This window comes from Nanhaiella sioensis, assembly GCF_046557775.1.
Taxonomy (GTDB): Bacteria; Bacillota; Bacilli; order Bacillales; family SM2101; genus Nanhaiella; species Nanhaiella sioensis.
The window spans coordinates 4,371,515-4,832,887 of sequence record NZ_JBKAEG010000001.1 but is presented as its reverse complement, the minus strand read 5'-3'; the positions used below and the strand labels follow the sequence as shown (position 1 = coordinate 4,832,887).

417 protein-coding genes, 1 other RNA gene, 8 pseudogenes and 2 riboswitches (2 of these 428 only partly in view) are annotated in these 461,373 nt (G+C 33.9%); of the genes and pseudogenes, 149 read left to right on the top strand and 277 right to left on the bottom strand.

Features of this window, described 5'->3' with window-relative positions:
- Window positions 1-388: the 3' portion of an NAD-dependent epimerase/dehydratase family protein gene (locus V1503_RS22795; protein WP_410629271.1), read on the top strand. It extends 536 nt beyond the left edge of the window; the window shows 388 of its 924 coding nt (coding positions 537-924); its start codon lies beyond the left edge, outside the window; the stop codon is at window positions 386-388.
- Window positions 389-954: 566 nt separating this feature from the next.
- Here V1503_RS22795 and V1503_RS22790 read toward each other — a convergent pair.
- On the bottom strand, window positions 955-1,374 hold the full coding sequence (locus V1503_RS22790; protein ID WP_214481798.1) for a hypothetical protein: 420 nt from the start codon (window positions 1,372-1,374) through the stop codon (window positions 955-957).
- A gap of 312 nt (window positions 1,375-1,686) precedes the next feature.
- Here V1503_RS22790 and V1503_RS22785 point away from each other — a divergent pair, with 312 nt between their 5' ends.
- Together V1503_RS22785 and V1503_RS22780 are read left to right on the top strand one after the other, a co-directional pair.
- On the top strand, window positions 1,687-2,118 hold the full coding sequence (locus V1503_RS22785) for a GNAT family N-acetyltransferase (RefSeq protein WP_410629270.1): 432 nt from the start codon (window positions 1,687-1,689) through the stop codon (window positions 2,116-2,118).
- A gap of 90 nt (window positions 2,119-2,208) precedes the next feature.
- A protein-coding gene (locus V1503_RS22780; protein WP_410624147.1) for an IS3 family transposase occupies window positions 2,209-3,329 on the top strand; the annotation gives its coding sequence in 2 pieces (ribosomal slippage) (window positions 2,209-2,458 and window positions 2,458-3,329; 1,122 coding nt in all).
- A 229-nt stretch (window positions 3,330-3,558) separates the two neighbouring features.
- On the opposite strand, the gene V1503_RS22775 is transcribed toward V1503_RS22780, so the two are convergent.
- Window positions 3,559-4,074, bottom strand: a complete 516-nt coding sequence (locus V1503_RS22775) for a hypothetical protein (protein WP_410629269.1) — start codon at window positions 4,072-4,074, stop codon at window positions 3,559-3,561.
- A gap of 390 nt (window positions 4,075-4,464) precedes the next feature.
- Between V1503_RS22775 and V1503_RS22770 the strand changes: the two genes are divergently transcribed.
- Window positions 4,465-5,532 carry a GerAB/ArcD/ProY family transporter gene (locus V1503_RS22770; RefSeq protein ID WP_320257163.1) on the top strand — a complete coding sequence of 356 codons (1,068 nt, stop codon included), beginning with the start codon at window positions 4,465-4,467 and terminating at the stop codon, window positions 5,530-5,532.
- 656 nt (window positions 5,533-6,188) lie between these two features.
- Here the strand turns inward: V1503_RS22770 and V1503_RS22765 are convergent.
- The 3 genes from V1503_RS22765 to V1503_RS22755 all read right to left on the bottom strand — a co-directional run bounded on the left by V1503_RS22765 (window position 6,189) and on the right by V1503_RS22755 (window position 9,623).
- The gene (locus V1503_RS22765) at window positions 6,189-6,911 is read right to left on the bottom strand and encodes a CAP domain-containing protein (protein WP_410629268.1); all 723 of its coding nucleotides are present in this window, start codon (window positions 6,909-6,911) and stop codon (window positions 6,189-6,191) included.
- A 465-nt stretch (window positions 6,912-7,376) separates the two neighbouring features.
- Window positions 7,377-8,450, bottom strand: coding sequence for a nitric oxide synthase oxygenase (locus V1503_RS22760; RefSeq protein WP_410629500.1), 1,074 nt, complete (start codon window positions 8,448-8,450; stop codon window positions 7,377-7,379).
- 393 nt (window positions 8,451-8,843) lie between these two features.
- Complete coding sequence (locus V1503_RS22755) at window positions 8,844-9,623, bottom strand: CAP domain-containing protein (protein WP_410629267.1); 780 nt, start codon at window positions 9,621-9,623, stop codon at window positions 8,844-8,846.
- A gap of 1,016 nt (window positions 9,624-10,639) precedes the next feature.
- Here V1503_RS22755 and V1503_RS22750 point away from each other — a divergent pair.
- The gene (locus V1503_RS22750; protein WP_410629499.1) at window positions 10,640-11,515 is read left to right on the top strand and encodes a M15 family metallopeptidase; all 876 of its coding nucleotides are present in this window, start codon (window positions 10,640-10,642) and stop codon (window positions 11,513-11,515) included.
- A 1,012-nt stretch (window positions 11,516-12,527) separates the two neighbouring features.
- Window positions 12,528-13,274, top strand: coding sequence for a YdcF family protein (locus V1503_RS22745; RefSeq protein ID WP_410629266.1), 747 nt, complete (start codon window positions 12,528-12,530; stop codon window positions 13,272-13,274).
- Window positions 13,275-13,442: 168 nt separating this feature from the next.
- Here the strand turns inward: V1503_RS22745 and V1503_RS22740 are convergent, their stop codons facing one another.
- The 3 genes from V1503_RS22740 to V1503_RS22730 all read right to left on the bottom strand — a co-directional run bounded on the left by V1503_RS22740 (window position 13,443) and on the right by V1503_RS22730 (window position 17,596).
- A complete protein-coding gene (locus tag V1503_RS22740; RefSeq protein ID WP_410629265.1) occupies window positions 13,443-14,222 on the bottom strand; it encodes a CAP domain-containing protein in 780 nt (259 codons plus the stop codon).
- Between the two features lie 822 nt (window positions 14,223-15,044).
- The gene (locus V1503_RS22735; protein ID WP_214481789.1) at window positions 15,045-15,824 is read right to left on the bottom strand and encodes a CAP domain-containing protein; all 780 of its coding nucleotides are present in this window, start codon (window positions 15,822-15,824) and stop codon (window positions 15,045-15,047) included.
- Between the two features lie 992 nt (window positions 15,825-16,816).
- Entirely contained in the window at window positions 16,817-17,596 is a 780-nt protein-coding gene (locus tag V1503_RS22730; RefSeq protein WP_410629264.1) for a CAP domain-containing protein, read from the bottom strand.
- A 408-nt stretch (window positions 17,597-18,004) separates the two neighbouring features.
- Here V1503_RS22730 and V1503_RS22725 point away from each other — a divergent pair, with 408 nt between their 5' ends.
- Together V1503_RS22725 and V1503_RS22720 are read left to right on the top strand one after the other, a co-directional pair.
- Window positions 18,005-18,226, top strand: a complete 222-nt coding sequence (locus V1503_RS22725) for a hypothetical protein (protein WP_410629263.1) — start codon at window positions 18,005-18,007, stop codon at window positions 18,224-18,226.
- 97 nt (window positions 18,227-18,323) lie between these two features.
- Window positions 18,324-19,550, top strand: coding sequence for an NADH:flavin oxidoreductase/NADH oxidase family protein (locus tag V1503_RS22720; RefSeq protein ID WP_410629262.1), 1,227 nt, complete (start codon window positions 18,324-18,326; stop codon window positions 19,548-19,550).
- 218 nt (window positions 19,551-19,768) lie between these two features.
- Here V1503_RS22720 and brfA read toward each other — a convergent pair whose 3' ends face one another.
- Complete coding sequence (brfA, locus tag V1503_RS22715; protein ID WP_320258469.1) at window positions 19,769-19,981, bottom strand: ribosome rescue factor BrfA; 213 nt, start codon at window positions 19,979-19,981, stop codon at window positions 19,769-19,771.
- A gap of 1,089 nt (window positions 19,982-21,070) precedes the next feature.
- Here brfA and V1503_RS22710 point away from each other — a divergent pair.
- From V1503_RS22710 to V1503_RS22700, 3 genes are read left to right on the top strand one after another with little or no spacing between them, the layout of a single operon-like run.
- A complete protein-coding gene (locus V1503_RS22710) occupies window positions 21,071-21,394 on the top strand; it encodes a PadR family transcriptional regulator (RefSeq protein WP_214481784.1) in 324 nt (107 codons plus the stop codon).
- Window positions 21,387-21,947, top strand: coding sequence for an HAAS signaling domain-containing protein (locus tag V1503_RS22705; RefSeq protein ID WP_214481783.1), 561 nt, complete (start codon window positions 21,387-21,389; stop codon window positions 21,945-21,947). The genes V1503_RS22710 and V1503_RS22705 overlap by 8 nt, the downstream gene beginning before the upstream one ends.
- Window positions 21,944-22,834, top strand: coding sequence for a DUF4097 family beta strand repeat-containing protein (locus tag V1503_RS22700; RefSeq protein ID WP_410629261.1), 891 nt, complete (start codon window positions 21,944-21,946; stop codon window positions 22,832-22,834). The genes V1503_RS22705 and V1503_RS22700 overlap by 4 nt, the downstream gene beginning before the upstream one ends.
- 214 nt (window positions 22,835-23,048) lie before the next feature.
- Here the strand turns inward: V1503_RS22700 and V1503_RS22695 are convergent, their stop codons facing one another.
- From V1503_RS22695 to V1503_RS22685, 3 genes are all read right to left on the bottom strand, one after another.
- Window positions 23,049-24,104 (bottom strand): iron-containing alcohol dehydrogenase family protein, encoded by a 1,056-nt coding sequence (locus V1503_RS22695; RefSeq protein WP_214481781.1) that lies wholly within the window; start codon window positions 24,102-24,104, stop codon window positions 23,049-23,051.
- Window positions 24,104-24,754 carry an MtnX-like HAD-IB family phosphatase gene (locus V1503_RS22690; RefSeq protein ID WP_410629260.1) on the bottom strand — a complete coding sequence of 217 codons (651 nt, stop codon included), beginning with the start codon at window positions 24,752-24,754 and terminating at the stop codon, window positions 24,104-24,106. Before V1503_RS22690 ends, V1503_RS22695 begins: the two co-directional genes overlap by 1 nt.
- 184 nt (window positions 24,755-24,938) lie before the next feature.
- Window positions 24,939-26,738, bottom strand: a complete 1,800-nt coding sequence (locus V1503_RS22685) for a dihydroorotate dehydrogenase (protein ID WP_410629259.1) — start codon at window positions 26,736-26,738, stop codon at window positions 24,939-24,941.
- 750 nt (window positions 26,739-27,488) lie between these two features.
- Between V1503_RS22685 and V1503_RS22680 the strand changes: the two genes are divergently transcribed.
- The 4 genes from V1503_RS22680 (at window position 27,489) to V1503_RS22665 (ending at window position 30,427) form a co-directional block, all read left to right on the top strand.
- Window positions 27,489-28,079 (top strand): acyl-CoA-like ligand-binding transcription factor, encoded by a 591-nt coding sequence (locus V1503_RS22680; protein ID WP_410629258.1) that lies wholly within the window; start codon window positions 27,489-27,491, stop codon window positions 28,077-28,079.
- A gap of 76 nt (window positions 28,080-28,155) precedes the next feature.
- Window positions 28,156-29,010, top strand: a complete 855-nt coding sequence (locus V1503_RS22675) for an ABC transporter ATP-binding protein (protein ID WP_410629257.1) — start codon at window positions 28,156-28,158, stop codon at window positions 29,008-29,010.
- Window positions 29,007-29,711 carry a fluoroquinolone export ABC transporter permease subunit gene (locus V1503_RS22670; RefSeq protein ID WP_410629256.1) on the top strand — a complete coding sequence of 235 codons (705 nt, stop codon included), beginning with the start codon at window positions 29,007-29,009 and terminating at the stop codon, window positions 29,709-29,711. Before V1503_RS22675 ends, V1503_RS22670 begins: the two co-directional genes overlap by 4 nt.
- On the top strand, window positions 29,711-30,427 hold the full coding sequence (locus tag V1503_RS22665; protein ID WP_410629255.1) for an Rv2686c family ABC transporter permease subunit: 717 nt from the start codon (window positions 29,711-29,713) through the stop codon (window positions 30,425-30,427). The genes V1503_RS22670 and V1503_RS22665 overlap by 1 nt, the downstream gene beginning before the upstream one ends.
- A 210-nt stretch (window positions 30,428-30,637) precedes the next feature.
- Here V1503_RS22665 and V1503_RS22660 read toward each other — a convergent pair whose 3' ends face one another.
- Together V1503_RS22660 and V1503_RS22655 are read right to left on the bottom strand one after the other, a co-directional pair.
- Window positions 30,638-31,717 carry a GerAB/ArcD/ProY family transporter gene (locus tag V1503_RS22660; protein ID WP_410629254.1) on the bottom strand — a complete coding sequence of 360 codons (1,080 nt, stop codon included), beginning with the start codon at window positions 31,715-31,717 and terminating at the stop codon, window positions 30,638-30,640.
- Window positions 31,718-32,104: 387 nt separating this feature from the next.
- A complete protein-coding gene (locus V1503_RS22655) occupies window positions 32,105-33,193 on the bottom strand; it encodes a tyrosine-type recombinase/integrase (protein ID WP_410629253.1) in 1,089 nt (362 codons plus the stop codon).
- A gap of 363 nt (window positions 33,194-33,556) precedes the next feature.
- Between V1503_RS22655 and hmpA the strand changes: the two genes are divergently transcribed.
- The 11 genes from hmpA to V1503_RS22600 all read left to right on the top strand — a co-directional run bounded on the left by hmpA (window position 33,557) and on the right by V1503_RS22600 (window position 47,677).
- The gene (gene hmpA, locus V1503_RS22650; RefSeq protein WP_410629252.1) at window positions 33,557-34,777 is read left to right on the top strand and encodes an NO-inducible flavohemoprotein; all 1,221 of its coding nucleotides are present in this window, start codon (window positions 33,557-33,559) and stop codon (window positions 34,775-34,777) included.
- A 598-nt stretch (window positions 34,778-35,375) separates the two neighbouring features.
- Window positions 35,376-36,059: a response regulator transcription factor gene (locus V1503_RS22645; protein ID WP_410629251.1), complete on the top strand. Its 684-nt coding sequence runs from the start codon at window positions 35,376-35,378 to the stop codon at window positions 36,057-36,059.
- Window position 36,060: 1 nt separating this feature from the next.
- Entirely contained in the window at window positions 36,061-37,062 is a 1,002-nt protein-coding gene (locus V1503_RS22640) for a sensor histidine kinase (RefSeq protein ID WP_410629498.1), read from the top strand.
- A gap of 94 nt (window positions 37,063-37,156) precedes the next feature.
- Window positions 37,157-37,840 (top strand): ABC transporter ATP-binding protein, encoded by a 684-nt coding sequence (locus V1503_RS22635; RefSeq protein WP_410629250.1) that lies wholly within the window; start codon window positions 37,157-37,159, stop codon window positions 37,838-37,840.
- The gene (locus V1503_RS22630) at window positions 37,837-40,443 is read left to right on the top strand and encodes an FtsX-like permease family protein (RefSeq protein WP_410629249.1); all 2,607 of its coding nucleotides are present in this window, start codon (window positions 37,837-37,839) and stop codon (window positions 40,441-40,443) included. The genes V1503_RS22635 and V1503_RS22630 overlap by 4 nt, the downstream gene beginning before the upstream one ends.
- A gap of 751 nt (window positions 40,444-41,194) precedes the next feature.
- Complete coding sequence (locus V1503_RS22625) at window positions 41,195-42,949, top strand: peptide ABC transporter substrate-binding protein (RefSeq protein WP_410629248.1); 1,755 nt, start codon at window positions 41,195-41,197, stop codon at window positions 42,947-42,949.
- Between the two features lie 157 nt (window positions 42,950-43,106).
- Window positions 43,107-44,033, top strand: coding sequence for an ABC transporter permease (locus V1503_RS22620; protein WP_214481766.1), 927 nt, complete (start codon window positions 43,107-43,109; stop codon window positions 44,031-44,033).
- Between the two features lies 1 nt (window position 44,034).
- A complete protein-coding gene (locus V1503_RS22615; RefSeq protein ID WP_410629247.1) occupies window positions 44,035-44,970 on the top strand; it encodes an ABC transporter permease in 936 nt (311 codons plus the stop codon).
- A 91-nt stretch (window positions 44,971-45,061) separates the two neighbouring features.
- Window positions 45,062-46,078 (top strand): ABC transporter ATP-binding protein, encoded by a 1,017-nt coding sequence (locus V1503_RS22610; protein ID WP_410629246.1) that lies wholly within the window; start codon window positions 45,062-45,064, stop codon window positions 46,076-46,078.
- Window positions 46,078-47,046 carry an ABC transporter ATP-binding protein gene (locus V1503_RS22605; protein ID WP_410629245.1) on the top strand — a complete coding sequence of 323 codons (969 nt, stop codon included), beginning with the start codon at window positions 46,078-46,080 and terminating at the stop codon, window positions 47,044-47,046. The genes V1503_RS22610 and V1503_RS22605 overlap by 1 nt, the downstream gene beginning before the upstream one ends.
- Window positions 47,047-47,266: 220 nt before the next feature.
- Window positions 47,267-47,677, top strand: a complete 411-nt coding sequence (locus V1503_RS22600) for a hypothetical protein (protein ID WP_410629244.1) — start codon at window positions 47,267-47,269, stop codon at window positions 47,675-47,677.
- A gap of 397 nt (window positions 47,678-48,074) precedes the next feature.
- Here the strand turns inward: V1503_RS22600 and V1503_RS22595 are convergent, their stop codons facing one another.
- Together V1503_RS22595 and V1503_RS22590 are read right to left on the bottom strand one after the other, a co-directional pair.
- A complete protein-coding gene (locus tag V1503_RS22595; protein ID WP_214481761.1) occupies window positions 48,075-49,451 on the bottom strand; it encodes an MATE family efflux transporter in 1,377 nt (458 codons plus the stop codon).
- Between the two features lie 14 nt (window positions 49,452-49,465).
- Window positions 49,466-49,735, bottom strand: coding sequence for a metal-sensing transcriptional repressor (locus tag V1503_RS22590; protein WP_410629243.1), 270 nt, complete (start codon window positions 49,733-49,735; stop codon window positions 49,466-49,468).
- 261 nt (window positions 49,736-49,996) lie between these two features.
- On the opposite strand from V1503_RS22590, the gene V1503_RS22585 reads away from it, so the two are divergent.
- The 3 genes from V1503_RS22585 to V1503_RS22575 are packed head-to-tail and all read left to right on the top strand — an operon-like array spanning window position 49,997 to window position 51,931.
- Window positions 49,997-50,362, top strand: coding sequence for a GntR family transcriptional regulator (locus V1503_RS22585; protein WP_214481759.1), 366 nt, complete (start codon window positions 49,997-49,999; stop codon window positions 50,360-50,362).
- A complete protein-coding gene (locus V1503_RS22580) occupies window positions 50,362-51,237 on the top strand; it encodes an ATP-binding cassette domain-containing protein (protein ID WP_410629242.1) in 876 nt (291 codons plus the stop codon). Before V1503_RS22585 ends, V1503_RS22580 begins: the two co-directional genes overlap by 1 nt.
- Complete coding sequence (locus V1503_RS22575) at window positions 51,230-51,931, top strand: hypothetical protein (protein ID WP_410629241.1); 702 nt, start codon at window positions 51,230-51,232, stop codon at window positions 51,929-51,931. The genes V1503_RS22580 and V1503_RS22575 overlap by 8 nt, the downstream gene beginning before the upstream one ends.
- A gap of 612 nt (window positions 51,932-52,543) precedes the next feature.
- On the opposite strand, the gene V1503_RS22570 is transcribed toward V1503_RS22575, so the two are convergent.
- From V1503_RS22570 to V1503_RS22560, 3 genes are read right to left on the bottom strand one after another with little or no spacing between them, the layout of a single operon-like run.
- Window positions 52,544-53,242 (bottom strand): hypothetical protein, encoded by a 699-nt coding sequence (locus V1503_RS22570; protein ID WP_410629240.1) that lies wholly within the window; start codon window positions 53,240-53,242, stop codon window positions 52,544-52,546.
- Complete coding sequence (locus V1503_RS22565; protein ID WP_320258497.1) at window positions 53,239-54,114, bottom strand: ABC transporter ATP-binding protein; 876 nt, start codon at window positions 54,112-54,114, stop codon at window positions 53,239-53,241. Before V1503_RS22565 ends, V1503_RS22570 begins: the two co-directional genes overlap by 4 nt.
- Window positions 54,111-54,497 carry a GntR family transcriptional regulator gene (locus V1503_RS22560; RefSeq protein ID WP_214481754.1) on the bottom strand — a complete coding sequence of 129 codons (387 nt, stop codon included), beginning with the start codon at window positions 54,495-54,497 and terminating at the stop codon, window positions 54,111-54,113. The genes V1503_RS22565 and V1503_RS22560 overlap by 4 nt, the downstream gene beginning before the upstream one ends.
- Before the next feature lie 504 nt (window positions 54,498-55,001).
- Here V1503_RS22560 and V1503_RS22555 point away from each other — a divergent pair.
- Window positions 55,002-56,009, top strand: a complete 1,008-nt coding sequence (locus V1503_RS22555) for a phosphotransferase enzyme family protein (RefSeq protein WP_410629239.1) — start codon at window positions 55,002-55,004, stop codon at window positions 56,007-56,009.
- A gap of 437 nt (window positions 56,010-56,446) precedes the next feature.
- Here V1503_RS22555 and V1503_RS22550 read toward each other — a convergent pair whose 3' ends face one another.
- Entirely contained in the window at window positions 56,447-57,640 is a 1,194-nt protein-coding gene (locus tag V1503_RS22550) for an alanyl-tRNA editing protein (protein ID WP_410629238.1), read from the bottom strand.
- 104 nt (window positions 57,641-57,744) lie between these two features.
- Here V1503_RS22550 and V1503_RS22545 point away from each other — a divergent pair, with 104 nt between their 5' ends.
- Together V1503_RS22545 and V1503_RS22540 are read left to right on the top strand one after the other, a co-directional pair.
- Window positions 57,745-60,318 carry an AAA domain-containing protein gene (locus V1503_RS22545; RefSeq protein ID WP_410629237.1) on the top strand — a complete coding sequence of 858 codons (2,574 nt, stop codon included), beginning with the start codon at window positions 57,745-57,747 and terminating at the stop codon, window positions 60,316-60,318.
- A gap of 307 nt (window positions 60,319-60,625) precedes the next feature.
- On the top strand, window positions 60,626-61,711 hold the full coding sequence (locus V1503_RS22540) for an AI-2E family transporter (RefSeq protein ID WP_214481750.1): 1,086 nt from the start codon (window positions 60,626-60,628) through the stop codon (window positions 61,709-61,711).
- 122 nt (window positions 61,712-61,833) lie between these two features.
- On the opposite strand, the gene V1503_RS22535 is transcribed toward V1503_RS22540, so the two are convergent.
- Together V1503_RS22535 and V1503_RS22530 are read right to left on the bottom strand one after the other, a co-directional pair.
- Window positions 61,834-62,439: a biotin transporter BioY gene (locus tag V1503_RS22535; RefSeq protein ID WP_410629236.1), complete on the bottom strand. Its 606-nt coding sequence runs from the start codon at window positions 62,437-62,439 to the stop codon at window positions 61,834-61,836.
- 503 nt (window positions 62,440-62,942) lie between these two features.
- Window positions 62,943-64,310: an MATE family efflux transporter gene (locus V1503_RS22530; RefSeq protein ID WP_410629235.1), complete on the bottom strand. Its 1,368-nt coding sequence runs from the start codon at window positions 64,308-64,310 to the stop codon at window positions 62,943-62,945.
- 125 nt (window positions 64,311-64,435) lie between these two features.
- Here V1503_RS22530 and V1503_RS22525 point away from each other — a divergent pair, with 125 nt between their 5' ends.
- The 9 genes from V1503_RS22525 to cydS all read left to right on the top strand — a co-directional run bounded on the left by V1503_RS22525 (window position 64,436) and on the right by cydS (window position 72,544).
- On the top strand, window positions 64,436-65,311 hold the full coding sequence (locus tag V1503_RS22525; protein WP_410629234.1) for an AraC family transcriptional regulator: 876 nt from the start codon (window positions 64,436-64,438) through the stop codon (window positions 65,309-65,311).
- A 113-nt stretch (window positions 65,312-65,424) separates the two neighbouring features.
- Window positions 65,425-65,949 (top strand): P-loop nucleotide/nucleoside kinase family protein, encoded by a 525-nt coding sequence (locus V1503_RS22520; protein WP_410629233.1) that lies wholly within the window; start codon window positions 65,425-65,427, stop codon window positions 65,947-65,949.
- A gap of 121 nt (window positions 65,950-66,070) precedes the next feature.
- Window positions 66,071-67,210, top strand: coding sequence for a sensor histidine kinase (locus V1503_RS22515; RefSeq protein WP_410629232.1), 1,140 nt, complete (start codon window positions 66,071-66,073; stop codon window positions 67,208-67,210).
- Window positions 67,207-67,806: a response regulator transcription factor gene (locus tag V1503_RS22510; RefSeq protein ID WP_320258504.1), complete on the top strand. Its 600-nt coding sequence runs from the start codon at window positions 67,207-67,209 to the stop codon at window positions 67,804-67,806. Before V1503_RS22515 ends, V1503_RS22510 begins: the two co-directional genes overlap by 4 nt.
- 412 nt (window positions 67,807-68,218) lie before the next feature.
- Window positions 68,219-69,211 (top strand): arsenic resistance protein, encoded by a 993-nt coding sequence (locus V1503_RS22505; RefSeq protein WP_410629231.1) that lies wholly within the window; start codon window positions 68,219-68,221, stop codon window positions 69,209-69,211.
- 25 nt (window positions 69,212-69,236) lie between these two features.
- A complete protein-coding gene (locus V1503_RS22500) occupies window positions 69,237-69,677 on the top strand; it encodes an OsmC family protein (protein WP_410629230.1) in 441 nt (146 codons plus the stop codon).
- Window positions 69,678-70,061: 384 nt separating this feature from the next.
- A complete protein-coding gene (locus tag V1503_RS22495; protein WP_214481742.1) occupies window positions 70,062-71,408 on the top strand; it encodes a cytochrome ubiquinol oxidase subunit I in 1,347 nt (448 codons plus the stop codon).
- Entirely contained in the window at window positions 71,405-72,430 is a 1,026-nt protein-coding gene (locus V1503_RS22490) for a cytochrome d ubiquinol oxidase subunit II (protein WP_214481741.1), read from the top strand. Before V1503_RS22495 ends, V1503_RS22490 begins: the two co-directional genes overlap by 4 nt.
- 12 nt (window positions 72,431-72,442) lie before the next feature.
- Window positions 72,443-72,544 carry a cytochrome bd oxidase small subunit CydS family protein gene (cydS, locus tag V1503_RS22485; RefSeq protein ID WP_410629229.1) on the top strand — a complete coding sequence of 34 codons (102 nt, stop codon included), beginning with the start codon at window positions 72,443-72,445 and terminating at the stop codon, window positions 72,542-72,544.
- Window positions 72,545-72,629: 85 nt separating this feature from the next.
- Here the strand turns inward: cydS and V1503_RS22480 are convergent, their stop codons facing one another.
- Window positions 72,630-74,012 (bottom strand): hypothetical protein, encoded by a 1,383-nt coding sequence (locus V1503_RS22480; RefSeq protein WP_410629228.1) that lies wholly within the window; start codon window positions 74,010-74,012, stop codon window positions 72,630-72,632.
- Window positions 74,013-74,345: 333 nt separating this feature from the next.
- Between V1503_RS22480 and V1503_RS22475 the strand changes: the two genes are divergently transcribed.
- The 8 genes from V1503_RS22475 (at window position 74,346) to V1503_RS22440 (ending at window position 81,414) form a co-directional block, all read left to right on the top strand.
- A complete protein-coding gene (locus V1503_RS22475) occupies window positions 74,346-74,435 on the top strand; it encodes a putative holin-like toxin (protein ID WP_352223147.1) in 90 nt (29 codons plus the stop codon).
- Window positions 74,436-75,058: 623 nt separating this feature from the next.
- On the top strand, window positions 75,059-76,006 hold the full coding sequence (locus tag V1503_RS22470) for a helix-turn-helix transcriptional regulator (protein ID WP_410629227.1): 948 nt from the start codon (window positions 75,059-75,061) through the stop codon (window positions 76,004-76,006).
- An 80-nt stretch (window positions 76,007-76,086) separates the two neighbouring features.
- The gene (locus tag V1503_RS22465; protein WP_214481738.1) at window positions 76,087-76,926 is read left to right on the top strand and encodes a DUF2785 domain-containing protein; all 840 of its coding nucleotides are present in this window, start codon (window positions 76,087-76,089) and stop codon (window positions 76,924-76,926) included.
- 284 nt (window positions 76,927-77,210) lie between these two features.
- Window positions 77,211-77,993, top strand: a complete 783-nt coding sequence (locus tag V1503_RS22460; RefSeq protein WP_410629226.1) for a serine hydrolase — start codon at window positions 77,211-77,213, stop codon at window positions 77,991-77,993.
- Window positions 77,994-78,354: 361 nt separating this feature from the next.
- Window positions 78,355-78,681 carry a metalloregulator ArsR/SmtB family transcription factor gene (locus tag V1503_RS22455; protein WP_250886578.1) on the top strand — a complete coding sequence of 109 codons (327 nt, stop codon included), beginning with the start codon at window positions 78,355-78,357 and terminating at the stop codon, window positions 78,679-78,681.
- Window positions 78,674-79,396, top strand: a complete 723-nt coding sequence (locus V1503_RS22450) for an SRPBCC domain-containing protein (RefSeq protein ID WP_410629225.1) — start codon at window positions 78,674-78,676, stop codon at window positions 79,394-79,396. Before V1503_RS22455 ends, V1503_RS22450 begins: the two co-directional genes overlap by 8 nt.
- A gap of 494 nt (window positions 79,397-79,890) precedes the next feature.
- Window positions 79,891-80,592, top strand: a complete 702-nt coding sequence (locus V1503_RS22445) for an SAM-dependent methyltransferase (RefSeq protein ID WP_410629224.1) — start codon at window positions 79,891-79,893, stop codon at window positions 80,590-80,592.
- Window positions 80,593-81,117: 525 nt separating this feature from the next.
- A complete protein-coding gene (locus V1503_RS22440; RefSeq protein WP_214481733.1) occupies window positions 81,118-81,414 on the top strand; it encodes a putative quinol monooxygenase in 297 nt (98 codons plus the stop codon).
- Window positions 81,415-81,657: 243 nt separating this feature from the next.
- Here V1503_RS22440 and V1503_RS22435 read toward each other — a convergent pair whose 3' ends face one another.
- The 11 genes from V1503_RS22435 to V1503_RS22385 all read right to left on the bottom strand — a co-directional run bounded on the left by V1503_RS22435 (window position 81,658) and on the right by V1503_RS22385 (window position 98,587).
- Window positions 81,658-82,785, bottom strand: a complete 1,128-nt coding sequence (locus tag V1503_RS22435; RefSeq protein WP_410629223.1) for an ABC transporter permease — start codon at window positions 82,783-82,785, stop codon at window positions 81,658-81,660.
- Window positions 82,782-83,663, bottom strand: coding sequence for an ABC transporter ATP-binding protein (locus V1503_RS22430; protein ID WP_496113375.1), 882 nt, complete (start codon window positions 83,661-83,663; stop codon window positions 82,782-82,784). The genes V1503_RS22435 and V1503_RS22430 overlap by 4 nt, the downstream gene beginning before the upstream one ends.
- Before the next feature lie 1,217 nt (window positions 83,664-84,880).
- Window positions 84,881-85,600: a hypothetical protein gene (locus tag V1503_RS22425; protein ID WP_410629221.1), complete on the bottom strand. Its 720-nt coding sequence runs from the start codon at window positions 85,598-85,600 to the stop codon at window positions 84,881-84,883.
- A gap of 189 nt (window positions 85,601-85,789) precedes the next feature.
- Window positions 85,790-86,422, bottom strand: a complete 633-nt coding sequence (locus V1503_RS22420) for a YdeJ family lipoprotein (RefSeq protein ID WP_410629220.1) — start codon at window positions 86,420-86,422, stop codon at window positions 85,790-85,792.
- Between the two features lie 860 nt (window positions 86,423-87,282).
- The gene (locus V1503_RS22415; protein WP_410629219.1) at window positions 87,283-89,007 is read right to left on the bottom strand and encodes an S-layer homology domain-containing protein; all 1,725 of its coding nucleotides are present in this window, start codon (window positions 89,005-89,007) and stop codon (window positions 87,283-87,285) included.
- 355 nt (window positions 89,008-89,362) lie between these two features.
- Complete coding sequence (locus V1503_RS22410) at window positions 89,363-89,665, bottom strand: hypothetical protein (protein WP_410629218.1); 303 nt, start codon at window positions 89,663-89,665, stop codon at window positions 89,363-89,365.
- 222 nt (window positions 89,666-89,887) lie between these two features.
- Window positions 89,888-92,338, bottom strand: coding sequence for a carbohydrate binding domain-containing protein (locus tag V1503_RS22405; RefSeq protein WP_410629217.1), 2,451 nt, complete (start codon window positions 92,336-92,338; stop codon window positions 89,888-89,890).
- An 820-nt stretch (window positions 92,339-93,158) separates the two neighbouring features.
- Window positions 93,159-94,259: a hypothetical protein gene (locus tag V1503_RS22400; protein ID WP_410629216.1), complete on the bottom strand. Its 1,101-nt coding sequence runs from the start codon at window positions 94,257-94,259 to the stop codon at window positions 93,159-93,161.
- A 15-nt stretch (window positions 94,260-94,274) separates the two neighbouring features.
- The gene (locus V1503_RS22395) at window positions 94,275-95,702 is read right to left on the bottom strand and encodes an MBOAT family O-acyltransferase (protein WP_410629215.1); all 1,428 of its coding nucleotides are present in this window, start codon (window positions 95,700-95,702) and stop codon (window positions 94,275-94,277) included.
- 628 nt (window positions 95,703-96,330) lie between these two features.
- On the bottom strand, window positions 96,331-97,362 hold the full coding sequence (locus V1503_RS22390; protein WP_410629214.1) for an ankyrin repeat domain-containing protein: 1,032 nt from the start codon (window positions 97,360-97,362) through the stop codon (window positions 96,331-96,333).
- Between the two features lie 568 nt (window positions 97,363-97,930).
- Window positions 97,931-98,587, bottom strand: coding sequence for a hypothetical protein (locus tag V1503_RS22385; protein WP_410629213.1), 657 nt, complete (start codon window positions 98,585-98,587; stop codon window positions 97,931-97,933).
- 296 nt (window positions 98,588-98,883) lie between these two features.
- On the opposite strand from V1503_RS22385, the gene V1503_RS22380 reads away from it, so the two are divergent.
- The 3 genes from V1503_RS22380 to V1503_RS22370 all read left to right on the top strand — a co-directional run bounded on the left by V1503_RS22380 (window position 98,884) and on the right by V1503_RS22370 (window position 103,727).
- Window positions 98,884-99,219, top strand: a complete 336-nt coding sequence (locus V1503_RS22380; RefSeq protein ID WP_214481718.1) for a hypothetical protein — start codon at window positions 98,884-98,886, stop codon at window positions 99,217-99,219.
- Between the two features lie 297 nt (window positions 99,220-99,516).
- Window positions 99,517-101,385 (top strand): ABC transporter permease subunit, encoded by a 1,869-nt coding sequence (locus V1503_RS22375; protein WP_410629212.1) that lies wholly within the window; start codon window positions 99,517-99,519, stop codon window positions 101,383-101,385.
- Between the two features lie 479 nt (window positions 101,386-101,864).
- Window positions 101,865-103,727 (top strand): ABC transporter permease subunit, encoded by a 1,863-nt coding sequence (locus tag V1503_RS22370; RefSeq protein WP_410629211.1) that lies wholly within the window; start codon window positions 101,865-101,867, stop codon window positions 103,725-103,727.
- A 173-nt stretch (window positions 103,728-103,900) separates the two neighbouring features.
- On the opposite strand, the gene V1503_RS22365 is transcribed toward V1503_RS22370, so the two are convergent.
- Window positions 103,901-104,350 carry a hypothetical protein gene (locus V1503_RS22365; RefSeq protein ID WP_214481715.1) on the bottom strand — a complete coding sequence of 150 codons (450 nt, stop codon included), beginning with the start codon at window positions 104,348-104,350 and terminating at the stop codon, window positions 103,901-103,903.
- Between the two features lie 1,246 nt (window positions 104,351-105,596).
- On the opposite strand from V1503_RS22365, the gene V1503_RS22360 reads away from it, so the two are divergent.
- Window positions 105,597-106,559, top strand: coding sequence for a helix-turn-helix transcriptional regulator (locus tag V1503_RS22360; protein WP_410629210.1), 963 nt, complete (start codon window positions 105,597-105,599; stop codon window positions 106,557-106,559).
- Between the two features lie 74 nt (window positions 106,560-106,633).
- Window positions 106,634-107,266 carry a type 1 glutamine amidotransferase family protein gene (locus V1503_RS22355; protein ID WP_410629209.1) on the top strand — a complete coding sequence of 211 codons (633 nt, stop codon included), beginning with the start codon at window positions 106,634-106,636 and terminating at the stop codon, window positions 107,264-107,266.
- 533 nt (window positions 107,267-107,799) lie between these two features.
- On the opposite strand, the gene V1503_RS22350 is transcribed toward V1503_RS22355, so the two are convergent.
- A complete protein-coding gene (locus tag V1503_RS22350) occupies window positions 107,800-108,384 on the bottom strand; it encodes a hypothetical protein (protein WP_410629208.1) in 585 nt (194 codons plus the stop codon).
- Between the two features lie 251 nt (window positions 108,385-108,635).
- Between V1503_RS22350 and V1503_RS22345 the strand changes: the two genes are divergently transcribed.
- Together V1503_RS22345 and V1503_RS22340 are read left to right on the top strand one after the other, a co-directional pair.
- Window positions 108,636-108,971: a hypothetical protein gene (locus V1503_RS22345; protein WP_214481900.1), complete on the top strand. Its 336-nt coding sequence runs from the start codon at window positions 108,636-108,638 to the stop codon at window positions 108,969-108,971.
- A 222-nt stretch (window positions 108,972-109,193) separates the two neighbouring features.
- Window positions 109,194-109,580 carry a DUF350 domain-containing protein gene (locus V1503_RS22340; protein WP_214481710.1) on the top strand — a complete coding sequence of 129 codons (387 nt, stop codon included), beginning with the start codon at window positions 109,194-109,196 and terminating at the stop codon, window positions 109,578-109,580.
- Window positions 109,581-109,740: 160 nt separating this feature from the next.
- On the opposite strand, the gene V1503_RS22335 is transcribed toward V1503_RS22340, so the two are convergent.
- The 5 genes and pseudogenes from V1503_RS22335 to V1503_RS22315 form a co-directional block, all read right to left on the bottom strand.
- Entirely contained in the window at window positions 109,741-110,373 is a 633-nt protein-coding gene (locus tag V1503_RS22335; protein WP_410629207.1) for a hypothetical protein, read from the bottom strand.
- Window positions 110,374-110,428: 55 nt separating this feature from the next.
- Window positions 110,429-110,953 carry a GNAT family N-acetyltransferase gene (locus V1503_RS22330; protein WP_410629206.1) on the bottom strand — a complete coding sequence of 175 codons (525 nt, stop codon included), beginning with the start codon at window positions 110,951-110,953 and terminating at the stop codon, window positions 110,429-110,431.
- 61 nt (window positions 110,954-111,014) lie between these two features.
- Window positions 111,015-111,296: a hypothetical protein gene (locus tag V1503_RS22325; RefSeq protein WP_410629205.1), complete on the bottom strand. Its 282-nt coding sequence runs from the start codon at window positions 111,294-111,296 to the stop codon at window positions 111,015-111,017.
- A 42-nt stretch (window positions 111,297-111,338) separates the two neighbouring features.
- Window positions 111,339-111,524: a hypothetical protein gene (locus V1503_RS22320; protein ID WP_410629204.1), complete on the bottom strand. Its 186-nt coding sequence runs from the start codon at window positions 111,522-111,524 to the stop codon at window positions 111,339-111,341.
- Between the two features lie 456 nt (window positions 111,525-111,980).
- A pseudogene (locus tag V1503_RS22315) lies at window positions 111,981-112,148 on the bottom strand (SDR family NAD(P)-dependent oxidoreductase); the annotation flags it as partial.
- Window positions 112,149-112,358: 210 nt separating this feature from the next.
- Here V1503_RS22315 and V1503_RS22310 point away from each other — a divergent pair.
- The 5 genes and pseudogenes from V1503_RS22310 (at window position 112,359) to V1503_RS22290 (ending at window position 117,164) form a co-directional block, all read left to right on the top strand.
- Window positions 112,359-112,788 (top strand): annotated as a pseudogene (locus V1503_RS22310) (DUF6892 domain-containing protein).
- 844 nt (window positions 112,789-113,632) lie between these two features.
- Window positions 113,633-114,601, top strand: coding sequence for an alpha/beta hydrolase fold domain-containing protein (locus tag V1503_RS22305; RefSeq protein ID WP_410629203.1), 969 nt, complete (start codon window positions 113,633-113,635; stop codon window positions 114,599-114,601).
- 463 nt (window positions 114,602-115,064) lie between these two features.
- On the top strand, window positions 115,065-116,120 hold the full coding sequence (locus V1503_RS22300) for a cytochrome D1 domain-containing protein (protein ID WP_410629202.1): 1,056 nt from the start codon (window positions 115,065-115,067) through the stop codon (window positions 116,118-116,120).
- 580 nt (window positions 116,121-116,700) lie between these two features.
- A pseudogene (locus V1503_RS22295) lies at window positions 116,701-116,805 on the top strand (hypothetical protein); the annotation flags it as partial.
- 86 nt (window positions 116,806-116,891) lie between these two features.
- On the top strand, window positions 116,892-117,164 hold the full coding sequence (locus tag V1503_RS22290) for a hypothetical protein (RefSeq protein WP_410629201.1): 273 nt from the start codon (window positions 116,892-116,894) through the stop codon (window positions 117,162-117,164).
- A 245-nt stretch (window positions 117,165-117,409) separates the two neighbouring features.
- On the opposite strand, the gene V1503_RS22285 is transcribed toward V1503_RS22290, so the two are convergent.
- The 11 genes from V1503_RS22285 to V1503_RS22235 all read right to left on the bottom strand — a co-directional run bounded on the left by V1503_RS22285 (window position 117,410) and on the right by V1503_RS22235 (window position 129,072).
- Window positions 117,410-117,928 carry a DUF4275 family protein gene (locus tag V1503_RS22285; RefSeq protein WP_410629200.1) on the bottom strand — a complete coding sequence of 173 codons (519 nt, stop codon included), beginning with the start codon at window positions 117,926-117,928 and terminating at the stop codon, window positions 117,410-117,412.
- Between the two features lie 213 nt (window positions 117,929-118,141).
- On the bottom strand, window positions 118,142-118,831 hold the full coding sequence (locus V1503_RS22280; protein WP_410629199.1) for a DNA alkylation repair protein: 690 nt from the start codon (window positions 118,829-118,831) through the stop codon (window positions 118,142-118,144).
- A 688-nt stretch (window positions 118,832-119,519) separates the two neighbouring features.
- Window positions 119,520-120,404: an RNA polymerase sigma factor SigJ gene (gene sigJ / locus V1503_RS22275; RefSeq protein ID WP_410629198.1), complete on the bottom strand. Its 885-nt coding sequence runs from the start codon at window positions 120,402-120,404 to the stop codon at window positions 119,520-119,522.
- 12 nt (window positions 120,405-120,416) lie between these two features.
- Complete coding sequence (locus V1503_RS22270; protein WP_410629197.1) at window positions 120,417-121,607, bottom strand: NAD(P)/FAD-dependent oxidoreductase; 1,191 nt, start codon at window positions 121,605-121,607, stop codon at window positions 120,417-120,419.
- A gap of 85 nt (window positions 121,608-121,692) precedes the next feature.
- On the bottom strand, window positions 121,693-123,075 hold the full coding sequence (locus tag V1503_RS22265) for a sensor histidine kinase (RefSeq protein WP_410629196.1): 1,383 nt from the start codon (window positions 123,073-123,075) through the stop codon (window positions 121,693-121,695).
- Window positions 123,072-123,749, bottom strand: a complete 678-nt coding sequence (locus tag V1503_RS22260; RefSeq protein ID WP_410629195.1) for a response regulator transcription factor — start codon at window positions 123,747-123,749, stop codon at window positions 123,072-123,074. Before V1503_RS22260 ends, V1503_RS22265 begins: the two co-directional genes overlap by 4 nt.
- A gap of 64 nt (window positions 123,750-123,813) precedes the next feature.
- Window positions 123,814-124,803, bottom strand: coding sequence for a UDP-glucose 4-epimerase GalE (gene galE, locus V1503_RS22255; protein WP_410629194.1), 990 nt, complete (start codon window positions 124,801-124,803; stop codon window positions 123,814-123,816).
- Complete coding sequence (gene galU / locus V1503_RS22250; protein WP_410629193.1) at window positions 124,800-125,693, bottom strand: UTP--glucose-1-phosphate uridylyltransferase GalU; 894 nt, start codon at window positions 125,691-125,693, stop codon at window positions 124,800-124,802. Before galU ends, galE begins: the two co-directional genes overlap by 4 nt.
- Window positions 125,690-126,124 (bottom strand): GtrA family protein, encoded by a 435-nt coding sequence (locus tag V1503_RS22245; RefSeq protein WP_320258552.1) that lies wholly within the window; start codon window positions 126,122-126,124, stop codon window positions 125,690-125,692. The genes galU and V1503_RS22245 overlap by 4 nt, the downstream gene beginning before the upstream one ends.
- Entirely contained in the window at window positions 126,087-127,064 is a 978-nt protein-coding gene (locus V1503_RS22240; protein ID WP_410629192.1) for a glycosyltransferase family 2 protein, read from the bottom strand. The genes V1503_RS22245 and V1503_RS22240 overlap by 38 nt, the downstream gene beginning before the upstream one ends.
- 4 nt (window positions 127,065-127,068) lie before the next feature.
- On the bottom strand, window positions 127,069-129,072 hold the full coding sequence (locus tag V1503_RS22235; RefSeq protein ID WP_410629191.1) for a glycosyltransferase family 39 protein: 2,004 nt from the start codon (window positions 129,070-129,072) through the stop codon (window positions 127,069-127,071).
- Window positions 129,073-129,600: 528 nt separating this feature from the next.
- On the opposite strand from V1503_RS22235, the gene V1503_RS22230 reads away from it, so the two are divergent.
- A complete protein-coding gene (locus tag V1503_RS22230) occupies window positions 129,601-129,972 on the top strand; it encodes a PadR family transcriptional regulator (RefSeq protein ID WP_320258554.1) in 372 nt (123 codons plus the stop codon).
- A gap of 283 nt (window positions 129,973-130,255) precedes the next feature.
- Here V1503_RS22230 and V1503_RS22225 read toward each other — a convergent pair whose 3' ends face one another.
- Both V1503_RS22225 and V1503_RS22220 read right to left on the bottom strand, forming a co-directional pair.
- Window positions 130,256-130,720 (bottom strand): hypothetical protein, encoded by a 465-nt coding sequence (locus V1503_RS22225; RefSeq protein WP_410629190.1) that lies wholly within the window; start codon window positions 130,718-130,720, stop codon window positions 130,256-130,258.
- 553 nt (window positions 130,721-131,273) lie between these two features.
- Window positions 131,274-132,407 (bottom strand): histidine kinase N-terminal domain-containing protein, encoded by a 1,134-nt coding sequence (locus tag V1503_RS22220; RefSeq protein WP_410629189.1) that lies wholly within the window; start codon window positions 132,405-132,407, stop codon window positions 131,274-131,276.
- Window positions 132,408-132,934: 527 nt separating this feature from the next.
- Here V1503_RS22220 and V1503_RS22215 point away from each other — a divergent pair.
- Together V1503_RS22215 and V1503_RS22210 are read left to right on the top strand one after the other, a co-directional pair.
- Window positions 132,935-133,231 carry an alpha-helical endospore appendage domain-containing protein gene (locus V1503_RS22215; protein ID WP_410629188.1) on the top strand — a complete coding sequence of 99 codons (297 nt, stop codon included), beginning with the start codon at window positions 132,935-132,937 and terminating at the stop codon, window positions 133,229-133,231.
- A 199-nt stretch (window positions 133,232-133,430) separates the two neighbouring features.
- Window positions 133,431-133,724: an alpha-helical endospore appendage domain-containing protein gene (locus V1503_RS22210; RefSeq protein WP_410629187.1), complete on the top strand. Its 294-nt coding sequence runs from the start codon at window positions 133,431-133,433 to the stop codon at window positions 133,722-133,724.
- Window positions 133,725-134,213: 489 nt separating this feature from the next.
- Here the strand turns inward: V1503_RS22210 and V1503_RS22205 are convergent, their stop codons facing one another.
- The gene (locus V1503_RS22205; protein WP_410629186.1) at window positions 134,214-135,569 is read right to left on the bottom strand and encodes a TrkH family potassium uptake protein; all 1,356 of its coding nucleotides are present in this window, start codon (window positions 135,567-135,569) and stop codon (window positions 134,214-134,216) included.
- A 591-nt stretch (window positions 135,570-136,160) separates the two neighbouring features.
- On the opposite strand from V1503_RS22205, the gene V1503_RS22200 reads away from it, so the two are divergent.
- Window positions 136,161-137,318, top strand: a complete 1,158-nt coding sequence (locus tag V1503_RS22200; RefSeq protein WP_410629185.1) for an amidohydrolase — start codon at window positions 136,161-136,163, stop codon at window positions 137,316-137,318.
- A 428-nt stretch (window positions 137,319-137,746) separates the two neighbouring features.
- Here V1503_RS22200 and V1503_RS22195 read toward each other — a convergent pair whose 3' ends face one another.
- From V1503_RS22195 to V1503_RS22165, 7 genes are all read right to left on the bottom strand, one after another.
- On the bottom strand, window positions 137,747-138,727 hold the full coding sequence (locus V1503_RS22195) for a sodium:calcium antiporter (protein ID WP_410629184.1): 981 nt from the start codon (window positions 138,725-138,727) through the stop codon (window positions 137,747-137,749).
- Between the two features lie 117 nt (window positions 138,728-138,844).
- Window positions 138,845-139,600 carry an exodeoxyribonuclease III gene (locus V1503_RS22190; protein WP_410629183.1) on the bottom strand — a complete coding sequence of 252 codons (756 nt, stop codon included), beginning with the start codon at window positions 139,598-139,600 and terminating at the stop codon, window positions 138,845-138,847.
- 148 nt (window positions 139,601-139,748) lie between these two features.
- Complete coding sequence (locus tag V1503_RS22185; RefSeq protein WP_410629182.1) at window positions 139,749-141,146, bottom strand: DEAD/DEAH box helicase; 1,398 nt, start codon at window positions 141,144-141,146, stop codon at window positions 139,749-139,751.
- Between the two features lie 133 nt (window positions 141,147-141,279).
- Window positions 141,280-141,561: a DUF6509 family protein gene (locus V1503_RS22180; RefSeq protein WP_320258564.1), complete on the bottom strand. Its 282-nt coding sequence runs from the start codon at window positions 141,559-141,561 to the stop codon at window positions 141,280-141,282.
- A gap of 295 nt (window positions 141,562-141,856) precedes the next feature.
- Window positions 141,857-142,633, bottom strand: a complete 777-nt coding sequence (locus V1503_RS22175; RefSeq protein WP_410629181.1) for a divergent polysaccharide deacetylase family protein — start codon at window positions 142,631-142,633, stop codon at window positions 141,857-141,859.
- 222 nt (window positions 142,634-142,855) lie between these two features.
- Window positions 142,856-143,725 (bottom strand): cation diffusion facilitator family transporter, encoded by an 870-nt coding sequence (locus V1503_RS22170; RefSeq protein WP_410629180.1) that lies wholly within the window; start codon window positions 143,723-143,725, stop codon window positions 142,856-142,858.
- Window positions 143,726-143,848: 123 nt separating this feature from the next.
- Entirely contained in the window at window positions 143,849-145,228 is a 1,380-nt protein-coding gene (locus V1503_RS22165; protein ID WP_410629179.1) for an MFS transporter, read from the bottom strand.
- Window positions 145,229-145,926: 698 nt separating this feature from the next.
- On the opposite strand from V1503_RS22165, the gene V1503_RS22160 reads away from it, so the two are divergent.
- Window positions 145,927-146,403 (top strand): GNAT family N-acetyltransferase, encoded by a 477-nt coding sequence (locus tag V1503_RS22160; protein ID WP_410629178.1) that lies wholly within the window; start codon window positions 145,927-145,929, stop codon window positions 146,401-146,403.
- A 341-nt stretch (window positions 146,404-146,744) separates the two neighbouring features.
- Here the strand turns inward: V1503_RS22160 and V1503_RS22155 are convergent, their stop codons facing one another.
- The 8 genes from V1503_RS22155 to V1503_RS22120 all read right to left on the bottom strand — a co-directional run bounded on the left by V1503_RS22155 (window position 146,745) and on the right by V1503_RS22120 (window position 158,196).
- Entirely contained in the window at window positions 146,745-150,299 is a 3,555-nt protein-coding gene (locus V1503_RS22155) for a PKD domain-containing protein (RefSeq protein ID WP_410629177.1), read from the bottom strand.
- A gap of 773 nt (window positions 150,300-151,072) precedes the next feature.
- Window positions 151,073-153,316, bottom strand: coding sequence for an immune inhibitor A domain-containing protein (locus V1503_RS22150; RefSeq protein WP_410629176.1), 2,244 nt, complete (start codon window positions 153,314-153,316; stop codon window positions 151,073-151,075).
- Window positions 153,317-154,315: 999 nt separating this feature from the next.
- Complete coding sequence (locus tag V1503_RS22145) at window positions 154,316-154,720, bottom strand: MaoC/PaaZ C-terminal domain-containing protein (protein WP_410629175.1); 405 nt, start codon at window positions 154,718-154,720, stop codon at window positions 154,316-154,318.
- Window positions 154,717-155,166: a MaoC family dehydratase N-terminal domain-containing protein gene (locus V1503_RS22140; RefSeq protein WP_410629174.1), complete on the bottom strand. Its 450-nt coding sequence runs from the start codon at window positions 155,164-155,166 to the stop codon at window positions 154,717-154,719. The genes V1503_RS22145 and V1503_RS22140 overlap by 4 nt, the downstream gene beginning before the upstream one ends.
- Window positions 155,167-155,190: 24 nt before the next feature.
- Window positions 155,191-155,955: a beta-ketoacyl-ACP reductase gene (locus tag V1503_RS22135; protein ID WP_410629173.1), complete on the bottom strand. Its 765-nt coding sequence runs from the start codon at window positions 155,953-155,955 to the stop codon at window positions 155,191-155,193.
- A 29-nt stretch (window positions 155,956-155,984) separates the two neighbouring features.
- Window positions 155,985-157,160 carry an acyl-CoA dehydrogenase family protein gene (locus V1503_RS22130; protein WP_214484146.1) on the bottom strand — a complete coding sequence of 392 codons (1,176 nt, stop codon included), beginning with the start codon at window positions 157,158-157,160 and terminating at the stop codon, window positions 155,985-155,987.
- A gap of 529 nt (window positions 157,161-157,689) precedes the next feature.
- Window positions 157,690-157,971 carry a hypothetical protein gene (locus V1503_RS22125; RefSeq protein WP_410629172.1) on the bottom strand — a complete coding sequence of 94 codons (282 nt, stop codon included), beginning with the start codon at window positions 157,969-157,971 and terminating at the stop codon, window positions 157,690-157,692.
- Between the two features lie 114 nt (window positions 157,972-158,085).
- Window positions 158,086-158,196: an FbpB family small basic protein gene (locus tag V1503_RS22120; RefSeq protein ID WP_214484153.1), complete on the bottom strand. Its 111-nt coding sequence runs from the start codon at window positions 158,194-158,196 to the stop codon at window positions 158,086-158,088.
- A 576-nt stretch (window positions 158,197-158,772) separates the two neighbouring features.
- Here V1503_RS22120 and V1503_RS22115 point away from each other — a divergent pair.
- Window positions 158,773-159,423 carry a VOC family protein gene (locus V1503_RS22115; protein WP_410629171.1) on the top strand — a complete coding sequence of 217 codons (651 nt, stop codon included), beginning with the start codon at window positions 158,773-158,775 and terminating at the stop codon, window positions 159,421-159,423.
- A gap of 356 nt (window positions 159,424-159,779) precedes the next feature.
- On the opposite strand, the gene V1503_RS22110 is transcribed toward V1503_RS22115, so the two are convergent.
- The 3 genes from V1503_RS22110 to V1503_RS22100 form a co-directional block, all read right to left on the bottom strand.
- Window positions 159,780-159,869 (bottom strand): putative holin-like toxin, encoded by a 90-nt coding sequence (locus tag V1503_RS22110; RefSeq protein WP_250886792.1) that lies wholly within the window; start codon window positions 159,867-159,869, stop codon window positions 159,780-159,782.
- A gap of 332 nt (window positions 159,870-160,201) precedes the next feature.
- Window positions 160,202-160,366, bottom strand: a complete 165-nt coding sequence (locus V1503_RS22105; protein WP_410629170.1) for a hypothetical protein — start codon at window positions 160,364-160,366, stop codon at window positions 160,202-160,204.
- Between the two features lie 1,539 nt (window positions 160,367-161,905).
- Entirely contained in the window at window positions 161,906-162,490 is a 585-nt protein-coding gene (locus tag V1503_RS22100) for a hypothetical protein (RefSeq protein WP_410629169.1), read from the bottom strand.
- 210 nt (window positions 162,491-162,700) lie between these two features.
- Between V1503_RS22100 and V1503_RS22095 the strand changes: the two genes are divergently transcribed.
- Window positions 162,701-162,973 (top strand): hypothetical protein, encoded by a 273-nt coding sequence (locus tag V1503_RS22095; protein ID WP_410629168.1) that lies wholly within the window; start codon window positions 162,701-162,703, stop codon window positions 162,971-162,973.
- A 197-nt stretch (window positions 162,974-163,170) separates the two neighbouring features.
- Here the strand turns inward: V1503_RS22095 and V1503_RS22090 are convergent, their stop codons facing one another.
- On the bottom strand, window positions 163,171-163,257 hold the full coding sequence (locus V1503_RS22090; protein ID WP_410629497.1) for a putative holin-like toxin: 87 nt from the start codon (window positions 163,255-163,257) through the stop codon (window positions 163,171-163,173).
- Window positions 163,258-163,697: 440 nt separating this feature from the next.
- On the opposite strand from V1503_RS22090, the gene V1503_RS22085 reads away from it, so the two are divergent.
- Entirely contained in the window at window positions 163,698-164,600 is a 903-nt protein-coding gene (locus V1503_RS22085; RefSeq protein WP_410629167.1) for a glycerophosphodiester phosphodiesterase, read from the top strand.
- Window positions 164,601-164,637: 37 nt separating this feature from the next.
- Here the strand turns inward: V1503_RS22085 and V1503_RS22080 are convergent, their stop codons facing one another.
- Together V1503_RS22080 and V1503_RS22075 are read right to left on the bottom strand one after the other, a co-directional pair.
- Entirely contained in the window at window positions 164,638-165,408 is a 771-nt protein-coding gene (locus tag V1503_RS22080) for a sporulation protein (protein ID WP_214484845.1), read from the bottom strand.
- Between the two features lie 98 nt (window positions 165,409-165,506).
- On the bottom strand, window positions 165,507-165,680 hold the full coding sequence (locus tag V1503_RS22075; protein WP_214484846.1) for a YozD family protein: 174 nt from the start codon (window positions 165,678-165,680) through the stop codon (window positions 165,507-165,509).
- Between the two features lie 443 nt (window positions 165,681-166,123).
- Between V1503_RS22075 and V1503_RS22070 the strand changes: the two genes are divergently transcribed.
- Entirely contained in the window at window positions 166,124-166,303 is a 180-nt protein-coding gene (locus tag V1503_RS22070) for a hypothetical protein (protein WP_410629166.1), read from the top strand.
- A gap of 5 nt (window positions 166,304-166,308) precedes the next feature.
- On the opposite strand, the gene yodN is transcribed toward V1503_RS22070, so the two are convergent.
- The gene (gene yodN, locus V1503_RS22065; RefSeq protein ID WP_214484848.1) at window positions 166,309-166,983 is read right to left on the bottom strand and encodes a germination protein YodN; all 675 of its coding nucleotides are present in this window, start codon (window positions 166,981-166,983) and stop codon (window positions 166,309-166,311) included.
- A 113-nt stretch (window positions 166,984-167,096) separates the two neighbouring features.
- Complete coding sequence (locus tag V1503_RS22060) at window positions 167,097-167,318, bottom strand: YozE family protein (protein WP_214484849.1); 222 nt, start codon at window positions 167,316-167,318, stop codon at window positions 167,097-167,099.
- A 555-nt stretch (window positions 167,319-167,873) separates the two neighbouring features.
- Here V1503_RS22060 and V1503_RS22055 point away from each other — a divergent pair.
- Complete coding sequence (locus V1503_RS22055) at window positions 167,874-168,503, top strand: YdbC family protein (protein WP_410629165.1); 630 nt, start codon at window positions 167,874-167,876, stop codon at window positions 168,501-168,503.
- 217 nt (window positions 168,504-168,720) lie between these two features.
- Here V1503_RS22055 and V1503_RS22050 read toward each other — a convergent pair whose 3' ends face one another.
- The 4 genes from V1503_RS22050 to V1503_RS22035 all read right to left on the bottom strand — a co-directional run bounded on the left by V1503_RS22050 (window position 168,721) and on the right by V1503_RS22035 (window position 170,658).
- Window positions 168,721-169,266 carry a hypothetical protein gene (locus tag V1503_RS22050; RefSeq protein WP_410629164.1) on the bottom strand — a complete coding sequence of 182 codons (546 nt, stop codon included), beginning with the start codon at window positions 169,264-169,266 and terminating at the stop codon, window positions 168,721-168,723.
- A 352-nt stretch (window positions 169,267-169,618) separates the two neighbouring features.
- Window positions 169,619-169,936, bottom strand: a complete 318-nt coding sequence (locus V1503_RS22045; protein ID WP_410629163.1) for a DUF6980 family protein — start codon at window positions 169,934-169,936, stop codon at window positions 169,619-169,621.
- A gap of 61 nt (window positions 169,937-169,997) precedes the next feature.
- Complete coding sequence (locus V1503_RS22040; RefSeq protein WP_410629162.1) at window positions 169,998-170,240, bottom strand: hypothetical protein; 243 nt, start codon at window positions 170,238-170,240, stop codon at window positions 169,998-170,000.
- A 190-nt stretch (window positions 170,241-170,430) separates the two neighbouring features.
- Window positions 170,431-170,658 (bottom strand): hypothetical protein, encoded by a 228-nt coding sequence (locus V1503_RS22035; RefSeq protein WP_410629161.1) that lies wholly within the window; start codon window positions 170,656-170,658, stop codon window positions 170,431-170,433.
- Between the two features lie 246 nt (window positions 170,659-170,904).
- On the opposite strand from V1503_RS22035, the gene V1503_RS22030 reads away from it, so the two are divergent.
- The gene (locus V1503_RS22030; RefSeq protein WP_410629160.1) at window positions 170,905-171,210 is read left to right on the top strand and encodes a hypothetical protein; all 306 of its coding nucleotides are present in this window, start codon (window positions 170,905-170,907) and stop codon (window positions 171,208-171,210) included.
- Window positions 171,211-171,526: 316 nt separating this feature from the next.
- Here the strand turns inward: V1503_RS22030 and V1503_RS22025 are convergent, their stop codons facing one another.
- The 4 genes from V1503_RS22025 to ablB form a co-directional block, all read right to left on the bottom strand.
- Complete coding sequence (locus V1503_RS22025; protein WP_410629496.1) at window positions 171,527-171,799, bottom strand: YokU family protein; 273 nt, start codon at window positions 171,797-171,799, stop codon at window positions 171,527-171,529.
- A gap of 17 nt (window positions 171,800-171,816) precedes the next feature.
- On the bottom strand, window positions 171,817-173,229 hold the full coding sequence (gene kamA / locus V1503_RS22020; protein ID WP_410629159.1) for a lysine 2,3-aminomutase: 1,413 nt from the start codon (window positions 173,227-173,229) through the stop codon (window positions 171,817-171,819).
- A gap of 225 nt (window positions 173,230-173,454) precedes the next feature.
- A complete protein-coding gene (locus tag V1503_RS22015; RefSeq protein ID WP_352223931.1) occupies window positions 173,455-174,852 on the bottom strand; it encodes a sigma-54 interaction domain-containing protein in 1,398 nt (465 codons plus the stop codon).
- A 78-nt stretch (window positions 174,853-174,930) separates the two neighbouring features.
- On the bottom strand, window positions 174,931-175,791 hold the full coding sequence (gene ablB / locus V1503_RS22010; RefSeq protein ID WP_410629158.1) for a putative beta-lysine N-acetyltransferase: 861 nt from the start codon (window positions 175,789-175,791) through the stop codon (window positions 174,931-174,933).
- Between the two features lie 269 nt (window positions 175,792-176,060).
- Between ablB and V1503_RS22005 the strand changes: the two genes are divergently transcribed.
- Together V1503_RS22005 and V1503_RS22000 are read left to right on the top strand one after the other, a co-directional pair.
- A complete protein-coding gene (locus V1503_RS22005; protein ID WP_410629157.1) occupies window positions 176,061-176,342 on the top strand; it encodes an alpha/beta-type small acid-soluble spore protein in 282 nt (93 codons plus the stop codon).
- Window positions 176,343-176,354: 12 nt separating this feature from the next.
- Window positions 176,355-176,618, top strand: coding sequence for a DNA alkylation repair protein (locus V1503_RS22000; RefSeq protein WP_214484268.1), 264 nt, complete (start codon window positions 176,355-176,357; stop codon window positions 176,616-176,618).
- A 326-nt stretch (window positions 176,619-176,944) separates the two neighbouring features.
- Here the strand turns inward: V1503_RS22000 and V1503_RS21995 are convergent, their stop codons facing one another.
- The 10 genes from V1503_RS21995 to msrA all read right to left on the bottom strand — a co-directional run bounded on the left by V1503_RS21995 (window position 176,945) and on the right by msrA (window position 187,989).
- Window positions 176,945-177,544: a DUF6944 family repetitive protein gene (locus V1503_RS21995; protein WP_214484267.1), complete on the bottom strand. Its 600-nt coding sequence runs from the start codon at window positions 177,542-177,544 to the stop codon at window positions 176,945-176,947.
- Window positions 177,545-177,745: 201 nt separating this feature from the next.
- Entirely contained in the window at window positions 177,746-179,170 is a 1,425-nt protein-coding gene (locus V1503_RS21990; protein ID WP_410629156.1) for an aldehyde dehydrogenase family protein, read from the bottom strand.
- A gap of 27 nt (window positions 179,171-179,197) precedes the next feature.
- A complete protein-coding gene (locus V1503_RS21985) occupies window positions 179,198-180,478 on the bottom strand; it encodes a peptidase (RefSeq protein ID WP_410629155.1) in 1,281 nt (426 codons plus the stop codon).
- 25 nt (window positions 180,479-180,503) lie between these two features.
- Window positions 180,504-181,166 carry a 3-oxoacid CoA-transferase subunit B gene (locus tag V1503_RS21980; RefSeq protein ID WP_214484264.1) on the bottom strand — a complete coding sequence of 221 codons (663 nt, stop codon included), beginning with the start codon at window positions 181,164-181,166 and terminating at the stop codon, window positions 180,504-180,506.
- Complete coding sequence (locus V1503_RS21975; protein WP_410629154.1) at window positions 181,151-181,852, bottom strand: CoA transferase subunit A; 702 nt, start codon at window positions 181,850-181,852, stop codon at window positions 181,151-181,153. The genes V1503_RS21980 and V1503_RS21975 overlap by 16 nt, the downstream gene beginning before the upstream one ends.
- 29 nt (window positions 181,853-181,881) lie before the next feature.
- Window positions 181,882-183,228 carry an aspartate aminotransferase family protein gene (locus tag V1503_RS21970; RefSeq protein WP_214484262.1) on the bottom strand — a complete coding sequence of 449 codons (1,347 nt, stop codon included), beginning with the start codon at window positions 183,226-183,228 and terminating at the stop codon, window positions 181,882-181,884.
- 739 nt (window positions 183,229-183,967) lie between these two features.
- The gene (locus V1503_RS21965; RefSeq protein WP_410629153.1) at window positions 183,968-184,873 is read right to left on the bottom strand and encodes an NAD(P)/FAD-dependent oxidoreductase; all 906 of its coding nucleotides are present in this window, start codon (window positions 184,871-184,873) and stop codon (window positions 183,968-183,970) included.
- Window positions 184,874-185,024: 151 nt separating this feature from the next.
- Window positions 185,025-185,162 carry a hypothetical protein gene (locus V1503_RS21960; protein WP_214484260.1) on the bottom strand — a complete coding sequence of 46 codons (138 nt, stop codon included), beginning with the start codon at window positions 185,160-185,162 and terminating at the stop codon, window positions 185,025-185,027.
- 595 nt (window positions 185,163-185,757) lie between these two features.
- Complete coding sequence (gene uvsE, locus V1503_RS21955; RefSeq protein ID WP_410629152.1) at window positions 185,758-186,723, bottom strand: UV DNA damage repair endonuclease UvsE; 966 nt, start codon at window positions 186,721-186,723, stop codon at window positions 185,758-185,760.
- A 309-nt stretch (window positions 186,724-187,032) separates the two neighbouring features.
- Window positions 187,033-187,989 carry a peptide-methionine (S)-S-oxide reductase MsrA gene (gene msrA / locus V1503_RS21950; protein WP_410629151.1) on the bottom strand — a complete coding sequence of 319 codons (957 nt, stop codon included), beginning with the start codon at window positions 187,987-187,989 and terminating at the stop codon, window positions 187,033-187,035.
- A 352-nt stretch (window positions 187,990-188,341) separates the two neighbouring features.
- On the opposite strand from msrA, the gene V1503_RS21945 reads away from it, so the two are divergent.
- A complete protein-coding gene (locus V1503_RS21945) occupies window positions 188,342-188,677 on the top strand; it encodes a hypothetical protein (RefSeq protein WP_410629150.1) in 336 nt (111 codons plus the stop codon).
- A gap of 539 nt (window positions 188,678-189,216) precedes the next feature.
- Here V1503_RS21945 and V1503_RS21940 read toward each other — a convergent pair.
- The 13 genes from V1503_RS21940 to V1503_RS21880 all read right to left on the bottom strand — a co-directional run bounded on the left by V1503_RS21940 (window position 189,217) and on the right by V1503_RS21880 (window position 206,516).
- Window positions 189,217-189,405 carry a hypothetical protein gene (locus tag V1503_RS21940; protein WP_214484256.1) on the bottom strand — a complete coding sequence of 63 codons (189 nt, stop codon included), beginning with the start codon at window positions 189,403-189,405 and terminating at the stop codon, window positions 189,217-189,219.
- 299 nt (window positions 189,406-189,704) lie between these two features.
- Window positions 189,705-190,292, bottom strand: a complete 588-nt coding sequence (locus V1503_RS21935) for a YpmS family protein (protein WP_320258596.1) — start codon at window positions 190,290-190,292, stop codon at window positions 189,705-189,707.
- A gap of 28 nt (window positions 190,293-190,320) precedes the next feature.
- On the bottom strand, window positions 190,321-191,109 hold the full coding sequence (locus tag V1503_RS21930) for an SGNH/GDSL hydrolase family protein (RefSeq protein WP_320258597.1): 789 nt from the start codon (window positions 191,107-191,109) through the stop codon (window positions 190,321-190,323).
- Window positions 191,110-191,379: 270 nt separating this feature from the next.
- Complete coding sequence (locus V1503_RS21925) at window positions 191,380-191,973, bottom strand: SCO family protein (RefSeq protein ID WP_410629149.1); 594 nt, start codon at window positions 191,971-191,973, stop codon at window positions 191,380-191,382.
- A gap of 170 nt (window positions 191,974-192,143) precedes the next feature.
- A complete protein-coding gene (locus V1503_RS21920; protein ID WP_410629148.1) occupies window positions 192,144-194,987 on the bottom strand; it encodes a VWA domain-containing protein in 2,844 nt (947 codons plus the stop codon).
- Complete coding sequence (locus V1503_RS21915) at window positions 194,971-196,782, bottom strand: vWA domain-containing protein (RefSeq protein WP_410629147.1); 1,812 nt, start codon at window positions 196,780-196,782, stop codon at window positions 194,971-194,973. The genes V1503_RS21920 and V1503_RS21915 overlap by 17 nt, the downstream gene beginning before the upstream one ends.
- Before the next feature lie 9 nt (window positions 196,783-196,791).
- Window positions 196,792-197,667: a DUF58 domain-containing protein gene (locus tag V1503_RS21910; protein WP_410629146.1), complete on the bottom strand. Its 876-nt coding sequence runs from the start codon at window positions 197,665-197,667 to the stop codon at window positions 196,792-196,794.
- Entirely contained in the window at window positions 197,664-198,671 is a 1,008-nt protein-coding gene (locus V1503_RS21905; protein WP_320258601.1) for an AAA family ATPase, read from the bottom strand. The genes V1503_RS21910 and V1503_RS21905 overlap by 4 nt, the downstream gene beginning before the upstream one ends.
- 4 nt (window positions 198,672-198,675) lie before the next feature.
- Window positions 198,676-200,208 carry a DUF8809 domain-containing protein gene (locus V1503_RS21900; protein ID WP_410629145.1) on the bottom strand — a complete coding sequence of 511 codons (1,533 nt, stop codon included), beginning with the start codon at window positions 200,206-200,208 and terminating at the stop codon, window positions 198,676-198,678.
- 4 nt (window positions 200,209-200,212) lie between these two features.
- Entirely contained in the window at window positions 200,213-201,064 is an 852-nt protein-coding gene (locus V1503_RS21895) for an ABC transporter permease (RefSeq protein WP_410629144.1), read from the bottom strand.
- Between the two features lie 2 nt (window positions 201,065-201,066).
- Window positions 201,067-201,999, bottom strand: coding sequence for an ABC transporter ATP-binding protein (locus V1503_RS21890; RefSeq protein ID WP_410629143.1), 933 nt, complete (start codon window positions 201,997-201,999; stop codon window positions 201,067-201,069).
- Window positions 201,996-204,407 (bottom strand): DUF8725 domain-containing protein, encoded by a 2,412-nt coding sequence (locus tag V1503_RS21885; RefSeq protein WP_410629142.1) that lies wholly within the window; start codon window positions 204,405-204,407, stop codon window positions 201,996-201,998. Before V1503_RS21885 ends, V1503_RS21890 begins: the two co-directional genes overlap by 4 nt.
- 492 nt (window positions 204,408-204,899) lie before the next feature.
- Window positions 204,900-206,516 carry an ATP-binding protein gene (locus V1503_RS21880; protein WP_410629141.1) on the bottom strand — a complete coding sequence of 539 codons (1,617 nt, stop codon included), beginning with the start codon at window positions 206,514-206,516 and terminating at the stop codon, window positions 204,900-204,902.
- 257 nt (window positions 206,517-206,773) lie between these two features.
- Between V1503_RS21880 and V1503_RS21875 the strand changes: the two genes are divergently transcribed.
- Complete coding sequence (locus V1503_RS21875) at window positions 206,774-207,244, top strand: hypothetical protein (protein ID WP_410629140.1); 471 nt, start codon at window positions 206,774-206,776, stop codon at window positions 207,242-207,244.
- Window positions 207,245-207,796: 552 nt separating this feature from the next.
- Here V1503_RS21875 and V1503_RS21870 read toward each other — a convergent pair.
- The 23 genes and pseudogenes from V1503_RS21870 to V1503_RS21760 form a co-directional block, all read right to left on the bottom strand.
- Window positions 207,797-208,639, bottom strand: a complete 843-nt coding sequence (locus V1503_RS21870) for a DegV family protein (RefSeq protein WP_410629139.1) — start codon at window positions 208,637-208,639, stop codon at window positions 207,797-207,799.
- Between the two features lie 209 nt (window positions 208,640-208,848).
- Window positions 208,849-210,736 (bottom strand): annotated as a pseudogene (locus tag V1503_RS21865) (LTA synthase family protein).
- A 414-nt stretch (window positions 210,737-211,150) separates the two neighbouring features.
- Entirely contained in the window at window positions 211,151-211,816 is a 666-nt protein-coding gene (locus tag V1503_RS21860) for a response regulator transcription factor (protein WP_410629138.1), read from the bottom strand.
- A 17-nt stretch (window positions 211,817-211,833) separates the two neighbouring features.
- Entirely contained in the window at window positions 211,834-213,135 is a 1,302-nt protein-coding gene (locus tag V1503_RS21855) for an ATP-binding protein (RefSeq protein ID WP_410629137.1), read from the bottom strand.
- A 355-nt stretch (window positions 213,136-213,490) separates the two neighbouring features.
- Window positions 213,491-214,528 (bottom strand): F510_1955 family glycosylhydrolase, encoded by a 1,038-nt coding sequence (locus V1503_RS21850; protein ID WP_410629136.1) that lies wholly within the window; start codon window positions 214,526-214,528, stop codon window positions 213,491-213,493.
- 482 nt (window positions 214,529-215,010) lie between these two features.
- Complete coding sequence (gene copZ / locus V1503_RS21845) at window positions 215,011-215,217, bottom strand: copper chaperone CopZ (protein ID WP_214484237.1); 207 nt, start codon at window positions 215,215-215,217, stop codon at window positions 215,011-215,013.
- A gap of 60 nt (window positions 215,218-215,277) precedes the next feature.
- Entirely contained in the window at window positions 215,278-217,701 is a 2,424-nt protein-coding gene (locus tag V1503_RS21840; protein ID WP_410629135.1) for a heavy metal translocating P-type ATPase, read from the bottom strand.
- A gap of 17 nt (window positions 217,702-217,718) precedes the next feature.
- Window positions 217,719-218,039: a metal-sensing transcriptional repressor gene (locus tag V1503_RS21835; protein ID WP_284730432.1), complete on the bottom strand. Its 321-nt coding sequence runs from the start codon at window positions 218,037-218,039 to the stop codon at window positions 217,719-217,721.
- Window positions 218,040-218,096: 57 nt separating this feature from the next.
- On the bottom strand, window positions 218,097-218,738 hold the full coding sequence (locus V1503_RS21830) for a nitrite reductase (RefSeq protein WP_320259477.1): 642 nt from the start codon (window positions 218,736-218,738) through the stop codon (window positions 218,097-218,099).
- A gap of 251 nt (window positions 218,739-218,989) precedes the next feature.
- Window positions 218,990-219,754 carry a twin-arginine translocase subunit TatC gene (gene tatC / locus V1503_RS21825; RefSeq protein ID WP_410629134.1) on the bottom strand — a complete coding sequence of 255 codons (765 nt, stop codon included), beginning with the start codon at window positions 219,752-219,754 and terminating at the stop codon, window positions 218,990-218,992.
- A gap of 324 nt (window positions 219,755-220,078) precedes the next feature.
- Window positions 220,079-220,273: a twin-arginine translocase TatA/TatE family subunit gene (locus V1503_RS21820; RefSeq protein WP_214481192.1), complete on the bottom strand. Its 195-nt coding sequence runs from the start codon at window positions 220,271-220,273 to the stop codon at window positions 220,079-220,081.
- 153 nt (window positions 220,274-220,426) lie between these two features.
- Entirely contained in the window at window positions 220,427-221,698 is a 1,272-nt protein-coding gene (ilvA, locus tag V1503_RS21815; RefSeq protein WP_410629133.1) for a threonine ammonia-lyase IlvA, read from the bottom strand.
- Window positions 221,699-221,919: 221 nt separating this feature from the next.
- A complete protein-coding gene (locus V1503_RS21810) occupies window positions 221,920-222,435 on the bottom strand; it encodes a dihydrofolate reductase (protein WP_410629132.1) in 516 nt (171 codons plus the stop codon).
- 9 nt (window positions 222,436-222,444) lie between these two features.
- Window positions 222,445-223,152 carry an anthrax toxin lethal factor-related metalloendopeptidase gene (locus V1503_RS21805; RefSeq protein ID WP_352223060.1) on the bottom strand — a complete coding sequence of 236 codons (708 nt, stop codon included), beginning with the start codon at window positions 223,150-223,152 and terminating at the stop codon, window positions 222,445-222,447.
- 178 nt (window positions 223,153-223,330) lie between these two features.
- Window positions 223,331-224,566 carry a dicarboxylate/amino acid:cation symporter gene (locus tag V1503_RS21800; protein ID WP_320259473.1) on the bottom strand — a complete coding sequence of 412 codons (1,236 nt, stop codon included), beginning with the start codon at window positions 224,564-224,566 and terminating at the stop codon, window positions 223,331-223,333.
- 376 nt (window positions 224,567-224,942) lie between these two features.
- Window positions 224,943-225,545 (bottom strand): YpjP family protein, encoded by a 603-nt coding sequence (locus tag V1503_RS21795; RefSeq protein WP_410629131.1) that lies wholly within the window; start codon window positions 225,543-225,545, stop codon window positions 224,943-224,945.
- Between the two features lie 444 nt (window positions 225,546-225,989).
- Window positions 225,990-226,124, bottom strand: a complete 135-nt coding sequence (locus V1503_RS21790) for a YuzL family protein (protein WP_214481198.1) — start codon at window positions 226,122-226,124, stop codon at window positions 225,990-225,992.
- Between the two features lie 199 nt (window positions 226,125-226,323).
- Complete coding sequence (locus V1503_RS21785) at window positions 226,324-227,103, bottom strand: class I SAM-dependent methyltransferase (RefSeq protein WP_410629130.1); 780 nt, start codon at window positions 227,101-227,103, stop codon at window positions 226,324-226,326.
- Window positions 227,104-227,226: 123 nt separating this feature from the next.
- Entirely contained in the window at window positions 227,227-227,661 is a 435-nt protein-coding gene (locus tag V1503_RS21780) for a BrxA/BrxB family bacilliredoxin (RefSeq protein WP_410629129.1), read from the bottom strand.
- A 74-nt stretch (window positions 227,662-227,735) separates the two neighbouring features.
- Complete coding sequence (gene ilvD / locus V1503_RS21775) at window positions 227,736-229,415, bottom strand: dihydroxy-acid dehydratase (RefSeq protein ID WP_410629128.1); 1,680 nt, start codon at window positions 229,413-229,415, stop codon at window positions 227,736-227,738.
- Window positions 229,416-229,818: 403 nt separating this feature from the next.
- The gene (locus V1503_RS21770; RefSeq protein ID WP_214481202.1) at window positions 229,819-230,688 is read right to left on the bottom strand and encodes a LysR family transcriptional regulator; all 870 of its coding nucleotides are present in this window, start codon (window positions 230,686-230,688) and stop codon (window positions 229,819-229,821) included.
- A 63-nt stretch (window positions 230,689-230,751) separates the two neighbouring features.
- The gene (gene cuyB, locus V1503_RS21765) at window positions 230,752-231,462 is read right to left on the bottom strand and encodes a cysteate racemase (protein ID WP_410629127.1); all 711 of its coding nucleotides are present in this window, start codon (window positions 231,460-231,462) and stop codon (window positions 230,752-230,754) included.
- A gap of 179 nt (window positions 231,463-231,641) precedes the next feature.
- Window positions 231,642-232,775 (bottom strand): conserved virulence factor C family protein, encoded by a 1,134-nt coding sequence (locus V1503_RS21760; protein ID WP_410629126.1) that lies wholly within the window; start codon window positions 232,773-232,775, stop codon window positions 231,642-231,644.
- 246 nt (window positions 232,776-233,021) lie between these two features.
- On the opposite strand from V1503_RS21760, the gene V1503_RS21755 reads away from it, so the two are divergent.
- On the top strand, window positions 233,022-233,996 hold the full coding sequence (locus V1503_RS21755) for a C40 family peptidase (RefSeq protein ID WP_410629125.1): 975 nt from the start codon (window positions 233,022-233,024) through the stop codon (window positions 233,994-233,996).
- A gap of 482 nt (window positions 233,997-234,478) precedes the next feature.
- On the opposite strand, the gene V1503_RS21750 is transcribed toward V1503_RS21755, so the two are convergent.
- The 6 genes from V1503_RS21750 to V1503_RS21725 form a co-directional block, all read right to left on the bottom strand.
- Window positions 234,479-236,362 (bottom strand): ABC-F family ATP-binding cassette domain-containing protein, encoded by a 1,884-nt coding sequence (locus V1503_RS21750; protein WP_410629124.1) that lies wholly within the window; start codon window positions 236,360-236,362, stop codon window positions 234,479-234,481.
- Window positions 236,359-237,003 (bottom strand): HD domain-containing protein, encoded by a 645-nt coding sequence (locus V1503_RS21745; RefSeq protein WP_410629123.1) that lies wholly within the window; start codon window positions 237,001-237,003, stop codon window positions 236,359-236,361. The genes V1503_RS21750 and V1503_RS21745 overlap by 4 nt, the downstream gene beginning before the upstream one ends.
- A gap of 1,262 nt (window positions 237,004-238,265) precedes the next feature.
- Entirely contained in the window at window positions 238,266-239,108 is an 843-nt protein-coding gene (locus tag V1503_RS21740) for a DegV family protein (protein ID WP_214481207.1), read from the bottom strand.
- Between the two features lie 561 nt (window positions 239,109-239,669).
- Entirely contained in the window at window positions 239,670-240,149 is a 480-nt protein-coding gene (locus tag V1503_RS21735) for a glutathione peroxidase (RefSeq protein WP_214481208.1), read from the bottom strand.
- Between the two features lie 78 nt (window positions 240,150-240,227).
- Complete coding sequence (locus V1503_RS21730; protein WP_410629122.1) at window positions 240,228-240,773, bottom strand: hypothetical protein; 546 nt, start codon at window positions 240,771-240,773, stop codon at window positions 240,228-240,230.
- Entirely contained in the window at window positions 240,754-242,442 is a 1,689-nt protein-coding gene (locus V1503_RS21725) for a formate--tetrahydrofolate ligase (protein ID WP_410629121.1), read from the bottom strand. The genes V1503_RS21730 and V1503_RS21725 overlap by 20 nt, the downstream gene beginning before the upstream one ends.
- Window positions 242,443-242,906: 464 nt before the next feature.
- Here V1503_RS21725 and metA point away from each other — a divergent pair, with 464 nt between their 5' ends.
- The 3 genes from metA to V1503_RS21710 all read left to right on the top strand — a co-directional run bounded on the left by metA (window position 242,907) and on the right by V1503_RS21710 (window position 244,955).
- Complete coding sequence (metA, locus tag V1503_RS21720; RefSeq protein WP_214481211.1) at window positions 242,907-243,815, top strand: homoserine O-acetyltransferase MetA; 909 nt, start codon at window positions 242,907-242,909, stop codon at window positions 243,813-243,815.
- 29 nt (window positions 243,816-243,844) lie between these two features.
- A complete protein-coding gene (locus tag V1503_RS21715) occupies window positions 243,845-244,540 on the top strand; it encodes an endonuclease (RefSeq protein WP_214481212.1) in 696 nt (231 codons plus the stop codon).
- Between the two features lie 286 nt (window positions 244,541-244,826).
- Window positions 244,827-244,955, top strand: coding sequence for a hypothetical protein (locus V1503_RS21710; RefSeq protein ID WP_284730433.1), 129 nt, complete (start codon window positions 244,827-244,829; stop codon window positions 244,953-244,955).
- Window positions 244,956-245,042: 87 nt separating this feature from the next.
- On the opposite strand, the gene V1503_RS21705 is transcribed toward V1503_RS21710, so the two are convergent.
- Window positions 245,043-245,828, bottom strand: a complete 786-nt coding sequence (locus V1503_RS21705) for a nucleotidyltransferase domain-containing protein (protein ID WP_410629120.1) — start codon at window positions 245,826-245,828, stop codon at window positions 245,043-245,045.
- A 393-nt stretch (window positions 245,829-246,221) separates the two neighbouring features.
- A complete protein-coding gene (locus V1503_RS21700) occupies window positions 246,222-246,521 on the bottom strand; it encodes a DUF4870 domain-containing protein (protein WP_214481409.1) in 300 nt (99 codons plus the stop codon).
- Window positions 246,522-246,960: 439 nt separating this feature from the next.
- Here V1503_RS21700 and yjcZ point away from each other — a divergent pair, with 439 nt between their 5' ends.
- Window positions 246,961-247,071 carry a sporulation protein YjcZ gene (yjcZ, locus tag V1503_RS21695; protein WP_214481214.1) on the top strand — a complete coding sequence of 37 codons (111 nt, stop codon included), beginning with the start codon at window positions 246,961-246,963 and terminating at the stop codon, window positions 247,069-247,071.
- A gap of 145 nt (window positions 247,072-247,216) precedes the next feature.
- Here the strand turns inward: yjcZ and V1503_RS21690 are convergent, their stop codons facing one another.
- Window positions 247,217-247,906, bottom strand: coding sequence for a class I SAM-dependent methyltransferase (locus V1503_RS21690; protein WP_214481215.1), 690 nt, complete (start codon window positions 247,904-247,906; stop codon window positions 247,217-247,219).
- A 172-nt stretch (window positions 247,907-248,078) separates the two neighbouring features.
- Between V1503_RS21690 and V1503_RS21685 the strand changes: the two genes are divergently transcribed.
- Window positions 248,079-248,210, top strand: a complete 132-nt coding sequence (locus V1503_RS21685; protein WP_284730440.1) for a hypothetical protein — start codon at window positions 248,079-248,081, stop codon at window positions 248,208-248,210.
- Between the two features lie 446 nt (window positions 248,211-248,656).
- Window positions 248,657-250,825, top strand: coding sequence for a DNA topoisomerase III (locus V1503_RS21680; RefSeq protein ID WP_410629119.1), 2,169 nt, complete (start codon window positions 248,657-248,659; stop codon window positions 250,823-250,825).
- Between the two features lie 44 nt (window positions 250,826-250,869).
- On the opposite strand, the gene V1503_RS21675 is transcribed toward V1503_RS21680, so the two are convergent.
- Complete coding sequence (locus tag V1503_RS21675) at window positions 250,870-251,847, bottom strand: HD-GYP domain-containing protein (protein ID WP_410629118.1); 978 nt, start codon at window positions 251,845-251,847, stop codon at window positions 250,870-250,872.
- 319 nt (window positions 251,848-252,166) lie between these two features.
- Here V1503_RS21675 and cspD point away from each other — a divergent pair, with 319 nt between their 5' ends.
- A complete protein-coding gene (cspD, locus tag V1503_RS21670; protein ID WP_320259459.1) occupies window positions 252,167-252,367 on the top strand; it encodes a cold-shock protein CspD in 201 nt (66 codons plus the stop codon).
- 311 nt (window positions 252,368-252,678) lie between these two features.
- On the top strand, window positions 252,679-252,948 hold the full coding sequence (locus tag V1503_RS21665; protein ID WP_250886534.1) for a DUF2564 family protein: 270 nt from the start codon (window positions 252,679-252,681) through the stop codon (window positions 252,946-252,948).
- Window positions 252,949-253,173: 225 nt separating this feature from the next.
- On the opposite strand, the pseudogene V1503_RS21660 reads toward V1503_RS21665, so the two are convergent.
- Both V1503_RS21660 and V1503_RS21655 read right to left on the bottom strand, forming a co-directional pair.
- Window positions 253,174-253,371 (bottom strand): annotated as a pseudogene (locus V1503_RS21660) (zinc-finger domain-containing protein); the annotation flags it as partial.
- Between the two features lie 32 nt (window positions 253,372-253,403).
- A complete protein-coding gene (locus V1503_RS21655) occupies window positions 253,404-254,057 on the bottom strand; it encodes a ribonuclease H family protein (protein WP_214481221.1) in 654 nt (217 codons plus the stop codon).
- Between the two features lie 397 nt (window positions 254,058-254,454).
- Between V1503_RS21655 and V1503_RS21650 the strand changes: the two genes are divergently transcribed.
- A complete protein-coding gene (locus V1503_RS21650) occupies window positions 254,455-255,372 on the top strand; it encodes a DMT family transporter (RefSeq protein ID WP_320259458.1) in 918 nt (305 codons plus the stop codon).
- Between the two features lie 46 nt (window positions 255,373-255,418).
- Here V1503_RS21650 and V1503_RS21645 read toward each other — a convergent pair whose 3' ends face one another.
- A complete protein-coding gene (locus tag V1503_RS21645) occupies window positions 255,419-255,697 on the bottom strand; it encodes a DUF6123 family protein (protein ID WP_214481223.1) in 279 nt (92 codons plus the stop codon).
- A 580-nt stretch (window positions 255,698-256,277) separates the two neighbouring features.
- On the opposite strand from V1503_RS21645, the gene sspL reads away from it, so the two are divergent.
- Window positions 256,278-256,421, top strand: coding sequence for a small, acid-soluble spore protein L (gene sspL, locus V1503_RS21640; protein ID WP_410629495.1), 144 nt, complete (start codon window positions 256,278-256,280; stop codon window positions 256,419-256,421).
- Window positions 256,422-256,546: 125 nt separating this feature from the next.
- On the opposite strand, the gene ypzF is transcribed toward sspL, so the two are convergent.
- The 4 genes from ypzF to V1503_RS21620 form a co-directional block, all read right to left on the bottom strand.
- A complete protein-coding gene (gene ypzF, locus V1503_RS21635; protein WP_214481225.1) occupies window positions 256,547-256,684 on the bottom strand; it encodes a protein YpzF in 138 nt (45 codons plus the stop codon).
- A gap of 83 nt (window positions 256,685-256,767) precedes the next feature.
- Window positions 256,768-257,592, bottom strand: a complete 825-nt coding sequence (locus tag V1503_RS21630; RefSeq protein ID WP_410629117.1) for a sulfurtransferase — start codon at window positions 257,590-257,592, stop codon at window positions 256,768-256,770.
- A 443-nt stretch (window positions 257,593-258,035) separates the two neighbouring features.
- Window positions 258,036-258,314, bottom strand: coding sequence for a YpbS family protein (locus V1503_RS21625; RefSeq protein ID WP_214481227.1), 279 nt, complete (start codon window positions 258,312-258,314; stop codon window positions 258,036-258,038).
- Window positions 258,315-258,325: 11 nt separating this feature from the next.
- Window positions 258,326-262,006, bottom strand: a complete 3,681-nt coding sequence (locus V1503_RS21620; protein ID WP_410629116.1) for a dynamin family protein — start codon at window positions 262,004-262,006, stop codon at window positions 258,326-258,328.
- 895 nt (window positions 262,007-262,901) lie between these two features.
- Here V1503_RS21620 and V1503_RS21615 point away from each other — a divergent pair.
- The 4 genes from V1503_RS21615 (at window position 262,902) to V1503_RS21600 (ending at window position 266,140) form a co-directional block, all read left to right on the top strand.
- Window positions 262,902-263,357, top strand: coding sequence for a chemotaxis protein CheX (locus V1503_RS21615; protein ID WP_214481229.1), 456 nt, complete (start codon window positions 262,902-262,904; stop codon window positions 263,355-263,357).
- A 498-nt stretch (window positions 263,358-263,855) separates the two neighbouring features.
- Entirely contained in the window at window positions 263,856-264,002 is a 147-nt protein-coding gene (locus V1503_RS21610) for a cytochrome c oxidase subunit 2A (protein WP_214481230.1), read from the top strand.
- 18 nt (window positions 264,003-264,020) lie between these two features.
- Window positions 264,021-264,491 (top strand): cytochrome c oxidase subunit II, encoded by a 471-nt coding sequence (locus V1503_RS21605; RefSeq protein ID WP_214481231.1) that lies wholly within the window; start codon window positions 264,021-264,023, stop codon window positions 264,489-264,491.
- Window positions 264,491-266,140 (top strand): b(o/a)3-type cytochrome-c oxidase subunit 1, encoded by a 1,650-nt coding sequence (locus V1503_RS21600; protein ID WP_320259454.1) that lies wholly within the window; start codon window positions 264,491-264,493, stop codon window positions 266,138-266,140. The genes V1503_RS21605 and V1503_RS21600 overlap by 1 nt, the downstream gene beginning before the upstream one ends.
- A gap of 139 nt (window positions 266,141-266,279) precedes the next feature.
- Here V1503_RS21600 and V1503_RS21595 read toward each other — a convergent pair whose 3' ends face one another.
- The 9 genes from V1503_RS21595 to V1503_RS21555 all read right to left on the bottom strand — a co-directional run bounded on the left by V1503_RS21595 (window position 266,280) and on the right by V1503_RS21555 (window position 277,888).
- A complete protein-coding gene (locus tag V1503_RS21595) occupies window positions 266,280-267,800 on the bottom strand; it encodes a carboxypeptidase M32 (RefSeq protein ID WP_410629115.1) in 1,521 nt (506 codons plus the stop codon).
- Between the two features lie 83 nt (window positions 267,801-267,883).
- Window positions 267,884-269,818 (bottom strand): ATP-dependent DNA helicase, encoded by a 1,935-nt coding sequence (locus V1503_RS21590; protein WP_410629114.1) that lies wholly within the window; start codon window positions 269,816-269,818, stop codon window positions 267,884-267,886.
- Window positions 269,819-269,974: 156 nt separating this feature from the next.
- The gene (locus V1503_RS21585) at window positions 269,975-271,114 is read right to left on the bottom strand and encodes a THUMP domain-containing class I SAM-dependent RNA methyltransferase (protein ID WP_410629113.1); all 1,140 of its coding nucleotides are present in this window, start codon (window positions 271,112-271,114) and stop codon (window positions 269,975-269,977) included.
- A gap of 378 nt (window positions 271,115-271,492) precedes the next feature.
- Window positions 271,493-271,882: RNase P RNA component class B (gene rnpB / locus V1503_RS21580), an RNA gene on the bottom strand.
- A 68-nt stretch (window positions 271,883-271,950) separates the two neighbouring features.
- Window positions 271,951-272,244, bottom strand: a complete 294-nt coding sequence (gene gpsB / locus V1503_RS21575; RefSeq protein ID WP_214481411.1) for a cell division regulator GpsB — start codon at window positions 272,242-272,244, stop codon at window positions 271,951-271,953.
- Window positions 272,245-272,393: 149 nt separating this feature from the next.
- Entirely contained in the window at window positions 272,394-272,963 is a 570-nt protein-coding gene (locus V1503_RS21570; protein WP_410629494.1) for an SLOG family protein, read from the bottom strand.
- Between the two features lie 326 nt (window positions 272,964-273,289).
- Entirely contained in the window at window positions 273,290-273,499 is a 210-nt protein-coding gene (locus V1503_RS21565) for a CotD family spore coat protein (RefSeq protein WP_214481236.1), read from the bottom strand.
- A 610-nt stretch (window positions 273,500-274,109) separates the two neighbouring features.
- Window positions 274,110-275,345: a ribonuclease H-like domain-containing protein gene (locus V1503_RS21560; protein WP_410629112.1), complete on the bottom strand. Its 1,236-nt coding sequence runs from the start codon at window positions 275,343-275,345 to the stop codon at window positions 274,110-274,112.
- Window positions 275,346-275,641: 296 nt separating this feature from the next.
- The gene (locus V1503_RS21555; RefSeq protein ID WP_410629111.1) at window positions 275,642-277,888 is read right to left on the bottom strand and encodes a DEAD/DEAH box helicase; all 2,247 of its coding nucleotides are present in this window, start codon (window positions 277,886-277,888) and stop codon (window positions 275,642-275,644) included.
- Window positions 277,889-278,027: 139 nt separating this feature from the next.
- Here V1503_RS21555 and V1503_RS21550 point away from each other — a divergent pair, with 139 nt between their 5' ends.
- Window positions 278,028-278,720 (top strand): Crp/Fnr family transcriptional regulator, encoded by a 693-nt coding sequence (locus tag V1503_RS21550; protein ID WP_214481237.1) that lies wholly within the window; start codon window positions 278,028-278,030, stop codon window positions 278,718-278,720.
- 267 nt (window positions 278,721-278,987) lie between these two features.
- Here V1503_RS21550 and hcp read toward each other — a convergent pair whose 3' ends face one another.
- Complete coding sequence (gene hcp / locus V1503_RS21545) at window positions 278,988-280,283, bottom strand: hydroxylamine reductase (RefSeq protein ID WP_410629110.1); 1,296 nt, start codon at window positions 280,281-280,283, stop codon at window positions 278,988-278,990.
- A 222-nt stretch (window positions 280,284-280,505) separates the two neighbouring features.
- Between hcp and V1503_RS21540 the strand changes: the two genes are divergently transcribed.
- The gene (locus tag V1503_RS21540) at window positions 280,506-280,973 is read left to right on the top strand and encodes an Hsp20/alpha crystallin family protein (protein ID WP_410629109.1); all 468 of its coding nucleotides are present in this window, start codon (window positions 280,506-280,508) and stop codon (window positions 280,971-280,973) included.
- 177 nt (window positions 280,974-281,150) lie between these two features.
- Here the strand turns inward: V1503_RS21540 and V1503_RS21535 are convergent, their stop codons facing one another.
- Complete coding sequence (locus V1503_RS21535) at window positions 281,151-281,300, bottom strand: hypothetical protein (protein ID WP_214481240.1); 150 nt, start codon at window positions 281,298-281,300, stop codon at window positions 281,151-281,153.
- 281 nt (window positions 281,301-281,581) lie between these two features.
- Here V1503_RS21535 and V1503_RS21530 point away from each other — a divergent pair, with 281 nt between their 5' ends.
- The 3 genes from V1503_RS21530 to V1503_RS21520 are packed head-to-tail and all read left to right on the top strand — an operon-like array spanning window position 281,582 to window position 282,312.
- Window positions 281,582-281,764, top strand: a complete 183-nt coding sequence (locus tag V1503_RS21530) for a hypothetical protein (protein ID WP_214481432.1) — start codon at window positions 281,582-281,584, stop codon at window positions 281,762-281,764.
- 17 nt (window positions 281,765-281,781) lie between these two features.
- On the top strand, window positions 281,782-282,033 hold the full coding sequence (locus tag V1503_RS21525) for a sigma-G-dependent sporulation-specific acid-soluble spore protein CsgA (protein WP_214481241.1): 252 nt from the start codon (window positions 281,782-281,784) through the stop codon (window positions 282,031-282,033).
- Between the two features lie 36 nt (window positions 282,034-282,069).
- Complete coding sequence (locus tag V1503_RS21520) at window positions 282,070-282,312, top strand: Acb2/Tad1 domain-containing protein (RefSeq protein WP_320210077.1); 243 nt, start codon at window positions 282,070-282,072, stop codon at window positions 282,310-282,312.
- A 146-nt stretch (window positions 282,313-282,458) separates the two neighbouring features.
- On the opposite strand, the gene V1503_RS21515 is transcribed toward V1503_RS21520, so the two are convergent.
- The 4 genes from V1503_RS21515 to V1503_RS21500 form a co-directional block, all read right to left on the bottom strand.
- Window positions 282,459-282,890, bottom strand: a complete 432-nt coding sequence (locus V1503_RS21515; protein WP_410629108.1) for a YppG family protein — start codon at window positions 282,888-282,890, stop codon at window positions 282,459-282,461.
- Window positions 282,891-283,279: 389 nt separating this feature from the next.
- Complete coding sequence (locus V1503_RS21510) at window positions 283,280-284,080, bottom strand: FxLYD domain-containing protein (RefSeq protein WP_410629107.1); 801 nt, start codon at window positions 284,078-284,080, stop codon at window positions 283,280-283,282.
- A 338-nt stretch (window positions 284,081-284,418) separates the two neighbouring features.
- Window positions 284,419-285,522: a response regulator gene (locus V1503_RS21505; protein WP_410629106.1), complete on the bottom strand. Its 1,104-nt coding sequence runs from the start codon at window positions 285,520-285,522 to the stop codon at window positions 284,419-284,421.
- Complete coding sequence (locus tag V1503_RS21500; RefSeq protein WP_410629105.1) at window positions 285,522-288,689, bottom strand: hybrid sensor histidine kinase/response regulator; 3,168 nt, start codon at window positions 288,687-288,689, stop codon at window positions 285,522-285,524. The genes V1503_RS21505 and V1503_RS21500 overlap by 1 nt, the downstream gene beginning before the upstream one ends.
- A 435-nt stretch (window positions 288,690-289,124) precedes the next feature.
- Between V1503_RS21500 and V1503_RS21495 the strand changes: the two genes are divergently transcribed.
- A complete protein-coding gene (locus V1503_RS21495) occupies window positions 289,125-289,322 on the top strand; it encodes a YppF family protein (RefSeq protein ID WP_214481247.1) in 198 nt (65 codons plus the stop codon).
- A gap of 175 nt (window positions 289,323-289,497) precedes the next feature.
- Here V1503_RS21495 and V1503_RS21490 read toward each other — a convergent pair whose 3' ends face one another.
- Both V1503_RS21490 and V1503_RS21485 read right to left on the bottom strand, forming a co-directional pair.
- On the bottom strand, window positions 289,498-289,869 hold the full coding sequence (locus V1503_RS21490) for a hypothetical protein (protein ID WP_410629104.1): 372 nt from the start codon (window positions 289,867-289,869) through the stop codon (window positions 289,498-289,500).
- Window positions 289,870-289,908: 39 nt separating this feature from the next.
- On the bottom strand, window positions 289,909-290,037 hold the full coding sequence (locus tag V1503_RS21485) for a hypothetical protein (protein ID WP_410629103.1): 129 nt from the start codon (window positions 290,035-290,037) through the stop codon (window positions 289,909-289,911).
- 257 nt (window positions 290,038-290,294) lie between these two features.
- Here V1503_RS21485 and V1503_RS21480 point away from each other — a divergent pair, with 257 nt between their 5' ends.
- Window positions 290,295-290,462, top strand: a complete 168-nt coding sequence (locus tag V1503_RS21480) for a hypothetical protein (RefSeq protein ID WP_410629102.1) — start codon at window positions 290,295-290,297, stop codon at window positions 290,460-290,462.
- Between the two features lie 106 nt (window positions 290,463-290,568).
- Here the strand turns inward: V1503_RS21480 and thiC are convergent, their stop codons facing one another.
- The 3 genes from thiC to V1503_RS21465 form a co-directional block, all read right to left on the bottom strand.
- Window positions 290,569-292,335, bottom strand: a complete 1,767-nt coding sequence (gene thiC / locus V1503_RS21475; protein WP_410629101.1) for a phosphomethylpyrimidine synthase ThiC — start codon at window positions 292,333-292,335, stop codon at window positions 290,569-290,571.
- Between the two features lie 176 nt (window positions 292,336-292,511).
- A riboswitch (TPP riboswitch) is annotated at window positions 292,512-292,626 on the bottom strand.
- 74 nt (window positions 292,627-292,700) lie between these two features.
- Entirely contained in the window at window positions 292,701-293,069 is a 369-nt protein-coding gene (locus V1503_RS21470; RefSeq protein WP_410629100.1) for a DUF1798 family protein, read from the bottom strand.
- A gap of 106 nt (window positions 293,070-293,175) precedes the next feature.
- Window positions 293,176-293,385: a hypothetical protein gene (locus tag V1503_RS21465; RefSeq protein WP_214481252.1), complete on the bottom strand. Its 210-nt coding sequence runs from the start codon at window positions 293,383-293,385 to the stop codon at window positions 293,176-293,178.
- Window positions 293,386-294,053: 668 nt separating this feature from the next.
- Here V1503_RS21465 and recU point away from each other — a divergent pair.
- Window positions 294,054-294,653 (top strand): Holliday junction resolvase RecU, encoded by a 600-nt coding sequence (gene recU / locus V1503_RS21460; protein WP_410629099.1) that lies wholly within the window; start codon window positions 294,054-294,056, stop codon window positions 294,651-294,653.
- Window positions 294,654-294,693: 40 nt separating this feature from the next.
- Window positions 294,694-297,237 carry a transglycosylase domain-containing protein gene (locus V1503_RS21455; RefSeq protein WP_410629098.1) on the top strand — a complete coding sequence of 848 codons (2,544 nt, stop codon included), beginning with the start codon at window positions 294,694-294,696 and terminating at the stop codon, window positions 297,235-297,237.
- A 283-nt stretch (window positions 297,238-297,520) separates the two neighbouring features.
- Here V1503_RS21455 and V1503_RS21450 read toward each other — a convergent pair whose 3' ends face one another.
- The 19 genes from V1503_RS21450 to V1503_RS21360 form a co-directional block, all read right to left on the bottom strand.
- Entirely contained in the window at window positions 297,521-298,033 is a 513-nt protein-coding gene (locus tag V1503_RS21450; RefSeq protein WP_410629097.1) for a YpoC family protein, read from the bottom strand.
- A gap of 2 nt (window positions 298,034-298,035) precedes the next feature.
- Window positions 298,036-298,707: an endonuclease III gene (nth, locus tag V1503_RS21445; protein WP_214481256.1), complete on the bottom strand. Its 672-nt coding sequence runs from the start codon at window positions 298,705-298,707 to the stop codon at window positions 298,036-298,038.
- 287 nt (window positions 298,708-298,994) lie between these two features.
- On the bottom strand, window positions 298,995-299,690 hold the full coding sequence (locus V1503_RS21440; RefSeq protein WP_410629493.1) for a DnaD domain-containing protein: 696 nt from the start codon (window positions 299,688-299,690) through the stop codon (window positions 298,995-298,997).
- 399 nt (window positions 299,691-300,089) lie between these two features.
- On the bottom strand, window positions 300,090-301,382 hold the full coding sequence (gene asnS / locus V1503_RS21435; RefSeq protein ID WP_214481257.1) for an asparagine--tRNA ligase: 1,293 nt from the start codon (window positions 301,380-301,382) through the stop codon (window positions 300,090-300,092).
- 470 nt (window positions 301,383-301,852) lie between these two features.
- Entirely contained in the window at window positions 301,853-303,040 is a 1,188-nt protein-coding gene (locus tag V1503_RS21430; protein ID WP_410629096.1) for a pyridoxal phosphate-dependent aminotransferase, read from the bottom strand.
- A 20-nt stretch (window positions 303,041-303,060) separates the two neighbouring features.
- On the bottom strand, window positions 303,061-303,540 hold the full coding sequence (locus V1503_RS21425; RefSeq protein ID WP_410629095.1) for a cell wall elongation regulator TseB-like domain-containing protein: 480 nt from the start codon (window positions 303,538-303,540) through the stop codon (window positions 303,061-303,063).
- A gap of 19 nt (window positions 303,541-303,559) precedes the next feature.
- Window positions 303,560-303,730 carry a YpmA family protein gene (locus tag V1503_RS21420; RefSeq protein ID WP_214481260.1) on the bottom strand — a complete coding sequence of 57 codons (171 nt, stop codon included), beginning with the start codon at window positions 303,728-303,730 and terminating at the stop codon, window positions 303,560-303,562.
- 655 nt (window positions 303,731-304,385) lie between these two features.
- Window positions 304,386-305,228, bottom strand: a complete 843-nt coding sequence (locus V1503_RS21415; RefSeq protein WP_410629094.1) for a ComEC/Rec2 family competence protein — start codon at window positions 305,226-305,228, stop codon at window positions 304,386-304,388.
- 30 nt (window positions 305,229-305,258) lie between these two features.
- Window positions 305,259-308,057, bottom strand: coding sequence for an ATP-dependent DNA helicase DinG (gene dinG / locus V1503_RS21410; RefSeq protein ID WP_410629093.1), 2,799 nt, complete (start codon window positions 308,055-308,057; stop codon window positions 305,259-305,261).
- Between the two features lie 91 nt (window positions 308,058-308,148).
- The gene (gene panD, locus V1503_RS21405; protein ID WP_214481263.1) at window positions 308,149-308,532 is read right to left on the bottom strand and encodes an aspartate 1-decarboxylase; all 384 of its coding nucleotides are present in this window, start codon (window positions 308,530-308,532) and stop codon (window positions 308,149-308,151) included.
- 2 nt (window positions 308,533-308,534) lie between these two features.
- Window positions 308,535-309,392, bottom strand: coding sequence for a pantoate--beta-alanine ligase (panC, locus tag V1503_RS21400; protein WP_410629092.1), 858 nt, complete (start codon window positions 309,390-309,392; stop codon window positions 308,535-308,537).
- Window positions 309,389-310,228 carry a 3-methyl-2-oxobutanoate hydroxymethyltransferase gene (panB, locus tag V1503_RS21395; protein WP_320258630.1) on the bottom strand — a complete coding sequence of 280 codons (840 nt, stop codon included), beginning with the start codon at window positions 310,226-310,228 and terminating at the stop codon, window positions 309,389-309,391. The genes panC and panB overlap by 4 nt, the downstream gene beginning before the upstream one ends.
- A gap of 404 nt (window positions 310,229-310,632) precedes the next feature.
- On the bottom strand, window positions 310,633-311,625 hold the full coding sequence (locus tag V1503_RS21390) for a biotin--[acetyl-CoA-carboxylase] ligase (protein ID WP_410629091.1): 993 nt from the start codon (window positions 311,623-311,625) through the stop codon (window positions 310,633-310,635).
- Entirely contained in the window at window positions 311,583-312,797 is a 1,215-nt protein-coding gene (locus tag V1503_RS21385; protein ID WP_410629090.1) for a CCA tRNA nucleotidyltransferase, read from the bottom strand. Before V1503_RS21385 ends, V1503_RS21390 begins: the two co-directional genes overlap by 43 nt.
- A gap of 486 nt (window positions 312,798-313,283) precedes the next feature.
- Window positions 313,284-314,435, bottom strand: coding sequence for an N-acetyl-alpha-D-glucosaminyl L-malate synthase BshA (gene bshA / locus V1503_RS21380; RefSeq protein ID WP_320258632.1), 1,152 nt, complete (start codon window positions 314,433-314,435; stop codon window positions 313,284-313,286).
- Complete coding sequence (gene bshB1 / locus V1503_RS21375; protein WP_410629089.1) at window positions 314,432-315,139, bottom strand: bacillithiol biosynthesis deacetylase BshB1; 708 nt, start codon at window positions 315,137-315,139, stop codon at window positions 314,432-314,434. The genes bshA and bshB1 overlap by 4 nt, the downstream gene beginning before the upstream one ends.
- Entirely contained in the window at window positions 315,136-315,552 is a 417-nt protein-coding gene (gene mgsA / locus V1503_RS21370; protein ID WP_214481270.1) for a methylglyoxal synthase, read from the bottom strand. Before mgsA ends, bshB1 begins: the two co-directional genes overlap by 4 nt.
- 12 nt (window positions 315,553-315,564) lie before the next feature.
- Window positions 315,565-316,368: a 4-hydroxy-tetrahydrodipicolinate reductase gene (dapB, locus tag V1503_RS21365; RefSeq protein WP_320258634.1), complete on the bottom strand. Its 804-nt coding sequence runs from the start codon at window positions 316,366-316,368 to the stop codon at window positions 315,565-315,567.
- Window positions 316,369-316,373: 5 nt separating this feature from the next.
- Entirely contained in the window at window positions 316,374-316,706 is a 333-nt protein-coding gene (locus V1503_RS21360) for a nucleotide pyrophosphohydrolase (protein WP_214481271.1), read from the bottom strand.
- Between the two features lie 505 nt (window positions 316,707-317,211).
- On the opposite strand from V1503_RS21360, the gene V1503_RS21355 reads away from it, so the two are divergent.
- Complete coding sequence (locus tag V1503_RS21355; protein WP_214481272.1) at window positions 317,212-318,084, top strand: YitT family protein; 873 nt, start codon at window positions 317,212-317,214, stop codon at window positions 318,082-318,084.
- Window positions 318,085-318,231: 147 nt separating this feature from the next.
- On the opposite strand, the gene V1503_RS21350 is transcribed toward V1503_RS21355, so the two are convergent.
- From V1503_RS21350 to V1503_RS21315, 8 genes are all read right to left on the bottom strand, one after another.
- Window positions 318,232-318,909, bottom strand: coding sequence for a zinc metallopeptidase (locus tag V1503_RS21350; RefSeq protein WP_214481273.1), 678 nt, complete (start codon window positions 318,907-318,909; stop codon window positions 318,232-318,234).
- A gap of 67 nt (window positions 318,910-318,976) precedes the next feature.
- Window positions 318,977-319,768: a sporulation protein YpjB gene (gene ypjB / locus V1503_RS21345; protein WP_214481274.1), complete on the bottom strand. Its 792-nt coding sequence runs from the start codon at window positions 319,766-319,768 to the stop codon at window positions 318,977-318,979.
- Between the two features lie 484 nt (window positions 319,769-320,252).
- Window positions 320,253-320,846 (bottom strand): lipoprotein heptaprenylglyceryl N-acetyltransferase LhaT, encoded by a 594-nt coding sequence (gene lhaT, locus V1503_RS21340; RefSeq protein WP_410629088.1) that lies wholly within the window; start codon window positions 320,844-320,846, stop codon window positions 320,253-320,255.
- A 48-nt stretch (window positions 320,847-320,894) separates the two neighbouring features.
- Window positions 320,895-321,800, bottom strand: coding sequence for a chemotaxis protein (locus V1503_RS21335; protein ID WP_410629087.1), 906 nt, complete (start codon window positions 321,798-321,800; stop codon window positions 320,895-320,897).
- Window positions 321,801-322,429: 629 nt separating this feature from the next.
- Window positions 322,430-323,005: a hypothetical protein gene (locus tag V1503_RS21330; RefSeq protein WP_410629086.1), complete on the bottom strand. Its 576-nt coding sequence runs from the start codon at window positions 323,003-323,005 to the stop codon at window positions 322,430-322,432.
- 182 nt (window positions 323,006-323,187) lie between these two features.
- On the bottom strand, window positions 323,188-323,556 hold the full coding sequence (locus V1503_RS21325) for a YybH family protein (protein WP_410629085.1): 369 nt from the start codon (window positions 323,554-323,556) through the stop codon (window positions 323,188-323,190).
- 228 nt (window positions 323,557-323,784) lie between these two features.
- Complete coding sequence (locus V1503_RS21320; RefSeq protein WP_410629492.1) at window positions 323,785-324,777, bottom strand: NAD(P)-dependent alcohol dehydrogenase; 993 nt, start codon at window positions 324,775-324,777, stop codon at window positions 323,785-323,787.
- A 421-nt stretch (window positions 324,778-325,198) separates the two neighbouring features.
- On the bottom strand, window positions 325,199-325,873 hold the full coding sequence (locus V1503_RS21315; protein ID WP_410629084.1) for a DUF4386 domain-containing protein: 675 nt from the start codon (window positions 325,871-325,873) through the stop codon (window positions 325,199-325,201).
- A gap of 665 nt (window positions 325,874-326,538) precedes the next feature.
- Between V1503_RS21315 and V1503_RS21310 the strand changes: the two genes are divergently transcribed.
- A complete protein-coding gene (locus V1503_RS21310; RefSeq protein ID WP_214481280.1) occupies window positions 326,539-326,742 on the top strand; it encodes a protein YkzT in 204 nt (67 codons plus the stop codon).
- Window positions 326,743-326,961: 219 nt separating this feature from the next.
- On the opposite strand, the gene V1503_RS21305 is transcribed toward V1503_RS21310, so the two are convergent.
- Window positions 326,962-327,459, bottom strand: coding sequence for a DinB family protein (locus V1503_RS21305; RefSeq protein WP_410629083.1), 498 nt, complete (start codon window positions 327,457-327,459; stop codon window positions 326,962-326,964).
- A 383-nt stretch (window positions 327,460-327,842) separates the two neighbouring features.
- Here V1503_RS21305 and V1503_RS21300 point away from each other — a divergent pair, with 383 nt between their 5' ends.
- Window positions 327,843-327,992 carry a YjcZ family sporulation protein gene (locus V1503_RS21300; protein WP_214481282.1) on the top strand — a complete coding sequence of 50 codons (150 nt, stop codon included), beginning with the start codon at window positions 327,843-327,845 and terminating at the stop codon, window positions 327,990-327,992.
- A 100-nt stretch (window positions 327,993-328,092) separates the two neighbouring features.
- Here V1503_RS21300 and ald read toward each other — a convergent pair whose 3' ends face one another.
- The 3 genes from ald to V1503_RS21285 form a co-directional block, all read right to left on the bottom strand.
- The gene (gene ald / locus V1503_RS21295; protein WP_410629082.1) at window positions 328,093-329,223 is read right to left on the bottom strand and encodes an alanine dehydrogenase; all 1,131 of its coding nucleotides are present in this window, start codon (window positions 329,221-329,223) and stop codon (window positions 328,093-328,095) included.
- Window positions 329,224-329,439: 216 nt separating this feature from the next.
- The gene (locus V1503_RS21290; RefSeq protein WP_410629081.1) at window positions 329,440-330,798 is read right to left on the bottom strand and encodes an aspartate aminotransferase family protein; all 1,359 of its coding nucleotides are present in this window, start codon (window positions 330,796-330,798) and stop codon (window positions 329,440-329,442) included.
- Between the two features lie 59 nt (window positions 330,799-330,857).
- Window positions 330,858-331,094: a hypothetical protein gene (locus V1503_RS21285; RefSeq protein ID WP_214481285.1), complete on the bottom strand. Its 237-nt coding sequence runs from the start codon at window positions 331,092-331,094 to the stop codon at window positions 330,858-330,860.
- A 306-nt stretch (window positions 331,095-331,400) separates the two neighbouring features.
- On the opposite strand from V1503_RS21285, the gene V1503_RS21280 reads away from it, so the two are divergent.
- The gene (locus tag V1503_RS21280; protein WP_214481286.1) at window positions 331,401-332,549 is read left to right on the top strand and encodes an aminotransferase A; all 1,149 of its coding nucleotides are present in this window, start codon (window positions 331,401-331,403) and stop codon (window positions 332,547-332,549) included.
- 446 nt (window positions 332,550-332,995) lie between these two features.
- Here V1503_RS21280 and V1503_RS21275 read toward each other — a convergent pair whose 3' ends face one another.
- From V1503_RS21275 to V1503_RS21250, 6 genes are all read right to left on the bottom strand, one after another.
- A complete protein-coding gene (locus V1503_RS21275; RefSeq protein ID WP_410629080.1) occupies window positions 332,996-333,901 on the bottom strand; it encodes a hypothetical protein in 906 nt (301 codons plus the stop codon).
- Between the two features lie 463 nt (window positions 333,902-334,364).
- Window positions 334,365-334,763: an acyl-CoA thioesterase gene (locus V1503_RS21270; RefSeq protein WP_410629079.1), complete on the bottom strand. Its 399-nt coding sequence runs from the start codon at window positions 334,761-334,763 to the stop codon at window positions 334,365-334,367.
- 166 nt (window positions 334,764-334,929) lie between these two features.
- Window positions 334,930-335,712 (bottom strand): GH25 family lysozyme, encoded by a 783-nt coding sequence (locus V1503_RS21265; protein WP_320258645.1) that lies wholly within the window; start codon window positions 335,710-335,712, stop codon window positions 334,930-334,932.
- Window positions 335,713-336,202: 490 nt separating this feature from the next.
- On the bottom strand, window positions 336,203-337,201 hold the full coding sequence (locus V1503_RS21260; protein ID WP_320258646.1) for a proline racemase family protein: 999 nt from the start codon (window positions 337,199-337,201) through the stop codon (window positions 336,203-336,205).
- Window positions 337,202-337,405: 204 nt separating this feature from the next.
- Window positions 337,406-338,431, bottom strand: coding sequence for a proline racemase family protein (locus V1503_RS21255; protein WP_214481291.1), 1,026 nt, complete (start codon window positions 338,429-338,431; stop codon window positions 337,406-337,408).
- Window positions 338,431-339,615, bottom strand: coding sequence for an NAD(P)/FAD-dependent oxidoreductase (locus V1503_RS21250; RefSeq protein WP_320258647.1), 1,185 nt, complete (start codon window positions 339,613-339,615; stop codon window positions 338,431-338,433). The genes V1503_RS21255 and V1503_RS21250 overlap by 1 nt, the downstream gene beginning before the upstream one ends.
- Window positions 339,616-339,844: 229 nt before the next feature.
- Between V1503_RS21250 and V1503_RS21245 the strand changes: the two genes are divergently transcribed.
- From V1503_RS21245 to V1503_RS21230, 4 genes are all read left to right on the top strand, one after another.
- Entirely contained in the window at window positions 339,845-341,575 is a 1,731-nt protein-coding gene (locus V1503_RS21245; protein WP_410629078.1) for a sigma-54 interaction domain-containing protein, read from the top strand.
- Window positions 341,576-341,656: 81 nt separating this feature from the next.
- On the top strand, window positions 341,657-341,929 hold the full coding sequence (locus tag V1503_RS21240; protein WP_410629491.1) for a (2Fe-2S)-binding protein: 273 nt from the start codon (window positions 341,657-341,659) through the stop codon (window positions 341,927-341,929).
- The gene (locus tag V1503_RS21235) at window positions 341,926-342,261 is read left to right on the top strand and encodes a (2Fe-2S)-binding protein (RefSeq protein WP_410629077.1); all 336 of its coding nucleotides are present in this window, start codon (window positions 341,926-341,928) and stop codon (window positions 342,259-342,261) included. Before V1503_RS21240 ends, V1503_RS21235 begins: the two co-directional genes overlap by 4 nt.
- A complete protein-coding gene (locus V1503_RS21230; protein WP_410629076.1) occupies window positions 342,258-343,496 on the top strand; it encodes an NAD(P)/FAD-dependent oxidoreductase in 1,239 nt (412 codons plus the stop codon). Before V1503_RS21235 ends, V1503_RS21230 begins: the two co-directional genes overlap by 4 nt.
- A gap of 319 nt (window positions 343,497-343,815) precedes the next feature.
- On the opposite strand, the gene V1503_RS21225 is transcribed toward V1503_RS21230, so the two are convergent.
- From V1503_RS21225 to V1503_RS21150, 16 genes are all read right to left on the bottom strand, one after another.
- Window positions 343,816-344,778, bottom strand: a complete 963-nt coding sequence (locus V1503_RS21225) for an NAD(P)-dependent alcohol dehydrogenase (protein ID WP_410629075.1) — start codon at window positions 344,776-344,778, stop codon at window positions 343,816-343,818.
- 286 nt (window positions 344,779-345,064) lie between these two features.
- Window positions 345,065-346,501 (bottom strand): aldehyde dehydrogenase family protein, encoded by a 1,437-nt coding sequence (locus tag V1503_RS21220; RefSeq protein WP_214481298.1) that lies wholly within the window; start codon window positions 346,499-346,501, stop codon window positions 345,065-345,067.
- Between the two features lie 371 nt (window positions 346,502-346,872).
- Window positions 346,873-347,754, bottom strand: a complete 882-nt coding sequence (locus V1503_RS21215) for a dihydrodipicolinate synthase family protein (protein ID WP_410629074.1) — start codon at window positions 347,752-347,754, stop codon at window positions 346,873-346,875.
- A gap of 514 nt (window positions 347,755-348,268) precedes the next feature.
- Window positions 348,269-348,439: an NUDIX hydrolase gene (locus V1503_RS21210; protein WP_410629073.1), complete on the bottom strand. Its 171-nt coding sequence runs from the start codon at window positions 348,437-348,439 to the stop codon at window positions 348,269-348,271.
- A 74-nt stretch (window positions 348,440-348,513) separates the two neighbouring features.
- A complete protein-coding gene (locus tag V1503_RS21205) occupies window positions 348,514-348,606 on the bottom strand; it encodes an NUDIX hydrolase (protein WP_410629490.1) in 93 nt (30 codons plus the stop codon).
- A 447-nt stretch (window positions 348,607-349,053) separates the two neighbouring features.
- Window positions 349,054-349,230 carry a hypothetical protein gene (locus tag V1503_RS21200; protein WP_214481301.1) on the bottom strand — a complete coding sequence of 59 codons (177 nt, stop codon included), beginning with the start codon at window positions 349,228-349,230 and terminating at the stop codon, window positions 349,054-349,056.
- 140 nt (window positions 349,231-349,370) lie between these two features.
- Window positions 349,371-350,243, bottom strand: a complete 873-nt coding sequence (locus V1503_RS21195; RefSeq protein ID WP_410629072.1) for an NAD(P)-dependent oxidoreductase — start codon at window positions 350,241-350,243, stop codon at window positions 349,371-349,373.
- Between the two features lie 629 nt (window positions 350,244-350,872).
- Window positions 350,873-352,369, bottom strand: coding sequence for a histidine ammonia-lyase (hutH, locus tag V1503_RS21190; protein ID WP_410629489.1), 1,497 nt, complete (start codon window positions 352,367-352,369; stop codon window positions 350,873-350,875).
- Window positions 352,370-352,593: 224 nt separating this feature from the next.
- Complete coding sequence (gene hutP, locus V1503_RS21185) at window positions 352,594-353,037, bottom strand: histidine utilization transcription antiterminator HutP (protein WP_320258655.1); 444 nt, start codon at window positions 353,035-353,037, stop codon at window positions 352,594-352,596.
- A 98-nt stretch (window positions 353,038-353,135) separates the two neighbouring features.
- Window positions 353,136-353,378: a DUF2164 domain-containing protein gene (locus V1503_RS21180; protein ID WP_410629488.1), complete on the bottom strand. Its 243-nt coding sequence runs from the start codon at window positions 353,376-353,378 to the stop codon at window positions 353,136-353,138.
- 95 nt (window positions 353,379-353,473) lie between these two features.
- A complete protein-coding gene (locus tag V1503_RS21175) occupies window positions 353,474-353,683 on the bottom strand; it encodes a hypothetical protein (RefSeq protein ID WP_214481304.1) in 210 nt (69 codons plus the stop codon).
- A gap of 591 nt (window positions 353,684-354,274) precedes the next feature.
- Complete coding sequence (gene ptsP, locus V1503_RS21170; RefSeq protein ID WP_410629487.1) at window positions 354,275-355,993, bottom strand: phosphoenolpyruvate--protein phosphotransferase; 1,719 nt, start codon at window positions 355,991-355,993, stop codon at window positions 354,275-354,277.
- A 2-nt stretch (window positions 355,994-355,995) separates the two neighbouring features.
- Entirely contained in the window at window positions 355,996-356,262 is a 267-nt protein-coding gene (locus V1503_RS21165) for a phosphocarrier protein HPr (protein WP_214481305.1), read from the bottom strand.
- Window positions 356,263-356,418: 156 nt separating this feature from the next.
- Window positions 356,419-358,491 (bottom strand): glucose-specific PTS transporter subunit IIBC, encoded by a 2,073-nt coding sequence (gene ptsG / locus V1503_RS21160; protein WP_410629071.1) that lies wholly within the window; start codon window positions 358,489-358,491, stop codon window positions 356,419-356,421.
- A 192-nt stretch (window positions 358,492-358,683) separates the two neighbouring features.
- Window positions 358,684-359,529 (bottom strand): glucose PTS transporter transcription antiterminator GlcT, encoded by an 846-nt coding sequence (glcT, locus tag V1503_RS21155; RefSeq protein ID WP_410629070.1) that lies wholly within the window; start codon window positions 359,527-359,529, stop codon window positions 358,684-358,686.
- Window positions 359,530-359,997: 468 nt separating this feature from the next.
- The gene (locus V1503_RS21150; RefSeq protein WP_410629069.1) at window positions 359,998-360,234 is read right to left on the bottom strand and encodes a hypothetical protein; all 237 of its coding nucleotides are present in this window, start codon (window positions 360,232-360,234) and stop codon (window positions 359,998-360,000) included.
- 192 nt (window positions 360,235-360,426) lie between these two features.
- Between V1503_RS21150 and V1503_RS21145 the strand changes: the two genes are divergently transcribed.
- The 3 genes from V1503_RS21145 (at window position 360,427) to V1503_RS21135 (ending at window position 363,001) form a co-directional block, all read left to right on the top strand.
- Window positions 360,427-361,233 carry an HAD family hydrolase gene (locus V1503_RS21145; protein ID WP_410629068.1) on the top strand — a complete coding sequence of 269 codons (807 nt, stop codon included), beginning with the start codon at window positions 360,427-360,429 and terminating at the stop codon, window positions 361,231-361,233.
- 291 nt (window positions 361,234-361,524) lie between these two features.
- Window positions 361,525-362,052 carry a MerR family transcriptional regulator gene (locus tag V1503_RS21140; RefSeq protein WP_410629067.1) on the top strand — a complete coding sequence of 176 codons (528 nt, stop codon included), beginning with the start codon at window positions 361,525-361,527 and terminating at the stop codon, window positions 362,050-362,052.
- 439 nt (window positions 362,053-362,491) lie between these two features.
- Window positions 362,492-363,001, top strand: coding sequence for a DNA topology modulation protein (locus V1503_RS21135; RefSeq protein ID WP_410629066.1), 510 nt, complete (start codon window positions 362,492-362,494; stop codon window positions 362,999-363,001).
- 239 nt (window positions 363,002-363,240) lie between these two features.
- Here the strand turns inward: V1503_RS21135 and V1503_RS21130 are convergent, their stop codons facing one another.
- Window positions 363,241-363,858, bottom strand: coding sequence for a C40 family peptidase (locus V1503_RS21130; protein ID WP_410629065.1), 618 nt, complete (start codon window positions 363,856-363,858; stop codon window positions 363,241-363,243).
- Window positions 363,859-364,315: 457 nt separating this feature from the next.
- Here V1503_RS21130 and V1503_RS21125 point away from each other — a divergent pair, with 457 nt between their 5' ends.
- Complete coding sequence (locus V1503_RS21125) at window positions 364,316-364,450, top strand: hypothetical protein (RefSeq protein ID WP_320210013.1); 135 nt, start codon at window positions 364,316-364,318, stop codon at window positions 364,448-364,450.
- 83 nt (window positions 364,451-364,533) lie between these two features.
- On the opposite strand, the gene V1503_RS21120 is transcribed toward V1503_RS21125, so the two are convergent.
- A complete protein-coding gene (locus V1503_RS21120) occupies window positions 364,534-365,982 on the bottom strand; it encodes a PAS domain S-box protein (RefSeq protein WP_410629064.1) in 1,449 nt (482 codons plus the stop codon).
- A 215-nt stretch (window positions 365,983-366,197) separates the two neighbouring features.
- On the opposite strand from V1503_RS21120, the gene dat reads away from it, so the two are divergent.
- From dat to V1503_RS21105, 3 genes are all read left to right on the top strand, one after another.
- Window positions 366,198-367,028 carry a D-amino-acid transaminase gene (gene dat / locus V1503_RS21115; RefSeq protein ID WP_410629063.1) on the top strand — a complete coding sequence of 277 codons (831 nt, stop codon included), beginning with the start codon at window positions 366,198-366,200 and terminating at the stop codon, window positions 367,026-367,028.
- Window positions 367,029-367,238: 210 nt separating this feature from the next.
- Window positions 367,239-367,340 carry a YjcZ family sporulation protein gene (locus tag V1503_RS21110; RefSeq protein ID WP_320210010.1) on the top strand — a complete coding sequence of 34 codons (102 nt, stop codon included), beginning with the start codon at window positions 367,239-367,241 and terminating at the stop codon, window positions 367,338-367,340.
- Window positions 367,341-367,558: 218 nt separating this feature from the next.
- Entirely contained in the window at window positions 367,559-367,693 is a 135-nt protein-coding gene (locus V1503_RS21105) for a YjcZ family sporulation protein (RefSeq protein ID WP_214481315.1), read from the top strand.
- Between the two features lie 1,134 nt (window positions 367,694-368,827).
- Here the strand turns inward: V1503_RS21105 and V1503_RS21100 are convergent.
- The 4 genes from V1503_RS21100 to V1503_RS21085 all read right to left on the bottom strand — a co-directional run bounded on the left by V1503_RS21100 (window position 368,828) and on the right by V1503_RS21085 (window position 373,231).
- Window positions 368,828-370,702 (bottom strand): glycoside hydrolase family 30 beta sandwich domain-containing protein, encoded by a 1,875-nt coding sequence (locus V1503_RS21100; protein ID WP_410629062.1) that lies wholly within the window; start codon window positions 370,700-370,702, stop codon window positions 368,828-368,830.
- A 428-nt stretch (window positions 370,703-371,130) separates the two neighbouring features.
- On the bottom strand, window positions 371,131-371,592 hold the full coding sequence (locus tag V1503_RS21095) for an NUDIX hydrolase (RefSeq protein ID WP_410629061.1): 462 nt from the start codon (window positions 371,590-371,592) through the stop codon (window positions 371,131-371,133).
- Window positions 371,593-371,673: 81 nt separating this feature from the next.
- Window positions 371,674-372,375, bottom strand: a complete 702-nt coding sequence (locus V1503_RS21090; protein WP_410629060.1) for a hypothetical protein — start codon at window positions 372,373-372,375, stop codon at window positions 371,674-371,676.
- 10 nt (window positions 372,376-372,385) lie between these two features.
- Window positions 372,386-373,231, bottom strand: a complete 846-nt coding sequence (locus tag V1503_RS21085; RefSeq protein WP_410629059.1) for an ABC transporter ATP-binding protein — start codon at window positions 373,229-373,231, stop codon at window positions 372,386-372,388.
- Window positions 373,232-373,643: 412 nt separating this feature from the next.
- Here V1503_RS21085 and adh point away from each other — a divergent pair, with 412 nt between their 5' ends.
- Window positions 373,644-375,164 (top strand): aldehyde dehydrogenase, encoded by a 1,521-nt coding sequence (gene adh / locus V1503_RS21080; RefSeq protein WP_320258670.1) that lies wholly within the window; start codon window positions 373,644-373,646, stop codon window positions 375,162-375,164.
- Window positions 375,164-375,511 carry a DUF779 domain-containing protein gene (locus tag V1503_RS21075; RefSeq protein ID WP_214481322.1) on the top strand — a complete coding sequence of 116 codons (348 nt, stop codon included), beginning with the start codon at window positions 375,164-375,166 and terminating at the stop codon, window positions 375,509-375,511. Before adh ends, V1503_RS21075 begins: the two co-directional genes overlap by 1 nt.
- Window positions 375,512-375,660: 149 nt before the next feature.
- Here the strand turns inward: V1503_RS21075 and V1503_RS25115 are convergent.
- Window positions 375,661-375,756 (bottom strand): annotated as a pseudogene (locus V1503_RS25115) (hypothetical protein); the annotation flags it as partial.
- 633 nt (window positions 375,757-376,389) lie between these two features.
- On the opposite strand from V1503_RS25115, the gene V1503_RS21070 reads away from it, so the two are divergent.
- From V1503_RS21070 to V1503_RS21045, 6 genes are all read left to right on the top strand, one after another.
- Window positions 376,390-376,962 (top strand): sigma-70 family RNA polymerase sigma factor, encoded by a 573-nt coding sequence (locus V1503_RS21070; protein WP_410629058.1) that lies wholly within the window; start codon window positions 376,390-376,392, stop codon window positions 376,960-376,962.
- Window positions 376,952-377,926, top strand: a complete 975-nt coding sequence (locus V1503_RS21065) for a hypothetical protein (protein WP_410629057.1) — start codon at window positions 376,952-376,954, stop codon at window positions 377,924-377,926. Before V1503_RS21070 ends, V1503_RS21065 begins: the two co-directional genes overlap by 11 nt.
- Before the next feature lie 231 nt (window positions 377,927-378,157).
- A complete protein-coding gene (locus V1503_RS21060; RefSeq protein WP_410629056.1) occupies window positions 378,158-378,367 on the top strand; it encodes a hypothetical protein in 210 nt (69 codons plus the stop codon).
- A 589-nt stretch (window positions 378,368-378,956) separates the two neighbouring features.
- Window positions 378,957-380,180 carry a metal ABC transporter solute-binding protein, Zn/Mn family gene (locus V1503_RS21055; protein ID WP_410629055.1) on the top strand — a complete coding sequence of 408 codons (1,224 nt, stop codon included), beginning with the start codon at window positions 378,957-378,959 and terminating at the stop codon, window positions 380,178-380,180.
- A 175-nt stretch (window positions 380,181-380,355) separates the two neighbouring features.
- The gene (locus V1503_RS21050; protein WP_410629054.1) at window positions 380,356-381,360 is read left to right on the top strand and encodes a permease; all 1,005 of its coding nucleotides are present in this window, start codon (window positions 380,356-380,358) and stop codon (window positions 381,358-381,360) included.
- Window positions 381,361-381,372: 12 nt separating this feature from the next.
- Window positions 381,373-382,338, top strand: coding sequence for a TIGR03943 family putative permease subunit (locus tag V1503_RS21045; protein WP_410629053.1), 966 nt, complete (start codon window positions 381,373-381,375; stop codon window positions 382,336-382,338).
- Window positions 382,339-382,428: 90 nt separating this feature from the next.
- Here V1503_RS21045 and V1503_RS21040 read toward each other — a convergent pair whose 3' ends face one another.
- Window positions 382,429-383,067 carry a histidine phosphatase family protein gene (locus tag V1503_RS21040; RefSeq protein ID WP_410629052.1) on the bottom strand — a complete coding sequence of 213 codons (639 nt, stop codon included), beginning with the start codon at window positions 383,065-383,067 and terminating at the stop codon, window positions 382,429-382,431.
- 459 nt (window positions 383,068-383,526) lie between these two features.
- On the opposite strand from V1503_RS21040, the gene V1503_RS21035 reads away from it, so the two are divergent.
- Window positions 383,527-384,615, top strand: a complete 1,089-nt coding sequence (locus V1503_RS21035; RefSeq protein ID WP_410629051.1) for a type III polyketide synthase — start codon at window positions 383,527-383,529, stop codon at window positions 384,613-384,615.
- Window positions 384,616-384,634: 19 nt separating this feature from the next.
- Window positions 384,635-385,189, top strand: coding sequence for an isoprenylcysteine carboxyl methyltransferase family protein (locus V1503_RS21030; protein WP_320258676.1), 555 nt, complete (start codon window positions 384,635-384,637; stop codon window positions 385,187-385,189).
- 47 nt (window positions 385,190-385,236) lie between these two features.
- Here the strand turns inward: V1503_RS21030 and V1503_RS21025 are convergent, their stop codons facing one another.
- The 9 genes from V1503_RS21025 to V1503_RS20980 form a co-directional block, all read right to left on the bottom strand.
- Window positions 385,237-385,770 (bottom strand): chromate transporter, encoded by a 534-nt coding sequence (locus V1503_RS21025; protein WP_410629050.1) that lies wholly within the window; start codon window positions 385,768-385,770, stop codon window positions 385,237-385,239.
- The gene (locus V1503_RS21020; protein WP_410629486.1) at window positions 385,767-386,318 is read right to left on the bottom strand and encodes a chromate transporter; all 552 of its coding nucleotides are present in this window, start codon (window positions 386,316-386,318) and stop codon (window positions 385,767-385,769) included. The genes V1503_RS21025 and V1503_RS21020 overlap by 4 nt, the downstream gene beginning before the upstream one ends.
- 70 nt (window positions 386,319-386,388) lie before the next feature.
- Window positions 386,389-387,999 (bottom strand): gamma-glutamyltransferase, encoded by a 1,611-nt coding sequence (gene ggt, locus V1503_RS21015; protein ID WP_410629049.1) that lies wholly within the window; start codon window positions 387,997-387,999, stop codon window positions 386,389-386,391.
- Window positions 388,000-388,287: 288 nt separating this feature from the next.
- Window positions 388,288-388,611 carry a hypothetical protein gene (locus V1503_RS21010; RefSeq protein WP_410629048.1) on the bottom strand — a complete coding sequence of 108 codons (324 nt, stop codon included), beginning with the start codon at window positions 388,609-388,611 and terminating at the stop codon, window positions 388,288-388,290.
- Between the two features lie 401 nt (window positions 388,612-389,012).
- Window positions 389,013-389,177, bottom strand: coding sequence for a YvrJ family protein (locus V1503_RS21005; RefSeq protein ID WP_320258678.1), 165 nt, complete (start codon window positions 389,175-389,177; stop codon window positions 389,013-389,015).
- Between the two features lie 149 nt (window positions 389,178-389,326).
- Window positions 389,327-389,545: a DUF2922 domain-containing protein gene (locus tag V1503_RS21000; protein ID WP_214481336.1), complete on the bottom strand. Its 219-nt coding sequence runs from the start codon at window positions 389,543-389,545 to the stop codon at window positions 389,327-389,329.
- Window positions 389,546-389,625: 80 nt separating this feature from the next.
- The gene (locus V1503_RS20995) at window positions 389,626-389,844 is read right to left on the bottom strand and encodes a DUF1659 domain-containing protein (RefSeq protein WP_410629047.1); all 219 of its coding nucleotides are present in this window, start codon (window positions 389,842-389,844) and stop codon (window positions 389,626-389,628) included.
- A gap of 111 nt (window positions 389,845-389,955) precedes the next feature.
- Window positions 389,956-391,653 carry a methyl-accepting chemotaxis protein gene (locus tag V1503_RS25215; protein WP_496113374.1) on the bottom strand — a complete coding sequence of 566 codons (1,698 nt, stop codon included), beginning with the start codon at window positions 391,651-391,653 and terminating at the stop codon, window positions 389,956-389,958.
- A gap of 491 nt (window positions 391,654-392,144) precedes the next feature.
- Complete coding sequence (locus V1503_RS20980) at window positions 392,145-393,494, bottom strand: aspartate kinase (RefSeq protein WP_214481338.1); 1,350 nt, start codon at window positions 393,492-393,494, stop codon at window positions 392,145-392,147.
- Between the two features lie 575 nt (window positions 393,495-394,069).
- Here V1503_RS20980 and V1503_RS20975 point away from each other — a divergent pair.
- Together V1503_RS20975 and V1503_RS20970 are read left to right on the top strand one after the other, a co-directional pair.
- Window positions 394,070-394,486, top strand: a complete 417-nt coding sequence (locus V1503_RS20975; protein ID WP_410629046.1) for a Fur-regulated basic protein FbpA — start codon at window positions 394,070-394,072, stop codon at window positions 394,484-394,486.
- Window positions 394,483-394,641, top strand: coding sequence for a hypothetical protein (locus V1503_RS20970; RefSeq protein ID WP_214481340.1), 159 nt, complete (start codon window positions 394,483-394,485; stop codon window positions 394,639-394,641). The genes V1503_RS20975 and V1503_RS20970 overlap by 4 nt, the downstream gene beginning before the upstream one ends.
- A gap of 299 nt (window positions 394,642-394,940) precedes the next feature.
- On the opposite strand, the gene V1503_RS20965 is transcribed toward V1503_RS20970, so the two are convergent.
- Window positions 394,941-395,825, bottom strand: coding sequence for a hypothetical protein (locus tag V1503_RS20965; protein ID WP_410629045.1), 885 nt, complete (start codon window positions 395,823-395,825; stop codon window positions 394,941-394,943).
- Between the two features lie 378 nt (window positions 395,826-396,203).
- Between V1503_RS20965 and V1503_RS20960 the strand changes: the two genes are divergently transcribed.
- Window positions 396,204-396,521, top strand: a complete 318-nt coding sequence (locus V1503_RS20960; protein WP_214481342.1) for a YbjQ family protein — start codon at window positions 396,204-396,206, stop codon at window positions 396,519-396,521.
- A gap of 312 nt (window positions 396,522-396,833) precedes the next feature.
- Here the strand turns inward: V1503_RS20960 and cysK are convergent, their stop codons facing one another.
- From cysK to V1503_RS20930, 6 genes are all read right to left on the bottom strand, one after another.
- Window positions 396,834-397,763, bottom strand: coding sequence for a cysteine synthase A (gene cysK, locus V1503_RS20955; protein ID WP_410629044.1), 930 nt, complete (start codon window positions 397,761-397,763; stop codon window positions 396,834-396,836).
- Window positions 397,764-397,806: 43 nt separating this feature from the next.
- Complete coding sequence (locus tag V1503_RS20950; RefSeq protein WP_410629043.1) at window positions 397,807-399,270, bottom strand: amidase family protein; 1,464 nt, start codon at window positions 399,268-399,270, stop codon at window positions 397,807-397,809.
- Between the two features lie 210 nt (window positions 399,271-399,480).
- Window positions 399,481-400,119: a response regulator transcription factor gene (locus V1503_RS20945; RefSeq protein ID WP_214481345.1), complete on the bottom strand. Its 639-nt coding sequence runs from the start codon at window positions 400,117-400,119 to the stop codon at window positions 399,481-399,483.
- Window positions 400,103-401,164: a HAMP domain-containing sensor histidine kinase gene (locus V1503_RS20940; protein ID WP_214481346.1), complete on the bottom strand. Its 1,062-nt coding sequence runs from the start codon at window positions 401,162-401,164 to the stop codon at window positions 400,103-400,105. Before V1503_RS20940 ends, V1503_RS20945 begins: the two co-directional genes overlap by 17 nt.
- A 12-nt stretch (window positions 401,165-401,176) precedes the next feature.
- On the bottom strand, window positions 401,177-401,989 hold the full coding sequence (gene liaF, locus V1503_RS20935; protein ID WP_214481347.1) for a cell wall-active antibiotics response protein LiaF: 813 nt from the start codon (window positions 401,987-401,989) through the stop codon (window positions 401,177-401,179).
- Window positions 401,990-402,740: 751 nt separating this feature from the next.
- Complete coding sequence (locus tag V1503_RS20930; RefSeq protein WP_410629042.1) at window positions 402,741-403,136, bottom strand: VOC family protein; 396 nt, start codon at window positions 403,134-403,136, stop codon at window positions 402,741-402,743.
- 572 nt (window positions 403,137-403,708) lie between these two features.
- Here V1503_RS20930 and V1503_RS20925 point away from each other — a divergent pair.
- Both V1503_RS20925 and fdhF read left to right on the top strand, forming a co-directional pair.
- Window positions 403,709-403,810, top strand: coding sequence for a YjcZ family sporulation protein (locus V1503_RS20925; RefSeq protein ID WP_214481350.1), 102 nt, complete (start codon window positions 403,709-403,711; stop codon window positions 403,808-403,810).
- A 639-nt stretch (window positions 403,811-404,449) separates the two neighbouring features.
- Window positions 404,450-406,510, top strand: a complete 2,061-nt coding sequence (gene fdhF, locus V1503_RS20920) for a formate dehydrogenase subunit alpha (protein WP_410629041.1) — start codon at window positions 404,450-404,452, stop codon at window positions 406,508-406,510.
- A gap of 246 nt (window positions 406,511-406,756) precedes the next feature.
- Here the strand turns inward: fdhF and V1503_RS20915 are convergent, their stop codons facing one another.
- Window positions 406,757-408,262 (bottom strand): vWA domain-containing protein, encoded by a 1,506-nt coding sequence (locus V1503_RS20915; protein ID WP_410629040.1) that lies wholly within the window; start codon window positions 408,260-408,262, stop codon window positions 406,757-406,759.
- Between the two features lie 166 nt (window positions 408,263-408,428).
- Here V1503_RS20915 and V1503_RS20910 point away from each other — a divergent pair, with 166 nt between their 5' ends.
- On the top strand, window positions 408,429-408,827 hold the full coding sequence (locus V1503_RS20910) for a DUF2500 domain-containing protein (RefSeq protein WP_410629039.1): 399 nt from the start codon (window positions 408,429-408,431) through the stop codon (window positions 408,825-408,827).
- Window positions 408,828-409,005: 178 nt separating this feature from the next.
- Here V1503_RS20910 and V1503_RS20905 read toward each other — a convergent pair whose 3' ends face one another.
- Complete coding sequence (locus V1503_RS20905; RefSeq protein WP_214481354.1) at window positions 409,006-409,209, bottom strand: cold shock domain-containing protein; 204 nt, start codon at window positions 409,207-409,209, stop codon at window positions 409,006-409,008.
- A gap of 551 nt (window positions 409,210-409,760) precedes the next feature.
- Here V1503_RS20905 and V1503_RS20900 point away from each other — a divergent pair.
- Entirely contained in the window at window positions 409,761-410,351 is a 591-nt protein-coding gene (locus V1503_RS20900; RefSeq protein ID WP_320258691.1) for a GNAT family N-acetyltransferase, read from the top strand.
- A 74-nt stretch (window positions 410,352-410,425) separates the two neighbouring features.
- Here V1503_RS20900 and V1503_RS20895 read toward each other — a convergent pair whose 3' ends face one another.
- Window positions 410,426-411,220, bottom strand: a complete 795-nt coding sequence (locus tag V1503_RS20895) for a C39 family peptidase (protein WP_410629038.1) — start codon at window positions 411,218-411,220, stop codon at window positions 410,426-410,428.
- 501 nt (window positions 411,221-411,721) lie between these two features.
- Here V1503_RS20895 and V1503_RS20890 point away from each other — a divergent pair.
- Both V1503_RS20890 and V1503_RS20885 read left to right on the top strand, forming a co-directional pair.
- A complete protein-coding gene (locus V1503_RS20890; protein WP_410629037.1) occupies window positions 411,722-411,943 on the top strand; it encodes a hypothetical protein in 222 nt (73 codons plus the stop codon).
- A 211-nt stretch (window positions 411,944-412,154) separates the two neighbouring features.
- Window positions 412,155-412,724, top strand: a complete 570-nt coding sequence (locus tag V1503_RS20885; protein WP_410629036.1) for a hypothetical protein — start codon at window positions 412,155-412,157, stop codon at window positions 412,722-412,724.
- An 834-nt stretch (window positions 412,725-413,558) separates the two neighbouring features.
- Here the strand turns inward: V1503_RS20885 and V1503_RS20880 are convergent.
- The 3 genes from V1503_RS20880 to V1503_RS20870 all read right to left on the bottom strand — a co-directional run bounded on the left by V1503_RS20880 (window position 413,559) and on the right by V1503_RS20870 (window position 417,883).
- Window positions 413,559-413,798 (bottom strand): hypothetical protein, encoded by a 240-nt coding sequence (locus V1503_RS20880; RefSeq protein WP_410629035.1) that lies wholly within the window; start codon window positions 413,796-413,798, stop codon window positions 413,559-413,561.
- A 755-nt stretch (window positions 413,799-414,553) separates the two neighbouring features.
- Window positions 414,554-415,600, bottom strand: coding sequence for a ribonucleotide-diphosphate reductase subunit beta (locus tag V1503_RS20875; protein ID WP_410629034.1), 1,047 nt, complete (start codon window positions 415,598-415,600; stop codon window positions 414,554-414,556).
- Between the two features lie 12 nt (window positions 415,601-415,612).
- Window positions 415,613-417,883, bottom strand: coding sequence for a ribonucleoside-diphosphate reductase subunit alpha (locus V1503_RS20870; protein WP_410629033.1), 2,271 nt, complete (start codon window positions 417,881-417,883; stop codon window positions 415,613-415,615).
- Between the two features lie 282 nt (window positions 417,884-418,165).
- Window positions 418,166-418,384, bottom strand: a riboswitch (cobalamin riboswitch).
- 334 nt (window positions 418,385-418,718) lie between these two features.
- Here V1503_RS20870 and V1503_RS20865 point away from each other — a divergent pair.
- Entirely contained in the window at window positions 418,719-419,414 is a 696-nt protein-coding gene (locus V1503_RS20865) for an LbetaH domain-containing protein (RefSeq protein WP_410629032.1), read from the top strand.
- Between the two features lie 68 nt (window positions 419,415-419,482).
- Here V1503_RS20865 and V1503_RS20860 read toward each other — a convergent pair whose 3' ends face one another.
- Both V1503_RS20860 and V1503_RS20855 read right to left on the bottom strand, forming a co-directional pair.
- Complete coding sequence (locus tag V1503_RS20860) at window positions 419,483-420,469, bottom strand: CgeB family protein (RefSeq protein ID WP_410629031.1); 987 nt, start codon at window positions 420,467-420,469, stop codon at window positions 419,483-419,485.
- Window positions 420,470-420,654: 185 nt separating this feature from the next.
- The gene (locus V1503_RS20855) at window positions 420,655-421,119 is read right to left on the bottom strand and encodes a hypothetical protein (protein ID WP_410629030.1); all 465 of its coding nucleotides are present in this window, start codon (window positions 421,117-421,119) and stop codon (window positions 420,655-420,657) included.
- Between the two features lie 252 nt (window positions 421,120-421,371).
- On the opposite strand from V1503_RS20855, the gene V1503_RS20850 reads away from it, so the two are divergent.
- The gene (locus V1503_RS20850) at window positions 421,372-422,439 is read left to right on the top strand and encodes a tetratricopeptide repeat-containing glycosyltransferase (RefSeq protein ID WP_410629029.1); all 1,068 of its coding nucleotides are present in this window, start codon (window positions 421,372-421,374) and stop codon (window positions 422,437-422,439) included.
- A gap of 89 nt (window positions 422,440-422,528) precedes the next feature.
- Here the strand turns inward: V1503_RS20850 and V1503_RS20845 are convergent, their stop codons facing one another.
- Both V1503_RS20845 and V1503_RS20840 read right to left on the bottom strand, forming a co-directional pair.
- Window positions 422,529-422,975, bottom strand: coding sequence for a DUF1330 domain-containing protein (locus V1503_RS20845; protein ID WP_410629028.1), 447 nt, complete (start codon window positions 422,973-422,975; stop codon window positions 422,529-422,531).
- A gap of 379 nt (window positions 422,976-423,354) precedes the next feature.
- A complete protein-coding gene (locus tag V1503_RS20840) occupies window positions 423,355-426,198 on the bottom strand; it encodes a fibronectin type III domain-containing protein (RefSeq protein WP_410629027.1) in 2,844 nt (947 codons plus the stop codon).
- A gap of 708 nt (window positions 426,199-426,906) precedes the next feature.
- Here V1503_RS20840 and V1503_RS20835 point away from each other — a divergent pair.
- Window positions 426,907-427,299: a hypothetical protein gene (locus tag V1503_RS20835; protein WP_410629026.1), complete on the top strand. Its 393-nt coding sequence runs from the start codon at window positions 426,907-426,909 to the stop codon at window positions 427,297-427,299.
- 859 nt (window positions 427,300-428,158) lie between these two features.
- Here the strand turns inward: V1503_RS20835 and V1503_RS20830 are convergent.
- The 4 genes from V1503_RS20830 to V1503_RS20815 form a co-directional block, all read right to left on the bottom strand.
- Complete coding sequence (locus V1503_RS20830) at window positions 428,159-428,857, bottom strand: Ltp family lipoprotein (RefSeq protein ID WP_410629025.1); 699 nt, start codon at window positions 428,855-428,857, stop codon at window positions 428,159-428,161.
- Between the two features lie 309 nt (window positions 428,858-429,166).
- Window positions 429,167-429,796: a hypothetical protein gene (locus V1503_RS20825; RefSeq protein ID WP_410629024.1), complete on the bottom strand. Its 630-nt coding sequence runs from the start codon at window positions 429,794-429,796 to the stop codon at window positions 429,167-429,169.
- Between the two features lie 39 nt (window positions 429,797-429,835).
- The gene (locus V1503_RS20820; RefSeq protein WP_410629023.1) at window positions 429,836-432,946 is read right to left on the bottom strand and encodes an SbcC/MukB-like Walker B domain-containing protein; all 3,111 of its coding nucleotides are present in this window, start codon (window positions 432,944-432,946) and stop codon (window positions 429,836-429,838) included.
- Window positions 432,943-434,103, bottom strand: a complete 1,161-nt coding sequence (locus V1503_RS20815; RefSeq protein WP_410629022.1) for an exonuclease SbcCD subunit D — start codon at window positions 434,101-434,103, stop codon at window positions 432,943-432,945. Before V1503_RS20815 ends, V1503_RS20820 begins: the two co-directional genes overlap by 4 nt.
- A gap of 263 nt (window positions 434,104-434,366) precedes the next feature.
- Between V1503_RS20815 and V1503_RS20810 the strand changes: the two genes are divergently transcribed.
- Window positions 434,367-434,495, top strand: a complete 129-nt coding sequence (locus V1503_RS20810; protein ID WP_410629484.1) for a putative holin-like toxin — start codon at window positions 434,367-434,369, stop codon at window positions 434,493-434,495.
- Between the two features lie 700 nt (window positions 434,496-435,195).
- Here V1503_RS20810 and V1503_RS20805 read toward each other — a convergent pair.
- The gene (locus V1503_RS20805; protein ID WP_410629021.1) at window positions 435,196-436,425 is read right to left on the bottom strand and encodes an MFS transporter; all 1,230 of its coding nucleotides are present in this window, start codon (window positions 436,423-436,425) and stop codon (window positions 435,196-435,198) included.
- A gap of 119 nt (window positions 436,426-436,544) precedes the next feature.
- Window positions 436,545-436,928: a hypothetical protein gene (locus tag V1503_RS20800; protein ID WP_410629020.1), complete on the bottom strand. Its 384-nt coding sequence runs from the start codon at window positions 436,926-436,928 to the stop codon at window positions 436,545-436,547.
- Between the two features lie 384 nt (window positions 436,929-437,312).
- On the opposite strand from V1503_RS20800, the gene V1503_RS20795 reads away from it, so the two are divergent.
- From V1503_RS20795 to V1503_RS20780, 4 genes are read left to right on the top strand one after another with little or no spacing between them, the layout of a single operon-like run.
- On the top strand, window positions 437,313-437,876 hold the full coding sequence (locus V1503_RS20795) for an RNA polymerase sigma factor (protein ID WP_320258707.1): 564 nt from the start codon (window positions 437,313-437,315) through the stop codon (window positions 437,874-437,876).
- Entirely contained in the window at window positions 437,860-438,648 is a 789-nt protein-coding gene (locus V1503_RS20790; RefSeq protein ID WP_410629019.1) for a hypothetical protein, read from the top strand. Before V1503_RS20795 ends, V1503_RS20790 begins: the two co-directional genes overlap by 17 nt.
- Window positions 438,632-439,504, top strand: coding sequence for an ABC transporter ATP-binding protein (locus V1503_RS20785; protein WP_410629018.1), 873 nt, complete (start codon window positions 438,632-438,634; stop codon window positions 439,502-439,504). Before V1503_RS20790 ends, V1503_RS20785 begins: the two co-directional genes overlap by 17 nt.
- The gene (locus V1503_RS20780) at window positions 439,501-440,643 is read left to right on the top strand and encodes an ABC transporter permease (RefSeq protein ID WP_410629017.1); all 1,143 of its coding nucleotides are present in this window, start codon (window positions 439,501-439,503) and stop codon (window positions 440,641-440,643) included. Before V1503_RS20785 ends, V1503_RS20780 begins: the two co-directional genes overlap by 4 nt.
- A 165-nt stretch (window positions 440,644-440,808) precedes the next feature.
- Here the strand turns inward: V1503_RS20780 and V1503_RS20775 are convergent, their stop codons facing one another.
- The 4 genes from V1503_RS20775 to fadR all read right to left on the bottom strand — a co-directional run bounded on the left by V1503_RS20775 (window position 440,809) and on the right by fadR (window position 446,653).
- Window positions 440,809-442,371: an FGGY-family carbohydrate kinase gene (locus V1503_RS20775; RefSeq protein WP_410629016.1), complete on the bottom strand. Its 1,563-nt coding sequence runs from the start codon at window positions 442,369-442,371 to the stop codon at window positions 440,809-440,811.
- 272 nt (window positions 442,372-442,643) lie between these two features.
- Window positions 442,644-444,224 (bottom strand): glycerol-3-phosphate dehydrogenase/oxidase, encoded by a 1,581-nt coding sequence (locus V1503_RS20770; RefSeq protein ID WP_410629015.1) that lies wholly within the window; start codon window positions 444,222-444,224, stop codon window positions 442,644-442,646.
- Between the two features lie 14 nt (window positions 444,225-444,238).
- Window positions 444,239-445,828: an FAD-binding oxidoreductase gene (locus V1503_RS20765; RefSeq protein WP_410629014.1), complete on the bottom strand. Its 1,590-nt coding sequence runs from the start codon at window positions 445,826-445,828 to the stop codon at window positions 444,239-444,241.
- Between the two features lie 129 nt (window positions 445,829-445,957).
- Window positions 445,958-446,653, bottom strand: coding sequence for a fatty acid metabolism transcriptional regulator FadR (fadR, locus tag V1503_RS20760; protein ID WP_410629013.1), 696 nt, complete (start codon window positions 446,651-446,653; stop codon window positions 445,958-445,960).
- 238 nt (window positions 446,654-446,891) lie between these two features.
- Between fadR and V1503_RS20755 the strand changes: the two genes are divergently transcribed.
- The gene (locus V1503_RS20755; protein WP_410629012.1) at window positions 446,892-447,353 is read left to right on the top strand and encodes a site-2 protease family protein; all 462 of its coding nucleotides are present in this window, start codon (window positions 446,892-446,894) and stop codon (window positions 447,351-447,353) included.
- Between the two features lie 13 nt (window positions 447,354-447,366).
- Here the strand turns inward: V1503_RS20755 and V1503_RS20750 are convergent, their stop codons facing one another.
- A complete protein-coding gene (locus tag V1503_RS20750) occupies window positions 447,367-448,392 on the bottom strand; it encodes a hypothetical protein (protein WP_410629011.1) in 1,026 nt (341 codons plus the stop codon).
- 251 nt (window positions 448,393-448,643) lie between these two features.
- Between V1503_RS20750 and V1503_RS20745 the strand changes: the two genes are divergently transcribed.
- From V1503_RS20745 to V1503_RS20735, 3 genes are all read left to right on the top strand, one after another.
- Complete coding sequence (locus V1503_RS20745; RefSeq protein WP_410629010.1) at window positions 448,644-449,369, top strand: MOSC domain-containing protein; 726 nt, start codon at window positions 448,644-448,646, stop codon at window positions 449,367-449,369.
- Window positions 449,370-449,575: 206 nt separating this feature from the next.
- Window positions 449,576-450,535 (top strand): RNA polymerase sigma factor, encoded by a 960-nt coding sequence (locus tag V1503_RS20740; RefSeq protein WP_410629009.1) that lies wholly within the window; start codon window positions 449,576-449,578, stop codon window positions 450,533-450,535.
- 384 nt (window positions 450,536-450,919) lie between these two features.
- On the top strand, window positions 450,920-451,294 hold the full coding sequence (locus V1503_RS20735) for a VOC family protein (RefSeq protein WP_410629008.1): 375 nt from the start codon (window positions 450,920-450,922) through the stop codon (window positions 451,292-451,294).
- Window positions 451,295-451,889: 595 nt separating this feature from the next.
- On the opposite strand, the gene V1503_RS20730 is transcribed toward V1503_RS20735, so the two are convergent.
- Window positions 451,890-452,084 carry a hypothetical protein gene (locus tag V1503_RS20730; RefSeq protein WP_410629007.1) on the bottom strand — a complete coding sequence of 65 codons (195 nt, stop codon included), beginning with the start codon at window positions 452,082-452,084 and terminating at the stop codon, window positions 451,890-451,892.
- A gap of 719 nt (window positions 452,085-452,803) precedes the next feature.
- On the opposite strand from V1503_RS20730, the pseudogene V1503_RS20725 reads away from it, so the two are divergent.
- Window positions 452,804-452,902: pseudogene (locus V1503_RS20725) on the top strand (3-oxoacyl-[acyl-carrier-protein] synthase III C-terminal domain-containing protein); the annotation flags it as partial.
- A 97-nt stretch (window positions 452,903-452,999) separates the two neighbouring features.
- Here V1503_RS20725 and V1503_RS20720 read toward each other — a convergent pair.
- The 9 genes and pseudogenes from V1503_RS20720 to V1503_RS20680 all read right to left on the bottom strand — a co-directional run.
- Window positions 453,000-453,128, bottom strand: a pseudogene (locus V1503_RS20720) (ketoacyl-ACP synthase III); the annotation flags it as partial.
- 362 nt (window positions 453,129-453,490) lie between these two features.
- Window positions 453,491-454,009, bottom strand: coding sequence for a GNAT family N-acetyltransferase (locus V1503_RS20715; RefSeq protein ID WP_410629006.1), 519 nt, complete (start codon window positions 454,007-454,009; stop codon window positions 453,491-453,493).
- Between the two features lie 359 nt (window positions 454,010-454,368).
- Window positions 454,369-454,674 carry a hypothetical protein gene (locus V1503_RS20710; protein WP_410629005.1) on the bottom strand — a complete coding sequence of 102 codons (306 nt, stop codon included), beginning with the start codon at window positions 454,672-454,674 and terminating at the stop codon, window positions 454,369-454,371.
- Window positions 454,675-454,691: 17 nt separating this feature from the next.
- Complete coding sequence (locus V1503_RS20705) at window positions 454,692-455,300, bottom strand: zinc dependent phospholipase C family protein (protein WP_410629004.1); 609 nt, start codon at window positions 455,298-455,300, stop codon at window positions 454,692-454,694.
- Between the two features lie 202 nt (window positions 455,301-455,502).
- Entirely contained in the window at window positions 455,503-456,573 is a 1,071-nt protein-coding gene (locus tag V1503_RS20700) for a serine hydrolase domain-containing protein (RefSeq protein ID WP_410629003.1), read from the bottom strand.
- Window positions 456,574-456,750: 177 nt separating this feature from the next.
- A complete protein-coding gene (locus V1503_RS20695; RefSeq protein WP_410629002.1) occupies window positions 456,751-457,302 on the bottom strand; it encodes a cysteine hydrolase family protein in 552 nt (183 codons plus the stop codon).
- 232 nt (window positions 457,303-457,534) lie between these two features.
- The gene (locus V1503_RS20690; protein ID WP_410629001.1) at window positions 457,535-457,978 is read right to left on the bottom strand and encodes a MarR family winged helix-turn-helix transcriptional regulator; all 444 of its coding nucleotides are present in this window, start codon (window positions 457,976-457,978) and stop codon (window positions 457,535-457,537) included.
- Window positions 457,979-458,203: 225 nt separating this feature from the next.
- On the bottom strand, window positions 458,204-458,755 hold the full coding sequence (locus V1503_RS20685) for a flavodoxin family protein (protein ID WP_410629000.1): 552 nt from the start codon (window positions 458,753-458,755) through the stop codon (window positions 458,204-458,206).
- A 447-nt stretch (window positions 458,756-459,202) separates the two neighbouring features.
- Window positions 459,203-460,195 carry an ABC transporter substrate-binding protein gene (locus V1503_RS20680; protein WP_410628999.1) on the bottom strand — a complete coding sequence of 331 codons (993 nt, stop codon included), beginning with the start codon at window positions 460,193-460,195 and terminating at the stop codon, window positions 459,203-459,205.
- A gap of 165 nt (window positions 460,196-460,360) precedes the next feature.
- Between V1503_RS20680 and V1503_RS20675 the strand changes: the two genes are divergently transcribed.
- Window positions 460,361-461,362, top strand: coding sequence for a FecCD family ABC transporter permease (locus V1503_RS20675; protein WP_410628998.1), 1,002 nt, complete (start codon window positions 460,361-460,363; stop codon window positions 461,360-461,362).
- A protein-coding gene (locus tag V1503_RS20670; protein WP_410628997.1) for a FecCD family ABC transporter permease crosses the window boundary here: on the top strand, window positions 461,359-461,373 show its start. Its footprint extends 1,044 nt past the window's final position; only the first 15 of its 1,059 coding nucleotides appear in the window; its start codon is at window positions 461,359-461,361; the stop codon falls past the right edge of the window. The genes V1503_RS20675 and V1503_RS20670 overlap by 4 nt, the downstream gene beginning before the upstream one ends.

Below are 461,373 nucleotides of genomic sequence, written 5' to 3'. Positions count from 1 at the left end.
TGAAGCTGGCGTTATTTCTATCTTCTTAAACAAAGTCCTTGAAAATGAGCGGATTGAAGTTTTTGGTAATGGTGATCAAACGAGAGACTTTATTCATGTTAAAGATGTCGCAAACGCAAGTTATCTTGCACTATGCGGTGGTGATAATCAAATAATGAATATTAGTACAGGGAGTCAAACGTCAATTAACGAGCTAATAGATTTGTTGTCAAAGGCTATGAATAGAGTAATTAAACCAGTGTATGTGACAGCAAGAGAAGGTGATATTAATAAGAGCTATTTAAGTAATAGTAAAGCACAAAAAATGTTAAATTGGTACCCAAATTTCCAACTGGAACAAGGAATTAATAATACTTTAAAATACATTAATAATAAGATAGGAGAATAATAGAATTGTAAAATAGATAAACAAAGGGAAAGTCAAAAAGATAACACCTAATGGATACGTATCCAGATTAGTGATTTGAAGTTACTTTATTTGGTACTAACATTGTTATAAATATTAATTGTTAGAAAAGTAAACTCTTCGTATTTTGTCTTTTAAACCGCGTTTTATATAATCGATCTTCAAATTTATTGTTTTTCTGATTATGCTTATGCATTTTATCACAGTAAAACACTCTTTTCGTAGGCTTAATGGTATTTTATTTAAAAATGGACAAAATGAAGAGTTCTATAAACTTAATAACTGTAAAAATAGAAAAGTACTATCTTGGAACGTATAGCAACAATCAATGATAAAACAGCCTAGTAAAACTGTTGCATTGATTTAAATCTGATTTATCATTAAAATTAACAATATAGATTATGAAAACATCCTTTTTATTTGTAGAGAGTTATTAGCACTTATATATCATTATTCACTTTGAGTTACAAAACAAATTTGCATACAGGGAAAGAACGATGATCATAACAGAATGTATACTTTGGAAGTTATAATATGTAGGTGGCGTTTTAATTAGCGTTAACTGGGGTTAATAATTTTATGTAGATTTTTAATACTTCAATTAGTTCTTCATTTTCATCTATTATTTGGAATGTAGAGTATTTAAATGTACCTTTTAACAACGTATCATTTCTTCTGATTTCAATATCTTGATTGTTTTTTAATAATGTAAGAAAACCAGCAGTATCCCTTCTTAAATAGCTGATAATTAGATCTCCTGAATCGATATCGACAATTTGTATTTCGATATGATCATTATCATCATTTTCTAATACTACAATATTACTATCACAATATCCCTCATTCGTTTGGGGAATAATGGAGTGTAACTTATAACCAGCTTGCTCCTCTTCATATAAAATTGACTCTAATTCAACAAGGTTTTCCCGTTCTAATTGACCAGAGATTTGATAAACTTTGTAATCCATATACATACCTCCTACATTATCATTGAATGTACAATTCAACAAACAAAGAAAAGTTCCTGTTAAATTTTAAAAAAATTCTATTTTAACTGACCCCTTACCTTTAAACCCATTGGTTAGACCAATCAATCATTGCTTCCCCATATCATACCAACACATATTTAAATCTACTAAATATCCTAAGACACGTTTAAATTAGGTAATCTTACATGCCAATGTGTTACCAAATTTTGATTGTATATGTGAACATTGAATTACAAATAAAACCATATCGTTTACAATAAACATAATTAAATCTAAAAGGTGTGAACGAAAATGGGAATTATATTAGCAACAGAAAAGGATGTAGAATGGATTAATAACCAGTATAAGTTAGCAGGATTTGTTCCAAGTGATTTGAAAAACGAAATAGTTGTAATAGTAACTTACAATGGAAAAAAAGCAGGTGTAGGACGCTTAGTTCAAATTGATAAGGATAACCTGGAAATGGGAGGTATTTATATTCTTCCAGCTTACAGAGGGCATAAATTAGCACAAAAGCTAGTATCTTTTTTAGTTCAACAAGCAAGAAAAGCAGATGCTCCTAATGTTTATTGTATACCTTTTGAAAACCTTGGAAACTTTTATAAAAAATATGGATTTAAAAAAGTTGACCTTCAAGAAGATGAAATTCATGAAACGATTATTGCTAAATATAACTGGTGCTTACAGGAATACGATAAAAATGTGTTGTTGTTTAGATTATAACAGAATAAGTGGATCGGCTACACTTAGTTAGACAGAAATTTTAAGGTCAAGTAGAATGAACTTACTATATGAATGATGAGGAGAATCTACATGACAAAAAGATCACGCCGTACGTTTACCGAAGAATTCAAGCAACAAATAGTACAGCTTTATGAAAATGGAAAGCCACGGAAAGAAATTATCCGAGAATACGACTTAACACCTTCCTCTCTTGATAAATGGATTAATCAATTTAAAAATTCCGGGTCATTCAAAGAGAAGGACAACCTAACTCCTGAACAAAAGGAACTGCAAGAATTACGTAAGCGAAACAAGCAATTAGAAATGGAAAATGATATTTTAAAGCAAGCCGCGCTGATACTAGGACAAAAGTAAATGTGATTAAGCAAAACAAACACAAATACTCGATATCAGCAATGTGCCAAGTCCTACAACTCCCAAGAAGCACTTTTTATTATGAAGCAAAACAGCGAACTCATGAGGATGATATCACGTCACATATTGTTCGAATCTTTCATGAGAGTCGACAGAATTACGGGACACGCAAAATTAAACATGAACTTATAAAGCTTGGGAAAGCTGTTTCTAGAAGGCGCATTGGTAGAGTCATGAAAGAACAAGGACTGGTTTCTAAATATACTGTCGCACAGTTTAAACCCCATTCAGAAAAGCCAAATGAGGACCACTATTCCAATGAACTAAACCGTAAATTCACGCGGAACGAAGCGTTATCCGTTGTCGTAAGCGATTTAACATATGTAAGGGTTGATAAAAAATGGCATTACATATGTGTATTTGTTGATCTCTTTAACCGAGAAATTATTGGATATAGTACGGGATCCAATAAGGATGCGTTGCTTGTTTATCGTGCCTTCGCTTCAATAAAGGAAGACCTTCATCATATCCAATTGTTTCATACTGATAGAGGAAACGAATTCAAAAATAAGTTAATTGATGAAGCTTTAAAAACGTTCTCTATTAAACGCTCCTTAAGCATGAAGGGATGCCCCTATGATAATGCCGTTGCAGAAGCTACATTTAAAATTATTAAGACAGAATTTGTCAAAGGGAGGCAGTATGAAAGTTTAGAAGAATTAACACGAGAATTCCATGACTACGTACATTGGTTTAACCATATTCGTATTCATAGCACACTGGGTTATGCAAGTCCTATTGAGTACAAAAATAAACACCTTAAGAAAATCGTCTAGTTAGGTGTTGACAGTCCAAAGGTCAATACGTTTATGCAAATAAGTAAGAGATATTGCATAAGAGGAGTATACTAATGAAGCTTCTGTAATTAATCGCATTTCTAAATATAGAATTTTACAAGAGGTTTATTTAGTACACCATTAAGGGAATAGCTTGAGTAGGGGCTATATTTTTGTGTATACACGATTATATGTAATAAAAAATCAAGAGAAGAGAGAAAAAAAAATATTACAATGACATGATGTTATGAAAATAGCCCTGTCGCTTGAATAGAGTAGGGCGATTTATGTGATTATTTACTTGTATGAAAAGTAGTACGTTAATGCATCTGCAATTATTGTTAAGAGTGACGAGTGATTCTCCTGTTCCATTATCTAAGATTGATAGACGATACATGTGACAACCGAGAGGTGGGTGATCACAGACTGTATTGTTTGGAGTTAATGTGTATAATTGTTGATCTCTTTCGTCTACAAGATTGTAACTACATAAAGTTGTAGTAGTATGACCTGTAATTCGCTCTACAACATAATTTACATTAACTACTTCACCACTCCCGACATAAGCTTGTATGTCTACCATTGTGTCCACTTTTGCAATCATATCTATATCTGTGACATGAACCATATCTGTAGTTAAAACGATAGGCATAAAGGGAGTTCCAGTCTCTAACAATGTGAAAGGAGTATTCTCACACTTACAGAATATTTTGTTGTCTTTCCCTTGGCAATGACTATTTGTCATTACATCACTCCTTTCTGCATTAAAAAAATATCTGCTAACTAGTTAATGAGTGATTACTTAGATGTGAAACTGATAATTGTCTAGGGATCGAAATTTTATTATTAGGCTAATGATGATTATTGAGGTTACTTATAGCAATGAGTTCATTATTATTGTCTAGAATTAATTAATAAAAGCTCCATTTTATAATTAATTGTTGAACGGAGTGGTTTGGGACAATGTAATGTATACCATTTAATATGGGAAGAAGGAAAGTTTGTGTGTAAAGCATATTAATAATATTCTTCTATTACGTAAAAGTCATTGTATTTTTATAATAATAAAATACTGGAATTAGTAAAAAATATTAATATTACTATTATTGGATTACCTTACTAATAGGAGAAGCATATGCAAGAAAAACTACAACCTCATCAAATATTTGCTCTTATTTATATGTGTCAAATCAGTGTAGGTATATTTAGTTTACCCCGCATAACAGCTGAAGCATTTGGAACAAATGGGTGGCTTGGAATTGGATTAGTGTCCGTATTTTTTGTTGTACATATACTTCTTATCGGCTTAGTCTTTAGTTTTGGAAAGGGACGTACAATTTTTAATATTATGGATGTACTACCGAAGTTCCTTTTATGTCCACTTTATATTTGTGTTGCATTGCTTTATGGTGCCCTTGGAATATTGATCGCCAAAAATTTCCAATTAATACTCAGTATGCTTTATTACCCGAACATGTCTATTTTATTTGTTGTCTTAATGGCTATATTAACATATTGGCTTGTTCGTAGAGGAATTTATCATATCGCTAAAGCAACAGTTGTATTTTTTTCAACGATATTAATCGCGCTCCTATTAGGGTTTCATATACCAGAATTTTCGTTCACAAGATTAACTCCATTTTTGTTTGAAGGGGAAAAGGAAGTATTAATGAAAGGGAACCAAGTAGGCTTACACTTTCTAGGTGTTGAGATTGCTTTACTTTTTATACCTTATATTTCGAAACTGAGTACTGCTGTGAGACCTATATTATTTGCTCATCTCTTACTCACATTTATTTATCTAGCTACTTGTTTTATATCGTTTGGATTTTTTAGTTTTGAGCAATTAGTAAATGATGTTTACCCTGTTATAACACTGCTTGAATATGTTGAATTTCCAATTGTCGAAAGAGTTGAAGGTTTTGTTGTTAACTTATTCATGTTTGAAGTCCTAGTTACCATTGTCTTATTTTTTTGGGGAGCAGACCAATTTTTACAGCAAGCTTTACCAAAAATTTCACCACGCTTATCAATACTATGTTTATTATTCATTTCTTCTTTAATCACAGCGTTTATAAATACAAGGAGTGAATTAGAGCTATGGATATACTGGCTCCGATCAGGTGAACTATTAATAGCAATGCTGTTACCCATTTTTTTGTTAATTCTTCTAGGAGTACACCATTTATATAGAAACAAGTGAATGTAGGAGTACGAGTATTTATTAGTTGTTTTCGTAATAATTATTGCTTTTCGTGAATGATATAAGCACGTACAACTAACATCAGTTGCATCTTTTCTTCTCTTGAGCTTTTGTAAAAATCATCAAAAATCCATTGTTAATAAAAATTACAACATAGTTTACAAAAAGAGCCATTAGTTATTACCAAGAAAAAACAGCTCTCATGTAGAGCTGTTTAGTAAAAAGTGTAATGGCTGTGTCTTGATTTTTAAAAAAGAGTGACTAATATTCAATGATCATAATTTAAGTCCAAAAAAATAGTCCTCTTCACCCTGTGAGAGAAAGGACTAAAATGAAAAAGAGAAAAATTGTTTCACCACTTAGTAAGTATTATGAACTATAAATATGTCAGCAGTGTGCTGAAAGTGTGACAATTTTGTGACATTTTACTGACGAATAAACATCCTATAAATTAACATGTTATCCATTTATTTTATTTATATAAGTACGATATTTTTAAAACTTTTTTCAATCTAATTCGTTTAATTAATTGAGTAGGAAATATGATAAACATTATTTACAATGTTGCAGATAAAAAAAGTTAGTATTTCTATAAATTCTAGCTATAGAAATACTAACCGTAATTACACTACGTAATAATTAAATTGAATGGCTATTTATTTACCGATAAACATTTGAGTCCAGTAATTTCCTTGCTCAACATATCCTACACCAATGTGAGTAAAACTTGAGTTAAGGATGTTTTTACGATGACCATCACTGTTCATCCAAGCATTTACAACTTCCTGTGGTGTTTTTTGACCGTATGCAATGTTTTCTCCAGCTGACTTATAAGTTATACCGAATTTCTTCATCATATCAAACGGAGAACCATATGTTGGACTATTATGATCAAAATATTTGTTAGACTGCATATCAGCAGACTTAGTACGAGCAACTTTACTTAGACTCTCGTCTATTTTTAATGCAGGAAGTCCGCTTTTAGCACGTTCTGCATTTGTTAATTCAACTACTTGAAGCTCAAATTGACTTAATGCTGAAGATTCCTGTTGTGGTTGTTCTTCCTGTGGCTTTTCAGGCTGTGTTGGTGCACTTGTCGGTGGTTGAACAACTGGAGCTTCTTCTATAGGTGTATTATTCGATTGTTCTTCAGTAGATGGTTGAGTTGGGATGTCAAGCTTAATATTGTACTGTTCGCTCAATTGTTGTAATAATTGTTGAATCATTTCATTTATTGTTTCTTGTGGGATCTGTGAATGTACTTCATACTTTATAATTGGTTTTATTGTGGTTTGATTACTTTCTGCTGAACTCATCCCTGGTGAAGCAAATAATAGAGTCATAGCAGTTGCGGTAGATAGTAATATTCCTTTTTTCATAGTGTTTATTCCTCCTCGGTGTTTAAGAAAATTGTATCTAGTTTTATTTCTCTCTTACATCAACTATATCATGCAATTTTTGTAATAATTAAGGGAGAACATGCCAGTGACATATATAAGGAAGTTCTAATCGTTTTAATTTGATGAAAACGATGATTACTTAAGTGAATATAAGACATTTCCAAATAAATACATCAAGATTTATCTTGCTATTAAAATCCATCAAAGATAAATATTACATTTAATTGACGGTTGACATATTTTCTATTACTAACTTTTAAGACAATTTCATTACAAATTGTTAACAAGCACTGTTATATGTTTGTAATATTATAAATAGGATTAAGGTAAAATTTAACAAAGAGGTTAGGTGAGGGGGTGCTGAACTTCTTGTTGAACATTAAAAAATCGTAACTCTATATACATGTTCGATGTACTGTTAATGAGTTACGATTAAAATACTAATTATAAATTAAGATTTTCCTGTTTAAAGAAGTTAGGCGTTATAAGTGCATTATTATATTCTTTGTGAAAAATGTGAGTTGTTGCAGGGGATACAGGTGGGATTAGCCATGTCCAATCCCCAGTAACTTGTCTCCCGCAAGCTCGTTCTTTTTGTTCAAACATCTTAAATTGTTGACTTGCAGTATGATGATCAACAATACTAACGCCATCACGTTTATAAGAGTGTAACACAGCTGTATTTAATTCAATAAGTGCTCTGTCCTTCCAAAGATTAGCTTGCTTTGTCGTATCAAGTTCCATTAAAGATGCTAACTTGGGAAGTAAATTATATCTGAGTTCATCTGCGAGGTTTCTTGCTCCAATTTCTGTTCCCATGTACCACCCGTTAAATGGAGCAGCTGTGTATTGTATACCTCCAATTTCTAATTTCATATCAGCGATAATTGGAACAGCATACCATTTAATATTTAAATCTTTAAACCAAGGATATTCTGGATGTTCTAAATGTACTTCAATGACTTTTTCTTTAGGGATATGAAAAAACTTAGGTATGTTATTATTTATTTGTATGACAAGCGGTAATAAATCAAAGTGTGTACCTTCACCTTTCCACCCGAGCTGTTGGCATTGTTTAGTGAAGGGGATGGAGCTTGGGTCTCCGATTACACCATAGTCCGTTTCATAGCCAGCGTAACGAATTAATTGATGGTTCCAGATCCTTATTTGCTCGTCTTTCTTCATTGGGTTAAAAATGGTTATGGTGGATCTAATATTGCCGTTGTTTGAAGCATAATCAATATGTTTAAACAATGCATCACTTATATCTTCTTCAGTTGTGAGGTGACGAAAATCAAAAACTTTTAGGCTGTCCCAAAAGAGTCTGCCAATACATCGATTACTATTGCGCCAGGCTACCTTAGCCCCATATTCTAACTCATCAAACGTGTGCGAGTAGGTGCCATGTTCAGTAATTTCTTCTTTTATGCACGTTATTCGATCATTCACTTCTCGTTCTGTTTTTTTTAATTCCATGTAACATTCTTTAATAAATTTCTGTGCTTCTTGAAGTAACAAGTTGTTCAATGAATAGTCCTCCAGTTTTTTTACTTCACCGAAAGTGTAATAGAAATTAAGTTAAACTTCAAGCTATACATGCATATTAGCTGAAAATGAGTTGGGGATGAGAATGTTAAGAGTATTTTCCGGTTAAGGTGAAAGTTTGAAGAATGCTATTGTAGGGGTTTACTTAAAGTTATTTTTCGCATTGATTATTGTTATTCTTTCCAAAATTTAATTGCGGATTGTATTAAATCTTGCAACATCTTGTACTCTATAATTTTAACAATTATAAATACCTTGTTTGCCATCTAAAATAAATAAATAGGAACAAAGTGTATCATAAGAATAAAAAAGCCACCAATCTTCAAACTGTTCATTTGATTGGTGACTTTAAAGTTATGATTCTAGTTATTTACTAATAAACATTTGAGTCCAATAGTTACCCTGTTCAACATAACCAACACCAATATGAGTGAAGCTAGAGTTTAAAATGTTTTTACGATGACCTTCACTATTCATCCAAGCATTTACAACTTCTTGAGGCGTTTTTTGACCGTAAGCAATATTTTCTCCAGCTGATTTATATGTGATACCGAACTTTTTCATCATATCAAAAGGTGAACCATAAGTTGGACTATTATGGTCAAAATATTTATTAGACTGCATGTCAGCAGATTTAGTACGTGCTACTTTACTTAATTCCTCATCAATTTTTAACGCCGATAATCCATTTTTTGCACGCTCAGCATTCGTTAAATCTACAACTTCTTGTTCAAACTTGCTTAAAGCGCTTGACTGTTCAGTAGTTGGCTCTTTAACTTCAGTTTGTGGAGTAGGTTTAGAAGTATTTTGCTCAACTGGTTTTGGTTTAGCTATTTCTTGTTCAGGAACAGTAACATTTCCATTATTTAAAAGTTTTTTAGCTTCAGTTAAATCAATATTATATTTCTCAGCAATTTGATTGAGCATATCTTGTATATTTACATTGCCCTCTGTCATTTGCGTCATTATTTTTTGTAAGTTTGGAGTCACTTGACCTTCATTAAATGTGATTTCTTGTGGGGTTGGACAATCTATTTTAAAATTAGAAGTATTAGTATTTGGGTTACTAGCTGCAGAACTCATTCCAGGTGAAGAGATTAATAACGTTACAGCTGCTGCAGTTGATAATAAGAATGTTTTTTTCATATTGTTATTCCTCCTCGTTGTTTATCTTACATATCCACTATAACATCTCTTTTTTGTCATATTTATGGTTGAAATACCCAATATAAAAGAAAGAATAGTTAAATAACTGATAAAACATTGAGAAATCAAGGCTGAGCGACAGAGATAAAGGTTTACGTGCATATGGTGTAATACCATATATAAACATTAAAGATAAATATTACATTGATATAAGTATTGACAACTTTTTAGATAGCACTATTTACTACAATTTTATTACAGCTTATTACATAATTTTGATGATTTATAACACATTTGTAAAAAATGATGAGAAGGGATACATTGAATTCTTCTGAATTTTAGTAGATATGGATATAATATCTATATCGTGCTCTTTTTAAATGCGATTTAAGATTCTCCATAAACATATTTAGCCAAGTGGGGCAAATGTGGCGAAGAAAAGTTTGTACTATATACTATAAAGTCAAAATAATAAAAAAATCTGTCAGTAAATTTTTTTTCGATTTACACGACATAAATAAGCTAACAATGTCGGAAAAATAATGCGCAGCAAATAGTTGTGCATTTTTTATTGGCTAAATTACATAACGCTTCATTTAAAGTCTCTTTTTATGACAATGAAAGCAACAATAAAATGAATTTGATTAAAGAAACGCATCACATCAATCAATTAGTTTAATTTGTCAAAAATCGAAGAGCATACAGTTGTTATAAGAATGAAAAGGTATAAATATCTGTTTCTCTTTCGTAACAAATTTGCATAGAAAAGAGGTGTCTAAAAAGTATAAATGCAGACTTTAAGACACCTCTTTTCTATGGCATATAATAGTTTTGGCTAACTATATTAAAAGAATCTTAAGAAGTTCTTCATAGTTATATGAGCTAATAGTTAATAACTATCCAGTATATTAGTAGTAACTTAGAAATTACATTTGCTGAATGATTGACCCATTGAACAATACTTATCACAAAGGAGGAAACAGAAGTTGCTTGAGTGGGGATAATTTTTAGTTTTAATAATATGTCTAAGTGTAGCAGCTGTAAATGTATTCCTTGACCCTATTTTTGAAGATAATCAAAGAAATCAACCAATAAATGAAAATAATAATGTAGTCGTCAAAGTAGACGATATCAATACACATAAAAATTTAGTAGAACAACCTTTAAATAAATCACTCATTTATCAGGGAGATTTAGTCCTAATCAAGTCTCAATACCCTGTTCGTGAAGAAAGTGTAAGATCAGATATTGTAAAATTATCCAAGTATAAAGAATTAAAGCAGGGATATAGATTACGTAATACTAAAATTGAATTATCTAGAGATGTAGCACAAAGGTTTTCGCAAATGGTATATTTCGCTAAAAGAGATGGTGTTCGGAATTTCACAATTAATAGTGGTTTTAGAGGGTTTGATGAGCAAAATAGACTTTATAAAGAAATGGGACCAACGATTGCAATGCCCCCAGGCTATAGTGAACATAATGCCGGCTTATCACTTGATGTAGGTTCAACTAAAACGAAAATGATTCATGCAGCTGAAGGAAAATGGATTGAAAAAAATGCTTGGCGGTTTGGTTTTATTTTACGCTATCCAAAGGATAAGACCGAAATTACAGGTATACAATACGAACCGTGGCATATTCGGTATGTTGGTTTACCGCACAGCGCCATTATGTATGAAAATAATCTTGTTTTAGAAGAATATTTAGATTATTTAAAAGAAGAGAAGTTTGTTTCTGTCAGTGTGAACGGACTTAGTTATACTGTTTATTATTACCATATGACACAAATGAGCTCGGTAAAGTTACCACAAAACAAACGTTATGAGCTTTCAGGCAATAATATAGATGGAATAATCGTGATGATATACGAACAAGAAATGGTAGTATAATTTATCACAAATATTTTTTTACAGTTGTTTGCTAACTTTGTACTTTACACAATTCAAATAGAAAATAGGATCACTAAACTATCAATTAAGGAGAGTTGAATGATGAAAAAATTAACAGTAGTATTCACTATCATTATCATTATCATCGCAGCAACGAGTAGTAAACACGTATACAATAAGTTCTTTTCGTAACTTTGTTGCTTTGTTACTAAAAACAGACAATATGTTAAGTGTAAAGGGGAGGGGGAATAATTTTTAAAATAGCAGAAACAGCGTATACGAGACTTATACTTTTTACAACGGAAAGCAACAATCAATGTGAAAAAGAGACTTAAGAAAGCGTCTTAAGGTAAGATAAACGATAAGTGCAATTTAACAATAAAATGTGCTAAAAAGCAATTCCTTCATGTAAAAGGCAATTGCTTTTTGTTTTGTAATTCATTTAAATTTGTGTGAGAGTCAATATGGAATAATGTGGATTATAATTGAGATTTATACTATATTATTATTAAGTAGACTGAAGTGATAGCTGCTGAACATTGAAACTGACGTATTTTGGATGTACAGTGGCTATTCTTGTATGGATAGTTTTTTTACGATAAAAATCAACACGAATACAGCTAGATATCGTGCAGCTTTTTAGCTAAACGATGACTGTTGTGTAAATTCATGTCTTCATCTTCCAAATTAAGAACAATAGCACAAAAGTTAACGAGAGGCTCTATTCGTAAACATCTGTGATATTGAGACTTATTTAGTACAGTAATTAATGATTTTTTGCAATTGACTACATTTTATATGAGAATAGATGCCACGAATGCTTGGTTTATACGTATTTAGTTCTTTGTATGAAAAACAACAATCAATGTTAAAACAGCCTTTAATATAGCAGAGTCGTATTTGTTGACATACAAATCGCTGAATCAATGTCGAGCTAAAGATTTGAATAGTAGAAATGTTCTTTTATTTATTCAGTATTGTTTATGACATTTATGAAAATATAGGGGGTTTTATGAAAATTCTATTAAGAATTATATCTATAGCTTGTTTTCTTTATGCCTTGTCAATGATTTATATTAAAGGTCATATTGATATTGTAACGATTTTTTTATCCATTTTTGCATTAATTTTATTATTGAGCACATTTTATTATAAACAAGTGTTGCTTTATATCTCAAAAAGAAAAAAGCTTAGCTTTTTACTTTATTTATTTTTAGGGCTGTTTGTATTAATGAGCATATGGTTCGAAATTCTTATGTATAAAGCACAAAATGATTCGATTCCTGCTGATATTGATTTTATTATAGTTCTTGGTTCGGGTTTAAAAGATGGTAAACCATCTGCAACTTTACAAAATAGATTAAATATGGCTTTCGATTTTATGAAAGAGCATCCCGACATACAGGTAATTACTACTGGAGGAACTGGTATCGGTGAAGTAAAATCTGAAGGTGAAGCTATGGAAGAATATCTAATATCCTTAGGTGTTAATGAATCATTGATTATTCCCGAAACAGTCGCAACGAGTACATTTGAAAACTTACTTTACTCTAAAGGATTAATAACTGACTTTAATAATAATAATCGCGTAGCTATAGTAACTAGTGACTTTCATTTGCTTCGTGCTAAAATGCTAGCAAACCGTCTAGACTATGATGCATACGGAGTTTCTGCTAAAACCCCATTGTATGAGACAGTCTACTCGCATATTAGAGAGTATGCAGCACTCGTCAATTCGTTTTTCTTTAATAAACAATAAAGCTCCTACGTTGAATATTGATACAAACTCGTTTTTTTAACGAAATGGTGGCTTTCTAACTCAAGTAACTACAGTCAATGTAGAAACTACTCCAATAAAAAAAATGAGCTACTCTATTTTGTCATAGAATAGCTCATTTTTTAATAGTTTGTTAGCTTAGTTGTATCATTATTTACCAATAAACATTTGAGTCCAATAGTTACCCTGTTCAACATAACCAACACCAATATGAGTGAAGCTAGAGTTTAAAATGTTTTTACGATGACCTTCACTATTCATCCAAGCATTTACAACTTCTTGAGGTGTTTTTTGACCGTAAGCAATATTTTCTCCAGCTGATTTATATGTGATACCGAACTTTTTCATCATATCAAACGGCGAACCATAAGTTGGACTATTGTGGTCAAAATATTTGTTTGACTGCATATCAGCAGATTTAGTACGTGCTACTTTACTTAATTCCTCATCAATTTTTAACGCGGATAATCCATTTTTTGCACGCTCAGCATTCGTTAAATCTACAACTTCTTGTTCAAACTTGCTTAAAGCGCTTGACTGTTCAGTAGTCGGCTCTTTAACTTCAGTTTGTGGAGCAGGTTTAGAAGTATTTTGCTCAACTGGTTTTGGTTTAGCTACTTCTTGTTCAGGTACAGCTACGTTGCCGTTATTTAAAAGTTTTTTTGCTTCAGTTAAATCAATATTATATTTCTCAGCAATTTGATTGAGCATATCTTGTATATTTACATTGCCCTCTGTCATTTGCGTTATTACTTTTTGTAAGTTTGGAGTCAATTGACCTTCATTAAATTGGATTTCTTGTGGAGTTGGACAATCTATTTTAAAATTAGAAGTATTAGTATTTGGATTACTAGCTGCAGAACTCATACCTGGTGAAGAGATTAATAACGTTACAGCCGCTGCAGTTGATAATAAGAATGTTTTTTTCATATTGTTATTCCTCCTCGTTGTTTATCTTACATATCCACTATAACAGCTGTTTTTTGTCATATTTCTGGTTGAAATACCCAATATAAAAGAAAGAATAGTTAAAAAACTAATAAAACATTGAGAGATCAAGGCTGAGCTATAAATATAAAGGCATACGTGTATATATTGGAATACCATATATAAACATTAAAGAGAAATATTACATTGATATAAGTATTGACAACTTTTTAGATTGCAGATTTTATTTCAAACATATTACATTAAGTAACATGATGTTAAAATACGTGTAATTATCATATAGGAAAAATTGATAAAATAATTTATTTTTTCGGAGAAAATATTTATGTATAACCATATTTGAAAATACCTGTTTCAAAATGCCAAGATTGTTATTAAATAAAATTTGATACAAATGCAATTTGACTTTAAAAAGTCTTCAGGTAAATTTTTAGGTACTTTTAATAGACAGTTTTCACATTGATTGTTGTTTTGCATATTAAGAAATAAACCGTACACAACTAAAGTTTGAGGCAACATTACTTCTTTACAACGATGACAAACAATTTAAAACTGCTTTGATGGTATTAAATTGGTAACAATAACAACATAGTTTACGAAAAGAGCCAATCAATGAGAATTAAAACATGCTGATCATGAATCCCTACAGACTTAATATTTGGAACAAAGGTAGCAAACAGAAGCTTAAGATGTATAAAATTTATGTATGTACCATTTTAAAATGTAGAATTAGAAAATTAATACGAAAAAAAGTTAGCTATTCTATATTTCTAAGAATAGCTAACTTTGAGATTAATAGTTTTATTATTTACCAATAAACATTTGAGTCCAATAGTTACCTTGTTCAACATAACCAACACCAATATGAGTGAAGCTAGAGTTTAAAATGTTTTTACGATGACCTTCACTATTCATCCAAGCATTTACAACTTCTTGAGGTGTTTTTTGGCCGTAAGCAATATTTTCTCCAGCCGATTTATATGTGATACCGAACTTTTTCATCATATCAAACGGTGAACCATAAGTTGGACTATTGTGGTCAAAATATTTGTTTGACTGCATATCAGCAGATTTAGTACGTGCTACTTTACTTAATTCCTCATCAATTTTTAATGCTGATAACCCATTTTTTGCACGCTCAGCATTCGTTAAATCTACGACTTCTTGTTCAAACTTGCTTAAAGCGCTTGACTGTTCAGTAGTCGGCTCTTTAACTTCAGTTTGTGGAGCAGGTTTAGAAGTATTTTGCTCAACTGGTTTTGGTTTAGCTACTTCTTGTTCAGGCACAGCTACGTTACCGTTATTTAAAAGTTCTGTTGCTTCAGTTAAATCAATATTATATTTCTCAGCAATTTGGTTAAGCATTTCTTGTACATTTACATTGCCCGCTGTCATTTGAGTAATTACTTTTTGTAAGTTTGGAGTCAATTGACCTTCATTAAATTGGATTTCTTGTGGAGTTGGACAATCTATTTTAAAATTAGAAGTATTAGTATTTGGATTACTAGCTGCAGAACTCATACCAGGTGAAGAGATTAATAATGTTACAGCTGCTGCAGTTGATAATAAGAAAGTTTTTTTCATATTGTTATTCCTCCTCGTTGTTTATCTTACATATCCACTATAACAGCCGTTTTTTGTAATAATACTGGAATAAATCACCTTAGTTATTTAAGCACTTAGCCAAAAGGCAGGATGAAAAGGTGAGACATACTGATAGATCAAGGTAAACAGGGAATATATAGTTTATAATTCATAATGGTAATTGTACCAAAATTAGTTAAGACAGAAAAATATTACATTGATATATATATTGACAACTTTTTAAATTGCAAATTATATTTCAAGCAAATTACATTTAGTAACTAAGTATTAAAATACTTGTAAAGAATATATAGTTAAAATTGCTATAATAATTTGTAGTGTTGAATTACTGTGATCATCCATCTTTGAAATTATATTTTTTGCATGATTTGAGCTAAGTAATAGGTTAGAAAAACATACTAGTTCATTAAAAAAATCTTCAGACATATTTTAACGTTCATATTAAGAGGCTGATTTCGCATTGATTGTTGTTTTTCGTATTAAGAAATAAACTTTACACAACTAAAGTTCGTAGCATCTTTTCTTCTGAACAACGATGCCTAACAATATAAAATCACTTTTTTGGACTAAATTGTTAACAATAGCAACAAAGTTTACGAAAAGAGCCTTACAATAAGAATTAAAAAATACTGACATGAATAAAGGTAAGAGAGACATTGGTATATCATTGCAGAAAAATATCGAAGAATAGCTAAATTTATAACAAGTTGAATGAAGTTAAAAAGGGGCTATTTTCACATTGTTCGATATTCTAGTGAGAAGATATTAAATCAGGAAAAAACTAGTATTCGTAGCATCTTTTCGCAAACCTAATCATTGGAACAAAGGTATTGAACTGACAAAATGAAAAATGGATTCGAAAATAATTATGTAGAGACCATTTTTAAATGTAGAATTAAAAAGATTAATACGAAAAAAAGTTAGCTATTCTACATTTCTAAGAATAGCTAACTTTGAGATTAATAGTTTTATTATTTACCAATAAACATTTGAGTCCAATAGTTACCTTGTTCAACATAACCAACACCAATATGAGTGAAGCTAGAATTTAAAATGTTTTTGCGATGGCCTTCACTATTCATCCAAGCATTTACAACTTCTTGAGGTGTTTTTTGGCCGTAAGCAATATTTTCTCCAGCCGATTTATATGTGATACCGAACTTTTTCATCATATCAAACGGTGAACCATAAGTTGGACTATTGTGGTCAAAATATTTGTTTGACTGCATATCAGCAGATTTAGTACGTGCTACTTTACTTAATTCCTCATCAATTTTTAACGCCGATAATCCATTTTTTGCACGCTCAGCATTCGTTAAATCTACGACTTCTTGTTCAAACTTGCTTAAAGCGCTTGACTGTTCAGTAGCTGGCTCTTTAACTTCAGTTTGTGGAGCAGGTTTAGAAGTATTTTGCTCAACTGGTTTTGGTTTAGATATTTCTTGTTCTGGAACAGTTACATTTCCATTATTTAAAAGTTTTTTTGCTTCAGTTAAATCAATATTATATTTCTCAGCAATTTGATTGAGCATATCTTGTATATTTACATTGCCCTCTGTCATTTGTGTCATTACTTTTTGCAAGTTTGGAGTCAATTGACCTTCATTAAATTGGATTTCTTGTGGAGTTGGACAATCTATTTTAAAATTAGAAGTATTAGTATTTGGGTTACTAGCTGCAGAACTCATACCAGGTGAAGAGATTAATAATGTTACAGCCGCTGCAGTTGATAATAAGAATGATTTTTTCATAATGTCATTCCTCCTTGGTGTTTTGCTTACAACTCCACTATAACAGCTGTTTTTTGTCATATTTCTGGTTAAAATACCCAGTTATAAAGACAGAATTTTAAAAAAACATATATAACATTGAGAGAACAAGGCTGACCCACAGGAATAAAGCTTTATGTACATATTTTACGATACCATATATATACATCATAGAGAAATATTACATTGATAGACCTATTGACAACTTTTTTGATTGCACTTTTTGTTACATCTATATTACGATTAGATACAGAGCAGTAAAAAACTTGTTACTTCGTAAACTTCCTGTCGTTTAGCTTGTGATAATGTATGGTTAACTTTTATTTGGACGTGACAAACTTCCTTTACATAATATATTAGCATGTAAGAAAAAGGAGGTTTGCACGATATATGCAGTATCAGCAAATGGGCACTACTCAAGCTCAGAATATCGCTAGTTATCAGCAACTATTTATGCAACATGCTGCACTAGCAGAGCACTACACTCGTCAGATGATGGCTTTTGCAAGTAATTCTAGTTCTTACTATAGATATGCTGAGCTAGTTTATTTTCATAAATCAAGAGCGATTAGATACAAAGGATTATTCTCTGCGACACCGTTTATACAATAAAAATCATCAGGTGGAAACATTATCCACCTGATTATAACGGTTTATAAGTCATCTTATATTATTTACATAACATATTGAAACCAAAGGAGTGAAATTTGTGGATTCAGTTCTTTTCAAAGAATTTACATTAAACAATGGAATTAAAATAAAAAACCGATTTTTCAAAGGTGCTATGAGTGAGGCTCTCGCAAATAAGCATCATCAACCTACTGAAGCAATTTATCATTTATATGAAACGTGGGCGCGAGGTGGCACGGGAATAGTTGTGACTGGTAATGTCATGGTGGATAGAAAAGCATTAGGTGAAACGAGAAATGTCGTTGTTGAAGATGAAAGTATCTTACCTTTTTTAGAAAAATGGGCAGAAAAAGGAACAATAAATGATACACACTTATGGATGCAATTGAATCATCCAGGCAAGCAAGCTCCAAAAGGTGTCGTAAAAGAAACAGTTGCTCCATCAGCGATTCCGTTGCATGAAAGTTTAAGTAGGTTCTTTCCTCACCCTAGGGAAATTACAAGCTCGGAGATTAATGATTTAATTCGTAGGTTTGGTAACAGTGCTAAGCTAGCAAAAAAAACAGGGTTTACTGGTGTGCAAATTCACGGAGCACACGGATACCTTATTAGTCAATTTCTATCTCCAAGACATAACCAACGTAATGATGAATGGGGAGGAGATATAGATGGTAGAATGAAATTTTTAATAGAAATATATAGAGAAATAAGAAATCAAACTGGATCGTTTCCGATAAGTGTGAAGATGAATTCTGCTGACTTTATGAAAGCAGGTTTTACTGAGGAAGAAGCGATGTATGTCGCTAAACAGTTAGAAATAGAAGGAGTAGACTTGTTAGAAATTTCAGGAGGTTCATATGAAAATCCTCAAATGACAGGAAGAAATGTGAAGGAGAGTACAAAGGTTAGAGAGGCGTATTTTCTTGATTTTGCTGAAAAGCTTAGAAAAACAGTACATATGCCATTATGTGTTACAGGAGGATTCCGGTCAACGATAGGAATGGAAAATGCAATTCAATCTAATGCGACGGATTTTATAGGAATTGCTCGTCCACTAGCAGTTTATCCAGACCTTCCACGTTTAATTGCAAACAAAAGTCTTCAAGAAGTCGTCTTACCTCAAAAGAAAATCGGGGTGAAAGGCATTGATAATAAGGTGCCATTTGAAATAATATGGTATTCACAACAAATGAAGAGATTAGGGCAAGGGAAAAAGATAAAACATAATCATCCTGTTTGGCTTTCACTACTTCAGGCAGTGTTGAAAAATGGCAAGGAAGCTATTCAACAACAAAGAATAAAATAACACCTTTTTTAACTCTGTTGTTCATGTTCTTAAATTTAATCTTTCTATAAAAACTCTTTTCGTATACTTTATTGCTTTTTTTTACTTGCAATTTGTATAGTTTTTAAGAAGAAAAGATGTTCAAGTATGTTAGCTCTTTCGTGTTTAGCTGTTATTACGAAATTAACACTTAGAAGAGACATATATATAAATAGCATGTATAACTTGTATGTTTTAATTTATTCATTTGAAACAAGCAAATAAAAAGAACCATCTCTATTTTTATCTGGAGATTGGTTCTTATGCTTGTGCTTATAAACTAAGTCTTTTTTCGTTTTCGTTTTCCGTGTTCTCATATCAGCAAAAACAAAGGGGCTCCTGTTTTCTTCGGGGTTCCTTTTTCCTTCTCTTATTGCTTTCAGCCGAATCTTTTTTGCTTTAGATTGTGCCAAAATAATCACTCCTTAAGAATATTTGTTCTTAATTATAGTGTAAAATAGAGAAGAGCTCAACACTTTACTCTAACTAAATGTAAGTTTTTTATCTTAGAGAATAGTTTTTTCATTATATCATCCTCTTTTCGTTTACTGTGTTGCTATTGTTTTAAAATATTAGTTAAGCGGGGAATCAACGAAAGACCTATTAAAGAATAAATTAACGGAAAAGTCATTTCAAATTTTTTGAAAACCTAAGCATAATGGTATTAACAAAAGTTTGGGAGTAAAAATAATGAATTTATAGCATATTTATATGGGGACTTAAAAGCCACAAGCTATATGAACTATAATGGTTAATAAGTCTATAACATTAATCTTACAGGAGGGTTGAAGGTGGTTCATTTTACACCTTAACACAACATGAAAATACTAAGAGGTTTTGGGATATTTATCTTTTTTATCTTCGTAATTCTTTACATAATCATTCGTTTGGGTATGGAAAGCAGTACCTTATTTCAAATTATGACGGATATATTACTGTCTGTAGCTGTGTTATTAACTGTTATGTCCATGTTTCTTAAGACAAGAAATAAATGAACTCGTTATTGAAATTTCGCTCATTAAATGTAGACTATTGTAAATTTAGAATTAATAGCTTATCTAAGGAATGAAGATTCATAAGTGACCAAATGTAATAAGTACTAAATGTGGAAGACAGTATAGTGTTGTAATACTTACCGTCTTCTTATTTTTTTCCTTATTTTAAATTATACTGTTCGTTATTTTTCGTACTTAGGATATTTTACGTATATTTCGAGTCTTGTGGAAATTTATTGCTCATTTATAATAGGATTTCAATAGCAACAAAATTTAAATAGGATTAATGATCATTATGAAGGTAGAAATAAATTGATAAAGATTCTATGTTGTTTTATTGCATATTTTCTATGCACAGTTTGTATATATGAAATATGGGCGGTAAAACTTTGTTTAGTACCTTGCATTATTCAATACTGTATATTATCATTAAGTTGTGGTAAATATTAGTTTTATAGGTAGTAACTAGAAAAAACTTAAAGGAAAGAAAAATAGGAGGTGCATATAGTGAATGTACAATTTAAAAAAGGTGTCTTAGAATTATGCGTCTTACTTTTAATATCAAAAAAAGATCAATATGGGTATGAACTAGCTCAAAATATATCGAATAAAATTCAAATGGCAGAAGGAACTTTATACCCTTTACTTAGAAGGCTAACGAAGGACGAATATGTATCAACTTATTTAGCTGAATCGACGGAAGGACCACCGAGAAAGTATTATTCATTAACAACTAAAGGAAGCGACTATATGACCATTCTAGTTGATGAATGGCAGCAATTTTCTAAGGCTGTTAATTTATTTATAGAGGAGGGATTAAATCATGAGTAAACAAGAATTTTTAACTAAGCTTGAGCAATTGTTAAAGCGTGTTCCTGAGCATGAACGAAAAGAAATGTTATATGACTATATAGAGCATTTTGAAGTAGGGCTAGATAATGGAAAGAGTGAAGAGGAATTGATAAGTGAACTGGGTGACCCAGAACAGATTGCGCGTGATCTTTTGACAGTCTACCGTGTTGAGCTAGCTGAAAAAGACAAGTCAGTTTCAAATATGATGAACGCAATTTTTGCTACAACGAGCCTTAGTTTTATTAATATTGTATTTGTATTGGGTCCTGTATTAGGTTTAATAGGTGTATATATTGCGTTATGTGGAGTTGCAATTGCGTTTACACTTTCGCCAGTAGTACTTATACTGTCGCTACTAATTAATGGCCCAGCAGGGAGTTTAGCTGTTAACTTTTTTGTGGCAATCACATTATGTAGCTTAGGTTTATTAATGGGGATAGGTATGATAAAGCTCGGAAAGTATCTATATAATATTATTCTCCGTTACATTAAATTTAACATTCATATTATTAAAGGAGGTCAGACAGTATGAAAAAACTGTTACTTGGGTTGCTAGTCGTTTTTCTTATAGGAGTTGTTGGATCCGTTGTTTCAATTAATGCAACAGGAGGATTATCAATTAATACGGTAACTTTACATGATAAAAAAGTAGTTCAGAATGAAGAGATAAAAAAAATTGACATAGACTTTGCGTCAACTGATATAGAAGTTTTACCTTCTGACGATGACCGCTTTACTATTGAGGTAAATGGTAAAGTAAGTGAAAAGCTGAAAGATAAATTTCAATTAGAAGTAGAAGAAACAGGTGATTTGCTGAAGGTACAGTTTAAAAAACCAGATACTTATTTTCATATTGGTATATCTATAGTAGATACAACTGTATCAGTGTTTTTGCCTACAAAGTTATATGAATCAGTAACATTACACACAGCGTCAGCTGATATTGAAGCTGAACAAATAAAAGCTACTCAATTTAATATATCAGCAGCATCTGGTGATATTGAAACGAAAGGCATAGAGGCTGATCGGATTTTTGTAACAACTGCATCAGGAGATATTACAGTAGATGATCAGCAAGCTGTTCATTCATCATTTAAGGCATCATCTGGTGATATGATTTTAACAAATGTAATAGGTGATTTAAAAGCAAATAATGCTTCTGGGGATATTTCCATATTTAATGAGGAATCTTCTGGAAACATTACCGCAGATGCTGCGAGTGGTGATGTAGATATCGAATTTGTAAAACCCCCGTCATCTCTATACATTAATTTTAGAAGTAGTTCAGGTGATGGAGTCGTTGAACTAGATGGTGTGAACTATGACGAAAAATCTGATGGCCGGATAATCGGCACGATTGGATCCGGGGATCATGAATTAATTGTTGATATATCATCTGGTGATTTCACACTTCGATAATAATCACGACTGATAAATAATCCGAATTGACCGATAAACCCGAGTAATTGACCCAAAAATGATAAAAATTGACCGATAAACTAAAAGATTTGACCCGTAAATCCAGGAAATTGACCGATAAACTATAGGATTTGACTCGCAAACTCATTTAGTTGATCAATATCGTAGTAGGATATGACCCTCACTGCTTTTACGCACTGAGGGTCATACCCCTTTAGCACCCAAAAATTTGTTGCAACATAGGGTCATCCTCTAGAAATTTCAATGCTTGCTGCCGATACTCATCATCATGCAAATATGTATACCGATTCGGTTTAATTGTTGGAGCGATTTCAATGGCCTGTCGGTATTCATCCTTATGTAATTGTAACGTTTTTATATATTCAAAAAAGCCAGTTCTAGTAAATACTTTCATCATTCGTTCTGCACGATGACATTGTACATTAGCCATAATATATGTAGCGAGGCCAACTTGAATCCCATGCATTTGTGGTGAAGTGGATATTTTATCAAGTGCATGAGATATAAGATGTTCTGAGCCACTAATAGGAGAACTATTGCCACTTATCGCTGTTGCAATTCCACCCATAGTCAATGAGCTTATTAATTCCTTTAAAAAAATAGGGCTACTTATTTCATTCATCGGAGTTCGTATAAAGCTGTTTACAGCTTTTTTACTAAGCATTGATGCAAAAGCGCTAACAGAACTCACCCCATGGTTTTCTTCAAATTCCCAATCATACAATGCAGTGATATTTGACATTAAGTCACCGATACCTGCTAAAATGAATCGCTTAGGTACTTGTTCTATAATTTGCAAGTCAGCAATAATACCATAAGGGACTTTTGCGGGTACCGTTGTTTTCTTGCCATTAACCTCGATAGAACAATTACTGCTTGCAAATCCATCATTGGACGCTGAGGTAGGTATACTTATAAATGGTACTCTTCTAGAAAAAGCAATATATTTTCCATAATCAATGATTGTTCCACCGCCCATTGCCAAAACGACTTCATAACGTTCCATCTCAAAGGCAGTTTTGATAAGTGCTTGGATATCTAAATTACTTGATAACAGTTTCATATCTAACTTCAACGTTGTTATCGATTGTTGAATCGTATCTTTATAAGTATGGTAAGTAAAATCATCAAAAAGAATAACCGCATTCGTAAAACCATGTTTCTGTAAAATTTGTTCTAGATGTAGCGAAGCTCCTTGCCGTATTTCTAAAATAGCAGGGATGGGTATAGAAGTCACAGGATTGATCATTAAGATATCATTCCTTTGTTCACCAAATACTGCTCAATTTCTGTAAATGCTTCTACAGCAACATATGGTAATTTTTTTTCACTTAATAAATTCTGTAGGCCATTCTTTGCAAAAGTGATATCTGCGTGTGCAGCAGGATGAGAATCCGGTTCACTATCTCCAGCGAAAAACACAAGGTCATATTGTTCTTTTAACTCTTGAATTACTTTTGCTTTATCAATTCCGTACCGTTCAGAGTAATGTCTATGTTCTGGGTCAATATTTAAATGCACATTTCTTTCTTGATAAAATCCTTTATTAGAAAGCACTTCTACGTCAGTTACATGATATTTCTGTAAAATATGTTTTATGTAGTAGTCAGTTCCTGCACTTAAAATATAAAAATCACCACCGTTTTGTTGAACATGTTCGATGAATGTAGGTACGTATTCATCAATCGGAATAGCAAGAATATCATCAATGATTTGTTGTTCTTCTTGATGGATGGATGTAAATACTGTTGATAAGAAATCAATGTCCTTTATATCTCCAGCCTTCCATTGCTTACGTAGCTCTTCACCTTGTTTAAAATATTTTTCGATGACGATATAATAAAAGTCTTTTTTCGAAATTGTACCATCGAAATCGGAAACAAATGCCCATTTTTTCATGACTATTACCCCCATTTTTTCATGTCTTTTTTGTTGTTTTCGAATGAATAAATTAATGGCTTCGCTATAGTATTCTCTATGATTTGCTATGATATATCATCATAACATAATTCGTGCTTGGATAATGAAGCGTTTAAATTTCACAGAAAAAAATATAGTAAACTACTAATATTATTGTAGTTTACTATCTGAGTTCATCTGTTTGTTTTTGAAAAAATCGATAGCTCCATATTAGACCAGTAAAGAATAACATTAATGCTATATACGCTGGTAACAGGTGTATAAAGGTCGTATAACCGATCGCTATATGTATTGAAATCCCAGTTATAAAAGCTGGGATACCTCCAATGAACAAAGTCCACCATACCCATTTGTTACCTTGTTGAAATCCCCATAAAGATACCGTTAACACTAATAAGCCGACACTAAATAAGGCACTGCCAAAACCAGCACGATCGTGGGCAATTACAGGAATTAATCGCTCATTGAACAACTGTATAAGTTCAGGAGGCATGCAAATATACAATAAATCTGTTGGTACAAATACCGATGTAACACCAATATAAGAAATAATTATGCCCCCAAGAACAAATGCAAATCCTAACATTACAAAAGCAAGTTGGCCAAATAAACTTTGCTTCCATATTTTATGGTTTTTTGTATTCGTAGAAGTAGGGGTATTAATAATTCCTTTCGTTTTTAAAAATCCTAACACGTAAAAGGGTAATAATAGTAGCCAAAACAGTAGATGAAGCCAATCAAAATAACCATACCCTATAAATAAAAAAATGCCGAGAAATCCGGTTATAGCTGCTAGATCAATCGCTTGTTTTGCCCATCGAAGCCCCTTCTTAACACCGTATGAAGCTAAATTCATATAAACAATGCCACCTGAAATCATCGTTCCAGCAAGCGTCATTCGGTCGTGAGACATAAATAACAGAATGCGTTCATTAAAAATCCAAATCGATTCCTTGTTCATTCGTAAGAACTGTTCATCATATGGCAACAGAACAGACGTCAAGCTAATAAAGAGAGCAATTATTCCACCAAACAAAATAAATAAACCGAACAACCAATAATATTTCCAACCTAGTTGGGGTATTGTTTTTTCTTGTCTAGTTGTTAATACCGCTTCATTTATCCGCTTCGTTAAGCCTGGACCTGCGAAAACATAACCACTAGAAAGCATGATTAAATCTGCACCAGCTTCTAAAAGCAATAAGGCGTCATTAGGCTCTTTAACCCCCCCAACCGTAATTATAGGTTTTATGAACTCACTTTTTTTCAAGTATCTTATTTTTTTTATTAGATCGTCTGTATTATTTGTAGTTAACCAATCCTCATCTAATACAATACCATCGAAAGTCTCAAAGAAGTCGAGCGTGTGATCGTTGAGAGATTGAATAGGTGTTGCGACGTAAATAGGTTTAGTCGTAGAGAAAATGTTCCCTTTTTTCGCCATGTCTGCTTGAATGATAAAAACATCAGCTAACTCTTCTAATTCTAGCATCATCGTGTTAAGTTCTTGTTCATTCCCAACTAAACTCATTAAGAGTTTCTGTTGTAGCTTTAGTTTATGTAATTTCCGTTTAGTTTCATCTAGACCAATGGATTGGAAGTCATTTGAAAACTTAATATACTCTTCCTGAAAGTTAACTTCTGGTGTAGTTCCTTTCTTTGAGTCTATCGTGATCGGCCCGATCTCAATAAAGCTAAATCCTAAGTTGGAAAAGGCCTTTGTCCCAGAAAGTAATGGGTCTATTTTTCCCGATAAACCAACAGTGTGTTTGAAGTGAATATTGTTAACTTCTATCGTAAGTAAGGGTGAGGATTCTTCCCTACCCAAAAAGTTAATAATATGATGACCACCTGGGAGAGAAGCAACCATGTTCATACTTCTATGAATAAACTCACGAGAGGTGGTCGGCGACAGGTGTTTAATTACTGGTTTAAATATTTGATGGTAGGACCAATCTGGCATCGCTTACACCCCCAATTTGTGTTCCTCATTTAATTTTACCATCTCAATAGGTGAAAATGTTCCATCGAATAGAATTAACGTAAAAAGAAATATGAGTGTTTATTATAAAAACATTATGTAAACAACAAACGTTTAATCAATTATTTAATGAACAAAGATCAATCACTCTCTCTAGTTGAGTATATGTTTATTTCTTAATATGAGAACAGCCTTCCTAACAAAGAACAATCTACGTGTTTTTTAAAATCAAAAATTTTTAAAGTAGAAAAATATTACGAACGTAAGTGTATGTGTGATTATAACTAAGAACGAATCACAATAATTTATACGGAAAGATTAGACGGTACTTTTCTTATCATTTTTAAGTCTGTACCAACGATAACTAACATATAAAACCACTTAGTTGGTATTAATTTAGCTACAATTGCAATAAAAGATTACGAAAAGACTCTGCGAAATACTACATACTAGGTGCAAGTTGAGGGTAAGAACGTATGTTTTTAATAATGATCCTTGAGTATTGATTAGTGTATTTAGACATTAGACAAATACATTTAGCACTTGAAACATAAAAGTTTGCAGTCAAATAAAACCATTCAATTGAATGAAGCGGGCTACCTAGCTAATAAGGTTCATAAGGAAAATGATAAAAAAATATGTCTCATAAAAATTGACAGTGACTGTCAATTAGCATAGACTATCAATATAATTCCACAATTAAAGTCCGACTTCAAACTAGGAGGCGATTCGATGACTGAGCATAAAAAGGCAAGTCTCAGAGATAGAAAGAAGGCAAAAACGAGAGCCGTTATCCAACATCATGCTTTAGCCTTGTTTGAACAGCAAGGCTATGCCAATACGACTGTTGAACAAATAGCAGAGGCATCAGAAATATCGCCAAGTACGTTTTTTCGCTATTTCCCAACGAAGGAATCTGTCGTACTTGACGATGATTATGATCCAATTTTAATTAAAGCATTTCAAGCGCAGTCGAAGGAACTTACACCAATCCAAGCTTTTCGAGGAGCAGTAAATGAGGGGATGTCTTACATTCCAGAGGAAGGGAAAGAAGCACTTCAAGAGAGAATGAAGCTAATTATGTCTGTACCTGAACTCCGTGCAGCAACATTAATTCATGCTAGCGGGACTGCAAAGTTAATTGCAAAGCTGATATCCGAGAGGCTTGGTTGTGATGAGAATGATTTAGCTGTCACTACACTTGCTGGATCTATAATAGGTGCACTTTTTTCAGTGGCATATTATTGTATTCAACATCCTAACGTTAATGTTGTTGACGCTATTGACCAAGCTTTAGCGCAATTGGAATCAGGTTTTAAGTAAAAGCGGTAATGGTTTCAGGGTAAGCATCCATACATTCTATGCTCTTAAATCAAATGCTAACTATGGGGTGATTTTGTTGATTGAAGTTGCTAAGCTTAGATATCAATATCCAGGAGTTACTGAAAAAACGATTAGGGGCCTTGATTTCAGTGTGAATAAAGGAGAAATATTTGGCTTTTTAGGCCCATCCGGTGCAGGAAAAAGTACAACACAAAAGATTTTGATAGGACTGTTAAAAAATTACGAGGGTAGCGTGAAAGTTAATTCAAATGAGTTGCATTCTCTAAACTCAACTTACTATGAACAAATAGGTGTTGCATTTGAATTTCCTAATTTCTATCAAAAGTTTACTGCATTAGAAAATTTGAGATTTTTTAACAAAATGTATGCAGAAAAAACGAGTGACCCAGAAAAACTATTAAAGCTCGTTGGCCTTGAGGAATACGCTAATGTGAAAGTGAGTAAATTTTCAAAAGGTATGAAAATGAGATTGAATTTTTGTCGTGCCTTACTTAATCATCCAAACATTCTATTTTTAGATGAACCTACATCTGGGCTTGATCCAGTAAATGCAAAAAAAATAAAAGACCTCATTCTAGCAGAAAAGGAGAGAGGTACGACAATTATTATAACAACTCATAATATGCTGACTGCAGAACATTTATGTGATCGTGTGGCTTTCATTGTAGACGGTACAATTGCGGCAATCGATTCTCCAAAAAATTTAAAGTTATCAAAAGGAAGAAAAATCGTTAAATTAGAATATCGGAACAATCAATCTTGTTATGCTGACGAATTTCCGTTAATGAATCTAGGAGAGAATGAAGATTTTCAGCAAATTATTAGAAATTATGAACTTTTAACTATTCATACACAAGAAGCGACACTTGAAGATATTTTTATTGAAATGACAGGAAGGAGATTGGCATGAGACTTGTACATGCGGTTGGAATGGATATTCGCTTTCAGATGCGTCAAGGGTTCTATTATGCATACGCATTAGTGTGTCTATTCTATGTGATCGTATTTCACTTGTTACCTGATGCCCATTTGGAAAAAGTCTCTATTGCTATAGTTTTTTCTGACCCTTCTGCCTTAGGCTTTTTCTTTATTGGTGGAATTGTGTTATTAGAGCGTGAGCAAGCAACCTTAGATTCGTTATTCGTTACACCACTTCGCATCCATGAGTACCTCATCTCAAAAATAATGTCACTTACTATATTAGCGCTAATGTCGAGTACTTTCACCATGCTCATTTTCCATCATGATCAATTGAATATACTCACCTTTTCTGTAGCAGTGGTGTTAACTTCAATTTTCTTTACCTTACTTGGACTAATTTTAGCTGTAAGGGTTTCTTCAGTGAACGAGTACTTATATTTATCACCTCTATACATCATTGTGTTTTTTCTTCCTTTATTAGAGTATTTCAACATTTATGATACATGGCTTATGAATTTATTACCGACAAGAGCTACACTGTTGTTACTTGATGGCAGTCTCGATACAATAACTGTTTCACAGTTCATATATGCTTGTATCATTCAAGCTGTTTGGATATTGGTCGTTTATGTATTTGCATATAAGGCTTTTTATAAATTTATTGTGTTACGTATAGGAGGGAGCAAATAATGAAACGAGTAGCTGCATTAGCTGCGCAAGACGCTAGAAATATTATTAAAGACCCGATACTTGTCATCGCAATTTGTTTTCCCTTTATTTTAGGATTGACTGCACGGTTCGTCTTACCAGTTATTCAGAGCTGGGTACTTGGCACATTTCAATTTGATCTATCAAATCATTATCCCTTTATTATTAGTTTGTTATTATTAATGACGCCTTTATGGATGGGAGTGTTAATGGGGTTTATTTTATTAGATGAAAAAGATGAAGGTGTTGATCTTTATTTTGCTGTGACTCCATTAACGAAGCCTGGGTACTTCATGTTCAGGGTTTTTAGCCCAGCTGTTCTAACATTCTTTCTGTCTTATATAGTTATTATGTTACAAGGTTTAGTACCTTGGCATGTTATTAATTTTTTCCCAATTGCAGTCATGTTGGCATTGGAAGCACCGTTACTATCACTTATTATGGTTACTGTTGCATCAAATAAAGTAGAAGGGTTAGCAATTTCGAAGGTCCTTACACTAATGTTTTTCACACCTGTCCCACCATATATTTTTCACAATAGTTGGACGATGTTGTTTGGAATTGTACCCTTTTATTGGCCAGCAATCATCTTTATGGAGGATAGTAATCGTGTAGCTTTATTATATGCTATCGGTCTTCTTGTTCATATCATATGGCTGAATATAGTGATGAAAAAGTATTTAACAAGGGTTAGCTAATAATATTGCGTTCATTAGTCGTACTAACTGATTTAAAATAAAGGTTATTGTTATAATATGTGGTACGGTAATAGCTGTATATTGATAACCAAATATATATAAATAATCTATGTTATCATATAAGTATAAAATAATAATATTATGTAAACTAAAATATGTTCTTATTGTTATTTTTTAATAGTAAACATAACTGCACAATAACATGTTAGACTATTTTTTAAGTTTTTTGCGTAATGTTGAAATACTAATTAATAATAGAAGTAATATTGGGAGTAAGAATGCGATAATGAACTCAGCTGAACGAAGAAAATAAATCCACTTTTCTAATTCAACTTGAGTATTTACTACAATAGTACATAGGAAAGAAACGAGCAATAAGCATATGATCGAAAGTCTTGGAGAAATTTTAGGAATTGCATGTTGGATTAACTGGTCGGCCCCCCAAAAAAATACAATAATCGTAATGAGTACTTCAAACAAAAATAAATGGATTACGATCCCTTCAACTCGCGCTATAAAAGGGAACTCAATATACTCAAACATCGTTAATAACGGATACGTTTCATTAGATAATTGGTCATAGCTAAAGAAACCGAATGAAATTAGACACGTTATGGAATATATGAAAGTAAGCAATAATTGGGAAAATAAAACTGGCTTAAAAGCTCCTTTTAATTTTGCGATATACGGTATTAAAAATAATGACATTTCGATACCTAAGAAGTGCAATGCAACTTGATTACCTTTTTTTAACAGTTCTTTCTCTCCCTCAAAAATAAAGGGTGTTAATCTTGTTAGTCTAAATTCCCCTAGATTATATCCCAATACGAAAACAATTAAAATTGTTATAAAAAAAACAACTGTAGCTTTTGCAATATGGTATATACCACTCCTAACGAGCCAGTAGGTGATAAGTAAAACCATAATAACAAATAATGATGGTGGCATTGTCGGATAATATTGCATACCTATTATTAATTGAAAGTTTTTAGCTATTAAGATGCTAAGTGAACTATAAATTAAAGCAATAATAATATAAAATGGCTTTACTAAGAAATTGGGCAAATGACTGTTAAAAATCTGGAAGATCGATTTACCTTTACTATAATGAAATACAAGCCCTATTAGTAAAATATTCACTACGAAAATCATTGATACTATACTTATTCCAATCCAGCCGTTCGTTCCAAAAGCTTCTGCTGTAACACGAGGTAAACTAAAAATACCTACACTAATTTGAGTCATGTAGATAAGTATTGCAACTTGATAAGGAAAAAGTTTTTCTTGCATGATTGTTCTCCTATATTTTGAAACAGGAAATATTTTATATTTATGTATAGTATTAACTTCGAAGGTAGAAGATATGTATTTTTTACTAGGATTATGAAAAAAACTAATAAAAGGACTAATATAAGTGTCATTTCTGACATATATAGTCCTTTTTATTTGTATGATTAATACTCAACATAAATTTGTGGTGATTATATTGAGTGATTGTATAACCTGTTCGCGTAGAGGATAATAAAGATTTCGTTCATCACTCACTATATTAAGCTGATATCGCATGCTTTTATGCAACTAATACACACGTAAAATGACAAGGTTAAGGTAGTTCACCTTCTATAAAACCATCTCAATAAAACTAGAGCATTGTACATCAATCATTAGGCAAATGATCTATCCATCATTAAGTAGAGCGATTGCTTTTTTCTTCGTTTCGCTTTGGATATGTGCATAAATTTGAGTAGTTGCAACAGATTCATGCCCTAATAAATTTTGAATCGTTAATACATCAACCCCTTGCTGAGCTAGCTCTGTTGCAAAACTATGTCGGAGTTTATGTGCAGTAATATGTTTGTATGTCAAAAATGGCAGGTGTTCCTTTGCTCTAATTAGATGGCGGTTGATCATCTTTTGTACTGCACTAACTGAAATTCCGAGTTTTAGTTTTTTTAATTTAAAATCATAACCGACAAAGAGTGGATCATTTGGTTTTGTGGGACGATTGTCTTCATCAAGCTTATGTAGATACAATTGTATATTGTTAAGTGTGTCGTCTGATAAGGGGACACTTCTTTGTTTACTACCTTTACCGATAACTGTAATTTCCTTCCGATGCCATGAAATATTATGTACTTGTAAGCTACATAATTCTGAAATCCGTAATCCTGTCATCATCATTAAGTGAATGATTGTAATGTCTCTATATTTAAATAACTGTTGATAAGTTTTCTCCCTGTTAGATTTATAATTATCTTCGTTATTGATAAATGTTAATAATTCACTACATTCCTGTTTTGTTAAGAATACCGGCTCAGAACGTCCTACTTTAGGTCTTTCGATCCCTTCAATTGGGTTACTTATAATTACGTCTTGTTGCTGCAAATAAGAGAAGACAGATTTTAACGCTGATAATTTTCTATTAATTGTTTTTGGATTATTTTTTTGTTCAATCGCAAGATAACGAACGTAATTTCTAACCCCTGAGGGCTCCAAAGCTATAAAATCATCCAACGTAATGTCATTCATATTAAGCTCAATACTCGCTTTTTCGATGACGTACTCGAAGAAAAACTTGAAGTCGTATATGTAGCGTTGAATTGTATTTGTTGAATAGTTTAAAGAAATTCTACTTATTAAATATGCCTGTATAAATTGAGGCATGTTAGAAAAATAGTGATAGTTTTTTTCGACATCAGTATAGTCATTGTCAATTGCTAAAGTTTGTAGTTCATCTGATTGATTAATCTTATGAAAGATTGACATAATCGTTCACCCTTAACTATGAGTCTATAATATTCGCATTAATAGTTCCGTGAAATATATGTTTCATGGAACTATTATAAAGAAAGAACTAATAGACGTCCATACTTTACGTTTAAAATACATAAATTCCATTAAAAAGGGTATATTTTAGCTGTAAGAGGTTTTATCTCGGTTTAGACGTATGATATTCTAATCTGATTTCAGTGAGCTTATATCTAAATCTGAAAGGTCGTTTTTTCTGAAGGAAAATCATTGTCACAAATTAGACAAATTATATGTGATTCAAATCACAAGCTGAGGTCTTAGTTTTTACTATAATTACATTGTAAACGATAATAACAACTTGACTAGGAGAGATAGAAGATGCTAGATCAAAAAACAATTGAAATTATTAAATCAACAGTTCCAGTACTTGAAGAACATGGTGAAGCTATTACAACTAGATTTTATGAATTAATGTTTGGAAATCATCCTGAATTATTGAATATTTTTAATCACGCTAATCAAAAGCAAGGTAGACAACAAAAAGCATTAGCTAGTGCAGTATATAATGCGGCAAAATATATTGATAATTTAGAAGCCATTATTCCTGTGGTGAAGCAAATTGGCCATAAACATCGAAGTTTAGGAATTACAGCTGAACAATATCCGATAGTAGGTAAGCACTTGTTATTAGCTATTAAAGATGTGTTAGGTGACGCCGCGACAGACGAAATCATGAATGCATGGGAAAAAGCATACGGTGTGATTGCAGATGCGTTTATTTCAGTTGAAGCCGATATGTATAATGAAGCTGAACAAAGCCATGGTGGTTGGAAAGGTTTTAGGAAGTTTATTGTAGATAAAAAGGTCAAGGAAAGTGATGTCATCACATCTTTCTATTTAAAACCAGAAGATAAACAAGCTATTTCTAGCTTTATACCAGGTCAATACATTAGTGTAAAATGTAGCATTGATGGTGAAGAATACACTCATATTCGCCAGTATAGTTTATCAGATGCTCCAAAAAAAGGGCATTATCGTATAAGTGTTAAAAGAGAAACGGGACAGGGGGATATTCCTGACGGTAAAATTTCTAATTATTTACATGATGACGTACAAGAAGGGGATATATTAAACCTTAGTGCCCCAGCTGGTGATTTCGTACTTAATACTGAAGTACAAAATGATGTTGTCTTATTAAGTGGAGGGGTAGGAATTACACCAATGGTAAGTATGCTTAATACGATCGCGGATACTCAACCTGAACGTAAAGTTACTTTTATCCATGCGGCTATTAACGGAAATGTTCATGCGATGAAAGATGAGGTAAGTGCTGTTACGTCAAAAAATGAACAAATTTCAGCATACTATAGCTACAATGCTCCAACGGTAGATGATATAAATAATAAAGCATTTGACCATGAAGGATTCATTACACTAGAGTGGTTACAACAAATAGTTCATAACACAAACGCTGATTTTTATTTCTGTGGTCCTCTTCCATTTATGAAAACAGTGTATCAGTTACTAAAAGAAATAGGTGTACCACAAGACAACATTCATTATGAATTCTTCGGCCCTGCGAGTGATTTGGAAGGATAATGATTGTGCCTAAAAGAAGATTATCATTATAATTTGAGTGGTAAGATGCATGGGTTACTCATCATGATCATAGCCATCGATATTAATAAAAACATAACAAAATTAGCCACCTCCAATGTAGGTGGTTATTTTGTTATGGAGCAAAGCAGTGAGGTAAGGTTCCATCTTTAACCAAAAAAACAACAATCAATGCTAAATAGCCTAGTTTAAAAATTAGCTCAAAGATTTTGTGGAGGTATGTAGTTTGTATAAACTACTGGTTTGGCGTACTATAAATAATCATAAGCAACCTATAGCAGTGGTGGATGTAATTCATAATTAAATCTGGCTTTTTTCGGCAAATTTGTTGAAATTCTGACCAAACTAGCATAGTAAGAAGGGGGTTAATACATTTAACATCGTTTTTTAGAGAGCGATAGTGGTATACATTCCTATTACTTGATTCGGAAAACAACAATTAATTCGTTAAAATCTAGAAGCTACAACTGCCGAGCTCGTTTACATATGATATATCTTTAAAAACTAAAATAAGTTTAGATTAAATCAAAGGTTAGAACTTAAATATGCGCAAGAAATACAAAGATAGGATGAATATGAGATGAAAATATTGATTGTGGAAGATGATAAGACGATTGCTTCAGGGCTTGAATATTCTTTGCAAGAAGAAAACTATTCTACAATTCTTTGTCATGATGTTGCATGTGCGAAAAAGGAGATCTCAGATCAATTAGACGAATTAGCGTTATGTTTATTTGATTTATCTCTGCCTGATGGCAGTGGGTATGATTTATGCCGTATTGTGAAAAAACAAGCGGATGTTCCGGTGATTTTTTTAACTGCGGTTGATGATGAAGTTAATGTTGTAATGGGTCTAGACATGGGGGCAGATGATTATATAACTAAGCCGTTTCGTATTCGTGAGCTACTTTCAAGGATCAGATCAGTTTTACGAAGATACCAAAAGCAGACACAGACAAAATCTGTCATTACAATAGAAAATGTTCAAATTAATACAAATGAAGGTAAAGTGTATAAAAATGGAGTGGAAATTACCTTGACAGCTTTAGAATATCGTCTCTTACTTATCTTCGCTAACCATATCGGTCAAGTTCTTTCAAGAAACCAGCTATTGGAACAGATTTGGGATGTAGCAGGGGATTTTGTAAACGATAACACTTTAACCGTTTATATTAAGCGACTACGTGAAAAGCTAGAGGATCATCCTCAAAAACCGACGATAATCAAAACAATTCGTGGGTTAGGGTATAGGGTTGGTGAATAGCTTGTTACGTCATAAAGAGATACAAATGTTTTTATTTATTATGTGTTTGTTTAGCCTTTGTGCAGCGATGCTTGGAGGTTTGTTGTCAATTAGTGCAATGGTACTTATTTTCATATGTTCAGCAATGTTAATTAGTATCACCCTCATTTTTACACACCGGAGATACCGAGAAATAGAAATGCTCTCTCATTATTTGCGCCGAATTAGCTCAGGTGATTACACTCTTGATGTCCGTGATAACGAAGAAGGTGAGTTAAGTATACTAAAGAACAATATTTATAAGGTCACGTCAATGCTATCGGAGCATAAATCTCTATTGCAACAAGATAAAAGCAAGCTAACTGATGCTATTTCAGATATTTCCCACCAGCTTAAAACCCCGCTCACCTCAATGATGGTAATGACAGATTTGTTAAGTGATGATGAGCTGCCGGTAGCAAAAAGAGATGAATTCACTCATAATCTACGTATTCAAATTGAGCGTATTGAATGGCTTGTTTCCTCATTATTAAAGATATCTAAAATTGATGCAGGAACGGTTCAATTCAAAAAGGATCGAATAAACGTGAAGAACCTTATCCAAAAATCAATAGATCCTGTTTTGATTCCGATGGATATTAAAGAACAAGTATTATCAATTAATGGTGAAGACACAACATCTTTTCTTGGGGACCTTAACTGGTCAGCCGAAGCTGTTATAAATATATTAAAAAACTGTGTGGAACACACGCCTGACGGTGGTGTAATTACCATTTCTTTTTCAGAAAATGCGCTGTTCACTGAACTCATCATTGCTGACAATGGAAAAGGGATTCCAAAGGAAGACATACCTTATATTTTCAAACGTTTTTATAAAGGAAAAAATGCCAATACCGATAGTATCGGTATTGGTCTAGCGATAGCTTACAGTATCATTACTAGTCAAAACGGTGATATTGAGGTTCTGAGTAAGGAAGGTGAGGGAACACGCTTTTTGATTAAGTTTTATAAACAAGTTATATAATATCAGTAGGTGACTATATTGTCATTTTAGAGTCATTGGATAGTCATTTTAGACAGTTATATTAGAAGTACGTCGACTTTTGGAGGTTATACCATTGGAAATTTTAAAAATAGATAATCTGTCTAAAATATACGGTAAAGGTGACACGGCAGTTAAAGCACTTGATGATGTTACATTTTCGATTCATAAAGGTGAATTTGTCGCAATTATTGGTCCGTCAGGATCTGGGAAGTCAACACTACTTCATATGCTGGGAGGTGTCGACAGACCTTCAAGCGGAAAAGTATTAGTCGATAACACCGATATTTATCAGCTAAACGAGACTCAATTAGCTGTTTTTCGGCGAAGGCAAATAGGCTTAATTTATCAATTTTATAATCTAATACCGATATTAACCGTTGAAGAAAATATTACGTTGCCATTATTACTCGATGGACATAAAGTAGATAACAAGCTACTTAATGAAATCGTTACGACCATAGGGCTAAATAACCGCTTAGGATATTTACCAAATCAACTTTCAGGTGGACAACAACAACGAATATCGATCGGAAGAGCATTGATTAGTAATCCGACCATTATGTTAGCGGATGAGCCGACAGGTAACCTAGATAGCAAGAACAGTAATGAAGTAATAAATTTATTAAAACTGTTTAATAAAAAATATAACCAAACATTGATCGTCATTACACATGATGAAAAAATTGCTTTGCAAGCAGATCGAATTATATCTATTGAAGATGGAAGAATTGTCAAAAACGAGGTCATTCGTCCATGAATATTATTAACAAACTAACCCTCAGGCATTTGAAGAAAAATAAAAGGCGTACAATCGTAACCGTTATTGGGATCGTTATTTCTGTTGCAATGGTGACGGCTGCAGCGACGCTTACGACCTCATTTATAAGTGCCCTGCAAGAAAATGCGATGGAACAAACTGGGGAATGGCATGTTGTCTACAATGATATTTATAAAAATCAGATTGAAAGTATTAAACAGGATGAGAATATAAAGGCAATGTCGCTTGCAAATGATGTTGGGACTGCTCTTTTAGAAGGAACACATAACAAGAGTAAGCCTTATTTATTTGTAAAAGAATATAATACGCAGGCATATAACCAATTTCCGTTTGAATTACTTGCTGGAAGATTCCCCACAGCAGATCATGAAGTCGTTATTTCTAAAAATCTCGCAACAAATACAGGTGGAAAATATGAAGTTGGTGACCGATTAACATTAGAAATAGGAGAACGATATGTAACTGGCGAGAGTGCTAGCGAACCTTTAGACCAAATGGTACCATTACAAAAGGCAGAAGGGGTTAACATTGAAACATTAATAAATACAAAAACACAAACTTATACAATTGTTGGGGAGATTGAAAGTCCATCATGGGATACAACATTATCTACACCTGGATATATGATTATTAGCTATTTGGATGAGAATTTATTTCCAGCAAACAAAACAGTTGATGCATATATTGCTCTAGATAAAGTCAGTCAATCTTTATATGATACCTCGAGTTCTTTAGCTGAAAAAAATAATATCGATGCTGATAAGATCCAATATAATACTCACTTGTTGAATTATTATGGTGTGACAGGGAAAGAAAACTTAAGAATGTCCATCTTTGCTTTAGAAATCATTATTATAGCGGTAATTGTAGTTGGATCGGTAGCCTTAATTTATAATGCCTTTACCATAAGTTTTGCTGAACGTGCTCGATATTTAGGCATGTTAAGCAGTGTAGGAGCAACAAAGATTCAAAAACGTAATTCTGTTTTGTTCGAGGCAACAATTGTCGGCTTCATTAGTATCCCAATAGGTATTATTATGGGGTTAATAGGTGTAATGATTACTCTCTCAATCATTAACACATTCATACAACAATCGTTAAATATAGATGAAAAACTATTAATACTAACCGTTACGCCAATGTCAATGTTGGTTGCAGTGGGTGTTTCACTACTTTCAATCTTTATATCATGTTATTTACCAGCTCGGAAAGCTTCAAAAGTTTCAACTATTGATGCCATACGCCAAACGCAAGATGTCAAGCTAACAGGGAAAGAAATTAAAACATCCAAAATTATACGGAACTTGTTTGGAATTCAGGCTGAAATCGCTTTAAAAAATGTAAAGAGAAATAAAAAAAGGTATCAAATAACGATCTTTTCTTTTGTGGTGAGCATTATCCTTTTTATATCGGTTTCTTTTTTTACCGATCATTTACAAAAATCAATAGAACTTTCACAAAGGAACGTTAATTATGACATTCAAGTAACAACTAGAAATGAAGATACAGCAATGTTAAAGTCTTTATCTACGCTAGATTATGTAACGAGTGCTAGTATTGTAAAAAAAATGCATCTATACTCTTGGATCGATGCTAACTTCGTACCCGAGGACGCTAAAAAACGGATAGGTCCTGCAGATAAAAAAGAAGGGGGAAAAATTCTTTATAGAGTAGATGTAAATGTACTGGATGAAGATAGCTTCGTTGAATATGCTAAGTCAATTAATGTAGACTCCGAAAAGTTGAAGAATTCGGATCAGCTTAATGTAATATTGATAGATACATTTAAACACATAGACGAAAAGACGCAACAAATAATTGAAGAAAAATCTATTTATGCACAACCTGAAATGAAAATAAGTTTAATTGACAAAGTTTTTGGAACAGGGAAACAAGCAGGGGAAACATTTATAAATTCTGTCCAAATAGCAGCCGTCACAGACCAATTTCCAATGGGGGATATTACTTTAGATTTCCTAGAATTTGAAATCATCATACCAGAAAGCTTAGTGGAACAACTGTTTCCTACTAATTATGTTCAAAACTTTTTTACGGACCTCTATTTAACATCTTCCGATCCAATGCAAACATACACTGAAATCGAAGAGCTAAATGATGCCAATTTCTCTATTTATAGTTCTCATGTAGAACGAAAACAAAACAAACAGCTGATGCTATTAATTAAAGTATTTTCCTATGGATTTACGATACTCATAACAGTGATATCAGTTGCAAATATATTTAATACGATTTCAACTAGTATTGCTTTACGTAAAAGAGAATTTGCAATGCTAAAATCAATTGGTATGACTTCTAAAGAGTTTAACAAAATGATTAATTATGAAAGTTTCTTTTACGGAATAAAGTCTTTGTTATATGGCTTACCAATAAGTATCGTAATCATCTATGCCATTCACCGGGCCATGATGAACACAATCAAACTTGAGTTTTCGATCCCTTGGGCGGATATGATAATTGTTATTATTGCTATATTTTTAATTGTAGTTGTATCTATGCTGTATTCCAGTACTAAAGTAAAAAAAGATAATATTATTGATGAATTAAAAATGGAGAATATATAGGTTATAAACGTTGTCTTGGGAAAGCACCTTCCTGAGACTACTTTTGTTATATGACTGAAAATTAATAATGAAAACATCCGTAGGTGTGTTTAATAACGGTTTCAATCTGGTGTCGGACACATTAATGAATGTCATACAAAACTAACACAATATAACATTTGATTAGTAAACCTATCAAATTCATGCTGTCCAATTTACGTAAAAATACCAACATGGTTTCAAAAAGAAGAAAAATTGCTGTAGGAACTTTTCGTAAGCTGAATTCCTTTTCAATAAAATTTAAACAGGTAGATAGTAGTTTTATCATTATAACAAGAATTCTAAAGAAGAAAAAAGCCAAGAACGCTGCTTATTTTGTTAGTGTGTATCACTAGAGCAGAAGGATCTATATGTACAACATAGAAGATAAAAACATTGAATATTTAAAATATTTTTACAATGTGTATGGATACATATACACATAACTAACAAGCTCTTATCACCGTCCATAACTAAATACAGATTATTTATCCTTCAACAAAAATCCCTGTTTTTATCACACATCTGTATATGAGCACGATATCCAATTTGTACATTGACTTCAAATACTTTGATACACATTTACCTTGGCACACATCTTGCAAAATACATATGTAAGAGCGTGGAACAATTGTAATCACTAAATGACAGCACCCACAGAAGATTGCAATAAAGGTTACCGGTAATGTTTCCGTAACTCAAGGCTCACGCAAAAATAAGAGGAGGGGAAATTATGAAAAAGAGAACAAGTTGGTTAATGGTTATGTTAACAGTTGTTTTGGCAGTCGTACTTGGTCTTGCTGGTTGCAATAGTGAAGGAGCTTCACAGACATCCGATTCATCATCTCAAAAAAGTAACGAAAGTAGTAGTGATAATAACAATAAGGAAGCTGAAAGCACGAATAGTGAACAAGTTTATAACACCATTATGAGTGAGCCTACTTCATTAAGTCCTGTCTATGGTGCCTATACTCAAGATTTACTTCTCTTAAATAACATTCAAGAGGGGTTAATGAGAAAAGGACAAGATGGTGCTACTATTGAATACGGCTTAGCAGAAAGTCATGATTTTGAAAATAATACCTATACATTCTATTTAAGAGACGCAACATGGTCAAATGGTGAGCCTATAACGGCTTATGATTTTGAATTCGGTTGGAAGACTGTGATGGATCCACGTAATGCCGCAGAATATGGGTATTTGTTTGAAATTACATTAATTACTGGAGCGGCGGATTTGGTGTATATGGAAATTCCAGAAAACGAGGCTGAAGCTGAAACAGCTATACAAACTGCGAAAGATGCTGTAGGTGTCAAAGCACTTGATGATAAAACACTAGAGATTAAAGTGGATGGAGAAAGCCCAGCGTTTCTAGAGTTACTTGCTTTTCCATCGTTAGTACCAATTCAACAACAGTATTTTGAAGAAGTTGGCGGTGTAGATGTGTATGGAACTGAAGCAAGTAATATGCTTTATGCAGGTCCTTTTGTAGTAGAAGAGTGGTCCCACGATGAAGTAGTTGTTTTAGCGAAAAATGAAAAATATTGGGATAAGGATACGGTTCAACTTGATAAAATCAACATGCCATGGATTTCAGATGATAATACAAGAATGCAAATGTATGAGCAAGGTGATATTGATGGTGTAGCTCTCCCTAGTGATTATATTGATCAATATGCAAATAGTGATGAAGCAACGTTGCGTACAAGAGCAAATACGTGGTGGTTTGTATTAAACCAAGAAGCAGAAGGTCTCCAAGGTGAGTATTTAAGAAATGCAAAATTTCGTGAAGCATTAGCAATTGGCTTTGATCGTGCAGAAATGAGTCAAGTTGCATGGGGAGGAACGCAGGTTCCTGCAGGTGGTATCATTCCTCCAGGTATGGCTGGTTCACAATCAGGTGTAGATTTCCGTTCTGAATTCACAGAAAATTCTAATTTGCTAAAATTTGATTTTGATAGAGCTAAACAACTCATTGAAGAAGCAAAAGCTGAAATTGGTGAAGACGTTCCAGAATTTGAATTAATCGTTTATCAAAGTGATGATTGGGCAAAAACAGGGCAGTACTTACAACAAAAATGGGGAGAAATCGGTGTCCCATTTACGATAAAACAAACAGACTCCAAAATAAGAAGAGCATTAATGGATAGTAGAGATTACAATTTAGTAGCAGCAGGGTGGACTGCAGATTATGATGAGCCAAGTACGTATTTAGATTTATTTGTTTCAACAGGATCGTTTAACAAAAATGGATATGTAAGTGAGAAATATGATCAAGTACTTGAGGATGTTAGAGCAACGAATGACATGAAAGAGAAATTTAACTTATACGCTGAACTGGAAAGAATTGTTGTGTCAGATTATGCATATATTCCTCTATCACATGATGGGTATTATAGTTTAGAAAGAACATATGTTGATGGTATTGTCACTCATGCTGTTGGTCCAAGATCATCTTACAAATGGGCATCGGTAACAGAAAAGTAAAAAAATTCAAACGTAACTTCTATCGTTATTGCTTTAACTCAAAAGGTATGTACTAATTTGAATTTCAAAATAATCAAGGTATATGTTTTGTACATATACCTTGATTTAACTTGACTACTCTTTTTTCAAGTCACACCAAGATAGGAGATGGATAAGTATGCTAAAGTTTTTCCTCCGGCGTTTATGTTTTATGATCTTAACTTTATGGGTAATATGTACATTATCATTTTTCTTTATGAAAGCAATTCCTGGAACGCCTTTTGAAGAAGACAAAATTCCACCAGCAGTGTTAGAAAATATGAAAGCAAAGTACGGATTAGACAAACCGATACCAGAACAGTATGCAATATATTTGTCAAATGTTGTACAACTTGATTTCGGTGTATCGTACAGAATAAAAAATAGAGAAGTAACGACTATTATTGCAGAGAAAATTGGACCTTCTGCGGCAATCGGGTTGCAAGCAGTTGCGTTAAGTATCCCATTTGGAATATTACTTGGCATTATTGCTGCGATATGGAGAAATACATTAATAGATTATTTAGCTGTCGGTATTGCCGTATTTGGATTCGCAATTCCAAGCTTTGTAGCAGCAGTACTACTCCAATATGTAGTTGCAGGGAAACTAGAATTATTACCTATTGCGCAATTTGAATCGTATAAACATACGATACTACCTTCGTTAGCAATTGCGTTAGGAGGTTTTGCATATTACACAAGGATGATGCGTTCGGAGCTACTCGAAGTATTAGGACAAGACTATATAAAAACTGCAAAATCTAAAGGGTTGTCTCAGCCTCTTGTTCTTATGAGACATGGTTTAAGAAATGCGATGATTCCACTCATCACTAGCTTACCAGTTGTAATCATTTTCAGTATGACAGGCTCATTAGTCGTTGAAGAAATCTTCGCCATCCCAGGTATTGGTAAGGAATTAGTAACTTCAGTCATAACACGAGATTATACAGTAACGATGGGTTTGACGTTATTTTATGCGATTTTATACATCATTAGTCTATTTATTGTGGACCTATTGTATTCTATTGTTGACCCAAGAATTCGTATCATAGGGGGGACTGAATAGCATGAATACAGATCCTATGATTCAAGATAATAAATTCCAGCCTTTAGACAAGAGTATCTATAAAGCTGATCATGATAAGCAGTATAAAAGTATGTCTTTTTCTCAAGATGTTTGGCGCCGTTTAAAAAAGCATAAACCAGCCATGATTTCATTGTTTTTCCTAATAGTGATTACTTTTATGGCGTTTGCTGGTCCATATATGAATGAACATGATGCAGACTACCAAAATTATGACAGTATTAAAATGGAACCCACGATGGAAAATGATTATTGGTTTGGCACAGACACATTAGGTCGAGATATGTGGACCAGGACGTGGGAAGGTGCAAAAATATCTCTACTCATTGGTGTTGTCGCAGCAACATTAGATGTTATTTTTGGCGTTGTTTATGGAGCTATTGCGGGTTACTTTGGAGGAAGAATTGATTTTATCATGATGCGTTTTATAGAAATAATCGTAAGTATACCTAACATTATATTTACAATTTTACTATTAATGGTCATTGAACGAGGAATATTAGCTATTATTATCGCAATTGCTCTTACAGGTTGGGTGGGGATGGCCCGCCTCATCCGTGGTCAAGTAATGAGCTTAAAAAGTAGAGAATACGTATTAGCAGCACGTTCTTTAGGAACAAAACCTATGAAACTCATACGTGTACATCTTATTCCTAATATGGTGGGTCCTATGATGGTAAACATGTCTTTTACGATACCAGCAGCTATTTTTGCTGAAGCTGTACTGAGTTTTATTGGTTTAGGTGTACCATTACCAGATGCGTCTTTAGGTTCTTTAGTCAATGATGGAAGAAAGTTACTTCTTTTAGAGCCACACTTGTTATTTTTCCCAGCAACGATTATTACTTTGATTATTCTTTCGTTCAGTATTTTTGGAGACGGTTTACGTGATGCAGTAGATCCAAGACTTCGAAAATAACAGAAATGTTCTATGTTAATTTATTCAATGTACTAAATATCAATAGCCTTATAATCAACTATTTTTTTCAGCTTAGGGGGGTATAGACTTAATGAAAAAGCTATTAGAAGTAAAAGACTTATACTTTTCTTTTGATACATTTGAAGGTGAAATTGAGGCAATACGAGGAGTAAGCTTTGAAGTGAAGAAGGGAGAAGTAATCGCCTTAGTAGGAGAATCAGGTTCTGGAAAAAGTGTTACGTCTCAAACCATTGTCGGGTTAAACCCAATGCCTCCAGGGCGCTATAAATCAGGTGAAATACTATTTGAAGGAAAGGATATATCCAAACTAAACGATAAAGAACTGCAAAAAGTACGTGGCGCTGAAATATCAATGATTTTCCAAGACCCGATGACTTCGTTAAACCCAACAATGAAGATTGGCAAACAAATTAGCGAGGGCCTAATAAAGCATCAAGGGTTATCAAAGGAAGCTGCTAAACAGAAAGCTATTCAAATGCTTAGTTTAGTAGGTATTCCTAACCCTGAAAAACTATTAAATAATTACGCACATCAATTTAGTGGTGGAATGAGACAACGTGTCATGATTGCCATTGCATTAGCTTGTAACCCGAAGCTGTTAATTGCAGACGAACCCACTACTGCACTTGATGTAACGATACAAGCTCAAATTATAGATTTAATGAAAGATTTACAAAAAAAGATCGATACATCCATTATTTTAATTACACATGACCTAGGAGTTGTAGCTAATATTGCACAGAGAGTTATGATTATGTATGCAGGAAAGATTGTGGAACAAGGCTTTTTAGAAGAAATATTTTATAACCCTAGGCACCCTTATACATGGGGATTGTTAAAGTCTGTCCCCCGTCTAGATTCGAGGGAACACGGAAGGTTAACATCAATTCCTGGTACACCACCACCATTGAATAACCCACCTAACGGCTGTCCATTTGCAGAGCGCTGTGATTACGCTATGAATATTTGTGCCGAAGAATATCCTTATGAAACTACTAAATCAGCAACTCATAAAGTAGCTTGTTGGCTTGAGGATCCAGCGGTTCCTCCGATACATCAGCCTATGCAGATAGGGGGACATGTATAATGGGAAACGTTAAGCCGTTACTAAAAGTGAAGAATTTACACAAAGAGTTTAAAGTTGGAGGAGGCCAGAAGCTTAAAGCAGTAAATGACGTATCTTTTACAGTAAATGAAGGTGAAACTTTTGGTTTAGTAGGAGAGTCAGGTTGTGGAAAATCAACAACAGGAAGAACAATATTGCAGTTATATGAAGCTACAAGCGGTGAAATTATATTTGATGGTGAAGACATCTCAAAAATGGACAAAAAAAGAAAAAGAGCCTTACACAGTGATATCCAAATGATCTTTCAGGATCCATATGCATCATTAAATCCAAGGTTAACAGTCACTGAGATCATTGCTGAAGGAATGGATGCACAAAAAATGTACAAAAAGAATAAAAAGGCAAAGCTTGCACGAGTATACGAGTTGTTAGAATTGGTTGGCTTAAATAAAAATCATGCAAACAGGTATCCACACGAATTTTCTGGTGGACAGCGCCAGCGTATAGGTATCGCTAGAGCACTAGCAGTTCAGCCGAGATTTATTATAGCAGATGAACCAATATCAGCGTTAGATGTATCTATCCAAGCACAGGTTGTTAATTTATTTCAAGAATTACAGGAAAAGCACAAGCTAACTTACTTATTCATCGCTCATGATTTAGCGATGGTCAAACATATATCTGATCGCATTGGTGTCATGTACCTCGGTAAACTAGTTGAAGTAGCAGAAAGTTTAGAATTGTATGAGGATCCACTTCATCCGTATACACAGGCTCTACTTTCAGCTATACCTATCCCAGATCCAGATATTGAACAAAGCAGGGAACGTATCGTTCTGCAGGGAGACGTGCCAAGTCCAATGAACCCTCCTAGTGGCTGTCATTTTCGCACAAGATGTCCTTATGTCAAAAAAGAATGCGAAGAAATAAAACCTGAGCTGGTGGAGGTCAAAAAAGGTCATTTTGTTGCTTGTCATTTATATGAATAGCATGTCAGAAATACATTATTTTGAACATCTAAATCTTTAATAATCTATTTTCAATATTTACTAATGAGCTCTTGTTGTCATTTAATAGTTATGTTATTTAATGTTGCAAAACGAGATTTTCTAGAAAATTATATGCAACTAAACACGAGCTGTATATGAAATTAATAACAACAACCTATACAGATAGATCATTACTCATTGTAAGAAAGGAAAGATATTTGTGTATTCTTACAAACATACAAAATACATCTTAAGTATTTTTATATTACTGCTATGTATCGTGTTAAGTTTCTTATTTGTCAATGATAAAGGTTTTATATTTACTCTAACAAACTACACATTTATATTTGGATTACTTATGTTAACGCTTTGCACGATTTTTTATTTATTGGAGCGTTGGTTCACTCCTGTTTTTTTGATGAGTTCGGGTAAAGATTTTCGTTCGAAAGAAAAACATGCTAACAGTTTAGTAGATTACAAGGTTGATCCTGATACGATAAAAGAGCAAGAACAGCAACAAATGCAAAAAAATATTCTTAAAAAAGAAATAGTCAACATTCAGTTAACAGTCGCAGTTACCTTACTTACTGTAGCGGTTGTGCTAAACCTTGTTTACTATATGATTCAATAAGAGATAGGTTATAATGTGGTTGGACCTTCAATGATTTTTCCATATTCTAAATTATTAGTTTCATCCTTGTTAATTTATAAAACTTACACACGTAGATAAATAAATGAGCATAACAAAAGGGAGTCTTATAGATTACATTCTAAATCTTATAACTCCCTTTTAATTTATATCTGAATGAAGTACTTTTTCCCCATGTATTGTAGTTACCATACTAAGCACAAAACATGTATACTCCAACATTTCGTGGCATCTTTTCTTCCATATAGCGATGACTTTTGAGTGAAAAACGTATATATAATCTAGTATAGGAACGATAGTAGCAAAGTTTACGAATAATGCTTTTAAAAAAAGATAATTGAACGCATGGTAAGAACAAAGTTCTTTATAATTAACAAAGTTATGCTTCCAACTTTGTTATATTATTTATCCAATTATTATTTTTATATCGTATCCACAAAAAGATTGCTCTAAATAAGTTATCTAAACCAATTGCAATCCATATGCCCGCAATTCCGAAACCAAAGTATAATCCTAGTAGATAAACACCTAGTGTTCTAATTAACCAGATCCCGATTGCAGTTGTATACATCGGAAATTTAGTATTTTCTCCGCCTTGATAAATTCCTGTTAAGATGAGAACAAATGCAAGAACTGGTTGAATAAATGCATCTATTTTCAATGCAAGTGTGATCTGTTGAATAACATTAGTATCTGTTGTGAAAAATGATGCTGCCCATTCACCAAAGAAGAAGAGTAGTAGACCAAAAATAGTCATAGCAATCGTGCCAATTAGAATCGAATAATTCCCATACCTTTGCGCTCCTGCAAAATCTTTTTCTCCAAGCTTTTGACTGACTAATGTGGTTGCTGCTGTTGCAAATCCATACCCAATCATATAAGAAAATATTTCAATATTTCCTGCAATTTGGTGGGCTGCAAATGTGTTTGTTCCAAGAGCAACAATCATCCCAAAGTAAAGCACCTGGCCGACTCTCATAACAAGTCTTTCTCCAGCAGCTGGGGCACCTAATGTAATTAATTGTAGCTGGGACTTTTTATTAATCTTCCAATTTTTTTTCTTAAATGCAAGAATGTTCGATTTTGCTAAGTAGATTGTTAAGCCAATTACACCAATAAACCTAGAAATGACAGTAGCAAAGGCAGCGCCCGCAAGTCCGAAAGAAGGGATTAAGAAAAATCCAAAAATGAGAATATAATCTAATAATATATTTAATAGGTTGATCGTAACACTTATTTTCATAGGTGTTTTAGTATCACCAGTTCCTCGCATAATGCTACTAAGTACAAACATTAGTGATATTAAAATTGAAGGGATGGCTACAATTTGAAAATATGTAACTGCAGCACTTAACACATCGTGTTCTACACCCATTAAGAGTAATAGAGATTCAGCAAAGAATATCGATATAACACCAAAGAAAATACCAAATAATGTCGCCAAAATAATGGCCTGTTGGCCAATTTGACTCGCTTTTTCCTTGTTATTTGCTCCTATATTTTTTGCTACGTAAACATTTGTTGCAACCCCTAACGACATAAATACTGCAAAATAAATAGCCAAAATAGCGTTCGTAACTCCGACAGCAGACACTTCAATTAAACCAAGCTTTGAAACAAATAACGTATCTACAAATCCAAGTATTGTTTGAAAAAAATTCTCGATTACTGCTGGTAATGCTAGAGCTAAAATTGTGATGATTAAATGTTTTGTTGTTTCCGATGAATTCTTTTGTTGTTCAATTTGATGCTCCATTAATATACCTTCCTCTAACGTATAAATTTGTCAATAGCGTCGTTTAATTTATCCATTACTTGATCATCACCTTCTTTGACAGCTTCGACTACACAACCCTCAAGGTGGTCCTTTAGTATCAGTTTGCCACAATTGTCAAGTGCTGAACGAATAGCGGCTATTTGAATAAGTAGATCACCGCAATCTCTATCTGATGCAGCCATATCTTTCACAGAACGAACATGTCCTTCAATCCTGGCTAACCGATTTACTATACTTTTGCGATGTTTATGATGGTCTGACATATGTTATCACCTCACTGATCACTATATCCCCTAGGGGGGGTTATTTGCAAGCCCAAAAATACGATTTAATCAAATATCTTCATAGCATAAACTATTTCCCATTTGCTATAAGTTTACTAAGTGAAGCGCCCATCATAGAGAAATAACTGTATAGTCCACAAAACAAGTAAAATAATTTTTTATATAGAAAGTATTGACATTTTATTCAAAAACATTTAAGTTAGTTACATAAGTAGCTAACCAATGAAGGAAGGAACCATTATGGATCAAAAATTAAACAGTGAAAAGCCCATTTTTTCTCAAATCGCTGAAAATATTGAATCAAGTATCTTAGATGGGTCTATTAAGGAAGGAGAAAAAGTGCCTTCTACAAATGAGTTTGGCAAATATTATCAAATTAACCCTGCTACAGCAGCAAAAGGAATTAATCAGCTTGTGGATCAAAAGATATTATTTAAAAAAAGAGGGATAGGTATGTTTGTCACAGATGGTGCAAAAGAAATGATTTTCGAGAAGCGGAAAAAAGATTTTTACAATGATTACATCATTCCATTAAAAGCTGAAGCAAATAAGCTTGGTTTAGCTAAGGAAGAACTTTCTATTATGATTAACAAGGAGGAAGAATGATGAAAATATATACACAAAACCTTAGTCAGAAGTATGGTTCCAAAACAGCATTACATAACCTCAACATAACGCTTGAGGAGGATAAAATTTATGGGTTATTAGGTAGAAATGGGGCAGGGAAGACGACCTTTATGCAAATACTTGCTGGTCATATATTACCAAGCAAAGGTAAAATATTCATTAATAACGAACAACCTTTCAATAATCGATACGTGTTAAAAAGTGTTTGCCTAATTAATGAAAGTAATAATTTTAAAAGAAAATTAAAGCTTAAACATGTACTACATGTTGCATCTAAATTTTATCCAACATGGTCAAAGCAAACAGCCGATCATTTACTACATGTGTTCAATTTAGACCCGAATATGAGTGCTAGATCATTGTCTAAAGGAATGGAATCTGCATTAGGTATCATCATAGGACTTTCAAGCGGAGCAAAAATTACCATTTTTGATGAACCGTATATCGGTTTAGATGCATCAGCACGATATAAGTTTTATGATCTTTTACTAGACGAGTATAAAAGGAATCCTCGAACGTTTATTTTATCAACCCATCTAATTGATGAGGCGAGTAATTTATTTGAAGAAATTTTGTTAATCCAGGAGGGGGAGTTGCTCCTACACAAAACGTCAGATGAATTACAAGAAATGAGTCTTCAAATAAGTGGGAATATACAAGCAGTTAATGAGTATTGTCATGAAAAAAATGTTATTTTTGAGAATGAGATGATTGGAAGAAAAACAGCTATGTTATTTGGTGAAAAATTAAACATCCAAGAGGCAAAATTAAAAGGCTTAGATGTAGGGCGGTGCAATATTCAGGAATTAATGGTTCACTTGACAGAAAAAGAAGGGGGACGCTTATATGCATAATGATATTCGAGCAACCTTAAATTATTTCATTTATGATTTTCGCTTCACGATAAGTATCTTTTGGGTTGTGTTGTGTTCAAGTTTAGTAGTACTTTCTATAGCTTCATTATCTCTTGACTCAATTGTGAGAATAAATACTAGTTTAGCGGTATACATTTATGCTGCTATTGCTGGATTTTCAATTACTAAAGAAATTTTTCCTAATTGTATTAAAATGGGAGCGACACGGAATAACTACATTATAGCAGCTAGTTTTTTTGCTATTCTTTTTGCCATTTTTATGTCTGCAATGAATTTACTCGTATCTTTTATTTTTCAATTAATAATTACTTCGCCGGAACTATCAAATTTAGCGATATTTTACACTTTAGATGCTACAACATTATCATTTACATGGTTCAATCACTTTTTCATTGACTTTGTCATTTGTCTTTTCATCATATCAGTCGGTTTCTTCTCTAGTGCTATATTCTACAGGTTCGGTCTTATTGGCGGGTTCGTCAACCTAGCTTTGCTAGGTATATTCATTTTAATACCTAACCTCCGTGATTTATTTATAGATTTTGTTATGAGTATAGAGGGGCGCACGATAGACTTAAATTTTGGCGCAGTTACGATAGTTGTAATCACATTTATTTTCCTAACATGGTTAGTATTAAGAAGAGCTTCTTTAGTACAAAGTGTATCAAGATAGATAGTTATGGAACGGAAGGATATTTTACGATGAATATACTCTTAGACTTTGTTCCTATTGATATCAAACTAGAACAATAATATGTATTATTATACGTTTTTCATTGTATTACTTAAGGTTAGCTGATACGAATTATGTTACCTTGTATACTTTCTTAAAAAGAAAAACAACAATTCATACGAAAACAGCCATAAATTAAGTGATAGATGAAATTTCTTACCACTTCAACAAGGTTGCATAATGGGAACACCTGGAGGAATAAGAATTTGTTTTAAAGCACTAATAATAAAACGATACGATCAATTTTAAAATGATCGTATCGTTGGTAGTTATGAAGGTTAATTTTTCAGGATCTAATTAACCGTCGTAATATGGAAATTGGTTAAAGGACTTCCTAATATAAGTAATAGTTCAATTGTACATTCTAGCTTTAGGATCACACTTTTTGATTGAGAATATGTCTATAGCTGAGTAAATAGTAGGCAATGTCGGTCTAATACACTATAAATGCGGCTAAATTGCATAGATATCTACATAATATTCTCGTGCTAATTACAATATGAGAAAAAGAGTTAAAACATATCGTACAAATTCTATGAGAAGTTTGGTCAATTAAGCGTTTCTTGCTTTCATTACAAGTGGCGCATGTTTCATCATTGGGAAAGTGCATATTAACAAACAAAATCCTATAAATCCTACAATTGTAAATGCATAAATGACATTTAATTCAAAAACCCACTCCAATAAAGAAGTAATGTTAATAATATTTATTAATATTGTAATAAGAAGGTTAAATGCGAAAAAAATGATTAAGAAATTTCGGGTTCCTAGTCTTTTCCAACTGACGGTAAGAAAGGCACTTAGTCCAAGTAATAAAAAACCAACCATCAAATCAATCCACACATATGCTAGAATATGATAATTCATTGAATAGAACATGCCTGGATGAAAGAAGGATAATTTGTGAACACCTAATTGATTCAATGTGTTCATAATAAAATATATAATATTTAAAACGCTAATAAAGCAAATAACCATAATGGAAGCGATAAAATAGTATGACTTTAAAAACTGTTTTCGAGTACTGCCTAGGCCTATTAAAACTGGGAAGGAATAAACAATTCCAATACACGCAATTGTACAAATAGCTCCATATATTGGGCCGAAAAGGGAACCAGAAAAACTGACTTCAAAAATAACCCCAATTGCTATAAAAATAACAGCTAGCCCTAATGTTATCGCTGAAAATAACAATAACCACCAACGCATATCTTCGAATAACAGTCTGTATGTTCCTTTTACAGCATTCATACATTAACCACCTTCTTAGTCGTAGTCATGTTAATTAAATAGCCTTGTAAAGTAGCTTTTTCAATCAAGAGATTTTGTTCAGAAGCAATTTTTTTCCATTCTTTAGAGTATGGAGCATCAATCATAATTTTAGTTGTAGAGCCTATTTTTGAAGATTCTATGATTTTTGCATGCTTCGACACTTTATGAATATCTTCTTCAGCACCTGATAGGAGAATACCACGTTCACGCATTTCTTCCATTTGATGATGGAACAATACTTTTCCTTCATGTACAACAACTAGCGATTCACATAAAGGCTGAATTTCCTCTATATGGTGGGTGGAGAGTAAAATTAATCGAGGATGGTCTTCATAGCTTTCTAATAATACATCATAAAACTGCTTGCGCTTCACCGCGTCTAAACCATTTGTTGGCTCATCTAGAATTGTCACGGTAGCGTTGCTTGCCAAGCCTAGTATGATTTGTGCTGCGGTTTTCATTCCTTTAGAGAATTTAGTAATTTTCTTTTTTACAGGTAATTCGAATAGATCACACAAAGATTTTGCTAGCTCATGATCCCAATTTGGATGAAAATATTGACCGTATTTTAATACATCCTGTACTGTCCAATTTTTACCGAAGGGATGATTTTCTTGAATGTAACATATATGTTGCTGTGCAGATAAGTTGTTGTATGGATTTTGATCCATAATGGTGATTTCCCCATTATCTGGTCGGTCATGTCCTGCTAACAAACTCATAAGTGTTGTTTTTCCAGCTCCATTTTTCCCCCATATACCGGAAATAATTGGTGCATCCTCCTTAAATGAAAAATGATTCAACACAGGTGTCTGATGGTATCCGTAAGTGACATTTTGTACATTAATCATGATTCACTCTCCTTATCTTTTTTCTGTTGTCCTCTTATTAAGTCAATAATCATTTCTTCATCAATGTGAATGCGGCGTGCTTCTTCAAGTAAAGGCATGATGTATTCTTCATAAAAATGTTGTTTTCTTTCTATAAGCAATTTTTCTCTCGCTCCTTTTGCAACAAACATTCCAACACCTCGTTGCTTGTATATGATTCCTTTATCAACAAGGGACTGCAAACCCTTTCGTGCGGTTGCAGGATTAATGTTATAGAATCGTGAAAGCTCATTTGTTGATGGAACTTGCTCTTCAACTTTTAACCTTCCGTCAACGATGTCATCCATTATCATCACAGCAATTTGTTGGAAAATAGGTTGAGATTCATCAAGAGTTGATTTCATTTGTGCCACCTCACTTTACGTAAAAATACAGCTTAGTTGTATAGTTAGTCACTCATGTAACTAACTATACAGGAGATTTTTCTCTCTGTAAAGATGATTCTAATTAATAGGTGAATACACACATACTCGGCATGCCACAATTTTTAGGGGTTAAACTGGTACTAAACTTTCAAACTCTATGTAGTTATTTTAACTAAGTAATAAATACTCAATCTTGCAAAGGTAATGAATTTTTTAATAATGGGGTCGCTGAAAAATGATGTAGTGCAATTTTAAAATAATTCCGCTAGCTGAACTATGTTTCCTATTACCAGATACTGTGAAAAACAGTTTATACAAAAAATAAATAAAAACTCAATGGATGATCAGCTTTTTTATGGCAAGTTTGATTACAAATGATTCTTGCTATTTCTAAATGCTTATACATCAATTAGAGTTGACATTAGGAAACAAACTAAATAGATTATTTCAATCTTTATTTATAGTAGAAGGGAAGTTACATTTATGGAACAAGAACAAAGTGGTGTAATAACAAAAGATAAAGCATTATATAAGGTAGCAGAACTTGCGACAGAGAAATATGATGTACAAGTTGATGAGTTAGTTTTTCTAAGTGAAGAAACTAACATCTTATATAAACTTAAAGATCATTTAGGTTACACATATGTCATGAAGATCTTTCAAGAGGAATCTAGTTCTTTAGAGGATAATCTTACTGAAATATTCTTTATGGACATTGTAAATAAAGCAAATTACGTCTCTGCTCCGAGAATGATCTCAGGGAAAGATGGGGAAAAATTACAAGTTATTAAATCAACATATACTTCTACAGCTAAACGTGTTGCTTTATATAATTGGTTGGAAGGTGATGATCTAGAGGGGAATGAAAGTGAGAAGCGCTTTATACAATTAGGTGAGTTAACTGCTCGTTTGCATAAAACAACTTATGGGATACAGATTCCTTCTAAAATTACTCCAAAAACATGGGATAAAGTATTTTATTATCAGGGAGAAGAAGCAATCTATAAACATGAAAAATACCAGAAGTTTTTGTCAAACGAATACCATCAAATAATGGATGGGATCATTCCTTTTTTAAATGATCAATTATCGACTTACTATAAAAATAATAATGAAGACCTTCAATTAATACATGGTGATCTAAACCCATCGAATATTAAAGTTAACGGGGAACAAATGCATTTAATAGACTTTGAGGATTCTATGTTTGGGTTGCCAATACACGACATATCCATTATGTTGTATTACTACAAGTATGAGGAGACGCAAAATTTCGATGAAGTAAAACGTTTTTATTTTCAAGGTTATAGAAAGGTGCGCGATTTACCTAATATAACTGACTACGAGCTAGAGCTATTTATGACCGCTAGAAGAGTGAACTTCTTGAATTATATATTGGAAGTTAGTAATGATCCTGTAGATTTTATTGAAACTAGTTTACCTAGAGTGAAAGAATTTGTCGAAAAATATAACATTAACTTAAAGAAGTGAGCTCGTTTAAGTTTGCTCTTTTCGTAAATTTTGTTGCTAGTTATATTAGTGCTTAATAATTGAAAAAGTAGGGAAGATGCCCCGATCACTAAATGTATACGTGCTTATATCTTAGAACGCACAGCAACAATCAATGCGAAAACAGCCTAAAGTACTAAACAAGGTGAAATATATAACCCAAAAATGCTATTTCTTTAATGTAATAGGAGGTGGTGAAGTATAAGTTCTAATAATTAATACTGTTTGAGAAAGATGGTCCTTATTGTAACTAAAATAGCATTGCTCGTATAAATTAAGCACCGTTTTAAATGATGGTACGTTAAAACACTTTCATTGAGAGGTAGCCAAAAAATAATTACCCCACTTGCTATCACCCCCAAAATCATATGATTTTGGGGGTATGTATTCGTACTCACTTTAACTTTGTGTTAAAAATACTATATCTTTTCGCTAACCTTACTATTCTTAGTATACTCTTTTACAAAAGTCAAAAATTTTGTAGCATCACTAGTTGATGAAAATGAGACTTGTGCTTGTTTGTCGTTTCCTCCGCCTTTACCTTCATACTCTTTCGCATGCTCTTTAACCATAGCCCCGATATGTAAATCAAATTTACCGTCTTGTGCTATCAAAAGTCGATTTTCGATCGTTGATAGCAATAACACAATAGCCTGCTGTTTTGCTAAAATCTGTTTTGATATGATTTGCAAGTCTTTACTACTATAATCCTTTGATATGAAGTGTATAACATGGTCATTTGCTTCGTGAATTAACTGATCCGCCACATATGAAAATAATTGACTTTTTACCTCGCTTAGATCTTTTTGTAATTGCCTTCTTTCTTGTTCCATTTTGTCTAGCTTATTTACAAAATTCTCCCTACTCGTACTTAGCTTTAAACCGATATTTGATATTACTGAATGTGCTGATCCATAATCAGCTAAAGCTTTAAAGCCACATACGAAGTATAGTCTTGTTTTGCCTCGATGCTTTTCGGTTTTAAGTAGCTTTAGCATACCTATTTGTCCTGTAGATTCCACATGTGTACCGCAACATGCTGACACATCTATGCCAGTAATTTCAACGATCCTAATATTTTCAGATACTTTCGGAAGTTTACGTAATCGTAATGAAGGTAATTCATCATTAGACACATAATAAGTTTTTATTTTCCTATTTTCAAAAATATATTTGTTCACCTGTTGCTCTACTTGGAACAATTGATCATTAGAAATGCTAGGTGTATCCAAATCAATGGATACAGTATCTGACCCAAGGTGAAAGCTTAAAGTCTCCATTTCAAACAGTTCAATACATACAGCCGATAATAAATGTTGCCCAGTATGATGTTGTGTATGATCTATACGTCGTTGTTTGTCAATTTGACAATCCGCCTCACCAATGTTTAATGGCGCTGTCACTTGATGAGCGATACTTGTACCATCTTCTTGCACATCAATAACTTCTACACCATTAATCGTTCCATGATCTGCTGGTTGTCCTCCACCTTCTGGATAAAATGCTGTTTCTTCAAGAATAACGAAGTAGTTATTATCCTTTTCATATTTATGTGTAATGACAGTTTGCCAAGTAGTCATATTTGGGTCTGAATAATAGAGGTTCGTTTTCATTATTTTACACCTTTCCCACGTTGGATTTAATTGATATAATTATGATTTTCGTATATTATACTATTTTTTGCAATTATTAAAGCGTAATTAGAAGGGAAACTGAGATGAAATTAACTATTCATGAGATTTTTGAGCAATGGCAAAAGGCACTTCAAGCAGAAATATCTACGTTAAAAGACAAAGGTGGCTCTAGTGTTCACATTCGACATGGAAAGATGATTTCTTCTCATAAAGATGAATATATTTATGTTTTTTATACAAGTTCAGATGTCTATTTGGTAGAAGGTGCAGCAGTAAGAATTAAGTACAACGAAGAAGATTATCTTGGAGAGATTATATCTGTTGAAGGTAACCAACTTATAGTCACACTATCTACTTATATTGGGAAAACAGTCAGCGATTTAGAATTGAGTACGGAACCTTGGCGTTTAATTGAAGCTTTATTAACAAGACTTGATGAAGCTTCAAATGATCAACAAAAACTTAGACAAGTGTCAAAGTTGTTAAGAGGTAATGCGGCTGATAATCATCATCAGCAACATGCTGAAACTCCTTTGAAAGAGGTTGTTAATCGAAGTTTATATAACGATACAACTTATGTTTGGGGACCACCTGGTACAGGAAAAACGTTCACGCTTTCCAGAGTTATCGTCCAAAATTATGTAAAAGGAAAAAAAATCCTCGTCTTAACACATAGCAATGCTGCACTTGATGTAGTAATGCTTGCTGTTACAAATTTCTTGTCTGAACGTGGACGTTGGAAAACAGGTGATATTATTAGATACGGTATGAGTCGAGACGAACAGGTCATTGCACACGATAGTCTACTTTCTTCAACAATAGCTGAACAGATCCATCATCAAATACGTGACCGAAAAATGGTGATTACTGAACAAAAAGATTATGTAAAAGAGAAAATAGAAGCTAAGCAACACGTTCCGATACAATCTGTTACGTCATTACAAACTGAGCTAGAAGGGTATCGTTCTGAATTAACAGAGGCTGAGAAAGAAGTTATACAGCGAGCACGAGTAATAGGGGTAACGCTAACGAAAGCGGCAGTGGATAAGCAAATTTTTGATAGAAACTATGATCTTATCGTGATTGATGAAGCAAGTATGGCGTATGTCCCACAAATAGCCTTTGCAGCTACTCTTGGTAAGAGAATTGTTGTTTGTGGTGATTTTCAACAGTTACCACCTATTGCTCTTTCAGACAATTTATACGTAAATAGATGGCTTAAGGAAGATATATTTCGGAAGACAAACATTGTGACAACTTTGGATCAACAGGGAAAACACCCGAATTTGTTTATGTTAACTAAACAGAGAAGGATGCATCCTGATATTTCCGCATTTTCTAATGTAGAAATGTATCAATCCAATGTAAGTGATCACTTAACAGTTAAAAAGAGAGCAATCATAGCTAGAAAAAAGCCTTATCCGGGTGATGCTATGATTTTCATTGACAGCTCCTATTTTCAAGCTTTTGCTATGAAGGATGAAATCTATGAATCAAGGTTTAACTTAATCACAGCCTGTCTTGCACTACACCATATATTTGTTGCCTATCGAAATGGGCATAAGTCCATAGGATACGTGACGCCATATCGTGCCCAAGCTCGAATCATATCCACTTGGCTAAACGAAAGAATGCCATTATCAAAATTAGCAGAAGGTACGACAATTACAGCTGCAACTATTCACAAATTCCAAGGCTCTGAACGAGATTTCATGATATTTGATATTGTGGATAGTAATGGTCAGCTTAATGCTGGTCAGTTGTTAACTAATAAACAATCATCACGACTAGTAAATGTAGCTGTCACAAGAGCAAAAGGCAAGTTATTAACAATTGCTGATCAACCTTTTATTAAGAGCAAGGTAGGTAAAGATAAAGCGATTAGTAAACTGTTAAATCATATGCATAAGAAAAATCACAAACAGAGTCACGACAACATTGTAGCATCATTAACAGATGAACGAGGTAGTAAACAATTAACTTGGTATCGGAATAATGAAGTGAATGATATATTATTAAAGGATATTTCAAATGCCAACAAAAGAATTATGATCTCTGTACCACAATTACACAACTATCATAATCAACTTTGGCCAGTGTTAAAAGATTTATCTAATAAATTGGTTATAACAATTATTACTGAAGAACCTGAACAAATTCCACTACAAAGCTACCATTTAGTACAAAAGAGAGTTTTACAGCCGTTTGTGATTATTGATGAAAGAATCATATGGGCTATCGCTCACACAGATATACAGGTTGCAGCAAAAATGAACGCGCCACAAACAGTTCGGTTGCTATTAAAATACTTAAATATCCCATTGGCTAAACGAAATCAAATGCAAGTTAGAGAAGCAATACTTCTACATCATCCAACGATTTCACTGAAGAAGTATATTGCAACTTGGCACTACTGTTACGTTTGCAATCACCAGCAGAGTAGTTTTATAGATGAGGAAGGAAAGATTCTACTTGAGTGTAAGCATTGCTATAGTAAACGTGTATTATCTGACAAAATTTTAGCTAAATATTTACAATATATTGATGCAAAATGTAAGCAATGTCATTCAAAATTAAATGAGGAAATGAAAATTGGACAAGCAGCCATCTATTGCTCAACATGTAAAGTCTATTACGATGCAAAACGATTGTGGTAAGCTGTAAAGAGAGCTTTAAGTAAATTTGTGACATATGGATTATGATTTTACAGCCATATTACTCCTACTTAAAATCAAATCTTATTCGCGATTTATTTCACGAATTTTAGGCAAATATGTTAAAATATATGTCATAGAATTTTATATTCCTTAAGCGGTTACCAGAGTTAAATCTGTTGAACTAAAAATTTTATATTATACATGAGACTAACAATAATATATCTGCGACAGTTTATGATTAGTTATAATGGTAAAGCTTAATAATAGGAATATGAAATAAGTGATTCTATGGAATGAGAGTGAAAAAATGAGTTTAAGTGAAAAACGCTGGTTTAGAACAATGATAGGAATCATCTTGATTCTATTAATTGCATTTCTTCTTGAGAAAACGTTATTTGTGTTTACCCCAGTTTTCGTACTAATTAAAACGATTTTTTTACCATTCGTTATATCTGGGGTCTTATTTTATTTATGTAGGCCACTTATTAAGTGGTTAGAAAAAAGAAGAATTCCAAATTGGTTAGCGATAATAATCGTTTATTTGGTAATCATTCTATTCTTTTATATCTTCTACAAATTAGTAACTCCTGTTATTAATGATCAGCTAGAAAGACTAATGAATAACTTACCATCTATGATAAATGTGATGTTTGAGGGGATCGAGTATGTACAAAAAAACATGGATTTATTCCCTGATTTTCAAGAAGCTGCCTTATCCTTCAGTGGAGACTTCGAACAAAAACTAACTGAAAATATCGGAAATATATCTAGTGGGATCATTAGCTTTGTTGGTGGATTCGTTAATACGATCTTTTATCTGTTCCTCGTTCCTTTTATATTGTTATATATGTTAAAGGATGGAGATCGTTTCCAACCGAGCGTCGCTAAATTCTTTCCTGAAAATAAGCGTGGTAATATTCTTGCAGTGTTGAAAGATATGGATAAAACCATTTCTTCTTATGTACAAGGACAAGTAATCGTCAGTGTCTCTGTTGGGTTGATGCTATTTATAGGCTATCTCATTATTGGTCTTGATTATTCGATCATCTTAGCTATTTTTGGCATGTTTACGAATGTGATACCGTTTCTAGGACCTTATCTAGCTGTTATTCCTGCATTTCTTGTTGCGCTTTTCCAAGATCCTATAATGGCAATTTATGTTGCTATTATTATGCTCATTGCACAACAAGTTGAGGGTAATGTAATATCACCACAAATAATGGGAAAGACATTGAATATACACCCGTTAACAATTATCATTTTAATACTAACTGCAGGGAATTTAGTCGGGATACTAGGTATTATTTTTGCCATCCCTACTTATGCTGTTGCAAAAGTTGTTATCTCCCATGCCGTTAAGCTTTATAAAATCAGTATACAGGAATCACGTTAATAGTCATTTGAACGACATCACTGTACATTACATGTAAATAAAGATAAAATGGGAAAACCCTTGATCTAAAGGTTTGTGTTCATGCCTTCGATCAAGGGTTTCAATTTGTTAAATTTTAAAGTTTACATTGCTTTATTATAAGTAGGTGTCGATTTAGTATTATTAACTAAATGATAAATTCTTGGTGCGATCATTGCTGCAATAATCGTAAAGACAAAATCCTTTATCGCAAAAAAGATCATTGTTTTCCATGCAGCTGAGTATCCAATTTCTGCACCAGTCCAAGTGTTTATAGAAAGATACATATAATTAGTACCAATCATATAAACGAGGATAATACCAACAAATGATGCAATCATAAATGTTGACAAAGTCGGCTGCTCTTTGCGCTCGACAATTTTACCAGCAAAATAAGCTACAAAAATATATGAAATAATAAATCCACCTGTAGGTAACATGAGAACTGGTAATCCACTTTTAAATTCGGCAAACACTGGTAAACCAGCGACACCGACAAGAGCATAAACGACCATTGATAAAGAGCCAACTCTACTTCCTAACAACAATCCTGCTAAAATAGCAAAAAATGGTTGCATTGAGAGTGGTACATTCCCAACTTTTAAGAAAGGTAGCCAAGAAATAATATTAGCCCCAATTGCCATTAATGCTACAAACACAGCTCCATATGTTACGTCAATCACCCTGAACTTCCTTGAATTCTTTCCCATGATGTATTCTCCCTTCCTCCATTAATTCTACACAATAGAATTGTTAACTTATAAAACCATAATGTTAACATATTGAAGTGTACTTGTTAAAAGGTCGTTTTGTCAATGATCTATCCTCATATCAAGGTTGAATTATAGGGCTCTTTTCGTATACTTTGTTTGATAATGTTGTCCAAATAGCACAAAAAAATGGTTTAACATGGTTAGTCGTTGGTGTACAAAAGGAAAGATGCCACGATCTCAAGTTGTATACGGATTTGCTCTTAGTACGAAAAGCATCAATTAATGCGCAAACATCCTATTATAAAAACGCTTGTTGCTATTGCAGAAGATAAAGGTGTCACATTATACATAAGTCATCGTTATCGAAAAAAAGATGCCTCGAAACCTAGTTACACACACATTTATTTTTTAGTATGAGAACCTTCTAAAACTACATTAATAAAAAAGCACCTTAGGCTAAATACTAAGGCGCTTTTATAGGATTAAAATATCAAGTTAATTTATGATGTAGAATGAGCATTGGCTTCACTTACAAAGCTTTTTTGAACCCATATTTTGGAACGCCAGCGAATTAACATAAGTATACCACGAAACCATTCATCAACAATAAATGCGATCCAAATACCAACTAAGCCCATACCCATTTGTATTCCTAACATATATGCCAAAGGTACGCTTATGCCCCACATAGATAAAATTCCCATATACACAGGAAATTTTACATCTCCAGCTGCTCTTAACGAATTAATGACAACTAAGTTAAACGCACGTCCAGGTTCAAGTATAATTGTTAACAACAGTAACTGACTACCTAATGATATAATACCTTCATTATCCGTAAATAACTGCAGCAAGCTTTTTGCTGAGAAGAAAAAGATTAAAGCCGCAGACAAGGAAATAGTAACCGCTAATCTTAAGCTCTTCAAGCATCTGTGAAAAGCTTTGTTGAGTTCATTAGCCCCTACATGGTGGCCTATCATAATTTGAGTTCCTTGACCTATTGCGAGTGCGAATAAAAAGATGAACATCATTAAGTTTTGTGTGTATACCTTAGTTGTTATCGCATCAGTACCGATCATAGCTATAAAGAATGTAATTAGCATTTGAGAGGTATTATATGATAAATGTTCACCTGCAGTCGGTACACCAATTTTAAGTAATTGACGAATCGGCTGTTTTGGGAACTTAAAGAAAATATGAAAAGGTAATGAACCATTTGTTCGCTTTAATAAAACATAAATAATGATAAGTAAACCAATAAATCTACTTAATATTGTTGAGATAGCAACTCCCTTTACACCTAATACAGGTACACCGAACGCACCAAAAATAAAAAGATAATTCCCAATTACATTTATTAGATTTACTCCCATTGTGATATACATCGTGTCTTTTGTAAAACCGTGGCTGCGTAATATAGCTCCTATCGTCATTAGAAGCCCTTCAAGAAACATAAAACCACCAACGATTTGTAAATAACTTAAGGCTTCACCCATTAGTTCATCTGGTAGCCCCATTAATAATAAAATGTCTTTCTTAAATATAAATAGGATAGCACTTAAAGAGATGCTAAAAAATAAGTTTACTGAAATTGCAACAACTGCAGTTTCATTTGCACGCTTCAGATCTTTTGAGCCGAGTTGTTGGGCGATGATAATGGCAGTACCTGTTGCAATAAAGTTAAACATGACAATGACGATTGATATTATTTGATTAGATACTCCAACTGCGGCAACTGACAGATCTGAATATTGACTAAGCATCAGCGTATCAGCGCTTCCCATTAACATTCGGAGTAACAGTTCAATAAAAATCGGCCATGTGAGGGCAAATAATGTTAAATTTTGTTGAATGTTTGATTTTTTCAATATTAATGCAGACTCCTTTTGATAGCTTTTGAAAAACTATACCTAGTGTATCTATTTTCTGTATAATAATGAATAGACTGAGCCGATATGTTTTGGAGTATTACGACTTTTTAAGGAGAACTTAAATGAGTATAATAACTATACCAGCCCCACCTTTTCCTACGTATATTAAAGGTGGGAGGGCGATATTTCATAAAGGACAAAGGCATTTTAAAAGAACATTTATCGTTTTTGATTTAATCTACGTTTGTAAAGGGGTTGTGTATATAACTGAAGATGACATTCCATACGAAATAAAAGAAGGGCAGTATATTATTTTAGTTCCAGGAATTGAACATTATGGACATCGAGGATGTACAGAGAAAAGTGAATACATATGGATGCATTTTCAAACAGAGCAGACTTATCAGTTAGAGGAGAGCCGATCCTTAAACTGGTCTCATATCATTCAGAGACAACCTACTTTTGTCACACCAGCTCATTTTCATTTACAGCTCCCAAGGCTTGGTGCTGTCCGAAGACAGAGTTATATGGAAAATGTAATGGAAAAAGTCATTTCATTAAATGAGTTGCAAAATCCCGAAGTCCATATACAACAACAGTTCTATTTTCAAGATTTTATCTTTCATCTTCAAAAAGAAACCCTTAGTATCCCTGATGCTTCTGAGAAATTAACAGAGCAAGTAGTGATCTATTTAAAAGAACGTTATAAGGAGAATTTTTTGTTAGAGGATGTAGCACGTGACCTTCATTTTCATGCTGATTATATAACAAGATGTATGCAGCGTTCACTTGGGATGACTCCTTTACAATTTCTTACCCAATATCGATTGTTTCAAGCGAAAAAGTTACTAACGACGACAGATAAAAGGGTTATGGACATTGGTAAGGAAGTTGGAATTCAGGATTACACGTACTTTTCAAAGCTCTTTAAGCAGCATGAAGGAATGAGTCCTGTCATGTATCGTAAAGAAGTGAGCCGATCAAATGATATGAACTAGCGTATATATGAGTGATAACAATAAGTAGTTGCTACTAGCACGACAGGATATGCTTGCAACTTGCTTACATAATAAGATTATAAAGAATTAGTTTTCTAGGAGGTGCAAACGTCGTGTTTTTTCTTCAAATGTCAGGATTTCCAGGCTCAGGGAAATCATCTCTTGCAAAGCTATTAGCAAAACGAACAGGTGCTATTGTAATAGATCACGACATTGTGAAAACCGCATTAATAGAATCTCTTGAATTTGCAATAGATCCAAAAATTGCAGGCAAGATTTCATACAATATTGATTGGTCATTAGCAGAATATTATTTATCTCAACAAAATAGTGTGATACTGGATAGCCCATGTTTATATAATGAAATGATAGAAAAAGGACAGCGCCTATGTACAAAGTTTGGTACAAATTACAAATACGTAGAATGTTATCTCAATGATTTTACAGAAATAAATCGCAGATTAAAGCAACGAAAACGCATGCAAAGTCAATTAAGTGAAGCTACTGAAGAGAATTTCAGTATAACTATTAATAATAGTAAAAAGCCGTCTGATACTTACGGTTTAATTGTAGATTCATCCAAACCATTACATAGCTATGTAAATGAAGTCATAGAATATATAAATAGTAAAGACTAAAGGTATAATTGAAGGAGTTATTTAGTAATATAAAGGAATTGATAGTCAAAATAGTAAAAACGAATGGAAAATCATGATAAAATAAACAAATAAGACCAACTTATTAAAGAGGTTTATAATAATGATAAAAAAGTTATGGATATTTCAAAAGAGTGAGGGCATTTCACCATACATATGGAGCGTATTTAGTATTTTACCGTTCTATTTTGTTTTTCAATCTTCTTCAAAGCTTGAAGTTGTAATAGGAATTATATTAACTGTGTTATTTCTTGTTTCTTATAGATTTGCATTCATCTCCAAAGGATGGATCATGTATTTATTAACGTTATTATTATTAGCAATAGCAGTAACAATGACCATCTTATTTCAATTTATTTATTTTGCATTTTATATTGCCTATTTTAATGGTCATATAAGAAGTCGTATCACCTTTATGACGTTTTACATTATACATTTAATCATAACAACGGGCTTAATTAACTTTAGCGTCATTCTTCAAGAACAGCTATTTCTAAAACAAATTCCTTTTATTATCATTGTGTGGATTAGCGTGATCCTTCTACCGTTCAATATTTATAATCGGAAAAAACAAGGTAGACTTGAAGAACAGCTAGAAGATGCTAATAAAAGGATTTCTGAGCTTGTTAAACAAGAGGAACGACAACGAATTGCCCGTGACTTACACGACACGTTAGGTCAAAAACTTTCTTTAATTGGCTTAAAAAGTGATTTAGCAAGAAAGCTAATTGCTAAAGATCCTGAAAAAGCCAAAAGCGAATTGAAGGATGTTCAGCAAACTGCACGCACAGCTTTAAATGAAGTAAGAAATATGGTATCACAAATGCGTGGTATAAGGTTGAAAGAGGAATTTGTACGAGTAAAAGAAATTTTAAAAGCTGCTCAACTTGAATTTATTATAGATGAGGATGTCAAATTGAACAATGTTTCATTGTTTCTAGAAAATATACTAAGCATGTGTGTCAAAGAAGCTGTAACAAATGTAGTGAAACATAGTAACGCTACTTTATGTGAGATATCTATAGAACAATCATGGAATGAAATTTCTATTACCGTTCGTGATAACGGTATTGGCATCGCCATAGATCACGATTTAGGTAAAGGAAGCGGCCTTTTAGGAATGAAAGAAAGACTTGAGTTTGTGAATGGTAGACTAGATATCGTTTCAAATGAAGGAACAGCAATCATCATGAAAGTGCCTAATAACATAGTTAAGCAGGGAAATGGGGAGGAACTGAAATGATTCGAATAGTTATTGCAGAAGACCAACGAATGATGCTGGGTGCATTAGGGTCACTTCTCAATTTAGAAGAAGATATGGAAGTGGTAGGTAAAGCTAGTAACGGTGCTGAAGCAATATCACTTGTGCAAAGACACAAGCCAGATGTTTGTATAATGGATATTGAAATGCCAGAAAAAAGCGGACTAGAAGCAGCTGAGGAACTGAAAGAAATGGCATGTAAAGTTATCATTTTAACGACCTTTGCACGAAGTGGTTATTTCCAAAGAGCATTAAAGGCAGGTGTTAAAGGGTATCTATTAAAGGACAGCCCAAGCGAGGAGTTGGCAAACTCAATTAGAAGTATCATGGCTGGAAAGCGAATTTATGCACCTGAACTTATGGACGACATGTATAATGAAGGTCATCCTCTGACTCATCGCGAAAAAGAAGTGCTAGAACTCGTTGCTGATGGTAGAGATACGAAAGAAATTGCAGATGAACTCCAAATAAAAACGAGTACAGTAAGAAATTACATTTCAACGATACTTGATAAGCTGGAAGTTAAAAATCGAATTGAAGCCATCACTCATTTTAAAGAAAAAGGATGGTTTAAGTAAATAATTGTCAAGCAAAACCAGCTAATTTTAAAATATTAGCTGGTTTTATTTGTGTAAATATGAAATTATCACATGTATTAGGCATTATGCTATTTGCTTCCTCTTAATTGCTTTATAGAGTAGATCAATTGATATAAAGCATACAAAAGCAATGAAAGGATAGTATACAACTGGATCTAATAACGACAAAACGTTAAGAGAATTTTAAGAAATTGAATACTTTTTGCATGGTGGGAAAGGGGATGTATTTCCAGTAATTTTTGTAGGATAATACATAGTTATTCTAGATATTTGAACGATACTTATTTCAGTAGTAGTATGATTTTCTTTAATAAATTGACAAATCTATATATACCCCTTATAGTATTTCGTATACCATGTGGGGTATACAGGTGATTGGAGGTGAGTTGTAATGAGAATGATATATACTTTTCCACAAAGGTTTCTACATTTAAGTATTCCATTAACATTGGTACTAGGTTTTATCATAGGCATTTCTACTGATACGAGCTTTTTAAAACCAACAATATTATATGCGACAATTATGATGATTTATACATCGTTGGTTGGTTTAAAGTTGAAAGAATTATCCTCATTTAAGGGGTCTAAAATTTTATTGTATTCTATGATGATCAACTTTTTATTCATTCCAGCAATTGCACTATTAATAGGTAAAACGTTATTAAATGAATACCCTAATATGTTTGCTGGTTTAGTGTTATTGGCACTATTACCTACGAGTGGTATGACTATTTCATGGACATCCATGCAAAAAGGGAACGTTCATGCTGCGATAAAATTAACAGTTTTCAGCTTAATACTAGGTTCGTTGTTAACACCGATATATTTATTAATAATGGTTGGCGAATTTATTAATATTAATATGTTTGAAATTTTCAGCACCATATTATTAGTTGTTTTTTTACCTATGTTACTGGGACATTTGACGTTCAAAGTAATATTAAAAAAATATACTTTGGACCAATTTCAGCAGAAAATTAAACCTAATATAACACCATTAAGTATATGGTCAATGCTTTATGTTGTATTTGTAAGTATCAGTATGAAGGCTGAAATGATTGTTAGCAAGCCACAGTTAATCATATTTGCACTTATCGTTTTAGTGTTATTTTATCTAGTAAACTATATTATTAGCACAGTAATTGCGAAGAGGCTTTTAAATCGTTCAGATGGGATTGCTTTAGTGAACGGGGTAGCACTAAGAAACCTTTCAATTGCAATAGGTTTAGCAGCGACATCTTTCGGTGCTGATGCAGCACTAATCGTTACGTTAGCTTTTATTGTTCAGCAACAAGGTCATGTTTATTATATTAAATATGCGAACAAGTATTGGTTTAATCAACAACAGCAAAGAACATTGACACAAAGAACAACAATTGGATAGTACATCTAGAGAGGAAGATAATAAAATGACAAACAAATTAAACATTATTGTAAACTCACGTTCAGAGGGTCTAACAATTACGAACAAAGCTGGTAAACACGAATTTATCATAGATGAAGGTAAACAAATGGGAGGAAGAGATTTAGGGCCAAATCCACTTCAATCAGTGTTAGGTGCGCTAGCAGCTTGCGAAAATGTTACCGCACGTGTAGTAGCACGAGAAATGAACTTTGATTTTAAAGATATGGAACTAAAAATCAGTGGAAAATTTGATCCACGCGGATTTATGGGTAGCCCACATATCCGTCCATATTTCGAAGCTGTTAAGGTAGATGTGAGAATCATAACAACTGAACCCGAAGGAAGAATCAATGAGCTTCAACATAAAGTAGAATCTCGCTGTCCTGTATACACGATGCTAAAAGCTGCGCAGGTAGAAATGATTGACTCATGGCAAAAAGCATAGATTATTTAACAATATGTATACAATAATATAACATTGCTACTAAAAGGATTTACTTCACCAAACTATATTTTTCATTTATAAGATTTTCAAGAATTGATAAATGGGAAAGAGTCGTGAGGTTTATCCTTTTTTTATTTTTTTCCACCAAAAACAATTTCCAATCCAGGTATTAATAAACGTTCATACTTCATAATTACAACACAAAAATGACGCTTAACTGTCACCGTTAAAGGCGTTTACTTTGTGATATTCTGATCTTGAAGGGGCGGTGTTATGTATAAAAAACAGGAGAAAACATTAGCTTTAATAACATTTCTAGTTGCATTTATCTTAGGTTTATCCTTTTTAGGACGTGTTTTTTCAGGGTAAGGAGGAGGCTTTTCCATGGTAAATGAAGAGGCAGTCTTTTTTAGTCGTATTTTGACGGAGTTAACACTATCTGTACATATTATTTTTGCAACAATAGGTGTTGGTGTCCCACTTATCATTATGATCGCACAGTGGGTAGGAATTAAAAAGCAAGATGAACACTACATCCTTTTAGCAAGAAGGTGGACACGTGGCTTTATTATAACAGTTGCGGTTGGTGTAGTTACAGGGACTGCAATTGGTTTACAACTCTCACTTTTATGGCCAAACTTTATGGAGCTTGCAGGTAATGTCATTGCGTTACCATTATTTATGGAAACATTCGCCTTTTTCTTTGAAGCGATATTTCTTGGCATTTATTTATACACATGGGATCGTTTTGAAAATCAGCGAAAGCATTTGTTATTGTTATTACCTGTTGCTATTGGGGCATCCTTTTCAGCTATTTTTATAACGATTGTAAATGCCTTTATGAATGCTCCACAAGGGTTTGACATTGTAGAAGGGGAACTTGTCAACATTCAGCCTTTATTAGCAATGTTTAACCCAGCAATGCCTACGAAGGTAGCACATGTGTTGACAACTGCCTATATGACTTCAGCATTTGTCTTAGCATCAATTGCTGCTTTTCGCATGCTTAAAGGATCAAAGCATGAATATCATAAAAAGGCGTTGTTTTTAACTATGAAACTTGGTCTAGTTTTTTCACTTGCTTCCGCTATAATTGGTGATTTCTCTGGGAAGTATCTAGCAGAATATCAACCTGAAAAGTTAGCGGCAGCTGAATGGCATTTTGACACAAAAAGTGAAGCTCCACTCGTTTTATACGGAGTTTTAAGTGAAGAGGAAGTGAAGTATAGCTTAAACATACCATACGCGCTCAGTATATTAGCTTTTGGTTTTCCAAGCGCTGAAGTAATTGGGCTAGATCAAATTCCTGAAGATGAAATACCACCGCTTTATATTCATTATTTATTCGATTTAATGATTACGATTGGAATTTTATTAACAATTTTATCAGGCGTTTACTTATTAGCCATTTGGAAGAAATGGAATTTTATTTTGACGAAATGGTTCCGTTGGATGGTGGTACTTGGTGGACCTTTAGCAATGATTGCTATCGAGGTAGGTTGGTGGTTTACAGAAGTTGGTCGACAGCCGTGGATACTATATCAACTTTTGCGAACAAACGATGCTGCAACTACAACTCAACATGTTGATAAAATGCTATATGCATTTTCAGGATTATATGTAGTTTTAACAATAAGTAGTATCATCGTTCTTTCACAAATGTTTAGAAAAAATACAGTTGAACAAGAATTGTCAGATCGAGCACTAGAGAAAGCAGGTGGCTCAGTATGACTCTTCAAGTAATTGGTATATCAGTATTATGGCTCTTTCTCTTTGGCTATGTAATTGTGGCTTCTATTGATTTTGGTGCTGGTTTTTTTAATGCGTATAGCACACTTACACGTAAGCAGCATATTTTAACGAAGCTCATTCAACGTTATTTGTCACCAGTTTGGGAAGTTACAAACGTTTTTCTCGTTTTTTTCTTCGTAGGCATGATTGGCTTTTTTCCAAAAACTGCATTTTATTATGGCACAACATTACTAATTCCAGTTAGTTTAGCGATTATACTTATAGCCATAAGAGGATCTTATTACGCTTTTGCAACTTATGGTAAGGGTCAAAAAAATACGTATACGATGTTGTACGGTCTGACAGGATTATTTATACCTGCTTCATTGTCTATCGTTTTAACCATTTCCGAGGGTGGCTTTGTTACAATGAAGTCATCTGGTCCAATACTAAATTATGTTGACTTGTTCACAAGCCCCTTGACGTGGAGTATTGTCATTCTTAGTTTGTCCGCTGTTCTATATATATCTGCTGTTTTTTTAACATGGTATGCTTATTATGCACAAGATCATAAAGCAACAGAATTGTTCAGAAGATATGCTCTCGTTTCTGCATTACCAACCATTGTTACAGCCTCAGGGATTATTATTGAATTGCGATCACATAACTCAATTCACTTTGAGAATTTATTAGATTTATGGTGGATATTTGGTTTGTCATTTTTCTTATTTATTGGTACTGTGATTTTACTATGGAAACGAAAAGCATTTGGATTAGCATTTGGATTGTTAGTAGGCCAATTTTTTCTAGCTTTTTTGGGGTATGGCGTATCGCATTATCCTTATTTAATGTATCCCTATCTTACAATGTACGATAGCTTTACAAATGATACGATGGCGATTGCTTTAATTATTGCGTTTGTTGCTGGACTAGGATTACTCATTCCTTCTCTCTACCTTTTGCTGAAGTTATTTCTATTTAATAAGGAGTACGTCCAAGGTAAGGGAAACAATCATGTGTAAGGAGGATGATGAATGAATAGCTTTATTATTTTCTATGCACCTATATTAATCGTTGTTACATCATTAATTTTCGCTTTTTGGGTGGCACCTAAGGATGATTTGATTAAAAAATAACCTAGAATATTTAAATGTTAAAAGCTGATCTATTCATGAATAGATTGGCTTTTAACATTCAATACTTTAAGTGGAACTATGCTGTCTAACTAGAAATGATTTTTTTAGATGTAAAAGTTATGGGTCCAATTATTGATCCTATCGAGTTAACATCAGTATTTTCTACGGTTAATATATACTTCACCTTACCTAAAGTTGGTTTCAAATCAACGTGTGTAAAGCTATCAATGCTAAAATCGTTTACTTCATTTTCCAATTCGGTTTTTGCACTAAAAATTAGATTGGTTGGGTTTACCGTATTTCTATATATCTTATATATTAATTCAGGTGAATCGTCCTGTACTTCAGAGCCAATCGTCGCATTTAATATAATCTTCTCTTCCATCATCACTTTATCTACAATTAATACTACTAGTGTCAAAAACTGTGGTGATATAGGGATATTTTTCATAATACTTGCTGAAGTATTTGGATTTAACACATACTGATGTACATCTATTAGTTTTGTTTTAGCAGGAATGCTGCAACTACTTTTTCCAATTTGATCTTTGCTAATTTGTTGGATAACAAATGTAGTTGGACCTATTACCCTGGCCATTGCATTTTGAGCAAGGCCTTCCACTGTAAGTATATATTTAACCTTCCCTAAAGGTGGATTTAAATCAACATGAGTTAAGCTATCAATATTGAAATCAATACCTGCTACTAATTCTGTTTTCGCACTAAAAATTAGATTGGCTGGGCTTACTGAATTCCGATATATTTTATAAATTATTTCAGATACATTTGCTAAAGCTTCTGTGCCAACAGTAGCCTCTAATAAAACATGATCCTTGAGCATGATGTTATCCAATGATAGTTCTGCTAACGTCAAGAAATTTGGTGATAATGGTATATCTTCAGACGAAGCTTCTATTGTATTTGGATGTAATACAAATTGATTCATATCTATTAATTTTTGAGCAACAGTTTTGTCACACATACACTTTCCTGACTGAGGTTTTCTGATTTGTTGTATAACGAAAGTGAGAGGTCCTACTACTTGAGCCATAGCATTTAAATCAACACACTCAACGGTTAGGATGTATTTTACTTTCCTTAAGGTTGGATTTCTATCTACATGACTAAATGTATCTATACTGAATTCATTACTAAAATTAGGAATACTTCCTTCTAATTCTGTTTTCGTGCTAAAGATGAGGTTTGATGGACTAATTGTGTTACGATAGATGCTATATAATAATTCTGGAGAATCACTGAGTACCTCAGACCCTACAGTGGCATTCAATAAAACAAAATCCCCTGGCATAAGATGTTCAAGTGATAGTTGTGCTAATGTCAAAAAATCTGGTGTAATGGGGATATTTTGAGCAATACTACTTGCAGTATTTGGATGTAATACAAATTGATTCATATCAACGAGGGTTTGCCCAACAGCTTGATTACATCCACATCGTGTTTTACACACATCATCAACTCCTAAACTAAGTGATAATTTATTATATGGATGTGTTTTATTTATGTATAGAGATGTATACTAAATAGGGTTTAAATAGGTTACGTATAAAACTGAAATATTTTGTTATGGGTGATTTTAGACGGTTCTTTGCACATTTTTTTTATGCTTGTACATCACTCTATACGTATTTTTGTATGATTACATATAATATGGTAGGGGTTGGATTAATTGGAGGTTGTACTAAATTAGGGGATTATTAGGTAATCGTGATATAATAGGCATACAATAACGAATTTCTAAAGGGTGGTCGGCTTCATTCCCATTGAAAGGGGGGTGAAGCATATGACGGTATTTGAAGCGTTGATGTTCGCTGTAGCGTTTGCTGCTCTCGTCATTTCAATGCTGTCTTTTAACAAAAACGACAAAAAGTAGACCACCCTTAACGCTTTATCGGAGCAGTGGGTGGTCTACTTTGACTATAAGCCGATCCTCTAGGAATCGTTTATTGTTCAATACCGTGAGTGGTGACGACACTCGCGGTCTTTTTTATTGTATGCAAGAACAGCTTGTCTATGATTAGAATATCACAATTGTTTAAAATTGTACAATAGATCATGTATCACATATAACCTTATCGCATAACATCTACATATAATAAGGCTTTTTTCGTATAGGTTCGTGGTACCACTTTTTCAAATAAGTTAGTAAAAAAGAAGCAAATAAATACCGAAAAGAGTCTTAAATTACGATGTGGAAAGGTGTGAGGATCGTGGATGCGTTAATCAAGTTATTAGCTTTTATTTGGGAAACATAATGTAACCATTATGAAGGTTCTGGTATAAAACCGGAACCTATATACTTAAATAGCATAACCAGTTCTTTTTTTATAACTACACATATATGAAACTCTGATATAATCGGATTACAATAACGATATTTGAAGGAGCTGAAGTATAATCAAAGCCTTTGCTTTGGTACTCTTTTTAAAAAAATATTGTTGCTATATCTAAGTATAAATTTTTAACATAAAACTCGTAAACTATAGGAGATTATATATGAAAAAGATGGAGCGGTTGGTTGGAATTATTTATGCATTAAAAGAACACGAACAGCTAACAGCTAAGCAAATTTCAGATCTATTTGAAGTAAGTGAAAGAACAATTTATAGGGATATAGAGGCACTTAGTCAATTAAACATACCTATCATATCCTTAGAAGGATTTGGTGGAGGTTATCAAATAGATGATAACTATTTCATACCAAGTGTTGCTTTTAACGAAAAAGAAATCTTATATTTATTAATGAGCTTGCGGTTAGGAGAAATTATTAAAGTTCCGAATATGCAAGAAGACTACGTATCATTAAAGTATAAGCTACTTAACATCCTAGATAACAATAAGAAGGAAAAATATCTTACTTTATTAGAGAAAATTACTTTTTTTATAAATGATATTTTCCCAGGTTCTTATAAGAAAGATGTAATTCAAATTATTATTGATAGCTTTCTTGATTACAAAAATATAGTTATACAGTACTACTCACCTAAAACAAATGTACTGATTGAAAGAGAAGTAACTCCATATCAACTATTCTATGATAGTGGTGGTTGGTATATTAATAGTTTTTGCCACCTAAGAAAGCAGGATAGATGCTTTAGATTAGACAGAATAAAACAAATAAGTATTTCAGAAAATACATATTCTTCAACATTACTAGATGAATTAATGCAAAACAAGAAGCAAGGGCAAGACGATAAAATAAATGTTACGTTATCAATGGATAAGAGCCTATATGAAACAGTTAAACATGATTATATGTTTCTAGATTCTGTCGTAAAAGACTGTGGAAATATAGTTACGTTACAGTTTTGGGCGTATGTTGATGATATTATAAGATTATCAATAACGAATATAGATGAAGTGACGATTATTGAGCCACCTATGCTTATAAGTCACTTATCTGAAAAATGTCAACAAATCATGAAAAAATATAAACAACACTGACAAGTTTATGTCAGTGTTGTTTTGTTATGATGAATGAGTGTTTGATTTAAAGTTACAAAATAATAAGGAGCTGGATTTACATGAATGAAGTTAAACAGCTGAAATCTTTACTACTACAAATTAAGTCCAATAACTGGAGTGTACCAGTAGATGTAAATTTAGATCAATTAACAACTGCAATGATGAAACATCTAGGATCAACAGATTCAGAATTAAGAGATGAACTAATTTATTCTCTTTTTCACCAGTTGATTAGAGAAAAAGCCTTATCAGATAATCAATTAAAAGATTTATTGAAGCTGTCATTATCTGATCAACATTTGTTTTATAACATAGGGGCAAAAGGAGATGATACGGTTTTTAATAGGGCTTTTGCTATTTTAATAGTTAGTTCAATTGTAATGTATCATAATCAAAATGGAGAAAATTTGCTGACAGAAGAAGAAATTTTTCACGTACATAAAAATGTTTTATGCTATGCAAAACTTGAAAATGATGTTCGAGGATTTGTGAAAAATAAGGGATGGGCTCATTCTACAGCACATTTAGCAGATGCACTTAATGAACTAGCAATTTGTAAAGTTATGAAAAAAATTCAGCTAACTGATATTCTAGAAGCTGTAAAAGAAAAAGTATGTATTAAAGACTACACATATATAAACGAAGAGGATGAACGTTTAATTACTGCAGTAACAAGTATTATGGAGAGAAATATCTTGAGTGATGAAGAGATTACAACTTGGATACAGCAATTTGATAATATTGAACAAATAAAAAACTCTCAGCAGCAGCATTGTCTGTTAGTTAATCGTAAAAATTTTTTGCGTAGCCTATATTTCAGGTTTAAGCAAAACGAGGTATGCCGACCGTTTACTGCAACAATTGAAACTGTTTTAAACAAAATTAGTTTTGTTTATTAATTGCCTTATTTTCTCTTTTTTTGTACTTGGAAAAAATAAGGATCCAAATCTTATTCGAGTGGTCTTTTCTTCAATAGAAATGGCTCCTTTCATAAACATGTTGCTATTCTTACAAATAAATGGACAGAATGAAGAGCTTAATGAGGTCTCAAAAATTTTAAAAGTAGTAAAGATGCTACTACCGTAAGATATAGATGTGGTTATATTTAAGTACGAAAAGCAACAAGCTATTTGAAAACAAGTAAAAAAGATAACTTGTACTATCTTTAGAGGAGAATTTATTAATGATTAATGTGAAGAATATTCTTGAAGAATATAAAGGGGAATATGGTGCTGTTGTTTATTGTACAAAAACGAATAATCTAATTTGTTCTTATCATCCAGATTTTATTATACCTTTAGCTTCAGTAGGTAAAGTTTTAGTGGGGTACGTTGTTGCAAAGTACATCGAAGAAGGGGTTTTATCGTGGAACTCTATCATCAATCATGTAAGCTTTGACTCTAAAGAAGACAGCCATATTATTTACCCCCACCTTCAAAAAAGGACTTCTTTACCGTTAAGCACTATGATTGAAGTCATGATAGCATGTCACGATAACGTCATAGCAAACCATATAGTTTCATACATCGGTGGTTGGGAGAAAGTAAACAATAAATTATGGGATGAAAACTTTAGTAGTTTTAATCTTACTAAAAATCCACAAGATACTCAAAACTACGGGTCAATAAATGACCTACTTTACATTTTAATAAAGATTTACGATGGTTATCAAACACAACCCGAAATATTTATACCACTAATCACAGGTATGGTCAGGCAGCAGGACGCTCATCGTCAAATACCTAAACAATACCTTGCCCATATGACTGGTGGTTTACATGACTTAATCTTGGATATAGGTATACTAGGTCATTTCTCGAAAAATCCTTATATATTCGTAATAGCAGGTAATAACGTACCAAATCGGTTGAAAAATAGTGAGTCCGACAATAATGTAGCAAACATTTTGTTTGATGTATATAGAGAATGGAGAAAAAGCATGGTCCATCATAACGCCAACATTTAGTGGTCTATGTTGTTACAGGGTAATAATCTAGCAATGGTTTTGGATTTTTACTCGACATCTACTAATCAGGTGGAGTGAGTCTTCACCTTATTCACCTTATAGCATAAGATTGTATAACGTGTTCACTGATAGCATTAGCATCTTGAAGGTATCCACAATGCATTTCCTCAACCATTTCCTCGGATATTTCCTCTGTAATTTTCATACCTTAAGAAATTTCAATCTGTTTATTATAAAAATTATGGTTATACAATCTGTTTACAATAATATTACTTTTCAAAGTGTATTTTCTGAAAATTTAATAATAGCACTTGAAAATGAAGAAAATTATGGTAATATTAACATATAACCAAAAGGTTATATGTCGGAGGTGAGGATAACAGATTTTTATCGTGCAATTGCAGACCCCATTAGGAGAAGCATTTTATCAATGCTATCTTATAATGAAAAAACCCAATCTCAGATAGTAAATAGGTTCAATATTTCTCAACCAGCTATTAAAAAACACTTAAAGATTTTAAAAGAAGAGGAGTTGATTTATGAAAGGCGAGAGGGAAGATACTGTTTGTACGGTTTGAAAAGGGAGATATTTCAAAAACAATATGGGATGTTGAAGCAAGAGCTAGAAGCGGTATTAGATCATAAGCTTGCGAGCTTAAAAAATTATTTAGAGGAGGATGATGATTAGAGTGACAACATATCATTCAGTGAAAAGAGAGATATTTATTAATGCTAAACCAGAAAAAGTATGGAAGGCTCTAACAAGCGGTGAGGAACGCAATAAGTGGGAAACAAAAAGTTGTAAAATCGAGTTGAAAGTCGGTGGGAAATTTTCTGCAGATTACGGATGGGGTGTAGCTCATAGCGCTACAATCGTTGAAATTGTGGAAAAAAAGCGACTCATTATGGAAGATGAAAATAATGGAAGAACAATTTGGACAGTGACCCCTCAAAATAACGGTAGCTTAGTTACACTAGAGTTCAATGGATTATGGACTGGAGACTTAGGAATGATGGAAATGGAAAATAGCTCTTTCGGTCAATACCAGTTCATGAGAAATATGAAAAGTGTTATTGAAAACAATGAGGATATTCGACATTTGTTTTGGAACAGCTGGATAGGTATGCAGCACAAAACAATAGAACGAGAAGGCTTTAAAGCGCGAGAAATCGTCAAGATTGTCCCAAACACTCCGGCTGATGAAGTACTACGAATCGGAGACCTCATTACTTCAGTAAATGATCAAACCGTAACGACATATGATGATCTAGAAAGAGTGATTACTGAAATGCCTCCACAGCAAGAAATAAAGTTAGCTATAAAACGAGATGATAAAATAAAGGATGTGTATTTGGTAACAGTACCATACGGAAGTACAAAGTCACCTACACCATCAAAGTAAATTGTTATGGTCACTGACATGAACATGTTGTCACTAACTAATCTAACCATACAACTTATTAAGCTTCTAACCTAATTTCCATAAATCAAATTTCATCCAATAGACATAATATTGTGGTTGTTAAAGATTGAAGGTTAAAATTCCACTAATAGACGGAGAAACTTCGTAGCAATTATCTGCTTTGTCCCCACTACAAATATATAAAACCTTTTCTTGCTAAGCCTAATTAGTTACAAAAAAATAAATATTAGTTAAAACTGAGGAGTTGTGCTTTGGATAAAGTGTAAACCCTCGGTTATTTTAGTTAATTGATACAGATTGAAATGCAAGAAGAAATTGTCCATTATTTAAAAACGAATAGATCTGATATAGAAGCCTGTACTACTAATAAAAAGATTTTATGCTACTTTAGAATTATACAACAATAAATAACGAGCATGATTGAATATAATGTGTTAGTATAATTCTAATTCTTGTTATATGAGGTGAGTTAGTTGAGCATAGTTGAGCAAAGTACAAAGTTGGATTTAGAAAGAATTATATTTATTGGGAGAACATTCAAAGAATACATGGATATGTTTTCATTCTCTGAAGATGATTTAAGTACTAAAAAGATACTAGATTGTCCCGCTGGTGCATGCTCTTTTGCTGCAATAGGGGAAAAGGTAGGTTTGAATATTACTGCTTGTGATATTGTCTATGACTATTCGGTTGAAGCCTTAAAAGGGAAAGGGTTGAGAGACATAGCACACGCAATGAAGCATATGGAACAAGCTAAAAGTAATTATATTTGGAATTATTTCGGTAATCTAGGTGGCTTAAGAAAGCATCGGGAAAGTGCTTTATATGACTGTACAAGCCACATGAAACAATCAAGTGATCGTTATATTTCAGCTACATTACCAACATTACCATTTGCAAATGAACAGTTTGATATAACGTTATCTGCGCATTTTTTGTTTATGTATGCAGATAGATTAGATTACGATTTCCATATAGAGACCATAAATGAACTATTGCGAGTAACAAAAGATGAAGTTCGAATCTTTCCTTTAGTAGATTTAGAAGGGACCCGATATGAACATATAGATAGGATCATCAACTACCTTACAGCGCAAGGTTATAAGGTTGATGAACTCAGTAGTAAGTATGAATTCCAAAAAAATGCTAATTCAATGCTCAAGATAATAAAATAGGAACAGGGGGTAGCGTTCAACGCTACTCTTTTCTCTATGTAAATACATATAGAAGATACACGTTTTTTGTTAATGATGTAAAAATCTCATTTATTATAAACCTTTTTTTAGTTATTATGGTTATATATTACATATATAAATATATTATTAGTAGAAATAGAAAATATAAATAAGTAAAAAGGAGCTCGTAATTAAGGATTTTGTCTCCGAAGTACACAGAGTCGTCTTGAATAGTATGTCCATATTGAATGTGAATTTAATCTGATTCATTGTAGTATTTTAATTAGCACATACACCACAAGATAAAGAACAATCGCCCTTATGGAATGTATAAAAAAATAAGAAGTGTATAAATTAATGATTGTTGTTTAACTACACTGATAATTAAATTATGTAGGGTTGTCATCTATAAATTGAACTGATTACTCACAAGAAGTTCTGTTGTAATTATTCAAAACAAATATTAATAACATAACGATATGAAGAAGTTAACCTAGGAAAAGAAAAAGGAAAGGACGATGATTTATGATTATTATTCATGCTGTGACTCATGTAAACCCTGCGAAGGAAGAAGCATTTCTTGAAGATATTCGTTCATTAATTACTGCCTCTAGAGCAGAAGGTGGGAATATATCCTATGACCTAATGAAAGATACCGAAAAGGATAGTGTGTATACAATGGTAGAAGCTTGGAAAGATTTAGAGGCTGTTAACAGCCATAACGCTAGTGAACATTTTACATATTTTACGAACAAGGCAACAGAATATCTCATTGCGCCACTGGATGTAAAGATTTACGATGCTAAACAATTAGAAATGTAACATATGGTTGTACGATATTCATCGACACCTTCTTTTACGGAAGGTGTTTTAATTTGATCATAGTGTAAATGAGCAAATGTATTATACTTATTCAAAGGAGAGATAGAGAGGTTCACTCAATCTCTTTCTAAGGTTAAAAGTTTTGGGTGGAATAAGAGCCATGATAAAAAAATAGAACCAGCTAATATGGTCAATAGTAGCTGGTTCTGAAATAAAGAATGAAGTTTTACATTGTTGAACTTGCTATGCTATTTGCTTCCTCTTGATAGTTCTGTAAATAGTAATCAATAAAATGAAACTAATAAGAAAAATCGCAGGATAATGTACTAATGGGTCTAAGACTGGAATGCCAAACATATTAATTGCATGGAACGAATTAACAAAATCAGGTGCAGTTATGAAGTTCGCAAAACTATACTTCATCACATAATCCCATAACGGAATGCTAAATGAAATTGTTGGTAAGATAAAAATCGATGCACTAATAATGAACGACATTAATGTATTTTTTGAAAGCGCAGACACTAATAAAACTAATGTCATAAAAGCAAGAGCCACTAGAAAATGAATACCGGTTTGAATGAGGAAAAACTCCAACATAGTCAAGTTATATGGTGTATGCTGTGAGATCATTTGGACAGGAGCATCCCATCCGCCATTCCCATAAACATACATGTTCATTAAAACATCAAATGTTAACCAAGACAAAATCACAAACAATACGTAAATGATGGAAGCGAGAATTTTTGCTGTGATACTCTTACGACGACCATGTGTACTACTATATATTAACTGATCCATTCCCGTATTCGTTTCATTCACAAATATGGTAGCTAAACCGATTAAGATCATTATACTTGTAAAAAATCGTGAAAAATATGCAAAGCCTATTGTTTCTTGTGGTCCTTTACTATAGGTGAATGTTTCAAAATTCAAATCTACCAACATATTATTTTCTAACAAAGCTTCCTTATATGAAAAATCACTCTCGTTTAATTTACTCATATTAATTTGAAGTTCAGATAATCTATTAGGAATTATTAAACTATTCATCGTTTCATTTTCAAATAGAGACATTATCACAAATTGTTCAGCAACTTCTTTTTCTGATAATGTACCTTCGATACTTTTCGGTGTAAGCAATTCTTGTATATTTGACGCATCTTCTAATTTCTTCTCAGTAATAGTGCCTTCCCAATTTTCCGCGGCTAACTGTAAATCACTCTTTAACTGCAGAGCCTTATATGGGGAGGTTGAAATATGAGCACTAAGACTATTCATACTAAATAGGATAAACATGAGTCCCATAGTAATGTAAATTCCTTTTTGGCGAAATAATTTATATAGCTCAAACTTTACTAGCTGCTTCATATGGCTACCTCCTGATCAAAGTAATATAAATAGAGATCCTCTAAGTTAGGAGTTGCTGTAATAGCTCTTTCGTCAGGCTTCATTTCAGAAATGACTCTAATTCCAACTTCATGTTGTTGACGAATAATATTTCCTACCTTATATTTTGCTTGAAATGCTTGTACCTCATGCTCTTTTACATTTATTGTCCATACATAGTCTTTGATTTGTTCTAGTAACTCTTCTGGCTTTTCTTTATGAATGAGCTGACCTGCTTTTAAGACAAGTATTTCTTTTGCGATGAATTCAATATCAGAAACGATATGTGTTGACAATAAAACAATTCGGTCCTTTGAAATGGATGATAGAAGGTTCCGGAATCTAATGCGTTCTTCAGGATCTAGACCCGCTGTAGGTTCATCAACGATTAATACTTTTGGATCATTTAATAGTGCTTGGGCAATGCCAACTCTTTGCTTCATCCCACCTGAAAACTTACCAACTTTTCTATTACGGTGCTCTGTCAAATTGACAACCTCTAAAAGCTCAGCAACTTTCCTTACTGCTACCTTTTTCTCAATACCTTTAAGAGCAGCAATGTACATTAAATACTTTTCAGCTGAAAAGTTTTTATATAATCCGATGTATTGAGGCAAATAACCGAGTACGTCACGATATTCTTCATCTAACACTTCAATATCTTTCCCATCTAATAAAATTCGACCCGAAGTCGGCTTTATTAATGTAACGAGCATGCGCATCAATGTCGTTTTTCCAGCACCGTTTGCTCCTAAAAATCCATAAACTCCATCAGTTAACTCAAATGAAACATTGTTTACTGCTAATTTATCTCCAAACTGTTTTGTTACTTTATCAATAGTTAAATTCAAGGAAAACACCTCTATTAATTATTATTTTTATAAACAAAATTTCTATGACACTGAGGAAGATTGGTCAAAATTCAAGCCATAGACTTACCAATTACATTGATGGGAAAAATGACTGGACCTTTTTGACGATCTATTAATCTATTCATGAAATTGTTGATCACAGTTAATTAAACGAAAAGGGCTTTAAAAAAGTTTTATAGAAAAAACATGAAATTCTTTCCATCCATATTTAAATGAGCTATGGTTTTATAACGAAGATGAATAATCGGGGTCTTAGACCATTGAAGGAATGCTGTTTATTTATATAAATAGCAACAAAGATTAAGAAAAAGAGACATAAGAACACTGGAATTAATATTAGTTCAAGATACTAAAAACATATGAAGAATAATACAGAAGGGAGGGGTTATTAAAGATTTAAATAATCAGCAAAGAAGCACTTTAGCTATTAGTAATCCGTTTTAGTAATTACTATTAATTGGAGCAAGGAAGAAAAGGAAATAATAGTTCAAATGAAATCACTTATCATACAACAAAGGAAATAAATTTCCCAGAAAGAGTATGAAAATATATAATCAATGAATATATAAGTGTTTGTTAATTTGAACCGATTGGGTTCAGTTTTAGAAGAAATGATGTGGTGTGTAGCTTGTTTATTTCGTAGAACAATAACGAAACAATACTTGAACAAATACAGAATAAACAGGATAGACCTAAAACTAGAATTATAATTCTAATTCTGACGGGATTATTAATGCTAACAATTAATTTCATTTTCTGTCTCACTATCATAAGTTTACTTAGTTTATGAGACAATTTATATCTTTTTATAATTGCTTCCTATAATATATATTATGTAAACTAGATAAAAATATAAAAAAATACCATATGATCAATCCTCCACTTCACGACAATTATTTGAATCACCTAGATAATCTTTGTACGTTATTATTTAGGTCTTTTAGCAACTTATTAACTTATTCACTATTAAAGATTAACTTTATCAATTATTATTTTGTTCTCCAATTTTCTCCGTAACCTAAGCAATAATCTAAACTGTTATTTTTTATATCTTATTTTAGTATTTCCTTTCATATCTTATCCATGACATCAACATATTACCGATACATGAGTTAAACTGGGTTCAAAAAGGAAACTTTGAAGATGTCATGAAAGAAAAATCAACCCACTTCCTAACATTTTCACACTAGGAGTGGGCTTCTGTTTTATTGAACCTTAATTTTAGAAGGATTATTTATTTTATATGGAAACTCTTTGTGTTTTTTCTTTACGATCTTCGCACTAAATTCTAATGATTGCCCTTCTTGTAACTCTAATTTCTTCAATGTCTTACTGTATCCGCACCATGCGAAACCAACTTCCAATTGCTTATCTGCTATAATCTTAACATTATCTAGTAGTAAAATTTCATCATCATTATCGCTAAAAGGATTGGGCTTGGTACCAAACCCCTTTACCGTTGCCACAAAAGTAACTTTGTCTTCTGGTAAAGCGATTTCTGATTTAGTCGCTTTTTCATTTGTTGATTTATTTTTTGGCTTTGTAGTAGATGTTAACGATTTATCTTTTTTAGGTGAGCTTTTAACTGGGACCAATGATTCTTCCGTTTCTTTTCCAAAGGTCGATTTTTGCATTTCTTTTAAATAATCAGGGTGGATACAAGAAATGTTTCCATCCTCGAATTTAATAATTAAAGTGTGGAAAGTTCCAGTTACACCGTACTCTATAAAGCCGACCACTTTGACAGAACGCTTATATCCTTTTCCTTTGTACCAGAAATCTTTCTTAGGCGTTTTGCCAAATAAGCCCCATTCCCTACCCAGTTCTTCGTAATGCTCGTCATTCTCAAATGTATTGTATTCTTCTTTAGGTGGGATGTACTGCGTTAGTCCACTTTCTTCTATTTGTGGGTAATTTACTGACATTGTTAAAACCTCTCTCATTATTTTCATTTAATACTATTATAATCGATATAAGAATTTTTTATAGTCGTAAACAGTAGAGGTATCTCAATAAGTTTTGAGGATATTTGTCTAACAGCTGCTGCATGCTATCTAGCCGTAGCTTGTAACCCCCTCTTGCTGCATATGCTCCTGATAATGTAAAACGAATATCTAATTACTCAATCTTATTTTTTTAACTAGATTTATAATTTCTTCATCATTACCTGTGTCAACGGACATTATCTTTGTGTTGTTAATAATATCTATGTAGAATTTTTCACTAGCTGGGTAAATACCATCCCAACGTAAAGGAACGTTGTAGACATTTATCGTGCCGTCCCAATTACTACTATATGTAACTGAACCATCCACTAATCGAGACCCAGATAACTGAATAACATCTTCAAGATACTTAGCGCTAGTGTCATCATCGGGGTTAAGTGGGGTTCCAACTAGAAAATGTCTAACATTTAAATCATCTATCTCTTGATTTGGGCCTAGTTGCAACCAAATTCTAGCGTATTCAATTTCTTCTTGAGAGTATTTAGATAATGGTATATTTTCCTCGCTTCCAAGAGCATTTTGTTTTTCCTTCCGTTTGTCTACGTCTAAAGAAGCTTCATTAGAATTATCCGTAGTAGATTGCTCTGTTTCTGTTGTGGACTTGGACTCAACTTCATTAATGTCTACCACAGAATTATCGGTATGTGATGTGTTGTCTGTACCACCATTACAACCGGAGAGCAATAGAATAACCAATAACAGAGCAACTCCATAATACAAAATCTGTGTTCCTTTATTCATTTAATCCTTCCTTCCCTATTCAACTTGTAAAATTTGATTCACAAGAAATACTCTTTAAGTTTGAAGAGTCACTTTTAGTAAAAAATAAAGATCACCTATCCTACACAAAAGCTTGCATAATGATGTCATTTACTCGAATATTGGTAACTTGTATCTGCAATAAGTTAAAAATACTAAAATAAAGCCCTTCTCAAAACATTACTCAATATGCTTTATTAGCTTCATTACTTCAGTCATGAAACCTACTATATAATAGGTCAGAGTCCTCCTTAGTTAAATGAATATCCAACCAAATTAGAGTTAATTTCTCCAAATAGAAATTGCCTAACTGTAACTTTTTCAACTAAATTTCCTTAGCTAGTATCTTGAAAGTTAATTTTAAAAATACTAATAGGTAAATAACACTTATTCATTATTTTACCAATCCAAAGTATTATTAACTATCAAATTATTCATTTATTTACCCATAACTTTTAATTAATGCTAAAAAACAAAAAAACACCCTTAGGATGTTTTAGTATGATTTACAAGGGCTTTTCTTAACCCTATCTATTAAATAATGAATAAGAGCAATTAAGTATGATAGCAGTAAAATAATGATTATTCTAAATGTGTTTCTCCAAACATGACTGTAAAAGTTACAAAAAGAACAAAACTAGTAAAAATTTATGCAAAGAAAATCGCAACGTATCTAGACATAAATGCTCCTTTCAAAGAATATTATGTAAACTTATACTTCGAAAACAAAAATAGTACTATAATTATCTAAATCTTTTAAATTTGAATTAGATCTCTGATATCAAAAAAAAGGATAGATGAGCATATTAAAATTTGCTCCAACTATCCCTAATTTAATTGTTCTAATTAGTAGGCAAAACAAACATTTGTACCCAATAAGTAGAGTAATTATTATGTTCAGATCCCTCAATATATCCAATTCCAATTTCAGTGAATTCAGGACGCAAAATGTTTTTACGATGACCCTCACTATTCATCCACGCTTCAACAACTTGTTCTGGAGTAGTTTGACCCGCAGCAATATTTTCTCCTGACATATTATAATTAACACCGAAGTGTAGTAACATTTCACCTGGTTCTCCATAAGTTGGAGAGATATGATCGAAATAATTCTGATCCCGCATATCTTCAGCTTTAATTTGCGCCACTTCAGTCACCTCATTAGATAATATGAGTGGATCTACTCCCTCTTCTTCACGCTCTATGTTAACTAAGCTAAACACTTCATCGACAAAAGCAGTTATTTCGTCTTCACTATCTTCATCTCCAGGGTTCTGGGGATCATCCTCTCCTGGAATAGATACATCATCTTCAACTTCGATGTCAATGGTTTGAGGTGTAATTTTACTATTATTGAAATCTTCAATATCTGATATGTTTAGTTCAAATTTTCTTGTGTTTAAACTTTCAAATAATTCTAAGGTAACTGTGTTTGTAGCATGGTCAGGCGTTACTTTAGCTGTTACATTTTGATCATCAATCGTTATTTCAGATAATGAGTTATAGCTAGATTGTGAGAATGAAACCGGCTCGGAAAAATAAAGTTCAATTTGTTTATCATTCAGTACTTTTACATCTAACAATTCAGGAGTGTTAACATCTCTGACAGTTATTACTTGTTCATATTCAATATTATTATTATCAACCGTTTTTATACCATCTAGTACAACTGTAACATCCTCACTAGCTTTTAACTCTCCTGACTCAAGAATGACGGCTATCTTATCACCATCTGTAATTGTAGTATCCATAACCCTTAATTCTTTGTTAGTCTCGTCTAAAATTTTTACAGTTGAATTAGTTAAAGAACCTTCATTTATGTCCTCATTGAACGAAATTACAATCTTTTTAAGGTTGTCTGCAATTACACTTACAACTTGTGATTCAGGTTGAGGTTCTTCTATTGGTGGATCCTCATCTTCAGTTACTAGTCCAGCCTCTTGGTTAAGTGCACGATATAAGAAAGCTGCGAAGTTCGCACGGGGAACATTTCCGTTACCATCGTAAGTGCCATCACCCTTACCGGTTGTTACGCCATTTTGAAATAAAATTGCGACATTCGCTCTGTGAGAATCATCAATATTCTCTATGTCTGTTAAAGTAACTTCAATCTCATCATTAACTTCTAAGCCGAATGCACGAACAAGAACTGAAGCCATTTGAGCACGAGTTAATGTGTCGTTTGCTCCGAATATACCGTTACTCCCCTTGAAAATTCCAGCTGCCTTTACTGCAGCAGCAGCTTTTTTAAGCTCTAGATCAGTAGAGTCTTCTACATCATTAAAAGAAGTTAAATCATCAGGAACTTCTAAGTTAAGTGCGCGTTGGAATAATTTCGAAGCTTGACCACGAGTTAATTCAACATTAGGCCCGAATGTTCCGTCTGTAAACCCGTTGATAATTCCTTCATTTGCTAGTTCAGTAATGTAGTTATTAGCCCAATGCTCAGCTGATACATCCGAAAAGCTATCAGTGCTGGCAACAACCGGGACGACTGCGGTTGCTACGAATGCAGCTGAAATAGAACCCGCTAGGAACTTATAATAAGATTTTGTTTTTATAGACATTTCAAAATAGTCCTTCCTTCAATTAGTAGTTTTAAGTAATGACTAAAGAGTTAAAAGAATACATGAAAGATAGTGGCTGAGGGTTAATATTCTCTTAAACATATTCAGAGATTATTATATATCTAACATTTTCTGTTTTGCATGAGGAGATGGTTGTAGTTCCATATTAGGGTCTTGAACCCATATTGTTCTAAATTGGAAGGAAATTTTCATGGAATAATCCGTATTATTTGAAGGTTCTTTTCGTAAGCTTAATTGCTGTTAGTCCCAATAAATAACTGTCTTTTTAATCAACATATAGAAGAAAAGATCCTGCCATATGTAGTTGATATGTGTATAATTTTTAGGATAAAAATCAGTCTATTGTAATTATTGCTGTTTTGTTTATAGCATCCTTTTGCACTATGTAATGAAGTTGTTTAAATAAACTTGACATAAATCGAAAAAAGAACTCTTTTATCAAAGCTTCGATTTTATCAATTGCTGCCCATAAAATTTTAATCCTCGTCCAAATCTCATGTGGATGATTTAAGAAAAACCTTTTTTGTAAGCTCGTTACGCAGTTTACCACATCATGAACAAACACAAACCTCAAGTTCCATGTGGATGTAATTGACTTCGTATCTGGTGTTATTGTCATTGAATATTTTTTTTGCACACATTTAAATTGCTCCATCAGTCCATCGTTTCACTCTGGTCTTAGATTGTATGTCCAATTCATTTTAAACAGCGGGATACTCTCTGGACGACCACTCGCTTTAACTTCAAAGTGAATACATCTCATTCATCTTCTATCATAATAAAAACTGCCCAAGCGTCTATTCAGACCCGTTGAGCAGTATAGTCTTTCTTTCCTTAGCATGTATTTAATATGAGCACATTACTTACTAGTGAGGCTCACATCATCTAAGAAGATTTCATGAGTCTTGTATAAAGGATCCTCACCATCCATTAGCCCTGCAAAGAATTTTAGATTAACATCATCCTTGTATGGCATCGTAAACTTAAACTCATATGATTTATTTTCTGCGGTTAAATCAATCACTTCTTCTAAGTATCTTACATAATCTTTATTGTCTACAATAACCTGAAACTTTCTTGGTAATGTACTACTTGCATCAAACTTGACGATGTATTCTTGCTCTCTTCCTAGTGTAGCCACATTCATTTGATTTAAAGATAATGTAAAGAACATATCTCCCTCATTCTGAATCATTATTTTTGCTTTACCTTCTTCAACAGTAATTTCACCTAATTCCTCAGAAAGTAAAAACGGCTCCCAAGACTCTAATGAATTTTCAAACGTTCCATTCATTACTAAATTAGTAGGAGAGAATTTCACATTATCAATGAATATATCATGGGATTTCGTTAACGATTCTTCGCCATCAATTAACCCTGCAAAGAATTTTAAATTTATATCATCATCGTTTGGTATCGTAAATGTAAACTCATATGATTTATTTTCTGTTGTTAAATCAACTACTTCATCTAAATATCTTACATAATCTTTATTATCTACAATAACCTGGAACTTTCGTGGTAATGAACTGTTAGCATCAAATGTAACTCTGTATTCTTGTCCTTTTTTTGCTTTGCCGATGTTCATTTGATTCAAGGATATCGTAAAGAACATATCTCCTTCATTTTTTACAGCAAATTTAGCTTGGCCATCTTCAACTGTAATTTCACCTAGCTCATCAGACAGTATATATGTCTCCCAAGCGTCTAACGAATCATCAAAAGATCCATTATTAATTAAAATATCTGTTGATTCATCATTTTTACTCTCAAGATCTTTTACGATACCTGTCTCTTTAAATACGACATTATCTATATATATATTATGTTCGTTACCTATTGGCTCATTAAAAAGACCCATTAAATATTTGAACGAAACGCTGTCATTTGCTGGCATAACAAATTTAAAGCTATAGGTTTCTGTTGAGTCAGTTAACTCAAACGTTTCATCAAGGTATCTTTCATATGCCCTGTTATCTACGACTACTTGAAACTGTCTAGGGATGGTGCTTCTAGCATCAAATTCAACTACATATTCTTTACCAATTTCAAGATCAAAAAATCCTTGAAAGTATTGAATACTATAGAATTGTTCTCCTTCGTTTTTAATAGCTATTTTTGTCTCACCATTCTCAGTTGCGATCTCTGCGTCACCAGCAAATCCAACATAAGTGTCCCAACCATCAGTTCCATTATCAAAATTGCCGTTCTTAAAATGATCTATTCCACTAGACTTTTCTCCTTTTATTACTCCAGGTGTTTCATAAATCGTATCTATCATTTCTTCTTCAACAGTTTCAGGATTTGTATCTTCATAAACTCTTACATAATCTATTTTCATTTCTGATGGAAATATGTTATCCTCACCTACAGCTCCACCCAAATGTCCACCTACTGCCAAATTAAGTATGAGGTATTGAGGGTTATCATATACCCATTCTATTTCACCATACTCATAATTTGATTCATCTTTATTTACAATATGATATAACGTATCATCAACATAAAATTCTAGTTCATCCTCATCCCATTCCAAAGAATAGACATGGTAGTCGTCTGTGAATTTCTTTCCCTCTGGTAAACTATAATCACTTGTAATACCTAGACCACTAGACAGTGGACCATGAAGAGTCCCTGCAATTGTTTCTGGCTCTCTTCCTATAAGCTCCATAATGTCTATTTCACCAGATGGCAACCAGCCAACTTCATTAAAGTTTTCACCTAATGTCCATATTGCAGACCAGAGTCCATCTCCTTCTGGTAGCAGTGCTCTAACTTCAATACGGCCGTGTGCTTGACTAAAAAGTCCGCTTGTCGTCAATTTTGCAGAAGTATAAAAGAATTCCTGCCCCGCCTCTTCTCGTGGGACCTCTTCCTTAACTGCTTTTATAACTAAATTACCATCTTCAATATATGAATTTTGTGCTTCATCAGTATAGTATTCCAGTTCAGAATTGCCCCAACCTGGATTTCCATAATCAGCACCATTCCCAATCTCATATGTCCACTTTGTGCGATCAATTTCCTCTCCATCAAATTCATCGCTCCATGTCAGCTCCCAGTTCTCGACTTTATCTTCATCTGCTTCAGTTTTAGTCCTTGTCAGTAAAGCCTTTCCTTCTGGATCAATATCTTCAGGAATATCGATGTTTGTTGGGTAATCGTATGTATCATTTATTTTCTCTGGGGTTACAGTCGAAGCATATGATTCCTTACTAGGTGATAAGGTAAAATAAAACACACCTACAGTAAATAAACATACAATTAATAAAATACTAAATTTACTATTTTTAGTTATTTTTCGAACCACTTTCATTCCCCCTAATGATAGATTTTTCTACAAACAGTCTTTTTCCCTCCTTCATTAATTAATAGCCTCTTCTAAATTTTACTTCTCTACCAATTTGTTTTATAGTTACGTTTTTTTGGAAACGGTTTCATTTTTTTGCATTTTTAAAATGCTATAATATTGAGCACCACCATTTCACTTATTCATTTTTTATACCATTACGCTGTCTCAAGATTAAATATTAGAAATGTGTTAAGTATTCTTCTGGAATGCAATATGAAAGAAGAGAACCTACGAATACAGACGAGTTCAAGCTAGATTTAGAATTAAAATCCATAGAAGTAAGCATATGAGGCTTAAGGCAAAGGAAAGTCAAAGTAATAAATATTAAGAAGCTAGAGTGCTTAAACGAAATATAAGCACGTTCATTTTCTCGTCTTGTTTAAAACAATCATTTAATTTTGACATAGAAAATGCTGATTTAATTGGAAACCTTTAATGGTCATATTTATTTTCAGTATTAACATCGAATTCATCTAAATGATGTGAGAACTTTGTTGCTGCAATAGTTCTCGCTTCAGAGTTAAGCAAAGTGAAGATTTACAAGGTGAGGTAATCTCAAGATTAAAAAGCCCGATTTCTCAGTATTAATATTGAGAAACGGGCTTTTTCTGTAATTCCAGAAAGGAACGAGTTACTGAATAACATGTTCATTACCATTAATTAAATCTAAAAGAGCTTATCGGCATATCAATCATTTTATTACCAATTACAAACCATACCCCATCAATCGTCATAGTTAAACAACGAATGAGTATTTTATATAATGTATTTTTCAGCGCTAGTTCTGACTATTTAACAAACCGTATTTCTCTTTTAAAAATGGATGCTCAATAAGCTGATCTAGTGAAAACTCTTCGACTAAAGCTACATACTGTTGAAGTAAGTATTCATATCTAGGCACATTACGAATTGGGATATTCTCCTCCATATAATCAACCATCCATCGATTTATATGACGATAATAATGAACGCCATCTCCCATAAAATTTCCTATCTTAAAAGTAATATACTTAATTAATTGGAAATCATATAACTGTATGTTTGGATACTTACTTAATAATTTAAAAGATTCGGCTTTAAACTTTGCTCTTTCCTCTAAATACTCAGGATTTGACTTATAATATTTAAATTGATTGTAAATTGGATAAGGAGCAAAGAAAAAAGTAAATGTAGTATCAGGGTGATCTTCCACAACCGAGATTACATTTTTTTCAAAAGAACGAAGCATCTTTTCAGCTGTATCGAATTCTGGAACTGCATCTTCCTTATCTACGTTATCAATTGCTCCTACTATTCTTTCAAAATCATCCATAGGAGCATCATTTCCAAATTTATAAAGAGTCTCAACATCTCGCTTACTTTTTATGTCATTTACGTTAGCTTGAAGGTTTTTTACCAAAACTTCTAAAGAATATGAGTTAAATAAATATCTAATATCATTTAATTTTGAATCATCATACATATATTCAGGAAAATCAGTTACCCAGTCCGGTTCTCTAGAAAATGAATAAAAATTCAATTCCCAGAACACTCGGTCGACTTTTTCTTGGTTTTGAAGGGCTAATTGTACTACCATTGATTGCTCTCTTGCTGTTGAGGCAGGCAACGACCCATTAAATGATTTTGTACCAAATTTTTCATTTACATAGCTTTCTTCAAAATTGCGTCCCATCGATGTGCCAGTAATTAAGGTTTGATAGTCCATTGTCTTTACTAGACCCGGCATCTGATAGCGTTCGTTAGCAATATATTGTGGTTCATAAAGTTCCGTTTGACGATATAAAAATAGCGGATCTATCCAATAAAACAAGGCTGAAATCAGCAATACAAATGCCGAAATAAAGACTCCAACTATGGCTAAAAAATTCTTTGCTGACATCATTCCTTCACCCCATTAAAAATTAAAATATAGAAATTCACTTACACGGTTTAAATAAAGGATAGAAATAACGGCCAAGATACTTATTATCGCAGCATTTTTTATCGTGAAGGAAAAGTTATTTAGCTTTTCTACTGAATTTTTCATCCAAACTACTATAAATAAAAAGATTAGGATTAGTATTATTAGTTTTAAATCAAAGAAATTAGGTGCTGATTGAACTGGTAGGCCCATCCCAATAACTACACTTGCAATTTTTGGTGGTAATTCCCCAAACGAAAACATTTTTACAATCATCGCATTAGCTGTTCCTACATCAGGAGAGCGAAAGTAAACCCACGCAATATGTACAAATAGGAAGGTCACAAACCATGCAAGGAGTTTAGGTAGTTTAAACCCTAACTGATTCCATATCCGATATGTAATGCTTGCTACACCATGCAATATTCCCCAAATAATAAAAGTCCACCCTGCACCGTGCCAAAGACCACTAATAAAAAATATTATAAAGAGATTGAAGTTCCTTCTAATCGGTCCAACTCTACTTCCACCTAACGGAAAGTAGATATATTTAGTAAAAAATCGACCTAAAGTAATATGCCACCTTCGCCAAAAATCTTGAATATTAAGAGACTTATACGGTGAATTAAAATTAATTGGTAGCTTCAGATTAAATATTAATGCGATCCCAATTGCCATATCACAGTATCCGCTAAAGTCAAAATATAGCTGAAACGTATATGACATAGTTACAATCCAGCTATCCACAAAAGTTAAGTTAGCTAGATTACTATAGCCATCGTTTGCCCAAATAGCAAACGTATCTGCTATTATGACCTTTTTAAATAACCCAATCACAAAAATATACAGACCTCTGGATATATTGTCGAAGTTCATTTTATAGTGAGTGGGTTCTTCCAATTGTTTAATAATTTCCGAATGATGAACAATGGGTCCGGCAATTAATTGCGGAAAAAATGACACAAAAAAAGAATAATTTAGAAAGCTATATCCCTTTGTTTCTCCTCTATAGCTATCTACCAAGTATGCAATTTGCTGAAAGGTAAAAAAGCTAATGGCCAATGGTAACGCTAACTGCAACAATGGAAAGTTAGATTGAAAAAGTGTATTTACATTAGTTAAAAAGAAATCTGAGTATTTAAAATAACCTAATAGAGAAATATTAAAGATGATTCCTAATACTAGAATGACTTTTTTTCCTTGAATTCCCTTGTTTATCAAAGTAGCGAGTAGAAAGTTAATTAAGATTGATACAATCATAATTGGTAGATATTTAACATTCCAGTAACTATAGAAGTATAGAGAAGCAAGGACAAGAAAACCTTTTGCAGCTGTTCTAAATTTTAATTTCTGCAATAAAAAGTAACAAATAAAGACAATCGGCAAATAAAGTAGAATAAAAACATATGAGTTAAAAAGCAAAAATCCCCAACCCCAGTCATTAATTTGAACATCAATTATTATATCAATATTAAATTTTTCATGGAATACAGATAAGGTAAAAAATATAAAATGGGAATTTATAACCAATTTGATTAATTTTTCCATTTTAATGTTGGTACATTTTTTATTTAGGGATTTTGCACTAGCTTTGGTAAACCATAGCGTAGAATGATTTATATAACCCTAGCAGCATGCTTCAATGAATATCTCAAAAAGGTATCAGCTCTTAGTTAATGAATAAAAAGATTTAGCATAAACGCAAAGACTGTTGAACCTCTCTACATCTTTTTCTCTATCAATCCGATTCACATCTTTGCCATTGTTTAATAAATATACATTTTCTTCTAAATAGAAATATTAGTTTTCTTATTACCTCAGATAAAAGTAGTTTATATAACTTAGAAAATTACACCAGGTATCATCACATCAATTATTTATTCACTCTTTCCTATATTTCAGCAATTCTTCTCTTCAGGGATAGTCATATTCTTGAAAATTATGTCACTTCATTTGTCAAATCGTGTAATGGAACTAATTTCAATGGGTACCAAACGTCTTTTTTATTTGTATAAAACAATCGTTTATGATTATTTCTTAGCTAGACGATTTATTTTAACAATTTAATAATGGATTGGTCTTTATTCTTCTTTGCGTAATATTTAGCGGATAACCACTTTTTATTTTTTATCTTTATATTTACTTCTGCTTGAATTAAAGCTTCCACAACCTCAACATTTCCAACTCGACAAGCCTCAATGAGAGCAGTATCTCCCTTATGGTTTTGCATATTAGGGTTAATACCATATTCTAAGAGTTTCTTTATAATTTGTAGTCGGTTGTCCCTACCAGCAATAATAAGAGCTGTGTCTCCATAATGATCTTGATGGTTAATATTAGCACCAGCTCTATGTAGCTCGCGGACAATTTTTAACTGATTATCGGTATTTGTTAAATAGACAGCTTCAAATAGTGGCGTTTTACCTCTTTTAGTTTGCTGATTAGGGTGGTTAGGATCTGCACCAGCTTCAAGTAAAGCCTTAACAATATCAAAATGACCATAACTTACAGCACCATTGAGAGGACGAGCAAGTAATAAGACATTTACGATATGAAGATAACCCGAACTAGCAGCTAAATAGAGAGAAAAGTTACCACTTTCATCATGTATACTTGAATGTTTAAGTAAGGTTTGGACCATTTCAATGTTATTACTGAAAACAGCGTCTACTAAAATTGTATAGCCTTGATCATCTAGTATATTCGGGTTCGCACCAGCTTCAAGTAATGTAAGAAATACCTTAAAATCTCCTCCTACAATCGCTACACTTAGTGCCGTATCATAACTCATGTTTTGAATATTTAAGTCTGCACCATTTTGGATTAAATATTTCACCATTTCAAGATCATGGTGATCAACCGCAAACATAAGAGATGTTGTACCAGATTGGTCGACTATATTAACATCTCCTCCTGATTCTAACAATCTCTTAACAATAGCAATATTACTTCGTTTAACAGCCTCAATTAATAACGGAGCTTCATTTATATAAAATGTATTAACATCTTCCCCTCGAGAGAGTATTACATTTAAAGCCTCAATATCCTCATTTATCACAGCTTTTACAAATGATGCTTCCACTTCTCTTTGAAATATGCCATCCCCTTTCTAGCATTCAGGTTGTTTTTTTACACTAATCCACTACTCATAGTCTTGATTTCATATGACCCTCCAAACGTCATCTATTAGGTGATTTTCGACATATATTACTAATTATCTTATATTTTTTTCAATATGCTAAAGTATTTTTAATATTCCTTCAACGTTGATTGGGAAATTAACTTGATCTTAAATCGAAAGTAGCTTATATCTTTATTTCAGATGAGCACCATAAAAGATAAACACAATAAAAAGGAGTCATTAAAACTCTCCTTTGTAAAGTTGAATCATGACTTCTTATCTTAAATACATAAATTTATTTTATCTTTTATTTATTTCATGGCCATTGAATGAATGCATATTTAAATAAAGTTTCATTTTCTACGCTAAACACCATCTCCCCTATGAGTATTTTAGGTGGACTATATGTACTTTTCTATAGTGGAATATGGTATATTACGGCAGCATGAAGATTGCTTGCGTGAGGAAATACTATTGTTTTACCATTATTGGGTAGATAAATCATGAGAGCGAAAAAAGCCTTGTAAAATCAAGAAATTCTTTCATTCATTTCTTTTAACCACTTTATTTTTCCTTTTAATAGTGTGGGACTTGGATGATAATAAAAAGGTCTTTCCTTATGTTCGATCCCGATAATTTTCTCCAAAGGTAATGAGTCATATGCTTTCTTTGCAAGGCTTTTTACTATAGGATTAATGCCCCACCCCAATATGATAGGTCCCTGGCATCTCACCAATACATCTTTTAGCTCTTCTTTGCGCTGACTTGAAAAAATGCTATGCTTTTCAAAGCCCTTACTATAAGCTTCACTTATCATTTGTTTAAACGTAGATATATTGCCTGCTCGAATATCTGAAAGATTAATTATAAGAATGTTATCCCATTGCTTTAATAGCATGAAACGCATAATTTGATATTGAGTATTGTCAATGTTAGCCGGAGTAAAGTTTTTTGGAATGCTTCCTTTGTTGTAATGAGGGATTTTATAGGTTGGATACTTGGGTGAGCATAAACCTGGGTTTACTAAAACAAACACTGCGTCATAATGTGAGTGAATTATGTTATCCTTGTGGTAGATTTGTGCATAATTTCTACATTCAAACACTTGATTACCTTTTTCTAATTTATAAAAACTTGCCTTTACACTATATAAGCTCTTTAAATGTTCTGCTTTGACAAATTCCATATACCTTCCTCCAAAATTTATGTTTAGAGCTATCTATATAGAAGTATATTCATTAATAATATTGACTATCCCCCCCTCTTTAACCTCATTAATTAGTCTCTAATTCATATCGCTAAATCTCCTCATCTGTTTATTTGTCGATCCAAGGATATGAAAACCAACACTATCTCTCTTCCTAATATTGGGTGAATTGTACAAATATTGAATAATATGAAATTTGTAATAAGAAGTTCATGTATTTATCCAACAATTGTTGGAAATCATAGAAACATCTAATCTATTTAGAGGTGTTTTTTATGAATAATCTACTTGATAAACTATGTGATGTAAAATTAATTAAAAAGAGAACTGGTGAAAGACACGATGAACTAGAAATACAATATGCTAACATTTCTGAACCTGAATACTGTAGGTATTATTTATTATTAATTAAAGATAATAAAACCGATACGGCCCATGATAGATTTTCGGTTAATAATATATGTGTATATAACTTCAAAACTAAATGCTATGAAAGTATTCAAGGGTTATATGCCCATTCATTAATGGAGCAAATAATGTACATCATATTATTCAAGTTAAAATATACAGAACAACCTATGCTTTCTAGATCATTAAAAAGAATCAATTGAATTTACATTCTTTTATTTCAAAGAACTACTAAATAAACATTTAAATGTAAAAAATAAGCGACACCACAATAAAAATTACTTATTTTTTAAGTAATATTGACTGTTAATAGAATAATAAGATGCTTTTTTATTTAATGCATCGAAAATATAGGTATGCCTTTCTTCCCAATATAAGCTTCCTCTTCTATAAAACGGTGTTAAATAATTTACATATTTTCACTAAATCATTCTCGAAAATCCATTTTTTTGATATAATACAAAACATTATATTACAATATTCTACAGAGGAGGTAAATTTTGAAACAATTGTCGCGTAATTCGTTTTATATTGTCATAATATTCTTATTTATGTGTCTAATTATATTAATTCCTAGACAGTACTATTTATCACTAGAAGGAAGTGCCATTCATTTAAACTACCCTATTGGATGGGAGGCATATAAAGAAAGTGTAAAGGATTTTATATCCAGCGTAAAAGAAAACAAAGGTTTAGGACTATCTTATACTGGGCTTGAAGTAATGGATGAAGTGAAAAGGTATATGGGGAGAAGTCTTAAACTCATTACTCCCGCATTTTTATTTGGGTTTATCGGTGGATCATTAATTGGTTTAATTATTTATTACTATAGAAATAAAAAGTTATTCAACTACATAAAATCATTTTTGGATGTATTATTTACGATACCGGATTTCTTTCTACTTCTTTGTTTGCAGCTAATCATAATAAAGTTTCCAGTATATGGACTTCCGAGGGTTGATCTATATGGGCATGATCAAGTTAGTAATATTCTCATCCCAACGATCATTTTATCCATTTATCCAGCAATTTATATGGTGAGAGTGATGTTTAACAATCTTATGCTTGAGGATAGTAAACTGTATATGGTTTATTTATCAGCAAAAGGATTGTCAAATTTCAGAAAAATTTTCATTCATGGATTATGGAATTCCTGGAAAAGTATATTAAGTGCTGCTCCAAAAATGATGATTTATATTTTAACAAGCTTACCAATTATTGAGCTTTTTACAGACTATAAAGGGGCAGGATATAGATTTCTAATTGCTTCAGATGCTTGGACTAGGGCTTATGAAATTAATACACAGATTGGTTTACTTTTAGCTTTTATGCTGACTATCTTCTTGACAATCATCATAACGAAAACACTACAATTTTTCTTAACCCCAATATTTAATGATGGAAATCAAGTTAGTTTAACTACAGTACCAAATACAACTAGTGTATATAGAAAAACCAATTTTTTTATGATAAAAGAAATGAAAGTGAATTGGCAATTAACTATCGGGTTATTAACGATTTGTTCATTGCTTCTATTTAGTATTTTAGCTAGTATTCTACCATTATTTGATATTACACGAGTTAAGCATATATGGATCGATGACAAGTTATTCATGCCACCAGTACCTCCAATGGGTGACTATCCATTTGGAACTGACGAATATGGAAGAAGCATAATAAATCTTATCATAGTCGGCGCAAAAAATACGCTGACATTGATCGTTGGCATTGTATTACTAAGATACGTTTTAGCGCTTATCATTAGTTTTACTATTAGAAATACAAATAATGCATTTCGAAGGATCTTATCATTTTGGAATGGTTTACTAAGCTATGTTCCAACAATAATTTTTGTTTTACTTATTGCAACGATTCCACGCCTAGTGCTGAGCGAATGGAGACCGTTTTGGATGATTATACTCATTGCTATTGTCGAACTAGGGGCTGTTGTACATCTTATATCTAATGAACTAGATAAGCTCTCGAATTCTGAGTACGTCAAATCAGGTGTTGCTGTAGGGAATTCGGCTCTAAAAAATTACCGTTATTATTATTTGCCTCATCTATTTCCTAAAATAATCGTTAATTTTACGTCTGATCTCGCAAAAACGACTACATTACTAGCGCAGCTAACTATTATTAGCGTTTTTATAGCTCATGAGAAAGTTCAACTTTTTACTGGAGAATGGGTGTGGGTAAGCACTTCACAATCATGGATGGCATTATTGCAAAATAGTGCTGTAGATGTTAGAATTCACCCTTGGATTCCATTTTGGACATGTTTAGCTATTACGTTACTCATTCTTAATTTTATGGTAATTGAAAAAGGTTTACTAAAGTTTTTTTGGCAAAAAGTAAATAACTGTTGACATCATAAAGAAAGATTTAATTTAAGCTTCTCTACACTTATAAATTGAAGAAATATGTATAGAGAGGCTTTCTATCATTATCTTGCTCGTGGTTCTATGAATATATTTATTGAATTCCTTTTTAGGCTGGATATAAATATCCACCTATTTAAATTAATGGTAAATTTAATCCTTTGGCATACAGTCATCAATAGAACAAATCATGTACATTATTATTCATGTTAAAATATGCAGAACATCCTAGGCCTTCTAGAAGACTAAAATGAGTAATGAACTATAAAAATATTAAAATTTAAGAACCCCCACTACTGATCGAAACTTATTTCTGGAATTCTATAGTCTGTTTACTATAACTCTGTTCTATATTTTCTTTAAAAATTTACAAATTTTTTCTAAATTATTCTCAAAAATCCATTTTTTTGATATAATACTAAACATTATATTGCAATATTCAACAAATTCTACAGAGGGGGTAAATTTTGAAACAGTTAGCGCAAAGTACACTTTATATTGTCTTAATATTCTTAATTATGAGTCTTGTCATTTTAATACCGAGGGAATCGTATAATGCGGATTTGAATGATGGAAATGGGGTTCAATTACATTACAATACTGGATTTGAAGCATATAAAAATCAAATAACTAATTTTATTACGAGTATTAAAGAAAACAAAGGTTTTGGACTATCTTATACTGGGGTCGAAATAAGTGAAGAAATAAAGAGATATATGGGAAGAAGTATTAAACTGATTGCTCCTGCATTCTTAATAGGATTCGTAGGTGGATCATTAATTGGCTTAATTATATACTATTTTAGAAAAAAGAGATTTTTTAAATACATAAGGTCATTTTTAGATTTATTGTTTACAATACCGGATTTCTTTTTACTTCTATGTTTACAACTCGTATTAATTAAGTTTCCTTTATATGGACTTCCAAGAATTGATCTTTATGGTCATGAACAAGCTAGTAATATAGTCATCCCCACCATAATTTTATCCATATATCCAGCAATCTACATGGTGAGAGTGATGTATAATAATCTGACGCTTGAGGAAAGTAAACTGTATATGGTCTATTTATCAGCAAAAGGCATGTCAAAGTTTAGGAAGATTTTCGTTCACGGATTATGGAATTCATGGAACAGTATATTGAGCGCTGCTCCAAAAATGATGATTTATATTTTAACAAGCTTACCTGTAATTGAGCTTTTCACAGATTATAAGGGAGCAGCGTACAGATTTATCTTAGCGACAAATTATTATGAATATCAAACACAAATTGCTTTTCTTATCACCTTTATGTTGATCATTTTCTTAACAATACTCATCACGAAGATATTACAAACTTTCTTAACCCCGACATTTAAAGTCGGTGATCAGCTTAGCTTTTCTACTGTTAACAATTCAAATAATCTTTTTAGAAAAATCATAACTTTTTTAAAAACAAAAATAAAAGAAAATTGGCAATTAACGATCGGATTATTATCGATAAGTTTATTACTTCTGATAAGCATTATAACTAGTATTCTACCGATATTTGACATGACCCGTGTTAAGCATTTATACATCAATGATAAGTTATTCATGCCACCTGTTGCTCCTATGGATGAGTATCCACTTGGAACTGACGAATTTGGTAGAGATCTAATTGAACTATTCATTGTTGGAGCAAAGAACACACTGACTTTAATCGTTGGTATTGTGTTGTTAAGATACGTTTTAGCCATCATCATTAGCTTTGCTGTTAGAAATACAAATAGTTTATTTAGAAGAATCATCACATTTTGGAATGATTTATTGAGCTATGTCCCAACTATAATTTTTGTTTTAATCATTTCGGTAATTCCACAGCTTGTACTTAGTGAATGGAGACCGTTTTGGATGATTTTACTCATTGCTATTGTTGAATTAGGTGCTGTTGTTCACCTAATGTCTAATGAGCTAGACAAGCTTTCGAGTTCTGAGTACGTCAAATCAGGTGTAGCCGTTGGGAATACGGCATTTAAAAATTATCGCTATTATTATTTACCTCATTTGTACCCAAAAATTGTCGTTAATTTTACGTCTGATCTCGCTAAAACGACAACTTTACTTGCTCAACTAGCGATCATTGGCGTATTTATGTCTCAAGAGAAAATACAAATGGGTTTTACAGGTCAATGGGTGTGGGTTAGCAATTCACAATCATGGATGGCATTGTTAGAAAATAGTGCCGTAGATATAAGGGTTAACCCTTGGGTTCCATTTTGGACGTGTTTAGTCATTACGTTACTTATCATTAATTTTATGGTTATTGAAAGAGGATTACAAAAGTATTTACGTAAAAAGAAAGTAACTTAACTACGTAAACATCATAAAAAATAAAAAAATAATGTATTTTAAGCCTCTCTACCCTTGTTAGTCAAAAAACTTGTGTAGAGAGGCCTTTCTTTTATTATATTTGCTCGTGTGTCTATATATATTTGTAGAATGACTTAATCTAGTAGGTATTCATTCGGGATAACATTATACGGTTATTCATATTCATGGAAATTTGTATCCTTTGGCATTATGCTACGAATTGTTTGAGCTTCACCTTTGTTTAAAGCAGAGACAACAAATTCTGTTCCCCAATGTTCTGAGTTAAAGGTTATGTTTCCATCTTTGTAAAAGAATAAAGAAAACCATTTTATCTTTCCTGTTTTATCTAGGTATTTTGTTGTCAGTAGGCTAATTAATTCCGGAGATAAGGCTGTTTTAATAATGGTCATACCATGCATGACATCCATAGTATAATCCTCATTTATTAGCAATAACTCGTCGAAAATTACTTGTTCCTCATTCCAACAATGGATTTCAATTGTATTTGAGTGTTTTAAAAAGTGCTTAATTAACGGAATCCAATAATCATAATTTAACGGTACCCCTATCCATGAGTCTTCTTTAAGATAAGTTGATACCGAAAAATACATTTTATTAGTCATATCCCCCCACCTTTCTAACCTTATGAAAATTTTATGGAATCGGTATGGAGTGCTTTGTATATTATCTAACTACTACTTCTCTTAACACATTTCTCAAAATTGTAAGTTATTGATCTACTATTTCCTAAGACGAATCTTATTACATGTAATAAGAAATTTATGTAGTAGTTTACACTATAGTTTGCATGAATTGTCTCTTTCCATTGTGCAATTTGTTGCTTGACTTCTTACATAAATGGGCGGTGTGGTTCTTTCGTAATGTAGATTCTCCTCATCATTATATAGTAAGTTCATGCTGCTTGATCAAGTAGATTTAATATTTTCAAATGACTGTCAAATATTTTTCGAATAACAAATACCCATTATAGTAGCACTGTAGAAAATATTTCATATCCTTTTAATAACGACTAAATGAAGAGGTGCTTTTATTTGGCTACATTTGTTATTGATGCAAAATCCCTTTCAGTAATAGCTACAATACCTGAAGGGAATTTCCCCCCTGCTACCTTTACAGCAACCCCCTTCTCTCTTACACATACGTTTTTGCTGTTCAGAGTAGTCAATAATTATGTCCAATCGCATGTTAAGTTAATTCGTTGTTAAAACTGATGGAGTAAAGCTTTTATTCTAGCAAGTCTCGACAAATGCTCTTTAGTTAAAATGATCATTTATTAAAGAATGATTAAGTTGACTTAGCACATAAATACAAGCACCACACTTTAACGTGCATAACATATCATGTAACCATTAATCATCACTCCACCCCCTCCTATCTATGCTTTTGAAAATGACCTAGGAGGGGGTACATATTGGTTAACATTGATTTTCTTATAATATGGTCCATTGAAAAAAAGTGATTGTTTCATATTCTTTGTTATCGTTAAGATGTCTCGTCTAAAAAAACTAAGTTGACTAATAATAGCTTGCTATTGTATGAGGTGACTGTTTAATATCATGGTATAAAACGTATATCCCATATTGTTTGACATATGTATTTTTCTTATACACTATGTAACCAAATTGAACGACAAATTAGCTGTTTTAAATAACTGTAGGTAGCATCATAGTTTCCTAAAGATGTTGAAAAAAATAATCATTTGTTAAGTAAGTTTATTAATTAAAAGAAGCTTGATAACAATTGAACATACTACATATTCTTGAGGAATGAGTAGAATAACAATTTAGAATTTGGTAAAATTCTACTAAACTACGATAAAAATTATATACATTTTAGAGGTGGCTTCAGATGCCTAAAATTGACAATTTACTAGCAATATTATGGATGCTAAGCACTGGTAAAAAAATAACTGCAAAGGAAATCTCAGAAAAATTAGAGATTAATATAAGGACTGTGTATCGATATATTGACACACTCTCTATAAGTGGTGTACCTATAATTTCTGACTCAGGTCATAACGGTGGATATACGTTAATGACTAAATTTATCAAAGCTCCTCTTTTTTTTGATAATGAGGAACAAACATCCTTATATCATGCTGCTGTTTTTGCAAAAGAAGCGGGATACTACGGAGGAGAAGCACTATCTAGGGCAGTTTCAAAACTAAGTATGTATTCCAATCAAGAGCAAGAAAGAAAAATAAACCAACGTAAAGCTAGTCTTGAAGTTATAAATAAAAAAAATTCATTCTCTGCGGTACCTCTACTGAAAGAACTTGAGCAGGCAATTGCCGATAAATACGCTGTTAACATTCAATACCATAAAAGTGGCGAAAAGCAATCGAAGTTTAGGTTGATTGATCCTTATACAATTATTTATTGGAAAACTAACTGGTATGTAATTGGATTTTGTCATCTTAGGAGTAATATCCGCAGTTTTAAAGTTGAGCGTATTGATACCATCAAGCAAACCGAATATGAGTTTAACAAACCAAAAGAGTTTTCCGCACGTGAATTTTTTTTAAAAAATATGCTTCCGACTATGGATGATAAGGAAGAGATTATTTCTCTAGTTATTAACGGAAATAAAAACACATTGAATGAAATATGCCAACATTGGTTTTTAGAACATTATTTACATGAACGGACTTCTAATCAAGCGGTATTCCTACTTGAGAAAGAAATACTAAATACATATGTACCTCATATCATTTTACCTTATGGTAAATCGATTCAAGTTCAAGAGCCAATAAGTATAAAAGAAAGGTTGATCGAAATTCTTTCGGATTTAATACAATTTTATGAAATTTAATAACTTCCCTGACGCTATCTGTCAGGGAAGTTATTTTATAATTTCTATAATATATTAGATTGGAGTGTTATTAGATGCAAACAAACAGAGTTCTTCTTTACGTATTTAATACGATGTCAGATTGGGAATATGGATATTTAATTGCAGAATTAAACTCAGGAAGATATTTCAAAAAAGGTTTAGCTCCCTTGAAAATAATAACAGTTGGAACTAATAAAGAAACGGTTACTACGATGGGTGGACTGAACATACAACCAGATATTTCACTTGATGAGTGTGATTTAAGGAGTAAAGACCTTTTAATATTACCTGGAGGAAATACATGGGGAGAAAATTTTCATCAATCTATTTTAGCGAAAATTGGAGATGCTTTAAACTTTGGTACAATTGTTGCTGCAATTTGTGGTGCAACTCAAGGGTTAGCGAATGCTGGCTACCTAAACTCTAGAAAACATACTAGCAATAACTTAGATTATATGAAAATGAGCTGTCCGAATTATAAAGGAGAACAGTTTTATAAATTGGGACCTGTAGTATGTGATGGAAATTTGGTAACAGCATCAGGTATAGCTCCACTGGAATTTGCTATGGAAGTACTGAAAACATTAGATGTATTCACGCCAGACACATTACATTCATGGTATAACCTAAATAAGTTTCATAAATCTGAATATTTCTTCCAGTTAATGAATTCAATAAATAGCTAAATCTAATAGTTATTTTTGTTAAAAATGAATAAGTGTGAATCATAATGTAGCCATAAAATAATTTAAATTACTGATTGCCAACAAGTTTTATCCTAGTTGTTCTGCTAACATAATTACAACGCTATAACCTAGATAATATCCTAATCTTTTAGACGGTTTAGAAAAAGGATTATCAAATGATCGTATTTTTAAAGAATGGTTTTCTTTAACCGGTGGCTACCACTATAAGTATGACGTTCATTAGCTAAATTCCATTGTTTAATAAATTTGTTAAGCTAGCTTCTTCAGTGTAAATGACTAATTCCTACATAAGGAGTTCTTACTAAAAAAAGAATAAGCATGCTGTTAAATGAATATAAAAATAAGGTGATCATCCAGCATGTGTTATTCTTTTTTTTTATCATTGATTAATCCAAATAGTTCACTTGATACGTTTGTTCTAATCTACAGGATAAATTGCTATAACAAAATTCAACCAAAAGATGAATCTTTTCTCACCTAATTGTCTTACAATTATATGGTTTGTGGAAAGGTTATTCACTTGACATAGAGTCTAGGGCATTTTCAACATTGCCATTTTTTATGTTTTCGGTAACTTTAAATAAATTATAGTATATATTATTGATTTCTTTATTATTTATTTTGTCCTTTAATAGACCTTTACCTAATATCCATGTTTGATGATTTTCTGCATCTGTCATTAAATATCCTTGAGTATGCCCCATATAATCACGAGAGAATGCATCATCATAAGTACCTCTATAATCATCCTCTAAAAACACCCAGAGAGGTTTGTATAATCCTACAAAGAAAACTGGCGTATGAAAGTTGCTAGCGAAGACTTCTTTATTTGTACGTAACGATGCTTCTTGAAAAACATCTTCTGTTAACACGAAAGCATCATATTGTATATTATCGTCAGCAATTTGTTCTAAAGTAGCTTGATGTAATAATACATTGTGGGATTGAACGTCTGGTAGTGTCCCGATTACTCCAACATTTAGTAAGACACCGTCGTAATAATGAAGCTGTGTATTTTTTACATTTGTATAAGTTAAAATGAATGCAAAGATAACTGTGATCGTTATTAAAACTATAGCAAATACTAATTTTTTCATTAACACTTCCTCGATTCTAAAATTATAAATATTGTCCAACTTTTTTTCTCATATACAAGACGAATCTCTTTAAAAAAAGTTGCAAAATATAAGGTTGAATTTATTTCCAATTCTTCGTTTAAAATTAAACATTTTAGAATATAATTCAATGGTTCTAATCCATAAAAATGTGAAGGTAATCCTTTTTTTTGTATATTAAATTATAATATTTGGTAGTATGAGTATATATTAAGTGAAAAGGAGGATAATTGATGAAAGTTAACAAAACAAAGAAAATGATTTCAGGCGTAAGCGCTGCTGTTGTTTCACTTTCATTAACTGGATGCGGGGAATCAACCTTACCCGAAGTACCAGATAATGAAGATTGTTTAGATTGGGAATTCGACAATGAGTTGGGTGTATGGGAATGTGATGACGACGATTCCGATTATTATGGACACTATTTTCTATATGGCAAACGTTATATTAATAAAAGTAAATTGATTAAGAGCTCAGCTTATAACTCTTACAAATCTACCTCAACGTACAAAAATGCTACTACAAAGGCCGGTTTTGGTTCCGGAGCAAAAGGAGGATTTGGGGGTTGATTCAAAGAATATCTTCCCAACAGTAAGAGGACAACAAGTGAGGGTTTTTAATCCATTTGTACTAAACCTGTGACACATACATTATGAAAAGGTTTACAACGCAAATATTAACATTTTATAAGAATCTAAGATGGTGTTCGCTAAGGATTAGACATTGGAAAATGAATCTTATTTCTTACCAATTGGTACGGAATGAGAAATACATTTAAGGAGAAATAACAAATGGTAAACTTCTTACTATATTTAGGAACTAATATTATTATGCTTATTATAGGATTATTTTTAATGGAGCTGACAACAAAAAACAAAGAGTTTCGATTAATTGCAGCTGGGAATAAAGCAGCTGCTTATGTTCTTGGTGGTAGATTAGTAGGTTTAGGGATAGTTCTATATTCTACATCTGCTAATTCACTTAACCTTATTGATTTAATGATTTGGGGCTCCATAGGAATCGTCGCACAAATTGTAGTCTTTTTCTTAGCAGAATTACTTACTCCTCAATTTAAAATTACTAAAGCAATTGATGAAGACAATCAAGCGGTAGGTCTTTTCCTATTACTTTTATCAATAGCAGTTGGTTTGATTATAGCGGGATGCTTAACATACTAAACAAAAAGGATTGCCTAGACTGAAATGGCAATCCTTTTTCAATTCATTCACTTACTCGTATTTAATCTAAAAGCCTGTTGTCATTAACAGTAAACTCGTACAAAACTACTTTTTAGGATGGGTATATATGGATACTCCTAGCTTTAAGTAGAATTAGTTATTATTTTATGATTCTTTGTATATCTCCTTTTTCATCGTAATATACTCGGTAATTGTCCACATTTCCAGTTTCGTTATTAATATAATAAATAGAATATTTTTCTACTGTACCATCTTCATACCAAGTAATAAATATTTGAGCCTCAATAACTCTACTATTTAAACCTTCCACGTCTATAGCATCAAATAATTCATCATTAAGTGGTTGATGATTTTCGTCTTTACCTATATCATACCTCCACAATTGTTCACTATTCTTGGCTCCTATCCCTTTCTGATAGTCAGTTCCTAAAAGATGTTCAACTTCATCATTCGATTGGCCTAGTTTTAATTTTTCTTTAATTATCTGAACTGATAATGATTTATTCCCGTTTGCTTGATCTTCATTTTCCATAGTTTCTTCAGCTGACACATTATCTTCATTTGATTGTTCATTTTGATCTTTACTTTCTTCTTGCATAGAATTTTCTTCATGTGCTAGTTCGCCTTTATCTATATGTGTGTCAATTTCCATATTTTCTGTTTGTAGATCATTCTTACTTGTTTTTTCCTTCGTCATTTCTACGGAGCTACAAGCAGTTAAGGTACCTAACCCTAATGTTAAAAAAAACAATAATATTTTTACAGATTTCATGAATGCCTCTCCTTTGATGTCTAATCTTATGACCGTAAATTTGCTTAAGTGTTTCCTACGTTGTTTGCTTTTGTCCCAATAATTTATAATAAAAAACCGTTCCATGTAGTTTGCCATCTGATGACTGTGCATAGGATGGTATAGTCCCAGATTCTACATAACCCAAAGATTTGTATAAAATATTTGATTGATCACCTAATCTAGTATCTAAGATTATTAAACTTCTACCTTCATTCGTTGCTCTAGACTCGATAGTTTTCATTAGTGTTGATGCAATACCACACCTACGACTACTTGGGTCAACCATTAACTTTGAAACCTCAGCTCTGTGTGTTCCATTTTGTTGCATAGCTAAATGCAACTGAACAGCTCCTCTAATTTCATTATTAATCTTTGCAACATACAAAATCACTCCATGCTTAAGCACTTTGCTCCAATACTCTATCGCTGTATCTGTGTTTATAGGTGCTAAAAACCCTACAGAAGCACCCTTATTAACAACTTCCTTTAACAAATTAGCAAGTTCTATTATGTTGTCGTCAACAGATGTAAGTTCAATTACTTCCAACGAATTATTCATAGTAATATTCTCCTTATATGTAAAATTAATAATCACCTGATTCAGCTATATTAGCTATACATTACTTCATCACGTACTCTACATCATTGGATATAGCGTTGTTATATTCATCATAAGTGGTATAAATAATCCAATATTTTACCTCTTCCGTGTAGCCATCTGTCAATTCAATAGAAGATTTAACTAATTTAGCAGTTTTGCCAAACATTTTCACATCTTTAATATTAGGATCGCTTTCTCTTATTAAAGTTACACATATAGAATCCTTTTGGCAATGTGTTGATGAGCCCTCATACAAAAAATCTTTATACCCAGTAACCCAATTTAGGTTATTATTATCCATTTTTAAAACTGCTACTTCTATAGGTCTTAAATACTTTTTACTTTAATAGATGACAAAAACATGATTAGCTTTAACATCATAATCAATGATGGTACCAAAGTTAATTTGATGTTGAAGTAATAGATCTTGAATTTGTTCTTCAAATGATAAAGTATCATCAACGTTCTCTAATTTAGAACAAGCTGACAACAGCATTACAGTACTAACAATCATATAAATATATTTCAATGTAATCACCTCTTTTCATTAAACATGTAAACAACAGAATATTATATTAGGCACAGTATCCACTAAAAATATCTCGTTTTCAGCATCACAACAATTGTTTAAATCCAAGAAATAATAATATCCTACCAATTTTGCTAACTGCTTCCTAAATAACTCATTTATACAAGCTAGACGAATGAATTCATGTAGAAGTTGCAAAATAAATATGGTAATTTTAGGACAACATGACATGAAGTAAATCGATACACAAAGGGGTGACAACGTTTGAAATGAGTACATAGATGAACTAAAAGCTACTACTCACACATATAGAAACCATCTTTTAGTCTACGGACGGAGGCTTATTAAATAAGTGATATTTATGATATGGTGAAGAGGATATATCGTGATATACCTTTTTGAACGACATTAACATAGAAGCTACATAAATTGAATAATTCAGTTTAGCTAAACTTTACTTATATTCGCCAATATGGGATAACACCTATCAGAGAGAGTATCTTTTAGAAAGGAAAAAGATTCTTTCGTTCTTACAACTGGAAAAAGTATATGTCCTTTTTCATGAAATACACGCACTAGTTCTAACCCTAAACCTCGATTACCTCCCGTTATTAGTACATTCAATAAAGTCTCCCTCCTCATATAATTTAGTAAATTACAAAAATAATATGAACTATTCGATAGAAAAATGTGCCTCCTCCTTTTTTTATTGGGAATAAAGGTATCCACCTCACCAACTCTTCCCTCTTTATTGTTCACCATAAAAAATAGAGGATTTTTAATTGTGCATGGCGAAAAAATATCATTAATAAATTTGTGGAAGGAGATGTAATTATGAATACATATAAAGACAAGGCAGGCTCGTTTAGTGATTTTAATTTTAAATTAGTGGTGATAAATAGCTTGATTGAATCAGATGAGTTTACAAGGTTTGAAGATGATTTGCAAAAGTTAGAAGAAAAATTTGTCGACAATTACGAATGGTATGAAGATAATCCTCCAATAGCAGAGCTTATGCAATATTTTAGTGAATTAGTTCTTGAAGATAGTGATCTGAATTCCATCAGAGCTAGTATTTGATGGTGGAAATGAAATTTACACCTCATATTTAAAGCCGGATTGGGATGGAGATGATGATATTTTTGATATAAAAAGTATAGAGGGTTATCAAAAGTTAGTAAATTTAAAAACAGTGCATGCAATTGGTATGGTTGATGAAGAACTATTAGCACCAATGCTAAATGATGGAATTTCAGTAGAGTAATCAATAATGGAGTTGAATAGAGGGCTTAAATTAGCCCTTTTCGTTTTGAAGCTATATTTTAACCTATACAAACTGAATGATACTTAATTCTACTCCTCCTCCTCTTTCTTCTTGGAGTTTGTTGAGAAAAGATCACTTAAGAAGTAAAAAAAATCTGACACCCATTCCCAAATATTCATATTTCATCACCTTTTCCTTATTAAATTCGTAGCCGAAACATATAAAACATAATATTACTTGTGATTTATTGTAAGTGAATTAGCCAATTTATATCTCCATAACTTTATTACAACAGGAGTGGCCTAGTATTTTAGGAACTGTTTAGTTTCCGTTGTTAGGAATCCCCACTTTAAATCAAGACCGAGATGTCTGATAAGTAGAGGATCTTTCAACATAGATTATACCAATAATTTCATTAATAGTCGTTTGTTATTTTTAATTTTTTGAAAATGGGGATTTATTTTATTCTAAGAAATACCACCTCAGACGATCATATTCATTTATTAAAAGCTTTAAGAGGTGGGATTTCTAATATAGATTAAAAACTTATGTCATTTAAGCTTGTTGCTTATCCTTTAAAATGGATTTAAAATCTCGTTCGACTCAGTTGAGCTTCTATAGCGGTAAATGGGCAGCTTGCACTTCCAGATAGGAAAATCAACACTAAAGTGTCTATGGTTTTATAAAAACTGTATGTAAAATAACCTTATTGGATGATTAATACTTGTAAGAGGTAGTGTGTTGGGAGTTATAAGAAATTTAAGAAAAATTTTAAGAAAGCAATTTAATACTCAAAATACGGAACATTTGATTTAAAATGTACAATTAAATATGGAGGTGTATTATGAAAAGAGTTAAACGAAGTGAACATTTAATTGATCCAGAAATACGAGATGTTTTAGATGCAATGGGCAGTTTGAGCTTAACACCAGACAATTATTTAGAAGTTCGAGAACAAATCAATGCGTTTTTCACTTCTAGTATGATAGAACGGTATGATGTTGAAATAGAAGAAATAAGGATTGATAATTTATTTGATGATTCTAAAGTAAGGTTAGTAATTACAAAACCGAAAAATAAAGCTGAGCACCTAAATCCATTAATTTATTCTGTACATGGCGGTGGTATGATAATTGGTAGTCCAGAAATGAATAATGAAAAACATGCATTTCTAGCACATCACTATAATTTTATCGGTGTCTCTGTAGACTATCGTTTAGCCCCTGAATTTTCTCAACCTGCTCAATTACATGATTGTTATTCAGGAATTAAATGGTGTATCGACCACGCTAAAGAATTAAATATTGACATTAATAGAATTGCTGTTGCTGGTGAAAGTGCTGGAGCTGGATTAGCTGCCGGATTAGCTTTATTTACTCGTGATTGTCAGGAGTTTAATATTCATCATTTGCAATTATCTGTACCAATGCTAGATGATCGTACAGCTATCGAAGAAGCCCATCCGTTTAATGGTGAATATTTTTTCGATAATGCTATCAATTATTTTGGGTGGAAGTCTGTTCTTAAACAAGAGCCGGGAACTGAAGGCATTTCAGAACATTATTCGCCTGCTAGGGCCAAAACATTTAAGGGCTTACCAAGCACATATTTATGTGTAGGCTCTATTGAATTATTTGCTGATGAGACATTGGATTTTGCAAAACGTTTAATGTATGACGGAGTACTTACAGAATTGCATGTTTATCCAGGTTATCATCACTTAGGGTTAACAGTGCCAAATGCGTTTCATAGTAAGAAAGATGCAGATAATAGTTTAAATGCATTACTAAGAGCTTTAAATATCCTTAAATGATTTATTTGAATTTTCATCAGAGGATGGTTATCGGTGAAAATTCCCTCCTTTTCATGAACAGAACAGGGAGGTTACATATTTTTCTTAGAAGTATATGTTGTTCATTCTCTCTTGGGATAATAAGTTAAAATCTGTCTTTTGTACAATTAAATGTAGATTTACTTTTTAACAGCACCATTTAGTAGAATTTTATGTCCAAGTTGATCATTAGTCTAATAAACTGATAGACTCATTAATGAATATGTTTCCTGTCTCCAACTAGGGAAGCCCCTAATAAAATTAAACTTTTAGTTTGATATACCTCTCATCGTTTTATCTTCTAGAACATCCCCCTGTCAACCACAGCCTATCTTGTATTTACTATAAGATTTTAGTTTTTGTTATAAACATACAATTTTTACATCAAAGATACATTTTTCTCATACACTGTAAAAAAATTATTTTTTAGATAGGGGTGGACTTTTTGGCTACTGTCGTAATTGATGTTAATACTCATTCTGCTATAACAACTTTTCCAATTGGTATAGCTATTGGTACATCACCATTAGATATCACTCCGAACGGAAAATTAGCTTATGTTGCAAATGAAGATGTTAACACTGTATCTGCTATAAATATACCAACACAGGAGGTTATAGCCACCATTCAAGCTGGTATTAATCCATGTAATGTTGTTTTTACTCCTGATGGGAAAATTGCTTATGTTACTAACGGAGGTACAGGTCCCCCATTTGGAGATACTATTTCAATTATTGATGTTAAAACACACTCAATTATTGCTACTGTTCAAGTGGGTAGCAATCCGAGTACCATCGTTTTCACACCTGATGGAAAATTAGCTTATATTACTAACCAAATGGCAAACACTGTTTCTGTTATCGACGTTAAAAACCATTCAGTCATTGCAACTGTTTCTGTTGATTCAGGCCCAGAATTAATGGCCATTTCTCCTGATGGAAAACTAGCTTATGTTGCTAATAGTGAAGATGGTACTTTGTCTGTCATTGACGTTAAATCACATTCTGTCATTGCTACTGTGACTTTTAGTCAAAACCTAAGAGATATTGCTTTTACTCCTGATGGGAAATTAGCTTATGTTACAACTAGATCTCAACAACAACCTGGAAATGTATCAGTTATTGATGTAAAAACCCACTCTGTCATTGCTACAATACAAGTTGTTGACCCAATTAGAGTCCTTTTTACCCCTGATGGAAAAATTGCTTATGCTACAAACTTCGGTGGTGTCGTATCTGTCATAGACGTAAAAACACATTCATTAATTTCTACTACCCTTGTTAATCCTAGTATCAATGCTAATGTAAATGATGTTGCTATTACTCCTGATGGGAAAATTGCTTATGTTACGATTTCAAATGAAAATTCTGTTCCCGTCATCGATGTTAAAACTCACTCTGTTATTACTACAATTCCAATTCCAATGCTAATAAGTAACATAGGTTCTGTTACCTTCTCTCCTAATGGAAAATTAGCTTACGTAGTTGAATCTACTACATAGAATTCAGTATGTAGTAGATTCAATTATGTTTATAGATTATTAACACTCACCATTAAACCGACTATCATTCACCATAGTGAAAGGTGGATATACATATGTTAATTATAGCAAAGGAATTCCTATCACTATGGGCAATTGTGGTGATGGGTATATTAATTTTTTCCTATTTTGTCAGTTAAGTAAAGGAACATATCATACGAAAATATTGTTAATTGAGTCATTTTTCATCTCTAGTTCCCTCTGTTATTTATCTATTAAATCTAATTATGAAAAGCTTGTTATAGAATAATAACTACCCCTATTTGTTATTGAGTTTTATAAAAATGATTTATCTGCCATAGCACATTAATACAGGCTTAACAAAAATTCTTGCATAATATAGAAGCACACCATAATTATCACTCTCCTCCTGTTTCCTCCTTTTACGAACAAACAGGGAGAATTTAAAGATTGTGTTATGGCGTTCCTCTTTACTCTCCTTCCGCTTCCAGAGTAGGGAGGAATTTTTATTTTAGAAATTGTGTTTATTTATTCTCATTTTTCCCGCTGATCATCATATGAAAATAATTACTTATGTAGTTCTGGGAATAACACTGTTTCAGTCATTGATGTTAAAACACTATCGGGTATAGCTAATATTTCTATTGGTGGGAATCTGAGATTCTTAACTTTTACATCTAATTAACACAATTATTTAAGTTTCTTTAAATAATTCTCATATATTTGAATATATATCATAATTAGGTAGATAACTAGTGGGAGGTATTAATTTTGGAGATCAAATTTAAAAGGCGATTGATATTTAATACCTTGTTAATAGTTTTACTATTTTGTGTCGGTGTAATCACATATCCACATCAAATCTCTCAGACAGCTTTTCTTTGGGGTATTATCGGAATTATCATTACAATAGGCTTGTTTCTTCCACATACGACAGCAAAATTCATTTTTCTTCCGACCTCAAAAAAATTTAGGTTTGTTGTACTTGTAGTTATATCATTAATATTCTTTTTTACAGTATTTTATCATACAGTTAATCTCTAAAAAACTATCTCTAAGTGCTTAGTAACCGTAATAATCATTGCATTAAGAAGCTAGGTTGTTTCGATATTATTTTCTATTATTAAGCTTCTTCTGTTTTATTAAGTCTTTTAGATTTGAAAAGGATTAAAACAACCCCAGTGACAAATGATACTAAACTTGCAACATTTGAAGTAGTAACGTATGTTGGAATGGTTGTTACTATCGTTTATCCTAGCTGTTTCTTTCAGAATTAACCTACTAAACCCCTAAGATCTATGCTTATATAATTCAAAAAAATAAGGGCCCAATCCTGCCTCTTGTTCATGGGTTTGTATATAAGTCCATGTAAAATCTTCGTTAACTATATATATATCCCTTTCACCTTTAAAATCCTCTGTCGTAATATTTTCAGCATTTTCAAGTGAGTATGAGTATGTATTTTGATAAAATACATACATTTTGTTTTTCTTTACTGTATTGAAAGCTTCAATGGCTTTTTCTTTTTCTTTACAAGGTAATACTTTATAGCTGAAAATATGCCATAGATACTGGTGTAAAAAGATTTCATTTTTTTTACTTTGACTAATGGAATTCGTAAACGTATCTTCCCATCGTTTCCTTACTTCAGCATTACCAATATAGGTAAGTCCGACCCCTTTTTTATCCATCTTATCTTTAAACTCGTATCTTGACTTGATTTCCTTTGCATAAAATGTCAATTCAAAAACCGCATCATCAGTTAATTCCTGAATAATTGCATTCAACTTTTCTCTATTCGAATTCATGATTTCACCTACAATGAAAATTTATACTACAACATGTAGTTTGATAGTTTGTAACAATTATGATTGTTTGTAAGCTATAAACATTCCCATTACTAAAATCCCCTATCAAATTTATCACACTTCTACTCGAAAAGTGTCAGGTTATTTAATGACTTTTCGCTAGAACACTAGTAAACTAACATAATCTTGTGTTGCACATCATAAGTTGTTGTATTAGTTCTTCTGCATCAAGCATTTCCTCGTATAATCATCATATTTCTCAATCGCATATCTAAAAGAAACTCTAGGCATAATCATTTGGTTATTTTTCACATAATGATAGACTTCGTCTGGTTTAATAGTTGAATATATTTTAAGCATCCATCCATAACCTTTTAAAACTAAGTCATGTTCATCATTCATCAGACGATCTACAATTGTAAACGGCTCTAGTTCATTAAACCTCATCTTCTTAATTGGATAAATTAAAATAACAGCTGCTGCACGTCTTACCCAAAAATCGGGATGTTCTGTCCATTGAACAACCTTTGGAAATAAGGTATTATATTGACTTAATAGCTCTCCAAATGCGTGGGTACAGAAATCATCACAATCTCCCCACCCTGTTACATATGTTTTTAGCCATCTTTCAAAAACAAAGAAAGTATCTTTACTATATTGTGTTTTAATCCTGAAAGCCCAATCATATGCAATAACCCCATACTCCCATTTACGTTTCTCTAACAGTTTTTCACAAAGTAGAAGTATATTTGCAATTGATTTATTATCAATTAGTTTAAATACGCTTGAGGAAATTGATCTTATTTGATAGGTCTTAACATTCGAGTTTTTCGTAACATCTTCTAATCGTTTATTAACTTCAAATAATACACTATTATTGTTAATGGCAATTTGATTTTTCATCATTTTTTTCTCCATTTTTACAAGCTTATTTTTCAAATATTGACTGTTAATACCATTAAAACTGATCCTTGTATGTGTTAACTTGAAGACTATTATTCAATAACCATTATTTAGGTTATACACCTAAAAATATTATACAAAACCATTTGTATAAAGGTATAGTTACAAAAATGTGTCGGTTATCTGTAATGGAGCGATTGACCGCAAATACCAAGATTACTTTTTTATTCCGGATATTATGTATATCATCAAAGGAACTAAGAAGATGTACTTTATAAAGCTGTATTTATACTAGGTACATCCAAATTTTCATATATGTTGGCTCTTTTCGTAAACTTTGTTGCTATTTTTATTAAAAGTGGACAGTTTGACGAGTTTTAGGAGTGCTCAATAATTGTTTAAGTAGAAAAGATGCCACGAACGCTATATGTTTACGTGCTTATATCTTTGAACGAAAAGCAACAATCAATGCGAAAACAGCCTATATGTTAAACAAGTCCAAGAGAGTCTTGCAGTCATTATGTCCCACAACACAAAATTAAACTATCAATTATGCTTAATTACTAATAACCTCTCAGTTCGTTATTATTTCTTCATATGACCTGCAAAAAAGAATGACTGTAAGTTATAAAAACTAAGTAAGCCGATAACCCCAATGCTATATTGAGATATCGGCTGAAATTTACTATTAAAGGCTCACATCATTTTGTATATGTCTAACTTTATCAGGGTTAACAATATAGTAGATTGCTTTTATTTTCCCTTCATAGACTTGAAAGGCGACCACAGCAGTGAATCCTGTTGGGTCCAATATGGTCATTCCTGTTTGCCCATTTACTGTAATTAAATGAAATTTGTAGTTTTCCTCCAAAAATCTTTTAGCAAGTGCATCAAATAATATGCTTACTTTTTCTTTACCAACGACTGGTCGTAATGCAGCTGCTTTCTTACCACCACCATCTGCATAGTAAGTGATATCATTTTGCAAATATTTTATGATGCTTGTTACTTTTCCAGTTTGGAATGCGGAGATAAATGTTAGAACTGTTTGTTCATGCTCCTCATCAGGAGTAGGAAGAAGTTCTGTATTAAGATCAGGAAGTTCTTTTTTCAGTCTACTCAATATTTTTCGGCAGTTGCTCTCTGATTTTTGAACAATATCAGCTACGGTTTTATAATCGTATTCTAGAATTTCTCGCAGTATAAAAATTGCTCTTTCTATTGGATTTAATGATTGAAACAAAAGGAGGAGAGCAATAGAAATGTCTTCTTCTACCATTACATGATTTAATGGATCTTCATTTTGAACAATGGGCTCTGGCAACCAAGTTCCGGTGTATAATTCTCTCTTCTTCCTTGAGGATTTTAGCAAATCCAAGGAACGGTTTGTCACTAACTTACAAAGAAATGCTTTCACGTTTTGATTGTTCTTTAGCTCATAATTTGTTAATTTAGAAAAAACATCTTGGACGACATCATCTGCATCACTAACACTCCCAGTCATTTTGTATGCAAGAGAAAAAAGAAGTGGCTTATAATCTATATAAAGTTGCTGAATTAACAAATTTTCCAATATCTTTCACCGTCACTTTAGTAAACTTGCAAGATTCCATGTATAATTACGGAATCTCAACCCTAATTGGCCTGTTAACGTAAAATTCATTCCCCATTTTTGAATCCAAACAAACCCTTCTTTTGGTCCTAAACTAACACAAAATAGCTTAACAGGGTAGCTTGTATGAACGATATGACTTGGCTGTTTAGTCATTTTATATTTAATAATTTTAGCCAACCTCTGTGCCTGTGGAATAGCCTCTTTACACGTCATTCCATCGTATTCATTTGTAATTGGGTCAATTATTCGAGCACAGTCTCCAATTGAATAAATGTTTTTGTACCCTTCTACTTCATAACAATCGTTAACAATTAGTTGATTTTGATCAGATAGTGGTAATTGGAGCTGTTTAATGGTTGGATTAACTTCTACACCGTTTGTAATGATACATAGGCCTATTTCATATTTTCTTCCATCTGTACAGACAAGGTATCCATTATTGAATTCCTTTACCCTTGTGTTAGAAAAAAACTTTACACCAAATTTGTTCATCTTTTTTTCTAATCTCGAACTAATATGGTCAGGTGCTTCGTGTAGAAGGCGTGCTTTCGGATCGAATAATAGTACTTCCACTCCATTTGGATCAATACCATGAACTAACGCTTGTTCTTTTAGCCACACAGCAAGCTCACATGCAGTTTCAATTCCTGTTATTCCAGCACCAACTAATGCGATCTTTAAATTGCTTTGCCTTTTATAATCAGAATTAAGATTTTTTGTTTTATTTATTAAGTCTATTAACCTATCTTTAATATCATGTGCGCTACTTTCATCTTTAAGTGTCATACCCCCGATAAAGTTCTCATTGTCCTTAACTCTGCTTCCTAACGTAATGACTAGGTAATCGTAATGAACTTCAACTACTTGATGGTCTTCCTTTTCAATTTCAACAATATTACCAGTCTTATTAATTCGTGTAACTTCTCCTTGTAACACCTCAATACCCTTGGAAATATACCGTTGAAAGGGAACTTTTAGTTGTAAGTCGTCTGCATCTTCGGTAATTGCTTTAACTAATAGTACCTTTCGAAAATGATACGAGTTTTTATCAACTAATATAACCCTCACTGCTGTTCCTAACTGATCTTTTAATTCTTTCTTCAAACTGTCTACTAAGTTTATTCCAGCGTAACCTCCGCCTAATATCACAATTGTTTTCATTTTATTCGCCTCCTTGCCCTTATAACGAATAAGGAAGTAAGTTTGTGACATAAGGGAGGGAAATTCTTATAAAAACCTAGTCTGATTAGCCATTATTAAAAAGTTTTTTATATCTCGTTTGCTTGTTTATTGATAATGTAACGACAAATGTACTTCCATTATTGAGTTCGCTCATAACCATAGTTTGTCCACCGTGCATTTCAACTATTTTTTTTACGATAGCAAGTCCTAAACCACTTCCTCTTGAAGATCTAGAATGGTCAGCCTTATAGAACCGTTCAAATAGATATTTCAGATCCTTTTCTGGTATTCCAGGTCCTGTATCAGTGATGGAGCAGGTTACTGTTGATTCATCAGTAGTTAGGTCAATGTCTATGTTCCCTAATTGAGGAGTGAACTTAATTGCATTAGTAAGAAGATTCACCCAAACTTGTTCTAATAAATCTTCATCACCTATAAGATAAGTTTCTGGTAATTGGATATTTAACAGTAGTTCTTTTGCTTCCCATTGAGGAGCTAAAGATGTGATCACACGACGAATTTGCTCATCTACACGATAACGGACTAATGTAAAAGGATGATGTTCTGAATCGAGAGACGCTAATTTTAATAAGTTTCCACCTATTTGTGACAACCTCGTACTTTCTTGTTCAATAATAGTTAAATACTCCATTTTCGCCTGTTCATCTATTTCATTATTTTTTAATGCTTTAGCAAATCCATGAATAGATGTGAGTGGTGATTGAATTTCATGAGAGACTCCTGCAACAAAATCTTGGCGCATTTGTTCTATTTTACTTAACTCTTTAGTCATTTTATTAAAATGGCTTGTTAATGAACCGATTTCATCTTTAGAAGTAACTGGAATTTGCACTTTATAATTTCCATTGCCGACCTCTTCTGTTGCTTTGATTAATTTTTTAATAGGTTGCACGAGTACTTTTGATATATATAAGAAGAACAAACTCCCTATTATTAGCACGAATGCAAGCTGAGTTAGTTGAATTTTCCGAGAAGATCTCATTTGTTTTTCAGGATTGGATAACACAAATAACGCATATTGCTTGCCATTCTCCTCAAACGGCACACCGATAATTGAATTAAAAGGTGGGTTTACCCCTTTTACATAATTAGTATGCTCTTCACCATTCAACACTTTAACTATGTCCTTTTCTTGAATGACAGCTTGTAATTTACGTTCTCCGATCTCTTGTTTTTGAAGATGCTCATCATATATGATAAATGTATATCCAGTAAAGGACATATTAGTGAAAAATGAGACAGCTTGTTGTGCATTCTCATTACCATATAATTGTATGAATTCATATGCAACGCTCTTCATGTTAGTGGCTAAATTATTTTGAATATCCCTTTTATTAAATGCCGTTACGAAGTAGAACGCTATAATCATACTTAACAAGATTGTTATGATGAAAGAACTTATCAATTTTGCATATATTGTTTTCATTGACTTTGACTCACTAATTTATACCCTAGTCCACGGATTGTTTTAATTTCAAAACCTGTGTCTTTGTTTGAAAAACGTTCTCTCAATCTTTTTATATGCACATCCACAGTCCTCTCATCTCCTTCATAATCATAGCCCCACAATTGATGAATAAGCTGTTCTCTTGTGAATATTTTTCCATCTATACTACCTAAAGTAAAGAGTAACTCAAACTCTTTAGGAGGTATGGTCATCTGTTCATTTTCAAATGTTATTTGTAATCGTTTTCTATCTAACCTTGTATGACTAATATACAATATATCACTTGTTTCTATCTGGTATCGCTTTAATAACGCTTTTACACGTGCGACCAATTCTAGTGGATCAAAGGGCTTGACTAAATAATCATCCGTTCCCTTTTTAAAGCCTTTTAACTTATCTTGTGACTCTCCTCTAGCTGTAACCATAAGAACAGGTATATCAAAAAATTCTTTAATCTCTTCTGTCAATTCCCAGCCATCCTTATTTGGCATCATAATGTCGACGATAGCTAGATTAATTTTATATTCTTCTAGTTTTTCCCAAGCATCGCTACCATTAGTAGCATGAATCACTTTAAACCCAGCTTGTTCTAGGTAAAGAGTAATTAATTGGCGAATGTGATTATCATCGTCTGCAACTAAGATTTGCAGCATTTTATTCCCCTCCTACTTTTACAATGCCTATACTGTATATTTTTATATTTGTTTAATTAAGTTTTCACTCATAACCGTTCGGATGGTTAAAGTGCCAATTCCAAGCACTGTTAATAATCGTTCTAAGGTCACTAAATGCTGGTTTCCACTCTAGTTGTTTTTGTATTGCAGTACTATCAGCTACTAATATAGGTGGATCTCCTTCTCTTCTTGCCTCATATTCGATGGGAATAATTCTATTAGAAACTTCCTTTGCTACGTCGATTACATTTGCAACTGAATATCCTTTACCCGTACCTACATTGTATATATTTGAAACTATTTTACCCTCGAACAAAGCTTTTAACGCTTTGATATGTGCATTTGCCAAGTCAATGACATGAATATAATCACGAATACACGTACCATCAAATGTTGGATAATCATTTCCAAACACAGAAATAAATTCTCTCTTTCCTAATGCGGTTTGTAGTATTAATGGTATAAGATGACTTTCCGGGTGATGATCTTCACCAATTTCTCCATCTAAAGAGGCTCCTGCCGCATTAAAATAACGTAGAACGATCCATTGTATTTTATGTTTTTTTCCTAGCCAATATAAAAATCGTTCTGTAAAGTACTTGGACTCACCATATGGATTAATCGGTTTTATTGTAGACATTTCATTTATCGGTTCATTTTCTGTTATTCCGTAAACAGCAGCTGTTGAGGAGAAAACAATTCGTTTCACACCATATTGTATAGCCTTTTCAAAAAAAGAACACGTTTTAAAAGTATTTTCACGAAAATACCCTTCAGGTTTAATTAATGATTCTGAAACTAAGCTTTTAGCAGCAAAATGTATGATTGAATCAACTTGATGTGTATAAATAATATCACGAAGTAATTCATCATCAGCGATGTCACCTATATAGAAATAAGGGCTTTTAACAGCTTCTTTATGACCAGTAGACAGATTATCTAATACAATGACTTTCATGTTCTGCCGCAGCAATTCTTGAACTGTATGACTTCCAATATATCCAGCTCCCCCAGTTACTAATACTGCTTTCATTTGATCAGCTCCTTTTTTTGATATTCGTTTTTTAGAAGCTGGTCAAAATAGGTTAGAAGCTTTGATCTTAATTCGGGTCTTTGAAGCCCAATTTCTGCTATAGCTTTTGTATATCCCAGCTGATCTCCTATATCATATCGATTCCCTTGCAGCTCAATGGCCATTAGTCCATCTTTTTTGCAAACGTGTCGTAATCCATCTGTCAGCTGTATTTCATTACCGGCTCCTCTTTCAATTGTTTCTAAAATAGGAAAAATGGAAGGATTTAAAATATACCTTCCTAATATAGCTAAATTACTAGGGGCTTGCTCTAAATCGGGTTTCTCAATTAGATCATGAATATGATAAACATCGTCTTTTTTATTACTTGGATTAATAATTCCATATTTACTCACATCTGCAAGTGGCACCTGTTGCACGCCTACGATCGGAACGCCAGTTCTTTCATATACATTCATCATTTGCTTGATCGCTGGAGGTTTAGAAATCATAATATCATCACCTAGTAAGACTGCAAATGGGTCATCCCCAATAAATTGCATTGCACAAAGCACCGCATGTCCTAAGCCCAATGGCTCTTTTTGACGAATATAATAAATATTTGCCATTGATGATATAGACTGTACTTCCTTCAATTGAGCTATTTTTCCTTTTTCTTCTAACATACGCTCCAGCTCTGTAGATTTATCAAAATGGTCTTCAATCGATTTCTTGTTTTTTCCTGTAACAAATATAATACTTTCAATACCTGCTTGAACTGCTTCCTCTACGATATATTGCACTGCAGGCTTACCAACTACTGGGAGCATTTCTTTAGGTTGAGCTTTTGTTGCTGGTAAAAATCGTGTCCCAAGCCCTGCTACTGGAATGACTGCTTTTTTTATCTTCATACACTTTCGCCTCTTTCTTCAGAATTTTTAAAAACCCAAATTTGATTGCCAATAAAGTTAATAAATACACCAAAGCCTGTCACGATCAATTTGCTTAATAATAATGGCAAGTTTAATTCGTTGTATAATAATGCAAGTAGGATTGAAGTAATGACTATAGTTATAAAGTTGACTAAGATAAATTTAACAACCTCGGTTATTTCAACTCTTCCTTGCTGCTGAAATGTCCATGACCTATTAAGCAAATAGCTATTAAGCAAACCACCTCCATAGGAGATGATTTGCGCTATTAAATAATTCATGCCCATAGCAATCAATAGTGAAAATATTGCAAAATCGATGCCTGTGTTAATCCCACCAACAATACTAAATTTCAGAAAACGTTTTCCTTTGTTATTCATGAACAACACTACTTGTGACTTTTCTTTCATGCCGTTCTACACCATAGCTGTCACTAACAATATATAGAGGACGATTCTTTGTTTCATCGTAAATACGACCAATATATTCGCCAATCACTCCTAACAAGATGAGAATAATGCCGCTGAAGAACAGTTGAATAATGATAAGTGAAGCCCAACCATCTACTGTACTATTTGTAAATAGTTTTTGGTAGATAACAAATACCATATATAGAAAGGCCGTGATGGATAAAAATCCACCTGTATAGCCTGCTAGCTTTAAAGGTTTATAGGAAAAGGTTGTAATGCCATCTAACGATAATTTAAGCATTTTTTTTAATGGATATTTTGTCTCCCCAGCCAACCGTTCATTTCGTACATATTCTACAGCTGTTTGTCGAAACCCAACCCAACTTATTAAACCTCGTACAAAACGGTTTTTTTCTTGAATCCCTTTCATCTCATTACATACTTTACGATCTATTAAACGAAAATCACCTGTATCAACAGGAATATCAATATCTGTTGAAGCCCTTAATACACGATAAAATAAAGTTGCTGTTAGTTTTTTAAAGAGCGTTTCTCCCTCGCGTTTGATCCGTTTTGCGTATACCACATCGAATCCTTGCTTCCATTTTTCTATCATTTGTAAAATTAATTCAGGTGGGTCCTGTAGGTCAGCATCAATCACTACAATGGCATCACCATTTGCATAATCCATCCCTGCTGTAATTGCGATTTGATGACCAAAATTTCTAGCAAAATTAATTAGCTTTACTGATGGATCATCTTCATAGAAATTTTTTATTATAGAAGCAGTGTTATCTTGACTACCATCATTGACGAACAATAATTCATAAACTTCGGCTGTACTTTCCATAACTTCTTTTAAACGACGGTACGTCTCATGAATAACAGATTCTTCATTGTAGACTGGGACAATAATTGAATACCTAACATGCTCATTCATCGGCTTAATCCACCTCCGTAATTTTGAATAACGTCATCGTTCCACTCATTTGGGATTCATTAGAAGTAGATTGCCATTGATCCTTAGGAATTTCCGTGCCATGTTCTTTGATCCAATCTTCTACACCCGAACCTCTACCCATGATTTCAGATGTCAATATAAAGTATTTAACCTTCCCTTCCTTGACCATGTCACTAAGCTGTTCAACCGTTAAAATTGAATCGGTTCCACTAAATCCTCCCATAGCCATTACTGCCTCACCTGTTTCGATAATGTATGGAGCTGCCGTAGTTGCTTTCGCAGTAGCAAACAAAAACTCTTCGCCTGTATTATTTTCTGTTAAATACTCGATTGTTTTCGGGTCAGCTTCACCAATCATCATTTGTGCCATACCTTGAGTATTTTTTATATCAGGTCCTGCCGCCGGAAGCATAGCCATTCCACCATAAAGCATCGGTGTCGTTGACCAATAGAAAGGTGCAATTAATAAGACTAGAAGACTAGCTATAGATGTAAGATATGAGAACTTATTATTTTTTTTCATTATAAACAATGCTAATGACAAACCTATACCTAAGAAAGCAACAACTAAAGGTAATCCAAATCCAATTTCTATTACATTTGCCATCAAAATGTATAGCTCAAATAGTGTCGTAACTAAAATAGCAATTGGTAAGAGCCATTTTTGCCAGCCATTATGATTAAGATATGATTTTACTAATTCCATCCAACCTATACCTGTAAGTGCAGCTATTGGAGGAGCAAGCATGACGAGATAGTATGAATGGAAAAAGGATGCTACACTGAAAAAGGCTGCTATAGGTATAAACCATAATAACCAAAATAATATTTGGCTATTTTCTCGTGTTATATTTCGTAAGGTTCTCATCTTCATAAGCAATCCGATACTTGCTATCAATATAAATGGAATGAACCAACTAATCTGATCTGATAGGGCTGCACTAAATAATCTTAGCAATCCAGGTTCACCAGTATCGTCCATTTGGCGAGCGCCACCCATCATTGGATTATTACCACTTTGTATACCTTCTCCACTTTCCATTTGTTCTTGCATTTCTTTCATTCTTTCTTCCATCTCTGGAGTCATCTGCCCATTTGGTGGTCCCCCACCAGGCATACCACCTCTACTTCTATTTGGTGACATTTGTTGAGGGGTACCATTTCCTTCCTCGATAGATACAGCATCAGAACCGCCTTTCTGTAAGCCAATTAAGCGAGAAATCCCGTTATAACCGAAAGCTAATTCTAAGACGGAATTTGTTTGACTGCTTCCAACATAAGGCCTATTCTCTTCTGGAGTAAATTCAACTATGACCGCCCATGATAATGAAACGACCAATAAAACAACTGTTGCACCAGATAGTACTTTCGCCTTCCTCTTCCAATCAATTTTTGTTGCTAACAAATAAAATAAATAAAAAGCAGGTAAAACCATGAATGCTTGAAGCATTTTCATATTGAACCCTATGCCAATTACAGCAAATGAACCAATGAGCCATAGAGCCTTTTCATTCTTCACAGCTTTAAATAATAACCAAGTAGCTAAAAGCAACGTAAATACTAAAAGACTATCAATATTATTCGTACGACTCACAGCTGCTGCGATAGGCGTACATGCCATGACTAAACTGGCAATTCTAGCTGCTGTGGTACCAAAAGATGGTTTTATGAGAACATACATCAATATTACCGAGCCTATTCCAGCTAGTGCTTGTGGTAATATGACACTCCAACCATCATATCCAAAAATAAATGCACTAATGGTCTGAATCCAAAACGCAACTGGAGGTTTATCCACTGTTACATAGCCTGCAGCATCAAAGGATGCGAAAAAGAAATTTTCAAAGCTTTGCATCATACTGTTCACAGCTGCAGTGTAATATGGATTGACATAATCATCTGTCCATATGTTAAAAATGTTCAGTACAGCAGCTAATAGAATAATAAGTATGAGTATATAATCTGGATTTTTTACATGCTTAAGCATCTAGTTAATCACTCCTTTAAATTATCTGACTACAATTTATCATCTGATTATGAACTGATTATGAACGAGTGTAACGAAATGGTAGAATTTACGTCTTACTTAAATTGATAGGAATGTTAATTTTTGTGGCTTTATAGGTTTCTTGCTATTAAGCACTTGGAATTTATTAGTTTGCAACGAATTTTGTAAACAAATTGGTATGTATATTTCATCCAAGGTTGAACGGTCTTCATATGTTATAGATGAAAATATGTTCTACTGTATTATTCTCTTTTAACGACTGAGAACAAGTATGCAATACACGTTGTCTCATCTTTTTTTCATATAACTCATCTAACATCGGTTTAGAATTGTAAGCCTGGAAAATTAGGTCAGCTACTACGCAGTGCTATACATCGTTTAATGAATAATACAAAAACTTGACATTCTAAGATGAAAATGATTTTTCTTGGTTACACTCTCTTAAAATATAATTCTGAGTTGCTACTAAGTAGTAATATGGTATAATTTTATAAAAGGAGGGATAATATGGATAAGTCTAGTGAGCCAAAACGATTTGCCTTAAATATGAGTGCAGCTCAATTTGTTAAATTTTATATATTGTATTTGTTGACAACGAGGTTAACGATGTATAGTGAACAATTTAAAAAAGAATTTCGCACGCTCGGTGGCCAGTGGTGCCCTGCCCCATCAACGCTTCTGAATACGCTTGCTCAAATGACTGAAGATGGCCTACTAACTAGAGAAGTTCATATTAAAGGTAAGAGACAGAGGATTTATTTGTATCAATTAACGAATGCTGGGAAAGAAGAGTTTGATGTTTTGAAGAAAAAATACTATAGTATTTTTGAAGAACAACGGAAGGTATTAGATAAAGTCATGACGCAAGTATATAAATGATAGATGTTTTCACTAGAATAGAAGTCGAGTAAAAAAGCGAACAACGTCATAAAAGATAAAAAAATAACTTTCATCCTTACTAAGCAATCGGGCGATGTCGAACATCACCAGGTTGCTGCTTATTTGCATTACTGAAGGCGCAGATAAATTGTATTTATCGGGCAATTTAAAGAATTTATAGGTCAAAAATTAATTTTATTGGGTTAAATTCATTAGTTTATCGGTCTAAGCCAAATACATATAGGCATTCGACAAACTAGATACAGATGTTAACATCATTAATTTAAGGGTTTGTTTGAAGTTCTTCATATGATCCATCGTAAGGGTTAAATAAAAAAGATATAGTTTCACCATCTTTCGTACATGTAATTACGTAAAACCTGATCCCTTCATCCTTGTCCTCTATTGATTTCCTGTTATTGTGTACAATTGTAACGAATTCGTTATCCGCAACCTCCTTTTGTGCCTGAACAAATGAGTATTCTGGCTTTGTCATAAAAAAACTAATAGGCAGAAATATTAATATGAACATACTAAGGCCTATTTTCTTAACGAAATGGCTAGTAATTGCTTTTTGATCTAAATTTGAAATTTCTTTAAATATTATGATTCCTGCCATAGTTAATAAAACTACATGTACTGAAATTGGTGCTAATGAAACATATTTTTTAGCTTGAGTCATAAAATACACCAATTCTATTATACAAACCCCCATAACAAATAAGATAATGGCCAATTTTTTTCTCAACATACTCTCTCCTCTTATTAATACTAAAACAGATGGATTTAAACCATCTTTCTAGATTGAAAGATAGTAAATGCGTTTTTCTGTTAACAACTCGTCTCATTAAACTACCGACATACGGGTTTGCGGTTTCCCCCACTCATTTCCTAGCTACACCATCGATAATAAGCCCCTTTTCATGACTCGTTCGCTAATTCCGCTATCCCCAGTTAATTCAACATTTTATCCATCGGGTATTTTTTTATTTTCCTAGTCTTCATGTTAATAGTTGAGTATTATATTTTTTGTTACTAATAATCTGTTTGTTCATTCTGAGTTGCTACTAAATAGAAATAAAGAATTAAATTAAACACGATGTAAAAAACAACCTTTGATTAAGGTTGTTATAAATTTAATAACTAGAAAGCAGTAGTATTAAGCTACCATTGAAAAAGGTTTGTTTTTAACATTCCTTGTCTTGATAAATCTTGTATTTTTCGGTTACCCTATGAGGAAATCTCATTCACTCTGAGCTTTTTTCCATAACAACAAAACATTATTATACTTCAACTAATTATTATGAAATGGCGCTTCTATCCTTTTTGACAAACAAAGGAAGTCTAATAGAAAATGTAGTTAACTTTTCATCAGAAACACAACTAATCTCTCCCTCATGTTTGTTAATTATTTTCTTACAAATATACAAACCAATTCCAGTGCCTAATTCTTTAGTCGTAAAAAACGGTTCAAAAATCACAGCAATGATCTCTTTAGGAATGGCAGGCCCATTGTTTGAAATAGTAATTTCAGCTTTACCATCAGATGTATTACAGTCAATATTCATTATTTTTGTGTGTCTAACATATTGCAATGCGTCTATAGAGTTTAATAGGATATTTAAAAAAACTTGCCTAAGCTCCTCTTTATTTGCAAAAACACTAATATCAGAATGAATATTTTTAGTAACTTTAACATCACCATCTACAATGCTTGGATAAATGAAATTTAGTAGGTCATCAAACAATCTTGTCAAGGAAACTTCAAATTTGTCACCGTTTATTAATTCTTTTTTTGATACGTGAAGAAATTGAGTCACCCGTGAGTTTAATTGATGTAACTCATGTTCGATAATATCAATATATTTTATCGTTGGATATTCATTATTAATTAACTTTGTAAAACCAATAACGGTTGTTAACGGATTTCTAAATTCATGTACAAAGCTTGAAGACATTTGCCCTAAAATGGTTAAGCGCTCTTTATGTGTTTGATCTATAAATAGAGTTTTCTCCTCTAATTGCTCTTCCTTAATTTCTGTATATTTCCTTACTGTGTAATACGAGAATTGATCAAAAATTGTATTTATTTCTTCTAAAATTCGTATGAGTTGGTCGTAGGGAAACCCTGAGCTGATAATCCAGTTATTAATTTCTTTGCGTCCTTCATTAACATTAAATACTAAATCTCCAATATTAATGTTCGCTTCTACTCTTTCTGAAGCTACCTTGTACGCTAATTTTCGCACATCTCCCTCACTTAATGCGTTCTCCAATCTAAGCTTAACTAACTGAAACATTTTTTTACCGTTATTAATAACTTCTTCCTTATGTATATCACTATCTGAAATAAGCACACGTTGTCTCCAAGACTGTATAAAGGTTGAAACATTTTCATCTAAAAATTGTACAATTTCCTTACGAATTGCATTCATCCAATAGCCTCACTTTCTACTTATTTACCTCGTGAATAACTTGTATTGTGATTGTATCTCTGTATTATTTTAGCAAAAGAATGAACTATAGTAAGAAAGGTTGTTTCTATCTTGGCTAATCTCCCATTGTTCATTTAATTATACATTTTTCACATTAATTATACTTTTTTGTACTAGAAAATAAATAATAAATACGTATAATCCTAGCTTTGGTGCATTTATAATCATGGCAACTGCATAAATTTAATTGTTGCACCGTAAATTAGGATGAATAGCAACTATGTTGTCGAAAAGAGCCTTAAATTTCAAACAATCCTTCAATGCTAGCCTTTTGCACAAGCGAATAGTAACCTTCTCCATAAAATACTCTAAAGAGTATGTTTAGTACTTCATAGGCACTGAATCTTTGACAAAATATAACTTAAATTTTTTTTCAATAATATTCCTGACTAGTACTGCAATAACACATTTTGTTTTTATCCTCTAGTACTAAATAAAATTCCTCATAAATGAAAGGGGGATTGCAAATGAATTTACCAGTTATTCCTGAATTAGGAAATATAGATAAGGATCAAACATTATGGTTTTTATTACAAGCTCTTATAGAAAACGAAATAGCTTTAGCACGACTTATGGAAGCGGAAGCTAATAAAGTAACGATGGCATTTACTGCTTTTAAGAATCAAACCATTAACACAACTGAGTTACTTGCTATTTCTGAAAGTGTTCAGCGTACACTTACTTGTGTAAATCAACAACAAATCCTATTAAACAATAAGCTTTATGATATAAGACAATTGATTACAAAGTTAAATATTAATTAATATATTCGGGAAGTTTACCGATTTCCCTCTATTGTAGTTTTTTTTTACACTTATAAAAAATTGCTACTAGTAAGTTTCTAGTACAAAAATACAATTTGATCTTCCCTTAAAAAGAAATAGACATTTAAACAAGCAATATCTATCAATCAACATACAAATGTAGTGTAAGACAATACAATAAAGAAGGAGGGATTTAATAATGGGAATGCCTGTTGCACCTACTTTACCTGATTATGATAAAGAGAATGTTCTATTATTTTTATTAGTTACAGTTGGTTTTGAGGAGTTAGCGTTGGCACATATAATGAATGCTGAAGGCGAAAAAATCCAAGCTGCTGTGGCGGCATTTGAATCGCAAAGGCTAGTAACGATTCGTGATTTATTAGATGTCAACAATAATGTAGCTGAAACTTTAAAACGTGTATTGCAAAAAGAAATCCTACTAGACTTTAAGGTAGATGACGTTAAGGAATTATTAGAAGATCATCGTTAACTATTAAACTTGCAATAGCAAGAAACACACTCCTCTTTATGTAGGAGTGTTTTTCTAACCAAGTGTTGTATGAAAGCATATATCCATAGTGCAACAAAATATACTATTTACCACTAACCCCGGTTATGTTAGATAGTTCACCTATTTTCATAAATGTAAACACCTCCACCCTGTTCCATATCTAACTACACGGTATACCACTACTGCTTGCTGGCAAAAAAATCATAGCTATCAATCAGCTTATATATACTAACCTTCCTCACTTAAAGATTGTGCTGCTTAAAGTAAATTAAGTATAAACGATGACATTAATGTTAAGGACAAGAAAAAAAGAAAAAAAGGCACATCGTCTGATTCTAGCTAGGCACGTTGATTACTATATTTCATGAGATTTTTTTAGATTGGAAGGGGTACAAACGATGTCTTTTTCAAATAAAGAAAGACCCATTCTATTCTCGCAAGCATAATACACACAAATCTTTATGCTTATTAATCAGTTAAGACATACTCTTTAGGATAGCGATACTGTTCTTGTTCTTGCTCACCAGATATTGAATAAATAAAAGTTAAAATTCCTATCCTTCCAATAAACATAAGGATAGTAATGACTATTTTACCAGCATTGCTCAAACTAGGTGTAATCCCTAAAGATAATCCTGTCGTTCCAAACGCTGAACAAACCTCAAATATGATCGACTTTAATGAAAATGGTTCAATTATGCTCAAGATTACAACAGAGCTTGCACAAACGAAGAAAGCAATCATTACAATGGCAAATGACTTTGCAATATCATATTTTTCTAATTCTCTCTTGAATATCTTCACTGATCCTTGCCCTCTAATATGTGCATACATCGCTAAAATCACAATAGCAAATGTCGTAGTACGTATCCCTCCTCCAACGCTACTAGGTGATGCACCTATAATCATAAGCATAGCCAATGTAAGCTGAGTAGCAGTTGAAAAATTATTTAAATCCATTGTTGCTAGGCCACCATTCCTTGCTGACACAGAATGGAACAAAGAAGAAAACAGTGATTGATGCCACGATTTATGTGAAAAAAAATGATTAAATTCGAAGATGAAAATCAATAGTCCTCCAACTACAATTAAAATGAAAAAAGTAAGTGTAGTGAGCTTTACATATAGTGAAAAACGAAACCTTTCGTTCCATTTCATAAAAGATAAACTATCCCTCAGTTCTATCAAGACTGGAAAGCCAATTGCTCCAACAATTAATAAAATGATATATATAAATTGAACAAAATAGTCGTTTGCATATGGTACTAAAGAACTCCCTGTTATATCGAATCCCGCATTCGTCGTTGCGCTAATTGAAGCAAAGAAACCTTGTAAAAATGCGGTTTGCCAATTAGGATAATACTTTAAGAAATATGTGCCTAAAATAAGCATACCTAACGTCTCAATCGTGATTATGATTAATAAAATTTGTTTAATATACATGACAAGCCCTTTATATGTAATGCGATTTTGGTCATAAGTAATGAGCTTTCGGTTTTGATATGAAATTTTCTTTCTAAACAACATCCACATAAAAGTCATTAAGGTCATTAAACCAATGCCACCAAATTGTAAAATAAATGCCAAGATAAAAATCCCTGGAACACTAAATGTGTCAACAGTTGACACAACAGTTAGCCCTGTTACGCTTATTGCACTTATAGCAGTAAATAAAGCATCTATAAATGACCATTCCACACCATCTTTTATAGCGATAGGAAGCATGAGTAAAATTGTTGATACGACCGCAGCAACTGTATAATAAAAAACAATCAATTGAATCGGTGTAAAAGACAATAATTTTCTTTTAGCTAACATCCTCATTGTTTTTTCTCCAATGTCTATTATTGTTATAAAAAGCTTGTTTCCATGTTGATTTTTTACTATAGAATAATCGTTTCGTTGCATCTTTACTTCGTGAAAAGTCAGGATCTTGGATAAAAACACCTTTTAACGGTATATTGTTGAAATTGTAGCGACAAAATTTCAAATACAGTATTAACGATGATAAGAGCTTTTGAGTATCAACTAACTGAAGTCACCCAAAGATAAAACAAGAATTTGCCTATTTATCATAATTCCACTTTAGGTTTTTTTGCTTTGCTTTTATTCCTTTCAATACTATAGCGAAGAATCTAGTCCTCAATAAACGAATTAGTCATTATAGTAACACCATCAGTGCTACGCGTAAACCTCATGCTAAAATTGCATCATTTTCGTTATATTTCGAGGAAACTTTTTTAGCACAGAATCTCATTTTCTTATAGTAAAATGACAGCAAACAGTTAATAGATTCGGCTGGTTGCAATCTATTTACAATATTTCAAATATCCATTATGATCAATAAGATATAGATAGAAAAATATGATTAATAGAACAATTAAGTTATTTTATTGATATTTTAGGAGGATTTTGATGTTAGCAATTACAAATGTGAATGGTTATATTGGTAATGGAACAAAATTAAGTGAAGGCACAATCATTGTTTCGGACGGGAAATTCGTAAAAATTGGAAATGATATTGCTATTCCTGATGGATGTGAGGTTGTGAATGCTAGAGGCCAAGTTATTACACCAGGTCTAATAGATGTCCATACACATGTAGGAATTCATGAAGAGGGAATTGGTAAAGAAGGACAAGATTACAACGAAGTAAGCGCAGCGTCAACTCCTCAAGTTCGAGCAATAGATGGTATTAATCCTATTGAAAAGGGATTTAATGATGCACGTCTTGCTGGAGTTACAACTGTCCAAATCATGCCCGGAAGTGCCAATGTAATCGGTGGTGAAATGGTTATCGTAAAAACGGTCGGCCATATCGTTGACGAAATGGTAGTCAAAAGTCCGTCGGGATTAAAGGCTGCTCTGGGTGAAAATCCAAAACGCTTTCATGGTGGTAAAGGTGTTTTGCCTATAACAAGAATGGGGACAGCTGCACTGTTAAGAGAAAAATTAATTGAGGCGCAAAATTATATTGAAAATAGGAAAAAGGGCAAGGTTGATCGTAAACTTGAGCTAGAAAATATTGCAAAAGTACTTAATAAAGAAATTCCATTACGTGTTCATGCACATCGTGCTGATGATATAGTAACTGCATTACGTTTAAAAAATGAATTTGGCATCGACCTTACGATTGAGCACTGTACAGAAGGTCATAAAATTGCTCCTTTCATTGCTAAGCATAATGTTCGTGTAGCTGTTGGACCTACAATGTCTTCTCGATCAAAAATTGAACTTGCTGATAAAGGTTGGCACACACTTCAAGCGTTAGCTAATGAAGATGTACCATTCTCTATTACTACCGATCACCCAGTTGTCGGCATAGATCACTTGATGACTAGTGCTATTTTAGCTGTGAAATATGGTTTAACAGAAGAGCTTGCTTTACAAGCTATTACGTTAAATGCTGCAAAACACTTAGGGTTGGAAGAAAAGATTGGATCTATTGAAGTTGGGAAAGACGCTGATTTCGTACTTTGGAGCGGAGACCCATTTGACTTAAGAAATAAAGTTGAGCAAACGTTTATCAACGGCAAGCTTGTGTACGCTGAAGAGCGTAGAATGAACGTCTAATTGATGTAGCTGATGCGTGATCAAATGATGTATTTACAAAATAATAGGATGCTTTTCAAACTATGAAAATGCACACCTATAATACGTTCGTGGCATTTTTTCTCGATAACCTAATATACTAATTTGGTCCAAAAAAAAAAGAGCCTGACAATAAAAACAAGCCTTCATCTGATTAATTTTGAAGGCTTGTTTTTTATTAGTTGTTCATTGTAGCTGAACACGCCTTTATTGTCTGGTTAAGTTTAACCCTCTGCTTAAGCTCCTTCTAGATGTATGTATCTAACGGAACTTGAAGAATTAATTTTAATTATTGGTGTATTTTGAACGACAATAGCTGCATAAATTCAAGTATTACATTTAGACACTGAGGTATTGTCAAAAACATATATTCTTGTATTAATTTTAACAATAGCTACAAAGTGAGCCTATTATAATTTACTAAAAATAACATAACTAGTGATAAAATAACATATAACGACGAATAAACTTGGCAAAACGTATGTAACTTTATTTATAGAGCGTTCTCTTAATATTGCATAGTATGTGATGATTGAAAGGATAAGGGTTCCTAATACAGTATAAATATGGCTTGGACTAGAATAGAACAACAGACTACCACTTCTAAACATAACATCAGTAAACACTAAAATTAGTATGTTAAAGATATTACTACCGAGTATTGAACCAATCGCAAGGCCATAGTTTGCAAGCCGCACCGCAACGACAATAGACACTGCTTCCGGTAAACTCGTACTTGCTGCTACTAAAAATGATCCTATAAAGGAAGCCTCAATGCCGGTTAGTGTAGCTATTTGGTCTGCTGTAATAGTTAACAGGGTACCAAAAAGCAGAATAAGAAAAGCAGTCAATATGAAAGTTCGAACAGATTTTTTTAAAGATTCATGTGCATATTTAGTTGATTCTCCTTGAACTTCTACTTCTAGCTGTGGTTTTTTAAGCTTTGATAACAGTACGATGCCTAATATATAAACACTAATTAACACAATCGTATCTATTCCAATTGAAAAGAAATGATTTGGGACTCTTATATAAAGTGATATAAAAATAATACTTGAAAGCGTCATTACAAGGACATTTGTATAACCATTTTCTTTGCTAGAGTAATTAAAAATCTGCTTATTTCGATACCAGAGATCAACGAGAGCTAGTATTAATAAATTAAATAAATTACTACCTAGTACATTTCCAGTTGCAATATCTGGATTTTCAATAAAAATAGAAGTCACACTCGTTGTGATTTCAGGTAACGATGTTGCTCCACCAAGCATTAACCCTAACACCGCTGCATTTAAAGTTGATTTTTCTCCAATAATATCAGCATGTTTTGACAACTGGACAGCTAGAAAGATAGTAAAACATGCAGCAATGAAAAAGAGAAAATATACCATAAGTTCGTCCACCTTCAATAAATTTACTTGTAAACAGTATTTCCAAATTGATCTAATACATTACTTAGTTAATTTATAATAAAAAATGACTTCATACAACTATTTTTAACTAACTTGTTACATATCCATTTCTAGTAAAACAGGGCAATGGTCACTTCCGAATATTTGTGAATGAATCTCTGAATCTAACATAATCGATTTAAGTTTATTGGATACGATAAAATAATCTATTCTCCATCCAATGTTTCTTTCTCTTACTTTGTTCATATAGGACCACCAAGAATAAGCACCTTCCTTATTAGGGTAAAGAAATCTATAAGAATCAACAAAACCAGCATCAAGCAGATTTGTCATCTTTTCACGTTCTTCATCAGTGAATCCAGAGTTGCCCCTATTTGACTTAGGGTTCTTCAAATCGATATCTTTATGAGCTACATTAAGGTCTCCACATAGGATTACAGGTTTGATGTTATCTAATTCCAAAAGATAAGTTCTTATATTATCTTCCCATTGTAAACGATATTCAAGTCTTGCTAAATCTCTTTGAGCATTAGGAGTATAAACATTTACTAAATAAAATTTATCAAACTCTAAAGTAATAATTCTACCTTCAGGCTCACTTTCATTATCTCCCACCCCATATGAGACAGATAGTGGCTTTATTTTGGTAAATATCGCTGTTCCAGAATAACCTTTTTTCAAAGCGTAGTTCCAATATTGAAAATATCCTGTTAAATCTAAGTCAATTTGACCGTGCTGTAATTTTGACTCTTGAATGCAAAAAATATCTGCATCAACCTCATTAAAATAATCTAAAAATCCTTTCTTTACACAAGCCCTTATACCGTTAACATTCCATGAAACCAATTTCATATACTATTCCTCACCACTGTTTAACATTTTTTTGTTTGGATGGTTTTCACCTTTATGATAAGCACGAACTTTTCAAAGTAGTAGTGTCTCACCACAGTAGTTTAACCTACACTCACGATCTCTTTTGAAGTACTTTGCTTAACATGACTTATTTTCTTCTCCCTTTTTGAGTAGCCTTCTTTTTGACATTCTTCTTCCGATGCAATTTTTTATTCGAACTAGTATTAGAGCTATTCCTACTACCTTTAAATGTGGACCCAGACTCATCGTTATGAGTTTTTTGTGATTGCCTCGACCTTGAACTTTGCTTATTAGACTTAGTTGTTGATTTAGAATTGGATTCGTCCTTACTATCTTGACGAGAATATTTACTCTTATTGGTTCTGTTTGATTTATAATTTTTTTTCTTACCCTTGTCCTCGTTCTTCGTTATTTTACCTACGTTTTGTTTTTCTATCTTGATGTTTAGATCTTTTTCAATCATATCAAGGACTGGGCGATCATTAGAAGAGTAAAAGGTAATAGCCTCTCCTGGCATACCAGCTCTACCAGTTCTCCCAATTCTGTGAACGTAGCTTTCGGCATCCTGTGGTATATCATAGTTAAAAACATGAGTAACACCTTCTACATCAAGCCCTCTTGCTGCCACATCTGTTGCAATAAGCAATTGAAGCTGTACATCTCTAAACCGTTTCATCACTTGCTCTCTTTTTGCTTGTGATAAATCTCCGTGTAGTTCATCACATAAATATCCTTTTGATTTCAGTATGTCGTACAGCTTACTAACCCTTCTCTTCGTTCTACAAAAGATGACTGCTAAATATGGGCGACGAGTATCTATTAAATGGAAGAGTGTAGCTTGTTTGGCACGATCAATTGTATGTATTGCTATTTGTTTAACATTATCTGCTGGTCCTTGAATCTTTTCAACTTGAATGTATGTAGGGTCATGCATATATTTTGAAGCTAATTTTTTTATTTCTGTAGGTATTGTAGCAGAAAATAATAATGTTTGACGTTTATCAGGAGTCTCTTTAATGATTTCTTCAACTTCAGTTAGAAATCCTATATTCAACATTTGGTCGGCCTCATCAAGCACGAGAATATCTATTGTAGATAAATCAATCGTTTTTCTTTTAATATGATCTAAAAGGCGACCTGGCGTTCCAACGACGATTTGAGTGTTTTGTTTTAATTTTTTTAGCTGTTTATCTACCTCTTGTCCACCATATACTGCTAAAGCATGAACACCTTCTACATCCGCAATAAATTTTTCTAATTCAGCAGTAATTTGTAAGGCTAACTCCCGTGTCGGAGTTACAATAAGTGCTTGAATGTGTCCTTTGCTCGCATCAATCTTTTCTAAAATCGGTAACATGAACGCAATTGTTTTACCAGTCCCAGTTTGTGCTTGAGCAATGACATCTTTATTGTCGAGTATTTTTGGGATTGCTCGTTCCTGAATCGGTGTAGGTTGAACGATTCCTTCATTTGTTAATGTATTGATTAATGTATCTGAAAGGTTTAATGACAAAAAATCTTGCATTGCTATACCTGCTTTCTTTACGTGTTACGTTTTTTGTAATTAATTCAATGCTGTCCGAATGATATGAATGTCATGCTAAAAAGATGAAAGGACAGTACCCCTACTGAGATATCGCCCTTCTTAAACCCTATATTTATTCAAAGTTTTGTTTGCAATAGTTTAATACTTGGATTTCTTCCTCTGCGTCTAAAGCCCAATCATAATATTTATTTGTGTTTTTTTCAAAAATCTGATATTGCGCAACTTTATAATCATCTTCATAAACTGCGAAGATGGCTTTTATATATAAACCTTCAGGACTAAATAAGTCATCATCTTCCACTACTTCAATATGTAAAAGAAATTCGTATCTATCTCCAACTAAGATCCCTGTAGGGTCTTTTAATTTTTCAACTGAATGACTAATAATATTCATTAATTCCTCTCCCTTATACTACCCCTGACCCAACTATTATAAATCAATAGACCGAATAATTTGTGTTGAGCTGTAGCTAAACAATAGATAAAAATAGTTAAAGTCTATCATACATTTTACCATAAATCATAATCCAACGTTCTAATCTTCCCTATTTACATTTTTTTGTTTGGTGGTTTTTTTAACCCTTCATAATAAAATTACTAACAGCATGGGTAAACAACCTTTAACCTTAATCCCATATCATTCAGGATAAAGTACACCCCGTAAAAAGAACAAGCTATGTGACTATTCCTTATTTAAATTCAAAATACTTATCATCAATTAGGTCAGATACTGGAACAATTTGAATGTTTCGTTCCTTAAATTGCTTCATTGATTGTGAAATTCCAGTATAACAAACTTTACCTGTCTCACCAACATGCCCAATTGCGATTCCTACCCCGTACTCTTCTGCAACTTCTGCTAATTTTAACATTTGGTTCGTCACATGAGACACAGAGGATATATCATCTAGAAATATATCTCTTTCTAGTAGTGGAACACCTAGCTCCTCAGCAATTTCGGGAAACTTAGAGTTCGGGCTTGTAACACTATCTACAATATACATGTTTTTTTGTTTAACAACTTCAACAATTGCTCTGACAATATCTTCATTTTCAACGACGAGAGAACCCATATGATTGTTTAAACCTTTTGCATAAGGTACACTTTCGATTGCTTCAGTTACTCTCTTTTTCACTTCCGATGGAGGTAGATCAATTGTTATGGGCTTTGGACCTAACCAAGATTTTTTTCCTTTCTTTGGCTGCATAGGTAAATGTACCATTATTTCAAACCCTTGTTGATGTGCCAACATCGCATGCTCTATTGAGTTGTCAGCAAATGGCATAACAGCGACAGTAATTGGAATATCACCTTTCAAAAATTCCATCACTCCACCGTCTCCCCCACCAAAATCATCAATAATAATGGCTGACTTGATCTTCTCAGCTTCTCCATTTACATTATGAGTTGTTAACAAGCAAGCAACAATAAAAAACGCACAAATAACAGCATTTTTCAAAATCATCCCACCTAATTATGTTAGTCATTTTATTATTCGTCGTTACCCATTTGCTATTCATGGACTTAAATGAACTTAACACATTAAAATGAATGAATTTTTGCTAATGACAGTGTTTGCTTATATAACGTGAAAGCTGTCGGAACTCAGTGTTAACATAATTATTTGTATATATTGTACTTGGTGGCTTTTTTGAATTTATAAACTGCTGTTTTTTCGTTAAAACCGTTAATTAGGCTCGACATGAACATGGATATCATATACCTCATGTTCATTTCTTAAGACATTTTCAACCATCGTTGATATATCATGTGCTTCACGAATATTTAGGTTAGAGTTAACAAGAATAACAATGTCTACTACAGCGTTATTCCCATACCTCCTTCCTCTAATCTCTTTTACCCCTTTTACGCCATACAAACTAAGAACTGTTTCTTTGTAACAGCTTATGAGCTCTTCATCAAAACCGTCTGTTAAATGTAGCGATGCATCTTGAAAAATCCCCCAAGCTGTTCTGCAAATAAGAATTGCAACTATAATTGCAGTGAGAGGATCTAACCACGGCAAATTAAGCTGTGAACCGACTATACCCACAGTTGTACCTATACTTACCCATGCATCGGATAAATTATCTTTAGCTGCAGCGAGGACGGCTTGACTCTTAATTTTCTTCCCTAAATTTCTATTGTATATGTATACAAAATACATGACTACTGCACTAAAAATTCCTGTCCATGCAGAAATCATGTCAGGGGATTGATGTTTGCCGCTTACAACTGAGATTACAGCGTCATATAAAACTTGGACACCAACAAACATCATAATAAACGAAGCGACTAGTGAAGCTACTGTTTCTGCTTTCCAATGGCCATATGGATGATTTTTATCAGGTGGTTTTTGAGACAATTTTAGACCTATTAAGACTGCAACAGATGCTATGATATCCGTTGCATTATTTAGTCCGTCTGCGATTAAAGCTTGAGAATTTGCAGTGTTTCCTATAAATAACTTCAATGCTGATAAGCAGATATAAGCAATGATACTTACCACTGCTCCACGTTCACCCATTTTTAGTTCTTGATATTTTTGTTGCTCCATAATAACCCCTCCACTTATCTTACGTAACATCATAACAACTATACATCGTGTGGGTCTAGAGCAACCTTTTTTCCTTAAACTTTACTATTAATAGGCGTCAAAAAATGTTTCGCTTAGTAAAAATTAAGCTCCTTTTTCATTTGGAATTTTATGTCGTACGTACAGTGCAAACATAACAATTGCCAAAAGAAGCAGCAACGATAGAACGACAAAAATATTCCTATAACTTATCTCTGCTATTAATCCTCTATGTTGTTGCATCGTTAATAATATCCCTGTTAATGTTACACCAAAAGCGCCTCCAATGAATTGCGTCAATTGAGCCATTCCCATACCAGATCCTATTTCCGAACTAGGTAAAATCCTCGTTAATTCATTAGAAATACTTGAAGTAAGTGCAGAAAAACCAATACTCATGAACATATATGTTACAAGAATGAAGTATGGAGATATACTAGCTAGGATAGCAAACAAAACAGTCGCAATCATAAGAAACGTTTGTCCGAATATGATTAAAGGTATATTACCGAATTTATCTATTAATCGTCCAATAAACTGTGCAGCTACTGCAGATAAAATCGCACCAGGAAAAATGATTATCCCAATTGCAGCAGGCTCCATATTATACACATTTGCTAAAATAAGTGGTAGTAGGAATAAGGAGGCAAAGTGTATTATAAATGCAGAAAAAGCAATGAATAATAGCTTTAAATATTGTCTATTTTTAAGTAATGCAGGTTGAATAAATGGAAGTTCTGTTTTTCCTATATGTCTCCACATAATAAAAATTAACATAATTGTAATTATTAAAATGACATAAGAAAAAGTTGAAAGAAACAATAACAATCCAGTTACACATAAAGCGGTAAGAATTCCACCAATCGTATCAAACTTTACCTTTTTCACTTCTTCTTGAGGTAATAGTTTTAAAAAAATAGGAATAAACAGTAAAACAAGACCTGTGACAGCAAATAGATAATTCCAACCCAAATATTGCGTAATTGCCCCACCTATTACAGGGCCTAACCCAAAACCTAATGAAGCAGCCGATGAAATCAGTGCCATCGCTTTCCCTCTTCTAGAAAGTGGAATGTAACGACTTGCAAGTACCATTGCAAGTCCTGGAACTGCCCCCGCACCAGCAGCTTGAAATATACGTGCAACAAGCAAAACTAAAAAGCTCTGAGAAAGAAACCCTAACACTGAAGCAACACCTAATATTATCAAGCCTATAAGTAACAGTCTTGAAATTGGAATATAGTCAGATAGTCGACTAAATGTTAACGTTGCAATAGCAAAAGACACTGAATATGCAGAGACAATCCAGGACGCTGAAGATGAAGATAAAGATAAATCGTGTAGCACACTCGGCAATGCTACATTAAACATTGTTGTATTCATCACAACAAGCCACACAGTAAAACTCCATATAAGGACAATTTTGTTTTCTTGTATCTGTTCATTGTGTGCCTGTTTGCTAGCTGGAACAGAAATTGAAGTCATTTAAACCCACCTTCACTTATTAAATTACTGATAGTTGTCAAAAGAAAGAGAGTCATTTTACATCAAGGCTCTTTTCGTAAACTTTGTTGCAATTGAGATAAATAAGGATAGCAGCAAAAATTTACGCCATTGACTTAATTTTAAATTGAGAACAGATGCCACGAACACTTGATTTTTAAGCATTGATCTCTTAGTGCGAACAGCAACAATCTATACGAAAACAGCCTTCATCAATATTAAATGTTCTATTATTACTATTCGCATGAACGACTTACTATTTCGAATAGATGAAATTTACGTATTCTTACTAATCATAAAGCGAAAAGATGGATTTTGAAAAGAATAATGCTTATAACGTCTGCTGCATTCATTAATCTACAGATCAGCTTCTAACATATCAGGTGATGACCCTATACCACCTAATTGAAAGATCCACCTATAAAGGCGGAGACTATAATTATTTAAACAAGCTTAGCTTAGCCTAGTTTTATGCTCCATTTATTCTTTTGTTTCGCCTGTTTTGTAAGATATTGTGGTTTTCAAATAATAAGGGAAAGAGTTTGTGGGATTTTATGTTAATGGTTAATATATAAAGAAAGTATTTTTTCTCAACTAAAGGATTGAATAGTTTAAGAGATATGCCAGTTTTAGGGTGAGGAATGGAAAAAGTAAGCTATCTTTAAGGGGGAAGAAAAAAGATGGATGTATCTATTCGAAACGCTGATATGAACGACTACGAGTTATTGTTGCCTTTATTTAGGAAAGTTCACAACCTCCACGTGCGTGCAAGACCAGATTTATACATTGACAATCCCAATCCAGTCGAGCAAGAATTCTTTGAACGTCAATTGAATGATGGTAAACAACATATTTTTGTGGCTACTATTGGCAAGGATATAGTTGGTGTTATAGTGACGAAGGAAGAAGTAATAACCGAAAATTCTTTTGTCAGAGAAAGGAAAATATTGGTTATAAACAGTTTATCAGTTGCTGAAACGCACCGGAAGAAAGGCATCGGAAAAAAGCTAACTAAATATGTTTTTAAATTCGGGAAAAGTCTCACAGTTGATAGTATCGAATTGGGAGTGTCCGAGAAAAATATATCTGCCATTGAATTTTATAAGTCAATTGGAATGACTACAAAAAGCAGAAGAATGGAACTTAAATTTACCTAACAGCTGCTAACTATAAACGCAAGAAAGGGTATCTATGTAAACACGTTAACAGTTATTACAACCAGTTAAAATAGCCACACGTACACTTGTTCTTATAATTATTATATGGGAATTAGACGCTATCCATAATATTTAAGGAAAAAGAATTTTTTATAACATCAACAGTCACACACTCACCTTATACACGAAAAACTGCTGTTTTTTTGCACAATTGACATTCAACTCTTTTTTCACCATATAGTATGTAATAGACCAAATCATTGAGTAGATTTGGTCTATTGCTTCTTTTTTAAACTTAAATTTATTTTCCTTTGTCGGTTTGGAAAGTTAAGATCACAAATCTATTTTGTGATTTGAATCGAATAATCGACTATTTCCTCCCCGGACCATGTATAAGCTATAATGTAGTACGTACCCATTGGAAGGTGAAAAACATTGTCACGAAGTGGCTCTGCTACAATTTCACCATTCTCATCCTCAACAACAACATTATAATTTCCACCGGATCGATTAAGGTTAATTGTCACTTCTCCATCATTCACCATATCAAAATAGTACCAATCAGTATGATCTCCTGCTTCATAATCAAGAGACCCAACAATACTGCCTTCAATGAAGTTGGCATTAGATTTTCGATTATTTGGCTCAGTTTCAGTTATTAGTACGTCATTATTAACAGTGATGCTCATTATTGTCACACTTGTTTCTCCAAAATCATCGGTAACAGTTAATTGCACATCAAATGAACCTACTTCTTCATAAACATGAGTTGGGTTTGTCACTGAACTCGTATTGCCGTCACCAAAATCCCACTCATAAGAAGTTATCCATCCATCTTCATCATATGAATCACCACCATCGAACGCAACTGTTTCATTTACTACAACACTTCTAGGTGCATTTATGATAGCTACTGGAGCAGTATTTGTACTTGCATTGTCGTGAGATATTGATATTGTATAATCAGCAGATTCTCCAGACCATGTATAAGCGATCACATAATATCTTCCTGTGGATAGCGTCATTGTATTATTTCTTAGAGGCTCGCCAATGTGATTACCATTTTCATCTTCTACTATGGCATTTATTTCTCCACCTGTTTTTGTAACATTTACAACGATATCACCTGCTTCTTCAACATCAAAATAAAACCAGTCTGTATGATCTCCAGTTGCATAATCTAAAGAGCCATTAATTTCACCTTCAACTTGTATGTTATTCGCAGCTGATTTTCGGTTATTTGGTTCCGTTTCTGTTCCTTCTTCATCAGACCCTTCTACAACTATCGTCTTAGTTGTAAGTCCAGTAGCTCCTTCATTATCTGTTACCGATAATGTTACGACAAATGAGCCGGCCTCCTCATATATATGAATAGGATTTTCCTCTGAGCTTATGTTTCCATCTCCAAAATCCCATTCATAATTCACGATAGAACCGTCTTCATCATATGAATCACCACCTGTGAATAAGGTCGATTCATTAACTACAACAGTAGCAGGAGCATTAATCAGTGCAATTGGTACACTGTTATTCGTTTCGCCTGCATAAATTCCATGCAAGACTACATCAAACTCAAATTGTCCATTTGAATTGACTCGATGATTTACAAAATAAGCAGTAACAGTTTTATAGCCACTCCAAACACCACTATTATCTAGTTCATTTAATGCAGTATTCGTAGCGTTATCCATCTCAGCTATATCAACAGCTTCGCCACGAGATGAGCTTTCACTAACGTATGTTCCTTCAAACGTAAATGTTTCAAAGAAAGTCGATGATTTTGTTGTCACCTCAACATTATCTAAATTCATCAAACTAGTAATATCATTCTGAATTTGTCTTATAGATCTTTCAGGATGCTCGTATAAATACTCATCACCTACTAAAACAGTGCGGTACTCTCCATTCGTGTAATTTTCCCACATCTCATTCATATGTTGCTGGTATGCTGCTTCAACGGCATTGTCTTGAGAAAGATCATCTACATATTGCCTATACAAAGTTGAAGCTCTTTCAAAATCTTCGTTAGCTACAATTTCATTTAAATCATTTAAAATATATAAATAGTCTCCACCGTTGCCGTTGACCATAAAATCATAGAAACTGTATGCATAATCATAATAATCAAAACCATATAAATCATAAGTCGCATTGATCACTTGTTCAACTGTAAACCGAGAGGCTGGGTCACCTATTTCCTCAACCATCACATTTCTACCGTCTACACCAGTTCTAGTAGAACCAGCGAAAAATTCAGCTCCGCCTTCACCGAACCAAGGTAAATTGTTATTGTTATCGTACAAAGGAGTGTCAGCATAAAACCCTGGTATTAGAAATCTACTCATTAAGTAATGCGTATATTCATGTCGAAACAACTCTTCTAATTCAAACCTACTATCTCCTGCTGCAACACTTCTATCCCATGTGTAGAATAATCCTGCACTTTCTATATATCTACCACCATTTTCAACACTATAATCATTATTTAATAAGCCATTCATAAGTTGGTATTCAAATTTGCTGTTATACACAATTGATAATAAGTTGTCATCAGGATTTCCAGGTCCGTCGGCTGGATCATCAGTTCCTGAAAATCTATGAAACTGTGACTTAACTTCTCTTGCTGCCCAATACATTCTTTTTATTTTGTCCTCTGGTACGTCATCTCCTGCCCAAATTGTAAACTCACCAGCTTCGAACACATATTCATTACCGAAATATCGATCTACAAATGAATCATAAGGGGCTACTCTTGCTACAGTTGTTCCATTTGCATCTATGCCATCATATTGCCAATAAATATGATAAAGAGCTAAATATTCCCTTGCTCCCCATCTATTGTATACTGTATCAAGAGCTTCTGTAATAGCCTCATAGCCATAATATTCATTTGAATGATATCCACCTACGTTAAAATGAAGGATCAGCCACATAGTGTTGTCTAATGCCCATACTAAACGGTAATCTTCTTCCATCTCGTAAATAAAACGAGTTATTTGTTCTATTAAATAATCTAAACCAGCGTTAAACTCCCAACCTGTTGTCCCATAGTTATATTTTGTTTGCCAATCAAGTGAATAAATAAATTCTATATAAGCATCAATTGCTTCATCATAGTCGGCATACAATGTTAAATTAGAAGTAAACTCACGAACAACATCACCAAATTTATAGTACATATCACTATCTGTAACCGCATGATTTAAAAACCAGCTTAATTGAGTGATCAAGTAGTTGCCTTCATCCGTGTCACTAAAACCAACATTACGATTGTCTAAAACTGCATTGATCGCTGGATTTACTTTCTCTCGATACTCCAAGTCGTCATAAAAGCTTAATTCACTATATTCATCTGATTTATAAAAAGGTCTGTTTGCCATCTCTATAAGATTGATTAAACCTACATCATTTGTTTCTCTCCACTGAGGAGCTTGTTGTACGATTGCATCTAATAATGCTTGATGGCGACTTTCATCAACATAAAAGTCAACAGCATCTGAGCTAAACGTCCAAAAATCCTCTATATCATCGACGCTATTAAGATCATATATTAGGTAGTCTATTAAACTGTCATAGGACAAATTATTTAAATAAGCAAAATCTATAACTGTGCTAGTTGCTGATATAACATTGTTTTCGATGTTATTTGATTTTATTGATCGAACCGTATTGTGAACATCATTGTGTTCATACACGCTACTCAAGTCTGAAAATGTCAAATCGCTATATCCAGGTGCATGTTGTAACGACTTTTTTATTTCCTCTCTTCCCTTGACGATAGAAGCATGATCATTATTAATTGAGTTGGCTTGAGTAAGGGAACCTGTCGATAACATAACAGTAAATACAAGAATAATGCTGGTAATTTTGTACATAACCTTTCGTTTTTTTGACAACATAATTCCTCCTTTTTGTATAGTTATTCTTTTTTCTTAATTTTCTGTTTTTTTAAAATGCAAAATATTTACTTAATAAGCGTAAACATACCGTAATCAATTCCTAGGACTTGGAATCAATCACATAAATACGTCGTAACTCCTCCCCCCAATCAACAAAAAAATATAAAACCGAACAACACCTCTTTCCTAATATTTAGACAACAATACCGATGATTGTTCGCCATGTTAATATAAAATTGCAATTGATATACCAAAACTATCGCAACAACTAAAAATTACTACATTTGAACTACATAAAAAAAAGGAAATAAAATGTCATTATTTCCAATGAGACTTATGTATGATATTTAAATATGTGCATGAAAGAAGTTACATATGATGTGTAAATTTTTATACATTGTTATGTATAAAAATATATACATGACTGACGTATGATAGAATATAAGCTTAAGTCAACATTCAGCTATTAATAATATTGAATGAAAAATATCAAATAGCATGCTTCGGAATGAATGACACAATAAAAAAAAGAGTAACTAGTACTCCTTAAATGTTCTATACTATAAATATTAACTTCAAATCGTTTTCTGAAATGAAAACTAGTTGCCTATTTTAGTTTTTTGTATAGGGCTGTTTTCGAAAACTGTGTTATTTTTTCACTTACATAAAAGAAAAGATATCAATTATTAACTTTTATAGCCTAAATAAAGATGCTCCGAATTTAACTACTGATCAAATGTCAAGAACAGTATTTTTTTATAGTTATTTAATTAATCTCGTGTTAAAAGAATTTTACCTACACTTCTGTCATCACTTTCTCCTATAACGCGAATTTTTAAGCCAAATGTCGGAATGTTACGCCCTGCATCTGCTACTTTACTGTTAAGGTAAGATTGACTGTCATCAAATAGTGTATTTTGTTGAGTAAAGTTATCCCTAATGCTTGCACCATAATAATCATCGTAGTCTAAATAGACTTTTTCCGATTGTACTAAACCAAATGCGGCATCGTGAATTTGTGTATCAGTATATGTGATGTAACCATCTGTCCAAGTGACCATTTGTTGATCAGCATCAACTACACCTAAATAACCATCTCCGGGATGATCACCAACAGCATTATTGTCCTGAGTATGATCAACGTACCATATGACCAACCCTGGCTTATACGATAAAAATACGGGTTTACTAGTAATTGGACGAATATGACTCAATGCCTTGTCTACCCCTTGATGGTTTCTCCATTCTAATAAATAGTAGTGCTCACCACTATATGTCCCTGTTTCTTTCGTGAACCCATCTAGAATTGCTGATGTCTCACCTTCTGCATCATCAAAGAAAATTTCTTCTCCATCAGTAACAACGCTAATGTCATCAACCCAAAATCCTGTTTCAACTGTGTTAGTATCTGTGAAATAATGAAATTTTATTTGGATTTTTGCACCTACAAATGCTGATAGGTCAAAAACACCATCTATCCATCCATCACTTTTCCCTGTAATTCCATGTCCGGGATTATTATTATCTTCTTCTGCCTCAGTTGTTGTGATATTCCCTTCTATGGCTACCCACTCATTAGTTCCATCCTCTTTTATTTGGACCGAAGCAAAATCCCATCCTTCTTCAATTTCATAAGAAGTTTTAAATGTAAGGAAAGCGTCTGTTGATGTATTTGTTAGGTCTAAATTAAAAACCAAATCGTTAGCTAAATAGTTGCCTCTACCGCTATAAAATGCGTAACTCCCACTATAAGGTTCTTCTATTGTAATTTCTTTATTAGGGAGTTCTATCTTAACTACATCACTATTCGTTCCTTTAGTACTTGCTTGATCAAGCAATATTTCTAGACCATTACTATCAATATCTTCAACAGAAATTGTATTACCTGATAACCAATTTCCTCCAAAAGTAGCCTGTAATATTTCCTTTGCATAAGGACTAAACCCAGGAGGTTCTGTTTGTGGGATTTCGCCTGCCCAACTACCAGAAGCCATTAGAGACCAGAAAGATATAGGTTCTCCTAACCCAGAATTTTCATATTCATCAAGTAAACCCAGAGCGTGAGCAAACTCATGTGCAAAAATAGCTGCTCCTCCTGTCGCACCTTGTATTGTATAAGAAAATCCTTTTAGATCTGTACCATCGAGATTAATTGGTTCATCAATATGCCAATAATGCGGCCAAATTGTTTCATCACTAGTAATATTATCTGACATAAAAACACCATCTTCAGCAACAGTTGATTGTACAACCATTACATAATCAATTATCCCATCGGGCTCAAAGATATTTCCATCATTGTCAAAATCATATTGATCCATCTGATCATATCTAGATAAATCAATATTGTTTGCTGCTACATCTTCTCCAAATTTTTTTAGGACATCTTCAACTAGTTCGTACCTTCGCTCATATTCATAATCTTCATTTCCATAATATGTTGAAGGTTTATCAACGGTATACCACCCAAATACTTCTCCATCAATCGTGTGACTTCCCCCAGATTGTTCCTCGTAAAATTGTTTCACGGAGATTAACTTGTCACCTTTTGGTCCTTCATAACCATTCTCTCCAAACACGAGCCCTTCAAAGTGTTCTTTATTATAGTCTTCATAATACAATTCAGTATCATTAGGTAGAATGTCATTAACAGGATGATCAGGATACTCTGCTAAAAGTACAACGACATTACTAACAGTTAGCTCCCCATTCCATGCCTCAGGATTCACCATTTGTACATCCTCAGTCAATCCCAACTTATTACCATTCCCTTTTTTAATTGCATTACTTGTCCCATTTATGCCTCTTTTTTCGTAAGTAGACTGGATAAGTTTTAATCGTTTCGATTCTTCCTTATCTAGCTCAATTTCTTCTCCACTAAAAATATAAGGATTATTTTGAGGTTGATTTTGACCTCGGGCCTTAAACTCTGAAGCACTATTGGCAATAGAAACGGACATTAAACTAATTCCTAATGATATACTAGCGATGGTAGAAATTATTGTTTTTTTCAATATGATACTCCCTTCTGTTTTTAATCTTTTAACCCAAGGAAATAATATGATTTTTTTCTATTTTTTTCAATAGTGTAAATTCACTGATTATTATGCGCAATGTTAAACTATTTTTATAGGACTATTTCAGTGTATAAATGCTAGTAGAGAACAAAAAAGCCTTGCATTCTTCTTGTTTCGTAAAAGGGTGTACTTCAAACCTGATAAACCAATATTAGGATTACATATAGATAGGTTAACTTAATAAATTTAATAACCGTGCTGAAAGAAAATACTTCCTTACCAATAAGATCGCTTTTTTTAATTTTATTGCCTTCTTTTAATACTTTACATTCTTTTCGTAATCTTTATAGCCATGGCTCTTAAACTAGACAGTCATCATTTTATAGTAGACAAAGATAGTGAAAATCTTTAACAGCGTAATTGACCATAGGTGGTTACTATGTTACATTTTTGATTTCTCTCTACTAGTTTGTTTGCAAAGGTATAATTATAGGAATAAAAATATGAAACATATGCAATGTGGGGGAAAGGACAAATTAACCTACAACTTACGAAATAGATGTTAACTGAGAGGAATGAGGAGAAATTGTTAAAGGGTTTCTCAGAGGATATGATCTAACAATATTTAAATAAGGTACATACAATGAAAGAAACATAGTTTAGATAACAAAATCACCCCAACAATCCAATTAAATAACAAAATACATCTATTAAAAAGGCATTTAATTGGATTGTGAGGAATAACAAAATCTTTTTTGTTCGTTTTTAAATCACCATCTAAAATAGGAAACTTTACAATTTACTTGTTTTAACATTTATAAGTTTGAAGATCATTTCATAAATAATGGATTTTTTCCATTAATTGTTGCTTTTCATTCTTAAATATACACACGTAAATATCAATCATTCGTAGCATCTTTGATACTTTAACATAATTGAATTGTAAAAAATGTATCAGACTGTCCTATTTAGTAACCAAACCAACAAAGAAGACTATTATTCATACGTAATAAAATGTACATTGCCCCTGATTACTTGCTTATTATGCTGATTAATGGCACTAACATCAAAATTCATCTCATTATTACAGATTTGTGTCAATGTTGCTTTCAATGTAATTATATCGTTTAAGAAAACCATACTTTTAAAGCGAATTGAATAGTCTTGAATATAACCATCTAGCAAAAAAGGGCTAAATAACTTAGATAAATTCCCCATCGTCCACATCCCATGAGCAATAATCCCTGGTAAACCTGCTTTTTGAGCTTCTTCATCAATCGTATGAATTGGATTGTAGTCACCTGAAGCACCAGCATATTTAATTAAATTTAAACGAGAAACAGGTGGTAATTCGACATCACTCAGTGCATCCCCCACCTTTAGTTCTGTCAATTCTATCACCTGTTCATCTCCTTTCGTAAGGCAGCATTAAAAACAATCGTTGACTTAACAGTAAATACAATGTTACCGCTTACATCTTCTCCGTAGCTTTTGAGCACTAAGAAGCCCAGCTCTCCACTATTGCTCGATTTATCATAATAATCCTCTACTTCCTGATAACAAAGTATCTCTTCATTAACAAGTAATGGCCTTTCATAATGATACAATTCTTCTCCGTGGATCAGCCCTTTCTTAGGGAGCTGCAAACCTTCAATTACACCATAATTTAATACTCTTGGAAACGTTACTGGTGCAATATTAGTTTTGTATCGAGATTCCGTCCCTACTTTCTCATCTACAAAAATAGGATGAGGATCACCAATTGCCTCAGCAAATTTTTTGACAGCTCCTCTTTCAATGGTGTTTCTATGTTTTTTAGAACGCTTGCCGATTAATTTTCTAAACAAACTATAACACCCCACAATGACTCGTTAATTTTTTGGACCTCCAGCGACGTAGATGACTTGGCCATTTACAAATGATGATTTTTCATCTGCAAAAAATGTTACAGCATTCGCAATATCACTCGGCTTACCAGTCCTTCCAACAGGGATCGTTGCTATACTAGCCTGTATTAAATCTTCAAACGATATACCAATCCTTCTAGCTGTTTCTTTGGTCATTTCCGTTTCTATGAATCCTGGCGCAACTACATTTGCAGTAACTCCATATTTACCCAATTCAATAGCTAGTGTTTTCGTAAACCCTTGTAAACCAGCCTTGGCAGCTGCATAATTTACTTGCCCACGATTTCCTAGTGCAGAAGTTGAAGATATATTAATAATTCGCCCATAATTATTTTTCACCATATGTTTTTGAGCAGCACGAGTGACATTAAATGATCCTTTTAAATGAACATCCATAACGGTCTGCCAATCATCATCAGTCATTTTAAATAATAAATTGTCACGAATAACGCCTGCGTTGTTTACAAGTATATCTATCGATCCATATTTGTTATATACTTCATCAATCGTTGCATTTACGGCAATAGGATCAACAACATTAACGACTTTTGAAAAAACTTCGAATCCTTTTTCCTGAAATTGCTGAGAAGCTTCATATAATGCTTCTTCATTTATATCAAAAATAGCTACTTTTGCACCTTCCTGAGCAAATTGTTCAGCAATGCTTTTTCCTATCCCTCTACTTCCACCTGTGACAATTGCTACTTTATTATGAAACCTTCCTGACATGAGTTATATCTCCTTCCCAAAAAATCTTCTTAACCGAATTGTCCTACTTTTACATGGCCTTTTAATAGATTTCTAGAAATGATTAAGCGCTGTATTTCATCTGTTCCATCAAAAATCCTCCAGAGCCGTGCCTCACGGTACCACCTTTCTATTGGGAGCTCCTTCGTATATCCCATACCACCATGAATTTGCAGCACACGATCAACTACTCTATTCCCCATATTTGCTCCGTATAGTTTTGCGATAGACGCTGCATGACGATTGTCTTCACCTTGGTCCAGTGTAAATGCTGCATTTAGCACAAGCCAGCGTGCAGCTTCAATTTCAACAGCACAATCGGCAATTTGCCATTGAATAGCTTGTCTTGTAGCAATCGGTTTTCCAAATGTCTCCCTCTCTTTAGCGTAATCAATAGCCATCTGAAGCAGTCTTTCAGAAGCACCTACTGCACGTGCCCCAACTATCCATCTTGCAAAGCCTATCCACTCCAAGCCTAACTTATAGCCTCCATTAATCTCTCCAAGGATATTCTCTTCTGGTACACGTACATTTTCAAAAACTAAACTTGCAGGGCCACCTTCTCCCATCGTTAAAATTTCTTCTGATCTCCAGCCCATGTCTCTGTCAACAATAAAACACGTCACCCCATCTCTTCCTGTTGCTTGATGCATTTCTTTGTCAGTAATAGCAATAACCATAACAAAATCAGCATCATTACCACCTGTAATAAACGTCTTTTCTCCATTTAAAACCCATTCATTTCCTTCTTTAACCGCTGTCATTTTTATGTTTCTCGTATCTGAGCCTGCACTTGGTTCTGTTATGGCAAAACACGATTTTTTCTCCCCATCAATGGTAGGAATTAAATACTTTTTCTTTTGTTCCTCATTTGCGTAATATAGAATGATGTCCGCAGAGCCACCAAACATGAAAGGTACAAAAGTTTTCGACACTTCCATAAGAACAATTGCTAACATCATCTGCCCTAGGTCTGCTCCTCCATATTCCTTTGGCGTACTTATACCCCAAAAACCAGCTTCTTTCGCCTTTAATTGAAGCTCTTTCAATTTACTAGCAGGAAGACCTGGCTTACCAGCACGTTCATTTCTGAGAACGTCGTTTTCAAGAGGAATTAATTCTTTTTCAACAAATTTTCTAATAGTTTTTTGAACCATTTTCTGCTCATCGGTTAATCTTAAATTCATAAAATCAACTCCATATTATATTTTTTTGAATTTTCCGAATTAATAAGCTATAGTACCCCGTTTAAATAGTGTAATATATTTTTTTCGTTTACATGAAAATAATCATTCATATTCTATATTTTTGCGAGAGAAGTAGAGAGAGTATATGCACAGTTTATTAAGAGGCAGCCTCCTTTCACTTATTAACAGGCTCTTTGCGTCATATTTGTTGTTAAGTATCTAAATAGGCATAGCAACAATTGTATTAATTTAGCTAGTTGACATCAATTTTAAAATTTAAAATAGCAAAGATGCCACGAACGATCATTATAAGTTGTACATCCTTTGGTATGAAGGAAAAGATCATGCGTAGGTAGCCTATTAAAAAGTACTATAATAATGGATTCTATATTTTTGACTTTACACCTTTAAAAAAGTTGTTACTATTTTGACATACCCTACTATATAATTATATTTTCTCTATTAAAAAAACATTACCTTAATCGTTAATAATTTCACATTAAGGTAATGTAAACGCTACTGAATATGCTTATATTGTCGTAAAGGTAATTTTGTAAGTTTTTCTTTCCATTTTTACTGTAACAATTAAGTTTTCTAAAAATTGTTTAATGTTAGAGTACGCCAGATAATCATCCGCTGTTGTAACACTAAAAAAAGATTGTTTTACATTAGTTTGGCCCATAGGTTCAATGGTTGTCTCAGCTAATACTTTACGGCAAGCATTCAACTTACCAGTGCCACCACATGTTTCGCAAAATTGTATCGTACCTTTACAACCACACGGAACAACTTTTATCCTTTCAATCACCATATTGATTCTCTCCTATCACAATTTAATTACTAGCTCTATCCATCATTTTAATTAACCAAGCATGTTAAATATTTTACTTCTGACGCCAGTCATTTTGTTGCATTTACAAATGTTTTACTTGTTTCCAACATGCTTCTTATCAATGCGTTTCTCGATTTTGGCAATAGCATCCTTGTCTTTAAGAAGTTCTTCTTTGTTTTGTCTAATTAGTTGTGCTAACGGCATTTTTACTTTTTTCAATACATTCACTCACCTTTCAATTAGTTTTTCTTATTAAAGGTCAATATAATATGTTTTTAAACGATTATGATACTTTAGAAAGTTATCGTGTTATGCCATGTATAGTAGATCAATATTTTTTACATTTCTTCACTCCACTTTTGTATAACCTATCAAAAAAAACCTTTACCAGAGTGGTAAAGGTTTTTCTACATATAAAGACCTTTACCGCTAGATAAAGGTCTTGCTAACAACGTTATGTCGCCAACAAAGCCGAGAGTATCAAACTCCGTAATGACGACTTTGCTGTAAAAGCTACTCCCCTTTAGGAGAAACATTAAGTTAATTTACCTATATCATAAAATAAACGATATGTCTTTGTCAATTAGTATTTTCATATTTTATGTGACAGCATATGTGATGTAGGTTTATTTTCTATTAACAAATTATTCACTACCTCATACGAAAGTTGTAGTAATACTCAACCATCTGCCTAATGCTCTGTTTAATAAAGTTCATTACAATAAACTCAACAACAAATTATATAAAGATTTTTTTAAAAAAACAAAGGAGAGATTAAAAATGAAGATTATTGAGTTATCTATGAAAACATATAACTTAGAAAAAATGAAGCAATTTTATACAGATGTTCTGCAAATGACATTAATTGAAGAAAACGACAGGATGTTTTCTGTAATGGCTGGAAAGACCCGGCTAAACTTTGAACATGATTCACAACTTCCATTCTATCATCTTTGTTTTCGTACAAACGATCTATATTTCGAACATATATATAATACGTTGTCAAAGAGGGATGTGTTATTACCAGATGAGTCAGGAGAAACCTCTTTATTTTGGGAAGGAAAACAAGCATATTTTTATGATCCTGATGGGAATATTTTAGAAGTGCTTGTGAGACCGTTTAATGATAATGAAGAGGAACCATTCGGCTGGTTTGACGTTGGAGAAATCGGCATGCCTTCCAGTTCAGTCAGACAAATGCAAGAAGTTTTGACCCCTCATGTTATCGACAAAATGTATGGAATTGGTGATAATTTTGCATTTTACGGTGATGAATTTGGTGTTTTTGTTTTAGTGAATGAAGGAAGACATTGGTATCCAACGGAACGCCCAGCAACGATCCATCCACTAGATATTACTATACACGGTGAGAGGTTTCTTCATTTCAAACATTCAAACCTCCCTTATACAATCACGGTTAAACCTAATTAATTATTGAAAACAGTTGGTTAATTTAGCATTGTTGTCCCAAACCCTTCACCTAACCGAGCTGTGTTTGATTTAACCTTATTACAAGACCACTCTGTAAAGATGGTAAAATGCATATTTGCTATAACAGGTTGGACTAACATATATAACGTAACTAAAATAGACTGAGGCCTATGTAAATTGTACATTTTCCAACAATTATGATATTCTAATCATAGACAAGCAGTAACTGCATACAATAAGAAAGACCGCAAGTGTCGCAAGCACTCACGGTCTGTACAATAGACGATTCTCTAGAGAGTCGGCTTTAATAGTCTAAATAGACCACCAACCGCTCTGGCTAAAGCGTTAAGGGTGGTCTATTTGTTGTCATCTTTGTTGAACGACAGTACTGAAATAATCAGCCCGCAAAATGCAATTGCCAACATCAATGCTTCAAATACCGTCATACGCCTCACCCCCTTTCACGGGGAATGAAGCCGACCACCCTTAGAAATTCGCTATTGTATTCCAATTATACCATAATTGCCCATATTATTGTAAGTTGGTCCCACCTTGCATGTTTATGTATAATCTCAAAAGCTCCTGTTTTTTATTAATGAATATCTGGAACTAATTGCCTTACTAATCAATGTGTCAAAAAAATGATTTATTAGACCTATCACATTAATACAAGCTTAAATTACATGCTTACACAACATAATGTACACCCTTTATTAGCACTCTCACCTCCTCTGGTTGGTACATTACTCCTTTCGTGAACGTACGGGCGGGCTACTAATTAACTAGGTGTGCACTCTTTGTTCGCATCTATTTCTGGTTGGTTGACATTTAGGTTTCCAATTCCAATATTAATAATGTTTGTTCTTCTCACTACTATTAACAACAGTAATGGAAAAAAGAAAAATCCCGCTAACACTAATAAATCTTTTCTATGATACTTCATGTCATCTCTCCCTATTGAGTTTACTGTCAAAAAGCTTTTTTTCTACTATTTTTTTACTTTTTCAATCTGCTATAAGCCATAACTTAACTGAATTAAACTAGCTTCAACACATAAAATCAAGCTATCTCCACTCAATTTGAGTCAGCCTACCAGAACTGATAAGTTGACCCATTCTTTGTATTGCAACTCCAAGATTCTTGATAGCTTAAAACGTTGTTAGTACTTCCTCTATGATGAACTTTTTTTACTTCTCCTCTTGAGCTTGAATGGTACTTTATATAATTCAGCTCCTGAAGGTTATTGATGTAATAAATCTCCAATAAGAATGTAACGAATAGTTGTTGTAGTTTAGATTCCTTAAAATATTCCAACTGCACTTACATCTGATATACATGATAGTCGATCGGACAGTAGTAACCTAATTTCTCACTTTGATCTGTAAAGATGATCCGTTGTCCATAATGCAGCATAGAAAAATTTTGTATCTCAGTTATTTTATCCTATGGCAAATCCTCTTTTATATACTTCATTTCTACAACTGCTTGCTTCTTCATTATAAAAGACATCACCTTTCATTATTGGATATACAATCCCAATTCGACAAGAAAGGTGATTTTCCTACTATTTATATTAGAAGATTTATATTCAACAAATATGTAAGAAATTCGGGAAATAAAGAAATGGCATAACTCTTATTAAGTTAATTAGATTTGTATACCATATTTTTTCACATACAAACATCGTCAAAGAAAGAGCCCACCCATAAAGGAGTGAGCACAATATCGTTGTATTAATTCTTCAGCTAAATAGAAACATGACTTTCTGATTCAGGAATTGGTGTATCATTTTGTCGGATGCCAAGGATGACAAATTCAACAGACTCACCAGGTTGTAACATTACCTGTGTAGAAAAGGACAATTGTTATCATCATCATTATTGAGATCGATGAAAATGTCTCCACTTGCTGGATTTCTTTCAATTGCAGCACCACCAAATACTCTTGGCATTATAGTTCATGGTGTCACCAACTGCTGCAACTCTATGAGGGTCATTATTTGATAAGAAAGTGTAATTCCCGCCATCTAGTTTGAATTACAGATAAATTGAAAAACTGAAATCGTGGAGCACCTATAACACTTGTTATTATGACGTCATAAGTTGTAGAAAATTCTTCCACATTAAAACTAGTACACTGCTTAACAGTGTTAACTAACATAGTAATCCCTGGTGGACCATGTCTTCCCTGTGATCCTTGTTTCCATGGTGGCCCTTATGGCCCTTAAAGTGGTGGTGGAACTACTCTATATTTACAATCTTTTTCTTTTCTATCATTATTTTTACTATATTGTATAGTTATTTGCTATAACAGGTTGGACTAATCATCTATAATGTGTCAATAATGTACGATTGTCTATGTTATCCACTAGTTCCTCTTGCTTCTATTTTGCAAACTAGATTTAAACATCATATTCACAGTTCTTCAAAAAAATCATACATGCAAAAGACACTCTGGTAATTGGAGAGTACCCGTGTGTTACTTATGTGTACCTGATTATCGTTAGATATGGTCTAAAATAAGTTGGTGTTAAATTAGGAACTTCATTGATAAGGTCGGATACCTGTATAGTAATAGGTTCTCCCATCATCCCGTTATAAAGAAAAGTTTTAGATATTGGTATACCTAGATCAGAGGCGTTGTCAGGTGTATTGTCTATAATTGTACTAGATTCATCAAACAAGCTTGTTCCATTATAGATCTTAAATCCAAGTAGTTGCCCATCTCTCCCAATATCAGGATTACCGCCTTCTACTAGACAAATCATACCGTATGTGATTTGATAAAAGCCATTCGCAGGAAGAATGATTGCGTTGGGATTATTAGCATCATTATTTATAAAGCCACCCGTACATGGTTGATTTGAATCAGTAAGCAGCACTGTTTGTGTTATATTATTTACTGAAATAGGCGTAGCGGATGTGTTAAAAAGACCGCAAATACCTAGTGCACTACCAGGTGTTCCTGGATTACCCATTGGTCCTTGTGGTCCTTGTTTCCCTGGTGGCCCTTGAGGACCTTGAGGTGGTGGTGGAACTATTCTACATGCACAATTTTTATCATTCATTAGAAATTTTCACCCTCTAAAATTGTATTTATTTTATATGTATGGATTTTTGCTGTAGAAGGCTGGGCTATCATAATAACGTGACAAAAATGTACTTAAGTCTATGTTAATACTCCATATTTTCCAATAACAACTATAAAATATACTAGCCTTGAATAATGTTAATAACATCAATCAAACTTTGCTATATTTATTTTGGGAGGGATATTGATGCGTCTTATTTATAGTATTTTAAGGGAAATACATCAATCAAATTTACCTAAGGCACAAGATTACAATATGAAGTATTATGAATTTAGAAAAGTAATCCACTACATTAAAGAGCATAATTACATAAAGGACGAAATTATTACTTTTACCGATATATTTTTAGGTGGAGCAAAACTTACTGAGGAAGGATTAGATTTTTTAGCTAATAATAAACGTTATGAAGATGAATACCCTTCAAAAAAGGATATCCCTTTTTGGGTTAGGAAAGAATAGAGAAAGTATAGGAAGATTCCTAGGTTGTACATTTTCCAACAAATATGATATTCTAATCATAGACTAGCAGTAACTGCATACAATAAGAAAGACCGCAAGTGCTCGCAACACTCACGGTCCTACAATAGGCGATTCTTCAGAGGATCGGCTGATATATCTAAAAAGATAGACCGCAACCCTATTCCGTTAAGGGCGGTCTATTTTTTATGTTGAAATGAAAGAATCGCTACGACTAATGTTGCAAAAGCAATCATGAGCATTATCCCTTCAAATGTAGTCAACATAGGCATCACCTCCCTTCGCAAGGAGTATGAAGCCGACCACCCTTTAGCTACCGAACTATTGTATTCCAATTATACCATAGTTACCCATATTATCGTATGTTGGTCTCATCAAACTTGTCTATTTAACATAATAAAAGTTCCAATTATTCATCTGAACAACTGAAACTAATGGACTCAACAATTATTGTGCTTTCAAGGTTTATTATCTCCTTTAGCTGTATATATTGCTCCATATTAGACGACTTATGCGTAGCACGGTTCTGAAATAACGTGATTTATAAAAAGAATTATTAAGTTGGAAAATATAGGAAAATCCGTCACAACCATCAAAGTTATTAGACGACTGTTAACAGAATTAGTAAAAATATGCCTAAGCATGTTTACATGTACGTTTAAGCTTGCATATAATAATGTAATTTTATTATGGGAAGGAGGACGTGATGTATAAGCTAATGTTGATGTTGTTCAGTATTTATTTTTTTCTTTCCTCGGCATTTGTCTATGGGCAAATGTTAATAAATGATTCTATCATATTTATAGCCCACCGGGGAGCATCCGCTTATGCCCCAGAAAATACTTTTTCAGCATTCGATAAGGCAGTTAAAATGGATGCTGATTATATAGAAGTTGATGTACAAATGACAAAAGACTCGCATTTAGTCATTATTCACGATCTAACGGTTGACAGAACGACGAATGGAACTGGTTATGTAAAAAACTTAACACTAATAGAATTACAGCAGTTGGATGCAGGTAGTTGGTTTCATACAAAATATGCAAATGAACAAATACCTACATTATCAGATGTTATAGAACAATATAGCCGACATATTGGCATTATGATTGAAATTAAAAACCCTTCACATTATCCAGGTATAGAAGAAAAAATAGTGCAAGTACTTCAAAAATACCAAAGCGAACAAAACTTGCTGCAGCATATTAAAGTACAATCATTTAACGAAGCCTCTATGGTGAAATTCCATTCACTGCTCCCTTCAATTTCTTCCGGAATCATTATTGATAAATCAACCTCACCTTATCAAATCCTACAATATTCAGGTATATTTGATTTCATATCAGTTCATAAGTATTTTGTAACAGACGTACTAATAAAAACAGCCCATTCTATTGATGTCAGCATTTTTGCTTGGACGATTGATCGTTCTGAAACTGCAAACAGGCTTGCTATAAACGAACCTATTGACGGAATCATAAGTAATAAACTAATGACTAAGAATGATATGACTAATAAGCAATTAGTATTATACGAAAATTTTTGTGTTATGCCATCAGGGAACTTAAATGAACAGCTTATTTCACAAGAAGAAAAGTCAAAAGGTTGAGCTTTCAGTCAACCTCTTGACTTTCTTATCATTTTATTTAGCAATATCTCTCGATTAGTTCTTTCATTTTTTGTGTAAGATAATCCATATCATTAGTTGTAACTGTAAAACGGATGATGGATTCGTCCATTTCCAACGCTTCTGCTAAAAAGCCACCCAGACCTCTCGCTCGACGGTCTACTTCCATAAGTACTTCAACACTGTCATGTGATTGAGGGAAGAATACTAACTCCAACTCATCTAACTTACCTCTAAATGGTCCACTCGTAGGAAAAAACTCAAACTCTTGAATAAATGGCAAACGCCCTTTCATACTATACGGAGCTTGTTCACTTTCAACTTCACGCAGACGAAAACCAAGTTCGTTAATTGAGTTAAAAATAGCAGTTGTTAAAGGCATCGGCTCTACTAAAATGTAATCCTTGTCACTAGGATCAACAGCATTTTTAATGTCTAATCCTGTTTGAATCCATACTTTTGTTTTACCCATTGTAACAGGAGTGTCAATAGGTAGCTCAAATGAGAAGGGGATTTCTTTTGCTTCCCCAGCCTTTATTGTAAAAGGTTCATTAATTTTAAACTTTCCAATATCAACTTGTCTATTAACCTTTGTATCATTAACTTCTTTAATATAAGTTGTTTTGACAGACAAATAGATTGAATCGATGTCCTGATCAACATTACCACCAGTTAGTTCAACAATACCTTTTACTTCTTCACCAGCTACTAATCGGTCATTATACAGCTTTGTATCAACTGTTGTCGAACCAATTCCAATACTTGCAAACATTTTATTAAAAAATGACATATTCATATCCTCCCATTTTCGCAAATATATTGACTAATCCTATTATACTATAAACACCATGTTCAAATAGGAAGTATTTTCAATAATTTTTTGCAGTCTTAGTCGGTATCAAATTCCTCGTCAATGATGTTCTTCTTCAGTAAATATTCAAAAGTGATATCTGCTATATCTAAGAGATCTTCTGCGTGTGGAATATGTCCTCTCTTTAGTAATTCATTAAAGAAAAACTCAGCAATTTCTTCTGTATCAATCACTACATTGATTTCACTCATTACATTTACCGCCTCCTTTTTTACAGTTTTATGTGTGAAATTTTTACGATATACCAAAAGATTCAAATCATGACACGAACATTATTTTTTGCAAAGGGTTTATTCGCATTATTTGTTACTTTTTATAATGGGATGTTTCCTACTAAAAAACCTTGGCAGCTTTCTTCTAACGATGACTGTTGATTAAAACAACATCCTTATCTTCTATTTAGGGACTATAGGAATAAAGCTTATGAAAAGAGCGTTATAAGTGGGGCTAATTACGAATATGACTAACGTTCGGGGCATTTTTTTCTCTAAACACTATAAGAATCATATCATACACATCAGTTATTCAAATGTGGGTGGAAAAGTTAATGAAAAGAATCTTTGAAAAACATGTATATTATGTAATGACATTACATATCGTGTAATAAAAGTTAAGTTTTTTAGGAGGGCTATGTATGTATGCAAAGCAAGTAACTTATGTAAAGCCTCATGCGGAAAGTGAGGAGATGGATGTTGTAAGTGGACAAGCTTTTGACAGTTTATTAGAAAAGGTTACAAATGGGATGTTTGAATGCATCAAATATGTTGGTTTGCCTTACTTGATCTACATCTTAATTAAATTTTTTCAATTATAAAATTATTATCTACTTAAATAAAGTGATAGTTTTTCTAAATGATAGAAAATAATATCCATTATTTTTTTATATTCCTCATCCTGAAATGTTTCATATAGGCGTTTGTAGTCGTTATAAATATCTAAATAGTAGTCAATCAATTGTAAATATTTTTTTTTAATATACGTACGACTTTGATCAGATTCTTCTACATAAGAAGGTGAAAAATGATCTAATTCCTTATGTTTTAAATATTTTAACGTTACATGTTTTTTTGTTAATACTTCACTACTATCTTTATCAGATAATAGAACTAGCTCTTCTTCACTGACTTCAAGCCACTCCCCCTCATTAATGCTTACGAGTTCATAAATAATATCAACAGCAACCTCAGCTTGATAATGCCATATTTCTGTTCTTATTCCTATTACTTTGAATAAGGTGTTTCCATATTCTAACACCTTCACAATATCACCAAAATAAAATTTATAATCGATTTCCATTTTTTCAATTTCAACATTATTTTCATAGTCAGCTAATAACTGAATCGCATTTTGGACATATAACTGATCACTGTAATTTACTTCATATAAAATTAACCCATCTATCATGGTGACATTTGTAATCATCCCAACAGTACCATACTTGGAAATGACAACTACATCACCGACTTTAAATTGTGGTTTTTTTTCATTCTTCAAATGTATTAACCCCCTTGCTGTAAGCTACATTCTAATACATTATTATATGCAGCTAGATCAGAAGAGGGATAAATCAATTTAACTTCATGACATGATATTTTAAAGTTATATTTCTAATGTTCCTCATGAGCTCTATATAGCTCCCAAGCTGTATCAAATATTGACATACTGGCTAAGTACGAACCATTCATTTCTAAATACGTGCTAATTTCATTATAATCAAAAGAATTTTTAGGAAAGCCATGATCTTGGTAAGCATTGTTTGCAAAGCCCCCGATATCAGTCTTTGCTTTAGGTTCCCTATATGTCATAAGATAATGATAAAATGATTTCAAAGCTACTACCTCTCAATCTCATATACATGATATTAATTGTGTTCATTGTGTTTATATTAACTTTTTATATAACTATGGGTCAATTATTTTCACCTTACTTGTCTCGTGGTACCTTGTTTTACTAACATGCAGTGGGTTTTTATCATGATCTAAGAGGAACACAAACTTTTCTAACAGAGTTCTGCAATCCCTTCGTAGCTGAATTATTTAAGTATTTAAAAAGGTACTTAAACAAATTCTCTGCCCTCAATACAAATCCAGCCTCTTGCTGAATTTTCATAAACCTAGTATCAGAAAGAAATCAAAAAATAAACACGAACAACTAGATAACTATTTTTTACTGTAATTATTTTTCACCCAGCTCCAACGTGCAACATAGGAGCTACTATTACCTCAATTAGATCATACATATGTTGTACTCACACGCAAGTGTCTACATCAAAAGTCGTATATAAATTACTTCATCTTATTGATGTAATTATTGTAAAAGTAGTACAAGATTGAAGGAGTATACAGTCCTTGTAAATTTTTTTAAATCTTTAATGAGGTGATAGGATGTTAATTAAATGGATCGTTTGTAATGTACCATTACATAAGAGAAGACAGTTTTCAATTGCACAAGAACAATGGAGATCACTCCAAAATATAGATGGTTTTCTAGGTCAAATTGGAGGGTGGGATATAAATACACCTACTAAAGCATGTATTATCGCTTTGTGGAAGGATCATTCCTCATATAAGTTATTCATGAAGAATAAGCATGATGAAATCATAGAAGGTAATCATCAAATGAACGAATATGATAGTATTAAAGTTGAAATTTTTGAAAACAATTTAAAAGTAATGAACTTTAATATAAGTGAGGTTCTACAAAAAGCAACATTTTTAAACGTCGAAAAAGGCACCTGTACAAAAGAGAGGCAAAACCATTTTGAAAAGAGTCAAAATTCATTATGTGATACAAAAATGAATGAAAATAAAGATATGCTAGGATGGATGTTTAGGAATAATCAGCGTACATACTTAATAGCTTCATTATGGAACAATATAGAAGTCGATAATATATATACAAAACAATTATTACCCAAAGTAAATGAACAATTAACAATAAAGAAAAATTCACGCCAGATGAAAGAGAATTTAGTACAGTTGGATAGAAGTTGGTTAGTAAGTTGTAATATATAAGCACTCATAAAAAACAAGGACGTCATGTTAATGAAAACTTATATTATATATTGTTAACGGGATACATAACATCATAGAATTGTATCCCAACTCAATTATAATATAAGTTTTTAATCATTATACAAACCCAAATTACATAAAGCTATCGTCAATGAAATTGAATGTACTATTTTTTGTTAGAAAGAGTATCATCATTTATTTTAAGTAGCTAACCTTTTTACATACCTCTACTAAAAAAACGTTTATATTTTTTAAAAGCTTTATATGGTGGAAGATTGACCGTTTCATCAGGTTGGTAGCATACCCTGTCATGATACGGCATCTCTAACATTTGCCATTTAAAATCTTCCTCTGTACATTTTATAAAAAAATCATACCCTTCATCATCAGAAGGAAATAGAGTCAATCTTGCCTCTTCGTAATTTAACGCAGTATCGATGGCATCTCGTAGCTCGGTTAAAGCAGCACGATTACCAATTAAAAACGCATTTCCATGCCACGATTGCTGCCCATATATATGACACGTAGGCATAGATTCATCCTCCTCATAAAAAAGATTGTTATATACTTTTTCAAGCTGATGTAGAATTTCTTTTGGTTTAGTAACATCTAGATAGGTGTCCATGCCCCATTCCGAATCCCTTTGTCCACCACCCCAAAACTGTGAGATAAACTCATCATAAAGAGCATTATTTTCAACAAATAAATACCTTTCTGACCTATCATCTAAATCTCCGATGAAATAATAGCAGTGAATTTGCATTTCTTCTTTTTTATACAAATAATGATATAAGATTTCTGCTATTTTTTCTGTTTTACATATTTTAAATTTAAATTATTTCGCCCTTTTCGGCTTTAGTAAACCATTGACAAAGGGTGTCTTTGGAATATAGATAGCTGTAAACAAATCAGTATTTGACACGACTAAAAACACCTCTGTTAAATTTATTGTCTCATCCTACTTTGTCTTTATTATTATGATGACCATGCTTGTAAGATTATTGCAAATAATCATGAAGGTTTACGCCCGCATTATGAAAAATTTTATGAGTAGATATTTAATTATGGTCGTGGACTAAAAGACCAGTTGTTAAAATAAGGAATTGTAAATGTTTTCAAAACTTAATCTTTGATTTATACCACTTATCTGTCAAGAACTCATCAGGAATCCTCTGTTCTGTTGGGTCATCAAATCCTAATTTATAAAGTGTTTCAAACCATAAATCCCTTTTCGATTCCGGAAGTTTGTTCCCGCACCATGGACAGTAATAAATTGTTAAAACAGAGGTACCTCCATCATGAATGATTAACCCATACTCATCTAAGTTCTCTGTATAGTGTATTAGACTATCGGGACAATCAAAAATATTAGGATGTTGTTTACATTTGAAATTAACGTAGTGTGTCATTGTTTCACAGCAATGTTGCTCCATTCTTATGCCTCCAAACTATAAATAATACAATACATTTTAAATGATCAAATATTATTTAAATTTAAGGTACTAATAAAACAATTAGTGCAATTGATACAACTAGACTAAATAATACTGATAATGTTTTTATCCACCATTTATCTTTAATTACTATTAAAAAAAGTGACGTTAAGATAACAAACGACCATTTTGCAAACTCAATGTTCATTGATTTGGATGATATAGCCTCTGGTAAGATAGCTGTTGTAAAAAAAAGTAATAATCCGATAATCCAAGAGTAAATCATTAATCGAAAAAGCCACAAAGTTTATACTCCCCCATAAAAAACTCAGAATTTAATGGTATTTAGAGGTATAAAATTAATAATAATCCATTTTAAATTACCTATTAAAAGAATCCTTATATGTAAAATTCACCTCTAGTCATTAATATACTTGTAACAAAAAACTTTTTACGATGACAACAGCCCCACTATCCCTTGATTTGCTGGTGTGTTAAGAAAAATGCCTTTTTTCCTTTCTTTTTTCTAACCTAGGCTGAATATATTTTTCAATTACCTTTACACCTAAATATGTATTTACAAGTCCTACTATAATAGCAATCACTAACATACTAACCCCAGTAGTGTCTTTTATCACAATTGGCTTAAGTAACGAAAAAGCTATAGATAAACTTATAGGTAATGTCAACCCTACCCATAAACCTGTATACAATATAAACATTTCTTTTCTCCATCATACTTGTCGTTTAACACGTTTTTTCTTATTCCATTATGGCTAAAGTTGTTGTAACATATCAAAGTTAAATATTGTTAATACTTGCACTCATTAGTACTGTGAGAAACAAACGATCCTTCTGTATTAAATAAGTGAAATGAAAAAGGCTACTTTATTAACAATTTTTCAAATTAAATCATCAAAGTATAGGTATTATATTAATGACGCCTTATAATTTGGAGTAAACCATACATGTACCGCTTAAAATTTTTTGTTTATCAATTCATGTTATTTATTACACTTATAGTTATCAATTTATATACCGATAAATATTTAAGTAAACCGTTTGATCGAATTGATTTATTAGCTATTGGTATAAGCTTACCTCTCCTTATATTAATAATTATGTTATTTGACAGGTCTTATAAACGGTTCAATGCTATTCAATTAAAAAATAGGATAGTATTATCAATAATTGCATTTGTTTTTGCAGCTTCTTTTTTGGCTTTATTGGATAATATAATGTTTGAAATTACGGGAAAGATGCTATTCTTTTAGAAAAACTAAACTGCCTAACAATGGTCATTTTTTTTAAAATACAGAATGCAGTAGAGCTGCTGTAATTAATAAGTTCATTCATTTTTCTTTATAGAGATTTGAAATTATATTATTATAAATGTTCTTGACACTTTTACGAAAAAGGAAACCATACAGTAACAATTTTGGAACGCTATATAAATTTTGTAAAAAAAACCTGCTTCTTATAAAATCAGAAGCAGATATTTCAAACATTCAAGGACGTAATAATTGAGCATGCTGATATATCAATGTTTTTACTTACTACTTGTAGCAAACATGTTTATAACAGATTTAATTAAAACTTGAAGTAATTCTTCTTTAATAAACGTGGTATTGCTAACAGTTCCTCATAAGTAATTGACTGTTGGATTTGCTCAGTATTGATTAACAACAGTTGCTCTTCTATTGTGTCTACTATTGCTTCTTCTTGATATTCGATACCACACGTTAAACATGTAATGCATGGTACAGCATTAATCTGTATAGCCTTCGAACCATCTGGTAATTCCCAATAAACAGTATTTTGTTCGTGTTTTATTTTATCCGATTCACACCATTGACAACCGATTTGATTAACCATTTGTATCAAGCCTCTTTTGTTGATTCGTTATTTTTTTCTAATTTTTGTATTTGTGATTGATATTTTTTTTCTTTTAATACATCTCGTTTTTCTCTTTTATCTTTTAATGAACTATGATCAGGGTTTTGGTCATAGTCTTGACGTCGGTTTAGTCTTGATACCCCTTCAGGAATAAGGTTAAATTGTTCCTCATTCATTAAACCCGCTATCCCAATTGATGATTTCTTCTCATCCATAGATGGATAAATTTCTTTAAAATACCCATCGGCTTTACCCGGTACATAGTTTTCTGGCTCAGGGTATGTCGTAATAACACCTTCAAAATTACGTAACACAACTTTGTCTGCACTTTGGGAGATCAAATAATTAGGTTGAACAGCAATTTTACCTCCTCCACCAGGTGCATCAACTACGAAAGTCGGTACCGCATATCCTGATGTGTGCCCTCGTAATCCTTCTATAATTTCAATACCTTTAGAAACAGGTGCCCTAAAATGGCTTATTCCTTCTGAGAGATCACACTGATAAATATAGTAAGGACGCACACGTATTTTTACTAAATCATGCATGAGCTTCTTCATAATCGGAACACTATCATTGATACCAGCTAAAATTACAGATTGATTCCCTAAAGGAACACCAGCATTTGCAAGCATTTCACATGCTCTTTTTGATTCTTCTGTAATCTCTATTGATGTATTAAAATGAGTATTTAACCAAATTGGATGGTATTTTTTTAAAATTTTGCACAAGTTTTCAGTAATCCTTTGTGGAAACACGACAGGAGCCCTTGTTCCTATACGGATAATTTCTACATGTGGGATGTCTCTTAAGTTTTTTAGAATATATTCTAAAATATTGTCATTGATTAAAAGTCCATCGCCTCCTGATATTAAAACATCACGAACTTCTTTTGCATCCCTAATATATGCAATTGCAGCATCGAGCTGTTTTTTCGGTACTCCCATACCAATTTGACCTGAGAAACGACGTCTCGTGCAATATCTACAATACATTGAGCATTGATTTGTTACGAGAAACAATACGCGGTCAGGATACCGGTGTGTTAAGCCTGGAACAGGAGAATCTTCATCTTCATACAATGGGTCTTCTAGATCGTATTGTGTTTTATAGATTTCGTTTGCAACTGGAACAGATTGCATTCTTATTGGACATCGTGGATCATCAGGATTCATTAATGAAGCATAATATGGTGTTATATTTAACGGAATAGTTTTCGTCGATATTCTAACTCCTTCTTCTTCTTCAGGGGTTAGGTTAATAACCTTCCTTAAATCATCTAACGTTCGAATGGTATTCGTAAGCTGCCAAATCCAGTCGTTCCATTCCACCTCAGATGTATCCTTCCATAATTCTATATCTTTCCAATGTCTAGAAGGTTTATATAAATCAAACATTTACAATCTCCTCTTTTCACATTTTTATATTTATCTAGCAACTTTCATGCCAATGAATACTATTAGTATCGTAACGATAGTAATAAGACGTGCAAACAATACGTTTCATCCTACATTTCTTCATATTCAACGGCTGGAAGAAAAAAATTCAAAATAATTTGTTGTAGCATTTTCTGTTTTTTTAGCTACGATAAACAAAAAACTGCCAATAATTTGGCAGTTATCCTAAAGGTTAAACTTTTTCATTTTATATTGAAGCGTTTGTCTAGGGATTTGTAGCATCTTCGCTGCTTGTTGAATATTACCTTGGGCTGTTTGTATTGCTGATTCAATCATCGTTTTTTCAGTTTGGCTTAGCACTTCTCTTAGCGGCTTAATTGTCTGATGTCGTTCAATTAGCACTTCATTGTTTTTTTTCACAATGGAAATGATGTTATGTGGAATATGCTCTAATGTTAATTCTTTACCGTCAAGTAAGGTCATCGCATACTCGACGGTATGCTTTAATTCCCTTATGTTCCCCGGCCATGAATAATTGTTAATATATTCATAAACCTCTTCGTTTATATGTATTGCCCCCATTGCAGAAGATTGATTATAACTAGCTACAAAATACTTAAGCAGAAATGATATATCATCTTTCCTTGCTCTCAAGGGAGGTATTTCTAGTGATAAAACGTTTAAGCGATAATACAAGTCAGGTCTAAGTTGGTTGTTTTTTAAACAATTAGCAGGAGTTTCATTTAATGCCACGATAACCCTCACATCTACTTGATACGCAAACTCACTCCCTACTCGTCTAACTAACCCATCCTCTAATACACGTAAAAGTTTAGCTTGAAGTTCTAGTGGCATTGAATTTATTTCATCTAAGAATAGCGTACCTCCATGTGCGATTTCGAATAAACCAGGACGATCAACAGCACCTGTGTAGCTTCCTTTTACTGTTCCAAATAACAAGCCCTCTAGTAAATTTTCTGGTAAAGCTGCACAGTTTTGCACGATAAAAGCCCCTGATTTACGTATAGACTCATTGTGAATAGCATGTACAAGCAATTCCTTTCCGCTACCAGTCTCTCCGTATACGAGTACAGTAGAAGCGTTCTTAGCTATTTTTTTTGCCTGCTCCTTCACATGCTCAACAGCTTTATTTACAGTTAAAATATCTTCAAACGTGTATTTTGCCCCATTTATCTTCTTAGGTTTTTTTGTAGTAATATTCAGCTTAGACTGTAGATCCATGAGCTTCTGTGAAAGTAATTTCATTTTCGAATAATCTTTAGCGATTTCTACCGCTCCAACTATGTTATCATTTACAATAATCGGTATCGTTGTGTTGACTGTATCGATTAACTCCCCCCGAATGTTTTTATACGTTTGCGGTAAATGAAAAATAGGTTTTTTTGATGCTATGACCTTCAACAAAGTACTTGTTTTTTCTGTCAGTGATGGGAATGCATGAAGTAAGTGTTTCCCTAAAACTTCCTCTATCGACACTCCGTCATGCTTGGCTGCTATATTATTATAGAAAATGGTCACTCCATTATTGTCTACTACATGAATTGCTTCATCTATACTTCCTAATATTGCTTTAACCATTTCCTCTGTGTTTACCTGTTCGATAAACAAATGGTAGCCCCCTTCTAAAATGATGCTTAAATATCGGCAATAAGTGCCAGAATATTGGCATTATTAATATCGTTAATTACTTGATAAATCTTTCACCCACACATTCATATCTTCAAGCTTATCAAATATATAACAATTATTTTTAAGCCTTCCTGTATACGAGTAGCCTAATTGCTTTAGCACAGCATTCATACCGTATGAAAGTGCACGAGCGATTGAATAAGCACAATAAATATTGTGATTTATTAGTTCCTGTTCTAATTGTAATAGGAGGATTTTCATCAAACCAAATTTACGATGCTGTGTCAAAGTTGCGCAGTCAGTTAATTCTGCATTATTGTACTCTTGATTGATTTCTGCAGAGGCTGCGCTCACGATTTCAGCTTGATGCTCAACCACGAAGAAAATTGTTCCGTTATTTATGATCTTAGTTATGTAATTCGGATCGTTTAATGGCGTAGGATATATTTCGAAGACAGTGGCATAAAGCTTTGCTAAGTGATTAGCATCAGCATGAGTTGCTTTTCTCACTATATAACCGTCTGGTAGTTGCGGTCGAAGATCACTATCCTCTAGTTTTTGAACTGCTGTAAGTATTTTATCTTCTTCTATCCAATTATTACTTGCATATCGAGAATCGTCATAATACTTACACATACAATACGCATCACTACCATTAAACATTTTTTGAAAAACTGCCTCTAACATAAAACCATGCTGCAAAAAAATATGTAAATGCTCATTTCTCACCTTTACAATTCCTTTGGTAAAACAATTTGTTTGTATTAATTCATTGATGACTACAAGTAATGACCCAACATCTCCTCGGTAGTCATCAATTTTTAGTCGTTTATTGAAATAATCTAATGTTACTTCTGCAGTAAAAGTCTTTTCCTTTAGTTGAATATGATCGAAGTACTTTTTAACAGCCAAAGCTTCTTCCCCCTTTATAATAAATGGTAACAAATTTACCAGTTTTTTTCACCATTTATTGTTGTAGCATACTGTTTACCTATAGGCTCTTTTTCGACAAATTTTTGTTGTTATTGTTGTAAACTAGAGTTTAAACTATTTTGAACATCGTCGGAACAGCAAAGTCCGTACTGAAAAGATTTAAATTTTTATAGCTAGAGAAAAAATTAATATTTTACTGAATGAGTTTTACAATTGTGGTCAATATATACCATAAGGAGGGATAAAATATGTCACGTTCCCGGAAAAAGCTCCTCGTTCCTGAAGCTAGGGAGGCCGTTACACATTTTAAACTTAAAGTAATGGAACAGCAAGGTTATCGAACATTGACAAATGATGCTAACAGTCTTAAATATGAAATAGCAAAAGACAAAAACATACCCCTATCTCATGATTACAATGGTCACATAACATCTACTGATGCAGGTAAAATTGGTGGTCAAATAGGTGGGACGATGGTAAAAGAACTGGTTAAGATGGGGAAAAAACTATACGTCAATAACAAACAATAGGAGGTTTCATATATGCCAAGCTATAGCTGTCCATCATGTCAAGCTAGAAGCCGTTTCAATATGATAGATCAAGTTGTTACGCCTGTTAAAATTAACTTAGAGAATGGAGAAGTAGAAGAGCTGAACAACCTCGAGCCGTTTCATCTGCAATATAACGGGCCAGCAAGAAAGCTTCAATGCGCAAGCTGTGGATTAATCGAAGACGAGCAGCGATTCATAAAAATGGCAGAACATTTTCAAAATGAGCATAGCCATTCTCCTCCAACAAATTCTTAAAGACCTCATTCTACCACATACAAAGTCTGACGTTGTTTGTCAGATTTTTTTACATAAAGGCTATTTTCATGTTTTTCGAGCTAGCAAATAAACACGAATACAGCTAAATTACGTGGCATCTTTTCTTCTACTAAAGTGATGACTTTTGAGTAACACGTCAACTTTATTTTCTTGATGTTTCAAAATCGAAAATAGCCTGTTGATGCTTTGTGCTAACTTTATACGTAGATCATATATCTCGCGTTTTTATGACCTATTCATTAGCACACACTGGGATATGTGATTTTTTAACAAAATCAACATTACAAAGCTTGCGAAAAACACCGTTAATTATCATTTAAGAGCTGTGTTTCTTTCGTCAGCCCTATAGCCGCTAATGAGGCTCCAATTACTTGTAGCCAGCTCCCAACTCTAGCAATTTGTTCACCTAAGTCCTCTTGCCCTTGTAAAATGTAAACAATCCCTATAGCATCTAATGCAGTTCCAAGTGTCTGAAGCCCATTGCCAATAACACCAAAGCTTTGGTACTCTGACTCCTCCATACTAGCTCCTATTGCTTCAAACGCAGCTCCTATTGATTGGACTATATTACCAAGCAAGTAGACCTGAAAACCTTCCTCTTCTTCACCTAATATATCTATCTCATTACCTACTACATTTGTTACATTCCCGCCTGCTTGCAGCCAGCTACCAATGATCAATAACGTCTCAGCCTCTTCAGCTCCACTTGCTGGTAAGTCTTGTTCTCTCCCTACAGCCTGTAGTGAATTACCCACTGCTTCTAAGCCATTTCCTATACTAATTAACTCCTCGGCTATTCCAGCTTCCTCTGGAATTTGTTCAGATTGGCCAATCGCAGCAATAACTGTACCTGCTACTTGTAACCAAGCACCTATAACTTCAAGTTGCTGACCTCGACTGACCATTCGTAACCCACCAATCTTCTTTTTGTTATGCTTATCATATTCAACAATAGAAGATTTATTTTATTGAAAAGCCTAATTTTTTAGCACATTTTTTATGAATTGTAGTATTTTTGTTAGTTTTTTGGATGCTTCCGTAGAGGGTGTGAAAAGCTAATTTTCAACAATGCCTTCTAGTCCTTTGAGGGTGACTGTAAAAAAAGTTTATATTTTTCTAAAGCATACCAATTTTGTTTCTAACATTTCATCAATTGCATACTTTATTCCTTCTTTCCCGATTCCACTCTCTTTAACGCCACCATAAGGCATATGGTCTACACGAAACGTTGGGATGTCGTTTATCATAACTCCTCCAACCTCCAGTTGATCAGCTGCCTTAAGGGCTAGTTGAAGATCATTCGTAAAAATCCCTGCTTGCAAGCCATACTTAGATTCATTTACTTCTGTTATCCCTTCTTCCATTGAAGAAATTTTATTAATTATAACAACAGGTGCAAAGACTTCCTGACAAGAAACTTTTTCAGTTGAAGGAACATTAAGCAATACAGTAGGTTCTAACATATTATTAGCTCTTCTCTGGCCACCAATCACTAGCTGAGCCCCAGCAACAACCGCTTCGTTAATCCATTTAAGAGAGCGCTCAACATCTTGCTCGGAAATTAATGAAGAGATGTCAGTAGTATGATCTAATGGATTTCCAATTTTTAACTTCTTCGTTTCTTCTAGAAAACTCGTAACAAATTGATCATATATTTCTTCATGAATATAAATCCGTTGTAATGAAATACATACCTGACCAGCAAAGGAGAAAGAGCCATTAACACATCTCCCTATGAAGTCAGTTAAATTAACGTTCTTATCGATTAATAATGCGGAGTTCGAGCCAAGCTCCAAAGTCACCCGCTTTAAACCAGCTTGGTTTTTTATTTTTTTTCCTATCTGTGGGCTTCCAGTAAAAGTAATCGCTTTAATTCTATTGTCGGTCACTAATTTTTCTCCGATTTTTGCCCCACTTCCAGTCACTATATTGAGTGCACCTGGTGGTAGCCCACATTCCATTAATAGCTCACCTAAGTAGATAGAAGAGAGTGGTGTTTGGCTAGCCGGCTTTAATATAATTGTATTTCCAGCTGCAATTGCTGGACCGATTTTATGAGCTACTAAATTCATTGGGAAGTTAAAAGGGGTAATAGCAGCAATAATGCCAAGTGGTTGACGCAACGTGTAAGCAATTCGATTCTCTCCTCCTGGAGCGGCATCCATTGGTACTGTTTCTCCATTAATCCGTTTTGCCTCTTCAGCTGCAAATGTATATGTCATTATCGTCCTGTCAACTTCAACAATAGCTGCCTTAATAGGCTTTGCTGATTCTTTAGCGATAATCGTAGCACATTCATGACGGCGACCCTTTAATAATTCAACTAGTTTCATCAAAATTTGTGCACGTTGAAAAGCTGTTAGCTGCGCCATTGACTTAGTCGCATGATCAGCTGCATCAATTGCGAGATTTATTTCTCGTTCATTTGCAAACGCTACCTCAGCTAACTTATCACCGTTGTATGGGGCATATAGATCTCTATATTCGCTCGCTTTTACCCAATCTCCGTTAATAAGCAGGTGTTTTTTCATCATACTCCCCCCTATTTGCTACTATAACTATTCAATATTTTCTTCAATCACACCACACCATTCCAAAACTGTCAGAGCGATAATCTCAGCTGTTTGAAATATTTTGTCTAATTCAACAAACTCGTTTGGATAGTGAGCAACCTCTGTAACCCCTGGTCCAAACACAACTGTTGGTATATCGCCAACTTGTGAAAGCAGCCCACCATCAGTTCCCCAAGGTGAAGCTTCTACTATAGCCTGTTCATTCATAATTAAACGATATTTAGAGCTTAATACATTGATTAACTCATGGTCTAAGTTAAGCGTTCCAGGTACCCACCTAGCACCAAACCATTCCAAATCAACTGGGTTATGTTCAAACCAACTATCTTGTAAAGATAGGGTTGTTAGCCAATTTTTCATTTCGGCTTGTGCTGCTTGTAATGATTCATTCGGTGCAACACCCATTCTTCCTTCTATAATCACCGTATCAGCTACTGATGATGGCCAAGTTCCTCCTGAGATTTTACCGATATTTATTGGGATTGGGATTGGGATATTTGCATATAGAGGATCATTTATATTTTCGTTGCGTTTTTTTTCAAGTTGTTCAATATGGGTTACAACAGACATGCTTTTTTCAATCGCACTAACACCTTCATACCTAGTACCTCCATGAGCGGCTCTGCCTTTTACCATTAATCTAAACCACATAGATCCTTGTTGTTTAGGAAATATTTTCATATTTGTAGGTTCTGGAATAATTGCAGCATCTGCTTTATACCCTCTTAATAATGTAGCTAACGTTCCAGCACCGCCACTCTCTTCTTCAATGACACTTTGAAAGATCACATCCCCTTTTAATTTAATACCTAATCCCTTAATGGCATCTATGGCTAATAATAATGCAATATTTCCACCTTTCATATCAGTAGACCCTCGACCATATAATCGGCCATTTTTTACTTCCCCACTGTAAGGGTCAATATCCCACTGATTATGATCACCTTCTGGAACAACATCTATATGTCCGTTCAAAATAATCGATCGACCACCACCGCTTCCTTTCAATACAGCAACAACGTTAGGGCTATTAATGAAGTTCTTCCGTGTTGATACAAAAAATGCACTAGTCGTTAATTCACTTATAGAAGGTTCCCATATATCGATCTGTAAACCTAATTCCCGACATTTTTCAATAATTACAGCTTGAGCTGACCCTTCATTTCCTTGAGTACTTTCCTCTTGAACTACTTTTTGTAACAACTGTGTCGCTTTCGTTTGATTATTACTAATCCATTCATGAATGCGCTCTTTGTGATGATGCATTTGTTAGACGCTCCTTTCTTGTCAATTATGGAATTACTTGTAGATTGTCACTTACATGTAGCAAGGCACCTGTTTTATCAATAACATCTTGAACTGAGAACGGTGCCATTAACTCGGATAATAACAAACCATCTTTCGTTACATGGATCACCGCCATATCTGTAATGATCATGTGAACACAGCTTTTTGAAGTAAGCGGTAACGAGCATTTTTCAAGTATTTTTGGTTGTCCCATTTTATCTGCATGACTCATTACGACAATAACTTTTTGTGCTTTTTGTGCTAGCTCCATCGCCCCGCCCATACCTGGTACCTTTTTACCGGGTATAATCCAATTGGCCAAATCTCCGTTTTGACTCACTTGTAACGAACCTAAAATCGTTAAATCTACATATCCACGTCTAATCATTCCAAATGCAATAGCGCTGTCGCAATAAGAAGCACCGTTTACAACCGTGACTGGATATCCTGCTGCATTGCAAAGATTCTCATCTTCATTTCCTTTTTTTGGGCTTGGACCAATTCCAAGCACTCCGTTTTCTGCATGAAACATGACATGAATATCTTGTCGAAGGTGATTTGGAACTAATGATGGTATACCAATTCCTAAATTCACAATCATCCCATTCTTTATTTCTTCAGCAGCTCTATTAGCTATTCGATTACGTACATCTATTCCCATACCCATGACCAATTCACTCCTTTACTTTGAACAATGCTATTGACGAAAATCCCAGGTGTCACAATTTCTTCAGGGTGAATATGACCTAACGGTACAATTTCTTCAACTTCGGCAATCGTATAATTTCCTGCCATTGCGACGAGAGGGTTGGTATTTTGAGCCGTTTTGTCGTAAATTAGATTCCCGAACGGGTCACTTTTTTTAGCATATATAATGGCCACATCTGCAGTTAATGGCGATTCTAGTAAATATTCTTTTCCATCAACTGTTATTCTTTCTTTTTCATGGTTAACAGTTTCATTATCTATACCGATATCTACTAATATCCCTCCAAGACCGACTCCACCAGCTCTGATTCTTTCAACTAAAGTTCCTTGTGGTGAAAACTCAACTGTTAAGTTATCGTCTGACATTAACTTTCCTGCAACTGGATTTGATCCTATATGTGATGCAATTAGTTTACTAGCTAATCCTTCACACACAATTTTCCCAATACCTATTTCTGGAAATCCAGCATCATTACCAATTAAGGTCAAATTTTTTGGTCTTTTCGATAAAATTTCATCAATTAACGTTGGGGGACTACCAACTCCTCCGAAACCACCGAACATTAGCGTGCTATTATCTGTTATTTGTTTTACAGCATCATATGCGGTAACAATTTTTTTAAATGAGTTTTCGATACGAGACACCACTATTTCACCTCTCAATACTAGGAATCTTACATCCCTATAATTTGCAGTTCTTTTTGCACTTCTTGTAATGATATTTCAAAAAGGTTAACTAGTTCATCAATTTCTTCATTAGAAATAGTCAAAGGAGGAGCTATTAATACAGCATCACCACCAACCCCTTCAGTTCCAGCGTTGGCTGGATAAACAAGCAAACCTCTCTCCTGAGCTTTGTGCACAACAATATCTGTTACATTTACCTCTTCTTTAAATGGTAGTTTACTAAATATGTCCGAAACAAACTCAACACCAATTAACAGACCTTTCCCCCTAACATCACCGATAATTGGGTTGTTTTGACGTAGTTTATCCAATTTCTCCATCAAGCTATATCCCTTTTTTTCAGCTGATACTACTAAATTATGTTTTTCTACATAGTTAATTACTGCTAATGCTACTGCTGCTGATTGTGGATTCGCACTAAATGTATGGCCGCTCATGATTGTTTTTGATCCTTTAATAAATGGCTGCATAACATGATCGCTTACTAACGTCGATGCTATTGGTGTATAGCCCCCACTCAACCCTTTTCCTAAGGTGATAATGTCAGGTTCAACATTCCAATGGTTAATTGCAAACATTTTTCCAGTACGCCCTAAACCTGTCATTACTTCATCTGCGATAAATAAAATATTATTTCTTTCACAAATATCTTTAATCGTTTGATAATAATTCGAAGGTGGAATAAGTGCACCAGCAGCAGCTCCAATAATCGGTTCTGCAATAAAGGCTGCTATGTTCTCGGCGCCAATACGTTTTATCACTCGTTCAAGCTCTGTCGCACACATTAACTCGCACGAAGGGTATGTTGAATGATATGGACAACGATAACAATAAGGAGGTGGAATAATAGGTAAATCGTCAAGTAAAGAAATAAATCGAGCCCTCCGTTTTAAGTGACCAGACATAGATAATGCGCCTATGGTTATGCCGTGGTAACTCATCCATCTAGATAGTATTTTATTTTTTCCTTTCATATTGCGCTCCTGCCAGTATTGAATTGCTATTTTCATTGCTGTTTCGGTTGCTTCTGAACCACTATTTACAAAAAACGACCAATGAAAATCACTTGATGTTAGCTCACTCATTTTTTTAGCTAGTTGTTCGGCAGGTTCATTTGTAAATTGCGAACGATAAACAAAGGAAACTTTTTTCGCTTGATCTGCCATCACGTCTATAATTTCTTGAACCCCATGACCAATACTTGCAGTAATCGCACCAGATGATCCATCTAAATATTTTTTTCCTTTAGTATCGTACAAGTAAATACCTTTACCATGACTAATAATAGGGTACTCTTTGTCTAATACAGGTTTAATTAAATGAGTTTCCTCCAAACTATAACCTCCTTTCATTAACAAAGGCTGTTTATTGCTAGGTTGTTTTCCCATCGATTAGTGCTTTTCGTTTTTAGGCACAAGCACCTAAGCTGTCTTTTTGGCATTTTTTCTACGATTACATGTATTGAGCTCTCATAAAACTCAACATACTGTCCATTTTTAGTAAAAATAATAACATTGTTTACGAAAGAGCCTTTTACAATGATTGTGAATTACCTATTAAGGAATAACCAAGTATGCAACTTTTGTTACGTATACAAGTCTTAGCTTTTCACCCTTGGAGTTTCAAAATCAGTATCCGTTGATAAATCCCTAGTTAATTTTTTTAGAGTTAGAATAGCAACTTTTCCTCTTTACACATCATATGTAAGAAAGATTCACTTTTTTCTAACTGAAAAAAATTTATTTATTATTCAACATATACGGTACAAAAATAAGTGGTTTTAGATTGGTAGATATCAGGTAATTTTGTATATTTGTGTATGATTCCTAACTTTTTTAGCTCAAGAGAAGTTTTGTGACATATGAGGATAGTTCATAATGAATATCATGAGTCTTTATTATATAAATGAGAATTAATAAGATGAGGAAGTTATTGTTGAATTAACTCGGGATGATCACCAAGTTATAATATCATCCAATCGCTTCAACATTCATTTTGTCATATAAGAGGCTAAAATAACATTTGTTCGGAGGATAGTAACTTATATTAAATAACGTTTTAATAAGATCAAATTCACCTTTCTTCAAGAATACGTTTATGGATCCAAATAGCTGCTTGGGCACCCTCCCCCATCGCTAGCGTTACTTGTTCAGAATGTATAGTGATGTCACCTGCAGCCCATATATTTTTAACACTTGTTTCTTTTGTGCGATGATTTGTGACAATATGATGATTCTCCATTCGTTCTACTCCTAGCTTGTATGCTAAGTCACTGTTCACTTTATTACCTCCAAAGCCAATAAAGCCTCGATCAGCCATAATGATTTCTCCGTTACCAAATTGAACTCCTGAAAACTGACCTTCCCCTTGTACTATAATCTCCGTAATACTTTCATTAGCTAATGTGATATGATGTTCACTTAGCTCGCTCAATAGTGATTGTTTGATAGTTTCTTTGCCATGGTTTACATAGACAATATTTTCCGACCAGTATGTAAGTGTTATCGCAAGAGATGCTCCAACATTTCCCGAACCTATAACTATAACCTTTTTATTTGTCACTTCGTATCCATCACAATCCGGACACACATAAACCGTTAACCCTAAACATGGTACAAGTTTAGGAATGTTGGGGAACCGTTCAACAATACCTGTTGCAAACAACACTCTTTTTGCTTTATATGAGTCCCCCTTTTCACCGATTAACACAAATAGCTCGTCCTGCTTCCTTACATCTACTATTTTGTCTTTGATAAAACAAACTCCTAAGCCTATCGCATGCTCTTTACCTAATTGACGAAGCTTCTCTCCACTTACACCATGAGGCCAGCCCAATATATTATGGTAACACCGGCATATTGAAGACCTCCCTTGGTTATTGTCAATGACTGTAATACGATGATTATATCTACCTAGTTGGATTGCTGCTTGAAGTCCTGCTATTCCTCCTCCAATAATGAGACAATCATTTTCCACCATACTCCACGCCCTTATAACATTATTTTTTTATTTTTTTAAGAACTACAATTGACAACATATTCCTTATTAGATCCTTAATAGATAGTAAAAACGAACTCAGATGTTTCATCCTCCATCTGAGTCAAATTATTTTGCTTGAAAGCAAACTGCCTTAAACTTGTCGACGCTTGTTCTTTCTAGATTTAAAAGGCACTTGTTTCTTACTTTCAATAACTCTTTTATTTCTCTCGTCTATTTCTGCATCATTTGCTTCATAAATTAATTTAATTTCATAATCATTGTTAAGCATAAATATACCTCCAAACAAACCAAACTCCTACCATACTTATCATGACCGAAAAGCTGTCTCAATATGCACTAGGCTAGTTTGGAGACTGTATTACACATTGTTTCAATTTTTTCACCTATGTTGCAATAAAAGCTAGTTGTTCAAAGTACGATAAATATACTCAAAGGGAAAACAGTTTTTTATGAGTTTTTATTTTAAAATTTGATTTATAAATGAAGTATATACGACGAAATACATGCAAAACGATCACCACTCGTCTTTGTATTATGTTTAAAATGAAGATGGTTAGCATCTTGTTTACATAATGTATTTATAGTAAAGTACATTTTCTTATCTAAAGTATCTAGGGTCTGTTCAATCGTTGTAAGTAAAAAAATAGACCTCTATCATCACATACAGTAGGTCTAATGCTGTAGCTATTTGTTATTGGCTGTTTTTACAATTATTTGCTGCTATTCATAATAAGATTCCAATACGCATATTGCTAACGTTTTGAGTAATCTTTTCTTCTCTAATGATTATAAGGATTTATATCATCAAGATACCTAATTCAAATTTAAGCAAGAAAAAGAACAAATTGTAAGAAAGAGCGTTGTTATTTCATGTAAAATGTAGAACCATCAATTATTTCAATATGTTCTACCATCTTTAACTGTTCCATAATTGTAAACAATGCTTCGTCCTTTCTTTTCGCTTCAATCATACAATCAATTTGCGGAATGCTACCTTTTATCTCATTCAAAAAACGCATGAACATTGATAGGTCAATATAATCTGCATGATGCCTAAAAGCTGTTTCGCTTTTCGGACTTGAAATATGCATTTTAATTGGGAGTGGTGATGTTTCCCAAGTATTCACAATACGTTGCCAGTTCATTTGCCAACTTTCTTGCTGATGGTGTGCGAGGTGATGGTGATAATCGAAGACGAGTGGAATATTTAGTTTTTCACATAAATATAGTGTATCGTCAACTGTAAATGAAGTATCATCATTTTCAAGCATGATCATTTTTTGAATTGCTCTTGGTACAACCATCCAATTATCTACAAATCGTTCAAGTGATTTTTCCGTTTCCTTATAGTTACCTCCAACATGCATGACACAACGGTGAGTTATATCAATTCCCATTGCCTTTAGTAGTATAAAGTGAAGCTTTAAAGTTTTTAATGAATTTTGTAAGACGTGTTTTTTGGGAGAATTTATGATGACAAAATGATCAGGGTGAAAGTCGATCCTCATTTGATGCTTGTTGACAAAATTTCCAATATCACGCAGTAACAATTTTAATGGCTGTAAAAAATTCCAATCAACAAGCTCTTCGTGGGTTGCTAATGGAATTAGCCGTGAAGTAAAACGATAAAAATGAACATCAGATGCGACATTATGTTTTAAATGTTTGAAAGTGTTGTTTAAATTTAACTGTGATATTTGTTCCAATTTATGCAATGCTGCCTCTCGATCCTGTATTTTCTGAAATTGTGAGAAGGTCATTGTTTTTGATGGAGAGGAATTTGCCAGTTCCATGCTCATTGCAACATATCCAAGTCTAACGATCGTCATAGTATTTACCTCACAATAGTCATAGATGAGTAAAGCAATGCGGTCTTATTCATTATTTACAAATATTAAAATGATATGTAAAGTTTATATTAAAGTTCATAAGAATACGCTTAACAGATAAGTCCCTATCTTTTTGATGGGGTTTTGTCCGTTAAGCGATTGTATTTTTTTATTGTCTGTAAATCCATAGGTTGATACTATACGAATTAAAAATGATTACGTGGACAGCTTTCATTCGTGTCATCTTGTCTTTAATCTTATATATTGATGAAAACTGCTTAAATTTTTGTAAAAAAGCAAGCAGAGACTTTATTTTTTGAATAGTCTTTTAAAATCACCATAGCCTTCTTCTTCTAGCTCATCCTTTGGAATAAATTTTAGTGCAGCTGAATTAATACAATAACGTAAACCGTTAGGGCCTGGACCATCATCAAAAACATGCCCTAAATGAGAGTCTGCTTGTTTACTTCTCACTTCAGTTCTTACCATATTATGACTTACATCCATATCTTCTTTGACACCTGTTTCATATATTGGTTTAGTGAAGCTAGGCCAACCACAACCTGAATCAAATTGTTCGAGAGAGCTAAATAGTGGTTCACCTGAGACAATGTCCACATAAATCCCTTCTTGCCTATTATCCCAATATTCATTTTTGAAGGGTGGTTCTGTACCATTGTTTTGTGTAACCTCATATTGAATTGGAGTTAACCTTTGCTTTAATTGTTCATCTTTTTTTGTGTCTCGCCAATGTTTTTTCAAAAATGTATCTCTCCCTGAGCCTTGTCGGTACATTTTATAGCGAAACGGATTTTTTTTGTAATAATCTTGATGATACTCTTCAGCTTGATAAAATGTCATTGCAGGTAAAATTTTTGTTACGATAGGTTGTTTAAACTTTCCACTTCTTTCGAAGTCTTCTTTTGATTGTTCTGCTAATTTCTTTTGTCCTTCTGTATGATAGAAGATAGCAGTTCTATACGAATCCCCTCTGTCATGAAATTGTCCACCAGCATCTGTAGGATCAATTTGCATCCAATATAATTCTAACAATTTTTCGTACGGAAAAACCTCTGGATTAAACGAGATTTGAACTGCTTCGTAATGACCTGTTGTTTCAGAACATACTTCCTTGTATGTTGGATTTTCTTTATGTCCACCAGTATAACCAGATATTAATTTGTTAATGCCTGGTTGCTCGTCAAAAGGTTTAACCATACACCAAAAACAGCCCCCAGCAAAAGTAGCTAATTCATTATTTCTCATCTAATCACACCTTTCAATTGTATGTAACTGATAATACATTTTTTTTATAAGAAAATGCAAAAGATTAAGCTTGTAAAAATAATGTGAATACCGAGTGCTTCTACGATTTTTAAATGATAGCACAGGAAAATGACGTAACTTCTCGTTAATAGCTAGAGGTCAATAATTTTGCTTAGCTCTAAGTCATTAACTAATTTCGCATTGATACGTCCTTTTCACAAGAAAATATTACAAATAAGACCTATGTCATTATTGTAAGATGCACTAATAAAAAGGAGGTATTGAAGTCATTAGAAAAAAGTTATTAGCCCTTGCTATGATTCTCATTTATTTATCTTCTTGTAGTAGTCAATTGGATGAATCAAAGTCAGAAAAAAACAATGTAACAGAAGTTGTGATATCAGGAGCTGAAAAGGATCCGGTTGATCTGAACAAAGGATCACTACATGTAGAAATAACATTACCAATTACATTATTCCTAGAAAATGAGATTGAATTAATAGCTTCTGATGGGATTATTGAGATAAATGATAACGGTGACGGTACTGTTACGTGTATTATGTCAACATCCAAATATGAGGAAATGAAGCAGCATATGTACGATAGTCTATTAGAGACGATAGCATGGGTTGAAAATAATAAAGGTAATGCTGCCTCTTTTCTTCATGACAATTCAATAACTAAATAAATAAAATCCCTTTTAGAAAATCACAAAATTATATGATTATTTTTAATCCTATAAATTGCTTAGCAGTTACACATATTGGCATCATTCGGTAGTAATGCTATAATGATACAAAAAATTAACAAAGGTGTGATGATACTTGTCTTGGGGTATTGTTATCTTTATTGCGATTGTATATGCTCCCATTTTTTATCGGATAAACAGGCGGATAAACCAATTGGAAGATGAAGTACGGCGTTTAAAAAATAACTAGTTTGTTTGGGTATACTCTCTTACACTATTAGTAGAAGTAAGGGAAGAAATGAACGGTCATGTACGGGGTTTTAATTAAATTTTTTTAGCCATTTGTTGACTAATGGACTTCATGTCACTATTTTTCTATGTTAATAATTGGAAAATTAACCTTTTAGCGACATATGCAAAAATATAAGCAACACAGATTGTAACATAATCTTTTACAAATGAAGACAACAATATAAATGATAGGTGGGGTAAATTCCCCACCTATTGTTGTTCATAAACCATGAATATGAAGGAAGATTTCATTGTTGTTCTGTTGTTAAATATTCAATGGCTTTAACATTTTGCTTTAAACTCAGTTCTAATTTCTCAATTTCTATCTCATTAAGTACATTTGGATTTTTCGCAAAATTTGCTAACTTATCTATTTCTGCAATGATGTCATTAAACGTTCCTTGCATATAATTGTGGAATTGTCCTTTTACTTGCATCTTCCAAGCTCCCTCCAATATAAAATATCGTCGATTTACTCTTTAACATATGTTTCGACTAATATTTTGCAGTTTATGGGGGTAGCACTAAAATTTCTTTAATAAGGCTGCTTTCGCATTGATTGATGTTTTTCATATTAAGAAGTAATCCCTACACATTAGAGTGCGTAGCAGCTTTACTACTGTATATTGAGGACTAACAATGTAAAACACTTTTTATAAGTACTTCTTTGATAACAATTCAATGTTTACGAAAATAACCTTTAGCAATTTGTGACAAGTGAGTTTCGATACTACACTTATTTTATAGCTGGAAATAATAAAACCATCTCAATATGATCATTTGCTAAGTCAAATTTATTAAACTTCATTTTCATTCCTTCATCATCTATCTGTAATTCGTTAAAGTTAACATTTATAAGCTTCTGAGAAGGCTGAATAGTAATCCAATCTGGTATAGGATAATGGTCACTAATATATTTTAATATAGCGGATACTGGTATTTTGAGGTTCCCAACTGACATCGATTGTTGTTGTAAAACAATCGTACCATCTTCCTGCAGATCGGGAATAAAGTCCATTACCATATTTATTTTTTTCCCAAACATTGAAACCGTTCCTATTAACTCAACAGTTTCTCCTAAAATCACCTCGTATTCAATTGGTTGATCTTTCGATTGTTTTTTAATGTTATAGTTGATTAATTCATTAAGTTCTTGTTTGTTCGTTCTTATCAAAAATTCAGAATATTCATCATCTGTTGTAGATCGTTCTTCTAATCGCACATGATCATCCGACTGCATGATTAAATAACTAACATAAAAAACAACAATTATATTTATTGTCAATAGTCCTAAAAAAAGCCACTTCCAATATTGTTCTTTCATCATAATCCCTACTTACTTAAATTTTAGCTTAGAAATTTCTTTGAAATTGTTGATAGCTTTGTTTTAAGCTATCGTACACTCTTTCTGCAATTAGTTGATACCCCACTGTATTGGGATGAAAATAATCATTATTTAGTAACGCTTTCGTATTTTTTTCAAATAAATCTCCAATTTCCACAAAAAGGGTCTGTTTGTGGCCCAAAGCAATTTGTTTGCTTACTTCATCCCATTTTCGCATAATTATATTTATTTCTTCCAAATTATCAAACCAAACACTAAATGGATTATATAGTCCAATGATCACGATAATGCAAAAAGGGTTTTCACTTCTTATTGCTGCTAATATTTCACCTATATTTTTTTCATAGTTTTGTTGCTGCTTATCGAACATCGGAATAGTGAGCTCGAAATAGTTATCACGAACCACCTTCATAATATCATTGCCACCTATCGAAGCTACCACTATATCTGCATTCTTTAAAGAGTGAATAATCTCATTTTGTTTAACGAGCTCTAATAATTGCGAACTACGCAAGCCTCTTTTACCGAAATTATTCACTGTAACTTTATGTACATAACTTTCCTTTGTTAATAATTCCTTCAAAAAGCCAGGATACCCACCCATTCCAGAGCTATCTCCAACACCTTTTGTTACAGAATCTCCAAGTGCAACGAGAGAAACAACGCCATTTGACGCGGCTTTTACTCTTCTTGCTTCATACTTTATTACATCTGCTTCACTCATCTCTGCATAAGTATGATCATTTCCTAATAACAAGCAGCAACTAATACATACTATCCAAAACCTGAATTTCATGACAACACCCTCAAGCTTTACGATATAGGTTAAGTATCATTAGTTTATGACTTGTAATTTGTAACATGTAGCATTCATATGAAAAATTATTGGTAATTTAGGAATGTAGTAAGGTCTTAATTTACTTTGACATGGACAAGACAAATTCCTTCTTTTTCTGGAATACTGCTTAAATTTATTCATCCCTAAATTGTAGGTTAATCAAAAACGTCGATGACCCATAAAATGAACCATCGACGTTATGTTAATATTTACTAATACACCCTTAATCTATTGCAGCACTTTAATATGTGAAACGATTTCGTCATATGGTGTATCTGTTATTCCTGAATAATACTTGATAATTGTACCGGTTTGATCAACTAAATAAAAGTCGGTACCATGTAAAACTTGATCTTGGTTTGTCGGCTTTTGGACAAGTGTCTTAAAGTTACTTTTTGCAAACTCTTCGATAAAACCTTGCTCATATCCAGTTAAAAAATGCCAGTTGTCAAAATTCGCATCAAACTTCGTCCCATATTCCTCTAGTATTTCGGGGGCATCCACTTCAGGGTCTACGCTAAAGGATACGAATTCGATGCCTTCTATTTCTTCCTCTTCTAACATACGTTGTAACCTTGCCATATTTGCAGTCATCGGAGAGCATACTGTCGTACAGTTAGTAAAAATAAAATCAGCTACCCAGACTTTTCCTTCTAAATCATTAAGCCCAAATGGCTCGCCTTTTTGGTCAGTAAAAGTAAAATCTTCAACAAGATATTCCACTTGATTTGGTATTGCAGCCTTATCTGATTCAGCATTCCCGCATCCAGCTAGGATAAATAATAAAGACATTGTGATAAGTACAAGATATTTTTTTGTCATACGATTTGTTCCTTTCTTCGCATTGACTGTAAAGATGCCCATCTCATTCAGTCAATTTTTTCAACCATTTTGATTATAATAGAAAAATACACCATACTCCAACATTAAAGATAGTATATTGCACTATTAAACGTAAAGAAAGAAATATCACAGACACTAAATTGTCACAATTAACGACGTCTTTTATTTTTTGCTTTTAATAATCGATCAAGCCTATCCTCATGATCATCGGTTTGGGCAATTTTACTGTTCGCCTTATTATCACCATTATTTTTGAGAATCTTATTATCCTTTTGCTTAACGTTAGAAATAGGCTTGTTACTAACGTTCTTTGTTACATTTTTATCAATAGTCATTTTAGTCTCTACTTGATGAATACGATGTGTAGATACCTTTTTCTTTTCTTGTAATCTTCCGAACGTTTTTTCTATTTTTTCATTTTTGGCAGCAGCTTCATGCTGATGGTTTGAGCGGATGGTAGCTACTTTGGCAATAAGCGGCTGTATACCAAATCTTCTTATAGCAATTTCTATAATAAAAAGGAAGAAGGCTAGCAACAATAATAATTCTTCAATCGTTTGCTTTTTCACATTTTTATTTGTTAACGCTCGAAATGCTTGTTCAGGACTTTCTATTAGCTTACCATTCCCAACCGTTACAATGTCTTGAAGTAATGGATCATTTTCTCTTTTTACTTCAAACTCTTTTGAATATGGAACTACTATAGCTTTGTTAAAAGTACTCTTAATTTCTTCTCCTTCACGCTTCATTAATTGCAAATAATGAATTCCAGGTTCAGCAGCAAAGCTCATTTCATACTTTCCTGGAGCTATACTACGTAGCTCTGCATCAACCTCTGAACCTTGGTCGTCCACAAGCTTGCTCTCTAATGGCAATAAATCTGTGTCGGCTGATTCAATCGTTAGTACTACTTCTTTGCCATTTGTAGTTTGAACAACATCATATGCATTCTGTTGAAATGTAGGTAACGTCCATGTAATTAGATCATTCCACATAACAGGCCACTCATTCCATGCTGGCCAAGCTCCTGCCCATTCACCTTTTAGATCAGACGTCCAAGCTATTGTTTTACCTAAACCGGATTTCCAACTAGTTAGCACTGGGTCACCCTTTTCAGATGTAAGAACTGTTTCAGCCCTTCCCTTTTCTGTCGTCGCAATATAAGCATTCATTTTCGGAATGCCCTCGCCAAACAATTGCGATACACTTGTACCTGCAATTGGTGTAGGATAAAACGGATTATCTTCAATGTATGTTCTAGTAGTCAAAGCCGTTTCTCTAGACAATATACTAGGAATTGTTGAGGCATCAGCAACATCATAGAAGCGCCCATTTCCTTCCATTGCAAGAGATTCAAGTAATCTTCGGTCTGCATCTGAGCCAATTGCAACAGTCGAAATCGTAATATTATCATTTAATCCATCAGATATTAATGAGTTATAGTCAGCATTGGTTGCAGATTGACCGTCTGTTAATAAAATGATGTGTTTTCGTTTTAACTCAAGAGGTGTTAATTGATCATACGCTTGCTGTAAAGCGGGAAAAATAGCTGTCCCTCCACCTTCCTGAATTGAACGAATACTATCTACTACCTCTTGTTTATCATCTAGGGGTGCAGTTTCAACAATTTGCCATGGTTTGTCGTCAAAAGCGATAAAACCAAGAGTATCTTTATCTCTTAATAATTCAACCGTTCGTGCAGCAGCTTCTTTAGCAAGGTCCATTTTATAACCTGCCATACTTCCTGAACGATCTAACACAATGGCCATTCCTAAGGACGGCATTTCTTGTTTACCTTTAAGCTCCATATCCACAGGAAGAATATCCTCAATTGGTGTTTTAAAATATCCACCAAGACCGAAGCTTTCCATACCACCTGTCATGATGAAACCTACACCGAAATCATTTACAGCCGTTTTAATCATTTCCATTTGTAATTGGCTGACCTTTGTAGCTGAAACATTAGCAAAGACGATTGAGTCATATTGTAGCAGAGAAGCAATATTGGTAGGCAATAACTCTGGTTTTGTTTCTACTATACTCAAGCTGGCTGAATTAATCGCGTTTGCTAAATTATCCGCATCACCTTCGTTGCCTTCAACGATCAAAATAGTTGGTGTTCCTTTTACGCTAGCAACTGCATGGGCAGCATTATTTTGTTGTACTTCATCACCTTCTGCAATGATTTCTGCTTTATATGAATGCAATGTAGTAGAATCTACGATATGTGAAAAAGAATAACTGTTTCTTCCTTGCTTTACATCAATCTTTTCACTAATAATTTGTTCATTGTTTTTCGTGATTTGTAGAGTAGCATTCAAATCTTGATTACTTTCTATATCTATACTTAGCTTTGCTTGTTCCCCTACATATAATGTAGATGGTACTTCAAGGCTTTCTATCGCTACATCAGTTTTAGTTGCCGGTGCAAATGGCATTACATCAATTTCTATACCTTGTTGTGCTGCAAATTTCGTAGCCTGCAAAGCATCACCTACGTTTTCATTCCCGTCTGTTAATACTACAACCCTGCCTCCTGCATTTGACAGCATAGACGAAGCGAGTTGAATACCTTCTGCTAGATTTGTATAATTTGTCTTTTCCATAACAGGCAACTGCGTCGTATTCAACGGTTTTTCTGATATGGAACGAACTACAGATGCATTATCAGCCACAGATACGATACCATAGCGGTCCTCTACTTCCTTCTTATCTACCGCATCCTCCACAGCCCCAACCATCTTATTTTCTTGTTGGCCAACACTTGCAGAACGATCGACGACAAATACAGTCGTCACTCCATTAATTGGGTATAATATAGTCGGTACCGTCAAGGCAAGGATTAATAATGTATATATGATCGATCTAAGCGTAATAACAGACACTTTTTCAATCTTACCTAGCTGTGTTCTGTCTTTCGCAAAGAACACAATCGTCATAATTGCAGGTATAAATAGTAAGAGCAGGAGAGGATACTTAAGCTCTAATCCCACGTCGGTACACCTCCCATTCCACAATTAATATCATAGTGGCAATTAATATAAACCAGTATGAAGCGACATTATGCCGTTTGCTTGTATTGTTTTCAGCTTTAGAGTCAGATTCAGCTAAGACAAAACTTTCTGAAGACACCATCTTCTTTTCACTTTCCTCTAAGATGACTGCAAATAACTTTTCCTTCTGTCCATCTTCACCACGTTCAATAAACCTATAAATTCCAGGTTCATTTGGAACTGCTAAAACCCCATCATCCATAGTCATATCCTTCACTACTTCATAATCTTCATTAAGAATAGAACGACTTGACGCATCCGTCGATAAAGAAACGTCTCTTACCTCACCAGGAGAAAAATAACCTAGTTGAGAATTCTGCTCAGTTAAATAAGTGACCGCATTATATAAAAAGATCGGAAAACTTGCATGTAGAGGCCAATCTGAATCTTCGATATCCATGGACAAGAAAATTATAGGATGTCCTTCATATGTGCCCTTACTAATAAGATCCGTTTTACCACTTGATGCAATTGTAGATAGTTCTAAACCTTCAAGTGGGTACGCATTTTGAACGTAAATATTATTCATGTTAACAAATTGAAATAATGGATCATTACTCTTCACTTCAATTGCTTGTTCAAGTTGTACTTTTTCTTTTACTTCATAAGAACCACCTAAGGTAGGTGACAGAATCATTAAGGGACCATCGGGCCATTTTTCCTCAGGTAAATTACTTACGATATATACTCCGTCTTCACTGTCTGTGAGGTCATCAACACTGTCTGCTTGAACTACTTCTTTACTCATATTGACGAGTGCTTTAGATATAAATGGACTCACATTACCTATTAGATTGACGGTTGGGTCATCATTTATATTCATAAAAGCAACACTGCTATTATCGAGCTGATAATCATCATTTACATGAATAGTTGCTTTGTAATAATCGTATTCAGGCAGTTGAGGAATTTGAATATCACGTATTGTTTTAGGCTCAATTTCTTCCTTTGATGTATGCAATTGCTTACCATTCGACTCAATATTTATTGTAAATATTACCTTACTCGCTGAATCATTTGCTACAGACGCAACTGCCCTTATCTCATCACCAATTTCACCGACACCGAAAGATCTTAAAGAAATATTATTTGTTGAAGTACCGATGTTATTTACGACAATCCTCTCGTCAACAAACATTGTAGCTATGTCTTCCTCCATAACCGAATCAGAAAAAACTTGGATTTCACCTGTATCATCTGCTAATAACGCAGCTCCATATTGAATTGCTTCAGCAATGTTAGCATTCTCATAAGACAATTGTAAATCACTGATCACTTTACGGATGTTTTGCTTATTCGGATCTTGTAATAATAATATTTCCGGCTTCTTACCCGACCCAATAATTGTGACTTTTTGAGCTTGTAATTTATCTATCATTTTTGCAATCTCATTTTTTGCTATATCAATACGTCTTTCCTCTTTTTCTTTAGCACTCATTGATGCTGATGTGTCTACCACGATAACAATGTGATCCCCTTCAATTGCTGAATCATTAAAATACGGTTGGGCTAAAGCGATAATAATCATGGAAAGGATTAGCAGTTGTAGGTATAGCAGGATGTGACGCTGCAACCTCCTCCACCATTTAGATGCTTCCCACTCTTGCATCACTTGTTGCCATAACAGTGTCGATGGAATCACTTGCTGTTGATATTTTTTTCTAAATAAATAAAAAGCGATAACTACTAATAAAAAGATGCTTAACAACAAATATGTTGGCGCTATTAATCCCATCTACTCACCTCACACAATCCAACCTTTTGGCATCAACGATTCAAAAATAATTTCTTCAATTGTTTCGTTTGTAGAACATCTTATAAAACCAATTCCACGATCAAAGCAAAATTGCTCTAGATCCTCAGTATGTTGGTTTACACGGTTCACATAATTTCTTTTAATTGAAGGTAACATTGAAACATTCATTTGTTGATTCATCTCACTATCTATTAATTTTAAATCACCTTGATAGTTTGGATTAGTTTCTTCTTCCGTTAATAATTGAATTACATATAATTCCTGTCTATTCGCCTGAATTTTTTTAAGAGCAGCCGTTATATCATCTAGTGGCTCTAAAAAGTCACTTATGATGATGCTCACACCTGATTTAGGAACGATGTTATTAGTAATACTTTGCGAAAATGTAGTTTGTTCTGATACACTATTTGTTAACTCACTTATATAAAAAGCAGCCTTGTTAGCATATGCTCTCCCTTTTTTATAAAAAAACGGAGAGTCCGTAGAACATACTGGAAAAATCCCAACTCTATCATCATGACTTAATGACATATATCCAAGTGTAGCTGCTAACCTTTTAGCCAAAAGCCATTTTTCGTCAATTAGATTCATTGATTTTGAACAATCTAAATATAAAGAAATAACTAATTCTTGTTCATCTAAAAATCTCTTAATATAATGCTTGTTTGTACGTGCATATATATTCCAATCAATTTGTCGCAAGTCATCACCTGGCTGATATTGACGATAATCCGAAAAGTCCAATGATTGCCCTTGTTTCATTGATCTTCTTGCTCCTTGTTGGAAGCCACGCTTTTGTCGTTTTGACTGAATTCGATGCTTATTAAGACGCATTAATAAAGCACTGTCTAAAATGTTGGTCATTTTTTATTCACGCTTTGCTCAACAGTTGTAATTAATTCTTCAATGATGGTATCTGTACTAATACCGGCCGCTTCACCTTCAAAATTTAAAAATAGCCGATGCCGTAAAACAGCTTTCGCACACTTTTTAATATCTCCTTTTGAAAGATGAACTCTACTATTACTTAACGCATGCACCTTACCGATTTGTATCATACTTTGTAACCCACGAGGCCCTGAGCCATAACGAACAAACTTTCTTATCATCTCTGGTGAAGAATCATTCGTAGGATGACTTGCAACGATGATATTGGTTGCAAATTCTAACACATCGTCACTAACAAGTATCTCTTTAGCAAGATTTTGGATTTCAACTATATCATCACGATTGATCACTTTTTGTAATGATGGTGTTGTCGTTGTTGTTGTCTTTTTGATAATTTCCTTCAGTTGTTCTTTCGTAGGGTAATCGACGTTAATTTTCAATAAAAATCGATCCATTTGTGCTTCTGGTAATGGATACGTACCTTCAGTATCCAACGGGTTTTGGGTCGCAAGAACAAAAAAGGGCTCTGCTAATTTTTTCGTATCACCCATAACAGTTACTGTTTTTTCAGCCATGGCCTCAAGAAGAGAGCTTTGAGTCTTAGGTGTTGCACGGTTAATTTCATCAGCTAAGACAATATTCGCAAAGACTGGACCTTCGTGAAAAACAAAGTTTTGCTTTCCTTGCTCGTTAGGCTCTAACATCATTGTCCCAGTAATGTCAGAAGGCATTAAATCTGGAGTAAACTGGATTCTTGAAAAATCCAAGTTCATAACGTCAGAAATTGTTCGAATAAGCATCGTTTTTCCAAGTCCGGGTAACCCCTCTAACAATGCGTGTCCACCAGCAAAAATCGTCCATAATACTTGGTCAACCACGTCCTCTTGCCCTACTATAAATTTAGAAATCTCTAGTTTAGATTTTGATATCTTATCTGCAACTGCTTGTAATTGTTGCTCTTTTTGTGCTAATTCTACCACGATTTTACTCCTCCCCTGGATCTATTTCTGTGAAATAATCCTTCACAACTTCTTCTAAATACGATGGTAAATCTGAGCGATCAATACTCTCTCTATATGCTTGTGCATATTCTCCATAAACTTCCTCATACGGACGTAACGTACCATTTAAAATTGGCCCCTGACCCTCAGACTGTTCACTACTACCTTTACCTAATTCGCTAAAGTCATTCTCAATCGTATTAGTACCGTTCAAATACTCAGGTATTGTTAGTTCACGAGATCCTTGACCAAATCCAGCTCCAGATCCACCTGTACCTGAGCCTGTTCCACCTGAGCCTGATCCTGATCCTGAGCCTGATCCTGAACCTGAGCCCGAGCCGTTTCCTTGATTATTACCTGATTGTGATTGGTTGCTACTGTTCGTTCCACTTTGTGTTGCAGTCGTTGAAGCACTGTTATTTTGTTGTAAGGCCAGTTGTGAAGGTGTCCCTAAACCAGCATTAACCATTTGCTGTTGTAGTGATGCTGATGTCTGTTGTAGTTGTTGTTGTAGCTCATCAAGCTCTTGCAGTGAGTTAGATTCAGCAAATGCATCATTTAATTGCTGTTCAAGGTTTGCCAATAATTCATTTAGTTGTTCTGCCGAAAGCTGTTCCAAGTCTGGCTGTTGCCCAGTAGTTTCTGCAAGCACAGATTCTATTGCTTCTTTATCATTTTTAGGTAACCCGTTAAGGTCCTTCTTTAACTTTTCAAGCGCTTCTTGTAATTTTTGTTGATTTTGCTCTGAAAGTGCAGCAGACAATTGGTTCAAGCTAGATTGATTTATATTTTGTTGAATCTTTTGTAATAACTGCTGTTGCTTTAAGGCTTTTTCTTTCTTATTCGCTAGCTTTGCTTCCTGGGCCTGTAAATCAGCTAGCAATTCCTTACTATCATTCGGAGTTGACAGTTGTTTTTTTAGATCATCAACGTCTTTTGCTAACTTTTTATCATCTGGCTTGTTGATTTTTTCAATCTCTTTTTTTGTTTCTTTAGTTATTTGCTTATCGATCTGTTCAAGCTTTGCACTCTCCATGACATCATTAGGAAACATGAGTGATAATGTAGTACATACCGCCAACATTACCGAAATAACAATCTTCTTGCCATGAAATAAAGACAGTTTCCTCGTTTCTACTTGTTGATGTTCCTTTTTCATATGTGATAAAGTATCACGTCGTTGCAATTGACTAATAATCGATTCATCATTTATATACGACAAGGCTGTTTGCACACGATCTTCACCGACATATTCATCATAAAGTTGTGCTGCAACTTGATCTTTAGGTCTGTTTTTAACAGTGAATATAACTGATGTTATGATAGCAACAACACTTATGGCCAAAGCGATCATTATAGGGTGAAGTATTATGATAAACCTCGATGCGATAGCTAGGAAAAAGAATATACTAGCTACCGCGACAAACACATAATGAAGGTTGGTACTCACATGTTCCTTGAGCAATTTCTTTTTAAGAACTTTGAGAAAAGAAAAGAACTTCTGTTTTTCTTCCACTTTATCACCCTCTCTTCGGTTTCATTTTTGGGCGAAGCTTCTTAATGCTGATTAGTAAACATATAACTGTAATGATTAAATAGGAAAATGTAAAACTAATGAATAATGAAAAATCAATATTTGTCATATCAGCAAATTCATTCGCTGCGTTCGGTTCAAGTTCAGCAAGGATCACCGCAAATGGGTTAAACATTCCACATATATATGCAACAACATTTGTTGGTTGAGGATTGGCATTATATGAATATCCAGTCATTTGAAAAGAAAATAACATAATCGCTGCTGTACCAGCTGTAAGAAATAACATAACACCATACGTAACAATCATTGATACGATTGTTTTGCGAATAAGTGTAGAACATAAAATACCTATACTCCCTACAGTTACTATCGTTAGTAAATAAATGACAAATACTGATATTAAAGTGTTCGGTGACACCCCACCAAATAAGAAGACGATACTATATAATGGTAGTGATGAAAAAATGATTAAGAACAAGTACGCCAATGAAGAAACCAGTTTGCTAACGATAATACTCGTTGAAGATTGCTGTGTCGTTAACAAGATGTTTAATGTTTGTCTTTCACGTTCACCACTAACGGTACCTGCCGTTAACCCAGGGGTCATAAATAATATGAGCCCCAATTGTAGAACTGATATGATCATAAACATTTCTTGACTTTCATTCGGTTTAACAATTCCGCCTGGAGAGTTTGAACTATCTAAATAAATATATCCTAGTGCAATTCCTCCTAAAACTAATAGATAGAATAAAATGCCAAGGAAGCTTTTAAATGAACGAAAACGGAGTTTAATCTCCTTATTTAACACTGGATTAATTAATAGGCTTCTCATTGTCACTCTACCTCTCTCGTGATTTCTAGGAAAATATCTTCCAGGTTAGAATCTTCTTCACTAAATGAAAGAATAAGAAGGTTCTCAGACAACGCTTTTTTTAATAAGTTCGTTTGTTCCTGATCATCCCCTGAAAAGGCAAATGATAATACATTTTCAAACCTTTCGTTCCTGTGAAGATTTGTAACAAACTGTTGGTCTTCAAAAAACGCATAAGCTTTTGCCATATCATCTACTAATTTTACATTAATTACTTTATTTGCTTGTAATTGTTTTTGTATTTGAGCGACTGATCCTGTCGCTACAAGCTTTCCACTGTCAATTACCCCAATTTCATCACACATCTCAGCAAGCTCTGGTAAAATGTGAGAAGAAATAATAATCGTTTTACCCATGTTCTTTAGCTCTTTTAAAATCTCACGCATTTCAATTCTTGCACGGGGGTCTAACCCTGATGCAGGTTCATCCAAAATTAGCAATTTAGGATCATGAATTAAAGCACGAGCGAGGCAAAGCCTTTGTTTCATTCCTCTTGATAGCACATCCACATACGAATCCTTTTTATGTGATAAATTGACCAGTTCTAATAGCTGTGGTATGAGCACGTTTCTTTCACGTTCTGGAATGCCATAACTACCACCATAAAAATGTAAATATTCGATTGTTTTGAATTGATCATAGACCCCAAAAAAGTCTGGCATATACCCTATTGACTTTCTAACATTTTTTGGATCCTTCGTCACGTCATAACCGTTTACATATGCTGTTCCAGATGTTGGTGCCATTAATGTTGCCAAGATCGAAAAAGTAGTTGATTTACCAGCACCGTTGTGACCTACAAACCCAAATACAGTACCTTCTCTTACATTGAGGTTTAATGAATCAAGTGCGGTAAAGGAACCATATCTTTTCGTTAAGTTAATTGTTTCTATCATTTGATTTCCCCCTCAACTGAAATAGTAGGCACACGAATATCTTGATGGTCCGATACTTCTAATTTTATAGTAATTATGCCATTTTCATTAACAAACTCGTTGACATTTTCTTTAAAGTTAAAGAGCTGTTTACCTGACAATTCAACCGATTCACCTGTAACATTATTCAATAAGCTATATGCACCAGCTGCTTCACGATTTAAGCTAATTTTCAAGCTGGAAAGTGATGAATCTTTTGCTGTTATGGATGAAGGAATTTGATAAGATATCAAATATTTACCTTTTTCCATATAGATCCAGTTTTCACCGTACTCCAAACCATTGTCAACTACTCGACCATTTTCTCCCTCCTCAACTGAGACACTTGGTATAATAGTTCCTTCAGGTAGCAAAAATTCTCCTACACCTACAGTATCTATTTCTACATTTTGCATTAATAGGTTCAATGCATTATTAACTGATTTTTTATCCTTTATTGATATATCAGTAATTGAGTCGTTTGTAAAAGCGACTAGAAGAGGCTGATTATGTTTTGCTAAAGAATATCTATCACTTATGGCTGTTGACAATAAACGATATTTTCTCCAATTCTCTAAGTCATTCTTTTCTATTTGCCCACCCCAAACGTCCATTCCTGGAAAGGCAGACAATGCAGCAGAATGTGTTGGACCAGCTACTACGTTAGCCAAATTATTTGATTTTATATCCAGTGTTATATCCGTTGTGGTACCTCGCTTAATATTTCCTAGATCATAAGCATGGCTACCAGCGACTAAATACACTTCCTGCAAATCCAAATCTAATTGGTTGCTTAATGACCCTACTAATTTCCCATTTTCTACTTGAAGCTTCACATCAATTTTGCCTATAGGCTCATTTGTAATATTTCCCGTCGCTGAGCGTAAAGACCAATATTCAACGTCATTATAAGTAAGTGCTGTCTTACCTTGACTACTTTCAACCATAGCAAAATTTTCAATGACATCAATTGAGTCAGAATAACGGTTTAATATTGGAATAGGTTGATACGATTCAGACTTTGAAGTAAGGGTATAATCACCACCATTGTTGGATAAGAATGTAGCAACTCCTAATCCATTACCAACACCTTGTTCATCGATAGCTAATATACTTACCTCATTTACTTTTACACTACCTAAACGATCCTTCGCTCCGACGAAAAATATTGACACAGTCACAAGAATAGAAATAGTTGGAATGATAATCCAAGCTTTTTCCCGTTGATCAACTTTTCGTAGAATAATATATAGAACAGGGATGATTACTAATAAGTAGATAACAAAAGTAAGTATCAATATATTTAACGGTATAGCTGATGAATGGAATATCTCTGCAATTTCTGATAAATCATAATGGAAATAGTTTTTATCATAATTCTTTTCTACAAGCTTTGCAAAGACATCATCCCACCAATTTGCATATCCACTCCATATACTTAAACTTTCTGCTCCTATGTTAAAAGTAAATTGAGTTATTTCACCACTACCAACATCTTTATTTAAAGTGATAGGTAATGAGTTATCAGAAAATACTACCTTCGTTTTATCTACTAAATCTCCAGTCATAATAGGAATATTGGTTAATGTCGGCAAATCATCTCCACCGTACTGCTGTAAAAAAGCAAACTGATCAATAAATTGTTCATTCGTAACTTGAAGTGGTAATAAATTACCTACTTCCCCTAGCTGGGTGGCTATATTCGGTACACTCCCAATAATTAAATGTCCCCCACTATTCACCCAATTTTTTATAGCCTGTTGCCTTTGTGTTGATAAAGACGTCACTTGAAAATCATTAATAACGAGTACATCAAACACTTGTAAGCCTAGCTCTTCATTAGGTAGTTCATCTTCTTGTATATTCAGTACCTCTACAACTTCACCATTATACTTTGTAAGCTTTAAAAAATTCAGTGAGTCCGGCGAGTCAGATAACACACCTAAAACTAAACGACTTTCATTTAAATTGATTGGCTCAAGATTTTTATTACCAATTAACTCAACTTCTTTGTTATCTTCCCAGCTTCCCTCATAAAATTTAATTAATGATTCTTTATTTGAGGTTTGCATGCGTACTAAATTTTCCTCAAGTCCTGAAATTGAAGTTTGAATTTTTTTTGTTTCACCTTTGGCAAGCTCCACATGGATAACAGTATTACCGACTTTGCGATTAGTTTCGGAAACAATTACTAAATCTCCACTTACCGCTTTCTCATTTTCGTTTGATAACGTAATGGTTACTGGAAAGCCTCGTCCCCTTTGAACCTTTTTGTCAAAACCATATGAAACATCAACCTTTAAGTCGTTAGCTGCTAAAGCTGTTTCTGTAAATAAGACACTACCTACTAGTAATAATAGTAATACTAATATATATCGCTTTATCTTCAATGCTTCCCTCTCCTTAACAAAATCTAATTTCTCTTTTTGTATTTTCTGTATTACTACTCATAGTACAGTGATATTATATCTAATAACATTATTTTTGTGAAGTGCATAGTCAAAGTTTTTTCAAACCTACAAAATATTAAACGACATATACGCACAAAAAGTTACATAACATATGTACTATATATCACCTTATTTCCTTATTGTCGTGTCTTATATTACAAGGTAATTCTTAAGTTTTTAATTACATAAAAATGAAGAATTTATGAAGATATGTTTTAAATAATGGATGTTATCAATATGCGACAAATTCCAGATACATTCAACGCGTACAATCATACGTATTATTAACCCTCTTAACATTACAGCAAATAACCCCATTCTATATTGCAAGACGGGGTTAACAAAATTATAGTGCTAGTTCTGAGCTAAATTACCGTATTGAAGAACTCTAGTAACTTTCAGTCTACTTATTTTGTATAACACTTATCGATACTAGTTTACAATAGGTAAATATAAGCTAAAGGTGGTCCCTTTATTCTTAATACTTTCTACTATAATTTTCCCTTTCATTTGCTCAATAATTTGATAACATACCATAAGACCAATTCCTGTGCCCTTCTCTTTTAACGAATAAAAAGGTGTGCCCAAGCGATCAAGCTCATCCTGAGTCATTCCAATGCCAGAATCTGTTATCTCAATGCGTACATATGAACTATCTTTTACACATATGACTGATAACTCTCCCTCTGCTTTCATTGCTTCAATGCCATTTTTCATAATATTTAGCAACACTTGTTTCAGTTCCCCTTTATTTCCTTTTACGTAAAGCCCTTCTTCTACATGTTCTATAATCGAGATATTATTTTTCATCAGAGCATATGAGTTCACAATATCAGTAACATTTTTAACGATGTCACTACAATTCACTTCTGCACATTCACCTACATCAGGTTTAGCAAGAGACAAATAGTCATTAATAATCGTTTCTGCCCTGTTTAACTCATTTATCATTAAATGAATAAACTCTCTTTCTTGACTCTTTATATTTTCATTAGCGAGAAAAATCTGAAGAAAACCTTTTACTACCGTCATCGGGTTTCTAATTTCATGAGCGACTGATGCAGCCATTTGACCAATTGCATTCATTTTTTCAGCTCTTTGTAGTTCTTTCTGAAGTTTCGTTTGATGAATAATTTCATCAATTTCACCTATCGCTTTTTCAAACCCATGCAACTGTCGAGTAGCATAAGTTCTTTTTCCAAAATGCTCTGCTGTAACTTGAACACGTTCAAATATCGTTCGTAAATGCCCAACCATACTATTAAATTCATCTCTTAAATATCCTAATTCAGAAGTATCTACATATGATAGCTTTACATCAAAGTTACCTCTACTAACTTGGTAAACCCCTTCAAAAAGCTGTTTTAAAGGATCCATCATCTTAGAAAAACCCCATTGCTGAATCTTTAAGATGATACTAAATAAAATAACAAAACTGATAAATAAAGATATTAGTAAATTCCTCAAGTCCCCTTGAATCTCAGTAGCGTCTAGATCTATAGCTAACACTGCAATTATATTTTCCTCATCGTCGACAATTGGTGTAAAAGCAGTGATCCATAACCCCATTTGATCTTTATATAAGCCTGTTGCAGCACTTTTATTTTCTACTATTGCTGTGGAAAACGCATTGGTATATTCCTTATTATTATGTAAATGGTGTTCGTGCTCTCGATCACCTTGTATATTATGTTCTGAATCTACAATGACATGATAGCTATTGTAATTGTTACGATCAAAATCTAACAGGTAAGCTCTTGAATACATGGAATAGTTTTCATGAATATGATTTAAGAGGTCAATAATGTGAGTTCTTGAAGGGGAATTTATCTCTTGGTTGCTCTTAATTAGAGTAACATCCTCTGGTGCCAATGTTTCCTTCCATAAATTAGATAAATTCATCGCACTTTCAGACAATAATTGAATTGTAGCATTTTTTTGTATTTGGTAGCTAATTACCGCTGTTGCAGTGCCTAAAAAAATGATAAAAACTGATGAAAAGATTAATGTTTTTTTAAAAAAACTCAATCGATGGAATTTATGTATCATCAGAACATCCTTTACAAGTTAGTGTATAGAGTTTTTTTCAACTTCTGCCACATAAATTCCTCTTTTTCATACTATTATTTATAAAAAAACTACTTAATTAACATAATTATCAATTCTTAAACCTAAAAACACCAAAAAATAAAGATTGACATTACCATAATAAGATGTAGACAACTGTCAGTTGCACATTTATGACATCAGGCATTGACTAAATATAAGATAAGCTAATTAATTTTGATGAAAGGAATGACTTAAGGATGTCTGATTGTCGATGTAAAGGAAAAGGAAGTAATGAATTATTTTGTCGCTGTGAAAATACACCTATTTCTTTTAGTGGTAATGGGGTGGGTATACCTGTACCAACACCATTTGTATCTTTAACAACAGCTACTATAATGATCAGTGAGAAGGATTGGGTGGCAAAGGTTGATTCAATGGCTGATATACTCGTTGATGTGGTTGAGGATATACCAAATCCCATCAACTTATTTTATATAGTTGAACGTATTACTGAAAGTACTACAAAAACTCTATGTATATATAACCTCACTGATGATAGGGCTAATCAGCAATATACATTAACTCCTAATAATACAGTCTGTGATGAACCAGGAACAGGATGCCATAAGTACAGATTAACTGTCATCTCAAGTAGTCCACTCCCACAAGGAGTAACACTTGCTTTCAATTGTAGATGCATCAACGTAACTACATTTCAAAAAGGGTAAATAAATATAAGCAATGCCCTACTCTATTTAAAGAGTGGGGTCTTTTTCATGTCATCATGTCAGTGTATTGCATGTTTTATTAATTTGTTAGTGCATTCAAAAAGAATAACTAGCATTACTGGACTGTCTATTGATCTAGTAATATGTATTCATTGAGCACCTCTTCTACTCTCATAGCTCTTCATTCCTAAAAAAATAGGAACGCTCCCTCTAATGACCTCACTACTCAACCCGCTGTTAACTACGTCCTTTACAGTTAACAAACATACATTCTATGATTTTTTATACATTTAAACAAGTACTAACAACGTCTAATTAATAGCTCTAATATGTATAAAAAAAGAGGATATTTGCTCATATAATGAACAGAATATCCTCTTATTTGGTTAGTCTAATTAAAAATATTACGCAGTTATTTCAAAACTAAATTCTTAATCGTACTAACACATTTGTCTTTCCTATATTTTGTTAGTCATTCACTCAATGTATAGAATGGATTAGATTTCTTTCAAATTTACCAATGTTTGAATTTTTTACATAAACGCATTTACTTTACTCAGCAAAATACATAATACTCATAGCACCTGCTCCAGTGTGGAGTGAAATAACAGGGGTTGTATCTACAATTTCAATTTCTTCATACCCAGAGGCATGACTAATCGCTTCTTTTAATTTTCCTGCTAGATCACGTGCATCTGCATGTGCTATACCTACTGCTTTTATGACTTTGCCTTCAACATCCTTAACAAATTGCTTAGTTAAATACTTCACTATTTGCGATTGACTCCTAACTTTACCAACAGGTGTAATACTTCCACCTTCGAGTGAAGATATCGGCTTTATGTTCAGTAAAGAGCCAATAAACGCTTTCCCTTTGCCAATTCTGCCACCCTTTACTAAATTTTCAAGTGTATCAACAGTAAGATATAAAAAACTATTGTTACGAATTTCTGTTAACCTATTCACAATATCATCTACACTTTTACCGTCTGAAGCCATCTTTGCAGCTTCTAACACTTGAAAACTTAAAGCTTTAGAAAGGAACCTCGAATCGACAACAGTCACATTGGCTTTTGATATTTCTGCAGCAGTTTCTGCAGATGCAACAGTACCACTCATACCACCTGTCATATGAATGGAAAGCACATCATAGCCTTCTTCATCTAATCTGTCATATAATTCAACAAATTGTCCTGTAGATGGCTGTGAGCTTTTCGGTAATTGGGCAGCTTGTTTCATTTTATTTAGAAATTCACTAGGTGAAATGTCAATTCTGTCAAGAAAAGATTTCCCCTCTATTGTTATCATTAACGGTACCATTTCAATGCCATATTTTTGTAAAACCTCATCTGAAACATCAATTGTGGAATCAGTCACTATTTTTATTTTTCTCATCAACTTCACTTCCCAACATTTTTACGTCTGTTTCATTATACTTGTAATTATGGTCGATTGATAGGATTTTTAAAAAAATTGTCGAATTAGGGCGTGGCTCTAAGGCTCTTTTCGTAAAACTTTGTTTTTTCACTTATATTAGAGTAACAGATATGTTCGATATGTCTCTCATAATCTTTACGATAGATAGTAACTTATATAAAACCGATTCACTCTTGCTCAGTTAAACCATTTGTTAATGATGTTCCTTCATAAAACCGTAATAAATCCCCGTAGACAATGTTATCGGAGTACTCTAGCTCTTGCCTTGCTTTTTCTTCATAAGGCTCACACTTAGAGCTGTCCGTCTCTTCCCTTGTCTCTTTGTCATAGCACGTAGATTTTGTATATACATAGTTTTCAGTGATAAAGCTTCCATCTCTAAGCACAATAAAGTTTAGTTTATCTTCTGAGAAAATATCAGATCCGAAGTGCACATCATCCTTCGTTTCGACACCTAATAAATGCAGAAGTGTTGGCTTCACATCTAGTTGACCTGATACTTTAGAAATCATTTCTGGATTTTTGTCAGTCACACCCGGTATATGAATAATAAATGGAACCTTTTGTAATTGTACGACATCAAAAGGTGTGATATCTTCCTGTAAAAATTCTCCCATCGCTTTATTATGATTTTCTGAAATACCATAGTGGTCACCATAAAACACGAGAATTGAATTATCATATAAACCTTCTAGTTTTAATTGTTCGACAAAGCTTTTTAATGCTTCATCCATATATCTTACCGTCGGGAAATAACGATTAAGTGTACGACTGTTTGACGTAAATTCATCTACCATTTTATCTTCTGCATCTAGCTCAAATGGGAAATGATTTGTTAGCGTAATAAATTTTGTATAAAACGGTTGAGGTAATGTTTTTAGCTTCTCAACAGATTGATCAAAAAACTCAATATCTTTCAATCCCCAACCAATTGAATTATCTTCGTTCACATCGTAATCTACCAATGAAAAGAAACGGTCATATCCAAGATTAGGATACATGACATCACGATTCCAAAAGCTCTTATTATTTGCATGAAACACTGCAGAATAATAATCTTTTTCTTTTAAGATCTCTGGAGTAGCACGGTACTCATTTTCCGCATTCGTGAAAAACACAGCACCTCTACCTAAAGGGTATAACGAGTTTTCAACTACAAATTCAGAATCAGATGTTTTTCCTTGACCTGTCTGATGGTAAAAATTATTAAAGTAATAGCTTTCTTCAATTAAATCATTTAAAAATGGTGTAATTTCTTCGCCATTAATTGTTTCGTTCATCACAAAGTTTTGCAGAGATTCCATTGAAACCATAATGACATTGCGATCCTTTGCAATACCGAAAAGGTCTTCATCTGGCTTTGTGTAATTCGCATTTAGAAAATTCTCTATCTCAACAAATTCTACTATCCGCAAGTGCTCTTTGGGCTGACGTTTTGGACGTTAACACAAGATCATATAAGTGGTAATTGTATGACCCTATATTTTTTACGAGCATTTCACGATCAAATGTACGAGTTAGCAGCTGCGGGCGTTCTGACTCTGCAAGTCCTAAGTTGAAAAATACCACTACCGCTACAACTAAAAAATAGCCTCTACGTTCTCTGTTTGTAAAAGTTGTTCGTGATGAAAGTTTATGACGATTTCGCATCATGAAATACAATACAACAATGTCAACAAACATCAATATATCTGTAAAATGTAGTAGCTCAAAAATACTATTATCTAAATCTGCTAAATTATTTGTTTGAAAAAGTAAAGGGATTGTAATAAAGTCGGTAAATTCTCGATAATACAACACATTTGCAAATAAAATAAAAGAAACTAAGAGGCTCGTTATGACCAGGTACCTATTACGATGTTTCTCCTTAATAAACATGGCAATCCCAAACAGAATGAGTAAAAAGCTTAATGGGTTAATAAAAAGAATAAATTCTTGTAACCAAGATTCAATTTTTATATCAAAACTAGTTTTATAGACAATATACGTTTTAATCCATAATAATAGTGTTGCTAGAAGTATAAAAGACATCTTAGATAATGATGACGTATTCATATTTTTACTCCTCCATAGTTTATAGCATTGTTTGTTCAAAGGAATCATTCAGTACAATAATTCTTCTGATTCATACTATACAACCTAAATCTTAACTTTTTGATTAGGTAAATATGAAGGATTTCTTAAGATATTCATTTTTAATATTAACATTACCTAACAATACTAAGAAATCATGCACTTAATAAGTTAACTATTATTGGTTTGAATTTATTTACCTTTTACAGGAAACATCATTCAATTAGGCTCTTTTCGTGAAAATTGTTATTATTGTCAAAAAACGACTTGTAAAAGATGTCTTATATGGATTAACATCATAAGAACAGATAGTATTCATGTTTTAATTATTAGTATTAAAACAATTATAAATGTGATAGCAGCCTTGAATTATAGGCGAAACCAAAATGGTCAAGCTTACACCCATTTATAGCCGATTCCCCAGACCGTTTGTAAATGTTCATTGATTGGAAAGCCAGCTTTTTTGCATTTTTCTCTAATGTTTCTAATGTGTGAATCAACCGTTCTATCCTCAGTCTCAGAATCAAATTCCCATACTTGCTCTAAAAGGCTCTCCCGTGTTAATACTGAATTTTTGTTAACTAACAATATCCCAACCAGGTCAAACTCTTTCGGTGTAAGCACAATACTCTCATTACCGTAGGTCAACTGATGATTACTCCTGTCCCATGTAAGGCCATCAACTTCAATCTTGTTATCGGGACTGGTTCTACGTAAAATGGCTTCGATCCTTGCTAACAGAACCGTCTCCTCGAATGGCTTTGTTATATAGTCATCTGCTCCAATTCTTAGCCCTTTAACCATATCAGAGCTTTGTTCCTTTGCTGTAAGCATAATAATGGGCACATCAGAAAAGCTTCGAATTTCTTCAGCAGTGTCCCAGCCATTCATTTCTGGCATCATAATATCTAAGATAACTAAATCTACTTTTTGCTTCACCAAATAGTTGATCGCATCTTGGCCTGAGCGAACGGTTTTACAACAATAGCCATTTGGTTCCAAGTATAACTTGAGTAGCTGTAACATTCTCTGTTCGTCATCTACTAGTAAAATGTCGGGCATTAAGCATAACATCCTCCTTATAAAACAATCTTAAATATAGTCCCTTCACCTATCTTACTCTGTACGTCTATTTCTCCACCGTGACTATCGACAATACCTTTGACTATCGACAATCCTAAACCTGTACCACCAGTTGATCTAGATCTAGATTTCTCAACTCGATACAGCCGGTCCCAAATGAAAGGTAGTTCATTTGCTGGTATGCCTTCACCTTCATCCTTTACTACAATAGTAAGTTTGCCGTCTTGTTTTTTAGCATTAATTTCTACGCTAGAGTGAGATGCTGAATGCTTTAAAGCATTATCTAATAAATTGCTTATCACTTGATCAAATCTGTTTGGATCAATGCTAGCAGTAAGTTTTTCAGGGCAAACAAGCTTTAAGTGAATTTCTTTTTCACTGTATGCCGGCCTAAACTTCTCGACGATGGACGATAGGAATTGATGAAGGTGAACAGCTTGTTGTTGAATCTTAAAAACGTTTTCATCAATTTGTGCTAAGTCGAATAAATCTTTTACTAAGCTAACCACATGCGTGGCTTCCTCCTCAATAATTTTCAAATAATCATTTCGCTCTTTTGAAGTGAGATTAGTTCTCTGTAAAATATCAGCATAGCCTTTAAGATAGGCTAACGGTGTCCTTAGTTCATGTGAAATACTTGATAGAAATTCATTTCGTTCTTTTTTTAAACGCTCTAGCCTATTAGACAGAACATGTATTGCTTTAGCCAAATCACCTAGTTCATCATCTCGATTCGTTTTTAAAAATACGTTATTTTGTCCAGTACTAATCTTTTCAGTCACTTCTTTCATATCTATTAGTGGTTTCGTAATAAACCGTGACAGAAAAAAGATTGTAGCAATGGATAATAATAATGACAACAAACCAATGAAGAGAAATTGATATGTTAAACCGTTAATCATACTTCTTATAGGCTGGGTAGGTGAAAACATAAATACATACCCTTGACGTTGTCCGTCAAATATTACTGGATGAATCGTTGCTAAATACTCTTCTGTTTTCCACTTTTTTTCTAGTAACTCACCATTGTCAGGTACTATTTTTTCTTTACTTTTTTTTATTAACTCTTCTAGTTTAGAGTTAATTGTGTCAGACTGCTCTAAAATCTGAAACTGAGCATTTGTAATGACTACTGCACTAACAGCCTCCGATTCCATTAAAGCAACATGTTTAATTGTTAACTCATCAAAATTTTTTTCTAACACATCTCTATGACTTATACCTCTGCGAAATAAATCATCTGTCTCACTCTGAATACGCTCATTCACTATACCGAAATATAGTAAGAAAAAAATCATAGACTCTATAAGTAATATAAAAATAAAAAAAAGAGCTCCTAATTTTATAGCTAATTTATTGATGAAACCAGCTCCTTTACAGGAAATAGAAACAGACTGTTATTTTTAAGTTCATTCGCAACATAGGATACCCTTATTTGCTTTCGTTGTAAAATGTTCAACATCGTCACAAAATCAACTATAGAACTTATAACAGTCTGTTTTATTTTGGCTCTTGTCAAAACTTTGTTGCTATTGTTACCAAACTAGAACCACAATAATCATATATATACAGTTGTCATCGAGTTACAAAAGAAAAGATGACAAGCTGTATATGGCAACGTAAGGTAAAGTTACAATTCATCCGAAAAATTTACTATTGAATCTTCCCTTCATTTACTAACATCTCCCAATTTTCTGCTCCATTGTTGGAATAAAATACATTCCCGTTGTATGTTATAAAGGCTAGCTCATTGTCATTTTGAGGGTTGGTAGTAAAATACATGACTGCATCCTCATCCATGGAAGGCAACGTAATGATTTCTTCCGTTTCACTATCGAAGGATTTCTTAATAAGATGAGGCTCACCATTATATCCGCCATACCATAACGCTTTATTTGACATGTAGATGGACGTACCTTGCATATTATCTGAAATTAATTCAAATGACTGACCCTTATTAGTTGAGAGGTAGATTCCTTCTTTAGCTGCTACAGCCACTTTATTTGAATCGGTTGGATGGACAGCAATATTTATAATATCTTTACTTAAGCCTTCTGCATCTATCTTCTCCCAATTTTCCGCTAGGTCATCGCTTACATATAACTCACCAGCTTCTTCTAATAAATCATTCGCTTTTGGGTTAGCAACAAAAATTGTCTGACTTTCGTAGCCTACACCCATCACATGAAAATCAACAACTCCTTCTAAAGCTAATGTTTCTAATGTTTGACCATTATCTAAACTACGCTTAATCCCAAAAGGATTAACAAGATTTGAATTTGCAGCTGGATGTCCACTAGCGAAAAAACCTACATCTGCTGCGTTAAAACCCATATAATCATGATTTTCAGCTACTGTTTTATACCATTGGCCATCTTCGTACACTTTCAACCCATCATGAGCTGCAAAATAGATCGCATTTTGATTCCCAGCATATCCCAATCCGTGAACATGCTCTAATGTTCCGTTAAACGGCTCGTAAAAATCGTTATCTGTTATTTTGTTATTTGATGTTTCAGCTTTGTCAGTTTGCTTCTCTTTCTCGTTCTCTTCAGTCACATCATTATCTGTTGCAATTTCAGTATTATTTTGCGCTGAGTCGTCAGGTAGTGCTTCATTCTCATTCTGTCCACACCCAAATAATAATGTAGTAAGTGTCAACAGTGCTATTGTTTGTAGTGTCCTTTTCATATAAATTGTCACTCCTATAAATACAATATTTTCTCTTGGTCCCTATCGGAAACTTCACAGCCATCGTTACAAAAATTAGCTAGGGCAATGTTATGTTGCACAATTGTTGAAGGTATGTCTCCATTTTATAAATGGTCTTTTCGTTAACTTTGTCTTTTTTCACTTACATTAGAGTAACTAATGTGTTTATATGACATTCAAAGTCTTTAGAATAAAAATATGCCCAACGTGTTTAGCTCTCTTATAATTAAAAGCAACAATTAATGCAAAAAACACCTTCATAATTAAACAACCAATAGTACGCGAAAAGCCTTTTCTTATTATAAATAGAAAATAAGGAGATTTTGTGCAGATGCTGAGTAATTATAAGTAAAGAAGGAGGATAAAATGCTCATATAATGAACATGATACCCTCCTTTCATAATTGTATATATTAATACAACAACATGCATTCATCAAATATTACAAAAGATAAAATTGCTTTATTCTACGTCGTATCCTTGATCCTCAACTGCTTCTTTCAATGCTGCTACTTTCACTTGAGCATCATCATATTCAACGTCGACTTTACCGTCTTGAAGAAATACCGTCACGTTATCTACACCTTTAACTTCTGATAATGCTCCCTTTACTGCCTTTTCACAATGACCACATGTCATACCAGATACTTGTAATGTTGTTTTTACCATATATATCCACTCCTAGAATAATATTTTAGTGATGTTCAAAAAGTCTCGTTTTGAACATCATTATATTTTTACTCTCTTCAAGCGAAGGGAGTTTGTCACAACTGATACTGAGCTAAATGCCATAGCTGCTCCTGCTACCCAAGGTGCTAATAAGCCGATGGCTGCAATTGGAATACCTGCTGAATTGTAAGCTAGTGCCCAAAATAGATTTTGACGAATGTTTCTCATCGTTTTTCTACTAAGGTCGATTGCTTTCGGAATTAACGTTAGTTCTCCACCCATTAGGGTTATATCGGCTGCTTCAATGGCAACATCTGTCCCAGTACCGATGGCAATACCGACATCTGCTGTTGCTAGAGCTGGTGCATCATTAATTCCATCACCAACCATGGCAACTTTCTTCCCTTGTTGCTGTAGTTCCTTCACGTGGTTTGCTTTTTCTTCAGGAAGTACCTCTGCAAATACATGTTGTATCCCTACCTGTGAAGCGATAGCTTGTGCCGTTCTTTTGTTGTCTCCTGTCATCATATATACTTCAATACCTTGTGATTGTAGTTTGTCGATAGCTTCTTTTGCTGTTTCTTTTACTGTATCCGCCACTGCAATCACACCAGCCAGCTGTCCTTCTATCGCGATCATCATCGCTGTTTTTCCTTCTTTTTCAAAGGTCTCTAGCTTTTCATTATAAGAATGGAAGTCTACTTGATGTTTGTTCATAAGCTTGCGTGTTCCAGCTAGAACATCTTTCCCTTCAATACGGGCTTCGATGCCATAACCAGGTATTGCTTCAAAATGGTCGATTGCTAGTTCTTTAGCTTGTTTTTCTTTACCATATTCAACGATGGCTTCTGCTAAAGGATGTTCAGATGATTTTTCTGCTGTATATAAGTACGCTAAAACATCTGTATTGTCTGCTTCAAAATCTGTAACAACAGGCTTACCTTTTGTTATTGTTCCTGTTTTATCTAACACAATTGCTTCGATTTTATGAGCAATTTCTAAATGCTCTCCACCTTTAAATAAGATCCCATTTTCGGCTCCTTTACCTGTTCCAACCATAATTGAAGTTGGGGTAGCTAACCCTAATGCACACGGGCAAGCGATAACTAGAACGGCAATCGCTACTTCAATTGCTTGCGGCACATCCCCTGGAGCAACAACCATGATCCATACTAAAAAGGTGACGAGCGCTATTCCAACGACGATTGGTACAAAGTAGCCAGAAATAATATCTGCCATTCTTTGAATTGGAGCTTTTGATCCTTGTGCTTCTTCCACGACACGAATGATACTTGCAAGCGCCGTATCTTTTCCTACTTTTGTCGCCTTCATTTGAATCGTACCATTCTTATTAATCGTTGCACCAATCACACGATCTCCTTCAGTTTTATCGACTGGAATTGATTCACCAGTAATCATTGATTCATCAATTGAAGATCGTCCAGCAACGACTTCCCCATCAACAGGGATCTTTTCACCAGGCTTTACGATAATGATATCGTTTACGACAACTTGCTCAATCGGAACCTTCGTTTCGATGCCATTTCTTATGACAGTCGCTTCTTTCGCTTGTAAATTCAACAATTTTGAAATGGCTTCTGTCGTTCTTCCTTTTGCCAATGACTCAAATAGTTTACCGACTAAGATGAGTGTAATGAGAACTGCACTCGTTTCAAAGTATAAATGCGGCATATACTGTGGATTACCTAGCGTTCTTAATGCTTCCACTACGCTATAAAAATAAGCTGCTGACGTTCCAAGTGCCACAAGAACATCCATATTCGCACTTTTATTTCTAAGTGATTTATAAGCACCTACGTAAAATTGCCAACCGACGTAAAATTGAACGGGTGTAGCAAGTATAAATTGAAACCAAGGGTTCATAATAAATGAGGGCATCGGTATCCCAAGATCCCACGGTGCATGACCGACCATCGAGTAAAGAAGTGGTAATGATAATAATATAGAAATGAATAGTTTCGTTTTCTTTTCCTTAATTTCTTCCTCTTTATGAGATGCCTTTTCTTCTCTTGTTTCCTTCACTTTGGCATCATAGCCGAGCTTTTGAATTTTGCCAATTACGTCATCAACACTAACTAACCCTGGTTGAAACGATAACGCAGCTGATTCAGTTGTCAAATTAACCGTTGCAGCTTCAATACCGTCCATTTTATTTACCACTTTTTCAATCCGCGTGGAGCAGGCAGCACATGTCATGCCGTATATATCAAGGTCTACCTTCTCAGTCTGTACACCGTAGCCAAGTTTGTTAATTTTTGACACTACCTCTTCTGGCTTCACTGTATCACTATTATACTTAACCGTTGCAGCTTCCATCGCCAAATTTACATTCGCTTCCACACCGTCCATTTTGTTTAAGACCTTTTCAATTCGTGTGGAACACGCGGCACAAGTCATCCCTGTTATCCCCAATTTCATCTGGTTTTGGGTCGGGTTTTGTACTAATTGACTCTGCTCGCTCATATTGATCATCTCCATATTTATGATTTAGAGAACTGTTTAATTACTTTCATTAACTCTTCAATTGCTTCATCACCTGAGCCTTCTTTTATAGCGTCTGATACACAGTGATGTGCATGTCGTTCTAATAATTGAAACCCTACATTTTTCAAAGCTGAATTGATCGCAGAGACTTGGATAAGAATATCTACACAATAACGATCATCTTCAACCATTTTTTGAATACCTCGAACCTGTCCTTCTACTCTTTTTAAACGCTTTATTAACTGATCCTTTTCTTTATCACTTCGGGGCGTCGCAAGCATTTTCCCCTCATCATTAACATGACAATCATTATCCATTGTGATCACCTCTTAATTATATAGTATACCCCTGTAGGGTATCTGTCAAGCGGATAATTATCTTTTTTCGAGACCTTCTTCGACCTCCTGCAATAATTGATTAAACCCTACCCGATCTATAAATTTCGCAAAGTGCTCTCTCTTCTTGCCTTGTTGTTGATAAGCTGCTAGTATATCGTCTATTGTTGTAAATAAATCTTCTGGACTAAGTTGGGATTTAAAAAGCTTTGCTATTTTTGCATCAACGCCTTTTGCTTTGCCACCAATGTAAAGATCATAGTGATCTTTATTTTTTATAACCCCAATATCGTTCATTAATGGTTCACCACAAGCATTTTGACACCCTGTATATGCTGGACGAACTGGAAATGGCACTTCTCTCCCAGCAATGCGTTTATTAAGTTCGATAGCTACAGGCATTCCTTCTTCTTCAGCACCCTTACAAAAATTACATGTTCGTAGACTTTTTACGTACATACCGACTGGATAACACGAAAATCCATTGTTCTCTAAATCTGCGACAACTGTATCGACTTTACTTTCTGGAACGTCTATATAGAGTTGTTGAAAGGTCGTGAGCTCTACCTCACTATCTTCCCCAATATGTTTAGCAAGGACCATTAATTGTTTGGAGGTAAGTTTTGCCCCGAAGCCTACACCGCCGTTGACAGCTAATGTGATTAATTTCCCTTTTGTCATATTTCAGTATCTCTCCAATCTTTCATTATGTTAAAGTATCAAGCTTACACTTATAATACTATACCCCCCTACAGTAACTGTCAATGCTTTTATTATTGTTATTTTCGAAAACGATGTAACCACTCTTACAACATTAGAACAGCTAAGTAGATTAATACGCGTCATCGTTGTTCATAATAAAACGTAGCCTTTTGCAGGCAGGGGTTAAGAAAAGAGCCATATAAAGAGCGAAAAAAAAGACCTCTGAGAGGTCATTTTGCAACTTCATTTGACAACATATCTACTTGATCCCGCTCTTCTTTTTTCTGTTTTTTCTTGTATACAATTTTCGAAAGTATTATGCTACATTCATATAAAAATAGTAACGGAATTGTAACTAAGAAGTCAGAAATAAAATCAGGTGGTGAAATAGTAACTGAAATAATAACTAGAACGAAATAAGCGTATTTTCGTACCTTTTGCAAAACATATGGATTGATGATACCTATACTCGTCAAAAACATAACCACAACTGGTAACTCAAACAAGATCGCAAATGGTATCGTCATCGTTAAGACGAATTGAAAATACTTTTCTGCCGTGAACATCGTATCAAACATTTCTTCACCAAGGTTTGTTAAAAAGCCGAAAACAACGTCAAGTATAACAAAATAGCCAAAACACAAACCTAGAATAAATAAAATAAATAAAGCAGGAATATAAGAAAGTGTTATTTTACGCTCCATTGGCTTTAACGCTGGCTTAACGAATAGCCATATTTGTAGTGCCAATATCGGAATTGTGCAAGCAATCGCTAATATTCCAGCAATTGTAAAATAGACCCATAATACTTCACTTGGACCTAATATAACTAACGTAATACTATATGGGTCTAGACCCATTACAAGCCAATTATATATATCTTTAACAAAGATAAATGCTAAAATAAAAAAAATGATAAAAGCCACCATTGTAATAAGTAGTCGTTTTCTTAGCTCATCTAAGTGGTCTACCAATTTCATCTCTTGATCTTCCATCTCCAAACACCCGCCTCAGTTTCATCATCCACATTTCAAGAGGGTGACCCCTGAAGAATCTTCTCTCACAATCCTTTATATGTTGTATATAGGTATCGCCACCTGGAAGGTTATACAATATATAGAGGCTACGAAATCTAATCCTTTCACTATGAGCCACCCTCTTAGGGTCTTTATCATTACCTTTGTTGCTGCTCGTGCTATTTTGAACAGCTAGAAGAGGTTTATGCGATTGTCACCAAATTTATAGAAGAAACATGAATTACGAATAAATCATCCGTAAATAACCTTAATTAATGAAGAATAGAATAAATGTATGGATTTTTAGGTCGCTTTCTTCTTTTTATCTTCTTCTAATTCGTCAATCACATCGCTAGTCAATTCTTTAGTAGATGTTTTAAATTCTTTCAGCGTTTGTCCAAAAGATCTCCCAATTTCAGGAAGTTTTTTTGGGCCAAATATAACTAAAGCAATTACTAATATAAGGATAAGGCCCGGAACCCCAATGTTTGTAAGCATGTTCATCATCCCCCCTGTTTCCTATTTCATGAAAAGCTTAGTTAAATTATATTATTATTTCCAACAAAAATGGATGATGGACGGAGATTATTCACAAGAAGTTCATATTTTCTTAAATTCACAACATCTTCTTGTTAACAGAAAAGTAATCTGTTAAATAAACAAATGAAAAAGATTGCTGTCCTTTTTCACTTCTTGGTATGCAAAACCTTTTTTGTTCATACGTTCTATTAATGGTTTATAGTCATTTTTGTGCTTTAATTCAATGCCTACTAATGCAGGTCCATTTTCTCTATTATTTTTTTTCGTATATTCAAATCTTGAAATATCGTCAGTTGGACCTAACACTTCATCTAGAAATTCTCTTAACGCCCCAGCTCTCTGAGGGAAATTAACAATAAAATAGTGTTGCAAGCCTTCATACATCATAGACCGTTCTTTAATCTCTTGCATTCTTCCTATATCATTATTACCACCACTTATGACACAAACAACAGTTTTCCCACGTATTTGGTCTTTATAAAAATCTAATGCTGCAATTGGTAATGCGCCTGCAGGTTCAGCAACAATAGCATTCTCATTATATAATTCAAGGATTGTCGTACAAGCTTTCCCTTCTGGAACTAACAGTACATCATCTACAACAGCGTTACTTATGTTAAACGTCGTATCACCAACTTTTTTCACAGCAGCTCCATCAACAAATTTATCAATTGTATCAAGAGTGGTCACTTCCCCCTTCTTTCGAGATACATCCATGGCAGGAGCTCCCTCAGGTTCAACACCAATGACCTTTGTTTGTGGTGAAATGCTCTTTACATAAGTACCAATGCCCGAAATGAGACCACCACCACCTATACTAGCAAAAATATAGTCGATTGGTTCATCACAATCATTTAGTAGTTCTACTGCCACAGTACCTTGACCAGCAATAACGTTCATATCGTCAAATGGATGGATAAATGGTCTATTCTCTAATTTACTGCATGTCATTGCTTGCTCGTAAGCATCGTCAAATGTATCACCTGTTAAGATAATTTCAACGTTCTCTTTCCCAAACAGCTCTACTTGTGATACCTTTTGTCTTGGAGTTGTTGTTGGCATAAATATCTTGCCATGAATTCCAAGATGTCTACAAGAATATGCAACTCCTTGAGCATGATTGCCTGCGCTTGCACACACTATTCCAGATTCCAACTCTTGCTTTGATAAATGTTTGATGCAATTAAATGCTCCGCGAATTTTGAAAGAACGGACAACCTGTAGATCCTCTCTCTTTATATATAAATTACAGTCAAATCTTTCTGATAAGACTTCATTGCGCTGTAAAGGGGTATGAGTTACTACATCTTTCAATGTTTGATGGGCAATCATTATATCCTCGAGTTGAACACGCTTTACTTGTTGTTTAACTTGTTGGCTCATTATACAAACCCTTTCTGTAAGTAGTAATTACTTTAATACGTTAATGTTGTGATTGGAACATTATATCATGAAATATTTAAAATGAAATATATTTTCAGAAAATATTTTAAATTTCTCACCAACAATAAAAACATGCAATTATACTTGTGTTTGTTATAATGATTATCGGAAATAACATCATTAATCGCACCTGTTCAATACATTAGATGCAGTAAAATTTCTTATGCACTTGTTACCTCTTCACTTCTCCTACGTTCATAAGTTAAGAAATAATAGTCTATATTGTTATCTTCATCCTTCAAACCTTTTGTCTTTGATTTTAAATGCCAGTCATCATCAGAAATCATAAAAGGAAAATACGTATCCCCTGCATATGTAGCATTAACAAACGTAACATACAGCTTATCGACATATTGAAATAGTTGCTTATAAAGTGTTTCACCACCGAAAATAAATACTTCCTCGTTGTTAGCTTGTTCTTCAATACGAAAGATGTCATCGATTGTATGAATCAGTTGAACGCCTTCTATTTCAATATTTTGATCTCTCGTTAAAACCACATTTTTTCTATCTGGTAACGGTCTTCCTATGGAATCAAATGTTTTTCTCCCCATAACTACAGTGTGACCCATCGTTATGCGCTTAACGTGTGCTAAATCATTAGGTAGATGCCATGGAATGCTGTTGTTTTTTCCAATCGTACGGTTTTTATCAAATGCAACAATGATTGATAACATCTATTTTCCTCATTTCATTAATGATAAGCTGCGTATATATTTCGCTGTTAAGGGGGCATTTTCCGCAAGAAGTTCTCTCGTTTCGTTACTTGTATAGTACATAGCAAAAGCTTCTGCAAAAAATTCCTCTGGATAATCATTAAAATATGGTTGATTTGGAAAGATGGTCGACACTTCAGTATTCCAAGCTGCCAAAAACTCCATACTATGTCTAATGTTATCAAAAACAATCGCATCAATCGAATGCGCTAACTCGTGCAATTCAAGGTTGTGAGAACCGTGACCTTGCCCTTTTTCACTATGTCCTATTTTTACAAGGACGACGTAGTTTCCTCCCATTCCAGGAACACTATCCCACTTCATGTCAGTATCCACATAACCTCTCGGTCTTACACCTGCTAAGTGGTTAGCAAATGGTTCATTAATGATAGAACCATTAAACAATTTTACATATACTTTGTTATTAACTAATTTCTGCATTATTGCAGAATCAATTCGGTTAAGTGATTGTATTATATTAAGAACTGATCGTTCGTCAAATTCCTCATTTGGAAGTAGTAGCATCTCTTTAATATATTCATAGTTTGATAGTTGTTGAACAACTGTCATTTCATTTATTGGATGATAGTTTTTTAGAAGTACCCCATATTGATTAGCAGAGGAAGGGATCGTAAGGAAAGGGACAAATATACATAATAATAGCGTCATTTTTTTCATCACATTCAATGTGTGCCTCCCCCCAACTTGGAAATCTAGTGTAATATATATGTAATATTAGTGTAACATATATCTCACAGTGGAGGGTGTGCTCAAACTCTATTAAATTATGGAAAAGAGAAGGTGAAACTTTTTATAAAAAAATAGCCAACCTAATAATTAGGTTGGCTATTTTGGTTTATGCAGTTTTAGCATTACTTGCTTCATGCTTTTCTTCTGATTTAGCGATAAACTTCGCACATGCAGCGTCACCAGTAATATTAACTGCTGTTCTTGTCATATCAAGTAACCTATCAACACCAAGAACGAGTGCAATTGCCTCTAAGCTTAATCCAACTGATGTTAGTACCATCGTTAACATAATGATTCCCACTCCAGGAACACCTGCAGTTCCGATACTAGCTAATGTAGCTGTTAATACGATAGTAGCTAGATCGGCCATTGAAAGATCTACACCGTATAGCTGAGCAATAAATACCGTAGCAACCCCTTGCATGATCGCTGTGCCGTCCATATTGATTGTAGCACCTAATGGCTGAACGAAACCACTAATACTCTTAGGTATTTTTAAATTCTTTTGAGCTGTCTCCATTGATACTGGTAAAGTAGCTGAACTACTTGATGTACTAAAAGCGACAGCAATTGCTGGTAAGAAGTTTTTAATGAAAGTAATCGGATTCATTTTACCAAGGACTAATATAACTGAACCATATGTTATTGACAAATGTATGAATAACGCTAAAAGTACAGCAAAGAAATATTTACCCATTGCAGCAATCGCATCAAATCCTTGTCCACCTATCGCAACTGCTATAAGTGCGAATGCACCGATAGGAGCTAGCTTCATAACAACATCTACCAAGAACATTAATATGCTATTTGATTCTTCAATAATCTTTTTAATAGAAGGTACTTTTCCTTCAAGCTGTGTAATAGCAAAACCAATTAAGATAGAGAAAAAGATAATTTGCAACATGTTTCCTTCAACCATTGCTTCAAAAGCATTAGTTGGAATGATATCGATTAATGTTTCCATAACCGGTGGTGCTTCTTTAGCTTCTACTTCTGTATCTTCTCCTATAGTTAATCCTTCTACTAGACCCGGTTGTAGAATATTACCTACCGATAATGCAATTACTAGTGCAATAGAAGTAGTAATTAAGAAAAAGATAACTGTCTTGATACCAATTCGTCCTAATTTTTTCGGATCACTTATTCCCGCAGTTCCTAAAATTAGTGAGATAATAACAATAGGTACTACTAATAGCTTAATTAAGCCAATGAAGATTTTACCGAGTGGAGTTAAAATGTAAGTTTCTGCTGCGTCAAACCATTGAGGAATTCCGATATTGAAAACTAACCCGACTAAAATACCTAGACCCATACCAATTAATATTTTTTTTGTTAATGACATAACTTCACCTCTTTAATACTTTGTTGTGTTAAAAACTATAGGGTAATAATACTTATGAAGATGAGGATACCAAAGTCTTCATGCTGCTTTTTTATTTTAATACATGTGAACGATTGTTGTCAATTATCAAAATATTATGATCTAAAAAATAATATTTTGTCGAAATCACGATCCATATTGTTACAATCAACCTACTTTGTTACTCAAATATAATAAACTACTTAATAAATCAACTTCTAGAATGCATATCTATCCATTAAGAAAGTAGTTTTTTATCTGAATCATTTTTAATACTAGTTTCTAAAATAGTTTTTTAATATAGCAAAATAAACAAAAAAAATACGTTGCTTTTTCAAAAGCAACGTAAAAATCAGCCTCAGGTTTTCCACCGTGGTGGGGTATTTTTGTCCCAATATATACTTCCTAAATCGTTATGTGCTTGGAATGTATCTAGATACGTATGGTAGTGAAAATTGAACCAATATCCCTCCAAAGGTGGGTGATCCCTTCTGACATGAAAACGAACAAGGTCCTTATTTTGCTCATTATCATATATGTTAAATATTTTTTCTCCATAGCCACCAGATGGACTTTCTGTGATGGATAAGTTATGCAATTTATAATCTGGGTATTGATTAGTTAGATCTAGTATTACTTCTTCTATTTTGGGTAATACAGCTAGACGGAATTCATCCTCGATAACAGGACCAATTTTTTGTCCGAATTTTTCAAACGACTTATCTTGAACAGCAGTCATCGTCGTTTCGATAAATTGTTGCCTATTCTCCTCATCTTCTTCAACCTCTAACTGGAATAGGTGCTCATCATCTTCAGCCGTCAGATCAGGGTTAACTAAATCTTGCTTCGATGTGTCATTGGATTTAGAAACTGGGACTGTTAAAGATGGTGGTGGAGATATTAACCCAAATGTACTTATTGTGATTAAGATGACAAGTGTTTTTCTCATCCACAGTGGCATTGTAATTCTTCCTTCCTTTTTAAATAAATCTACTTCTATGTAAATGTTTTCATTCTATTATTCTACATGATGATCATAATATATTAATACGAGTTTAGTAGCATAAATATTTAAATTTTAAGTTCGATGTATTAATAAATATTATAGCACAAATAATATGTGGAGAGGAGGTTTCAAGTATGGAAAATGATATTGTATATTTTGTATTATCCATTATCACATTGGGGTTTTTAACTTATTTAAACATAACTGACTAACTTTGTGATAATACGATAAAAACACCCTTCATATACTAAAAATCAACTGCAAGTTCAACTTTAACTTATTCACTAAAAAATCTTATAGCAGTAAAGAAATAACCGGTAAACAAACTAACATAGAGGCAGCTGATGTTAATAGAGTTTTGGGTCGACTCAAATGTATGACGAGTCGACCCAACTTCGCTTATGATTGTTTATTTTTCTTTCGAGCTGAACTTTTCTGATAGTTTCCAGTTTCAGCTGAAGTAGTCCCTTGCCCCTCTACATCAGGAGAGCTTAAACCGATCGTTGCAGGGTTTTTCTTACGTTTTTTAGACACTAATATCACCTCCATCTGTATACTTTAACCTACTTAACTTATTTCATTCGAACAGCAATTTATTTAATCAAACCTCTTTTTATATTGTTTGATTTTAACTAAAGGCTGTTTACACCTTGAGTGTTGTTTATCGTACAAAGACATAAAACATAAGATACAATTTATAACGCGATTGATAAGAATAATCAAATTGTAAACATCAAATAGCGGCATGAAGATAGCCAAAGTGAAATTTAGCTGTTTTTCGTTTTTCTACAATAAAATTAAACTTGTCAAACGTGTTACTTTGATAATGATCCTTCAACACTATTCTTCGTTTTGCTACGCGCTTTGCTTCAGATAACACTTCCGCTGTGATTTCTGAATAAACTGCTAAATGTTTTAAGCTATTAATACCGTTTGATTCGGTTATCGTTTTTTCAAACATTGGATCAAAATATACGACATCAAAATAATCACTCGGACAATTTTTTAAATATAGTAAATGATCGTAATGAACAATTTCAATCCATTTCATAGCATTGGTTATCTCTAATAACTGAGAATTCCATTCATGTAGCCCTCTCTTAACCAAATATGCTAAATAACGATTTCCTTCAACTCCTACAACTTTTCCACTCCTACCAACTACATAACTCGCCAAAATACTATCAGAAGCTAGTCCAACAGTGCAATCTAAAAAAGTCATACCTTCTGAAAGTTGTACAGCTCTAAGAAACGGGTCATCAAGTCCTAGCATTATACGTTTTAAACGGAACATAGCTGAATTAGGATGAAAAAACACCGGTTCATTTGCAGTGATAGGATGTATTTCTAGTCTATTTCTACCTATCATTAGCACATCTTGGTTATAGTGGTGTTTCAATTCCTTTAAAGACGATTTTCTTCTATCAACATAAGGGATTTTTAAATCCCTCGCTACTTCTTTTGCAAGTAGAATACCATTTTCATCTGTTCGACCACCGGTTGTTGCAATCAATGTCATCACCTATTTTTAATTCTTCTGTAAAATCTCATAAATAGTTGTAAGCTTTAATTAACAAATAAAATTAAGTGTGCTTTCACGTAACATATAGAAAGAGGACGTCATATAGACATCCTCTTAACATGATTTATTAAAAGCAGATTGTAAGTTCTCCATAATCTGTTCCATCGCATGACCTTCAATTTCATGACGGGGAATAAAATGTACCACTTCTTTTCCTTTCAGTAGAGCCATTGATGGTGATGATGGCTCAAGGTCGACAAAATACTCCCTCATCTTAGAAGTAGCCTCTTTATCTTGACCTGCAAACACTGTAACAAGCTGATCAGGTTTTTTGTCATTATTTAATACAGCATGCGTTGCAGCTGGTCTAGCTAGCCCTGCTGCACATCCACATACCGAGTTAACTACAACCAAGGTAGTGCCTTGTGCTTCATCTAAAAATTCTTCAACTGATTCAGCTGTCAATAGTTCAGTAAAGCCTGCGTTGACTAATTCTTGACGCATCGGCTTAACCATTTGTTTCATATATTCTTCATAAGCCATCGACATATACAATTCCCTCCAATAACATTCCGATGCTTAAAGAATACTGTACATATCATAGAAAATCAACTAATAACAACTTAATAAAGATCTGTGACCGCACCTTTTGAAGCACAAGAGACTTGATGAGCGAATTTTCCTAGCACACCTCTTGAATGTAATTTAGGTGCTACCCAGCTAGCTCGACGTTCTTCTAGCTCTACTTCTGAGAGATCAACGGCTAGTGACTGTAACTCACTATTGATGGTTACGATATCACCAGTTTTCAACAAACCAATTGGGCCACCTACTTGTGCTTCTGGGGCAATGTGGCCAACAACAAGTCCGTGTGTGCCTCCTGAGAAGCGGCCATCAGTTAATAATGCCACACTCTCTCCTAATCCTTTACCAACTAAGATAGCTGATATTGATAACATCTCTGGCATACCAGGACCTCCTTTAGGTCCTTCATAACGAATAACAAGTACATCGCCAGCTTTGATATCATCATTTAGTACTGCTTGTGTTGCTTCATCCTCTGAATTAAATACTTTAGCTGGTCCAGTTAGGTGCTTTGTTTTCAAGCCTGATACTTTTGCAACTGCACCATCTGGAGCTAAATTACCTTTTAAAATAACTAAAGGACCCGTTGCTTTTAACGGTTCTGAAAATGGCATGATGACTTTTTGACCTTCTACTAAAGGTGGTGCCTCCGCTAAGTTTTCGGCTAATGTTTTCCCTGTTACAGTAAGACACTGTCCGTGTAAAAGACCTTCATCAAGCAATACTTTCATAACGGCTTGGACCCCACCTGCTTCATGAAGATCTTGCATCACATATTGACCACTTGGTTTTAAATCCGCAATATGAGGCACTTTCTTTTGCAATCTATCAAAGTCTTCCAATGACAAATCGACATCAACTGAATGAGCAATTGCTAATAAATGAAGAATTGCATTTGTTGATCCTCCAAGTGCTAATACAACAGTAAAAGCATTCTCAAAAGCTTCTTTTGTCATAATATCCTTTGGATAAATTCCTTTTTCTAACAAATGATAAACTACTTCTCCTGCTTTCAAACAGTCTTCGCCTTTTAAGGAAGACTCTGCAGGATTCGATGAACTTCCTGGTAAACTCATTCCCATTGCTTCTATTGCAGAAGCCATCGTGTTAGCAGTATACATTCCCCCGCATGAACCAGCTCCAGGGCATGCATGACACTCAATTTGATGGAGCTCTTCACGATCAATATCACCTTTATTATATTGTCCCACTCCTTCAAATGCTGAGACAATGTCAATATCTTTGTCATTATGTCTACCAGGTTTTATTGTACCACCGTAAACAAATACTGCTGGCACATTAGAACGCCCAATAGCGATCATACATCCAGGCATGTTTTTGTCACATCCACCGATAGCAACAAAAGCATCCAAATTTTCTCCACCAACAACGGTTTCAATAGAATCAGCAATAACTTCCCGACTAGGTAATGAAAACCTCATACCTGCTGTTCCCATTGAAATACCATCTGAAACAGTAATTGTATTAAATATTAACGGTGCGCCACCGGCATTTTTAGCACCTTCTTTTGCCTTGATAGCTAGCTCATCAATATGAATATTACATGGCGTTACCTCGCTCCATGTACTTGCAATACCAATCATCGGTTTTTTAAAATCTTCATCACTAAAACCGACAGCACGCAGCATTGCTCGATTCGGTGCTCGTTTTACATCATCACTAAGCGCTTTACTTCGGATACGTAAATCCTTGGACATATTATCAACCTCTCTTTGAGTATATATTTTAACAATATAGTTTGTTTTCATTTGTTTTGCAATAGTTTTTTTGTGAATTTTTTTAAAATACTGTAAATAAGTTTATGACTGGTTACAATTTACAAAATGAACATAGAAAAAGGGTAAGGTTCCAAAAAGTTTAATTGCTTATTTTATTGGATCAACCGCCAATAAAATAGCCAACTTATTAGAACCTACCCTATTTAAGTCTGCTTTATTTATCTATTAAATTCTGAATGTTATCGCATTGATTGTTGTTTTTCCTACTAAGAAATAAAAACGGATAAACCAAGCGGTCGTGGTAACTTTCCTCATATTAATAAGGTCACTTGGCATAGATTTATTTTTTCCTGTCCTCTATTAGTTTCAATAGCAACAAAGTTTACGAAAAGAGTCTTTCCTTAAAATAATTGATAAAAACGGATTGTGAACTCCCTTTTACGTAAATAAAATCAATGCTTATATTCATTCTAATTGGTGGTGTTAATTCAACTCGAACGAGCTGCTCCTTTTGAAGCTCCTTTTTTACACAATGTTCAGGTAAAAAGCTAATCCCCATACCTTGTATGACTAAGTTTTTTGCTGTTTCCATATTGTCAACTTCCAAAGAAATATTCGGTGAAATACTATTCGTCGAAAAAATTCTATGAATATAAAGCCAGTCCATCGAGCCATAATCAAAAAAAATGAGTGGCCACTTTGCAACTTGCTCTAACGTTATCGTTTCCTGCTTCAGCAAAACATGGTCGTTCGAAACAAACAGGCTTATAGGATCATCGTATAAATGAATCGATTCAATTTCTGGATGAGTTTCTCTTCTTATAATTCCAAAATCAACTTCTTGATTAATTACTTTTTGTAAAACGTCTTTTGAATGCCCAGTTATTATCTTCATTCGTACATTGTTAAATTCTGCTTTAAAATCAGGTAGCATAGATGGTAAGACATTATTAGCTATAGATAATGCACAGCCGATTTTTAATTCGTTCGGAAGCAGTTCTTGCTGGAGTCTATACTTTGCTTCTTGATAAGATTGCAATATTTTTTGCGCATGGGGAAAAAAATATTCACCTTTATCAGTTAGCGATACTTTATTTCCTTGACGAAGAAATAGCTTAATATTCATTTCACGTTCTAGAGATTGAATTCGTGCAGAAACAGAAGGCTGAGTCAAAAATAGCGCTTCTGCTGCTTTATTAAAGCTCCCAAGTTGACAAACATATATGAAAGCTTCAATATTATCAATATTCATACTCCCCACCCTTTTGTTTTCTCACTCTTCTAACTTATCACTCTACTAAGTTATACGCTTGCTTTATACAGAAAGTAACTCATTATTCATATTTGTTGCTATGTGTACGACCTTTTTTGCAATAATTTCAGTTGGGTCTACCACAATCAATTGTTTTGTTGATTGAAGCACAAGTGGTATTTCGGTACAACCTGCAATAATTGCATCAGCACCAAGTTCCTTCAACTCTTTAGCGATAGCTGATAAGTAAAATAATCCCGTTTCTAGTTTACCACCTTTTATAGAATATATCCCCTTCATAACATATGCTTGCATGTCTTTGTTTGAATTGATAAGGGCAATATCATATTTATTTAAACAATGCTGATACAAGTTAGATTGTAAAGTACCATCAGTAGCTAATAAACCGACTCTCTTGAATTTGTGCTCTTGTAAATATTTCGCAGTTTCAATTGGCATATGGATCACCGGTATATCAACTGAGTGTATAACAGCCTTGTAGAAAAAGTGTGCAGTATTACACGCAATCATTAATAAATCTGCACCAGCCTTTTGTAGCCGTTGTGCAGATGCTACAATTAATGGTGTCGGATCTAAGCCTTCACCTATAATTGCTGAAGTGCGATCAGGAATTTGTGAGTTGCTATCCACAATGAGGTGAAGATGGTCTTGATCATGTTTGGCTGGCGTATTATTAATTATTTTATTCATTAAATCTACTGTTGCCTTCGGGCCCATACCACCTATTATGCCTACTTTTTTGCTCTCCATCATTATCACAACCTTAAAATAATCATTAAGTATGAAGTAAATTATAGTTTTATTTTGCTTCATTGACTTATAGAAAAGTTCTATTTAATGATAGAAACATTTAATGATCCGTATAATCATTACCAACAAAAAACCAGGTGTAATAAACTCTACACCTGATTTGAATATATACATCTTATATATTAATCTTTGTTATTCCTACTATCCGTCATCTGTTTCCAAACAGACCCTTTCGCTTCCTCTCCTTCTTTAATTCGTTCAATTGCTAGTTTCATTTGCATACTTACTTCAAATTCCGGATCATTTTGAGCTTCAATTAAAGCAGGCAATGCTGAATCGTCTCCAACTTCATATAAAAACATCGCTGCTCTCCACCGAACTAATTTACTCGGATCTTGTAAAGCTTTAATCATTGCCCCAATCGCACTTGGATCTCCAATATCTGATAAGCAATCCCCAGCCGTTCTTCTAACTGTTATACTCTTATCAGTCAACGCTTTATATAAATATGGTAACACAACTGTTTTTTCTATCATGCCTAAGTACACGGTAGCGAGACGTCGTATCGAAGCTTTATCATCATTTAATGCTTGTGCTAAAACTGGAATATCTTCCTCAGTTGGCTCCATTTGTTCTAGTGCCGCATACCGTTTAGTCCAATCAGCATTTTCTAGCATTTCAGCTGTTACTTTGTAGCTGTTTTTTAACAAATGACTTGCTGCGGTATGATCTTTTTTCTTTGCTGCATCAACTAGTCTATTTAAGCGGTCTTCATCATAAACAGCTATTAATTCCTCAACCACCTCTGAACCAACATCTTCAATATCACCATAACGAGTTCCATATTCCTGCCATTGTCTATCACTAACGACATTATTTACGGATGATTGCATTGTTAATACTGCTTCTTTAAATCGCTCTGGTAAGCCATACCGTTTTTCAGTTTGTCCATCTAGTAATTTCACTTGCATTGGAATAAATTGGATCATTTGCACAAAAACTTTTACATCTCCAAATGTATCAGCAACTTCTTGACGTGTATCGCTAGATTCTTCAATATCTTCCCCAAAAGCCTCCCTTACTTTTGGTAAGATCTCTTGCCAATCATACTTGGCATTACGTTCTACAGCTAAAAAATCAGCAACATGGTATACTCCTTTCACACCATCAATCAACAAAATGTCTTGAATGATTTGTGGTGCACTTTCGCTATTCTCTCTCTTATAATTATTACTTTTTCCAGAGGGTAATTCTTTGTTTAAGATAATTTTCATTGTATTTGGACTAGGTGTTGGTTCAATTGTATTGATCTTCAAACTAATCTCCCCTTTTTTACTACAAGTATAGTAAAAATAATTTTAACATACGTACGTCCTTCCATCCATTACACTCACTTATAAAAAGTTGTCCGATATATTTCTACAAAAGATGAGCAAATTTACTGTTAATTTGTCATAATCAATCTTATTCACAAATATTAATGTTATAAATCATTCCCCTTTTTCTAAGCACAGGTAATTTTACTTATTTAAAATGACACTTTATTGGAATGGAGGTCAAACATGAAGTTATCAACAGGAACAAAGTATAACTTTGTTTTGTCATCAGTTGCCGCCACTGTTGTATTAAGTACGTCATTGCCAATAAACACATCTGTAAATTCCAATATTTTAAGTGTGCGGGAACTAAAGAAAGAACAATTACGTTATGGACATACTGGGCAAGCAGTAAAAACACTTCAACTAAAGCTTAAAAACCTGGCAATGTATCATAGTCATATTGACGGGGTTTATGGTAAGAAAACGAAGGAAGCTGTACAATTATTTCAAAGTAAAACACAGTTAGCTACAGATGGCATTACCGATCAAAAGACGTTAACTACATTAGCTAAGTTTGATACACTCCACAAGCAAAAAGTTCTGTCATACGGTTCCACAGGTGAAGAGGTAGTAAAATTACAACACCAATTACAAAACCTAGGTTATTACGAAGGACATGTTGATGGAATATTCGGTCCACTTACATTAGCAGCAGTAAAAACATATCAGCAACGTAATAAGTTGACAATTGATGGCATAGCTGGACGACAAACATTGCAACACCTTGAAACAAATAAGAATAAGGTTGGTAAAACAATATATATCAAACCAGCAAAACAAACGACAGTGAACTCTGTTGATACATCCTTGATCACAATTGCGCAAAAATACATCGGAAGCCCATATGTTTGGGGTGGAACTTCACCTAGCGGCTTTGATTGCAGCGGCTTTTTAACTTTTGTATTTGATCAAAAAAGCATCAAAATCCCTAGAACAGTCAGTGACATATGGAATTTTACTGTTGACGTCCAAAATCCAAGCATCGGTGATATTGTTTTTTTTGAAACGTATAAGCCAGGGCCTTCTCATGCTGGAATTTACATTGGGAATAACCAATTTATTCATACTGATTCATCAGTTGGCGTTACAGTTAGTCATCTTAGTAACTCCTACTGGAACTCTCGATATTTGGGAGCAAAGCGAGTTGTCCAATACTAAGAAACCTTCTACAGTGTGTATGTCTACTAAACTAGGAATAGATATATTATTTCTATCAACAATGATTAAGCCATACAAAAAGTCCAACTGTAAAAGTTGAACTTTCATATGACATGAGAATGTGAATGGCACTGTAAACTAACAACCGAAGGTGTAGGTCTTTAACAAAGGATGTTTTCGCATTAAATATTGCCTTTCGTAATAAATGCGTACACAATTAGATTTCGTGGCACCTTTTTCTTCTGTACAACAATGACTAACCATGTAAAACTACTTTCTTTGGTAATAATTTGGCTTTTAATAGTAACGATGAGAAGAGCCTTAATAAGTTATACCGAATTATGTTTTTTAGCTAGTGACTTATATCAAATCAAAGTTAATTATTCGGCAGTTGTTCTCAAACAAACGGGATCCATGTTCAGTTTAGTGCATGCATAATTGACAAACATTAATACAACAATTCAGCTCCATAACATAGAGTTTCATTTAGTTGCTTCTATGATTTCAGATAATTCTTCCCAACGTTCCATCAACTGTTCTAATTGTTTTGTAGTATCCTCATGTTCCTTCATTAGTGATTGAGCAGTTTCAAAATCACTTCCTGTTTGTTCAATTTGTTGCGTCAGGTGTTCACAAGTTTGTTCCATTTCTGCGATCCGATCTTCAATTGTTTCCCACTCTTTTTGTTCCTTGTAAGTTAGCTTGCGGATTTGCTTCTTTTCTTTTTTCGGAACTTCTTTGTCTTTTTGTAATTCTTTCACTATTGTCTTTTCAGAACGCTGTTCAATAAAAGCTGTGTATGAACCAAAGTGTGTTTTCACATGTCCATCACCTTGAAAAACGAGAATTTGTTCCGCTATTTTGTCCAAAAAGTATCGGTCGTGTGATACAGTGATTACAACACCTGGGAACTCATCTAAATAATCTTCTAATATTGTCAAAGTTTTAGTATCAAGGTCATTTGTTGGTTCATCGAGTAATAAAACATTTGGTGCATCCATTAATATTTTTAATAAAAATAGTCGCTTTCTCTCTCCACCAGAAAGTTTACGAATCGGTGTACCGTGAGTATGCATCGGAAATAAGAATCGCTCTAGCATTTGAGCAGCAGAAATTGTGTGACCATCTATCGTTTCTATAACTTCTCTTGACTCCTTCACATATTCAATGATCCGTTGATTTTCATTCATATGAAAGGTTTCTTGAGTATAGTATCCAATTTTAACAGTTGGACCGACTGAGAATTTTCCATCGTCAGGCGTTATTTTTCCTGCTATTAAATTTAGCAATGTAGATTTCCCAGATCCATTCTCCCCAACGATACCGATGCGGTCTCCCCGCTTTATTAACAGGTTAAAATCTACTAAAATGGTTTTGTCCCCGTAAGATTTGGTGACATTTTCTAATTCAACTACCTTCTTCCCTAGACGGCTAGATTGTAATGATATATCCAACTTGCTTTCATTTGTTGTAAATTTACTATTTTCTAATTCCTCAAAGCGCTTTATTCTCGCCTTTTGTTTCGTTGTTCTTGCTTTTGCGCCTCTTTTTATCCAAGCGAGTTCATAACGGTATAGATTCTGACGTTTTTCCTCACTAGCCTGTGCTTGTTCTTCTCTTAACGCTTTTCCTTCTAAATAAGATGAATACCCGCCTGCATAACTATATAAGTTACCATTATCCAACTCCAAGATGCGATTTGTAACTCGATCTAAAAAATACCGATCGTGTGTTACAAGCAATATAGCCCCATTAAACTTAGCTAAATAATCTTCTAACCACATGATTGTCTCATAATCTAAATGGTTCGTTGGTTCATCTAAAATTAATAAATCAGGTTCTGCTATCAATGCCTGTGCTAATGACACTCTCTTTTTTTGTCCTCCTGATAGCTCGCCAATTTGTTGTGAATAATCTTTGATACCGAGCTTAGTTAGTATTGCTTTTGCATTTGAATTCGCTTCCCAAGCATTCATAGCATCCATACGTTGCTGTGTAGTAAACAACGCTTGTTGGATTTTTTCATTTGTCGGTTCATCTGCTAGTTTTAATAAAATGTGCTCGTACTCTTTTAATAAGTTAATAAGTGGCGTATCACCATGAAAAACTTGATCAAGCACTGAATGGTTTTCTTTAAATACTGGTTGCTGAGCTAAATAGCTTATTGTATAGCCTTTTGAACACATCATTTGACCTTCATCAGGAGTTTCTTCTCCAGCAATAAGCTTTAACAAAGTTGATTTCCCTGTTCCGTTTACACCTATGACCCCAATTCGATCACCGGACGTTATACTGAAAGATATGTTTTCAAACAACGTCCTTTCTGTATAGCTTTTTGTGAAATTTTCTACTGTTAGTAATTTCATAGCTGACCATTCCATTCCTCAAAAAATTGTAATAAGTACTTTTCTATAAAAACATGCCTTTGTTGCGCTATCTTCTTTCCTTCTTCCGTGTTCATTTTATCTGAAAGGCGTAATAATTTCTCATAAAAGTGGTTAATTGTTGTACTTTGCTCATATCGATATTGCTCATACGTCATGCTTTCCCTTAACGGTATATCAGGGTCATAAAGTACATGTCCCTTTATGCCACCGTATGTAAATGCACGAGCTATACCGATCGCACCTAATGCGTCTAATCTATCTGCATCTTGAACAACTCGACCTTCAAGGGATTTCATTGGAACTCCATTTCCTCCTTTAAACGAAAGTGAGGTAATGATATCCATTATATGTTGAGTATCGACAGATTTTACTCCGTTTGAATGCAGAAAGCTTGTTACGTGTTTAATTGCACCTTTTGGATCATCCATAATTTTGTCATCTATCGTATCGTGTAACAACGCAGCCATTTCAACTATAAAAAGATTTGACCTTTCAATTTTACCTATATGTAATGCCAAGTTTCTAACGCGATGTATATGAAAATAGTCATGACCAGTTCGGTCATCAACTAATATTGATTTTACAAATTGTTCAGTAATTTTTATCATTTCTGCATTCATTAATATCACCTGTTTAAATTATTGGACGTTTTACACTATATATCTTGTCCGTTGTAACAGCAAAAAAAGAACATCCACTCTTTTAAAATACTATATAACCGACAATTTAATAATGCAGCGTTTTTCGTAAAGTTTGAAGCTTTTAAGGCAAATATTGGATAGCACCAAATAAATTTATGCAATTGACATCATTTAAAATGAGATAGTATGCCAAAGTTGTATTCGTCTATATTTAAGAGTTCAAAAAAAACTTTCAATGCCAAAAAAAGCCACTTTTTAAAAAAACAGACATAAGCCTATTTCTTTCTCAACACATTGTAACATGACGGAAGGATTATTGTGGAATCATTTTAAGTAGGGACATTTGACTAACAACATGCATATAATGATGAAGATTTAATATTAAAGCAACTAAATATCAAGGTTCACTTGTAATACTTGTTGCTTTTAAACTAAGCATTAAGCATATGTCTTATATTCATAGTATTTAATGGGTATAGACCCTTTTCGTAAACCTTGTTGCGATAATTCGTAAAATAGCATATAAAAACATCGTTTTATAGCGATGCCCCGAAACTTATTTATATACGTTTGTTATTTGTTGGAACGATAAACAACTTTCAATACGAAAACAGGCTTGTTAATTATGCTATTTTATGAACATGCACTAACATGGTTGTCCCCAAAATAGGCTGGAGCTCATACACCAATTAATGCTTCTTGTTTAGACTTTGTTAGTTTACAGGTAGGAAGAGAGAAAAATTGAAAGGATCTGGTTCACATAAATAATAATAGTTGCTTTCATCAACATCCTCCCCAAACGCAATCAACAATTGGCACAGCTTGGTATGGACGTCATGTAATAATGATTGTCTGTAATCCTACAACAAACCAATTCGTTTCATTATACTCAAGCTTACATGCTCCTATAGAGCCTACCAATCCAAATTGTGCAGAAACTATAGCTCAATTATTGAGTATAGGCTATAAAATTGAGGGAAGCGTACCACTTTCTACTCATTTAGTGCAATATATACTAGTGTTGTAGGTTCATTTTCACACATGTAACCTTTAAAACAACACTATAACGATATGTAGTTACCTTTCATAATTATTTTCGCATTGCGTGTTGCTTTGCATACAAATAAATTAACACAGACACAACAATAGTTTCATGGCATTTATCTTCTATAATATTGTGATAACATATGAGACTTTCTGTTAATATCGTAATTTTGTATCAATAACAACAAAGTTAGAGCCTAATTATTAAACCAGCTAATTCCAATTGTGTCTTCACCTGTATGTACACCTAGAGAAGTAGAAAATGGGTACGTAAGTACATTCAACGAAGGAAACAAACTTTCTATTTTTTGTTTTAGTACCTGTGCTTTATCACTGCGTAATCCATATAATAAATACACTTCTGAGATTGTTGAATGTTGGACTTCTTCTTTCAATATAGTAAGGAAGCGATGTAAGGCCTTACGTTCTGATCGCACTTTGTCATAGATTGCTAATGTACCATTGTTAAAAGTGATGATTGGTTTAATTTTCAACAAACTACCAACCACAAATTGGATACTATTTAACCTTCCACTCGCATATAGCTGCTCAAGACTACCAACTATTACATACATTTTATTTTTGTCTACTAATTTTTGTATAGAAGATACGATATCTTTAATTTCTGTGCCTGCTCTGTTAAGTCGAATACCTTCAGAAATTAAAGCTGTCATTGGATATGAGGTAACTTTCGAATCAATTACATAAATTGGTTTTTTAATTTGTTGTGCTGCTTGAAAGCTTGAAGAATAAGTGCCGCTTAATTTCGAAGAAACATGTATTGAAATAATGTAATCATAACTGTATTGTAACTTTTCATACAATGCTTGAAATTGACCAACCGATGGTTGGGAAGTTTTCGGTTTGGAGATTGAAGATTTTAATTTACTGTATAACTCATAAGGCGTTAGATCCACACCATCCCGATATTCTTGATTATCAAAGATTATCGTAATTGGTACAACGTATACATCAGGGTGATGCTGTAATTCCTCATTAATGCAAGCTGAGCTATCCGTTACCCACGCTATTTTTAGCACATTTCTTCAATCCCTTCTTTTCATTGAACATTATAGCTATTCACATTCATTAGATACTTTTCTAAGTAGTATTTATGGAAGTATTGTTACTTTTTTTAAAAACTCATGAATCTTAGTTCTTTTCGTAAACTTTGTTTTATACCAAATTAGTACCATTTATATGTTAGCCATCGTTGTAAACAAGAAAGGATGCCAAGAACTCTTGTGGTGTGCGTGTTTATTTCTTTATACGAAAAAAAACAATCCATGCGAAAACAGCTTTCGTCAAGTTTGTTACGATTGTTTTCAATTAGCAACGTAAGAAGGAATTTAATAGATTAATATTATCGTTTTACTTAAGAAAAGATGCCAAGAACCACAGTTGTGTAGGTGTTTATTGTTTAACTCATTATGATCACACCTACATAATTATAATAGATCATTGTGTTACTACTCTTCACGAATCATCATTTCTAACCTACCTTACTTAAATATATAAAAACTGCACCTTCATAAATATCTACGGCTATTTTGAAGGTGCAGCTTTTTATGACGATAGTTGTATTACAATTGATAGCTCAATTAGTTTAGCAACTGCTCAATATTTTCTTTCATTGCAGATGGTTCTACTTTAGGAGCAAATCTCGATACGGGTTTGCCATTTTTATCAATTAGAAATTTAGTGAAATTCCATTTAATTCCTTTCGAACCTAAAATTCCAGGTGCTTCTTCTTTTAAGTATGTAAATAACGGATGAGCATCCTCACCATTCACATCAACTTTCGAAAACATCGGAAATGTTACACCGTAATTAATTTCGCAAAAGCTCTCAATTTCTTCATCATCACCCGGTTCTTGATTTCCAAATTGATCACAAGGAAACCCTAATACTACAAGTCCTTTATCTTTATATGTTTTATATAACTCTTCAAGTTGTTTATATTGTGGAGTAAAACCGCATTTACTAGCTGTGTTAACAACCATTACGACCTGCCCTTCGTAATCATGTAAAGATTTAGCTTCACCCTTAATTGTTGATGCTGAAAATTCGTATATAGACATCTTTATCCCTCCTGTTTACTATTGTAAAAGTTGTTTTAAGGTATATCAAATGATTACACCTATAAAATTAGTTTAATTTCATAATTGTTGAAGGGTGCAAAGTATAAAATCAACCATTTCAATCAAATCATCAATATTTTCTTCATACATAAAACGGTCAAATATAATGTCCGTATGATGAGTGTATAAGGTTGGTTGTTCACTCGGGTTATGTGATATTGTTTGCTGATAAATATACTCTTGCCCCCACACACTTTTGACGATTTTTAATGCATGTTCCGGTATACCCTCAACTGACTTTAAATATTGTATAAACCCTACACTTATACTACAACCTGGTTTTTGCCCTGGTGTTTGTAATAATTCCTTACTAAGATTAGCAACATCCATAGATAGCTTCATGTATGCAGCTGGTGATCCTTGTCTATCTTTTAGTCGAAAGTTTATCTTATAAGATCTTGACATCGTTGCAAGGTTAACTAAATCATCCCGATTGATAATTTCAATTGTGCCACCTAAATCAAGATCATATATCTCTCCTTCAAGGACAACCTTTAGATTCTCAAAAACGGTAGGGTCGAATATAGTTCCATTTTTCATAATACTAGAATAAGCCCACCGCATTACCATCTTCATCTACATCCATATTTAATGCAGCTGGGTTTGTTGGTAACCCCGGCATAGTCATCATATTTCCTGTTAAAGCTACGATGAATCCTGCTCCGATTGATGGTTTTAGTTCTCTCACAGTAATTGTAAAATCTTTCGGTCTGCCAGCCTTTGTCGGATCATCTGATAAAGAATATTGCGTTTTAGCTATACAAACAGGTAGTTGATCCCAACCCAGCTGTTCAAATTGAGTAATTTGCTTTTTAGCTTTAGAGGTAAATTCCACCTTTTCCGCACCGTAAACTTGTGTGGCAATTGTATTAATTTTTTCAACGATTGAATCATTTAGATCATATAACGGTGAGAATTGATTGTTAGTAGATTCCATGACATCTAATAATTTTCCAGCTAAATCCACACCACCTTGACCACCTTTTTCCCATACTTCAGTTAAGGAAACAGGATAGTTTTGGTCATTACACCAAGCGATTAAAGAGTTAATTTCTTCATCAGAGTCTGTGACAAATTTATTTACTGATACAACAAACGGTAACCCAAACGCTTTGACAGTTTCAATATGCTTCTGGAGATTTTCTAACCCAGCATTTAACGCAGGCACGTTTTCTTCTTTTAAATTATTTTTATTTACTCCTCCATGCATTTTTAACGCACGGATCGTAGCAACAATAACTACAGCAGCAGGGTCAATTCCTGCTGTTCTCGCTTTTATATTCAGGAATTTTTCTGCTCCCAAATCTGCGCCAAAACCAGCTTCAGTTATAACATAATCCCCAAGCTTAGAAGCCATTTTCGTAGCGATAACACTGTTGCACCCATGTGCAATATTAGCAAAAGGACCACCATGTATAAGCGCAGGAGTGTGCTCAAGTGTTTGTACTAAATTAGGTTTAAGTGCATCCTTAAGAAGTAAGGTCAACGCTCCTTCTACACCTAAATCTCTAACTGTTACAGGCTGCTTATCAAAATTATATGCTACAACAATATTTGAAAGCCTATTTTTGAGATCATGTATATCTGTTGCTAGACAAAAAATAGCCATAATTTCGGACGCAACCGTAATATCAAAACCATCTTCACGTGGGACTCCTTGAATAGGTCCACCCAATCCGATAACGACCTGACGTAAAGCGCGATCGTTTAAATCGACAGCACGTTTCCAATTGATTCTTCGTTGATCGATTTTCAGTTTATTCCCATGATGAATGTGGTTATCGATGATAGCTGCGAGCGTATTATTTGCTGTAGTAATCGCATGTAAATCTCCAGTAAAATGTAAATTAATATCTTCCATAGGTATAACTTGTGAGTAGCCACCACCTGACGCTCCGCCTTTGATCCCCATAGTTGGTCCTAAAGAAGGCTCTCTCATTGCAATAATTGCTTTTTTCCCTAATTTAGTAAATGCTTGACCTAATCCAACTGTAACTGTAGACTTACCCTCACCAGCTGCAGTAGGGTTAATAGCAGTTACTAAAATGACTTTACCATCTTGCTTCGTTTTCAAACGATCCATAGCATTCAAAGAAATCTTAGCTTTATAATGACCATATGGCTCCACTTCTTCTCGTGTCAGATCAAGTTGGCTAGCTATTTCTGAAATCGGTTTCATTTCTGCTTTTTGAGCTATTTCAATATCTGATTTAATTGTCATTTTTGTGCTCATATGTATCCCCCATATTCATTCTTTTTATGAGTCATTTTACAAATTTATTGTACCACTTCTCAATAATTCAAGTAGAGAGAAAAATGAATTATATATAAATTATTATTGAATTTACATTGATTATAAATACTCCTTGTAATAATACTAGAATATATAGTATCGTTCCTTCTAAAGGTAAAGACAATAAAAGTCCTATTCGCTATTGTTTTTTAATCAACTAGTTCGTTTTATAACTAAACTAATGACGTTATTTCTTTTTAATAATCGATGACAATCGTATAAAACATAAGATTACAGGCGCAATTTAGTAAATTTATTAACAAAACATACCCAATAAGCCTATTAATTCGCAAAACAGCAACAATGTTGCGATAAAAATCCTGAATAAGTGAATACAATTTTTCATTGAATAATTTATTAATAGTTTATATAATATGAATATTTACATAAAGGAGTTGAACCGGATGCCAATTAATATTCCTCATAACTTACCAGCTAAAGAAATACTGGAGAAGGAAAATATCTTTGTAATGGATGAGTTAAGGGCATATTCACAAGATATTCGCCCTCTAAATATTGTGATCTTAAATATTATGCCCGAAAAAGAAAAAACAGAAACAAGGTTGCTAAGGTTGTTAGGAAATTCCCCTTTACAAGTTAATATTACTTTATTAAGACCAACAACACATGAATCTAAGACAACAAAAAAATCACATCTCGACCAGTTTTATAGAACTTTTGATGAGGTAAGAGATAAAAAGTTCGATGGCATGATTATTACAGGTGCTCCTGTTGAACAACTTTCTTTTACTGAGGTAAATTATTGGGACGAATTAAAGGAAATCATGGATTGGACTACTACAAATGTCACATCAACACTTCATATTTGTTGGGGTGCTCAAGCAGGACTATTTCATCATTATGGTGTAAATAAATATCCCCTCCAAAAGAAATGCTCTGGCATTTTTCAACATCGACGCCTTTATAAAAACATTACTCTTTTACGTGGTTTTGACGATATATTTAACGTACCTGTTTCTAGATATACGACCGTAAAACAAGAAGAGATTGAGGAGAATACTAATTTAACTATTTTATCTACATCTGATGAAGCTGGTGTTTGTCTCGTTACCTCAAACGATGGAAAAAGGATATTTCTTACTGGACATTTAGAATATGATGAATACACGTTGAAAGAAGAATATGAACGAGATACTTCAAAAGGAATCTCTATTCATGTGCCAAATCATTATTTTCCAAATAATGATCCTTCAAAACAACCTATTCATTCTTGGCGTTCACACGCCAATTTATTATTTGTAAATTGGCTTAATTATTATGTATATCAAGAAACACCATATATTTGGGAATAAACAAGTCCTGTTAATAGGAGTGGATGCCAATGAATCAACAATGCTTCATTGAGTTAGCTGGTGGTGTATATACACACCATAAATTTTATAGCTCCTTATCAAGAAATAACAAGTTTGATCTTTTTTGGTCATTTTTCACTAGTGATTATAGCTATGTTAAATCAGTGTACGCAGGGGTCGAGATTGACATTTTACAAAAAACTAGCAAACATAGCATCGAACATATCTTCCCTCAAAGTACTATGAAAAAGTATTTAGCCATGAAAAAAGCTAATGTCAATGTAATTAAAGGTGCAACAGTAAACCCACTTAACTTTGCTGCTGCACATAAAAAAGTCAACTCACACAGAGGACACCTACCATTTGATATAGAAAATGATAAAGTTATACACCGCTTAAAATTGAGCGTACCACATAACTACACTGATTTTGGTATTGACTATGAAAACGAATGGATTATTCCGCATGTAAGTAGAGGAAATATAGCTAGAACGATGCTATATATGATGTTAGTTTATAATATTCAAGAGTTGCATATGGATCATTTACATACTTATCGATACTGGGCAAAATGTGATCCCCCTGAAGTATGGGAAATTGAGTATAACTCTTGGGTGTTAGAAAAACACCATATCTCTAATTTATTTGTTACTGATGACATTAAACAAATGGTGAAATTACTAGATGATGATCATTTATTTCAAAATATCCTATGTAACAGATGATCTTCAATCATAAGCGTTTCGGACCGACACCACGATTTAAGCTGTATCGACTTTCGACCTATTTTAGCAAACTAACTTTTTACTTGAAGAAGTTCAACAAATCAAATATGTTAAAAAACGGACTGTCTCATTTCTGTAGAGAACGTCCGTTTTTGTAGTTTTCTGAATTTTATTAATTATTTTACTTTTTGTGCCTTTTTACCTTTTTACCTTTTTTCATTAATCAACAATCTTCCTGTTGAATATATAAATCATGTCGTAATAAAAAAGAAAGGAAGATCGAGAAATGTCTATATTGAAATTATTTACACTTTTTAAAATGACTCCTGAAGAAAGAGTAAGGCATGAGGTTATAAAAAAGAATATAGAAGAAATGAAGCAGAAACAATTAGCATACTGGCGTTGGCATATTTAATTTTCATAAGGCTCAAAAGCATTTAGAAATGCAATTGAGCCTGTTAATAGTCATCCTGTAATTCTTATCGTCATATACTTAAAGGCTTTATAAATCCGCCACAGGTGTTTGTTGATTCATCCAACTCCATTCTGTATCAACCAAAAAGCGGTTAGGCCACCCTTCTTTTATCGTGGGCCAATCTGCAAATTGCTCTATACTTTTACAAAAAAGCTCGGCATTTTTACTGCTTGGGGAAGACAGTAAATCGTTTGTTAATTCCATAAAATCTGTAGGTTTGTTGTCAAGTTCACTTAACACTTTCATGAACCATTTATGATAAGGATACAGTACTTTGTTCTGAGCCAATATTAACCTCCCACCAAATAGGACGAGTGATGAAACGATGTGCATCATCAAATATTTGTCATTCCTCTTCTCAGCTTCTGCAACATACCATCTAGCTGCTTCAAATTGCACATAAAATTTTTCTATCTTCTGTTGTTGTTCGTTTACTGGATATGTTGTAATTTGTTGTAATATCATGTCTAATTGAGGTATTTTTGAAAAGCCAATGATGGCATCTTGAAATGCAAATCTTGCTGGCTCACTTCCATGACGTGCAACATCTTCTAAAAATTGCAAATTTACTATTTTGCCATCTACATAGCCACCTTCATAATCACATTCATCACCAGACCAGTAAAATAAGTCATGCTGCTCCTTACGTCTTTCAAATTCTTCATCTGTAGCTATTAAAATTATATCCACATCCGAACTTTCACTAGCGTAACCTTTGGCAACTGAGCCACCTATTAACAGTGCCCGAACTTTAGGGTCATCTTTAAATTGTTCACTTAGTACTTGTACTGCTTTTTTATGATGTTCGTACATTAGTCCCACTCCTCTATCAATAGATCGTTTTTTATAGCTGTTTGTTCCAACTTTGATTCTCATAATATTACTCAAAGAAATACACGCTCTTTAGTTGTATATGCTTATATTTCTTAAGATGAAAAACAACAATCAATCCCTAACAGCCATTTGGTTACAAGATAAAACAACAAGTAATAATCATATGCCTTGTGTATTAGACAACAAAACCACATAACTTTTACAAAAATATAAGGTCATTTTAACCATTATAATGATAGCTATCAATAGAATTAAACGATCACATTTGGACAAATCCGACTTAAATGATATGTTGCGCTTAAATATTGAGTGAACTAATTTTTAACACCAATAAAAACAGGCCACAATCATGTGGCCTGAATAAATGACAACTTATAACATTCGAATCGCAAAAGGAATATGATACTCTTCTCCTTGGTATGCTTTTATAGCTCCTACAACTGTAAAAATAAAAATGTAAATTCCGACCAACCATATAGTTATAAATCCTATTAAGATTAGCATTAGTAGCATACTTATTATACTATAAATGGTGTATGATATGAAAAAGTTAAAATACATCCTTCCATGATAATCAACAAAAGATGATTCATCCTTTTTAATTAACCATATAACCAACGGACCTAAAAACACTGTAAAAAAACTAATAACGTATATAACTGCTGCTAACATGCGATCTTCACTTGATGGCAAGATGTCACCTCCAAAATATTATTCAATATTACATACGTATGAATATTCAATTGGTTACAAAAATATGATTTTTAATTATGATTGATTCAAGTAATTATGACCATATAGCAAGCTTATTCATCTGTAAATTAATCATGCCCTTTTTATAAGCTTTGTTGCTTTCTTTAACTTGCATCGAGTAACTGATGTGTATGTTATGTTTTTATAGCCTTTAAGAGAAAAGATCCATAAAGCTATATGACGAAAAGCAACCATGTATAGGAGAAACAGCCCTGAAAAAAATAGGAACAACTCACCAATTTGAACTTTTGAGACTAAATAGGAATAATACACAGGCAATTTAATACTGCATGAATATGTTAATGTTGATGAGGGATTGGAATCCATCCTCATATGATTACATTTAAGGAGTGATAACATGGTTGATGGTGTTCGTTCAGGAGGAATATTTGCATTAGTCATTGTCTTATTCGTACTGTTAATAATCATTGGCGTCGCTTGTGGCGGTGGGCTTGGTTACGGGTATTAATCATATTCCCAGAAAAGTGAGAAGGTATGGGCAAGTTACAACAGGTGGATAGTAATTTCCAGCCACCTGTTTTTTTATTACCTTTGCTATCGGATAGGTTAAATCTATACAGAACAGCGATTGTACAAACTCGTTTAACAAGCCATTATTTATCACTTTTATTTATTAGCATCGATACCCACATGAAAGTCAAGGCTTGCTTTAACTCTTTCGGTAAGCTGTTAATTAGTTCGGCTTGAACCTCCTTCTTATATACCCCATGACCATCTACAATGTCCCAATCATGTGACTTTGCTAAGTTCTCAAATTCCCAAGGCATCATCGTGTTACATATGACTCTTTCTCCAAATAGTCTAGGATAGCTATGTTGTCTAGGCGCAGCAGTAGGGCCTAATATACCTGCACAAAAAAAGCCATTAGGTTTTAAGACACGCTGAAATTCTAATAACACATGCTTTGGGTCTTCAGTCCATTCCAGACAATTAATTGCGATAATTGCATCTATTGAGCTAGTTGTAAAAGGAAGCTCTCTAGCGTCAGCCTGTATAAATGTTAACTTATCCTCATCATTAAAAAGGTTTGCTTTCTCAATCATCTCTTTCGATAAATCAATACCAACCACTTGATAATTTTCTTTCGCTAGCTTCTGTGATCCATAACCGTCTCCACAGCCAATATCTGCAACTACCCCACCCAATTTAAAGTACTTCTTAATAAATGGAATAATTGTTTTGCGGCTACCATCTTCCCACATTTGTTCACTTCTGTTATTCCAAAATTCGGCTTTTTTATCCCATTCTTCACCAGATCGGTGATGCCAATTAAAATCCTCCACTACATAAACCTCCTATAATTACTGTTATATTATTATTCGCCAATTTAATGATAATTCCTTGATTAATAAAGGTTTGGCTGTACAAACTAAATTTGTAAGAAATAAATGATGGATAACATCAACTAATTGACACAATAATAGTAAGAAAGAAGCTGATATGATGACTAAAAAAATGAATTACGGGAGCAAGAATCAAAATTCACCAACTAATGGTGAAGTACGTGGTAAAATAGTAGCCGGTGATAATAGCAAGGGCAATAAACGAAATAAAGACCAACGAGATAAATCTGATTTGTACGAATAACAATAGCTAATATGATCGAATGAGAGCTTGAGCATCGTTATCAAGTTCTTTCTTTTATGCTTTTTTTGCAATAATGATGGTTTTTTGTATTAAAATATAAACCGTACCCAACTAAAGTTCGTGGCATCCTTTCTTCTGCACAACGATGAATAACAAATAATACTCTTTTTGAGTACTTAATTGATTACAATCGCAACAAAGTTTACAAAAAAAGCTTTTTTTATCAATGTTCTGCTCATGTATGATGTCGTTTATTCATGATTAAAGTCAAGCTTTTTCTAATATTCAAAATACATGTAACTATATATCATCCTCTATATATACATGATAATAGCTTAAAACCTTGTTAACCGATAGTTATTTTTTCACATCCTCTATGTTCAACATATCCATTCTCATAATCTACTGTTATAATCATAGAGCGAACAAAATTAAGGAGAAGATATATGAAAGTAGTTATAGCCGAAAAACCAGACCAAGCGACTAAATTAGCTGCTCCTTTTTCCTTTACTAAAAATGATGGTTATTTAATGGTGAAGCCAAATACTACATTCCCCAATGGAGCAGTTATCACTTGGGCGATTGGTCATCTTTGTGAATTAAAATCACCTGAGGAGTATCATTCAACATGGAAAAAATGGGATAAGCATACACTCCCAATGGTACCTAATAGATTTGAGTATAAAGTAACTAGATCAAAATTAAAACAGTTTAATATTATTAAAAACTTATTGAAGCGTGCTGAAGTTCAAGAAATCATTATCGCTGGAGATGCCGGACGTGAAGGTGAATTAATTATACGTACAATCATCAAACAATGCGGAGTAAGTATACCAATGAAGCGTCTTTGGATTTCTTCTCTTACTCAAGCTTCAGTCATGAAGGGTTTTTCCTCTTTACTAACAGAAGAAGATACGCGACATATTTATTTTGAAGCTTTAAGTCGTGCATGCGCTGATTGGCTGATTGGTATAAATTCCTCAAGAATTTATACGATTCTACTAAAAGAAAGAGGAATCCAGGATGTTTTTTCTATCGGGAGAGTTCAAACACCTACCCTCGCGTTAATAGTCAAAAGAGAGCATGAAATAGCTAATTTTAAACCTGAAGATTTTTGGGAGGTCGAAGCTCAGTTTGATTTTTTTGGACAGTCAATTAAAGCTAAGTGGCATAAAAAAAACGAAACTAGAATTTTTAATGAAAAACAAGCGAACGCTGTAGCTGAATTTTGTAAAGATAAAAATAGTATCATTTCAGATGTCAAAAAAGAAAGAAAAGAGTATCAGCCTCCATTTCTATTCAATCTTTCAGCACTTCAAGCAACAGCAAATAAAACGCTTAAGCTTTCACCACAAAAAACATTAGATGTATTACAAAAGCTATATTTGAAAGGAAATATATCGTATCCACGATCAGATTCACAGTACCTAACAATAGAAGAAGCTAAAGTTTTACCAACTGTACTATCTCGTTTAAAAGATATAGATAAATATGAAAATTTATTACCCCCACCAAATGCGTCGATAATTAATAATAAAAGGTATGTAAATGAAAAGAAAGTAACAGATCATCATGCCATCATTCCTACCGAACAAATACCTGATCTTACTAAGTTAAGTTCAGAAGAGACTAAAATTTACGATTTAATCGTAAGACAAGTGATCAGCGCTTTTTATAACAATGCTATTTTTAATTATACTACTATACATATATTAGTAGACAGTCGTGCTACTTTCATCGCAAAAGGTAAAGAACAAATCGAAGAAGGTTGGAAAAAAGTTATAAACAATCCACATAGCCAGTCGGATGGTGGAGATCAAATTCTCCCGATCATTGAAAAGAATACAAAAGGCACTGTTACAAAAGTAAATTTAAAAAAAGGACAAACTAAGCCACCAAAAAGATATACTGAAGGTAACTTGATCACTTTAATGAAAACAGCTGGGAAGCATTTAGATGATACTGAGCTAGAGAATGTATTAGCAAAAACCGAGGGACTAGGTACCGAGGCAACACGAGCTGGAATTATAAACCTATTAAAGAATCGTAATTATATAAACATTAACAAAAACCAAACGATAGCCACCGCAAAGGGCATGCTACTAATAGAAGCTTTAGGAGATAGTATATTGGCCTCCCCAAGCATGACAGCAAAATGGGAGCAAAGACTTTCTGAAATAGGTGAAGGTTCTGCTTCACCCCAAAATTTTATTGAACAAGTGAAAAAATTATCACAGAATATAGTAGAGAATGCTCAGCAGCTAAGTAACAGTTGGTCATTTACAAACATTCCTATTGAGACGGTCGGATCGAAGCAGAAAAAAAGTAAATTTAGTAAGAAAAAAATATCTTTGGGTAAATGTAAAATGTGCAATGGTAGTATTCTAGACTTCGGAAAGTTCTACGGTTGTACAAACTATAAAAAATCTGACTGTAAGTTTACAATTTCTAAAAAAATCTTAGGCAAAACGATTTCTCAAGCAAACATAAAAAAGCTATTAAAAACTGGCGAAACTAACGTTATAAAAAACTTCAAAAAAGATGATAAAACGTTTGATGCCATAGTTTTATGGAGTGATCGGGACAAGAAGATCGCTTTTAAATATATGAAATAGGACTTGGTATGGTTACAGGTATACTCCCTGCCATTTCAAGTCCTTTAAATTATAATGGTTTTTACGGATAATTCTTTTTCCTTACTTAGATCGATCATTTCATTTTGCACTTGCACTAGTGGATTTACTGGATCAAAACGATTAATCATAATTATTTTCGCCTGACGACCATCTGTTAGATAACAACCCTGTCCGACTGTTGTATCCATCATGTGAAATAGAAAAACAAATAAAATATTCGGATCAAACTTACCAAATATATGATCATTCATTTCCTTAATCACTTTATAGAACGGGGATGCAACACGATAAATACGATTGGATGACATCGCATGAAAAACATCAGCAACAGCAACAATTTTGGAAAAATAATCGATTTTATTTCCTGATATCCCATAAGGATAGCCTTCACCATTTTCACGTTCATGGTGCTGAAGAGCAACTAAACTGATTTGCTCATCAATACCTTTAGTATTGCTTAACATTTCATAGCCGTATATACAATGATTTTTTATCTCTTCATATTCATCATCGGTAAGTTTATCAGGCTTTTGAAGTATGTCTAATGGGATTTTCGTTTTACCAATATCATGTAACGTTGCTGCAAGTGTAAGACGATGTAACTCCTGTTCATTTATATTCAGCCACTTTCCGAGTAATGTTGCAATCACTCCAACACCAATATTGTGTCGATATGTATAGTCATCCTTTTTATGCAATTCATTAAATAGATAGAAAAGATTAGGGATTTCTGCAGCCTGCTGTATCGTTGGAATGATATCTCTTTTAATTTCATAAAGAGGAATCTTATGTGAATTTCTTACCTCTGTAAAAATATCCTTTACTTGGTCTACCACTTCATCAATTTCACGGGAAACAGCTGTGATTTTTTTGTCATAAATCGAGTCAGCTGGAAGTTTAGTAGCATGTGATTGTGTATTTTTTAAATTGCTGAGCATCTCATCAATTTCTTGAACTGTTAGTGGTGTCAGCCTATTCTTTTTTTGCACAAATGAACTCATATTAACACCTCTCTATATTTGATTGTATCATAATTTCCAAACCCTTCCTATCATTAACATAACCGAAGAACTATTTTTTACTTTATTTACAATATAAGATACTTATGTAAAGTTTTCATTTTTCTGTTATTTCTGTCTATTTATATTGACTCAATAATATCATTGGTGTATATTTAAGACATCATTTAGCAGAATGTAAGATTTCATCATCTTAGACAGCTATTGATATTACAAAGCTTCAGCTTAATATATTCCGTTATTTGATAATAAATTATTTTGTAGCACTTTTGTGCAGGAAGTATTAGGAGGAAATCGTACTATGCAAAACGGTAAAGTAAAATGGTTTAATAATGAAAAAGGTTATGGATTTATTGAAGTTGAAGGTGGAGATGACGTATTCGTTCACTTCACAGCTATTCAAGGTGATGGATATAAATCATTGGAAGAAGGTCAAGAAGTTTCTTTTGAAATTGTTGATGGAAACAGAGGGGCTCAAGCAGCCAATGTTGTAAAACTATAAATTAAGCCATTCATTCACATAAAATTTGTTAAAAAAAGACTGTATGATACAGTCTTTTTTGTTTTGTAAAACCTATTTCCTATGGCCCTCACACGTTATGAACAGGTTGCTCTTTTTTAACTATAGTATGATTGCGCAAGCTACTATTCGTAGCATCATTTCAAACATAATACAATGCCGGTCCATAAAATTATTATGATAATCTAAGTACTGTGGCATCAACGTTTGCAACATGACCTTATTAAAAATATTCAATTATAGTGAATAATCGTCTACCCTCCGACTAACTATATAGTCAGGAGGTGTATGTATTGACTAATGAAGAAAATGAAGTATACACAGGATATAATGATATACAAGATCTTAATATGTCAATTCAAAGTGCACAAAAAATAGTAGGACGTGCCACGATGAGTATGGATGAAGAACAACTAGAGGGAGCTACTCAGGCTGTTTCAGAAGCACGTTCTAAGCTTGTAGATGCAAATGCAAACTCAACTGGTTTTGATAATGAATTTTTACAACAATCAGAGAAATTATTATCACAATGTGAAGAGCAGCTCAATGAAGCAAAGCAGTAATACAAATCATTCTAATTAGAGTATTCACTTCATCTGTATTAAAAGAATTTACATTACAAGCTGGGATATTCACCGATTAACATAAAACCGCAATTATGCGGTTTTTTCCTCGTAGGCTTATTAGCCATCATCTCCAAAATGATTAAGCTAGTAATCCCTATCAAGAATTGGCATATTACGTTCAAGTCCTTCATTATTTTCTTTCCCACTTGGATATAATTGACCATGTGACAAATTCTCTCCATATTTCTTTAATAAGTTACCTACTGTACAAGTATGAATACAAAATGATTGTGCATACGTTTTCCCGTATTCTTTTCTAAAATTACTTTTTACAAAACAATCTTGGCAGTACGTATCGAGGATTTCACTTATCTGTTCAATAATTAGTTTTCTTTCCAAAGTATCCACCCTCCTTGTCATGACTACAATACATATATATGTTATGATAAGTTTTAAATTTCTACATTACTGTGAATGACTATCCCTTCCAACGCTTGGCTTGCAAGCTGATCAGCCTCACCATTTTGCTTTCTTGAAATTGGGTCGTAATGAGGATGAATACCTAATTGCCGGATCTTATCCTCTATTTTATCTAACCATGTATTATATACCTCATCAAAGCATGGCCAATCACCTGAAAGCTGTTTGAGTACTACATGTGAATCTCCACGAAATGTAACAGAGATATGGTGAATACCTAACTCTTCTACTTGCCCCAGTAAGTACCAAAGCGCTGCATATTCAGCTTCATTATTTGTTTCAATTTCTGAAAATAACGCATTGGACCTTAAACGATATTTTTTGTTGTTTTGACTGTAATAAATAACTGCACCAAGCCCTGCTTGTTTGTTATTGTTATCATAACCACCATCAAAATATACAATTATATCGTTTGGTTCAGTTTCTAGTTCTTTAGAAAGCCTAATTAGTTCCTTCTTCGTCCATTTGTTATCTTTTTCATCATAAAATAATAACTCGTTTGTTCGTCCAGTACGTTCGAAATCTTCACTGATTGAAAGAGCAGCTTCCACGCTAATTTCCTCAGATGTTAACGTTATAACTTGCTTATTGATTGTTTTATAAGTCCATTCAATTCTAACTTTCATTTTTTCACCTTTCACCTCCGTTTTGTTCAAATGGTGAAATAATTTTTCGTAAGGCTCTTTTCGTAAAGTTTGTTGCTATTTTCACTATGAGAGCTCAATAATCGCATAAGTAACAAAGATGCCCGACGCCAGGTGTATACGTGCCAATACCTTTGAACGAAAAGTAACAAGCAATGCGAATGCAGCCTTTATTAAATAATGGTCAATTTAGATGAGAGGCTTTTCTGAACTGCATTAAAGATACATCGAACATGAGATGTTTACGTATTTTTATCAAACAGCAATCAACAGAAAAATAACCAAACATAAACACCAGTTTTGTATTCCCTATTTTGTAGTATGTATGATACACTACAATTTAGCTTTTTATTTAGATCGAGAAAGGAAGATAGAAATATTGAGAAAGTCCGTCGTTGCAGATGGTGCTCTATTACTTATAGCTTTCGTATGGGGTACCACTTTTGTTCTCGTGCAAAATGCTATTTCTTTTTTACATCCATTTTCCTTCAATGGTATTCGTTTTTTTATAGCTGGAATATTTTTATTGTGCTGGCTTATTATGTTTAATAAACAACAATTAAAACAGCTAAATGCAACAATGTTCATGTCTGGAGTAATATTAGGCATTTGGCTATTTCTTGGTTATGCATTTCAAACATTTGGATTATTGTACACAACTTCATCTAAAGCTGGATTCATTACTGGTCTAAGTGTTGTACTCGTTCCTATATTCGCGGTTTTTTTATTAAAAAATAGCATGACACGTAATGGCATAGCTGGTGCTATGCTAGCTACGATAGGTCTTTATATGCTAACGATGGGTGACGAAGTTTCAATTAATCGGGGTGATGTTCTTGTACTATTTTGTGCCGTATCATTTGCGATGCATATTATATTAACAGGTAAATACACGAAGCGTTTCCCGAGTTTAATTCTAACTGTCACGCAAATCTTAACGGTGGCTTTTTTATCATTATTACTAGCGTTTCTTTTTGAAGATTGGAGAAATCAATTACAAATAAACATTTTACTTCAAAAGGAAGTATTTATTGCTTTAGTAGTTACTTCAATCTTTGCAACTGCCTTAGCATTTTTAGGACAAACTTTTTTTCAAAAGTCCACTACTCCTACTCGAGTTGCTTTAATATTTGCAACTGAACCAGTATTTGCTTCTTTAGCCGGATTTCTTTGGGCGAATGAGCAATTAAGCCACATTGCAATTATAGGCTGTATTTGCATTTTTAGTGGCATGGTGCTATCAGAATTACCTGAAAGGAAAAATAAAGAAGTGAAATGTAGTACAGGAGTCGATTAGAAACGCTCCTGTTTTCTTTATGTATTAATTTTTAGCCTGTAAGAAATTACATAAGGTTTTTAATGTAGGCAAATTGTACGGCTTCTTCGCGAGTTTTAATGTTGTTCTCTTGGAAAGATTCTAGTAAAGAGACAAAAAAACTTCCATCAAACTCCTTTTGTACCTTCAAAGTTATTTCTATCGCTGAATTAACTAGTTCATCTGTTGATTTTGTGTATTGCTGACCGAATGTAATAAATCCTAGCGCATCTTCTCGGAAATGAAAGCCTTTATTAGTTAAGTATTGAATGTATTCTTCGACTGTAAAAGCCTTATGTTTTATCATTATGCCTCAACCCTATCTTAATTTCGTTCGAATCCACAAAAAGTTTGGATAACACATTCCTTATATTAACGTAAATTCCTTAAAATATCTATTCGTTTTTTCAACGTTATTCCCTAACAATGTTATGGACATGATGATGCGCTAACAATGAGAGGACATAATAGAACTATATTAATGAAAGGCTCTTTTCATCATTGTTGCTATCGTGCCTAAACTAGAAGATTAAGATTTCGTTTTACGTAATAGTGATGCTTTACAGAAGAATAGATGCCCATAACACTAAATGTATAGGTGTTTACATCTTAGATCGTAGAGCTTCAATCAAAGAGAAAATAGCCTGATGAAAGACTCTTTTCATAAACTTTGTTGCTTTTTCACTAAAAATGGGCTGTATGATGAGTTTTATAAACATTGTAAAAGCATAAAAAAGCCATGAACGCTGTGGTTTTACGTGCTTCTGTATTAGAACGAGAAGCAACAATTAAAGGGAAAAAAGACTATTGAAAAGAGACTAATCTAAGTTATTTAATGAGAGGTCAATTCATAATAAATGATGAAATGGATAAAATATTAGATGGAGGTGAGGTTGTTGACTAAACAAAGTAAAACGAGAGGGCGAGTTAGTTCAGGAGTAAATCCACAAGGTTATGGACAAGGATCTGTTGTAAACAATTCTCCAAAAAGCAAGCTAGAGAATGTTGCAAAGATGAAAAATACAAAATAACAGCATGATCATAGATCATAAACATACGGTATGCTATTAGTAATAAAGGCATGTAAAACCCCAACAGTCAGCATTTTATGTATCAATTACAAATGGATGACTTTGGGGTCAATAAACTTTTACATTTACTCTTCTTTTTTACGGTTTTTCATTTTGTTTGATTCAACTTCTGCATATGACGCAAATTCATTGTTATAGTCATTTTTCTGTTTAGCGTTATTATTTCTTTGTGCATTTGCATTACCTGCTTTTGTTCTTCCCATTTTATCGTACTCCTTTACGGCTATTTAGGAGGTCGATCAAACCTCCAAGCTTAGTATAGGAAATTTGTACGAACATATACTTATTAATTTTTTACAATTTCATTATCATCATACGATATCCAATCACTCCAGCTGCCCACATAGAGTTTAATATTATTATAACCAGCTTCTTTTAAAGACACATAATTAGGGCATGCAGTAACGCCAGATCCACAATAGACGATTATATTTTCATCCTTATCGAGTTGTAAGAACCTGCTAATCTGCTCATCACTCGTTTTCCACATACCATTGGAATGTAGACTATCTTTCCAATAGTAATTAATAGCTGATGGAATATGTCCAGCAAGCTGATCAATAGGTTCTTCAATTCCTGCATATCTATTATTTTCTCTCGAATCAATAATAACAGCGTCATTACGTTGGCTATGCATTTTAACTTCTTCCATAGTTACCAACATATCATGCTGAATACGCGGAGTAAAAAAACTTCTTGTTACTGTTGGTATATCCGCTGTTATTGGCATGTGCCTTTCTTTCCATGCGGCATATCCACCATTCAAAATTTGTGCATGCTTTAATCCAACATATAATAACATCCAGCAAAAACGTGATGCAAAGGCTCCTCCTTGATCGTCATAAGCTACTACCCTAGTATGTTGATCAATTCCTGCTGCATATAATTTTTCACAGAATTCTTCAATGTTTGGCAGTGGATGACGGCCTCCGTTCTTTTCAATAGGGCCTGATAGGTCCTTATCTAAATCAAAATACAATGCACCTGGGATATGCCCTTGTAAATAGCTATTTAATCCTGCCGCAGGGTCTTCTAAGTGAAATCTACAATCAATGATTCGAACATTTGAAATATGTTTGTGTAACCAATCGACTTCAACAATATGTTCCATGTCCCCTCTCCTTTCCATTTATATAAACTTGGCATAGATGCTAATGGGTAAAACAAGTAAAAATATATACTCCTTTAGCTCTCTTCTTCAAAAAGGAAATTAGTTAATGAACTTAAACATCTGTCAATTACATAGGTAATTGTTTAGCTCGTACTTTTTCTACGTTAAAACAATTCGCATTGATTAAACTTGTACTCATAGCTCATGGTTAATAAAAGTAGGTAAGCGCTTTACTTATCAAAACTCATTTCATCTATAAGAAAAACTTATTATTAACCACCTTAAAATTGGCATTTCCGTAGGCTCTTTTTCAAATTAGTACTATAAAAAGTGGTTGTTGTACAGAAGAAAAGATGCCACGAACTCTATTTGTGTTCGTGTTTTCTTCTTAATACGAAAAACAACAATCAATGCGAAAACAGCTTTTCCATAACAACAACGTATTACTGACCCAATTTATTTACAACAAGCTTTTGTGCGTACTCTTTAACCATCATGTTAGTAACATATTTCCTAGTAGGACTAACTCCCTTACTAGCTAGTGCATTTATTTGACTTGTTATTTCGTTAATGCCATCAACAGAATAAGGTTGATTCGCTTTACACAATTCAAGAGCCTCTTCAATTAAAGCTTCTCTTTGATTGTCCAATTGTACAAAAATCTGAATATGGCGATGCTGACTTTGTGAATGACTCGTAATTGCTTTGTGTACTTCTGACATGAGAGTTCCTCCTAAATATCCATATAACTCACTATAGATTGGCGTATTTCCTGTAACAAGGATACATCTACATTATCTGATAATGCAAGAATTATTCCTTCATAATAATCTTCATTTTCGTTTAATAACTTTTGCAGAGATGCTTGTACATATTGTTCGAAATTATACTGGTAATGGCTTGTCACTTGAGTTTTCATAGCTTTTAAAAAGCTATGTATAGGCTCCTCTAATTGCTTAACTATTTCATCACTCATCTTTTGTATGCCGTTTTTTTCGAAGAAAGTTCTTGCGTTTTTATACATCCCTATTACTTTATTTTTATTGACTTGATCTCCAATAAAAGGATAGTGAAAAGCTGGTGTAGGAAACTCAAACTCACTATTTATATTAAATTGTAAATGATCGTTTATTCCCACAATACGAATATTTATATCTTCTAATATTTCAGCAACTTGTTTTCGTAAAAATGCTTCAACACGTAGACTAGTTGCCCGTATTTCCTGTTCTAAATCGAACGATATTGCCGACAGTAATTCCTCTAATGCACCTTCCAATTTCACTTGAATATTTTTACCATCTTCACGTAAGGTCGAAGGGTTAAAACTTTCTTTAAATAAATCTGAAAAACGTAAAAAGTTCCGTTGTTGAATATAATAGACTAATTCTGTTATTTCTTGATCAATTGACCGCTTTTGACTGTCGATCTGGTAAGTGCTAATGATAGATCGAATGCTTTCTCGTTCATCTGTGGCTGCTAACAGCTTGCTATTTTTTTCGTCATTGCTGGTAGTTGCTGTTTTGATATAGTCATCTAACATATTGTTTACTTTCTCTATATCCGTGTAAGCAGAGCTTATCGTGATCTCTGCCAGTTCTTCGATGATAAATGTTTTAAAATCTCGTTCAAAACGTAAGATTCCTGAATAGTCTCCCATCTCAACATCAGCATCATTAGAATCATTTTGTTTTGCTGTTAGCGCCTTATGACTAGAGATTGGATAAAGACGTGGGTCCCTTATACCGTAAGAGACAAGTTGCTCGTCAACAAAGTTCATAACTGAACCGAGTTCCTCTTCTGAATGAGCCAAATCAGATGCGTTAACTACAAAGAACATTTTATCCATACTAAAAGTATCTTTCACTCTTCCGAGCTGAATAATAAATTCTCTATCTGCTTTGGAAAACGCATGGTTATAGTAAGTGACAAATAGAATGGCATCTGCATTTTTAATATAATCGAATGCTACATCTGTATGTCGAGCGTTCACTGAGTCCGCACCTGGAGTGTCAACTAATGATATACCTTGGCGTGTTAACTCACTATCAAAGGCTAGTTCAATCCATTCAACGAAGCACGCTTTTTCTTCTACAGATACATAGTCGGAAAAGGTAGCAAGGCTAGTGGTGATGATAGAGCCTAAGTTTTTGGACATTGTAGCATATCCACTACAAACAGCATGTAGAAAAGAATAATGTGATTGATCTCGACTATCAATAACCTGCTGACGATATGTACCTTGCTTTAATAACTTAATCGCATCTTCCAAAGTGCTAGCTTTCAAATTAAATATTTTTAACGATTGTTGCACATCTTCAAATATTTGTTGCTGTGTCTTTAATTTAACTTTTACCGTCCCATGTGGAAATTCGTCAGATGGTGGAATAATTTTGTTAATCGTTGCTGTTGTCGGATTAGGTGAAACTGGTAATACCTTATCTCCTAGGAGCGCATTTGCAAACGATGATTTACCTGCACTAAAAGCTCCAAATAATGCGACTGTAAAGTTTCTATTTTCAAGCCTTTCAGACTTTTCACGTAGCTCCTTAACAACCGTTGCAAAACCAGGTGTTGCTGATATTTGATTGCAAACATGGTTTAAGTATTTAATCGTTTCGTTAACGCGCCCCCCTTGATTACGATTGTTACGTAGTGTCAAGTTTGTATTATCTAAACTGCTATGAATCACTTGACTATCAGTTACTTCATTATCTTGATTTGCATCTTCCATTGAAGTAAAGACAATATGTTCTTCCAATAAAGCTTTCAACTCTTCATTATCCTGAGGAAGTTCATTTTGTCTATGAAGAAGATTATTTAGAGATTTTCTATGTCTCTCCTCCATCGATACCAATTGATCAAGCCCTGATTTAGCATCCATCAAATTGTTTTGCTGCTTAAGTATATTTTGTAACATATCAATTTGTGTACTCGTATGCTTGTTCAACTCAAAGATTATTTTATTAATAATTTCATTTGTTTCATCACGACACATCCTCTTAATCATTTGAACTACATCATTCGTATATGTCAGGACATAATCACCCGTTAGTCTTGCTCCTTTTTTTAATATGTTTTCCAGCATAGAAGATTCAAGTGTAATGGAGAAAGTTTGAATGTCTCTAGTCAATTCGTCTTCAAGAATAGCCTGTTTTTTACAGAATTTTAAAAAATAATCCTTAATATGCCATTCCAGTTGTGAAGAAATCTTATCCTTTATATCTTCACACAGTACATCTAAGCGATCTTCTCGTTCCTTTGCAATTTTCTTTTTGGAGCTAAATAATCCTATTTTGAAATCAGCTTGACTAGCTTCAATAAATGCTCTTGCATGTTCTCTAGTAGAATATGGCATAAGATATGCATTGTCTAAAATAGCCTGTATGTCTTTTTTGCAATTTAACTCTGCGCTTTCCAATGCTTGTTGTTTCTCATCGATTTCTTGTTGTACATTATTTATGTTTGATAGAAGTTCTTCTCGTTCATTTACAGGTAAATGAGAAAGAGTTTTTTCAAATATATTTTGCTGATCTAATGTTTTGTTTACATAATATTGCAAATGTTCATTTAGTAATTTTTCAGCCGCTAATAAGCTAGTTTTTATGAGGAGGCTATCCTTTTCGTTGATTTTTTTCTGCAACAATTTTTTGACGCTAGCTAATTCATTTAATGGATGATCCTTTTTCTTTAAAGATGTGTAAAATATACCATCTGCTTCAACTTTCCAATTTAAAAAAGAATTTTTTACACCGTTTGCAAAATCAAAAAAACTAACTTCCTGTTCCTGGTGCTTATCAATTTGATTAATGATTAAATATACTTCTTTTCCACGATCCTTTAATTCCTTTGCAAATAGAAAATTTTCTTCTGATTGTACATGGTTATAATCCATTACAAAGAATATCGTATCTGCGATGTGAAGAGCCGATTCGGTCGCCAAACGATGCGCATCATCAGTAGAGTCGATCCCAGGAGTATCCATAATTGAAACCCCTAACGGAATGGAAGTTGTTTCTACACTAAGTTCAATAGATGCGACTGAATCACCATCTTTACAAAGAGATTTCACAAGTTCATAATTATACGGACCTTCATATTGCATCACTTCACCACTATGAAAGTAAACGCGTGCATACTTGTCTCCCCTCTTTACTTTAACAAGGTTGGCACTTGTCGGAATCGGACTAGTAGGCAATAGCTGTTCACCTATTAATTCATTGATCATACTTGACTTCCCTGCCGAAAAATGGCCACAAAAACCAATGGTAAATTCTTCACTTTGAAGTTTTTTCATTAATTGAACAATTTTCGACGCGGTTTGGCTATCACCTTCATCATAAATTTTATGATAAATATCGAACAATCCACTCGTAATATTTTGAGTTGTGTACTTTTTAACCCCTGTTTGCCCCATATACAATACCCCTTAACATTCTGACTGATTAGTTATTTTCTTATTTTACAATATTAAATATGATGTTTCATAGTAAAACTATAAATTATTAAGAAAAACCCTAGTATCATGAAGATTTTGAAATAGAGCAACAAAGCCATATCACTTTCCTATCTCTAATCAGGCTCCATACGAAATAGGCAAAGAAATTATTTTCTTTCCCAAAGGACATACATTGTAGTCATTTTTAGGACGCTCTACGTAATCGTTGATTTCAATATTAACCTAGTTGACGATTTATAAGCTTGACTCCTAAGATTCAATAACTAATTTTCTTTCTTAGCTTAGTTTCGTAGCATCTTTTCTTCAATATCATAATGAAAACCAAATAAGACTTCTATAGTAATTTTGTATAAAAAGCAGCATAGTTTGCGAAAGGTTCTCAAATAACAAGCACCTTGAGCATTACATATCTAGTTATTTAAAAAACACAAACATGTAATGTCTGAAAAAACAGATAAACATCGTTCATAATTTGTTGCTATTTTTACAAAAATACAACATATAAAGGAAGGCATTGGACAAAATCAACGGATTGTTCTATCAAGCTATGTAACTCTAATTAAATGTGAGTATAACGATAACTTTAAATAAAACGGAAGACCATTGTGAAGAGTTTCAAATAAAAAGGACTTCCCCTGTTTGGAGAAGTCGAACGTTTTAAAGGAGTTGTTGTTGTGCATTATTATTATAAATCTAATAATCATTACGTTCAGCACACAATTATTGGAATTGCACTATAAAATCTATTAAATCTATTAAATTCATTACACAAAACAATATTATGAGGTAAAATAGTAATGGGTATATTTTACCCAATTACAATCCCTGAAATAAAGATGGAGGTGAATTCAGTTTGGCCACATTAAGTTCAAAAGTAACAGGTGTTTTAAACAGCACTATTCATGTAGTTAAAACCGTAGTACCAATAGATGTAACAATTGATAAACCAGCGTTATTCACTCAACCGTTACTGCAATCCTCAATGGGCGTGTTAATTGGTATAACTGGGGATATAAGAGGAAGGTTAATAATAGAGGGAAACCCAACTGTATTTGGTGGAGTTGGTGAAATCATGTTCGGTATGCCTCTTGAGGGAGAAATGCTTGAATCATTTACAGGAGAGTTTGGTAATATGATTGCAGGTAATTTGTCTACACAACTTTCTCAACAAGGGATCAATATTGATATTACACCTCCTACAGTGTTAGTTGGTCAAACAAAAATCTACGGCTTTGAAAAAGCCTTTAGAGTTCCCATTCAAGTGGAAGCAATGGGAGAAATGCAAATCATTTTAATGATTGAAATGTAATCAAATACAAAACCAAGCAAAACAATCGACAATTAGTCGGTTGTTTTCTGCTTTTAATTGCTTGTTTTCGTATTAATTGGTGTTATTCGTTCTAAGATATAAGCACATATAAATCAGTTGTGATGGCATCTTTACTATTTTATCATTGCTGAACTTTAATAAAACTCATCCCTCTGTCCATTTTTAGTAAAAGTAGGAACAAAGTATACGAAGAGGGCATTTTAATGTCACTTCCAGACCTGTAACTATCACCTTATGACAAAAGTCACAAGCATACAACTCAAATCTATTTAACTATTTCACATTTTTTTCACAAATTGTTTTTATTTTTTGTGATATTTATCACTGATAAATTAATTTATCACTATTATCATAGTGTTTATATTACATATGAACAATTTGTGAAAACCTAATAACTGTATGGATTTTACACATTAGTCTAGTAAGATAATAGTGTAATAATAGGAAATTTGTTCAATAGCGAAGGGAGTGAGAGAGATGCCGAAAACTGAGCTTCAAAATCAAAAAACTAAAATAGAAAGTGAGCCTTCATTAAAAGGAGCGTTAGCTTCAGTAATGTTGTTGGGTTTCTTTCTAATCATTACTTGGTTGGGAGTTTATTTTTTATTTGTAGACCGCTTATAGAAGGAGGGGAATTAGTCGATGCACATGCACAAGTTTGAAAAAATATGGTTGTTATTTGGAGTTGGAACTCTACTTGTCTTCTTAACTGTTATAGGTATTAGCGCATTTTATTTAGGAAACCAACCTCCTAGTTGTTTAACAACAATTGATCCAGAAAAGGTTGACCAAACAGCACCATTTGATAATCCAGGGTTAGTACAAATCGGTGACAATGAATATCAATTAACATTTGTTGCTTCTGCATTTAGTTACTCTCCAACAAAAGTACAAGTACCAAAGGGTGCGAAAGTAAAAATCGTTGCTACAACGAAAGATGTTATTCACGGCTTTGAAATAGCAGGTACAAATGCAAATATGATGCTTGAACCTGGGTACATAAGCGAAGTAACAACTACGTTTGATGAAGTTGGAGAGTATTTAGTTTTATGTAATGAATATTGTGGAATAGGTCATACTAGTATGACTGCAACAATCGAGGTGGTTGAATAATGAGTATTGTTGAAGCGAAAGTTGATCGACGCGATGGAAAATTGGCAATGGCACATATTTATGTCGCATTTATTGCACTAGCACTCGGAGGATTAGCAGGATTATTACAAACACTTGTTCGTTCAGGGAAATTTACTCTCCCTTCATGGCTTGGCTATTATCAAATTTTAACTGTACACGGCGTATTACTTGGTCTTGTTTTAACTACATTCTTCATTATCGGCTTTCAATTTGCCAGCCTAAGTAGAACAGCAGGTGCATTATCCAATAAGGTTCGCTTGACTGGTTGGATCGGGTTTTGGATGATGACCATTGGTACGGCAATTGCCGCAGTATTTATTTTATTGAATGAAGCATCAGTACTTTATACATTCTACGCTCCTTTAAAAGCACATCCAGGTTTTTACATAGGCTTAACTTTGGTTGTTGTTGGTAGCTGGGTAGCTGGATTTGCTATGTTTGCACATTACAGAAAGTGGCGTAAACAACATCCAGGTGAGATTAGTCCACTATTAAGCTTTATGTCTATCGTTAATATGATATTGTGGTTAGTAGCAACACTAGGCTTAGCTGCTACTGTCCTAGTTCAATTTATTCCATGGTCATTAGGTATTGTTGAAACGATTGATGTGTTAGTTAGTCGTACATTATTCTGGTATTTTGGTCATCCACTTGTATATTTCTGGCTGTTACCAGCATACATGATTTGGTATGTTGTTATTCCTAAAGTATTGGGGACTAAAATATTCTCAGATGCTCTAGCTAGAATGTCATTTATTTTATTCTTACTATTCTCTATCCCTGTTGGATTTCACCATCAATTAACAGAGCCAGGAATTGATCCAGCGTGGAAGTTTTTACAAGTCATTTTAACTTTCTTAGTTGTTATACCATCTTTAATGACGGCTTTCTCAATGTTTGCAACGTTCGAATTGTATGGTCGCTCAAAAGGTGCAACTGGGTTATTCGGCTGGGTTAAGAAGCTACCTTGGAAAGATGCACGCTTTTTTGCACCGTTTATAGGAATGTTATTCTTCATTCCAGCTGGTGCAGGTGGTTTAATTAACGCAAGTAACCAATTAAATCAAGTTGTCCATAACACCATTTGGGTAACAGGTCATTTCCATTTAACATTAGCAACAACTGTTTTACTTACGTTCTTTGGTGCAGCCTATTGGTTAATCCCACACATTACAGGGCGTGTAATGACGAAGGCTATGAACAAACTAGCAATCATTCAAACCATTGTATGGGCTATCGGGATGACATTTATGTCAGGAGCAATGCATGCTGCTGGGCTACTAGGTGCTCCACGTCGTTCCGATTATTCAACATACGGCGGCTCAGAACAAGCACTGGAATGGATTCCTTATCAAATCGCGCAAGCAATTGGCGGTTCTATCTTATTCATCGGTATCATCTTAGTACTAATTATTATTACTAATTTAGCATTTTTTGCACCAAAAGGTGAAACTGAATTCCCAGTTGCAGAGGTTACAGAGCATGCCGAAAAAACACCTATGGTTCTTGAAAACTGGAAACTATGGATTGGAATTACTATTTTGTTAATATTATTTGCATATACAATTCCGTTCATAGACATGATTCAAAATGCACCAGTCGGTTCAAAAGGTTATAGATTATGGTAAAAATGTAACAACAAGCGCCTTGTGAAGTCGTGTTAATATACTTCACAAGGCGCTTATTATATGTCTTTTATTTATTACAAAAGCCTCCTTTGTAAAATGACAAAGGAGGCTTTGCTATCTTTCATTTGCTAAACTAACATTAGCTGTTAATTTGATAGACTCTACGGTACTTCTCTTCTAAATACTCGATCAAATGATTTGCATTTAATCCTTCACCTGTTACATCTTGTAGGATTTCAAGTGGTTTTTTCAGTTTACCAAATTGATGTACATGCTCTGTGAGCCATTCGCGAACTGGCTCTAATTCCCCTTTTTCCATTAACTCATCAAAATTCGGAATATCTACAAGCATCGCTTTATTTAGTTGGGCTGCATACATATACCCTAATGCGTATGAAGGAAAATATCCAAACATTCCACCTGCCCAATGCACATCCTGTAGCACTCCTTCCGCATCATTAGAAGGGCGTACACCTAAATATTCCTCATATTTATTATTCCAAACTTCTGGTAAGTCTTTCACTTCAATTTCTCCGTTAAATAATCCTTTTTCAATCTCATATCGAATCATAATATGTAACGGATAAGTTAATTCGTCTGCTTCGATTCGGATTAATGAAGGCTTTGATTCATTAATAGCTTTATAGAAATCATCTAACTCTATAGAATCAAACTGACCATTTGTATGATCTTTTAATAAATCATAATTCTTTTTCCAGTAAGAATAATTGCGTCCTACAAAATTTTCGTAAAACAGTGATTGTGATTCATGAATGCCCATTGATGTACCTGAACATAAAGGAGTGCCTGTTAAGTCAGTTGAAATATTTTGCTCATATAATGCATGACCACACTCGTGAATTGTTCCAAAAACCGCAGTTCGGAAATCCTTTTCATCATATTTTGTCGTGATGCGTACATCTCCTGGGTTTAAGCCTGTCGCAAATGGGTGTACTGTTTCGTCTAATCTACCAGCTTCAAAATCATAGCCCAATTGCTCTAGAATTGCTAAACTAAATTCACGTTGTTTACCTTTAGGAAAGTGTTCAAACAGGAAGCTCGTTTCAGGCTGTTCTGCTCCAGCAATTTCTTTTACTAATGGGACAATTCGCTCACGGGCTTCATGAAAGACCTTATCTAAAATGTCCACAGTCATACCTGGCTCATAATCGTCAAGTAGAACATCATATTTGTTATCTTTATAACCCCAGTATTCAATAAACCGCTTGTTAAAGTCGACTAATTTTTCTAGGTAAGGCTGGAACATTGAAAAGTCTGATGCTGCCTTTGCTTCCTCCCACACAGACTCAGCTTTTGATTGAAGAATGACAAACTCCTTATACTCTTCAGCAGGAATTTTTTTATTCTTATCATAATGTTTTTTACATTCTTTAAGAGTTTTGATCGTTTTTTCAGATAGCTGCTCTTTAACACCTTGTGACGAGAGCTTCGCAATATATGAAGCCATTTCTTCAGAAGTAGTCATTGCAAAGATTTCAGATGATAAAGTTCCAATTACCTCAGAACGTTGAGCCACACCTTTTTTCGGAGCGCCTGTGCGTAGGTCCCAATGCATTAATCCAACAGCTTCATTATAGCCAATTATTTTTTTTACATAATCTAAAAATTGTTGTTCTAATTTTAATATATCTTGATTCATGTTGTTCCTCCTTAAACAGTTTTCATTTACTATAATTCTATACAATTATAATAAATCCTTCTAAATCTTACATTTAAATATTCTTAAGATTTTGTAACATTTGTAGGAAGATTTGTTTCTACCTTTGTGATTAATTCTTTATCAATATCACTTGTACAAAAAATTGTCACAACACCCTTATCATGATGAGAACGAACTAAACGTCCAACCCCTTGACGCAGTCGAAGCATCATATAAGGAACATCAATTGACCAAAACGGATCCGCAGATGCTTTACGTTTTGCATTAAATACAGGGTCATTTGGTGGATATGGCAAAGACCAAATAATAAGATTAGACAAAGCTGGGCCAGGTATATCTAAACCTTCCCAAAGATGCTGCGCACAAAGTATAGTATGTTCTTCATTTTGGAATATTGAAACTAGTTCACTAATCTCTCTATCTCCCTCAAATAAAAATGAAAATTCCGTTTGCTCACTACAGTGTTCTTTGAATAACTGTAAATCATGTTTACTATTAAATAATAATAACGCTCTTCCATTCGTTTTCTCTAATTCTTTCAGTGTATACGTAAACTTCTGCTGAAATAAGTTGTCATTAGCTGTTAGGATTGGCATCTTTATCTTCATTTGTTCATCGTAATCAAATGGCGATTCCACTGAAAACGATAAATAATCACGAATACCTAAGCTAGCTGTAACATACTCAAAAGATTGGTTATTTGAAAGTGTTGCAGAGCTAAACACAAACGGAATGTTGTTTGAGAAAACTTTTTCCTCTAGTACATTCTCTACCGATTTTGGCATAATCACAACAGTTGTTTCATCATCGTTTGCTTCAATCCATGTTATAGCCTCATCATTTTCAACCATTAGCTGCAAAGAATATTGCACTTGATCAATATATTCATCAACAATATTCAATTGATACTCTTCAATCGTATATGTTTCACTTTCGAAAACTAGTGCATCTCCAATGGCAATTAACTTTTCGTTTAATTGTTTAGCATAATTAATAATAGAGCCGGATAAAGCAAGGTTCATTCGATGAGACCCTTGTACTGGAACAGCTTGCTCCACTATTGAATCAAAAAATAACTGATTTGTTTCAATCGTCTCTTCTATTAACAATGCAAGCTCTTCTCTTATCTCATTTTCAAGCAGTCGAGTTAATAATCCTTCTAATAATGTTGCTTTTATTTTATAGGTCAACGCCTTTTGTGCCGCAATTTCTAACAGATGCCCTTCGTCAAAAACTACGCTGCTATATTCAGGGAGTAACGGCAATTGCCCTTCTCTCTTACGTGATTCTTTCGTCCAGACATGTTCCATATAAAAGTCATGTGAACAAATAATTAAATCTGTAGCCTTGCGATAATGATCTCTAGACAAAATTTGTCCACATCGATGTCGCTTCTCACAACTTGAGCAATCTTGAAATACATCCCATGAAATCATGTTCCATTCCTCATCAGACAACAGAGGATATTGTTTTCGATCCCCATAAGGTGTAAATTGTTGTAGTGCTGCATGATTATTCACGAATTTCGGTAGAGAATCATAAACATCATTAATATTGTCATGTTCTGAAAAAGTCATTGCATCATCTAGTTTGTTCAAACACAAATATTGATCAGGGGATTTTGCCAGTCTGACATCAATATTCATATTTAATAGTTTTCGAAGTTTTGCAATGTCTCCTTCCTTTTTAACAAGCTGTTCAATTAATGACTCATCAGCACAGCTAATAATTGCGGGTTTACCTGTATACCTTGCGTAACACAATGCATATAATAAATATACAATTGTCTTTCCTGTTCCAACCCCAGCCTCAGCTAATATTATCTTCTTTTCCTTAAATGCACGTTCAAGCTGAAATGCCATGAAAATCTGTTCATCTCTAAGCTCTAAACCTGCTTCGGGTAGTATGTCATAAAACACATCGCCAATCCATTCATTTAATTTATCAAAAAAGTTATCATTCGTTAATACTTGAAAAGGTAGTCGTTCACGAATCATTAATTATATTCCTCCGATATTAAATGTTACAACGATAATGATATTTTAATGAATAATATGCACCGGGTAATGATGCACGTAAAAATTACTCACCTATCATCACCATTTATAGATTTTTCATCTTTTCTCATAGAAGGAGAACACTGTCATTCGTTATTATTTTCTTGGAGATTTAGTTCCCCAATATTGATAATAGTCAGTTCTAATAAAACCGTTAAATAATTTTCTCTTTTTAGTAGCTTTCTTCCCGTATAATTTTTCAAAGTCCGGATGGGAAGTAACGATATACTTTGACCAAGTATCGAGGTCACCAAATACTTTACCTATGTCTTTGTACATTTGCTCCACTGCTTGTTTTTCACCTATCCGCTCACCATAGGGTGGGTTACCAACGATAACACCATATTGATCCTTAGTCGTAAAATCTCTCACCTGCATTTGTTTAAATGTTATAAGGTCCCCAAGTCCAGCTTCTTCAGCATTTTCATTAGATATAGTAATCATTCTATGATCTATATCATGACCAAATATTTGCAGTGGTTGGTCGTAATTTGCCCTGTCCTCTACCTCTTGACGTGCATCATCCCAAGTGCTTTTACCAATCCAATCCCATTGCTCAGAAACAAAGTCTCTATTGAAACCAGGAGCAATATTTTGCCCGATCAATGCAGCCTCTATTGGTATAGTACCAGAGCCACAAACTGGGTCTACAAACGGTTTATTAGGCTCCCAGTTCGTAAGCAGCACTAACGCGGCTGCTAAAGTTTCTTTCAGCGGAGCATCACCTTGTCCAACGCGATATCCACGTTTATGTAATCCAGAACCACTCGTGTCAATTGTTAGCGTTGCGATATCTTTGTGAATAGCAATTTCTACTTTATATAACGGTCCAGTTTCTGCTAACCAGCCAGCAGATCGATAATGTTCCTTCAAGTTTTCAACTATGGCTTTTTTCACGATACTTTGACAATCAGAAACACTAAACAACTTTGATTTAACAGATTTCCCACTTACAGGAAATTCGCCATCTTCAGGTATAAAGTTGCTCCACTTTAAAGCTTTAGTCCCTTCAAATAAGTCTTCAAAAGATGTCGCTTTGAACTCACCAACTTTTATTTTAATTCTATCAGCGGTACGTAGCCATAAGTTTGATCTACATATAGCCTTTTCGTCACCTTGAAAAATGACTTTACCGTTTTCTACTGTACATTCGTAGCCAAGACTACGTACTTCCTTTGCAACGATAGCTTCTAAACCCATTGCAGCGGTTGCAATAAGTGTATAAGTATTGTTCATGTCATCACCCTATTTTCTAGAATTACTCGCTTAGTTCAATTTAAAATCAATTTATCACTTAGCCCTTCCAACAGCTAAGTTATTTACGATGGTATAATCAACCTACTGGATGAACAGTTTTTAAATAACTCTTATTGATCATTTCCAAATTTCCTCATTATCATAACATCTACTTAAGCTCTATACGCAAACTTTGTTGCTATTTTTTAAAAATTTATCGTACTATGAAATACTCAATGCTGGTATACATTAATTTTTTTTTTAGATCTGCAACAGCATACGGAACTACTTATTCTTTAAGGTCATCCACATAACAAAAGCTCTCCATGTTAGGAGAGCTGTTAAGTCTAATCTAATTAACTCAGTTCATTAATAACGTTCTGTAAGCCATGTTTTGTTCCTTGTACTACAAACGGCCAACGCCTCGTACCAAGGTGGTAATCATCTATCTACAGGTAAATTTCCTTACCTGTCCTTCTTCTCGTTCATTTTCTCAAAGAAGGTGCCCCTACCATAATTTGGGTTTCTCGCTCGTGGGGTTTACCTCGTTCCACTCTTGCAATTTCTTGCAAGATTTCGTCACTGTGGCACTTTAAAGGTATTCTAACCATATCTAGGAAGACTTAGGTTATTTCCCTGCCGTTAGTTAGTATTACACTAACTACCCTAGCTTATTTATTCACTAGGCACGAACACTACGAGCATCTCAGCTCGTGCGAGCATGGACTTTCCTCTACACATGAACATGTGCAGCGATTACCCGAACGTTATTAACGTGTAACATTAATTATAGTAAATAACATAGTAAATAGCAATAGTTTTTATATGGTAATCATTTACTCGTATAATTTACTACCGAACACATGCTTTTCAAGACTCGATAATCTTTGTAAAATATCAAAATTTGTATTTCCAGTCGGTACACTTTGTTTTTTAGATGTATCATCTACTTGACGTTTCAAGCGCAAATTTTCTTGTTGTAGTTCTTCAATAATTTGATGAAATGATTCATAATCTTTAATGATGAAGTCTAAAAATTTATCTACGTCTTCTTGTTTATAGCCTCTCATCGCTGTTTTAAATTCTTTTTCCAAAATTTCTTTAGCATTTAGTTTAATTCGTTCTAACATCGTTTTCACCTCTACATAATTCCCCATTCTTCCACTTCTATTTTTTCAAATGAAAGAGCAATTGTCAATTTGTCTTTTGCATATGTTGTTTCGTATTAGTATTTTTTTGTCCTAATAAATTAACACGGACCTCAATTAGCATTCTACCCCTAAAATTCCTCATTCCAAGGATTATTCATTAATGATTCTTCTTCAGCAACTAAGTGAAGATCATCAAAATTTATAATAATTATATCATAATTGTCCGTATCTCTTCTATTTTTTGCAACATTAAGCAAATATGTAGGACTTCCTTGCTTATCTTCATCAAATACAGCGAGTAATGCATCACTTTTATTTACCAAAAAAAGGTTTTTCTGACGGAATTGGCTTGGATTTTCATATGATCGGTTCGAAATACTTTCAACAAAGTCCGCTTGAGATAAAATTAATTCGTAATATTCTTTATTTGCTTCATTCCAATTCACATCTTGCTCAAGAAATGGTGTAAGAATTGCAAGCTTAAGGTGTGGATAGTCTTCCTGCAAAGCATACACTGTCTCTGCAGCCCATAGTTCAACACCGAGCTGACCACTGATTAATACCCATTCAAGTCCATTATCAAGAAGTGAAACTAAACGACTTTTAAGTGCTTTCTTTATAAAATTTACCGCAGGATGATCATTAGAAAAAATCCCAATTTCATAGGGCTTATATCCTGAAACGACTAAGACTTTGATCAAAATTCATTCTCCTTTAGGAAAAACATCATTTCTATGATCACTTAATAATGAGACTAGGAATGACGGCCTGCTAAAATAGCCCCATATTGCTATGGCTCTAAAAAGCTGCTGTTAGGCTTTTATTCAAACTTTAATTTTATTCATACAATATTGACAACAAAACGACGCTATTAGCATATGTATCGTGTTATAGAAAAAGATACAACGAGTTATATAGTATTTATTTTTACGTAGGACTATGAGCAGATAATGATCTAACATCATCGACCTTTAAAAATAGGGACGGTATAGCACCGTCCCTATAATTTACTCTATTCAAATTCTTATCTTCCACAATTAAATTGTTGATTAGAAACTTCATTGACTACAGACTCTGTTTGTGGATAATAATGTTGATGCTGATACAATACATGATTTACATGCTGTACGTGACTAGGATGAATGTGCGGGACAATAAATGTGCAATAGTGATGTTGGACACAGCATTTTGTTGGATGAACAATCGGTGGCTGTACAATTGGTCTAGGTTGCATCTCCTTATCTCCTTTCATATGCATATGTTACAATAACAGCCTATGAAAAAATGGGTAAACATGTACTAATGAATACACCTAATTTAACCACTATATTTTAAAAAGATTTAACTTTCTAAAACGCCCACATTACACATGATCATATGCTTTTGGTATATGTATATCCTTCTTTAGCCAAAATTAGCAGTAAGTCACAGTAGACTTGTTTTAAAATTGCTCATAATAATGACTGTTAAGCATATTACAACAAAAAATAAATAAACGATTTTCTTATACATGATCCATATTCTCTCCATTATGTATTTTAAAGCTCTATGTTGTCTTTAGGCTCAGCTCTATTCAAACTTTATTGCCATATGAAACAGCTTCATCAGTTGCAGTTTTGCTTGTTAACAATTATAAGTGAATAGAGCATAGAGCGTGTAGTTTTATTAATGAATATTTTATCATGTTTTAATATGAACACAACAGTCTTAAGTAAGGTGAGTATTTCCCTAGATCAATAGCTACGACACAAGTTTATTATACAATGAATTTGTTGTCGATTTGTTTTATTTATAATGCCGAATAAACTCTCTTTTTGCGCTTTCCACGGAAATAAATAGGGTCGTTATTTCCCCTTCTTTTCCAGCCTGCTAATACGCTTTAGTAATTCAGCTTTCTTGTTTTTTTTATACTCGTCCTTGTCACTAGTGATGTTATAGGCAAGCCTCGCATATTCTAATGCTATGTCAATTTCTTTAAATTGATGCTCATACACTTTTGCTAATTCAACAGCAGCTTGTATTTGTAACGACATATCATTTGATTCGACTAGCTGTTTCCACAAGTCGATTGCTTTTATTACATTCTTTTCTCTTTTATATATCATGGCTAAATTGAACTTAGCTTTATCAGAATGCTCATCTTCACTAGTAGCAATGGCTTTATATTTATGACTAGCGCTTTGCTTTTCCCCAAGAGTATCTAACCAACGGGCAATTTCAAACTGTTCGTTGGGGTTTTTCAAATTGTAATTAGCTAATAATTTTTTTGAGAGGTGTATATATAATGAGATTAAAGAAAGGACATCTGTTTCATTATGGCGTAGCACAGAGAAAATCCCTGTTGGGTTTTTATTTTGCAAAAAATCAAAGTACAGCAAAGGTGCTAAATATCCAGGAGTATCTTTCCCTCGGTTAATCACAAGCTTTTCTTTTTCCACTGTAGTTAACCTTACGTTCTCCAATTCATTCTTCCACAACCTTCGAGATGCATGAAATAAATCAAAATGGCCGAACTCTGGTAATTTAGGTACAGACTCCTTAATTAATGTATGTCGTGTCTTCACCTGTGGCCAATCAAACGCTTTACCGTTATATGTTACTAATGTAGTATAATCTACATTTGTAAGAAAGCTTTGATAAAGAGCTACTTCATTTCCAGGAGCAGGCAAAAAATGTTGTCTTATTTTTACCTCGTCCTGAAACACTCTAGCATATCCTAACAAAAATATCGTATTTCCTACTCCACCACCTAATCCAGTTGTTTCAGTATCAAAAAAGAACAAATCATGTGGTTGCTTATTTTTTGCTGAAAGAGGGTGTTGAATGTGATGACTTTGCCACATCTCAATTACCTCATGGAGCTCAGCAAACGAGTGTTGACCATGTTTATACCCTATTGGATATGAAACTTCTCTGATAAGACAGTGTTGATCATCAAAAAAATATGGATTTGCCGAAAAAGAAGTCCATTGTTCAAGAAATGGTATAGTATGATCGTCTGTCTTTGAACATTGGCTATTCTTCTCACTTTCGTTGACAAGGTGTTTCTTATATAAATTAAGTTTGTTTTTAATAGACATAAATAATACTACTTGTAACAACGTAAACAAATGAATGACCATTTGATTTATGTTATCACCGTATGTTCACCTGCCTCATATCTAATACGAACATAGCCATGAATGCTCTAGAAGTCACATGTCAAATAAATAGCTTAAGCTGTTTTGGCATTGATTGTCGCTGTTCGTTCTAAGCATTAGCACGTTTTCACCTCGTGTTCGTGGGAGCTTTTCTACTATTGCGATTATTGAGCTCTATTAAAGCTCATTTAACAGTCATAGTAACATAGCAATAAAGTTTACGTAAGAGTAATAGGTTAAAATTGTTCTAGCATGTTAAGCACCGCTCTCTTGCGGTCGTTACCCCCTATTTCGCTACCAATACAGGATGGACAACCTTCCTCACAAGGACAACGTAATATTAGGTTTCTCGATGCTTTAATGATTAAGTCCTGACTTTTATAGACCTCTTCTGCTAATCCTATTCCCCCTGGGTAATGATCACAAATAAAGATTGTTGGTTTTCCTGTCTGTGTGGCTTTAATTTGTGATACTACATGGAGATCATTACGATCACACATGACGTGGATAGGTATAATATGGCTAAATACATTTCTAATCCCAAGTAAAATTTGCTCCAACGCTTTTTCATCTTCGTTATTTTCAACTTTTTGGATTTCAAGCCATGTAGCACTCGTATGTAATTCTTCTTCGGGTAAATGAATTGGGCCAGAGCCTACATTCTCAAATGAAGACAATTTAATTTTCTTAAATATCGTAGGTCGAGCATTAATTGTTACATCTCCATAATTCATTGTAGTTGTTTTTCTATTCTTTGTTTGATCTATTTCCAATACTTTTAATTGTATAGCTAAATTAGCGTCAGTGTAATATTCTACATCCACTTTCTTTACGTACGCTTTCTTATGTTCCCAGTCTAGTTTTTCTACCTGATGCTGGATCCCTTCATGTATATAAATCGCTTCGTCATGTAAAAGAGTCATAGCGCTAAAACGATCCATTTCGCCAATGATTTTAACATTGGCAATATTTGATTGATCGATAATAACGACATTCTCTTGTGATGCCGACCTCAGACTAATATTGCTTGCTGGAAAGGATTGATTCGCCCAATAAAATTTCTCACCATTACGATACAACACGCTTTCATCGACTAAATATTCCATTATTTCCACCACATCTTGTTTCCCAAATTGTTCATTCTCTCTAAAGGGTAATTCATAAGCTGCACATTTTAGATGGTCAACTAGTATAATTAAATTTTCTGGATTGATTCTTGCAGATTCTGGTGATTTTTCAAAGAAGTAGTTTGGGTTGTTCACAATATATTGATCAATTGGAGTAGAGTTAGCTACCATAATAATAAGTGCTTCACTGTGACGACGACCTGCACGTCCAGCTTGCTGCCACGTACTTGCAATACTTCCAGGATATCCTGTCATGACACACACTTGTAACTGCCCAATATCGACCCCCAATTCCAAAGCATTCGTACTCACTACACCCATTATGTTCCCATTGCGTAGACCTTGCTCAATTTCTCTTCGTTGCTTCGGTAAATAACCGCCTCTATATCCTCTAATAGATTTTGAACCGAGTTCTTTTTGTACTAGTTGTTGGATATGACTTAATAAAATCTCAACACGTACTCTACTTCTTGCAAAAACAATTGTTTGAATATGATTTTTTAAAAATCTTTGTGCAAGATCATTGACTTCAACCGTTGCACTTTTTCTAATGTTTAAAGGTTTATTTACAACAGGCGGATTATAAAAAACAAAATGCTTCCTGCCACTAGGTGCACCGTTGTCATCAATTAAGGTCATTGTGCTTTCTGTTAACCTTTCAGCTAATTCCTTAGGATTTGCTATAGTCGCTGAAGTACAAATAAAGATCGGATCACTACCATAAAAACTGCAAATTCTTTTAAGCCTGCGTATGACATTCGCGACATGACTTCCAAACACACCGCGATATGTGTGTAATTCATCAATTACGATATATTTTAAGTTTTCAAAGAGACTAACCCATTTTGTATGATGAGGAAGTATAGCTGAATGTAACATGTCAGGGTTGGTGATGACAATATGTCCAGCTTTTTTTACTTTTTGTCTAATCGTCGGAGAGGTGTCACCATCATAAGTAAAACTTTTTATATCAATCCCCATTTCTGAAATGATCTCATTTAATTCACTCTTTTGATCTTGCGCTAACGCTTTAGTAGGGAAAATATATAATGCGCGGTTCATTTCATCTTGTGCAACAGCTTGAAGAACTGGAAGATTATAGCATAATGTCTTTCCAGATGCAGTTGGGGTCACCGTTACAATATTCTGTCCATCTTGAACTGCTTCATATGCCGTACATTGATGTGTATATAATGAGTTTACACCCCTATTATGTAAAGCTGTTTTAATTCTGGAGTCAAGACTGTCAGGTATCCTCATTGTTTTTGCTTTCTCTGGCTCTACCTCATGCCAATGTATAATATTATCATTTACTTTTAGTTCGTCAATAATGTCGGACAGCGACTTTTTATTCACTACCTGTTCACCGCCTATTTTAATTAATATCACATCTATTTTATTGTAACGAATAAACGTTCGCAATGAAAGTTTTTAGTCGCCAAATTATAAAATCTGTTAAAATAAATATAATGAAAATACTGTGGAGTGGAAAGAAATGAATAAACAAACTATTGAAGACGTTTTAAGAAATGTACCTTTATTTAAAGAACTTATAAATACTGAATTAAAGGAAATTGTAAATATTGCAATCACCAGAACGTACCAAAAAGGGACTCATATTTTCATGCATGAAGACCCGTTAGATTATGTGTATTTTATACATACTGGTAAGGTAAAGATATATAAAAATGATATTCAAGGGAAAGAACAGATTGTATCTGTATTAAGTGATGGAGATATGTTTCCACACGTAGGTTTTTTTAGAAAAGGCAATTATCCAGCTTCGTCATTCGCTGTCGAAAGTACTGCTGTTGTAGCAATTTCTATCTCTAATTTTGAACAATTACTTTTACAACATCCAGAAGTTTGTATTAAACTATTTAGAGTGATGGGTGAAAAAATTATCGATTTACAAAAGAGACTTGAAGAACAAATTTTAAATAATACATATGAACAAATCGTTAAGCTGTTATTAAGACTTTCAGAAACTCACGGAACGGAAGTTGATAACCATACTAGAGTGCTGTCGACCCAATTCACCAATAAGGAACTAGCTAATATGATTGGTACGACTAGGGAAACAATAAGTAGAACGATCACAAAGCTTAAAAAACAAGGATATATTACAGTGAATTGCGATGGCAACCTTGTTATTGATGTAAGTAAGTTCGAATCAGAAATCTTGTGAGTTAAAGGCTAAAAGATCTTTTCAAAAGCGATTACGAAATGGACAATAAGGTAAATTTCTATATGAAGTCCAAAACTTTGAAGATAGAAAAACATCCGAATCGCGGTTATATACAAATTTAGCTCTTATACGAAAACAACAATTAATGCAAAGACAACCAAAAAGATGAGTTGCTAGAGCAGCAACTCATTTTTCATGTTCCCAAACTGTTATTACTCAGAGTGAGTGTAAATTGGTCATCCGAAAAAACAAACTTACCTTAGTGAACTAAATGGTTAAGGATAACATTTGTTCCATATCGTCCTGCGCATTATCAATTAATTGGAGGTTGAATGTTTCTTGTAAAACGTTCAGGACTCCCTCAGAAATAAACTCTGGTGGCTTAGGCCCAATGCGAATATCTTTAATGCCTAAACTAAATAAACCAAGTAAAATTGCTACGGCTTTTTGTTCGAACCAAGAAAGAACAATACTGATTGGTAAATCATTTACTTCACATTCAAAAGCATCAGCTAAAGCAAGTGCTATTTTTACCGTTGAGCCTGAATTATTACATTGACCTAAATCAATATAGCGAGGAATTTCTGTCCCTGGTACCGTGCCATAGTCTACATCATTAAAACGAAACTTCCCACAAGATGTAGTTAAGATAACTGTTTCTGGTGGCAAAGATGTAGCTAGCTCTCGGTAGTACTCTCCACCTTTTCCTGGAGCATCGCATCCAGCTATAACAAAAAACCTTTTAATTTTGCCAACCTTAACTGCTTGGATAACTTCAGGTGCCAAGCCTAATACTGTTTCATGATGGAAGCCGGTTACTAATGTTTGTTCTGATTCAATGTTTGCATCTGGTAATTGGAGTGCTCTATTTATTAAAGGAGTGAAATCATCATTCTCTATTTTTTGAACATTTTCCAAGCCAGCTACTTCATATGAATACATTCGATCTGCATACGTGCCCTTAATCGGCATTACACAGTTTGTGGTTGCTAAAATAGCACCAGGAAACTTTTCAAATAATCTACGTTGATCATACCATGCTTTTCCTATATTCCCTTTTAAATGCTGATATTTTTTTAATTCTGGATAACCATGTGCAGGGAGCATTTCTGAGTGAGTATAAATATTTATCCCTTTCCCTTTTGTTTGCTCAAGCAACTCTTGCAAAGCAAATAAATTATGACCAGTTACTACGATACACTTTCCTTCTATTTTATTTTGAGAAACTGTTATTGGCTGGGGTATACCTAAACGTTCAGTATGAGCTTTATCAAGTACGTCCATGATACGAACTGCTGCTTGCCCTACCTTCATTGCCATATCAATATGTTCTTCAACATTAAAATTTGAATTCGTTAACGTCATATAAAGTGCTTCATGAGTCGTTGCATCAACAAATGGATCGGTATATCCAAGTTGATTAGCATGTGTCCGGTATGCAGCGATGCCCTTTAAACCAAATACGATTGTATCTTGTAAGCTTGCGATCGTTTCATCCTTTCCACATACACCAACCACTTTACACCCTCCTGATGGAGTTTGTTCACATTGATAACAAAACATGTCTATCTCCCCTTTAAAAACGGAATTTTCATGTTTTAGCATACATCTTTCGCATACTATCAATTGTGATGTTAATCACTTTTTTGCATAATTTACAAAATGTTCACATTTATACCATTTTATCATTACATGACATGAGATACTTTGTGTGTTTTTTTGTGCCCTTTCCGAACGAAGCGCATAAGTTATAGCGAATAAACTTTTTTAATTGAGGTGAAAGTTGTGAGTTCAGACAATAATAAATTATCTAAAAATCTAGAGAACGAATTCAATGGCTTAATCAAATCGATGAATGAATTCATTAGTGAAAATCCTTTTAAACGAATATTTGAGTCTCTTGATGACCTACTTAGAGAGCCCCTCTTCATTCAACAAATACCTATACGAACATTTGAAACAGATAAAGAGTATGTTATTAATGCAGAATTACCTGGTGTTAAGCGAGAGCAAATAAGCCTTGAATTCTTCGAACATTATGTAACGATCTCACTTAATAACAGCGAAATAATTGAAGAGTCAAATGATAAACAACAAACGTACCAAAAAATGCATACATTCCAACAGGCTTCAAGAACCGTTCACGTTCCCTACAAAATCCCAGAGCAAAACGTAACGGCAACATTTAGGGACGGCCTACTAGATATACGTATTCCACGCCAACAACGCAAGCGGATATCCATTCAGGAATAGAACTTCATTAAAAGCTCTTTCGTAAACCTTCTTGCTATTAAACAGAATGATGAGTATAAATACAACTCAATAATTCTAAGAGTAGATAAAGTTCCACGAACGCTAGTGTATAAAAAATCAATACTAAATAAAAAAGCAGCGAAGAAAATATTCATTCGCTGCTTTTTATGTATTCCATTAGGAATTTTTGTGAGATTCACTTCCGTATTTCGGATTATTTTCTGGAGTTGAATCATGTTGAATGGACTGCTCATTAGCAAATTCAGTCTCATTCCTATTGTTCGGATATTTATTTTGTCTCTTTCGGTTATTGTTTTGATTAGTCATTCATATTCCTCCTAGTTATCGTTTTTATTATTCATTTCCTTTTTAGGACGTTTTTGTGTAAATTGGTTTCCAAATTCCATGTTTGTTTTTTGTGGTTTATTTTGCTTCTTTGTCACCTATGCTCCTCCTTTTTCAATTCATTTGGAGCAACGGATTGACATGACCTTTGCTCCAATACATAGTCTGTGACGCATGAAAAAAGATTATACACCTCATATTTCATACTATAAATTACATATTTTTAAAAATTAAAAGCAAGTTATATGTAGGAGGTGGATGTAGTGAATAAAAAGAATGAAAATCCAGAACATATACAAACTGAAACTCATCTAGACCCATCAGAAGAGCCAAGATTAGTAATCAAGACAAATCTTGATCCTGAAACGAGTGTTGAGGAAAATCCCTATTATAATGAAAATGTGAAAGATGTTGAGGAGTTTACGGAGTATTTTGATAAAACATAAAAGGTGTGTCAAACATTATGGATAAGACATTAAGATATTTACAAGAAACATTATCAAACTATTTAGATAAACACAATATATCGGAACAAATATATGAAAAACTTCTTGCAAAAACGTATCGCAGTGAAGGGGATTTTGTTAAAGAATTAAATGAAGAAGAAATATCATTTTTAGATGAGGTTTTACCTGATGAAATAATATATGCTTTAGATGAACAAGATTTCAAACGTGTAGAGCAATTGAATGAGGTTTATGAGTTGCTGTATTAGTAATAATGAGTAGTCAATAATAAAGGTCATGGGGTGATGAAGCTGACACGTAACAATGATAATTTTATTAATATTAAATTTCAAGATGGTGCTATCGATAAAAATGGGATAAACGGTTGTCAAGTAGAAGACGTTCTTCCTATCTTAATCAATAAGCTTAAAGCATTTCAAAATGGCGATTTTCACAGCATGGAAAATTCACTAGCCATTTCAAATCTAGAAGCAGCTAACTATGCTTTACATTGTAGACGTGAAAGAGTTGAATTAGAAAAACATTAGAGCAGAGAGGATGACTTACAGGGCAGAAATTCCCCGAACCAATATAGCTTCTGCCCATTTAACAAAGAGTCATCCTATCAATTAGCAGTTAACCATTTTCTCAAGGTTCAAACTACGTTCGGAACATTTCTATGCGGCAAAGATGGTCATAGATTTATTAATGATGAAAAACCTTTAAAAGCAGAATTAAACTGATTCATCGCCCCCATCATTTGTCCTGCTGTATTCATCATCTTACTATAGTCATAAGAACCGTCATCTTTTTTGAAATGATTCATGATAGATCCGAAACCAGGCTGAGGTTGCTGCATATTAGGTTGTTGTAATGGGTATGGTGTTGGATACGGCTGAAACGTATTTGGTCTTGGTCTTGGTCTTGGCCTTGGCCGAAACGGTGTTACAGGAGCGGCAGGAATTCCTGGTGAAATTGAAAATGGTGCAAATGGTGTCGTAGGTGGAATTGGACTAGTAGGTTGAAAAGGTACAAAAGGCCCTTGCGAAAATGGTGGTCGTGGAAATGGTGGTCGCCAAACTGGCGGGAATGGGTACCTATTGTTTCTTTGATGCATCACACTCATTGCTATTTCCCTCCATAGGAATTAATATTGGCCTTAATAATGTATGTCAAAGCAAGATGTGTTGTGCTGAAATTCGTGTGGAGAAAAGAGCCTCATTTCTGATTCAAGGCTACGAGCCTAAACACAGCTACTTCACAAAATTGAAAGTCCCCACCTGCAAGGGTGGGGATCAATGATAAAATATGTTTATTAGAATAGGTCTGTTTTCGATTAAGTATAATACTAGTTATCATGCGATCTATTTTAAACAATAACAGTCACAATACTCTTTCATGTATCTAATTAATTATCGAAAGAAACAATTGGGATGCCAAGTGCCTAACAAAAGCAATAAATTTATGATAAGACCCAATCTACCTTATTTATATTAACTGCATAATAGCAATATCTTAATCATTCCAACCATATGCCATCACTTCAATTGTAGCTACTTGATCAGCAAATTCAATCGGAATATCTGGATATAATAATTCAAATCCTGCTTCATTTCCTGGATTTAAACCAACATCAATATAATCATTTAAAATACCTAATAATGTTCCATCCTCTGCATATAAAGCACCTGCGACACTTATACTTTCTTGTTTTTCGTCCTTCGTATTCTTCACTAAGCCTGTTACTCTATATGGGGTCCATTCATCGCCTTTTACCCCTTTAATCGCTGATACTTCCATTAAATTAGGATCTTCAGTTGTTTCGTTAAACTCAAAATTATATGTAGTTTCTTTGTATAGACTAGCATCAGTAATACCATCAATAATTGCACTTTCTGAAACAAATGCTTTTTCACCAGGTAAAACTACATTTGGTACTGCATATATCCACGTTGCCGTACCTAAAATTCCTCCCTCCTGATCTTTAAAATTCATTTGTGTTTCACCAATCTTAATAGGTACTTCACCTGTGTTTTCATAAATTGCTGCAGAATGTAACCAAATAGTACCTATTGAATCAACCCAAGCTATACCGTTATCTTGAACAATTTCCAGACTCACATTTTCTACTTCAGCTTCTTCTTCTTCAACTTCAACTACACTAACTCCAGAAGTTTCTTCAACTTCTTCTGTATTGCTATCTTCTGTCGGTGAAGCCGAACCTCCGCTCGCTCCTGATAATTTTTCATCATTAGAACATCCCATAAATAGCAATAATACAGACATGAATACAAGTAAAGCACTTAACTTCTTCATCAAATTCCCCCTATAATCTCTGTTTGTCATTTCAAAAGGTTGTTACCGCTATGGTTTGTTGTTAATAAGCATGTATATACCTTGAGTTTCATTGCAGTTTTTTTTTGGATTACTATGCCAACCATATATGTTATAAAATAGCAACAAAGTTTACGATAGCAGCCTTACAAAAAGATATTATCAAACGATACTTACAATTTTCTTACAAAGAATAAGGGTATTTTGATGTATCAATATGGGAAAATATAACAAATGTAAGTTTGATAAATTAACGGTTTAAAAAAGAAGAGTACTGTTTGATTATTAGATTTCAAACAACACTCTTGGCTCAGTTATATTTAGTTTTGGATGAACTGTTTTACTTCATTTGAAGGCTCAACTCCGAGCTCTTCCCTTAATAACTTGACATAGTTTTTATAGTATTCTTTTAACCTTTTTTCATAAATAAGGTTGCTAGCATATATATTTAGAAGAAATATAGTCATTTCTTCATGCAGAGGGTATAAAGTCAAAAATGTTTTCACAACTTCTTCTGAGCGATTAATATTCCCTTCTTGAATAAAGAAACTTGCTAATTCACGAGTTAGTTTTTCATACATTCCTGATAGCTCTTCTTCAACCCCTAAAACCCATAAATAATCTTTCATTTCAAATAAATGCCCTTTATATACTTGGAAGGTTCTTTCACTAATTTTAAGATTATCTTTATTTACCTTGTCATAGTGCACAAAATACGCTTTAAAAGTTAGTAGATCACAATATTCTGCTTCGACATCCAGTATATAACCGTCGTTTAAGTTACGAATTTGTAGCTTCATATTATTTTCCTTTAGCACTTTTTTCATTCTAGAAATAGTCGTGTGGAGATTTACAGTTGCATTTTTCGTCCAAAACATGTCCATCAATTTCCACTTATTGATGACTTGATTTGGATGGACGAGAAAATACGCAAATAGCTCTTCTGTTTTTCTTGTGGGCCATTTAACAACTGTTCCACCTTCACCTCTTACTTCAAATTTTCCTAAACATTGTATCGATGTCTTCGTTTTTAAGTCTATTTGTGCAAGTTTTGTTTTGTCCAAATGATTTTTTAGTAAACGGGAGGTCACTCTATTAATATCTTCAGAAGTAACAAATTTTACAAGGTAGTCAACTGCATAAACTTTAAATGCGTGAACAGCATAATGTTCGTAAGCTGTTGTAAATACAATTTGAATGTCCTTATCAATTTGTACTATTTTTTCTGCCAATTGGATGCCATTCATTTCCGGCATTTCTACATCGAGAAAAACCACATCAGGTAGAATGTCAGCGAACATTTCCAATGCTTCTATTGGACTTGTAAAGCTTCCAGCAACAGTTAATTGAGGTTGTTGACTTATTAATAAATGCATCAAATCTAACGTTGGTTGTTCATCTTCCACAATCATAACTTTAAGCATTACAACCCCTCCAGTTCAGTATCATACAAGTCATCCTTGACTCTTTTTCGTAATTCCAATGTAATCTTAGTTCCACAGTTTATTTTTGAGTCAACTTGTATATGCGCTTCATTCAAAGATGCTAATCTTCTTCTTATGTTCGTCATACCTATCCCTGCATTTTTCAGTTCTCCATTTTTAAACTGCTTTAATGCTTCCTCCGACAATCCCACCCCGTCATCTTCTATGATAATAAGTATAGAGGTTTTACGGTTTGTGATTGATAATGAAACATTTCCTTCTCCTTTTTTATTAAACACTCCATGTCTAATCGCATTTTCAACAAAAGGCTGAATACATAATGCAGGAATATAGAATCCATCTAACTCATCATCTATGCTAGCTGTAAAGTTTAACCACTTAAACCTAACTCTTTCAATTTCCACGTAAGACTCTATCAACTGTAATTCTTGCTCTAGTGGTATAAACATCGTTTGAGGAGTTGTGTTGTAAATGATACGTAAGTATTGGTTTAACATTTTGAGCAATCGAATAGCATCATCAACATTTGTATAACATAGAGATGCAATTGTGCTAAGAGCATTATGTAAAAAGTGTGGCTTTATTTGTGCTTGTAAAAAAGCTAGTTCATTATTGAAAGCATCCTCCATCGATGTTTTCATAGCAAGCAATGTTTGAATCCTCGCTAATATCGTGTTGGAGTCAAAGGGTTTCGTAATATAATCGTTCGCACCAGCGTTAAAGCCAAGAGCGATGTCCTCTGGCATATCTTTCACTGTTGCTAACAAAACAGGTAATGATATGAATGATTTTGACTCCCTTATTTTTTGACAAAGCTCAATTCCCGACATTTCTGGCATCATCACATCAGTTATAACAAGGTCAATATGAGGATGTTCATTGAGTTTACTTAAAGCATCATTCGCTGAAAATGAAATAATAACCTTAAAATGTTGCTTTGATAACATATTTTGAAGCACTTGAATATTAGCTCGTTCGTCATCTACTATGAGAATCGTTTGATCAGAATTAGCAGTAGTGTCGTTATCGCTTTGTAAATCCTCATTTCGTCTATATGTAGATGCAGTTGTTGATGCAACTTCTTCGACTAGCTTCGGATTTTGGGCAATCGGTAGGGTAAAACAAAATCTAGACCCTATACCAACTTCAGTCCAATCGACCCAAATACGACCATTCATCTTTTCTATTAATTGTCGACTAATATATAACCCTAAACCCATACTTTGATAGCTATCAACTTGCATAAATTGGTCTAATTGTTCGTAATAACTAAATATCTCTTCCCTTTTCTCATCTGGGATTCCTATTCCCGTATCTTCTATATATATGTATAAGGTTTCTTCTATTTTTTGAGATGAAACAGTAATTTCCCCACGCTCTGTGTGCTTTATCGCGTTATGGATTAAGTTATACAAGATTTGGCGCAAACGATTTTCGTCAGCTTCTACTAACGCATAATCGTGTAGATTATTTATTAAGTCAATATTTTTCCCTTGCACTTCAAATGCGAGTACATCAAACACGATTTGAGCTGATACTTTAATATCTACAGTTGCTATGTGTAACTGCAATTGTCCATTTTTTAGTCTGGAGACATCAATTAAATCATTTACTAAATTGGATAGCTTAACTGAGGTGTCGTGAATGAGTGTAAGATTATTCCTTTCGTTATTTGACATTTGATCTTTTTTATCTAACAAGTATGAAGAAATATTAATAATACCGTGTAATGGTGTTTTTAACTCATGAGAAGTTTTTGCTAAAAACTCATCTTTCATTTTGTTCATTGAAATTAACTTATTCGACAAGCTTTCAAGCATGCCAAATGTATGTGTATATCGAAGAGCTAATAAAATATACATTACCGCTACAAAGATAACAATACTTATTTCTCTGTATTGGCCTAAATCATAAATAATTTGAGACCGAGTTTTTATAATCGGCTCCCATTGTATAAATTCTCCAGTCAAAGCTACCATAATATCAAAGAAATTAATCGTACCGAAATACATAAAAAAAAGAAAAATAAATATGCTCGATAATAGTAATAACTCTCTTTTCTCGACCTCATCATATTTTCTTTTATAAAATACCCTCACTAACTTAAAGAAAATAAAACTTAAACAACCTCCGCTAATAAATAAGAAAAACATCTCCATATGAGTATATTTATCATAAGGAAACAGCAAAACTATTAAAGGATAAATCACTAAGAGTGAGCATGCAATACGCATCACCCTCTTAGAAAGTAATGTCGCATCTAACGCATGAAGGAATAAGAATATGAATAAAATTGCGCTATATGCTGATATATCTTGAATCTTATAGGCCGTATCAATTGAAATTGATGGAAAAAACAGCATAAAGAGCTTCTCACTTCTACATGAGTAAGAGATTAATAAACATAAGAAAAATAATCCATTGTATAAATAAAACTTGTTACTTTTCATTTTCATAAAATAAATACTCATATGATATACACAAAATAACAACAAAACAAAAATAATAGCTAAATCTGTACCAAAAGAGATGAGTTGCAACTTAGATATGTCCTCTTGAAGGCCAAATTCTATATCGTCAATAATACCCCCATCATAATAATCATATTTAGATACTTGTATGACTAATTCAAAAGAGGATTGATTTAGCGGGAAATACTTTGCATAAGGAATATTACCGATTTGTTGCGTCTCTACATTGTTGGTAGGCTCCCCACTCTGCCCGACTAAATAACCGTTAATAAACAATTTATGTGCCATGCGTATATCATTAATTTTAATTCCGAAAAGTTGGTCAGTATGTTTATCATTTAATAATACCTTTAGTCGATAGGTAGCAAACCCATCTTTATTTATTACACTCGTACCTCGTATTTGATTACCAACGTTCGGAACATTTTGAAAGTTGTTACTAAAATCGTTCTTATTTAAAATAGCAGGTTGTAATAGTACATTTTCATAAAATTCCCAATTCCCATTAAGACTAACTAAGCCATCCTTCTTAAAGTTCCAATTGGTAAGGTCGATAACTCCTTTATTAGCAGTTGGAGCAGATGGGTTAGAATTAGTCACCGGATTTAAAAAGTATAGAAAAAGTATTGCTAATATTAACCCGATGATGATCATTTGACGTTCATGCTTACTCATCTTATTTCTCCTAATTAAAAAATTATAATTAAATATCGGAATAAATTATTATACTACACAAAATCATGACACAAGAATAAATTGTAATGTGTTTCATCAGTCACGATTAATAAACTTTTTTCTAATTGTTACAGAAAACTAGTTGTATACGTTCAATGACTATGAAAAACAACAGCAACACTTTTCCTAATCTGTATTGCTTTTGAAATAAGTAAAGAAAAGATCGTATTCGATTAACACCATATTTAACAAGGAATGAAACTTATTATTGTAAATATTTATGCGTATATATTTCTACTCTATGAGAAAACACCCCATTAGAAAAAAATAAAATAAATGTAAGTAATTGTCGGAATTCTCAATATTTAAAATTTTTTAAAAGAGTGCTTTTTCGTGATACCATATAAATAAATTATATTAATCGGAGGGGTTCTCATGAATGTTCAAGAATTGCGTAACCACTTTATTTCTCAAAGGAAATATGAACCTATTGATGGTAATGAATTGCTTGATTTCGCAAGACAAATCTACTTGCATGGAAACCTTCCCATTAGAGATTATAGAAATATTGTACGTCAATTAGAGACTGATGGAGCGCAGAAGCCTGAGTATGTTGTAGATGAAATCGTCTAAACGTTATATGCGAGCTGCAAGTCAAAATGGGCTTTCACGTTCATTTGACTTCCGATAACAAAACATAATTGACTAATCTCTTACTATTCATCTAAAAAACTATGACATCATATTATAAGACATAATATGGAGGGGATACTATTATCCCCTCTATTTTTATCCAATACCTAATCTACTAATTATCAATTTTCCTAAAAAAACCATCAAAATCAATGAACTGAACACGCTCTATACCAAAAAGCTTATATTTTATTTTCAACTGCTTAATTTCAGTCGTCTTGTAAGATTGATCAAATTCCTCCATTCTTAGTACATATGTCACTACAAACCTTTCTTTATCAGGTTGATAGTCTTGAATATCTCGATATACGGTATCTATTTTTCTTTCCTCATTTTCAGCTAAGCTTCCATAAAATCCACTTACATAAATATAAGGTATAGCTGATAATCTATCACTCTCATTTAATGCTGTACCATCATTTTTTATTATTGTAATTTCTTTTATAATTGGACTACCTACACCATTCCATTTCATGCCATAAGACAAATGGACTGCGTCATTATCTCTTAATGATTCTAGTGGAATTCACGTGTGGCTCCATGTTGAAAACCCACTTTCATCAAAATCCTTGTATAAATTGATAGTTAAAATCACTCCAACAGTGATTAAAGTAATGATCGGCCCCGATAAAATAATGAACCATTCTTTTTTCACCTCACCACTCCATTCTAGTTAATACGTTCAAGTTAAGAAGTACACTTTTCTTAACATCATTAAAATATATCCCACTTATAGAGATCAGTTCAAAAGATCCATAGGAGATATTTTCATTTTTTTCTTTTTATGGATATTAATGAAGTTTGATCTTATTTTATCATTAAATTCCATTTTATTTTGAATAAAAGTTATATTTATCGCCTTTTTATCCAATAGTAATAAAGATGGAAAACTATACATAGGAGGAATTAAGGATGGGTCGTGGTAAGCATTTTAATCATAAACGGAAAGGTTATAAAAACACCAAACATAAATTCGGACATAATGTAGCAGCAAAATATAAAGAAGAAGCAGAATTTGCAATCGAAACAGTAGCTACGAGGAAAGATCGTCCAGTTTCAATTCACGTTGAAAAAGAGTAAGTTTTGTTAGAAATAGTCTGTGTAAATAAGAGTATTTAATGAAAGTTCATGGTAAAAACAAGTGAGAAGTAAGCGCTATTCGCCTACTTCTCACTATATAGAAGATTTAGCCGTATATATTGGAGCCTGTTTGCGTAAATTCCTCTGCCTTTTGCTTCATTCCCTCTTCTATCACTTCAGACTCATTTTTACCTTGGTCTTTTGCCATATCTCGAATGTCTTGAGATATTCGCATTGAACAAAACTTAGGCCCACACATTGAGCAAAAATGGGCTGTTTTAGCACCTTCGGCAGGCAATGTTTCATCGTGATATTCACGTGCTCGCTCTGGGTCTAACGAAAGGTTAAATTGATCGTGCCACCTAAACTCAAAGCGTGCCTTAGAAAGTGCATCATCTCGATTTTGAGCACCAGGATGTCCTTTCGCAAGATCTGCTGCATGAGCAGCAATTTTGTATGCGATAACTCCTTCACGTACATCTTCTTTGTTCGGTAAGCCTAGGTGTTCTTTAGGTGTTACGTAGCAAAGCATCGCCGTTCCAAACCAACCAATCATTGCAGCACCTATAGCTGAAGTAATATGGTCATAGCCAGGCGCAATGTCTGTCGTTAATGGGCCAAGTGTGTAAAATGGCGCATCGTGACAAACTTCTTGTTGTTTATCCACATTTTCTTTTATAAGATGCATCGGAACATGACCAGGTCCTTCAATCATCACTTGAACATCATGCTTCCAAGCAATTTTCGTTAATTCACCCAATGTTTCCAATTCAGCAAACTGCGCTTCATCGTTCGCATCAGCAATGGAACCTGGACGGAGACCATCCCCTAAAGAAACTGATATGTCATATGTTTTTAAGATTTCACAAATATCTTCAAAATGAGTATATAGAAAGTTTTCTTCATGATGTGCTAAGCACCACTGCGCTAAAATAGACCCACCTCTAGAAACAATGCCTGTCGTACGCTTTGCAGTCATTGGTATATATCTCAAAAGTACCCCTGCATGAATCGTAAAGTAATCTACACCTTGTTCAGCTTGCTCAATTAATGTGTCACGATATACTTCCCACGTTAAGTCTTCCGCAATGCCATTTACTTTTTCAAGCGCTTGATAAATAGGAACCGTTCCGACTGGAACTGGTGCATTTCTTATAATCCATTCTCTCGTTGTATGTATGTTTTTCCCTGTAGACAAGTCCATCATCGTATCTGCACCCCAACGAATAGCCCATGTCATTTTTTCTACTTCCTCATCGATGGATGACGAGACGGCCGAATTGCCAATATTCGCATTAATTTTCACATGGAAGTTTTTCCCTATAATCATCGGTTCACTTTCTGGATGATTAATATTTGCTGGAATGATCGCGCGACCACTAGCTACTTCATCTCGGACAAACTCTGGGCTCATATTTTCACGTATAGCTATAAATTCCATTTCAGGGGTTATTATACCCTTTCTTGCATAGTGCAATTGTGTGACACATCCGCCACTTTTTGCTCGTAGAGGCTGCTTATTAATATGTGGAAATTGTTCAAGGTTTGAACGAGCATCTGATTCTACATATCCATTATCCTCTGGTTTTATTTCACGGCCTTCATACTGTTCAACATCATTTCGTTTAATAATCCAGTCATCTCGTAGCTTTGGAAGACCTCTCCGTATGTCAACATCATATGCAATGTCTGTATACGGTCCGCTCGTATCGTATACTCTCACAGGCTCATTTTCTTCCTCGCCAAAAGTACCACTAGTATGTTGAAGCTCAATTTCTCTCATCGGTACTTTTACATCAGCTTGTTCTCCTTGTACATAAACCTTCTTGCTACAAGGAAATGTCATATTTTGTGCAATACTTTCTTTTGTCATTGAAAATTCCTCCTCAATAATATGAATGAATCAACTGTCAGATAGTCGGTTTGTATAAAGTATACATTTTCCAACTATCTTATGAAGTTGCTAACCCATACCAACTAAAAAAGAGTTCTCAAAATTGAGAACCCTTTTGTTGAAAGTAATTTATGACATAGCTATAGTAACAATAAGCTGGTCGAATTCTACTTCCCTACGCTGGTATGAGCCAGATCAGGTTCTAAGAGTCAAAGAACTTTAAAGCGCTCTTCTCTCAGTCCAAGCTATTGGACCCCCCTAGTAGTGAACATATGTAATTATCGTTAATACTATAACACAATTAATATTGTTGTGAATAGAGAAAAAAGAAATTATACAATTTATTATTTTTCTTTAAGTTCACTTATCATCGCATTTAATAAATAATCAACTGATTGATGAAGGTTTAACAAACGCTTCCCCTTCCCTTCATTATAAAAAACTTGAACAGACAATGTTTGCAAATTTTCAATAGTCGATTCAATTTGCATTGGATAAATATACTTAGGGTTTTGTTCATTAATCCACTGCAAAGCATTGATTTTCCACATATCAAGAATTTTATTAACTTCATTAGCAAACGGATATACCTCACGATAAAAATCAACTTCAACATGAGTAAGCTCTTTTCTTTGTTCCAGTATATCTATGCATTTATTATTAAATGTCTTTAACATATTTGTTAATTTTATTAATTTTTCGTAATTTTCCATATTATTTTCTCCAATTAATCTACTTAAGTTCCAATAATATTATATCAATTCGATGGATTGATTGAAAGGATAGCGAGGGTATCTTTTACTGAATTTTCATGTGGGATTAGAGTGCAATGTCGATGATGTTATGGTCATATATATTTTCTATTTTATGAAGGTTATTTGATATAGTTTTAATATTCCTTTGTTGTTGCTCAACATATATACCTATGTGTTCTTCAACATGATTAACAAGCTTTTGATCTATTAATTCAAGATAGTCAAGCAATTCATCAAACACCGAATTCTGCAATTCTTTATTGGTCAATTCCATTTATCTTCTTCCTCCTCATCAGTATATTTAACTTACATTATAATCATTGAGCTAAACATAGCCTCTCTTTTACTTATACGGTATAGTTTCGTGATGTTAAGCTCAACACCTCCACGATTGACAAAACTAGAACTAATTCAACAAAGAAAGTCGACAATTTTATATTTGCGACAATTCGACAACGCAGTTCGCATGAAAATAACAGGATTGTTTACACTAATTGTTAGGAGGTGTTTTAGTTGGCCAAAAATAAAAACAACAAGCAGCAAAATACTCGAGAAAATAAACAGAAAGCAACGGGATATGGTAACCCAAAACTAGAAGGCCCTAATAAACCTGCTACTTAACTTCAAACGAAGATGAGGGCTAGCCTTCCCTCATCTTCGATATATTACGTGTGAATCACCTCAACTACATGTCCTCATAGTACACTCTCCAATCGTTTACTTCATTCAAAATATTATATTTGTAACATTATTATACGAACAACCGTCTAATTATTTGAGGCTAAATAACGTGTAAAAAGAAGTTTATCACTTGCCATAACTAAAAAAAACACCTATACTTTTTTTTTAACATCATTATGATGACACTTTGTTAAAATCGTTACAATGTAGTTTTACTATTTGTTATGATAGTTGGTGAAGTTAGGTGAGGAGGATGAATCAGTGATTCGCTATCCGAATGGTAAATTATATAAAGAAAAACAAGAAAAAGATACTAATACCGCTAAAAAAGCTTCATACAGTAATCGTGGTATGACTTTGGAAGAGGATATTAATGACTCTAATCATTATTATTTACTACACAATATAGCGGTTATTCACAAAAAGCCAACGCCAGTTCAAATCGTACAAGTTGACTATCCGAAAAGAAGTGCTGCTGTTATTAAAGAAGCCTATTTTAAACAAGCTTCAACTACTGACTATAATGGTATTTACAAGGGTAGGTATATAGATTTTGAAGCTAAAGAAACTAGAAACAAAACATCATTCCCTTTGCAAAACTTTCACGACCACCAAATTAAACATATGCGAGATGTAATAAATCATAACGGATTGTGTTTTGTCATTTTACGATTTACTAAGAATGAACAGATCTTTCTGCTAGAAGCTACCCACCTATTAAGTTTTTGGGACCGTATGAAAAAAGGAGATAGAAAATCAATAACAAAACAAGAGATAGTGGATTTAGGTCATGAAGTCCCACTAGGCTATAAGCCACGCATTGATTATCTTAACATATTGGATAATATTTATTTCTCATAACTCTGCTAGGGATTATTAAGTTGAAAGGTAGGAATACCACATGGCAAGTCAATCACAGTCAAGAACAGCACGTAAACAAGCTGAACGTAACCATAAAAGTAAACAAAAACCTAAAAAAAGTATCTTTCAATTTATTAAGAAACTTATTTTAGTATTTTTTTCGTTAGGAATTATTGGCGCTATAGTTGGAGGAATTGCATTTTATGTAATCATTAAAGATGTGCCTCCATTAGATGAACAAGCATTTCAAGCCTCATTCTCTTCAAAGGTATTTGATAAAGATGGCAATGAATTTGCTGAGCTTGGGATAGAGAAACGCACGTATGTAAAATATAACGAAATTCCAACAGTACTTCAAGATGCATTTCTAGCTGTTGAAGACGCTCGTTTTCTTGAACATCATGGAATTGACCCCATTCGAATCGGTGGAGCCGTTCTTGCTAATATTACAGAAGGCTTCGGTGCTGAAGGGGCAAGTACTATCACACAACAAGTTGTCAAAAACTATGTGTTAACACCTGAAAAAAAAATAAGTCGAAAAGTTCAAGAGGCATGGTTAGCATATAAGCTTGAACAAATTAAATCTAAAGAAGAGATATTAGAACTGTATTTAAATAAAATCTTTTTAGGTGGAAGTACGTACGGAGTAGGCAAAGCAGCTGAAGTATATTTCGGCCTTGATAAAGATAATTTAATTGACATGCAACTAAATCAGGCTGCTTTACTAGCAGGAATGACTCAAAGTCCAAATAATTACAATCCTATTAAAAATCCTGAAGCAGCAGAAGAAAGAAGAAATGTTGTACTATCTTTAATGGCGCAACATGGCTTTATTTCAGCTGAACAGGCTGAACAAGCCAAAGCAATACCTGTTGAAGAATCACTGAATGTAACAACAATAGAATCTGAACCTTATGACGCTTTTCTAGATTATGTTATAGAAGAAATTAATGAATCTGGAGATTACGATCTATATTCAGGTGGCCTAGAAATCTATACGACGTTAGATACAGAAGCACAAAAATATACTAATGAGCTGTTACAATCGAATAATGTTGTCAACTTCCCAAACGAGAACCTCCAAGCTGGAATTACATTACTTGATACGAAAACAGGTCAAATAAGAGCCATCGGTGGTGGACGTAATCAAGACGCTGCAAGAGGTTGGAATTATGCTATAGATACAAAAGCACAACCAGGATCTTCCATAAAACCTGTTCTTGATTATGGTCCTGCAATTGAATATTTAAAATGGTCGACATATGAACAAATTAATGATGAACAAATGACATATGCTGATTCTAATAAACAAATATATAATTGGTATGATGGATATAGAGGCTGGATGTCTATGAGATATGCTATAGAACAGTCAGTTAATGTTCCAGCAGTTAAAGCAGTGAGAGAAGTCGGTCTCGATAAAGCAAGAGACTTTGCGGTTGGTTTAGGAATCCCACTAGAAAAACAAATATACGAACCATACGCTATAGGTGGATTTAGTACTGGTGTATCTACATTAGACATGGCAGGTGCATTCAGTGCCTTTGGTAATGAAGGATTTTATAATCAACCTCATGCTGTTACTAAAATTGTTTTTCCTGATGGAAGGGAAATAGATTTAACGCCGGAAACAGAAGAAGCGATGTCAGATTACACTGCTTTTATGATAACTGATATGTTAAAATCTGTTGTTACCAATGGAACAGGTCGGGATGCCTTCGTTAGCAATGCAGTCCCAGTTGCCGGTAAAACAGGATCTACTAACTATCCTGTAGATGAAACACAAAAATACGGTTTACCGGAAAATGCAACGAAAGACGTATGGTTTGCAGGCTATACAACAGAATATACAGCAGCAATATGGACAGGATTTAATCGAATTAGTGAAGATGCATATTTTAAAAGCGTAGATGAAGAAAAAATTGCCCGTAGACTATTTAAAAATTTATTCACCCACATATCAGGTGGTGAATCTGCTGATTTCACTGTACCTAACAGTGTGGTTCAACAAAAGGTTGAAAAAGGGTCAAATCCCGCAAAATTACCTAGTGAATTTACACCACAAAGTGAAATCGTCTACGAATACTTTGTGAAAGGCACAGAACCAACTAAGGTCTCAGAAAAATATGATAAAATAGACCCACCTAATGGTTTTGAAGCTTTATATGATGAAAGAACTAATGCATTACAATTATTGTGGGACTACACGTTAGATGGATCTGAGGAAGAATTAAGTGACATTTCATTCGAAATTAAACAATCAATTGATGAAGGCCCGTATGAAGTAATAGGCACTACAAAAGAGTTTAGTTACCTCGTACCTGATCCGATTGAAGGGGCAATCTACTCTTATCAGATCTCAGCAGTTAGTGACAGCAATCCAGAAAATAGAAGTGACCCACTAAGTGCCTCTGTTGAGATTCCGATATTTGAGGAAGAATTAGAAAATCCGTTTGATGACTTATTTGATGAAGAGCCAGGAACTGATGATGAAGGAGAAATTGGAGACCCATTAATTGATGAAGGTGACCATGATGAACGGCCACCTGAACCACCTCCAAGTGAAGAGGATAATAATGAATAATAACTTAAAAAAACAACAGGCTATGAGAGGTAGCCTGTTGTTTTTTTGTGGGTAAGCTCGTCCAAATGGTGGTTAAACAAAAGTCATTTTTTCATTTGTAAATTAATATTTAAAGATTTTTAACTAAGGTTATTTTCACATAGATTATCGCCCTTCGTGCTCAAGTTATCCTCGAATATAACTATTGCTCCGTAAGTTGAATAACTACATAAAGCACTGTAATAGTAATTAACAAAGTTGACGAACCTTACTCACTAGCTAATTTCAATCTTAAGTATCGATGTTATTTTTGTAATGCAACAATCTTATAATATATTTTAGTACTTTCTTGAAATAACTCACTAAGCTGTATAAAAGAATGAAATTGATGTGGTTTTTTCATTATAAAATCAATTCTTTCACCTACATTGATCGGTTTGTATTTCAATTCTTTAATTTGATCTTGAATATTAATAAGGTTCGTTACAGGGCTGCTGTTCATCCAAAAAAGCATAGATAAGAACAAACCTAATGATTGATCAATCGCCTGTTTGATATTCGTTTTTTTCCTCTGCTGAAAATGTTGAGTTAACTCTGGTTCAATCCCCTTCCATTTAGCTATTACTATAGGAATATATTGCTCTATCGACAACCAAGGCTTAATTGTATCTATATCGTTATGTGCTGCAATGTCGTAGCCAAAATTAGTTAAATCAACGTTCAATTCAAATGAATTATGTAGGTTAATATTTAGATTTGTTATAGACTCAGGGAAAAAGAGTGTATTTTTCATATGGTTTGGGATATTTAGTTCCAACCTTATTTCTCCCCTTTGGTAATTCTGTTGTTCTTTTTCATTCTTTTTTTACCCTCTCTGCACAAATCAAGGAGTGGACATACTTCACACTGAGGTGATTGTGCTTTACAATGATATCTACCGAAAAATATCATGCGATGATGGGTCACAGACCATTCATCCTTTGGTACTTTTCGCATTAGTGTTTTTTCTACTTCTAAAACACTATCCTTCCAACGACATATCCCTAAACGTTTACTAACACGTTCAACATGAGTATCAACAGCAATCGCCGGTATGTCAAACGCGACTGAGACGACTACATTTGCTGTTTTTCTTCCTACACCTGGTAACTTCGTTAACTCGTCACGGTCATTAGGAACAATACCTCCATATTGCTCGATTAATAACTGAGATAGATTGCGGATATTTTTCGCCTTATTTCGAAATAAACCAATAGATCGAATATCCTGTTGTAACTCTTCTAATGAGACTGCCAAATAATCTTCAGGCTTCTTATACTTTGTAAACAACTTTTTAGTTACTTTATTTACAAGTGCATCGGTGCATTGTGCAGATAGAGCAACAGCAACCACAAGCTCAAATGGATTTGAGTGATTTAGTTCACAATGTGCATCAGGAAACATTTCCCCCATTTTATCTAAACAAAACCTAATTTGTGTATTATTTAACATAGTATATTTCACACCCAATTTTAATTATTGACTACTCCGCATTAATTGTTCCTTTCCCTACGAACAGATAACACTAATAAAGATTATCATTAGTGACGGTTATTCCTCTTTTAAAAAGATCAATATCATACAGTCTCCGTTGGATTTTTAGGTTAATTTACAACATTGTAAAGTAGTATTCTTTGTAATGCGGATCAGTCTTGTTAATCAATTTACATAAGTAAGTAGGACAAAAAAAATCAGGCTGCAAATAGCTCACCTGATTGTTCGCTACTTTTTTCAAAAGATCACTGCTGTTCAAGCCAATTATAAAAAGGAATAGTACGTTTATATTCCCCTTCCTGTGTACTTGACCGTTTTTGTTGATGCTTCCGAATATTTTTACCGTAACTTTGAGCTTGTTCAACCGTTTTTATCCCATTCTTTTTCCACTCAAATAATATGCGATCAATATATCTAAAATTTAATTTTCCTGATAGTACTGCTTCACGCAATGCTGTCTTAATAATGATTGGATTATATTGATCCTGATCAAGCCACATAGATAATGTTTCACCTTCGAATGGTGATAAAGGTCGACCAAACTCTTCTTCAAACATCACATATAAATTAATATCTTCTTTGTTTGGTTCTTCAACCGCTGTCTCTGATACAAAGCTCATTAAAACTTTTTCCCACAATGGCTGCAAGGAATACTGCTCATTAATTTTTCCATGCTCATCACTGCCTTCTTCAATACGAATATACGCTCTTTTTAATAACAATCGTAATATATCCGTGCACTCTTCTGTTGAAAGTGTCATTCTATTAGCTAATTCATTTGGTGTAGGGAATTTGTTTCCTTGTTCTATAAAAGAATACACATGTAAAATTAACATAAGTTCCTGTTCATTAAGACCAATCTGTACGTAGTTTTGTAACAGCATTTTTGGGATAGAGATACTGCCTTGATCAAGCCAGTCAAGCATTTTATCTTTACTTATCATTTATGACACCTCGTCCTTAGTATAACATGAACAAGAATATGTGATGACCGTTTACAAACCATTTCACAGTACATCATATATGCAAAAAGGATGTCTCAAAAGAAAACGATCTGACATACAATTTCTTGCAATAAGGAGATTCTTCCTTAAATATTGGATGAAATGTAAGTTAGATCCTTTAGAGTCACCCTCCAAGGGAATTTATCAGTCATAATATACTAAATAGCAAATGACAGACAAACATAATCATTTTAGTTTATATTTCAACTTAATTATTTATGAATACCATTTATTACAGTGAGATCTTCACTATTCACTTTCTGGTGAAAACCTTACCCCATTTAAAGCTCCCACCTATTGAGGTGGGAGCCGAAGAACATTAAAAGTTAACTAATATTAAGGATATAGACGGTTTAATAAACGTGGGAATGGAATTGTTTCACGTACATGCTCAACACCACTAAGCCATGCTACCGTTCTTTCTAATCCTAAGCCGAATCCAGAATGGGGAACCGAACCGTATTGACGTAAATCTAAATACCATTGATAAGCCTCTGGAGATAAATCATGTTCCTTCATACGTTGAGCTAATAATTCAGCATCATGTATGCGTTCAGAGCCGCCAATAATCTCACCATACCCTTCTGGAGCAATTAAATCAGCACATAACACAACATCGTCTCGATTTGGATCTGGCTGCATATAAAAAGGTTTTAATGCTGTCGGATAATGTGTTATAAATACAGGCTTTTCAAAACTTTCTGCAATTGCAGTTTCATGAGGAGAACCAAAATCATCCCCCCATTCAATATCGTCAAAGCCCTTGTCGTGTAAAAACTTAATTGCATCATCATACGTAATACGTGGGAATGGTGCTGTAATCTTACTAAGTGTTTCAGTTTCTCTCCCTAAAATTTTCAATTCAAGTGCACAGTTTTTCAACACTGCTTGAACGATATAGGCTACATATTGTTCTTGTACTTGTAAATTATCTTCAAACTCGTAGAATGCCATTTCGGGTTCAATCATCCAAAATTCGATTAGATGACGACGAGTCTTAGACTTTTCTGCACGGAAAGTAGGACCAAAAGAAAATACTTTTCCTAAAGCCATCGCAGCAGCCTCCATATATAATTGGCCACTTTGTGATAGATAAGCATCCTCTTCAAAATATTTAGTATGGAATAATTCCGTTGTCCCCTCAGGAGCACTTCCAGTTAATATTGGTGGATCTACTTTGACAAAGCCATTGTTATTGAAAAATTCATACGTTGCACGAATGATTTCATTACGTATTTTCATAACTGCATGCTGTCGTTTCGAGCGTATCCATAAATGACGATTGTCCATTAAAAATTCTGTACCATGCTTTTTAGGTGTTATCGGGTAGTCAACCGATTCACGAATCACTTTAATATTAGTTACTGTTAATTCATATCCAAAAGGTGACCGTTCATCTTCTTGAACCGTACCTGTTACAAACAATGAAGTTTCTTGTGTGATTGATTTAGCAAGCTTGAATACTTCTTCTTCAACCTCAGCCTTAACAACAACCCCTTGAATAAATCCTGAACCATCTCTTAACTGTAGAAAAGCGATTTTTCCACTTGAACGTTTGTTAGCTAACCAAGCTCCAATGGTTACTTCCTGGCCAACATATTTACTTACTTCAGTAATTGTCGTTTTCACTATAAAATTCCCTCCAAAATACAATACATCCGTTTGCAGAGGTAAACAAGTTGCTTGCCTCTTTTTATATGTATCCAAATTACATTATACATTTCGACAAAAATTGTTGCAAGGCAGAAAAGCGTGATTGCCACTGCTATTAGCTAATAGCACGGAAGAGTCTTAAAGCAACTTAGCATTGAGGCTAGACAATAAGACAATGCTATTCCAATCCTTATTCAACGAGAGTAAAAGTGCAAGATTCTCCAACAAAAAGGGTCTGACTCGATATTATTTGCACAATACATGCCTAAAGTACAAACTAACACTTTTTGAGTCAAACCCTCTTTTATTTGGCTGTTTATGCAGTTGTAATTCTACACCAGAATAAGCATCTCGTCTAAAACATAAAAAATAAATATATTAATCCCTTGTATCTTGAGTAAAAATGTATAATAAGCGCATATATTTTGAGTGCATATTAAAAATCATTATGCATGACATTGCACTTTCATAAAATGACTAATTCTTTCAATTGCTTTTTCTAAATGATCAAGTGATGTCGCGTATGAAAGTCGTAAATTGTCTGGAGCTCCGAATCCTGACCCTGGAATGATTGCAACTTTTTCTTCTTCCAAAAGAGCTTTAGCTAATTCATCTACGTCTTTTAAACCTGCTAATTTAGCTGCCTCTTTGGCATTAGGAAATAGGTAAAATGCCCCTTTAGGTTTAATACAAGTGAAGCCGGGAATTTGAATCAATTTTTCATAAATAATATTCAAGCGTTCTTCAAAAGCTACACGCATATCTTCTACAGGCTGTTGAGAACCATTATAAGCCGCAAGAGTAGCATATTGTGCAATTGACGTTGGGTTAGATGTACTGTGACTTGCAAGATTTGTCATTGCTTTAATAATTTCTTTATTACCTGCAGCATAGCCAATTCTCCATCCAGTCATCGAATGTGATTTGGATACACCATTGATAATGATCGTCTGCTCTTTTAATTGTGGAGATATCTGAGCAATCGAAACGTGTGCACTATTGGCGTATACGAGCTTTTCATAAATTTCATCAGAAATAATTAAGATGTTATGTTGTAAACATATTTCACCTAACTCTGCCAATTCTTCTTTACTATATAACATTCCAGTAGGGTTACTTGGAGAATTAATAATAATTGCTTTAGTGCGCTCTGTAATTGCTCCCCTAAGTTGTTCGCCAGTAATTTTAAACTCATTCTCTTCTTCACCCTTGACAAATACAGGATGTCCTTCTGCTAATTTTACTTGTTCAGGATAGCTAACCCAATATGGAGAAGGTATAATTACTTCGTCACCCTCATTAAGAAGGACTTGAAATAGTGTATAAAGTGCGTGTTTCGCACCAGTACATACAATTATTTCAGACGGATCATATTGAATCCCCTGATCTTTATTAAATTTATCACATATTTCTTTCTTTAAAGTTGGGAGGCCACCTGATGGTGTGTATTTAGTTTTACCTTCATTCATGGCTGTAATAGAAGCTTCTATAATATGCTGTGGAGTATTGAAATCTGGTTCACCAGCTCCTAACCCTATTACATCATGCCCTTGTTCTTTAAGTTCTTTTGCAGTAGCAGTAATAGCCAATGTTGTTGAAGGTGTTAATGAAGATACTCGATGTGCCAATTTCATGTCAGTTCCTCCTTGATTGTTTAGGATATTATATACCTTTTGCGTTGAGTGCCTGTTTCAAAATAAGAGTAATGATAAACGTATCGGTTTTGGTGATCAATATAAACCGTTTCCCAAATTGGTATATTTCCATCCATTCCTAACGTTACTGATATGATCTTTTTGGGATTTTGTTCTTTGTTAACCATGTCAATGATTTGCTGTTCTGTTGTGCCATCTGCTTGGTTTTTAATAACAATAGGTTTGTTAACATCCTCAGGGATAAAAACTGCTAGAGCTTGCTCTGACTGATCTTCTCCAAGCACAACAGAATATGCTTCTGTTCCATGATATGTATATACTTTGTGAATAGTTTGCATTTGTGCTTCCTTTTTAGCTATGTTAATTGCTGTATCTTCAGCGATTTCAATCGGCTTCATTGCACTTAAATACAAATATCCAAGTATTATAAAAAAAATAATAGTGCTAATAAAAGCTATTGGGATAATCCTTTTTTTCATCATTATAAAGTCCTTTTTATTACGTACGATAAATGGTAAAAACTGCTGTTTCTTCATCATTTTCGTCTAAAGCTAGTCCAAACATTAAATCTTGTCCTTTTAAAGTACGATTTAAATTATCGACAATTTTGTATAAATCAGAAGAATGTGCAATCTTTAAAGTAGATAATACTTCAATTTTACTTTCCATGCAATAGAGTCCTCCTATTTTGTGAACAAATTTTGTTACTTATATTGTTAAGAACTAAGGTAAAAATAACAGTACTCACAAAGTAAGTGAGAGTAATCCATATCAATTATAACAGGTGTATTCAACAAATTGATAATAAATATGATAAGAGTGTTACCCAGCTCTTTTTATAAGGCTCTTTTCGAAAACTTTGTTGAAATGAGCTTAATTTCAACCAACAACAAAGAAATATATACAATTGACCTCATTTTACATGTGAAAAGATGCCTACGAAAAGCAACAATCAAATGCGATAACAACCTTTTATAAAAAATATACCCTAACCCACACCGTTGACCTGTACACACAAGTTGTTACAGGTTTTTTATTTCAAAATCTTTACGTGAACTTTGTTCCCATGTTCAAATAAATTTCATTATGTATAGTAGGTTTTTTATAGTCTTTAGAGAAGAATTATTTAGAAATGGTAACAATTAATGTGCATACAGAAGGTCAGAAACTTCTTTCCAGTGTTACCAAATTAGTATCAAAAAAAATGTTATATATGTTAGTCATCTTTGTATTGAAGAAAAGATGGACGAACGTTAGTTGAGTACTCGTTTAATTCTTTATAATACAAACAATCCTTGCTAAACACCCTATGTTTAACAAAATTTTATTCCTGCTTATTTACTTCAATCGGGATAATTTCATATTGATCATTACTATATTTAATGGAAATATTCCCGACTTGTTTCGTTAAATAAATATCGATCCAAGAATCATATAACCTTTCCAGTACTTCTTGATTGGGCTTGTTATTCTTGTTCTGAAAAATGATGGCAACTTTCGGGTCAATTTTTTCTAAAAAAAATGAAGTTGTACCACCTTCTGCTCCAAAATCACCAACCTTTAATATATCGACTTCTGTTTCCATTTGTGTTAATAATTTTTTCTCAATTAACTTTCCTGCATTTGTCATATACAAAATGTGGTGATTTTTAAGAAATATTGATAAATCAAGAGCGCCATCGGTCTGTCCTATATTTTCATTTTCAACCTTAATTACGACATGATTGAATAACTCAAAAGCATCTTGATTTTTCCACTTTTCTATTTTTATATCATCTAAAAAAGGATAGGGATGTTCGTTATTCGAAGCTAACACAATTTTTCCTACCGGGAAATTTTGTATAATCCAATCGATATTCGTATCGTATTGAATATCATCTTTTGTAATAATGACCGTGTCAAGCTGTTTAATATCATACAATTGAAACATCATTTCCATTTCACTTTGGGTTTTTGGACCACCACAATTAATTAATATCGTATTGCCTTTAGCATTTTGAATAAGTGTGGCTTCTCCAGATGACAGATCAAAAAAAGTGATTGCAATATCGTCCTGTGTTAGCTTTAAATTCACTTTTGCTATGTCAACCGGCTGCTGCGGTTGCAACAAATTCCCTATAAAGGACAACCCGAACCAAATTGTCAAACATTTAGAAAAGTGTAACACTACTATCCCTCCACAACTACTACAGCTATCCTAATGCCACTCTTCAATTATAGAAAGTAACCGATCAATTGAACCTTCAATAACTGGGATTGTTGGTACAGCTGCTAAGAACTGTTTACCATAGGATGTTGTTGTAAGACGGCGATCAAACACAAATATAATCCCTTTATCGCTTTTATGTCTTATTAATCTTCCAACCCCTTGTTTGAAGCGGAAAATAGCATCTGGTAATGCTAATTCTGTAAACGGATTACCACCATTAAAACGTATTTTTTCATTTTTTGCTGCTGAAATGGGATCATCAGGTGATGAAAAAGGTAGTCTAATGATACCAACGCTAGCTAACTCTTCTCCTACTAGATCAACCCCTTCCCAAAAACTTGAAGTTCCAAGTAAAATTGATTTAGATATTTCTTGAAACGTTTTGGAAAGCTTTGAACGGCTAGAACTGCTAGAACCTTGTGCTAAAATGACAAAGTCATCTAATTCAGTTTTCACCTTTAGTTGGCTATACATTTCTCTAACCATGTCATAAGAAGTAAATAACAGTAACATTCTACCTTGTAATTTGCTCGCAATTGCTACAATATGATTTGCTATGTTAGCTATATAATCTTCTGTAGAAGTCTCTTTTATAAGCGGAACATCATTTGGTATGCATAGTAGAGCCTGCTTCTCATATACAAAAGGCGATGGCACAAATTCAGTTAACGGGTAAAAGTCTTCAAGGCCCAGCTGGTTTATAATATGCTTAAATGACTCATGGGCATTTAAAGTAGCTGATGTTAAAATTACACTGTACTTGTTAGAAAAAAACTCATCGGCTAATAGATCTGAAACATCAATTGGCTGTGTATATAGCTTTACCGCGTTTTGAGCCCCTTTCGTATCTGTTTCCATCCATGAAACTGACTCTTGATTATCAACTAATAATATTGATTCTAATACTTGTTGAGTATGATTAAACTTTTCTATAAAAGAAAAGAATAAATCGATTTCACGTTTATCATGGACGGATAATTTGTGTTCTATGGATTTAATGGCTGTAAATTGAGTTTGCATTGTACTCACAAGCTCAATCATTTGCATCCTTACTCTACTGACCAACTCAAGTGATGCATTCCACTCTCTACCATGTTCTTCACTAACATTAAATCTATATTGAGTTCGGTACGCTTGACCATCGTTGTTATTTTTAAGTATGATTGCTCGTAGCATTCTAAATAAATCATCAACTTCAGCCTTTAGGTTTTTAATTAGATGGTCGATAATCCGAAAAGAATCTACGTTTAAATGTTTGTCGCTAAATAAGTGAAAAGCATTGGAAAGTAGACTAGGTTGGTCAAGTGAGCCAAGCTTTGCAAATAAAAAGACGAAGTAATTATAATTAATATAATCTCCAAAACATTCGCTAGCAATCCGCTCTAATTGATGAGCTTCATCAATAATTGCCACATCATATTTTGGTAATAAAGAACTTTGTTCAGCTTGTAAATCAGTCAACAATAGTGAGTGATTTGTAATGATTACATCTGCCTGGTGAGCTTCATTTCGTGCTTTATGATAAAATTCATAAGGCTTCCAAGGATTGTCATTGTTCAACAATGTATGCGAGTTTTCATTTATTTCGTCCCAAAATAACAAACCACCAGAGGTAAGATTCAGTTCATCTACATCACCTGTTGTTGTTTCTAACAACCAAACAAGTATTTGACATTTTGTCAAAATCACATCATAATTACTATCCAAATATGCTAAACTGCGTTCAAATTTCCACAAATTCATATAATGGCGCTTACCTTTTAAGACAGCTACTTTCAGTGGCACATCTAACAAATTCCTCAATATCTTAATTTCATTGTCAACTAGCTGCTCTTGAAGTTGGACGGTATAAGTACTTATAATTACTGGCTTATTTTTAGTTATGGCAAAAAGAGCTGCTGGTAGTAAATATGCAAGTGTTTTACCAGAGCCAGTTCCAGCTTCAATGATGGCATGTTGATTCGTTTGCAATGCTTTATCAACAACATCCATCATATGTAGTTGACCTTCACGAAGCTCGAAATTTATAATATGCTTCTCCATTAATGATGGAAGATCATTTTTTAATTGTCGAAATGCTTGTTGTTGTATGTTGCCACTCCGATTTAAATAACTGTGTGTTCTTATCGCAAGCCCCCGGACGATGGTCAAACCCGTGTGTACTTCTTCTCCTAGCGAATGCTTATGTTCTATCACATGTGCAATAATTCCAATAACATCACTTTTCAAATAAACAGCATGCTTTTTTAACGCTTCTAATGTGACTAATGGAAGGGAATTTAATTTATTAATTAGTTCCAAAAACAGTATAGCTGTCACTTCAGCGTCGCTGTCAGCACGATGAGGCTGCAGATGCTCAACTACAAAATCAGCTGATAGATCTGACAATTTGTAACTATCTTTAGTTGGATACAATATCCTAGCTAACTCAACGGTATCCAAGGATGGTATAGTTAATTCACTAAAGCCATGTGACTTTATTTCTTCTTGCAAAAAGTTTAAATCAAATGGGACGTTGTGAGCTACAAAATAAGAATTCTCAAGCATATTAATAATTATAGGTGCTATCTCGGTGAACATTGGAGCATCTGTTACCATTGAATTAGTAATACCAGTAAGTTCACTTATAAAAGCAGGAATTTCACGATTTGGATTTACAAAACTGGAAAAGCGGTCAATGATCTTTCCATCTTCAATGACCACAGCCGCAATTTGAATAATTTTGTCATTACTTTTAACTGCATTTCCTGTTGTTTCTAGATCTATAACTACGAAACGGGAGAACATCTATAACACCTCAATATTGTTCAAGGGTGATCCCTCTTTGAACAAAAACTTACTTATACATGAAAACCCTCATCAATAGAGGGTTTTATACTTACATAACCGTTCTCGCTGGCTCTTTGCCAATAAGTTCAGTTATCTGATTATTTTCATCCATAATTGCAATTTTTGGTTGATGTTCTGATAAATCAGCCTCACTAATCAATTTATACGAAATAATAATAACGATATCATCTTGCTGTACAAGCCTAGCCGCAGCGCCATTTAAACATATAACTCCACTACCTCTTTCACCTGGAATAATATATGTTTCTATTCTAGCTCCATTATTATTATTAACAATTTGAACTTTTTCATTTGCAATCATACCAACTGCGTCAAGAATGTCCTGATCAATTGTTATACTTCCAACATAATTTAAATTTGCCTCTGTTACTCGGGCGCGATGTATTTTTGCATTCATCATTGTACGGTACATTGTTATTCCTCCTTACAAACTTCCATAGTAATATTATCAATCAACCTTACCTCTGTAAACTTAACTGCGATTGCTATAATGATGTTGCCACTAATTTTAGATAAGGCAGTTAATTTAGGATAGGAATACAATTCTACATAATCAATATTTCCATCAGTATGTGTGTCAATATAATCAGTAATTAAGGCAATAATTGTATGTGGATCTTTTTCACCTAGCTTAATTCGTTCTTTAGCTAATTGTAAGCTTTTATATAAATATGGTGCTTGTTGTTTCTCTAATTTAGTTAGCCTGACATTTCGAGAACTTTTTGCTAAGCCGTTTGCTTCTCGAACAGTTTTAATGGGAACTAAATTAATTGGAAAATTAAAATCTTTAATTAAACCATCAACAACAGCAACCTGTTGTGCATCTTTCATACCGAAGTATACATTATCAGGGTTCACAATATTAAATAATTTGGTTAAGACAGTTGCTACTCCATCAAAATGTCCAGGTCTTGATTTTCCACAAAGAACATTGACACGCTCATTCACAACGACAGTAGTTGACATTGCTGAGTTATACATTTCATTAACATCAGGATAAAACAAGATGTCAACTTGCGCATCACTTGCCATTTTTTCATCTCTAACTATATCGCGTGGATATGAATCAAAATCTTCATTTGGACCAAATTGCAAAGGGTTTACAAAGATGCTAGCCACAACTATATCATTTTGGGGACGAGCACTGTTCATTAAAGAGATATGTCCTTCGTGTAGAAATCCCATCGTTGGCACAAAACCTATACTCATGCCTTTTTGCCGATACTCTTTAATCATTTTTTGCATATCTAATATTTTTCTAATGATGATCATGCTTTAGCTCCCCCGTAAAGTGCTTCCAGTTCTTCTTCTTTCATATGGAAAGAATGCCCTTTTTCTGGGAATTTACGATCTTTCACTTCTGCAACAAAACCTTCTAAACCTGTTTTTATATCATTATTAATCTTAGTATATTGCTTTACAAACTTTGGTACTCTTTCAACCCCATAACCGATCACATCATGATAAACAAGTACCTGTCCGTCTGTCGTTTTTCCTGCACCAATACCAATTGTCGGTATGTCTATTACCTTCGTTACTTGCTCTGCCAATTGAGTAGGAATACATTCAAGCACTAATGCGATTGCCCCAGCTTGTTCACAGCTTTTAGCATCTTCAAGTAGTTGTTTAGCTGCCTGATGATCCTTCCCTTGTACTTTATATCCGCCTAAAATACCTACAGATTGAGGGGTCAATCCCAAATGAGCTACGACAGGAATATTACTTGATGTTAAAATTTTTATCATATCAAGTACATCACCTGCTCCCTCAACCTTAACAGCATGAGCTCCAGCTTCCTGAATAATTCGTTGGGCATTTCTTAGCGTTTCCTCTTTGGAGATTTGATATGACATGAATGGCATATCCGTAACGATAAAAGTATCTTGTGCACCACGCTTAACTGCTTTCGTATGATGGACCATATCATCAACTGTCACAGGGATCGTTGATTCATAACCTAAAACGACCATACCTAAAGAATCTCCCACTAAAATCATGTCAACGTTTGCTTCCTCAGCGTGCTTTGCAGATGGATAATCATATGCAGTTAGCATAACAATCGGATCGTTCTCTTGCTTCATTTGTAAAAAATTTGGTACTTGTTTCACGTTTTTCCCTCCTTTTTTAGAGGGCATGAGTAACCGGTTAGTTCGTATTTAAAAATCCCTCAGTCTCAAAAAACATGAGAAAGAAGGATATAATTCACATCATCGGTTTGCTTCATCCCTCTGTCCCAGTCCATATGTTGGATCAAGGCAGACTAGCTATATACATATTTAAACTAATTGAATAAGGTATAGTTCTCATCAGGATACTACCCTCATGCAAAATTATACAAAATTGTTGTCCTTTTTTCCAGCAAAACTTTACAATATGTACTTAGTGTAAAGAAAGGTTTCTTTACTATTAATCGTTGTCATTACTACAAGGAACTTAACACCTTTGTCCATAGATCTATAAAATGATGATCAGGTGAATAAAAAACAAGTAAACGAAAGAATTCATTTATTTATTACATAATAGATATATCAGCTGAATGAATATAATGTATGTTATCCATTTCATCCTTCATCATAAGTACACCTTCATCTGTAATACCCAAAGCTTCACCTTTCTTCGTTTCATTTAACGTTGTTACTACAATATTTTTACCAATACTTACTGCATAACTTTCCCATAACAGCTTAACGAATAAAAAACCGTGTTTTAAGTATTCAAAATACAACTTTTCAAATTTTAATAGGATGTGTTGAATCAATTCAGCACGATTAAGTTTATTCCCTGTTTCTATCGCTAATGATGTGGCAGTTTTGTCAATCCCTTCTGGAAAATCACTTGTTTGTTGATTGACATTAATTCCAACACCAATGATAACAGAATGAATACACTCTGGCTCAGCTTGAAGTTCTGTTAATACACCCACAACCTTTTTACCATTCACTAAAATGTCATTAGGCCACTTAATTTTAGGCGGCAAATGAGTAAGTTCTTCAATACCTTGTGCAACAGCTACAGCTGTGAGTAATGTAAGCTGAGGCGCTTGTTGAGGAGGAATATTAGGTCTGACTATTAAACTCATCCAAATCCCTGTCCCCTCTGGAGAGAACCAAGATCTATTCAGTCTCCCTCGACCTTCTGTTTGCTCTTCAGCTAGAACGATCGTCCCTTCCTTTACACCTTCATGTGCAAGTGTGTGAGCAACCCTTTGTGTTGACGTAACTTTCTCATGAAAATGCACGTTCCTACCCATCACTTTTGTTTGTAAACCAAGCTGTATTTCGTTACTTGAGATCTTATTAGGTTTTTTGGTAATTCTGTAGCCTTTTCGACGGACTGCCTCTAGCTCATACCCTTCGTTACGTAAATCTTCAATATGTTTCCAAACGGCCGTTCGACTGCAACCAAGTAGTTCACTTATTTTTTGCCCTGATATAAATTCATCTCCAGCACCTGTGAAAGCTTCTAACAATTGTTTTCTAGTTTCAGATTGCAATGTAACAGCCACTCCTTTATGTTCTCTACTTCATTTTCAACATCTCCATTGACAATTGCCATCTCAATGTTGTTAATATATTCTTTTAACCATGGACCAGGTTTTTTATTAAACCAAGCTTGTAGGTCATTTCCATTAACAACTAACTCCTTGCGAGAAATGATTGGTAAACTAGCGTACATTTTTTTTATATTATGTAGCCTTTCTGTACCATCATTTTGATGAACAACAGCTCTTATACGTTCAATTTGTTCTGCATGTTCTAGGCCACATTGATAGAGTGTAGTCTTTGTCCATTCTGATGCTAATAACATGTTAAAATACCGTATGTTTATTTCTACGCTTCTAATTAACTTTACAGGTAATTTCCATGACCGCAAAAACTTTCCTGGTGTCTCCATTTTTAATAACATTGTGAATAAAGTCCAAAACTCTTCGTTTTTTTGAAGTGAGTGCCATTTATAGTTTGCCAGCTGTTCAAATTCGATTTGTTTATTCGCACAATGAGGCAAATATTTATAAATTTTAAGTTCAGCCAGTAATTGAAAAGCTATGTGACTATTATTTCCTCTCATAATTTTTTCAAACTCAGCTGTAATTCTTTCAACAGAAATATGTTTTAATATATTGTTACACCGGCTTATCCCAGCTTTCGTATCATCACTTAAGACAAAGGACAGTTGACTAACAAAGCGTATAGCTCTTAACATCCGTAAGCCATCTTCATAAAATCGTTCTGTTGCGTCACCTACACAACGAATCATCTGTTTTTGTATATCAGCTTGACCATCAAAAGGATCAATTAAGGCTCCAGAGCCTGTCATTGCAATTGCATTAATTGTAAAATCACGCCTCTGTAAATCTTCCGAAAGAGAGCTAATAAATGTAACGTCCTTAGGACGTCGATGCTCCTCATAATCCCCTTCATTTCGAAATGTAGTTACTTCAAATGATTCACCTTTGTGAAGAACTACGACTGTACCGTGACGGATACCCACTTCAATTGTCTTCGGGAACAGCTTTATAACTTGTTGTGGTAACGCTGAAGTTGCAATATCAACGTCACCTATTTCACGATGCAGTAGCATATCTCTAACTGCTCCCCCAACAAAATATGCTTCGAATCCTGCCTGCTGTATTGTTTGGATAATAAATGTGGGTAGCTCAAACGGATCATGTAACATAAGATATCTCCTTTTATTAAACCTTCATGATTCTATATGTTAAAAACATCAAACTCCTCAATTAGCTTGAACTAAATGAGTGAGAGCACAACTTAATGTTTAGGATAAATTTAAACTTAAAGACAAGATGTTTTGCATCGTTTTATAAATGGACAGTCATTGCATTCATTGCTGCTTATATAATTATCAAATAAAAACGTATGAACCATAAAGTCAATATCGTAAATGTTACTGTCCTAAATTAGTATCAACCTCAAACAAAGTTTATTAAAAGAGCCGTTGTAAAAGGCTGTTTTCGCATTCATTGTTGTTTTTCTTACTAAGAACGAAACACGTACACAACTAGAGTACGTGGCATCTTTCGCTTCTGTTCAACAATGACTAACCATGTTAAATGACTTTTTAGTATTAATTGGATAACAATATTAACAAAGTTTACGAAAAGAGCCTTTGTAAAAAAATCATAGCAGTTTTATGAAAAGAATCTTATTTAACAATGTCGACCCTACGGTTTAGTAAAGTAAAATATAAGCGTTCATATTGTTCAACTATTTTTGTGGAATGAAACTTTTCTTTTACAGTTGTAACAGCTGCTTCAGACATTTGTTTGTGTAATTGATCATCTGTCAGAATTTGCACTGCTTTCTTCGCAACATCTTCAATATCTCCAACCTGACTAATGTAGCCATTTTCTCCAGGAGTGATTACTTCTGGAATTCCACCAATATTTGTACCAATACCTGGCACACCACAAGCGAATGCCTCAAGTAATACAAGGCCGAAACTTTCCTTTTCAGACAATAATAGAGTTAAATCACTTATTGAGTATAACTCCTCAACATTTTCTTGTTTACCTAAAAAAAGTACTTTATCAGTTAATTGTAAATCGTTTACCAATTTACAAACAACTGTTACCTCAGGGCCATCCCCGATTAGCAGCAGTTTAGACTTTACTTGTTTTGCAATGATATTGAATGCTTTTACAACATCAGTGACTCTTTTTACCTGACGAAAATTCGATACATGAATAATAACTTTATCTTCTTCGTCTATACCATACTCACCTTTTAGATTTTGAACAGCTTCTTTTTTAGAATAAACACGCTCATCAACAAAATTATAAACAGTAGAAATTTCTTTCTTAACATCAAGTAAGTCATACGTTTGCTCAACAAGAGAATTAGAAACAGCTGTTACAACATCTGAATTTTCGATTCCAAATTTGATCATATCACTCAATGATGGGTCATAGCCAAGAACTGTAATATCAGTACCGTGTAATGTTGTTACAATTTTCAGCTTTTCGTCTCCAACCATTTGCTTAGCTAAATAAGCACAAACAGCATGAGGTATAGCATAATGAACATGTAATAAGTCCAGTTGTTCACGTTTCGCCACTTCTGCCATTTTTGACGCTAATGAAAGGTCATAGGGAGCATATTTAAAAACAGAATATTGGTTGATTTCTACCTCATGATAATAAATATTACAATACAACTTGTTGAGCCTAAATGGCATACTTGATGAAATAAAGTGAATTTCATGGCCTCTTTCTGCTAACATTTTACCTAGCTCAGTTGCAATAACACCCGACCCTCCCACTGAGGGGTAACAAGTGATACCAATTTTCATCTTCATTTACACTCTCCTAACAAATCATGTTTCATAAGCAAAGGCTTTTTACTAATAAACCCTTCTGCATAATCAACGCCAACCTCTTTGCCAAATAATCTTTCTCTACTTTTTACTGACTCTATGTACCCATTAGTTAATGGAGTATCAATTGAATCATTTACCTTCGTAAATTGACTTTTATATGCTCTTAAACTATTTAGCTTTTGTTCTATAGTTTGAGATATATCAATGACAAAAGTAGGCTTATGAAAGCCATTGATCATATAAAAATATATTGATGATACTTTATGTGCTGCTAAGCGTTTGTTATCTTCGTAGTTCTTAATTCCAGCAGAAAATACTGCTTCCTCTACAAGGTGCGCGCAATTCCCATGATCCGGATGCCGATCCTCAAAATAAGGTGCAAAAACAATATTAGGTCGATAGAAGCGAATCTTCTCAACAATTAACTTTATATATTCTTCTTTTTTGAATAAACCACGATCCGGAAGTTGTAAATTTAATCGTTCACTAATAGATAGTATCGCAGATGCCTTCATAGCCTCTTGCTTTCTAATCTCAACTGTTCCGTTTGAAGATAACTCGGCTTCTGTTAAATCACATATGCCAATTTTGAATCCTTTATTAGTATATTTGGCAATCGTGCCACCCATGCCAATTTCTACATCATCAGCATGAGCACCGAATGCAAGCATATCTAGTTTCATGTCTGTTCACCTTGTTGTTCGTGAATAATTGAGCGCCATTGGAATTCTCCTCGTTCTAGGCCTTTGACTAGTATCTCAGCTGTTCCCATATTTGTTGCTAATGGAATCGCGTACACATCACAAAGTCTTATTAAAGCAGATACGTCTGGCTCATGAGGTTGCGGAGTTAAAGGGTCACGAAAAAATAAAACCATATCCATTTTATTGTTTGCTACCATCGCTCCAATTTCTTGGTCACCCCCAAGTGGACCTGATTGAAAGCGGTGGATCTTCAAGTTAGTAGCTTCAGAAATTTTTTGTCCCGTCGTACCAGTCGCATAAAGTTCATGCTGTTCCAAAGTAGATAAATAAGCTGTTGCGAATTGAATTAAATCATTTTTCTTTTTATCATGGGCTACAAGTGCTATTTTCATCTTGCTCCTCCATTATGCAATAATATTTTCTAAGCCATATACTAAATGATCAAGTTTCATAACAGTTTCAATTGAAATTTTCACACCTGTCATGAATGATTCTCTATTATATGAATCATGGCGAATTGTTAAGGTTTGTCCATTTCCACCAAATAATACTTGCTGATGTGCTATCAAACCAGGGAGCCGCACACTATGTATATGCATCCCATCAATATTAGCTCCTCTAGCACCTGTTACTGCCTCATGTTCATCAGGATGCCCTTGTTGTTTTGCCTCTCTCTCCGCTGATATCAATTGTGCCGTTTTTATAGCCGTACCAGAGGGAGCATCTAATTTCCGATCATGGTGTAGCTCAATAATTTCGATGTCCGGAAAATATTTAGCAGCCATTTGTGAAAATTTCATCATGAGTACAGCGCCAACAGCAAAATTTGGAGCTATTATCGTACCAAGCTTTTTGCTTGCAGCTAATTCAGTAACTCTTGCTAAGTCTTCAGCTGAGAAACCAGTTGTTCCAACAACAGGTCTCACACCATATTGCAAAGCTATTTCTGTATGTCTTTTACCAATTTCAGGTGTCGTCAAATCTACTAACACGTCTGCTTGGTGAGCTTGTAAACAATTCTCTAAATCAGTATAAATGGGTGTATCCATATTAGGTAAACCGTCAATATCAGAGATAAGTTGCCCATCATGTTTGCGATCTACCGCTCCTACTAATGAAAATTCCTTTGTATTATGTATTAAATGTAAGGCCTCTTTACCCATTCTTCCTCTAGGGCCTGCAAGAACAATGTTAATTTGTTCACCCATTGATGTCATTCTCCTTTCGCTTTTAAAGTCCAGCGATTTTTATCTCTAGTTTGAAATTTTTCCATTACACGATCGTGCGAAGTTTCCAAATTTATGTCGAGGGAATTTGCTAAACAAATTAATACAAAAAGCATATCACCTAGTTCTTCTTCAATTTCCCGTTCATTCTCACTATCCTTCTTTTGCTTTTCACCGTAATAATGGTTTATTTCTCGTGCTAGTTCTCCGAGCTCTTCTGTCATTCTAGCGAGCATTGCTAATGGGCTAAAATAACCTTCCTTAAATTGATTAATATACTGATCAACATCAAGCTGGATTTCATTTAACGTTTTAGTCATTCATAACCACCTCTTTCTCATCTTACATGTTAGCCAAAAGCTACTCATTTGACAAATGTTTCGTTTTTCAATTGTCCCTTTTATCCATTATTTCATCTATTGTAACTATCGACTAGTTCAAATATAATAAGAAAAGTTGGGGCACTAAAATTTACTTATAATAAGAGTATGTCATGTTCTCATAGGTGAAATGTCGATATCCTTGCTCGGCCGACAAGATACGACCAGTTGATTCCGAAACAAGACATAAATACCCTTATGAAGCGATAAAGCTCCTGCCCTTCGTTTTATGCGCAAGATACATAACATAAGGCTCTTTTCATAACATTTGTTGCTATTGTTTTTCAATCTAGTACAAAAAAATGGGTTATACTGTTAAATCGTTGTACTGAAGAAAAGATAGTTTATTTCTAATTTCGAAAAACAACAATCAATGCGAAAACACCCTAACATAAAAGCTTTATGTGTAATTCTATTTAATCTGACTACTGTTTTGGAGGACATTATGCAATTAGGAATCAAGACTAAAAATATCTTATTTATTTTACTAGGATCAGCAATTTTCGCATTTGGGCTCGTTCATTTTAATATGCAAAATAACCTTGCTGAAGGTGGATTTACTGGTATTACTTTGCTATTATTCTTTACTCTAAAAATAGATCCGGCTTATTCAAATTTGTTGTTAAACATTCCAATGTTTATTCTCGGTTGGAGATTACTTGGTAGACAGGCATTTTTGTATACGGTAATTGGAACAGTGGGATTGTCAGTCTTTTTATGGATTTTTCAGCGCTATACTATTCAAATGCCATTAAATGAGGATTTAACTTTAGCAGCATTATTTGCAGGAGTATTTATCGGTGTTGGTTTAGGCATTATTTTTCGTTTTGGTGGAACGACCGGTGGTGTAGATATACTTGCTAGATTAGCACATAAATACATTGGCTGGAGCATGGGAAAAACAATGTTCTTATTTGATGCAGCAGTCATTACGGTTTCACTTATCGTATATTTAACATATCAGGAAGCAATGTATACACTCGTTGCAGTATTTGTTGGAGCGCGTGTCATTGATTTTATGCAGGAAGGTGCATATGCTGCCAAAGGTGCTACGATTATCTCAGATAAAAATGAAGAAATAGCTGAAAAAATTATGAAAGAAATGGATAGAGGAGCAACTTTTTTGAAAGCACAGGGCTCATTTTCTAAAATTGATAAAAATGTCTTATATTGTGTTGTCGGAAAAAATGAAATCGTCCGTTTAAAAAACGTTATTACATCTATTGATCCTCACGCTTTCGTCGCAGTAAGTGATGTCCATGACGTATTAGGAGAAGGTTTCACACTTGACGAAAATAAAAAACCACTCGAACGGTAACTCATGATGATGTAGAGTAGTTTGTACTACAAAGTTCATTACGTTATGTCTTAGATAATGATACTTGCGGATTTGAAGCAAACAAAAGACCAGGATATGATTTATCCTGGTCTTGGTTTATTGCAATTATTTGTATAGCTTTACTTCTTAATCGTCTTGTGACATACCAATATACATTAGTACAAATCTTACAAGTTCTAGGACTGCAACCGCTGCCGCTGCAACATATGTTAATGCAGCCGCATTAAGCACTTTCTTCGTTTCTCTTTCTTCCTCGTTTCTAATCACACCTAGTGATACCACTTGCTCCATTGCACGGTTAGAGGCGTCAAACTCTACTGGTAATGTAACCACCTGAAACAAAACTGCAAATGCCATAAAGATGATACCTAATAACAGCATATTTGCTGAAGCAAAAATAATACCTGCAAGAATAATTATCCAAGAAAAATTCGAACCGATATTTGCAACGGGAACGAGAGAATGTCTTAACCGTAAAAATGCATAATCCTGTTGATCCTGTATTGCATGTCCAACTTCATGTGCCGCAACAGCTGTACCAGCAAGTGAATGACCATGATAGTTATCTGACGAAAGACGAACTGTTTTTGAACGTGGATCATAATGGTCTGACAGCACTCCACGTGTTTCCTCGATATTGACATCGTGTAAGCCGTTCGCATCCAATATGCTACGAGCTACTTGAGCACCAGACATTGCTGATGATGACGGGACTTTAGAATATTTTTTATACGCTCCCTTCACTTTCATTTGAGCCCAAATAGGAATAATAATTAGTAGTGCAAAATAGGCGATGTACCACATGCTAACTTACTCCACTCCTCTATTTTAATAATATAATGATAATTTTAGCTGAACAACCGATATTATGTCAATCATTTAGCTTTTTACGTGACTGTTGTTTTACTTTATCAGCTCTGTATTTCTTCCATCCAGCATATGATAATGATAATAAAATAACACTTCCAATTGAAATCATAACCCATAATAGTGACGGATCAGTATCATCATCCTTCACTGCATTAAATAGTTCATATAAATCCGATTCCATTTGATCAAGTTGTTGGATTTGTTTTGCTTTTTCCAAACTAATATGCTGATTTGATTCTAGAAAACGAATATGGCTATCCACTCTCGTTACCCACTCAGGATTAACATCAACCTTAATACTAGGTTGGATAACTTCATACTTATTTAAAAATAAATTTAACATATATTGAAATGTTTCAGTATCGTCTTGCTCAATTGCACCTTTCATTTGATGAAAGTATTTCATTGTCGAATGCTCCATTTCAACCCATAACGGTTGATGCTCTGAAATGATAGCGTCAATGACCAATCGGAATTGTACGACTTTTCTAACTCGTTCTTCATGAGAAAGGGCCGTCTTAGTTACAGCTTCAACAGCATTATTATGTGTAATTGTTATTACTCTTAATTCATCCATAGTATATGGCTTATCACTAGTACTAAATTGTAAAAATTCTTTAGTAAAGTGTTCCAACAGACTTTTTGTGTCGTCATATCTCTCACTTTTCACCATTTGTAAAGCTTCATCGGCTATTTCATCAAGTTTTTTCCAATGTTCTATTTCCGCAGCGTATTTATTACTTGGCAATACTAATAGTATTAGTAGTAACAACAACATCATACGTCCATTCATACTTGTCCCTCCTCAAACTTCTATTAATAATTATGAGAAGGTGGACAAGAGTAGAACTAAAAAATACGAAAAAAGCCTAGACAAGCTGTTCACCTCGTTTTAGTATGAAGATCGACAACAGGTCATAAGCTTTTAGCTTTTGCTAAAAGTGAATTAGCTTAAGCATTTTTATAAACAGTCTTTTCGTAAACTTTGTGTTTTTCAGACAGAATGACTACAGTAAAAGGAGTCTTATGTGATTATCATCATATTGTGAAAAGAAGATCCCACGAAACAATATTTGTAACCGTGTTTATTTATTACTAGGAAACACCACCTTCAATGCAAAAACAGCCTTGTAAAAAGACAAAAGTGGAGATTCTGCTCCACCTGATTTACAAAACTGAAATGTATTCCCTAGAAAACGATAAAAATGCTACTTGTTATTATGTTTAATTTTAATCATCGTCGTCTAAGTTTTTCGCGAATAGCAACAAGTATGTTGTTACGTTATACTCAACACAAACCTATCTTTCTTCACACAAAGAACGTACGTAATCCCAATTGATGCTATACTAAGCCAAAAAGTAAAATACCCGATTTGTTGTACATATTCATTTAACACGTGATACCATGGCAACATGCCAAAAACATAATCAATGACATCATTATGTAAAGTCCATACACTAGCTATTGCTAAATGATACCATTTTATGCGGTAAAAAGGCGCAAAAAGTAACCCTTGCAACGCCATGGCACCATGTGAAAAGATTAACATCAAACTAGCAAAATCTAATGAACCTAACTCAAAATATACTAGTATATTCATAACAACAGCCCAAATGCCATACTTAAATAAAGTGACAATTGCTAGCGCTTCAATTAGCCCCCAATTCTTTTTAAGTAAGAAGGCCACGAGAACAAAAACAAAAAATAATGACGCAGTAGGACTATCTGGCACAAAAATAAGGAATTTTGGAGGTGTAGCATATAATTGCCCCCTATACCAATAATAACCATATATTGTACCTAGTGTATTAATGACTAATAAACTAAATAGTACCCACCTTTGCCCTAAAGCTTGGACGATCCATCTCATTTTACTACCCAACTTTCGACTTATAATAACTATATTATTACCTAATTTTTATTTTATTAACTCATCTATTAAATGTACTAATTGGTCAATTTCCGGTTTACTTACTTGTCCTTCTGCACCTACCATTTGCCCTTTGTGTCGAAGGTCGTCCGTTATTAAAGAAGAAAAAATGACTACTGGTAATTTTGATAACTTCTTATCCTCTTTAATGCGTCTAGTAAAATGATGACCATCCATTTGAGGCATTTCTATGTCAGTTATCACGAGTTGTACTACCTCTGTAATCTCTTTTCCTGCATTAATTGTCTGTTCCAAGTAAGCTAATGCTTCTTTACCATTTTCAAAAAACTCAAGGTTACTGAAGCCTGCTTCTTTTAACGTATCTTCTAACTGTTTCCTTAATAAAGGTGAATCTTCAGCGATGACCAGTCTTTTAGATGATCTCTCTCGTTTACCTAACTTCTTCACTTTATTCACATTCACACCCGAATCTGGATTAATGTCAACAACAATCTTTTCAAAATCAAGCAGCAACAACATGTCACTCTCCATTTTTACTACACCAATAATTTGACTTTCTAAACCTTGGTACATACCTGAAGGCTTTTCAATTTTATCCCAAGAAATTCGATGAATCTGTGTCACAGTATGAACGTGAAACACAATTTTTTGTTGATTAAATTCAGCAACGATAAACTTATCAAGTTTTGGATTATTCGACTTAGAAAACCCAAGTGCCTTAGCAACATCTACAACTGGAAGAACCTCCCCACGCAACTCAATAATACCTTCTACGTTTGGGTGTACATGTGGTACTTCTGTAACTACAACTGGATTAATAATCTCTTTAACTTTTATAACATTGATACCGAATTTATTGTTACCAATACCGAATTCTACTATTTCTAGTTCATTTGTACCACTTTCAAGTAATATACCATTTTTTGTAGCCATTAAAATGATCCCCCTCTTCTACACTAACTAATTCTCTATTTTCACTTTACTATTATTATAATAATAAATAAAGAAAAAGGTTGCCATATTTTACATCCAAACTACTATTCTATTTTTCAGTAGTTAAACTATACATACTGTGGCATGCATTGTAGTAAAATCTTTCTATTAGTTTTTCAGTACGTCAACTAATAGTAATGAAAATTGATTATTCTAAAATATGTCCTCACCGTAAACTCTCCTTCATAACTAAAGCTCCATTTCAAAATATTTAACTTAGTAGCTAATTAACTACATCATTCGAATTTCATCGAGCATAATTATTGATGAATGACGTTATTTCATTTCACTATCCGTTTCTTATTAATACAAAAAATCCCGGTTCCTTATCATTGAGATATGACAAGGAACCAGGCGTATTTAGTCTACTACAACAAAACATTGATATTATATCAGCCATCAACTACCATTCTTTTTCCAACTCCTTTACAACTTTCACCATTGCTTTGAAATTCATTTTATATGGTAGTCAACTGTCATCATTTGAAATTCGCAAAATATGACAATATAATTTATAATATTCCCATCCATCATTTTGTCAGTTGGTCAGAAATGTAACAAAGGGCAAACTAAGAATCCAACTCATTATCTACTTCGTTAATGACACTTTCTACAATTTTGAATGCTGCTTCTTGTACAAACTCTTCACTCAAATTAAATGTAAAAGAATAAGCAGCCCCTTCATAATTTAACGCTACAAATAAAAATTCATTCTTATCATTCTTTTTTTCTACATATTCAATCGTTTTTCCATTCAAAACCATTGTTTTTCCGTTTGAAAAGGATATTCCTCCGTCTTCAATGTAAGTATATTCCAATACAGTTTTTCCTTCATATACTCCATATAAAAATTTGGAATTTGTTTCTTTCTCATAAGCTTGTATCACTGCGGGATCACTAAAGTCCTCTATGATTTCTCCTCTTTCTTCAGCATATACTATAGTTAATTTTTTACTATTACCTATTGGTGGCATTTGTATGATAGCAAATACCATTGGATAGTTTTCAAATTCTGGAATTACTACTCCTTCACCTAATTCATCATAAACTTGCTCACTAATATCCGGTTCACCAATCGTTTTTGATGAACAAGAAACAAGAATAAACAGTGAGATTATAAAAAATGTCATTTTATGAATTTTCATTATAACCCCTCCATATAAATCTTCTATTTGTATGAATTATATGTATAAATCTTCTATTTGTATGAATTATATGTCGTTCCTCTGTAATTTAAGCTGCTTTCGATTGAATTATTGTTTTTCATTCCAAGAACGCTCTTCTTTCTCATGAAGTACTAACAAAGAGGTGTGACTTTTTAGTTCAATCAAAGACTACTTAAATGTTCGTGGATTAACTTCCAGTCGTCATAATCATTATTTTTGACAAAGATATTTGTTGCTCGCCCACTTCCAGTAACAAATTTGCCATTATAATAACCTTCATAATGATATGTATATATACAAGAGGCAGTTTTTTGATCTACTGTAACCCACTCTACATCCTTTGCTGCATATACCTCGTCTTTGATTGTATGCCACGCATTTTCGAAATAACTTTGAATTTCTTCTAAATTTACACAAGACTTGTCTGTAAACCAATAAACGGCATTTTCATGAAGAACTTTTTTCACATTGTTGAAATCATGAGAATTTGTCGCTTCTATATACTTTTGTAAGGCTTGTTGATAATTCATTGCTTTCTCCTTTACAAATTATTAATTCTATTCTTTTTATTACTAAATTATGGATTTTTTTCATTATAGTCATTATTACAAAACTTTAATTCAAAAGGAAGTAATATGTAATTGTAACAGTTAAAAAAGGCTCTTTTCTTCTCTAAAGACTATAAAATCATATAATACACGTCAGTTGCTAATGTAAGTGAAACAAGCAACAAAGTTTAAGAAAAGAGCCTTAAAAATTTACATAGTAATAACTACAAACCCCTTTTTTTGTCCGGATTCAACATACCTGTGAGCATCATCAGTCTGTTCCAAGGGAAAGGATCTATCAATGACCGATATGATCTTCCCCTTCTCAATAAGCTCCTTTAGGAAATGTAAATCTTCAGCCTTCTCTGTAGACAATGCACAGATTACTTTCTTACTGTTGAACATTGAAGTCCACAGCATTTCATACAGTTGTTTTATCTTAAAGCTGGCTAAAAGATAATAACCATTTTGCTTTAGTGAGCCTTTACATCTTTGAAACGAACTCTTGCCTAATATGTCAAAAATAAGATCGTATGTTTCACCGTTTTTCGTAAAATCATCAGTTGTGTAATCAATAACTTTGTCAGCTCCCAGAGCCTTCACAAATTCTACTCTCGAAGTACTACATACTCCAGTAACTTCTGCACCAAAGTATTTTGCAATCTGTACTGCGGCTGAACCTATACTCCCAGACGCGCCATTTATAAGTACTTTTTGTCCACTACGAACTTCTACTTTTCGAAGTAAATTCAATGCCGTCATTGCCCCATAAGGGACGACAGTGGCTTCCTCAAAACTCATATTCGTTGGTTTTGTGGCTAATATCCCTTTTTCAGTTAGACAAATATACTCTGCATAAGCACCCATATTTTGACCGAGATATCCAAAAACCTCATCTCCTAATTTAAATGATTTGACATCTTTTCCTACTAATTCAATTTGCCCAGCAAACTCACTTCCTAGAATATTTATCTTTGGCTTCCGAAATCCGAAGTAAAATTTAGAAAGTGCCCAGAAAAGCAACGGCATGTTAAATTTACTAGGAGAAATTTCATTAAAATTTCGAGCCACTAAATCTCCATAATTTATAGAAGTTGCATTTACTTTAATCAATACTTCATTGTCCTTTGGCATTGGCTTTTTCACATCTTTTAGTTCCAAGACTTCAGGTGAACCATAATTCTCACATACTATCGCTTTTATCCTAATCTCCTCCTTTAATATATCAAAAGAATAATAATCTATAATTAACTTCAAATCAGAGTAAGCTATTAATAAAAAGTGTGACATGTTGCTGTAAATGCACACTCCGCAATACTCTTTCGTTAACTTTGACTGTTTACATATTAATTGTCGCATTTCGTAATTAGCACACGATTAGTACCTTTTCACCTCTAAAGGCTAGAATCATCATCAGCAGTTATTCAAAAGTAAGTGCAAAAAAGTTTCACGAACAGAGGCTATACCTAACAACATTAAGTTCTATTATTCTCTTATTAAGTAAATTTAGAATATGGTCAAGGTGTTAATAAAATGACAACAGAATCGTCTAATTTCTATTTAATGAATTACTTAGAGAAACACATTTTAAACAAGTTGCACATATTTTAACTCATTTATAATCTTAGTCTTCAACTATTGGATTGAAACCTTTCATCATCAAATAAACCGCCAGAACCAATTCAAATATAGCTGTTGGTGTATTCATAATAAAGTAAATTGGTGTTATTAATTTAATTACATCAAACATCAATAGAAATGTTACTACCAGTGTTAAATTACAGCCAATAAAACCCCAAATTGATAGCCATTTAGGAAAAAGATTCATTCGAAAAGAACAAAAATATAGAATTAAACCACCTAAACTCCACGGCAGTATCATTCCAATATGATTCATCCCATCTCTAAATAATCGAAGCAATTCTCCAATAGTTTTGAAATAGGATAGATCTGGCTGACTTTCTATCATAAAACGTTCACTTATGAATAATAGTAACATCAGAGAAACTATTCCAATAAAAAGAAATGCTGCTCCAATAATTCTGAATCCGAAATACGCAAGAGCTATTCCTTCATTATATTTCTTGATTATTGGATATATTAAAACAGCCACACAAACATATACAGTGGCCATAGTAAATTGAAAAAATATAGCCACAAGAACTTGCACTTTGATTGATGATAATTTAATTAGGTAATCCGATTGCTCTAGAGCTGGAACTGTTGAGAACATACCTGAAACTAATCCTAATATTAATAAAACACCGAATATTAAGCCTTTTTTTCTGTAAGAACTCATTGTTCATACCTCCTCAGCGTGTTGCTTTATCTACTTTATATTCCATTACAATAATAAAATATTGCTAAACACATACATTGTGTTCCACCAGAGCTAATGGAACCTCTATAATGACTGTCTCTTTGGCATGACTACTTAGATGCCACTCAGTTAACTTATTTGTAAGATTGTAACTATATTACTTCTATAAATTGTAATTTCATAGACACTTTAGTGTTGTTTTCACATATACAAAACTGTTTTATCCTACAAGTCATGAAAACACACCTATATTAAATACTCTTTTTACAAGGCTGTTTTCAAATAGTTTGTAGCTTATTATTAATAAATAATCACGAATATCACTAGATTTCGTGCCGTCTTTTTTTCTTTAATAACGACAACTTAATCTTCTAGTCTAGGGACCGTAACAACAAATTTTATGAAGTGAGCCATTATAATGGAAGCGCTATACTATGACATTGAATCATATTAAAAATACAAATGGTGAACATCATTTCTAATTAGAAAAAAGTTTGATATAAATTGAGGATTATTTGTGCCACATTTGTGAACACTTTCACATTTCTATAGACATATGAAATCACTCGGAATAAAATGTAGGTGAATTTAAAAATCACGATAAATGATCACATAAATTAGCATGTAAAAAGGGGAAGATTTATATGAAGGGTACAGCCATTTTATTCAAAGAGACTCGACCTGTAACAATATTAGAAGACGTTGATAAATCAATATACCATGAAATAAAAAAACAGTGTGGATGTCAACAATGTAATTGCTCTATTGACAATAAAAATGTAGAATTTGGCCAAGTGTCACCTGTTATGTGGCATGAGGAAGAAGTTGATTGGGATTATGGATATTAAGTAAAACCCTCTTTGTACACTTTGACACTATGGCTTTCAAATTTAAACAGCTAATTGTCACCATTTTTAGGAAGAGAAGTTGCTACAAACGCTAGTTATGTTTCATTTCTTAGTACAAAAATTTTAAAGAAAGAAACCTTAGTTACTTATAAAAAATATAGTTATCGCTCCAGTGTCCTATAATAGGTATACTGGAGCTTTGCTTTATGTGTATTCATTTTATGCCGGATAACCTCCACCAGGTGGTGGCCATGCGCCAAGTAATCGCCGAATTAAAATAATTTCCCCTAAATGATATGTATTATGTGAAGCTATATTACGTAATGAGCTTACTGGCGTTTCAGTAGGCCAATTTTGTAATGGCTCATCTAGTCGTATCTTTCGTGTTATTTCACAAGCTTTATCAATGCCATTTAAAAAATGTTCTACAAGCTTTATCCATTCTTCGTTACTAGATGGGGATTTATCCTGTGGCCAAGTATCCATTGCATTCTCAGGTAGGTCACGGTTTCCACCTTGAAGAAATTCTAAGAAAAAATCCTGCCAATACGACATATGACCTAGAAGTTGATAAATTGTATATGGTAAACCTTCGATGCTTTCCCCTGCAAGTTGCCTATCAATATCAGATAGCGCTCTGTTAATAGGGATATGCCCACGCTCACCCTTCAATGATTGTATAAGAGTTTTAGAAAATTCTTCGTTTACTGTCGACAACGTAAACAACCCTTTCTTGATTTATATTTTCACCGATCCTAATACTAACAGCATACCATACTATATTCAAATAAGGCTGTTTTCACATAGATTGTTGTTTATCGTATTACAAAATAAACATGTAAACAACTTGATCGCGTCGTATCCTTTCTTCAAAAAAACGATGACTGTTACGTAAAACGATATCTTCATCTTCTAATTTACGTAAATTAGCTGTAAATTTCACGAAAAGAGCTTAATACAAAAAAGTGAAAGTTTGTACACTCATACGGTTTCCAACCCAAACAATAAATTGTACGTTTTAATCATGCACATTCGTACAGACAAAATTATAAATATGTCATAGACATATATAGAGAATGAGAAAGTGGGGTGATTTATTAATGTGTAACTACGGTGTAGCTGGCGCTGGCTATCCTGGATACGGCTACGGTCCAGGAGTAGGAGGAGCCTTTGGATCTACGTTTGCGTTAATTGTTGTACTATTTATTCTGTTGATTATCGTACTTGGAGCATTTTGTTTAACATATTAGTTAATCAATTTCCATTGAGTATTATCATACCTTTTCCTTTTCATTTCACTTTTCAACAACGTGGAATAGGGAGGTTACCACGTGATTACCTCCCTCCTTTTTATACTTTTTGACCTTCATTTAATGCCGTATTTACTTCTCTGTATGAAAGACTATGTGCATCAGCGACTTCTTTATACGTAATAAACCCTCCAGCAGCGTTGACGCCTTTTAACAGAGCTGGACAGTCCAGGCATGCATTTTTATAGCCTTTACTTGCAATATTGACAGCATATGGTATCGTGACATTTGTTAAAGCGATTGTAGATGTTCTAGGCACCGCCCCAGGCATATTTCCTACAGCATAATGCACTACACCATGTGTTACATAGGTTGGGTCCTTATGTGTAGTAACCCTATCTGTCGTTTCAAATATACCCCCTTGATCGATTGCTACATCAACGATCACAGACCTCTCTTCCATCATCCTAACCATTTCCGACGATACAAGCTTTGGTGCCTTTGCCCCTGGTATGAGCACTGCTCCTATAACTAAATCCGAATCTAATACTGCTTGCCCAATTGTATACGGATCAGACATAAGTGTTTGAATTGAGGTTCCAAAAATGTCATCTAGCTCCCTCAGCCTATTAGGATTAACATCAATAATTGACACATTTGCCCCAAGCCCTATTGCTATTTTTGCGGCATTGGTGCCAACTACTCCACCACCTATAATCGTGACCTTTCCTCTTTTCACCCCGGGCACTCCTCCAAGTAGTACCCCTTTACCGCCTTTAGATTTTTCTAGAAACTGAGCGCCAATTTGTGTGGACATTCTCCCTGCAACTTCACTCATTGGAGTTAATAAAGGTAATGTCTTGTCTTGCATTTGAACTGTTTCATATGCTATAGCGACTACTTTTTTCTCGGCGAGTGCTTCTGTTAGCTCCCGATTTGTTGCTAAATGCAAATAAGTAAATATAATTAATCCCTCATAAAAGTAATGATATTCTTCTGTTAAAGGCTCTTTAACTTTCATCACCATATCACATTCCCAAGCTGTTTTTGCAGATTCAACAATTTCTGCACCAGCTTCAATATACAATTCATCAAAAAAACCAGATTGTAGGCCAGCACCACTTTCAATAAAAACTTTATGTCCAGCTCGCGTTAAATGTAGTACCCCAGCTGGTGTAAGCGCTACTCTACTTTCACTTGTTTTAATTTCTTTTGGAATGCCAACTCTCATCTTATCACCATCCTTTCGACCATACTTATTTGTTGTGAGATCATTCAAGTTCCCTTTAACAATACTTATCGAATATAACTGTCAAGATTGAGCTGTTCAAAGCAATGTTTAAACAGCCCTTATAATAGATTTAAAATTTTGGATTTAAAACATTAATGTATGTAGAAGAAGTATTGTTACTACTCTGTATAAATGACACAGCTACCATTCGTTTTACTAGCAGATTTCATATAACGCTTGGGTAACAACTTTAATTAATAAATTCACATCTTCATCATTAATTGTTAAAGGTGGTGAAATTGTCAAAACATTGTTATACCCTGAAACAGTCATCCCATTTTTCCCGATGATTACCCCATGATTTTTACAAACCTCAATTACTTTATTTACTTTGTCAATAGCTAATGGTTGTTTTGAGGCTTTATCGATAACTAATTCTATTCCGATTAGCAGTCCCTTCCCTCGTATATTTCCCACGTAGGGATGATCTTCAAGCCTATCATCAAACTCTTCTAATATAGTTGAACCTAGTCTTTTTGATCGCTCAAAGAGCTGTTCCTGCTCCATTATTTCAATATTTTTCATTGCAAGTGCACAAGCTGCAGGGTTACCACCAAAAGTATTGACATGACGGAAAAAATCATATTGCTCTGAACCATTAAACGAATCATAAATATTTTTTCGAACAGCTGTTGCTGCTAAAGGTAGGTAAGCACTCGTAATTCCTTTTGCCATTGTAATAATATCCGGTTTAACATCATAATTCATGTATCCAAATGGCTCTCCAGTTCGCCCAAAACCGCAAATGACTTCGTCTGAGATAAGGAGGGCACCATGTTTTTCACATACTTTTTTTACACCTTTCATATACCCATCTGGGGGCATTAAAATACCACCACCCGTAATGATCGGTTCCATGATTACAGCAGCAATCGTCTCACTTAACTCCCATGTCATCACGTTATCAATCGCTTTAACAGATGCTATATCAACCGGGTCTTTTACAGTAGTGTCTTCTTCAGACCTGTAAGCATCAGGTGGGGCAACATGAATAAAGCCTGATGCAAGCGGTTCATATTTATATTTCCTTTGTGCCTGACCTGTAGCAGCTAACGAACCAAAGGTATTTCCATGATAACCTCTATAACGAGATATAATTTTGTATCGATGGTGATCACCACGTTGTTGATGATATTGTCTGACAATTTTGAATGCGGTTTCATTCGCTTCGGAACCACTATTTGAAAAAAAGAAAACATAGTCATCGCCCAACAAGTTAGTGAGCTTTTCAGCTAAATGAATAGCTGGTATATGACTTTGAGTAAGTGGGACATATGGACATTCCAATAATTGGTCATATGCAGCTTCAGCAAGTTCTTTACGACCATACCCTACATTTACACACCATAGTCCAGACATTGCATCTAAATATTTATTTCCGTTTATATCAGTTATCCAAGATCCTTTTGCTTGACTTATTACCATCGTCGATTTAGGGTCATATGGTTTCATGGAGTGCCAGACATAATGGTCATCCTTCATCATCATATCCTTTGCAATAATTTCTCGTTCCATATACCTCCCGCCTTTCAATGAATTAATGGTTGCAGCAAACAATCAATGCTGACATAAATCTATTTGTTATTAATAGGGAAATAGGATTGAATTTCCTTCACCATATTAGTAAATTGAGTCTGGTCTCGAAAATCTTCAGGGTGCCAATTTTCAACAATCCACCTCACTAGCTCCACTGGACTATTAAAAATTTCACCACTAGAATCCGCTTTACGAATCATATACCTCCCATTGTCTTCGTCAATTGTCACTTCACAAGGTAAGGCACTCCCCTTACAACTAAGTTCATACTCCATGTTTTCTTCCTCCCTTTTTTACTAAGGCTTGAATTCGTCGTTAACGTGATGACTGTTGCATAAAACCTCTTATCGCAGTTTTAATGCAGTGACAATAACAGAGGTACGAAAGAAGCCTTTCTATAAAATGTTCTATTACTTTATCACAGTATTTTAGAGAAACTTGTAAAAATTCGACGTTTTTTAAATCATTTCTTTCGAATGATTTCATCTTTTTTGGACAAATGCAGTCATTATTTATATACTAATCTTAATCTTTTTATATGAGACAACTTTTAAATTTTGTTCGGAAGGATGTACGTTAACATGGAACACCTTATTAATTCACGTGTAAAAAATATTGAAATATCTGGCATACGAAAATTTTTTAACTTTGTTGCAGATTTTGAAGACGTAATATCTTTAACAATCGGCCAACCTGACTTTCATACACCAAGCCATATTAAAGACGCAGGTATTGAATCTATAACAAACAACTATACTACATACACTCCTAATGCAGGTGATCTAGCATTACGAAGAGCAGCATCAGCTTTTGTATTGGAGAAATACAGTTTGCAATATGATCCAGAAAGTGAAGTCATTGTTACGATAGGTGCAAGTCAGGCAATAGATATCGCTTTTAGAACGATTTTAGAGGAAGGTACAGAGGTCATACTTCCTGGTCCAGTTTACCCAGGTTACGAACCAATCATAAAACTTTGTGGTGCAAAGGCTATTCATGTTGATACAACAGCGAGTGATTTTAAACTGACGGCAAAATTGATCGAAGAACATATTACTGAGAAAACACGTTGTATTGTATTACCTTACCCTTCAAATCCAACAGGAGTTACTCTCACACCTGATGAGTTAGAGGAGATCGCGGCATTATTAAAAGATAAAAATATTTTTGTACTATCAGATGAGATTTATAGTGAACTTGTGTTCATAGGAAGACATCATTCAATTGCAAGCTATTTACCGAATAAAACGATAGTCATTAATGGGCTAAGTAAATCTCACTCAATGACCGGGTGGCGTATTGGTTTTTTATTTGCTCCGTCGTTCCTAGTTAAACATATTTTAAAAGTCCATCAATATAACGTTTCTTGCGCATCTTCTATTTCCCAAAAAGCTGCTTATGAAGCACTCACTAATGGTAAAAATGATGCTATTTCAATGAAAGATACATATCGACAAAGATTGGAATATGTCGAAAGTCGACTAGAAAAAATTGGGCTCCCAGTTACTAAACCTACGGGTGCATTTTATATATTTCCATCCATTAAACAGTTCAAGTTAACATCCTATGAGTTTGCAATAAAGTTAGTGAAGGAAGCAAGGGTAGCAGTCGTTCCTGGAAGTGCTTTTTCCTCTTATGGAGAAGATTATATTCGACTATCATACGCATATTCTATGGAAACTTTAACAGAGGGTTTAAATCGTATAGAACGTTTTGTTTTAAACTATTAAGATAGTAAACCTTTTTCCAGGCACCAGAAGTTAAAGATAAACGAAAGTTGTTTTTTATAGATTGAGTTTATATTTGTCTGTTATATTACACATTATATAATAATAATGATCAAGTACATCACTAATATTTAGAGGTGTACTTTATTATTTAGACCTCTAACCGGATGGATTTGTTATAACAATAATATAGTATTACTTTTTATAAGAAAGTAATTTCTAGAAACATGCTACTTTATAAGGAATGTGAGAATGAGGAGAAAGTATACATTAATAGGTAGCCGAAATCCTAGGAAAATACGATGAAAAAACGCATTCAATACAACGCCATGGAACAACTAGTACGATCTATTTTGATTAGTTTCTTTATTCTAGATCAACATGTCATTTGAATACCCATAGACATGACAAACTTTAGTACACAAAAATCAAGGTAAGATTTTTTATCTCTATCTCTCACTATAATTGACGTTAAATAGATAATCAGTAACTTGAGTACCTCGATAGCTTCTTTGTGTTATATTTCCTTGTGCATCTCGTTCCTCACCTGTTTTTTCCAACGCATAAGCTGAAAAATAATAACCTTCAACAGGTAATTGATTGTCCTCTAATAAGTCTATTTCACCATTTAATATGATGAAATGAGTACGATTTTCTATAGCATAATTGACCCGCTCCCCTGAACTTTGAATGCCATATGAAGAAAAGTCACCCTTAGCGTAAGTTATATCTCTAATATCAAGTACATTGAGATTTTCAAAGAAATGGGCACTTTCAATTATTCGATTGTAATCTACCCATGTATCAAGTTGACTGTGCGTTATTCGATACCTCACTTTATCAAAGTCATATCGAATATTATAAAGATTATAGCTATTGCCTTTCTGTTCGAAGAACTGCCAGCTAAAAGCTGTAATTCTTCCATCTTTAACATAGTCTAATTCAAAATTCTTAAGCCTTAAATTGAGTTCCTCTAATTCTAATTTTTGCTTAATCAGCTCATATTCGTCTTGAAAGTTAATTGTATATACTGAACCAAGTTCATGCTCAATAAATAATGGGCGGCTTTGCCATTCATTAATAGCATATGGTAAAATCCAATGGACAATGATAAAAGTAATAACACCAAATACTGCTGCCATTCGCTTGACTTCTACATTTAAAGCTGGTCTAAAGAATAATATATACAATATAAACCCAAGAGGAAGTGTGATTTGATTGAAACTAAAAGCAAAGGAGCCTAATATAAAATATCCTACTACTTTTAAGGGAAAATACGATTCTTCTTCATCTTTTTTCCATACTAAATACAAGCAACAAACAATTAATAAAACATTGTAAACATTTGTTACCATTATTACCCCCCATTTACTCATAAACGGAATTAGTCATTGAAAAATAAACTGAACAAAGCAATTCTCTGTAAAATATATTCCTTTTTCATAATGTTATTTCAAATAACTGTATAAGAATAGGAGATGCTCGTTTGCTAGGACAAGTTGTTGAAGCTTACGGCACTTCTTAATAAATCGAAATTTTTACTAAAACGAATTTGCTGTCTAACAATCAATTTTTTATTAATAAGGTCAAATTGTCATTCAATTGTGTGAAAATGTATTTCATTCCATTTGCCATTAAAGTACATATTATTCAAATGAACTCTTACTCCACGTTGATAAAAAAAAGGATAAATAGAGCAACTTAATATATTGCCTACCATCCTTCGTTTAATTATTCTTTATAATGTCTAACAATAAAGAGATATATTTTTTTAATGTTCCTAACACTTTTAATAGAACATCTAGCCGTTTCTGTTTTTTAAACTACCAATTCTTTTTCTAGTTCCAACCTTAATTGATCCGGAATAACCTCGCTTTGCTGTGTTTCAAAATTGAAATAGACAATCACAGCTTCCCCTTTTGCGATATGTTGATTGGAATGAGCATCAACAATTAAATGCTCTATTTTAAAGCTTTTTGTACCTACGTGCGATACTCTTGACAAAATTCTTAATTGCTGGTCAAAAAAAGCTTGATTAATAAAATCACATTTTATTGAAACTACAACATATTTCCAATCTTTAATATCACAATGTGGATCAAATTGCTTAAAATATTCAACCCTAGCTTCCTCTAAGTAAATAAAATAACTAGTGTTATTGACATGTCCTAATGCGTCTGTTTCAGAAAAGCGTACTTTCACGTTACATTCATGCATCATTTCATCATCCCTTCTACAACCTCTGCTTCATTCGTCTATATTCTATTTCTACATAGTATAGCTATATACCTTTTTTCTTTTAGCTTTCTATCAACTTAAATCTCAAAAATCAATAGGCATATGTTTAGTAGATTCTTGCTAGTTGTTTTACAAATAACGATTGTTATTCTAATAGCTTTAATCGATCTAGAACTGTGGCTAGCTGTGCTCTCGTTACATGTTCGTTCACTCTGAAGTTTCCTTCGCTGTTAGCTGTAAGGACTCCTTTATTCATCGCTTTGCGGATCGAGTTCTCTGCCCAATGTCCTTCATAGTCTTTTTTTTCAACAGGCTCTTCATCCTCACCGATAAACCATGCTAACGACTTGCTCCCATTCAAAGTGTTTAAGTCAAGATTACCGTTGTACCATGATACTTTTCCCTTGCTAGTGTATTGCCAAATTTCACAAGGATAGTCTGGTTTCTTTTGCTGGGTACCGTCGTTGCTACCGTATCGAGGAAGCCATAGGAAATCTGCGTTCACTTTATCCATACCGAAAGGTTTGTAAAGGTGATGACCCGTGTACAATCCTACTTTCCAACCACTTGCTTTACACACGTCAATAAATGCTTGAGTAGCAGGTTTCATCTGTGCAACGGTGGGCGTTGTTTTTTCCTCAACATCGACCACTAAAAACTTGGCAGCTGGATCAATTCTATTAAGGAAATCACGTGCTTCTACAATTGCGTCATTTTCACTGACAAACCTAGCGTATGCATAATGAGCAAATGGAATACCATATTTTTTACAGTTATGCACATGTTTGACGTATTCACGATCAATAACAGTAGAACCATATTGCACTCTAATAATCATTAACGCTACTTCTTCAGCAGCCTTTGCCCAATTAATATTACTAGTGATTTGGTGGTGTGATACATCCACGATAAGTGTTTTGTTCATCATTTATCGACTCCTTATTTCACTATATGCAGCTAAATCATGTGTGCTTGTACATAATCCCCATATAATTGAAATAATTCGCATAGTTAAAAAAGTCGAATCCAAAATGAATCAGGATCCGACTTTCATCTATACAAGTACGCATACAAAGCTAGCAAAACGCTTTAGTAGAATTATGCTTATTAATCCACTTTTTGTAAACACTGTTGAATTGCAGCTCTTGAATTAATGTTACACGATTGCCCTAATGTTACAGGTAAAAAGATGGCACCAACTCTATTTGATACTATTTCTGACATACGTAAATGAACGATTCGTGTGAAAACAACCTTTTTAAAATCAGAGATAAAACATGTAGTGATTGTTAAGAATGATCGTTACTAAACTGAAAACAGATTTGTTGGATGATTGCTATAGTTAAGAAACGGTACATAAGTTACTTGTGTACTCCATATGACAAAGTCTATTCTTTAATCAGCGGTATATTCAATCTTTACTTTAATAAAAATCCATTCTTTAAAGGGTCATCTTCATCTACTAGAAATTGGTGTAGCCCTGTTATAAATGCAGAACCGGTTATTTGTATTGTAATTGCATCATTACCATCATATTTTGTAATAGAACTCATTTCTCCTACCAACTGACCACCTATTATACTTTCAAAAATAATTTTGTCTTGATATTGTATCTTGCCATAATGGTGCAATGCTGCCATTAAAGCACTAATACCGCTTACTGAAGGCGATCGATCAATATGACCTGTACTGTTCATTACTAATAACTGTACTTTTGAACTATTTAACTGACTTTCGTCATATAATATCACTCCACTTATTTCTTTTACAGCTCCATGACTATGGCTAAGTAAATCTATATCGATTTGATTGTTAATCTCTTTGACGATTTTGCGAAATGCTACTAAATTTGTAACATCAAGCTCTATCCCTATGTCTTCAACCCTTACAATTGCATAGTATCCACCACCGTATGCAATATCAACATTCAACATACGATGTGGAACATTTAATTGTATGTTCATCATATCAAAATATGATGGACTGTACTGAAAGTTTACTGATTCTACTGTTGTTCGATCCCATTGTGCATGGGCTATGACCTTGCCAGCTACACTGTCGATAATTATATCTTTTGATATGCTATTCATGTCTATTAAACCTGTCTCGATAGCAGCGGTTACAACTTCAATAATCCCTTGACCATACATAGATGAATACCCTTCATTGCTGAAAAATATCATTCCAAAATGAGCATCTTCATGAACAGGTTCAGTAATCATACACCCCTTCATACCTGCATGTCCTCGTGGTTCTTTCATAAGAATATGACTTATAATTTCATAGTGATTTGCCAAGTAATCTTTTTTTTCTTCCATCGTTTTCCCCCTTATTGGAGGAACTCCACCAGTGATGATTCTTAGTGGTTCACCTGCCGCGTGCACATCAACAGTTGTAATCAATTTGTTAAATTCCATTACTCCACCTCTTGTTGATCATATTAAATGGCTTATTCGTATTGATTGTTGCGTTTTGTTCTAACATATAAGCATGTTATATTTAGCGTTAATGGCATTTTGTTACTTTTAATGATTGGTGTTTCTATTAAGCTTCGTCTTACAGTCTATTATTATAAAAAAATCGCAACAAATTATGCTAAAGTAGCATGCTAGATACCTATATTACTCATGTCCCTCCATTGGTGGAATGAGTAGAAATCCGTCCTTCAGCTTATCTTTTGGATTGTAAAAGAAATGGTGCATGCCCATTACCCAAGCAGAGCCAGATATTTCGGTGATTACTGCTTCAACATTTTCTACTGAAGTCGTTTGTATTACTCTTCCTTTAAACGTCGTTCCAACGATACTCTCATGAATAAATAGCTCATTTAATGCTATCTCATTTTTTGCATATAATGTCGCAAGTTTTGCAGACGTCCCTGTACCACATGGAGAACGGTCAATACCACCAGGTGGGACGACTACTGTATTTTTCACGTGTGCATTTTGGTTACTTGGGTACGTAAAAAATTCTACATGAGTTAAGCCATTAATAAATGGATGTTCAGGATGAGCAATTTCAGTGCTTTCATTTATTTTATCACGAAGTTTTACAGCTATTTCTACTATATTTGATGCATTTGCAGGGTTGAGTTCTAGCCCCAATTTTCTCGCGTCTGTTATTGCATAAAAATTCCCTCCGTATGCAATGTCACAATGAACATCTCCATAGCCATCGAGGTTTACGTTAATGCTTTTCAATAAAAAAGAAGGGATATTACAAAAGGCTACCTCTATTGCTTTACCATTAGAGATTGTTATATTAACCTTGACCAGCCCTGCAGGTGTATCTAATGTAAGTGTTGTAATCGGCTCCTGGATATTAATCATCCCTGCTTCAACTAGTGCTGTGCAAACTCCAATTGTATCGTGACCACACATTGGTAAATAGCCGCCTGTTTCAATGTAAATCACGCCAATATCTGCTTCAGGGTGACAAGGCTCTGTGATTAAGGCACCTGACATCACATCATGTCCTCTCGGTTCGTACATTAAAAACTGCCGGATATAATCATAATTACTTTTCATATATAGCATTTTGTCAGACATCGTTTTGCCCTCTAACTTTGGGAGACCATTAATTACAGTTCTTGTTGGATTCCCTCCTGTATGTGTGTCAATTGTTGAAAACACCTGCCTTGCTTTCATTATTGTGTCACCCTCTCTTTAAAACGATCGTATCTTAGTGGTTTTAATGGAACCGCCGATTCTGACTTTTCTTGTATAAGATCATCAATTAATTTTCCAGTGATCGCTGCCAAGCTAATACCATCTCCTTCATGCCCGGCTGCTATAAAGAAGTTTGGTATCTCTTCAACTTGTGAAATGATCGGTAAATGATCCTCTGTATACGGACGTAATCCTGCATATGTTCGAATGAGTGAAAAGTCAGCTAGCTTAGGATAAAAACGAATCGCCCTCTTAGCCATACACTTTATCACTTCCATATCTACAGTCGTATTAAATCCGACGAATTGTCTGCTGCTCCCTATAAGAAAATTTTGACTAGCTGTTGGCTCAAAAACGAGGGCAACTCCATACTTCTCTGTTGTCTCATCAACCATTCTTTTCCCACCAAATTTAGAGATTAAATAGCCAAATTCCATTACTTTACGAAGACCAATTGGCTGTTGCCTTGCTGCAACGATAATATGTCCTTTTCTTGGTTTAATTGGAATAGTGATGCCCAACATTTCACCTATTCTAGGAGCCCATACCCCTGCAGCGTTCACGACATATGTTGATGTAAAAGTCCCGTTTGATGTTTCTACTATAAATTGATTATTCTTTGTTTTCTTCACTTGTTTTACTTCAGTATGAGTAACAACCTGAGCTCCATACTTCCTCGCCCCTTCAAATAATGAAAATGTCATTAAATATGGGTTGACTGTTGAATCTGTTTGACATTCCACTCCTCCGAGTAGGTCATCAGCAAAATACGGAGATTCTTGCTTTATATCAAATCGATCAAGCATACGAAACGGAAGTCCAGCTGCCTTCTGCTTTCTAACCCATTCTTCTGCTGCCACCATCTCCTGTTCATTTTCACAAACTAAAATACTTCCTGGTGCTCTATATTCAAAAGTGTGCTCTAATTCTTTACTTAATTGATCAACGAGTCTTTGACTCTCAAGGGACATTTGACTATCAAAGCCGGGGTCTTTATCAATTGCTAAGATGTTCCCATCACACCTTGATGAAGTTCCACTAGCTAGTTCCCCTTTTTCAATGACAGTTACATTGTATCCTGATTTGGAAACGTAATATGCAACTGCACTTCCTATTACACCTCCACCAATAACTAAGACTTCACAATGTTTTGTCGTACACATGATAGACTCCTTCCTAACTACTATAGCTTTAGTTACATATTGCAAGAAGTATACCAATGTAGTAAAAATATAAAATCATATAAAAAATGAGTAAGCAAATAATGATATCTAATATAAAGTCGTTATTTTATAATTTAAATATTGTAAATGTTCTAACAATGAAATAAAATGAGTGTATAATATTTTTTAATGTGTAAAAAAAGACATACATAAATTAGGGAGGGTACTAATGTCAATAACATATACGAATGCCATTGATTTTATTAATACTGAGTTTTTATTATATTCAAAAGAAGAATTTAATGAACAGCATGCTTCTAACGATTTAACTAACATAGACAATTATCCAATGCTCTTTGTCAAAGATCAGGATCATTACTTTTTTGCACCTTTAGACAAATCCACTACACAACTTGAAGAAGTCAGTTTAATTCCTTCAAATAGTTCTGTTGCTCATTTAATTACTGAATTAACAAGCAGCAGTATCGTACTTGTACAAAATACGAAAGAAGTCATAGGTTATGTTAGTATTAAGCAGTTTATAGATAAGATGTATTATTCCTACCAATCATTAAACGCCTACTTCGAGGCTGTCATCAATACAATCGATGCCTCAGTAACAGTTATCGATCATCAAGGCATCGTGCATGTTTGGACTGAAGGAGCTGAAAAAATTTTTTCCTTAAGCAAAGATCAAATTTTAGGAAATCCTATCACCGATTTTTTTGACATTGATAAACTAGAAATTATGAAAACATTAAAGGAAGGCCGCTCTTTATACCGCCATCAACATAAACCTCGCTCAGACCTATTCGTCTTAATTAACTCAAATCCCATTCACCTAGAAAATGATATCGTTGGAGCAGTAGTAACCGAAATGGACATAACGAGTCAGGTTCGCCTAAATCAAGAATTATTTAATATGTCTACAAAAGTCCAACACCTTGAACAAGAAGTAGCAAAGTTAAATCGATTAAAAGATCCATTTGATACGATAAAGGGTAATAGCTCAGCTATAAAGAAAACCATTCAATTGTCAAAAAGAATATGCACCACAAATACAACTGTTTTAATTCTTGGTGAAAGTGGAGTCGGGAAAGAGTTATTCGCCAAGGCCATTCATGATACACGTGAATCTCATGATGCACCTTTTATTCCCATAAACTGTGGAGCCATTCCTTCATCATTGTTTGAAAGTGAATTATTTGGATATGCGAAAGGAGCATTTTCAGGAGCGGACCAAAAAGGTAAGAAAGGTAAAATTGAGCTTGCGATTGGTGGTACACTTTTTCTCGATGAAATCGGTGAAATGCCGCTAGACATGCAAGTTAAACTACTCAGGGTTCTTCAAGAAAGAAAATTCTACCCAATTGGAGGAACAAAACAGATTAATGCTGATATAAACATTATCGCTGCAACGAATCGTGACCTTGAGTCATTAGTAAAGCAAGGAGATTTTCGTCAAGATTTATTTTACAGACTAAATGTTGTAAGTATAAATGTTCCACCATTACGAAAAAGACAAGAGGATATTGTAGAGCTTACGCATTACTTTTTATATGAATTTTCCATTAGATACAACCGGCCAATTCATGGTATATCGCAGACTGTAATGGAACAATTACTACAATATGATTGGCCTGGAAATATTCGAGAGCTACGCAATGTGGTGGAAAGATTGGTTGTTTTTAGCACTGAAGGAAATATAAATTATGAAGATTTACCTTTTACAATTGACCCTATCAAAACAAGCGAATCGACATCATATGCTCTTTCATCAGCTGAAATCCTTTCACATGAGATCGGGACATTAAGTGACGAATTACATGCACATGAGAAAAAGGTTATCTTACATGCTTTAAAACTGCATAACGGAAATAAGCTTGCATGCGCCAAGCGATTAGGAATTACACGAGCAACACTATACAATAGAATGAAAAAACTAAATATACATTTATAAACCATCCTTCGGCATAAAACTTGCATTTGTTAGTAATAAGTTAATTCTAAACGTTTTTGAACCACAAAAAAGGAGTGACCTATTATGACCAAAGCACAAACGATCATCTGTCGATGCGAAGAAGTAACCTACGAGGAAGTGTTCAATGCTATTCAACAATATATGTGTTCCTCTCGAGAAATTAAACTAAGAACACGTGCTGGAATGGGCTGTTGTGGAGGTCGTACGTGTAGAGTACTGCTTGAATCGCTCATACAAGATTTTTCTGAATTTGAAACAGAGAGGCTACAGCCCTTAAAATATCAGCCACCTATTCGACCAGTATCTTTTGGGCTGTTAGGTGAAAATAAATGACCGAAAAAAACCGTATCGTGAATCACCCAATCCTTGGCATATTACAAGACAAAAAACGAATTACTTTTATGTTTGATGGACAGCTTGTCGAAGCTTATGAAGGAGATACGATTGCTGCCGCTCTATTAGCAAATAATATACGTACACTACGGTATCATGAAGAGACTGCAACACCGAGGGGCATATACTGTAACATCGGACATTGTTACGAATGCCGTTTATCGGTCAATGGCACGAATGGAGTTAGATCCTGCATAACTGTCGTTGAAGAAGGAATGAAAGTAGAAACAAGTAAAACTCCACCTCCTTTAAAGGAGGTGGAGTCTAAATGATTGATGTCGTTATTATTGGAGCAGGACCAGCTGGATTAAAGGCAGCCATAACATGTGCTACATATGACTTACACGTAAAGGTAATTGATGAGTTTGTGAAACCAGGTGGACGACTTCTCGGTCAACTTCATGAAGAACCAAATGGAACTTGGTGGAATGGTATAGAACAGGCGAACAATTTATTGGAGCAAGCCACAGCTAACGGCGTTACAATCGATTGTGGAGTATCTGTCCACCACCTTGAAAAAACTACAGATGGCTGGGTTATTCATACGAATAAAGAACAAATTATTTCACCAACCGTCTTATTAGCAACAGGTGCCGCTGAATATTCAACACCAATTCAAGGGTGGACACTTCCCGGAGTCATGTCAATTGGTGCCGCACAGGTGATGACAAATGTTCACAGGGTAAAAGTTGGTCAAAGAGGAATTGTCATTGGATTAAATGTTTTATCATTTGCAATAGCTCGTGAATTACAGCTTGCTGGTATTGAATTGGCTAGTATTGTTCCTCCAAAGTTCAGTCAAATCACGAAAGAAACTGGGCATCCACATAAAATTATGGATGCGTTACTTAAGTATTCTCACCTTGCTCCATCAGTATTTCTTAGATTCGGGAGTAAATTAATTAAAAATCAAACTTTGCAAAGAATAGCAGTCGACTTTTACCCTAAAAGTGGCATATCAGTTTGGGGCATACCTCTGCATCTACGTACTGCCGCTGTAGAAATATTTGGGGAGACTAAAGTTGAAGGTGTTAAGCTTGTTAATATTACTTCTAGTGGTGAACCTATAAAGGGGACAGAAAGGGAATTACTTGTCGATTTTGTTTGCATCTCTGGTGGACTATACCCATTAGCAGAATTAGCAGCTGTTGCTGGCTGTCCCTTCTACTATATTTCCGAATTGGGCGGCCATATTCCTTTACACAACGAAAGAATGGAAACACCATTGGAAGGACTCTACGTAGCAGGAAACATCACAGGTATTGAAAGCTCTAAGGTTGCAATTGCTCAAGGGAATACCGCTGGACTGTCAATTGTATCAAACTTAATGAAAAATAATGAGGCAATCGAAGAAAAGGTCAATGAATCAATTGTAAACATAGAACAAGTTAGACACAATTCAATCATCCAATTTCACCCTGGTATAAAGGAAGGAAGAAAACAGTTAAATAAATTATGGAATGACTACAAATGTCAATACCCTCAAAAATATAAACAAATGTACTAATGATCATCAAACTTGAACATTAGTGAAATCATATGGAGACTCTCCATAATAAAGAATCCCACCTTTAGCTGTGGGATTCTTATTTTCTCTCTAGTCTTCCTTTAAAACTGTGTTCACATTGATTGTTGTTTCTCATAGTAAAAAAATAAACACGTAATCAAATAGCGTTCAAAGCATTTTTTATCTATATAATGATGACTAACATATAAAGCGACTTTTTATGGTACTAATTTGGTCAAAGTATACGAAAAGAGCTTAATGATAAGAACCTTTCCACCCACCCTATTATACCAATCATAATTCACAATAAACATTCCAATTAAGTGATGACCACATTACCCTTCTTACGTCCTTTATCAACATATTCATGAGCTTCAGTAATTTGTTCCAATGGATAGCATCTATCAATAACTGATACTAGCTTTTCCTCCTCAATAAGCTTTTTAAGAAAGACTAAATCTTCAGTATTGCCTGGAGCTATCCCGCTTACAACTTTTTTGTCACCTACTATTGAAGTACGTATCATTTGAAAAATTTGTGGATAATGAATAACAGCTAATACATAAAATCCATTTTGTTTTAAAGACCTATTACAGTGTGAAAACTTGGTTTTGCCAACAGTGTCAAATATAATGTCATACTTATCACTTTGATGTGTGAAATCCTCAGTAGTGTAATCAATGACTTTATCTGCTCCTAAAGATCTCACCATTTCTACATTACCTGTACTACAAACTCCTGTTACTTCTGCCCCAAAGACTTTACCAAGCTGTACTGCAAATGTACCTACACTCCCTGAAGCTCCATAAATAAGGACTTTTTGTCCACTCTTTATATTGCCTTTACGTAGGAAATACAATGCAGATACTGCCCCAAAGGGAACTGCTGCCGCCTCTTCGTAGCTCATATTACTTGGCATAATTCCAATAGCTCCGTCTTCGGCTATGCTTATATATTCAACATAAGTGCCTTTCCCGCTAAATCCATACACTTGGTCACCGATATTAAACCGTGTTACTTTACTACCTATTGAGACAATTTCCCCAGCAAGATCCATACCTAGTATATTTTTTTTTGGCTTTGTAAAACCTATCGCTATTTTAGAAATTGGCCACATGGGTAATGACTTTCTACTTCCTTGTCGCATCCTTGCATCTCCCGATGATACAGTTCTTGCATGAACTTTGATCAGCACTTCATTATCCTCGATAGCTGGCTTATCAAGTTCTTTCAGACGAAGAACATCCGGTGACCCGTACCTTGTATATATCATTGCTTTCATAAATCTCCTCCTTAATCAATAATGTCCGTTAAGTATTAATTGAAGCTAATATATTATCTATATTACTAAAATATTCATAGTTCAGTAATATCTAAAACGGATAGCTCGTTCATAAAACGACATAAAGAATCGATTATTTTTTCATATTATTAAATAAATATAAAAAAGCAGAGTAAGATACCCTGCCCTTGTTATTTGTCTTTTCCCTTGCACTATAAATTTAGTAAATCAATTTAAGCCGAACCCTTTGCAAAGATAGAAGGAACTGCAAAATATTCACCAAAGTTTAAAAAGAGTATTTAATTGCACAAGTTTTAATTGATGTATAGAAATCTAATGCAGCCTGCCCTTGTTCACGTGAATGAGAGCTTGATTGCTTCATACCACCAAATGGCGCTTGATATTCAACACCAGCTGTTTCTTGATTAACTCGAACCATGCCGGCATCACTTTCATCAAGAAATCGATGAGCTTTCGATAGATTATTCGTAAATACTGAAGCACTTAACCCGTATACTGTCTCATTACATAAATGCATCGCATCTTCAAAGTCTTGTGCTTTTAACACAACCGCAAGCGGACCAAAGACCTCTTCTTGAACAAGTGTATGTTTAGAGTCAACTCCTGTCGCTAGCATAGGGCTAATATAGAACCCTTCTGATTCTATTGAACTCATACCCTCTCCAATAATCTCTGCCTCGGTACGGGCTTGATTAATATATGCTGAAACACTATCAAACTGTTCTTTTGATGCTACTGGTCCTAAGTATGAACTGGCATTTAAGGCATTTCCAGTGACAAGTTCAGAAACAGCTCGCTCCATTTGCCCAACAAAGTTTTCGTAAACATTACTTTCTACAATTATTCTACTCGTTGCAGTACACTTTTGCCCTGCAGAACGATAAGCACCACTTAGTATGATAGGAACTGTTTTTTCTATATTGGCATCATTTAGAACAACTGCTGCGTTCTTGCCACCCATTTCTGTTTGATATTTAATATTTCGCTTTGCACATATACTAGCAACTTGTATCCCTGTATTCGATGATCCTGTGAAACTAACCGCATCTATGTCTACTTGTTCAAGTAGTGTCTTCCCAACGATACTCCCCTTACCGATTACTAAGTTTAATACTCCTTCAGGTAATTGGACTGTACTAAAAATCTCCATCATTTTTGTTGCTGTTAATGAAGCGATTTCTGCAGGTTTCCAAATTACTGTATTCCCACAAATGAGTGCTGGTGCTATTTTCCAAATAGGAATAGCTACAGGGAAATTCCATGGTGTAATTATTCCAACTACTCCTAAAGGAACACGCTTCGTATATTGAAGTACATCACTATCGGACGCAGGTATAACATTACCGTTTGAACGCACTCCTTCAGCTGCATAGTATTTTAATAGATTTACTGCACGCAACACTTCACCCTTCATCTCAGCAATTGGCTTCCCCATCTCTCGGCTAGATAAAGTTGCAAGCTCTTCAATGTTCTTTTGCAAGGCATCTGCCATTTGGGATAAATACGAGCCTCGCACAGCACTAGGTAGAGATGACCAAACCTTGAAGCCTTGCTTTGCCGCCGTCTCTGCTTGTAATACATGATTTTCATTAGAGCAATGCACAACTCCAACTTCTTCCGTTAAATTAGACGGATTATACACAACTTTTCTATTTTCTACTACCGAAACGACTTCCCCACCTATCCAGTTTTTTGTTTCCACAAATATCCCTCCTACTATTGTCATTTTGGTTATTTATTAAGGCTGTTTTCTCATTAATTGTTGTTTTTCGTATTAAGAAGTATACACCTACACAACTAGCGTTCGTGGCATCTTTTTCTCCTGTACAACGATGACTAACACTTTAAAACTACTTTTTATAATTCTAATTTGATAACGATAGCAACCCGGACCTTTATTAAAAAAGTCATTGATTAATAATTGTCTTAGTATACCTTTTAATAACAAATGGATTTTTTGTAATCATATTAACAAAAACTCATGCCATCTCTTCTTCGCTAAAGACTATAAAAAATCTATATGTCAGTTACTCAAATGTAGTATTAAATGTTTACAAAAAGATCTTATAATCGTTATTGCTTCACAGTAGAAGCTGCTCGTTGAAAGGCTTTTTTAACACCTTCATATTCTTCGTTACTTAAAGGTAAGCGTGGAGGTCTTGTTGTACCCACTGGCTGTCCAGCTAATTCCATCATGTATTTTATATATTGAACGAGCTGAGGGCTCGCATCATAATGAAATAAAGGGAGTAAACTTCTATATAACTCTATTGCCTCAGTCGCCCGACCTTCTCTACCTAGACGAAACAACTCTACACTTTGTTTAGGTAAAGCATTTGGAACCCCTGCAATCCAACCAGTTGCGCCAGCTAAAGGACCTTCCAACGCTAAGTCATCTACCCCGATTAATACTTCCAAGTCTGTTTTATCCAAAATGTCATGTACTCTTCGAATATCTCCACTGAACTCTTTTACAGCTTTAACGTTTTTCAGCTTTGAAAGAGTTTTTAATAATTCAGGAGTTAAATCAGTAGGGTAGTCGTGAGGGTTATTGTATGCAATAATCGGAATACCTACTTCATTTAACGCTTCATAATGAGCGATGACTTCGTTTTGTAGAGGTTTATAATTGATAGGTGGTAAAGCCATAATGCCTGCTCCACCTTTGTCTTTTGCGAACTGAGCCCATTTTACTGCTTGCTCAGTAGAAGGTGCTCCAGTACCAACTACTACAGGAACACGAAAATTTGCAGCAGCAATGACCGTTTCAATCACTTTTGCACGTTCTTCAACTGTTAACGTAGCATATTCTCCTAATGAACCAGAAGGAACTAAACCGTCTACCCCTTGAGAAATTAACCAATTACATAACTCATATAAGCGCTTATAATCAACTTCATAAGTTTCAGTAAATGGAGTAACAACTGCAACGTACACACCTTCAAAATTTGCCATATAACATTCCCCTTTCTAAGAAAACATAGCGGTATTTTTTAAAATTATACTCAGAGAAAGTTTTGCAAATTTCATGCCAATTATTAAACATTTATATAATGTCTTTGTATTAGCAGAGGATTTTTTAACCGTGTATAAAAAAGTATACATCGTTAATTTTTTTATACACTTCTACTTCATAAAAGTTAACACTCTAACGATAAGCCACTTTGTCATGCCATTATTACCAAATAAAAACTAGACTACCTTTTACTTTGACATCATTTCTTAGTAGCAAATTGCATATGATCTAGTTGATTTCTTAGTGTTAAAACTAGCAAAATTCAAAGACTCTATGAGTGAACTTTTTTATTAATATTTAACAATCAGAATACCTATCCACTCATTCTTCATGCATTTAAGAATATCTGTCTCTCATTCTCCTATGCTACTTAAAAAAATTTGCATATTATCAAATAAACTAACATTCAGGCAACACTACAATAAAAGTCAAATTCAACAGATCAAAACTTAACTAGTTAATATCACCCAAATATACTGGTGCATTTTCTTTTCGAATATATTTACCAATATATTTTGTCAACTCTTTCGGATATATCCTGTATTGTTCTATATCATTTATATCCACCCATTCTATCCCTACTTGGTAACTATCAGGATTTGTAGGGACTTTATTTGAACTCATTTTATTTACTAGACTACAATAAAATAATATTCGATTTGATGAACATTAAAATCATAAGCAGCATGCTCATGGTTTTAGCCAATATATTCTCGAATATGAAGTAGTTCTTCAATTTGTACTTCTTGACCCACTTCTTCAATGCATTCTCTAATTAAAGCGTTGCTAATCGTTTCACCCTGCTCTTGACCACCATCAGGAAATAGATAATATAACCCATCATTATCTTCATTTTTAGTTTATAAGATCTTCTCCCTGTTAAAAATAATTGTTTTTGCAGAATTTCTAATATACATTTTCTAACAACCCCTCCATCAAGTATTGTTGAATTCATATTCATAAAAAGACCATAGAGATTCGCTCTACGGCAAAGAATGTATATGTCGTTTTTTACAATTTATTCTCCAATAAAGGTTTGCTACCATTTGTTACGAAATTTATAGTTGTTTGAATGATGTTTATCATTGTAAGACTTCTTTTATTTAACTTATTGATCATAATATTATTATTTCATTTCTATGTATACCATTTTTGGAATTATAATCATAAAAAAGTAAAAAAGACCACAACTGTGGTCTTTGTTGATAAGCTACATATTTTTTCAATAGAGACAGCCATTATCCTTCATATAATCCGTTATTTTTTGAGGCATTCTCTCGTTTTGTTTTTTCTTTTTGTGCACGATTTGCATTAGCACTTCCAAATTCATGGCTAAATTCAGTATCAATCGTACTACTGTCAAACCCTTGTTTGTTTTTTTGTTCTGCATCATTTTTGTTCGTTCTTTTTGCCACTCCTAATACCTCCTTTATAATAGTTGATTTACCCACCTATTATTATCAAGTCATGGTATGGTTATTCGTTTAGGAATGAAATTATTTATACAGCTAAACTGTAGGCTTATGAAAATCAATTAACAACAAATTATAAAGCTTTAATATAACTTATACAATGCTTGTGTTCCACTTTCTCCTTCACCTTTTTTTGCTAACTCGTCATACATTGATTTAGCTAGGCTTAACCCTGGTGTTTGCATTCCCATTGCTTCCGCCTCATTTAGCGCAATTCCCATATCTTTAATAAAATGTTTCACATAAAACCCTGGTTCAAAATTATCATCTATGATTCTTGGTGCTAAATTACTTAATGACCAGCTTCCTGCAGCTCCAAACGCTATACTCTCTAACACTTTTGAAGGATTTAAGCCAGCTTTTTCTGCGTAAGCAACAGCTTCACAAACACCGATCATATTTGTAGCAATCGCAATTTGGTTACACATCTTAGTGTGCTGTCCTGCCCCTGCTTCCCCTTGTAAAATAATGTTCTTGCCCATTATTTCTAAAATAGGTTTACAAGTAGTAAACACTTGCTCATCACCACCTACCATAATCGTTAGCTGTGCCTTTTGTGCCCCAATATCACCACCAGACACTGGTGCATCTAAAGAGAATATATTTTTTTTCTTCCCTTCTTCATAAATTTTTTTAGCAAGAGTAGGAGTCGATGTCGTCATATCTATGACATATGTACCTGGTTTTACATGACTTAATATACCGTTATCTCCAAGATAAACTTCCTCTACATCATGTGGATATCCTACCATTGTAAAGATCACATTTGCTTTTTGTGCAAGCTCTTCAACGCTATCTCTCCACATAGCCCCTTTTTCCAATAGGTCTTGCGCTTTTGCCTTCGTACGCGTATAAAGCGCTACCTTGTAACCCGCATCAACTAAATGACCTGCCATACTGTTACCCATTACACCCGTTCCGATAAAACCAATCTCTGTATTTTCTTTACTTAACATGCATAACATCCCCTTCACTATTTCCTCATATTATTATGTTTATGTTCATTATCTTATCATTTAATGCAATCAGTTGACTGTCACTAAGTTAAAATTATAACGATCTTTTCGTAAACTTTGTTGCCATTGTTACCAAATTTGAACCGAAACATATCGTTTTATTTGTTAGTCATCGTTTTAGAAAAGTGAAGATGCCACAAACACTAGTTGTGTATATGTTTAAATCTAAGTACGAACAACAACAATTAAGGAGAAAAAAGCCAATCATAAATAGAACTTTCTTATAGTTTCTTTTCGAAAACGCCTATATCTTCCGAATGGAGTCTCTCCCATCTGATAAGGAAAAGCCTGTACAGGTGGAGCGCTAAAGCTCTTAAATCAAGGCTCTTATCGTAAACTGTGTTGCTATTGTTATGTAATTATAACCATAAATGGTTTAATATGGGTAGTCGTTGTTGTACAGAAGAAAAGATGTCACGAACTCTGGTTGTGTACGTGTTTGGTTCTTAGTACGAAAAGCAACCATTAATGCAAAAACAGTCTAAAGCAAAGTACGATCTAAATCCCCCTCTTGAACAAATCATCGTTTCAAAAAAACCCCACACTTTGTATGTGGGGTTCAATCATACTTAGACATTATGAGTCACTTGTTCTTCCTTCATCCACAAAGCTAACGCTTCTATATCTGTAGCAAACACTCTATCTTTCTTAATTGATGGAACAACGTTTCTCCCATTTTCGAATAGTTTGCGAGTTAGCGGAGACATTTGTTCTTCTCCACGGTATTCTACCGCCTGCATACCACATATTAACTCAATAGCCAATACTCGACGTACATTGTTAATAATTTGATAAGCGTGTCTTGAGCCGATCGTTCCCATACTTACATGGTCTTCTTGATTTGCAGATGATGGTATCGAATCAACACTTGCCGGGTGTGCGAGTGTTTTATTTTCCGATACTAGGGACGCAGCACTGTATTGCATGATCATAGCTCCTGACTGAAGTCCTGGCTCTGGACTGAGAAAAGGAGGTAAGTCATTTAATTGAGGGTTTACTAACCTTTCAATACGGCGTTCAGAAATATTCGCAAGTTCTGCCATGGCAATGCCAAGGAAATCCATTGCAAAAGCAATCGGTTGGCCATGAAAGTTCCCGCCAGAAATAACTTTGTTACCATCATCAAAAATTAGTGGATTATCTGTTGCTGCATTAATTTCTATTTCAAGCTTTTCTTTTACATAAGATAATGTTTGCCACGTAGCTCCATGCACTTGAGGTATACAACGTATTGAGTAAGCATCTTGTACTCGTATTTCTCCTTGATGGGTCGTAAGCTTACTTTGATCTAAAATCTTTCTTATCCTTTCAGCTACATGAATTTGCTCTTGATACCCTCTAGCTTCGTGAATGTCGTTATCAAATGCATCGATTATTCCTCGCAAGCCTTCAACTGTTAAGGATGCAATCCAGTCAGCTTGAATTGCTAATTTCTCTGCCTCAATGTATGCTACAACACCCATAGCTGCCATAGCTTGCGTTCCATTAATTAATGCCAAACCTTCTTTTGCTTGTAGTACAATCGGTGAAATGCCGACTTCGGCTAACACTTCTTTTGCAGGATGTATTTTGCCTTGATAATACACATTCCCTTCACCAAGTAGTGGTAATACTAAATGTGATAGTGGAGCCAGATCTCCACTTGCACCTAGTGATCCTTGCTGAGGAATGACAGGATGAATTTGGTTGTTAACTAACTTTAATAATGTTTCAATTACTATTGGTCGAACACCAGATACTCCTTTCAATAGGGCATTCGCTCTCAACACAAGCATTGCACGCGACACAACCTCTGGAAATGGCTCACCTACTCCACAAGCATGAGACAGGATTAAATTCAATTGTAGCTCCTCTACATCTTTAGCATCTATTAAAACATCACTAAATTTACCAAAACCAGTTGTAATTCCGTAGATTACTTTCTTTTCCGATACAATTCTTTCTACAGCTTCTCTGCTCTTTTTAACTTTTTCCATACTAGTTGAACAAGCTGTAACTTTTATATTGTCATTTAATATTTGTCTCATATCAGTAATTGACAGTGTCTGTCCAGTTAATGTAATCAGTCCGTCCACCATCTTTCTTTGTTTTTCTTCGACCTCGTTTACGAACACACTCATTCTAATCCACTCCAAATCTCTTTAGTTAATTAAAGCGCAAATCACAAAAGGGGCTATATCTAGTTAACAAAATGTTATACCTAGATACAGCCCCCTAATGTCTATAAAACTATGGGCATATATGATTTTTTTATTCAACAATAAAGCATGAACCTTTGGTTATCGTGTGATTATATGTGATTAATTCCTAAACCAATTGCTTCATGTTCATTCCCTTTTACTGGGGCACCAATGGTACCGTACAAAGCAACGGCAAGCCATTCTCCTTCAGCATCATTTTGATACGGTTTACCCCTAACGATTGAAAACCTAAGACCAACAGTACGTAGAACAGAGCCTAATTGAACCTGCCCCCTCGTAACTCCATGAAGCGCCTCAATAATTGCATGGTACAACGCATGTGATTCTCGGTATAATTCACCATCAATCATGCCATTTTTCCTTGCTGCAGTTTCAATTGCAGCTACGACTTTATTGGATTCCATTGAGCCTACTTTACCTACACATGTACTCCAAGTGGAGGGATACTGCTGTTGAGAAACGTCACTTTCGTCTACACTTAGAACAAGCTGAATGGCAATCTTTCCAATACGATTTTCCAATTTAATCGACATACATATTCTCTCTTTCATTAATACATAACTAAAGTATCTACTATCTAATAACTATTTTATGTGTAAAACGAATTTGTTGTCAATTATTATTTAATAGTTTAGCCGTTCGTTTCTTTTCTGAGTAGAGAATACATATCATCTTCTATGTTAGAAATTCCTTGGGTCATAATACGTATACTATCTTTTACACCAGCATTATAAAAATGTGGACCAAGTTCTTTCATGGCGAAATCTAACAAATTCCTCGCCGCTAATTCACCAATTTCCTCACCGTGCTCATCATAGAAGTATCTTTGGATATTAGTTATTATGTCATCCTGAGACTCTTTTGATAATTTCATGTACACTCAATATACACTCCTAATAAGTATTCAAAAGATGGTTAACCCATTGTTAAGTGATTATAATGAAAGCATTTGTAAACGTCCAAGTTGGGTTATCGCATAGTTTGCTCGTTTTTGTTGTCATTATCAGTTTTTTTATAATATAAAATTCCTATAATTAATAAAAAGATTGGTAGTGTGATTAATGCTGTCATTTGAATTGAATGTGTTAGCAAATATATCGCTGTGAAAAGTAAAAGCAAAAATAATTTCAGTACATCCTGTAGGTTATTTTTAAATTTCACCTTTTTTCTGACAGACAAATAACCACTCTCCTTTTTTCAGACTGTTTTCTCACGATCAGTTGTTTAGCGCACAAACAAGCATGCTCTAATACACCAGGCGTTTGTGTCATCTTACCTTAGTTAATCTAATCTTGATGTTCTAATGTAATTGCAATAAGATTTATAAAGGTTGTTTTAGCATTTTCGTTCTATCATATAAGTACAGCGTTCGAGTCATTTTTTCTACAGTTACAACTATCCAGCTCTCATAAAACTCATCGTCCATTATTAGTAAGACTGTTTTCGCAAGTGTTGTTTTTCACCATAACGTATAAGCACGTATAAACCTAGATTTCGTGGCACCCTTTCTTTTATAAGACGTTGACTTTTGTATGAATCGACATATGATCTAGTTTAGGAATTGTTACAACAAAGTATACAGAAAGAGCATTTTAGCATGTAACCAAATGTGCTTCTACCTATAATATGCGTATAATCATTATGGAGAAAATATCACTTTCCGTCAAGTCTTTTTCAGATTTTTCTGAAATTTTAATAAACCAACAAAAAGAAACTGATTTCTAATTCAACTTCAAATCAGTTTCTTAAATTTATTCCTCTAATATACAATTATTCTACATGAAATGTTTCTTTCACAAACTGAACAACTTCATCGGTCGTGCTCATTGAAAGTAATTTCTCTTTATAGCTTTCAGCTGTTGCTTTTGATAAACGTTTCAGCTGTGATCTTGCAGGTAATATTGATGTCGCACTCATACTAAATTCATCTAAGCCTAATGCGAGTAAAATTGGAATAGCGATAGGATCACCAGCCATTTCACCACACATACCAACCCACTTTCCTTCTTGATGAGCAGCTTCAATAACCATATTAACTAAGCGTAAAATTGCTGGATTATAAGGCTGATATAAATATGAAACCTGTTCGTTCATTCTGTCAGCCGCCATAGTGTATTGAATAAGATCATTCGTGCCTATGCTGAAAAAGTCTACTTCCTTCGCAAACTGATCAGCAAGAACTGCTGTAGAAGGGATTTCAACCATCATTCCTAATTCAATACTTTCAGATACACTGACACCATCAGCAACTAATTTTTCTTTTTCTTCTATTAATACTGCTTTCGCCTGCCTAAACTCTTCTAATGTTGCAATCATTGGAAACATGATTTTTAAATTACCGAAAGTGCTAGCTCGTAGTAGAGCACGCAACTGTGTACGGAAAATATCCTGTTCCTCTAAACAAAGCCTGATAGCACGGTAGCCCAGAAATGGATTCATTTCCTTCGGCAAATCTAGATAAGGAAGCTCTTTATCACCACCGATATCTAGCGTACGGACGACGACAGGTTTTCCTTCCATATTTTCAAGTACTGCTTTATACGCTTCAAACTGTTCATCTTCTGAAGGAAAATTGTCACGACCCATATATAAAAATTCAGTACGATATAAGCCGACTGCTTCGCCACCATTTTTCTTAACGCCGACAATATCATTTGGCGTCCCAATATTTGCTGCTAACTCTACATGATGATGATCATCAGTAACAGTCTTTTCGTTCACAAGCTTTGCCCACTCTGCTTTTTGCTCTTCAAATGAAGCTTTCTTTTGCTCAAATTGTGCAATAAGCTCTTGAGATGGATTAACAATAACTTGGCCCTCAAGTCCATCAACAATAATTATATCACCATTTTTCACATCACTTGTAATCGTTTTTGTTCCGACAACCGCAGGAATTTCCATAGAACGAGCCATGATAGCTGAATGCGAAGTTCTACCACCTATATCAGTCGTAAATCCTTTCACATAATTTCTATTTAATTGCGCAGTATCGGATGGTGTTAAATCTTCTGCAATGATTACTACTTCTTCTGAAATCATACTAGGGTTAGCTAACGATACACCAGACAAGTGAGCTTGTACACGTTTTGTGACATCTCTAATATCTGCAGCACGTTCTTTCATATAATCATTGTCCATTTGTTGAAACATTGTTATAAACATGCCTGCTACTTCTTGTAGAGCATATTCTGCATTAACGTTTTCTGCTACAACTTTGTCTTTCACGGGATTTAACAACTCTGGATCACTTAATACAAGTAAATGAGCAGCAAAAATAGCTGCCTTATCTTCCCCTAATTCGTCAAAGGCACGATCTTTAATTTGCTGTAACTCACCTTTTGCCGACTCTACTGCTGCGTCAAACCGAGCACATTCTTCATCTGTATTGACTATCGTACGCTTGTCAATGTTCAACTCTGGTTCTTCTAATCGAAATGCTTTTGCTATTGCGATTCCTGATGATGCGGCAATGCCTTTAATTTGTTTAATCATTACTGACCTAATCCTTCTTCCTTTATTGTTGCTTCTATTTTCGTTAATGCTTCGTTTTCATCTGAACCTTCAGCAGAAATAGTAATCGTTGCTCCTTTAGGAATTCCTAATGATAAGACACCCATAATAGACTTAAGATTTACTGTTTTGCCGTTATATTCTAAATTAATGTCTGATTGAAACCCCCCAGCTGCTTGAACTAATGCTGTCGCTGGACGAGCATGAATTCCTGTGTCACTTGTAATAGAAAATGTTTTGTTTGCCATTAATTATCTCTCCTTTTGAATGTCCCATTAATAAAGTAACTCAAGATAATTTAACTCAGGTCCTACATCTATAACTCGGCTTACATATATAGTATCACCAATCATTTAGAAGTAAGACCTGGTCCTCTTTATCAGCTTACTTTAGAAAATGGTAAATTATTTAGAAATCTTAACGATTCCTTTTTCTTGTTTACTTACTTTTCCTTGCTTATTTATTTTAACAGACTCTCCAGCATTTAGGTTAGTGAAAATGACTGGGGTCATTATTGAAGGTGCATGTTTTTTAATATATTCAAGGTCAATTTTTAATAAAGGCTGCCCAGCTTTTACTTTATCTCCTTGTGTAACAAGTGTTTCAAATCCTTCACCTTTTAAATTAACTGTATCAATTCCAACATGGATTAAGATTTCACGACCTGCTGTAGATTCAATGCCAATTGCATGTTTCGTAGGGAAAAGGTTGACGATTTTTCCATCTACAGGAGCTACTAGTTCACCATCTGTCGGTAAAATTGCAAAGCCATCTCCCATCATTTTTTGTGAAAACACTTGATCTGGAACTTCTTCTAATGGCTTAATTTCACCAGTTAGCGGTGAAACGAATACATCCTCTTTACCTTCTGATTGTAGCGCTTGAGGTTGTACGTCTTCCACTTGTTTTTTCACTTCTTTTTCAGGTGAAACTGGTTGTGCTGGTCTTGGTGCTTTTCCATCCATAATATCTTTCATTTGTGTTTTTAATTGATCAGACTTTGGTCCAAATATCGCTTGGATATTATTTCCTACTTCAAGTACACCAGCAGCACCAAGCTGTTTAAGACGGTTTTTATCAACATTTTGAATATCGTTAACAGATACGCGCAAGCGAGTAATACATGCATCTAAATGATCAATATTCTCTTTTCCACCCATTGCGTCTAAAATATTATGAGGTAACTCACCGGCTTCAACAGTTGCAGGTGCAGAATCTTCATCCTCATCTTCACGACCTGGTGTTTTTAAGTTCCATTTGCGAATTGCAAAGCGGAAACCGAAGTAATAAATAACTGAGAACACTAAACCTACTACGATAACTAACCACCAGGCTGTACGGCCAGGAAGTACACCAAACAATAGGAAGTCAATGACACCACCGGAGAAGGTCATCCCAATTTTTACGTTTAGTAGGTGCATTGTCATAAATGATAAACCTGCGAAAATGGTATGAATTCCGAATAATACTGGTGCTACGAATAAGAATGAAAACTCAATTGGTTCTGTAATCCCTGTGAGAAACGATGTTAACGCTGCTGAAGCCATAATACCTGCTACAACTGTTTTCTTCTCAGGACGAGCTTCATGATAGATTGCTAACGCCGCTGCTGGTAAACCAAACATCATGAATGGGAATTTACCTGTCATGAATGTACCAGCTGTTAGCTCGGCACCGTCTTTAATCTGATTAAAGAAGATAGCTTGGTCACCACGGACAACCTCACCTGCTGCATTAGTATATGAATTAAATTCAAACCAAAACGGTGAGTAGAAAATATGGTGTAAACCAAATGGAATTAGTGCCCTTTCAATAACTCCGAATATAAATGCTGCTAAAGTTCTATTTGCGTCAATCATCGACGTTGAGAACGTATTTAAGCCATGTTGAACAGGTGGCCATAAGAAAATCATTACAATTCCAAGAACTAAACCGGCAACTGCAGTTACGATCGGAACAAATCGCTTACCCGCAAAGAAGCCTAAGTAAGATGGTAATTCAATATTGAAATACTTGTTATACAATGCTGCTGCTATTATACCGACGATAATACCACCGAACACCCCGGTTTGTAATGTCGGTATCCCAAGTACATTCGCGAAGGACGGATCTGTTCCAACGACTGCCGGATCCAATGTGCCTCTTGCTTGTAAAATAACACTCATCGTTTGGTTCATAATTAAATAACCAATAATTGCTGCAAGACCGGCAACACCTTCACCACCAGCCAAACCGATTGCTACACCAACTGCAAAAAGTAACGGGAGATTACCAAATACAATTCCCCCTGCATTTTCCATTACTGAAGCAATAAGCGTAATCCATTCTAGCTTTAAAAATTCTGCACGATCTGTTAATGCTGGATTTTGCAGTGCATTACCAAAAGCTAATAAAATACCAGCTGCTGGTAATATCGCTACTGGAAGCATTAATGACTTCCCGACCTTTTGTAAAACACCAAAGGCTTTTTTAAACATGTGAGTTTCCTCCTAATCATGGATGAAATATTCGAAAGCTGCTCATAATGTTATATTGTGCAAACGATTACTTTTTAAACAAATAAAAACAGGCATGAGTAAGAAAATGGTAAACAACAGAGAATACACCTGTTGTTTATATCATTTCTTTACTCATGCCTGATCGAATCAGTAACACGTAAAGTATAATACCTATAATTCAGTTTTAGTTGAAAGCCTTTGCAAATGCAATGTCAAATACACTGCTTCTGCATGATAGACTGGTAATTGTAACGTTTGCTGCATAACTTTGATCAACTTCCAAGCAACATTATAACACAAGGGATATTCCTCTTTCAATACCTCAGCTAATTTTTTTGGTTCAACTACAAGTTCACCAGATTTGACTCGCTCTATCGCAAATTGCAAATGACGTACAAGCCGTAAATAATTCACATCAGAATAATTCACTTCTACTTCTAACGAATCTTCAATAATTTCAATTAACTTATGTATGAGCTGAGAGTTTTGATTAACTTCTTGTAAATTTCGATTTGTAATTGCACTATGTATGTGTAGTGCAATAAAGCCAATCTCTCCTTCTGGAAGTGATACGTGTAAAGTCTCTTCTAGAAACTTTACAACAGCTGAAGCTGTTTCATATTCCTTCGGGTAAAGCGCATGTGTTTCTAATAAAAATGGGTTATGTATTTCTAATCCTTCTTCAAGCCTCTTAATTGTAAATGCCAGATGGTCTGTTAAGCCTATATGAATATGCTCGTTTAATGGCTTATTTAATCGCTTATTAATCATATGAATAATATCATTCATAATAGCTATAAAGTCTTCATCGATATTTGGTATTAACTTTTTATACTGTTCTTGCTCCTTCTCACTTTTTAATACGAACATTTTTTCAATTGTCGACTGTGGTATGTCATCGTTCTTCTTTTTGCCGAAACCAATGCCTTTACCAATGACAATTACTTCTCCATATGATTCATGTTTAGCTATGAGCACATTATTATTTAACACTTTTACGACGGTAAAGTTCTGCAAGGTGCTCCCTCCTTTTACAACAGACACTTGGCTACATAGTAACGAAAGAGGTAGCACTTCGTCAATGGAAATAGCTAGTTATTTACTCTCCATTCTTACTATCAAGTTCAACTGTCATGAAGTAGACACTTTCATATTATTGAATAATCCTATTTATTTCCTTTTCAACACCTTCAAACACGTTATTACTTGTACTAATTAAACCTTCATTATGGTTTATATTGTATGCTACAATTTGCGGCTTGTTTTACATAAAGTACTCTCCATTTGATAATTGGGAGGACATTGAACGTTTAAAATTGTTGTTAGCCAATATTAAATCCGAATTAAACTTACTAAATCCTGATTCAGTAACAACTGCTCCATCTCATCTTATATACTTATCATCATTAAATTCTTCCTTTAATTTACCTATTAGGACGGTGTTTACATCTCCATCCAATTGAACACCCATTCCAGCAACTTCTTTTAATAGATCTCCATTCTCATACTAATATTTAAATATTGATTACTAGTCGTTCTATCATTTACCTTAACATCAAATGCAAACAATTGATCTCCAGCTATTGATTCAAGTAAATTTTTTTCTCTTTGATCTAACTCTATTGGCGTAATAGTAATAGCGTCGTTACTACTCATTTCTTGTTCTTTCGTGCAGCTAGACATTATGAATAGAGCCAACAAACAATACAATATTCTCCTCAATGACATCCCCTTTTATGTATATGATATAATTAGTAAATTTTATCAAAAATAAACATTTTTTTCTATAAAAAAATTACCCCTGAGACCAACACTGTATTAGGGCAAAACTACACATTGAATTTTCTGAAAAATGCATTTCCATTTACAATGAACTTCAATTATGTTATCACTTTTATATTGGAGGGATAATTAATGATAAAACTTATTGTATCTGACTTAGATGGAACATTATTGAATTTTAATAAGCAAGTAACCGATGAAGATATAGATGCCCTAAAAAGAGCAAATGAGCAAAATATTACATTTGCTATTGCAACTGGTCGAATGGAGCCAGAGGTCCTTGAGGTTTTAAAGGTTGTAAACGATCGCTTTCACCGTATTAGTCAAAATGGGGCCTTTGTAATTACAAATGACAACGAAGTATTACATCACACAACATTTTCTCCAGCAATTGCTCATGACATATATAAGTACACACGTGATCAAAACGACATCATTACATTGGTTTGTCACGACAATACTAATTATGCTGAGAAAATTGATGAGCATATTGAAAGAATACAAGGTCGTATGTTTTTCCCAATAGTTGAAAAACCAAATTTATTAGCAGAAATGAAGGCAGGAATGGCACCAACAAAAATAATTATTGGTGGCTATGACGTACAAAAACATGAAAAAAACTTATTAGAGCTGTTCCCTACACAACTTGATGCTTTTGTATCTGAGGAGAATTGTTTAGATGTGATGCCTAAAAATATTAGTAAAGGTAATGCTATACAAAATTTACTAAATCACCTTAATTTATCTACTGATGAAATTGCATGTATTGGTGATTCTTTTAACGATATACCGATGTTTAAATTAACTGCCAATAGTTATGCAATGTCTGAAGCACATCCAAATGTTAAAAAGGAAGCCAAGTATGTTGTAAATTCAGTTAGTGAAGCAATCGATCATGTCATTAACCAAAATCAATTGCAAGAAAATGTTGTTTTATAACTAAAAGATCTCTTAAGATGTTATAAGAGATGATGCCCCCTATCATATTCCCTATATCCTATATCATAGGGTGGCAGCCTCTTTATTTATCGAATATTCATGAAATTTAAGTAATTACACTTCATTTTACCAAATCCACTAAAAAAACGACAAACGCTTCTCACATATGCACTCAAATTGTAAGAATAAAACTTTCTTTTGCTAATTATCACTAGTTTTGTCACACGTAAAGGAATCTTTCCATACATAAAGAATTTGTAGACTATGACTTGTGTGGGAGGAGATAAGCAAATGAATACATCTGAATTTGCGTATAAACTTGGTGTTTCCCCGAAAACAATTCGCCGCTGGATACAATATTTTGAGTTACCATTTAACAAAAATGATAATGGGCATTACTTATTTACTCATGAAGACGAGGAATTATTTCGCCATATTCAAAAACAATTGAATAGTGGTGTTGTGATGAAGGACGTGCAGTTAATAAAAGTACGTAAAGGAGTATTATCAAATACGAATACCCAGGTCAATGAGAATCATAAACCACCTACCACTTACTTACAAAAATCTGATTTGGAACAGCTTATCGATCAAGTAAAAAACATTGAACAAAGCTTGGACAAGAAAGCAGATGAAGTTGTATCATACCAACTATTACAACATCGTAAAGAAATCGACATGTTACAAAAAAATGTCATTTCACTAGAAAAGAAAATTGAAGAAATTGAAGACAAATACGCACAAATATTAACACAACAAAAGTCAACAGAACCAATTACACAAAAGAAAAAAAATTTCATATCAGCAATCTTTAATTAAGGCTCTTTTCAGCAGGTTTGTTCTAAATGTATAAAACCTAAAATGAGCTGCTGTGTTATAGTAAAAGTTATCAAAAGTACGATCACTAATTAGATTAAGGGTTATTTCTTGACAGGTAACTAGACAAGTATTGATATTATTATAAGGATGCTTTAGCATTGATTGTTGTTTTTCGTATTAAGATATAAATACCTACACAACTTGAGTTCGTGGCATCATTTCTTCTGTACAACAATGAATAGCGTTATTAATCTACTTTTTATAGTACGAATTTGAAAACAAATGGTAACATTGTTTTCGCAAAGAGCCATTCATAAACAATTGCTATAGTTTCACTAATTAGAACTTCAAGAAGTGGTATTATACAGATATCATCTTTTTATCAATAAAATGTGGGGTAAACAACACTCATTATGAACGTTATACAAGGGGAAGCATCATGAAAAAAATAATACTAATTGGTTCGGGTGGATCAGGAAAATCTACACTAGCAAGGAGATTAGGTGATGAACTCAAAATAGATGTCTATCATCTCGACGCGTTATTTTGGAAACCTAATTGGGTTAGTGTTCCAAAAGATGAGCAGTGTACCATGCAAAAAGATTTAGTGAAAAAAGAAAAATGGATTATTGATGGAAACTACAGTGGAACGTTGGATATAAGACTTAATTCAGCAGACACGATCATTTTTCTTGATATTCATAGAACGATATGCATGTATCGTGCATTCAAAAGAATGTTACTGTATCGAAATAAAACGAGACCAGATATGGGAGAAGCTTGCGAAGAAAGGTTTGACTTAGCTTTTTTTAAATGGATTTGGGATTATCCAAAAACTAAAAGGCCTGAAATTGTAAAGAGACTGGAGCAATTTTCTAATGACAAGAACATTTTTGTACTTAAATCTCCAAAAGAAGTACAAAATTTTTTAAAACACCAGCTATTATAAATTGTTAACTTTATTTTTAGAAAGCAGTATACTACAATGTAAGAAGGCTTGGATTTACTTTATCCAAGCCTTCTTATATGTTCTGAAATTAATGTTTGTTTAGCTTTCTTTTTAGTAGCCTATAGCCTTCTTTTTTCGTAGACCCTGTTCCTTTTGTCACCAAATAAATTGAATGATTGTACCAAAAAGGATATAAAACCTAGCCCATACATTTTCTATATGTGGTACGGTGATCCAGCTTAATTAATGATGCGTACAGCTTTTACTGCAAATGGACGCCAATAAGTATTTAAATCAGCTTTTGTTACCCCTGTTGAACTTCCTGCATGAAGGATTGTGTCTGAATCAACGACGATAGATACGTGATTGATGACCCCATCTTTAGTCGTATCAAAGAAAATCAAGTCACCTTTTCGAATATCAGAAATCGCTACAGGTGTCCCCTGCTTTGATTGCTCTACAGAAGTACGTGGCAGATTAATACCATTATTTTCATTAAAAGCTCTATACGTAAAGGAAGAACAGTCGAACGCATCAGTTCTTGTCACTGAAGCTCCATATAAATAAGAAGCACCAATATATTTCATTCCTGTTGACACGACTTGATCAGCCTTTTCTTCCCATGTGCTTAATTCTTTATTACTTGCTGATGGAATTTGGATAGCTTGTCCTATGTAAATTATATTAGGATTTTGAACTTGTGGATTTGCTTTTGTTAATTCAGCTAAAGTGGTTTGATGCTTGTTCGCTATTTTTGAAAGTGTATCCCCAGATTGAACAGTATAAGATGCAGCTAATGCACTTTCACCAAACCATAAAGAACCTAGAATTGTACCAGCAACTATCAATTTTTTCATATCATTTCTCTCCCTTTCACACTACTTTTTCTGTCTAAATAAATCATAACACTGTTCAATTATCATTTTTTCTACCATATACATCCAAAGTTGCCCTATTTCAAAATGATAGGTCTATAGTCTGGTGTAGCTTAACATTTAGTTTACAATGCTGTAACTATTATCGTTTAGTTAGACTTTTGTTGGAGTTCAAACGCCACACTTACCATTAATTACTATATAAAATATTCTTAATGATAAGTGGATAACCAATAGAGTACACGCTTATCTGTTTGTTATTGTGGTAATGCTATGTTCAATACTGATCAAATTTTGTCATGGAATAATAAAGAGCTGAGAACTATAGTGTTAATGACTATTTTTTCACAAAAAAAACACAATCTAATATGACTAAAAAGTACATTGTCTACCATACTAACATTGTGTTTATTTTTACAACTACGAAAGGGTGATTATTTTGGGTAAAAAAGGGAGACAAAATAAAGTGTCAAAAGAAGTAGCAAACCCAACAGTATCAGCAGCTGAGGCTGAATTCGCAAATGAACTGAGTGAAACGACTGAAAAGCAATCTAGAAAAAACAATAAAAGATAAAAAAAATAAACCTCACACTATGAATGTTGTGAGGTTTACTTTTCCATGACCGTTATAATCATTTTCTTGTTACGAAGTTCTTTCTACAAGAGCTTCTCATTGATTTGACCAATATTTTTTTGTTTGATTGGTAAGATAATTTCTACTCGTGTACCTTCTCCAGGATTACTATAAAATGACATTCGCCCTTTATGTTGTTCAATTATTTTATAACTAATCATTAACCCTAATCCTGTACCTTTTTCCTTCGTTGAATAAAAGGGTTCTCCTAAGTTTTTCAATCTATCCTTAGGTATGCCACATCCATTATCAACAACTGCAACTGTTACAATATCATTTTTTCTATGTGTAGACATCGTAATAAATCCAGTATCCATCGATTCAATTGCGTTTTGAATAATATTCGTAAATACTTGGATTAACATTTCATCTTCGCATTCCACTAGTGGAATAGTTTCATCAAACTGTGCACCGAGTTCAATATTATGTAAATCAGTATTTGTTTTAACCAAAGTAATAGCTCTATTAATTATGCTATGAAGATCATTCATTTCAAAAGATGATGTTGATTTTGTTTTTGCCAATGATAAAAACTCATCTATGATTGTTTCGACTGTAGACAATTCATTCATCATAATAGCTGCGTGTTGTTCATTGTACTCTTTCGTCATTTGTAATAACTGTGTAAACCCTTTAATTGTAGTTAATGGATTTCTAATTTCATGTGCAACGCCGGCTGCAAGTTTACCTACTAACGCCAATTTTTCTGATTTAACCAACATTTCTTCATATTTTTTTCTTTCTGTTATGTCACGTGCTATGACTTGAATGGCTTCTTCTTCCTCATATACCGTTTTTGTAGCTGTATATTCAATTACACGTTCACCTTTATTTGTTATGACTATTTGTTCTTCGTTTGTGTAAGAATTCCCCATTAAAAGCTGATTATAATTATACTCAGCAAGTTCAACCCGATCTTTTGTAAAATAATCATAAATATTCGAACCAATTATTTCTTCTTTACTAAATCCTGATAATTCACATCCAGCTGGGTTTACGAAAATCACTTTTTCATCACGTACAACATAAAACGCCTGTAATGAATCTTGAATTAAGTTTTCGTATTTTTCCTTACTTTCTAATAGTTCTTTTTCTATACTTTTACGATGGGTTATATCATGAATTTGAACTATAGCAAATTGTGGGCTTTTATCTTCGTTTCTTTGAAGGATACCTTTTAATTCTCCCCAAACGATTCGTCCTGATTTATGTATATATCTTTTTTCTGTTGCAATCTCATCGATATGTCCAGTTAACAAACAGCTAATTTTATGTAAATCACGTTTATAGTCATCTGGATGTGAAATTTCTTCAACAGTTTTGCAGCACAGCTCTTCCCTTGTATACCCAAGAAATTTACAAAAAGCATCATTTATTGCAAGCGGTATTCCTACCTCACCTTGACAATCATATATTGCCATGGCTATTCCTGCTGATTCAAATGCTAGTTTGTATAAATTTTTAATATTCATAGACTTCACCCGTCAATCATATTAATTTATATTTTTAATTATAGAACGATTAGTATAAAAATGGTATAAATATGTTTGATAATCTAATAGATTTGACGTTACTGTGACTTTTAAGCTGTTGACTTCACACCAAAATTGCTATAATAAACCATAATTAATGAACAATGCATAACATAAAATGAATTGAGCATGAAATATTAGTGGAGGTTGATTACATGGAAGTTGCTTTTTATGGAGATAAATTTATTGATATTAACGAAAAGGTCGTACCGATCCAAGAGAGAGGGCATCAATTTGGAGATGGGATATATGAAGTTATTCGAGTTTATGATGGCAAACCATTTCTATTAAAAGCACATTTAAACCGACTTGAAATGAGTGCTAAGGAAATATTAATCGATTTACCTTTTTCTCTAGAAAAAGTGAACGAACTAATATTAGAGGGGATAACGCGCTCGGAATTGAAAGATGCACAAGTATATATTCAAGTAACTAGGGGAATCGCACCGAGAGATCATATATTTCCTAAAGTCCCCGCACAGTTTTCAATGACTGTACGCCCCTCACGCCATGTAGACCGTGTCAAACGACAAAACGGAGTAGCTCTTCAATCATTCGAAGACACTCGTTGGGCGAATTGTTTCATCAAATCGCTAAATTTATTACCAAATGTCATTGCAAAACAAAAGGCTTCTGAAGCAGGTTATGACGAAGCAGTCTTTATACGTAATGGCATTGTGACAGAATGCTCTAGTTGTAATTTATTTGCTGTAAGAGATGGTGTTGCCTACACACATCCAGCAACAAACCACATTTTACATGGTATTACAAGGGAAGCAGTCATCAATATTGCATCTCAAAATGATCTTTCCGTAAAAGAACATCCTTTTGATATTGATTTTCTTTACAATGCTGATGAAGTTTTTATAACGAGTACATCAATCGAAATATTACCTGTCAATAAAATTGACAACATCCATATATCATTGAATAACCCTATAACAAAGCAACTTATTTCAGCTTTCCAACAATTAAAGGAACAATAAACAGATTAGAAATCATGCTAATGAACAGTTAACCCTTAAGTAATATAAGATGTGTGAAACGGTGATATAAAGACCATATCACCGTTTTTTTTGCTTTATATATTCAATCAATTAATTAAAATATCTAAAAATGTATGTTTTCATCATGTCTAAACGTACAATCAGAGTTTAAATAATTCCATAAAATATTAATATATCAAGAAAGGAGGAATGGTAATTATGAGTAATTTCGGCGGTATCTTTGCCTTAGTTATTGTACTTTTTGTGCTCTTGATTATCATCGGCTGTGCTTGTAGCCAAGGATTTTATTAATTCCTAATCTACACAGCATAAAAACTCCCTAATTCAACCAATCATACTTCACATTTACTCAATTGTACTTTCTATCCTTCCCATGATAAAGCTTCTATCATTCATTTTTTGTGAGGTGATATAATCACCTCCCTAACACAAAAAAGTAAAATAATGTTAAATTCGGGAGAGTATTTAATTAAAAGGAGTTAACTACACAAGAAAGGAGGTTTGAGCTTATGTGTGGATACGGTGGCGTAGCACCAGGCTACGGTTACGGTGGCGGGGGCTTCGGCTCTGGCTTCGCGCTAATTGTTGTCCTATTCATTTTGTTAATTATCGTATTAGGAACGTTAGCATTTGTTTCTTATTAGAAAACCGAAGACAGCATCTTAGAATATCATAATAAACAGACTAAATCACTTCGAACATTTAGTCTGTTTATTTTGTTATAAATTAAGGGTGCTTTCACAATTCTTACGAAGAAATAGTTTGTTTACACTTGGAGTTCGTAGTATTTTTTCTTTTAAATAGGATGTTTTAGCATTGACTGTTTTTTTCCTACGAAGAAATAAACACCTACATAACTATAGTTCGTCACATCTTTTTTTCTGCACAACGCTGACTTACAATATATAACATTAAAAATGAACAAAGTTTTAAGATAACAGCTTAAAGCCTTCTAGATGCTGCTACTTTGTTGATTTAGTAAGAATAATAATAACGTGTAGTTTAGATAGTAAAACAGTGAGTTTGCACAGTAAAGCGTATAGTTTGGAGAGTAAAACAGTGAATTTGGACAGTAAAGCGTGTAGTTTAGATAGTAAAACAGTGAGTTTGCACAGTAAAGTGTGGAGTTTGGACAGTAAAACAGTGAGTTTGGACAGTAAAGCGTGGAGTTTGGAGAGTAAAACAGTGAATTTGGACAGTAAAGCGTGTAGTTTGGATAGTATAACAGTGAGTTTGGACAATAAAGTGTGGAGTTTGGAGAGTAAAACAGTGAGTTTGGACAGTAAAGTGTGTAGTTTGGAGAGTAAAACAGTGAGTTTGGACAGTAAAGTGTGTAGTTTGGAGAGTAAAACAGTGAGTTTGGACAGTAGAGCGTGTAGTTTGGAGAGTAAAACAGTGAGCTTGGACAGTAAAGTGTGGAGTTTGGACAGTAAAACAGTGAATTGTAAGAGTGGAATACCTCTCTCTTTTTCCCCAATAAACAACTTATATTCGGCTGCTTACGTGATCGCTTTTTAGCTTATAATCATCATAAGAATAAGTTGTTAGTTACTTAATTTGATTCTCTGTGAAGGTCTTCTTACTCATGATTTCTCTTACCTCATATTTAAACCTGTAGCTGTAGTTATTACTTATTCAACAGGCACCCTTTAGATAGATTTTTGCTGTGCCCATCTAAAGGGTGCTTGTTATACAACAATATCGTTTAGTATAAAACCACAAAGGTCAAGCCTAGTTATTTCTAAAAAACATCTTTGTATATACCTATAAAAATTATTTTACTTCTTAATTAGTTGAATATTATCAAAGGCTGCCCAATTATGCTCATTTCCATCAGAGTATACACCAATAGTAACAGTGCCTGTCGTTACATCGATATTATCTATTTCAAATTTCGTCCAATCACCTATTGAGGATGATCCAATATTTGCATAAAGGGTGGAACCACCGTGATTACTTGCTTCTAAACGTAGCGTATTTTGACCTCCACTTGAACGGACCCAAACCGAGGCTTTATAAACTCCATTCACTACATTAATATGTTGATATGTCGTCTGTTGATAAGGGGAAGATTGCCAATGAGTCAATTTATACCCTCCAGACATTGGATAGTCTGTATCAACTTTGTGAACTGGGTCTTGTCCCTCTGGTGTCCAGCTTTGCCAATTATTCAATGCTCCTAATTCAAAATCTCCATTTACAATCAAATTACTATCATTATTTGAGTTCCATAAGAAAGTAGCTACTGCTCCTGCTGGCAGAGTATAGTTAAATGATTCGTCTCCCTCTTTGACAGTGAATGTTTGATGGGTATTAGCATTATTTAAAACTAACAAGGCTTTTGATCCATCTGTGTTTTTAAAAGCAACGTTTTGAATATCGTTATCGTAATTAGTTTCTATTCTTTTTGCACCAGGTTTAACAAACTTACTAATATGACCAAGCACATAATATTCTACATTTTTGTATACATCACCTGTTTGTTGGTTAATCGTTACTACACCACGACAATCTGTACAACCACCATTAATTGGTCCAAAGTTTTCATCTAATGCTAGATTCCATAGCAGAACTGACTTCGCCCAATTTCGAGTCGAACCGATTACTACATTCGACATATTCCATGCTAAATTATCTCCAAAATCAGTTGACCACTCCCCTCCTGAACATTCGGTAAACCATATACCTTTGTCCGGGTGAGCATTTTGCACTAAAGATTGTTGCTCGGGGGAACCGCCATAACAATGAAAAGCACTACCCGCCAAATAAGATTTTGCTTCCTCATCATTCATTACTTCTATTGGATAATCATATTCATTCCAGTTGTGATCCCAGCTAAGTATTTTCGTATCAATTGCTTGACTATTAAAAGTTGGCCCAAGATGATTTTTGACAAAATCAATTTGTTCAGATGCTTCCATCTTCATACTCGGATAGCCAGCAGTTTCATGATGTGGCTCATTTTGAATGGTCATTGCATAAATAGGAAGTCCCTCATTTTGATAGCTGTTAATATATTTTGCAAGATACTGTGCATATACACCATAGTATTGCGGAAGAAGTTTACCCCCATTTAATGATCCATTATCTTTCATCCAACCAGGTGCACTCCAGGGCGTGCCCATAATTTTTAAATTAGGATTTATCGCTAATGCTTCTTTTAACATAGGAATTACAGTTTGTTTATCTTTATCAATAGAAAATTTTGCTAAATTCGGATCTTTTAATCCTGCTGCCATATCATCATATGAGTAGCTTTCTAAAGAAAAATCTGATGCACCTATAGTATGGCGAACAAAACTTAAACCAATACCTTCATAACTAAATAGATCGTTATATATCGCGTTTCGTTGCCAATCGTTTAGTTTTTGATTAAAAAGCCATGCTGAAGACCCAGACATCGCTGCCCCAAATCCATCCATTACTTGATATTCCTTACTTTCATCAACTTGAATCGTTACACCCTCTACGCTGTTGTTTAGTGAAAATTCAATATCATTTTGCTGCTGAAGTAATTGCTGTTGATCAGCTGTCGTTAACCATACTTGCACATTTCTTACTTCAGCGTTAGCAGGAGTAACAATACTACTCATTAACAACAATGACAACGCTATCATAATTATCCGTCTGGTTGAAATTACCTTCACTTCCATAACCTTTCTCCCCCTTGTTATGATTAATACAATCGAAGCACACCATTTAATGTTAACGCTTACATATTTATATAAAAAAACACAAGCGTTACACTTAATATCATTTTACAAGCTTTATATATTTTAAACAAGCATTAATTCTTAATCCAATAATACTTTGCAGTACTCTATAAATCTCCCAACAATCGATTTTATCTAAAGGGGGTAGACCCCTTTAGACCTCATGGGAATTTTGTTACTTTGATCTTCTTAGGGCGCTCATTGGCAAAATGAATATTTCTTCAATTATAACAACAACCTTGCAAATCGGTGTTTAGTCTTCCTCAGTTGGTTACACTTATTCATTCTGCTGTTATTAATATATACATGATGATTAACATTTACATCCATATATTTATGTGAATATTAGCATCAATACTTGCTTAATACTACAAGCTTGTGAACTTTTTTATATATGTTTGAACCATTTTGCGGTGACTACCTACTAGCTTCTCAGGAAGTGAACGTAATGGAAAAAATACTGTTTCTAACCCCTCCTCTTCATTTGTTTTTACCACACCACTGAAATCATTGCAGAAATATGCAATTGTTACAACATAGAACTCATCACCATTTTGTAATTTGCAATAATTTTCATTTCCAGAAAAAACATTAATAAGTTCTAAGTTACCCACAGTAAGACCTGTTTCTTCGTAAACTTCCCTTTTAGCTGTTTCTTCTGTTGATTCAGCTAGTTCCATTAACCCACCTGGAAGCCCCCAAACACCATATGGTTCTTTTCTTTTTTGAAGTAATATCTCGTCTTGATCATTTATTAGCAAAACAACTGAGCCGACAAGTATAATAGGACGATGCCCTATAACCTTCCTTAAATCTTCTACATAACCCATCTATATTTTTCTCCTAACCTTGACTTATAAAAGCAGCTTCATCCGCTAACAGCAACGAATGTAGATTTTTTTACTAGTTTATTAATATTCAAACTTTTTAAACCGATATACGATAATACTCGAGGCAATAATAATATAACTGATAACAATGATATAGTTTTGAATGATCGTTGTATTTATTATAAAGGAATCACCAAAATTATGTATATGGACAATGTTATTAATTGGAGGGAGCAACCACAAGATCCATGCTAAAAAGGTTGGTATACCATTAGCAACAGCTTCGGTTACTAGTGACACCATTAGTACAAGACAAGTAGCTAACCAATGATATTGACTATGTTTTGTTACAGCAAAAAACATGCCTACGATCACACCCAACTGACAAAGTAATACATGGCTAATAATCGAGACGATGATTACTGAAATTGTCGGGGCTGTTAGAAATCCATTTAAAATAAGTGGATATACAATTGCAAAAATAATAAGTAGGCTACCATACACCAACACAGCGATATTTTTGCTTAATAAAAATTTCATTTTTGATTTGATATGAGTTAAAATTATTGCTCTTTCAGAGTGATCCTCTCGATGAAACATCGAATGTGTTAGCCAAGCAGAAATTAAATATACGACGATGCTAGATATTAAATAACTATTCATTATATCTTTTTGACTATAAGTATAAAATATTACAACCCACAAGCAAAATACAGCTACTGGGGGAATAAAACGAAATGACCGAAAATATGTTATAACAAAATAACGTGATAAATATACCATACTAGTTCTCCTATAATGCATCTAATTTACTTACTAAGATGATTGAATGACCTTGTTGTAAAAGATCTAGTAACAGTTGATCCTTATCCTGTGCCCTTACCGTTACTTTTATTTGATCATCCCCAACCATCGAATAGTGATACACATCTTTTAATTCATTTAAGGCATTTTCGTTGCTATTCTGCGAAATTTTACAAATAATCTCATAAGCATCCATCTCTTCATTTATTAATGATTTTTCACTACTAACATTTTTATCACTTATGTACAACACCTTATCTGCTAATTCATCAACTATCGATTTTTCATGACATGAGAAGACCATTGAGGTACCAGTTTCTTTAATTGCTAATAGATTTTCTACCAAGGATGATTGCATTCTCCGGTCTAAACCTGATAGCGGCTCATCCAAAACGAGGATGTCAGGTTCATGAATTAACGCTTGTATAAGGCTTACTTTCTGTTTCATTCCTTTTGAGAATGATTGAATTTGCTTGTCTCTTACATGAATCAACTCAAATCTATTAAGTAATTCCATGATTTTTGTATCTATCTCTTGTCGACTATACCCGTTAATTTTAGCTAAATGATACAAATATTCATATGTAGTCATGCGAATATTACATGTAAACTGTTCAGGGACATAGCCAACTCGTTTAGAAGGCAAGTTAATTGTTCCTTTTGAGGGCACAATAAGACCTGTAATTAATTTAAGTAATGTACTTTTTCCGGAACCATTTTTCCCTATAACAGCAACCGCTTCACCTTTATACAAAGTTAACGATATTCCTTCGATTATTGTTAAATCATTAAATGATTTAGATACATCATCTATTTTACAAATTATATTACTCAATGACTTCACCCGACCTTATCATTGATTATCACTTTACAATTAAACTATTATTTTTTTGTGTAGTAAGTATGCAATAGGAACCAATAAGGTGGTTATATGGCCCTTCAATATCTTCTATTATTATTTTACAAAAACTACTTTCATATTGTACCACTCCCCTCTTCCAAAACATAACAATATTTCTCACAACAGCTTTACCATTAATAGTTACGTGACAACTTGGCATCATCAACCATTTTCCGTAAAATAGATCCTTATCAAGTAAATCACATTCTTTAATGCTACTTAATTAATGTAATAAGTACAAAATCCCTCGAATATCATAGAATTGGTAGGGAAACAAGTTTTAGAAAATTTAGCAAGTACACTATTTCCTTATCAAAATTAACTTATTGATAGGAGGAATGAACATTTGATTTATGCAAATCCTGGTTCGCCAGACTCAATTATTACATTTAAGAAGAAATATGATAACTTTATCGGTGGAGAGTGGGTCCCTTCTGTAAGTGGTGAATATTTCGATAATATGACGCCGATCACTGGACAAGCGTACTGTCAAGTTGCTAGATCTAATGGCGAAGATATTAACAGAGCTTTAGATGCTGCACATGCCGCAAAGCATACTTGGGGAAAAACGAGCGTCACTGAACGATCAAATCTATTAAATAAAATAGCTGATCGAATTGAAGAAAATATGGAGAAATTGGCAGTTGCAGAGTCATGGGAAAACGGGAAACCTGTTCGGGAAACATTAGCTGCTGATTTACCATTAGCGATCGATCATTTTAGATATTTTGCTGGCTGTATTCGTGCAGAAGAAGGAAGCTTAGCACAAATTGATCAAGACACTGTAGCATACCACTTCCCTGAACCAATTGGGGTTGTAGGTCAAATAATCCCTTGGAATTTCCCTCTATTAATGGCAACGTGGAAACTTGCACCAGCACTCGCTGCTGGAAATTGTGTCGTTCTAAAGCCAGCGGAGCAAACTCCAGCATCCATCATGGTACTTATGGAGTTAATTCAAGATCTACTACCTCCAGGTGTTGTGAATGTTGTTAATGGTTTCGGAGTTGAGGCTGGCAAGCCACTTGCAACTAGTGATCGAGTAGGAAAAGTAGCATTTACTGGAGAAACAACGACTGGACGGTTGATTATGCAATATGCGTCCCATAATATTATCCCTGTGACACTCGAATTAGGCGGTAAATCGCCAAATATTTTCTTTGAAGATGTGATGGCACAAGAGGATGACTTTTTAGATAAAGCAGCAGAAGGCTTTACAATGTTTGCTCTAAATCAAGGTGAAGTTTGTACTTGTCCATCAAGAGCTCTAATTCAAGAATCTATTTATGAACCTTTTATGGAGAAGGTCTTGTCACGAGTAGAAGCAATTAAACAAGGTAACCCTCTCGATATGAATACAATGATAGGTGCGCAAGCTTCATCAGAGCAGCTAGAAAAAATAATGTCATACATCGATATTGCTAACCAAGAAGGAGCAGAATTACTAGCTGGAGGGAAAAGAAATATACTTGAGGGTGAATTACAAGGAGGCTACTATATTGAGCCTACTGTTTTTAAAGGTACCAATAATATGCGCTTCTTCCAAGAAGAGATTTTCGGACCAGTTGTAGCGGTTACAACTTTTAAAGATAAAGAAGAAGCATTACAAATTGCCAATGATACGTTATACGGTTTAGGGGCAGGCGTATGGACGCGAGATATAAATACAGCTTATCGCTTTGGGCGTCAGATCGAAGCTGGTCGTGTATGGACAAACTGCTATCATGCATATCCTGCTCATGCAGCTTTTGGAGGATATAAAATGTCTGGTATTGGGCGTGAAAATCATAAAATGATGCTTTCTCATTACCAGCAAACGAAAAACTTACTAGTAAGTTATAGTCCAAAGGCGTTAGGGTTCTACTAATGCTTGAAAAGGTGATAGCTACTGAAACTGCGCTAAATCTTATAGCAAAGCTAACAGCGAAACATGGACCTCTTATGTTCCATCAATCAGGTGGCTGTTGTGATGGTAGTTCACCAATGTGTTATGCAAGAGATGAGTTTTTAATCGGTCAATCGGATGTATATTTAGGAGATATTGGAGAAACTCCTTTTTATATGAACAAACAGCAATATGAATATTGGAAGCATACTCAATTAATTATTGATGTTGTCGAAGGTCGAGGAGGCATGTTTTCTCTAGAAGGCCCAGAAGGAGTAAGATTTCTTACAAGGTCAAGATTGTTTCCAAACAATGAAAATCAAATATAAATACCATATTCAGCTGATACCTTGTCAGCTGTTTTTTTGTTATTTGTGTTTATCGTAGCCATCCATCAACATTAACGTTTCCTCGTAACATACTCCTACTTGCTCATCATTAGAAATCTGTTAAACTATTATTTCTTAATAATATTATTTTATTTGTAGTTGTGTGTGCATGATATGTAGCATACTAAGTAAGACCCGGTACAAATACACCTTCGGGGCATTTTGTCTTCTTTTATACGGTGACATTTTTATTACACTAAGTTTTGCTGTGGTTTATTAATGAACATTAGAACGGGATGAAAAAAGGCTTATAGATTATATGATCTCCCAATGTTTTTTGTATAACGTACTAAGAAATAAACACGATACAATTACAGCTTCTCTGCATTTTTTCTTATATAAAACAGTGATAATATCATAAAATAAAGTTTTGCTGTTGAAATAGTATATCATAACAATAAATTTACGAAAAAAACCTTATAGATTTTTATTCTCGTATTGATTTTTGTTTTTCGGACTAAGGAAAAGACCCGTAACAAATTCAACTTCGAGGCATTTTTTCTTCTTTTATACGGTAACATTTTCATAACACTATATTTTATTGTGGTTTATTCATGAACAGTAGAACAGGATGAAAAAAGCCTTATAGATTAATGATCTCCCAATGCTTTTTGTATGACGTACTAAGAAATAAACACGATACAGTTACAGCTTCGCGGCATTTTGTCTTCTTTTATACGATGACATTTTTATTACACTAAGTTTTGCTGCGGTTTATTAATGAACAGTAGAACAAGATGAAAAAAGCCCTATTTTTTTTGAACTTTTTCTTGCAATCGAACCAATAAATAGAGAGAGAGAAAAAAGGAGGCTCTAATATGACTGATGAAGAATTACATAGCTGGTTAAAGGAGTTGACAACTGGAAGCGAACAAGCTTTCGAAATTGTCTATGAAGAAATACACCATCATGTCTATCGAACTATTTATTTTTTAGTGAATAACAAACAGGATGCGAATGATGTAGCAAACGAAGTGTATATTCAATTGATTAAATCCATTCCAAAGTACGATATGAACAAACCTTTCTATTCGTGGCTAAATGGTCTAATCGTTAAACAAACAGCTAATTGGAATAGAAAGCTTTGGAGGAAATTTAATCTTGATAAGAAAAATCAGTTATTTTCAATCGAAGAACATCCTAGATCAACAGAAGAAACAATGATAACAAATGAAATGAATAGCCAATTATTACAGCATGTTAATAGGCTGCCATATAAATTAAAGGTAGTCATTGTACTTAGATACTTTCATGACAACAGTTTTGAAGAAATTGCAAACACATTAAATATTCCGATTGGAACAGCAAAATCAAGGCATCATCATGCATTAAAAAATCTTCGAAATAAGAAATTGCCAACTGAAAGTGAGGCGTCATTACATGTTCATTGAGAAGGAATTGAAAAGTGAATTCGAGAAAACAGCAAGTAGTATAAAAGAGCCGGAAAGCATCAAAAACAATGCACAACTTGTTTTTAAACATTACCATACCAATAAGAAAGGAATCCGAAATCAAAGGTTTAGCAAGATTGCTATCGCTATGGCGTGTCTATTGTTATTCTCTGGTTTTGCTTTCGCAGCCAATATTATATACGAATTAACATTTGATAGCTTTGAATTTAACATTTCAGATGACACAATCATAGACTTCCCTAGCTTGCAAGAAAAAGAACACATACAAAACACGGTTGAAGATATTCGTAAATCATTGAAGCCTGGGGAATCTGCAATTATGTACAGCTCTGCGTTGGATAATGGACAGAACGTTTCATTTTCTTTAGCGACCATCAACAATCCTGAGGAAATAAGTATGGAAGATTGGCAAAATCATATGGATGATTACTTTTCACAATACAAAATACCTGAAGCATTATATAACGGGATGACGCTTAAAGCGGCGCATTACCAAACGGTAGTTGGTGGCGTTGAGCCTGAGATAGCTGAAAAATATTACGATACACTAAAGACTCGATCAACTAAGACTACAGAAGAAATCACATGGGATAATCTAGGGTCTTTTTCTAAAGAACCAAATAACTTATGGAACTTACCAAATTTGATTTATAGAACAAATACAAATGACGAAATTCTTATAACCTATCACCTTCTTACAGATGATGTAGTTTCAATGACATCGTATATGGGAGAGGATTTTAAGCAATTCACGGTAGACGGATATGATGCATTTTACATTGAATCAAATGAAAGTTTATATACGACTAATAAAGAAAAAATACTAAGTTGGATTGAAAACAGGAATGGCCAGTTTATTTTATACAACATAACCACTGAATCAGATAATATTACTCAAGAAGATCTAATAGCTATTGCAAATAATATGGAAATAACAAAATAGAAATCAATCAGTTTTTCACTATGTAAAACGAGTTCTATGCTGTAAAGTTAGCTCCTATGATAACCAAAATAGCTAGTCACCTATAAGAATAAATTTATAGGTGACCGCTATGTTCTCATACTATCATTTAGTTTTATCACTACTTTTAAATGGCTTGGCAAAAAGAATCGTGTAGTTGTCTTTACTTTACACCCATTGATTAAACTACCTGTAAATCATAATGGAGGCTTTATGAACACAATATCACAACAAAAGATTTTAGATGTAATTAAAATCGACTTTAATCTTATACAATTTTATGCCATCATTTCAAGCTTTCAAAAAGGTAATAATGTAGATACTCCCCAAAATGAAGAATCTGGTGGAAGTAATGGGATTTTCTGTTTTACTAAACTCCTTTTAACATTTCTTCTCAATATCTTGCATTCTTCCGCAATCTAGCTCTTCCAATTTACTCCTTTATTTTTAAAGTTTATAACTTTTATCATACTGTCCTTCCACATTAGTATTTTCAAAAATTAATTTTTCGTGATTGTTACAAATTTTTCTTCTCAATAAAATAATCTTGGAGCAATCGTTGTTCATTTCTTTATTCGTTTAAGGTACTTTTTCGCAAACTTTGTTGCCCTTGGGACTAATTTAGAACAGCAACAAATGACCTTATTTAACAAGAGAAAAGATGCTACAACTGCTTGGTTTTAAGTATTTATTTCATAGAACAAAAAGCAATAATCAATGGGATAACTGCTTTTGTTAACAAACATTTATCTTATAAAAACTCAATTTCTTTGTTCATAACAATCCCCATTAAAACAAGTTCCATAGTTCTATCTTCAAACTCCTTATCCCATTTTTCTAGTAAGTAATTTAACTATTTTTTATATGTTACATTATTGTAAGAATTTTTTAAATTGTTCTTAAACTATTTACAAACTAATATACATGATTTAGTATATAAAACGAAATGATTACGATTTACCTTTTTTAAACGCTTTAATTACACAAATTTATTAAGTTAGGAGCTAACAACATGAAAATCAACAAATCTTTTTATACTTTAGTTTTTGCTATCAGTCTTATTCTTGCAGGCTGTGGAAACTCTGAAACTGTTAAAACAGGAATATCCGAAAATGAAAAGATAACAATTTATACTACGATTTATCCACTTGAAGATTTCGCGAAAAAAATTGGCGAAGACTATGTTGATGTGAAAAGTATTTACCCTCCAAATGTAGATGCCCATTCTTTTGAGCCTTCTGCAAAAGACATGGTTGCTCTAGCGAAATCTGATTTGTTTATTTACAGTGGAGTTGGTATTGATGCGTTTGCAGAAAATGCTATTAAGTCCTTGAAAAATGAAAGTGTTACTATTTTAGAAGCAGGTGAAGGCATTGAATTATTAGAATCCTCTCAAAACGAGGAACATCTTCACGAAGAGCAAAATACTGATGCTGAAGAACACGGTCATGAAGAGCAAAATACTGATGCTGAAGAACACGGTCATGAAGAGCAAGATGCTGACGCTGAAGAACACGGTCATGAAGAGCAAAATACTGATGCTGAAGAACACGGTCATGAAGAGCAAGATGCTGACGCTGAAGAACACGGTCTTGAAGAGCAAGATGCTGACGCTGAAGAACACGGTCATGAAGAGCAAGATGCTGACGCTGAAGAACACGGTCATGAAGATGAAAACATTGAAGTGGATGAAGACGAGCATAACCACGGTGATTATGATCCTCACATCTGGTTGGATCCTCTCCGTGCAATCGAACTCGCTGAAAATATCAAAAATAAGTTGAGTGAATTAAAGCCAGAACATGCTTCAGTATTTGAAAGCAATTATATTCAGTTAAAAGAGAACTTAGAAAAACTTGACGAAGAATTTAAAAGTACAATTGAAAGCTCCAAGACGGATATTATTTTAGTTTCTCATGCAGCTTATGGATATTGGGAAGCACGTTATGGTATTGAACAGATCGCTATTACTGGTTTATCTCCTACACAGGAACCTTCATTAAAACAGTTACAAAATATTATTGAAGAATCAAAAGAACATGGTCTTCATTATGTTATTTTCGAACAAAGTGTTACACCAAAAGTAGTAAAAACGATCCAGAAGGAATTGGGAGCGGAATCTCTAAGTCTCCATAATCTTGAGTCCTTGACAGAAGAAAATATTAAGCAAGGGGATGACTATTTCAGCATCATGAGAATGAATTTACATACCATAAAGACAGCTTTAAATGATTAATCGTTTTTTAAACAAAACTCAACTAAAGAAGGTATACTAACTATCGACCTTAAGACGAGGAATATATTATTCTATAGAACATTTTTAAAATTTAAAATTATAAGATTTATTATTTATCCCCTATTAATTTATTATTAATAGGGGAATTATAGCAGGCTATTAAAAGGAGGTTAACATGAATAAGATTATACGAGGTAGTATTATAGATATTACAGGTTTAGCGATTATTGCTTTAACTCTTCTTCTTTTGTCGTTTAGTACAAGCTTTAGTGGTATCTTTACTTTTCCTCCTTCTTTGCTGAATTTGAGTACTATTTTTTTAAGTATATTAATAGAAGCTCTTCCTTTTGTTCTGATAGGAGTATTAATTGCTGGAATGATTCAAATTTTCGTAACTGAAGAACATATAGAAAGGTGGATTCCCAAAAATAAAGTAATGGCGGTCATTATGAGTTGCACTGTTGGAGCGCTTTTTCCTGCTTGTGAATGTGGCATCGTTCCAATTGTTCGTAGACTTATTTCTAAGGGTGTGCCGATTTATGCAGCCATTGGTTTTATGTTAACGGGTCCCCTAATCAACCCAATTGTCATTGCGTCTACATATATGGCATTTGGCAACAGTTTTAAAATTGCTGGACTACGAATGGGTTTAGGTTTCTTAATTGCTATTCTGATTGGATTGACAATAAGCGTCGTTCTTAAAGGTAACCCATTAAAAGCGCCAATTAGTATAAACGCTACACAGTCACACGCACATTCAGCTAAAAAATCTTTTACGAATAGATTTTGGTCTATGTTAATTCATGCTATTGATGAGTTTTTTGATATGGCAAAATTTCTAATTATTGGTGCTTTTTTAGCAGCATTTGTACAAACCTATTTACCGGCAAAGGCGTTATTGGAGACAGGTAGCGGTCCCGTTTCTTCTTTACTCGTTATGATGGGATTAGCATTTGTTTTATCCTTATGTTCTGAAGCGGATGCCTTTATCGGTGCGTCCTTTAGTAGCATTTTCCCTACTTCTTCGATTTTAGGTTTCTTAATATTCGGACCAATGATCGACTTAAAAAATACGTTAATGTTGCTAAGTGTATTCCGGTATAAGTTTGTTATCGGCTTGCTTGCTTTGATTTCATCTACAGTATTTATCGTAATCATGATGCTGCAAACTTTTATCTAAGGAGGAAGAACCGTGAAATTTTCTTATCAGCAGGCTTTTAGAGCATTGATACTATTAACATTTTCAGCAATGATCTTAAAGATGCATTCTACTGGAGACATTACCAAATTTATCAATCCTAAATATGTCGGTTTAAGTCAGTCTGCTTCAGTCATTTTTTTATTTTTGTTTTTTATCCAAATAACCAGAATCTGGCGTGTTAAAGATATTAGCCACGAGCATTGCTCCCATGAAGACAATAACTGTGGACATGACCATGGCAATTCAGCTTTTAATGTTAAGAAGTTCATATCCTATATGATTATTATTTTTCCTTTATTAACTGGGTTCTTTCTGCCTCCAAAAGTTCTCGATTCTTCTATTGCTGCTAAAAAAGGAGGTATGGCGGTTTTATCCAGCCAGAAATCTTCCCAGAAAGATACAAATAATACACCATCAAATGATACGAATGACGATAATACACAAAGTGATACATCGATAAATGATAATACACAAAGTGATGCTTCGATTGATGATAACCTTGTCAATCCTACTATTACGGAAAGCCAGAAAGAGATTTCAAAGGAAGAATTTACTCAGCTTATTCAAATGCTAGAGACGATGCCTATAATTGAAATGAATGACTTTGTTTTTAATGCCTACTATGAGGAAATTAGTAAAGATGTAAGTAAATTCAAAGGGAGAAATATTGAATTAAAGGGATTTGTTTACAAGGAGGATGGATTTGAAGAAAATCAGCTTGTTATTTCGAGGTTTCTAATTACTCATTGTGTAGCAGATGCCAGCATCATCGGATTCCTATCAGAATTCAATGAAGCCTCTAGTATTGAACAGGATACATGGATCGAGGCCAAAGGAGTTTTGGATGTTACGAACTATAACGGAATGGAACTTCCTTACATCAAAATTACTGAATGGAAAACAATAAATGCCCTTAAGGAACCTTATCTTTATCCTATAAATGTAAAAATATTATAATAAAGAAAGAGCGCCCTGGTAACATTATGGCTCTCCCCTTTTGTTAGATGCCCTTTAGTCATGAATTGATTATATTATAACGATCTGCATTCACTTCTCATAGTGTGTCGTATCACCATGAAATAGTATCTCATTATTATGATCACCTATTTCGACAGTAGATAAACTTGCACCATGTATAAATGGACCTTTCCATAGTTCTTCAAGAGGTCTTTTTTCAAAATAAGCCATCATCGTTTTAAGTACAATGGCATGGGTAACAAGCAATACATCTTTTCCTTGATTCACATTAATAACATATTTAAGCATATCGAGGCTGCGTTTTTGAACGTCAAAAAAGTTTTCACCAGATTTGCTTTCATAGAGCTGTGGTTTTGACCAAAACAGCGCACTTTCCTTCGGATATTTTTCTCTTACTTCATCGGTCGTTAACCCTTCCCATTCGCCCATTGCCATTTCATACAAGCGGGCATCTGTATGCATAGGGATATCTCGTTTTCCAATGATTTGTTTACTAGTTTCTAACGTGCGACCACTTGGGCTAGAATATACAGCATCTATATTTACACTTTCTAGCCTACTCCCAAGGCTTCGAGCCTGTGTGACCCCATATGCTGTAAGGGGTGTATCTTTCCTACCCTGCATCCTTTTTATAACATTCCATTCAGTTTGACCGTGTCTCGTTATATACAAGCGTGTTACATTGTTCTTTGGTTGTTGTTTACTCATATTCATTAATACACCTCTGCCATTTCTTTATTTACATTTTGTTAGTAGAGAGTTAATTACCATCAATGTAGATTCCATGATTCAATTAGATATTTAGAATTATCCCATTTGATATATGGGTTTTATTTTTAAAAGGCTGTTTCCACATTGATTGTTGTATTTTGATTTACACATACACAACTATCCTTTGTGGCATCCTTTCATCTGAAAAAAGGTGTTAAACATATTAAACCCTTCTTACTTTGCTAATTTGGTGACAATAGCAGTAAGAGCCTTCTGAAATGAGTATATTTAGCTATAAAATCAATATTCTTCGTTCTATTATTCTATCATTATTAAAAATAGCTTGCGACCCGACTAACATATAATGGTGATTCAAAACTTAGAGAAAAATTTTATGAAGTATACTAATTTCCATTATGTTACACAATAAACATAACATGTAAATGAGGTGTTTTTATGCCAAAAGTTATTTCGATAAGTAAGTACATCCCTCCTTTTCAAATTAATCAATTAGCAACTAAAGAAATTGCACAAGAGCTCTTTAAAGACAAAATAACTAACCTTGATCGGTATCTTCGTGTATTTGAAAATACTGAAATTGAGAAACGTCATTTTACTAAAAATGTTGATTGGTACAAGCAGGAGCATACGTTTGAAGAAAAAAATAATATTTATATTGAAAGTTCAGTACAATACGGATCAGAAGCAATTAAGAAATGTTTACACAACGATGTATATTTGAACGAACAGATACACTTTGAAGAGATTGATGCAATCTTTTTCATATCAAGTACAGGAATTGCCACACCAACGATAGAAGCAAAAATTATGAATATCCTTCCTTTTGCTAATCATACGAAGCGTATTCCTATATGGGGATTAGGATGTGCTGGTGGTGTAGCTGGCTTATCCCGTGCATTTGACTATTGTAAAGCTTACCCTCACTCAAAGGTCATCGTCTTGTCAATAGAATTATGTAGTTTAACATTTCAAAAAAACGATGCTTCAAAAAGTAACATAGTCGGAATGTCATTATTTGCTGATGGTGTTGCTGCCTTATGTGTTGTAGGGGATGAAGTAAATGCTGATCAATTATCAACGTTGAATACTCTCCCTCATATTTCATGCACTCAGTCAGTGTTTATGAAAAAATCCGAAGACATTATGGGGTGGGATGTAACTAATGACGGCCTTTCAGTAATCTTCTCAAGGCATATTCCTACATTAGTAAACTCTTGGCTCTCACCTGTCGTCCATTCTTTTTTAGAACAACATGACTTAAACATTGATGATATTAATCATTTTATTGCTCATCCAGGAGGAAAAAAAGTCATTGAAGCTTATAAGAGTTGTTTACATATGAGTGATGACTTATTACAACCATCGTTAACAGTTCTTCAACAATATGGCAATATGTCTTCCCCAACTGTTTTGTATGTACTTGATTTAGTTATGCGACAGCATGTAAAGCAAGGATCAATAGGCTTAGCCATTGCATTGGGACCAGGATTTTCAGCCGAATTAGCGCTGTTAACATGGAAATAACATTAATGGAGGTGTAAGTATGATTTTTACTATTTTTTTAACTGTTATCATTATTCAACGTCTGTCTGAAATTGCTATTGCAAAATCTAATGAGAAATGGATGCTTACTCAAGGTGGAATAGTCATTCAACAAGATCGTTATCCACTCATCGTGTTACTACATAGTTGCTTCTTCTTATCATTAGTTGTAGAAGTTAATTTTTTTGGAAAAACGTTATCTATAGCTTGGCCATTATTGCTAAGCTTGTTTTTTCTTACCCAAGTTATTCGAGTTTGGGCACTACATTCATTAGGAAAACATTGGAACACGAAGATTATCATTTTACCGAACGTAGAATATGTAACAAAAGGACCCTATAAATATGTTCAACATCCAAATTATGCAGTAGTAATTATTGAGTTCATTCTTATTCCTATTATGTTTGAAGCTTATTTGACCGCCCTTGTTTTTACTGTATTAAATGCAGTGGTTCTAAAACATCGCATTAAGCTTGAGGAAAATATGCTAGCGAAATATATGATTAGCAATGAGTTAAATGATAAACCAAGGTTCATTCCATTGCTGAAGAATTAGCGAAGTTAATCCAAGCTCAAAATAAGATAACACCCAAGTTAAGGGTGTTATCCTCCAAGGAAAATGGCACCATAGCCAAGTGCTGCAACAATCACATAAGCTGGATGAACTTTCCATTTTTCTAATAGCAAATAGCTAAGAATTATTAAGATACCTGTTTGTAGCGCACCTGAGCCTTCATACGAATTAACAAAAAAGCGCATAGCCATTAACCCTAGTAACACAGCAATCGTAGGCCTTATAAAAGCAGTCATACGCTTCACTTTTGGCGAGTCTTTAAATTTATATAAAATACTTAATAACGTAACCATTAAGATAAGTGAAGGTGCGACAGTTGCAAAAATCGCGGTGACTGCACCAAGGACACCACCTTGTTGGTACCCTATGTATCCGGCCATTTTTGTTGCAATTGGGCCTGGTAATGCATTTCCAATTGCTATAACTTCACTAAATTCATTAACAGTCAACCAATGATAACGGTGTACAACCTCATTTTCAACTAACGGAATTGAAGCAGGTCCACCACCGTACCCAAGTATTCCTGGTATAAAGAAAGCAAGGAATATTTGCCAATATATCATTTGGAAGTCCCTCCTATTTTATCTTTTTTCATGAGAGCTACCAATAATAAAATGGCAATAATGATTCCAGGGTGTACATTCAATACTTCTAATAACAATAAACTAACAAGAGTTAAAAAAATTGTCTTTGACCAGCCCAGTCCTTTTTGAGCGTTATTTAAAAACTGCCATGTTAATACAGCTAGCATTACTCCAACCACTGGAATTACGGCTTTTGTCATCCCAATAACCCACGGTTGGTCTTTGACAGATGTTAAAGATGTTAACAACAGAACCATCAGCAAAATTGTTGGAACAATTGTCGCGAGTACTGCATTGATCATCCCTAATATACCAGCAACACGATAACCAATATATCCAGCCATCTTTGTTGCAATGGGGCCAGGTAACGCGTTACCTAATGCTAGCACATCTGCAAACTCATCATCATTCATCCATTTATATTTTTCCACAACTTCCTTATGTACTAGTGGAATACTGGACGGGCCACCACCATAACCTAGCATACCTACTCTAAAAAATGCTAAAAAAAGGTGTATTTGCTTCATCTTCATCATTTCCTTCTAGTCAAGCTTAAAGTACAAGTTACTTTAAACCATAATCTATTTCATTGGATTTCTAATATGCAGCAATAGTACCATCTGTACGTGACTCTGTACCACCAGAGAGCACACCTGTTTGCTTGTCACGACAAATAATTTGACCACGACCAAACTCTCCACGATCTGTTGCAATTTCAATCTCATGACCTTTTCGAGCTAGTTGTTGAGCTATATGATTCGGGAAGTTATGCTCTACTCTAACTTTTTTACCATCAATCCACTGCCACCTAGGGGCATCAAGTGCTGCTTGTGGATTTAAATAAAAGTCAATCATATTCATTACGACTTGTAAATGACCTTGGGGCTGCATATACCCTCCCATTACACCAAATGGTCCAACCGCCTCATTATCTTTCGTTAAAAACCCTGGAATAATTGTGTGGTAAGTTCTTTTACCAGGTTGTAGTGCATTTTCGTGCGTTTCGTCGAGCGAGAACTCTTGCCCACGATTTTGCAGAGCAATACCAGTGCCTGGAACAACTAAACCTGATCCAAATCCCATGTAATTACTTTGGATGAATGAAACCATATTTCCTTCTTCATCAGCTGTAGCTAAATAAACTGTACCTCCCTTTGGTGGTTTACCAGCTTCTGGTAATATAGCTTGATCAGTTATTTCGTTTCGTCTAACTTGTCCATATTCATCAGACAGTAGTTCGTTAACTGAAGTAGACATATGGTCTGGATCAGTTATATACGCTTTACCATCAGTAAATGCCAGTTTCATTGCTTCAATTTGCTTATGATATGTATTAACATCGTCTTTACTAGAGAAATTAAATCCTTTAAGTGTGTTAAGTGCCATTAAAGCAATAAGACCTTGTCCGTTAGGAGGGATCTCCCATACATCATAACCACGATAATTAACTGAAATAGGTTTTACCCATTCAGGTTTATATGATGCAAGATCTTCCAATGCTAAAAAGCCATCATATTGTTTTGAGAAAGCTGCGATTTTTTCTGCAAGCTCCCCTCGATAAAAGCTCTCTCCATTTGTTTCAGCAATTAAACGTAAAGTTTCCGCATGTCCTTGAGAACGCCAAAGCTCCCCAATTTCAGGTGCCCTTCCTTCAGGAGCAAACGTTTCAAACCAATGAGTAAATTCTTTATCAGTAAATATTTTTTTGAATATTTTATAAGCTGAATTCCAATACTTACCTAATATAGGTGATATCGGATAACCCTTTTCAGCATATTCGATTGCCGGCGCTAAGACATCAGTCAATGGTAGTTTACCAAATTTTTTTGATAGCTCTGCCCATGCACTCGGTGCACCAGGTACGGTAACCGGTAACCAACCGAATTTAGGCATTTTCTCATAACCCTTCGATTTAACCGCATCAATTGAAATATTTTTAGGAGCTGGACCACTTGCATTTAGACCATGCAGTTCTCCTTTCGTCCAAACTAATGCAAAAGCATCGCCACCAATACCATTAGAAGTTGGTTCTACAACAGTTAAACATGCTGCTGTTGCTATAGCTGCATCAATGGCATTTCCACCTTTTTTCAAAATATCTAAGCCAGCTTGAGCTGCTAAAGGTTGTGATGTGGCTACCATACCTTTGCTAGCAAAGGTTGTCATTCGTTGTGAAGAATAAGGATAATTTAAGAAATCTATACTCATCTGTTTTTACACCCCATTAACTTTCAATTGTTAACATAAAAAATATTCTAATTGTAGATTATAAATTAATCACTCAGAAAAATCTATTATTTAATAAGAATTCCCTACATGTTGTACTAAATATGATCGTTAGACATTTAAAAATTTCACACTAAAGTAAATATATAGAATATTATCCACTAATTTCATGAATTAAACTATCACAACGATGATACCCTTTCAATACGTAATTTACTATATCAATAAAGCATATAAGTTATCAACAGGAACAAAAAAAAGACAGTCTCGCTATGCAATCGAAGACTGACTTTTTCTATTAAACATAAATGTTATTATCGCCATAGCTAATAGCATGGACAATTTGAAATAATAATTTGGAACAAGAAGTCCAATTACAAACAGAGTTAAAATAGTTGATAGCTCTACCAATTTGTTTTTTATCGATTTGTTTTCGATTATAAAATTAGCTAACATGTCACAGCACACCCAAACAACAATACCTACATAAATTGTTGTTTGATATTCTAACACATCTTCAAGACTAAAAATAAATGCTGTAAAAAATGTTACTAGCCCAACCATCTTAATAAGTAAAAATCCAACCTTTTTCATGATGGCCTCCATTATTTTAGAGTTTGTCCTAGTTTCATTAAGGCTGTTTTCGCAATGATTGTTGATATCTGCATTAAACAATAAACAGGTATAAAACGAAATTTTCGTGGCTTTTTTCCCTCGATAAAAACGATGACAATCGACAAAGGCTTCGTTTTGCTGTTGTAGGTTCATACAATGAAGTGTGCGAAAAAGAGCCTTCATAAAAAACATTAACTATGTTAACATATTTTTCATCCATAATCAATGTCAAAATGATGAAGCTAGGATGCAGTCGTTGAAGGATAGTAAACTTGTTTGAAACAAACTGTATATCTAAGAATTTGGTGAAATGACAGCTACACCTAATAGAAAAGTCCCATCATGACAGATGGGACTTTGAGTCGGAAATAAATTTTAAATTAGCTACTTCTCTTACTCGGTAAAAACTCATCTCCACTTTTATTTTGTAAGCTTTTTATCGTTCGTATCACAACATCAAGCTTAACTTCAATACGGTGTAACAAATAAAATGATATGACAATGGGAAAGCCAACTTCACTAACGTAAGAGAGCCATTGATCCATTCCAATTCCCCCCTTCATGTACAAAAGTTAGCATAATAAATGATCAATAGACCGCCATACAACATGAACACTCTATGTGATTGATAACTTTACTTAAACGTATTAATGATGAGGGCGACCTTAATAATACACTCAACTTAAGTCAGGTTTTACAATATTTCAATGTCTGTTACATTTCGTTCAACAACACGTGCACCTTTTTTACTTGTAAATTCTCCACCAGATGAAGTGAATACGTTTGATGAAAGGATTGTATCCATGACTGAAGATACATGCGTTGAATCAACTGGTTCTGTTGGATATTCAATAGAGATTGTACTTACTTTCCCTTCTTCATTCCCAAACTTCAGCTCTAAAGTTTTTGCCAAAACTTACACCTCCTCATTACAATATGCATGGTTAATAATGCTCAATTATCACCGTCTACTTTACTAAATTAAAGTTAATATTATTGAACAAGTTGTTGAGAGTCGTTTCTTTCAACACGATGCACTTCATTTTCCTGTAGACTAATAATCGCTTCAGCAGCAGTATAGAGTTCATCTGTTGTTGCTTGTGTTTTCACATTGTTGTAGTTTTTATTACGAAATATTTGGTTTCCTTCCTCATCAATGCCTAAATCGTAAATAATCCGTAATTGAGAGTCAGTTATAATCGCTTGAGCCAAGATTCTCACCTCCTTTCGCTATATTAATAGCGAAAACAAGGTAAAAAGTAGCGTTCAGACACAAAAAAACTACTCAATTTGATGAGTAGCTTTCCTGAAAAAATATACAGCTTATACTTTAAATTGGTTAATGGACTCCTGAAGTTCCATCGCTAAATGGCTTAAAGCCTCTGCAGACGATGCCACCTCCTCCATCGTAGCATTTTGCTCTTCAGCAGCCGCTGCAACATGTTGTGTACTTGCAGCTGCTTGTTCTGCGATCGATGAAGTATGTTCAACTACAGATATAATACTTTGAGCATTGGTGTTCACTTGTTCAACGACAGTAGATACTTCTAATGATTGAGTTGCAATGCCCTTAATACTAGATTCAATCTCACTAAACGCTTGTCCAGTTTGGTTGACGAGGTGTATCCCATCTCGAACAGCAGTTGTTCCAGCATTCATTGCTGTAATTGCTTTCGTAGATTCAACTTGCACTTCATTTATAATGTGATGTATCTTGTTTGCAGCACGACTAGACTCCTCCGCGAGTTTACGAACTTCATCAGCAACTACTGCAAAACCACGCCCGTGCTCTCCAGCTCGAGCAGCCTCTATAGCCGCATTTAATGACAATAGATTAGTTTGATCAGCAATATCAGTTATTAATGAGACAATTTGTCCAATTTGGTTAGATTTTTCCCCAAATGCATCAATGACAATTGAAGTTGCTTCTACTTTATCGTGAACGAGATTCATCTGTTCAACTGTTTGAATAACGACTGTTGATCCTGATGTAGCTTTTTCCTTCGCTATTTCAGAAGCTTGTGCAACTGATTGAATTGAAGCAGTCACCTCTGTCATTCCTTTAGAAATCTCATTTATCGCAGTTGAAGATTCTTTTGCACCAGTCATTTGCTGCTCTGCACCGCTCGTAATTTCTTGAATATCGTTAGAAATTTGTTCACTAGCTCTACTAGTTTGTTCAGCACTTGCAGTAAGTTGTTGAGAGGATGCAGCAACCTGCTCAACGTTCTTTATCACACTGCGGACTAGATTTGCAACGTTCTTACCCATTACATTAAATGCAGTACCTAACTTACCAATTTCATCTTTATTTTTCACTTGTAAAGGATCAATTGAGAAATCTCCTTTTGCAAGACTGTCTAGTCCATACAATACGTGTAATAATGGTTTTTTAATACTTCTTCTTAAGACAAGTAACAATACAACTGTAATTACGATAATTGCTATAGCTACAACGATTGCCAATAATCTCATTTGTTTAAAAACAACTGTACTTTCCTCACTTGCTTTTATCGCTTCATTTTTGTTAATGGCTAATAAATTATCAACATAGACGTTTGTATTATCAAAAATTTTACTAGCAGTGTTTACCATTTCATTTATTTCATCGATATCCTGGTTGTCTCCCATCTCGTCAATTCTATCAATGAAGTCATAATGAAAGTTGATATACTTTTCCCACAATGACACAAATTCACTAAACAATCTATTTTCTTCAATTAATAGGCCTTTATTTTCATATAACTCAATTTCTTCCTCTATTTTCTCAATCGTATAATCCATTTTATTTTTTATGTTATTTTCTTGTTTATTTATATATGTAAGTTCTAATCTGAATAAATGCTCCTTCATATAATTCAATTTATTAATTGATTCCACACTAGGCAACCACTTTGTCGTGATTTTTTCTGTTTTTTCGTTCATTTGTTGTTGTTGATAAATACCTAGACCGCTAACAAAGAACATTCCTACTATTATAACTGCAAATGATAATGTGAGCTTTTTCCCAACTGAATTCATGATAGCACCCCACGCAACTGTAATGTAATATCTACCTTTAATAATAAAGAATTCCAGTTAGGTTTGTCTATAAAATTTAGGTATCTTACTATTTTCTACTATTTTTCCTATTAATTGTTGTTTATCTTACTAAGAGCTAAAAATGAATAAAATTATCGTTTCTAGCAGTTCCTACCCTAGCATCTTTTTATGAAAGGCTCTTTTCGTAAACATTTTTGCTATTGATATCAATTTAATACTATAAAAAGTGGTTTTTATATTGTTAATCATCATTGTACAGAAGAAAAGATGCCACGAACTCTAGTTGTGTTCGTGTTTAACTCTTATTACGAAAAGCAACAATTAATGCGAAAACAGCCTTATGAAAAGACGCTAAAAATCTTATATAACATAAGCAACTTCTCAATTAAGTTAAGTAGAGTTGACAATAAAATAAGGCTTACTCATTCTTTTAAAGAACAAGTAAGCCCACTACTTCAGCTAATTATTTTTTATTTGTAAAAGTTCTCATACAATGACCGTACTGCTCTGTCGACAGCTGATGCTTTAACTCCAAACATCATACTCACTTCAGAAGACCCTTGGTTGATCATTTCAATATTCACTTCAGCTTTTGCAAATGCTTCAGTAGCTTTTGACGCTATTCCTATACTATGATTCATTCCTTCACCAACGACCATAATCATGGCTAAATTTCTCTCAATAGATATATCGTCTACGTGCAATTCTGTTTGAATTCTGTCTAGCAACTTATCTTCTTTTAATCCATCTAGCTGATGCTCGCGCAAAATGATTGACATATTATCAATTCCCGAAGGAGTATGTTCATACGACACACCTTCATCTTCTAGGATTTGCAACAGCCTTCTACCAAAACCTATCTCTCTATTCATTAAGAATTTACTCACATAAATACTACAAAACCCTGTATCACTTGCAATCCCAACAACTGGATTTTCACCAATTTCTCTTTCAGATAAAATGAGTGTGCCTTCTGCTTCAGGATTATTCGTATTCTTTACACAAACTGGTATTTTAGCCTTAAATACTGGCTGTAATGCCTCATCATGAAAAACCGAAAACCCTGCATAAGATAGTTCACGCATTTCACGGTATGATAATTCTTTTATGTCTTTCGGTTGATTAACAATATTTGGATTAACACAATATATAGAATCAACATCAGTAAAGTTTTCATAAAGGTCTGCATGGACGCCAGCTGCAACAATAGCCCCAGTTATATCTGATCCACCTCTTGAGAAAGTAACTAATTGCCCTTTAGGAGAGTAACCAAAAAAACCTGGAATGATTAAAAATCCACTTCTGTTCCTAAGTTTGTACAGATGATCGTAGGATTCAGGTAAAATATTTGCGTTACCAGGCTCCTCACTTACAAAAATTCCTGCTTCTTTCGGATTAACATAATGTGCCTCAAAACCTATGTGATTCAAATAAAATGCCATCAGTTTTGCGTTATTGTCTTCGCCACTTGCTTTTATTCTATCTAAAAATTGCTCATCATCATCTTGATAAGATTCAATTACGTCCTTAATACTTTTTTCAATTTCTGAAACGATATTACTTGATAACTCTAGACCTGCAGCTATCTCAGCATATCGTTGTAAAATTGCAGCTTGAGCCTCTTCATACGTGTCTCTTTCGATAACTTTTTCTGCTAGTGTAATTAGCATATCAGTCATTTTAGTATCTTCTTTATGCCTCTTGCCAGGAGCAGAAACTACGACAAATTTTCTCTGCAAGTCTGCTGTTATTATTGAAGCTACCTTTCTAAATTGCTCAGCACTTGCAACTGAACTACCACCAAATTTTGCCACTTTCATTTTCATTAACACCTTTCCGTCAAGTTAATCATTGCATTAACGCATTAATTTATTTAAATTTTTATAATATTTTATACTACCACATTTTCAACCTTTTTTGTCAGTATAAAAAATTCCAAATTGTTTAACTACACCTTTTTTTTGCGTTTACTATGCCTTTATTAATGGTTTTTTTCGCATTAATTGCCCGATTTTCATTATTAAATATAATCACGTTTTCTATTATAAAATTGTTGAGCTCTTATAGTAAAAATAGGAATATAGTTTACGAAAAAAACTTATCTAAATATGTATAATGTTTCATTTTCTAACTACTCTATTACACTAATAAACAGAAATCAATTTCAATCATGTAGCGTCTAGTTTTTCTAGGGAAGAAATGAATTTACAAAGAAAAATAAGCTATAACACATTTATCACATATTGTTTTGTTAACATCTAATCAAGGTGGTAAACACCATACATTTTTTTAGCTTTATGAACAATGATGAGCATTTAGCAGCACAAATCAATGATTCATTCTTAAAAAATATGTATATTAACATATCATACTTAACAATTTGGAGGAAATTTTAATGAAAAAACTTAGAGCCTTAACATTAGCGGGTGCAATTACATTGAGCGGACTAACTACAAACAATGTACTTGCAAACAGTGAAGAACATACTGACACATCGAAAGTTATTTACTCTGAAACAACAAATAATGAGACACAACATGAAGATGGAAAAAAACAGTCAAATGCAAATATGTCAACGGTAGATATTGACGCTAATCATATACCTCTTGAAACAATGAAAGAAATAATGAATACAGTGGACGAAGAAAACGAAAGTTCAATGCATGAAGCAATACAAGATTTAGGGATCTCTATTCTTATAGATAACGGGGTTTTCAAATCACCTGACGATCGCCATCTCTATGAACTTAGTCAAAGCGAATTATTCACATTATTAGAATCCGTATATTTGCAGAATGAGGTATCAATATGAGTAAAAATAAAAAAATGTATATATACGAAGTAATGTCGAAAAAGAAATCGGGGGATAAAAAGCTAGAATCCGATCAAATACGTTATCAACGAAAAATTATTCTTGAAGAAGCAAAGGATTATGGTGAAAATGGAAAAAACTACGATTTTCGATGACTAGCAATAAGTAGTTGTCTCAAAAACTAATAACGCTCCTTCGATTAATCTAAAATCCAATCAGGTGGAGATTGTACTTCACCTGATTGAACAACTCCATTTGTGTGGCATTTGATAGACGGAAATCCCATAATTCTTCATATTCTAATTTAACAATATTAGCAGCATAGTGTATGAAAAAGTGGCTTAAATTTAATATGATTAGATCGATTTTCACATTGTTGTACAATCATGTTTCCAAGTATAGATGATCATTGTACTTACGTCATTTTATAAAAGCATTACTGGTTTACTCACTTTTAATGATGTCTAAGCTCAATTCGTTCATCGATGTTTTTCAAAATTAGAAACAAACAATATATGACTACAACATTAAACAATGGAAATAGTATAATCTCACTTATACTAACGTGGACACCTGATAATAATTGACTAATAATCATTCCTGTAATTGCAGTTAGCATTGTAATTCCTTTAACGATTACGATAGATGCAAGTAAATAACCGAAAGAATTTTTTCGTAGTACTAAATAACCTGATAAAATAGAAATTGGTACAAGAAATCCAAGATCTAGTGCTTGTATCACTAACGTGTTATAGTGTTCCAAGCCAATTGGTATTGAATTGTCAATAAGAGCGGGAACAATCCTACCTAGCCACATCAATCCAACTGTTACCCCTATGAATAATAAAAATCCACCTACAAACTTTGTGGGAAACCGGTTATCGAAAACCGAAGAGCTTAGCTTTTTCAAATCAAATGACGTCATGGCGAGTGTAAATGCAAAAAACGCCGCTGACATCAAAAGTACATATATAAGAAAAAATGGATTATACATCGATAGAAAAGAATACGAAGTATACGTATATAAAAAATACCCTAAAGTACCTGTGAGTAAAATATCACCTTTTATTAGTCCCTTCCTAGACATATAGAGAGATATAATAAGTAAAGGAATACCTACTACTATCGTCACGAGATCTTGTGCAATTGCCTGTGACGCTATGGCTATAGAATCATATTGATATAACCCATTTCCTTGTAGGGTTACTGTTTCCCCACGTACAGACATAAATTCAAACTGACCTGGTCCTCGATTTGAGAAAACACCATAAACAGATGAAATCAACGACAAGACTATAATAAGTATAACGAGCATCTTAATTACCTTTGCGTGTTTCATATTAGCTCCACTCCCCCATTATGAATGATATGCATATTTCCACCAGAGTTCGCAGTTTAATATATTTCAATGTTTAGCACATAATCTCTCTACTATATTTTACCTTATGATGACCTATACGTTCAGTCTATCTAATGACAACTTTATGAATGCTCTTTTTGTAACCTTTTAACAAGAACCTCTAGGCGAAGTTTAACAGCTTGCCATTATTTTTTAGAAGTAAGAATGCTGTGAACTCTAATTGTATAACTATGTATTTCTTAGGACAAAACAACTTTAGAAAGAAGTTGAAGTAAAAATGAATCTCTTTTTGCAGTTAATCGTATTAATTATTGAAGGAACTCAAAAACACGAATCCATTACAAGGAGGAATTAGAAATGATTGTAACAACAACTAATTCATTAGAAGGTAAGAAAATTGAATCGTATTTAGGCATCGTAACAGCTGAGGCTATTATGGGTGCTAACGTCGTCCGAGATTTTTTAGCAAGTGTAACAGACATAATTGGTGGAAGAAGTGGCACATACGAGAGTAAGTTAGCTGAAGGACGTCGTGCAGCAATTGCTGAAATGGAAGGAAAAGCAAAGCAATTAGGTGCTGATGCAGTAATTGCAGTAGACTTAGACTTTGAAACACTAAGAGATGGAATGATGATGGTTGTCGCTACAGGCACTGCAGTGAAATTGGCTAAATAGTACTTTTTATAGAGCTATTTTAAAGTTGCTACTAGAGGTTTTATAAACGATCAACAATATATATAACAAAAACATGAAGTTATTTCTTAATATGACAATAATAAAAATCATTTATCTAGAAGATCCAGTAAATATAATGCAAAAGGTAGCAAAGCAATTGCTTCGCTACCTTTGTTTTGTTAATAAACTCACTAAACTTAACATGGATATCTAAGAATTAGTCACTTCTTTGCGTAAATAATAGTATAAACAGACTGATGATTTTATTAAGTTATCATTCATATAGCTATGTCTTTCGTGCTATGCAAACAGTCACTCTTTGAATACATCACTAGATAAATAGCGTTCACCAGAGTCCGCGGTCATACATATTACAATATCCTGTGGAGATAATTCTTTCGCAACCTGTATAGCTGCGTAAACAGCCGCACCTGAAGACGGTCCAACAAGAATACCTTCTTTTGATGCAAGATCTCGAACAATACTATATGCTTGATCATCCTCGATTTTGATAATTTCATCGTATATGCTTGTATTTAACGTAGCAGGAATAAACCCCGGACTCGTTCCAACAAGTTTATGCTTACCTGGCTGCCCCCCAGATAAAACAGGCGAACCCGATGGCTCAACAACATATACCTTTATGCTGTCATATTCTTCTTTTAACGTTTCACCAGTACCTGTAATCGTACCGCCAGTTCCAGATGTCGCAACGAAAGCTGATGGTGTTTTACCAATTTGCTTCATAGCTTCAATTATTTCAACCGCTGTAGTTGTACGGTGGGCATTTGGGTTTGCTTCGTTTTCAAATTGCATTGGCATAAAACTATTAGGAATCTGTTTCGCTAATTCTTTTGCTTTCTCTATCGCTCCAGGCATACGCTGTTCACCAGGGGTTAAGACAACCTTTGCTCCGTATGCTTTAACAAGGTTAATTCTCTCTTCTGTCATCGTGTCAGGCATAACGATAATAGCTTGATATCCTCTCGCTGCAGCATTCATAGCAAGACCGATACCAGTGTTACCAGAAGTAGGCTCAATAATTGTTGAACCAGGCTTTAGCAATCCGTGCTTTTCTGCCTCAATAATCATATTATAGGCGGCACGATCTTTTACACTCCTACTTGGGTTGTAGTATTCAAGCTTAACATAAACCGTTGCTTCATTTTGACCAGTGAGACGATTTAATTTAATTAGTGGCGTATTACCAATTAAATCTGCAATATTTTGCACGACACGCATATGTACACTCCTTAGGGGTCTGACCCCCACCACTATAACGCTTCTAAGCGCCGGAGAGCTGACTCCTTGGGGGTTGACGGTGTTTTGTTTTTTGTTCGTATGAGTACGCTATTTTAATTAATTGAGTTTCTGTAAATGCTTTTCCGGTCAATGTGAACCCATACGGCTTCCCATCTGTAGTAAAGCCACAAGGTACACTTATTGATGGATAGCCAGCTCTAGCTGCTATATCTGCTCCCGAATCTGAAGGAAATAAAATAACATCAACATCGTACTTATCTATTGCGTAGTCAATCCCTTGGTCTCTCGATAAAGAAATATCATTCGCTCTACTATGAATATATTCCGCCTCTGTTAATGCCCCACTTCTACTTTGGGATTGTAAAAAATAGTGTTGCCCATATTTTAATGCTTTCTCAGGAACACTGTCATTAAAAGAAATGATATCTTCAAGTGTACGGATATGACCGTGATTCAACTTCTTTAAATATGCATTGATTGCTGGCTTAAATTCATAATCCAATACGTTCCAATCCCAGTCGGATTTATAGGATGGAATTGTAATTGATTCTACGATTGTTGCCCCTTCCTCACGCATGACGTCAATAACGGTTTGAATGAGTTTTCTTTCACTAACACAATCGTATTCAACATCTTGAAATACACCAATCTTTGCTCCTTTTAAACCATCTTTATCAAGAAATTGACTATAATCATTCTCCGTTTGCCCTATACTAATGGCTGTCGAAGGATCTTCATGATCTATGCCAGTAATTGAACTTAACAAGATTGCAGCGTCGCTCACATTTCTTGCCATTGGGCCTGCAACATCTTGACTGAAAGCTATCGGAATGATTCCATCACGACTGACAAGACCAACCGTAGGTTTGATGCCAACGAGGGAATTGTTTATAGCTGGGTTTAGTATCGATCCAGATGTCTCAGTTCCTATCGCTGCAGCTGCAAAGTTGGCAGCTATTGCTGCACCGGACCCCGAACTTGAACCTCCAACATCAAACTTGCCAGGTCCGTACGGGTTTAATACTTGTCCACCTTTTGAACTATAGCCAGAAGGCATATTTTCAGCCATATAATTAGCAAATTCAGTCATGTTAGTCTTCCCAAGTATCACTGCCCCTGCTTTTCGTAACTGCTTTACTACAAACGCATCATCAGCAGCATAAGAATCTCCTAGCACTAACGAACCTGCACTCGTATTCATTTTATCATCTGTATCTATATTATCTTTTAATAAAATAGGAATTCCATGCAAGTGACCGCGAGCTCCTGTTAACTTTCTTTCCCTATCAAGAGATTCTGCAATATGTAGTGCATCAGGATTAATTTGTGCAATGGAATTAATCGCTAGTCCTTTGCTATCAAAGGATGCTATTCTATGTAAAAAATACAAAACAAGTTGCTTAGAAGAAATGAGTTCAGCGTCCATAGCTTCTTGCATTTCAAATATAGTGGATTCTTCTCTCCAATAATTTTTTATACTATTCATGCCTTCTAAATAACCTCCTAAAAATATTACAAACTAAAGTAACAAGTTAAATAAGGCTTTTCGAATTGATTAATGTGTTTCCCGTATACATCTAGCCTTCGTGGCATCTTTTCTTCTATATAAAGATGACTGTTAGATGTTATCTTCTAGTTTAGGAACAACTGCAACACAATGTTTTCGAAAAGATGCTTAAAAATACATTACTATTTATTAACCTACTATGCCATTGCGATTAGCGTAAATGGCTGCTTGGGTGCGGTCAGCTACTTCAAGTTTACTGAGGATGTTACTCACATGTGTTTTTACCGTTTTTACCCCAATAAATAATTTATCACTGATCTCTTGATTGGTTAAGCCATCACCTAAACATATTAACACATCTAGTTCTCTATCAGTAAGCTTGTCATGTGGTTTTTCAGAACTATTTCGAAAGCGATTCATCATTTTATTTGCTACTTTTGGTTCAATTACATTTTCTCCACGAAATGCTTTGCGAATTGCATCACTTATTTGATCGGCTCGTGATGTCTTTAGTAAATAACTAAACGCTCCGGCTTCTATTGCTGGAAATACTTGTTCATCATCATAATAGCTTGTTAAAATGATGACTTTACACGCTGGATTGATAGCCATCACTTGCTTAGTTGCATCGATGCCTGTACCGCCCTCCATTAACAAATCCATTAACACAACGTCAGGTTTGTTCTTTTTTACTAGTTCAATTCCTTCCTTGCCATTTTTACCTTCACCAACTACCTCAATATCCCGCTCAGTCATAAGATAGGAGATAATACCTCTTCTTACCATTTCATGATCATCTACAACGACCACTTTAATTTTCTCCTCCATCGTGTTCTCCTCCTTTAAAAGGTATGCGAATATCGATATATGTTCCTTCTCCAACATTGGATTTCACGCTAAATTGTCCTCCAATTTCTTCACACCGTTCTTTCATCGTGTGTAGACCATATGAAGCCATTTTTAAATTCGTTACATCAAAGCCTTTGCCATTATCATATACGTGTAAAAAAATATACTGATCTCTTTTATATAAGTCGATTTTCATCTTTGATGCGTCAGCATGACGTAAACTATTTGCTAAAGCTTCTTGAACAATTCTAAATAAATGATCCTCCACTGCAAATGAAAGGTCATTTATATTTTGGATAGAAACTTTAAATTTGATCGGGCATCTTTGCTCTAACTCATTAACAAGCTGGTTAATTGCTTGATCGAGAGGCTCTCCTGACAAACGCACAGGTCTGAGATGAAGCAAGAGAGCTCGCATTTCCACTTGAGCTTGACCAGCCATATCTCCTATTTCTTGAAGCTGTTTCTTAGCTAAATTTGGGTCATCATCAATAAGTCGGACTGCAGCTGACGATAACATACTTAACGCAAAAAGTTGTTGACTTACTGCATCATGAAGATCTCTAGCTAGTCTTTGTCGTTCTTCAACAACCGCAACTGTATGCGCATTATTAGCTAACTCTGCTTTTTGCTCTGCAAGCCGTTGTAAGGAATCTACTTGTCCCTCAATCTTTATCGCTAGTTGGTTTAATTCATCACTAATTCTACCAATTTCATCTTTTTCTTCACTTTGTATACGCTCTGATAAATTCCCTCTCGATAGCACTGTTATATATGTTGAAACATCCTCTATTCTTTTTTTGATAGACATGCTATTTCGGTAGCCAATAAAAACACCCGATCCTATTGATATACATGTAACAAACAACGTCATCCACAAGATTGTAGGAATGTGTATGGATTGTGTAGGGAAAAACAAGAAAAACAGCTGTAAACCAACAAAGAAAAGGATAGTTGACACTAGAGCAGCTACGAGATGGGAGCGAATAAATTGAAAACGTATACTTATAATATTTTTAAGCATGAGCTTTTCCTCCTACACTCGATCGACTCGAATTGAACCTGCTTTTAATGAAAGATGGATTGTTAGCTTTCTCGTAGCATTTGAATAGTTGTCAGACTCGAAGCTTATAGTATTGTGGACTCCGTCCTTTCTAAGTTCAAAAACTTTTACTTCTCCCATGTTTACTGTCGTGTCGATCTTACAAGCAATATCTTCTGGAATAAGCATTTTAATGTCCCCAACTAATCCTTGAATAACTATTTCAGTTTCTTTATCAGGGATATAAGCTCTGCTAAAATCAAAATAGTAGTCACCAATCATATTCTTAATATTAATTGGTTTAACAGCCCAATTTTCATCATCGAATTTCATTGTGCCTATAGAGAAATTTTTCAAGATAACCCCCTTTGAGTCGTTAGGTATATCATCGTCTTCATCATAGAATTCACTGACCTTTTTCAACACTTTATCCTTCCTTTCACTTGACTTCTCGACTTTTATAACTGTAATTTTCCTGTTACGGAACATTTCCAACCCGAGAAAAATGAAGAAAAGTGGCCACAATTTATATACATCCCAAAATCCAAATTCAATAATAAAAAATCTATCAAGTATTAGTAATGACCCAAAAATTATAACAAAGACTCCCTTAAACCATCCTGTTCTTCCCTTAGTAATTACCCATTCTACCACCCATTTCAAGCCGATGATGACGAATAAAAACGGATAGAAAAAGTGAAAAACATCTCTCACATTTAGTGTAATAACATTAATATTCATCAATAATAGTACGATCCCAATTCCAACTAATAAAAATCCCCAAATAAATTGACTAAGTGTTTTCATAATAAACCCTCCAGAAAAGAACCTCACTTGTGTTCTCCCCATAAATAATTTGACTTTAATACTGAATGTTCCTTCTTATTCACTCTATTTTATAAATATACTTTAAAAGGATTGTAAACATTGTTGCTTTAAATAAAGCTGTTTTCGTATTGATTGTTGTTTTTCGTATTAAGAAATAAACTCGTACACAACTAGAGATCGGCATCTTTTCTGCTGTACAACGATGACTGACAATATAAAATCACTTTTTTGGTACTAATTTGATAGCAATAGTAACAAATCTTACGAAAAAAGCCTTAAATAAACAAAATGATTACCTATTAGATCGAAATTCGACTAGCAATCTGTCAAATATTTTAATATTATACCATTATTATAAACATACCTCATACGTAAGAAAACATGCTACGGCACGGACGGTTCTCAGTCTGTAGACCTATTGTTTGTCTTAACAAAAGGCTCCATGAATTGTACGAAGGAGTTAGCACGATACTGTAAAGCACACTTAGAAAGATATAAAAAGAGGAATTTCAAACCTCAAAATTACTGTTGTAATCGGACAAAATAGCAGGTAATATGATTGCTCGTAAAGCAAGAACAGTGTATGTTAGAAAGCTTAAAGCAAAGTGTTTTTGACATTGGATAACCGAATAGACAAACACTAATTTCAACGTATCAAAAAGTCTAATTACTAGCTGTAGAGATGTTAAGGAATACATAATAAAAGACCTCTAAATTTAGAGGTTAAAGTTCAAGGAGCTACTAATTCGACCTTAATTCTGTCTGGGTCTTCAAAAAAAACTGCATAATCATTTTTCCCTCCTGCGAAGGGATGTTTATCAGTATAAAGGATTTTAACACCCTTTTCTGTTAACTTTCTTGTCATATCGTCAACTTGTTGCCGTGAACTTGCATGGAAAGCCAAATGATTTAAACCTACCCTGCATCTATGATAGGGTATGTCCAAAAACCTTTCATCAGTTTGAACGAAAACAATGTATGTGTCTCCAATTTTCCAACTTTGACCACTTTCCCACTCCTGAAAAGGTTCATATCCTAATTCTTCTAATAACCAACTCCAAAAGGCAACTGAACTCTTCAAATCAGTAACATTTATTTCAATATGATGTATAAGCCCTTGTGGCAATTGACACCCTCCTTATCTCTACTTTTTAACACAATTATTTTATCAGATCATTCCTGACCTACAATTATTTATCCTAAAAAAAATAATTTTTTAGAAACGGCCTTTTTCATTTAATAATGAGCTCAATTGTATTTTTTTACTGACCTTACCGACTCTCGATAGCAACAAATTTTGCGAAAAAACCTTACAAAAAGAGCACATCAAAGTCAGCTTGATTAAACAAATCACCACCCTCGCCTAATGCAAACTTATAGTAGCACGCTACCCTTCACTCTTCTATCATGCTAATTTTGCCATTTAATTTTATCTTTCGTTTTAAATTAACCAACCGCATTGTAGTTCGTGATACCATATCACCTTTAAAACATCGGCAAAACCTATAAATATTACCTGGATCGAGATATGAAATTTCAGTTAATAAAGCAACAAAAAATAAGAATAGACCCTTGAAGATTATGAAAAATTTCTCGTTAAAAATAGTTGAATGACCCAAGCAATATTACCTAGGTTGCATATGTTATTTTTAACGAGGCAATTAGGCCTCATTAATTATCCTATAAGGAGGGTTATAAGTGGCAGAATATGGCGGTGGCGGTATTTTTGCATTAGTAGTCGTGTTGTTCATTTTATTAATCATAATTGGTTGTGCTTGTGTAGGCCGTTTTGGTTATTAATATGCACGCTGAGATCTCTCACCACAATTGATTTAAAGCTTAAAAAACACCCTCTTGGTCACCAATTAATGGGACCAAGAGTTTTTTTATTCGGATCTTTTATGATTGCTTAAAATCTTGCTAAGATATAAGAACTTACACTTCACATTTAGTGTTCGTAGCATCTTTTCTCCTTTTACAAATATTGAGATCTCAAAAACTAATCATACAGTTTATTTTTAAGTAAGGCTGTTTTTGCATCAGAAATAAACACGTACTTAACCAGAGTTCGTGGTATGTTTGTTTCTTCTGAAAAACGATGACTAACAATATAATACACAATTTTGAAACTACTTTAATAACAATAGCAACAAAGTTTACGAGAAGAACCTTTATAAAAACTGCTTGTACAATAGGTTTTTTCACAATTTATTGTAACACTTGCACAATTGTAGTTTCGTGGCTTTTGTACTTCACTTCACGGTTATAATCCTAATAAAATAATAACAAGGGATAATCTGAGCAATTTTGATGAAATTTTCTATATTTTTCACTAGAAAAATTACACAAACATAAATGAGGATTTGCTAAAATAATAGTAAGCTTATCATCTTTGTTAAACAACTTGATCTTTATTAGATTGTAAAGGAGGATAAGAGTATGGAAGAAGCTAAAAAGGTTAAAACAATATGTGGCTATTGTGGCACAGGTTGTGGACTTGTTTTAGAAGTAAACGATAATAAAATTACTAGAATACGTGGTGATAAAGAAGCTCCTGTGAATAAAGGACAAACTTGTATTAAGGGAGCTTTTGCATATAACTATGTGCATTCACCTTCAAGATTAACATCCCCACTCATTCGTAAAGCAGGAAAACTAATACCAACTAGCTGGGAAGACGCTTTATCTTTCATAGCTAACAAATTAACGCACATTAAAAATAATTGGGGTACAGATGCAATAACAATGTTTGCATGTTCTCGTTCAACAAACGAAACAAACTACATTACTCAAAAATTTATGAGAGCCGCAATTGGAAATAATCATATTGATGGGTGTAACCGTACTTGACACGCTCCTAGCGTCGCCGGTCTGGCGACTATACTTGGAAGCGGTTTCCCTACCAATAGATTAGAAGATTTCGATAAGACAGATGTCCTTTTATTAATGGGATCGAATACAACCGAGGCCCATCCAATTATTGCTAACCGCATGAAAAAGGCTGTAAAAAAAGGGCTAAAGATCATTGTAATTGACCCACGGGAAATAGATATGGTTAAATTTGCTGATGAACATTTACAAATTAATGTTGGTTCTGACATCGCGCTAATGAACGCATTCATTCACGTTATATTGAAAGAACAGCTGTATGATGACAACTTTATATCGCGCGTTACTCATGGTATTAATGACCTTCAACAGCAGGTAGCAAAATATACTCCTGAATTTGCTGCAGCAATCACCGGTTTGCAGCCAGAACAAATAGTAAAAGTCGCAAGACAGTATGCAAATGCACAAAATGCAATGATTGCATACACCCTTGGCATTACTGAACATCATAGTGGTGTCAATAATGTATTCGATATAGCAAACTTAGCCTTATTAACTGGTCATATCGGTAAAGAAGGAAATGGCATTATGCCACTAAGGGGACAAAACAACGTTCAAGGTGCAGGCGACATGGGATGCCTACCTAATCAACTACCTGGCGGTTTCAAGGTGAGCAGTCAGGTGCATAGAGAAATGTTTGAAAAAGAGTGGCAAGTGTCAATAAACCCCCATGCCGGAGATACCCAAACGAGAACTTTTGAAAAAATGGAAAGTGGCGAAGTAAAGGCATTATACGTAATCGGCGAAAATCCTCTGATGGCGGATGTCCATATGTCACATACGAAAAAACTTTTGGAAAAGCTTGATCTATTAATTGTGCAAGATATATTTCTTACTGAAACAGCTGAATTAGCTGACGTTGTTCTACCAGCACGTTCTTGGAGCGAGGTAGAGGGTACGTTTACGAACACAGATCGTAGAGTTCAGCGTGTAAGGAAAGCGATAGAGCCAAACCCTAACACAAGAGAAGATTGGGATATTTTATGTGACCTATCTACGAGATTAGGCTACCCTATGAAGTATCAGTCTACTGAAGAAATTTGGAATGAAGTACGTAAACTAGCTCAAGAAATGTACGGTGGAATGCCGTATGAACGACTTGATCGAGAGAATGGGCTTCACTACCCTTGCCCAACAGAGGATCACCCGGGTACATTATATTTACACGATCGGTTTCATACTACTGAATTTACTAGCGAAAAAACATCATTTGTTCCTGTCTCATATACAGCACCATTAGAATTACCAGATGAGGAATACCCTTTTACCCTTACGACTGGAAGAAGGTATGAATCGTATAACACACATACGCAAACCAAATTCTACGCTGATGGAGTTAAAATAAAGCAAACAGAAGAGACAATTGATATGCACCCTGACGATGCGGTAAAAATTGGCGTGGATGATGGGGAACTTGTCAAAGTAAGCTCACGTAGAGGAAGTGTCAAAGTGAAAACAAAGCTTACAAATAAAATGGTCCCTGGGCTTGTCTTTATGAGCTTTCATTGGTCTGAAGTTCCGACAAATATGTTGACACTTAACGAATATGATCCCATCTCTGGGACTGCAGAATTTAAATCATGTGCCATCAAGATTGAGAAAATAACTTAACATGTCCTATCTTGACATCAATACAACGTTTAATTTTGAAATGGCTTTGCTACTACACTCTTCGGAAAAATCAATATAGAGCTAAAAAAGCTGCTATCAAAATAAGTTTTGATTGCAGCTTTATAAATTTGAGCAATTGAAGTATGCTCGATTTAATGATCAAGTAAAATAGATCCTTGAAGTAATGTTGGTCAACCTCTCCTCCTTAACACCGTGAAAAGCTTTGGGCTCGAATTGAACGATACATCATTTTTCTCCAGCTTCGATCGCCATTGCATCCTTTACCATATGAACAAATTCAAACTCCTTCTCAGTATTAGCATTTTGTTCTGCTACTTCCAGAACATGATTAAATGTCCCTTCCTTTGCCCAATAGCTACCTCGTAATATCTCTGCAAATTCTGCAACTGCAGCAATAAAGTTAAAATCTGTTCCAGCATCTCCTGTTATAGATAAAGGTTTAGTGATTTCATTTATTTCGTTAAGTTCCACATCAGTAAACCTAAGGTGAACGTCTCCAATATTATTTGGATTTTCCGTTTTCAATTTCAGTTCATATAGTGCTGTTACAGTATGACCTGCACCTATCTCACCACCATCAACTGTATCGTTCCGAAAATCTTCATCATCCACGTCCCGATTTTCATAGCCTATTAACCTGTATCGATCCACTGTCTCGGGGTTAAATTCCACCTGAACCTTCATATCTTTTGCAATTGTATATATAGTACCAGTTAACTCTTCCATGAAGATGCGACGAGCTTCTGAAAACGTATCAATATATGCATAATTTCCGTCACCTCGATCAGCAAGCTGTTCCATTAACACATCATTATAATTTCCCATACCAAAACCAAACGTACTCAATGTAATGTCTTTCTTGGCATATGATTTAATTTGTTCTAATATGCCATCAGCACTTGTCTCACCCACATTTGCTACTCCATCAGAACAAAGGATAACACGATTAACTGCACCGGGATGAAAGTTTTCTCTTGCCATTTCATATGCCATTCTCAACCCATCCTCAACATTTGTTGATCCTTCTGGCCCAAGTTCATTTATAGCTCGTTCAATAGCCGTTATGTTATCTAGGGAGCTCGGTTGTAATACCACTCGTGCATTTGATCCATAAGTAACAATACTCACTTTATCTTCAGGCTTTAACTGACTTAACAGTAAATGCAAACTTTTTTTAACAAGCTCTAATCTGCCTTCTTGTTCCATAGACCCAGATACATCAATGACGAATGTTAAGTGTGCTGGTTTTCTATCATTCACATTGATTTCTCTTCCTTTAATATCAACCCTCATCAGTTTATAGCCTTTACCAAACGGTGAAATTGACCCATCGACACGGACTGAAAATGTCTCTTTTTCTGGAGGAGAAACATTTGATTCGAAATAATTAACAAATTCTTCAACTCTTACAGCATCATTCGGTGGCATCGTTCCTCTTGATAAATAATTCCTTACTACACTATAAGACCCTGTATCTACATCAACAGCAAAAGTAGAAAGTGAATCATCTTCAGTTGAAACGAACGGATTTGTACCGTAATGTTCAAAATACATAGCATCATAAGTAGCACCATTTGGAAGAGAATTTTCTATACTAACTGGAGTAGCTTGATCGTATGAATGACTTGAATCAGTTTTAGCTTCGTTACTTTCGACTGCTCCAGAATCTTCCTTCCCCCCACATGAAGCAAGTATTAACATACATACTAAAAGGACAAGTATTTTTCTCATTATTTTGACCCCCTCATCCAATAAGACGAATGAATGAAATATTTGTTACAGTGTTTAATACTATAAATGTACTTTTTTGGTAACTAATTCTATAGATTTGTTATAATGTGATGTACAATATTTTTTTCATTTGTACTTGAATTGCCGTCTAAAGGAGGGGAGATAAATGCCATTCAATAATTTCAACAATGGTTTTGAGCAAGGCTTTGAGTTATTTCAAATCATCCCTTATATAGTCATATTTGGGTTTATAATGACCTTTGGAATTTTTATTTTTGTTGCAATAACGGGCATGAAACAATGGAATCATAATAATAATCAACCAGTCTTAACTGTTAATGCGATTGTCGTGACAAAGAGAATGAATGTTAGGAGACGTACTAACCACCATAATGACCACCCTACTACTAGGTCTAGTACAACGTATTATGCTACCTTTGAAGTTGAAAGTGGTGATCGCATGGAGCTACAAGTTAGCGGCAAAGAATATGGTATGCTTGTCGAAGGCGATCAAGGAAAATTGACCTTTCAGGGGAGTAGATATAAAGGATTTACACGATCTTAACTGAAATTTTTGCAAAATCGTTACTTGATACTACAGCAACATGTATTTGTATCATTTTCGATCGACGGCATAAACATGGGGTATCTTCACGGGGGAAACTGTTCTTATTAAATAAACTTACAAAAAAAACCCGAAGTGTAGCTTACACTTCGGGTTTAGTTTATTTATTTTGTTCCTATTACAGCTTTACAACGTTTTCAGCTTGAGGGCCACGGTTACCTTCAACGATATCAAATTGAACTTCTTGTCCCTCTTCTAAAGTTTTAAAGCCTTCACCAGTAATTGCACTAAAATGTACAAATACATCGTTGCCGTCGTTAGCTTCGATAAATCCAAAGCCTTTCTCAGCATTAAACCATTTTACTTTACCAGTTGTTTGCATAATAATACCTCCAAAATTTAATAATATGCTTCATTATCACTTCTATACAAAATAAAAAATTCACATATTATAAAAAGTACCAATGTTGAAGTGATAACTCTTTATAATACATGAATTATTTACTCCATTAACTATATTTATACATAATTTGACCTAAATTACTTTTATATAAGATTACTAGCACAAATTAACATTCCTTCATCTAAAACAATGAAAGCCCTACCTCTCTTTCATCCTTGTGACTCCGATGATCACGCCAGTGAATTAGAAAAATTCAAATATAGACTGGCATTATATAAAACTTGATAACAAACGTTCGATGCTAAAGCACCTAAGTCATTATAACATATTCATGTAAATTATCAATATGTTTATTGATTTATATTGGAAAAAATTTATATTACCGTATTTTTTTAGTTGAATTTAATATCTTTCAACTGGTAATAATATACTGAGTTGTTTACCTTAAGCAATCATTATCATTTGATAATAAGTGTAACTTGTTACAGCTTGTCAGAATTGTACTAAATAAAGTAAGGAGACATAAATTTATGAATTGGTATGAAAAATTAAACCAATACTTTCCTATTGAGGAAATGAAGTCTAAGGAGCATATGGAAGCTTTATTAAAAGAAAAGAGTAATATTTATTTCAAAGATGAAGGACTTCATCACGTCTTGATGTATGTCGAAACAGAAGAGTTCATCATGATCGATTATTTATTTGTCTCAAAAAATGCGCGAGGTCAAGGATTAGGGCATAAGCTTATTGACAAAATGAAGCAGCAAAATAAGCCAATACTACTAGAAGTTGAACCACTTGATTATGAAGATACAGATACAGAAAAACGCTTTCGATTTTATAAACGTGAAGGCTTTACACATGCCAAAAACATTACTTATCGCCGTCGGTCATTAGCAACTGAAAAGGTAAATGAGATGGAAATTCTATATTGGACGCCTCATAACGAAACCGAAAAAGACGTTGAACAAACGATATTCCGCAGTATGAAAAAAACGTATGAGCACATTCATACATATAAAGACGAAAAGTTTTACGGTCAGTCATATCAACCAGTTGAAGAGGTACTAACCTTTGAACATGATAATAATGATTCTAATAACTCTCATCCAAATTTATAGTTAATGTGTGTTCTAGGTAATCCTAGACACAGGTTCTCCTAAGACATTGACTAAGTTCATTTACATCAATCAACTTAATAAAAACTATGGTGAGCAACAGGATTTAATTTAAGAGATAGCGTAATAGCTTGACTTCCTAGTTGCTTCCAACCACTAAAAAAGTCTTCACGATTTAGTTTTCTATTTTTTTCCTCAACAAGAGGGTCATTTACATAAACATACTGACTGTCAAATCCAGTTAATAGCACAGCATGTTCCTTTTTAGTTATTTTAATCGAGCCTGTAGATGTTTCCCACGTTTCCCAGTATTCTTCTGGTACTACATTAAAAGTACTTGTTGTAATTACCCATACAGGCACTCCTTTTTTCAAATAATCTTCAATTAATGTAAACGGCTTTCCAGTTAAATTAATAATTTGCCCAGGCATGTAACGATTTGCTAGGTTCTCAATTGGTTTATTGTACACAGCATAGCCAGCTTTATCGTATGAATACATATCGCCAACAAACCCATCATTAGGGTCTCCGTACAATCCGTGCTGATAATAAGGTACTTTCGGAATTTTTGCTGCTAATTCCATTTTATCTATTTGAATACCAGCATATGAAAGTAGCATCGCAAGACTAGTAACTTCACAACCTCTTGGAAGTTCAGGCAACTGCTGAAGCAACGGTGCTTCAATGACCTTTTTCGATAATGACTGTAAATCATTTGACTTGTATAACTCTTCATTACTAATTTCTGTCGAGTTGCTACGAAGTGTTTTTGCTAATTCAACTGATAATAGTTGATTAGGTTGATTTATACAGCCGTCACTTAACATTACTATAAAGAATAAACAAATAAGAGTATTAATTTTTTTATACATAAGTACACCTCCAAAAATGAACAAGTCGGAATCATTCAAACCATTGTTCAAGGTAGAGCATACCTTTTCTTATTTAAAAACTATAAAAATGATAGAATACACATCAGCAACTAAAATGTAATTGAAAAACCAACAGAGTTTACTAAAAAAGCCTATTAAATGAAGAAATAAACACGTATAAAAAGTGTTAGTTGCATCTTTTCTTTTATATATCTATGACACTATATAAAAGCCACACCTTGCAGTTCTATTTTGTTTAATAGCAAAAGCTTTTACGCTTTAGAGGCTAGCTCAAAGGAACAAGATTATTAAGCACATTGCTAATTCTCTAGTAATATTACTATGCGTACTGTTTTTTTATTATTATTTTATTTCCTAATATTTAATTAATGAGAAAGCCTGATCACATATTGAACTAAATATTGAAAATAAATTATTCCTTATAAAATATGAAATTGTTAAGAATAGAGAAAACCTACTATTTGACATGGAGGATACCTAATGGACACAACAAATATTGTTCGTCAATTCAGGGATGTTGGTGGAACTTTACTAACGGCTATTATAATTAGTTACACAGTTTTAGATCGTGGTCTACTAGCTACTTTGCCTATTACATTACTTCTAGCATTTAGTTTATATTTTGTTGGATACAAGATATGGTGGATGCTGTCCACCACTTTAAATTGTGTATTTTATAATAAGTGCCACAGAAGCTACTGATATTAATATCTTCATTTTATTTAACAGCATTATAGAAATTTGTGCTGCCTACTTATTAGGCGTGTGTATTAAAAAGTTTAATGAAAATTATCGAAAAACTAAGTATATTATTTTATTTCTTTTCAGCATTATCTTTGCAACCTTATCCATAATCGTGCACAGTTCAATTTATGGAACTCCTTTAGAGTATTTCACCGCTAAGAATAATGCTATGATCTACATAAACGAAGCCTATAACGGTGATCTAGAAATTTCAGGTGTTCATTATAATTCAATTTTAAATGAACATATTGTTAATGTTATAAATAAAAAGGACAGAAGAGATGAAGGAAGACTATATTATAAAAAATATAGTATTTTCGATGATTACCACTATCGAATCGAAAAGAGTCAAAGTGAATTGATAAATAAAGTATTCAAGGTAATGCTGAATCAAAATATAAATATTTCCATAGAAGAAATGAGCTCACAAGTTACACTTCCTAAGAATAAATACCTTACTAAGGATATATACTCTGGAGTTGAACCTATTGGAATTAGCCTTAGCATAAAACCTCATGCTCCAGATACTTACTTTGTTTCTAAAGAGGCTTTTAGCAAAGAAGCTTTTAACATTTTAAACACGTTTAAGAAACTAGGATTTACGTACGAAAGTATTGATATAGAATCTTTTTTAGCTGATGGTAATACATTCTATTCTATTTCAATTGAAGATCCCATTGAATTATATAGCTTTGAAACTGTAGTTTCGCAAACTAAAGAAATTGTTGAAAAAAAATAAAATTATATTTCTATAATGAAAACCATAGAGATCAATGTGCTGCACAGCATTGAAAAAAAAAAGATGTGTACAATTACTTTGGGGAAATTAATGAAAGAAGTTAGTGTAACTTACCTTCTACAAATGATGATAATGCAGTAGAAGAACACTCTTACACTTAGAAGTGATACATTTATTAGGAAAAACGCATCAAAAAACTTTTATTGATGAAAGAGTCTGTCAAAGAAAATTTGAAGAACGTGGTGGATTTGAAAAGAAATATTTTTTGTAGCACAACTACAAACTAATAAAAGAAAGTAATGAAAGGCTAAATACAGTCTTTTATTATGCACTCCTTAACTTTACATTAGTTATATTTTCCACGAGCCTAGAATAAGTAATTGTCTGAGGTGATGCACATAATTTCACTTAGAACAAATAACCATTCTCCTTTGAATTTTCTTCGATTAAATCGATAGCAAAATTCGTCTAAATAAGATACGAGATGTTCAGGGTCGAGTCCTTAGAATGTTACTCCAATAAACTCCTTTTGCATATTCACAGTTGGGTACACAACACGACCAACATCCCAGTATTTTTTATGCTTTAATGAAAACCGGTAATGAATTTCCTCTTCTGTTACTAAATAATTTTGAAGTCACACGTACACACAAGGATTCTAAGTTCTGAAAGAATCTTATAGTTCTCTAAATAAAAAGCACCTCTATTATTGAGATGCTTTTTCCCACTTCTAAAATATGTATGATATTAATAATTACGTACAGAATTAATATTCAAAACCATTATTTACTGATTTGAATGTTCTAAGTACTCTCCTGCTTTTTTCCCTTAATCCTAGTCAGTAAGTTCCGGCTTACCATTAATTAAAACAACATTAAAGTATTCACCAGCTGGTAGATTAATTTTTTGTTTGTCTACTATGGTATAAGTGTTTCCTCCATAGTTAAATACAAGGTTATTACCATGTTGTACTGCATTTCCTTTGTGAACTGTTAGAATATTGCTAACTTCACCTCCACCACTACACCCGAATAATAGAATCGAAGTGATAATTAAAGAGTAAATAATTTTCATAATAACCACCTATTCATCAAAATATGCTAAGGAAGAGTTCAAGGTCTTTTTCATTTCTTCACTTTAAGTTTTTTGGTCCTTCACATGGCAGCACCTAAATTGTCATTTTCCTGAGTAAATTATCATCGTTAACTATATCTTCAATACCTCACTTAATCTCATTTATATGCTTCAAATTACAAGCATTCTATCGTTAATAGTTTCGAACCCAATTTCATACAATTTAGTAATTTAATAAACTTTACTGGAGAAAATTGAACAACCTTCCTTTTTTTTCTTAGCCTAAATGTATCAATAATGGTACCATTTGTAAACTAAATTAGGAGGATTTTGTGTAGTTCAACCGACAAAAAATGACAAACATTATGACAACACCATTCTTAGGATTTTATGGTGTCTTGTTGGTAAAGGTAAACTATGGGATTGGTGTGCTTTTTTTATATGAATAAAAAAGTTTGAAGTTAAGACGTGACGGAAGGAAATGTGTTGAAATATACTTGTGCATGATACCGCCCGTTCAGATGTATGTGTAATTGGTGTTGTCGAAATAATCTCTCCATATCCTGTTTCCACATTTAAGTAAACTTGAATATCAGTGAATCAGGTGAAGATCCTACTCCACCTAAATTCACTGATTCCACCTATAGAAGCGGGGATCTTAACCATCGATGAGGGACAGTATACCCTATTTAGTTATATTCCATTTTGAATGCCCTCTAAAAGGCTAGGATAGAAAAGTTTCACTTAGGGATACCTTACAAATCATCAAAACCATTCACGTCTGATGCTTTTGTATATTGACGAGATTTTTGTTCAAAAAAGTCTGTTTTACCTAAATCGACTTCTTGGTAAGCGATAATCCATCGCAATGGATTTTTTATCGGTGCATGAGGAAAAACATTTCTACCATGCCCTAATTGATGACAACGTTTATTGGCCATATATTGAATGTATTGCTCCAATTCCTCAAACACAATTCCATCCATTTTATTACCTATTATTTCACGACCCCATTCAATTTCTAATTCTGCTGCCTTCCGGAAGGTAGCAATTGCATACTGCTCTAGTTCTGGGGTGTTATACTCAGGGTTTTCTTTCAAAACTTCTTTATATATTTTTTCAAATAGACCTACATGGATTTGTTCATCTCTATTTATATAATTAATCATCGTTGATGTTGCAACCATTTTTTGATTTCGTGCTAAATTATAAAAGAAAGCAAAGCCACTATAGAAAAACAAGCCTTCTAATATCACATCATATATAATGGAGTGCAAAAAGTTTTCGATGGATGGTTGTTCAGTAAAATCTTTATATCCATTCGTGATAAAGTCATTGCGTTTTCGTAACGTATGTTCTGTACGCCAATATTCAAACACTTCATCCTGAATTTTTTTTGGTACAATGCTTGATAAAACATAGGAATACGAGTGATTGTGAATGACCTCCTGTTGAGCTAGCATAATCATGAGTGCATTGACAGAAGAATCTGTAATATAGTCAGCAACCTTACTTGCATAGTCAGATTGAATGCTATCTAAAAGAGCTAATAATCCAATGATTTTCAAAAACGCATCCTGCTCAACTTGAGAGAGCTGTGGAAATTGTTTTATATCCTTTCCCATATTAATTTCAAACGGTGTCCAGAAGTTTGCTAACATTACTTTGTATTTTGGGTATGCCCAAGGAAAACGGACGTCATCCCAGTTTAATATATTTGAACTTGCCCCGTTGATCATACTTGTTGAACAGTTGGGTGCTTGTGCATCCATAAGCTCTCGTTTTGCAATTGTAATCATCATTATCCCCCTCTTTTAACTATGACAGCTATCGCAATCTTCAATGTCAGCAGTTGATGTTGAACGTACATAATAGGTTGTTTTTAATTCGTTTCGCCAAGCAAGTGTATGAAGCTCCAATAATTCTTTAGCCTTTACGTCATTCCGAACGTAAATATTAAATGAAATTGATTGGTCGATATGCCGCTGTCGTTTCGCATTTTGCATAATACTCCACTTTTGGTCAATTGTATAAACCGACTTGTAATACCAGTTTGTGTGAGGTGTCAAATCTGGTGCAGTAACTGGTATTTTATAGTTCTTTTTCTCTTCAGAGTATTCTTTTCTAAATATCGGGTCAATACTTGCTGTAGACCCTGCAATGATCGAAGTTGATGAATTAGGTGCTACTGCAAGCAAATAGCCGTTTCGAATACCGTGCTTCTTAACATTTCCTTTTAACTCATTCCATTGTTTTGAATGATATTTTCTGTATTCGAAATATGCTCCTGATTCCCAATCTGAGCCGTAAAATGCAGGATAGGGTGTTTTTTCCTTAGCCAATTCCATGCTAGCTTGAATTGTTTCGAACGCTATTTGTTCATACAGTTCATCACAATAAGCGACAGCTTCATCACTTTCCCACGCTATACCTTTTAATGCTAATAAATGGTGCCAACCAAATGTACCTAATCCAATCCCTCTATATTTTTCATTCGTTATTTCTGCTTGTAATACAGGAATTGCATTTAAATCTATTACATTATCAAGCATACGAACTTGTATTTTAATTAACCTGTTAAGGACATCATCCTGAACTGCTTTAGCTAAAGAGATTGATGATAAATTACAAACGACAAAATCCCCAGGCTCTTTCACAGTAATGATTTGACCATCATCTACCATTTGTTCAACAACAACTGTAGGACTCATATTTTGCATAATTTCTGTACATAGATTACTACAATAAATCATCCCTTTATGTCTGTTTGGGTTTGCTCTATTTGCTGTATCTCGGTAGAACATATATGGTGTTCCTGTTTCTAACTGTGAAATCATAATAGCCTTGAAAATATCTATCGCTGCTACAGTTTCTTTTGAAAGGATCGGATTGTTTACGCATTCCCAATATTTATCTCGGAAAGACCCTTTGCCACGCTCCTCATCAAAATAATCCTCTAATGAAAAGCCCATTGTTTTTCTTACTTCGTGTGGGTCAAAAAGATACCATTCACCACGTTTATCAACAACTTCCATAAATACATCAGGTATACACACTCCGGTGAATAGATCATGTGTACGAAGTCTTTCATCTCCGTTATTTAATCTCGTATCAAGAAACGACAATATATCCTTATGCCATACATCTAAATAAACTGAAATCGCTCCTTGCCTTTGGCCAAGCTGGTCAACAGACACTGCCGTATTGTTTAACTGCTTCATCCAAGGTATAACCCCTGATGAAACTCCTTTAAACCCCTTTATGTCACTACCTCTCGCTCTAATTTTCCCTAAATAAACACCTATCCCTCCACCATTTTTAGATAAATTCGCGATGTCTGTATTCGAATCATATATTCCTTGCAAGCTATCATCAACTGTATCTATAAAACAACTTGATAGCTGGCCATAGCTTTTTCCTGCGTTAGCAAGTGTTGGTGTTGCAACCGTCATATACAAATTAGAGAGTGCCCAATAAGATTCGTTAATAAGTGCTAATCTATTTTCCTTATTTTCGTTCATCATCAATGTCATTGCAATGATGAGAAACCGCTCTTGTGGTAACTCAAATACTTCTCCTTGATGAGATTTTGCCAAATAACGATCCGATAATGTTAATAAACCTATATATGTAAAATATTGATCTCGCTCTGGTACGATAATGTCTGCTAATATATCAATTTCTTCTCTTGAATATTGTGAGAGTAATTTCGGACTATAAATTCCCATCTCCGTCAGCTTTAATAGCAATTGATAAAATGAACCATAGTGGTAACCTGACGACTCAGCTCTATTTTCAGTCGCTTTTTGATAAAGTGAATCAAGGTATATATTTGCAGCAAAGAAAGTCCAATCAGGCTCTAACGATGTAATCCTTTCCAGTGCAGATAATATTAACATGTTGGTAAGTTGGTCAATATGCCATTCATCTTTATTCTCAAGAGCCAGCATTATTTTCTCTCGATATTCATCAAATGATAAATGAGGAAATCTATCAGCTATTTTTTGAACATAATCTAAAACCATTTCAGACGTACCATCAGCCAGCTGCTGATACTCAACTAATACCTTTTGCATTCTTTCCATCCCCTTTTAATAAAAATGCGTATGAATCTCGCCTGCCTCCAACATGCAATGAAATCATTACACATGCTAGGTATATTGTGAAGTGACTCAATGGGTTAGAAGGCAGAGCTAGACCCTGTTCATCCTAAAATATAAAAAAGCTCATCCTTAGTAAGATGAGCGAACAGAACGATGGATATATAAAAGAGAGAATTATCACCCTTTTAAGAATAGTCATTCAACAAAAAAATGTTTGAATGATTTTTCTTCTCCTCGTCCTATCCTCCCAACTCCCGAAGAAAATAGCACTAAATAAAAAAGGCAGGTCTCCTGACTTGTGCTTCGCTTTACTTTAAGCCCCTTCCCATGAAATCGTACTTCACAGTGGTTTCGCTTATTTCATCAGCACTTACAGTTGCGGGTACAGTTTTGGATTTTCACCAAATTCCCTACATGGAGATGTTCTATATTTCTCGAACATCTATACGTCGATTTTTCGACACCTTTTTTACTAGATAACAAAATATTGTATTATCAACTTAATTATACTACTAAATATTGAATTTCAATTTAAATTATAATAGGTTTTGACATTTCTTGCAATAAGAACTATACGCAAATAAGGAGTATTTAAATTAAAAGATTAAAGATGACAGAACTTTGTCAGGTAACATATCGATCATCTATATGTATAGTATTGAACGAAGGTAGGTAACATTAAGCAGTTCAGAAATATTGTGTAATTAAGGTAATATGACGTTTACACCACGTAAGTACCTTGAATATTTTCAATCTTCTACACATAGTATTTTTGAAAGGTAACAAAGTGTAGTAATTGCTTAAAGGAGGGATTATGTTGTCAAAAATAAAAGATCTTTTAACCTATGAAGATTTTTTTATGAAGAAAATATTTAGTAATAAAGAACACTACTGGGAAGTATTACAAATATTACCTAATTTTATTCAGACAATATTATCAAAAAAAAATGCTACTATAAATGGTGAAGTAGAAGATAAAAATTCTGTGAATAATAAAAACATTTTTGTTGGTAAAGATAGTTTTATAGAACGAGGTGCATATGTTAAGGGACCTGCTATAATCGGTGAAAATGTTAAAATTTATCACGGAGCATATATTAGAGATAACGTAATCATTGGTGATAACTGTATAATTGGTAGTTGTTCGGAAATCAAGCATTCTATAATACTAAATGGATCTAGTGCTCCTCATTATAATTTTGTAGGTAATTCAATACTCGGTCAAAATGTAAACCTTGGTGGTGGGGTACATTTATCGAATTTTAAAAATGTACCTTTTGGAGGGAAAATCAAAGTAAAGACCATAGATAATAAAACTATTTCAACTAATTTAAATTACCTAGGTTCAATTGTAGGTGATAATTCGAAAATTGGAGTTAACTGTGTGTTAAATCCTGGTTCAGTTATCGGTAAAAATGTTCTTACTTATCCCAACCTAACAATACGAGGTTATATTGAAAATAATTCACTTGTCAAAAACATAAATCAAATTGAGATTAAAAGACTTCTCTAATTTCCGTTCGAGATAGTTATATATAATGATAACCCGAGATAAACCTTATGAATACAACTTATCCAATATTATTTTTCTATTATCCCATTTCTTTTCAATATGTCTATGATATACAATGCCCTATGTTTATAAGTATGATTTTTTGCGACCATGTCTTTACCTCGTTTCCTTATAACATCTCTTTCCTCAGTTTTTAATAAATAATGCTTTACTAATTCTACTGTTTCTTCTTTTGAAGAGGATGTAATTAAGTGATACCCTGGTGTAAATAAGCGTCTTATTTCTTGTGTATCAGACGTTATGAGAAATCCTTCTGAACCTAATATTTCAAAAGTTCTTTGTGTAAGCTGATTTTGCTGGTTTTGAAGGCCTATGATGATATCAGAGCTACTATATACTTTTGGAGTTTCTAAATAATGAATATAACCATGGATCCAGTCATTAGGAATTTGCACACCAAGTATATCTTGCATGTTCTTCCAACCTACTCCCCAAAAATCAACTCGTATATTTGCTTTTATTAACGGCTCAATTAATGTTTTAGTAGATTCGTAACGATAAAGGTTAGTGTTTTTTCTAAGAAGATGAGGGTATGCATTAGCAACTACTGCTATCGACTTAGTATATTTAGGTTCAGATTTAGTAATATAATGTGTGTCTGGATGATATCCAAAATCTAAACGAGCTGAAGGTAGACCTAACTTTTTATATACTTTCACCAATGAAGGACAAATAGTAAATATAAAATCTATTTTACTATTTTTAATTAATGGTAATGTAAAAGTTTTAGTATGTGTGGGGTCTTCAGTAGCCCAATAAACATGTGGGATATTTGTTTTTTCAAGATATTCCTTTAACCAACTTTGTTTTTCTTTTCTATGCTCTCTCGTCCATCCCATTGAAAATATGATATGAGGATTATAATTAGCAACGGTATTAAAAAGTTCGGATTTTGATGATATTTCACAAATGTTAACTTCATGACCTAAGTCTTTAAAGCCTCTAGGCAGTCCGTGAATCCACATCGGGTGTTTTTCTAAAAATAAAATACGCATTTTAAACACACTCTCCGTATAACTAAAATCAGGATTTATAAATATTCAAAGAAAACCTCCCCGTTAAGGGCATTTCTTTGTGATATATAAGAAAATGTCTTATATCGTTGGTTTTTAAATGTTTTCTAATATTTTTAGACGTCGTCCCTGTGGTGTACCTTCATATCGTGACACACACACTATGTTTACTTTTTCTTATCTTTTTTAAAAGTAGTGACGTTTATGCACCGACAAGTACTATCTAGCATATTATTTAAATCGGTATTTACATCTGTAATCGATAATCTATACCTATGGCTGCCTATTGGTGGAGTATCACAGACTGTGTTATTTGGGGTTAATGTGAAAACACTATTCGTCCTTTCATCAAAGACATTATACGTACATATTGTTGTAGAATTCCCACCTGTAATACGTTCTACTACATAATTTACATCAATTGGTCCTAGAGTCATAGTGTCCGCTTGTAAGTCTACCATGGAATCAACCTTTAAGATCCAATCCTTTTCTTTAACCATTATCGAATCAGTAGTTAATTCTATAGGCACAAACGGAGTTTGAGGGTTACCGTCTGATAATGTGAAAGTATCAAATTCACAATTACATATTATGTTGTTATTAGAATCTCCTTTACATTTACACTTTGACATAATTCACCATATCCTTTCAGTAATTTATGATATTTCTCACTCCTTCTATTTATATTCATATTCATACCATTTTGCAAAGGGCATTAGCCAAAGTTCTGATGAAAAATGTGAGTTACATTAAGTGCTTAGTTTAAACTGTAACACCTCCTTCAATCGGTCATAAAATAATTAGAAAAGCTTTAGAATTGTTTACCTTCTACTAATATAAAAAAAGAGGTGAATAACATTAGCAAGCCAGAAATTAGTCTGTGTATGATTGTAAAAAATGAAGAAGAAGTATTAGATAGGTGTTTATCTTCCATAATTGATTTAATAGATGAGATTATTATTGTTGATACTGGATCAACGGATAGAACGAAGGAAATAGCAATTCAATACACAGATAAAGTTTATGACTTTGAATGGGTGGACGATTTCTCAATCGCCCGGAATTACTCTTTCTCAAAAGCTACAAAAGATTATATTATGTGGCTTGATGCAGATGATATTGTACCAGCAGAAAGTCAACATAAAATTGCTGAATTGAAAAAAATTCTTGCTGAGCTTAAACCTGATTCTGTCATGATGGTATACCAGAATAGTCTAGACTCAGATGAAAACACCATGTTAACAATCTATCGTAATCGTATATTGAAAAGACAATGTAATTTCAAATGGCATGGATATGTTCATGAAGTAATTGAGGTTTCAGGTAAAGTATTAAAAACAGATATTGCTATAAAGCATAAAAGCGAGCGAAGGAAATCAGATCGAAATATTAGAATATACGAGAAAGCCATAGCCAAAGGGGCAACCTTTTCTCAGAGGGATATTTTACATTATGCTAATGAATGCTTGGATCACAAATACTATGAGCAAGCCATTCATTTGTATGAAACCATTCTTGCTATAACAAATCAGGATAAAGAATTTAAGTGTTATGCTATATGGAAGATTGCTGATACTTATATTAACCTTAAAAATTATGACAAAGCGATTGAGTATTGTTTAGGCTCTTTTAAGGTTGATTCTCCAAAAGCTGAAATATGTTGCAGGTTAGCAACATGCTTTCAGTTAAAGAACGACATTCACCAAGCCATCAGTTGGTATAAAATAGCGACAACTATTGAAATACCTCAATTAGAAGATTGTGGGTTTCCCATTTTTCAAGAATCATGTTACACATGGATTCCTCACCTAAAATTATGTGCTTGTTATATATATTTAGAAGACTATTCAAAAGCAAAGGTGCATAACGAGTTAGCAGAAAAATATGTTCCTAATAGTTTTGCTGTAAAAGAATACAATCGGTTCTTACATGAAAAACATCTAGAAAGCTGAAATTCCAGAAAATTAAACGGCAACTAACCCACAATCCGTTATAATTTTGGGTTAATTGACATTTATCTGAAGTGTGCATATTCCTTTAACTAAATCGGTATCGGAAGTTCTGTCATGGGCAGAAGGCGTGAATCTTCGATTGCTGCAGTCCGATGTCCAATACCGGCAAGGTAGTCTTGATGACTTGAAAAAGCAAGAAACGACTGCACGCTGTTCTGGCGGATTAGCATGACAAGATCCCACCTTTCGTCTTCTGGACCGATAAGAAACTCTCCGCTACCACCAAGAAACATCACTTCTCCCCCACTTTCACGGAGAAATGGGAGCGTGTGCTCAATATAGCGGTTGAAAGCTTCAGCACCGCTAATTGGGACCTCCGATGATAGTTCAGGATTAGCTGTGTAATCGGCAATATCACGAAAACGCAGCAGGTTCAGCATGATGATGCTACCCTCATATCCGTGTTGCATGAACCTCATACCAGCACGTTGCGATGGTTCGATGTAACGAATGATTTTAGTCTTCTTTACACTCATTTTCTTCACTCCTTGACGTAATTTAAGTCAATAATAACAAAAGACATAAATTATGTCGATACTTTTGACATGATTTATGTCTTTTTCCTCAAGCAAAAATATTTATTGAAGTGATCTATCCATTAGCCCAATAAGCTTTACTCCACAATATGGTCCTAAAATGAAGAAAAGCACTAATCCTTGTTACAGATTAGCGCCAGACTGTTGAGACTCAATTTACCTTATATAAACTAGGATTGTTCTACTAAAGTGTTATTTTACTACATTCCTTATAGCATGGATATTTTCTAATTGTTTCTTTACAACTTGAGTATGTTGAACTGCTGCTTCATAAAATCCATATTGGTCTGAAGCTCAACGTGTGTTGAGTTTTATGTTATTATTTTTCCTCGACTGTAAGAGATTTTACATTATTGTTTCCAACTGGATTATCACTTAGGTCTTTATCACTCACTGTAAATAATTGACTTGTCCCCCCAAAATTAGTTCTTGTGTACAAAGTCGCTTTGTAATCACCGACAATATATATGGAGGATAATGAGCCTTCCGTAATTCCAACTTCCTCTGTCGTGGAATAAGCCCCGACTTTAGTAATCCTTTTATACGTATTTAGTGGATTATAGTTTTTATCTTTAAATAAATAAACTCCTTTTGGCAATATCATAAATGAAGAAACTTGGTTTTTGCCAACATTTGAACCAGATAGCCACTTTGATCCATCTTTATATGAAGACATACTTCCCTCATAATTCATATGTTCATATAATACAGCAGCCCAATCTCCTATAACGAGGACTGAACTTAATGCATCATTAGGAAAACCACCTTCACACCCATCCTTAGTAATTAATCCACACAATAACCAATTATTATATCTATTGTGTTCTCCTTTGAAGTTTTTATCTTTAAAGAAGTGAACACCTTCACCTTTTACTATTTTGATAGCAGATGCTCGATTATCACCTATATCTCTATCATCTAATGTTTTGTCACCGCCATCATTAAACCAAGAAACTTCACCATCATAGCCTTTATATTGATAGGTTATTAGCGCATACGGTCCAACAACCTTCACTGAAGATAAATCATCATTTGGAAAGCCGATATCTGCTTGAATATCATCAAATGAAGTTATTCCATCATTATTTCTAGATTTAAATAGCATGTCACCCATATACTGCGATCCAGTAAATAGATAAACACCATCTTTCTTTTCTTGCACCTCTAAAGATGAAACCGTATTAGCGCCAATTTCCTTTGAATCTAAGTCACGGAAAGTCGCATTGCCAAATATCGTTTGAGTTAAACCACCATAACTTTTATCTTTGTGTAGTGTAACGTATACATCTCCTCTGACTAATAAAGATGATAGGCTATTATTCGGAAAATCTATTGAACTCACATCAGATATTTTTTGACCTTTACTGACTGCAACACACTCCCCGTTAAATCCTGTTTTAGTAAAAAGAAATGCAGTTTCTGTTACAGAAAAGTTATTAGCTATTTTAGAAGTTGGTGATTTTATTAATTTATCATTATATAAAACTTCCTTTCCAATATAAAAATCTACGTTGTTATTTTCAACTAATACATCGTATAATTCAGCAGAAATATTCACTGAAGCATCTGTACCTTCAAATGTCCCTACTTCTTCACCGCCTGCGTCAGGATTACCAATATATACTCTATAATATGTTCTCTCTCCAGCTGGTAGTTGATCATCTTCCCAAGAAAAAGGAATAGAACAGCTAGTTTGAATAATATCCCTTAACGATGCGGCTGTTAATTCGACTTTCCCAAAAACCTCATTACTTGGACGTGATACAGTTTTATATAATGTTCTGTTATCAAAAAGGGTATCTTCATGATAAGACTTGATCCAATAAACATTATTTTTTTCTGGCTCTACATTCACGTCTAACCAGCTCGTAACAGTTGGGTCTTGAATGAGTGCTGCGATACTATCATTTTTATATACGATAAAGCCGTCTACATTCGGGTCAGAAGTTTGATCCCAAGACAAAGTTGTCGTCAAATCTGCAAATGATGAATCTACACGTACATTTGATGGTACTTCTAAAAGAGAATCTTCAGGATAAATTGGTACTTCCATCGTTGCGTAGCCTTTATTAACCATTTTGATGACATAAGAATTTTTATCAGGTCTTAGGCCATAATCGTCTAGGTCATTTTCAAACGCTTTGCTAAGTTCATGAAAATGATTAGCTTGCGTAAAATTAACTTTAGATTGCGTAACTAAGTTATAAACTGCCCATTTATATGGATTTGCACCAGCTATTGTTCCGAAAGGCTTAGTAAATGATTCTGTGTTAGCCTCATTAATCGTTCTAGAAAACGCATAGCTTCTTGAATCAGAGTAATTATAATTTAAGCTTACGCCTACTTTAAATTCTACTGCAAAAGCTTTGCTAGTAAATTCAGTTGAAATACCTAAGCCAAACCCATGAGTAAGTGTTGCCATTTCTTGCTGTGACTCGGTCAGTCCATAAGACCTTTGAAAACTAGCCGTAGCAGGCCCACCCGTTTTCTCATTCCCATATGCAGCTCTCTCCCACCATTCTTCTACATCCAAAGTCAATCCCTCAGCAAAATATGAGTTTTTGTCCAATAATAAAGTAATTTCTCTAGGAGTACCGACAGGAAAAACAGAATTTAACAACCCATTATCAGGGCTATATATTGCTCTGAATGTGTCAATATTTGGATCATATTTATCTAACGCATTATTTAGAACACTTAAAGACTCGCCTGCAAGCTTTTCATAATATTCCGCATTGTAATAATGATCATTATAACCAGGATCAACGATAAAATTTATCGGGATATATTCAAATGGTTCAATTCCATGAAATATTGTTCGATTTTCATATGTGTCGAATGGAAAAGCCTCGTTGTCATCAAGCGCAGGAACAATTAATTCTGGTTCCACATAACCGTTGCTGTTTCCCCTTTCTCCAACCTCTTCTACATTAGTAGTATCTGTTTTTAGCGATTTCGAAATAGATCCAGATGCTGCAGAATCATCAGGTAAATATAATTGATATGTACCTCTATCAATTACTTCATATCCTGAAGGTGCTACTAGCTCTTCACTTTCATCATTTACAGCACCAAACACATTTGAAGGAATACAAATAAATAATAACAGGAAAAAAATGATGTTTATCGAATATTTAGTCGAACTGCTTACTATACTTTTCATAACCTCACCATCTTTTCAATTATTTTGGGCTAAAGGCATTAACATAGGCTCTTTTCATAAACTTTTGGCTAGGTATCAACAAATAAATTTTTTAATATGACTTGAGAAAGATGCCACGAAGCTAGGTATAAACGCATTTATTTCATAGTCAATAACAACAATCAATGCAATAACAGCCCCGAATTAAGAAGAAAAACTAATTGTGAAGTATAGCTATTAATCACCTCCTTAAATTAAATAATAAAACTCGGTAAAATTTGATAGATTAATAGAGAGAATAACAACTTTAGTAATGAGGGATTAACCATTTGACTAAATCATACAAAATTCGATATATTTCAACAAATTCGATTTTTGACTGTATAAGCCCATTTTAGTGAGGAAATGATCTGTTATCAGCTTGGAGAATAGAATCGGAGAGGTTTTAATAAATATATTGATGTACTGACAGTCAAGCGCCCGAATTGGATAGTAAGATACTCTGTTTGAACAGTATTCATAGTAGTAACGGCAGTCAAGCATCTTGTTTGGATAGTAATCATGGTTGTTCCGATAGTAATGTACCTTGTTTGGATAGTAATCATGGTTGTTCCGATAGTAAAGTACCTTGTTTGGATAGTAATCATGGTTGTTTCGACAGTAAAGTACCTTGTTTGGATAATAATCATGGTTGTTCCGATAGTAAAGTACCTTGTTTGGATAGTAATCATGGTTGTTTCGACAGTAAAGTACCTTGTTTGGATAATAATCATGGTTGTTCCGATAGTAAAGTACCTTGTTTGGATAGTAATCATGGTTGTTTCGATAGTAAAGTACCTTGTTTGGATAGTAAACATGGTTGTTCCGATAGTAAAGTACCTTGTTTGGATAGTAATCATGGTTGTTTCGACAGTAAAGTACCTTGTTTGGATAGTAATCATGGTTGTTTCGACAGTAAAGCATCTAGTTTGGACAGAAAACATAGTTGTTCCGATAGTAAAGCATCTAGTTTGGACAGTAATCATGGTTGTTCCGATAGTAATGTACCTAGTTTGGATAGTAATCATGGTTGTTCCGATAGGAAAGTACCTAGTTTGGATAGTCAACATGTTGTTCCGATAGTAAAGCATTCAATTTTGATAATAAGTATTATTGTCTGAAAATATTATTCTAAAAAATGGTAAAATAGCTTTGTATTTATCTAAGGAGGAGGTATCTATAATGTTATATTTATCTAACGAGGCATCTATAATGTTAGCCTTATTACCGCTTGGACTTGGGACTTTATTGATAGTTTTATACCCTATAATCAACAAAGAAAGTAAGACCTTTGCAAGGATTAGTTTTATTATGGGTGCATTGATCATATTGATCCTATTATATATTTTAATTTCACCTCATATTGTTATAACTTATTATTGATTTAGTTCTTAATCTAGTAGGTGGATAACAGATGATGAAAATAAGGAGATTTTACACATTGGAGTAATAGATCGTGTTAAATAATATTAATTGATAACTTATATGAGGTATGGCTCCCATTAATAATAAGACGTATTCTATTATCTAATGCCTGAAATCCCCCCTTTCTGGATAATAAAAAAAACAAACCATTCCTCGGCTTTGTTTTTTTACTAGGCTGTTTTGCAATTGATTGTTGTTATTCGAACTATGAGATAAATACGTATAAATCAAGTATTCGTGGCATTTTTTCTCAATTATAATAAAGTCAATTGCATAAAATTAAAGAAGAAGATAGATTATCGAACGTCACTGGTGAAATCGGATCATTTACTCTACACTATTTAGAACTATCAATAGACACCAACCCTACCAACAGTATCTTTGCGATACATACATTCGCAAAAAAAAGAACCGCACACCTGCTATAAAAAATAACAGATGTTCGGTCATCAATCTTTGAATTCTCAATATATTATTTACTGTACAATTTACTAAAAACCGATTAATTTCCTCTGTTTTAATTACCTAAATTTTCAATCGCGTAATCGGCTTCTTCTTGTGTGAATTTTTCACCATACTCAGACACCAATTGGTCTCTTATCGCTTCAGGTGACATGCTCATTGTTTCCTGGTAACTTTTCGCTTTTTCCAAAGCATTTTTATTATAATCAGCCATTAAATTATCAATTGCATATTGGGCTTCATCCTCAGTGAATTTTTCACCATGTTCAGACGTCAGTTGTTCGTATATCCCTTGCTTTGACATATACATAGTTTCCGAATAGGATTCCGCTTTCTTTAAAGCATTTTCTTTCCATTCATATTCTAAATTATCCATTGCATACGTCGCAGCTTCCTCAGAAAATTGTTCACCAAATTCTGAAGTTAATTGATCGAAAATAGCAATTTTAGACATATTCATCGTTTTTGCGTAAGATTCAGCCTTTTTCAAAGCAGATTTGTATTCTACAGGAACATCATCTTCTACGGTTTCTTCCTCAACATCATCTTCTACGGTTTCTTCCTCTTTCTCTGTTTCCTCAACTTTAGATTCCTCGTTTGCCACTTCAGCAACAGAAGGGCTGGCTTCTTGTTCTCCCGTATCTGCTTTTTCATCCCCCATTCCATTGACAGCCAATGCAATAATAGCAAGAGCGATAATCCAAACCCACCATTTTTTATAGAATGGTTTTCTTTGTTTTGGTTGTTGTTCCATTTTCCATATCCCCCTAATTTTGTATTCCAAGGAAAAGTATAACATAATATTCCAAAATTTATTTATTAATACAAATAAATTTCCAACCCTAGTAGAAAAAGTCGACTGTGGAGAAATATATATATAAATGGATATTTAAAACTAAAAGATTATTATTTTATATGCACAAAATTAAATTTCATGTGAACAAATAAAAAAAACTCACCTATAGGCGAGTTTTTTTATTTGTTTATATTTTATATTTATCTATCAAAAATAATAATGGCTCTGCTAAATTAGTCTCAATATCAACAAAGCTTACATTACTAGTTATTTTTTTATGTGATCAGGACCAACATGTATTTCAACATTATACATTGTCTTATTAAATCCGTGTGGGAAGCCTCGTTCTAATTGTTGATATGTGAAGTATGGCTTTTCAAGACCTTCTTCAACAACTACTCTATAAAATCCCCCACCTACTTTATCTTCCTTTAATTCGTTATCAACATAATAGAACCTTACAGGTTGTACCTCACCAGCAACCTCTTGAGTGTAGTATCGTTTATATTTATCGATAATCTCTTCGTCTTCCTCGGCTTTTACAACAAGTTCTTCACTATATTGAATCTCTTCAATTTCTTGGGTAAGCACCTCTAAATTATTAATATAAGGTAAGACGTACTCTTGCTCCCAATCTTCCATTCTTCCAGGAAATTCTTCATCATTGGCAAGCGCTTTTTCATAATCAAAAAAGTGTACAACTGATAAGGCGACCACAAGTACAGCACCTATGATCATATGGCTCTTTATTCTTTTTACACGGCTAGAGCCAGCTAATAATGCAATATACAATAATAAGATAATGGCTAATACAATCACTGTTTGCCAAGGTTTCAATAAATCCACAGCTTGCAACTCTATCTGTGAACCAACCTCTATAATTTTTTCAACTGTCAATTTCTCTCTCTCCTTTTCGGAAACGAGACCCTCGACACGTTAACGCAATAACGTAGCGGTGGTCAGGCCCCGAGTTTTGCTGTAGCCTTCTTTTGTTTTTGTAACTTCTAATATTGCGGGCATGGCATTTTTTAATTCTTGGACGTGCGATATGACACCGATCATACGCCCGGTTTGTTGTAATTCAACGAGTGTGTCGATAGCTTTATGAAGTGCCTCTTCATCAAGTGATCCAAAGCCCTCGTCAATAAACATCGTTTCGATTGAAATTCCACCTTCGTAAGATTGAATAACGTCAGTCATACCTAATGCTAAACATAATGACGCATTAAATTTTTCTCCACCTGATAAGGATTTCACATCTCGCCTTTGTCCCGTGTAAGTATCATAAACATCTAACCCTAACCCACTTTGTTTACCTCGTTTTTCTAAACGTTCACTACGAACAAGGTAATATTGCCCATATGAGAGTTGCTTTAATCGCTCATTGGCAGCAAGAATGATTTGCTCTAAAAATTCAATCTGTAAGTATCTTTCAAAAGAGATTTTCTTTTCATTATCTCCACGAACAACGTTATATAGATCACTCATCAGCCCTAGTTCTTGTTCGGCATTTTGTTCCGCTTCACTAGATTCAACAATTAATTGCTTTAACTTCTGTGCCTCCATCTTGTAATATTCTGATGTTTGCAAAGATTTTCTCACTAATTCAGTTTGTTCTTTTAACTCCATAACACGTTGTTCTAGTATCTCTACGTTACTTCGTTCTTTTCCAACAAGCTCCTTGTCGAGCTCTTCGACTTGCTTTCTTGTAGTATTTAGTGCCACATGGAAGCTTTCGATTTCGCCCTTTAATTTCTTCATAGCTTCCTTATTACGCTTTGCACTCAAATATTCTTGATCATTCTCAAAATTTGCTAGACGTAATTCAGTGTAAAATGTTTGTTCAGTTTTTTCAAGCTTTGTTTTTGCCTTTGCTAACTGATCTGTTACATTTACCACATTTACGTTAGCTGTTACAACATTTTCATTGGCTTGTTTAAATTGGTCTTGGACCGCTTTCCACTTATGCATGAGATGATTCTTTTCGTTAGTAACTTTCGTTATTGTCGCTTGAAGCTTATCTACAGAACGAAGCTCCTCACTCACTTTTGTTATATTTTGTTGTAAAAGTTCTTCCTCTGTACCATATTTTATCGTAACCTCTTGATATCGTTGTTCAACTTGTGTCCTTTCCTCTTCTTCTTGTTGAAGAGAAATCTCAAGCTTAGCGTATTCTTTTTTATATTTAGCTACAATTTTTTGGTCCTGATCTAGTTGCTCTACTTCAGCTTTTAGTAGTTTTCCTTGAATCACTAATTGATCATATTGTTCTTGCAATTGATCTATAGAAAACCCATAATGCTCAATTTGTTCTTTTTTCTCTTCAAGCTGTATACGTAAGCTTTCATAAACTGCTTTTGCATTCAAATATGTTGTTTCACATAAATTTTTTTCTTTTTTATGCGATTCAAGCTGTTCTTTTGTAGTCATATCTTCACTTAAAAACGCTTTATTTGGATGATCAATACTACCACAAACAGGGCACGGTTCTTCTGGTTGTAACCTTAAAGCTAGTAAACTAGCTTGTCCATCTATCCACTGCTTTTCCAATTGACTATAAACTTGGTTAACGTATTCATACTTTTTAAAGCTCTGTGTCATTTTATTATATGCTTGTTTACCTTGTAAAACTAGCTGGAGATATTCATTAACAGCCTTAGATTGCTCTCTTAAATACAACAATTGTTTATGTTTGTCAGGCAGAGACTCAACCTTCGATTCAAGCGTTCGAATTTGTTGAAAGAGCTCCGTTTTTTTAAGAGAATTTGTTTTATGTTGATTTTTAAGTTCATTAAGCTGGCCGCTTAAATGTTTTAGCTCACGACTCAATCCGCTTACTAATTGTTGTTTAGCATCAAGTTCTTGTACAGTAGGTATTAAATCGTGAAGACGGTTTAATTCTATTGATAAAGCTTCACGTAAACCTTCTTTTTCTTGCTCCTGCTCATAAACTTTTTTCACTTGATCGAAAATTTGTTTCGTGCTCTCTAACTTCTTTGTAACAGCTATAAGCTCATTCTCCTTATCGTGAACTTCTAGCTTTACCATATTTACTTGTTGTTCAAAAACTTGGAGCTGTTCAGCTTGAGTAGCAAGCTCTAATTCATCCACTTTTAACTTTATTTTTTGCTCTTGACCTAATAGATTTGAGAGCTCTGATTTTTTTGTGTTAAGCAAATCCAAACGTTCATTGACTACTTTGCCACGGTGTAGTAGCTCATAGGTTTCATCATATTTTTTTTGTTCCATCTTTTGCTTTTGCAACAGTGATTTTGATTCCTCGTCAAATTCATCAATCTCTTGATCAAGTGCTGATAGAATTTGATGTGTATTATTATGCTCTTCTTTTAGAAGTTCAGTTAGTTTAGACCCCTCACGATCGCGCAATAACCCTTTTAGCTGATCAAAATATAAGCTTCGTTCATTCAACTTATTCATATATGTTAGCTCAATTTCTTTTTTCATCTCTCTCAATCGATCAGCTATCCGTTTAAACGAATCAGTTTTAAAAATGCGTCTAAGTATTTCTTCTTTATTTTCTGTTTCTGATGTTAATAATTTACGGAACTCTCCTTGTGGTAGCATAACAATTTGACGAAACTGGTCTCTCGTTAAGCCGATGATTTGTTCAAGCCTGTTATTTATGTCAGTAACTTTGAAACGATCTACACATGGAATTTCTTCACCATTAGTCAATTGCTCATATAATTCATAACGCTCACCTGTTGGTGTCTTGTTACCTTCCTTGACATGTGATAGCTGTCGAAGGATACGAAATTTCTTACCCCTTAGCGAAAACACTAACTCTACTGAAGTATGTGTATCATCATCTGCAAAATGACTTCGTAACATTTTCGTATCTTGACGTTCTTGCCCACTTGCCTCTCCATATAAAGCAAAACATATAGCATCAAAGATCGTTGTCTTACCTGCTCCTGTACTTCCGGAAATAACAAACAACCTTTGCTCACCTAATTTAGTAAAATCAATTACTTCTTTATCCTTATATGGACCGAATGCGCTTATCGTTAAAGTAATTGGCTTCATGTCCGTTCTCCTTCCCCTCGGAGAATTTGCTGTAGTACATCCCGAAACAAATCTTCCGTATCTTGCTTCACTTCAGTACCTTTAACGTCTGTATAAAAAGCTTTAAAAAGTGATAACTCGTCCATTTGTGTCCGTTGATTATTTTTTTTCTGCGCACCCTCTGGCATATTTGGTATATTTATCTTTTGCTCAATATGCATAGCATTAGGGTAAACAGCACGAATTTTTTCCATCGGAAATAGTACAGGATGATCATCTAGCAATCTAACAAACACATAATCTTCATTTTTATCATGTAATTGGATATCCTTCATATACCCTTCTATCGTTCGCATATCACGTCGAGGAGAAAATAATCTCTTTTCTATCGATGTATTACCTACATCATCCATCTCGACGATGTAAAAACCTTTGTTATGTGTCTCTTCAGAAATCGAGTATTTTAATGGTGATCCTGCATACCTGATTTTATCATTTCCAACTTTGTGTGCCTGATGTAAATGACCAAAAGCACTGTAATGAAAATGTGAAAAATAACTTGCATTTACTTGCTCAGCTCCACCAATTGCTAGTGGTCGCTCCGAATCACTTGTATTTTCTTCTTTTTCACCTTTTGGTGTGACAAAATGATGTCCAATAAATACATGCCTGACGGTATTATCCATTTGTTCAGTTATTTGAGTTACTATGGCTTCCATAGCATCATCGTGGCTTCGTATCTCTTCATTTTTTAACAAGTGTTTGACAACGCCAGGTTCAGCATAAGGTACTAAATGGAAATGAACTTCACCGAAATCATCTCTTATAATAACTGGTTCTACCTTTTCAGAAAGGTGCCCGACAATATGTAGTCCAGCTGCTTTCAACACACTGCTTGCAAAATGAAGTCTACCAGGGCTATCATGATTCCCTGCAATTACTAAAACTGGGGTTTGTAAATCTATTATAATTCTTCTTAATATTTCATCTAACAGTTGAACTGCTTCTGTCGGAGGCACAGCACGATCATAGACATCACCAGCTATAATTACAGCATCTGGTCGTTCTTGATCAACTGCTTCAATTAATTGATTTAGCACATATTCTTGATCTTCAGTCATATAAACACCATGAACTAATTTACCTAAGTGCCAATCAGCTGTATGAAAAAATTTCATCTATTACACCTGCCTCATTAAAATCTTCTTCTATTATATTCTTAAAAAGTAGTATAGTAAATTCTAGATTATCATGTGGAATCCATATCGGATGTTGATTCATTCATACCTTATCTACTGAACGACATTACTTTTGTTGTTCAGTAATTAATTCCGAATAAGAAAACAATAAGCTAACTTGCAATCTATATATTAAATATTTTTATAATTTATTACATAAAAGTGTTATAATGGAAGTAATATAATAGTTGGTACTCAAGGGTGTGAAGGCTGAACCCGTCATTCCGTATTGGAGAGGGGGTGATGCCTTGACGGTATATGAAGCGGTGAGCTTAATGGTCTCTTTTGGGATTCTCATCATCGCGATACTGTCTTTCGATAACAAGAAATAACCACCCTTGAGCTTGTCGGCAAAGAAGGGTGGATTATATCATCCGCTGCCTTCCCCTTTGAGGGGAAAACTATTGTATGAGCAGACTGTTGGTGTTCAAGCACCTATAGTCTGCTTTCATTTTTAATAATATCATCTATCCAATTATAATATAGCATATATAAGTGTAAATTTCATCCATTTATTAGTTCGACTGTTTAACTACCATTCGTAGCAATTTTGCGCCTTATATAAGGACGATGATCGTTCCTTGCATTCCCTTTACTGCTTGTTTTCTCTTGAGAGCTTGTTGTTCTTTTTCACTAAGAACATTGAATTTCGTGCTACTTTTATTTACAGTATTACTTTGATTGTTGTTTTCTAAAGCTGTTTTCCACAATAAGAGATATACACAAATATAATTAACTTACGGACAGCTTTTCTTTCTCTAGATTACAAAAATCATATGATACGCACCAGTTACTCAAATGTGAGTAAAAAAGCACAAAAGTTCACGATAAGAGCCTTTTCTTACTAAGTAAAACAACGTTCATACAATTACTGTTTAGTGACATCTACTCATTTTTTTACGGCGACAATTGTAAAAAAATTGTATTGTTATCGTTATTTTATACAATAACCAATAACAATTAATTCTGTGACGAGAGCCGTAATAATTTTAATAGTAAGATCTTATACATACACATATGAAAATATCTTTATTACAAAGGTTGTTCTAATTCTTTTTCTAACACTACACCCTTTTTCAGGATGTACAAATGTATAAAACCGTACAGAGCAGAACTAATTAACAAGATTCCAGCAAAAATATACACATATTTCACACCAATCCAGTCTGCAAATAGACTTATTCCTAACAAAGAGACAATGGAAATAAATTGTATAAGTGTAGATTTCGCAGCCATGACCTTCGTTAACGTTCTTTCGTCAGCACTATTTTGAGTCATTGTTACTTGTGCCATATCACGCATTTGATAAGCTGGTCCCATTAATACAACTAATAGCAGCGCTAAATAAGCATTTGTAATTAAACCATACGTGAAGGTCAGCATCCCAAATAAAAACGCCCCAGTTATCATAAAGATCGTTAAGTTACCTTGCATCATTGTAGATAGTTTATATATAAGTATCCCACCAATGATTGCACCTAAATAATAACCACTATTAATATACCCCCACCATGCTTCTCCTTTATTTAATACTTCATAGGCGTAAGCAATAGTAATTGGGCCAAGCCAAATAGTTCCAACCCATGCCTCAATTAAATCCATCGTAACAATAACCCTTAAGCCTTGATGCTTAAATAAGTATTTCCATCCCTCTGTTATACGGACAACAAAGGGCTCACGTTTAGTATCGTTCATGACAGCTTGTATGTTGATTGTTGCTAATGAACATAGGGATAATAAAATCAACAAAAATGTTAAGCCTAATGTTACATATAACCCAACAAACTGAAGTAGTATGCCGCCAATCGACCATCCAGCTAATAAAAATGTTTGATCTACAGTAGCTAGTAAACTATTTGCACGTACTCTATTGTCTTCTGCTACTGCAGAACGTACGAGGGTAGATTTAATCGGTCCAAACCAACCATTAAAAAAAGAAACCACTGTCAAAGTACTAAATAGTAACAACATAATCGGCATTGTATATTCTTGCACTAATAGCACTGCTAATACAATAATGAATGGCAGTTGGATACTTTGAGCAAATATAAGGATCGATCTTAATGCAAATTTATCTGAAATTGATGGTAGCAAAAATGCACTAATTAACCTTGAAGCTAGACTCAGTATTGTAACCAACGCAGATAATGTAGTTGAACCCGTCTCCTTGAATATTGTCATAACAACAGCCATTGTATACAATGAGAAACCCAAGTTCGTAGACGTTTGACTTATAAGCAATGCATAAAAACGTTTATTCATATAAACCACCTTGCTTTTCCTACTCTCAACAGAATAGGTAAATTATAGCATAGGAATTATAATAAGCTTTCATTAATTAGATTGATCATTATATACGACTTTAGTCTTATAAGCACAGATTATGCTTTCTTTACTTTTGTCAATGGATACAAGCTTAGCAAACATAAAATGATCGTAGATATGTGAGGAACCGCAAATAAATAGTGAGCAAGAAAGCTGGTTGATGGTGTACCGTCAGATATGCTACTTCCATAGTACGAAAACCAAAGATAAATTGGCAATAATTGAAGAAAAGCAATTATGGGTAACATGAAGCTACTAATGACTTTTAAGCGTTTTGACTTATCCTCCTGCAGCTCAATAAAAATACTTGAGCCACCTAAGAGCGCAATAAAAAGTCCCCATGTAATGACCTCAGATTCAACTTGACCAAATAATCCTGATAAGTATATAAATCCAACGAAACATGTAAGTACTCCTGAGCTTATTCTTAGTTTACTCAAATTACGACCTCCTTTTATGATCTCCCAAACAATTTATACCATATAAATATCATTCTATTCTGCGATCACTTCAGGCATGAAACGGGTCCCCTTTCCATTTAACTGTCTCCCTCTTTATGCCAACAAACACAAGTATACAGTCCGTTCCATTAAACCGTGGGGAGAATAATACCTCCTTAAGATAGCTAAGCATGTGAAGAAAAGAGTTCTTATATCCATTCAACTTAACGCTGAAAAACCCATTCTTGTTAACTAATTTTACTGTTTATAGGAAAAACTATCATTATTTGCACTGTATTTAAGCATAGATTTCCAGTTTTTTCGTTTAGCTCTTTTAAAACTTTTTCAACATCCATTTCGTTAAACTAGCTGAGGTGAACAAATTTGCTAACCGATAAAGAGCTCATAAAAGATATTCAAGCAGGGAACCAAGCATCCATGGAAGTACTCGTAAAAAGACATTATAAAGTAGTATATGCCTTTGTTTATCGGAAGATTGGCGATAAAGAAACCGCTTATGATTTAACACAAGAAATTTTCATCAAAATGATGAAAAGCATTCATAGTTACTCATCGAAAGCTCAGTTCCAAACATGGCTTTTAACGATTGCTGTGAATCACTGTCGAGATTTTTTCCGATCAAAAGCCTATCAACAAGCATCACAGACAGAAGAATTTGATGAGAGCTTTCAGTCGAATAAAAATGAAGGAGTGCATTATATTTTTGAGAGAAGTGAGAACAGACAAATGATCAAAAGTGCAATTCACGAGCTACCAGAATTTCAAAGTGAGGCAATCTTATTAAAATACTTCCATGACATGAAAATTAAAGAAATTGCCCAGGTGACAAATACGAATGTCTCAACCGTAAAATCAAGACTAAAGCAAGGTATGGCCAAATTAAAAATGATTTTAGAAAGGAGTGGTTCGTATGAGCAACAGGGATGACATAAATCTTCAAATTAACAAAGAACTTGAACACTTCAGTACATTAGATGATTTTTCAGTTGAGTTTCCGAGTGAGGATGAAATGTATCAAACAATTGATACTCTTAGACAGTATGTGCCTGAAAGACAGCAAAAAAGCAAATTAGATAAATTAGCAGATTTGCTGCGACTATCAACGAAGGAGATATTTTTTATTGATAAATCATTTTGGATTACCAATCTCACTTTTTTCCTAATTGGTTTTTTGCTTACGATGAACACTTCTGGTAATCCATATTTTGCAATAATGTTACTTTCTCCCGTACCTTTTCTATTAGGACTGCTAGAGGTCTTTAAAGGCAGAGATAGAAACTTCCTAGAATTAGAATTAACATGCAAATACAACGCACAGCAGCTGATGCTTTCTAAAATGGTCGTCACCGGTGTGTACAATTTCATTCTCATGGTATTTCTTATTACATTACTAAGTTTTACTGGAGATGGACAAATGTTGCTTACGAAGGTACTCATGTATTGGATCCTTCCATTTACTCTTGTCGCATCATTTGGGTTGTTATTAGCCTCAAAATTAAAAGGGCAAATTGCAGCACCGTTAACAGTTATATTGTGGATAAGTTTCGTTGGAATCTACATGAGTAATGAACAACTCATAGCATATATGGAATCTAGACCAGTCATCTTTTATATTATCGCTTTTTTATTAGCAGTAATATTTTTTATATTTCAAATTAAAAAAATAACGAGAGGTGTTTCCCTTGAATTTAACAATTGAAAATGTAACTAAACAGTTTGGAGATAAATTTGCAGTAAACAATGTGTCATTTGATTTAACAGCGGGTGTTTATGGTTTTTTAGGTGCAAATGGAGCTGGTAAAACAACTTTAATGCGCATGCTCGTGACACTTATTAAACCGACTTCTGGGCGAATTTTATATAACGGTAAGGATATTGAAGTATTGGATGAAAAATATCGTGATGTTCTCGGCTATTTGCCTCAGTACATTGGCTTATATAAGACCTTTTCAGCTGAGAAATATTTAATGTACATTGCTTCATTAAAAGGAATTGAGAAGAATACAGCAAAGAAAAAGATTGATGATCTATTAGAGGTTGTTAATTTAACCGAGCATCGGAAAAGAAAGGTTGGCAAATTTTCAGGTGGGATGAAACAACGGCTAGGTATTGCACAAGCACTATTAAACGATCCAAAAGTGTTAATCGTTGATGAACCAACGGCAGGACTCGATCCGAAAGAACGAATTAGATTTAGAAATTTATTGTCTTCTATTTCGAAAGATCGGATCGTGCTGTTATCAACCCATATCGTCTCAGATATCGAATTCATCGCAAAGGAAATACTGGTGTTAAAGGCCGGTCAACTCATTCAAAAAGAAAAGCCTGATGAGCTGCTCGAGCAAATCCAAGGATATGTATGGACCGTGAATGTCCCAGAAAATGAGGTTCAAGCATTCCAAGCAAAATACAAGGTGGGAAATATAATTCGTCAGCAAAATGAAATTGGACTTAGAATCATTTCTGAAACCAAACCAGATGATAGAGCACATTCAGCACAGCCTAATCTAGAGGATCTATATTTATACTATTTTGATCAGGAGGCAACACAGTGAAACAACTATTGCAGTTTGAACTATATAAAATATTTAGACAAAAGGGAATTTATATTGTAATGGTACTCATGTTTCTTCTATTTAGCCTCGTGATGGTAAGTGAATCGCGAAATGTTTCACCGAAAGCAGACACATACGCGACTGAGGTCAAAGAAGAACTTAACACATTTGCTCAAGAATGGGAAGGGAACTTAACTAGAGAGAGAGTAGAGGAAGCTACTCAAACTTTAGACTCTATACCTTATGCATATACACCAACAAGCTCCTTAACTGACGAAGAACTTGCTAAATATAATATCGTTCAACAAATATTATTTAATGATAATACTACGCGTGACATTAAATCGAAAATAACAGAACTAGAAATAAGGTTAGACAAATTATCAAAAAATGATATTTCTTATAAAACAGCCCTATTGGAAATTAATATGTTAAATCATTTGAAATTAGATACCTTTCAGTATAATCAAGGGCCAATAAACACGATAGATTTTGTTGAAAGGTTTGCTCCATATTTTACTGGAATCTTGATGTTAATTGGACTAGCTTCTATTTTTGTCAATGAAACGAATACAGGAATGGATCAGTTAATATATAGCTCAACTTATGGTCGGAGAAAAGGTGTCACAGCTAAAATAATCGCTTCAATAATTTATGTATTATTCTTAACAATTGTATGGGTCACGTTCAATATAATCATGAATTCATATATTTATGGGAATATTGGATGGAATTCGCCTATTCAATTTTTAAGATATCCAGAATCACCGTATGCTTTAACAGCCATAGAATATTTCTTTAGCCAAATTGGTATTCATCTACTAGTAGCGATTGCGTTTATGGCGTTCGTCTTAACTGTCTCTGCCTTGACAAAAAGCACCTTAGTTTCGTTTATCATTAGCGCAGTAACCTTTTTATTACCGACCATTAACCTTGGTGTTCCTTATTGGGAATATGTGAAGAAGTATAGCTTTTTAAATTTCATGACTGCACCAGAATTCACAAAACCATTTCATGCTATTAACTTATTCGGTGTTCCTGTAATAGATCCGGTTGTGAACTATCCTTTAGTTGCATTATTTACAGTTATGTTTATGATGTTGCTTTACAAAGCGATTAAAAACAAACAAGTAGCATAATTTTTATATTTATGTGGTTACGAGTAAAGATTTACTTGGATAAATATGCTCTCATTCTACTAATCTATAAGCTAAAAACCAGAGATGAATGAAGATCATCTCTGGTTTTTAATTGTATAAGTTGTCATCATTCGTGTTACAAGTTACTAACAAGCTAATAATTTATTATAGATGCGCTGGGTAGCCTGTAATTGTTTGAATAGATTTGTATAACGGCATTAATTTTGTGTACATCTTCTTATATACTTCCCGATACAATTGATCATATAACTCTACATTATCTTTTAGTGGTTCGAAAACATCTCCGTCTTTAGTCATATTATTAACAGCATCTTCAACAGTAGAATAAATTCCCGCTCCCATAGCTCCCAAAATAGCTGCTCCTAATCCTGATGATTCGCTCACAGTAGGGCGTTTAGCAGGCAAATTAAATATATCAGCAGTTATTTGCAGCATTTTATCACTCTTAGATCCACCACCACAAACAACGAGTTCTGTCATAGGGACCTTTGTCCGTTTTTCGATTCTCTCTCTACCTTCACGTAAAGAATATGCCAAACCTTCTAATAATGCCCTATAAAAGTGACCTTTAGTGTGCACACCACCAAATCCGATCACTGCACCCTTTGCATCTGGTCCTGGATACCTAATTCCTGGAGACCAAAATGGTTGTAGTACTAACCCCATTGAACCAGGAGGAACATCTGCTACTAAATCATCTAATAACTCCTCTACAGCAACGCCCGCTTCATTCGCTAGCATCATTTCTTCATTTGCAAATTGCTCCTTAAACCATGAAACCATCCAAAATCCTCGATACGTTTGTACTTCTAAATTATATTGTCCTTGAGCAGCGCTAGGGTATGGTGGTATCAATTTAATTGGTTCTAAATATTTTTTGGAATTCACATTTATTGTTGCTGTTGTCCCATATCCAACACTCCCTCTATGTGGAGCTAGGCAACCTGTCGCTAATACTTCACATGCCTTGTCAGTTGCCCCTGCTATGACCGGCAAGCCCACAGGAAGTCCTGTTTCTGCAGCGGCTTTTGAAGTGAGCACACCAAGCTTTTCTCCTGGCTGAACAAGGGTTGGTAACATCTTTTCCTCAACAGGAATAGCCTTCCATTTCCAATGTTTCTTTGCTGACCACGACTGCTTTTTGTAATCAAAAGGAATATACCCAACTTGGTTTCCTATTGAATCTACAATATCACCTGTAAGTTTATAATTGATGTAGCCTGATAACAGTAGATAATGCGCGGTCTTCGACCAAATATCTGGTTGGTGCTGCTTGATCCAATTTGCTTCTGCCTCTGCTTGTAAATAATGAAGTGTTGTTGTTAATCCAGCAAGTCGAAAAACAGATTGCCACGCTGTCCCAACTTCAGGCCATTCTGTCGATCTGCGTTGATCTAACCAAAGCATTGCAGGTCGTAATGGCTGTTTATTACGATCAAGGTTAACCATCGTTCCCCTTTGCGTAGTTACCGTCACTGATACAACTGCCTCTTTATTTACTTTACCTTGCGCAAATAATTTATTAGAAGATTCCACCAAACAATTCCAATAATATTCAGGATCTTGTTCAGCCCATCCAGGTTGATTTGAAAAATAAGCTGGTGAAAAAATTACCTTCGTATAATCTATTAAATGACCGTGTTTATCAAAAGCTAATGTCCGTACACTTTGAGTTCCTATGTCAATTGCCAAAACCGTTTCATCCATTGTTGTTCCTCCCCCCCCCACGAATAACAAACATGAAACAGCCTCTAAAAAAATATTTAATAAAGTTATGAGGCTTTCTTCATACCCCTATCTATTTCAGTTCCGTTATAGCTCAAAGAAATGATTCAATAAACGTACTTTATTTCCTGAGATGCCTTGATTACTCATGTTAATATGTCTTAACTTTGTAAATGTTAACATTCGTACTCCATAAATAGTTGTAACACCTATCACAATCCACTGTTGCACCAAATTTTATTGCACGATTTCCCTCACTTAACTTCCCGTAATAAATCTGGGCTATACCCTTGCTTCCATAATTTCTTATACCTAGCCACTTCATCGTCCCAACGTTCATCATCCCAATCTAGCAATGACTGTACCTCTACTTTTAGTCGTTCAAGTATGCTAATAGCTCCTTCAGGTAGTATCACACCGAGTCTAACTCTACGGAGTAACAGATCGTCTAAATGAACGATAGATTCGTACTTCGCAGCCCAGCGTAATTCAGCCCATATTGTATTTGAATCTAGTATTAGTTCGCAGCCAGATTGATCCAATTCATCGGCAAATGTTGACCACTCATGTCCATAACGCCCTGATAAGCGACGGCTGATTGTATCGTTTAAATTGCACTTAACATCTACAGCTTTAGATTCATCAGTTGATAGGTCATTCGTTGCTAGCGTGCTAGATGGTGTTACTACTTTTAATACTTTATTAATTGCTTCCTTTGCGAGAATATCAAATGTCGTTAATTTCCCTCCAGTTACAGTTAATAGACCATGTTCTGTCCATACACAATGATCTCTGGATTCTTTTGAAGGATCTTCTTTGCCTGTATCTACCACAGGTCGAATGCCCGCAAACGTCGAAATCACATCTTCAGGTTTCAAATTATACGCTGGAAACATCTCATCTAATGATTCAAATAAATATTTCCCTTCTTCAACACTAATACCTGGCTCTTCGTCAAGTGATTGATGATGATCAATATCCGTTGTACCGACAAGCGTTACTCCTTCCCAAGGGAACGCATAAATGTAACGACCATCCTTTTTATGGGCAAAGCTAACAGCTTGTGAAAGTGGGAATCGCCAATGTGGAAAAATTAAATGACTGCCTCTAAGAGGGCGCATTTTCGGTGACTCCCCCACTTGTTTCCGAAGTTGATCAACCCACACACCTGTTGCATTTACTATCACTTTCCCATTAACTTCTGACACTTGCCCAGTCACAACATCTTTTACTACAACACCGTTCACTTCACCGCCTTGGTCTTTAGTTAATTTTTCTACTGCAGCATAATTAATAGCAACTCCACCTTGATGTTCAGCTTCCCTCAACACTCTAAGTACTAGCCTAGAGTCATCAGTCCTTGCATCATAATATTGTAAGCCATTACTTAGCCCTGTCTGTCTAAGACCTGGTGCCAACATACTCACATTAGCAGAGTCATACTTACGGTGATTTCTGCGCATAGCAATCATATCATATACAGTCAAGCCTGCTTGTAATACAAATGAACCTAAACGATCATCATCATAAAAAGGGATGAGTATCCCTAATGGATCAACTAAACCTTCGCATTCACGCAGAAGCTTTTCTCTTTCAGATACAGACTGATAAGTCGTTTTGATTTGCCCTTGCTTTAAATAGCGTAATCCACCATGAACGAGCTTCCCTGAGCGACTAGATGTACCCCAAGAAAAATCTCTTTTCTCCAACAGTAAACACTTTAATCCAAGGCTTGCCGCTTTCCGAAGTATGCCTGCACCGGTTATTCCACCTCCGATAACAATAACATCCCAAGGTTCATTAAGACTTCTCCACTTTTTAACGCGGCTTGTCATTATAAACACCCCTTCTATAGTAACTTATCCTTATTCATTATTTTGTCTGGATCAAGTGTATTGCTTAGGGTTCTAATCATTTCCATGCCAAGCGGTGTTTTCTCTGCTTCTAAATATGGTCGATGATCAACCCCTACTCCGTGCTGGTGACTAATGGTTCCTCCATTCTTCACTATGGCTTCACTTGCAGCTTTTTTCAGCACTTCCCAACGTCGTTTCGTTTCCTCTGGTGTATTTCCTATTCGAAATAAGTATGTTGTATAGATACTAGAACCATGGGGATAGACATGTGAAAGATGAGTATATGCAAAAACATTTTCTCCGATATCCTTTAAGCCGTTCCGAAATGCAGTTTCCACTGCCTCTGCAGTAGCGGGAACTCGATCCCATGTTGTTGCAGTTTCTACCGTATCTACTGCATAACCTTCATCCCATAGACTATTACGTAAATACGGTGAGCGGAAACGATTTTTCACCCAATGTTCACCCGCTTTTGTACCTACGAGCACACCTCGGTGCTTTTTAATCATTGCTTGTGCTTCACTAAGAGCAGCACTTACATGTTTTTTTGAACCAGTGACGCCATATAGTAGCATACATTTATTGTCATCTACACCTCTAAAATTAAGCCATTTCTCTAACAGAGCTATTGTTTTACTGTCCCCTGCCATCTTTAATTGAGATACTGTTTCCTCAGGTAAGCTTAAGCGCATCATAGAAAGAGGTACACTGTTTTGTGCAATTTCCTTAATTGCTGCCATCCCTTGCTCAGCACCTGGAAAAAATGCAGTATAAAACTTTTCCTCTTCTGCAATTGGTGTTATTTTAATCGTTACCCTAGTTACAATCCCTAACCTTCCTTCAGATCCCATTACGAATTCACGCAAATCAGGACCAGCTGCTGATGCAGGTAAATTAGGTAGCTTCAAGCTACCAACAGGTGTTTCCATCACGCCACCGACGAATAACCTTTCAATTCGTCCATACTTTAATGATTGCTGTCCTGCTGAACGAGTAACAACCCAGCCACCGAGTGTAGAGTATTCAAATGACTGTGGGAAATGACCTAACGTGAATCCTTTAGCTTTTAACGCTGCTTCTAAATCTGGTCCACGTATACCAGCTTGAAATTCTGCCAGACAACCTTCTTCATCAATATGAAGTAATTTATTCATATGCCCCATGTCTATTGTAAGCGTAGGTTTGTCTCCAGGAAGAGCACTTAAATGTCCAACAACACTCGTGCCTCCTCCGTAAGGAATGACATTTGCCCCAACCTGTGAAGCAAATTTTAATAGTTCACGAACATCTTCATCTGTTGTTGGATATGCTACACCATCCGGGTATGTTGGTATCTTTCCACTACGAATAGCAATAAAATCTCCCAAGCTTTGACCAACTGAATGTCTCAGTCGTTCGAGTGGATCTTTGCTAACGAGACGGTGATCAGGTAGTTTTGATGCTGGAACATTGGCTATAGCATTCTCTAGCGATATATCCTCAGGACCCTGACTCGTACCCAATTCATTTTCTAAAAAGGACTTTGCCCCTGCTGGTAAGTCCATATTTACTGTATCGTCACCCCAACCGTTCCATCTTCTCATTTGTTTTTCCCCCTATATTCATATATATTTCTACAGGTTTTTAAGCTGTTTTCGTGAAAAATAACGTTTCATTCATCTTTTGTATGTTCATATACACCCATTCGAAAACGCTTACAAAACATAATTCAATTAAATACTTTGGCTTTTTTTCCATAAATCTATGCTTTTAATCATTTCTTCTTTGGTCAGTTGCTCAGCTTTATCAGCATCCCCAGCCATAGCCATTGCTAAAAGCTTCAGGTAAAATTCACGTGTTACTTCACGATTTTCCTGATGTGAGAAATACAACCTCCCCATCAAATTGTATATTTCAGTAAAGCTATTCATTATTAATAAGTAAATCGGATTTTGTGCTAATTCTGCTAATTTTGTTTGGAGTTTCCAATCAAATAATGTGAATTGCTCACAATCATCTTCCAATTCACTGCTATTTGCTAGCACTGCCACAACCTTAGCAGGATTAGATAATACTGCCTTGTGAACAAATTCGGGAGCTAAAGCTGCTCTCACTTCTAATAAATGAACGATGAATTGCCCGTTAGGCTGTTCAGTATTTGTGATGATATTTTCGAGTGTATTTAAATTCCCTAGTTTCCAAAAATCATTTACGATCGTCGCATGCCCTTTTCTTTTTGTAAACCATTTATCTCTAGCTAAACGTTGAAGTGCCTCTCTCAGAGTAGGACGTGCTACACCTAACGTTGCAGAAAGCTCTCTTTCTGAAGGCAACGTACTTCCAGGGGGATATTCTCCACTCAAAACAGCTTTAATTAAGATATTTTCTACTGTTGTTGAGGAATTCTCGGAAATTGATTTTTCTTTCAAATCATTCACCTCCATTGTTGTAATTTTCAAAATTTTACAGAGACAAATAAGTACCCTCATTATTTTCTATGTTATAAATTACTTACTGGTAAGTCAGCAATAATCTTGTGGTCTTACCACAATCATAAAATATCGCTATAGATATGTCAAAGAAAATTTAAATATATGTTTTAGCTGCATCTATGATTCTCAAAAACCTTTATAGTATAATTGTTTTAAAAATATTGGTGGTTTTTATTTGGAATTATTATATTTTTTGCTCATTGTTACGCTCGTACATTTAATTCATGAACTTGGTCACGCTTATTTCGGCGCAAATTTCAAGGCTAAAATCAATGAGATATCGTTAGGAATGGGTCCTATTATCGTAGCAACAAAAACAGTGTCGATACGACTGCTGTTTTTTTTAGGGGGGTATTGTTTTTGGGAGGAAAGACATGTTTTATCTAATTTAAAGCTTAGTGTCATCCATTTAGGAGGCGTTATATTTAATTTTATTACGGCTACTATTATCTTGCTATTTATAAGATTGGTGCCAGATCATTTATATGACATGATCATGTTATTCATACTTTATTCATATTTTTTAGTCATTATTAATGTCATACCATACCGATTTATCAAGAAGAAAAGTGATGGTTGGTTAGTATTAGAAGCTCTTTATTTTGCAATTAGAAACAGGAAAAAACAGTGTAAATGACAGATGAGTACATTCATCTGTCATTAGATGACATCTCTATTTTCATTCTCTTATTAACAATGACTCTTAATGGATATATTAGAATAGACATTAATAATAATAGGTTGATAAAACCAGCCAATGGATATAGCACTGAAACTAATGCTGAAAATCCGAATGTTGTTAACGGAATAATAAGTATAAATATTAAAATTAAAAAGAGCCAAATAGGTATACGGAATCTTTCTCGTAATCTAGCTGATAATCCAAATATACCAGACGCGGCAGTTGTATAAATCGCAGTAAATAGAAACAACGACATCATAATAATTATGATCATCGGGAAATAATCTAAAATGGCATATAGAGGTATTTCCCAGTCATTTACATCTACAGGTATTCGTATTAATGACTGGTTATAAATTATGCATATGATACCTAATATTAATCCACTCCCAATACTTGCGATCACTGCTTCCCCTTTCGTATGTAGCTTCTTGCCAATTGCACCAAGTACCCCTATGATCGGCAAAATGTTAAATGCAGTGAATGTAAATGCTGATAACAAGTTTTGTTTAGCACCCCATTGTAATATAAACGGTTCCTCCAGTTGTTTCATAAACAAAATAAGCGTCATAATTAATCCGAGTATAAGGACTGGAAAAATGTAAAAATTAACTATAATTAACCCTTTAAACCCCCAGAATAACTGCAAAGTTAATAGTAACAAAAAAATCATAATAGCTAACCAATAGGGTACATTAAAATGTGCTAGCACTGCTGCACCACCTGCTGTCATGACAACTGTTGTTGCAAATAAATAAAAAACAATGAGTACATCATAAAATTGAGCGAGCTTCATACCGACAAGTTTCCGTAAAATCGGTAAAAAATGATCAGTTTTTTCCTCATAGCTTATTGATAAAACTACAAAACAGCTAAAAGTAAATATAAACATAAACAACACAATTGCCAGCTCACTACCTTCGCCAAAAAATTGCCATACCTCTTGTCCAGATGCAAATCCTGCACCCATCATCACTCCTACAATTATTGACATCCACCTAAACCCTGCAAGCCACATTACTACACCTCACAATATGATTAATGTTGGTTATATCTCCTAGCAAAATCAGCTTTTTCGGAGGATGAATTTTCTTTAATTACATCCTTTATCTTTTGCTTCTATATTATATGTTTACATTCATAAAATACATTACCTAATTAGCTAATGAGATGAATAGGTTGACAACCTTCCTACTAATTGTTGACAATGAGAGTAATATAAATGACCTATTAAGGAGGGCTCAAATGAAGGTAGGTAGAGTAAGTAAATTATATAGATATCCAGTTAAAGCATTCGGTGGAGAACGGCTAAAAAATGCTCCTATTCATCATCATGGCATATGGGGAGACAGATCTTTTGCATATAAAATAAATTCAAAATTCTTAACTATTGATAAATTACCCGAGTTAGTAAATTACAATGCTAAATACACTATCGCAAATGGAGGACCTAAAGTTAGTATTACGTCAATTGACGGTAAGACTTACGATTGGGATGATCTATCACTAGATAGAAAGCTTTCAACTCTTCTAGATAATGAATCAATCTCTAAAGTAAATCATGACCCTGAGAGCGAAAAAGGATCGTATTGGGAAAACCACCTATTATTGACTTCCACCGCATCTTTAGCAAAAATAAGTGAGTTATGTAAAACTGAATTATTGGATATAAGGAGATTTAGGCCAAATATCGTTATAGACCTTGAAAGTAATATTGCATTTGAGGAAGAAACTTGGGTTGGTAAAGAACTATCAATAAACGGAACAAGATACAAAATAGATAAGAAATGTGTTAGATGTGCTTATGTTAATGTTGATCCTACAAATCCTACAGATATAAATCCGAACATATTAAAGACGATCGTTAAAGAACGGGAGTCATTTTTTGGCGTATATGCTTCAGTCGTCGCTACAGGTGAGATTTACGAAGGGTCTCAAGTTTTCCTGCATGAACATGATTCAACAATTTAAAGAGTTTGTTTAAACGTTGTAGTTACTAAAAACTAATGATGAATTGATATAATTTCTTCTTATAAGCTGCTATGATGCCCCGAATGTGATTTGTATACGCGTTCATATCCTTAATATGAAAAGCAACATTCATAGCGACCTAATTTACACAAAAAACTATAACGTGCTGATGAAACATTGTTTATCAAAGTGACAAGGAGATGGAAATGTCTACTACCAATTTGAACGAGCTTGGCCATTCTTTACGATCAATTGATCAAGCTTTCAAAAACCAAATTGAACCATACCGTCAAGATTTGTGGAGATTTTGTATGCATTTAACTAAATCCCCATGGGATGCTGAAGATTTAGTCCAAGACACTTTGCTTAAATCACTATCCGTATTAGCGAAAGTATATCAACCAGTAAATACAAAATCGTATTTATTTAAAATTGCTTCAAACTTATGGATTGATCAAATGAGAAAAACTAAAAAGCATACCGACATCATACAAGCAACTGTTAGCCAAGACAAACTAGACAATTATCAATTCGAGCTTATTGAGCATTTAGAAATTGTAATCACTTTGTTAACACCTACCCAATATGTGACGCTAATCCTTGGAGATGTTTTCTTATTTAAAGGGAAAGAAATTGCAGAAATTATAGGCTCGAGCCAATCAGCAGTACATACTAATATACATAGAGCAAGAAACATCATGAAAGAAAAACACCTTGACCTTCAAGAAGTTATCCTAAAGGACTACAAAACAGATGTTCAAACAAGCAAGACTATGAACTTATTGCTTGAAGGATTCAGAAAAAAAGATGCGAAGCTAATCGCTTCATTACTTGATGAAAATATCGTTACAGATATAGTTCATTCAGGTTTTGAAATGGGAGCAAACGAGACACGTAACAATTCCTTAAATGATTGGTATAACATCGTACGAGATCAGCAAGATATCGTTGTAAATTATATAGAATTGTGGGGTCAACGTGTATTAGTTGAAATGGAGAAAAAACAAGATAATCAACTATACTTAAATAATATCCATTATTTTGAAATCACAGACAACAAAATAACTTACTGGAAATTTTATTGTTTTTCGTGGGATATCATGAAAAGAGCAGCTGAAGCGTTAGAGGTGCAATTAAATGCTAGATACTATTATCATATTTTCTAAAATTGTTTTTCTGAAAATTATTACTCTTAGGCTTAAATTAGAACAGCCCTAGTGATTTTGTGTTTGTCATATTGTTAAGAAGAAAAAGATGCCACAACCTCTAGTTGTTTATTACATATTATTTGCTTTGCAGGAATACAACAAGCAATTCTATTTGTTAAAAATTTAGGCTCTTTGCATAAGCCTTGTTGTTTTTCACTTACATTTATGTAACTGATGGTTTTTATAGGCTTTAGCGAAGAAAAGATGTCACGAATGCTAAAGCAACAATCAATGTCATAAAAACAAAAATTTATTATCGTTGTAAGAATTCACTGTTTAACTTCGTCTTATTTAATAAGATTCTGTTATTTGTAATCTAAAATATGGAAGGAGAGTGGAATTTTGCAAAGTCCTATTAAAAATCAGTTGAACATAACATTTGTCCCTGTAAGTAACATGAAAGAGTCTGTGAAATGGTATAGTCATTTACTAGGCCAAAATTATGATGAAAGGAAGGTTAACAAACCAGTTTTTAACATGAACGTTAATGGTTATACAAATTTGTTATTGGATGCAGGACCTAAAGGGCATACACAACACGTATGCCCTTCTCCTCATCCTTTATTTAGCTTTTTCACCGAAGATATAGCAGCTTCTTACGAATATGTTCAAAAACTTGGCTACACTATTCATTCACCGATACAAGAATTTGATGACATAGCGTTTTTCGTTATTAAAGACCTAGATGGAAACCTGGTGATGATTTGTGCTGACTAACAATCAGTGAACTACTTGGCACTTTTCAAACGTTTGAAGTGGAGCTTCAGTTCAAAGATGAAAGTAGCCCTTCGTCTCCTTGAACGTTTCTTCCCGCGTACGTTTATAGATGTCCATCGAATGGAAATCTATTTGTGCCTTTATTATTATTTAATGAGCGGTAGGAAAGTGGTTTTATCATAGCAAAATCACTCAAATCTATATCATCTTTTGCCATAGTACTAGTCATGAGTAAATTAGAGCCTAATTTGGCTATCTCATCGGCAATTCATCTCCACCTTACCATTGGGTTTACACACTTTACACGTTTAATAATGGAGACTTTTTAAGAAAAACGTTAAATGCTATTTAGAATAAGAGTAGTTAGCACCACCTCATGAGTGCTAACTTCTTTTCTTTAAACTCGCGATTAATGCTACAGCTGCAGTCACTCCAGCTGCTGCTGTTATGACAAGAACCATTAATATTAGTAGTTTAAACATGATACATGTACCCCCCTATCAATTAATCGTTTTCTACTATTGTCGATTTTGAACCACATTTAAATGATTGTTCGTTCACATCATACAACATAGCAGACAAACTTCTGAGACTGTTACAGATTTAAGGTATATGTAGTACAATCCCAGTGTTTAGAGCTTGGTCTCCTGTTTCCCTTCCACCCATTGTTCTGTAGCTCTTTAGCAATAAGCATATTAATAAAGCCGTGACCAACCAATACTATCGATGTATACTGTTGAGGATAGTCCACTAATAATGCAGATGCTTCTCGAGCTCGGTTTTTGGCCATACGGTAAGACTCACAATCCGCAGTGGCATAACCGCTAAACCACAAGCATCTGAATATCAATGCACAAGTACTTGGTCTTGATTTCATCCCCCATAACGCTGCTTTTGGAGTCGGTTGTAATGCTGTTTCTCGGAATATAGGAATTGAAATTGTTTTTACGTTGTGATTTAATTATTTTACTGACTCAGTAGCGCGTTCTAGGTCACTTGAAATGACCAATTTAGTTGTAGATATTTTCCTAACGGTTTTTGTAGGGTAAGACTTTTCTTCGAAGACACCTATATTTTTCAACCCAAGCTTTAAACTGTGTACATGTTATTAGCTTATTATCTGTATGTTTTGATTTGCCATGTCTAATCAATGAAACTTCCATCATCATTCCCCTATTATCAAAATGATTTACTAGTTTGTTGAAAAACTATGCAGAGTAGCACCTTTCTTTTCATTTCCCAAATGTGTATAGTAGCTGTTTCACAAACTAATTTTCCATTAACAGTTGAAACCCTTATACTATTCCAATATGTCCTATTCAGTGTGTAATCTCAACCTCAAGATGGAGTATCTCCTAGTATAAATCGATTTTCAAAACTCCCTCCTATTCTTCTAGTTTAAGAACTATAGCAACAAGGTTATGAAAATAACCTTATTTTTTGATTATCTAGAATCATGTAAAATCCGTCACAATAAATTTCATTCGTTTTGAGAAAGCGTCCAGCAAAGAATCAATATGTGAAAAATCAGGATTTCCGGTAGAAAAAACTTTGACTAGTATGAAGTATTATGGAAATACGTCTTCCGCATCTATTCCATTGGCGCTACATCATACGATATTCACTTAACATTCCACGATAATATAAGACCCAAATGTGTAAGTCCTCCACCAAATCCATAGAGTAATAAAGTATCTCCATATTGGACCTTCTTTTCTTGAATTCCTAAAATCCATTCATCATTCGTATCTACCATCTTCTCTAAATCTTCATTCAATAATCTTCTTTCTGGAACATAAGTACCTATTGCTGTTATGCGTGCTTTAGATGTCATTATTTTTAGTCACCTCATTTTTTTCTTTAATTATAACACCAGATATTAGTACCTGATATAAAATTATATAAAAAAAAATGAATAGCTAGGAGATCCCACTTTCGCTTACCCTCCTCAAAAAATGAAAAAACATAATTAAAGCTTAATCTCAGAGAGTATTAAAGGCGTACAGCAGCAACATCATAGTTCTAAAATTAATTACTCCCCCTTCTAGTCTACCTATGTTTTACAATCAGTCCTTACAATTGATTCGAAATTAATGACAACAAAAAACAACACCTGTTATGATATGTTGATCGAATAACAAGTGTTGTTTTTCTACCTGACCATGAAGTTAAAAATCGTTAAATTCCTAAAGTGCTTCAATTTTTATAAAACAATCTATATTGTATTAGTTGCCCATTAGTCCCTAAATATTCTTCATTACCTACTCTACTAATTTCTTTAAATCCCAATTTACCAAGCATTTTTTTGGAACGAACATTTGCTTCATGGGTTTCAGCGTTAAAAACTGTAATTCCTAACTCCTCGAACCCATATTGCATCATACATTCAGCAGAATAAAAACCAATTCCTTTTCCCCACAATGCGCTCTCACCAATTGCAACGCCAAGTTCGGCAGTATTATTGTTAATACTAGCTAAGTCTGCATATCCAATTAACCGATCATGTAACGTTATGCCCAAACGAACAAGCTCTTCAGACTTATTATTTACACAATTAAGCCACCACTGATATAGTTCCTTAGAGTTTTGATTGTACTCCCAACCGTTTGCTAAACAAAAAGATTCATCCTTACTCCAATATAAGACGCTGTTATAATCAGTCATTGTTAAAGGCCTGACGTTAATATAATGTAAAATCCTACTATTACTATTCACTACTTCCTCCCAAAAATGATATCCTAAGTAAAAAATTAATATATTTCAATTTCTCTAATATTGTCTTTTGAACTTACTGTGAATACAAATGAACAATTGTTATCCATTTTCCACTATCCATTTCTAGATTTTTTCTTCTCTACTTATGATCATAGCTTCTTTTATACTTCTCTCATTTTCCTCTGTGCACGAAAAAATCTTTCTACTATATACAATTCTGTTAATATGTTTACTACATTATAAACACGTATACATTTAGAAAATTTGGCATCCTATTGTACGTAATAATAGTAGGGCTGGGGTAGCGACACTTATAGTCTTTCGTTAGTAATAATAACAACAAGGTTTATTAGAATAGTCTAGTTAAACAAGTCTAACCACCATGGATAATCAAATTGTCCTTCTGAAATTTGAAAAAAATACCCGAATATACCTAAATGAGTGATTCCTGATTCATTACCTAGCATTTGTGTATACGTTGAGAATATAACGAAATCGATCCTTTCAATTTCGACTGGTATATTCTTTGGTGGAGGTGGCATCCTACCATATTTTTCTTCTGAAAATGCTGTAAAATCCTCTGTTGTTGGGTTCGTTATAGTCAAAGCTATTAACATAACAACAATGACACATACAAAAAGAACTATTTTCTTCTTTTTTCTCACTTTCCCCTCACTTATCTTCATTGTATTAATGATTTGATTTTCTGAATTCCTAAGTCAATGGATGTTTCAACATAACCAACAACTTGGTCAAACATGAACACTTGTAACGGCTCATTAAGATCACTTTGTTTAGTATTCATATCCTCCAATATGTATGGTATAAATTCTTTTACGTCATTTTCTGTTATTTCATCTAGCTGAACAATCACACTCTGCTTTAATAATAATTCATGTAATTCATTAGTACAGCCATAGTATGTTAATAACTTACTATTTAACAAGCTAAAATCGTTATGGTATAGTTGAAAAATCTTATGATCATTTTCCATACGATTTTTTAACCATGGTAAGTAAAATCCTTTTAACCATATATGATCAGCAATTAGGTGCGTGTAGTAACCTAATATATAATGAGACTTTTTGTATGAACTATATTTTTGTAAAAATGCTTCATAATCAATACTCCTTGAGAAATCATTTACATCTCCCTTATAGAAATGTGATTTATCTTTAGGTGAAACTGCATCAGGTGCAATCCCACCTAAAAGAAAGGTAGTTTTATCTTTAATTGAGAATTGATCAGCAATACGATTTGCAATTAATAGATGCATGATTCTTGAACCCATAGCTTTTTCTTCCTTTCAAACCTACTTCTTAGATCTCTTGGCATGAACCTTGTTGCTATTTTCACATCATCTTTACAGTTTAACAGGGGATTGTTACGTCAATACCTTTAAGAAAAATAGATACTACATGTACCAGTTGTATACATGTTTATACTTTAGTATGAAGAACAACAATCTATGTGAAAACAGATTTAATATGTTATTATGCTAGATGCTCTATGTAGATTGATTCGGCAATATCCTCATTTACTAAGCCAGTTACTTTTAATAATATTTTGATTATTCTTGTCGTTGTTAGTTGAATTGTAGAAAATACAACGATTCCTATTTGTTCTTCCTTAAGAAAACCACAGTACGTATGAAATCCTATCGTCGTTCCACCATGATGAATAATCGGAGAAGAGCTCCATTTTTTTTGCTCAATAAACCACCCTAAACCCATTTGCATGGTTTTCTTTGAAGAATTTCCATGTATTTCATGTGTTAACTCAATTGCCTCTTTAAGCGAGCTTTCTTTCATCCCCATTTGGTGTTGTAAATATATTAACATATCATTTAAAGTGCTTTTAAATGCACCAGCACCTTGTATTGAAGGTAATTCAATAGGAGGTATCATTACACCTTTTTTGTTATAAGTTTGTACATAGCGTTTCATTTGTTCTTCATTGCCTGTAATAAACGTGTCTTTCATGTTTAAAGGATGTAAGATGTGCGTTTTAATTGCTTCCTCATAAGTCATTCCAACAATTTCAGCTAATACATTCCCTAATAATCCAATCCCAATATTGGAATAACCCCATTTGGCTCCAATCTCTTTTTTTAAATCAAAATCAATGAAGAATTGATGTAAATCTTCATGTGTGTAATGCTTGTAAAAATTATCTTTATCTTGTTTATTTTCTTTTATCCTTTTACGTAGCTTTTTCATATCTTCTCTTGGTAGACGTGAGCTATGCGTTGAGAGATGCCGAAAGGTAATATCTTTACCATCATAACTGAGTGCATTTTTGTACGCGGGCTTATATGATGAAATTGGTTCATCTAATGAAATTTTTGATTCTTGGACTAGTTTTGCTAACAATAAACTAGTAAATGTCTTTGTTGTTGAGCCAATTTCAAATATACAATCACCAATGTCTCCTTCATTCAAGTCGTGATTAAACTGCCCGTCTGTAAATTTGCCTTCTGGTGTTACAACACCAACCGCTAAACTTGCATTCTTAGCACTATCTAGTTCTTTTTTTATCAACTTATGAGTCATTGTATTAAGCACTGTCCTTCCTCCTCCACATCATTATTGGCTGTTTCCGTATTGATTTCGGATTTCTTTAATAAAACTAGCGTGTCAAAAATCAAACAACATCACAGTCAAAATTTTTAAGGGCTGCCTTGTAAGGAATACAGAAAACATAACCTACCCATCTTGATTTATTTTTTCTTCTATAGCCTGTTAATTAACAGCCTTCTCGAATAACTGAGAAGATTCGATAATGCCAACCCCTTTGGAATTCAAATACTTTAAGGACTTCTCTCTCCTTGAATCATTCGCACTTGCTACTGCATCTCTTATTACTGTTACAATGAAATTCTTACGGATGGAGTCGAGGGCAGTCGCAGTTACGCAAGCTTCTGCAAATAAACCAACTATAACTATATGATTAATTCTGTTAGCAGTTAGATATGAAAGAAGATTTAAATTACTTAACGCATTCGATTTGTTTTTCGAAAAATAAACATCATTCACCCTTAGTAATCTCTCATCTAACTCAGCACCTTCACTTCCTTTTAGTGCTGATTTTTTTGTTAATAAATTTACAATAAATTGATTAGATTCATATTCATTACCAATATACACAACAGGTATATCTCTACTATCAGCTTTCGCTACAATATTATTAACATTTGTCAACATCGGTTCAATATGATGCATTGCGACTGGCATTCGAGCTTTTTCACTAATAAAACCTTTTTGAATGTCGAGTACGAGTATAGCTACGTTCATTTACTATTCCCCCACTTGTTATTATTCCAAGCATTCAGTGACCCTTCGATGTCATTTTTCATTCTTATAATATTTAATATTAGTTCTATGATCTGGTGTTTATCTTACATGGAAGCATCTACATTCGAAACTTCTATGAGCGAATTAAGTAACTCTTGTGCATTATATCTAACTGTCTGAAAATACTTTAGGTTTGCATGAACAAGCTTAGTTAAATATATTGAATCAATGCTTATATATTTTGTTTCTCAGACATGACGATGCCATGCAGTTTTTTCACAATTGCATAAAATTGTTCGGCTTCACTCTCATCTAACTTAGAAAAATACTTATCTATAATTTTATTATCAATTTCTTTAGAAGCTTGATATAGCTCCAACCCTTTAGTATCCAGGTTAATATGAACTTCTCGTCGATTGTCAACATTTATTTCTCGCTTAATATACTTATCTTTTTCTAGCTTACTAAGCAGTTGACTTACTCCACTGGTAGATATGTTCATCTTCTCGGCTAAATCTTTTACAGTTATATTATTAAATGCTTGAACAATGTTTATTAGTACAGACTGTTTTGGGGTTAAATCAAACTGAAGCAGCGATTCAATCTCATGTATAAGAGAATTATTAATTTGTTCTAACAGCATAAAGGCATCTTTAAAATATGTGTTATTGCCCATTATATTCACCACCTAAATTATTTATAACTTTAATTGTTTATATATATAATATATTTAATTTAATTATATGTTAGATGTTATTATTTGTAAAGTTAAAAATTGGTAATAAACAAAAAAAAAGAACTGTCAAAAAATCGACAATTCTACAATAATAAAATATTCAGATTTAAATATTTATAATCTGTTAATAGCAAGGCATTCTTTTATAACCAGTAAACTACTCAGTTAAATTACTTCGAACTGTGTTTTTAGCTTATCGTTAAGATATGCTGCTTTCGCAAGTGCTTCTTCATCCATCTTAACATCCATCGGTTCGTTTCCTTGACCTAAAAGATAATCAACAAATTCCATATTGACAAAGTCAAAAATATAATGAAATTGTTGAATTAATGGTAGGGCTACAATTTTCTTATTCCCTCCAGTAACGACAACATATGCCTTCTTTTTACTCATTTCTTCTTTAAAGTTGAACCTTTCATCACGAAGGTATTGTGACCAACGGTCAATAAAGGTTTTCATATGTCCTGACATACCGTACCAATATAACGGTGTTGTAAAAACAATTACATCATGGCTTAATAACGACTGAATGATATCCTCATAATCATCCTCAACTAGATGAAATCCTTCTTCAGTATGACGTTTGTCTACAATATCCTTAATATGATAATCATGTAAAAATAATTTTTTATAAGCTACATCTTGTAGCATCTGGTCAGTAAGATATTCTGAATTCCCGTTCTTTCTAGAACTCCCCAGTATATTTAATATCTTCATCATAACACTCCCATTCTTATTAAACACTTGGATCAAATTTTAAATGCTATTCTTATTATATAGAAGATAACATTGTCCTATAAAAAAATAAGATAGTTGAACAGTGATGTATATTCCATAATTATACATCACCATATGGATCCTGCAAGGAAAAAGGTTTATAGTTCCGTGAACTCTATGAGTAGAAATAGAGCCCTTGATGAAAATTTAGTTGCCATTTACCTTGGTATGAAGAAAAAACTCGTAAAAAAATCAATAATTCATGAACAAACAGTTTTATTACACTAGTACAGAACGACTAGATAAGATTATTAAGTTCATTTCATCGTAAATAGTAAGGTGGACAACAATATATGTACAAACTACGATTACAAACTATAACTCCCTATGTTAAAAATAATAAAAGCTCGGAATCTATGATTCCGAGTTTTTATTATTAAGATTGTACTATTCATTTTCTTCTAAGAAATATTTTTCAATATCATCTAAAAATAAGTTAGCTGCTTTGACACCGCCTGCTGTGTTCCAAATTGCATCATTTACTCTATAGATATTATTGTTTTGTACAACATTTAAATTATTAAATAGTGGATCATTAATCCACTCTTCTTCTAATTTCTTTGCTTCCCCTTCTTTATCAGCAGGATCATATGTGAAATAAAATAGAATGTCACCATCCATTGCTGGGATACGCTCTTTCGTCACATTTTTTTCTGCAAAATCAGCTATATCCTGACTTTCCGGTCGAGCAAATCCTAATTGTTCAAGAATTACTCCTGAAAAAGTATCTTTATGATAAATTCGAACATCTCCAGGCATGAATCGAACGATAGACACCTCTTGGTTTAATTTATCACCTAGTTGATTTTGTAAATTTTTAATACGATTATTAAATTCAGAAATGACGTCTTTACCTTGCTCCTCTTTATTAACCGCTTTTGCATATAACTCAAAGTTATCTTTCCAATCTCCTCGCAATGTTTCTGCAAATACTGTAGGAGCAATTGCAGATAGTTGTTCATAAATCTTCTCATGTCGCATTTTATTACCAATGATCAGATCTGGTTGTAGTGATAAGATTGTTTCTAAACTCGGTTCCATTTCTTTTCCCACACTCTTTACACCATTCATTTCTTCTTGTATATGATCATACCAAGGGTCACCTGTCCACGATTGAACGGCTCCAACCGGTGTGATACCAAGTGATAATAAAGCTTCTGTCCCTTCATTCGTTAAAATAACAATTTTTTCTGGCGTTCCTTCTACTTCTGTTGTACCCATTGCATGTTCTACTTGATAAGAACTACTTTCAGTTGTAGTGACCTTCTCTCCACTAGACGGTTCACCTTCTGTATTTGAGCAACCTACAAGTGTTAGAATTGCTATGAGAAATACCCCAGTAAGTAATGAAGATAAACGATTTGATTTGTATGTATTCATGTCATCTCCCCCTATTTGATAATGATTTTCATTCCTGTTTAGATGTTAGAGTATATTTTCGGCTTTGTCAATATCTAAATGAAAATGATTATCAAAGTCATTGACATTCTCTTTTTCATCTCCTACACTTAAAGAGAATTCGGTAAATTGAGGGAGAAGTAAGAAATGTTACTAACTAATAATAGAGGAAAATTGTTTGGTTTGATCACTAGTTTATGTATTTTATTGTTGTGTATTGGACTTAGCATCATCCTTGGCTATACTGATACAGGTGTTCAAACAGCTATTGAAGCCTTCCAACAATTTGATGGTTCCAATGAACATATTATTATTCAGCAAGTGCGTCTACCAAGAGCATTAATAGCTGCTGTAATTGGAAGTAGCTTAGCCATTGCAGGAGCCCTCATGCAAGCACTAATGAAAAATCCACTCGCTTCACCGGATATTATAGGTATTAACGCAGGTGCGAGCTTTTTTATCGTTGTTGCACTAATGGTATTTTCAGTTAATTCATTGCAAGCGTATACTTGGATCGCTTTTGCTGGTGCGGCTTTTGCCTCATGTATAGTATATGTTTTTAGCAGCTCTGGAACAGGCTTGACTCCAATGAAATTAACACTTGCAGGTGCTGCAATAGCAGCGTTGTTTTCTTCTCTAACTCAAGGGTTATTAGTGATGGACGAATCTGCCCTTGATCAAGCACTGTTTTGGCTAGCTGGGTCGGTTCAAGGTAGAGATTTGGATATTTTCTTCTCAGTATATCCTTACCTCATAGGTGCGACAGTTCTAGCTTTCATTATTTCTCCAAAAATTAATGTCTTAACCATGGGGGAAGATGTAGCAAGGGGGCTCGGACTACGTACAGGAGTAGTTAATTTAACGATGACGTTTTGCTTCGTTTTACTTGCGGGGGGTTCTGTTGCAGTAGCTGGCCCTATCGGATTTATAGGTATTATCATTCCACATATCGTGCGGACATTAGTAGGAAATGATTTCAGATGGATTTTACCCTATTGCGGAGTCTTAGGAGGCATTTTGTTATTGTTAGCGGATATAGGGGCGCGGTACGTCATTATGCCAGAAGAAGTACCGGTTGGTGTGATGACTGCTTTTATCGGAACACCATTTTTTATTTACATTGCTCGAAAAGGAGTACACTCAGCATGAATAAATATTAT

Coding starts and splice junctions, on each gene's coding strand:
- V1503_RS22770 (WP_320257163.1), top strand. CDS start 4,465: ATGCAAGAAAAACTACAACCTCATCAAATATTTGCTCTTATTTATATG.
- V1503_RS20855 (WP_410629030.1), bottom strand. CDS start 421,119: ATGTCAAAGTGTAAATGTAAAGGAGATTCTAATAACAACATAATATGT.
- V1503_RS21095 (WP_410629061.1), bottom strand. CDS start 371,592: ATGGGTTATGTAGAAGATTTAAGGAAGGTTATAGGGCATCGTCCTATT.
- V1503_RS22700 (WP_410629261.1), top strand. CDS start 21,944: ATGAAAAAACTGTTACTTGGGTTGCTAGTCGTTTTTCTTATAGGAGTT.
- V1503_RS22565 (WP_320258497.1), bottom strand. CDS start 54,114: ATGATTAATGTACAAAATGTCACTTACGGATACCATCAGACACCTGTG.
- V1503_RS22125 (WP_410629172.1), bottom strand. CDS start 157,971: ATGGTGATTGAAAGGATAAAAGTTGTTCCGTGTGGTTGTAAAGGTACG.
- V1503_RS22555 (WP_410629239.1), top strand. CDS start 55,002: ATGGAACAAGAACAAAGTGGTGTAATAACAAAAGATAAAGCATTATAT.
- V1503_RS21510 (WP_410629107.1), bottom strand. CDS start 284,080: ATGAAGAAGTTAAGTGCTTTACTTGTATTCATGTCTGTATTATTGCTA.
- V1503_RS22305 (WP_410629203.1), top strand. CDS start 113,633: ATGAAAAGAGTTAAACGAAGTGAACATTTAATTGATCCAGAAATACGA.
- V1503_RS20895 (WP_410629038.1), bottom strand. CDS start 411,220: ATGTATAAAAAAATTAATACTCTTATTTGTTTATTCTTTATAGTAATG.
- V1503_RS22525 (WP_410629234.1), top strand. CDS start 64,436: ATGAGTATAATAACTATACCAGCCCCACCTTTTCCTACGTATATTAAA.
- V1503_RS22285 (WP_410629200.1), bottom strand. CDS start 117,928: ATGAATTCGAATAGAGAAAAGTTGAATGCAATTATTCAGGAATTAACT.
- V1503_RS21735 (WP_214481208.1), bottom strand. CDS start 240,149: ATGTCTATATACGAATTTTCAGCATCAACAATTAAGGGTGAAGCTAAA.
- V1503_RS22595 (WP_214481761.1), bottom strand. CDS start 49,451: ATGGAGCATCAAATTGAACAACAAAAGAATTCATCGGAAACAACAAAA.
- V1503_RS21935 (WP_320258596.1), bottom strand. CDS start 190,292: ATGAAAGAACAATATTGGAAGTGGCTTTTTTTAGGACTATTGACAATA.
- V1503_RS22465 (WP_214481738.1), top strand. CDS start 76,087: ATGAATGAAGTTAAACAGCTGAAATCTTTACTACTACAAATTAAGTCC.
- V1503_RS20905 (WP_214481354.1), bottom strand. CDS start 409,209: ATGCAAACAACTGGTAAAGTAAAATGGTTTAATGCTGAGAAAGGCTTT.
- V1503_RS21890 (WP_410629143.1), bottom strand. CDS start 201,999: ATGATAGAAACAATTAACTTAACGAAAAGATATGGTTCCTTTACCGCA.
- V1503_RS22400 (WP_410629216.1), bottom strand. CDS start 94,259: ATGTCAGCAAAGAATTTTTTAGCCATAGTTGGAGTCTTTATTTCGGCA.
- V1503_RS21895 (WP_410629144.1), bottom strand. CDS start 201,064: ATGAGAAGCCTATTAATTAATCCAGTGTTAAATAAGGAGATTAAACTC.
- V1503_RS21680 (WP_410629119.1), top strand. CDS start 248,657: ATGAAAGTAGTTATAGCCGAAAAACCAGACCAAGCGACTAAATTAGCT.
- V1503_RS22705 (WP_214481783.1), top strand. CDS start 21,387: ATGAGTAAACAAGAATTTTTAACTAAGCTTGAGCAATTGTTAAAGCGT.
- V1503_RS22455 (WP_250886578.1), top strand. CDS start 78,355: ATGTCGGAGGTGAGGATAACAGATTTTTATCGTGCAATTGCAGACCCC.
- V1503_RS21470 (WP_410629100.1), bottom strand. CDS start 293,069: ATGGAAAATTACGAAAAATTAATAAAATTAACAAATATGTTAAAGACA.
- V1503_RS20900 (WP_320258691.1), top strand. CDS start 409,761: ATGAATTGGTATGAAAAATTAAACCAATACTTTCCTATTGAGGAAATG.
- V1503_RS22790 (WP_214481798.1), bottom strand. CDS start 1,374: ATGGATTACAAAGTTTATCAAATCTCTGGTCAATTAGAACGGGAAAAC.
- V1503_RS20840 (WP_410629027.1), bottom strand. CDS start 426,198: ATGAAAAGTATAGTAAGCAGTTCGACTAAATATTCGATAAACATCATT.
- V1503_RS22540 (WP_214481750.1), top strand. CDS start 60,626: ATGAGTTTAAGTGAAAAACGCTGGTTTAGAACAATGATAGGAATCATC.
- V1503_RS22175 (WP_410629181.1), bottom strand. CDS start 142,633: ATGATTTTGAAAAATGCTGTTATTTGTGCGTTTTTTATTGTTGCTTGC.
- V1503_RS22570 (WP_410629240.1), bottom strand. CDS start 53,242: ATGAATGCTGTAAAAGGAACATACAGACTGTTATTCGAAGATATGCGT.
- V1503_RS21120 (WP_410629064.1), bottom strand. CDS start 365,982: ATGAATATTAAAAATTTATACAAACTAGCATTTGAATCAGCAGGAATA.
- V1503_RS21805 (WP_352223060.1), bottom strand. CDS start 223,152: ATGAAAAAAATGACGCTATTATTATGTATATTTGTCCCTTTCCTTACG.
- V1503_RS21430 (WP_410629096.1), bottom strand. CDS start 303,040: ATGAAATTGGCACATCGAGTATCTTCATTAACACCTTCAACAACATTG.
- ptsG (WP_410629071.1), bottom strand. CDS start 358,491: ATGTTTAAAAAAGCCTTTGGTGTTTTACAAAAGGTCGGGAAGTCATTA.
- lhaT (WP_410629088.1), bottom strand. CDS start 320,846: ATGAGATGGATCGTCCAAGCTTTAGGGCAAAGGTGGGTACTATTTAGT.
- V1503_RS22495 (WP_214481742.1), top strand. CDS start 70,062: ATGGTAAATGAAGAGGCAGTCTTTTTTAGTCGTATTTTGACGGAGTTA.
- V1503_RS22755 (WP_410629267.1), bottom strand. CDS start 9,623: ATGAAAAAAACATTCTTATTATCAACTGCAGCAGCTGTAACGTTATTA.
- V1503_RS22730 (WP_410629264.1), bottom strand. CDS start 17,596: ATGAAAAAATCATTCTTATTATCAACTGCAGCGGCTGTAACATTATTA.
- V1503_RS21030 (WP_320258676.1), top strand. CDS start 384,635: ATGATTTTTACTATTTTTTTAACTGTTATCATTATTCAACGTCTGTCT.
- V1503_RS20820 (WP_410629023.1), bottom strand. CDS start 432,946: ATGAAGCCAATTACTTTAACGATAAGCGCATTCGGTCCATATAAGGAT.
- V1503_RS20845 (WP_410629028.1), bottom strand. CDS start 422,975: ATGAGTGTAAAGAAGACTAAAATCATTCGTTACATCGAACCATCGCAA.
- V1503_RS22695 (WP_214481781.1), bottom strand. CDS start 24,104: ATGATCAATCCTGTGACTTCTATACCCATCCCTGCTATTTTAGAAATA.
- thiC (WP_410629101.1), bottom strand. CDS start 292,335: ATGACAAAAGAAAGTATTGCACAAAATATGACATTTCCTTGTAGCAAG.
- V1503_RS22075 (WP_214484846.1), bottom strand. CDS start 165,680: ATGAGTGAAATCAATGTAGTGATTGATACAGAAGAAATTGCTGAGTTT.
- uvsE (WP_410629152.1), bottom strand. CDS start 186,723: ATGACGATCGTTAGACTTGGATATGTTGCAATGAGCATGGAACTGGCA.
- V1503_RS22440 (WP_214481733.1), top strand. CDS start 81,118: ATGATTATTATTCATGCTGTGACTCATGTAAACCCTGCGAAGGAAGAA.
- V1503_RS21940 (WP_214484256.1), bottom strand. CDS start 189,405: ATGCAAGTAAAAGGACAATTCCACAATTATATGCAAGGAACGTTTAAT.
- V1503_RS22560 (WP_214481754.1), bottom strand. CDS start 54,497: ATGAAATCAACTCTTGATGAATCTCAACCTATTTTCCAACAAATTGCT.
- V1503_RS21705 (WP_410629120.1), bottom strand. CDS start 245,828: ATGTACGAACATCATAAAAAAGCAGTACAAGTACTAAGTGAACAATTT.
- galE (WP_410629194.1), bottom strand. CDS start 124,803: ATGAAAGCAGTATTAGTAACTGGGGGAGCTGGATATATTGGAAGTCAT.
- tatC (WP_410629134.1), bottom strand. CDS start 219,754: ATGGAAGATCAAGAGATGAAATTGGTAGACCACTTAGATGAGCTAAGA.
- V1503_RS21455 (WP_410629098.1), top strand. CDS start 294,694: ATGGCAAGTCAATCACAGTCAAGAACAGCACGTAAACAAGCTGAACGT.
- V1503_RS21965 (WP_410629153.1), bottom strand. CDS start 184,873: ATGGTGGAAAATGATTGTCTCATTATTGGAGGAGGAATAGCAGGACTT.
- V1503_RS20965 (WP_410629045.1), bottom strand. CDS start 395,825: ATGAAACACGCAAAGGTAATTAAGATGCTCGTTATACTTATTATAGTC.
- ypzF (WP_214481225.1), bottom strand. CDS start 256,684: ATGGGAAGAACAAAAGCAGGTAATGCAAATGCACAAAGAAATAATAAC.
- bshA (WP_320258632.1), bottom strand. CDS start 314,435: ATGAAGATGAAAATTGGTATCACTTGTTACCCCTCAGTGGGAGGGTCG.
- V1503_RS20775 (WP_410629016.1), bottom strand. CDS start 442,371: ATGGATGAAACGGTTTTGGCAATTGACATAGGAACTCAAAGTGTACGG.
- V1503_RS21065 (WP_410629057.1), top strand. CDS start 376,952: ATGTTCATTGAGAAGGAATTGAAAAGTGAATTCGAGAAAACAGCAAGT.
- V1503_RS21090 (WP_410629060.1), bottom strand. CDS start 372,375: ATGGTATATTTATCACGTTATTTTGTTATAACATATTTTCGGTCATTT.
- V1503_RS21835 (WP_284730432.1), bottom strand. CDS start 218,039: ATGGATAATGATTGTCATGTTAATGATGAGGGGAAAATGCTTGCGACG.
- V1503_RS21500 (WP_410629105.1), bottom strand. CDS start 288,689: ATGAGTAAGCATGAACGTCAAATGATCATCATCGGGTTAATATTAGCA.
- V1503_RS21270 (WP_410629079.1), bottom strand. CDS start 334,763: ATGCATGAATGTAACGTGAAAGTACGCTTTTCTGAAACAGACGCATTA.
- V1503_RS20680 (WP_410628999.1), bottom strand. CDS start 460,195: ATGAATACATACAAATCAAATCGTTTATCTTCATTACTTACTGGGGTA.
- ypjB (WP_214481274.1), bottom strand. CDS start 319,768: ATGAATGGACGTATGATGTTGTTGTTACTACTAATACTATTAGTATTG.
- V1503_RS22510 (WP_320258504.1), top strand. CDS start 67,207: ATGATTCGAATAGTTATTGCAGAAGACCAACGAATGATGCTGGGTGCA.
- V1503_RS20805 (WP_410629021.1), bottom strand. CDS start 436,425: ATGAATAAACGTTTTTATGCATTGCTTATAAGTCAAACGTCTACGAAC.
- V1503_RS21420 (WP_214481260.1), bottom strand. CDS start 303,730: ATGGAAAGTAAAATTGAAGTATTATCTACTTTAAAGATTGCACATTCT.
- V1503_RS21525 (WP_214481241.1), top strand. CDS start 281,782: ATGGATAAGACATTAAGATATTTACAAGAAACATTATCAAACTATTTA.
- V1503_RS22785 (WP_410629270.1), top strand. CDS start 1,687: ATGGGAATTATATTAGCAACAGAAAAGGATGTAGAATGGATTAATAAC.
- V1503_RS20910 (WP_410629039.1), top strand. CDS start 408,429: ATGCCATTCAATAATTTCAACAATGGTTTTGAGCAAGGCTTTGAGTTA.
- V1503_RS21770 (WP_214481202.1), bottom strand. CDS start 230,688: ATGAATATTGATAATATTGAAGCTTTCATATATGTTTGTCAACTTGGG.
- V1503_RS22005 (WP_410629157.1), top strand. CDS start 176,061: ATGTCACGTTCCCGGAAAAAGCTCCTCGTTCCTGAAGCTAGGGAGGCC.
- V1503_RS22220 (WP_410629189.1), bottom strand. CDS start 132,407: ATGAATGCAATTCGTAAGGAAATTGTACAATTTTTAGATGAAAATGTT.
- V1503_RS22385 (WP_410629213.1), bottom strand. CDS start 98,587: ATGGAATTTGTCAAAGCAGAACATTTAAAGAGCTTATATAGTGTAAAG.
- V1503_RS21820 (WP_214481192.1), bottom strand. CDS start 220,273: ATGCTTACAAACATTGGGGTTCCGGGCCTTATCCTTATATTAGTAATT.
- V1503_RS22415 (WP_410629219.1), bottom strand. CDS start 89,007: ATGTCTATAAAAACAAAATCTTATTATAAGTTCCTAGCGGGTTCTATT.
- V1503_RS22000 (WP_214484268.1), top strand. CDS start 176,355: ATGCCAAGCTATAGCTGTCCATCATGTCAAGCTAGAAGCCGTTTCAAT.
- V1503_RS21725 (WP_410629121.1), bottom strand. CDS start 242,442: ATGAGCACAAAAATGACAATTAAATCAGATATTGAAATAGCTCAAAAA.
- mgsA (WP_214481270.1), bottom strand. CDS start 315,552: ATGAAAATAGCACTTGTAGCCCATGATAAAAAGAAAAATGATTTAATT.
- V1503_RS21875 (WP_410629140.1), top strand. CDS start 206,774: ATGTCTGATTGTCGATGTAAAGGAAAAGGAAGTAATGAATTATTTTGT.
- V1503_RS22235 (WP_410629191.1), bottom strand. CDS start 129,072: ATGCTTAAGCATGTAAAAAATCCAGATTATATACTCATACTTATTATT.
- V1503_RS21560 (WP_410629112.1), bottom strand. CDS start 275,345: ATGTCTATTAAAAACAAACTTAATTTATATAAGAAACACCTTGTCAAC.
- V1503_RS21425 (WP_410629095.1), bottom strand. CDS start 303,540: ATGAAAAAAAGGATTATCCCAATAGCTTTTATTAGCACTATTATTTTT.
- V1503_RS21810 (WP_410629132.1), bottom strand. CDS start 222,435: ATGTTATCAATCATTGTTGCATTTGATAAAAACCGTACGATTGGAAAA.
- V1503_RS21040 (WP_410629052.1), bottom strand. CDS start 383,067: ATGAGTAAACAACAACCAAAGAACAATGTAACACGCTTGTATATAACG.
- gpsB (WP_214481411.1), bottom strand. CDS start 272,244: ATGTTAGAACGAATTAAACTAAATGCTAAAGAAATTTTGGAAAAAGAA.
- V1503_RS22775 (WP_410629269.1), bottom strand. CDS start 4,074: ATGACAAATAGTCATTGCCAAGGGAAAGACAACAAAATATTCTGTAAG.
- V1503_RS22090 (WP_410629497.1), bottom strand. CDS start 163,257: ATGTTGACTACATTTGAAGGGATAATGCTCATGATTGCTTTTGCAACA.
- V1503_RS22085 (WP_410629167.1), top strand. CDS start 163,698: ATGTATAAGCTAATGTTGATGTTGTTCAGTATTTATTTTTTTCTTTCC.
- V1503_RS21565 (WP_214481236.1), bottom strand. CDS start 273,499: ATGCAACCTAGACCAATTGTACAGCCACCGATTGTTCATCCAACAAAA.
- V1503_RS20960 (WP_214481342.1), top strand. CDS start 396,204: ATGATTGTAACAACAACTAATTCATTAGAAGGTAAGAAAATTGAATCG.
- V1503_RS21520 (WP_320210077.1), top strand. CDS start 282,070: ATGAAGCTGACACGTAACAATGATAATTTTATTAATATTAAATTTCAA.
- V1503_RS21750 (WP_410629124.1), bottom strand. CDS start 236,362: ATGAAATTACTAACAGTAGAAAATTTCACAAAAAGCTATACAGAAAGG.
- V1503_RS21655 (WP_214481221.1), bottom strand. CDS start 254,057: ATGAAAGTTAGAATTGAATGGACTTATAAAACAATCAATAAGCAAGTT.
- dapB (WP_320258634.1), bottom strand. CDS start 316,368: ATGGGTGAACAAATTAACATTGTTCTTGCAGGCCCTAGAGGAAGAATG.
- V1503_RS21275 (WP_410629080.1), bottom strand. CDS start 333,901: ATGGTAACAAATGTTTACAATGTTTTATTAATTGTTTGTTGCTTGTAT.
- V1503_RS22055 (WP_410629165.1), top strand. CDS start 167,874: ATGTTAATTAAATGGATCGTTTGTAATGTACCATTACATAAGAGAAGA.
- V1503_RS21025 (WP_410629050.1), bottom strand. CDS start 385,770: ATGATATATTGGCAAATATTCCTTGCTTTCTTTATACCAGGAATACTT.
- V1503_RS21330 (WP_410629086.1), bottom strand. CDS start 323,005: ATGAAAATTCATAAAATGACATTTTTTATAATCTCACTGTTTATTCTT.
- V1503_RS22590 (WP_410629243.1), bottom strand. CDS start 49,735: ATGTCAGACCATCATAAACATCGCAAAAGTATAGTAAATCGGTTAGCC.
- dat (WP_410629063.1), top strand. CDS start 366,198: ATGGAAGTTGCTTTTTATGGAGATAAATTTATTGATATTAACGAAAAG.
- ald (WP_410629082.1), bottom strand. CDS start 329,223: ATGAGAGTTGGCATTCCAAAAGAAATTAAAACAAGTGAAAGTAGAGTA.
- V1503_RS22460 (WP_410629226.1), top strand. CDS start 77,211: ATGATTAATGTGAAGAATATTCTTGAAGAATATAAAGGGGAATATGGT.
- V1503_RS22500 (WP_410629230.1), top strand. CDS start 69,237: ATGACAAACAAATTAAACATTATTGTAAACTCACGTTCAGAGGGTCTA.
- V1503_RS20705 (WP_410629004.1), bottom strand. CDS start 455,300: ATGGGTTCAAGAATCATGCATCTATTAATTGCAAATCGTATTGCTGAT.
- V1503_RS20860 (WP_410629031.1), bottom strand. CDS start 420,469: ATGCGTATTTTATTTTTAGAAAAACACCCGATGTGGATTCACGGACTG.
- V1503_RS22680 (WP_410629258.1), top strand. CDS start 27,489: ATGACTGAGCATAAAAAGGCAAGTCTCAGAGATAGAAAGAAGGCAAAA.
- V1503_RS22655 (WP_410629253.1), bottom strand. CDS start 33,193: ATGTCAATCTTTCATAAGATTAATCAATCAGATGAACTACAAACTTTA.
- V1503_RS22735 (WP_214481789.1), bottom strand. CDS start 15,824: ATGAAAAAAACTTTCTTATTATCAACTGCAGCAGCTGTAACATTATTA.
- V1503_RS20980 (WP_214481338.1), bottom strand. CDS start 393,494: ATGAAAGTGGCAAAATTTGGTGGTAGTTCAGTTGCAAGTGCTGAGCAA.
- V1503_RS21915 (WP_410629147.1), bottom strand. CDS start 196,782: ATGGGATTAATAGCGCCAACATATTTGTTGTTAAGCATCTTTTTATTA.
- V1503_RS21780 (WP_410629129.1), bottom strand. CDS start 227,661: ATGTCGATGGCTTATGAAGAATATATGAAACAAATGGTTAAGCCGATG.
- V1503_RS20685 (WP_410629000.1), bottom strand. CDS start 458,755: ATGAAGATATTAAATATACTGGGGAGTTCTAGAAAGAACGGGAATTCA.
- V1503_RS21245 (WP_410629078.1), top strand. CDS start 339,845: ATGTCAATAACATATACGAATGCCATTGATTTTATTAATACTGAGTTT.
- V1503_RS20880 (WP_410629035.1), bottom strand. CDS start 413,798: ATGAAAATTATTTACTCTTTAATTATCACTTCGATTCTATTATTCGGG.
- V1503_RS21385 (WP_410629090.1), bottom strand. CDS start 312,797: ATGTTACATGATCCGTTTGAGCTACCCACATTTATTATCCAAACAATA.
- V1503_RS22765 (WP_410629268.1), bottom strand. CDS start 6,911: ATGAAAAAAGGAATATTACTATCTACCGCAACTGCTATGACTCTATTA.
- V1503_RS21625 (WP_214481227.1), bottom strand. CDS start 258,314: ATGTCAGAAGTACACAAAGCAATTACGAGTCATTCACAAAGTCAGCAT.
- cysK (WP_410629044.1), bottom strand. CDS start 397,763: ATGCGTGTCGTGCAAAATATTGCAGATTTAATTGGTAATACGCCACTA.
- V1503_RS22195 (WP_410629184.1), bottom strand. CDS start 138,727: ATGGTATATTTTCTCTTTTTCATTGCTGCATGTTTTACTATCTTTCTA.
- cydS (WP_410629229.1), top strand. CDS start 72,443: ATGAATAGCTTTATTATTTTCTATGCACCTATATTAATCGTTGTTACA.
- V1503_RS22350 (WP_410629208.1), bottom strand. CDS start 108,384: ATGAAAAAATTAGTATTTGCTATAGTTTTAATAACGATCACAGTTATC.
- V1503_RS22615 (WP_410629247.1), top strand. CDS start 44,035: ATGAATACAGATCCTATGATTCAAGATAATAAATTCCAGCCTTTAGAC.
- V1503_RS22030 (WP_410629160.1), top strand. CDS start 170,905: ATGTACCGCTTAAAATTTTTTGTTTATCAATTCATGTTATTTATTACA.
- V1503_RS22535 (WP_410629236.1), bottom strand. CDS start 62,439: ATGGGAAAGAATTCAAGGAAGTTCAGGGTGATTGACGTAACATATGGA.
- copZ (WP_214484237.1), bottom strand. CDS start 215,217: ATGGTAAAAACAACATTACAAGTATCTGGTATGACATGTGGTCATTGT.
- V1503_RS20765 (WP_410629014.1), bottom strand. CDS start 445,828: ATGAGAAGATGGAACGGTTGGGGTGACGATACAGTAAATATGGACTTA.
- V1503_RS21645 (WP_214481223.1), bottom strand. CDS start 255,697: ATGATAAAACATAAGGCTTTTACAGTCGAAGAATACATTCAATACTTA.
- V1503_RS22545 (WP_410629237.1), top strand. CDS start 57,745: ATGAAATTAACTATTCATGAGATTTTTGAGCAATGGCAAAAGGCACTT.
- V1503_RS22665 (WP_410629255.1), top strand. CDS start 29,711: ATGAAACGAGTAGCTGCATTAGCTGCGCAAGACGCTAGAAATATTATT.
- V1503_RS21075 (WP_214481322.1), top strand. CDS start 375,164: ATGCTTGAAAAGGTGATAGCTACTGAAACTGCGCTAAATCTTATAGCA.
- V1503_RS21870 (WP_410629139.1), bottom strand. CDS start 208,639: ATGAGAAAAATAAAAATAGTGACTGATTCCACAATTGATGTTTCAGAT.
- V1503_RS21730 (WP_410629122.1), bottom strand. CDS start 240,773: ATGCGGTGGGCTTATTCTAGTATTATGAAAAATGGAACTATATTCGAC.
- V1503_RS22505 (WP_410629231.1), top strand. CDS start 68,219: ATGAGAATGATATATACTTTTCCACAAAGGTTTCTACATTTAAGTATT.
- V1503_RS21590 (WP_410629114.1), bottom strand. CDS start 269,818: ATGATTCGTGAACGACTACCTTTTCAAGTATTAACGAATGATAACTTT.
- V1503_RS20975 (WP_410629046.1), top strand. CDS start 394,070: ATGAAAAAACTTAGAGCCTTAACATTAGCGGGTGCAATTACATTGAGC.
- V1503_RS21880 (WP_410629141.1), bottom strand. CDS start 206,516: ATGATACATAAATTCCATCGATTGAGTTTTTTTAAAAAAACATTAATC.
- V1503_RS22135 (WP_410629173.1), bottom strand. CDS start 155,955: ATGTCAGGAAGGTTTCATAATAAAGTAGCAATTGTCACAGGTGGAAGT.
- V1503_RS21135 (WP_410629066.1), top strand. CDS start 362,492: ATGAAAAAAATAATACTAATTGGTTCGGGTGGATCAGGAAAATCTACA.
- V1503_RS22365 (WP_214481715.1), bottom strand. CDS start 104,350: ATGACTAATAAAATGTATTTTTCGGTATCAACTTATCTTAAAGAAGAC.
- V1503_RS21595 (WP_410629115.1), bottom strand. CDS start 267,800: ATGAATCAAGATATATTAAAATTAGAACAACAATTTTTAGATTATGTA.
- V1503_RS22340 (WP_214481710.1), top strand. CDS start 109,194: ATGGTAAACTTCTTACTATATTTAGGAACTAATATTATTATGCTTATT.
- V1503_RS21260 (WP_320258646.1), bottom strand. CDS start 337,201: ATGGAATTTAACAAATTGATTACAACTGTTGATGTGCACGCGGCAGGT.
- V1503_RS21800 (WP_320259473.1), bottom strand. CDS start 224,566: ATGTCATTAACAAAAAAAATATTAATTGGTATGGGTCTAGGTATTTTA.
- V1503_RS22215 (WP_410629188.1), top strand. CDS start 132,935: ATGAATTTACCAGTTATTCCTGAATTAGGAAATATAGATAAGGATCAA.
- V1503_RS21355 (WP_214481272.1), top strand. CDS start 317,212: ATGCAATTAGGAATCAAGACTAAAAATATCTTATTTATTTTACTAGGA.
- yjcZ (WP_214481214.1), top strand. CDS start 246,961: ATGGTTGATGGTGTTCGTTCAGGAGGAATATTTGCATTAGTCATTGTC.
- V1503_RS20970 (WP_214481340.1), top strand. CDS start 394,483: ATGAGTAAAAATAAAAAAATGTATATATACGAAGTAATGTCGAAAAAG.
- V1503_RS20695 (WP_410629002.1), bottom strand. CDS start 457,302: ATGAACGTAGCTATACTCGTACTCGACATTCAAAAAGGTTTTATTAGT.
- V1503_RS21535 (WP_214481240.1), bottom strand. CDS start 281,300: ATGACTAATCAAAACAATAACCGAAAGAGACAAAATAAATATCCGAAC.
- V1503_RS20850 (WP_410629029.1), top strand. CDS start 421,372: ATGATTGTAAAAAATGAAGAAGAAGTATTAGATAGGTGTTTATCTTCC.
- V1503_RS21675 (WP_410629118.1), bottom strand. CDS start 251,847: ATGAGTTCATTTGTGCAAAAAAAGAATAGGCTGACACCACTAACAGTT.
- V1503_RS21105 (WP_214481315.1), top strand. CDS start 367,559: ATGTGTGGATACGGTGGCGTAGCACCAGGCTACGGTTACGGTGGCGGG.
- V1503_RS20890 (WP_410629037.1), top strand. CDS start 411,722: ATGGACACAACAAATATTGTTCGTCAATTCAGGGATGTTGGTGGAACT.
- V1503_RS21235 (WP_410629077.1), top strand. CDS start 341,926: ATGACCGAAAAAAACCGTATCGTGAATCACCCAATCCTTGGCATATTA.
- dinG (WP_410629093.1), bottom strand. CDS start 308,057: ATGTTCTCCCGTTTCGTAGTTATAGATCTAGAAACAACAGGAAATGCA.
- ggt (WP_410629049.1), bottom strand. CDS start 387,999: ATGAGTATAGATTTCTTAAATTATCCTTATTCTTCACAACGAATGACA.
- V1503_RS22645 (WP_410629251.1), top strand. CDS start 35,376: ATGAAAATATTGATTGTGGAAGATGATAAGACGATTGCTTCAGGGCTT.
- V1503_RS22725 (WP_410629263.1), top strand. CDS start 18,005: ATGCAGTATCAGCAAATGGGCACTACTCAAGCTCAGAATATCGCTAGT.
- panC (WP_410629092.1), bottom strand. CDS start 309,392: ATGATCATCATTAGAAAAATATTAGATATGCAAAAAATGATTAAAGAG.
- V1503_RS21165 (WP_214481305.1), bottom strand. CDS start 356,262: ATGGCAAACAAAACATTTTCTATTACAAGTGACACAGGAATTCATGCT.
- V1503_RS20885 (WP_410629036.1), top strand. CDS start 412,155: ATGATCTACATAAACGAAGCCTATAACGGTGATCTAGAAATTTCAGGT.
- V1503_RS21265 (WP_320258645.1), bottom strand. CDS start 335,712: ATGATGAACAAAACACTTATCGTGGATGTATCACACCACCAAATCACT.
- V1503_RS22270 (WP_410629197.1), bottom strand. CDS start 121,607: ATGAAAACAATTGTGATATTAGGCGGAGGTTACGCTGGAATAAACTTA.
- V1503_RS20950 (WP_410629043.1), bottom strand. CDS start 399,270: ATGAATAGTATAAAAAATTATTGGAGAGAAGAATCCACTATATTTGAA.
- panD (WP_214481263.1), bottom strand. CDS start 308,532: ATGTACCGTACAATGATGAATGCAAAAATACATCGCGCCCGAGTAACA.
- V1503_RS22180 (WP_320258564.1), bottom strand. CDS start 141,561: ATGAATATTATTAGTCATTCAGTTGAAAAATTAAAAGACCCTACAGGG.
- V1503_RS22120 (WP_214484153.1), bottom strand. CDS start 158,196: ATGCCGTTAGCACAACTAATTAGACAAAACAAAGAAGAACTTCTTAAA.
- V1503_RS22280 (WP_410629199.1), bottom strand. CDS start 118,831: ATGAAAAATCAAATTGCCATTAACAATAATAGTGTATTATTTGAAGTT.
- V1503_RS20690 (WP_410629001.1), bottom strand. CDS start 457,978: ATGGGCAATAACACATATTTTAAAGATGCCTTTATGCTGTTAGAACAA.
- V1503_RS20750 (WP_410629011.1), bottom strand. CDS start 448,392: ATGTCAATAATTGTAGGAGTGATGATGGGTGCAGGATTTGCATCTGGA.
- V1503_RS22420 (WP_410629220.1), bottom strand. CDS start 86,422: ATGAATAAAGGAACACAGATTTTGTATTATGGAGTTGCTCTGTTATTG.
- V1503_RS22050 (WP_410629164.1), bottom strand. CDS start 169,266: ATGCAAATTCACTGCTATTATTTCATCGGAGATTTAGATGATAGGTCA.
- V1503_RS21855 (WP_410629137.1), bottom strand. CDS start 213,135: ATGATTTTTTTCTTACTATATTTCGGTATAGTGAATGAGCGTATTCAG.
- V1503_RS22330 (WP_410629206.1), bottom strand. CDS start 110,953: ATGAATAATTCGTTGGAAGTAATTGAACTTACATCTGTTGACGACAAC.
- V1503_RS21230 (WP_410629076.1), top strand. CDS start 342,258: ATGATTGATGTCGTTATTATTGGAGCAGGACCAGCTGGATTAAAGGCA.
- V1503_RS21335 (WP_410629087.1), bottom strand. CDS start 321,800: ATGGCTACAAAAAATGGTATATTACTTGAAAGTGGTACAAATGAACTA.
- V1503_RS22080 (WP_214484845.1), bottom strand. CDS start 165,408: ATGTCATTTTTTAATAAAATGTTTGCAAGTATTGGAATTGGTTCGACA.
- V1503_RS22475 (WP_352223147.1), top strand. CDS start 74,346: ATGACGGTATTTGAAGCGTTGATGTTCGCTGTAGCGTTTGCTGCTCTC.
- V1503_RS21850 (WP_410629136.1), bottom strand. CDS start 214,528: ATGAAAAGGACACTACAAACAATAGCACTGTTGACACTTACTACATTA.
- kamA (WP_410629159.1), bottom strand. CDS start 173,229: ATGTTTGATTTATATAAACCTTCTAGACATTGGAAAGATATAGAATTA.
- V1503_RS20870 (WP_410629033.1), bottom strand. CDS start 417,883: ATGGAAAGAATGCAAAAGGTATTAGTTGAGTATCAGCAGCTGGCTGAT.
- V1503_RS22100 (WP_410629169.1), bottom strand. CDS start 162,490: ATGAATGATAAAAATTGTGCATGTAGAATAGTTCCACCACCACCTCAA.
- V1503_RS21290 (WP_410629081.1), bottom strand. CDS start 330,798: ATGGAACGAGAAATTATTGCAAAGGATATGATGATGAAGGATGACCAT.
- V1503_RS21620 (WP_410629116.1), bottom strand. CDS start 262,006: ATGGGGCAAACAGGGGTTAAAAAGTACACAACTCAAAATATTACGAGT.
- V1503_RS22515 (WP_410629232.1), top strand. CDS start 66,071: ATGATAAAAAAGTTATGGATATTTCAAAAGAGTGAGGGCATTTCACCA.
- V1503_RS22470 (WP_410629227.1), top strand. CDS start 75,059: ATGAAAAAGATGGAGCGGTTGGTTGGAATTATTTATGCATTAAAAGAA.
- V1503_RS21180 (WP_410629488.1), bottom strand. CDS start 353,378: ATGAAATTATCAAAAGAGTCTCAGGATGACATAATAACTAATATCCAA.
- V1503_RS21100 (WP_410629062.1), bottom strand. CDS start 370,702: ATGGAAGTGAAGGTAATTTCAACCAGACGGATAATTATGATAGCGTTG.
- V1503_RS21515 (WP_410629108.1), bottom strand. CDS start 282,890: ATGAGTGTGATGCATCAAAGAAACAATAGGTACCCATTCCCGCCAGTT.
- V1503_RS21010 (WP_410629048.1), bottom strand. CDS start 388,611: ATGAAAAAGGTTGGATTTTTACTTATTAAGATGGTTGGGCTAGTAACA.
- V1503_RS21465 (WP_214481252.1), bottom strand. CDS start 293,385: ATGGAATTGACCAATAAAGAATTGCAGAATTCGGTGTTTGATGAATTG.
- V1503_RS22265 (WP_410629196.1), bottom strand. CDS start 123,075: ATGAAAACAATATATGCAAAATTGATAAGTTCTTTCATCATAACAATC.
- V1503_RS21985 (WP_410629155.1), bottom strand. CDS start 180,478: ATGCATCATCACAAAGAGCGCATTCATGAATGGATTAGTAATAATCAA.
- V1503_RS21145 (WP_410629068.1), top strand. CDS start 360,427: ATGATAAAACTTATTGTATCTGACTTAGATGGAACATTATTGAATTTT.
- V1503_RS21710 (WP_284730433.1), top strand. CDS start 244,827: ATGTCTATATTGAAATTATTTACACTTTTTAAAATGACTCCTGAAGAA.
- V1503_RS21605 (WP_214481231.1), top strand. CDS start 264,021: ATGCACATGCACAAGTTTGAAAAAATATGGTTGTTATTTGGAGTTGGA.
- V1503_RS22625 (WP_410629248.1), top strand. CDS start 41,195: ATGAAAAAGAGAACAAGTTGGTTAATGGTTATGTTAACAGTTGTTTTG.
- V1503_RS22325 (WP_410629205.1), bottom strand. CDS start 111,296: ATGGATAATAATAACCTAAATTGGGTTACTGGGTATAAAGATTTTTTG.
- V1503_RS22165 (WP_410629179.1), bottom strand. CDS start 145,228: ATGACTTCAATTTCTGTTCCAGCTAGCAAACAGGCACACAATGAACAG.
- metA (WP_214481211.1), top strand. CDS start 242,907: ATGCCAATTAATATTCCTCATAACTTACCAGCTAAAGAAATACTGGAG.
- V1503_RS22185 (WP_410629182.1), bottom strand. CDS start 141,146: ATGCAAGATTTTTTGTCATTAAACCTTTCAGATACATTAATCAATACA.
- ilvA (WP_410629133.1), bottom strand. CDS start 221,698: ATGAGCCAACAAGTTAAACAACAAGTAAAGCGTGTTCAACTCGAGGAT.
- V1503_RS21910 (WP_410629146.1), bottom strand. CDS start 197,667: ATGACCAACATTTTAGACAGTGCTTTATTAATGCGTCTTAATAAGCAT.
- V1503_RS22190 (WP_410629183.1), bottom strand. CDS start 139,600: ATGAAATTGGTTTCATGGAATGTTAACGGTATAAGGGCTTGTGTAAAG.
- V1503_RS21745 (WP_410629123.1), bottom strand. CDS start 237,003: ATGAATGCAGAAATGATAAAAATTACTGAACAATTTGTAAAATCAATA.
- V1503_RS21210 (WP_410629073.1), bottom strand. CDS start 348,439: ATGAGTTCAAATAAAGTCCCTACAAATCCTGATAGTTACCAAGTAGGG.
- V1503_RS22450 (WP_410629225.1), top strand. CDS start 78,674: ATGATTAGAGTGACAACATATCATTCAGTGAAAAGAGAGATATTTATT.
- V1503_RS22690 (WP_410629260.1), bottom strand. CDS start 24,754: ATGAAAAAATGGGCATTTGTTTCCGATTTCGATGGTACAATTTCGAAA.
- V1503_RS22360 (WP_410629210.1), top strand. CDS start 105,597: ATGCCTAAAATTGACAATTTACTAGCAATATTATGGATGCTAAGCACT.
- cspD (WP_320259459.1), top strand. CDS start 252,167: ATGCAAAACGGTAAAGTAAAATGGTTTAATAATGAAAAAGGTTATGGA.
- V1503_RS21140 (WP_410629067.1), top strand. CDS start 361,525: ATGAATACATCTGAATTTGCGTATAAACTTGGTGTTTCCCCGAAAACA.
- V1503_RS22585 (WP_214481759.1), top strand. CDS start 49,997: ATGGATCAAAAATTAAACAGTGAAAAGCCCATTTTTTCTCAAATCGCT.
- V1503_RS20815 (WP_410629022.1), bottom strand. CDS start 434,103: ATGAAATTTTTTCATACAGCTGATTGGCACTTAGGTAAATTAGTTCAT.
- V1503_RS22105 (WP_410629170.1), bottom strand. CDS start 160,366: ATGAAGTATCATAGAAAAGATTTATTAGTGTTAGCGGGATTTTTCTTT.
- cuyB (WP_410629127.1), bottom strand. CDS start 231,462: ATGATGGAGAGCAAAAAAGTAGGCATAATAGGTGGTATGGGCCCGAAG.
- V1503_RS20915 (WP_410629040.1), bottom strand. CDS start 408,262: ATGAGAAAAATACTTGTCCTTTTAGTATGTATGTTAATACTTGCTTCA.
- V1503_RS20835 (WP_410629026.1), top strand. CDS start 426,907: ATGGTTGTTTCGACAGTAAAGTACCTTGTTTGGATAATAATCATGGTT.
- V1503_RS20740 (WP_410629009.1), top strand. CDS start 449,576: ATGTCTACTACCAATTTGAACGAGCTTGGCCATTCTTTACGATCAATT.
- V1503_RS21685 (WP_284730440.1), top strand. CDS start 248,079: ATGAATTACGGGAGCAAGAATCAAAATTCACCAACTAATGGTGAAGTA.
- V1503_RS22380 (WP_214481718.1), top strand. CDS start 98,884: ATGAATAATCTACTTGATAAACTATGTGATGTAAAATTAATTAAAAAG.
- V1503_RS20675 (WP_410628998.1), top strand. CDS start 460,361: ATGTTACTAACTAATAATAGAGGAAAATTGTTTGGTTTGATCACTAGT.
- V1503_RS21755 (WP_410629125.1), top strand. CDS start 233,022: ATGAAGTTATCAACAGGAACAAAGTATAACTTTGTTTTGTCATCAGTT.
- V1503_RS21310 (WP_214481280.1), top strand. CDS start 326,539: ATGAAGGGTACAGCCATTTTATTCAAAGAGACTCGACCTGTAACAATA.
- V1503_RS21480 (WP_410629102.1), top strand. CDS start 290,295: ATGGGTCGTGGTAAGCATTTTAATCATAAACGGAAAGGTTATAAAAAC.
- V1503_RS21020 (WP_410629486.1), bottom strand. CDS start 386,318: ATGAAGCAAATACACCTTTTTTTAGCATTTTTTAGAGTAGGTATGCTA.
- V1503_RS22685 (WP_410629259.1), bottom strand. CDS start 26,738: ATGCCAGATTGGTCCTACCATCAAATATTTAAACCAGTAATTAAACAC.
- V1503_RS22200 (WP_410629185.1), top strand. CDS start 136,161: ATGTTAGCAATTACAAATGTGAATGGTTATATTGGTAATGGAACAAAA.
- V1503_RS21255 (WP_214481291.1), bottom strand. CDS start 338,431: ATGAAAGCAAGGCAGGTGTTTTCAACAATTGACACACATACAGGAGGG.
- V1503_RS21610 (WP_214481230.1), top strand. CDS start 263,856: ATGCCGAAAACTGAGCTTCAAAATCAAAAAACTAAAATAGAAAGTGAG.
- V1503_RS21055 (WP_410629055.1), top strand. CDS start 378,957: ATGAAAATCAACAAATCTTTTTATACTTTAGTTTTTGCTATCAGTCTT.
- V1503_RS22070 (WP_410629166.1), top strand. CDS start 166,124: ATGTATGCAAAGCAAGTAACTTATGTAAAGCCTCATGCGGAAAGTGAG.
- V1503_RS22035 (WP_410629161.1), bottom strand. CDS start 170,658: ATGTTTATATTGTATACAGGTTTATGGGTAGGGTTGACATTACCTATA.
- V1503_RS22115 (WP_410629171.1), top strand. CDS start 158,773: ATGAAGATTATTGAGTTATCTATGAAAACATATAACTTAGAAAAAATG.
- hutP (WP_320258655.1), bottom strand. CDS start 353,037: ATGTCGATTAAATTGGAAAATCGTATTGGAAAGATTGCCATTCAGCTT.
- V1503_RS21195 (WP_410629072.1), bottom strand. CDS start 350,243: ATGTTAAGTAAAGAAAATACAGAGATTGGTTTTATCGGAACGGGTGTA.
- V1503_RS21930 (WP_320258597.1), bottom strand. CDS start 191,109: ATGAAATTCAGGTTTTGGATAGTATGTATTAGTTGCTGCTTGTTATTA.
- V1503_RS21995 (WP_214484267.1), bottom strand. CDS start 177,544: ATGGTCAGTCGAGGTCAGCAACTTGAAGTTATAGGTGCTTGGTTACAA.
- V1503_RS21980 (WP_214484264.1), bottom strand. CDS start 181,166: ATGGGTATGGGAATAGATGTACGTAATCGAATAGCTAATAGAGCTGCT.
- galU (WP_410629193.1), bottom strand. CDS start 125,693: ATGAAGATAAAAAAAGCAGTCATTCCAGTAGCAGGGCTTGGGACACGA.
- V1503_RS21285 (WP_214481285.1), bottom strand. CDS start 331,094: ATGGAGTATGAACTTAGTTGTAAGGGGAGTGCCTTACCTTGTGAAGTG.
- V1503_RS22575 (WP_410629241.1), top strand. CDS start 51,230: ATGCATAATGATATTCGAGCAACCTTAAATTATTTCATTTATGATTTT.
- V1503_RS21360 (WP_214481271.1), bottom strand. CDS start 316,706: ATGACTAAAACGTTAAATGAAATCCAGCTTGATGTTGATCAGTATATT.
- V1503_RS21325 (WP_410629085.1), bottom strand. CDS start 323,556: ATGAATTATCAACAAGCCTTACAAAAGTATATAGAAGCGACAAATTCT.
- V1503_RS22425 (WP_410629221.1), bottom strand. CDS start 85,600: ATGTCAGTAAATTACCCACAAATAGAAGAAAGTGGACTAACGCAGTAC.
- V1503_RS22580 (WP_410629242.1), top strand. CDS start 50,362: ATGAAAATATATACACAAAACCTTAGTCAGAAGTATGGTTCCAAAACA.
- V1503_RS22620 (WP_214481766.1), top strand. CDS start 43,107: ATGCTAAAGTTTTTCCTCCGGCGTTTATGTTTTATGATCTTAACTTTA.
- V1503_RS20730 (WP_410629007.1), bottom strand. CDS start 452,084: ATGGCCAAAAACCGAGCTCGAGAAGCATCTGCATTATTAGTGGACTAT.
- V1503_RS22240 (WP_410629192.1), bottom strand. CDS start 127,064: ATGAATGAGCATGTTAGGTATTCAATTATTGTCCCAGTCTACAATGAA.
- V1503_RS25215 (WP_496113374.1), bottom strand. CDS start 391,653: ATGAATTCAGTTGGGAAAAAGCTCACATTATCATTTGCAGTTATAATA.
- V1503_RS22205 (WP_410629186.1), bottom strand. CDS start 135,569: ATGAGGATGTTAGCTAAAAGAAAATTATTGTCTTTTACACCGATTCAA.
- V1503_RS20830 (WP_410629025.1), bottom strand. CDS start 428,857: ATGGAACAACAACCAAAACAAAGAAAACCATTCTATAAAAAATGGTGG.
- V1503_RS21050 (WP_410629054.1), top strand. CDS start 380,356: ATGAATAAGATTATACGAGGTAGTATTATAGATATTACAGGTTTAGCG.
- hcp (WP_410629110.1), bottom strand. CDS start 280,283: ATGTTTTGTTATCAATGTGAACAAACTCCATCAGGAGGGTGTAAAGTG.
- V1503_RS22740 (WP_410629265.1), bottom strand. CDS start 14,222: ATGAAAAAAACATTCTTATTATCAACTGCAGCGGCTGTAACGTTATTA.
- hmpA (WP_410629252.1), top strand. CDS start 33,557: ATGCTAGATCAAAAAACAATTGAAATTATTAAATCAACAGTTCCAGTA.
- V1503_RS20945 (WP_214481345.1), bottom strand. CDS start 400,119: ATGGAGGAGAAAATTAAAGTGGTCGTTGTAGATGATCATGAAATGGTA.
- V1503_RS21830 (WP_320259477.1), bottom strand. CDS start 218,738: ATGACAAAAGGGAAATTAATCACATTAGCTGTCAACGGCGGTGTAGGC.
- V1503_RS22610 (WP_410629246.1), top strand. CDS start 45,062: ATGAAAAAGCTATTAGAAGTAAAAGACTTATACTTTTCTTTTGATACA.
- V1503_RS22550 (WP_410629238.1), bottom strand. CDS start 57,640: ATGAAAACGAACCTCTATTATTCAGACCCAAATATGACTACTTGGCAA.
- V1503_RS21350 (WP_214481273.1), bottom strand. CDS start 318,909: ATGTGGTACATCGCCTATTTTGCACTACTAATTATTATTCCTATTTGG.
- V1503_RS21715 (WP_214481212.1), top strand. CDS start 243,845: ATGAATCAACAATGCTTCATTGAGTTAGCTGGTGGTGTATATACACAC.
- msrA (WP_410629151.1), bottom strand. CDS start 187,989: ATGAGAAATAATGAATTAGCTACTTTTGCTGGGGGCTGTTTTTGGTGT.
- V1503_RS21795 (WP_410629131.1), bottom strand. CDS start 225,545: ATGCCACTGTGGATGAGAAAAACACTTGTCATCTTAATCACAATAAGT.
- V1503_RS21005 (WP_320258678.1), bottom strand. CDS start 389,177: ATGGATCAATGGCTCTCTTACGTTAGTGAAGTTGGCTTTCCCATTGTC.
- V1503_RS22160 (WP_410629178.1), top strand. CDS start 145,927: ATGGATGTATCTATTCGAAACGCTGATATGAACGACTACGAGTTATTG.
- V1503_RS21990 (WP_410629156.1), bottom strand. CDS start 179,170: ATGAAAAAACACCTGCTTATTAACGGAGATTGGGTAAAAGCGAGCGAA.
- V1503_RS21070 (WP_410629058.1), top strand. CDS start 376,390: ATGACTGATGAAGAATTACATAGCTGGTTAAAGGAGTTGACAACTGGA.
- V1503_RS22130 (WP_214484146.1), bottom strand. CDS start 157,160: ATGAATTTAAGATTAACCGATGAGCAGAAAATGGTTCAAAAAACTATT.
- V1503_RS22435 (WP_410629223.1), bottom strand. CDS start 82,785: ATGAAGCAGCTAGTAAAGTTTGAGCTATATAAATTATTTCGCCAAAAA.
- V1503_RS22245 (WP_320258552.1), bottom strand. CDS start 126,124: ATGAAAGAAAAGTCACAAGTAGTGTTGTTCATGAATAACAAAGGAAAA.
- V1503_RS21860 (WP_410629138.1), bottom strand. CDS start 211,816: ATGCCCGACATTTTACTAGTAGATGACGAACAGAGAATGTTACAGCTA.
- V1503_RS22210 (WP_410629187.1), top strand. CDS start 133,431: ATGGGAATGCCTGTTGCACCTACTTTACCTGATTATGATAAAGAGAAT.
- V1503_RS21300 (WP_214481282.1), top strand. CDS start 327,843: ATGTGTAACTACGGTGTAGCTGGCGCTGGCTATCCTGGATACGGCTAC.
- V1503_RS22230 (WP_320258554.1), top strand. CDS start 129,601: ATGGATAAGTCTAGTGAGCCAAAACGATTTGCCTTAAATATGAGTGCA.
- V1503_RS21550 (WP_214481237.1), top strand. CDS start 278,028: ATGAATAAACAAACTATTGAAGACGTTTTAAGAAATGTACCTTTATTT.
- V1503_RS21700 (WP_214481409.1), bottom strand. CDS start 246,521: ATGTTAGCAGCAGTTATATACGTTATTAGTTTTTTTACAGTGTTTTTA.
- V1503_RS20940 (WP_214481346.1), bottom strand. CDS start 401,164: ATGCTTAAAAATATTATAAGTATACGTTTTCAATTTATTCGCTCCCAT.
- bshB1 (WP_410629089.1), bottom strand. CDS start 315,139: ATGAAACTAGATATGCTTGCATTCGGTGCTCATGCTGATGATGTAGAA.
- V1503_RS21960 (WP_214484260.1), bottom strand. CDS start 185,162: ATGCTTAACAATGATTATGAAATTAAATTAATTTATGAAGCAAATGAT.
- V1503_RS21225 (WP_410629075.1), bottom strand. CDS start 344,778: ATGAAAGCAATGATATATACAAGGTACGGGTCACCGGATGTTCTTCGT.
- V1503_RS21130 (WP_410629065.1), bottom strand. CDS start 363,858: ATGAAAAAATTGATAGTTGCTGGTACAATTCTAGGTTCTTTATGGTTT.
- V1503_RS21505 (WP_410629106.1), bottom strand. CDS start 285,522: ATGCTTAAAGTTATGATTGTGGAAGATGAACAACCAACGTTAGATTTG.
- V1503_RS21110 (WP_320210010.1), top strand. CDS start 367,239: ATGGTAATTATGAGTAATTTCGGCGGTATCTTTGCCTTAGTTATTGTA.
- V1503_RS20790 (WP_410629019.1), top strand. CDS start 437,860: ATGAGCAACAGGGATGACATAAATCTTCAAATTAACAAAGAACTTGAA.
- V1503_RS22095 (WP_410629168.1), top strand. CDS start 162,701: ATGCGTCTTATTTATAGTATTTTAAGGGAAATACATCAATCAAATTTA.
- V1503_RS21585 (WP_410629113.1), bottom strand. CDS start 271,114: ATGAACAATACTTATACACTTATTGCAACCGCTGCAATGGGTTTAGAA.
- V1503_RS21315 (WP_410629084.1), bottom strand. CDS start 325,873: ATGAGTTCTTACAGAAAAAAAGGCTTAATATTCGGTGTTTTATTAATA.
- V1503_RS21495 (WP_214481247.1), top strand. CDS start 289,125: ATGAATGTTCAAGAATTGCGTAACCACTTTATTTCTCAAAGGAAATAT.
- V1503_RS22745 (WP_410629266.1), top strand. CDS start 12,528: ATGAAAATTCTATTAAGAATTATATCTATAGCTTGTTTTCTTTATGCC.
- V1503_RS20875 (WP_410629034.1), bottom strand. CDS start 415,600: ATGATGATTACAATTGCAAAACGAGAGCTTATGGATGCACAAGCACCC.
- V1503_RS21630 (WP_410629117.1), bottom strand. CDS start 257,592: ATGGAACATATTGTTGAAGTCGATTGGTTACACAAACATATTTCAAAT.
- ilvD (WP_410629128.1), bottom strand. CDS start 229,415: ATGTCCAAGGATTTACGTATCCGAAGTAAAGCGCTTAGTGATGATGTA.
- V1503_RS20770 (WP_410629015.1), bottom strand. CDS start 444,224: ATGACAAGCCGCGTTAAAAAGTGGAGAAGTCTTAATGAACCTTGGGAT.
- V1503_RS21250 (WP_320258647.1), bottom strand. CDS start 339,615: ATGTGTACGACAAAACATTGTGAAGTCTTAGTTATTGGTGGAGGTGTA.
- V1503_RS21280 (WP_214481286.1), top strand. CDS start 331,401: ATGGAACACCTTATTAATTCACGTGTAAAAAATATTGAAATATCTGGC.
- V1503_RS22605 (WP_410629245.1), top strand. CDS start 46,078: ATGGGAAACGTTAAGCCGTTACTAAAAGTGAAGAATTTACACAAAGAG.
- V1503_RS22630 (WP_410629249.1), top strand. CDS start 37,837: ATGAATATTATTAACAAACTAACCCTCAGGCATTTGAAGAAAAATAAA.
- V1503_RS22670 (WP_410629256.1), top strand. CDS start 29,007: ATGAGACTTGTACATGCGGTTGGAATGGATATTCGCTTTCAGATGCGT.
- V1503_RS22345 (WP_214481900.1), top strand. CDS start 108,636: ATGAAAGTTAACAAAACAAAGAAAATGATTTCAGGCGTAAGCGCTGCT.
- V1503_RS22170 (WP_410629180.1), bottom strand. CDS start 143,725: ATGGAGCAACAAAAATATCAAGAACTAAAAATGGGTGAACGTGGAGCA.
- V1503_RS22045 (WP_410629163.1), bottom strand. CDS start 169,936: ATGGAGCAACATTGCTGTGAAACAATGACACACTACGTTAATTTCAAA.
- V1503_RS22490 (WP_214481741.1), top strand. CDS start 71,405: ATGACTCTTCAAGTAATTGGTATATCAGTATTATGGCTCTTTCTCTTT.
- V1503_RS21035 (WP_410629051.1), top strand. CDS start 383,527: ATGCCAAAAGTTATTTCGATAAGTAAGTACATCCCTCCTTTTCAAATT.
- liaF (WP_214481347.1), bottom strand. CDS start 401,989: ATGAAAACACTTAGTCAATTTATTTGGGGATTTTTATTAGTTGGAATT.
- V1503_RS21060 (WP_410629056.1), top strand. CDS start 378,158: ATGAACACAATATCACAACAAAAGATTTTAGATGTAATTAAAATCGAC.
- nth (WP_214481256.1), bottom strand. CDS start 298,707: ATGTTAAATAATACACAAATTAGGTTTTGTTTAGATAAAATGGGGGAA.
- V1503_RS22660 (WP_410629254.1), bottom strand. CDS start 31,717: ATGCAAGAAAAACTTTTTCCTTATCAAGTTGCAATACTTATCTACATG.
- V1503_RS22110 (WP_250886792.1), bottom strand. CDS start 159,869: ATGACGGTATTTGAAGCATTGATGTTGGCAATTGCATTTTGCGGGCTG.
- V1503_RS21840 (WP_410629135.1), bottom strand. CDS start 217,701: ATGAGCGAGCAGAGTCAATTAGTACAAAACCCGACCCAAAACCAGATG.
- V1503_RS21925 (WP_410629149.1), bottom strand. CDS start 191,973: ATGACAAAAAAATATCTTGTACTTATCACAATGTCTTTATTATTTATC.
- V1503_RS20745 (WP_410629010.1), top strand. CDS start 448,644: ATGAAGGTAGGTAGAGTAAGTAAATTATATAGATATCCAGTTAAAGCA.
- V1503_RS22355 (WP_410629209.1), top strand. CDS start 106,634: ATGCAAACAAACAGAGTTCTTCTTTACGTATTTAATACGATGTCAGAT.
- V1503_RS22260 (WP_410629195.1), bottom strand. CDS start 123,749: ATGCTGCAAATCTTAGTTGCAGACGATGATAATCACATTCGCCAATTA.
- V1503_RS21600 (WP_320259454.1), top strand. CDS start 264,491: ATGAGTATTGTTGAAGCGAAAGTTGATCGACGCGATGGAAAATTGGCA.
- V1503_RS22335 (WP_410629207.1), bottom strand. CDS start 110,373: ATGAAATCTGTAAAAATATTATTGTTTTTTTTAACATTAGGGTTAGGT.
- V1503_RS21215 (WP_410629074.1), bottom strand. CDS start 347,754: ATGGCAAATTTTGAAGGTGTGTACGTTGCAGTTGTTACTCCATTTACT.